Source organism: Flavobacterium cyclinae, from assembly GCF_021172145.1.
Classification (GTDB): Bacteria; Bacteroidota; Bacteroidia; order Flavobacteriales; family Flavobacteriaceae; genus Flavobacterium; species Flavobacterium cyclinae.
Genome location: NZ_CP089095.1, coordinates 2362279 through 2823651, shown reverse-complemented (window position 1 = coordinate 2823651; position 461373 = coordinate 2362279). Strand labels below are relative to the sequence as shown.

The 461373-nt window shown below is 32.3% G+C and carries 361 protein-coding genes, 6 tRNA genes, 3 rRNA genes, 1 pseudogene and 1 riboswitch (2 of these 372 cut by a window edge); of the genes and pseudogenes, 252 read left to right on the top strand and 119 right to left on the bottom strand.

Annotation, left to right across the window (positions count from 1 at the left end; genetic code table 11):
- A protein-coding gene (locus LOS86_RS12855; RefSeq protein ID WP_231842474.1) for an OmpA family protein crosses the window boundary here: on the top strand, positions 1 to 505 show its end. It extends 1361 nt beyond the left edge of the window; 505 of the gene's 1866 nt are visible here — the last part of the coding sequence; its start codon lies beyond the left edge, outside the window; its stop codon occupies positions 503 to 505.
- 52 nt (positions 506 to 557) lie between these two features.
- Here LOS86_RS12855 and LOS86_RS12850 read toward each other — a convergent pair whose 3' ends face one another.
- From LOS86_RS12850 to LOS86_RS12815, 8 genes are all read right to left on the bottom strand, one after another.
- Positions 558 to 1010 carry a 6-pyruvoyl trahydropterin synthase family protein gene (locus tag LOS86_RS12850; RefSeq protein WP_231842473.1) on the bottom strand — a complete coding sequence of 151 codons (453 nt, stop codon included), beginning with the start codon at positions 1008 to 1010 and terminating at the stop codon, positions 558 to 560.
- 2 nt (positions 1011 to 1012) lie between these two features.
- The gene (locus LOS86_RS12845) at positions 1013 to 1195 is read right to left on the bottom strand and encodes a hypothetical protein (RefSeq protein ID WP_231842472.1); all 183 of its coding nucleotides are present in this window, start codon (positions 1193 to 1195) and stop codon (positions 1013 to 1015) included.
- Entirely contained in the window at positions 1192 to 1941 is a 750-nt protein-coding gene (locus LOS86_RS12840; RefSeq protein ID WP_231842471.1) for an enoyl-CoA hydratase/isomerase family protein, read from the bottom strand. The genes LOS86_RS12845 and LOS86_RS12840 overlap by 4 nt, the downstream gene beginning before the upstream one ends.
- 6 nt (positions 1942 to 1947) lie before the next feature.
- Entirely contained in the window at positions 1948 to 5418 is a 3471-nt protein-coding gene (locus LOS86_RS12835; RefSeq protein ID WP_231842470.1) for an FIDD domain-containing protein, read from the bottom strand.
- Positions 5419 to 5478: 60 nt separating this feature from the next.
- Positions 5479 to 8883 (bottom strand): DUF8818 domain-containing protein, encoded by a 3405-nt coding sequence (locus tag LOS86_RS12830; RefSeq protein WP_231842469.1) that lies wholly within the window; start codon positions 8881 to 8883, stop codon positions 5479 to 5481.
- Positions 8884 to 9006: 123 nt separating this feature from the next.
- Positions 9007 to 9351 (bottom strand): hypothetical protein, encoded by a 345-nt coding sequence (locus LOS86_RS12825; protein ID WP_231842468.1) that lies wholly within the window; start codon positions 9349 to 9351, stop codon positions 9007 to 9009.
- 69 nt (positions 9352 to 9420) lie between these two features.
- Complete coding sequence (locus tag LOS86_RS12820; protein ID WP_231842467.1) at positions 9421 to 10674, bottom strand: aspartate kinase; 1254 nt, start codon at positions 10672 to 10674, stop codon at positions 9421 to 9423.
- A gap of 69 nt (positions 10675 to 10743) precedes the next feature.
- Positions 10744 to 11217 (bottom strand): GNAT family N-acetyltransferase, encoded by a 474-nt coding sequence (locus LOS86_RS12815; protein WP_231842466.1) that lies wholly within the window; start codon positions 11215 to 11217, stop codon positions 10744 to 10746.
- Between the two features lie 115 nt (positions 11218 to 11332).
- On the opposite strand from LOS86_RS12815, the gene fbp reads away from it, so the two are divergent.
- Positions 11333 to 12340, top strand: a complete 1008-nt coding sequence (gene fbp, locus LOS86_RS12810; RefSeq protein ID WP_231843946.1) for a class 1 fructose-bisphosphatase — start codon at positions 11333 to 11335, stop codon at positions 12338 to 12340.
- Between the two features lie 75 nt (positions 12341 to 12415).
- Here fbp and LOS86_RS12805 read toward each other — a convergent pair whose 3' ends face one another.
- Entirely contained in the window at positions 12416 to 12847 is a 432-nt protein-coding gene (locus LOS86_RS12805) for a tellurite resistance TerB family protein (protein ID WP_231842465.1), read from the bottom strand.
- Between the two features lie 136 nt (positions 12848 to 12983).
- Between LOS86_RS12805 and LOS86_RS12800 the strand changes: the two genes are divergently transcribed.
- Genes LOS86_RS12800 through LOS86_RS12785 form a run of 4 tightly spaced genes read left to right on the top strand, consistent with a single transcriptional unit; the run spans position 12984 to position 16103 of the window.
- Positions 12984 to 13574: a HupE/UreJ family protein gene (locus LOS86_RS12800; protein WP_231842464.1), complete on the top strand. Its 591-nt coding sequence runs from the start codon at positions 12984 to 12986 to the stop codon at positions 13572 to 13574.
- Between the two features lie 2 nt (positions 13575 to 13576).
- Complete coding sequence (locus LOS86_RS12795) at positions 13577 to 14005, top strand: deoxycytidylate deaminase (protein WP_231842463.1); 429 nt, start codon at positions 13577 to 13579, stop codon at positions 14003 to 14005.
- A 1-nt stretch (position 14006) separates the two neighbouring features.
- Positions 14007 to 15575 carry a S41 family peptidase gene (locus tag LOS86_RS12790; protein ID WP_231842462.1) on the top strand — a complete coding sequence of 523 codons (1569 nt, stop codon included), beginning with the start codon at positions 14007 to 14009 and terminating at the stop codon, positions 15573 to 15575.
- A 12-nt stretch (positions 15576 to 15587) separates the two neighbouring features.
- A complete protein-coding gene (locus tag LOS86_RS12785) occupies positions 15588 to 16103 on the top strand; it encodes a hypothetical protein (protein ID WP_231842461.1) in 516 nt (171 codons plus the stop codon).
- Between the two features lie 2 nt (positions 16104 to 16105).
- On the opposite strand, the gene LOS86_RS12780 is transcribed toward LOS86_RS12785, so the two are convergent.
- The 3 genes from LOS86_RS12780 to LOS86_RS12770 are packed head-to-tail and all read right to left on the bottom strand — an operon-like array spanning position 16106 to position 17504.
- The gene (locus tag LOS86_RS12780) at positions 16106 to 16714 is read right to left on the bottom strand and encodes an FAD-dependent oxidoreductase (RefSeq protein WP_231842460.1); all 609 of its coding nucleotides are present in this window, start codon (positions 16712 to 16714) and stop codon (positions 16106 to 16108) included.
- A complete protein-coding gene (locus LOS86_RS12775; RefSeq protein WP_231842459.1) occupies positions 16714 to 16911 on the bottom strand; it encodes a hypothetical protein in 198 nt (65 codons plus the stop codon). The genes LOS86_RS12780 and LOS86_RS12775 overlap by 1 nt, the downstream gene beginning before the upstream one ends.
- Before the next feature lie 11 nt (positions 16912 to 16922).
- Positions 16923 to 17504, bottom strand: coding sequence for a MarC family protein (locus LOS86_RS12770; protein WP_231842458.1), 582 nt, complete (start codon positions 17502 to 17504; stop codon positions 16923 to 16925).
- Between the two features lie 352 nt (positions 17505 to 17856).
- Here LOS86_RS12770 and LOS86_RS12765 point away from each other — a divergent pair, with 352 nt between their 5' ends.
- From LOS86_RS12765 to LOS86_RS13685, 6 genes are all read left to right on the top strand, one after another.
- Positions 17857 to 18423, top strand: a complete 567-nt coding sequence (locus LOS86_RS12765) for a DUF3109 family protein (protein ID WP_026725987.1) — start codon at positions 17857 to 17859, stop codon at positions 18421 to 18423.
- A gap of 267 nt (positions 18424 to 18690) precedes the next feature.
- Positions 18691 to 19668, top strand: coding sequence for a ribonucleotide-diphosphate reductase subunit beta (locus LOS86_RS12760; protein ID WP_231842457.1), 978 nt, complete (start codon positions 18691 to 18693; stop codon positions 19666 to 19668).
- Between the two features lie 111 nt (positions 19669 to 19779).
- On the top strand, positions 19780 to 22215 hold the full coding sequence (locus LOS86_RS12755) for a ribonucleoside-diphosphate reductase subunit alpha (RefSeq protein WP_231842456.1): 2436 nt from the start codon (positions 19780 to 19782) through the stop codon (positions 22213 to 22215).
- A 109-nt stretch (positions 22216 to 22324) separates the two neighbouring features.
- A complete protein-coding gene (locus tag LOS86_RS12750) occupies positions 22325 to 22549 on the top strand; it encodes a hypothetical protein (protein WP_231842455.1) in 225 nt (74 codons plus the stop codon).
- A gap of 43 nt (positions 22550 to 22592) precedes the next feature.
- A complete protein-coding gene (gene dgt / locus LOS86_RS12745; protein ID WP_231843945.1) occupies positions 22593 to 23933 on the top strand; it encodes a dGTP triphosphohydrolase in 1341 nt (446 codons plus the stop codon).
- 87 nt (positions 23934 to 24020) lie between these two features.
- Positions 24021 to 27287 (top strand): PA domain-containing protein, encoded by a 3267-nt coding sequence (locus LOS86_RS13685; RefSeq protein WP_309508766.1) that lies wholly within the window; start codon positions 24021 to 24023, stop codon positions 27285 to 27287.
- Between the two features lie 214 nt (positions 27288 to 27501).
- Here LOS86_RS13685 and rpmA read toward each other — a convergent pair whose 3' ends face one another.
- Complete coding sequence (gene rpmA, locus LOS86_RS12730; protein WP_073582069.1) at positions 27502 to 27762, bottom strand: 50S ribosomal protein L27; 261 nt, start codon at positions 27760 to 27762, stop codon at positions 27502 to 27504.
- Between the two features lie 19 nt (positions 27763 to 27781).
- Positions 27782 to 28201, bottom strand: coding sequence for a 50S ribosomal protein L21 (gene rplU, locus LOS86_RS12725; RefSeq protein WP_231835906.1), 420 nt, complete (start codon positions 28199 to 28201; stop codon positions 27782 to 27784).
- A gap of 187 nt (positions 28202 to 28388) precedes the next feature.
- Between rplU and LOS86_RS12720 the strand changes: the two genes are divergently transcribed.
- Both LOS86_RS12720 and LOS86_RS12715 read left to right on the top strand, forming a co-directional pair.
- Positions 28389 to 29714, top strand: coding sequence for a M16 family metallopeptidase (locus tag LOS86_RS12720; protein WP_231842454.1), 1326 nt, complete (start codon positions 28389 to 28391; stop codon positions 29712 to 29714).
- A gap of 12 nt (positions 29715 to 29726) precedes the next feature.
- Complete coding sequence (locus LOS86_RS12715; protein WP_231842453.1) at positions 29727 to 31778, top strand: M16 family metallopeptidase; 2052 nt, start codon at positions 29727 to 29729, stop codon at positions 31776 to 31778.
- A gap of 46 nt (positions 31779 to 31824) precedes the next feature.
- Here the strand turns inward: LOS86_RS12715 and LOS86_RS12710 are convergent, their stop codons facing one another.
- Positions 31825 to 32694, bottom strand: a complete 870-nt coding sequence (locus LOS86_RS12710) for a DMT family transporter (RefSeq protein ID WP_231842452.1) — start codon at positions 32692 to 32694, stop codon at positions 31825 to 31827.
- A gap of 110 nt (positions 32695 to 32804) precedes the next feature.
- Between LOS86_RS12710 and LOS86_RS12705 the strand changes: the two genes are divergently transcribed.
- A complete protein-coding gene (locus LOS86_RS12705; protein ID WP_231842451.1) occupies positions 32805 to 33173 on the top strand; it encodes a heavy-metal-associated domain-containing protein in 369 nt (122 codons plus the stop codon).
- A gap of 87 nt (positions 33174 to 33260) precedes the next feature.
- Here the strand turns inward: LOS86_RS12705 and gldD are convergent, their stop codons facing one another.
- From gldD to mutY, 4 genes are read right to left on the bottom strand one after another with little or no spacing between them, the layout of a single operon-like run.
- Entirely contained in the window at positions 33261 to 33818 is a 558-nt protein-coding gene (gene gldD / locus LOS86_RS12700; protein ID WP_231842450.1) for a gliding motility lipoprotein GldD, read from the bottom strand.
- Between the two features lie 2 nt (positions 33819 to 33820).
- A complete protein-coding gene (locus LOS86_RS12695) occupies positions 33821 to 35113 on the bottom strand; it encodes a gliding motility-associated protein GldE (RefSeq protein ID WP_231842449.1) in 1293 nt (430 codons plus the stop codon).
- A gap of 22 nt (positions 35114 to 35135) precedes the next feature.
- On the bottom strand, positions 35136 to 35531 hold the full coding sequence (locus LOS86_RS12690; protein ID WP_231842448.1) for a single-stranded DNA-binding protein: 396 nt from the start codon (positions 35529 to 35531) through the stop codon (positions 35136 to 35138).
- Positions 35532 to 35569: 38 nt separating this feature from the next.
- On the bottom strand, positions 35570 to 36619 hold the full coding sequence (mutY, locus tag LOS86_RS12685) for an A/G-specific adenine glycosylase (protein WP_231842447.1): 1050 nt from the start codon (positions 36617 to 36619) through the stop codon (positions 35570 to 35572).
- 132 nt (positions 36620 to 36751) lie between these two features.
- Here mutY and LOS86_RS12680 point away from each other — a divergent pair, with 132 nt between their 5' ends.
- Both LOS86_RS12680 and LOS86_RS12675 read left to right on the top strand, forming a co-directional pair.
- On the top strand, positions 36752 to 37045 hold the full coding sequence (locus LOS86_RS12680) for an HU family DNA-binding protein (RefSeq protein WP_231842446.1): 294 nt from the start codon (positions 36752 to 36754) through the stop codon (positions 37043 to 37045).
- 326 nt (positions 37046 to 37371) lie between these two features.
- Complete coding sequence (locus tag LOS86_RS12675; RefSeq protein ID WP_231842445.1) at positions 37372 to 38916, top strand: Rne/Rng family ribonuclease; 1545 nt, start codon at positions 37372 to 37374, stop codon at positions 38914 to 38916.
- Positions 38917 to 38958: 42 nt separating this feature from the next.
- On the opposite strand, the gene pbpC is transcribed toward LOS86_RS12675, so the two are convergent.
- The 5 genes from pbpC to LOS86_RS12650 form a co-directional block, all read right to left on the bottom strand.
- Positions 38959 to 41337, bottom strand: a complete 2379-nt coding sequence (pbpC, locus tag LOS86_RS12670) for a penicillin-binding protein 1C (RefSeq protein WP_374107574.1) — start codon at positions 41335 to 41337, stop codon at positions 38959 to 38961.
- A 1-nt stretch (position 41338) separates the two neighbouring features.
- Entirely contained in the window at positions 41339 to 42214 is an 876-nt protein-coding gene (locus tag LOS86_RS12665; protein ID WP_231842444.1) for a hypothetical protein, read from the bottom strand.
- A gap of 62 nt (positions 42215 to 42276) precedes the next feature.
- Positions 42277 to 42867 carry a transposase gene (locus LOS86_RS12660; protein WP_231842443.1) on the bottom strand — a complete coding sequence of 197 codons (591 nt, stop codon included), beginning with the start codon at positions 42865 to 42867 and terminating at the stop codon, positions 42277 to 42279.
- Between the two features lie 57 nt (positions 42868 to 42924).
- The gene (locus LOS86_RS12655; protein ID WP_231842442.1) at positions 42925 to 48411 is read right to left on the bottom strand and encodes an alpha-2-macroglobulin family protein; all 5487 of its coding nucleotides are present in this window, start codon (positions 48409 to 48411) and stop codon (positions 42925 to 42927) included.
- Between the two features lie 104 nt (positions 48412 to 48515).
- Entirely contained in the window at positions 48516 to 48956 is a 441-nt protein-coding gene (locus LOS86_RS12650; RefSeq protein WP_231842441.1) for a nucleoside deaminase, read from the bottom strand.
- 58 nt (positions 48957 to 49014) lie between these two features.
- On the opposite strand from LOS86_RS12650, the gene LOS86_RS12645 reads away from it, so the two are divergent.
- From LOS86_RS12645 to LOS86_RS12625, 5 genes are all read left to right on the top strand, one after another.
- Positions 49015 to 49869: an energy transducer TonB gene (locus tag LOS86_RS12645; RefSeq protein ID WP_231842440.1), complete on the top strand. Its 855-nt coding sequence runs from the start codon at positions 49015 to 49017 to the stop codon at positions 49867 to 49869.
- A gap of 32 nt (positions 49870 to 49901) precedes the next feature.
- Positions 49902 to 51671 carry a 1-deoxy-D-xylulose-5-phosphate synthase gene (locus tag LOS86_RS12640; protein ID WP_231842439.1) on the top strand — a complete coding sequence of 590 codons (1770 nt, stop codon included), beginning with the start codon at positions 49902 to 49904 and terminating at the stop codon, positions 51669 to 51671.
- Position 51672: 1 nt separating this feature from the next.
- A complete protein-coding gene (locus tag LOS86_RS12635; RefSeq protein ID WP_231842438.1) occupies positions 51673 to 52617 on the top strand; it encodes a DUF3078 domain-containing protein in 945 nt (314 codons plus the stop codon).
- Between the two features lie 64 nt (positions 52618 to 52681).
- Positions 52682 to 52763, top strand: a tRNA-Leu gene (locus LOS86_RS12630).
- Positions 52764 to 52857: 94 nt separating this feature from the next.
- Entirely contained in the window at positions 52858 to 53439 is a 582-nt protein-coding gene (locus tag LOS86_RS12625) for a hypothetical protein (protein WP_231842437.1), read from the top strand.
- Positions 53440 to 53706: 267 nt separating this feature from the next.
- Here LOS86_RS12625 and LOS86_RS12620 read toward each other — a convergent pair whose 3' ends face one another.
- The 4 genes from LOS86_RS12620 to LOS86_RS12605 form a co-directional block, all read right to left on the bottom strand.
- Positions 53707 to 56598: an alpha-amylase family glycosyl hydrolase gene (locus tag LOS86_RS12620; RefSeq protein ID WP_231842436.1), complete on the bottom strand. Its 2892-nt coding sequence runs from the start codon at positions 56596 to 56598 to the stop codon at positions 53707 to 53709.
- A 64-nt stretch (positions 56599 to 56662) separates the two neighbouring features.
- The gene (locus LOS86_RS12615; RefSeq protein ID WP_231842435.1) at positions 56663 to 57724 is read right to left on the bottom strand and encodes a SusE domain-containing protein; all 1062 of its coding nucleotides are present in this window, start codon (positions 57722 to 57724) and stop codon (positions 56663 to 56665) included.
- A gap of 16 nt (positions 57725 to 57740) precedes the next feature.
- On the bottom strand, positions 57741 to 59336 hold the full coding sequence (locus LOS86_RS12610; protein WP_231842434.1) for a RagB/SusD family nutrient uptake outer membrane protein: 1596 nt from the start codon (positions 59334 to 59336) through the stop codon (positions 57741 to 57743).
- An 11-nt stretch (positions 59337 to 59347) separates the two neighbouring features.
- Positions 59348 to 62278, bottom strand: a complete 2931-nt coding sequence (locus tag LOS86_RS12605) for a SusC/RagA family TonB-linked outer membrane protein (protein ID WP_231842433.1) — start codon at positions 62276 to 62278, stop codon at positions 59348 to 59350.
- Positions 62279 to 62502: 224 nt separating this feature from the next.
- Between LOS86_RS12605 and LOS86_RS12600 the strand changes: the two genes are divergently transcribed.
- The 9 genes from LOS86_RS12600 to LOS86_RS12560 all read left to right on the top strand — a co-directional run bounded on the left by LOS86_RS12600 (position 62503) and on the right by LOS86_RS12560 (position 75823).
- The gene (locus tag LOS86_RS12600) at positions 62503 to 63528 is read left to right on the top strand and encodes a LacI family DNA-binding transcriptional regulator (protein ID WP_231842432.1); all 1026 of its coding nucleotides are present in this window, start codon (positions 62503 to 62505) and stop codon (positions 63526 to 63528) included.
- Positions 63529 to 63729: 201 nt separating this feature from the next.
- Positions 63730 to 65076 carry an MFS transporter gene (locus LOS86_RS12595; RefSeq protein WP_231842431.1) on the top strand — a complete coding sequence of 449 codons (1347 nt, stop codon included), beginning with the start codon at positions 63730 to 63732 and terminating at the stop codon, positions 65074 to 65076.
- Positions 65077 to 65079: 3 nt separating this feature from the next.
- Positions 65080 to 65730 carry a beta-phosphoglucomutase gene (pgmB, locus tag LOS86_RS12590; protein WP_231842430.1) on the top strand — a complete coding sequence of 217 codons (651 nt, stop codon included), beginning with the start codon at positions 65080 to 65082 and terminating at the stop codon, positions 65728 to 65730.
- 45 nt (positions 65731 to 65775) lie between these two features.
- Positions 65776 to 68058, top strand: coding sequence for a maltose phosphorylase MdxK (gene mdxK, locus LOS86_RS12585; protein ID WP_231842429.1), 2283 nt, complete (start codon positions 65776 to 65778; stop codon positions 68056 to 68058).
- Positions 68059 to 68160: 102 nt separating this feature from the next.
- A complete protein-coding gene (locus tag LOS86_RS12580) occupies positions 68161 to 70275 on the top strand; it encodes a glycoside hydrolase family 97 protein (protein ID WP_231842428.1) in 2115 nt (704 codons plus the stop codon).
- A gap of 7 nt (positions 70276 to 70282) precedes the next feature.
- Positions 70283 to 72118, top strand: coding sequence for a glycoside hydrolase family 13 protein (locus LOS86_RS12575; RefSeq protein WP_231842427.1), 1836 nt, complete (start codon positions 70283 to 70285; stop codon positions 72116 to 72118).
- Entirely contained in the window at positions 72119 to 73057 is a 939-nt protein-coding gene (locus tag LOS86_RS12570) for an alpha/beta hydrolase (protein WP_231842426.1), read from the top strand.
- An 11-nt stretch (positions 73058 to 73068) separates the two neighbouring features.
- Positions 73069 to 74502, top strand: coding sequence for an alpha-amylase family glycosyl hydrolase (locus LOS86_RS12565; protein ID WP_231842425.1), 1434 nt, complete (start codon positions 73069 to 73071; stop codon positions 74500 to 74502).
- 97 nt (positions 74503 to 74599) lie between these two features.
- The gene (locus tag LOS86_RS12560; protein WP_231842424.1) at positions 74600 to 75823 is read left to right on the top strand and encodes a BaiN/RdsA family NAD(P)/FAD-dependent oxidoreductase; all 1224 of its coding nucleotides are present in this window, start codon (positions 74600 to 74602) and stop codon (positions 75821 to 75823) included.
- Here the strand turns inward: LOS86_RS12560 and LOS86_RS12555 are convergent.
- Together LOS86_RS12555 and LOS86_RS12550 are read right to left on the bottom strand one after the other, a co-directional pair.
- Positions 75801 to 77159 (bottom strand): LPP20 family lipoprotein, encoded by a 1359-nt coding sequence (locus LOS86_RS12555; protein ID WP_231842423.1) that lies wholly within the window; start codon positions 77157 to 77159, stop codon positions 75801 to 75803. The two genes, LOS86_RS12560 and LOS86_RS12555, sit on opposite strands and share 23 nt — an antisense overlap.
- Positions 77159 to 78793, bottom strand: a complete 1635-nt coding sequence (locus LOS86_RS12550; RefSeq protein WP_231842422.1) for a tetratricopeptide repeat protein — start codon at positions 78791 to 78793, stop codon at positions 77159 to 77161. The genes LOS86_RS12555 and LOS86_RS12550 overlap by 1 nt, the downstream gene beginning before the upstream one ends.
- A 176-nt stretch (positions 78794 to 78969) precedes the next feature.
- Between LOS86_RS12550 and LOS86_RS12545 the strand changes: the two genes are divergently transcribed.
- On the top strand, positions 78970 to 79536 hold the full coding sequence (locus LOS86_RS12545; RefSeq protein ID WP_231842421.1) for a hypothetical protein: 567 nt from the start codon (positions 78970 to 78972) through the stop codon (positions 79534 to 79536).
- A 67-nt stretch (positions 79537 to 79603) separates the two neighbouring features.
- Here the strand turns inward: LOS86_RS12545 and LOS86_RS12540 are convergent, their stop codons facing one another.
- The gene (locus tag LOS86_RS12540) at positions 79604 to 80080 is read right to left on the bottom strand and encodes a TspO/MBR family protein (protein WP_231842420.1); all 477 of its coding nucleotides are present in this window, start codon (positions 80078 to 80080) and stop codon (positions 79604 to 79606) included.
- An 82-nt stretch (positions 80081 to 80162) separates the two neighbouring features.
- Between LOS86_RS12540 and LOS86_RS12535 the strand changes: the two genes are divergently transcribed.
- From LOS86_RS12535 to LOS86_RS12505, 7 genes are all read left to right on the top strand, one after another.
- Positions 80163 to 81242, top strand: a complete 1080-nt coding sequence (locus LOS86_RS12535) for a diphosphomevalonate decarboxylase (RefSeq protein WP_231842419.1) — start codon at positions 80163 to 80165, stop codon at positions 81240 to 81242.
- A 42-nt stretch (positions 81243 to 81284) separates the two neighbouring features.
- Positions 81285 to 81494 carry a hypothetical protein gene (locus tag LOS86_RS12530; RefSeq protein WP_231842418.1) on the top strand — a complete coding sequence of 70 codons (210 nt, stop codon included), beginning with the start codon at positions 81285 to 81287 and terminating at the stop codon, positions 81492 to 81494.
- The gene (locus tag LOS86_RS12525; RefSeq protein ID WP_231842417.1) at positions 81494 to 81802 is read left to right on the top strand and encodes a type II toxin-antitoxin system RelE/ParE family toxin; all 309 of its coding nucleotides are present in this window, start codon (positions 81494 to 81496) and stop codon (positions 81800 to 81802) included. Before LOS86_RS12530 ends, LOS86_RS12525 begins: the two co-directional genes overlap by 1 nt.
- A gap of 15 nt (positions 81803 to 81817) precedes the next feature.
- Entirely contained in the window at positions 81818 to 82756 is a 939-nt protein-coding gene (locus tag LOS86_RS12520; RefSeq protein ID WP_231842416.1) for a mevalonate kinase family protein, read from the top strand.
- Between the two features lie 87 nt (positions 82757 to 82843).
- Positions 82844 to 83764, top strand: a complete 921-nt coding sequence (locus LOS86_RS12515) for a geranylgeranylglycerol-phosphate geranylgeranyltransferase (protein ID WP_231842415.1) — start codon at positions 82844 to 82846, stop codon at positions 83762 to 83764.
- A 28-nt stretch (positions 83765 to 83792) separates the two neighbouring features.
- Positions 83793 to 84689: a pseudouridine synthase gene (locus LOS86_RS12510; protein ID WP_231842414.1), complete on the top strand. Its 897-nt coding sequence runs from the start codon at positions 83793 to 83795 to the stop codon at positions 84687 to 84689.
- A 155-nt stretch (positions 84690 to 84844) separates the two neighbouring features.
- A complete protein-coding gene (locus LOS86_RS12505; RefSeq protein WP_231842413.1) occupies positions 84845 to 85204 on the top strand; it encodes a nuclear transport factor 2 family protein in 360 nt (119 codons plus the stop codon).
- A 4-nt stretch (positions 85205 to 85208) separates the two neighbouring features.
- On the opposite strand, the gene dusB is transcribed toward LOS86_RS12505, so the two are convergent.
- The gene (gene dusB, locus LOS86_RS12500; protein WP_231842412.1) at positions 85209 to 86204 is read right to left on the bottom strand and encodes a tRNA dihydrouridine synthase DusB; all 996 of its coding nucleotides are present in this window, start codon (positions 86202 to 86204) and stop codon (positions 85209 to 85211) included.
- A 338-nt stretch (positions 86205 to 86542) separates the two neighbouring features.
- Here dusB and lepA point away from each other — a divergent pair, with 338 nt between their 5' ends.
- From lepA to LOS86_RS12480, 4 genes are all read left to right on the top strand, one after another.
- A complete protein-coding gene (lepA, locus tag LOS86_RS12495; RefSeq protein ID WP_231842411.1) occupies positions 86543 to 88339 on the top strand; it encodes a translation elongation factor 4 in 1797 nt (598 codons plus the stop codon).
- A 118-nt stretch (positions 88340 to 88457) separates the two neighbouring features.
- Entirely contained in the window at positions 88458 to 92717 is a 4260-nt protein-coding gene (locus tag LOS86_RS12490; RefSeq protein WP_231842410.1) for a T9SS type B sorting domain-containing protein, read from the top strand.
- 60 nt (positions 92718 to 92777) lie between these two features.
- A complete protein-coding gene (locus LOS86_RS12485; RefSeq protein ID WP_231842409.1) occupies positions 92778 to 94043 on the top strand; it encodes a Y-family DNA polymerase in 1266 nt (421 codons plus the stop codon).
- Positions 94034 to 94471 (top strand): LexA family protein, encoded by a 438-nt coding sequence (locus LOS86_RS12480; protein WP_231842408.1) that lies wholly within the window; start codon positions 94034 to 94036, stop codon positions 94469 to 94471. The genes LOS86_RS12485 and LOS86_RS12480 overlap by 10 nt, the downstream gene beginning before the upstream one ends.
- Positions 94472 to 94521: 50 nt before the next feature.
- On the opposite strand, the gene LOS86_RS12475 is transcribed toward LOS86_RS12480, so the two are convergent.
- From LOS86_RS12475 to LOS86_RS12445, 7 genes are all read right to left on the bottom strand, one after another.
- Positions 94522 to 96579, bottom strand: a complete 2058-nt coding sequence (locus tag LOS86_RS12475; protein ID WP_231842407.1) for a peptidylprolyl isomerase — start codon at positions 96577 to 96579, stop codon at positions 94522 to 94524.
- A 99-nt stretch (positions 96580 to 96678) separates the two neighbouring features.
- Positions 96679 to 97944 carry a hemolysin family protein gene (locus tag LOS86_RS12470; protein WP_231842406.1) on the bottom strand — a complete coding sequence of 422 codons (1266 nt, stop codon included), beginning with the start codon at positions 97942 to 97944 and terminating at the stop codon, positions 96679 to 96681.
- Between the two features lie 3 nt (positions 97945 to 97947).
- On the bottom strand, positions 97948 to 98139 hold the full coding sequence (locus tag LOS86_RS12465) for a hypothetical protein (protein ID WP_231842405.1): 192 nt from the start codon (positions 98137 to 98139) through the stop codon (positions 97948 to 97950).
- Between the two features lie 50 nt (positions 98140 to 98189).
- Positions 98190 to 98747, bottom strand: coding sequence for an LPS export ABC transporter periplasmic protein LptC (gene lptC, locus LOS86_RS12460; protein WP_231842404.1), 558 nt, complete (start codon positions 98745 to 98747; stop codon positions 98190 to 98192).
- Position 98748: 1 nt separating this feature from the next.
- Positions 98749 to 100110 (bottom strand): tetratricopeptide repeat protein, encoded by a 1362-nt coding sequence (locus LOS86_RS12455; RefSeq protein ID WP_231842403.1) that lies wholly within the window; start codon positions 100108 to 100110, stop codon positions 98749 to 98751.
- A 19-nt stretch (positions 100111 to 100129) separates the two neighbouring features.
- A complete protein-coding gene (gene bamG / locus LOS86_RS12450; RefSeq protein WP_231842402.1) occupies positions 100130 to 101386 on the bottom strand; it encodes a BamG family beta-barrel-assembly machinery protein in 1257 nt (418 codons plus the stop codon).
- On the bottom strand, positions 101379 to 102113 hold the full coding sequence (locus LOS86_RS12445; protein ID WP_231842401.1) for a type III pantothenate kinase: 735 nt from the start codon (positions 102111 to 102113) through the stop codon (positions 101379 to 101381). Before LOS86_RS12445 ends, bamG begins: the two co-directional genes overlap by 8 nt.
- 122 nt (positions 102114 to 102235) lie before the next feature.
- Between LOS86_RS12445 and LOS86_RS12440 the strand changes: the two genes are divergently transcribed.
- Positions 102236 to 102308 (top strand) — tRNA-Phe (locus tag LOS86_RS12440).
- A 55-nt stretch (positions 102309 to 102363) separates the two neighbouring features.
- On the opposite strand, the gene LOS86_RS12435 is transcribed toward LOS86_RS12440, so the two are convergent.
- Together LOS86_RS12435 and LOS86_RS12430 are read right to left on the bottom strand one after the other, a co-directional pair.
- On the bottom strand, positions 102364 to 103278 hold the full coding sequence (locus tag LOS86_RS12435) for a GYDIA family GHMP kinase (protein WP_231842400.1): 915 nt from the start codon (positions 103276 to 103278) through the stop codon (positions 102364 to 102366).
- Complete coding sequence (locus tag LOS86_RS12430) at positions 103278 to 104594, bottom strand: hydroxymethylglutaryl-CoA reductase, degradative (RefSeq protein WP_231842399.1); 1317 nt, start codon at positions 104592 to 104594, stop codon at positions 103278 to 103280. The genes LOS86_RS12435 and LOS86_RS12430 overlap by 1 nt, the downstream gene beginning before the upstream one ends.
- A gap of 127 nt (positions 104595 to 104721) precedes the next feature.
- Between LOS86_RS12430 and LOS86_RS12425 the strand changes: the two genes are divergently transcribed.
- The 5 genes from LOS86_RS12425 to LOS86_RS12405 all read left to right on the top strand — a co-directional run bounded on the left by LOS86_RS12425 (position 104722) and on the right by LOS86_RS12405 (position 112399).
- The gene (locus LOS86_RS12425; RefSeq protein ID WP_231842398.1) at positions 104722 to 106893 is read left to right on the top strand and encodes a S9 family peptidase; all 2172 of its coding nucleotides are present in this window, start codon (positions 104722 to 104724) and stop codon (positions 106891 to 106893) included.
- Between the two features lie 25 nt (positions 106894 to 106918).
- Entirely contained in the window at positions 106919 to 108637 is a 1719-nt protein-coding gene (locus tag LOS86_RS12420) for a peptide MFS transporter (RefSeq protein ID WP_231842397.1), read from the top strand.
- 78 nt (positions 108638 to 108715) lie between these two features.
- On the top strand, positions 108716 to 110374 hold the full coding sequence (locus LOS86_RS12415; protein WP_231842396.1) for a peptide MFS transporter: 1659 nt from the start codon (positions 108716 to 108718) through the stop codon (positions 110372 to 110374).
- Between the two features lies 1 nt (position 110375).
- A complete protein-coding gene (locus tag LOS86_RS12410; RefSeq protein WP_231842395.1) occupies positions 110376 to 111878 on the top strand; it encodes a peptide MFS transporter in 1503 nt (500 codons plus the stop codon).
- A gap of 53 nt (positions 111879 to 111931) precedes the next feature.
- Entirely contained in the window at positions 111932 to 112399 is a 468-nt protein-coding gene (locus LOS86_RS12405) for a thioredoxin family protein (RefSeq protein ID WP_231842394.1), read from the top strand.
- Positions 112400 to 112401: 2 nt separating this feature from the next.
- Here LOS86_RS12405 and LOS86_RS12400 read toward each other — a convergent pair whose 3' ends face one another.
- The 3 genes from LOS86_RS12400 to surE are packed head-to-tail and all read right to left on the bottom strand — an operon-like array spanning position 112402 to position 116321.
- Positions 112402 to 114414 (bottom strand): ComEC/Rec2 family competence protein, encoded by a 2013-nt coding sequence (locus tag LOS86_RS12400; RefSeq protein WP_231842393.1) that lies wholly within the window; start codon positions 114412 to 114414, stop codon positions 112402 to 112404.
- 11 nt (positions 114415 to 114425) lie between these two features.
- A complete protein-coding gene (gene lpxB, locus LOS86_RS12395) occupies positions 114426 to 115541 on the bottom strand; it encodes a lipid-A-disaccharide synthase (RefSeq protein WP_231842392.1) in 1116 nt (371 codons plus the stop codon).
- Between the two features lie 12 nt (positions 115542 to 115553).
- The gene (gene surE / locus LOS86_RS12390) at positions 115554 to 116321 is read right to left on the bottom strand and encodes a 5'/3'-nucleotidase SurE (protein WP_231842391.1); all 768 of its coding nucleotides are present in this window, start codon (positions 116319 to 116321) and stop codon (positions 115554 to 115556) included.
- 141 nt (positions 116322 to 116462) lie between these two features.
- On the opposite strand from surE, the gene LOS86_RS12385 reads away from it, so the two are divergent.
- Positions 116463 to 118616, top strand: coding sequence for a carboxy terminal-processing peptidase (locus LOS86_RS12385; protein WP_231842390.1), 2154 nt, complete (start codon positions 116463 to 116465; stop codon positions 118614 to 118616).
- A 106-nt stretch (positions 118617 to 118722) separates the two neighbouring features.
- Complete coding sequence (locus LOS86_RS12380) at positions 118723 to 119439, top strand: DNA/RNA non-specific endonuclease (protein ID WP_231842389.1); 717 nt, start codon at positions 118723 to 118725, stop codon at positions 119437 to 119439.
- Here LOS86_RS12380 and rodA read toward each other — a convergent pair whose 3' ends face one another.
- From rodA to purH, 6 genes are all read right to left on the bottom strand, one after another.
- The gene (rodA, locus tag LOS86_RS12375; RefSeq protein ID WP_231842388.1) at positions 119440 to 120696 is read right to left on the bottom strand and encodes a rod shape-determining protein RodA; all 1257 of its coding nucleotides are present in this window, start codon (positions 120694 to 120696) and stop codon (positions 119440 to 119442) included. It abuts the gene before it with no gap.
- Positions 120696 to 122624, bottom strand: a complete 1929-nt coding sequence (locus LOS86_RS12370) for a peptidoglycan D,D-transpeptidase FtsI family protein (RefSeq protein WP_231842387.1) — start codon at positions 122622 to 122624, stop codon at positions 120696 to 120698. The genes rodA and LOS86_RS12370 overlap by 1 nt, the downstream gene beginning before the upstream one ends.
- On the bottom strand, positions 122621 to 123124 hold the full coding sequence (gene mreD / locus LOS86_RS12365) for a rod shape-determining protein MreD (RefSeq protein ID WP_231842386.1): 504 nt from the start codon (positions 123122 to 123124) through the stop codon (positions 122621 to 122623). The genes LOS86_RS12370 and mreD overlap by 4 nt, the downstream gene beginning before the upstream one ends.
- A gap of 3 nt (positions 123125 to 123127) precedes the next feature.
- Positions 123128 to 123955, bottom strand: a complete 828-nt coding sequence (gene mreC / locus LOS86_RS12360) for a rod shape-determining protein MreC (protein WP_231842385.1) — start codon at positions 123953 to 123955, stop codon at positions 123128 to 123130.
- A gap of 9 nt (positions 123956 to 123964) precedes the next feature.
- A complete protein-coding gene (locus tag LOS86_RS12355; RefSeq protein ID WP_231842384.1) occupies positions 123965 to 124993 on the bottom strand; it encodes a rod shape-determining protein in 1029 nt (342 codons plus the stop codon).
- A 143-nt stretch (positions 124994 to 125136) separates the two neighbouring features.
- Positions 125137 to 126669: a bifunctional phosphoribosylaminoimidazolecarboxamide formyltransferase/IMP cyclohydrolase gene (gene purH, locus LOS86_RS12350; RefSeq protein ID WP_231842383.1), complete on the bottom strand. Its 1533-nt coding sequence runs from the start codon at positions 126667 to 126669 to the stop codon at positions 125137 to 125139.
- A gap of 167 nt (positions 126670 to 126836) precedes the next feature.
- Between purH and LOS86_RS12345 the strand changes: the two genes are divergently transcribed.
- The 3 genes from LOS86_RS12345 to LOS86_RS12335 all read left to right on the top strand — a co-directional run bounded on the left by LOS86_RS12345 (position 126837) and on the right by LOS86_RS12335 (position 130944).
- Positions 126837 to 128087 (top strand): ABC transporter permease, encoded by a 1251-nt coding sequence (locus LOS86_RS12345; RefSeq protein ID WP_231842382.1) that lies wholly within the window; start codon positions 126837 to 126839, stop codon positions 128085 to 128087.
- A gap of 32 nt (positions 128088 to 128119) precedes the next feature.
- A complete protein-coding gene (locus tag LOS86_RS12340) occupies positions 128120 to 128656 on the top strand; it encodes a hypothetical protein (protein WP_231842381.1) in 537 nt (178 codons plus the stop codon).
- 77 nt (positions 128657 to 128733) lie between these two features.
- A complete protein-coding gene (locus tag LOS86_RS12335; protein ID WP_231842380.1) occupies positions 128734 to 130944 on the top strand; it encodes a TonB-dependent receptor plug domain-containing protein in 2211 nt (736 codons plus the stop codon).
- Between the two features lie 59 nt (positions 130945 to 131003).
- On the opposite strand, the gene accD is transcribed toward LOS86_RS12335, so the two are convergent.
- The 3 genes from accD to tamL form a co-directional block, all read right to left on the bottom strand.
- On the bottom strand, positions 131004 to 131858 hold the full coding sequence (accD, locus tag LOS86_RS12330) for an acetyl-CoA carboxylase, carboxyltransferase subunit beta (protein ID WP_231842379.1): 855 nt from the start codon (positions 131856 to 131858) through the stop codon (positions 131004 to 131006).
- 75 nt (positions 131859 to 131933) lie between these two features.
- Positions 131934 to 133001: a class II fructose-bisphosphate aldolase gene (gene fbaA / locus LOS86_RS12325; RefSeq protein WP_231842378.1), complete on the bottom strand. Its 1068-nt coding sequence runs from the start codon at positions 132999 to 133001 to the stop codon at positions 131934 to 131936.
- A gap of 47 nt (positions 133002 to 133048) precedes the next feature.
- Positions 133049 to 135598 carry a translocation and assembly module lipoprotein TamL gene (gene tamL, locus LOS86_RS12320; RefSeq protein WP_231842377.1) on the bottom strand — a complete coding sequence of 850 codons (2550 nt, stop codon included), beginning with the start codon at positions 135596 to 135598 and terminating at the stop codon, positions 133049 to 133051.
- Positions 135599 to 135634: 36 nt separating this feature from the next.
- Between tamL and LOS86_RS12315 the strand changes: the two genes are divergently transcribed.
- Positions 135635 to 136360 carry a TrmH family RNA methyltransferase gene (locus tag LOS86_RS12315; protein ID WP_231842376.1) on the top strand — a complete coding sequence of 242 codons (726 nt, stop codon included), beginning with the start codon at positions 135635 to 135637 and terminating at the stop codon, positions 136358 to 136360.
- A gap of 3 nt (positions 136361 to 136363) precedes the next feature.
- Here LOS86_RS12315 and porT read toward each other — a convergent pair whose 3' ends face one another.
- The 11 genes from porT to LOS86_RS12260 all read right to left on the bottom strand — a co-directional run bounded on the left by porT (position 136364) and on the right by LOS86_RS12260 (position 145268).
- Positions 136364 to 137056: a type IX secretion/gliding motility protein PorT/SprT gene (gene porT / locus LOS86_RS12310; RefSeq protein WP_231842375.1), complete on the bottom strand. Its 693-nt coding sequence runs from the start codon at positions 137054 to 137056 to the stop codon at positions 136364 to 136366.
- Between the two features lies 1 nt (position 137057).
- Positions 137058 to 137789, bottom strand: a complete 732-nt coding sequence (gene ubiE, locus LOS86_RS12305) for a bifunctional demethylmenaquinone methyltransferase/2-methoxy-6-polyprenyl-1,4-benzoquinol methylase UbiE (RefSeq protein ID WP_231842374.1) — start codon at positions 137787 to 137789, stop codon at positions 137058 to 137060.
- A gap of 173 nt (positions 137790 to 137962) precedes the next feature.
- Entirely contained in the window at positions 137963 to 138448 is a 486-nt protein-coding gene (locus LOS86_RS12300; RefSeq protein WP_231842373.1) for a dihydrofolate reductase, read from the bottom strand.
- 1 nt (position 138449) lies between these two features.
- A complete protein-coding gene (locus tag LOS86_RS12295) occupies positions 138450 to 138917 on the bottom strand; it encodes an energy transducer TonB (RefSeq protein ID WP_231842372.1) in 468 nt (155 codons plus the stop codon).
- Position 138918: 1 nt separating this feature from the next.
- Complete coding sequence (locus LOS86_RS12290) at positions 138919 to 139716, bottom strand: energy transducer TonB (protein ID WP_231842371.1); 798 nt, start codon at positions 139714 to 139716, stop codon at positions 138919 to 138921.
- A gap of 8 nt (positions 139717 to 139724) precedes the next feature.
- Positions 139725 to 140549 (bottom strand): thymidylate synthase, encoded by an 825-nt coding sequence (locus tag LOS86_RS12285; RefSeq protein WP_231842370.1) that lies wholly within the window; start codon positions 140547 to 140549, stop codon positions 139725 to 139727.
- Positions 140550 to 140586: 37 nt separating this feature from the next.
- The gene (locus LOS86_RS12280) at positions 140587 to 140943 is read right to left on the bottom strand and encodes a four helix bundle protein (RefSeq protein ID WP_231842369.1); all 357 of its coding nucleotides are present in this window, start codon (positions 140941 to 140943) and stop codon (positions 140587 to 140589) included.
- A gap of 59 nt (positions 140944 to 141002) precedes the next feature.
- On the bottom strand, positions 141003 to 142661 hold the full coding sequence (locus tag LOS86_RS12275; RefSeq protein WP_231842368.1) for a NupC/NupG family nucleoside CNT transporter: 1659 nt from the start codon (positions 142659 to 142661) through the stop codon (positions 141003 to 141005).
- 15 nt (positions 142662 to 142676) lie between these two features.
- Entirely contained in the window at positions 142677 to 143300 is a 624-nt protein-coding gene (locus LOS86_RS12270) for a bifunctional nuclease family protein (RefSeq protein WP_231842367.1), read from the bottom strand.
- Between the two features lie 171 nt (positions 143301 to 143471).
- The gene (locus tag LOS86_RS12265; RefSeq protein WP_231842366.1) at positions 143472 to 144440 is read right to left on the bottom strand and encodes an electron transfer flavoprotein subunit alpha/FixB family protein; all 969 of its coding nucleotides are present in this window, start codon (positions 144438 to 144440) and stop codon (positions 143472 to 143474) included.
- 81 nt (positions 144441 to 144521) lie between these two features.
- Positions 144522 to 145268 carry an electron transfer flavoprotein subunit beta/FixA family protein gene (locus LOS86_RS12260; RefSeq protein WP_231842365.1) on the bottom strand — a complete coding sequence of 249 codons (747 nt, stop codon included), beginning with the start codon at positions 145266 to 145268 and terminating at the stop codon, positions 144522 to 144524.
- Between the two features lie 272 nt (positions 145269 to 145540).
- Between LOS86_RS12260 and LOS86_RS12255 the strand changes: the two genes are divergently transcribed.
- The 8 genes from LOS86_RS12255 to LOS86_RS12220 all read left to right on the top strand — a co-directional run bounded on the left by LOS86_RS12255 (position 145541) and on the right by LOS86_RS12220 (position 158967).
- Entirely contained in the window at positions 145541 to 146518 is a 978-nt protein-coding gene (locus tag LOS86_RS12255; RefSeq protein WP_231835995.1) for a pyruvate dehydrogenase complex E1 component subunit beta, read from the top strand.
- A gap of 61 nt (positions 146519 to 146579) precedes the next feature.
- The gene (locus tag LOS86_RS12250) at positions 146580 to 149063 is read left to right on the top strand and encodes a DUF5686 and carboxypeptidase-like regulatory domain-containing protein (protein ID WP_231842364.1); all 2484 of its coding nucleotides are present in this window, start codon (positions 146580 to 146582) and stop codon (positions 149061 to 149063) included.
- 78 nt (positions 149064 to 149141) lie between these two features.
- Positions 149142 to 149672 (top strand): inorganic diphosphatase, encoded by a 531-nt coding sequence (locus LOS86_RS12245; RefSeq protein ID WP_231842363.1) that lies wholly within the window; start codon positions 149142 to 149144, stop codon positions 149670 to 149672.
- 112 nt (positions 149673 to 149784) lie between these two features.
- On the top strand, positions 149785 to 152370 hold the full coding sequence (locus LOS86_RS12240; protein WP_231842362.1) for a sodium-translocating pyrophosphatase: 2586 nt from the start codon (positions 149785 to 149787) through the stop codon (positions 152368 to 152370).
- A gap of 81 nt (positions 152371 to 152451) precedes the next feature.
- Positions 152452 to 154713: a glycoside hydrolase family 20 protein gene (locus LOS86_RS12235; protein ID WP_231842361.1), complete on the top strand. Its 2262-nt coding sequence runs from the start codon at positions 152452 to 152454 to the stop codon at positions 154711 to 154713.
- Entirely contained in the window at positions 154713 to 155711 is a 999-nt protein-coding gene (locus tag LOS86_RS12230) for an isoaspartyl peptidase/L-asparaginase (RefSeq protein WP_231842360.1), read from the top strand. The genes LOS86_RS12235 and LOS86_RS12230 overlap by 1 nt, the downstream gene beginning before the upstream one ends.
- A gap of 81 nt (positions 155712 to 155792) precedes the next feature.
- Entirely contained in the window at positions 155793 to 156473 is a 681-nt protein-coding gene (locus LOS86_RS12225; protein ID WP_231842359.1) for a copper homeostasis protein CutC, read from the top strand.
- A gap of 94 nt (positions 156474 to 156567) precedes the next feature.
- Entirely contained in the window at positions 156568 to 158967 is a 2400-nt protein-coding gene (locus LOS86_RS12220; protein ID WP_231842358.1) for a beta-mannosidase, read from the top strand.
- A gap of 38 nt (positions 158968 to 159005) precedes the next feature.
- On the opposite strand, the gene LOS86_RS12215 is transcribed toward LOS86_RS12220, so the two are convergent.
- The 3 genes from LOS86_RS12215 to LOS86_RS12205 are packed head-to-tail and all read right to left on the bottom strand — an operon-like array spanning position 159006 to position 161017.
- A complete protein-coding gene (locus LOS86_RS12215) occupies positions 159006 to 159596 on the bottom strand; it encodes a carboxymuconolactone decarboxylase family protein (protein WP_231842357.1) in 591 nt (196 codons plus the stop codon).
- Positions 159597 to 159605: 9 nt separating this feature from the next.
- Complete coding sequence (locus LOS86_RS12210; RefSeq protein WP_231835999.1) at positions 159606 to 160220, bottom strand: deoxynucleoside kinase; 615 nt, start codon at positions 160218 to 160220, stop codon at positions 159606 to 159608.
- Positions 160220 to 161017 carry a hypothetical protein gene (locus LOS86_RS12205; RefSeq protein WP_231842356.1) on the bottom strand — a complete coding sequence of 266 codons (798 nt, stop codon included), beginning with the start codon at positions 161015 to 161017 and terminating at the stop codon, positions 160220 to 160222. The genes LOS86_RS12210 and LOS86_RS12205 overlap by 1 nt, the downstream gene beginning before the upstream one ends.
- Before the next feature lie 121 nt (positions 161018 to 161138).
- Between LOS86_RS12205 and LOS86_RS12200 the strand changes: the two genes are divergently transcribed.
- The gene (locus tag LOS86_RS12200) at positions 161139 to 162041 is read left to right on the top strand and encodes a GLPGLI family protein (RefSeq protein ID WP_231842355.1); all 903 of its coding nucleotides are present in this window, start codon (positions 161139 to 161141) and stop codon (positions 162039 to 162041) included.
- An 11-nt stretch (positions 162042 to 162052) separates the two neighbouring features.
- Positions 162053 to 164797 carry a TonB-dependent receptor gene (locus tag LOS86_RS12195; protein WP_231842354.1) on the top strand — a complete coding sequence of 915 codons (2745 nt, stop codon included), beginning with the start codon at positions 162053 to 162055 and terminating at the stop codon, positions 164795 to 164797.
- Between the two features lie 44 nt (positions 164798 to 164841).
- Here LOS86_RS12195 and LOS86_RS12190 read toward each other — a convergent pair whose 3' ends face one another.
- Together LOS86_RS12190 and metK are read right to left on the bottom strand one after the other, a co-directional pair.
- A complete protein-coding gene (locus LOS86_RS12190) occupies positions 164842 to 165921 on the bottom strand; it encodes an RDD family protein (RefSeq protein WP_231842353.1) in 1080 nt (359 codons plus the stop codon).
- An 83-nt stretch (positions 165922 to 166004) separates the two neighbouring features.
- On the bottom strand, positions 166005 to 167255 hold the full coding sequence (gene metK / locus LOS86_RS12185) for a methionine adenosyltransferase (protein ID WP_231842352.1): 1251 nt from the start codon (positions 167253 to 167255) through the stop codon (positions 166005 to 166007).
- Between the two features lie 625 nt (positions 167256 to 167880).
- On the opposite strand from metK, the gene LOS86_RS12180 reads away from it, so the two are divergent.
- The 8 genes from LOS86_RS12180 to LOS86_RS12145 all read left to right on the top strand — a co-directional run bounded on the left by LOS86_RS12180 (position 167881) and on the right by LOS86_RS12145 (position 179494).
- Positions 167881 to 169173 carry an O-acetylhomoserine aminocarboxypropyltransferase/cysteine synthase family protein gene (locus LOS86_RS12180; protein ID WP_231842351.1) on the top strand — a complete coding sequence of 431 codons (1293 nt, stop codon included), beginning with the start codon at positions 167881 to 167883 and terminating at the stop codon, positions 169171 to 169173.
- A 64-nt stretch (positions 169174 to 169237) separates the two neighbouring features.
- On the top strand, positions 169238 to 170203 hold the full coding sequence (locus LOS86_RS12175) for an alpha/beta fold hydrolase (protein WP_231842350.1): 966 nt from the start codon (positions 169238 to 169240) through the stop codon (positions 170201 to 170203).
- 7 nt (positions 170204 to 170210) lie between these two features.
- Positions 170211 to 172625, top strand: coding sequence for a bifunctional aspartate kinase/homoserine dehydrogenase I (thrA, locus tag LOS86_RS12170; protein ID WP_231842349.1), 2415 nt, complete (start codon positions 170211 to 170213; stop codon positions 172623 to 172625).
- 82 nt (positions 172626 to 172707) lie between these two features.
- Positions 172708 to 173880 (top strand): trans-sulfuration enzyme family protein, encoded by a 1173-nt coding sequence (locus LOS86_RS12165; protein ID WP_231842348.1) that lies wholly within the window; start codon positions 172708 to 172710, stop codon positions 173878 to 173880.
- A gap of 152 nt (positions 173881 to 174032) precedes the next feature.
- Positions 174033 to 174135: riboswitch (SAM riboswitch) on the top strand.
- Positions 174136 to 174230: 95 nt separating this feature from the next.
- Complete coding sequence (locus LOS86_RS12160) at positions 174231 to 175217, top strand: homocysteine S-methyltransferase family protein (RefSeq protein WP_231842347.1); 987 nt, start codon at positions 174231 to 174233, stop codon at positions 175215 to 175217.
- A 143-nt stretch (positions 175218 to 175360) separates the two neighbouring features.
- Entirely contained in the window at positions 175361 to 178033 is a 2673-nt protein-coding gene (gene metH, locus LOS86_RS12155; protein WP_231842346.1) for a methionine synthase, read from the top strand.
- A gap of 1 nt (position 178034) precedes the next feature.
- On the top strand, positions 178035 to 178991 hold the full coding sequence (gene metF / locus LOS86_RS12150) for a methylenetetrahydrofolate reductase [NAD(P)H] (protein WP_231842345.1): 957 nt from the start codon (positions 178035 to 178037) through the stop codon (positions 178989 to 178991).
- Positions 178992 to 179104: 113 nt separating this feature from the next.
- Entirely contained in the window at positions 179105 to 179494 is a 390-nt protein-coding gene (locus LOS86_RS12145) for a tetratricopeptide repeat protein (RefSeq protein WP_231842344.1), read from the top strand.
- A gap of 59 nt (positions 179495 to 179553) precedes the next feature.
- Here the strand turns inward: LOS86_RS12145 and gldA are convergent, their stop codons facing one another.
- Positions 179554 to 180456: a gliding motility-associated ABC transporter ATP-binding subunit GldA gene (gene gldA, locus LOS86_RS12140; RefSeq protein ID WP_231842343.1), complete on the bottom strand. Its 903-nt coding sequence runs from the start codon at positions 180454 to 180456 to the stop codon at positions 179554 to 179556.
- A gap of 264 nt (positions 180457 to 180720) precedes the next feature.
- Between gldA and LOS86_RS12135 the strand changes: the two genes are divergently transcribed.
- The 8 genes from LOS86_RS12135 to aroA all read left to right on the top strand — a co-directional run bounded on the left by LOS86_RS12135 (position 180721) and on the right by aroA (position 186798).
- The gene (locus LOS86_RS12135; RefSeq protein ID WP_231842342.1) at positions 180721 to 181548 is read left to right on the top strand and encodes a prephenate dehydratase; all 828 of its coding nucleotides are present in this window, start codon (positions 180721 to 180723) and stop codon (positions 181546 to 181548) included.
- A 163-nt stretch (positions 181549 to 181711) separates the two neighbouring features.
- Positions 181712 to 182794, top strand: coding sequence for a bifunctional 3-deoxy-7-phosphoheptulonate synthase/chorismate mutase type II (locus LOS86_RS12130; RefSeq protein ID WP_231842341.1), 1083 nt, complete (start codon positions 181712 to 181714; stop codon positions 182792 to 182794).
- A 78-nt stretch (positions 182795 to 182872) separates the two neighbouring features.
- Complete coding sequence (locus tag LOS86_RS12125) at positions 182873 to 183394, top strand: hypothetical protein (RefSeq protein ID WP_231842340.1); 522 nt, start codon at positions 182873 to 182875, stop codon at positions 183392 to 183394.
- A gap of 144 nt (positions 183395 to 183538) precedes the next feature.
- Complete coding sequence (gene rsgA / locus LOS86_RS12120) at positions 183539 to 184516, top strand: ribosome small subunit-dependent GTPase A (protein ID WP_231842339.1); 978 nt, start codon at positions 183539 to 183541, stop codon at positions 184514 to 184516.
- Positions 184517 to 184540: 24 nt separating this feature from the next.
- Positions 184541 to 184993 carry a D-aminoacyl-tRNA deacylase gene (gene dtd, locus LOS86_RS12115; RefSeq protein WP_231842338.1) on the top strand — a complete coding sequence of 151 codons (453 nt, stop codon included), beginning with the start codon at positions 184541 to 184543 and terminating at the stop codon, positions 184991 to 184993.
- Positions 184993 to 185196, top strand: a complete 204-nt coding sequence (locus LOS86_RS12110; RefSeq protein WP_231842337.1) for a hypothetical protein — start codon at positions 184993 to 184995, stop codon at positions 185194 to 185196. Before dtd ends, LOS86_RS12110 begins: the two co-directional genes overlap by 1 nt.
- On the top strand, positions 185193 to 185519 hold the full coding sequence (locus tag LOS86_RS12105) for a nucleotide pyrophosphohydrolase (protein ID WP_231842336.1): 327 nt from the start codon (positions 185193 to 185195) through the stop codon (positions 185517 to 185519). Before LOS86_RS12110 ends, LOS86_RS12105 begins: the two co-directional genes overlap by 4 nt.
- Positions 185520 to 185547: 28 nt before the next feature.
- Positions 185548 to 186798, top strand: a complete 1251-nt coding sequence (gene aroA / locus LOS86_RS12100) for a 3-phosphoshikimate 1-carboxyvinyltransferase (RefSeq protein WP_231842335.1) — start codon at positions 185548 to 185550, stop codon at positions 186796 to 186798.
- 8 nt (positions 186799 to 186806) lie between these two features.
- Here the strand turns inward: aroA and LOS86_RS12095 are convergent.
- The 3 genes from LOS86_RS12095 to LOS86_RS12085 all read right to left on the bottom strand — a co-directional run bounded on the left by LOS86_RS12095 (position 186807) and on the right by LOS86_RS12085 (position 190504).
- Positions 186807 to 186880 (bottom strand) — tRNA-Pro (locus tag LOS86_RS12095).
- Positions 186881 to 186902: 22 nt separating this feature from the next.
- Entirely contained in the window at positions 186903 to 187649 is a 747-nt protein-coding gene (locus LOS86_RS12090; RefSeq protein ID WP_231842334.1) for a LytR/AlgR family response regulator transcription factor, read from the bottom strand.
- Positions 187646 to 190504, bottom strand: coding sequence for a sensor histidine kinase (locus tag LOS86_RS12085; RefSeq protein ID WP_231842333.1), 2859 nt, complete (start codon positions 190502 to 190504; stop codon positions 187646 to 187648). The genes LOS86_RS12090 and LOS86_RS12085 overlap by 4 nt, the downstream gene beginning before the upstream one ends.
- A gap of 196 nt (positions 190505 to 190700) precedes the next feature.
- On the opposite strand from LOS86_RS12085, the gene LOS86_RS12080 reads away from it, so the two are divergent.
- The 6 genes from LOS86_RS12080 (at position 190701) to LOS86_RS12055 (ending at position 197084) form a co-directional block, all read left to right on the top strand.
- Entirely contained in the window at positions 190701 to 192068 is a 1368-nt protein-coding gene (locus LOS86_RS12080; RefSeq protein WP_231842332.1) for a T9SS type A sorting domain-containing protein, read from the top strand.
- Positions 192069 to 192348: 280 nt separating this feature from the next.
- Entirely contained in the window at positions 192349 to 193398 is a 1050-nt protein-coding gene (gene queA / locus LOS86_RS12075; protein ID WP_231842331.1) for a tRNA preQ1(34) S-adenosylmethionine ribosyltransferase-isomerase QueA, read from the top strand.
- Positions 193399 to 193530: 132 nt separating this feature from the next.
- Positions 193531 to 194811 (top strand): kynureninase, encoded by a 1281-nt coding sequence (gene kynU / locus LOS86_RS12070; protein ID WP_231842330.1) that lies wholly within the window; start codon positions 193531 to 193533, stop codon positions 194809 to 194811.
- A 105-nt stretch (positions 194812 to 194916) separates the two neighbouring features.
- The gene (locus tag LOS86_RS12065) at positions 194917 to 195279 is read left to right on the top strand and encodes a four helix bundle protein (RefSeq protein WP_231842329.1); all 363 of its coding nucleotides are present in this window, start codon (positions 194917 to 194919) and stop codon (positions 195277 to 195279) included.
- Between the two features lie 79 nt (positions 195280 to 195358).
- The gene (locus LOS86_RS12060) at positions 195359 to 196435 is read left to right on the top strand and encodes an agmatinase family protein (protein WP_231842328.1); all 1077 of its coding nucleotides are present in this window, start codon (positions 195359 to 195361) and stop codon (positions 196433 to 196435) included.
- A gap of 73 nt (positions 196436 to 196508) precedes the next feature.
- On the top strand, positions 196509 to 197084 hold the full coding sequence (locus LOS86_RS12055; protein ID WP_231842327.1) for an NUMOD4 domain-containing protein: 576 nt from the start codon (positions 196509 to 196511) through the stop codon (positions 197082 to 197084).
- A 22-nt stretch (positions 197085 to 197106) separates the two neighbouring features.
- Here LOS86_RS12055 and LOS86_RS12050 read toward each other — a convergent pair whose 3' ends face one another.
- From LOS86_RS12050 to LOS86_RS12035, 4 genes are all read right to left on the bottom strand, one after another.
- Complete coding sequence (locus tag LOS86_RS12050) at positions 197107 to 198639, bottom strand: cryptochrome/photolyase family protein (RefSeq protein ID WP_231842326.1); 1533 nt, start codon at positions 198637 to 198639, stop codon at positions 197107 to 197109.
- On the bottom strand, positions 198640 to 199944 hold the full coding sequence (locus LOS86_RS12045; protein WP_231842325.1) for a DASH family cryptochrome: 1305 nt from the start codon (positions 199942 to 199944) through the stop codon (positions 198640 to 198642).
- A 107-nt stretch (positions 199945 to 200051) separates the two neighbouring features.
- Positions 200052 to 200189, bottom strand: coding sequence for a DUF2256 domain-containing protein (locus LOS86_RS12040; protein ID WP_231842324.1), 138 nt, complete (start codon positions 200187 to 200189; stop codon positions 200052 to 200054).
- A complete protein-coding gene (locus tag LOS86_RS12035; protein WP_231842323.1) occupies positions 200189 to 200824 on the bottom strand; it encodes a flavin reductase family protein in 636 nt (211 codons plus the stop codon). The genes LOS86_RS12040 and LOS86_RS12035 overlap by 1 nt, the downstream gene beginning before the upstream one ends.
- Before the next feature lie 150 nt (positions 200825 to 200974).
- On the opposite strand from LOS86_RS12035, the gene LOS86_RS12030 reads away from it, so the two are divergent.
- The 3 genes from LOS86_RS12030 to LOS86_RS12020 all read left to right on the top strand — a co-directional run bounded on the left by LOS86_RS12030 (position 200975) and on the right by LOS86_RS12020 (position 206115).
- Positions 200975 to 202315, top strand: coding sequence for an FAD-dependent oxidoreductase (locus LOS86_RS12030; RefSeq protein WP_231842322.1), 1341 nt, complete (start codon positions 200975 to 200977; stop codon positions 202313 to 202315).
- A gap of 88 nt (positions 202316 to 202403) precedes the next feature.
- Positions 202404 to 204905 (top strand): DUF2339 domain-containing protein, encoded by a 2502-nt coding sequence (locus LOS86_RS12025; protein WP_231842321.1) that lies wholly within the window; start codon positions 202404 to 202406, stop codon positions 204903 to 204905.
- Complete coding sequence (locus LOS86_RS12020) at positions 204895 to 206115, top strand: hypothetical protein (protein WP_231842320.1); 1221 nt, start codon at positions 204895 to 204897, stop codon at positions 206113 to 206115. The genes LOS86_RS12025 and LOS86_RS12020 overlap by 11 nt, the downstream gene beginning before the upstream one ends.
- Here LOS86_RS12020 and LOS86_RS12015 read toward each other — a convergent pair.
- Positions 206112 to 206477, bottom strand: coding sequence for a cupin domain-containing protein (locus tag LOS86_RS12015; protein WP_231842319.1), 366 nt, complete (start codon positions 206475 to 206477; stop codon positions 206112 to 206114). The genes LOS86_RS12020 and LOS86_RS12015 overlap by 4 nt on opposite strands.
- On the bottom strand, positions 206477 to 207994 hold the full coding sequence (locus LOS86_RS12010; protein WP_231842318.1) for a helicase HerA-like domain-containing protein: 1518 nt from the start codon (positions 207992 to 207994) through the stop codon (positions 206477 to 206479). Before LOS86_RS12010 ends, LOS86_RS12015 begins: the two co-directional genes overlap by 1 nt.
- Before the next feature lie 154 nt (positions 207995 to 208148).
- Here LOS86_RS12010 and LOS86_RS12005 point away from each other — a divergent pair, with 154 nt between their 5' ends.
- Positions 208149 to 208781: a 7-carboxy-7-deazaguanine synthase QueE gene (locus LOS86_RS12005; protein ID WP_231842317.1), complete on the top strand. Its 633-nt coding sequence runs from the start codon at positions 208149 to 208151 to the stop codon at positions 208779 to 208781.
- Positions 208782 to 208880: 99 nt separating this feature from the next.
- Here the strand turns inward: LOS86_RS12005 and LOS86_RS12000 are convergent, their stop codons facing one another.
- Positions 208881 to 209588: a class I SAM-dependent methyltransferase gene (locus tag LOS86_RS12000; protein WP_231842316.1), complete on the bottom strand. Its 708-nt coding sequence runs from the start codon at positions 209586 to 209588 to the stop codon at positions 208881 to 208883.
- Between the two features lie 128 nt (positions 209589 to 209716).
- Between LOS86_RS12000 and LOS86_RS11995 the strand changes: the two genes are divergently transcribed.
- Complete coding sequence (locus LOS86_RS11995) at positions 209717 to 210214, top strand: YkgJ family cysteine cluster protein (RefSeq protein ID WP_231842315.1); 498 nt, start codon at positions 209717 to 209719, stop codon at positions 210212 to 210214.
- Positions 210215 to 210284: 70 nt separating this feature from the next.
- Here LOS86_RS11995 and LOS86_RS11990 read toward each other — a convergent pair whose 3' ends face one another.
- A complete protein-coding gene (locus LOS86_RS11990; RefSeq protein ID WP_231842314.1) occupies positions 210285 to 210857 on the bottom strand; it encodes a hypothetical protein in 573 nt (190 codons plus the stop codon).
- Between the two features lie 17 nt (positions 210858 to 210874).
- On the bottom strand, positions 210875 to 212107 hold the full coding sequence (locus tag LOS86_RS11985) for an exo-beta-N-acetylmuramidase NamZ family protein (protein WP_231842313.1): 1233 nt from the start codon (positions 212105 to 212107) through the stop codon (positions 210875 to 210877).
- A gap of 82 nt (positions 212108 to 212189) precedes the next feature.
- Here LOS86_RS11985 and LOS86_RS11980 point away from each other — a divergent pair, with 82 nt between their 5' ends.
- The 7 genes from LOS86_RS11980 to rrf all read left to right on the top strand — a co-directional run bounded on the left by LOS86_RS11980 (position 212190) and on the right by rrf (position 219637).
- Positions 212190 to 213422: an ABC transporter permease gene (locus LOS86_RS11980; RefSeq protein WP_231842312.1), complete on the top strand. Its 1233-nt coding sequence runs from the start codon at positions 212190 to 212192 to the stop codon at positions 213420 to 213422.
- 478 nt (positions 213423 to 213900) lie between these two features.
- Positions 213901 to 214167: a hypothetical protein gene (locus tag LOS86_RS11975; protein WP_231842311.1), complete on the top strand. Its 267-nt coding sequence runs from the start codon at positions 213901 to 213903 to the stop codon at positions 214165 to 214167.
- 339 nt (positions 214168 to 214506) lie between these two features.
- Positions 214507 to 216022: ribosomal RNA gene (locus tag LOS86_RS11970) — 16S ribosomal RNA — on the top strand.
- A 91-nt stretch (positions 216023 to 216113) separates the two neighbouring features.
- Positions 216114 to 216187, top strand: a tRNA-Ile gene (locus LOS86_RS11965).
- 92 nt (positions 216188 to 216279) lie between these two features.
- Positions 216280 to 216353: transfer RNA gene (locus tag LOS86_RS11960), tRNA-Ala, on the top strand.
- A gap of 134 nt (positions 216354 to 216487) precedes the next feature.
- Positions 216488 to 219368 (top strand): 23S ribosomal RNA (locus LOS86_RS11955).
- Positions 219369 to 219527: 159 nt separating this feature from the next.
- Positions 219528 to 219637 (top strand): 5S ribosomal RNA (gene rrf / locus LOS86_RS11950).
- Together the 16S, 23S and 5S rRNA genes with 2 tRNA genes alongside form the textbook arrangement of a ribosomal RNA operon.
- 540 nt (positions 219638 to 220177) lie before the next feature.
- On the opposite strand, the gene LOS86_RS11945 is transcribed toward rrf, so the two are convergent.
- On the bottom strand, positions 220178 to 221317 hold the full coding sequence (locus tag LOS86_RS11945) for an acyl-CoA dehydrogenase (RefSeq protein ID WP_231842310.1): 1140 nt from the start codon (positions 221315 to 221317) through the stop codon (positions 220178 to 220180).
- A 96-nt stretch (positions 221318 to 221413) separates the two neighbouring features.
- On the opposite strand from LOS86_RS11945, the gene LOS86_RS11940 reads away from it, so the two are divergent.
- From LOS86_RS11940 to LOS86_RS11900, 9 genes are all read left to right on the top strand, one after another.
- The gene (locus LOS86_RS11940; RefSeq protein WP_231842309.1) at positions 221414 to 222484 is read left to right on the top strand and encodes an anhydro-N-acetylmuramic acid kinase; all 1071 of its coding nucleotides are present in this window, start codon (positions 221414 to 221416) and stop codon (positions 222482 to 222484) included.
- 81 nt (positions 222485 to 222565) lie between these two features.
- Positions 222566 to 223792 carry a Glu/Leu/Phe/Val dehydrogenase dimerization domain-containing protein gene (locus tag LOS86_RS11935; RefSeq protein ID WP_231842308.1) on the top strand — a complete coding sequence of 409 codons (1227 nt, stop codon included), beginning with the start codon at positions 222566 to 222568 and terminating at the stop codon, positions 223790 to 223792.
- An 18-nt stretch (positions 223793 to 223810) separates the two neighbouring features.
- Complete coding sequence (gene nhaD, locus LOS86_RS11930) at positions 223811 to 225169, top strand: sodium:proton antiporter NhaD (RefSeq protein ID WP_231842307.1); 1359 nt, start codon at positions 223811 to 223813, stop codon at positions 225167 to 225169.
- A 50-nt stretch (positions 225170 to 225219) separates the two neighbouring features.
- Positions 225220 to 225924, top strand: coding sequence for a MotA/TolQ/ExbB proton channel family protein (locus tag LOS86_RS11925; protein WP_231842306.1), 705 nt, complete (start codon positions 225220 to 225222; stop codon positions 225922 to 225924).
- A complete protein-coding gene (locus tag LOS86_RS11920; protein WP_231842305.1) occupies positions 225924 to 226319 on the top strand; it encodes an ExbD/TolR family protein in 396 nt (131 codons plus the stop codon). Before LOS86_RS11925 ends, LOS86_RS11920 begins: the two co-directional genes overlap by 1 nt.
- Positions 226320 to 226325: 6 nt before the next feature.
- Positions 226326 to 227132 (top strand): energy transducer TonB, encoded by an 807-nt coding sequence (locus tag LOS86_RS11915; protein WP_231842304.1) that lies wholly within the window; start codon positions 226326 to 226328, stop codon positions 227130 to 227132.
- Between the two features lie 2 nt (positions 227133 to 227134).
- Positions 227135 to 227548: an energy transducer TonB gene (locus LOS86_RS11910; RefSeq protein ID WP_231842303.1), complete on the top strand. Its 414-nt coding sequence runs from the start codon at positions 227135 to 227137 to the stop codon at positions 227546 to 227548.
- A 114-nt stretch (positions 227549 to 227662) separates the two neighbouring features.
- The gene (locus tag LOS86_RS11905; protein WP_231842302.1) at positions 227663 to 228877 is read left to right on the top strand and encodes a bifunctional folylpolyglutamate synthase/dihydrofolate synthase; all 1215 of its coding nucleotides are present in this window, start codon (positions 227663 to 227665) and stop codon (positions 228875 to 228877) included.
- Positions 228878 to 228959: 82 nt separating this feature from the next.
- Positions 228960 to 229034 (top strand) — tRNA-Val (locus LOS86_RS11900).
- A 460-nt stretch (positions 229035 to 229494) separates the two neighbouring features.
- Here LOS86_RS11900 and LOS86_RS11895 read toward each other — a convergent pair.
- Both LOS86_RS11895 and gldJ read right to left on the bottom strand, forming a co-directional pair.
- A complete protein-coding gene (locus tag LOS86_RS11895; RefSeq protein WP_231842301.1) occupies positions 229495 to 230781 on the bottom strand; it encodes a UDP-N-acetylmuramoyl-tripeptide--D-alanyl-D-alanine ligase in 1287 nt (428 codons plus the stop codon).
- A gap of 78 nt (positions 230782 to 230859) precedes the next feature.
- The gene (gene gldJ / locus LOS86_RS11890) at positions 230860 to 232563 is read right to left on the bottom strand and encodes a gliding motility lipoprotein GldJ (protein ID WP_231842300.1); all 1704 of its coding nucleotides are present in this window, start codon (positions 232561 to 232563) and stop codon (positions 230860 to 230862) included.
- Positions 232564 to 232773: 210 nt separating this feature from the next.
- On the opposite strand from gldJ, the gene porU reads away from it, so the two are divergent.
- The 11 genes from porU to LOS86_RS11835 all read left to right on the top strand — a co-directional run bounded on the left by porU (position 232774) and on the right by LOS86_RS11835 (position 246565).
- Positions 232774 to 236640, top strand: coding sequence for a type IX secretion system sortase PorU (gene porU, locus LOS86_RS11885; RefSeq protein WP_231842299.1), 3867 nt, complete (start codon positions 232774 to 232776; stop codon positions 236638 to 236640).
- Between the two features lie 39 nt (positions 236641 to 236679).
- Complete coding sequence (gene porV, locus LOS86_RS11880; RefSeq protein ID WP_231843942.1) at positions 236680 to 237879, top strand: type IX secretion system outer membrane channel protein PorV; 1200 nt, start codon at positions 236680 to 236682, stop codon at positions 237877 to 237879.
- Positions 237880 to 237944: 65 nt separating this feature from the next.
- Entirely contained in the window at positions 237945 to 238424 is a 480-nt protein-coding gene (gene cdd / locus LOS86_RS11875) for a cytidine deaminase (protein ID WP_231842298.1), read from the top strand.
- A 161-nt stretch (positions 238425 to 238585) separates the two neighbouring features.
- Positions 238586 to 239584 carry a pyruvate dehydrogenase (acetyl-transferring) E1 component subunit alpha gene (pdhA, locus tag LOS86_RS11870; RefSeq protein WP_231842297.1) on the top strand — a complete coding sequence of 333 codons (999 nt, stop codon included), beginning with the start codon at positions 238586 to 238588 and terminating at the stop codon, positions 239582 to 239584.
- A gap of 5 nt (positions 239585 to 239589) precedes the next feature.
- On the top strand, positions 239590 to 241197 hold the full coding sequence (locus LOS86_RS11865; protein WP_231842296.1) for a dihydrolipoyl dehydrogenase family protein: 1608 nt from the start codon (positions 239590 to 239592) through the stop codon (positions 241195 to 241197).
- A 72-nt stretch (positions 241198 to 241269) separates the two neighbouring features.
- A complete protein-coding gene (locus LOS86_RS11860; RefSeq protein ID WP_231842295.1) occupies positions 241270 to 242232 on the top strand; it encodes a M28 family metallopeptidase in 963 nt (320 codons plus the stop codon).
- Positions 242222 to 242905, top strand: a complete 684-nt coding sequence (locus tag LOS86_RS11855) for an SDR family NAD(P)-dependent oxidoreductase (protein WP_231842294.1) — start codon at positions 242222 to 242224, stop codon at positions 242903 to 242905. Before LOS86_RS11860 ends, LOS86_RS11855 begins: the two co-directional genes overlap by 11 nt.
- Before the next feature lie 14 nt (positions 242906 to 242919).
- The gene (locus LOS86_RS11850; RefSeq protein WP_231842293.1) at positions 242920 to 243480 is read left to right on the top strand and encodes a hypothetical protein; all 561 of its coding nucleotides are present in this window, start codon (positions 242920 to 242922) and stop codon (positions 243478 to 243480) included.
- Positions 243477 to 244079, top strand: coding sequence for a SprT-like domain-containing protein (locus LOS86_RS11845; protein WP_231842292.1), 603 nt, complete (start codon positions 243477 to 243479; stop codon positions 244077 to 244079). The genes LOS86_RS11850 and LOS86_RS11845 overlap by 4 nt, the downstream gene beginning before the upstream one ends.
- A gap of 38 nt (positions 244080 to 244117) precedes the next feature.
- Entirely contained in the window at positions 244118 to 245176 is a 1059-nt protein-coding gene (locus LOS86_RS11840; RefSeq protein ID WP_231842291.1) for a mannose-1-phosphate guanylyltransferase, read from the top strand.
- Positions 245177 to 245179: 3 nt separating this feature from the next.
- Positions 245180 to 246565, top strand: a complete 1386-nt coding sequence (locus LOS86_RS11835; RefSeq protein WP_231842290.1) for a TIGR00341 family protein — start codon at positions 245180 to 245182, stop codon at positions 246563 to 246565.
- On the opposite strand, the gene LOS86_RS11830 is transcribed toward LOS86_RS11835, so the two are convergent.
- The 7 genes from LOS86_RS11830 to gcvP all read right to left on the bottom strand — a co-directional run bounded on the left by LOS86_RS11830 (position 246558) and on the right by gcvP (position 254117).
- A complete protein-coding gene (locus tag LOS86_RS11830; protein WP_231842289.1) occupies positions 246558 to 247328 on the bottom strand; it encodes an ABC transporter ATP-binding protein in 771 nt (256 codons plus the stop codon). The genes LOS86_RS11835 and LOS86_RS11830 overlap by 8 nt on opposite strands.
- Complete coding sequence (locus LOS86_RS11825) at positions 247328 to 248074, bottom strand: MlaE family ABC transporter permease (RefSeq protein ID WP_374107573.1); 747 nt, start codon at positions 248072 to 248074, stop codon at positions 247328 to 247330. Before LOS86_RS11825 ends, LOS86_RS11830 begins: the two co-directional genes overlap by 1 nt.
- Positions 248075 to 248139: 65 nt before the next feature.
- Positions 248140 to 248988 (bottom strand): glycosyltransferase family 2 protein, encoded by an 849-nt coding sequence (locus LOS86_RS11820; RefSeq protein WP_231842288.1) that lies wholly within the window; start codon positions 248986 to 248988, stop codon positions 248140 to 248142.
- A gap of 18 nt (positions 248989 to 249006) precedes the next feature.
- Positions 249007 to 249537: a class I SAM-dependent methyltransferase gene (locus tag LOS86_RS11815; RefSeq protein WP_231842287.1), complete on the bottom strand. Its 531-nt coding sequence runs from the start codon at positions 249535 to 249537 to the stop codon at positions 249007 to 249009.
- 67 nt (positions 249538 to 249604) lie between these two features.
- Entirely contained in the window at positions 249605 to 250663 is a 1059-nt protein-coding gene (locus LOS86_RS11810) for a 3-oxoacyl-ACP synthase III family protein (RefSeq protein ID WP_231842286.1), read from the bottom strand.
- A gap of 134 nt (positions 250664 to 250797) precedes the next feature.
- Positions 250798 to 251169, bottom strand: a complete 372-nt coding sequence (locus LOS86_RS11805; protein ID WP_231842285.1) for a group III truncated hemoglobin — start codon at positions 251167 to 251169, stop codon at positions 250798 to 250800.
- Between the two features lie 104 nt (positions 251170 to 251273).
- On the bottom strand, positions 251274 to 254117 hold the full coding sequence (gene gcvP, locus LOS86_RS11800; protein WP_231842284.1) for an aminomethyl-transferring glycine dehydrogenase: 2844 nt from the start codon (positions 254115 to 254117) through the stop codon (positions 251274 to 251276).
- Positions 254118 to 254267: 150 nt separating this feature from the next.
- Here gcvP and LOS86_RS11795 point away from each other — a divergent pair, with 150 nt between their 5' ends.
- Positions 254268 to 255083 carry a UbiA prenyltransferase family protein gene (locus tag LOS86_RS11795; RefSeq protein ID WP_231842283.1) on the top strand — a complete coding sequence of 272 codons (816 nt, stop codon included), beginning with the start codon at positions 254268 to 254270 and terminating at the stop codon, positions 255081 to 255083.
- A gap of 136 nt (positions 255084 to 255219) precedes the next feature.
- Here LOS86_RS11795 and LOS86_RS11790 read toward each other — a convergent pair whose 3' ends face one another.
- From LOS86_RS11790 to LOS86_RS11770, 5 genes are all read right to left on the bottom strand, one after another.
- The gene (locus LOS86_RS11790; RefSeq protein ID WP_231842282.1) at positions 255220 to 255519 is read right to left on the bottom strand and encodes a hypothetical protein; all 300 of its coding nucleotides are present in this window, start codon (positions 255517 to 255519) and stop codon (positions 255220 to 255222) included.
- Positions 255520 to 255573: 54 nt separating this feature from the next.
- Positions 255574 to 255960, bottom strand: a complete 387-nt coding sequence (locus LOS86_RS11785) for a hypothetical protein (protein WP_231842281.1) — start codon at positions 255958 to 255960, stop codon at positions 255574 to 255576.
- 11 nt (positions 255961 to 255971) lie between these two features.
- Positions 255972 to 256316, bottom strand: a complete 345-nt coding sequence (locus LOS86_RS11780; protein WP_231842280.1) for a hypothetical protein — start codon at positions 256314 to 256316, stop codon at positions 255972 to 255974.
- Complete coding sequence (locus LOS86_RS11775; RefSeq protein ID WP_231842279.1) at positions 256313 to 256660, bottom strand: hypothetical protein; 348 nt, start codon at positions 256658 to 256660, stop codon at positions 256313 to 256315. The genes LOS86_RS11780 and LOS86_RS11775 overlap by 4 nt, the downstream gene beginning before the upstream one ends.
- A 138-nt stretch (positions 256661 to 256798) precedes the next feature.
- The gene (locus LOS86_RS11770) at positions 256799 to 257302 is read right to left on the bottom strand and encodes a GbsR/MarR family transcriptional regulator (protein WP_073583385.1); all 504 of its coding nucleotides are present in this window, start codon (positions 257300 to 257302) and stop codon (positions 256799 to 256801) included.
- A gap of 191 nt (positions 257303 to 257493) precedes the next feature.
- Here LOS86_RS11770 and LOS86_RS11765 point away from each other — a divergent pair, with 191 nt between their 5' ends.
- On the top strand, positions 257494 to 258609 hold the full coding sequence (locus LOS86_RS11765) for an ATP-binding protein (protein ID WP_231842278.1): 1116 nt from the start codon (positions 257494 to 257496) through the stop codon (positions 258607 to 258609).
- 48 nt (positions 258610 to 258657) lie between these two features.
- Here the strand turns inward: LOS86_RS11765 and LOS86_RS11760 are convergent, their stop codons facing one another.
- The 5 genes from LOS86_RS11760 to LOS86_RS11740 form a co-directional block, all read right to left on the bottom strand.
- The gene (locus LOS86_RS11760) at positions 258658 to 260682 is read right to left on the bottom strand and encodes a M3 family metallopeptidase (protein WP_231842277.1); all 2025 of its coding nucleotides are present in this window, start codon (positions 260680 to 260682) and stop codon (positions 258658 to 258660) included.
- Positions 260683 to 260839: 157 nt separating this feature from the next.
- Positions 260840 to 261322 (bottom strand): 5-(carboxyamino)imidazole ribonucleotide mutase, encoded by a 483-nt coding sequence (purE, locus tag LOS86_RS11755; RefSeq protein WP_231842276.1) that lies wholly within the window; start codon positions 261320 to 261322, stop codon positions 260840 to 260842.
- 35 nt (positions 261323 to 261357) lie between these two features.
- Complete coding sequence (locus LOS86_RS11750; protein ID WP_231842275.1) at positions 261358 to 261777, bottom strand: hypothetical protein; 420 nt, start codon at positions 261775 to 261777, stop codon at positions 261358 to 261360.
- A 43-nt stretch (positions 261778 to 261820) separates the two neighbouring features.
- On the bottom strand, positions 261821 to 262999 hold the full coding sequence (locus LOS86_RS11745) for a 5-(carboxyamino)imidazole ribonucleotide synthase (protein ID WP_231843940.1): 1179 nt from the start codon (positions 262997 to 262999) through the stop codon (positions 261821 to 261823).
- Between the two features lie 123 nt (positions 263000 to 263122).
- Positions 263123 to 263671 (bottom strand): hypothetical protein, encoded by a 549-nt coding sequence (locus LOS86_RS11740; protein WP_231842274.1) that lies wholly within the window; start codon positions 263669 to 263671, stop codon positions 263123 to 263125.
- A gap of 97 nt (positions 263672 to 263768) precedes the next feature.
- Here LOS86_RS11740 and hpt point away from each other — a divergent pair, with 97 nt between their 5' ends.
- From hpt to LOS86_RS11700, 8 genes are all read left to right on the top strand, one after another.
- Positions 263769 to 264299, top strand: a complete 531-nt coding sequence (gene hpt / locus LOS86_RS11735; protein WP_231842273.1) for a hypoxanthine phosphoribosyltransferase — start codon at positions 263769 to 263771, stop codon at positions 264297 to 264299.
- Positions 264300 to 264371: 72 nt separating this feature from the next.
- Positions 264372 to 264944, top strand: coding sequence for an adenylate kinase (locus tag LOS86_RS11730; protein WP_231842272.1), 573 nt, complete (start codon positions 264372 to 264374; stop codon positions 264942 to 264944).
- Positions 264945 to 265113: 169 nt separating this feature from the next.
- The gene (locus LOS86_RS11725) at positions 265114 to 266340 is read left to right on the top strand and encodes a hemolysin family protein (protein WP_231843939.1); all 1227 of its coding nucleotides are present in this window, start codon (positions 265114 to 265116) and stop codon (positions 266338 to 266340) included.
- 137 nt (positions 266341 to 266477) lie between these two features.
- Positions 266478 to 267488: a GTPase ObgE gene (gene obgE, locus LOS86_RS11720; RefSeq protein ID WP_231842271.1), complete on the top strand. Its 1011-nt coding sequence runs from the start codon at positions 266478 to 266480 to the stop codon at positions 267486 to 267488.
- Positions 267489 to 267667: 179 nt separating this feature from the next.
- Positions 267668 to 269815 (top strand): S46 family peptidase, encoded by a 2148-nt coding sequence (locus LOS86_RS11715; protein ID WP_231842270.1) that lies wholly within the window; start codon positions 267668 to 267670, stop codon positions 269813 to 269815.
- Positions 269816 to 269903: 88 nt separating this feature from the next.
- On the top strand, positions 269904 to 270590 hold the full coding sequence (locus tag LOS86_RS11710; protein WP_231842269.1) for a tetratricopeptide repeat protein: 687 nt from the start codon (positions 269904 to 269906) through the stop codon (positions 270588 to 270590).
- Positions 270591 to 270661: 71 nt separating this feature from the next.
- Entirely contained in the window at positions 270662 to 272017 is a 1356-nt protein-coding gene (locus LOS86_RS11705) for a UDP-N-acetylmuramate--L-alanine ligase (RefSeq protein ID WP_231842268.1), read from the top strand.
- A 2-nt stretch (positions 272018 to 272019) separates the two neighbouring features.
- The gene (locus tag LOS86_RS11700) at positions 272020 to 272805 is read left to right on the top strand and encodes a tetratricopeptide repeat protein (protein ID WP_231842267.1); all 786 of its coding nucleotides are present in this window, start codon (positions 272020 to 272022) and stop codon (positions 272803 to 272805) included.
- 20 nt (positions 272806 to 272825) lie between these two features.
- On the opposite strand, the gene LOS86_RS11695 is transcribed toward LOS86_RS11700, so the two are convergent.
- Positions 272826 to 273473: a DUF1287 domain-containing protein gene (locus tag LOS86_RS11695; RefSeq protein WP_231842266.1), complete on the bottom strand. Its 648-nt coding sequence runs from the start codon at positions 273471 to 273473 to the stop codon at positions 272826 to 272828.
- Between the two features lie 204 nt (positions 273474 to 273677).
- On the opposite strand from LOS86_RS11695, the gene radC reads away from it, so the two are divergent.
- From radC to LOS86_RS11660, 7 genes and pseudogenes are all read left to right on the top strand, one after another.
- Positions 273678 to 274361, top strand: coding sequence for a RadC family protein (gene radC / locus LOS86_RS11690; RefSeq protein ID WP_231842265.1), 684 nt, complete (start codon positions 273678 to 273680; stop codon positions 274359 to 274361).
- 344 nt (positions 274362 to 274705) lie between these two features.
- Positions 274706 to 275365: pseudogene (locus tag LOS86_RS11685) on the top strand (superoxide dismutase); the annotation flags it as partial.
- Positions 275366 to 275833: 468 nt separating this feature from the next.
- Positions 275834 to 276463: an ABC transporter ATP-binding protein gene (locus tag LOS86_RS11680; RefSeq protein WP_231842264.1), complete on the top strand. Its 630-nt coding sequence runs from the start codon at positions 275834 to 275836 to the stop codon at positions 276461 to 276463.
- Positions 276460 to 277719, top strand: a complete 1260-nt coding sequence (locus LOS86_RS11675) for an ABC transporter permease (RefSeq protein ID WP_231842263.1) — start codon at positions 276460 to 276462, stop codon at positions 277717 to 277719. The genes LOS86_RS11680 and LOS86_RS11675 overlap by 4 nt, the downstream gene beginning before the upstream one ends.
- Positions 277712 to 278203 (top strand): hypothetical protein, encoded by a 492-nt coding sequence (locus LOS86_RS11670; protein ID WP_231842262.1) that lies wholly within the window; start codon positions 277712 to 277714, stop codon positions 278201 to 278203. The genes LOS86_RS11675 and LOS86_RS11670 overlap by 8 nt, the downstream gene beginning before the upstream one ends.
- A gap of 50 nt (positions 278204 to 278253) precedes the next feature.
- Positions 278254 to 278946 carry a YjjG family noncanonical pyrimidine nucleotidase gene (locus LOS86_RS11665; RefSeq protein WP_231842261.1) on the top strand — a complete coding sequence of 231 codons (693 nt, stop codon included), beginning with the start codon at positions 278254 to 278256 and terminating at the stop codon, positions 278944 to 278946.
- 2 nt (positions 278947 to 278948) lie between these two features.
- Positions 278949 to 279674: a hypothetical protein gene (locus LOS86_RS11660; protein WP_231842260.1), complete on the top strand. Its 726-nt coding sequence runs from the start codon at positions 278949 to 278951 to the stop codon at positions 279672 to 279674.
- A 56-nt stretch (positions 279675 to 279730) separates the two neighbouring features.
- Here the strand turns inward: LOS86_RS11660 and LOS86_RS11655 are convergent, their stop codons facing one another.
- Positions 279731 to 281008, bottom strand: coding sequence for a replication-associated recombination protein A (locus LOS86_RS11655; protein ID WP_231842259.1), 1278 nt, complete (start codon positions 281006 to 281008; stop codon positions 279731 to 279733).
- A 241-nt stretch (positions 281009 to 281249) separates the two neighbouring features.
- Between LOS86_RS11655 and LOS86_RS11650 the strand changes: the two genes are divergently transcribed.
- On the top strand, positions 281250 to 282002 hold the full coding sequence (locus LOS86_RS11650; protein WP_231842258.1) for a rhomboid family intramembrane serine protease: 753 nt from the start codon (positions 281250 to 281252) through the stop codon (positions 282000 to 282002).
- A 447-nt stretch (positions 282003 to 282449) separates the two neighbouring features.
- On the opposite strand, the gene rlmB is transcribed toward LOS86_RS11650, so the two are convergent.
- Positions 282450 to 283184: a 23S rRNA (guanosine(2251)-2'-O)-methyltransferase RlmB gene (rlmB, locus tag LOS86_RS11645; protein WP_231842257.1), complete on the bottom strand. Its 735-nt coding sequence runs from the start codon at positions 283182 to 283184 to the stop codon at positions 282450 to 282452.
- A 146-nt stretch (positions 283185 to 283330) separates the two neighbouring features.
- On the bottom strand, positions 283331 to 284992 hold the full coding sequence (locus tag LOS86_RS11640) for a BamA/TamA family outer membrane protein (protein WP_231842256.1): 1662 nt from the start codon (positions 284990 to 284992) through the stop codon (positions 283331 to 283333).
- Between the two features lie 327 nt (positions 284993 to 285319).
- On the opposite strand from LOS86_RS11640, the gene rpsL reads away from it, so the two are divergent.
- The 38 genes from rpsL to ctlX all read left to right on the top strand — a co-directional run bounded on the left by rpsL (position 285320) and on the right by ctlX (position 309146).
- Positions 285320 to 285727: a 30S ribosomal protein S12 gene (gene rpsL / locus LOS86_RS11635; protein ID WP_231836113.1), complete on the top strand. Its 408-nt coding sequence runs from the start codon at positions 285320 to 285322 to the stop codon at positions 285725 to 285727.
- A gap of 24 nt (positions 285728 to 285751) precedes the next feature.
- On the top strand, positions 285752 to 286228 hold the full coding sequence (rpsG, locus tag LOS86_RS11630; protein WP_231842255.1) for a 30S ribosomal protein S7: 477 nt from the start codon (positions 285752 to 285754) through the stop codon (positions 286226 to 286228).
- Between the two features lie 11 nt (positions 286229 to 286239).
- Complete coding sequence (gene fusA, locus LOS86_RS11625; RefSeq protein WP_231842254.1) at positions 286240 to 288396, top strand: elongation factor G; 2157 nt, start codon at positions 286240 to 286242, stop codon at positions 288394 to 288396.
- Positions 288397 to 288407: 11 nt separating this feature from the next.
- Positions 288408 to 288713, top strand: a complete 306-nt coding sequence (gene rpsJ, locus LOS86_RS11620) for a 30S ribosomal protein S10 (protein WP_008254495.1) — start codon at positions 288408 to 288410, stop codon at positions 288711 to 288713.
- 237 nt (positions 288714 to 288950) lie between these two features.
- The gene (gene rplC / locus LOS86_RS11615) at positions 288951 to 289568 is read left to right on the top strand and encodes a 50S ribosomal protein L3 (protein ID WP_231842253.1); all 618 of its coding nucleotides are present in this window, start codon (positions 288951 to 288953) and stop codon (positions 289566 to 289568) included.
- A complete protein-coding gene (rplD, locus tag LOS86_RS11610; RefSeq protein ID WP_194095210.1) occupies positions 289568 to 290197 on the top strand; it encodes a 50S ribosomal protein L4 in 630 nt (209 codons plus the stop codon). The genes rplC and rplD overlap by 1 nt, the downstream gene beginning before the upstream one ends.
- 7 nt (positions 290198 to 290204) lie before the next feature.
- Positions 290205 to 290495 carry a 50S ribosomal protein L23 gene (rplW, locus tag LOS86_RS11605; protein ID WP_231842252.1) on the top strand — a complete coding sequence of 97 codons (291 nt, stop codon included), beginning with the start codon at positions 290205 to 290207 and terminating at the stop codon, positions 290493 to 290495.
- 6 nt (positions 290496 to 290501) lie between these two features.
- The gene (rplB, locus tag LOS86_RS11600) at positions 290502 to 291326 is read left to right on the top strand and encodes a 50S ribosomal protein L2 (protein ID WP_231842251.1); all 825 of its coding nucleotides are present in this window, start codon (positions 290502 to 290504) and stop codon (positions 291324 to 291326) included.
- A 10-nt stretch (positions 291327 to 291336) separates the two neighbouring features.
- On the top strand, positions 291337 to 291615 hold the full coding sequence (rpsS, locus tag LOS86_RS11595) for a 30S ribosomal protein S19 (protein WP_073583326.1): 279 nt from the start codon (positions 291337 to 291339) through the stop codon (positions 291613 to 291615).
- A 9-nt stretch (positions 291616 to 291624) separates the two neighbouring features.
- Positions 291625 to 292035 carry a 50S ribosomal protein L22 gene (gene rplV / locus LOS86_RS11590; protein ID WP_194095206.1) on the top strand — a complete coding sequence of 137 codons (411 nt, stop codon included), beginning with the start codon at positions 291625 to 291627 and terminating at the stop codon, positions 292033 to 292035.
- 8 nt (positions 292036 to 292043) lie between these two features.
- Positions 292044 to 292775, top strand: a complete 732-nt coding sequence (rpsC, locus tag LOS86_RS11585; protein WP_231842250.1) for a 30S ribosomal protein S3 — start codon at positions 292044 to 292046, stop codon at positions 292773 to 292775.
- A 19-nt stretch (positions 292776 to 292794) separates the two neighbouring features.
- A complete protein-coding gene (rplP, locus tag LOS86_RS11580; RefSeq protein ID WP_008254483.1) occupies positions 292795 to 293214 on the top strand; it encodes a 50S ribosomal protein L16 in 420 nt (139 codons plus the stop codon).
- A 12-nt stretch (positions 293215 to 293226) separates the two neighbouring features.
- Positions 293227 to 293418: a 50S ribosomal protein L29 gene (gene rpmC / locus LOS86_RS11575; protein ID WP_231842249.1), complete on the top strand. Its 192-nt coding sequence runs from the start codon at positions 293227 to 293229 to the stop codon at positions 293416 to 293418.
- A gap of 18 nt (positions 293419 to 293436) precedes the next feature.
- Positions 293437 to 293694: a 30S ribosomal protein S17 gene (gene rpsQ / locus LOS86_RS11570; protein WP_231842248.1), complete on the top strand. Its 258-nt coding sequence runs from the start codon at positions 293437 to 293439 to the stop codon at positions 293692 to 293694.
- Positions 293695 to 293696: 2 nt separating this feature from the next.
- Entirely contained in the window at positions 293697 to 294065 is a 369-nt protein-coding gene (gene rplN / locus LOS86_RS11565) for a 50S ribosomal protein L14 (protein WP_007803649.1), read from the top strand.
- Between the two features lie 11 nt (positions 294066 to 294076).
- Positions 294077 to 294391: a 50S ribosomal protein L24 gene (rplX, locus tag LOS86_RS11560; protein WP_026725635.1), complete on the top strand. Its 315-nt coding sequence runs from the start codon at positions 294077 to 294079 to the stop codon at positions 294389 to 294391.
- Between the two features lie 2 nt (positions 294392 to 294393).
- Entirely contained in the window at positions 294394 to 294945 is a 552-nt protein-coding gene (gene rplE / locus LOS86_RS11555) for a 50S ribosomal protein L5 (RefSeq protein WP_231842247.1), read from the top strand.
- Positions 294946 to 294948: 3 nt separating this feature from the next.
- Positions 294949 to 295218: a 30S ribosomal protein S14 gene (rpsN, locus tag LOS86_RS11550; RefSeq protein ID WP_014387709.1), complete on the top strand. Its 270-nt coding sequence runs from the start codon at positions 294949 to 294951 to the stop codon at positions 295216 to 295218.
- 105 nt (positions 295219 to 295323) lie between these two features.
- Entirely contained in the window at positions 295324 to 295722 is a 399-nt protein-coding gene (gene rpsH, locus LOS86_RS11545) for a 30S ribosomal protein S8 (protein WP_231842246.1), read from the top strand.
- Between the two features lie 15 nt (positions 295723 to 295737).
- Complete coding sequence (rplF, locus tag LOS86_RS11540) at positions 295738 to 296280, top strand: 50S ribosomal protein L6 (RefSeq protein ID WP_194095193.1); 543 nt, start codon at positions 295738 to 295740, stop codon at positions 296278 to 296280.
- Positions 296281 to 296291: 11 nt separating this feature from the next.
- Positions 296292 to 296642 carry a 50S ribosomal protein L18 gene (rplR, locus tag LOS86_RS11535; RefSeq protein ID WP_231842245.1) on the top strand — a complete coding sequence of 117 codons (351 nt, stop codon included), beginning with the start codon at positions 296292 to 296294 and terminating at the stop codon, positions 296640 to 296642.
- Positions 296643 to 296648: 6 nt separating this feature from the next.
- Positions 296649 to 297173: a 30S ribosomal protein S5 gene (gene rpsE / locus LOS86_RS11530; RefSeq protein WP_035693159.1), complete on the top strand. Its 525-nt coding sequence runs from the start codon at positions 296649 to 296651 to the stop codon at positions 297171 to 297173.
- A 13-nt stretch (positions 297174 to 297186) separates the two neighbouring features.
- Positions 297187 to 297369 (top strand): 50S ribosomal protein L30, encoded by a 183-nt coding sequence (rpmD, locus tag LOS86_RS11525; protein ID WP_111566953.1) that lies wholly within the window; start codon positions 297187 to 297189, stop codon positions 297367 to 297369.
- A gap of 12 nt (positions 297370 to 297381) precedes the next feature.
- The gene (rplO, locus tag LOS86_RS11520) at positions 297382 to 297834 is read left to right on the top strand and encodes a 50S ribosomal protein L15 (protein WP_073583310.1); all 453 of its coding nucleotides are present in this window, start codon (positions 297382 to 297384) and stop codon (positions 297832 to 297834) included.
- A 12-nt stretch (positions 297835 to 297846) separates the two neighbouring features.
- Positions 297847 to 299190, top strand: a complete 1344-nt coding sequence (gene secY / locus LOS86_RS11515) for a preprotein translocase subunit SecY (RefSeq protein ID WP_231842244.1) — start codon at positions 297847 to 297849, stop codon at positions 299188 to 299190.
- 5 nt (positions 299191 to 299195) lie between these two features.
- Positions 299196 to 299411 carry a translation initiation factor IF-1 gene (gene infA / locus LOS86_RS11510; protein ID WP_026725626.1) on the top strand — a complete coding sequence of 72 codons (216 nt, stop codon included), beginning with the start codon at positions 299196 to 299198 and terminating at the stop codon, positions 299409 to 299411.
- 10 nt (positions 299412 to 299421) lie between these two features.
- Positions 299422 to 299538: a type B 50S ribosomal protein L36 gene (gene ykgO, locus LOS86_RS11505; protein WP_002987490.1), complete on the top strand. Its 117-nt coding sequence runs from the start codon at positions 299422 to 299424 to the stop codon at positions 299536 to 299538.
- A gap of 2 nt (positions 299539 to 299540) precedes the next feature.
- Positions 299541 to 299915 (top strand): 30S ribosomal protein S13, encoded by a 375-nt coding sequence (gene rpsM / locus LOS86_RS11500; RefSeq protein ID WP_073583306.1) that lies wholly within the window; start codon positions 299541 to 299543, stop codon positions 299913 to 299915.
- A gap of 11 nt (positions 299916 to 299926) precedes the next feature.
- On the top strand, positions 299927 to 300310 hold the full coding sequence (gene rpsK, locus LOS86_RS11495) for a 30S ribosomal protein S11 (RefSeq protein WP_111566950.1): 384 nt from the start codon (positions 299927 to 299929) through the stop codon (positions 300308 to 300310).
- An 83-nt stretch (positions 300311 to 300393) separates the two neighbouring features.
- Positions 300394 to 300999 (top strand): 30S ribosomal protein S4, encoded by a 606-nt coding sequence (rpsD, locus tag LOS86_RS11490; RefSeq protein ID WP_231842243.1) that lies wholly within the window; start codon positions 300394 to 300396, stop codon positions 300997 to 300999.
- 20 nt (positions 301000 to 301019) lie between these two features.
- A complete protein-coding gene (locus LOS86_RS11485; protein ID WP_231842242.1) occupies positions 301020 to 302012 on the top strand; it encodes a DNA-directed RNA polymerase subunit alpha in 993 nt (330 codons plus the stop codon).
- Between the two features lie 62 nt (positions 302013 to 302074).
- The gene (rplQ, locus tag LOS86_RS11480; RefSeq protein ID WP_231842241.1) at positions 302075 to 302560 is read left to right on the top strand and encodes a 50S ribosomal protein L17; all 486 of its coding nucleotides are present in this window, start codon (positions 302075 to 302077) and stop codon (positions 302558 to 302560) included.
- A 133-nt stretch (positions 302561 to 302693) separates the two neighbouring features.
- Positions 302694 to 303803 carry a glutamine-hydrolyzing carbamoyl-phosphate synthase small subunit gene (gene carA / locus LOS86_RS11475; RefSeq protein WP_231842240.1) on the top strand — a complete coding sequence of 370 codons (1110 nt, stop codon included), beginning with the start codon at positions 302694 to 302696 and terminating at the stop codon, positions 303801 to 303803.
- A 99-nt stretch (positions 303804 to 303902) separates the two neighbouring features.
- Positions 303903 to 305198: a phosphopyruvate hydratase gene (gene eno / locus LOS86_RS11470; protein WP_231842239.1), complete on the top strand. Its 1296-nt coding sequence runs from the start codon at positions 303903 to 303905 to the stop codon at positions 305196 to 305198.
- A gap of 191 nt (positions 305199 to 305389) precedes the next feature.
- Positions 305390 to 306673, top strand: a complete 1284-nt coding sequence (locus tag LOS86_RS11465; RefSeq protein WP_231842238.1) for a citrate synthase — start codon at positions 305390 to 305392, stop codon at positions 306671 to 306673.
- A gap of 115 nt (positions 306674 to 306788) precedes the next feature.
- Entirely contained in the window at positions 306789 to 307703 is a 915-nt protein-coding gene (locus LOS86_RS11460) for a dimethylarginine dimethylaminohydrolase family protein (RefSeq protein ID WP_231842237.1), read from the top strand.
- A gap of 57 nt (positions 307704 to 307760) precedes the next feature.
- On the top strand, positions 307761 to 308129 hold the full coding sequence (locus LOS86_RS11455) for a four helix bundle protein (RefSeq protein ID WP_231842236.1): 369 nt from the start codon (positions 307761 to 307763) through the stop codon (positions 308127 to 308129).
- An 81-nt stretch (positions 308130 to 308210) separates the two neighbouring features.
- Positions 308211 to 309146 (top strand): citrulline utilization hydrolase CtlX, encoded by a 936-nt coding sequence (ctlX, locus tag LOS86_RS11450; protein WP_231842235.1) that lies wholly within the window; start codon positions 308211 to 308213, stop codon positions 309144 to 309146.
- A 98-nt stretch (positions 309147 to 309244) separates the two neighbouring features.
- Here the strand turns inward: ctlX and LOS86_RS11445 are convergent, their stop codons facing one another.
- Positions 309245 to 309868, bottom strand: coding sequence for a MarC family NAAT transporter (locus LOS86_RS11445; RefSeq protein WP_231842234.1), 624 nt, complete (start codon positions 309866 to 309868; stop codon positions 309245 to 309247).
- 93 nt (positions 309869 to 309961) lie between these two features.
- On the bottom strand, positions 309962 to 310393 hold the full coding sequence (locus tag LOS86_RS11440; RefSeq protein WP_231842233.1) for a hypothetical protein: 432 nt from the start codon (positions 310391 to 310393) through the stop codon (positions 309962 to 309964).
- Positions 310394 to 310495: 102 nt separating this feature from the next.
- Between LOS86_RS11440 and LOS86_RS11435 the strand changes: the two genes are divergently transcribed.
- A complete protein-coding gene (locus tag LOS86_RS11435) occupies positions 310496 to 310852 on the top strand; it encodes a CoA-binding protein (RefSeq protein ID WP_231842232.1) in 357 nt (118 codons plus the stop codon).
- Here LOS86_RS11435 and LOS86_RS11430 read toward each other — a convergent pair.
- Positions 310849 to 312345: a sodium:solute symporter gene (locus LOS86_RS11430; protein WP_231843938.1), complete on the bottom strand. Its 1497-nt coding sequence runs from the start codon at positions 312343 to 312345 to the stop codon at positions 310849 to 310851. The two genes, LOS86_RS11435 and LOS86_RS11430, sit on opposite strands and share 4 nt — an antisense overlap.
- 140 nt (positions 312346 to 312485) lie before the next feature.
- Between LOS86_RS11430 and recR the strand changes: the two genes are divergently transcribed.
- The 4 genes from recR to LOS86_RS11410 all read left to right on the top strand — a co-directional run bounded on the left by recR (position 312486) and on the right by LOS86_RS11410 (position 317878).
- Positions 312486 to 313103 (top strand): recombination mediator RecR, encoded by a 618-nt coding sequence (gene recR, locus LOS86_RS11425; protein ID WP_231842231.1) that lies wholly within the window; start codon positions 312486 to 312488, stop codon positions 313101 to 313103.
- A gap of 127 nt (positions 313104 to 313230) precedes the next feature.
- Positions 313231 to 314028, top strand: a complete 798-nt coding sequence (locus tag LOS86_RS11420) for a polysaccharide biosynthesis/export family protein (protein ID WP_231842230.1) — start codon at positions 313231 to 313233, stop codon at positions 314026 to 314028.
- Between the two features lie 9 nt (positions 314029 to 314037).
- Positions 314038 to 316491 carry a polysaccharide biosynthesis tyrosine autokinase gene (locus LOS86_RS11415; protein WP_231842229.1) on the top strand — a complete coding sequence of 818 codons (2454 nt, stop codon included), beginning with the start codon at positions 314038 to 314040 and terminating at the stop codon, positions 316489 to 316491.
- A gap of 1 nt (position 316492) precedes the next feature.
- On the top strand, positions 316493 to 317878 hold the full coding sequence (locus LOS86_RS11410; RefSeq protein WP_231842228.1) for a UDP-glucose 6-dehydrogenase: 1386 nt from the start codon (positions 316493 to 316495) through the stop codon (positions 317876 to 317878).
- Between the two features lie 4 nt (positions 317879 to 317882).
- Here LOS86_RS11410 and LOS86_RS11405 read toward each other — a convergent pair whose 3' ends face one another.
- From LOS86_RS11405 to LOS86_RS11380, 4 genes are all read right to left on the bottom strand, one after another.
- On the bottom strand, positions 317883 to 318878 hold the full coding sequence (locus tag LOS86_RS11405; protein WP_231842227.1) for a PorP/SprF family type IX secretion system membrane protein: 996 nt from the start codon (positions 318876 to 318878) through the stop codon (positions 317883 to 317885).
- An 8-nt stretch (positions 318879 to 318886) separates the two neighbouring features.
- Positions 318887 to 325957, bottom strand: coding sequence for a PKD domain-containing protein (locus tag LOS86_RS11390; protein WP_309508762.1), 7071 nt, complete (start codon positions 325955 to 325957; stop codon positions 318887 to 318889).
- A 116-nt stretch (positions 325958 to 326073) separates the two neighbouring features.
- Positions 326074 to 326289, bottom strand: a complete 216-nt coding sequence (locus LOS86_RS11385; RefSeq protein ID WP_231842226.1) for an Fjoh_0651 family PID-CTERM protein — start codon at positions 326287 to 326289, stop codon at positions 326074 to 326076.
- A 10-nt stretch (positions 326290 to 326299) separates the two neighbouring features.
- Positions 326300 to 329131, bottom strand: a complete 2832-nt coding sequence (locus tag LOS86_RS11380; RefSeq protein WP_231842225.1) for a DUF8693 domain-containing protein — start codon at positions 329129 to 329131, stop codon at positions 326300 to 326302.
- A 308-nt stretch (positions 329132 to 329439) separates the two neighbouring features.
- Here LOS86_RS11380 and LOS86_RS11375 point away from each other — a divergent pair, with 308 nt between their 5' ends.
- From LOS86_RS11375 to glmS, 6 genes are all read left to right on the top strand, one after another.
- Positions 329440 to 330042 (top strand): hypothetical protein, encoded by a 603-nt coding sequence (locus tag LOS86_RS11375; protein WP_231842224.1) that lies wholly within the window; start codon positions 329440 to 329442, stop codon positions 330040 to 330042.
- Positions 330043 to 330194: 152 nt separating this feature from the next.
- Positions 330195 to 331625, top strand: a complete 1431-nt coding sequence (locus LOS86_RS11370) for an OmpA family protein (RefSeq protein ID WP_231842223.1) — start codon at positions 330195 to 330197, stop codon at positions 331623 to 331625.
- Positions 331626 to 331741: 116 nt separating this feature from the next.
- Positions 331742 to 333568 (top strand): transcriptional regulator, encoded by a 1827-nt coding sequence (locus LOS86_RS11365; RefSeq protein ID WP_231842222.1) that lies wholly within the window; start codon positions 331742 to 331744, stop codon positions 333566 to 333568.
- Positions 333569 to 333788: 220 nt separating this feature from the next.
- The gene (locus tag LOS86_RS11360) at positions 333789 to 338594 is read left to right on the top strand and encodes a PKD-like domain-containing protein (protein WP_231842221.1); all 4806 of its coding nucleotides are present in this window, start codon (positions 333789 to 333791) and stop codon (positions 338592 to 338594) included.
- Positions 338595 to 338775: 181 nt separating this feature from the next.
- Complete coding sequence (locus LOS86_RS11355; RefSeq protein ID WP_231842220.1) at positions 338776 to 344022, top strand: PKD-like domain-containing protein; 5247 nt, start codon at positions 338776 to 338778, stop codon at positions 344020 to 344022.
- A 151-nt stretch (positions 344023 to 344173) separates the two neighbouring features.
- Positions 344174 to 346021 (top strand): glutamine--fructose-6-phosphate transaminase (isomerizing), encoded by a 1848-nt coding sequence (gene glmS, locus LOS86_RS11350; protein ID WP_231842219.1) that lies wholly within the window; start codon positions 344174 to 344176, stop codon positions 346019 to 346021.
- 248 nt (positions 346022 to 346269) lie between these two features.
- Here glmS and LOS86_RS11345 read toward each other — a convergent pair whose 3' ends face one another.
- A complete protein-coding gene (locus LOS86_RS11345; protein ID WP_231842218.1) occupies positions 346270 to 348159 on the bottom strand; it encodes a polysaccharide biosynthesis protein in 1890 nt (629 codons plus the stop codon).
- Between the two features lie 496 nt (positions 348160 to 348655).
- Between LOS86_RS11345 and LOS86_RS11340 the strand changes: the two genes are divergently transcribed.
- The 35 genes from LOS86_RS11340 to LOS86_RS11170 all read left to right on the top strand — a co-directional run bounded on the left by LOS86_RS11340 (position 348656) and on the right by LOS86_RS11170 (position 415717).
- Positions 348656 to 349624, top strand: a complete 969-nt coding sequence (locus tag LOS86_RS11340) for an SDR family oxidoreductase (RefSeq protein WP_231842217.1) — start codon at positions 348656 to 348658, stop codon at positions 349622 to 349624.
- Positions 349625 to 349772: 148 nt separating this feature from the next.
- Entirely contained in the window at positions 349773 to 350279 is a 507-nt protein-coding gene (locus tag LOS86_RS11335; RefSeq protein ID WP_231842216.1) for an ArsR family transcriptional regulator, read from the top strand.
- A gap of 237 nt (positions 350280 to 350516) precedes the next feature.
- A complete protein-coding gene (locus LOS86_RS11330) occupies positions 350517 to 351791 on the top strand; it encodes a nucleotide sugar dehydrogenase (protein WP_231842215.1) in 1275 nt (424 codons plus the stop codon).
- A gap of 90 nt (positions 351792 to 351881) precedes the next feature.
- A complete protein-coding gene (locus tag LOS86_RS11325; protein WP_231842214.1) occupies positions 351882 to 353090 on the top strand; it encodes an oligosaccharide flippase family protein in 1209 nt (402 codons plus the stop codon).
- 2 nt (positions 353091 to 353092) lie between these two features.
- Entirely contained in the window at positions 353093 to 353638 is a 546-nt protein-coding gene (locus tag LOS86_RS11320; protein ID WP_231842213.1) for an acyltransferase, read from the top strand.
- Complete coding sequence (locus LOS86_RS11315) at positions 353635 to 354327, top strand: cytidylyltransferase domain-containing protein (RefSeq protein WP_231842212.1); 693 nt, start codon at positions 353635 to 353637, stop codon at positions 354325 to 354327. Before LOS86_RS11320 ends, LOS86_RS11315 begins: the two co-directional genes overlap by 4 nt.
- Positions 354306 to 355340: an N-acetylneuraminate synthase family protein gene (locus tag LOS86_RS11310; protein WP_231842211.1), complete on the top strand. Its 1035-nt coding sequence runs from the start codon at positions 354306 to 354308 to the stop codon at positions 355338 to 355340. Before LOS86_RS11315 ends, LOS86_RS11310 begins: the two co-directional genes overlap by 22 nt.
- 7 nt (positions 355341 to 355347) lie before the next feature.
- A complete protein-coding gene (locus tag LOS86_RS11305) occupies positions 355348 to 356727 on the top strand; it encodes a glycosyltransferase (RefSeq protein WP_231842210.1) in 1380 nt (459 codons plus the stop codon).
- Between the two features lie 15 nt (positions 356728 to 356742).
- A complete protein-coding gene (locus LOS86_RS11300) occupies positions 356743 to 357750 on the top strand; it encodes a hypothetical protein (protein WP_231842209.1) in 1008 nt (335 codons plus the stop codon).
- Positions 357751 to 357773: 23 nt separating this feature from the next.
- A complete protein-coding gene (locus LOS86_RS11295) occupies positions 357774 to 358904 on the top strand; it encodes a CapA family protein (RefSeq protein WP_231842208.1) in 1131 nt (376 codons plus the stop codon).
- 7 nt (positions 358905 to 358911) lie between these two features.
- Positions 358912 to 360087: an O-antigen ligase family protein gene (locus LOS86_RS11290; RefSeq protein ID WP_231842207.1), complete on the top strand. Its 1176-nt coding sequence runs from the start codon at positions 358912 to 358914 to the stop codon at positions 360085 to 360087.
- 22 nt (positions 360088 to 360109) lie between these two features.
- Entirely contained in the window at positions 360110 to 361204 is a 1095-nt protein-coding gene (locus LOS86_RS11285) for an ATP-grasp domain-containing protein (RefSeq protein WP_231842206.1), read from the top strand.
- A 7-nt stretch (positions 361205 to 361211) separates the two neighbouring features.
- Complete coding sequence (locus LOS86_RS11280; protein ID WP_231842205.1) at positions 361212 to 363023, top strand: asparagine synthetase B family protein; 1812 nt, start codon at positions 361212 to 361214, stop codon at positions 363021 to 363023.
- Positions 363024 to 363122: 99 nt separating this feature from the next.
- Positions 363123 to 364247, top strand: coding sequence for a glycosyltransferase family 4 protein (locus tag LOS86_RS11275; protein ID WP_231842204.1), 1125 nt, complete (start codon positions 363123 to 363125; stop codon positions 364245 to 364247).
- Between the two features lie 5 nt (positions 364248 to 364252).
- Positions 364253 to 365107, top strand: a complete 855-nt coding sequence (locus LOS86_RS11270; protein WP_231842203.1) for a carbohydrate deacetylase — start codon at positions 364253 to 364255, stop codon at positions 365105 to 365107.
- On the top strand, positions 365104 to 365964 hold the full coding sequence (locus LOS86_RS11265; protein WP_231842202.1) for a carbohydrate deacetylase: 861 nt from the start codon (positions 365104 to 365106) through the stop codon (positions 365962 to 365964). Before LOS86_RS11270 ends, LOS86_RS11265 begins: the two co-directional genes overlap by 4 nt.
- Positions 365964 to 367097, top strand: a complete 1134-nt coding sequence (locus tag LOS86_RS11260) for a glycosyltransferase family 4 protein (protein WP_231842201.1) — start codon at positions 365964 to 365966, stop codon at positions 367095 to 367097. Before LOS86_RS11265 ends, LOS86_RS11260 begins: the two co-directional genes overlap by 1 nt.
- Positions 367098 to 368300: a glycosyltransferase family 4 protein gene (locus tag LOS86_RS11255; protein ID WP_231842200.1), complete on the top strand. Its 1203-nt coding sequence runs from the start codon at positions 367098 to 367100 to the stop codon at positions 368298 to 368300.
- A gap of 252 nt (positions 368301 to 368552) precedes the next feature.
- Positions 368553 to 369332 carry a sugar-transfer associated ATP-grasp domain-containing protein gene (locus LOS86_RS11250; protein WP_231842199.1) on the top strand — a complete coding sequence of 260 codons (780 nt, stop codon included), beginning with the start codon at positions 368553 to 368555 and terminating at the stop codon, positions 369330 to 369332.
- Positions 369333 to 369341: 9 nt separating this feature from the next.
- Positions 369342 to 370784: an MBOAT family O-acyltransferase gene (locus LOS86_RS11245; RefSeq protein WP_231842198.1), complete on the top strand. Its 1443-nt coding sequence runs from the start codon at positions 369342 to 369344 to the stop codon at positions 370782 to 370784.
- 3 nt (positions 370785 to 370787) lie between these two features.
- Positions 370788 to 371834 carry a hypothetical protein gene (locus LOS86_RS11240; protein WP_231842197.1) on the top strand — a complete coding sequence of 349 codons (1047 nt, stop codon included), beginning with the start codon at positions 370788 to 370790 and terminating at the stop codon, positions 371832 to 371834.
- Positions 371834 to 372439, top strand: coding sequence for a sugar transferase (locus LOS86_RS11235; RefSeq protein WP_231842196.1), 606 nt, complete (start codon positions 371834 to 371836; stop codon positions 372437 to 372439). The genes LOS86_RS11240 and LOS86_RS11235 overlap by 1 nt, the downstream gene beginning before the upstream one ends.
- Positions 372440 to 372443: 4 nt before the next feature.
- Complete coding sequence (locus LOS86_RS11230; protein ID WP_231842195.1) at positions 372444 to 373085, top strand: acetyltransferase; 642 nt, start codon at positions 372444 to 372446, stop codon at positions 373083 to 373085.
- A gap of 12 nt (positions 373086 to 373097) precedes the next feature.
- Complete coding sequence (locus tag LOS86_RS11225) at positions 373098 to 373787, top strand: copper homeostasis protein CutC (RefSeq protein ID WP_231842194.1); 690 nt, start codon at positions 373098 to 373100, stop codon at positions 373785 to 373787.
- A gap of 154 nt (positions 373788 to 373941) precedes the next feature.
- Positions 373942 to 374592 (top strand): YdcF family protein, encoded by a 651-nt coding sequence (locus LOS86_RS11220; RefSeq protein ID WP_231842193.1) that lies wholly within the window; start codon positions 373942 to 373944, stop codon positions 374590 to 374592.
- Between the two features lie 220 nt (positions 374593 to 374812).
- Positions 374813 to 382609 (top strand): putative Ig domain-containing protein, encoded by a 7797-nt coding sequence (locus LOS86_RS11215; RefSeq protein ID WP_231842192.1) that lies wholly within the window; start codon positions 374813 to 374815, stop codon positions 382607 to 382609.
- 457 nt (positions 382610 to 383066) lie between these two features.
- Entirely contained in the window at positions 383067 to 398087 is a 15021-nt protein-coding gene (locus LOS86_RS11210; RefSeq protein WP_231842191.1) for a DUF8696 domain-containing protein, read from the top strand.
- Between the two features lie 193 nt (positions 398088 to 398280).
- Positions 398281 to 403611, top strand: coding sequence for a MopE-related protein (locus LOS86_RS11205; protein WP_231842190.1), 5331 nt, complete (start codon positions 398281 to 398283; stop codon positions 403609 to 403611).
- Positions 403612 to 403834: 223 nt separating this feature from the next.
- On the top strand, positions 403835 to 404371 hold the full coding sequence (locus LOS86_RS11200; protein WP_231842189.1) for a hypothetical protein: 537 nt from the start codon (positions 403835 to 403837) through the stop codon (positions 404369 to 404371).
- Between the two features lie 1856 nt (positions 404372 to 406227).
- Positions 406228 to 406986 (top strand): hypothetical protein, encoded by a 759-nt coding sequence (locus tag LOS86_RS11195; RefSeq protein WP_231842188.1) that lies wholly within the window; start codon positions 406228 to 406230, stop codon positions 406984 to 406986.
- Between the two features lie 1699 nt (positions 406987 to 408685).
- Entirely contained in the window at positions 408686 to 409855 is a 1170-nt protein-coding gene (locus LOS86_RS11190; RefSeq protein ID WP_231842187.1) for an ATP-binding protein, read from the top strand.
- Positions 409856 to 410543: 688 nt separating this feature from the next.
- Positions 410544 to 411044: a sugar transferase gene (locus LOS86_RS11185; protein ID WP_231842186.1), complete on the top strand. Its 501-nt coding sequence runs from the start codon at positions 410544 to 410546 to the stop codon at positions 411042 to 411044.
- Between the two features lie 260 nt (positions 411045 to 411304).
- On the top strand, positions 411305 to 412459 hold the full coding sequence (locus LOS86_RS11180) for a DegT/DnrJ/EryC1/StrS family aminotransferase (protein WP_231842185.1): 1155 nt from the start codon (positions 411305 to 411307) through the stop codon (positions 412457 to 412459).
- A gap of 88 nt (positions 412460 to 412547) precedes the next feature.
- Positions 412548 to 413321: a polysaccharide biosynthesis/export family protein gene (locus LOS86_RS11175; protein WP_231842184.1), complete on the top strand. Its 774-nt coding sequence runs from the start codon at positions 412548 to 412550 to the stop codon at positions 413319 to 413321.
- 11 nt (positions 413322 to 413332) lie between these two features.
- Positions 413333 to 415717, top strand: coding sequence for a GumC family protein (locus tag LOS86_RS11170; protein WP_231842183.1), 2385 nt, complete (start codon positions 413333 to 413335; stop codon positions 415715 to 415717).
- Here LOS86_RS11170 and LOS86_RS11165 read toward each other — a convergent pair.
- Entirely contained in the window at positions 415704 to 416453 is a 750-nt protein-coding gene (locus LOS86_RS11165) for a tyrosine-protein phosphatase (RefSeq protein ID WP_231842182.1), read from the bottom strand. The two genes, LOS86_RS11170 and LOS86_RS11165, sit on opposite strands and share 14 nt — an antisense overlap.
- Before the next feature lie 1251 nt (positions 416454 to 417704).
- On the opposite strand from LOS86_RS11165, the gene LOS86_RS11160 reads away from it, so the two are divergent.
- The 20 genes from LOS86_RS11160 (at position 417705) to LOS86_RS11065 (ending at position 439833) form a co-directional block, all read left to right on the top strand.
- A complete protein-coding gene (locus LOS86_RS11160) occupies positions 417705 to 418574 on the top strand; it encodes an ABC transporter permease (RefSeq protein WP_231842181.1) in 870 nt (289 codons plus the stop codon).
- Positions 418575 to 418828: 254 nt separating this feature from the next.
- On the top strand, positions 418829 to 420118 hold the full coding sequence (locus tag LOS86_RS11155) for an ABC transporter ATP-binding protein (RefSeq protein ID WP_231842180.1): 1290 nt from the start codon (positions 418829 to 418831) through the stop codon (positions 420116 to 420118).
- Complete coding sequence (locus LOS86_RS11150) at positions 420100 to 420675, top strand: CatB-related O-acetyltransferase (protein ID WP_231842179.1); 576 nt, start codon at positions 420100 to 420102, stop codon at positions 420673 to 420675. Before LOS86_RS11155 ends, LOS86_RS11150 begins: the two co-directional genes overlap by 19 nt.
- On the top strand, positions 420623 to 421552 hold the full coding sequence (locus LOS86_RS11145) for a polysaccharide pyruvyl transferase family protein (protein WP_231842178.1): 930 nt from the start codon (positions 420623 to 420625) through the stop codon (positions 421550 to 421552). The genes LOS86_RS11150 and LOS86_RS11145 overlap by 53 nt, the downstream gene beginning before the upstream one ends.
- A gap of 6 nt (positions 421553 to 421558) precedes the next feature.
- Complete coding sequence (locus LOS86_RS11140; RefSeq protein ID WP_231842177.1) at positions 421559 to 422692, top strand: glycosyltransferase family 4 protein; 1134 nt, start codon at positions 421559 to 421561, stop codon at positions 422690 to 422692.
- Complete coding sequence (locus LOS86_RS11135; protein ID WP_231842176.1) at positions 422692 to 423528, top strand: glycosyltransferase family 2 protein; 837 nt, start codon at positions 422692 to 422694, stop codon at positions 423526 to 423528. The genes LOS86_RS11140 and LOS86_RS11135 overlap by 1 nt, the downstream gene beginning before the upstream one ends.
- Positions 423525 to 424448 carry a glycosyltransferase family 2 protein gene (locus LOS86_RS11130; protein ID WP_231842175.1) on the top strand — a complete coding sequence of 308 codons (924 nt, stop codon included), beginning with the start codon at positions 423525 to 423527 and terminating at the stop codon, positions 424446 to 424448. The genes LOS86_RS11135 and LOS86_RS11130 overlap by 4 nt, the downstream gene beginning before the upstream one ends.
- The gene (wecB, locus tag LOS86_RS11125) at positions 424445 to 425563 is read left to right on the top strand and encodes a non-hydrolyzing UDP-N-acetylglucosamine 2-epimerase (protein WP_231842174.1); all 1119 of its coding nucleotides are present in this window, start codon (positions 424445 to 424447) and stop codon (positions 425561 to 425563) included. Before LOS86_RS11130 ends, wecB begins: the two co-directional genes overlap by 4 nt.
- A 1-nt stretch (position 425564) precedes the next feature.
- A complete protein-coding gene (locus LOS86_RS11120) occupies positions 425565 to 426803 on the top strand; it encodes a glycosyltransferase family protein (RefSeq protein WP_231842173.1) in 1239 nt (412 codons plus the stop codon).
- 24 nt (positions 426804 to 426827) lie between these two features.
- Positions 426828 to 427841 (top strand): N-acetylneuraminate synthase family protein, encoded by a 1014-nt coding sequence (locus LOS86_RS11115; protein ID WP_231842172.1) that lies wholly within the window; start codon positions 426828 to 426830, stop codon positions 427839 to 427841.
- Positions 427842 to 428233: 392 nt separating this feature from the next.
- Positions 428234 to 428563 carry a GIY-YIG nuclease family protein gene (locus LOS86_RS11110; RefSeq protein WP_231842171.1) on the top strand — a complete coding sequence of 110 codons (330 nt, stop codon included), beginning with the start codon at positions 428234 to 428236 and terminating at the stop codon, positions 428561 to 428563.
- Between the two features lie 332 nt (positions 428564 to 428895).
- A complete protein-coding gene (neuC, locus tag LOS86_RS11105; protein WP_231842170.1) occupies positions 428896 to 430053 on the top strand; it encodes a UDP-N-acetylglucosamine 2-epimerase in 1158 nt (385 codons plus the stop codon).
- Positions 430053 to 430754 (top strand): acylneuraminate cytidylyltransferase family protein, encoded by a 702-nt coding sequence (locus tag LOS86_RS11100; RefSeq protein ID WP_231842169.1) that lies wholly within the window; start codon positions 430053 to 430055, stop codon positions 430752 to 430754. The genes neuC and LOS86_RS11100 overlap by 1 nt, the downstream gene beginning before the upstream one ends.
- Complete coding sequence (gene asnB / locus LOS86_RS11095) at positions 430754 to 432463, top strand: asparagine synthase (glutamine-hydrolyzing) (protein WP_231842168.1); 1710 nt, start codon at positions 430754 to 430756, stop codon at positions 432461 to 432463. The genes LOS86_RS11100 and asnB overlap by 1 nt, the downstream gene beginning before the upstream one ends.
- Positions 432463 to 433845 (top strand): MGDG synthase family glycosyltransferase, encoded by a 1383-nt coding sequence (locus tag LOS86_RS11090; RefSeq protein ID WP_231842167.1) that lies wholly within the window; start codon positions 432463 to 432465, stop codon positions 433843 to 433845. The genes asnB and LOS86_RS11090 overlap by 1 nt, the downstream gene beginning before the upstream one ends.
- A 3-nt stretch (positions 433846 to 433848) precedes the next feature.
- Positions 433849 to 435276, top strand: a complete 1428-nt coding sequence (locus LOS86_RS11085; RefSeq protein WP_231842166.1) for an MBOAT family O-acyltransferase — start codon at positions 433849 to 433851, stop codon at positions 435274 to 435276.
- Positions 435276 to 436157: a hypothetical protein gene (locus tag LOS86_RS11080; protein ID WP_231842165.1), complete on the top strand. Its 882-nt coding sequence runs from the start codon at positions 435276 to 435278 to the stop codon at positions 436155 to 436157. The genes LOS86_RS11085 and LOS86_RS11080 overlap by 1 nt, the downstream gene beginning before the upstream one ends.
- A gap of 1 nt (position 436158) precedes the next feature.
- On the top strand, positions 436159 to 437307 hold the full coding sequence (locus LOS86_RS11075) for a glycosyltransferase family 4 protein (RefSeq protein WP_231842164.1): 1149 nt from the start codon (positions 436159 to 436161) through the stop codon (positions 437305 to 437307).
- Positions 437304 to 438851 (top strand): glycosyltransferase family 2 protein, encoded by a 1548-nt coding sequence (locus LOS86_RS11070; RefSeq protein WP_231842163.1) that lies wholly within the window; start codon positions 437304 to 437306, stop codon positions 438849 to 438851. Before LOS86_RS11075 ends, LOS86_RS11070 begins: the two co-directional genes overlap by 4 nt.
- Positions 438841 to 439833, top strand: a complete 993-nt coding sequence (locus LOS86_RS11065) for a glycosyltransferase family 2 protein (RefSeq protein WP_231842162.1) — start codon at positions 438841 to 438843, stop codon at positions 439831 to 439833. The genes LOS86_RS11070 and LOS86_RS11065 overlap by 11 nt, the downstream gene beginning before the upstream one ends.
- A gap of 12 nt (positions 439834 to 439845) precedes the next feature.
- On the opposite strand, the gene LOS86_RS11060 is transcribed toward LOS86_RS11065, so the two are convergent.
- The 4 genes from LOS86_RS11060 to LOS86_RS11045 form a co-directional block, all read right to left on the bottom strand.
- Positions 439846 to 440238 carry a response regulator gene (locus tag LOS86_RS11060; RefSeq protein WP_231842161.1) on the bottom strand — a complete coding sequence of 131 codons (393 nt, stop codon included), beginning with the start codon at positions 440236 to 440238 and terminating at the stop codon, positions 439846 to 439848.
- 1 nt (position 440239) lies between these two features.
- Complete coding sequence (locus tag LOS86_RS11055; RefSeq protein ID WP_231842160.1) at positions 440240 to 440665, bottom strand: response regulator; 426 nt, start codon at positions 440663 to 440665, stop codon at positions 440240 to 440242.
- Between the two features lie 113 nt (positions 440666 to 440778).
- On the bottom strand, positions 440779 to 442383 hold the full coding sequence (locus LOS86_RS11050) for an ATP-binding protein (RefSeq protein ID WP_231842159.1): 1605 nt from the start codon (positions 442381 to 442383) through the stop codon (positions 440779 to 440781).
- Positions 442370 to 446365, bottom strand: a complete 3996-nt coding sequence (locus LOS86_RS11045; RefSeq protein WP_231842158.1) for a PAS domain-containing protein — start codon at positions 446363 to 446365, stop codon at positions 442370 to 442372. The genes LOS86_RS11050 and LOS86_RS11045 overlap by 14 nt, the downstream gene beginning before the upstream one ends.
- A gap of 284 nt (positions 446366 to 446649) precedes the next feature.
- On the opposite strand from LOS86_RS11045, the gene LOS86_RS11040 reads away from it, so the two are divergent.
- The 11 genes from LOS86_RS11040 to LOS86_RS10990 form a co-directional block, all read left to right on the top strand.
- The gene (locus LOS86_RS11040) at positions 446650 to 450645 is read left to right on the top strand and encodes a T9SS type B sorting domain-containing protein (RefSeq protein ID WP_231842157.1); all 3996 of its coding nucleotides are present in this window, start codon (positions 446650 to 446652) and stop codon (positions 450643 to 450645) included.
- 500 nt (positions 450646 to 451145) lie between these two features.
- Entirely contained in the window at positions 451146 to 452078 is a 933-nt protein-coding gene (locus LOS86_RS11035; RefSeq protein ID WP_445156335.1) for a PorP/SprF family type IX secretion system membrane protein, read from the top strand.
- 10 nt (positions 452079 to 452088) lie between these two features.
- Positions 452089 to 454017, top strand: a complete 1929-nt coding sequence (locus tag LOS86_RS11030; RefSeq protein WP_231842156.1) for an OmpA family protein — start codon at positions 452089 to 452091, stop codon at positions 454015 to 454017.
- A gap of 6 nt (positions 454018 to 454023) precedes the next feature.
- On the top strand, positions 454024 to 455226 hold the full coding sequence (locus LOS86_RS11025; RefSeq protein ID WP_231842155.1) for a sensor histidine kinase: 1203 nt from the start codon (positions 454024 to 454026) through the stop codon (positions 455224 to 455226).
- Between the two features lie 56 nt (positions 455227 to 455282).
- Positions 455283 to 456038 (top strand): LytR/AlgR family response regulator transcription factor, encoded by a 756-nt coding sequence (locus tag LOS86_RS11020; protein ID WP_231842154.1) that lies wholly within the window; start codon positions 455283 to 455285, stop codon positions 456036 to 456038.
- A 17-nt stretch (positions 456039 to 456055) separates the two neighbouring features.
- A complete protein-coding gene (locus tag LOS86_RS11015) occupies positions 456056 to 456457 on the top strand; it encodes a response regulator (protein ID WP_231842153.1) in 402 nt (133 codons plus the stop codon).
- 253 nt (positions 456458 to 456710) lie between these two features.
- Positions 456711 to 457070, top strand: coding sequence for a serine O-acetyltransferase (locus LOS86_RS11010; RefSeq protein ID WP_231842152.1), 360 nt, complete (start codon positions 456711 to 456713; stop codon positions 457068 to 457070).
- A 1-nt stretch (position 457071) separates the two neighbouring features.
- Positions 457072 to 458190, top strand: coding sequence for a glycosyltransferase (locus LOS86_RS11005; protein WP_231842151.1), 1119 nt, complete (start codon positions 457072 to 457074; stop codon positions 458188 to 458190).
- 58 nt (positions 458191 to 458248) lie between these two features.
- Complete coding sequence (locus LOS86_RS11000) at positions 458249 to 459337, top strand: glycosyltransferase (RefSeq protein WP_231842150.1); 1089 nt, start codon at positions 458249 to 458251, stop codon at positions 459335 to 459337.
- A 40-nt stretch (positions 459338 to 459377) separates the two neighbouring features.
- Positions 459378 to 460730: an O-antigen ligase family protein gene (locus tag LOS86_RS10995; protein ID WP_231842149.1), complete on the top strand. Its 1353-nt coding sequence runs from the start codon at positions 459378 to 459380 to the stop codon at positions 460728 to 460730.
- A protein-coding gene (locus LOS86_RS10990) for a glycosyltransferase family 4 protein (protein WP_231842148.1) crosses the window boundary here: on the top strand, positions 460696 to 461373 show its 5' portion. It continues 330 nt past the right edge of the window; 678 of the gene's 1008 nt are visible here — the first part of the coding sequence; its start codon is at positions 460696 to 460698; the stop codon falls past the right edge of the window. The genes LOS86_RS10995 and LOS86_RS10990 overlap by 35 nt, the downstream gene beginning before the upstream one ends.

Sequence of the window (461373 nt, the reverse complement as noted above, 5' to 3'; positions counted from 1 at the left end):
CGGAGAAACAATTACGGGAGTAATGTGTAACACAGCATATAGTGCTCAAGTATCAAAATCAGGATACGAGAGTGGTGTGTTTGATGTTAAGAAAGCAGAAAACGAGCAAGTTGTAGTAGAGGCGTCATTGAATCCAATTATGCCAGTAATTACGGAAACAGAAGTAATTTTACAACCCATCTATTTTGAATTCAACAAGAGCAATATTACCGCACAAGGAGCTGAAGAGCTTAATAAGTTGGTTGTAGTAATGAACGAGCATCCAGAGATGGTTATTTTCGCAAAATCGCACACAGATAATAGAGGTAGCGACAGTTACAATATGAAGTTATCTGACAGAAGAGCAAAAGCAACAGTTCAGTACTTAATAAGCAAAGGAATTTCAAAAGATAGAATCTCAGGACAAGGATTTGGAGAAAGCGAACCTAAAGTAGCTTGCAAATCATGTACTGAAGAAGAACACGCACAAAACAGAAGAAGTGAATTCTTAATTGTGAAGAAATAACGTTCTACCATCATAAAATAAAGGTCCCGATGTAATCGGGACCTTTATTTTTTTATTCATTATCTGATGCAAACCATTCTGCAAAAGAAGTGTCTGTTTCTTGTAGTCTTAAAGAATGAAGTTTAATGTTTTTGGGTAATAAGTTTTTAATTTTATTAGAAAAATCAACAACCATATTTTCACTCGTAGGTTGATAATCAACAAGAATAACATGATGTCCACGTTGTTCAAGTTCATTGGCAAGCTCAATATGTGGGGTGTTTTTATTAAAAACTGTAGCGTGATCAAAAACATCAACAATTTGTTCTTTTACAATTTTTTTTAAATCACCAAAGTCAATCACCATACCATATTTAACGTTATTTGTATCATCTATCGGTGTTCCTATAACTGTTACAGAAAGTTTGTAACTATGTCCGTGAACATTTTTACATTTACCATCGTATCCATATAAAGCGTGGCCAGTTTCAAAACTAAATTGTTTTGTAATGCGAATTTTTGCCATTGTTAATTATTTAAATTTTTTTCTTTCTTTTTTGCTCTGTAATACAAAGTATACGCTAAAGCAACTAATACAAGAAAAGGTATGAAAGACCCAATTAAAACTCCAATTTGATATTGGCTATCAGGAGCATTTTTTAGTTTTTCTTCTACATTTACTTGTTGGAGAAATAATATTAAACTTTTCATTTTTTAAATTTTTCTAATGCTTTTTTTGTGAAATCAGAGAGAACTAAACGTCCGGAAATTGCAGCTCTTTCGTATAATAAAGTCTCCCAATGCTGAGTGTCTTGCCAAAGCACTTTTTTTATTTCTGCAAGAGCTTCATAATTATAGGTAGCTAGTTCATTTAGATATTCATTTAATCTTTCATCTAAAGCTTCTATTGATTCAAATACTTCTGTATATAAGCCTTTTTCTAAAGCCCATTTTGAGGTTTTCCAAACCGTAGGTGTAAGCGTCATTTCTGACATAGCAACTTTTCCTATTTTTCTTGAAACTGCAGGTTCAATTACAAATGGACCTATACCAATAGCTATTTCTGATAGTTTTATATCGCTTTTTGTAGTCGCAAAAGTATAATCACAAGCTGCAGATAATCCTACGCCACCACCTACAGCTTTACCATGTATTCTTCCAACAATAATTTTTGGACATCTTCTCATTGCGTTAATTACATTTGCAAAACCTGAGAAAAAATCACTTCCTTCCTCATAATTACTAACTGCAAGTAATTCATTAAATGAAGCTCCAGCACAAAATGCACCATCACCGGCACTTTTTAAAACAAGAATAGACACCAAATCATTTTTGCTTAAGGAATCTATTTCATTTGTTAATTTCTGTAGCAATGAACTAGGAAATGAATTACTTGAAGGATGATAAAAAGTAATTGTAGCAATATTATTTGAAATATTTGTTTCTATTGTTCCCATTATACATTATCTCTTTAAACTAAAATGTGATTTGAATTCTTTCCTAATATTATCTTCTGTATATTCAACTTTAAACCAATAATCTGTTGAAGGCATTTGTTCTCCATTAAAAGTGCCATCCCAACCAGAACTTCCAGGGTTTAACTGTTTTAATAATTTTCCAAAGCGATTATAAATAGTGATTATCCCTTGATATTCAGAGGGTAATTCAATGTTCCATCTGTCATTATAACCATCACCATTAGGAGTAAAATAATTAGGATAAGTTATAGTTTGAATACTATTAGTAATTAATAAACCACATCCTTGAATATCTCTTACAAAAATAGAATAATTTCCATTAGGTAAATTTGTAAAGAGTGGGCTCGATTGCCATTCTAAAGCATCTAAACTATATTCATAAATCCCAAAACCACCTATAGCATTAACTTGTATTGAAGCTAAACCGCTAGAAAATGCTGGAGTTATTAATTCAGCATTTACACTTTCCGGTTCAGAAGAAAACGTAGTTGTAACACTATCTGTAAATGTACAAGAAGTATCTACGTTTGTAACTTCAACACTATACGTACCAGGTGAAGTAATGTTATAAGTAGCGATATTTCCATCTGGATTTACAGGAGTCCAATTGTAGCTATAATTTCCTGGTGTAGCAGGAGTTGCGTTTACAATTTGTGAACCAATTCCGGTAATAGGATCAATACATATAACAAAATTATCCCCTAAATCCGTATCAGGTAAAGGGTTAACAATTAATTCTAAAAACGGACCTAATCCAGCACATTCATATAAATTACTTTCAATTCTAACCCATATTTCTTGAAAGTTTGGAATGGTATTTCTAAAATTAGTAATATCAGTTATTGCATTTTGTTCTGTTTCTGCATCTAATTGATTTAGATAATAGGTAAAAGTATAGGATTGACCAACAGGAAATTGATTTGTTAAAATAGGTTCAATTTCAGTTAAATCAAAATAACCGATTCCATCTCCATCAGGATCTGTTGCACTTAAATAATCGTCGCAAACATCATCAATACGAAATCTAAAAGTTTGAGGTACTGTAGTTGCCGAAACAACTAAATTAACTTTGGAAGTTCTATAACAACCATCACTATTTGAAATCCTTGCCCAAACTACCGATCCATTTGAAGCAAAATATGAAATTTCATTAGTAACAAAATCAGTATTATTTTCAGCACCTGATAAACTATTATGGTACGAAAATGTTAAATTGGTATCAGTAGATATTAAAATATTTGCTTGTGTTAAGTTAAATGTTGTGCTCGCATCAGTATCAGTATCACATTGTTTTAAAGTTATGATTGAATTTACAACAGGTTTAGGTTTAACCACTAAGTTGAAACTAGCTGTAAGATAACATCCGTTTATTGAATTTGTTAACCGAACGTATATTGTTCTATTTGTAGCATAAATAGAAGTAATATTATTGCTTCCAGCAGTAGCCTCATTACTGTCTAAATGATAAGTAATTGTATAATCTGGAATTAAATTGGCTATTTCGGCATTTTTTTGAGTTAAATCAAATGTAACAAAACCATTAGTATCATCACCATCATTACCATTATCACATAAATTAAAATCAGATATTATTGGTGCCACAGGAATAGGATTATTTGTAACCGTTATACTTGCTGAAGCTGATCTACAAGTTACTACTGAATCAATTTTATAAGTATAAACCCCAGAAACATCTACAGCAGGATTAAAAACTCCCGTCCCTGAGTCAAGTGCTGGCGTCCATGTTCCTCCAGTTGTTATATTTGTGCCTAAAAGTGTAAATAAGTCAATAGCATTTGCATTTACACATGTAGAATAAGTGGTATTGTTACCAACAAAAGGAGCTTGTTCTATTGTAACATTAATTTTTACTGGAATTGTAACAGCTGTAGCATTACAATCTTTTGTAAATTCATAAATATATTCTCCTGCTACATTAATAGAAGGGTCAAAAATATTATTATTCAAAGGAGCACCACCAATTGGAGTTGTCCATGTTCCATTCTCTCCCGGATTACCAATGATGGCATCAAAAAGATTAATGGTCTCATTTGAACAAATCGTTATATTAGTGTCTTCTGGATTACTTCCAAATCCGGAATAGTAACCAGCAAAACCTGATGTAATGCCTTGGCCAGGGCTATTTAGATTAATTCCATACCCAAAAACTCCTACAGCCAGAGGGCCAGTGGATTCAAGAGCAATATTGTTGCTAACATTTGATACTCTGTAAGTTACCCAATCAGAATTTCCTAAAACAGTTTGAGATTGTGAGTTTGGAATAGGTGTTCCATTTAATGTTAAAACAGCAGAAGCATAAGTTAATATCATTAAATCAGTTGTATAAATTGTTCCACCAATTCTATTTACATTTGGAATATTTACTGAATTTTGGAAGAAACAACTTAAAGGGGGTATAAAATTTAATCCAGCAGTTGCTGTATTTACATCTCCTCCAACAAATTGATAAGCATAAACATTTTTTGAAGTTTTTACATATATGTTTTTATTGGAAACACCTTGATAATAACTATTGTCAACTAAAAAATATTCCCCTGCATTAATTGTGGTTACTGGAGTTGTAGAACCATTAATGTAAATCTCTGTATTGTCTTCGTTTGCAACAATTAGTGGTAATTCCATACTTGAAAGGCCATTACCTTCAATAAATATATATTCATCGCCAATTTGGGATGCTGATACTATTTGATCAAGAGCAAAGTCTGCACTACCTAGTTGAATTCCTCCTAATGCATTTCCACTATTAACAGCAATTGGCTTGTTTGAAGTGATTAATGCTCCAATTGCACCATCTAAATTTTCTGAAACATCACTATAGCCTGAGAAAATAATACTCTCACCTGCGTTTAAGGTGAAATTTTGCGAAGCAACACTTAACGATCCCGTACTAGTAGTAAAAATTACATTAGGATTATAATCAGATAAGCTTACATTAGTATTATCCTCTGTTGCCATTACACTTGCAACAAATGATTTCCTATTATCAAATAATTCATTTATGATGTGACCTAATCTAAAACTTGTACCAATTCCCGGTCTCCCTTTTGAAACCAGCATTTCGGCATGATTTTGAGATCTAACTCTAAAACTAGCGTAAAAATCTTTAGTTCCCTCAATAATTACTCCTCTGTTGTTTAAAACAATGTTTACGTTTTCTTGCCCAACAAACATTTTTGTATTTTGACCAAAGCCTAAATCAACTGTTAATGGTGTAGATGCTGAAATAGTATATGGATTTGTTCCTATCGGATTTCCCGCACCATCCGTAATTGTAATTTCAAATGGATTAACTTCTTGAGTTGAGATATATAAATAATGATCAGCAACAGAAGCCGCATCTCTACAATGTAAAGGCGGAATCCAATGTTTGTTACTTAATTGAGAATAACAAAGAGTAGAAAATAAAATTAATAGGTAGTAAATCTTTTTTAACATAACATTTTTAAACATAGCTTGTAAAATTAAGCAGAAATGTAGAATTATTCTAAATATTAACTAAAAAAACGCTCGCAATTGTACGTTTCCTGTATGTATCGTTTTGCTTGTTTCACTATTTCGGCCTTGATAGTTAATATTTATATCTAAATATTGTGTTAAGTTCTTTTGTAAAAGTAAACGCCAAGTTTGATTTTTTCCGGGTTGCAAGCCTTCTAACATTTGAAATCCTACGGCTGATAAAGCATTACCATTAAATGTATTTTGGAACATTGAAAATTCCCCATTTAAACTAAATCCTTTTTCACTATTTACAGTAAATGAAGTTCCTAATCGGGTTTGTTCTAGAGTTTCAAAAGCGCCAATTTTGTTTTCTTTTTGTTGGTATTCATAAAAAATATCCCAACTCGCATTTTTAGAGAATAAATAACCAATTTTTGGAGCTAATTGAAAGCTTTCAATTTCGAAATTTCGATTCGGATAATTCTCAGAATTCGATTTTGAAAACGTTTTACTTCCTGAAAAATTAAACAACCAACTTTTCTTTACCAAATGTTGGTATTGCAATTGATGCGCTTGATTTTTAACTGCTACACTTCCCACAGAAAGCAAATTTTGACTTTCATTGATTAAAAAGGAATAAGTAGTAGAATGATATTGCTTCCCACGATTAAAAAACAAACTATTTCTAAAATTCGTGTTCAAACCAATTAACTCATCATCATTTTTTGAAAACGGATTCAAATCGAAATTTGAACCTTCTCTCTTAATTCGTCGTTCTATTAAAAACGAAGTTTGATTATTAAAATAAGATGCAAATTTTTTCAAACCTTTTTCATTTTGCCATTGATTAAAATTTAAATTTAATGCTTGAGAAAATTTATTTTGATGGGTTCTAACAAAAACTTGATTCGGTAAAAACACGCGAACGTAAATCGCTAAATCAGGAAAAGGAGCAATTTCAAACTCTTGCAATTCTTGAATTCCGTTTCCATTGTAGTCGTTCCACATATAAACACCTTGTCCTGGTTCTACTTGTAAATAAGTAAATTCTTGTTGGGCAATCGTTCCAGAACTGGTTTCATAAGCCGTAGTAGTTTGAAGTATTTGCCCAAAATACCTATCAGAATACAAAATTCGGGAATTCAACGATGGTTCGTTTTCTATGTTACTATCTTTATATTTCAAATCACGATAATTCAAAAACACACTCAAATTGCTTTTTTCGGTTTTTATTAATTGTGATTTCAAATAATACGAATTCGAATGATTTACACGTTCAATTCGGTTGTTTTGCAAACTATCATTCTGACGTTGTAAAAATCCCAATTCCACATAAACTTTTGTTGAATCACCTCTTCCTACAAAAGCGCCATATTCTAAAAAGCGTTGGCTCAAGGCCGAAAACGCATTTGTTGCTTTTAATTTTTCTGAATTATCTTCTAAATTCACCGTTCCCCCAATCCAGTTTTTACCTAATCTATAGGACGAACGATTTTGACTTCTTGAAAAGGAAGAATTGGCAATTTCAGAATCACTTTTCATGGCACTTGATTGACTCCAAATCATCCAGTTTTTTGTGCTATATCTTCCTGAAAAAGTATGCCTATTTCCCGAAAAAGTATCGCCAAAAGCTAAATTTTCAAATTGATACAAAGCTTTTCCTTTGTTGTTGAAATTAAAATCCAATCCCGAAGTCAAAAAACTTTGATTGCCTAGTAATGGAGCAGTTATATTCCAATCCCGATTAAATTCGATGTTAAACAAGCGTTCAATAGGTTTAAAATTTTCTTGTATCAATTGAAAATTTGCATAGGCATCTATTTTGGTTTTTCCATCAAAAACACGTTGCTTTCCATTGAATTTCCCAGCAAATCCTTTGTTGTTGTCGTCATCTAAATTGGAATATAAATTTTGGTCGCTATTGCTCAAGGCTACTTCAAAATCTAAAAGTGTTTTCTCGCTTGGATTGTATTTTCCTAAAACCGTTGCCATTTGAATTTTTGTAGGCGCAATCAATCGAATAATAGGTTCGTAATTTCCTTGTGGAATTCCAGCTATTGGCGCTACATATTCATAAATTTTTCCAACGGCTTGATTGTTTGCTAAAATGTAATTTCCAAGATTATCTCCAACTAATGAAAATCGGACATTGTATAATTCGTCATTTGGATTGTTTGAATATTCAAAAACTTCAACGCCACCAATCAATACTTTTCGATATAAAATTTTATTTTCAGAATACGAATCTAAATAAGCAGATGGTCCATTCATTTGCGAAATATCATCACCAGCATTTTGCAAAATGGCAATTTGTTCCGTTGATAAATTTTGTTGCAATGGTTGATTTTTCACATCGCTTTCTGAATAGACAAAACCACCAATTTCCCAATTTTCTCGCTCATGCGAAATGCCACCATACGTAATAAATCGAGTAAAATTTCTATCGGTATATTGATATTCCACGTTGATTCGCATTTCTGAAGTAATCGGAAATAACGAAGTGAAAATGATTTCTCCGGCATTGTAATCAATGATATAATCATTGTTTTCGCCACGAGTTTTTAAAATTCCGTTGACATAAACGCGTTCCGAACCTGAAATAACCAAAACATACAATTCGTTATTATTTCCGCGCAATTTATACGGCCCTTGATTGCCTTCTTGGCCTATAAAAGTACTTCTTGCATATTGTCCGCGTACCAAAGCTCCAGAAGCAATGACTTCCGTTTTTTTATCATGTGTTCCAAAGGTGAAGCGCGTTGCTAAACCTTGTACTTTTTTGTTGAAATTTAAGAATGATGATTTTCTGTTTTCCAAAAATAAATCACCAGCGCGAATGTTCCATTTATCCGAAAATAATTCGATGAAAATTTGGTCAAATTCATCCAGTTTTTGCGAGTAACCGCCTTCTTGCAACGGAATATTACTGTCTTGAATTGATGCTCGCAAACTCACTTTGTCCGAAATTTTTCCTGTGATTTGCAAATCTAAATTCGAATTCACCACCGTGTTTTGATTGTTTCCAATGGTTACACCACGTGTTATACTTCCCGAAGTGTTCAATCCGTCGAAAGGTTTGAATTTGGTGTTTTTGTCTCTTTTGAAAACGACCAGTTTTCCCGCTTCGTTTGAAACCACTTTGTCGTCATCATAAATAGAATACGTTTTGGTTAGAAACGCTGGAAATTTTGAATAACTAACGATTAGTGAATCAGAAGTATTGATTTCTTTGATGAAAATTACCGTTCCTTTTTGAAAATTTACCTTGTAAAAACTGGTGTCAATGACTTTTCCATTTTTGTCTTTGATTTCAAAAAAGGAATTATTTAAGCTGAATTTTTCAATCGAAATCGTATCTTTTGAAAATGCAATTTTTTTAGTTGGATACGATTGTAACGTTTCCTGAGCAAAACCGCCCAAAAAACATAATACAAATCCCACTAAAAAAACAATTTTTTGCATAAATACTATAACTCCGAATCTTCAAAAGTAGTATTTATTGTTGGAAAAAAGGAATGATTTTGTTTGAACCGCAGATTCACAGATTTTTTTAAATAGCAATCTGCGAATCTGCGGTAAATTATTTTAACTATTTGTTTTGTAGATAGAAATTTTCTCATTATAAATATAATAACTAAATGCTTTGTCTTTGTTTGTAAAACGTTTTAAATTCGATTTACCATTTCTATTGTTCAAATGATAAACATTGTAAAAAAAGAAATTCTTTTCAAAAACCCAACCCTCAACTGTTCGTTTATCTTCACAAAACAACAACCAATTATTATGTGTTGAATTGTTTTTAATTAAATATTCATACACAAGTAATTCAGAAAAATCATCAAAATAATATTCTTTAACCAAATTATAAACTGATAAATTTGGATTTGAATTCAATTCTTTCGGAATATTTAATAATTTTTCTAAACTCATTACCACTCTTATTTTTGGAAACGTTATGAAATTGGCACATCGGCTAATTGTCTAATTGCCACATTAAAACTACTCCTTCGTAATCACTTGCATTGTTTCTCTTGAAATCTGGCGTAGTAATATAGTTTTATTCGTTTCTACTACTTTTGCTGCATTCTCATCAAAATGTCTGATGGTGTAAAGCGATACATTTTCGTTGTAGGAAACTTTGAATTTTTTTGCTAATACTTTTCGCAATTCTTCAAAAGTGTTGTACTTGTCTTCTATACAAACCGAAAAACTAATTGCGGTGTTTTGAATTAAGTTTACTTTGATTTTATATTTTGAAAACAATCCAAAAATCTCACTAATATGATTTTCCATGATAAAATCAAAATCAATAGATGATAACGATAATAACAATTGGTTTTTCTTAACAATAAAACAAGAAGTTTGCGGAATTAAATCGGCACCTCTTGAAACACTTGTTCCAGGCAATGTTGGATTAACAAACGATTTTACAAATAACGGAATTTCCTTTTTTTGTAAAGGTTGCAAGGTTTTTGGGTGAATTACCGAAGCTCCGTAAAAAGCTAACTCAATGGCTTCTCTGTACGAAATTTGGTTCAACAAAACCGCATTTTCAAAATATCTTGGATCGGCATTTAAAACTCCTGGAACGTCTTTCCAAATGGTAACACTTTCCGCACCTAAACAATACGCAAAAATCGCAGCCGTATAATCCGAGCCTTCACGACCTAAAGTTGTGGTAAAATTATTCTCATCAGATCCCAAAAATCCTTGTGTGATGTTTAAAACTTTCTTTTTTACGCCTTTTGAAATCAATTTTTGCGTGGTTTCCCAATCTACTTGTCCGTCACGGTAGTTGTTATCTGTTTTAATCAATGGTCGCACATCTATCCAATGGTTAAATAAGCCTTGTGAATTAAAATAATGACTCACAATTGTTGTAGAAACTAATTCTCCAATACTCACCACTTGATCATACACAAAATTGTAATTTGGTGATTTATTACTGCGAATAAAATATTCTAAATCGTCAAAATGAGCGTTTACATCAAAAAACACATCGTGTTCTTCGTCTTCAAATAAGTCTAATAAAATTTGGTTGTGATACTTTCGAACTTCCTGAAGCGAGGCGTGCAATTCCTTCGATTTTTCAAAGTAATTTTTGATTACCACTTCTAATGCATTAGTGGTTTTTCCCATTGCAGAAATAACCAACAAAACATCTTCGTGTCCAACAGTATTTAAAACATGTAATACGTTTTTTACGCCTTCAGCATCTTTAACTGATGCACCTCCAAATTTGAATATTTTCATGAGTTCAATTAGTCAATATGGCAATTAGCCAATGTATCAATTAGTATTTATTTCAAAAATCTTAAATCGTTACTCTTTAATCAAAAATCGTTCTATTCCTGTTTCATCCATATGCACCACACGCCAATCGTCTAATACTTTAGCACCCGATTTTTCATAGAAATCAATGGCTGGTGTGTTCCAATCTAAAACATTCCATTCGATTCTGCGAACATTTTCGGCTTTTCCTTGTTTGATGATTTCTTTGTAAAGTGCAAATCCGGCACCGGTTCCTCTCTTATTTTCTTTTACAATTAAATCTTCTAAATGAATTGTTTTTCCTTTCCAAGTAGAATAACGATAATAGTACAAAGCCATTCCAATAATCTCACCATCAACTTCCGCAACAAAACATTGAAAAAGTGGATTTTCTGAAAAACCATCACGAACTAAATCATCAACTGTTACCACAACAGCATCAGGTTCTTTTTCAAAAACAGCTAATTCCTGAATCAATTCTAATACCAGAGGCATATCGTTTTTTGTGGCTTTTCTTATGTTCATTGTTGTAAAACTTTTTGCAAAAGTAAAATTAACTTAAACATCTTTTCAAATTAATATATTCTTTTAACAAAAATCACGATATTTGTGCCACAAACACAACTACATCGATTTCGTAATGGAAGAAAGAAATAGAACATTAGGCGAATTTATTATCGAACACCAAAATTCGTTTCAGTACTCAACAGGAGAATTATCACGTATCATTAACTCCATTAGATTAGCTGCAAAAGTGGTTAATTACAAAGTTAACAAAGCAGGGTTAGTCGATATCGTAGGAGCAGCAGGAGAACAAAATGTTCAAGGCGAAGACCAACAAAAATTAGACGTTTACGCAAATGAAGTTTTCATTCAGACTTTAATTAATCGTGAAATTGTTTGCGGAATTGCTTCGGAAGAAAATGATGATTTTATTACAGTTGCTGGTTCTGATAATTCACACAACAATAAATATGTGGTTTTGATGGATCCTTTAGATGGATCTTCAAATATTGATGTGAATGTTTCAGTTGGAACAATTTTTTCCGTTTTTAGAAGAATTACACCTGTTGGAACTCCAGTAACTTTAGAAGATTTTTTACAACCAGGAGTTAATCAAGTAGCGGCAGGTTATGTAATTTATGGAACTTCAACCATGTTAGTTTACACTACTGGTGATGGCGTAAACGGTTTTACTTTAAATCCTGCTATCGGAACATTTTATTTATCACATCCTAACATGAAATATTCGGATGATGGTAAAATTTACTCAATTAACGAAGGAAATTATGTTCATTTTCCTCAAGGTGTAAAAGATTACATCAAATATTGCCAGTTAGAAGAAGGGGATAGACCTTATACGTCAAGATACATCGGAAGTTTAGTTTCTGATTTTCATAGAAACATGATTAAAGGAGGGATTTACTTATATCCAACCAGCTCAAAAGCACCTAACGGAAAATTACGTTTGTTATACGAATGCAATCCTATGGCGTTTATAGCCGAACAAGCAGGCGGAAAAGCTTCAGATGGTTACAAAAGAATCATGGAAATTCAACCAACCGAATTACACCAACGTGTACCATTTTTCTGTGGTAGTAAAAACATGGTAGAAAAAGCAGAAGAATTTATGGCGAAAGCGAAGTAAATTCATCAGATATTAAAAACAAAAAAGCACAAACTCATTTAGAATTTGTGCTTTTCTATTTTAAAACAGTTTGAATTATCTGTTCATGTGTTGCATTTCGTAAGTGAAAGTGTCTAAATCCACATTCATTTCTACTAATTTTAATGCTTTGTCCACAATATAACCTACGTTTCCTGCTGTAAATCCTAAAGCTAATGCAAAACGAGTAAGTAAATCTTGTTGTTTTTCACCTAATACTTCATCTGCATATACCATTCTGGCTAAATCGTATAAACGCTCTAAACGGTGCAAATGCATTAATGGAGGATTAACAGGGTATTTTAATGGGTTTTCTAAAATTTCTTCATATTCAGCTTGAGAAATTTCTAATTTGATAGCTAATTTGTCTAAGAATTGCTTTTCGTGCGGTGTAATAGTTCCGTCTGATAAAGCTACTCTTACAATGGCTGAAAAATGACCTTTGTTTCTATTTCTAAAACCACTATCGAATAAATCTGAAATTGACATGTTGTTTATTTTTTTATTAGCGCAAAATTAAACAAAAATTCCATTTTTATAACAATTTCATGTGCTTTTATGACTAATAAATGCTACACATAATAAAAATTAATCGTAAGTTTGAATTTACAAAATAGATAATGTTATGTCGGAATTTTGGATGTATTTCAATATTGGTCTAAAGCATGTTTTAGATATCCATGCCTATGATCATGTTTTGTTTTTAATGGCGTTAGTGGTGCCTTATGCTTTTAAAGATTGGAAAAAAGTATTTATACTAGTCTCTCTTTTTACATTAGGACATACTTTGGCATTGCTTTTATCGGTGTATGGAGTAGTACAAATTCGAGCTAGTTTAGTCGAATTTTTAATTCCAATTACCATTTTAATTACGGCTGTTTTTCATCTTTTTACCGCTGGGAAATCGTCAAAAAATGAAAGTATCACTTTTGTAGCAATTGTAACATTGTTTTTCGGAATCATTCACGGATTAGGTTTTTCAAATTACTTTAAAACCATATTACCTGGAACTGCTTCGGATAAATTATTGCCACTTTTAGAATTTGCATTAGGTATAGAAGCGGCACAAATAATAGTAGTTCTTGTTGTCTTAATCCTTTCGTATGTAGTGCAAACTTTTTTCCGATTTTCAAAAAGAGATTGGGCTTTAGTTATGTCAGCATTTATAATTGGTGTAGTTTTGCCAATGATTTTGGAAAGCGAAATTTGGAATTGATAATGAAAAAAGAAAAAAAAGAAAAATACGATAAAGCGTATTTGCGAATTGCCAAAGAATGGGGAAATTTATCCTATTGCCAACGAAAAAAAGTTGGTGCCATTATTGTAAAAGATAAAATGATTATTTCTGATGGGTACAATGGAACTCCATCGGGATTTGAAAATTGTTGCGAAGACGAAGACAATATGACCAAATGGTATGTGCTTCATGCCGAAGCGAATGCTATTTTAAAAGTAGCTCGTTCTACGCAATCTTGTGAAGACGCTACTTTATACATTACACTTTCACCTTGTAAAGATTGTAGTAAGTTAATTCACCAATCAGGAATCAAAAGAGTGGTGTATCATCAAGAATACAAAGACACTTCAGGGGTCGATTTTTTAAGAAAAGCTGGAGTAGAAGTGGAATTAATGGAAGATTTGAGCTAAAATGAGAATGAATAAAGTATATTTTCCAATAGTAATCGCAGTAGCTGTTGCGGTCGGATTGTTATTGGGAAGTAAACTCAATCCTTCAACCGAAAATGCTTTTTTGAGCCGAAATGCCAACAAAAACAAGCTCAATAAACTCATCGATTTCATCGAAAAAGAATATGTAGACAGTTTAAATACCGACTCGATTGTAGATTTAACAGTAAACGGAATTCTCGAAAAACTCGATCCGCATTCAGTTTATATTCCCAAAAGTCAATTAGAAGTTGTAGAACAAGAAATGCGTGGCGATTTTGTGGGAATTGGGATTAATTTCTACATGTACAACGATTCTTTAGCGGTTATAAAACCCATTGCGAAAGGACCTTCGGAAAAAGCAGGTTTAAAATCGGGCGACCGAATTCTTTTTGCTAATAAATTGCAATTGTACAATAAAAAGTTACCTACAGATTCCTTGTTTTCCATCTTAAAAGGCGAACAAGGTTCTAATGTAAAGTTAACGGTTTATAGAAAATCGGAAAATAAAAAATTTGCAGTCAATGTAACTCGTGATGTTATTCCAATTAAAAGCGTAGATGCCGTTCAAATGTTGGATAAAACTACAGGTTATATTAAAATCAATCGCTTTGCTGAAAAAACCTATGACGAATTTTTATCGGGTTTAACCCAATTGAAAAAAGAAGGTGCAAATCATATCATTATTGATTTGCGCGATAACGGTGGTGGTTATCTAGATTCGGCAATAAAAATTGCAGATGAGTTTTTGAAGAATAAAGAGTTAATCGTTAAAACAAAAAATAAAAAAGATAAAATAGAAAGTACGTTTGCCTCTGAAAATGGCATTTTTGAATCGGGTAAAGTATCTATTTTAATCAATGAAAACAGTGCTTCAGCTAGCGAAATTTTAGCAGGTGCCATTCAAGATAACGACAGAGGTTTAGTTTACGGAAGACGTTCGTTTGGAAAAGGTTTAGTCCAACGCGAAATGCCTTTAGGTGATGGTTCTGCTGTTAGGTTAACCATTGCAAGATACTATACGCCATCAGGACGTTCGATTCAAAAACCGTATGAAGATAAAGCCGATAACTACTTTAACGAATTTGATAAACGTTTTAAAAGTGGTGAATTGTATGAAAAAGAAAAAGTCAAGATTGCTGATAGTTTGAAATTTAAAACCAAGGAAGGTCGCATTGTTTATGGAGGAGGCGGTATTATGCCCGATGTTTTTGTGCCGCTTGAAGATACACATGGCTCAGAAGGTTTAACCATATTATTGCAATCAGGATTAATGAATTATTTTGTGTTTGAACAATTGGATCAAAACCGCAAAAAGTTTGAAAAAATCTCGATGGAAGCCTTGGGAAAAGAATTACGTTCTGGAAATTATTTTAATGATTTCAAGACTTACATGGCAAAAGGCGGTTTGCTCTTCAATTTGGATACTCAGAAAGAAAAAGTATTGTTCTATCTTCAAGCAGAATTTACGCGCCAACTTTTTAATGAAAATGCCTATTACCAATTGATTTTAAAGAAAGACAATATGGTGAATAAGGTGTTGGGTAAGTAAAATTATTATAAAATGAGTAGAAAAGATAAATTATTTGATTTGCCAATTTATAGAAAAGCTGAATTAATTTTAGATTTGGTAAACAGTCTTTTAAATACCATTAGTGAAGAAGATGAGTATTTGAATGCCACAAAATATATGATGCGAGATGATGCTGCGATAATTTGTGCTAAAATTGCGGGTGCCGAAGGTGGAGATATGTATAGTATTCGAATGCAAAATGCGGCTATCATCAGAGACCATGCTATGCATTTATATGTGCAAGTTGGAAGTTTGCGATTTCACGATTCTTTTAAAGATACCGATTATGTTACATTGATTCGTAAAGAAATCGACGAATTCAGAGAATTGTTTATCAATTGGGTAGCTAATTTTGACAAAAGTAATTATTATTGGGACGAATGGGAATTGTTCAATCCACCGGGAGCTATTCCGCCAGACCCAAATGAATATCAAGACCCAATTAATTGGGATGATTTTTTAGAAGGAATGAATTTTGACGATGAAGAAGACGATTCAGACGAATAAAGCTATTTCCCCAAAGCATCATGAACCTGCACAGGATTTCCATTATTCCACAACGTTAAAATATCCGTTGCTACCGAAGCACCACTTCCGGCGGCGATACTTAACTGACTTCTATGTCCGGCTAAAACTCCTGCTGCGTAAATACCTTCTGTAACTAAATGGTCGGTATTTTTTAATTGGATTCTGTTTTTTACTGCTGGAATTTTTTGATGAGGTACAATAAAATTAGCTAACCCTTCAATCGTAAAAGGAGTTCCCGCACCAATTGCAATCACTACAATTTTAGCTTGAAGCGAAGATTTGTTGGTAGTAACAGTGAAATTTCCAGCTTCACCTGAAATGGAAAGCACTTTTTCGCCATGAATTTGTTGCACGTGTGGATACAAGTTGGTCAAATGTTCCAAACTTTCAACTAATAATTCACTACCTAATTTCCCTGCTGGAATTCCGTAAGCGTTATTAAAAATGGCATTTTGTAACGAAGAGGCTTTTTGGTGCGCCACAATGGCAATCTTTTTATCCATTGCAAACGGTTTGTTTTGAGCCGAACCCAAAACCAAAGCACATGAAACGCCAGAAACACCAGCGCCAATAATTAAAACATCTAGCATTATTGTTTGGTTTTTTCTTCAATCATTTTTGAAAAACGCAATAAGACTAGTAATAGAATTGCGCAAATTCCAGCCACAACACCAATAATAGCAATGGTGCTATTTCCTTCAAACGGATTGCTGTAATCAATTTGAAAAAGATTAAAAACAATTAAAACTAAAGCGATGGCAACTGCCACGTAGGTAAAAATTTTCATTTTATTATTTTCTAATTAAATAATCCTTTAACATTGGCAGCAAATAATTTTACTGCAATTGCAAGCAAGATTACGCCAAAAACTTTACGAATTATGCCTAATCCGTTAGTTCCAAGTAAGCGTTCAATTTTGCCCGATGATTTTAAAACACCATACACAACAACAACATTTATGATAATGGCTATTATAATGTTTATTTCTTTATATGCAGCACGAAGCGATAAAATGGTAGTCATCGTTCCAGCACCAGCAATCAATGGAAACGCAATTGGAACAATGGAAGCCGTGCTTGGATTGTCTTCTTTATATAATCGAATGCCTAAAATCATTTCTAAGGCAAGGAAAAACAAGACAAACGAACCCGCAACCGCAAACGAATTCGCATCAATACCAATTAATTTTAGTATTTCTTCACCAACAAATAAAAAGGCAATCATAATCACCGCCGCCACAATAGTCGCTTTTTCGGATTGAATATGGCCCATTTTACTGCGTAAATCCACAATAATTGGAATACTTCCCACAATATCAATCACAGCAAATAAAATCATGCTGATGGTAAAAATGTCTTTCCAATTAATTCCGAATTCCATAAAACGCTGAATATTTGTGCAAATATAAGGATAATGAACAAAGAACGTTTCTAATTTAACGATACATTATCATATCAAGTTCAATGACAATTTCAATATCAAGTTCAAATTCAAAGCAATGTGAAGATTTAAACGCAAAGACGCAAAGTTTTACGCAAAGAACGCAAATAAAAAGTAAAACGTCTCGGTGTAGTTCTTTTTAACGCAATCAAATTCAAAAAAACTCCGTATAGCTCTGTGTAAAAATTATAGCTATTTCTCCAATTTCTTAAATCTGTGTTCCAAACTTCTAAACTCTTATTTCTAAATTCTGAATTCAAAATCGTATCTTTGTACTTTAAAATATACCAATATGTTTCAGTTAAATAAAACCATCGTTTCCGAAGAAATCTTAGAAAAAGAATTCGTTTGCAATTTGTCAGCTTGTCAAGGTGCTTGTTGTGTGGATGGAGATGCGGGTGCTCCTTTAGATGAGGAAGAAACCAAAATTTTAGCTGAAATTTTTCCAAAAGTGAAACCCTTTCTTCGTCCAGAAGGAATTAAAGCCATTGAAGAACAAGGAACGCATGTAGTTTCTGATTTTGGTGAATTAGAAACACCTCTTATCGATGGAAAAGACTGTGCTTACGTAATTTTTGATGGAAAAACGGCACTTTGTGGAATCGAGCAAGCCTACAATCAAGGAATTGTAGATTGGAAAAAACCAGTTTCTTGTCATTTATATCCTATCCGAATCAAAGAATATTCGGACTTTGCGGCGGTGAATTATCACAAATGGCATATTTGCGATGACGCTTGTTCGTTAGGACAAGAATTAGGAGTTCCGGTGTACCAATTTGTGAAAGAAGCACTAGTTAGAAAATTCGGACAACAATGGTTTGACGAATTAGACAAAGTGGCAAAAGAGTTGAAAAAATAATCTCATTTTTATCGATTAAAAACACTCGTGAGTCACTTATTTTTCAGTTGCTTACAAGGTTTTAACAGTTGTTTTATTGGTTTTTAACTCATTGGTTTTCAGTATTTTAAAAACCTATATTAATTTACTGACAATAATCAGCTTTGTTAAAAACTTGCTCCAATTGTGAATAAGTTTGACTTTCATTTCTCGTTTCAAATGACAAACTTTGTAATCCCCAAATAAGTCAATTTAACCAATCATTAACACTTTTAAAATCAAATAGCTATGTCTATAGTGGAACCTATTTTGCAAGAAAACAAAGATCGATTTGTAATTTTTCCTATCAAACACCAAGATATTTGGGAATGGTACAAAAAACAAGAAGCGTGTATTTGGACAGCAGAAGAAATTGATTTGCATCAAGATTTAAACGATTGGAACAATAAATTAAATGATGACGAAAAATATTTCATCAAACATATTTTAGCATTCTTCGCGGCTTCTGACGGAATTGTAAACGAAAACTTAGCGGAAAATTTCGTTAACGAAGTGCAATATCCAGAAGCTAAATTCTTCTATGGTTTCCAAATCATGATGGAGAATATTCACAGTGAAACGTATTCATTGTTAATTGATACGTATGTGAAAGACGAAGCAGAGAAAAATCAATTATTCCATGCAATTGAGGTCTTTCCTGCAATTAAAGAGAAAGCACAATGGGCATTGCGTTGGATTGAATCGGATTCGTTTGCTGAACGATTAATTGCTTTCGCAGCAGTAGAAGGAATTTTCTTCTCAGGTTCGTTCTGTTCGATTTATTGGTTAAAAAAACGTGGATTAATGCCAGGATTAACCTTCTCAAACGAATTGATTTCTCGTGACGAAGGAATGCATTGTGATTTTGCGGTTCATTTACACACGCATCATGTGGTAAATAAAGTTCCAAAAGAAAGAATCACAGAAATTATCGTAGATGCTTTAAATATTGAAAGAAAATTCATTACGGAATCGCTTCCAGTTAGTTTGATTGGAATGAATGCAACTTTAATGACGCAATATTTAGAATTCGTAACGGATAGATTATTGGTAGAATTAGGATGCGATAGAGTATACAACTCATCTAACCCATTCGATTTTATGGATATGATTTCGTTACAAGGAAAAACGAATTTCTTTGAAAAGCGAGTAGCGGAATATCAAAAAGCAGGCGTTATGAATTCAGATGCGGATTCCAATAAAATTAGTTTCGACGCTGATTTTTAATAATAAATAAAATATAGAGTGCTATAAAATGTCGGGAGACTTGCGCTTAAATCAATAAATACTAACCGAAAGCAGGGAAGGGATTGTCTGTTTTCAAAAACTAAAAAGCTTATGTATGTAGTAAAAAGAGATGGCCATAAGGAGCCAGTAATGTTTGACAAAATCACAGATAGAATTAAAAAGCTATGTTATGGATTAAATGACATGGTAGATGCTGTTAAAGTGGCAATGCGTGTAATTGAAGGTTTATATGATGGAGTTACCACATCTGAATTAGATAATTTAGCAGCAGAAACCGCAGCTTCCATGACGGTAACCCACCCTGATTATGCTCAATTAGCGGCTCGTATTGCAATTTCTAATCTACACAAAAATACAAACAAATCATTCTCGGAAACGATGAATGAAATGTACCACTATGTTAATCCAAGAACCAATCAAAAAGCACCATTAATTTCTGATGAAGTGCATCAAGTAATTCAGGAAAATGCCGAATTCTTAGATTCTCATATTATTTATACACGTGATTTTAATTACGATTACTTTGGTTTCAAAACTTTAGAACGTTCGTATTTATTAAGAATCAACGGAAAAATCGTAGAACGTCCACAGCACATGTTAATGCGTGTTTCGGTTGGAATTCACTTAAACGACTTAGAAGCGGTAATTGAAACTTACGAATTAATGTCGAAAAAGTTCTTTACACACGCTACCCCAACATTATTCAACGCTGGAACTCCAAAACCTCAAATGTCGTCTTGTTTCTTATTAACGATGCAAGATGATAGTATCGATGGAATTTACGATACATTAAAACAAACAGCAAAAATTTCGCAATCAGCAGGAGGAATCGGTTTAGCTATTCACAACGTAAGAGCAACAGGTTCGTACATTCGTGGAACAAACGGAACTTCAAACGGAATTGTTCCAATGTTGCGCGTATTCAATGATACCGCTCGTTACGTAGATCAAGGTGGAGGAAAACGTAAAGGAAGTTTCGCTATTTATTTAGAAACTTGGCATGCGGATATTTTCGAATTCTTAGATTTGAAAAAGAACACGGGTAAAGAAGAAATGCGAGCAAGAGATTTGTTTTTTGCTATGTGGACTTCAGATTTATTCATGAAACGCGTAGAAGAAGATTCAACTTGGACATTGATGTGTCCAAACGAATGTCCAGGTTTAGACAATGTTTATGGAGAAGAATTTGAAGCCTTATATACTTCTTACGAAGCACAAGGAAAAGGTAGAAAAACCATTCGTGCAAGAGAACTTTGGGAAAAAATCTTAGAATCTCAAATCGAAACAGGTACGCCTTATATGTTGTACAAAGATGCAGCGAACAGAAAATCAAACCAAAAGAATTTAGGAACAATTCGTTCATCTAATTTATGTACAGAGATTTTAGAATATACGTCTCCAGATGAAATCGCGGTTTGTAACTTAGCATCGATTTCATTACCAATGTTTGTGGAAAATGGAGCATTTAATCACGAATTATTATACAACGTAACAAAACGTGTAACTCGCAACTTAAACAAAGTAATCGACAGAAATTACTACCCAGTTAAAGAAGCAGAAAATTCAAACATGCGCCACCGTCCAGTTGGATTAGGAGTACAAGGTTTAGCGGATGCTTTTATCATGTTGAGAATGCCGTTTACGAGTGATGAAGCGAAAAAATTAAATCAAGAGATTTTTGAAACTTTATATTTTGCTGCTGTAACTGCCTCTATGGAAATGGCTAAAGAAGAAGGGCCGTATTCGTCTTACGAAGGTTCGCCAATTTCTAAAGGAGAATTCCAACACAATCTTTGGGGCTTAAAGGATGAAGATCTTTCAGGTCGTTGGGATTGGGCAAGTTTAAGAAAAGAAGTAATGGCAAACGGAGTAAGAAACTCATTGTTAGTAGCACCAATGCCAACGGCTTCAACTTCTCAAATTTTAGGAAATAACGAAGCTTTCGAACCTTATACTTCTAATATTTACACAAGAAGAGTACTTTCGGGAGAATTCATCGTGGTAAACAAACACTTATTAAACGATTTAGTGGAAAGAGGTTTGTGGAACGAATCATTGAAGCAAGAAATTATGCGTCACAATGGTTCGGTGCAACATATCGAAAGAATTCCTGCTGACTTAAAAGAATTGTACAAAACAGTTTGGGAAATGTCGATGAAAGATATTATCGATATGAGTCGTCAAAGAGGTTATTTTATTGACCAATCGCAATCGTTGAACTTGTTTATGCAAGATGCTACGTATGCGAAATTGACTTCGATGCACTTCTATGCTTGGAAATCAGGTTTAAAAACCGGAATGTACTATTTAAGAACAAAAGCTGCTGTTGATGCTATTAAGTTTACTTTAAATAACGACAAAAAAGAAGCGCCAATTGAGGTGAAAGAACAACATGTTGAAGTGAAGAAAGTGGAAGCTATAGCCGTTTTAGAAGAACCAGCAGAAATGTCAGCTGAAGAATACAGAGCCATGATCGAAAGAGCTAGAAATTCTGGTCCAGAAGAATGTGAAATGTGTGGTTCTTAATTAAATAAAAGAACATAGATAATAGAATAAAGAAAGCAGTCATCACTCGATGGCTGTTTTTGTTTTAAATAATTACAATCCAATTCGTACATTTGAAAAAAATAGAATTATGTCAAAAGATAAAAAGGGAATTTATACTGGAATCATAGAAAAAGACGCCGATGGGAATTATTTCTGTGGCGAATATTTATTGGATTACCAATACACAGAGAAGAACTTTAAATTAGGTGATGAAATCAACATCAAATCGGTTATTGTAAATCCAAGTGATAAGAGTTACAATCAATATCCAAAAAAATCAAGAAATTTCTTTTTAGCAAACGAAAAAGAATAATTCTAAAATCATAAATCTATAATCATCAATCTGAAATCACATGATGCATTGGGAACAACTTTTGTCTTTAAAAAGACAAGGCGATACAAGTAAACGTTTACGAAAAGAACAAGACGACACCCGTTTAGGCTTTGAAGTCGATTATGATCGAATTATTTTTTCTGCCGCTTTTAGAAGTCTGCAAGATAAAACACAGGTAATTCCACTTTCAAAAACCGATTTTGTACACAACCGACTAACACATAGTTTAGAGGTTTCGGTTGTAGGGCGTTCACTTGGACGTTTAGTCGGAAAGCAAATCATTGCAAAATATCCGCATTTACAAGAAGTTCATGGTTATCAAGCGAATGATTTTGGTGCTATTGTGGCGGCTGCAGCATTATCTCATGATATTGGAAATCCACCTTTTGGTCATTCAGGAGAAAAAGCGATTGGTGAGTATTTCAAAACCGGAAATGGATTACAATACAAAGACCAATTAACCGAAAAGCAGTGGCAAGATTTAATCGATTTTGAAGGAAATGCTAATGGATTTTCAGTATTAGCCTCTTCTCGGGAAGGAATTGAAGGCGGTTTGCGTATTTCGTATGCTACTTTGGGCGCTTTTATGAAATATCCAAAAGAAAGTTTGCCTAAAAAACCAACACAAAAAATATGTGATAAAAAATACGGTTTCTTTCAGCAGGACAAAGAATTCTTTGCTGAGGTTGCCAATGAATTGGGATTGATTTCGAATAAATCTGGAAATGATATTGGTTTTGAACGTCATCCATTAGCCTATTTAGTAGAAGCAGCTGATGATATTTGCTACACGATTATCGATTTTGAAGATGGTATTAATTTAGGTTTAATTCCGGAAGAATATGCGTTAGAATATTTAATTAAATTAGTTAAAAACGGAATCGATACCAAAAAATACAACGAACTCATTACTAAGGAAGATCGAATTAGTTATTTGCGTGCTTTAGCTATTGGAAGTTTAATTAACGATGCAGTAGCGGTTTTTATGGAAAACGAAAAAGCAATTTTATCTGGGGAATTTCCTTTTGCTTTGATGGATAAAAGTCAGTACAAAGCCCAAATGAATGATATCATCCAAATTAGTATTAAAAATGTCTATCAGAGTAGAGAAGTAATTCAGAAAGAAGTAATGGGTTACAAAATCATTAATAGTTTACTTGATGGTTTTTGCACGGCTTACAATAAAAAAGTAAGTGGAACAGCTTCAAATTATGATGAATTATTACTTAAATTACTACCTGAGCGTTTTCAATTTCAAAAAGAAAACTTATATGATCGTTTGTTGCATATTTGTCACTTTGTCTCATTATTAACGGATGGTAAAGCATTAGAACTTTACAAAACAATTCAGGCAAATAAATAATTTATAAAAAAACAAACAAAAAAATTTTCATAATTCATCTAAAATGCTAATTTTGTTTAAATTAAGTAAAAATTAACCCCCAAAATTATGAATAAAAGATTACTATTTCTATTTAGTGCTTTTTTTGTTTATTCTTTGACTTTTGGTCAATCAACAACCGAAAAAAATAAAGAAAAAACTAATGTGACAACTGTCAATAAAACATTAACAAAAAAGCAAGCTAAGGCAGTTAGAAAAAAACATGCTAAAAACTTAGCTAAATCTCCTTTTAAAGAGACATTGTCGTTATCAAAAACACAAAGAAAATCTCAGGCATTGCCTCCAAACAAGTATTTTGAAACAGAATGGGAGTTAACTATGGATCCTGTAACTGGTGCTCCTACTCCTGAAAAATTAATTCAAGTAAAAGAACAATTAAGAAGAGAACGTCAAGAAGCATTGGCTGCTGGAAGAGTTCCTGGAGATGCTTCTGATAATAATTGGGTGGAAAGAGGACCTAATAATGTTGGAGGACGAGTTAGAGCTATTATGTTTGACCCAAATGACCCAACATTCAAAAGAGTTTTTGCTGGTGGTGTAAGTGGTGGATTATGGGTAAATAATGATATTACAACCAATACAGCTTGGACAAGAGTAAATATTGATGAAAATTTATCGGTTTCAGCTATTACTTATGATCCAAATAACACTAATATTTTTTATTTAGGCACAGGAGAATCTTACGTAGGTGGAGATGTTAATGGTAATGGTGTTTGGAAATCTACTGATGGAGGAACATCTTGGACTAAAGTATTTGGTGGGATTACGGGTTCTACTTCATTTCAATCTGCAGCAAGTTTAACAATTAATAGTCCTGCAGGAATTGCTGGAGAGTATACTTGTTATCCTACAACAGCATTTGGGACTCTTCCAGCGGCAACAATTACTGCAAACATTGTTTTGGTTAGTGATAATGTTGCTCCTTCATCAGATGGTTGTGAAACCTTAACAAATGCAGCTGCATTAAATGGTAAAATTGCTTTAATTAGAAGAGGTTCCTGTAATTTTACAGTTAAAGTAAAATCTGCTCAGGACGCAGGTGCTGTTGGAGTTATTATGATGAATAATATTTCTGGAACACCAGTAGCTATGGGTGGCGATGATGCTACGATTACAATTCCTTCAATAATGATTTCTCAATCTGATGGTGATTTGCTTGAGGCTGCAGTTAATTCGGGAACTGTTTCAGGTTCTTTAAATCCTATTGTTCGAGGAGCTTTTACAGGAAACTTAGTTCCAGGTCAACAACATATTAATGATATTAAAGTTAGAAATAATGGAGGAGTTTCTGAAATCTATGTTGCAGTAGGAGATACTTTTTATAGTGCAGCAAACCAAGCTACATATTTAGGTGGACCTGGTTATGGATTATATAAATCTACAGATGGAGGAGTGAATTGGGATTTATTGACTTTGCCATTAACCTCAGGTAGAAATAGATTTTGTCCAAATGATATTGAAATTGGTCCAGATAATAAAATTTGGATGGCAACTACGAATAGTACATTATACGGAGATGGAGGAGGAGTAATTTTTTCATCGATTGATGGAGTTAATTTTACTCAAGAATATGATTTGTCAAATAGTAGAAGAACTCAAATAGCAATTTCTGCTACTAATCCTAATAAAATATATGTATTAGCTGAAGATGCTACAAATGGAGAGGCAAATATTTATTTAACTACCAATTCATTTTCAACAGTAACAACATTACCTGAACCGGCAGCTATTCATGGAACTACTGCAACTGATTTTTGTAGAGGTCAAGCATTTTATGATTTAACAATTAGCGTAGACCCTACCAATGATGCTATTGTTTACATTGGAGGAATTGATATTCATCGATCAACAAATAGTGGTTCTTCTTGGCAAACAATTTCAAAATGGTCATCAGGATATGCAACAGGAGTTTCAGTTGTGCATGCTGATCAACATGCAATGGTATTTAGACCAGGAAATTCTAATCAAGCCATATTTGGTCATGATGGAGGAGTAAGTTATGCATCAAGTTTGTCAACTGCTGCTTTTTCAACAACGGCAATAGCTACAAGAGTAAATGGGTTTAATATTACTCAGTTTTATAGTGTAGGTGTTGCGCCAACACAAGCAGTAAGTGGTTTGTCAGGAGAGTACTTTGCTGCAGGTGCTCAAGATAATGGGACTCAGTTTTTTAGCAATGCTAGTTCAGGGTTAAATTCAAGTGTTCAATCTCAAGGTGGTGATGGTGCTTATACAATGTTTGATCAAGATGCAGATAAATATTATATTTCTAATTATGTTTATAATGAAAGTATTAATTTAAGACCTTTGCCTGGTTCTTCTGTAACTGCTAAAGTTATAGATAATGATAATAATGCTAACAATGGTGCATTTATTGCTCCAATGGTATTAGATTCAAACCTAGATATTTTATACGCAGATTATACAACTTCTACTGGTGTTTTTCTAATTAGAAGATATAGTAATTTAAAAGGGCCTGGTGTAATTTCTAGAACCAACTTAACTAATGCACTATTAACGGCTTCGCCAACAGCATTTGCAGTTTCTCCATACACTACAAATTCAACTACTTTATTGGTCGGAACAAGATTAGGAAAATTATTACGCATAACTTCAGCTAATGCAACTCCAACTTGGACAGATATCACGGGTCCTTCATTCGTAGGAAGTATTTCTGATGTTGAGTTTGGAGCTTCTAATAATGAGATTTTTGTAACTATGCATAACTATAATGTAGTAAGTATTTGGTATACTCAAGATGGTGGTGCAACTTGGTCAAACAAAGAAGGAAACTTTCCTGATATTCCTGTAAAAGCAATTTTACCTAACCCATTGAAAAATGTTGGTGGATTTGCTACTGAAGTTATCATTGGAACAGAATTAGGTGTTTGGTATTGTAATAATTTTAATTCAGCAACTCCAAATTGGATTCAATCGTATAACGGTATGAGCAATGTTAAAGTTACTGATTTAGATATGAGAAATGATTATACTGTTTATGCTGCTACTTACGGAAGAGGTGTGTTTTCGGGAATGTTTACTAATACAACCCTTTCAGGAGTAGATTTTGTAAACTCGTCAAATATTAAAATTTATCCTAGTCCAGCAAAAGAGATAATCAATGTAGCAATTTCAAATTACTCAGGCGATTTGAACATAGAAATGTATGATATAAACGGAAGAATCGTAAAATCTGTTGCGGTAGATTTTACTGAAAGTTATGCTGTTGATTTAAACGGATTGTCTAGTGGAGTTTATGTTGTTAAGATAGCAGGAGATCAATTAAACTATACTGAGAAAATCATTATCAATTAATTGATAATAGATTGAGTAAATTGTAAAGCCGATGATTTATAGTCATCGGCTTTTTTTTATTGGTTTTTAGTAACGAATTTTAATGTTTGTCTCAGTGTTATTATGTAGAAAAAGAAAGTATCGATTTTGGTCTTAAGTGTAGAAAAAAAGTAAATATAAGGTATAAAAAAACCTCTCCATTTGGAGAGGTTTAATATCGCTAAATAATATTATATTAAGCTTCAAAAGGAATTACAGATACATAAGATTTGTTTTCTCCTTTTTTCTGGAATTTTACAACTCCATCAACTTTAGCATGTAAAGTATGATCTTTACCCATGTAAACGTTTTCACCTGGGTTGTGCTTCGAACCTCTTTGTCTAACAATGATGTTTCCAGCAATAGCAGCTTGACCACCATAAATCTTAACGCCTAAACGTTTCGATTCTGATTCTCTACCATTCTTCGAACTACCGACACCTTTCTTGTGAGCCATGACGTAATATTTTTAAATGTTATTCTTCAGTTTTTGGTTTTTTTGTTGCCTTAGCTTTTGGTTTTACTTCTTCAGTAACCTCTGCTACTTCAACGTCAGCTTTTTTAGTTGCTTTTTTCTTAGCTCCTGTAGCTGAAATTCCCTCAATTAAAATTTGAGTAAATGATTGTCTGTGACCGTTTTTCTTTTTGTAACCTTTTCTTCTTTTCTTTTTGAAAACAATTACTTTGTCACCTTTTAAGTGTTGTAACACTTTAGCTTCTACTGAAGCACCTTCTACAGCTGGGGCGCCTAAAGTTACGTTTCCGTTATCATCTAATAAAAGAACTTTGTCAAAAGAAACTTTAGTTCCTTCTTCCGAAGCTAAACGGTGAACATAAACCTTTTGGTCTTTGCTTACTTTGAATTGTTGCCCTGCTATCTCTACGATTGCGTACATAACAATGATTTTAGTTAAAAATTTTAAGGTTGCAAATATACAATAAATTCTAAACCAAACAACTATTGTTTTAAATAAAAGATTGAAAATTACAATTTTGATATTTTTTTTAATAAATATAACGATTTATTGTAACATAATTTAGAAATTGCGTCTTATTACATTATATCAAACAAATTAATAACGTATGAAAAAATCTTTAATGGCTTTGGGTACTGCACTTATGCTTGGTGGAACTGCCACTGCTCAAAAAGTAACATTTGAGGAATTTGATTTAGACAACGGGTTACACGTTGTACTTCATCAAGATAATTCTGCACCTGTTGTAATTACTTCGGTAATGTATCATGTGGGTGCTAAAGACGAACAACCAGATCGTACTGGTTTTGCCCATTTTTTTGAACACCTTTTATTTGAAGGAACAAAAAATATTGGTCGTGGTGATTGGTTTAAGTTAGTAACGGCTAATGGAGGAAACAACAATGCTAATACTACAGATGACAGAACCTATTATTATGAAGTTTTTCCTTCTAATAATTTAGAATTAGCTATTTGGATGGAATCGGAAAGATTAATGCATCCAGTAATTAATCAAATTGGTGTAGATACTCAAAATGAAGTAGTTAAAGAAGAAAAAAGATTACGTGTTGATAATCAGCCTTATGGAAATTTAATCAAAGCAGTTAAAGAAAACATGTTTAAAGTTCACCCATATAAATGGACAACCATTGGGGAAATGGAACATTTAGACGCTGCTACTTTAGAAGAGTTTTTAGCCTTCAATAAAAAATTCTATGTTCCAAATAATGCTGTTTTAGTAATTGCGGGTCAATTTGATAAATCACAAGCTAAAGAATGGGTAAATAAATATTTTAGTCCTATTCCTAAAGGAGCTCCAGTAACACGTCAAAAAGTAGAAGAAGCTCCAATTACACAAGAGTTTAAAGCTACTTGGCAAGATCCTAATATTCAAATTCCAATGTTGGTTGCTTCTTACAGAACACCTTCAATGAAATCTCGTGATGCAAGAGTATTAGATATGATTTCTGCTTATTTATCTGACGGTAAAAGTTCTAAACTTTACAAAAAAATTGTTGACGATAAAAAAATGGCACTTCAAATTGGAGCATTCAATTATAGTCAAGAAGATTATGGTATGTATTTAATTTATGGATTACCAATGGGTGATAACTCTATGGAATCTATCTTAAAAGAAATTGATGAAGAAATTGTTAAAATGCAAAACGAATTAATTTCTGAAAAAGATTATCAAAAACTTCAAAATAAATTTGAAAGCAATTATGTAAGCAATAATTCATCAGTTGAAGGAATTGCAGATAACTTAGCTACTTATTATATGTTGTATGGCGATATTAATTTAATCAATACAGAAATTGATATTTATCGTTCTATTACAAGAGAGGAAATTAGAGACGTTGCAAAAAAATATCTAAACTCAAATCAAAGAATGATTTTAGATTATGTTCCTGCTAAAGACAAAGCTCAAAACTAAGATTTGAAGAATATGAAAAAATTTATATATATAGCAGCCAGTTTATTTTTAACAATAACTATGCAAGCACAAGATAGACCACAACCAAAACCAGGACCAGCGCCTACTATTAACATTAACAAGCCACAAAGCTTTGTTCTTAAAAATGGTTTAAAGGTTTTAGTGGTTGAAAATCATAAATTACCTAGAGTTTCTTTTAATTTAACTTTAGATAATCCGCCTTATGCTGAAGGTAACAAAAAAGGAGTTTCTGACATTTTAAGCGGAATGTTAGGAAATGGTACTGAAAAAATTGGAAAAGATGCTTACAATGAAGAAATCGACTTTTTAGGTGCTAATATTAACTTTTATGCTTCTGGTGCATCTGCAAACGGACTTTCAAGATATTCTAAAAGAATCTTAGAATTAATGGCAGACGGAGCTTTAAATCCATTATTTGATCAAGCTGAATTCGAAAAGGAAAAAGAAAAAATGATCGAAGGATTAAAAGCAGATGAAAAAAGCGTTACTGCAATTGCTCGAAGAGTAGAAAATGTTTTGGTTTTTGGAAAAGAGCATTATGCAGGTGAATTCACAAGTGAAGAAACTTTAAAAAATGTTACTTTAGATGATGTTATTCTAAATTACAATACATATTTCGTTCCAGCTAATGCGTATTTAGTAATCGTGGGTGATGTTAACTTTAAAGAAGTTAAAAAAGAAGTAGAAAAATTATTTGGTTCTTGGAAAAAAGCAACTGCTCCACAGTTAACGTATTCAAATCCAAAAGACGTTCAATACAGTCAAATTAACTTTATTGATACTCCAAATGCAGTTCAATCTGAAATTTCATTGGTTAATTTGTCTAATTTAAAAATGACTGATAAAGAATATTTTTCAGTTTTATTAGCAAACCAAATCTTAGGAGGTGGTGGTGAAGGAAGATTATTCTTAAACTTACGTGAAAAACACGGATGGACTTATGGAGCTTATTCTTCTATCGGTGCTGGAAAATATATTAACAAATTCCGTTCAAGTGCTTCTGTAAGAAATACAGTTACTGATAGTGCTGTTGTTGAGTTTTTCAACGAATTAAAAAGAATGAAAACGGAATTGGTTTCTGATGAAGATTTAAAAAATGCTAAAGCAAAATATGTTGGAAACTTTGTAATGCAAATTGAAAAACCTTCAACAATTGCTCGTTATGCTTTAAACAAAGAAACTCAAGGATTGTCTGAAGATTTCTATGAAAATTACATTAAAAATATTAATGCAGTTACTGCAGAAGATATTAAAAATGCAGCCAATAAATATTTCTTAACAAATAATACTAGAGTTGTTATTGTTGGAAAAGCGGGTGATGTTTTACCAGGATTAGAAGTAATGAGTAAAAAAGAAAATTTACCAATCTTCTATTTTGATAAATATGGTAACCCAACAGAAAAGCCAGAAGTTAAAAAACCTATTCCTGCAGGAGTTACTGCTCAATCTGTTTTAAACAACTACATCAATGCTATTGGTGGTGAAAAAGCTGTTAAAAATGTAAAAACGTTAGCTGTGTTTTCTTCAGGTACAGTTCAAGGAACTAATTTAGAGTTAGTTGTAAAATCAGCTCCAAAGAAATTAGGTGTTGAAATGAAAGCTATGGGAATGACTATGATGAAACAAGTTGTTAACGAAAAAGAAGCTTATGCTGTTCAACAAGGTCAAAGAAAAGATTTCAAAGATGATGAGTTGAAAGACATGCAAGCTGAAGCTACAACTTTTAAAGAATTAGCTTTATTAACAGATAAAGATCTTACTTTAACTGGAATTGAAAATATTAATGGTGCTGATGCTTATGCTATCAAAAATGGAAAATCTACTTATTACTACGATGTAAAAACCGGATTTAAAGTGGCTGAAGCTAAAGAGTTAGAGCAAGGTGGTCAAAAAATGACTCAAACTACTTACTATCAAGATTATAAGGATGTTAAAGGGTTGAAATTCCCATACAAAACTATAATGAATGTAGGTATTGAAATCGAGTTGATTACTTCTGAAGTTAAAATTAACGAAGGAGTAACAGATGCAGATTTTAAATAATATTGCAATGTAATTGTATAAGCGCTCAAGAAATTGGGCGCTTTTTTTATTTTTTACTCGAAAAATAAACTCCAATTAATACAATTAAAGCTCCTAGTAGTTGTATTGCAGAAAGTGTTTCTTCCATAAATAAATTGCCTAATATAAAAGCAACTACAGGAATAATATAAGTAACCGAAGAAGCAAAAACAGGTGATGAAAGCTGAATCAATTTAAAGAATAAAATATTTGAAAATCCGGTTCCTACAATACCTAAAATGGCAATAAAACCTAAAGATTTTTGCACTTTTACTTCCTGAACAATATCAAAAAAGCCTGTAAAATACAAAACAATAAAAGCCGGAAAAAACATAATCAAAAAGTTTCCTGTGCTTATTGTTAATGGTTTTAAATCGGATAAATATTTTTTTATTAAATTGACATTTACTCCGTAAAAAATAGAAGCAATTACAATTAAAATCGCGTAATAATAGTTCTCAGTTGTGTTTTCTCCATCTCCAAATAAAACTAATAAGGCACAACCTATAAATCCAATAATCACTCCAAAAACCTGACTTCTTTGTGCACTCATGCCAAAAAAGAACAATCCTACAAGTAAGGTATTTAATGGAGTTAAGGAGTTTAATATGGAGCTAATTGAACCATCGATTTTTGAAAGGGCAAATGCAAATAAAAATGCTGGAATAAATGTTCCGCATAATGCTGTTACAGCAATATATTTCCATTTATAGGATGGAATTTGTGAAATTTGCTTAAACCCAACAATTATTAAAAAAATTGCAGCAAACAGAATTCGTAAACTTCCTAATTGAACCGAATTTACACCTTTTAAGCCCAATTGCATTAAGATGAAGGAACTTCCCCAAACACAGCCTAAAAAGCCTAATAAAAACCATTTTGTTGTATTGTTTTCCATGTTGTGATTTTATGTGTCAAAATTCAGGCTTTATTTTGAAAATAGCACTATGAATTTTTGTAATTTTGCAATGTCTTTATTACGAGGAAAATAATTTAACATTTATTGATATGAAAAATTTAAAAAATACTGGTTTAGCACTTTTAATGACACTTTTATTAGCAAGTTGCAAACAAGAAAACAAAGAAGTTGCGGTTGAAGAAACAAAAAAAGAAGTGGTTTCTGAAGCCGATTTAGCTAAAATGCAAACAGCAAGTTTTACTATCGACGGTATGACTTGTGCAATGGGTTGTGCTAAAACTATTGAAAATAAATTAGCTGCACAAGATGGTGTTGGGCAAGCAGTTGTGGATTTTGACACTAAAATTGCAACAGTAAAGTTTGATGCAGAAAAACAATCAATAGAATCCTTAACTAAAACTATTGAAGCAGTTGCTGGCGGTGATTCTTACAAAGTTACCGAATCGAAAAAAATGTAATTTATTTTGTCATTCTGAACTTGTTTCAGAATCTGTTTCACTTCAAAATTATAGAAGCTGAAACGAGTTCAGCTTGACAATAAATATTTATTTCCACTCTAACGTTTCCATAATCCTACGCATATCATCTTTTAGATATTGTGCTGCTGGTAATATAGAATCAAAATTAGGTTTAGCGTAAAAATAAACACTTCCTACAATAAAGTTTTTAGTGCTATCGGTGGCGTAAAATTGAGCATTTGTAGCTGCGTTACCACCAACTTCATAGAACATTCCGTAAACCTTTTTCTTATTATTAATAAAAGGTTGCTCTACAATATCATCAGCTTTTACTACGTGATTATAGGTAAGAGTTTGAGCATCTCTTAATAGATTGTAAATATCATTATTTACCGTTTTATGAGTTAAATAAATAGTGGCTTTCATCTTTGGATAATTAATCTCAAAAGCGCAAGATTTATTTTTGATTAGTGCTAAATTGTTTTTTTCAAATGTAAAGCTACAATCAGACTCTAATTTTGAGTATTTCGCTTCTGGATATTCTAAGCTCAAATGACCTTTTGGTTTTGGTAAAGTTTCATCTCCACAAGAAATCAAACTTAAAAATAATCCCAAACAACTTAATTTTACTATATTTTGTATCATAATTACAATAACGTAACTTTTATTTGTTTTATTCTTCTCTTATCTACATTTTCGATGGTAAAAATAAGATTATGAAACGTTATTTTTTGTCTTTTCTTTGGGAAATTTCCAGAAATTTCAAGTAAAAATCCAGCTAGTGTTTCAGCTTCACCTTTTTTACTTTCAAATTCATTTTCATCTACTTCAATGATTCTATAAAAATCTTTCAAGCTAATTTTACCTTCAAAAAGAAAATTTTTGTCGTCAATTTGAGAATAAATCAAATCTTCATCGTCAAATTCATCACTAATATCGCCTACAATTTCCTCCAGAACATCTTCTAACGAAATAATTCCAGAAGTCCCACCATATTCATCTACTACAACAGCTAAATGACTTTTCATTCCTTGAAAATCTTTTAATAAATCATCAAGCTTTTTGTTTTCCGGAACAAAGAAAGGTTGTCTTAATAGTTTGGTCCAATCAAAAGATTCATTATCGATATGCGGAATTAAGTCTTTAATAAATAGGATACCTTCTATTTGATCAATATTTTCTCTGTAAACTGGAATTCGTGAATAGCCTTTTTCAACGATTTTTGGCATTATTTCTTCAAAAGATTCTTCAATGTTTAATGCAAAAACATCAATTCTAGGACTCATTACTTGGCGTACTTCTGTGTTTCCAAAAGTTACAATTCCTTCAAGTATTTTTTGCTCACCATCAGTTGTATCATTTTGTGATGTCAATTCTAGTGCTTGCGAAAGTTGGTCTACCGAAAAATTTCCTTTTTGTACATTGAGTTTTTTTTCTATAAACAGAATGCCGTTTCGCATAGGAACACTAATAGGTGATAATACGTTGTTTAAAATTGAAATTGGAATGGCTACTTTTTTAGCAAAGGTCATATTGTTTCTGTTGGCGTAAATTTTTGGTAATACTTCCCCAAATAATAATAGGAAAAAGGTAACAAGTACCACTTCTACCGTAAATCTTAAAATAGAAGATTCAATACCGTCAAATAAACGACCACTAATGGAAGAAAACAATATTACAACTGCAATGTTTACAAAATTATTAGCAACTAATATTGTGGCTAACAACCTTTTGGGTTTTTCCAGTAATTGAGAAATGAGTCTTCCGCTATTAAAATCTTTATTTGATATGTCATCAATATCTTTTTGCGAAAGAGAAAAAAGGGCTACTTCTGAACCTGAAATAAAGGCAGAACAAGCAAGCAATACTAAAATTGCAATTATTCCTAAAAGGAATTCAAAATCTATAGAATGTAGTAAACTGGCCGGATCAGGATCCAAATTGTTTCAATTTAGTTAAACATTAAAAATCTTCAGGTGCACTACCTGTTGGTAATGAAGATTTACTCAAATCGGTGTCTTTTTTAGTGGTTAAGAATGTGAATTCGGTTACCTGAATTTCAGTAGTGTATTTGGTAGCACCGTCTTCTGCTTGCCATTGACGCGATTTGATTCGACCCTCAATGTATATTTTATCGCCTTTAGAAAGGTATTTTTCGCAAATTTCTGCAGCTTTGTTTCGAACAACAATGTTGTGCCATTCTGTAGAAGTTATTTTTTCTCCAGTAGTTTTGTTAATGTACACTTCGTTAGTTGCTAAAGGAAAACGACCAATGCAATTTCCGCCTTCAAAGTAATGCATTTTAACTTCGTCACCTAAATGACCGATTAAAATAACCTTGTTTAATGTTCCGTTCATGGCTTATATATTTAATAGGGTTAATCAAAAATAGTAATTTAAAGTGAATTACAATAATTTGAAGCAATAAAATTATGTATAACTATAGGAAAAGGTAGTTTTTCAATTTCTGTAAGTGGTTTTGAATCAGGTAATTTTGAAGCGAATTGGACTTCAAAAAAACGAATATTTAAGTGTTGATGGGATAGTTTATGAAGCATAACATCATTATGAAGCGAAAGTACTTCAATAGGTTCCAAATTATAAAACTTCATTTCAGAAACTTGATTTATAATTTCATCTTCTGATAATTGCGATTCGGTTTCAAAAACAGGAAATTCGTATAAGTTTTCCCAAATTCCTTTTCCTTCGCGCTTTTGAACAATAAAGTTAGAGTCTGAATCTTTTAAAATTAAATAGTTCAGGTAGCGAGGAGTTACTTTTGTTTTCTTCGATTTAATCGGAAGCTCGTTTACTTTTTTATGTTGAAGTCCAGCACAACTCGAATTTAAAATACACATTTCGCAATTTGGATTTTTTGGAACACACTGCAAAGCACCAAACTCCATAATCGCTTGATTAAATAGAGCAGGATTCTTTTTGTCTAATACTTCTTGCGCTAATTGTTGAAATTCTGTTTTTGTTTTTGGTAGAGAAATATCACTCTCTACATTATAATAACGACTCAAAACGCGGAACACATTTCCGTCTAATACCGCAACAGCTTCGTTAAATGAAAAAGAGGCAATAGCGGCAGCGGTATATTCACCAACACCTTTTAATTTTAATAATTCTTTATAATTGGAAGGGAATTCACCATTTAATTCAAATGCAATGTGTTTAGCAGTGGCATGTAAATTTCTAGCTCTAGAATAATATCCTAAACCTTGCCAAAGTTTTAAAACGTGTTCTTCATCAGCTTTGGCTAAGTCAAAAACAGTTGGAAAAGCCTCAGTAAAAGACAAAAAATAAGGTAAACCTTGCGCCACTCGAGTTTGTTGAAGCATAATTTCTGAAAGCCAAATAGGGTACGGATCAGTCGTATTTCTCCAAGGTAAGTCGCGCTTATTTTGTAAATACCAATGAATTAAAGAGTTAGAAAAATTCATGTTTTTAAATTGAGACAACAAAAATAAATCTTTAGTAATTAAAATTTAATCAATTAAGGTTGAATTATTGTTTTTTTAATTCTTATATTTGCAAACTCAAAAAAATACACATAAATATAAATACGAAAGAAAATGACGAAAGCAGACATCGTAGCGAAAATTTCAGAAAAATTAGGACTTGAAAAAGGTGATGTACAAGCAACTATTGAGTCTTTTATGGAAGAAGTAAAAAACTCGCTTGAAACAGGTGATAATGTTTATTTAAGAGGTTTTGGAAGTTTTATCATCAAAACAAGAGCTGAAAAAACAGGAAGAAACATTTCTAAAAACACTACAATTAAAATTCCTGCTCACAACATTCCAGCTTTTAAACCTGCTAAAGTGTTTGTTGAAAGCGTTAAAGAAAAAACAGAAGTTACAGTATAAAAACTATTTATTAATCTAAACACCAACATGTTATGCCAAGTGGTAAAAAAAGAAAAAGACATAAGGTAGCAACTCACAAACGTAAAAAAAGAGCGAGAGCAAACCGTCATAAAAAGAAAAAGTAGTTTAAAACTACTTTTTCTTTTTTAGAAAAAAGTTCATTGAAATGAATCAATATTAAATTGATTCCCAGGTACAACTGCCTGTAAAAAATGTTTAATCCATCTGTGAAAATGTTAGATGATGGATGTTAGATGATAGGATGAATTTAAAACACCCATCATCAGACACCCAGTATCGAGCACAAACAGATAAAAATGTACTGCATGAACAAAGAGTTAATTATTAGATCGGGTTCAAATGCTGTAGATTTTGCCTTATTAAAAGATGGAAAACTAATAGAATTACACAAAGAAGAAGAAAAGCAAAGCAATTTTGCGGTGGGTGATATTTTTATTGCTAAAATCCGTAAACCTGTGGCTGGTTTAAATGCCGCTTTTGTAAACTTAGGTCATGAAAAAGATGCTTTTTTGCATTATCACGATTTGGGTCCTAATCTACCTTCTTTGATGAAATTTATTAAACTTGTAAGCGCAGGTAAATTAAAAGATTATTCACTCAAAAATTTTCCTTTTGAAGCTGAAATTGATAAAAATGGTGCTATAACCGACATTCTAAGCGCCAATCAATCTGTTTTAGTTCAGGTAGTGAAAGAGCCTATTTCTACTAAAGGTCCCAGAATTAGTTCTGAGATTTCCTTAGCCGGAAGATATGTGGTTTTAGTTCCTTTTTCAGATCGTGTCTCTGTTTCGCAAAAAATAGAATCGAGAGAAGAAAAAGACCGATTAAAACGATTGGTTCAATCTATTAAACCAAAAGGATTCGGTGTTATTGTGAGAACAGTAGCCGAAGGCAAAAAAGTAGCCGAACTAGATAAAGATCTACAAACATTGATGGACCGCTGGTCTGCCATGTGTAGAAGATTACAAACGGCTCATCATCCATCAAAAGTACTAGGAGAACTTAATAAAGCTTCTTCTATCTTACGAGATGTATTTAATGATACCTTCACTGGTATTCATGTTGATGATGAAGATTTGTATCTTGAAACGAAGGAGTATTTGCAAGAGATAGCTCCGGATAAAGTGTCTATCGTAAAACACTATCAGTCTAAGGAACTGCCTCTTTTTGAAAAATATAATATTGAGCGACAAATAAAAACGTCTTTTGGAAAAACAGTTTCCATGAGCAAAGGTGCTTATTTGATTATTGAACACACAGAAGCTTTGCATGTTATTGATGTAAACAGCGGAAATCGTTCAGCAAAAGCAACTAGCCAAGAAGATACTGCTCTAGAAGTAAACATGATTGCTGCAGCCGAAATTGCACGTCAGTTACGACTTAGAGACATGGGCGGAATTATTGTAGTGGATTTTATTGATATGCAAAATCCCGAAAATCGCAAAGTATTGTACGATTTCTTAAGAGAAGAAATGAGTGACGATAAGGCCAAGCATAAAATCTTGCCTCCTAGCAAATTTGGATTAATTCAAATTACTAGACAAAGAGTTAGACCAGAAGTCAATATTAAAACAAGAGAAGAAGACCCTAATAAAGAAAACGGGGAAATTGAAGCTCCAATTTTAATTATAGACAAAATAGCGTCTGATCTTGAACGCATTATTAAAGACCATAAAAAGGTTGTTTTAAACGCACACCCTTTTGTGGCAGCATACCTTACTAAAGGTTTTCCATCCTTACGTTCGAAATGGTTTTTCGAATATAAGAAATGGGTGAAAATTATACCTCGTGACGCTTACACGTATCTAGAATACCATTTCTTTGACAAACAAGGAAATGAAATTAAATAAATTAAAGAACCGCCAATCTTTCGAAAGGCGGTTTTTTTGTTTTTATTCACTCTCAAATTGAACTTTTCTTCTTATCTCATTACCAAATTCATCTACCACAGTAATAACATGAAAGCCTGTTGAAGCAAAAATAGGTTTCTCGTGAAAGGTTTTTGTATTTCCTACATATTGATCATCTAAATACCAAAACAACTCTGCATTTGAATTGGAATGTGCTACTTTGATAATAGCAGGTTGTAATTTGCCTTCAAAATCTTTGGTTAATATAATTTTAGTGTTGCTTTTTGGATAGATAAAATCCATGCGCTTGTCTTGTAAGGCATCTATACAATCACTTCTGAAAGGTGGTAAATTTTGATAATTTACATTTTTACTTTTATAATACCATTCCATAACCGGTGGCAAAACAAACCAGGATCTGGTAATCATTTCATCAACACTTTCGCAATTACTATTGACTCTAAATTGCTGATTTTTATCCAAATGTATGATTTTATGATACGGACAATTGTCTGTTTTTTTAGCTGTTTTTGGAATCCATTGTTTTATTTTTGGGCAATGTTCTTGTGCTAAATAACCCGAAAGTTCACAAACTTCAACAGGATCTAAGTCGTTATAGGGCATTTCGAACCATTTCGATTTTGGTAATAATCTGAAAACGTCAAATAAAATTGGAGCTGCACTATCAACGCCGGTTAACGATGGTCTTCCTTCTCCTGTGGCGTTTCCAACCCATATTCCCACTACGTAATCTTTGGTAACACCAATTGCCCAAGCATCTCTACTTCCAAAGCTTGTTCCTGTTTTCCATGCAATTTCAATTGAAGAATCATAGAACTTCCAAGCTTCATCGCCTTCAGGTCGGTTGACTTCTTTCATTGCATTGAAGGTTTGCCAAATAGCTCCAGCTCCAAAAATGTTTTTTTGACGTGAACTACTTCCAAAATCAGGTTTAATATTGGCATCGTAATTCAAATTTAGCATTTCATTTTTACGATATTTCGAATCGTTTTGATTGAAATACGTTAGCGTAGACGACATGTAAGCATAGGCTTTGCACAAATCCCATAAATTAGATTCGGCACCACCTAAAATCAACGATAAACCATAATTAGAAGGTTGTCGGTTGACATTTCGCAACTTCAATTGCTGTAATTTTTCATAAAACTGATTCACAGAATAATCTTGCAACATCAAAACCGACGGAATATTCAACGAACGTGCTAAAGCTCTACTTGCCGGAACCGCTCCGTCATAAGTTAAATTGAAATTTTGAGGTGAATACCCTGAAATTTGCGTTGGGATATCTGGAACTAAAGTTTGTGGTAAAATGTAGCCATCATTCAACATGGCAGCATACAAATACGGTTTCAAAATACTTCCAGTACTTCTTGGTGCTTCAATAATGTCAACATCTTTTTGATGGTTTTTGTCTGTAGGGCTATTCCCCACATACGTAATTATGTTGCGCGTTTTTACATCAACAACTAAAACCGAAATGTTATAGACTTGATTTTGTTTGTAATAATTATAATATTGTTTTACGATTTCGTTGGTGCGTTCTTGTAAGTCTAATTGAATAGTGGTTTTTATTTTTTCAGACGGATGTTCTTTAGCTACTTTTTGAACCAAATGAGGAGCAATTTGGGGTACATCAAACGGTTTTTGAGGCAAACTCTCTTGTAATGATAATTCGTAAGTTGCTTTATCAATAACTTTATCCTCATATAATTTCTTTAATAATCGATTACGTTTGGCTAATAATCGTTCTTGATTTTTTCCAGGATAAATTAAACTTGGAGCATTAGGTAAAACCGCTAAAGTAGCTGCTTCCGCCCATGATAATTGATGCGGTTGTAATCCAAAATATTTCCAAGACGCCATTTCTAAACCTACTACATTGCTTCCAAAAGGTGCATGCGCACAATACAATTCTAAAATTTTATCTTTCGAATGGCGAAATTCTAATCGAGTTGCGAGAATCATTTCGATTACTTTTTCAAAATAGGAGCGCGATTTTCCTTTTCGGTGCAAACGAATCACTTGTTGGGTTAACGTACTCCCACCTCGAACCACTCGATTTGCCTTTCTATTTTGTTTAAAAGCATGATACATGGAAATTGGGTTAAACCCAAAATGCTTATAAAAATGTTGGTCTTCAAAAGCAACAATGCATTTTTGAAATTTATACGGCACACTATCGCTTTCTGGAAAGCGCCATTGCCCATCAGAAGCGATTTTAGCTCCTAAAAGTTGCCCGTCTTGACTTTCAATTACGGTAGAATACTTGTTTTCAAAAAGTTGTCTTGGGAGTGAAAAATAGTAAACTACCACAAGCAAGAACAAGACAATTGTTTTTATCTTATTGTTTTTCGCTTTTAGTTTGATGTAATTGTAAAATTTCGAGATGCGTTTTTTCACTTTAATTGTTTTCAAAAAAGTTGTCGTAAAATTGATTTAACTTTTTACCTCGAAACGATTTTTTATAAACCAATTGAACCGAATCTTTCACCAAAGTTAAATTTTCTGAATATTTGATATAGTAATCATTATGCTCCATGTCGGCAATTTTTAAAACAACTTCCACTTCTTTAAATGGAATAAGTTTTTGATCTTTCCAATAATATATGGTTTTAGTATTGGGAATATACCAGCTTCCGCCGTATTCGACATCAATTCTACTTACTTGAGGTTTAAATTCGTACATACTAGAAAAAAAGCCACCACCAGCTATAATTTTATTGTCTTCTTTTGAAAAACTGTAAAAATTGTTCCAATAATTGCCGTTCATATTAGGATAACCAATTGATTGAATTTCTCTTACGCCATCATTGTTTATATCTACAATTTCAAAGGAAAAAACCTCGCTCGAATCGAATTTGGAAACCAAAACCCATTCTTGATCTTTAAGAATATAAAACAAAACATTAGGTTGCATCTTATCATCGAAAGTATTCGGATAAACAACTGCAAATAGCTCACTATTATCTTTTAGTTTGGTAAAGGCAACTATTTGTCCATTGGCTGTGTCGTAAAACTCTTTAATTCCTATCACATAAACCAAGCTATCTTGATAATCAATTTTGATATTGATATTCGCTTTTAAAACACTATCAATATCTAAAACTATTTCTTTTTCAGTTTCTTGAATTTTCTGATAAGTTATAGCGTCAGTATTTACAACAAAAGTCGTGTCACGAATTGAATCACTTTCACTTTTAGATAAATTTGATTTATTGCTTTTACAACTTGTAACTGTGAATAGTAAAAGCATTCCGATTTTTAGAGCTAATTTCATTTGGGAAGAATATTGTTTTTAGACCTAACAGGTTTCCAAAACCTGTTAGGTCTTGTAACTAATTAATAATCAAAATCATCTATTTCATTAACAACTCCTTCATATTTTATCATACTTTCTTTGTGTTGAAATATAAAATTCTCTTTTCCTCCAAATAATTCAAGAACATATTCTCTTGATAAATTTGAAGGTTTATCACTTGTATAACTTAAAAATGAAGAATATTTATATTCTCTAAAATCATCGCAAAATTTATGTTTTACTGGATTCAAATGAACATATAAAACTAAGTTTCTCAAATAATTTTCATCTTGAATTATATTTCGTTTTAAATGTTCTTGAAATAAACTGCCTGTCCTATTATATGCTTTGTTTATGGATTTTGTGTACGCATTGAAAAAATTAGAAAATGGTAAATGAATTTTATCTGCATATTTCACAGGAATTTCATTTTTATCTTTAATTCTTATTATCAAATGAAAATGATTTTTTAAAAGACAATAGGCGTAAATTTCAGCTACTCCTAAAAGATGATCTTTAATTAATTTTAGGAAATAACTGTAGTTTTTATCTTCTATAAATATATCTTCTTTATTGTTTCCTCTGTTATAAACATGGAAAAAAGTGTCATATTCAAATTTTTCTTGCTTCATGTCTTTTGATTATAAACCTAACAGGTTTCTAAAACCTGTTAGGTTTAGTTTGATAATTTATTTCACTATTTGCACCCATTGTCCTTTGGTTCTTGCCAAATAATTGTCATCATACATAGCTTCACATTGTACGCCAGGGAAATAGTATTTTCCTAAATATGAAGCGTTTAATAGCATAGTAAACGTTTTGGTTTCTCCTGCTTTAATTCCGAAATAGAATTGCGTTCTGTCATCGCGAATGTCAATGTAATCGGCTTTGTTTTCAGCATAACTTCCAAAATCAGTATAGCGGGAATTCATAATTTCAAATCCAGATGGAACAATTTGAGAAAGTGCTACATTTTCTATCGATTCATCTGATTGATTTCTAATAGTTACCTGCGCTACGATTTCAGTTCCTTGTTTTGTAGAACTTAAGTTGAGAACATTTCCTTGTCGGTCTTTATAAACCATTGAAGTAGAGAAGTTTTTCTGAATTTCTCTTTCTTCTCCTACAGGTAAAATACCGCTATTTAATAAACGAACATAAAGTGTTCCATTGTTTTTATTTTGAATCGTTACCGAATTTGAACCTGTTTTTGGAACTAAATTTCTATCTACAACTGCTTTTTTAGAAGTCACGGTTTCCGATTTTCCAGCTATTGTATAGGTCATGTTTACGCCTTTTCCGCCATTTTTAAGTGCAAATTTTGACATCGCATACAATCCAAAAGCTGTTGTTTGCGTACTCATATAACGATTAGAGGATAAATCCTTGGCTAATTTGTTTGCTACTTCATACGCTTTCGTTTTGTTATCTACCAAAATGTAGGTTTCTAAAATCATGGCTCTATTTCGTTCTTCTGAACCATAATAATAATTAGCAAAAGCCTTGTCTTCTTGAATTGTTGTTGTTCCAATTAATGTAAGCGCAGCTTTCTTTTGTCCTACTAAAGCATAAGCAGCAGCTAATCTCAATTTTGATTCGTTAGAGATTCCAGTGGTTTCTCTTAATCTGTTCATTGAACCCATATCGGCTGAACCAGCTAATGCTAATGTGTATAAACGATAGGCTTGAGCAAAATCATTGTGATATTGCGCATTAAATCGCCATTTTTTAGCTTCAGATTGTTGAAATGAAATCCACTTATTTTTAAATCCGATTGGAAAAACATAGCCTTTTTTCTCGGCTTCAATTAAGAAATGTCCGGCATAAGAAGTTGCCCAATCATCTACATAATTATTTCCTTGCCAATAACTTAATCCACCATTTGATAATTGGAAATTACCTAATTTTTGAATTCCAGCATTGATATTTCGTTGGATTTCTGCTTTTTTGTTAACATCAATATCCATAATATCAGTTAAATACAATTGTGGAAAAACAGCCGAAGTCGTTTGTTCCACACAACCATGCGGATATTGAATTAAATAATTCAATCTTCCGTTGAAATTGATGGTTGGGAAAGACGAAACTTCTAATCTTGCTTTATTGCTTCCTGAAACTCCAAATGTTTTCCAATTGATGGTTTTAGAACTGTTTGCAGGAATTACCATATCCACGAAATCATTGGTTACTGGATTTGGATTCGTAATATCAACTTCTACCGCATAGGTCGATTTTTCTTTTCCTGAAGTAGCAATAACTTCAATTTTCCCAATTCCTGTTGCGCTTCCCACTTCTAAATTAAAGTAGACTACTTTTTCATCTGGCGAACTGAAACTCACATTTTGAGTTGCATCCCCAATAATTCTTACGCCATTATTTGTTTTTAATTGAACATTCACATTTTTTACCTGATTCTCCATTGCGAAAACGGTTACTGGCAACATGATTCTTTCGTTTGGAGAAATTTTTCTTGGTACCGAAGCCAAAACCATAACCGGTTTTCTCACAAATGAAGTTTTTTCTACACTTCCGTAAGCACTTGTTTTGGCATCACCAGCAACTACCATTGTTCGCACCGAACCAACATAATTTGGTAAAGTAATGGTATGTGATTTGGTTTGTCCTTTTTCCAATTTGAACGGACCTAAATAAATAACGACCGGTTTAAAACGATTGGCTTTTTTAGCATTTCCTCCAGCTAAATCTTGGTCACCACCAATACTGAAAATTTGATTAATTTTTCCTCCATAAGCACCAATTACATCATCATAAACATCCCAAGTTTTTACACCAAGCGCTTGTCTTGAATAGAATTTATCCCAAGCATTTGGAGTTTTAAATCGCGTTAAATCTAATAAACCATCATCTACAATAGCAATCGTATAGGTCATTTCTTTACCCGATTTCTCACTAACTTTTAAAGTGGTTTTTTGTTCCGGTTTTAATACGGATGGAATGGTTACTTCAGGCTCTAAAACGGTATTTTTATTAATGACTTCTACTGGCAAAATGCCGTACATTCTTATCGGAGTATCATTTATGGTAGAAGCATGTGGTTTTAATAACGAAATATGAAAATACACATTTGGTGCCATATCACCCGTGATAGGAACTTCTACTTGTGTTTCTCCTTTTTTTGTAGTTGCCCAAAGTGTTTTGATAACTTTCGACCCGTTTTCAATTGAAATTAATGCTCTTCCACCTTCACTTGATGGAAATGAAACAATGGCTTTTTCCCCAACATTGTATTTTTCTTTATTGGATGTAAATACCAACATGTTTGCTGTTTCACTACCTCCTTGACGTGTTTTTCCAGACCAATATGGCCAATCGATATACGAAGTTAAACTTGTTGCATGGCCATCGTTAGTGTCTTCTACACGAATTAAATATCTTCCCCAATCTGCTTCTGGAACTTTTAATTGAATACTTGCTTTTCCTGTTGCATCAGTTGAAACTACATAATTTTTATAAGCTGTTGTTACTTCGGAAGAATTATAACGTGATAAATCATCGCCATCAGAATTCCACCACCAACGCCATTCTACTTTATATACTCGAACTTCTAAATTTTTAACAGCTTTTGGTTTACCCAATTCGTCTAAAGTTACAATGTCATAACGATTTAACTTATCCGTTTCTAATAAACCATATTTGTTTGGTTCAGGTGCTTTTATCCCCACATAAGTTTTATAGGGTGAATAAACTGAAGTCGCTACATCTGTACTAAAATCGCCTCCATTTTCAAAAGCTTTTGTTTGGAAAACCAATTTTAATTTTCCAGGCGCTTGACTTGTTATTTTTGGTTGAATAACCACTTTTGCTTTTCCAAAATCATCAACTTTTCCAGAAAATACGTTTACTTCTTCTGTACGGAACTTACGAACTTCATCATCAAAATCATATTTTTCATATTTTTTAAAACTTGTTTTTTGTTCTAAAAATTTTGCTTGCATTTCAACTTTTAAGTTCTTAGCAATTGCTCCGTGAAGCCATGTAACTTCTATATTTCCACTATTTAATTTATTGTTAGATAATTGCTTGTCGGCAAAACTATTTTTGATTTTTAAACGATTTGGTTTAATGGTTTCAATCTTAATACTTTTATAAAAATGGACACCTCCAATTGAAATTTTTGCTTCCCAATTTCCTGTTGGATCGCTATCTTTTGTAGCTAATTTAAATTTGTAATGATTCAAATTATTATATTTTTGAACCATTTGGTAACGCATTTTTCCTTGTGGATCACTAAGTTTAAAAGTAATTGGGTGCGATTTTTCTAATTTGCTTTCCACATCATTTAGCATGAAAGCCAAGTGTAAAGTGTCGCCTGGACGCCAAACGCCTCTTTCGCCATAAATGAAACCTTTTAATCCTTTTTGTAATTCTTCACCACTTACATCAAAATTACTCACTGATAACGATTGGCCTTCATCGAGTTTTACGTAAGTTGTGTTGTTGTCTTTGGTAACAATAGCAAAATAAGCATATTTCTTTAATTCTGTTTTAGCTATTCCGTCGTTATCAGTTGTTATTGTTCCTAAAAGTTGTTGTTGAAAATTATACAATTCTATTTTTGCACCTGCTACAGGATCAGTAGAAACGATATTATTTACAGCAAAAATATAGGAACCATTTTCGCCACGTTTTGCTATCACACCTAAGTCAGATGCAATAACATTTGTAAATATTTTATTGTTGTAATAATAGGAATCGGTACATGGATCTTCTCTTTCATACCAGTTGTATCCATCATAATAATAATCGTCATAATAATCATCATTGCTTCTTATTTCATCATCTTGTTCTTCGTTTTCCTCTGCTTCTACATAATTTGAAGCACATTTATAAAGCGAATATTTTCGTTTATAGGACATTTCAACACGATAAATTGCGCCAGGATTTGGAGTAATTATTTTTGATAAATCAATTGCATACGCATTCCATTTGCTTGAGTTTTGTAATTTATTTTTATTTAGTGCAATGGTTTTTTTAACAATTGGCTGAGCCACTTTTCTCAAATTTTGACCTCCATTTAGATCGTTGTCTTGTAAAAATTGAAGGATATTGTTTTCGTAAATTTGGTACACTTTAACATCAACAGCGCTCAAATTCACAGCTTCAAAGTTAATTTTCAAATTGTTAGAACTAGGTAAAATAGTACCACTTTTTATAAAACGTATTGCAGGTTTTGTTTGATCAAAAGTGACTTTTTCTGCAAAATTTTGTTTCATTTTGTAGCCGTCTTCGCTTTCTATTCCTTGAAAGACTTCTACTAAAAGTTCTCCTTTTAATGGTTCGTTAAAGAAAACTTTTAATAGATTTCCAGCAGTAGCAAAACGTAAATTTAGAGCCGATTCAACTTGAACCAAGCCGGAAAAATCTTGATTGCGATTTAAAGGATCTGTAAAGTTTAATAACAAAACTTGATTGTTGTCTTTCTCAACTTCGGCAGAAACAATTTTAAAGTTATTTTTTCCCGGTATATCATAAAGCATTTCTCCTTTTTGATCGATGTCAAAAGGATTTCCATCCCATGAAATTTTGATTTTACTATCTTCAACTTGTCTTTTAATACTATCAATTACAAATTTGTATTCTTTTTTATTGCTTAACTCTTTTACAAACTTAACTTTTACCGCTTTGTCTTCTTGATTTACTGAAATCAATTTTTTTGCAGTTTCAAAATCTAAATCATCACTAGAAGTAATTACCCCATTTAAATATTGATAATCTTTACTGTAGGATTGCAAATCATTTGTACTTACCATAAAATCTTGCTTTATGGTTTTTATAGTAAAGTTGAAATCTTTTAAATTACTAGGAACATCTTTTATCTTAGATAAATGAAGTGTAACTTGATATTCTTTATTTTGCTCTAGTTTTTTTTCTGGAATAAACGCAATAGTATTGTTAGACAATGCAACCACTTTTCCATTTATACTTGGATTAATAGTAAATAGATTTTCGTCTAACTCCTCGTTTTGAGACCATTCTTTTTTATTAAATGCTAATACCACTCTAATGTCGCTATTAGCAGATACTAATCCAGAACTGAAGTTTAAAATATATTCCTTAAATAATGAAAAATCAGAATTGAAATTTTTAGCATTTTTAGAGCAAGACCATGCTACAATTAATACAAATATTAATTGTAAGATTCGAGTTTTTTTCATGTGATAAGGAATTAGGAGTTAGTTTGTTTTGTTTCTCCATAAATTAGGAACAAAAACCGTGCAAATTTGTATAGTAAAGATAAAAATATTTTTTAAACTTAAAATTATCTCCTTTTTTTAAAAAATGCCTTCATTAAATCAGCACATTCTTTTTCTAAAACTCCCTTAACTACTTGGGTTTTAGGGTGTAATTGTGTTCCCATTTTTTTAAAACCGCGGTTTTCATCAGTAGCGCCATAAACAATTTTAGAAATTTGAGACCAATATAAAGCGCCAGCACACATTTGACAAGGTTCTAAAGTAACGTATAAGGTACAATCTTTTAAATATTTTCCTCCAATGAAATTTGCTGCGCTAGTTATGGCCTGCATTTCAGCATGAGCGGTAACATCATGTAGTAATTCGGTTAAATTATGTGTTCTCGCAATTACTCTATTATCAATTACAATAACAGCACCAACAGGAATTTCACCTTTCTCAAAAGCAATTTCTGCTTCTTGAAGGGCTTTTTTCATAAAATAGTCATCGGTGTATAAAGTAATCATAAAACAAAATTACATCATTTGGAATAATATTTGTAAAGATTTAGAAAACTATTAAATCATGAAAAAAATACACATTACAATTCCGTCACCTTGTAATGAGAATTGGGATACCATGCTGCCCGAAGAAAAAGGAAGGTTTTGCCAACTATGTACAAAAACGGTAATTGATTTTACCGATTATTCTGAGGAGGAAATCAATGCCTATTTTTCTAAAAATAAGGAGTCAAAAACGTGTGGTAGATTTAAGAAAGAACAATTAAGTGAAATTCAAATAAATATTCCTAAAACTATTATTTACCAACAAACTTCTTTTAGAAATATTTTTATTTTGGCATTATTTATATCGATGGGCACCACACTTTTTAGTTGTAAAGATCATGATGATAAATTGCATCCTGTAGATAAAATTGTATTGGTTGAAGATAGTTTGTCAAATTCTAATGATAGTGTTTTGTCAACTTCGGTTAACAATAAAGAAGATCATAGCACAAAAATAATTCACAAGCCAGCCCCGGCACTTCTTGGCGTAGTTGAGGTGCAACCTAAAGAAAAAGAATTTTTAATGGGCGATGTAATTCCGGAAACAGTGGATGCCCATCCCGATAAAGTTTATAGTCTTTATGAAGTTGAAAAAAAACCGCAATTTCCGGGTGGCGAAACAAAATTTAATCACTTTATTATTGAAAATTTATCGCTTACCGGATATACTGAACCAGAATTAATTCTTTTTCAATTTGTAATTACCACAGAAGGGAAATTAGAGGATGCTAAAATAATAAAGGGGAAAAATAATGAAGTAAATGATAAAATTATTAAGATGTTGCAGAATTCTCCTTTATGGACACCTGCAGAACTTAATGGAGAAAAAGTTAAGGTAAAGATGACATATCCTATTCGTATAAAATCGCAATAATCTAAAACAAAAGCTTAAATTTGCTTTTTATTATGAACGGCAAATTACTTTCACAAATTAATAACCCAACTGATTTAAGGAAACTTCCTGAAAATCAATTACCTCAATTAGCCAAAGAATTGAGAGACTTTATCATTGATATTGTTTCCAAGAAAGAAGGGCATTTGGGAGCTAGTTTGGGTGTTGTGGAATTGACGATTGCACTTCATTATGTTTTCAATACACCAGAAGATTTACTGGTTTGGGATGTTGGTCATCAAGCTTACGGACATAAAATTCTAACCGAAAGACGTGCTATTTTCCATACCAATAGAGAATTAAATGGGATTTCGGGTTTTCCTAAGCGAAGTGAAAGTGTTTATGATACGTTTGGTGTTGGGCATTCTTCAACTTCAATTTCGGCTGCTTTGGGAATGGCATTAGCATCACAATTGAAAGGAGAAATCAACAAACAACATATTGCGGTAATTGGAGATGCTTCGATTGCAAGTGGAATGGCTTTTGAAGGTTTAAATCATGCAGGAGTTACGGATGCCAATTTATTAGTAATTTTAAATGATAATGCTATTGGAATTGACCCAAGTATTGGTGCTTTAAAAGATTATTTGACAGCAGTTAAAGAAGGAAAAAATCCAAAACAAAATAACATCATCAAATCCTTGAATTTTGATTATTCAGGTCCAATTGATGGGCATGATTTACCCAAATTAATTTCGGAATTAGAACGATTAAAATCTGTAAAAGGTCCTAAATTCCTTCATGTAATTACTACAAAAGGGAAAGGTTTGCAATTAGCAGAGGAAGATCAAGTAAAATATCATGCTCCTGGAAAATTTGATGCCGAAACAGGTAAAATTCACCCGAAAGATGAATCGCATTTACCTCCAAAATTTCAAGATGTTTTCGGACATACTTTAGTGGAATTGGCAAAACAAAATGAAAGAATCATTGGAATAACACCGGCAATGCCAACAGGAAGTTCAATGAAATATATGATGGAAGCTTTTCCAAAACGCGCAATTGACGTCGGAATTGCTGAGCAACACGCAGTAACTCTTGCTGCTGGAATGGCTACACAAGGAATGGTGGTTTTTTGCAATATTTATTCGACTTTCTTACAACGAGCTTACGATCAAGTAATTCATGATGTGGCTTTGCAAAATTTACCCGTTATTTTTTGTTTGGATAGGGCAGGCTTAGTAGGAGAGGATGGAGCAACACATCACGGTGTTTTTGATATTGCTTATTTAAATTGTATTCCTAATATGATTATTGCTGCACCAAAAGATGAAATTGAATTGCGAAATATCATGTTTACGGCATCAGAAGGATTACAACATCCAATTGCAATTCGTTATCCTAGAGGAAGAGGCGAAAATGTAAATTGGATTCAATCATTTGAAAAAATAGAAATAGGAGTAGTAAATCAACTTCAAAAAGGATCAAAAGTTGCTATTTTATCTACGGGCACCATTGGGAATAATGTTACAAAAGCATTACAGGAGGTTGAACAACCTAACTTGTTTTCACATTATCATTTTCCTTTTATCAAACCTTTAGATGTTGAAAATCTTAAGACAATTTTACAGTCGTACTCACATGTTATTACTTTAGAGGATGGTGTAATAACGGGAGGTTTTGGAGAGCAAATAAGTAAGGTTGTTGCAACTCATAAATTAAACATAGCTATTCAAAATTTAGGTATTCCAGATTCATTTATTGAACATGGAACAGTTTTTGAGTTACAAGAACTTTGCAAAATTAACGTTAAAAGCATTATACAATTATTAAATACATATTAAGATGTTTAAAAAGGGAACTTTATTTGGATTGTTATTTTTTGTTTATCAACTTGGATTTAGTCAAATAGTTAAAACCGAATTACCCGATACTATTTCGTATTGGGCTAAAGAAAACAAAGTTGGGTTAGATATTTCTCAAATTACCTTTGTGAACTGGAATGCAGGGGGAAATAATTCGATTTCAGGTCTTGTGAAAGGTCAATTTGTCAGAACCTATACAAAAGATAATATCAACTGGAAAAATGAGTTGATTATGCGTTATGGAATTAACAAACAAGAAAGTCAAGAAGTTAGAAAAACAGATGATCAGTTTTTATTTAACTCTACTTTTGGATATAAAAGAGATTCGATTTCCAATTGGTATTATGCGGGTAAATTTAGTTTCAATACTCAGTTTGCCAATGGTTATTCTTATCCAAATACGGATTTGGCTATATCTAAACCTTTTGCTCCGGCATACACCTTTTTAGGAATTGGTGCCGAATATTCTAGAAAAGATTTGAATTTAAACTTGTATTTATCTCCATTAACTCAAAAAACAACTATGGTTTTTGACCAAAGATTAGCTAATCAAGGTGCATTTGGAGTGGACAAAGCTGTGTATGATGAATTTGGAGTTTTATTAAGAGAAGGGAAGAATATTAGAAACGAAATAGGAATATTAATTACTAATCAATGGAAAAAAGAGATTTTTAAGAATATTAATTTTGAACATAGAGTTTCTTTGTATACCGATTATATCAATAATTTTGGAAATGTTGATGTGGATTGGCAATTACAACTAGATATGACTGTTAATCAATATGTGAAAGCAAATATAGGAACTCACATTCTTTATGATGACGATATTAAATCAAAAGAAGAAGAAGGTGGTGTACAGGTTGTAAAAGGACCTAAGATCCAATTAAAACAATTATTAGGAGTAGGAGTAGTTTATCAATTTTAATGAAATTATTTTCATTTTTATTTGATATATATATTCGAATATCTATATTTGCACTCCAATTATCGCGGGTATGGTGAAATTGGTAGACACGCCAGACTTAGGATCTGGTGCCGCAAGGTGTGAAGGTTCGAGTCCTTTTACCCGCACTTGAAAAGGTTTAAAGTTATTGAATTCAATACTTTAAGCCTTTTTTGTTTTATTTTTTTTCTGTTTATTTTAGATTTTTATTTTAATTAAAAAATGAAAAGTTTTTTTCTCTTTATAGTTTTATTACCACTTATTGGTTGTACACAAAATAAGCGTGATTACAGTTGCATAGACAATAATATTAATAATCTTTTTAACACTTATTACAATGATAAAAAATTCAATTATTTTGACACTATAAAAAAAATTGAAAAAAGAATGATTATTGATAAAATACTTACTTCATCAGATTATAAAGGTTATTCTACTTTAATTAAAAATCAAGAAGATTTATTAGATGAAAGAAAAATTAAGACTTTTAAAAAAATAAAATCCTACTCAAACTTTTTTAGTCACGTGAATAGTTCTTCTATGACTTTTTTAATACTGACAGAGTGTTGTGAATGTGACAAAGTAATTTACAACTCAAAAATTGATATTTACGATTCTATGAAGTTAGATGGTGGATTCCCTACAAAAGATAATTTATTAAAAGTTTTAGAAGTTACAAATTTTAAAAATGAGGAAGAACGATTAATCTTATTAAATTTTATATACCTTAACATTATGTCAATTGTTGATGGAGGTGTTTTGTCAATTGAAAAATCACCTGAAATAAATTTTGGCAATGATTAAACTTCGCTCTCGCGAGAATCCCGACCGCTCGGATATGTTCAACGGTCGATAGCGCGGAAATGCTTTCCGTGCCTACAAAGTAAATAAAAGAATTAGCAAATTAGTTCGCAAAAAATTAAACGGCATTGCTATATGATTCAGAAATGCCGTTTTTTAAAAACTTGTCATTCATTTTTTTACTTTTTATTTTATTGATTTTCATTTTAAGTAATAAAAAATAAAACCACTTCAATTGAAGTGGTTTTATCATTTTAACTAACAATAAATTTATTCCTTTAACATTTTCTGTGTTTGGCTTATACCATTTATATCGGTTATCTTAACTAAATATAGACCAGTTTCAAGATTTGAGCTATCTATTTGCTGGTTTTTAGTTACATTATTGTAAGTGTTCACTAATTGCCCTGCAATGTTGTAGATTTCTATTTTTTCAGCATCTTGAGAAATAGCAAAGCTGTTTTTTGAAGGATTTGGATAAATAGAAATGGTGTTTTGGATAGTTTCAAAATCATTTGATGATAGAGTAGAAGGTTGGTTACCAAAAACTCTAAATCTTCCAGAATTCACACTAATAACATCTGTTGGATTGTTTATCACCACTGGAGCATTATTGTTCATTAAATCATACCATGTCATTGGGTAAGTGTAAACATCTGTTGGGAAACTTGGATTAATAGTTAAGTTAGCCACAGAAAAATTAGCAATTACCACTACATTTCTTAATTGTGACGTAGGTATGCTATTGTCATAGATATAAATACGTTGTTTTACATTATTAGCATCAGGACTTATGGCATGATCTCCCATAAAAACAGGTTCCGTAGTTTTAAGCTTAATCATTTTTGACCAGTCACTCAAGATAGAAGTTCTTCTTGGGTCAGCTAACCAATTTTCTGTCCATTGTACTTGTTCTTTGGTATCTAATTTACAATCTCCTGGGAAAAATGAACTCTCATCGTTAACTGTTCCGTTTGAACAAGTATAGATGGATTGATTGTTTCCAAGTTCACCAAAGTGCCAAATCATTTTTGGTCCAGGCACTAAAATACTTGTAGCTCCAATTGCTCCCATTCGGTTTAAAGCATTAGTTAAATTTCCATTTACTGGAAAAGCTCCTGCTCCATTTCCATAGGTAATTGCTTCATACATCATTCTGTCTTTGTCATGACTTTCAGGATATCCAATAAGTCTTTTTCCTGTAAATCCACGACTTGTATGCGACATTCTAGAAATGTTTTGTGTTGCATAACCCATAGCCAATTCTTTATATTGGGTATACATTTCTCCCCACATCATGATTCCTTTACCTTCTCCAATTCTGTAATTAGCCCATTGTTGCTCTTCACCATCAGTACCTAAATGTTCAAATATTACGTAATGATCGTTATCTAAAGACCAGCAATAATCTGCATAGTCTTTTAATACATCTACACGGTCTTGTTGATATGCATTTGTACATGCATCATCACCACCACTACAGTTTTGAGTAAAACCTTTAGTTAAATCCCATCTAAAACCATCAATTTTGAATTCTTCAATCCAATATTTTACTGTTTGTTTTACATAATCACGAGTTAGAGTAGAAGAATGATTAAAATCATCCCCAACACTATAACTATGTCTTGCTGTTGTATTAAAATATGGATTATCCGATGCAGGTCCGCCCCAACCATCACCATCAGGGTCGTTCATCCACATACGCACCATTGGGTTTCTACCAAATGCATGGTTAAATGCAATATCAAGTATAACTGCAATTCCATTTTGATGGCATAAATCAACTAATTCCTTAAATTTTTCTGGAGTTCCATAAAATTTATCTAATGCCATATGGAAAGCTGTATTGTATCCCCAGCTCTCATTGCCTTCAAATTCCATGATTGGCATTAATTGGATAGCATTAATACCTAAATCTTTAAAATATTGTATTCTATCTATTACATCTTGAAAATTTCTATCAGCATCAAAATCACGGATAAGCAATTCATATACAACTAATTTGTCTTTGTTTGGTTTAGTGAAATTTGTTACTTGCCAATTATAAGGAGTTGTACCTGTTTTGAACCATGTAACTTCGCGTTCTTGCCCTGTTGGATAAGCAGGTAAGTTTGGAAAAGTTGTACTTGGAATCCATGGGTCATCATATGGCGATAGTACCAATTTAGAGCAAGGATCTGCTACTTTTACTAAAACAGGAGAATTTGCAATAGGAGTTTGATCTACAACCCAGTATTGATAGGTGTTGTCAGCTCCTGGAGTTAATCCAGTAAGTTCTAACCAAAATTTATTAGAACTTGGATCTTTTTTCATGGCAAAAGTAGCATCTGGCATATAATTGTTGAAACTACCTGCAACATAAACAAAATCTTTTCCAGGTGCTTCTAAAACTAAAGTTGCTTTTGTGTTATCAGATGGGTTATAGTTAATACCATTTACTAATCCGCTTGGGATTGCTTGAGCCGTACTACCTGGATTTACAATAACTGAAAATCTTCGAGTAATAGTAGTAGCACCAAGTGTAACTTCTAGTTCGTAATTTGTATTAGAAGTGATATTAGTATGATTAAATGAATAGCTTGAAGTAACATTTGTATTAATGCTAGTTCCATTTGCTTTTAAATTATAACTTGCATTTCCACCTGTATTTGTTGCAGAAATAGAAAGATTTCCACCTGAGTTAATAATGGTACTACTATTGATAGCTGGTGAAGTTAAATTAACTTGAAAAGTACCTACATTAAATATGAAATCTCCACAAGATGGAGGTAGTTTTAAAGTTTGACTTCCATTGGCATTTCTAAATACCATTCCTAATTTAGTGGCATTTGCCTCTTGTGTGGCATTTAAACCAAAATAGGTACTAGGCGTAAGAGTTATACTCCATGTGCCATCTCCGTTATTAGTCATTAATCCGACTGAATCATCCTGACCCCAATTTCCAACAACAGAAAAACCAAAAGCATTAGTATCGTCACCAATTCCAGCATGCATATAAACTTTTGCGGGCGAAGTTCCCATTTGGTTACATGATTGAGCTGCAGTCGAGACAGTGATAGTAATTTGATCATTAGCATTAAAGCTACTAGGTGTAATTGTTACTTGCGCTTGAACACAAAATCCAATTAATAGGGATAAAATAAAAAGTACTTGTTTTTTCATAGCGTTTCAATTTAAAAAAAGGCTGTCAGGTTAAGGACAGCCTTTTTAGTATAATATAATTTTTTTATAGAGCAATCAACTCGAAAGTGTATCTTCTAGGATTAGATAAATCTAATATTACTTTATAGTTTCCGGCAGGACCATCAAAAGTTAAATCTCCTCCATCCACTAAATATCCATCAGCATTTACAGTTCCTAAATCAAAACCATTACTCCATGCGTTATTTCCTCTAAATTTGAATGCTCCTGGAACTAATGCAATACTAGCTAATTCTAGTTTTCCAGTAGCAGGGTTGTATGTTAAATCTGTGTCAGAATCCCACCCAGTTGGAGTAGCTGCACCAATGATTCCCCAACTTACTGGATCTGCAGAGTAAGTTAATGTTTCAGGATTAGCTTTAACTCTGTAATAACCTGTAGTTGCAGTACAGTTTGTAGGTGAACCTTGAGATAATACTCCAGAAAAAGTTCCATCATCACCCCAATCAGTATTACCCCAATTGTAGTTTCCCGTAGCATCAGGAGCAACAAATTTGAAGTCACCATCTAACCAAACATATCCTTCATAATCTGTTTGACCAAAAGCAGAAGCTGCAATTCTTGGCGCTGATGGTGGACTCCATCCTTGGTGATTTCCAGGTACAGATAATTTTGGAAGATCTGTAGAGTATGGAGTTACTAAATAATTGATAGTATTAGAGTACTGTACCTCGCTACTTTGAGCACCTACAGAAGCTTTTATTCTAATGTCAATTGAACCTTGTGAAAATGGAGTTAATCCAACGGTTACAACTGCGCTATTTAATACATCAGATGTTATTGTAACATATGTATTAGTGGTACTTGTTAATACTAAAGGATTATCAAACTCATCCCCAGTTTTGTCGATTTCTACTTCATATGTAATTTCAGTAGGAGTAGTTCCATAATTTGCATCTTCCCAAGATAAAGTTAATCCAGGGTTTAATGGAGTGGTTACATCTAATGATACTTCGTCTCCAGACGTTGGTGTAAGAATTTCAAATGAACCTTCTGGAGTTAAGAATAATAAATCTTGTTCATCTTCGCAAGATATCAAACTTGCTACTAAAGCAATTGATAAAAATGATTTTACTATATTTTTCATATTTAATTTTTTTTGATTAATAACCTGTGTTTTGAGTTAAATTAGGATTTGAAGCTAAAGTTGCTGGGTGAAGTGGGAACACTTTCATGTGTTGAGGTAAGGCAATACCGTTTACTCCATTACCTTTCCAAGCCCAGTTATAACTTCCACCTGTAAATTTATTAAATCTGATCAAGTCTTGTCTTCTATGTCCTTCCCAGTGTAATTCTCTAGCTCTTTCGTCAAGAATAAAGTTTAAAGTTAAATCAGATTGAGAAATGTTAGCAGCAGTAGAACCGCTATTTGCTCTTTCGCGTAATAAATTAACGTAGTTTGTAGCTTGAGATAAACTTGCGTTTGAAGCACCTCTAACTGCACATTCTGCATACATTAAATATACATCGGCAAATCTGAAAAGCGGGAAATCTGTATCTGCAAAAGTAGAATTAGAACCATCAATACCCGTTGATGTTTTATTAGAATATTTAAATAAAATATAACCTTGGTCACGATCAGATACGTTTGTAATTTCAATATTTCTTGAACCAGAAATAATATTATTACGTTGGTCATTATTAAATTCAGAACCATTAAATTTTTCAACGAATTGTTTTCTTAATCTAATAGCACCACCCCAACCTTGAATGCCCATATCAGCACCATTTTGTTCTAAAGAGCCTACTTGTCCATTAATAATAACAGTTGTTGGTCCGTAATTTTGAGTTCTAACACCATCAGATTGGATACCAAAGATTAATTCAGGTGAAATATGATTATCCGCTGTAAAATTGTTTTTGTAGATAGGATTTAATGTATAACCAGAATTTATAAGCTCTGTACATTGAGCAGCACATTCGTTATATTTTGGAGTTCCAATGTACACTTCTGCATTTAGATAAATTTTAGCTAATAACATTCTAGCAAAACCTTGGTCTAATCTACCATATTCATTAGTTCTAGGAGCTTTTAAATTTGGTAAAATATCTAATAACTCAGTTTCAATATAATCAAATAATTGAGTTCTGTTGTATTCTGGACCAGCTACACCTATAGCATCATTTTCTGTATTGAAGGCTGCTTTTCCAAAGAAGTCCATTAAGTGATAATATGCTAAAGCACGTAATGCTCTTGCTTCTTCTCTATAGATAGCAATTTCTGCTTGTTCTGAAGCGCTAATTCCTCTAGCATTTAGTTTATCAGGTGTTGATTGTCTCAAGAATTCATTAGCTAATGCAACTTGTAACATTGCACGGCTAAACATTCCTCTGAAAAATGGATTAGATGCATCCCAAATATTTCTTTGTAATTCTCTAACTCCAATATCATTACCACCTTCGTACGACCAAATAGCTTCGTCAGTAGTTAGGTTATTAAGATACCAAACCACACGTCCATATTGACTAAATCCAGCATCAATTCCTCCTAAATTTGAAGAAAATGCTCCTGTGGTACTTGTAAGAGATAAATTTCCATAAATACCTGCAATGGCATTTGTATAGGCTCCTGGCTGTGAGTAAAATGCTTCCTCGTCAAGGCGAAGAGGATCATTAGGCTCTACTTCTAAGTCACTCGTACATGAGTTAAAACTCAAAGAGATGAATAAAAGTGTTAAGATTTGACTTATTTTTTTCATTTTCACAATTTTTAAAATTTGATGTTAGCTCCAAATAGAATTTGTCTTTGTCTTGGATATATCGTTTGATCGTTACCTCCTGAGAATTCAGGATCTAATCCAGAATATTTAGTTATAATAAATGGATTTTGAACACCTGTGAATAATCGTAAAGAAGCTTTACCTTCTAACCATTTTGGGAAGGTGTAACCAATGTTAACATAATCCATTCTTAAAAACGAACCGTTTTCTACAAATAAATCAGATAATACTTGTCCAACTCCTGGTGTTTGGAAATTATAATCAAGAACAGATGATGGAAGGTTTTGTAATTCTCCATTCAATATTTGATTGTAATACGATGAACGAGATTTTACTACATTTAATATTCTATTTCCAAAACTTGCTCTTAAGTTAAAACCTAAGTCAAAATTTTTGTAGTTAAAACTAGTTGAGAAACCTAATACTAAATCTGGATCAATATTTTTGTATATGTAACGGTCACTGTTGTTAACAATTCCATCACCATTTAAATCTGCAAATGCTCCTTCAATTGGCATTCCGCTTGAATCATATAATTGTTTAAACACATAGAATGAGTTAGGTGTAAAACCTTCTTGCATAATTTGAGATTCTGTACCCACACCAATGTTTCCTACAAAAATTGGCACACCACCAGCAATTTCATCAATTCTTCTTTCGAATTTTGACGCATTGAAATTCACATTCCAATTTAGGTTTTCTTGTTTAATTACATCATAATTAACATTTAATTCAAAACCTTTAACGCTCATGCTACCAATGTTTTGAGCACCTTCGTTTGTAAAGTTACTACCATCAGCAAAAGGAGCTACTTGGAATAAGTCATTAGAAACTTTGTAAAATACATCTAAACTACCATTTAAACGATTGTCTTTGATTCCAAAATCAATACCCGCATTGTAAGTAGTTGTCTCTTCCCATTTTAGGTTTGGATTATAACCACCTGGTTGTGCAACGTTGAAATAATTGTTTCCAAATGCATATTGAGAATTTTGGTCTCCTAAGAAATATTGTGGTAAATAAAATAATCCAGCTCCAATATCTTGTTGACCTGTGATACCCCATCCAGCTCTTAATTTTAACTCACTAATAGTTTTGTTGTCTTTAAGAAAATCTTCATTTACTTTCCACGCAACAGATGCTGCAGGGAAATTACCCCATCTATTTGCATCAGAGAATCTAGATGTACCATCTCTTCTGTAACTAACAGTTAATAAATATTTATTTTTATAGGAGAAATTTGTTCTACCAAAGAAACCAACATAAACAATATCGTCACTTACAAAATATTGAGGTACATCATCAGCATTGTTTTGGTTTCTTGTAGTATAACCATTTGCTTCGAAGATTTGGTAAGAATAACCACCTGTAATATCAAAAGTTAAATCATTAATAGTTTTGTTGTAAACTAAATATGAGTCTAATAATTTATTAGTGCTTACTCCATCAGAGTAACTATTATTACCAATTAGTACATTTTGTCTAATTGGAGATGTTCTTGCCGTTGCAGGAGTGAAATTTTTACTGTATCCTTCATCTCTATCAAAACCAAAATTAGTTACTAAACGAAGTTCTGGTAAAAAGTGGAATTTGTAATCTACTTCAAAATTTCCAAAAAGTTTTCTGTTTACACTTCTATTATTTGTTTGAAGCAATTGAGCAACAGGGTTTGCAGTAGCAATAGTTGCAAAATCATTAACTGTTGGACCATCTCTAAATTCGAAGAAGCCATCAAATGGAGATGTTGGATCGTAAACAGGTTGTGTTGGATCCATTGCAATTGCACCACCTTCAACACCTGGAGCATTTCTTCTTTGAGTGTTTGTATAGTTAACAGATAATCTAGTTTTTAAGTGATTATTAAAGAAGGAAGGATTTAAGTTTAATGAAACATTATTACGATTCATATAATCTGTTAATCTTAAACCTTCTTGGTAAGTATTTCCTATGGTTAATCTAGTAGGTAGGAAGCCTAAAAAGTTACCTCTAACACTTAAATTATTATCAATATAGTCAGTACGTCTGTAGATTTCTTCTTGCCAGTCAGTATTAGCGTCTCCCATTTTGTCTCTAATACTTTGATTAAAAGCAGAATCTGCAATACCAGGTCCAACAGGATAAAGATTATTAACAACTTGTCTAAATTGATCAGCAGATAAAACATCAATTTTATTTACTTTTTGACCTGTACCATATTGTACATTATAATCTACTTGTAATTCTTTCGAACCTTTTTTAGTAGTAATTATGATTACTCCATTAGATGCTCTTGTTCCATATATAGCAGTTGCAGAAGCATCTTTTAATATTGTGAAACTTTCTACATCGCTAGGATTTAAAGTTGCTAAAACTCTAGAATCCATTGGTAGACCGTCCAAAACAACTAATGGGTCGTTATTTGCTAACAATGAAGATCCACCTCTAATTCTGATTGTTGGTACAGATCCTGGAGAACCACCATTAGAATTAATAGTTACACCGGCAACTTTACCAGTTAATAAATTGTCAACTGTAACATTTGCTCCTTTATTAAAGTCTTTTGAGCTAATTGTGCTAACAGAACCTGTTGCATCTTTCTTTTTTACAGTTCCGTAACCAATTACAACAACATCTTTTAATTCCTGAGAATCCTCTTGAAGAGTAATAATGATATTGTCTTGGTTATTGAATGTGATTTTTTGGTCTTTAAAACCAACATAAGAGATTGTAATTACATCTCCTGATTTTACATTGGAAATTGTGAATTTTCCATCAAAATCAGTGGTAGTACCATTGCTTGTTCCTTCTACAATAACGTTTGCTCCAGGTAGCGGACTTGAATTAGTCCCATCTAGTACAGTACCTTTTAACGTACTTTGTGCTAGAATTCCAAATGGCAACATTAATAAGAAAAATAACAGCTTTTTTTGCAGTGTTTTCATACAAATTGTTTAGATTAGATTGTTTTTTAATAGCTTATAAATTCACTTCTAATGTTAAATTTATGTAAAAAATGGATAAAAAAAAACCACTGCTTGCGAAAAGCGTCCCGAAAACGTTTTCGTGTTGAAAACTTTATTATTTTGACAGCAATTTTGACTAAAAATTACAATACTTTGAAAAAAAATACTACTTTTAAAACATATTAATATTTTGTCTTATTATAATGAGAAAAAAAGTTACCTTAAAACAAATTGCAAAAGAGCTAGATGTTTCCATTTCAACAGTCTCAAAATCGTTAAGAGATAGTCATGAAATAAGTGAGGATACTCGTTTAAAGGTTCAAGCTTTTGCTAAGTTATATAATTACAAACCAAATAATATTGCACTTAGTTTAAAAAACAAAAAAACGAAAACCATTGGGATTATTATTCCCGAAATTGTTCACCATTTTTTTGCAACAGTAATTAGCGGTATTGAACAAGTAGCTAACGAAAAAGGATATAATGTAATTGTCTGTTTGTCAGATGAATCTTTTGATAAAGAGGTAATTAATATGGAACTTTTAGCTAACGGAAGTACAGATGGTTTTATTATGTCTTTGTCTAAAGAAACCCAACAAAAAAAGGATTTCCATCACATTCAAGAAATAATTAGTCAAGGAATGCCAGTGGTAATGTTTGATAGGGTTACAAATGATGTTTTTTGCGATAAGGTTATAATTGACGATCAAGAAGCTGCCTTTAATGCAGTTCAGTTTTTTATTGACAATGGATTTAAAAAAATTGGTCTTATTACCACTGTAGATTATGTAAGTGTAGGGAAATTAAGAACTGATGGGTATAAAAAAGCTCTCGTTGCAAATAATATTCCAATTGATGAAGATTTAATTGTAAAGATTGAGGATATTGAAAATTGTTCAATTAAAATTGAAAATCTGTTATCTAATATAAAATGCGATGCAATTTTTGCTGTTAACGAATTATTTGCAGTAACTGCGATTAAAATAGCAGCCAAAAATAATTTAAAAGTTCCAGAGGATCTTTCGGTAATTGGTTTTACCGATGGTATAATTTCACAGTTTTCAACACCAAGTATTTCAACTGTGAGCCAAAACGGAATAAAAATGGGAAGAAAAGCTGCTCAAATGTTGATAGATCGATTGGAATTAGAAGATGAAGAAGATGAGCAATACAAAACTGAAATTATTGAAACTAACTTAATAATTAGAGAATCTACTACAACGAAATAGTTTGTTTTAAACTGCTGATATACAAAATATTATAAAAAAAGAATCTGAATAATTGAGGTGATTTTTTTATGATATTTTTTGTTTTATTAAAAATAATATATTTAAATTTACAAAATCAAAGCTTATATCTTCACTTCTAAAACATAAGTTTTGATAAGCATAATAAACGCTTATCGATTTATTAATCAATAAATTACGATAATGGAAAAGCGTAAATTAGGTTTCTGGGAAATTTGGAACATGAGTTTCGGTTTTTTGGGAATCCAAATGGGTTTTGCCCTACAAAATGCAAACGCAAGTAGAATTCTTCAACTTTTTGGTGCCGATGTGCATGAATTATCATGGTTTTGGATAATTGCTCCTTTAATGGGTTTAATTGTGCAGCCTATAATTGGACATTATAGTGATAATACTTGGTCAAGATTTGGAAGAAGAAAACCTTATTTCTTAACAGGAGCTATTTTAGCATCAGTTGGTTTAATTTTAATGCCTCAAGCTGAAATTTTTATTGCCTTCATGCCTGCTCTTTGGGTGGGGGCTGGAATGTTAATGATTATGGATGCTTCTTTTAATATCGCTATGGAACCTTTCCGTGCTTTAGTAGGAGATAATTTAAGAGCAGACCAACATACATTAGGTTTCAGTGTTCAAACTGCTTTAATTGGAATAGGTGCCGTGGTAGGATCATGGTTGCCTTATGTTTTAACTAATTGGTTTGGAATTAGTAATCAACCTTCAGAAACTTCTGCTGTTCCACTAAACTTAATTTATTCTTTTATCATTGGAGCAATTATTTTAGTCGCTTCCATTTTAGTTACCATTTTCACAACTAAAGAATATTCTCCAGAAGAATTAGAGCAATTTAGAGACGAAAAAGAGCATAAAGAAGCTGTTGGAGAAACCAAAGAAGCTAAACTTTCAGATGTATTTTCAGATTTCGCAAAAATGCCAGATACTATGCGTCAACTAAGTTGGGTACAATTCTTTTCTTGGTTTGGATTGTTTGGAATGTGGGTTTTTACAACTCCAGCAATTGCTCAGCACATTTATGGTTTGTCGATTGATGATACGAAAAGTCAAGAATTTCAATCTGCTGGAGATTGGGTAGGAATTATTTTCGGAGTTTATAATGCAGTTTCTGCTGTAGTAGCATTTGCGTTGCCTTACATCGCAAAACAAATTGGACGAAGAAAAACACACGCACTTTCTTTAGTTTTAGGTGGAATCGGATTAATCTCGATGTATTTTATGCCAAATAAAGAAGCATTAATCTTCTCAATGGTTTTAGTCGGATTTGCTTGGGCAAGCATTTTGGCTATGCCTTATGCTATTTTGGCGGGCTCCATTCAACCTAAAAAAATGGGTGTTTACATGGGAATTTTCAACTTCTTTATTGTAATTCCACAAATTATTAATGCTTTAATTGGTGGTCCTTTAGTGAAATACGTTTATAACGATCATGCTATTTATGCTATCGTGATGAGTGGTGTAAGTTTCCTATTGGCTGCCCTTTTGGTATTAAAAGTTAAAGATCAAAAAGATATTTAGACCATGAAAAAAGCATTCATATTCGACCTTGACGGCGTAATTGTTGACACGGCTAAATATCATTTTTTAGCTTGGCAAAAGTTGGCCAACCAATTAGGAATCGAATTTACGCACGAACATAACGAAGGTTTAAAAGGCGTGAGCCGTGTTCGTTCGTTAGATATTATTTTAGAATTGGGAAATGTTCAAGCTTCCCAAGAAGATAAAAATCAATGGTTGGTTCAAAAAAATGAAGAATACCTTTCCTATTTAGTAGACATGGACGAAAGTGAAATTCTTCCAGGTGTACTAAAAGTATTGGAATATCTGAAAAGTAAAAACCAATTCATTGCTTTGGGTTCGGCAAGTAAAAACGCGCGACCTATTTTAGAAAAAACCAATATCATGCACTTTTTTGATGCTATTGTTGACGGGAATGACGTTTCAAACGCAAAACCTGATCCAGAAGTTTTTTTAAGAGCAGCTCAATTGGTTGGAGTTTCAAATGAAAACGCTATCGTTTTTGAAGATTCAGTAGCGGGAATTCAAGCGGCTAATATTGCCAACATGATAAGTGTAGGAATTGGTGATGCATCTGTCTTACACGAAGCAAAGTACAATTTTAAAGATTTCACCTTTATGGATGAAGCCTTTTTATCGCAATTAATTGGTTAAGAAATTGACTAATTGACACATTAACAAAATTGACATATTACAAAAATGAATCAAGATTATATACAACCCGACAATTGGTCGATTATTGAAGAAGGATTTGATGCAGAGCGAGTTAAATCTTCTGAAAGTTTATTTAGTATCGGAAACGGTGCTATGGGGCAACGCGCTAATTTTGAAGAACACTATTCAGGCAAAACGTTTCAAGGAAGCTACATTGCCGGAATTTATTATCCCGATAAAACAAAAGTAGGTTGGTGGAAAAACGGTTATCCTGAATATTTCGCTAAAGTATTAAATGCACCAAATTGGATTGGAATTGACATCGAAATCAATGGCGAAAATTTAGATTTAGCCAAATGTCAGTCGGTTTCAAATTTCCGTCGTGAGTTGAACATGAAAGAAGGAATTTATTATCGTTCTTTTAATGCCACTTTAGCAAACGGAACAGAAATCGCTGTTAAAGTACAACGATTCCTATCATTGGATTTAGATGAAGTTGGGGTTATCAACTACGAAATCACCGCTTTAAATTCGGATGCAAAAATTGTTTTCAAACCTTATGTTGACGCTGGAGTTCACAACGAAGATGCCAATTGGGAAGAAAAATTTTGGGAACCAATTAGTGTAAAGCATTCTGGGAACGATGCATTTGTTACAGCAAGAACCTTTAAGACACATTTTACGGCAACAACTTTTATGCAAAATAGCATTCTGTTAGAAGGTTCTAATCTGAGTGTAGCTCCTGTAAGTCTTGACGAAACAAAAGAAAGAATTCAATTTTGCTATCAAGTAGCCGTTACAAAAGGACAAACAGCTAGTATTCAAAAAATTGGAGGTTATGCTGTTTCAATGAATCATGAAAATACTATCATTGGAGCAAAAAATAGTATTGCAAAAGCATTAGAAATTGGAGTTTCACAATTAACTGAAAACCAAAAAGAAGCTTGGGCAAAAATTTGGGAAATGAGCGATATTACAATTGATGGCGATGTAAAAGCGCAGCAAGGAATTCGTTTCAATATTTTCCAATTGAATCAAACCTATTTAGGAAAAGATTCTAGATTAAATATTGGTCCAAAAGGATTTACTGGTGAAAAATACGGAGGTTCTACTTATTGGGATACCGAAGCCTATTGTATTCCTTTTTATATGGCTACCAAAGACCAACAAGTTGCTCGAAACTTATTAGCGTATCGATACAATCAATTGGATAAAGCGATTGAAAATGCCGAAAAATTAGGTTTCAAAAATGGTGCAGCTTTGTATCCTATGGTAACGATGAATGGTGAAGAATGTCACAACGAATGGGAAATTACTTTCGAGGAAATTCACAGAAATGGTGCCATCGCTTTCGCTATTTATAACTATTACCGATTTACAGGCGATTATTCCTATATTCCAGAAAAAGGCTTAGAAGTTTTAATCGGAATTGCGCGTTTTTGGCATCAAAGAGCTACTTTTTCAACGTACAGAAATCAATATGTAATTCTCGGTGTTACGGGACCAAATGAATACGAAAATAACGTAAACAACAATTGGTACACAAATTACATAGCAAAATGGTGTATTGATTACACTGTTGAGCAAATCAATAAAATTGAAAACGAATATCCATCGGATTATACCCGAATCATGAATAAAGTGAAATTATCACAAGCCGAAATTTCAGCTATGAAAAAAGTGGCAGATAATATGTATTTCCCATATTCAGAAGAACATGGCGTATATCTACAACAAGATGGTTTCCTAGATAAAGAATTAATTACTGTTGCCGATTTAGATAAATCGCAACGACCAATCAATCAAAAATGGTCTTGGGATCGAATTTTACGTTCTCCATATATTAAACAAGCCGATACTTTACAAGGATTCTATTTCTTCGAAGATCATTTTACCAAAGAACAGTTAGAAAAACATTTCGATTTTTACGAACCGTTTACCGTTCACGAAAGTTCGCTTTCACCTTGCGTGCATTCGATTCAAGCCGCTGTTTTGGGCAGAATGGAACAAGCGTATACATTTTATTTAAGAACTTCACGTTTGGACTTAGACGATTACAACAAAGAAGTGGAAGAAGGTTTACACATTACTTCAATGGCGGGAACTTGGATGAGTATCGTTGAAGGATTTGGTGGAATGCGCGTTAGAAATAACCAATTGCATTTTGAACCAAAAATTCCAGCGCAATGGAAAGGTTATTCATTCAAAGTGAATTTCAGAAATGCCATTGTAAAAGTAGAAGTAAAACAAGAAGGATCAAACGTTTCTATTGAAGGAAATTCGGATGTGGAAGTGTTTGTAAATGGTGAATCGCAATTAATTAAATAGTAAGACATGAAATCGCCATTAAAAAAAAGTTTGCATAAGCAAACACTTATGATTAAAAAAGGCGATACCATATTTTACCGCTAAAAAATAAAATTTAAACATATGAATAAATATTTTGTTTCAGTATTTGTGATGGTTTTTTCGATTTTTGGGATGAATGCTCAAGAATTAAAATCGCCAAATGGAAATTTCAAGATGATTTTCGCTTTTGAAAAAGATGGTACACCAACGTACCAACTTTTCATGAAAAACAAAGAAATTATCAAAAAAAGTAAGTTGGGTTTAGAACTTCAAAAAGATAAAAAGTCGTTATTGAATGATTTTAAATTAGTAAACGAAGTTCGTAACACTTTTGATGAAACTTGGAAAACCATTTGGGGTGAGGAAACCGAAATCCGCAACCATTACAACGAATTAGCATTAACTCTGAAACAAAACGAAACGGAACGACAAGTAATCATTCGTTTTCGATTATTCAATGATGGTTTAGGTTTTCGTTACGAATTTCCAGAACAAAAAAACCTAACGTATTTTGTAGTAAAAGAGGAACGCACCGAGTTCGCCATGACAGGTGATCACACCGCATTTTGGATTCCGGGTGATTACGATACACAAGAATACGATTTTACAGAAAGTAAATTAACCGAAATTAGAAAGTTATTCCGTGGTGCTGTTTCTGAAAATGCATCACAAAAACAATTTTCAGATACGGGAGTTCAAACGTCTTTGATGTTAAAAACTGCAGACAGAATTTACATCAACATTCACGAAGCCGCATTAATCAATTATTCTTGCATGCATTTGAATCTTGACGATAAAAACTTAGTTTTTCAATCGCATTTAACTCCAGATGCTAAAGGAAATAAAGGACATTTACAAGCACCTTGTGTTTCGCCATGGAGAACCATAATTGCAAGTGCTGATGCTCGCGATATATTGGCTTCTCGTATGACATTAAACTTAAACGACCCTTGTAAAATAGAAGATACATCTTGGATTAAACCTGTAAAATACATCGGAGTTTGGTGGGAAATGATTACCGGAAAAAGCTCTTGGGCATACACAGATGAAATTCCATCCGTTCAATTAGGAGTGACGGATTTCACCAAAGCTAAACCAAATGGTAAACACGCAGCGAATACCAAACACGTAAAAGAATATATCGATTTTGCTGCTAAACATGGTTTCGATGCGGTTTTAGTAGAAGGTTGGAACGAAGGTTGGGAAGACTGGTTCGGTCACGAAAAAGATTATGTATTCGATTTCGTAACACCTTATCCTGATTTTGATGTGAAAGGAATTCACGAATATGCGAAATCTAAAGGTGTAAAAATGATTATGCATCATGAAACTTCTGGTTCAACCAGAAATTATGAGCGTCATTTAGACAAAGCATTTCAATTTATGAATGATAATGGATATGATGCTGCTAAAACGGGTTATGTAGGTAACATTTTACCTTTAGGCGAACATCATTACAGCCAATCGATTTTAAATCATTATCAATATGTGATTGAAAAAGCAGTCGATTATAAAATTATGATTAATGCACATGAAGCGGTTCGCCCAACAGGAATTTGCAGAACGTATCCAAACATGATTGGTAACGAATCAGCTCGTGGAACAGAATTCCAAGCATTTGGTGGTTCAAAAGCAAATCACACTACTTTGTTGCCTTTTACACGTTTATTAGGTGGGCCAATGGATTACACACCTGGAATTTTCGAAATGGATATTGCCAAATTAAATCCAAACAACAATTCACATGTGAATACAACATTAGCGAATCAATTGGGATTGTATGTAGTGATGTATTCGCCACTTCAAATGGCTGCCGATTTACCAGAAAACTATAACCGTTTCTTAGATGCATTCCAATTCATAAAAGATGTTCCTGTGGAATGGACTTCTTCAAAATATTTAGAAGCTGAGCCTGGATATTATATCACGATTGCTCGAAAAGATAAAAATTCAAACAATTGGTTTGTTGGGAATTCAAACGGTTACAACGCAAGAACATCAACGATTACATTAGATTTCTTAGAAAAAGGAAAAAAATACGAAGCCATTATTTACGCTGATGCTGCCGATGCGGATTACAAAACCAATCCACAAGCATACAAAATTTCAAAACAAAAAGTAACCAATAAAACTAAATTGCAATTGAGAACGGCAGCAGGCGGTGGCTACGCTATTAGTATTGTTGAGGTTAAATAATAAAGCTATGAAAAAAATAATTTTCTCTCTAATTACCTTATTCACACTTTCGCTTTCGGCACAAATCGACCGAATGGAACCACCTTTTTGGTATGAAGGCATGAATAAAAGCGAAGTTCAAGTATTGTTTTACGGAAAGAATATTGCTCAGAATTCGGTACAAGTTTCTAATAATGTAATAATTACGAATGTAACTAAAACCGAAAATCCTAATTACCTTTTCGTGACAATTGATACTAAAAATGTAAAAGCACAAGAATTACAATTTACGTTTACCAATGGTAAAAAATCATTCAAAAGAAATTTCGAAATCAAAAAGAGAAGAACTAATTCGGCGCTTCGTAAAAGTTTTGATGCTTCTGATGTGATGTATTTATTGATGCCGGATAGATTTGCAAATGGAAATCCAAATAACGATTCGTCACCAGAACTACAAGAAAAAGCGAACAGAAGTTTGCCAGGAGGAAGACATGGCGGAGATATTCAAGGCATCATTAATAACTTAGATTACATCAAAGAATTAGGAGCAACCGCAATTTGGAGTACACCAATGTGTGAAGATAACGACAAAGGCTATTCGTATCATACTTACGGACAATCAGATGTTTACAGAATTGATCCTCGTTATGGAACCAATGAAGAATACAAAAAGCTAGCCGATGAAATGCACAAACGCGGCATGAAATTAATCAAAGATTACGTTACGAATCATTGGGGCGCTGAACATTGGATGTTTAAAGATATGCCAACTTACGATTGGTTTCATCAATTTCCAGGTTACAAACAAAGTAACTATCGAATGACCACACAATACGACACAAACGGTTCAAAAATAGATGCTAAATTATGTATGGATGGGTGGTTTGTGCCAAGCATGCCCGATTTAAATCAGTCGAATCCTTTGGTATTGAATTATTTAATTCAAAATGCGATTTGGTGGATTGAATATGCTGATTTAGATGGTTTTCGAGTAGATACTTATTCGTATAACGATAAAGAAGGAATTGCAAAATGGACCAAAGCCATTACAGATGAATACCCATATTTCAATATTGTAGGTGAAGTTTGGATGCACGATCAAGCCCAAATTTCGTATTGGCAAAAAGACAGTCCAATTGCTAAAATTCAAAGTTATAATTCCTACTTACCAAGTGTAATGGATTTTACATTGCATGATGTTTTTGGAAATGTTTTCAATGAGGATAGAGCGGATTGGAGCAACGGAATGATTAAATTTTATGAGAATTTCGTTAACGATTTCTTGTATGCCGACCCAAATAATTTGTTGATTTTCTTAGAAAATCACGATACAGGACGTTTCAATCAAATCTATCAAAACGATTTCAAAAAATACCAATTAGGAATGACCATTATGGCAACCATGAGAGGAATTCCGCAATTGTATTATGGATCTGAAATTGGAATGGCAGGTGATAAAGGAAAAGGCGATGCCGATATTCGTCAAGATTTCCCTGGTGGTTGGAAAGGCGATACAAACAATGCATTTTCAGCTAGTGGAAGAACAGCAGAGCAAGCAAAATATTTCGATTTTTCCAAGAAAGTATTGAATTGGAGAAAAATTAAAGAAGTGATTCACACTGGAAAATTAACGCATTACATTCCTGAAAATAACGTGTATGTGTATTTCCGTCACAATGACAAAGAAACAGTTATGGTGGTTATCAATAATGCTCCTGATACTCAGAAATTGAATCTTTCTCGTTTTCAAGAAAATATCAAATCGTTTACTTCTGGAAATGATATTCTTTCAGAAAAAACCATCGATTTAAAAGCCGAATTATCGGTTGAAGGAAAATCGTCAATGATACTAGAATTGAAATAAATGAAATCATTACTTTACTTTATATTGTTCTCTTGCTTTACTTTTTCTCAAGGTAAGATTACATCTTATGCTCTTGAAAATTCAGGAAAATTTGAAGGAAATATTGAAAGAATAGATACCTTTCCTTCTAGATATATTGTGCCAAGAACGGTTGATGTTTGGTTGCCTAAAAATTATTCTAAATCAAAAAAATACAATGTTCTGTACATGCACGATGGGCAAATGTTGTTTGATGCAACAACTACATGGAACAAACAAGAATGGAGAGTAGATGAAGTAGCATCCCAACTGATGCATGAGAATAAAGTAAATGATTTTATTGTCGTGGCTATTTGGAACATTCCAAATTTACGTCACATGGATTTGTATCCCAAAAAACCTTACGAATCGCTTTCAAAAGAGTTAAAAGAGAAAATTCAAATAGAAACCAAAAAATCGCAATTTCCATTTGATGATAGCAAAATAAATTCCGATAATTATTTAAAATTTATTGTAGAAGAATTGAAACCTTACATTGATAAAAACTATTCGGTTTTTACTACGGCAAATCAAACTGCTATTATGGGTTCAAGCATGGGCGGATTGATTTCCATGTATGCTTTGTGTGAATATCCAAATGTATTTGGAAAAGCAGCTTGTTTGTCAACGCATTGGATTGGATTTAGAGAATTTGAAAACAATCCTATTCCGGAATCTTTTTTCGCGTATATGGAAAAGAAATTACCAGAAGCTAAACACCACAAAATATATTTTGATTACGGAACGGAAACTTTGGATGCTTTCTACTTAAAATACGAATATCGAGTTGATGAAATTTTAAAAGCTAAAGGATATACAGAAGTAGATTCTCAAAATTTAAAGTTTGAAGGCGAAAACCATTCCGAAGCCTCTTGGCAAAAAAGGATTCATATTCCGTTAGAATTTATGTTTGGAAAATAAAACTATAAAAAATGAAAAAAACAATCGTTACTGCATTAGCTGTTTTAACTTTATTCAGTTGTAAAAACGAAACAGAAAAAACGGCAGAAAATTCAAAAACTGAAATCGCAAAATTTTCTTCTGAAGTAGAAGAAAGTGCTGTTATCTATGAAGTTAATATCCGTCAGTATTCACCAGAAGGAACTTTTAATGCCTTTACTAAAGACATTCCACAGTTAAAAGAATTGGGAGTAAAAATCATTTGGGTGATGCCAATTTTCCCTATTTCACAGACGAAAAGGAAAGCAACAGGTGGTGATGATAGTAAGTTTGCTTCAGAAATGCCAAAAGAAGAGCAACATAAATATTTGGGAAGTTACTATGCGGTTTCTGATTTCAAAAAAGTAAATCCGGAGTTTGGAACAATTGAAGATTTCAGAAATTTAGTAAAAACAGCGCATGATAATGGCATGTATGTGATTTTGGATTGGGTACCAAATCACACAGGTTGGGACCACGTTTGGATTAAAGAACATCCAGAATATTATACTAAAAATGAGAAAGGAGAAATCATCGATCCAATCAATCCAGAAACGGGTAAATCTTGGGGTTGGTCTGATGTTGCTGATTTGAATTACGACAACCATGGATTGCGAAAAGAAATGACTTCTGATATGTTGCATTGGGTGAAAAACGAAAACATCGATGGTTTCCGTTGTGATGTAGCAAGCAATGTGCCTTTAGACTTCTGGCAACAAGCTATTCCGCAATTAAGAAAAGAGAAAAATATCTTCATGTTAGCCGAAGCTTGGGAACCAGAATTATTAAAAGATGGTTTGTTTGATATGGCGTATGGCTGGGAAGCGCATCACACTATGAATAGAATTGCTCAAGGGAAAAATTCAGTAAAAGATTGGGATGCTTATATTCAAAAAGCAAATAAAGATTATGAAGCGAATGATATTTTGATGAATTTTATTGACAATCACGATGAAAATTCATGGAATGGTACTGTAAAAAGTAGACTAGGCAAAGCAGAGGAAGCCATGACCGCTTTATCTTATATGATGCCAGGAATGCCATTAATTTACAGCGGAAATGAATATGGATTAGAACATAGTTTAAAGTTTTTTGAGAAAGATTCTATCCCAAAAACAAAAGGAAAACAATGGGATTTAAGAGCAAAATTAGGAAAGTTAAAATCTGAAAATAGTGCTTTAAATGGTGGAAAAAATAAAGCTACTTATAAAAGAATTCCAACTTCAAATGATGCCCAAATATTAATTTTTGAGCGTGAAAAAAATGGCGAAAAAGTAATTTATTTGGCAAATTTATCAAATCAAGTGATGTCAGCTAATTTGCCAATTAGCGGAGAATTTACAGATTACATTACAGGTAAAAAAGTGGTTTTTGATGTTAAGTTAAGTACCCAATTACAACCTTGGCAATATTATATTTTAAATTAAAGTTGATTTATTTATTTTTAAAGAGTCCTGCTAATTAAATAGCAGGGCTTTTTGTTTGAATTAAAATTTAACTCCGATATTTGCAAAAACTAATTCATTGAATTCAAAATACGACATTATTATCATTGGCGGCGGTGCAGCCGGATTTTTTACTGCAATTAATATTGTTGAGAAAAATTCGAAATTAAAAGTAGCTATTTTAGAACGTGGAAAAAGCGTTTTAGAAAAAGTACGTATTTCTGGTGGTGGTCGTTGTAATGTTACCCATGCATGTTTTGTACCTAATGATTTAGTGAAATTTTATCCAAGAGGAGAAAAAGAACTAAGAGGGCCATTTCATCAATTTTGCTCTGGCGATACGATTGAATGGTTCGAAAAACATGGAGTAGAACTCAAGATTGAAGATGATTGTAGAATGTTTCCCGTTTCTAATTCGTCTCAAACGATAATCGATTGTTTTTTAAAAGCGACTCAAAAACTAAAAATTGACATTTTAACTGGACATAGTGTTCAGGAATTGTATCAAGGTGAAAATTATTGGAAAATTTCTACCAATCAAGAGGTTTTTAGTTGCCAAAAAGTGGTAATGACTACAGGTAGTAATCCAAAAATTTGGGAGTTGTTACAAAATTTGGGACATACTATTGTTGAGCCCGTTCCATCATTGTTTACTTTCAATATCAAAGATGTTCGAATCAAAGATTTAATGGGGCTTTCCACGGTTGCTTCTGTGAAAGTAAAAAAATCAAAATTACAAGCATCTGGACCGTTATTAATTACGCATTGGGGAATGAGTGGGCCGGGTATTTTGCGACTCTCGGCTTGGGGAGCTCGAGAATTAGCGGATAAAAAATATCAGTTTGCTATTCAAGTAAATTGGTTAAACGAAATTGATTTTGAAGAAGCCATCGATTTGTTGAAAACCATCAAAGAAGAAAACTCTAAAAAATTAGTGTCAAAATATGCTCATTTCGAGTTGCCTAAACGACTTTGGGAAAACTTAGTAAAAGCAGCAGGAATTTCAGAAGAAACCAAATGGGCAGATGTGAGTAAAAAACAATTGAATACGCTAGCTGAACAATTGACTAATGCTGAATTTCAGGTTAACGGAAAAAGCACCTTTAAAGAAGAATTTGTCACTGCTGGCGGAATCGACTTGAAAGAAGTGAATTTCAAAACCATGGAAAGTAAAATTTTACCTAATCTTTATTTTGCAGGTGAAATCCTAAATATTGATGCTATTACGGGTGGATTCAATTTTCAAAATGCTTGGACTGGTGGTTTTATAGTTGCAAATGCTATAACATCGATTGAACCATAGCGCTGTAATTAACTATCTTAATTTTATCCATTAGCGATTGTAAAGCATCTTGTTCTGCTAATTCTGCACTAGAACCAATTCCAATTATATTGTGAAGTGTTTCTTGATATACAATGTTATTATTGGTGTTTGTAATTTTAATACGACTTTCTAATTTGGTAGAAATTTTGCCGTTTACTTGTAAGTTTTCCATTTTTTTACTTTCGATAGTAATGGTAAAATCTTTCTTCGTTTTTTTTGAAGCTAAGGTAAAATAATCAGCAGAAAAGATTTGAAACAATTCATCCTCTAAAGCGTTTAAATTTTTCTTTGATTTATCCATTAAAAAAATATCAAATTCAATCGTAGGTAATTTTTTTGAAATAGATAGTTCAAACTTTTTAGATTGATAATTTTCAAATATCTTTTGAACCACTCGGTTTTGACTTAAATTTTTTACCAAAGAATAAGTATCTAAAATTGCTGTGATTTTTTCCGAATTATTTTTACTACAATTTCTTGGAATCACTAAAGAAATACTACCGTTACTATCTGAAACAAAATCCAAACTTTGTCCCGGTTGCCAAGAATAAAAAATAGAAACAGGAATGTTACTAAGTGTCTTATTTTGCGATTTAATAGTTATAGGTTGGATGTTAATGTCTTTTGGATCAAAAGCGTGCTTGATGTTCAGTTGTTTTACTGGAAACACTATTTCGATTTGATTTAAATTAGAAAAAATCGTGTTCATTAAAAGACTTACATAAGGTTTTTCTATCTGATCTTGGGTGTAGCGTAAATCTTCGTTTAAAAACTCACTAATATCTTCTAAAGCTAATATTTGTTGTTTTATAGCTTCTGAAAAATCTTTTTCAGCAGCCAGTTTTTTGGTATAATCAAATTTAAAGATAGAAGTTTCTAATGCTTTATTAATTCTAGCTTTTCTTAATTGTTGGTGTTTTTGTTTTGATAAACTCAGATAAGTGTAATAATAATATTCTGTCTCAAAAACATCAACAACATCATAACCTTCTAAATAAGCAGCGCTTGAAACCATACTATTCATTCGATAAAACTCATTAAATGTATTATCGTATTGAAAAACATTTAAGGAATTATTACTAGAAACCGTAACTGAAATACTGTTTGAGATTTCAGTAAGTGCCATTTTTTGAGCTTTTTCTCTATAATCAGATGATGTTTTTGGCGCCATTCCAATTCCAATGTAATTGAAATTACTCAACGGTGTTTTGGAAACCCATTCGGGAGCATTTTCTGGGATTGCTGTGTTGGTTTTAGAACTTCCACAAGAAAAAAGAACCAAGAAACTTGAAAATAAAACAATAGATTTCAACATTATTCTTCGGGATTAAAACGCAAAATTTCGTTCACAATTTGTTTTCTAAAATCTGACAAGACAATATCAACTAATGATTGATTGTTTATTTGATCACTTGTTTGAAAAAGGGTTTGTAAGTTTTTGTAATTAGATTCATCTCTTGTAATTAGCCCTGAAACATTACGAGTAGGGTAGATTTTTGAGTAGTTTGAATTGTTGTTTCGAGCATATCTGATTTGTTTTTCATCGCTTTTTTGGATGGTTTTTTGAATTACTATTTTACCAGTTGCAATTTCAACTAATCGATAAGTAATATTTGCCTGAATACTTGCTCTTTTTTCATATTCTTTATATACTACCGATTTTTCTACAAGCGAATCTTTGCCACTTCTCGATTTAATTTTATTAACTTCAATTCCATTAACATCGTAGGCTCTTACAGGATTTTCTTGTAGTTGATATTGGTTAATATGTATGGTTAAAACGGCTTTTGCATTTGTGTTAAAATAAGAATTCTGAATGTAACGTTTTGCTTGTAAATTATTCTTGCTGGTTTCAGAAATATTATAATAAGGCGAAGAAATATCATTACTTCCTTTTATTATTTTTACAAAAGGATTTTTACTTGCTAAAATATCTTCAATTACTGCATTTTGAATGTTGTTTTCAAAACCATTAGAATTTCTGATTTTAAATGATTCAACAATAATTGGGTATTCAGCACAAACTAAAGCTTCTGATTTTAATTCATCTGAATTTTTATAAGCATCAAATCTTTTAATAATTTCATCTAATTCTAAATAAGCCGTTCTACATTTTCCTTTTTTTAAGTCTTTAATTGCTTTACGATAAATAGGTTCGCTAGCCGCTTCTTTGTAAAGATTTTTTACGTCTAAATAATTGTTGTTTATATTTTTAACTTGTTCAAAAGCTAACTCAGCTTCTTTAAAGTTTTCTTGCATTAAATAGTAACTACCTTCTTTATAACGTTCATTTAAAGCTTGTTGTAATTTATTTTTTACGTCCTTGTAGTTAGGTTCTCTATTATATATTTCATTCCATTTTTCATGAGCTGGAATATATTTTTTTTCACCAAATAATTGTACTCCTTTTAAATAAACAGGTTCATTAACCGCAATGCTAAGTTGCTTTTGCGAGTCTTTATAGTCAGGGTTAAATCGGGAAATATCTTTAAAAACATCTTCAGCTTCTCTAAATTTTTGTTCTGAAAGATACTTGATTCCTAAATCATATTGTCCAACTAAATATTGGTCTAAGTTTTTATTGTAAATGGCTTTTGTTTGTTGATCAATATCCAAATTCTTAGTAAAAGCATTTACTTGATTTACAAAGTTATTTAAGTTGTAATATTCATTTACAACACCTTCCTTGTCTCCTTTTTCGTTTTTGTTAGCTATTGAAAAAGCAGATTCAGAAATATATAATTGTGCACTTCTTCTTAATGCATTTTCAATTTCTGGAAGATTTGGTTTTCTGTATAAAACACCTAAATACAATTCAGAAGCTTGTTTGAAGTTGCCTAATTTTTCCATTTCAGCACCTTTTTTTAAGGTAGAGTTTTTTACACTACAAGAAAAGGTAATAAGTAGAAGTAATGCAATAAAATATTTTGGAGTATTTTTCAATTTCATAAATTGGCACGTATTTTGTAAAATGTGTTAAAGTTCAATGGACAATTTTAAAACAAAAATAACAAACAAACGTTTTTTTGAGTTGTTTTTTTTGTTAATATTGACAAATCTTTCAAAATTGATACCAAAAATAGAATTAATTAAATTATTTTTAGAATATGAAAAAAATTACAAACATGAGAAATACAATTTTAGTAGGTTTATTAGTGCTTAGTGCTGCTTCTTGTAGAAGTAAAAAAGAAGAAAAACCAGTTGATGCTCCTAAAGGAGAAGTAAAAGTAGAAGTACTTTGTAGTGGACCAAAATACTTTACTGATAAAGATTTCTTTAGAGCTAATAGTGTTGGTGAAAGTCCAGATCAAGCAAACTCTAAAAGAATGGCATTAAGTAATGCCCGTTTAGAACTTGCAGGTCAAATTGAAGTAACATTAAAAGCGGTTATCGATAACTACTTTAATGATGTGAATTCAGCTGGAAAACAAGAGTATATTGCAAAATATGAAGGGTTAAGCCGTGAGGTAATCAATCAATCAATCTCTGGTACTAAAACTATTTGTGAAGAATTAACAAAAACGGCAACTGGTAAATACAAAACCTATATTGCAATTGAATTAAATAATTCAGCATTATTAAATACTTTTAACAATAGAATTTCTGCTGATGATCGTTTGAAAGTGGATTACAACTACGAAAAATTCAAAGAAACTTTCTACAAAGAAATGGAAGAAATGGGAAATAAATAATCCTCTTCGAACTATAAAAAAGGCGATTTCAATTTTGAAGTCGCCTTTTTTATTTTATAAATGTTGATTATCGATTCAACCAATAAATGCTTCCTGTTAAAATTGTAGCGAAAGCAACCCAAGCTAAATACGGAATTAATAAATATCCTGCTCTTTTGTCTATTTGTTTGAAAATGTAATACGTTTCATAAATAATTAACCAAAGCAAAATAATTTCGATTAACGCCAACAAAATATTATTCAATCCAAAGAATAAATACGACCATAAAGCATTCAAAAGAAGTTGAACGGTAAAAAACAACAATCCCTTTTTTACCAATTCTTTGTTCGATTCTAACTTATTCCAAACCATTCCTGCAGCAATTCCCATCATGATAAAAAGCATGGTCCAAACTGGTGCAAAAACCCAATTTGGTGGATTGAAACTTGGTTTTTTGATTAAAGGATACCAAGTCGAAATACTGGATTGTGTTACATTGCTCGATAAATAACCTACCGCTAAACAGATGGCAACACAGTATATGATTTTAAGATATTTGTTCATATTTTCAAATTTATAGGCAAATTAACGAAATATCAAGAGAACAAATCAATCAAAATCGGTATTTTTGTCAAAATTTTAAGCTATGCTTACCGAAAAAGATTTTATCGCAACTTCATATAATTCCATTGAATCGGCTAGTTTCGAATGGAGCGCACCAAGTAATATTGCCTTAGTGAAATATTGGGGCAAGAAAGAAAACCAAATTCCAGCTAACCCTTCTATAAGTTTTACGTTAAACAACTGTAAAACAATCACAAAATTAGAAGTAGTCAAAAAATCGGAAAACAATAATTTTTCATTTGATTTACTTTTTGAAGGAAAACCAAAAGAAGATTTTAAACCAAAAATTCAAAAATTCTTCGAAAGAATTGAAAAATATTGTCCGTTTTTAAAAGAATATCATTTTAAAATTGATACCCAAAACACCTTTCCTCATAGTTCAGGGATTGCTTCTTCAGCATCTGGAATGGCAGCTTTAGCTATGAACATCATGAGTTTAGAAAAAGCAATTAATCCAACAATTTCTGATGATTATTTCTATTCCAAAGCATCATTTTTGGCACGATTAGGAAGTGGAAGTGCGTGCAGAAGCATCAAAGGTGAAGTAGTAGTTTGGGGAACTCACTCTGAAATTAATGGAAGTTCGGATTTATTTGGTGTGGAATTTTCTGAAATTCATTCTAACTTCAAAAACTATCAAGACACGATTTTATTAGTAGATAAAGGTGAAAAACAAGTTTCGAGTACGGTTGGACACGATTTAATGCACAATCATCCGTATGCCGAAAGACGTTTTGCTCAAGCTCACGAAAATTTATCCCAAATAAAATCAATTTTGTCATCAGGAAATGTGGAAGAATTCATCAAAATTGTAGAAAGCGAAGCCTTGACTTTACATGCTATGATGATGACTTCGATGCCGTATTTTATCTTAATGAAACCCAATACATTGGAAATCATAAATAAAATTTGGAAGTTCAGAAATGAAACCCAAATTCCAGTTTGTTTTACGTTAGATGCAGGTGCAAATGTGCACGTTTTGTATCCTGAAAATGTGAAACAAAACGTATTGCAATTTATTCAAGATGAATTAGTTGGCTATTGTCAAAATGGTCAGTATATTTGCGATGAAATTGGGAATGGTGCAAATCAATTAAAATAATTCGTATATTTACCATAGATTTCAATAAAAATGGATATTCGATTGGAAAAATTAGAGCTTATGAAAATGCTGATGGAAACAGAAAATCCTTCGGTATTACAAGCTATTAGGAAAATTTTTCAAAAAGAAGATAAAGATTGGTGGGATGATTTAACGGAAGAGCAACAAAATATTCTAAACGAATCAATGGAGCAATATGAAAAGGGAGAATTTTCTTCTTTTGATGATTTTATCAAACCACATTTGAAATAATGAGAGAAATTGTAATAACGCCAAGAGCTCAAAATGAATTGAATCAGCTTTTTGAATATTTGGTGTTAAAATGGAATTTGAAAGTTAAAGATGATTTTGTGAATAAGCTTCATTTAGTATTGAAAATTGTAGCAAAAAGTCCAGAATCATTTCCTGTTTCAAGTAAAAATGTTAAATTTAGAAAGTGTGTGGTTACAAAACAGAATACACTTTTTTATCATTATAATGAAAAGCATATTGTAGTGGTTGCTGTTTTTGATACAAGACAAAACCCAAAGAAATTAAAATCTGATTACTATAAACTGTAAACTGAATACTAAAAAATGAAAGGACCACTTTTTTACTCAAAAATATTACTTTTCGGAGAATACGGAATTATCCAAGATTCGAAAGGACTTTCAATTCCTTATAATTTTTATAATGGTGCTTTGAAAAATGATGGAAATTCATCTGAAAGTGCTATTAAGTCAAACGAAAGTTTAAAGAAATTTGTTGTTTATTTAGAGCAATTGCAAACAGAGCAACCTGAGTTGGTAACTTTCGATTTAGCTTCATTGCAAAATGATGTAAATAATGGAATGTATTTCGATTCAAGTATTCCGCAAGGATATGGAGTAGGAAGTAGTGGTGCTTTAGTAGCGGCGATTTACGATAAATATGCACAAAATAAAATTACGGTTTTAGAGAATCTTACAAGAGAGAAATTATTGCAATTAAAAGCAATATTTTCTCAAATGGAATCGTTTTTCCACGGAAAAAGTTCAGGCTTAGATCCGTTGAACAGTTATTTAAGTATTCCAATTTTAATCAACTCTAAAGATAACATTGAAGCAACTGGAATTCCAACGCAAAGTACACAAGGAAAAGGTGCTGTTTTCTTAATAGATTCAGGAATTGTGGGCGAAACAGCTCCAATGGTTTCGATTTTCATGGAAAACTTAAAGGATAATGGTTTCCGTAACATGTTAAAATCACAATTCATAAAATATACCGATGCTTGTGTGGAAAATTTCTTGCATGGTGATGTTAAATCGTTATTAGAAAACACCAAACAATTATCAAAAGTAGTTTTGAATAATTTCAAACCAATGATTCCAGAGCAATTTCACCAAGTTTGGCAAAAAGGAATCGACACCAACGACTACTACTTGAAACTATGTGGTTCTGGCGGCGGCGGTTATATTTTAGGATTTACACAAGACTTAGATAAAGCAAAAGAATCTTTGAAAGACTATAAATTAGAAGTAGTTTATAATTTTTAGATAGGTAATTGGTTGTTAGTAATAGGTAATGGGTTTTATTTTCTCTTACCAATTACCAATCACCCATAACCCAAAACCTCAAGAGAAATGCTTACTCGTAAATCTAAATTATTCCTCATAAAAATCTTCAGTTTTTTCTCTGTAATTAGAGGATATAATATATGGGTAATTGCATTAGCGCAATATCTTTCTGCGATATTTATTTTGGCTCCCGAAAAACGCGCTTTAGATATTATTCTCGATTGGCGTTTGTTTTTAATCGTGGTTGCTTCTACTTTAACCATTGCTTCGGGTTATATTATTAATAATTTTTACGATGCGAAAAAGGATTTAATCAATCGCCCAAAAAAAGCCATGATTGACCGTTTGGTGAGTCAGGAAACCAAGTTGAAAGTCTATTTCGGAATTAATTTCGTTGTTGCTTTGTTGATGTTTTTCATTTCGTGGCGAGCGGTTTTGTTCTTTTCGACTTATATTTTTATAATTTGGTTTTATTCGCACAAGTTGAAAAAAATGTTTTTAGTTGGAAACATCACAGCTGCAGTTTTAGCGGTTTTGCCTTTCTTCGGAATTTTGATGTATTACAAGAATTTTTATCACGTTATTTTTGCTCATGCGACTTTCTTATTACTACTGATTTTAATTCGCGAATTGATTAAAGATTTAGAAAATATCGAAGGGGATTTGGTAGCTAATTACAAAACGTTTCCGGTTGTTTTTGGAGAAAAAATGGCTAAATCTATTATTTCGGTTTTAACGATTTCTACTTTGATACCAGTTTATTTTCTAATTGAAGTGTATGATGTAGGATACATGGATATTTATTTTTACCTGAGTTTAATGGCATTACTGTTTTTTGTTTTGCTGCTTTGGAAAGCCAATTCTAAAACCGAATATTTAAAACTTCACTTTTTATTGAAATTTATCATCGTTTCAGGCGTTTTTTGCATTGTTTTAATAGAACCTTCCGTTTTAATTCATGGCAAAAAATTGATTTCAGCATATTAGTTATATCTTTGCAAAAATTGTTTAGAATATGTCACGTCATCAAGATAGCGATAAAAGTCATCCAGGTTCAGGAAGACAAGGAGGTTACAAGAAAAATAGTAATTCAAGAGGAAATGCGCCAATTCGTAAAGCGCCTTCTAAATTTGGTTCAAAACCAGATGCTTCAAAACCAGCAGGTGCAAAAGGACCAAAATCTCCAAAGAAACCATCTAATCCAGACGAAATTCGTTTGAATCGTTACATTTCAAATTCAGGTGTTTGTAGCCGAAGAGATGCCGATATTTACATCCAAAGCGGAAACGTAAAAGTAAACGGAGAAGTGGTAACTGAAATGGGTTACAAAGTAAAATTGACAGATGTTGTGCAATTTGATGGCGTTAATATTACGCCAGAAAAGAAAGAGTATATTTTATTGAATAAACCAAAAAACTTCTCTACTTCAGGTGATGAAGAAAAGGGTTCTACAAATGTTTTAGATTTGGTTAGAAATGCAACTAAAGCCAAATTGCAACCTGTAGGAAGAATGGATAAAACCACAACAGGTTTGTTGTTGTTTACTAATGATAATGAAATTATTCAAAAATTCACGGCGCCAAACCAACGTTCGTCAAAAGTATATCAAGTTACTTTAGATAAAAATTTAAAGTTTGAAGATTTAGAACGCATCCAAAAAGGATTAACTATCGAAGAACATCGCGTTTACGTGGAAGAAATTTCTTATATCGAAGACCAACCAAAAAGTGAAATTGGTTTGAAAATGAAAACGTCAAACGTTAAAATAGTGCGTAAAATTTTTGAACATTTAAAATATGATGTTTTAAAAGTGGACCGCGTAACATTCGCAGGTTTAACTAAGAAAAACTTACCAAGAGGCGATTGGAGATTCTTAACGGAACAAGAAATCATTAATCTTAAAAATGCTTAACGTATTTTTTGAAACACTTAGGCACATTGATTTTTTCTTTGTGCCTTTTTTTTAAATTTTTCACAACGCTATGTTTTCTATGTAGAGTGAAACGACTTTTTTTAAACTATGAAACCTATATGTCTATGTGTTTCAAATAAAAAATAGTGTTATCTATGCCAAATCAATTACAACAAATCGCCATTAAATGGTTCGATGCTTTCAATACAAAAAATTTAGAAAAGTTATTAGAATTATACGACGACGAAGCCCAACATTTCAGTCCGAAATTAAAAATTCGCCAGCCAGAAACTAATGGTTTAATCATTGGAAAAGAAGCGATGCGCATTTGGTGGCGAGACGCTTTTGACAGATTACCCACATTACATTATAAAGTAACTTCGTTAACTGCTAACACCGACCGAGTTTTTATGGAATACACTCGTCAAGTTGAAGGTGAAGCCGATATGCTAGTGGCTGAGGTTTTAGAAATTAAAGATGGGAAGATTGTGTTTTCTAGAGTTTATCATGGGTAGATAACTACCCCTCAAAAACATAATCCACATACACCTGCTCAATCTCAGTGAATACATCTAACAATTGATTGATGCCGTCTGTGGTAACCAATTTTTGTTTGTATTCTTTAAAACCGTGAATGCCTTTGAAATAATTGGTATAATGACGGCGCATTTCGTTGATACCTAAACGTTCGCCTTTCCATTCGATACTCCAAATTAAGTGATTTCTTGCGGCTTCGATTCGGTCGTTCATGCTGGGTGGTGCTAATTTTTCTCCTGTGGCGAAATAATGTTTAATTTCATTAAAAATCCAAGGATAACCAATCGCAGCGCGACCAATCATCATGCCATCTAATCCGTATTTGTTTTTGTATTCCAAAGCTTTTTCTGGAGAATCGATATCGCCATTTCCAAAAATTGGCATTGTAATTCTCGGATTTTCTTTCACACGCTGAATGTGCGACCAATCCGAATGCCCTTTGTACATTTGTGCACGAGTTCTGGCATGGATTGTTAAAGCTTGCACGCCTATATCTTGTAAACGTTCGGCAACTTCATCTATGTTAATCGAATTTTCATCCCAACCCAAACGTGTTTTTACCGTAACAGGCAAATTCGTTCCTTTGATAACAGCTTTGGTTAAACGAATCATTAAATCCACATCCTTTAAAACTCCAGCGCCAGCACCTTTACAAACTACTTTTTTTACTGGACAACCAAAATTGATATCAACTAAGTCAGGTTGAACCGTATCCACAATTTTAGCACTCATTTCCATTGCCTCTTCATCACCTCCAAAAATCTGAATCCCAACTGGTCGTTCGTAATCGAAAATATCTAATTTTTGTTTGCTTTTCATGGCATCACGAATCAAGCCTTCCGATGAAATAAATTCAGAATACATCAAATCAGTACCATGTAATTTACATAAACGACGAAATGGCGGGTCGCTTACATCTTCCATTGGAGCTAATAATAAAGGAAAATCAGGTAGTATAATGTTACCAATTTTAGGCATGGTGCTTCAATTTTTTTGCAAAAATACAATAAGATTTTTTAATTATTGTTTTTTTAAATTTTACCATATAGAAACATAGTGCTTTGGATTGAAAAATAGAAGCTTCGCTTTGAGATAGTTTACATAAATTTTATTGTTTTATAACCTATGCGCAAATGGAATTACTATGAATTCCTCAGGATATTTATTGGAAATCTATGTTTCTATGTGGTTAATGCTTTTTTTGGTATTTGGTTTTACTTTTTGTTGATATACAATCAAAACTTTAGCGTATATTTGCAGATTAATTGTTCGAAAGAATTGCTATTGAAATTTGAACTTGACATTGAACTTGAAGAATGAAACACATTAGAAATTTCTGCATTATTGCACACATTGACCACGGAAAAAGTACGTTAGCCGACAGATTGTTAAGTGCTACACAAACCGTTTCGGCTCGCGAAGAAAAAGCTCAGTTGTTAGATAACATGGACTTAGAGCGCGAACGTGGTATTACCATAAAAAGTCACGCTATTCAAATGGAGTACAAATACAAAGGAGAAGATTATATCTTAAACTTAATTGACACTCCAGGTCACGTAGATTTCTCGTATGAGGTTTCTCGTTCAATTGCTGCTTGTGAAGGTGCATTGTTGATTGTAGATGCTGCGCAAAGTATCCAGGCACAAACCATTTCAAATTTATATTTGGCCTTAGAAAACGACTTGGAAATTATTCCAGTTTTAAATAAAGTGGATTTGCCAAGTGCTAATCCAGAGGAAGTTAGTGATGATATTATCGATTTATTAGGATGTAAGTTAGAAGATATTATTCACGCTTCTGGAAAAACAGGTTTTGGTGTGGAAAATATTTTAGCGGCTATTGTCGAAAAAATTCCTGCTCCTAAAGGAGATCCAAACGAGCCATTACAAGCCTTAATTTTCGACTCACATTATAATCCTTTTAGAGGAATTGAGGTAATTTTCCGTGTCATAAATGGTGAAATTACAAAAGGGCAGAAAATTAAGTTCATGGCTACTGGTAATGAATATTTTGCCGATGAGGTGGGTACTTTAAAGTTAAATCAAGTGCCAAAACAAAAAATATCTAGTGGTGATGTAGGGTATTTGGTTTCAGGAATCAAAGAAGCTAAAGAGGTAAAAGTAGGAGATACCATTACCGATGCTAAAAATCCTACTACCAATATGATTACAGGATTTGAAAACGTAAAACCAATGGTTTTTGCCGGAATTTATCCTGTAGATACTGAAGATTTTGAAGATTTACGCGCTTCAATGGAGAAATTACAATTGAACGATGCTTCATTGGTTTTTGCGCCTGAAAGTTCTGCGGCTTTAGGTTTTGGATTCCGTTGTGGTTTCTTAGGAATGCTTCATTTAGAGATTATTCAAGAGCGATTAGAGCGTGAGTTTAATATGACAGTGATTACAACTGTTCCAAACGTTTCGTATTTAGCTTACACTAAGAAAGAACCAGAAACAGCAATTATTGTAAACAATCCGTCTGATTTACCTGAACCTTCAAAATTAGATAGAGTAGAAGAACCATTTATTAAAGCAACTATCATTACAAAATCAGATTTCGTAGGGAATGTAATGAGTTTGTGTATCGAGAAACGAGGAATTATAACCAATCAAACTTATTTAACACCTGAACGTGTGGAGTTAAATTTTGATATGCCATTAGCGGAAATTGTATTTGATTTTTATGATAGATTAAAAACAGTTTCTAAAGGTTATGCTTCTTTTGATTATCATCCTATTGGAATGCGTCAATCTAAATTAGTGAAATTAGACGTATTATTAAATGGTAATCAAGTAGATGCTTTGTCTGCTTTAATTCATGAAGATAATGCGTATTACATAGGTAAAAAAATGTGTGAAAAGTTGCGCGAATTAATCCCAAGACAACAATTTGATATTCCTATTCAAGCTGCTATTGGAGCTAAAATTATTTCTCGTGAAACGATTAAAGCATTAAGAAAAGACGTAACGGCAAAATGTTACGGAGGAGATATTTCGCGTAAGCGTAAGCTTTTAGAGAAACAGAAAAAAGGTAAAAAACGTATGCGACAAGTAGGTAACGTTGAAATTCCTCAAGAAGCATTTATGGCGGTATTGAAATTAAACGACTAGTAATCTTGTAATAAATTAAAAAAAGTTTGAATATTATTTATTCAAACTTTTTTTGTTTAAACAAACTTTGTTGATTTTTTTTTCTAAATTTATAACAATAAATATAATCCAAATAGTCTTGAAAAATATCCTGCAAATATTCGCCTTTCTTTATTCTACTTGTTTATTTTCACAAGCTATTACGGTTGATAACACTACAAATTCGCCAACCGATTTAGTAAATTTATTACTTGGAAATTCTTGTGTTGAGGTTTCTAATATTTCAGTTTCTTCTACTCAGTCTGTTGCTTATTTCAATCAAAATGGTTCTGCTTTTCCAATTTCAGAAGGGATTATTATACGAAATGGTGTGGCAACTTTTACTCAAGGTCCTTATACAGGTGCTAATTTAAGTAGTTCGGTTACAGCATCTGGAGATTCTTTTTTACAAAATTTAAGCGATAATAATGGCGGAAATAGCGCAATCGTGAATGCCGAATTTTTAGAGTTTGATTTTATACCGCTATCGAATAGTTTTAGTTTTGATTTTTTGTTCGCTTCTAATGAGTATGGTTTTTATCAATGTGAGTTTAGTGATGTTTTTGCTTTCGTTTTAACTGATTTGTCCTCGGGTATTTCTACAAATTTAGCTGTAATTCCAGGTACAAATACTCCAGTTTCAGTAACTACAATTCGAGATAGTGCTTTTAATGATCCTTCAAGCCCAAATAATAATTGTGCTTCAATAAATGCCAATTTTTTTGATGTATATAATGTTGGTAATCCAGCATCAGCATTAAATATGAGAGGTCAAACAGTGGTTATGAATGCTTATTCAGCCGTTGTTCCAAATACGCCTTATAGAATTCGATTGGTAATTGGAGATTATGCAAATTCAGGTTTTGATTCAGCAGTGTTTATTGCAGCAGGAAGTTTTACTACAACATTAGATTTAGGCAATGATCAAATCATTTGCGCAGGCGATTCAGTTCCATTAGATACTAATTTAGACAATACTTTTACCTTTACTTGGTTTGAAAATGGAAATCCAATCCCTGGTGAAACCAATTCAACTTATACCGTAACTCATGCCGGAAGTTATTCTGTTGAAGCAGTTAGAGGTGCATGTACAATTACGGATACTATTATTTTTTCAGATTTAGCAGTTGCTACTCCAATAGACTTGTTAAATTGTAATACGGGTGCTGCAACTTATGATTTTAATCTTACCATAAATAATGAAACAGCTTTAGGCATTGATTCATCAATTTATGATGTTTTTTACTATGAATCTTTAGCAGATATAACGGCAAATAACCCAATTCCTAATGCTGATTTAGTAGCATATTCAAGCGCAGGAGCACAAACAATATATATTAAAATATTCAATACCATTTCAGGTAATTTTTGTGATACCATTTATCCTTTTGATTTGATTGTTAATAATGCTGCTGTTGCAACACCTCCAAATCCTATTTCAATATGTGAAGTGATAGGGACAACAAATTATGCCTTTACAAGTATTACAACTGATGAAGTTTTGAATGGACAATCTTCAGCAAATTATAGCGTTTCTTATTACAATTCAATTGGTGAGGCTACTTTAGGTACAAATCCAATAAGTTCAATTTCAATTCCTAATGGAACTTCTTCAGTTACTGTTGGAATTCGAATTCAAGATAATTCCAATCCCAATTGTTTTGATGTTACATCCGTTACAATTACAGTTAATCCTCTTCCAATTGTTGATGATATTCCAGATCCTGTTGAGTGCAGTCAGTTTACTTTACCAACAATTGTTAATGGAACTTATTATATGTTACAAGGTGGTCCCACAACTCCTGGACAAGTACAGTTGAATCCAGGTGATATTATAGATACTAGTGGTGTTTATTATATTTTTGTTGGACCAGATGCAAATGGTTGTACAAACGAAAGTTCATTTAATGCGTATTTTATTGATGAGTATATTCCTACTCTAGACCATTGTGGAGTTTTTACAGTTCCATCAGTTCCTTATAATATTGGGGACTTTTATACTGAACCAGGAGGTCCTTTAGGTACTGGAGTTATTGTGCCTACAGGAACAACTTATACGAATACCACTGCAACAAGTTTTACCGTTACCTTATATCATTATGCTGAAGTAAATGGAGTCTTTTGTAGAGATGAACAATTTGTTTTTTACGTTCATCCATTACCATTAGTTGATGATCCTGCAGATGTTGTAACTTGTGATTCTTATATGCTTCCTCCTTTAACAAATGGTTTTTATAACACAGCTTCAGATGGGTCAGGGCTGACTTTAAATGCGGGTGATGTAATTAGTGTTTTAGGACCAAATTTTCCTGGCACATATTACGTTGTAAATACATTGGCTCATATCAACAGTCAGGGACTACCAGATAGTTGTCTTTTATCAAATGATATTGTAATCGATTTAGTTGATACTTCTATATTTACAGCTGTTTCTGGTTGTGGTATTTATACGTTACCTGTTGTTCCTTTCGGAGGATATTACACGGCGCCAAATGGTGGAGGTACTCAAATAACCGATTTAGATATTGCCACTTCTCAAGTAGTTTATTATTTTACAAATACTACAACTTTACCAAATTGTACTTCCAATTTAAATTACAACATTACAGTTAATCCTCGTCCGTTAGTTGATACGATTCTTAGCGGAACGTATTGTGGTGAGTTTGTTTTACCCGTTTTATCTAATGGAACATATTATACGTTATCTGGAGGACCAACAATTCCTGGGCAAGTTCAGCTAAATGCCGGACAAAGAATTGATTTGTCGGGAGTTAATTTATCGCCAGGTACTTATTATATTTATAATGGTCCTGATGGTAACGGCTGTGAAAACGAGTCAAGTTTTACAATTGATTTAAATCCATTTCCACCAGCAGATAATGTAATTAGTAGAACAGAATGCTTACCATATTCTATTGCAACTCCAATTAATGGAACGGTTTATACTGCTCCTGGTGGTCCAACTGGTGGTGGAACTGTTGTTTCTTCATCACTAGTTTTTGATACTACGCAAACTTTTTATTTGTACAATATCGATGTTACTACAGGTTGCGAAATCAATCGTCCGTTTACGATTACTTATAATGGCATTAATTTACCCGATTATCCAAATGTAAATGTATGTGAGTTTGAAAATTTCCAATTGCCAACTTTAACTCATGTTGCGCCAACACCATTTAATTATACTATAGGTTATTTTTATGATCCAAATGGGGTTAATCCAGTGCCACCTGGAACGGTTTTTAATACACCAAATACAACTACCACAATTTATGTGTATGCAGTAAATGGTGACCGAATTGTTTGTACTCAAGAAGATAGTTTTGATATTATCGTTTCTGAAACACCTAATTTAGCCTCTTTAGGCTTGGTTTTCGATAATGAAGAATGCGGAAATTATGTGTTGCCTGCACTACCATCAACAACTTACAATATTGGTTATTATTCGCAATCAGGAGGAAATGCTGCAGATTTAATTACAAATCTGAATATTACTACTCCAGGTACGTATACGTATTATGTGTATGCATCGGCAATTGGTAATCCAAATTGTAACGACGAGATTTCATTTACATTCACTGTTCATCCTCTACTTGATATTACTATTCAAGGCGGAATTATTTGTGTGGATTCTCAAACAGGTGATGTATTACGAACCTTTACAATGAATTCGGGCTTAAGTCCAGCGTTTTTTACTGTAAATTGGTATTTGAATGGTAATTTAATGGGAACGGGTCCAAGTTATACCGCTTCGCAGGCTGGGGTTTATACTATCGAATTTATCAAACTTACGCCAGATGTTGGAGCTAATTGTAATTATAATACAACTACTGCAACAATAATACAATCTGGTCCTGCTGTAGCTGATTTTACTGTAAGTACTCCGTTTGAAAATAATACATTCATTACGGTAAATTTAACAGGCGGATTTGGAGATTATCTCTATCAATTGGTTTATCCTGATGGTAGTATTACCGAATATCAATCGAGTAATGTATTTACTAATTTACCTACTGGAACATATTATGTAAATATTTATGACATTTTAGGTGGCTGTTCACCAACGCTGTTAGGTCCAATTTATATCATCAATTATCCTAATTATTTTACTCCAAATTCTGATGGTATTAACGATACTTGGAATATTTGGGATTTAAGACATCAACCCGATGCGGTGATTTCTATTTTTGATCGATATGGTAAATTCTTGAAACAAATATCACCTGCAAGCTCGGGTTGGAATGGTAGATATAACGGTCAAGACATGCCTTCTACGGATTATTGGTTTACAGTTGAGTATATGCCGCAAAACGGAACAACTAAACAAGTTTTTAAATCCCATTTTTCGTTAAAACGATAACTTATTAACATTAACAATTGACTCATTTTCTTTTTGTAAAAGTTAAAGTAACTTTACAACATGTATGCTTTAGTTGATTGCAATAACTTTTATGTTTCGTGTGAACGTGTTTTTCAACCTCATTTAAACGGTAAACCAGTTGTGGTCTTATCTAATAATGATGGTTGTATCATTTCGCGTAGTAATGAAGCTAAAGTATTAGGAATTCCCATGGGTGCACCTGAGTTTCAAGTTCGCGATTTGATAAAACAACATGATATTCGCGTTTTTTCTTCCAACTATGCTTTGTATGGCGATTTGAGTCATAGAGTGATGAAAATACTAGAACATTATACACCAAATGTTGAAGTATATAGTATTGATGAAGCTTTTTTGAATTTTTCTGGGATGAGCATTCCTGATTTTAATTTGTATGGCTTTGAAATTCAACGCAGAATTTTGAAATGGTTGAGTATTCCTATTGGAATTGGTTTTGCACCTACTAAAGCACTATCTAAAGTAGCAAATAAAATAGCAAAAAAATTTCCTGAGCGCACAAATGGAGTATATGTAATAGATACCGAGGAAAAACGAATCAAAGCTTTAAAATGGACTAAAATTGAAGATGTTTGGGGTATTGGTTTTCGTCTTACTAAAAAAATGCTAGCTAACAATATTACCACGGCTTATGATTTCACATTACCACATAACGAAGCGTTTATTCGTAAAGAAATGGGAGTTGTAGGTATGCGCTTGAAGTACGAATTAGAAGGGAAGTCAGTTTTAGAAATGGAAGAGCCAAAAGCCAAGAAAAATATTGCTGTTACGCGAAGTTTTGAGAAAGATATTTCCGACTTTGATGAACTCAAAGAACGAGTTGTAACTTTTGCTTCTGTTTGTTCTGAGAAATTACGCAAACAAAATTCGTGTTGTAATGCCGTGATTCTGTATTTGCGAAAGGATAAATTTACTGCAAATGGAGAACGATATAGTTTTTACCGAATGCAAACTTTACCTTTTCCTTCTAACACTTCTTTTACCATAAGTCAGATGGCTATTGCCATGTTAAAAGATTTGTATCAAGAAGGAACGGTTTATAAAAAAGCAGGTATTATCGTAACGGAAATTATGCCTTCTTCCCAACGTCAGTTTAAACTTTTTGATGAAGAAAATCCAAAATATCAAAAACTTATGGAAGTTATGGATACCATACAAGTAAAAACAGGGGAACGAAAACTTAGATTGGCATCGCAAGATTTAAAACGTACTTGGAAAATGAAACAAAATCATTTATCTAACCGATATACAACTAATTTTAATGAATTATTAGAAGTGCAATGCAAGTAAATCCTAAAATAACTTTTTTCATTCCTGATTTTGATAATCCGATAAACACATCCTTTATTTCAAGTGAAATTAAGGCGGGTTTTCCTTCTCCTGCTGCAGATTTTGAAGAATCAAAAGTGAGTTTAGATCATTTATTGATTAAGAATAAAGAGGCAACCTTTTATGCTAAGGCAAGTGGGAATTCTATGATAGGAGCAGGTATTGATGACGGTGATATTCTTGTAATAGATAGAAGTTTAGAGCCGAGAAACAATGCTGTTGCTGTATGTTTTATTGATGGTGAGTTTACGGTAAAACGAATCAAAAAAACAGAAGATGCTGTTTTTCTAATGCCAGAAAACTCAAATTATGCTCCTATTCAAATAGAACCACATAATGAGTTTATAATTTGGGGAATAGTAACTTATGTTATTAAACAAATTCGATAAATAAGAAAGGCTGTCATTTGACAGCCTTTCTTATTTAGAGTTATAATTTATTAGAATTTAGCTCTATTATCTTTAATTTCTGCTTTTTCTTTTAAAGCTCTGTAAGCCATAGAAGTTGCATAAGATTGATTTTGTGTTCTATATTGTGAAATATAAGACGCATAACTTGCTGCTTCAGGAGCTTTTGTTACTGCTTTTGTTCTAATCATAAACATACCAGAATTACCTTCAATTACTTCTGAAGTTTTACCAGCAGCTAAATTAAATGCTTTACCAATAACTTTTGGCTCGTTTCCAATATTTGGAATGTTTGGCGTTTTTAAAGTAACTCCCATTGCTGGTTGAACTGAAGCACCAGAAGCTTTAGCAACTGCCTCTAATGAATTTCCATTCATTTTCTTTTTAATGATTTCAGCTTTTTTCTGGTTTTTGATAATTGGTTCAACTTGTTGTCTAGCTAAATCAATAGGTAATAAGCCACTTTCGTTTCTGTCTTTTAGTTTTGCAATTACAAAACCTTGAGGAACTTCAAAACGTCTTACATCTCCTATGTTTGTATCTTCGTTAAAAGACCATCTTACAATTTCTCTTTGAGAACCTACACCTTGAACATATTCATCAGATCCTTTTAAATTAGTAGCTGCAATCACTTCTAACTCTGCTTTTTTAGCTAATGCAGCAAAATCTGCATTTTCATTAGCATCAGCTTCAAATTTACTTGCTTTTGTATAGATTACGTCAATTGTAGCGTCAGATGGTTGAATTTTTTGAGCAACGGTTCCTAATAAAACAGCGTTGTATTTATCCATTACTTTGATAACGTGGAATCCATAATCAGTTTCTACAACTCCAATAGTTCCAACTGCATTATTGAAAACGAAATCATTAAATTGAGGAACCATTTGTCCTGGAGTAATGTTGTCGTATTCACCACCATTATTTTTTGATCCAGGGTCATCAGAATTAGCCATTGCTAACATTGCAAAGTTTCCAGGATTAGCTTTAGCTTGAGCTAATAAACTGTTTGCTAATGCTTGAGCTTCTTCTTTAGTTCTTGTGGCAGTAGATTGAGGAGCTCCTTGATAAGCTAATAAGATGTGACTAGCTTTTGCACTAGCATTACCTTTTTTAGCAACCATTCTTGAAATACATTGGTGACCATTAAATACATAAGGTCCAAAAACACCACCTATAGGCAAGTTGAATAATTCTTCTTGATAATCAATAGGTAAATCTTTTTTAGTTACGTAAGTTGAATCAAATTTAATATCAGAATTAGCATTTACAAACTCACCAACATTAGGAACAGAATCAAATTGAACTTTTACATTTCCAATAGATTCTAACATAGCTTGTTCATCTTCTTTAGAAGGCTTGTTTTCAACCAATACAAAATCGATACTTGTAGTGTTATCTGATTTGTATTTTTTAGGTGATTTTTTCATGAAATCAATGATTTCAGCATCAGTAACTTTAACTTGATCATCATTAACAGTAGAAAAAGGAACTGTTACATAATCAAAATCAACTTTATCATTTTCTAAAGTGTATTCAAATTTTCCTTCTGCTTTTGTAGTATATACACCCGATTTGATCATTGTGTTATACATTTGCTCAACAGCATATCTTTCAATGTTTTTTTCAAATTCTTTCCATTGAAGCCATTGTGTTTGATCTGGAGCGTTTTTAATCCCTTTTAAAGATTCTTTAAATTTGTTTTCGTCAAATTGTCCAGCTGCATTTAAAAATTGAGGATTTTGAGCTAAGTTTGGATTTTGTTTGATTACATTGATTAACTGCTCAGATCCAATTTTTAAGCCTAATTTATTAAATTCTTCTGTAAGAATAATTTTTCTAACTTCTTGTTCCCAAGCGCTATTCATTGCTTGAGTTGTGCTTGTTCCTTGCCCTTGTTTTTCAATTATTGCAACATTTTGCATGAATTGTTGAGCTTCTATATCTGTTCCATTAACAGAACCAATATGGTTAGCATTTGAGCCAAAAAAACCATTCTCAAGAGCTGCTTGTACTATGAAAACGACTAAAGCTGTTGCTAAAACGATTAAAAGCAAACCGGTTCTTTGTCTAATTTTACCTAAAACTGCCATTTTATTTGTGTTTAATTTTTTTCAGAGGGCGAAAATACAATTATCTATTTAATAATAAAAATAGTAAGAGCATATTTTGATTTAATTTTTTAAAGATTTTTATCTTTTTTCTTCTTTTAAAGAAAAACGCACCAATTCTATTTTTTTATTACTTGCTGAATGAATAATAATTTCAAAATTATCGATGTTAATTTTTTCTTCATTGGAAGGAATTTCTTTAGTATGATTTACAATAAAGCCGCCTAAAGTTGTGTAGGAATCTGATTCGGGGATTTGTAAATTGTATTTTTCATTTATGAATTCAACATCTAATCTTGCAGAAAACAAATAGGTGTTTTCTTCAATGATTTCATCAATTAATTCTTCGTCTAAATCGTGTTCGTCTTCAATTTCTCCAAATAATTGTTCAATGATGTCTTCAACGGTAATAATTCCAGATGTTCCGCCATATTCATCTAAAACCACGGCAATACTTTTTCTTTTTTTGGTTAATAAATCTAGAGCATCTTTTATCAAAATGGTTTCCGGGATATATTCAACTGAAATCATAATGCTTTTGATGGTTTTGGGCTTTTTAAAAAGTTCAAAAGAATGCACATAACCTAAAATATCATCAATAGAATTTTGATAAATAAGTAATTTAGAATATCCTGTTTTAATAAAAGTTTCTTTTAATTCAGATACAGAATCTAAAATATCTACACCACTAATTTCAGTTCTTGGTGTCATGATGTCTCGTGCTTTTAAGTCGGAAAATTCCAAAGCATTTTGAAAAATTTGAATCTCTGAATCTATTTCATTATCCTGCGATACATTATTCATTTGTTCTGTTATGTAGTTGCCAAGTTCTACTTTACTAAAATATTCCTGAATTTGGTCACCAGGAGTTTTGAAGAATTTTCTAAGAATTATATCCGAAATCCAAATAATAAATTTTGTTGGCCAAAAGAACAATTGGTAAAAAAAGTAACTTGGGACGGCAAAAAACTTAATAAATGAATTGGCGTATATTTGAAAAAATACTTTAGGTAAAAATTCGGCTGTAAGAAGAATTATAGCAGTAGAAATTAAGGTTTGCAATAATAATCCAACAAAGGACGAAAAAGTAAAATAATTTTCTAATAAGTCAACAATTAAGTCCCCTGAATAAATTCCGTATATAACTAATACGACATTATTCCCTACGAGCATTGCAGTAATAAACTGAGAAGGTTTTTCTGTAAGTTTATTTAAAATTGAAGCGTTGAATGTATTTTGTCTTTTCTCTATAGATAGGTATACTTTGTTTGAAGAAACATAAGCGATTTCCATTCCAGAAAAAAAAGCGGAAAGCAATAAACAAATGACAATAATGGTGATTTCCATTTATTATTTTTTGTTTTGATATTTGTTTTGAAAGTGTCTTCTGAAAAAGAACATGCCCACGGCTACAAGAGCAATAATTAAACTTAATAGAATATCGTTTAGAGGTCTTCCTTCTTCGTATTTTTTAAAAGCATCGTAAACAAAAAAACCAGCAAATAGTAAATACATATACTGGATAAATTTTAAATAAGTCATAAAATATATTTTAATCAAAAATAAGGAAAAAGTTAATGCAAAACAATTATTTATTCTGTGGTGTTTACTTCTCCGCTACTTTTTTGCATATTGAAAATCTTGAAGTCTTTACTAAAATCTACACCAGGACCTTCTAAGTAACCTCCTGATTCGTCAGAATACTTAAAATGCTTTTCGGAAAAAAACCATTCGTTTTTTTGGTCAAAATACAACTGCTCGGTTTCTAGTTTTTGTCCGTTTTGCGAACTAATAATAACGTTTCCTTGTAAATCTATAATGCTTGTTTTTTTATACGATATGGCATAATTTGAAACAATGGTTGTAGTGTTTCCTTTGTTGTCGTATAATGTTACATGAATTCCTTTTGGAAATTCAGTAAAAGGATTCGTAATGCTACTATAATCTAACATTTTTGGACTCTTTAAAATAGATTTTATTCGTCCAGAATCAGTGTATTTTAAATTTATGGTATCCGCTTCACCTGTGGGGATAAAGACGGTTTCACTAAGATGTTTTACTTTATTGATGTCGCTTTCGCATGAAAAAAACATAGTCACGATAATAATCGTGACCATGTTTAAAATAATATTTTTTATGAATAGTTTCATTTTATAAATTAGGAACTATAATACTTTCTCCAACCCAACAGTTAAATGCAATTCTTTGTCCTGCTTTTCCTGACTGGAAAATTTCTGTTTTTGATGGAGCAGCCGCTCTATATCTTGCAGCGTCGCCACTAGCTTTTCCTTTTAAAGTTGAATCTACAGCAGCAGCTTTGTCACAATATTGTGCAGCTAACCAATACATTGCTCTTTTTTCAAATTGATCAGCACCACATTCATTAATGCTGTTTCCATATAAAGAAGCAATTAATAAATACGCTTTACCATAAGAAGGTTTTACTTGAAGTGCTTTTCTTGCATAAGCTCTAGCTTGAACTTTGTTTGATTTGCTGTATAAACTAGCTATTTTGTAATACGTATTTGCTTTTTTAGTATTGTCTTTATATAAATCTGCTGCTTGGTTGAAATATTCCATAGCTTTAGTTACATTTTTTCTTTGGTATTCAACAATACCTAATTTTTCTGCAGCTTCAGCACTTGGGTTCAATTTGTATAACGCTTCAGACATTTTAGAGAATAATGGATCTGAATCACATCCTTTAACTTCTAAACGATTTGTTGCTCTTTTTAACCATTCTTCGTTAGTTTTGTTTTCTTCAAAACTTTTTTGATAGAACGGAATTAATTTTTCACAAGTAGATAACTCTAAAATAATGTTATCCATATCGTTTCTAACGTTTTCAAAAATTTCTAAATTATTTTCTAATCTAGATTTTCTTAAGTTCTCTTTATCTGTTAAAGCTTGACCTGCTTCTTCTTTACTTAAAAGTCCATCTTTTTCAGTTGATAATTCTTCTTCTTCTTCGTCTAATTTTTTTGTTAAATCATCATACTTGTCAAAAACTTGTTGTAATTCAACACCATTATTAGCCTTGTGTTTGTTTACTAAAATTTCAAAGTAAACATACATTGCTTTAGCATATTTAAAGTTGGCATAATCTGTTTTGAAAGCAACATCTAAAAGATTAAAAACTTCGTCAGTTGTGCCAATTTTATTATCAAATAATGCCAATCCTTTCTTCATTTTATTTCCAGCGCCATTACCAGGAAAATATTGATCGTGCTCATCGTATAATTTTAATAAATCACGAACAAATTTTTCTTTATCTTGAGCGGTTGTAGCTTTTTCTATTTTAAGTTTAATTACAGCTTCTCCATATGAGTAAATACTTTTGTGAAAAGAAGGGCAATCTTTTCTTAAAACAGTTAAGTAATCATAAGCTCCAGGATCTTTAGCTTTTGCAGACGTAACCATTAAGCTTAATGTTTCTGTGCAAGCCTCAGTGTTTTGCGCATTAATAAAAAAACTAGCTGTAACTAAAAATAGTAAAGTTAATTTCGTTTTCATTTTTCTAATTTAAAGTTTGTTAATCAATTTTTCTTCTTTCAAACCATCTAGCACCTAAGTTTAAACCAATACTTAAATTAAAATAGTTTTCTTCGATTAAGCCGTTGTTGGTTGTTCCTCTTTTACCAAATTCAAAACCTAAATCTACTTTAGAGAATCCTAATGGTAATCCAAGTCCAAAATTCATGCCATAATCGTTAATACTTTCATTATTTATAACTAAACCAGAATTTTCATATTTAAATCCAGCTCTATAAACTATTCTCTCAAAGTAACTTGAAAAGGAATCATACTTAGGAATGTAATAACCTCCTAATGCAAATCTTGTTGAATTTTCATAAGTTACATTTGTGTTTTCTGCAAATCTATTTACTAAGTTTTTGTTTTCAGTAAATGATAATTCAGTTCCTATTAACCATTTTTTGTTTTGACCTATACCAAATCCTAAGCTTAGTCTGCTTGGAATAATAAGTTGTTTGTTAGGTAAAACAATATCTTCATTGTCACTTGAAAGTTCAGTTCCTGTAGAAGTATATAAAACGGTAGCAATATTTCTCGTTGATTCAGAATTCAATTTTCCTTCTCCACTGTAAGTTAAACTAGTTTGAAAGTTTAATTTAGAATTTATTTTTCTATTGTAAAGTAATCCTAAATTATAAGTAAATCCATTAAGTTGAGTAATGTTTCTTTCTCTGGTAGTATATTGTGTGAAATCTGGAGCAATTACATTTTCAGTAAAATCATTTGTAAAATCTCCAAAATGATAAGCTAAATCTGCACCAACACTTAAGTTTTTTGAAATTGCATAAGAACTTCCAATAAATACTTTATTCACATACCCATTTCCTTGTGCTCTATAAAATCTTGTATCTTCTGAAGTTTCAATGCTATTTTCATTTCTATATCCAACCGCTGAGTATGGCATTAATCCAAATGCAACACCTACTTTTCCAAAAGGTAATCCAATTGCTAAATAATCAAAGCTAGTTCTTTGTGCTTTTTCACTTTCAGTACTTGTAGTTTGTTTGGTTGATGTATTTGTTCCACCAACTGCAAATGTGGTTAGTTTTAATCTTGAATAAGAAGCCGGATTCATTAAACTAAGCTGAATACTATCGCCAACTATTCCTAATCCTCCCATAGATCTAGAGTCTTGAGTGCCTTTAAATTTTGTTTCACCTAAACCATAAAAAGAGTATGGTGATGCTGTATTGTCTTGACCCCAAGAGTGAATAGTGAAAAAAATACCAGCAAAGATTATAAGTTTTTTAATCATTTTTATTAAAATATAGTGATAATAAGTTCAAACTTTCTAGTAAGAAATTTGAATTGGCAAATATGGTGTTTTTTAATCTTTTAGCCAAAAAATCTGCGTCTCCTCCTGTTAAAATTATTGTTAAATCTTGATTTTTAAGAGAATATTGGGAAATAAAACCCTCAATTTCAAAGATTACACCATTAATTACCCCACTATGAATGGCACTTTTTGTGCTATCTCCTATAATTTCAAAATCATCATTTAATGTTAATAACGGTAATTTTGATGTATAATTGTTTAAACTTTTATATCGAATAGATAGTCCTGGCGAGATAGCGCCACCTAAATATTCGTCTTTAGCATTTATATAGTCATAAGTAATACAAGTGCCAGCATCAATTACTAATCGATTTTGATTTGGGAATTGTAAAGTAGCACCAGCAGCTAAAACCATACGGTCAATTCCTAAAGTTTCGGGAGTAGCATATAAATTTTTGAATGGGAATTTCGATTGATGTGAAACAATATCAATTGAAACCTTACTTTTTATATAATTTAAAACATTTTCATCTAGTTTTCCAACCGATGAAAGTATGATTTTTTCAAGTTGGGAATATTTTTTAAAAATATTTTCAAAATTTTTTAAAGCTTCTTCTGAATCAAAAATAAAATACTCAAGTTGCTTATTGTGTTCAAATACAGCTACTTTAATTCGGGTGTTGCCAATATCAATGGTTAAAAGCATGGTTTTGTTTTTGGAAGTGCAAATATACAAATTGATTTTTTTTACTTTTTGTTTTGGAAAATATAAAAATGGTTCTATATTTGCACCCGCAATCAGCAAGCAGTAATGCTCAAAATTGTAAAGGTACCTTAGCTCAGTTGGTAGAGCAATGGACTGAAAATCCATGTGTCCCTGGTTCGATTCCTGGAGGTACCACAAAAACCACTCATTTGAGTGGTTTTTTTGTTTTATAATGGATTGTAAAATAAATTTATAAAATCATTTCTTCGTAAGAAAGCACTATTGGATATCCTTTTTCAGAAAAATAAGCAATAGGATTTTCTTTTGAAATTACCATAACAAAATCACCTCCCCAAGCCCCTAGACTTTTAATGACACCTTTAAAATCAGGAAAAAGTTTTTCTTTTACGGTTTGAATTTCCAAAACATCGCTCATTATTACTTCATGTTTTTCCATTTGTTTTGCAAATTCGTTTGCTTCTTTGCAATCAATGGTTTCGTAAGTAATAGTGTTGATTTTTGAAATTACGGCATTTACATGATGGTGTTTTGACATATAATTAGCAATTGCTAGTTTGCTACTTTGTTTCTGATTCAAATACACAAAATGGATGTTTTCTTTGAAAGAAGGATTAAAATGAATGGCTTTAAACTGTGGTTTTTCATTTTCTAAATGATATACAATAGGTGAGTCCGATTTTGCACAGGCAATATCATAACCACTTCCACCAAAACTTTTTTGTAACAATTCAAATGCATCTATGTCTAGCCAATCGCCAATATTGTTAATTAAGGTTGAAGAAGTACCTAAACCCCAAAGTCTTGGAAATGTTAAATGGGTTTCAATATTGTAACCTTCTTGTTCCAAAAAAGACGGATTTTGGATACTCGCTTGATGTAAAATTTCAATTAAAGTGTTTTTTACAGCAGAATTTTTATCGGTTGTGCTTTTAATTTTAATTTCTTCAAATGAAATTATATCTTCAAACCATATACTTGTATCCGAATCATAACTCGTCCATTTGATTTGGTTATTGTTCCCAGATTTTACTATTAGCTTTTGTCCAAATTTTGTAGGTAAAGCTAATGCTTTAGCTCCATCCAAAACCACATATTCACCTGTGATGAGTAATTTTCCGTTACTGTAAAACGTCAGGGTTTCCATTAGTTTCTGATTTTTTCCAAATAATCTACTACTAAACTATGCGAAACGGTTGTGTCTTTAAAGTAATCTAGTACTTTTTGTTTTTCTTCTTTGGTAGCATGGTGTTGGTTTAAAATATTCATCAAGTGCATTTTCATATGTCCTTGTTGAATTCCTGTTGTGGTTAACGAACGAAGCGCTGCAAAGTTTTGTGCTAATCCAGCCGCTGCTACAATTTGCATTAGTTCTTCTGCCGATGGCTTTCCTAATAATTCCATTGAGAATTTTACTAATGGATGTAAGGAAGTTAAACCGCCAACGGTTCCAAGAGCAAATGGAATTTCCATCCAAAAAGTAAAAATATCGTTTTCAATTTTCACATGTGATAAACTCGAATATTGTCCCGATTTGCTGGCGTAAGCATGAATTCCTGCTTCCACGGCTCTGAAGTCATTTCCAGTAGCTAGAACTACCGCGTCAATTCCGTTCATGATCCCTTTGTTGTGCGTTACGGCACGGTAAGGCTCTACTTCTGCAATGCGAACTGCTGTTGCAAATTTTTGAGCAAATTCAGCTGAATCGATATTTTTATCATCCGAAAGTTGGTTTATCGGACAAGAAACTTCCACTCTAACAAGGCAATTAGGAACGTAGTTACTTAAAATACTCATGATAATTTGAATATTTTTTTCATCCGAAGAAAAATCAGTATATTCTTGTGCTTGATTTTCTAATGTTTTAGCAAACTGCTCTAGGCAAGTATTAATGAAATTCGCACCCATACTATCTTTGGTATTAAACGTAGCATGTAATTGATAGTAATTTGGAATTTCATGGGTTTTATCCCTTAGTTCAATATCTAAAATTCCGCCACCACGCTTTTGCATGTTCTTGGTAATTTCTTGAGTGTCTTCAAAGAAAATAGGTTTTATTTTGTTGAAAAAAGCAGTTAATTTCTCGGTATTTCCGCTAAACACAAAATGAACTTGTCCAATTTTTTCAGTATTAATGATAGTGGTCTTAAAACCACCACGTTCGCCCCAAAATTTTGCTGCTTTTGAAGCGGCTGCCACAACCGAACTTTCTTCAATTGCCATTGGAATCGTGTAGCTTTTTCCATTAATAATGAAGTTAGGTGCTACTCCATAAGGAAGGTAAAAGTTGGTCAACGTATTTTCTATGAATTCATCGTGTAGTTTTTGTAAATTTTCATCGGAATTCCAATATTTAATAATGCTTTCTTTTGCTTCTTCAGGGTTAGTGAAGTAAGTATTGGTAATCCAATTTATTTTTTCTTCTTTAGAAAGTTTAGAGAAACCTTTTACGTTTTGTGTCATGGCAAATCTTAAAATTTAACACAAAGATACAAAAAGCAAGTTGATAGTTTTTTGTAAATTATTGGTCAAAAATTGCATTAATTGTAAAAAAATCACTAAAATTGGGGGTTTTTAAGAAAAATAAATTATGAAAAATTACAGAATAGCGTTATTGTTTTTTGTACTCAGCTCATTATCAGTAGTAGCACAACAAAAAATTACGTTAGAAGAAATTTGGGGTGGTGCTTTTAGAACCAAAGGTATGGATGCATTAAATGCTATGAAAAACACCAACCAATATACGGTCTTAAATTATGACAGAAATTCTAAAAGTTACCAAATTGATTTATATGATTTTGCTACATTAGAAAAAGTGAGTACACTTTTTGATACTAAAAATCATAACGAGGTAAAATCAATTGACAGCTACACTTTTGATAAAAATGAGAAAAAGATTTTAATTGCTACCAATTCCAATCCTATTTTTCGTCATTCGTTTACAGCTGAATACTATATTTACGATATTCCCTCAAAAACGGTAAGTAGTTTTACTGCAAATGCTATACAAGAGCCAACATTTAGCGCTGATGGAACTAAAGTGGCTTATGCTTTTGAAAACAATCTTTATGTTCATGATTTGTCATCAGGAGTAAAGGTGCAATTGACGCAAGACGGCCAAAAAAATAAAATCATTAATGGTATAACGGATTGGGTTTATGAAGAAGAGTTCGCTTTCGTAAAAGCATATGATTGGAATGTAACGGGCACTAAAATTGCTTACATAAAATTTGATGAAACTGAAGTTCCAGAATTTTCAATGGATATGTATAATGAAGGATTATATCCCACTCAAACCGTTTTTAAATATCCAAAAGCAGGTGAAAAAAACGCGATTGTTTCCTTACATATTTTCGATTTAAAATCAGGAACTACTAAGAAAATCAACTTAGGTTCTTATAAAGATTTTTATATTCCAAGAATCAAATGGACGAATGATGCTGCTGTATTAAGTGTTCAAGTTCTGAATCGTCACCAAAATAATTTGGACTTGCATTTTGTTGACGCGAATGCAGGAACAACAAAAATCGTTTTAAACGAAAAAGATGCCGCTTATGTTGATATTACGGATAATTTAACGTTTTTAAAAGACAATAGTTTTATTTGGACATCAGAAAAAGACGGATTCAATCATATTTACCACTATGATAAATCAGGTAAATTGAAAAAACAAATTACTTCTGGAAAATGGGAAGTAACAAACTATTATGGTTTTGACGAAAAATCAGGAATGATTTATTATCAATCGGTTGAAAATGGTTCAATTAATAGAGATGTTTATGCAATAAAGGTTGATGGAAAATCAAAAGTTAGATTATCATCAAAAACAGGAACCAATTCGGCAACTTTTAGTCCAAATTTCCAATACTTTATCAATTCATATTCAAGTGCTACGTCGGCACCTATGTATACGTTGAATGATTCAAAATCAGGAGCCGTAATCAAAACTATTGTTTCTAACGAAGCAGTAGAGCAAAAGTTGGCAAAATACGATGTAACTTCAAAAGAATTTTTTGTTTTAACAACTGAAAAAGGACATCAGCTAAATGCTTGGATGATTAAACCGAAAAATTTTGATGCTTCAAAAAAATATCCCGTTTTCATGTTTCAATATTCAGGGCCAGGCTCGCAACAGGTAGCCAATACTTGGAATGGGATTAATGATTATTGGTTTATGATGTTAGCGCAACAAGGTTATATTGTAGCTTGTGTTGATGGTAGAGGAACAGGTTATAAAGGTGCTGCTTTTAAGAAATGCACTTATAAAGAATTAGGAAAATACGAAGTTGAAGATCAAATCGATGCGGCTAAAGTAATTGGAAAATACAATTATGTAGATGCATCAAGAATTGGAATTTTTGGATGGAGTTATGGCGGATTCATGTCGTCTAACTGTTTGTTCCAAGGTGCTGATGTATTCAAAATGGCAATTGCTGTAGCTCCAGTAACTTCTTGGAGATATTATGATAGTATTTACACCGAGCGTTATATGCAAACGCCACAAGAAAATGCAAGTGGATACGATAACAATTCGCCAATTAATCACGTAAATAAATTAAAAGGAAACTTCTTATTAGTTCATGGTACAGCGGATGACAATGTACACGTTCAAAATACAATGAAAATGGTGGAAGCATTAGTACAAGCCAACAAACAATTTGATTGGGCTATTTATCCTGACAAAAACCACGGAATTTACGGCGGAAAAACTCGTTTACAATTGTACACTAAAATGACGAATTTCATTAAAGAAAAATTATAATAACCAATAAACTAAAACAAATTATATGAGTGAAGTAGCAGCAAAACAAAGCCATCCAAAAGGACTATGGGTTTTATTTGGAACCGAAATGTGGGAGCGTTTCAATTTCTACGGAATGCGAGCAATCTTAACATTGTTCATGGTAAATTCATTATTGATTAAAGAAGCAGACGCAGCCATTATTTATGGTGGATTTTTAGCATTGTGTTATTTAACGCCACTTTTAGGAGGATTTATTTCAGATAAATACATAGGGAATAGATATAGTATAATGTTAGGAGGAACATTAATGGCAATTGGACAATTCCTTTTGTTTATTAGTGCTTCAACTTTTGATTCTAGCATCGGAAGTGCAAAATTATTTATGTGGATTGCTTTGTTTATTATCATTTTCGGTAACGGATTTTTCAAGCCAAACATTTCATCAATGGTTGGAAGTTTGTATCCAAAACAAGAAAAAAACAAATTAGATTCTGCTTTTACTATTTTCTATATGGGAATTAATATCGGAGCGTTTTTAGGTCAATTTATTTGTCCTTGGGTTGGAGATGTTAAAGACGAAGTAACTGGAGTTAGAGATATCTTTGCGTTTAAATGGGGATTCTTAGCAGCTTCAATTGCAATGATTATTGGAACGGTTACTTTTTTTATGTTGAAAAACAAATATGTAGTAACACCAGAAGGAAGACCAATTGGAGGTTTACCAAAAAATAATGAAGCAGAGGACTTTGAAGAAGGTGAAACACAAACAGCTAAATTTACAGGAGCAGCTATTGGTACTGCAATAGGAATTTTTGCAGCTTTATTCTTTGTCTTTAGATATTTATTAGTGGGTGAATTTGGTTTTTCAGATGTTGCAATGGGCCAATTAATTAAAGGAATAATTTATCCATTTATTTATTCTGCTGGTATTGCTTTAGCTTACTTAATTATGAGTTCGGCTGAAAATAAAGTAGAAAGACAGCGTATTTGGGTAATTTATATTGTTTCGTTCTTTATTATCTTTTTCTGGGCTGCGTTTGAACAAGCAGGTTCATCGTTAACGTTTATTGCGGATAATCAAACTGATAGAGATATTTTTGGTTGGAATATGCCACCATCAATGGTGCAAATTTTTAATGGTATTTTTGTTGTAATGTTGGCGTTACCATTCAGTTTATTATGGGATAAATTAAGAGCAAATGGTAAAGAGCCTGTTTCTCCATTAAAACAAGCAATGGGATTAGCTTTAATTGCTTTGAGTTATTTTATCATCGCACACAATGTTAAAGATTTAGGAAATTCTGGATTATTAGCAATCAAATGGTTAATGTTATTGTACTTAATCCAAACAATGGGTGAACTTTGTTTGTCACCAATCGGATTATCATTGGTTGGTAAATTAGCACCTAAACGTTTTGCGTCTTTATTGTATGGAGTTTTCTTTATTTCAAATGCAGCGGGTTATGCTTTAGCGGGTTCATTAGGAGCAATTATTCCTGCAACTGGAGATAAATTCCAAAAAGCGGAAACTTTAGGAGTTAATCTTCAAGACGTTTTAGATAAAAAAGTAACCTTAAGTGCTGAACAAGTAGCTTTATTTGAAAAAGAGCAATTACCTATGGAATATACATCTTTTGGAGGTTTTGAAATCCATAATTTATATGAGTTTTTTATGGTTTTTGTTATTTTGTGTGGTATTGCTGCTGTAATTTTAGCTGTTTTATCTCCTAGATTGAAAAAAATGATGAATGGTATTACTTAATTGTAATTAAAATATTTTTTTATATCTTTCAAACCTACAAGAAACCCTTGTAGGTTTGTTTTTTTAATACAATAAATTATGTGGAAAAGTCATCCTAAAGCATTGCCTTACTTGTTTTTATCTGAAATGTGGGAGCGTTTCGGTTACTATTTAATGATTGGTATTTTTACTTTATATCTTAAAGATGTTGAAGCTGGATTCGCTATGACAGAAAAAGAAGCATCCGATTTATACGGAACATTCATTGCTTTAGTCTTTTTAACTCCTTTTATTGGGGGATTAGTTGCTGATAGATATTGGGGATATAAAAAATCCATCGTTATAGGTGGTTTAATGATGGGAGCAGGTTATTTCATGATGGGAATTCATGATATTACTATACTTTACATCGCTATGACATTAGTAATTGTAGGTAATGGTTTTTTTAAGCCAAATATTTCTACTCTTTTAGGTAATTTTTATACTGATGATAAGTTTAAAGATAAAAAAGACGAAGGCTACAACATTTTCTACATGGGAATTAATGTTGGAGCTTTTATTTGTAACTTCTTTGGAGCTGCATTACAAATTTTATTAGGTTGGCAGTACGCTTTTATGGCGGCTGGAGTTGGAATGATAGTAGGGGTTATTGTTTTCTTACTAGGAACAAAACATTACGGAGATAAAACTGAAAAGAAAGGAGTACAAGCTGGCGACATGCCATTCTGGAAAATTGTAATGTTTATATTAGTTCCATCTGCTGTTTTTGGAGTAATTGGTTGGTTAATTAAAGGAGTAACCTCGGAAGCAAATCCAAGCGGTTATATTTTTGGTTCTGATAGTACAGATGCTTTTATTTTTGCATGTATTCCAGTAATTTTCTTTTACGGAAGTTTATATTTTAAAGCCAAAACGGAAGATAAAAGACCAATTGGAGCTTTGTTAACCATTTTCGCAGTGGTAATTTTATTCTGGGGTGTTTTCAAATTGAATGGCTCTGCATTAAATACATGGGCAGACCGTTATACAGATAGAGAAATCACAGGAACCACTCAAACCGTTTTCAGTGGATTAAAATTGGCTAAAGAAGTAGAATACAAAAAAGACACTGTTGAATTATACGATGCGATTTTTCGTATTCAAAAAGTAGATGGAGAAGTTCAAAAAACAGTGGATTATCCCGTTTATTTCAGAAACGTTGCCAAAGATAAATTGCCAGAAGAAGGTTCAAAAGTATCGCTTTGGGCAACCAATTTAAGTCAATCAATCAATCCAGGTTGGGTAATTATTTTAACACCATTAGTTGTAGCGTTCTTTACATTTTTAAGAAATAGAAAGAAAGAACCTTCAACACCTACTAAAATTGCATTCGGATTATTAATTTCTGCTTTATCCGTTTTAGTGATGGTTGCTGCAGTTAACATGGGAGCAAACGGAACAGAAAAAGTGAGCGTTTGGTGGCTAGTAGCAAATTATGGGGTTATAACAATCGGAGAATTGTTCTTGAGTCCGATGGGGTTATCTGTAGTGTCAAAACTAAGCCCAACGAATATCACTTCATTAATGATGGGTGGGTGGTTCTTGTCAACTTCAATAGGAAATAAATTGAGTGGTGTATTAGCAAGTCTTTGGGATACATATGACAATAAGCAGGACTTCTTTTGGGTAAACTTCGGATTATTAATGTTTGCTACTTTATTAATGTTTGTTTTATTAAAACAACTAAATAAAGTAATGCAAGAAAAAGGAATTCATTAAGATGCAAACAATAGAGGAAATTCAGAATTTTGAAGGTAAATATCCAAAGCAACTTTGGTATTTGTTCTTTAGTGAAATGTGGGAGCGTTTCTGTTTTTACGGAATGCGCGGAATGCTTTACTTCTACATGGTGCATCATTTATTGATGGACAAAGAGACTGCAAATCTTCAATATGGAGCTACTCAAGCATGGGTATATGCTTTTACATTTATAGGAGGATTGTTTGCTGATAAAATATTTGGATTCAGAAAATCCTTATTTTGGGGAGGAATATTAATGATTATTGGAAGTTTAATCTTAGCTATTGATCCAAAATCAATGTTTTTTGTAGGAGTAAGTTTTACCATTGTAGGAACAGGTTTTTTTAAACCTAATATTTCTTCTATGGTTGGCAAGCTTTATAGAGAAGGTGATTCTAGAACTGATGCTGGATTTTCTCTCTTCTATGCTGGAGTTAACTTAGGAGCTTTAATTGGTGGTTATATTTGTATTGCTGTTGGGAAAAGAGAAATGTTAGCTTCCATTATTCCAAATGGTTTAGAATGGAATATTGCATTTGGATTAGCAGCTGTTGTCATGGTAGTTAGTTTAATGACGTTTACTCAAACTCAAAAAAGTTTAGGTAATATTGGCTTGTCTCCATTGCTACATATTGAATCGGGTAAAAGAAAAATTTATGAGTGGTCTACTTATGTAGGATCAATTTTAATTATTCCAATAATTATTGTAATGGTTTCTAATACGGTTTATACAGACTATTTTATGTATACTATTGGGCCTTTTTCAATATTGTATTTGGCTTATGAGATGCGTGGGTTTTCATTAGCTGAAAATAAAAAATTGATCGCAGCAGTAATTTTTATGCTGTTTTCAATTGTTTTTTGGGCCTTTTTTGAACAAAGTGGAGGTTCATTAAGTGATTTTGCTGCTGAAAATCTAAATAATACAGTTTTAGGAATTCCTTTAGATCCTAATGGAGTAAACAACTCAGCAAACTCCTTTTTTGTAATTGCCTTTGCAGCATTAGTGGGTATGGTTTGGCTTTGGATGGCAAAGAAAAAGATTGAACCCAATACCATTATCAAATTTGGTTTGGCCTTTCTGTTTTTAGCTGGAGGTTTTTGGGTGTTTTACTATACCAAGTTTTTTGCTGGTCCAGATGGTAAAACGTCTTTAGATTTGTTTACATTCGGATGGTTTGTAATTACATTTGGAGAATTGTGTTTATCGCCTATTGGAATGAGTGCAATGACAAAATTATCTCCCCAAAAAACGCAAGCAGTCATTATGGGAATGTGGTTTTTAGCCAGTGCATATGGTCAATATTTTGCAGGTTTATTAGGAGCAAATATTGCAAGTGCTTCTAAGAATATGACTAACTTAGAAAAATTGAATACCTATGCTGATGGTTACCAACAATTAGCGATTTATGCATTAATTGCAGGTTTGTTATTAATAATTATTTCACCTTTAGTTAGAAAATTAATGCAAGAAGTTAAGTAGCTAACTTTTTTTGGCATTTTATTTGATTAATTTTGTTTTTATAAATTTACAATATGAGAAAGATTTTATTTATAGCGTTTTTAACTTTGACGAGTATGTCAATACAAGCGCAAGAAGAATTAACTTGGCATACTGATATGTCTAAAGCAACGGATATTTCAATTAAAGAAAATAAACCATTATTCTTGTTTTTTACCGGTTCAGATTGGTGCGGATGGTGTATTCGTTTGCAAAAAGAGGTATTTAAAACCCCAGAATTTATCAAATGGGCAAAAGAAAATGTGGTTCTAGTGGAGCTAGATTTTCCTAGAAAAAATAATCAAACGGACGCTGTAAAAGCTCAAAATGCACAATTACAACAACAATTACAAGTAAGAGGTTATCCAACCGTTTGGTTTGTAAGTGCAACAAAAACTGCTGAAGCAAAAGTAAATTTAAATGCTTTAGGAAGTTCTGGTTATGTGGCTGGAGGTCCAAAAGTTTGGATTGATGGCGCTAATCAAATTATCAAAAAGAAATAAATTTATTTCAATCTATAAAATCCCTTTTCGGCTATAGCATGAAAAGGGATTTTTTCTTTTTTGCATGTTGCATTCCAAGTACTTATGTTGTTTTTGTAGTTGCTTTTATCGGCAACAATCTCTTTTGGTTGCATTTCTTTTATCAATCTTGCTAAATTTATTTTTGGATTTTGAGTTAAAACTATAATGTCAGGTTGGATCGAAGTTTTATAAATTCCCAAACTATCTACAATTAAAATTCTATTCTTTTTTAAAGAAATCACATTTTGCAATGGAAAAACACCTAAAGAGTCTGAAAATGTACCTCGTGTGTAATGATTTAAAGTCGTAATGTGATTTTCTGGAGTATCAGTAAAAGCAACTACATTGTTTTGATTCTTAATTCCAATTAAAGTCGATTTTTCATTAAAAATAATCAATTCACTTCCTTGATTTTCGTTCCATTTTACACTGATGTAGCTCAATTGGAAAAGTAAAATGCTTGCTAAAACATATTTTATGTTTTTAACTTTTGTGTGATATATCCAATAAATAATAGTAATTATTACTAAATACATCGAAAAGGTCAACCCACTCGAAAACGAAATATTGGTGATAATTCCGCTTTTAAATTGGGCAATCCAATGTATATAATCGTTCATAAGTTGAATGCTAAATTCAAGAATTTTTCCTAAAAATGTTGCTAATGTTGGCAGTATAAAATTGAAGGGTAAAATGACAATTCCTGCAATTAAAACCAAACTCGAAAGTGGAATAATGACCAAATTCGCCATTAAAAACAATAAAGGTAATTGGTTGAAATAATACAAACTTAAAGGCAATACACCAATCTGAGCTGCTAAGGAAACCAAAATAATGTCCGTAAAATAAACAGCGATTTTGTTTTCAGAAAAATAGAATTTCTTGTAAAAAGGTTGGAACAGTACAATAGATAAAACAGCTGCATAACTCAATTGAAAACCAATGTCAAAAAAGGCATTTGGTTTTACCAATAAAATTAAAAATGCAGAAATGGCTATGGCATTATAAATTGCTTTTGACTGATTAAAATAGTTTCCGATACTTATGAAGCTAAATAAAGTTACAGCTCTAGTTACCGAAGCTGGCAAACCGGTAAGTAATGCAAATAACCATAAAATAAACAATACAAGTAATAATTGAATTTCTGCTCCAAAACGAACTCTTTTCAAAGGTTTTAACAGGAAAATGATAAAGAAGTAAATAATGGAAATATGTAATCCTGAAATCGCTAAAATGTGAATTACACCTGCATTTGAATAATTACTAATTGTTTCTGGATCTAATTCTGAACGTTGTCCTAAAATTAAAGCGTCTATTATGGCTTTTGTTTTGGGTTCAAAATGATGAATTTCAAAACTTTGACTAAGATTGCTTCTTAAATTTTCAATGTAATAAGAAATGGTTTTGTGTGTTTGAATAAACTTGATTTGATTTTCTTTTGTGTAAATTTGATGGAACACATTTTGTTTTTCAAGGTATTTCGAATAATCAAATTGGTACGGATTAAATGCTTTTGGAACCGGATAAATAGCAGCATTTAGCCAAATTTCATCGCCAGTATGTAAAGTCTTACGATTTGTTTTTGGAACATATAATAATAATTTTCCAGATGCTATAGAATCATTAAAATGTGAAAGAGAAATAAAGTATTTATTATATTTTTCATTTGGTTTTAAAGTTGCGGTAACCAATCCCCGAACAGCATTTGTTTCTTCAAATGATTTTTTGGTATAATGAATGTTTGAATTAACATCTGAATGAACATAAAAAGTAATCATTCCTAAATAAAAAGCAAGGAGGTAAGTAGTAATGCCAAATGCTACATTTTGTAACAGCACTTTATTGCTTTTCCAAAACTGAAAACCAAAAACTCCTAGAATTATTAAGAATGAAAATAGTAAAGTAGTAAAACTCCATTGCAGATAATAGGCTGCAATAATGCCAATAGCAAAACTTATAGTAATGGTGATTAGGGGAAACTTAACTACTTTCAATTTAATATATTTTATTTTTCAAAACTACCCACAATCAACTCTGCAGTCTTTTTACTTGCGCCTTCGCCACCTAATTTTTCTTTTAAGTTGTCATAATCTTGTAATAAATGCGTGCGGCTTTCTGTATTCAAGATTTTGGTGAGTTCAGCTTTTAAATTTTTGGTATTCAACTCGTCTTGAATCAATTCTTTGACCACTTCTTTATCCATGATTAAATTTACTAATGAAATGTATTTTAAAGTGATGATGCGTTTGGCAATTTGGTACGAAATCCAACTTCCTTTATAGCATACTACTTCAGGAACATTAAATAAAGCGGTTTCTAAAGTTGCGGTTCCAGAAGTTACTAAAGCAGCATGCGAATGACTCAATAAATCATAGGTTTTATTTGAAATAAACTTCACATTTTCATTTGTTAAAAAAGTTTTGTAAAATTCATATTCCTGACTTGGAGCACCTGCAATCACAAATTGATAATCAGGAAAATCATTTACCACAGAAAGCATAATCGAAAGCATTTTGGAAATTTCTTGCTTACGACTTCCAGGTAATAAAGCAATAATAGGTTGGTCAGAAAGATGATGTTCTTCTCTAAAAGTTTCATCTGAAACTTCTGTTCTATTTGCAATAGCATCAATCAATGGATGACCTACAAAATGAACAGGAAAATTGTGTTTTTTCTCGTAAAAATCTTTTTCAAAAGGAAGAATTACGTACATGAAATCTACATCTCGCTTGATAGCTTTGATACGATTTTCTTTCCAAGCCCAAATTTGAGGTGAAATGTAGTAATGTGTTGGAATATTACGCTCTTTTGCCCAAGTTGCAATTCGCATATTAAATCCAGGATAATCGATAAAAATAATCGCATCAGGTTGAAATGCTTCAATGTCTTTTTTGCAGATTTTGATGTTGTTTAAAATTGTTTTTAAGTTCATTACCACTTCAATAAATCCCATGAAGGCTAAATCACGATAGTGTTTTACTAAAGTGCCACCTACATTTTGCATTAAATCGCCACCCCAAAAACGAATTTCGGCTGATGGATCTTTTTCGTATAACGCCTTCATAAGGTTTGAACCGTGTAAATCGCCTGAAGCTTCTCCTGCTATGATGTAATATTTCATTTAATCTTCACTTTATAATTCCCAAGAATTTAATTGTTGTATTGCATGATGTGCTGTTAAATCAAACTGTACGGGTACAATGGAGATATATCCGTTTTCTAACGCCCATTCATCAGTGTCAGTTCCTTTGTCTAAATTGACAAATTTTCCAGTTAACCAATAATATTCTTTTCCTTGAGGATTTGTTCTTTTATCAAATTCTTCTTGCCACATAGCTTTTGCTTGACGGCAAATTTTAACTCCTTTTATTTCTTCTTGACTTAATTTTGGAAAATTAACATTTAAAATTACGCCTTCTGGAACACCTTTTTTTAATACTTTTAATGCAATTTGTTTTATATGAGTTTTGATGGGTTCAAAATTTGCATCCCAACTGTAATCTAGCAATGAAAAACCAATTGCAGGAATACCTTCAATGCCCGCTTCAACAGCAGCACTCATGGTGCCAGAATAAATTACATTTATTGAAGAATTAGACCCATGATTAATGCCTGAAACACATAAATCTGGTTTTCTTTTCAAAATTTCATTAATGGCAATTTTTACACAATCCACAGGCGTACCACTACAACTGTATTCTAGTACCAATTCTTTGTCAATTTTAACTTTTTCGAGTTTTAGAGTATTGTTGATAGTAATGGCATGACCCATAGCACTTTGCGGACTATCGGGTGCTACTACTACCACTTCTCCAATTTCTTTCATTACATCAATTAATGCTCTAATTCCAGGAGCTAAAATTCCATCATCGTTTGTTACAAGTATCAGTGGTTTTGCCATTTTACACATTTTCCGCTAAATTAAATAAATTAAGTTAAAACCTTTTTTTTGTTTGATGATTTTTATGGTATTAACAAAAAATTATAGTAATTTGCATGCTTATGGCATGATTTTTTATGTAATTTAGTTGAAAATTTTTCAATGAAACGAATAGTCGAATTTATGAAAAGAAATTATAAGATTATATTGGTGGTAACTGCTTTATCAGCAATACTTTGGAGTTTTATTCCGCGTGAGAAGAAGGAAGATCCTGAAAAAGATAAATTAATTTTAGAATTATTAACTATGGTTTTAGAACGTGGGCATTATAGTCCGGTTGAAATCAATGATGATTTTTCTAAAAAAGTATATCATAAGTATTTGGAAAATATTGATCCAACAAAACGATTTTTTATTCAAAGTGATATTAATGAATTTAGTAAATATGAAACTTCATTAGATGAGATGATTTTGAGAAAAGATATTTCATTTTTCAATTTGACAAATTCTCGTTTATTACAAAGAATGAAAGAATCAAGAAAAATCTATGAAAATTTATTGAGTAAACCCTTTGATTATAACGTTAAAGAGTCGATAAATATAGATTATGATAATCTTCCTTTCGCAAAAAACAAATCAGATTTAGTAGAAAGATGGCGTAAACAACTAAAACTTTCAACACTTTCTTCTTTAACAGATAAACAAAAATTAGAAGAAGAAAAAAAGAAAGAAAATGCGTCTTATGAAGAAAAATCGTTTGAGGTAATTGAAAAAGAAGTTCGTGAAAGTACTTTAAAATCATTAGATGAATATTTTAATTTCCTTGAAAAAGAATTAACTAGAGATGATTGGTTTGCTATATTTTTAAACTCGATTGTTGAACGTTTTGATCCTCATACCTTTTATTTTTCACCAGAAGATAAAGAGAAATTTGATGTAAGTATGAGCGGAACTTTTCAAGGTATTGGAGCGCGCCTTCAAAAAAAGGAAGCTGGAGTTGAGATTTCAGAATTAATTTCGGGAGGACCTGCTTGGAGAGGAAAAGAATTAGAGGCAGGAGACTTGATTTTGAAAGTGGGACAAGGTAAAGAAGAACCAATTGATATTGCCGGAATGCGTTTGGATGATGTTGTTAAGAAAATCAAAGGACCAAAAGGAACTGAAGTTCGTTTAACGGTAAAAAAAGTTGATGGTACAATTAAAGTAATTTCAATTATTCGTGATGAAGTAGAAACAGAGGAAACTTTTGCTAAATCAAGTGTGGTTGAAAAAGATGGTAAAAAATACGGAATTATTTATTTACCAAAATTCTACATTAGTTTTGAAAATAAAGAAAATCGTGACGCATTTAAAGATGTAGCGGCTGAAATTGAAAAACTTAAAGCTCAAAACATCGATGGTCTTATCATGGATTTACGTGATAATGGTGGTGGTTCACTAGAAACCGTTGTAAAAATGGTAGGATTGTTCATTCCCGAAGGACCAGTTGTTCAAGTAAAGGCACCTCGCAGAAATCCTGAAATATTACCTGATCCAGATAAACGAGTGCAATATGATGGTCCATTAGTGGTAATGATTAATAATTTCTCTGCTTCAGCTTCTGAAATATTTGCAGCGGCTATACAAGATTACAAAAGAGGAATTGTTGTGGGAAGTAAACACTCTTACGGAAAAGGAACAGTTCAAAATGTTATTGATTTAAATCAGTTTATCAGAAGTAGTTCTTTTGGTGATTTAGGAGCGCTTAAAACAACGATCCAAAAGTTTTATAGAATTAATGGTGGTTCAACTCAGCGTGAAGGAGTAAAAAGTGATGTTGTTTTTCCAGACCGTTTTTCTTACTTAGATATGGGGGAACGCGATGAGGAAAGTGCATTGCCTTGGGATAAAATTGAACCCGCTAAATACGAACCTTTACAAATTAATTATGATAATATTATTTTAAATAGTAATAAAAGAATTGCCACTAATACTACATTTAAATTAATTGACGAAAATGCAAAATGGATTTTTGAGCGTAAAGATGAGAAAGTTATTAGCTTAAATTTAAATGATTTTAATAATGAATTAGCTGTTGCTGACGAAAAGTTGAAAAAATTTAAGGCAATTTCTGATTATAAAAACACTTATGAATTTAAATCTTTGCCAGATGAATTAGCTTTGTTTGAAAAAGATACTGTGTTAAAACAAAAAAGAGAACGTTGGCATGAAGAAATGCAGAAAGATATTTATATTGAAGAAACACTAAATATTATTTCAGATATAAAACTGCTGACTAAAGGCAAAAGCTTAACTCAAAAATTGAGTTTGAATTAATTGAAAGTCCCTTTAGAGGGACTTTTTTTAAATACTACCTTAAATACTGATGAATAGAATTAGTTTATTAATACTGTTTGTTACTCTTTTTTCCTCGTGTAATAAATTGGAAAATAAAGAATTTGTGGTACATGAAGAACCAACAAATAGTAGTCTATTTGATTATTTACCAACTTCCACAACAGGAGCAATTTATAGTCACTCGTCTTATAGTTTTTCTTATTCAGAAAATCATGAGCAAAGTGAATGGGTTGCTTATGTTTTAGAAAAGAACGATTTGACAAATTTAAATTTTCAACGCCCTTTTTTTGAGCAAGATCCATTAGTAGAAACAGCTTCTGCAGATTGGAGAAATTATAAAAATTCAGGTTATGATAAAGGACATTTATGTCCGGCAGCTGATAGAAAAAGTTCTTTTTCAGATTACAACGAAACATTTTTTACTTCTAATATTAGTCCTCAAAAACACGATTTTAATTCGGGAGTATGGAATCGTTTAGAAGAAAAAGTAAGGTATTGGGCTTTGAAATATGATGGTTTATATATTGTGACTGGAGGCGTATTAAATGATAATCTTAAATCTATCGGAAAAGAAAAAGTTTCGGTTCCAAAATATTTTTACAAAGTACTTTTAACTAAAGACGGAAGTAGAATGATTGGTTTCTTAGTTCCGCATCAAAAATCAAATCAGCCTTTATATGAATTTACGGCAACTGTAGATGATATTGAAAAAATGACCGGAATTGACTTTTTTCCTAAATTATCAGACACTATAGAAAATGAATTAGAAACAAAATCAGATTATAAAGAATGGAGTTTTTAATTACCATTCATTAACCTTATTGGCATCAAGTTTCACAAAAATAAAAAGCATAATTGTAAACGCCCATAAACTTGAACCTCCGTAAGAGAAAAAGGGTAGAGGTACACCAATAGTTGGGAATAATTTAATAAGCATGGCAATATTTACAAAAAAATGAGTAAATAAATAAGTGGCAACGCAATAGCCATACACCCTACTAAATTTTGTCTTTTGATTTTCTGCTAGGTAGATAATTCTTAAAAATAAGGTCATAAATAATAGGATTACAGTAATGCTGCCTACAAATCCCCATTCTTCGCCAACTGTTGTAAAAATATAATCGGTATGTTGTTCTGGAACAAAACCACCTTTAGTTTGCGTGCCTTCTAAATATCCTTTTCCTAATAAACCTCCAGAGCCAATAGCAATCATTGATTGATTTAAGTTGTATCCTTCTTTCTTCATATCAACATCATCACCAATTAACACATTAATTCGGTCTTTTTGATGCGGTTCTAAAACACTATCATATACATAGCTTACAGAAAAGGCAAATCCTGCCATTGTCAAATAAAGCAATCCATAAACAATGGGATTTCTGGATATTTTTCGATTAAACAAATAATGAATAACCATTATTGCAAAAATGATAGCTACTAAATAAAGGGGTTGAATAACTAATGATAAAAAAAACAATGCTATGGCAATAATTCCTGAAAAAAAGTACCAACTAGGTAATCCTTCTCTATTTAAAACAAAAATTAATGAAACAAATATCATAGCACTTCCAGCATCGGGTTGCATTAATATTAATAAAATAGGGATTGCAATAATGCCTAAACCTACTATTTGATGTTTGGTTAATTTTAAATTAATTTGTGAATAGCTTAAATATTTTGCTAGTAATAATGCTGTAGCCGTTTTAACAAACTCAGAAGGTTGAAATCCAAAACCACCAAATTGATACCAGTTGGTTTGTCCTTTTTTTGTAACCCCAAAAACAAATAATCCTAATAGTAAAAGGATTCCAATGCCATAAAAAACAAAAGATAGTCTTTCAAAAATTTTAGCATCAGTGAATAAAATAATAAAAATAAGAGGAATTGTAAGTCCAATGAATAGCATTTGACGGCCATATATTTGTGTAACATCAAATATGGAGGTTTCTTCTAATGGTAAAGAAGCAGAGTATATAGTCATCCAGCCCATTATTACTAAGACCATGTATAGTAAAACGGTAATATAATCTATTCTATTTCCAACACTTTGATTTTTCATTATGCTTCCTCTTCTTCTTTTTTGGCGTCGCTAATTTCTACTTTAATTTTATTTATTGAATCTTGAATTTTTGACGGGTTTGGTTGTCTCTGGAAGATGATATTTTCAATTTTTTGATACTCAGCTTCTAAACTTCCAGTTAACATTCTAGTTTCTAAGTCTTTTCGAGAAATCTTACCATTGATATATTTTTCTAGCATTAAGGTTGCAATTGGTCCAGCCCAAGTTGCTCCATAACCTGAATTTTCAATAAATACAGCCAAAGCAATTTTAGGATTTTCTCTAGGCGCAAAAGCAACAAATATTGAATGGTCTTTTAATTGATATGTTTTCCCAGCTACTCTTATTTTGTTTTCTGCAGTTCCTGTTTTTCCACATATTTTCATTCCTTCCACTCTAAATCCTGAAGCTGTTCCATAGTTATAAACATCTTCTAAACCTTGTATTATAGGCTCGTAATATTGTTTGTCTATGGTAGTGTAATGTTTAGTGGTGTATTTTTTGTCTAGTTTTTCATCTTTGATGTTTTTAACTATGTGAGGCGTGTAATAATATCCTCTATTGGCAACAGTTGCCATCATATTGGCTAATTGTATTGGAGATGTTAGTACCTCGCCTTGACCAATTGCATTTGATATAATATAAGAACTTCTAATTTTAGCCCCATTATACCATTTCTTATACATTTTTGATGTGGGCACTAATCCTTTGGATCCAATTGGCATATCGGTTCCTAAAAATTGACCAAGTCCAAAACTTTTTACATGATTAGCCCAATTATCCACACTATAATATGAATCTTTGTATTTTTCTATAGTTCTTTTGTAGGTGTTACCAAAATAACTATTACAAGATTTATAAATACCATTATTTAGTTGTAACGTATGTAAACCACAATGACATCCCATAAAGCGCCCAAAATTTGCTCCATGATTACAATAAAAGGTGCTTTGTTCATCAATTACTTCCTCTTGCAATCCAATTAGTCCGGTTATGATTTTAAACGGAGAGCCTGGTGGATATGCAGCTTGAAGTCCTCTATCGTATAAAGGTTTTGCTATAGAATCGTTATATAAAGCAGTGTAGTTTTTAGAGCGCTGTCTTCCTACTAACAATCCCGGATCGTAAGTAGGAGCGGTTACTAAAGCTAAAATTTCACCAGATTTAGGTTCTATGGCAACAATTCCGCCTCTTTTGTTAATCATTAATTCTGTACCGTATTTTTGCAGTTCATAATCAATGGTTAAAGTTAAGTCTTTTCCTTGTTGCGCTATCGTATCAAATTGCCCATTTTTATAAGGACCAATGATTTTATTATGTTTGTCTCGTAGTAAGTATTTAACTCCTTTTACTCCTCTAAGAATTTCTTCATATTGTTGTTCAACGCCTTGTTTTCCAATTAAATCACCACTATTGTAATACTTGTTTTTTTTAAGTATTCCTTCATTAACTTGTGTGATAAATCCAAAAATGTTTGCTCCAAAATCAACTTGGTAATCTCGAAGTGATCGTCTTTGGGTATAGAAACCTTCAAATTTTCTTTCTTTTTCTTGGAATGCGGCATATTCCACTTTATTTAATTGAGATAGAAATACAGAAGGTAACATGGGGCTGTATATTTTTGCCTTTTCTATTTTTTTTATAAAATCTTCTTTTGTGATTTTTAATAAGGAGCAAAATTCAGTTGTGTCGATGTTTTTAATTTCTCTTGGAACCACCATGATATCATATGATGGCTGGTTAGCAACTAACAACTTACCATTTCTATCATAAATATAACCACGCTCAGGAAAATCAAATACTTTTTTTATGGCATTGTTTTCTGATTTAAGTTTTAAAGTTTCATCAATTACTTGTAAGTAAAAAATTCGAACAATAAGAACAATTGATGAAATAATGATTACTGCTGGTAATATAAATTTTCTCATCGCTTACTTGGCTTAATAATAAATAAAGTTAGTAAACAAATAACAAATGTAAATAACGAACTAGATAGGGTTCGCATTAGTACAGTCAAAATTTGATCCAATCGAAAATATTCAAAAAAGAACAAAACAAAATGATGAATAAAAATAGCTAATAGTAACAATGTAATTCGCTCTGGTGTAATTTTATCTGCAATTTTTACGGTTTGGTATTCGTAACTCAAACCAAAAGCAAACTTAAATAACGATGGTCTTATATAAGCTAGAATTAATGATGCCATTGCGTGAATTCCGCCCGAATTACAAAACATATCTAATAAGATTCCCATAGCAAAACTAGCTAAAAGTAATACGCTTTTATTGCTATTTACAGGGTACAATAAGATAAATAACACATACGGATAGGGGTTTAAATATCCTAACAAATTAATATTATTAAATATTAACAGTTGTAGGAATAAAAAAACTACAAATCGGATGCTATTTATTAGACTGTTATTCACGTATTATTTTGGTGCAATTGTTGCTTTTTCTAGTTGTCTTTTTTCTTTTTTTCTTTTATTTTCTATTACATACACATAACCTAGTGCTGTCATGTCGTTAAACAATCTAATGTTTATAGTGTAATAATTGGTTTTTTTGTCAATATAGATTTTATCAATTTTCCCAATTGGTATGTTCTCTGGGAATATTTCAGAATTAGCACCTGTTACAATAGAATCCCCTGGTTTAAATGAGGCTAATCGAGGAACCTCGGTAAGTTGTGCAAATCCAACATTAACGCCATCCCAAATTAAAGTTCCAAAATGTTCTGAATTTTTAATTTTAGCATGGATTTTAGATTTTGTATTTAGTACACTTTGGATTGTAGAATAATTTGGCGATGTTTTTTCAATGATTCCTACCACTCCTTTGTCGTTTACCACTCCCATATCAACTTCAATTCCTGAATTTTTTCCAGAATTAATAGTGATGTAGTTTTCTCTTGTATTGAAAGAATTTTTCACCACTTTAGAAACTACTACATTGTAGTTGTTTAAGTCGTTTCTAAATAAAGTTTTAGAAGTTAAAACAGTGTCTTTTTTATTGAAAAGTAATTGTTTTAGTAAAGCATTTTCTGATGCTAAATCCTTATTTTTTTGTTTTAAACTAAAATATTCATTTACTTCATTCACTTTCTCGTAGTAAGCGCCTGTTATTGCGTTAGCCGAATTCACATATTCACTACGGTGATAGGAATGAGATTTTATAACCAAAGAAAATGAAATGCCCAAAAGCAGCAAAAACAGCAATCGATAGCTGTTTTTAATCATAAAATTAATTATTTGCTGCATGTATTATTTTTATTTTATCAGAATTCCTTTGTACTTGTTGATGTTTTTAAGTGCCATTCCTGTACCTCTTACTACGGCTCTTAATGGATCTTCGGCAATGTAAACAGGTAAGTCGGTTTTAGATGAAATTCGTTTGTCTAATCCTCTTAACATCGAACCTCCACCGGCTAAATAAATACCGGTATTATAAATATCGGCTGCTAATTCTGGTGGTGTTTGCGATAAAGTTTCCATAACGGCATCTTCAATACGTTGGATGGATTTGTCTAAAGCTTTAGCAATTTCTCGATAAGAAACATCAACTTGTTTTGGTTTACCAGTTAACAAATCACGTCCTTGTACTGACATGTCTTCTGGAGCACTATCTAAATCTTCGGTAGCAGCACCAATTTGAATTTTAATTTTCTCTGCAGTTGTTTCTCCAACAAATAAATTGTGTTGGGTTCTCATGTAATAAATTATATCATTAGTGAAAACGTCTCCAGCAATTTTTACCGATTTATCACAAACAATTCCACCAAGAGCGATAACAGCAATTTCTGTTGTACCCCCTCCGATATCTACAATCATATTTCCTTTTGGTTGCATAATATCTAAGCCAATACCAATTGCAGCTGCCATAGGTTCGTGAATCAAATATACTTCTTTACCATTAACACGCTCAGCTGATTCTTTTACTGCTCGCATTTCCACTTCAGTAATCCCAGATGGAATACAGATTACCATGCGAAGCGCTGGTGTAAATAATTTCTTTTTTAACGCTGGAATACTTTTGATGAACAATTTAATCATTTGTTCCGATGCATCAAAATCAGCAATTACTCCATCTTTTAACGGACGAATGGTTTTGATGTTTTCATGTGTTTTACCCTGCATCATGTTGGCCTCTTTACCTACAGCAATAATTTTGCCGGTAATTCGGTCTCTTGCAACGATAGACGGACTATCAATTACAACTTTGTCGTTGTGAATGATTAAAGTATTTGCGGTACCAAGGTCGATAGCGATATCCTCGGTCATGAAATCAAAAAATCCCATAAGTTTGAGAAGGGTTTAGCGTTTTTTGTAAAATAGTATTCAACTCGCAAAATTATAAAAATAATCTGGAATATATACAAATAAAAAGCGCATTAAAAAAAATATTTTAATGCGCTTCCAAAATATGTTTTGTAATTGAAATTCTAGTGTTTGAAATGACGGATTCCTGTAAATACCATTGCCATGTTGTTTTCGTTGCAATAGTTGATACTTAATTCATCTTTTATAGAACCTCCTGGCTGAATTACCGCTGTAATTCCAGCTTTGTTAGCTATTTCTACACAATCTGGGAAAGGGAAGAAGGCGTCACTAGCCATAACCGCTCCGGTTAAATCAAATTCAAAAGAAGTCGCTTTTTCAATCGCTTGTCTTAAAGCATCAACTCTTGAAGTTTGTCCGGTTCCAGAAGCACACAATTGTTTGTTTTTTGCAAATACAATTGTATTCGATTTGGTGTGTTTACAAATTTTTGAAGCAAACAATAAATCTTCAATTTCTTCTTCTGTTGGAACTGCAGTTGTAACCGTTTTTAAATGGTCTTTTGAATCGGAAACATTGTCTTTATCTTGAACTAAAACTCCGTTTAAACAAGTTCTTATAGTAGTTTGAGGTAGTTCAATATCGTTTAAAATTAAGATAATTCTGTTTTTCTTTTCTTCTAAAATATCAATTGCTTCTTGGTCATATGCTGGAGCAATTACCACTTCGCAGAACAATTGATTGATTTCGTTTGCTGTAGCTACATCAATTTTTCCATTCGCAATTAAAACACCTCCGAAAGCAGATGTTGGGTCACCTGCTAAAGCATCTAAATACGCTTCTTTCATGGTGTTTCTTGTTGCTAAACCACAAGCATTATTGTGTTTTAAAATAGCAAATGTTGGATTGTCATTTTTGAATTCGTTCATTAAATTTACTGCAGCATCAACATCTAATAAATTGTTGTATGACAATTCTTTTCCGTGAACTTTAGTAAACATTTTGTCGAAATCTCCAAAGAAAAATCCTTTTTGGTGTGGATTTTCACCATAACGTAATACATTTCCGTTTTGTTCGCTGATTTTTAAAACCGGTTCTTCAAAAACTTGATTGAAGTAATTAAAAATAGCCGAATCATAATGTGAAGAAACATTAAAAGCTCTTGAAGCTAATAATTTTCTGTTTTCTAAAGTTGTAGCACCGTTATTTTCGGTATAGAAATTTAAAAATGGTGCATATTGCTCAACAGAAGGAACAATTACCGTGTCTTTGAAATTTTTAGCAGCTGCTCTGATTAATGAAATTCCACCGATATCGATTTTCTCAATAATTTCTTGTTCGCTAGCACCAGAAGCAACGGTTTTTTCAAACGGATACAAATCCACAATCACTAAATCGATTTGAGGAATGTTGAATTCTTTCATTTGTTCCACATCACCTGCATGGTCTTGACGGTTTAAAATACCACCAAAGATTTTTGGATGTAAGGTTTTTACTCTTCCTCCTAAAATTTCAGGGAATGCCGTAATATCTTCTACAGCTACTACTGGAATACCTAAATCTTTGATAAAAGTTTCAGTTCCGCCGGTAGAATAAATAGTTACATTGTTTAGATGAAGGGCTTTAACAATAGGCTCTAAACCGTTTTTGTCAAATACAGAAATCAATGCCGAAGCAATTTTTTTTGTTGTGTTCATGGTGTTGTGTTGTTATATCTGAATAAGTATCAGATAAATATTGTTGTTTTTCGTGGTGCAAAAGTAGTTATACTTCTTAAAAAAGTCAAACTTTATTAAAAGGTATTTTTTTAAAAAATTGTAACAATTTTATTGTTTACTCTACTTATACATACAAGGTCAGTATTATGCTTTTATATTTACGATTATTTTCAGAAAGTTTCAGTTTTGCCATCAACGCATTGCGTAATAATAAATTGCGTACCCTTTTGTCGTTGTTAGGTGTAACAATTGGTATTTTTTCCATTATTGCGGTGTTGGCTGCAGTTGATTCTATGGATAAAAAAATCAAGGAAGATTTGAGTGATATGGATATGAATACCATTTACTTAATCCGTTTTTCATTTGGACCTTCTGAAGTGCCCAGATGGAAAAGACAACAGTTTCCAGATGTTACTTATGAAGAATACGAATATTTGAAAAGAAGTGTAAACGGAATAGACAAAATGTCGTTTAATTTGTTCACTCGAAATGAAAATATCAAATACGAATCAAAAACAGTCAATTCTATTCGAGTAAAGCCTTCTACTGAAGATTTTTTTGACATTGAACCTGTAAAAATTGATAAAGGTCGTTTGTTTAATGAAGCAGAGTCTAATTCGGGAAGTCCTGTTATTGTAATTGGAAGTGAAGTAGCTACTGGATTGTTTGAAAATAGTGATCCTATTGGAAAAAAAATCCGATTATATGGTCAACGTTTTACGGTAATAGGAGTTTTAAAAAAGCAAGGGCAAGGAATGTTTGGCGATAGTAATGATGTTTCTGTATTTTTTCCAGTTAATTTTTTACGTAAAATGTATGGTGACAATAGTAAAGCACTTACTCCAGCGGTTTTAATTAAACCTGAAAAGGGAATAGATATTGAGGAATTCAAAGCCGAATTACGTCAGAAATTAAGAAATTTTAGAGGGTTAAAAACAGGAGATATTGATAATTTCTTTTTAAATGTTCTTTCTGGATTTACCGATTTTATTGATAATATCATTGGACAAATGAATATGATAGGTTGGATTATCAGTGCATTTTCACTTTTAGTGGGTGGCTTTGGTATAGCTAATATCATGTTTGTCTCAGTGAAAGAAAGAACCAACTTAATTGGAATTCAAAAAGCATTAGGTGCAAAAAATAAATTCATTTTGTTTCAGTTTTTATTTGAGGCGGTAATTTTATCTTTAATTGGAGGTATTGTTGGTATGTTTTTAGTTTGGGTAATTGCTTTAATCTTATCTTCTGCATTGGATTTTGAATTTGTTCTTAGTGCAGCCAATATGCTTTTAGGTTCAGGATTAGCTGCTTTTATTGGATTGGTATCCGGAATTATCCCAGCTATTTCTGCTTCAAAATTAGATCCAGTAGAAGCCATCAGAAGCGGTATGTAATTTTTACTATATTTGGAGATTAATTTCCCAAATTGAAAAAGCAAATCATTAGTATTTTTCTGCTATTCTTATTAATAGCCCCTGCTGTTGTAACCTATTCTTGGCTACAACAACGAAAGCGTGCTGTTAAAAAAGAGGTCAAATGGAAAATGATTGCTGGAATTGATAAAAGCGAATTGGTTATTTTAAAGTTTTCAAATGCAGAAACGCAAAGTAAACTGAAATGGAAACACGCCAAAGAATTTGAATTCAATAACCAAATGTATGATATTGTTGATAAAGAAATATCAAAAGATTCTGTTCAGTATTGGTGTTGGTGGGATTATAAAGAAACGAAGCTAAATAAACAATTGAATGAACTTTTGGTAGGCGTTTTTCAACATGATTCTAAATCTAAAGAAAAGCAAGATTTATTGTTTAAGTTTTACAAGTCGGTTTATTTTCAACCTGTTTTTTCGTGGTTGCCTTTAAATTATAATTGTGTTCTAAATTCATGCGATACTTATTTTAATGACTATCAAGGTTTATTTGTGTTTTCAGAAGTTCCACCTCCCAATTTTCTTTTGTAAATTATTATAATTCATTGCTATACTATTTTATGGCGATGTAATACAAATGTTAATAGTATAAAAGAAATCTTTTAAAAATGAAGAAAATAATTTTATATGCTTTTGTGTTATTACCTTTTTTGGGGATTTCACAAACAGCACAAGATACCACAGTTACAGAATTGAGTGAAGTGGTTATATCTCATAAAGTACCCAAAAAATTTACCGAATTACCTAATCAAGTTGAGGTAATCACGGCAAAACAAATCGATTTTCAAAACTTTCAAACTACAGCTGAAATGCTTTCGAATTCAGGAGCATTGTTTGTACAAAAATCGCAACAAGGTGGTGGAAGTCCAGTAATTAGAGGTTTTGAGGCAAGTAGAGTTTTGCTAACCGTTGACGGAGTAAGAATGAACAACCTTATTTTTAGGTCGGGTCACTTACAAAATGTAATTACGGTAGATGAAAATATGTTGGAAAATGTTGGGGTTTTCTATGGGCCGTCATCTACATTATTTGGAAGTGATGCTTTAGGCGGAACCGTTGCAATGACAACGAAAAGTGCCAAGTTTTTAAAGGAAACCAGTAAAAAGTTTTCAGGAGGAATTAATACAAGATATGGAAGTGTAAACGAAGAAAAATCGGTTGCTTTTCATCTTAATTATGCAAATGCAAATTTTGCTTCGTTGACTTTTTTCTCCTTCAATGATTTTGGAGATTTGAAAATGGGAAAAAAGAAAAATCATAATGGAGATTATTTTGGAGAAAGACCTAATTATGTTTCTACAGTTAATGGTATAGACCAATTAAATGTTAATAGTGATAAATATACGCAAGTGGGTTCGGCTTACAAGCAGTATAATTTCATGCAAAAATTGGCCTATAAAACAAATTCAGGATTTGTGCACGGATTAAATCTTCAATATTCGACAACTTCTGATATCAATCGTTATGATAGATTAACAGAAAAAACAAGTTCTGGATTAAAATTTGCTGAATGGTATTATGGTCCGCAAGAACGATTATTAACAATTTATTCTTTGCAAAAAGATAAAGCGTTTTTGAATAGCGATTTAAAAATGAATGTTGCTTATCAGAATGTAAAAGAAAGTCGTCATAACAGAAGATTTAATAATTACAACTTGCAGCACAATGAAGAAAATGTAGATATGTTTTCGGTTTCATTAGATTTGGACAAAAAATTTACTAAAGGTGAATTGTTTTATGGTTTTGAATCGTATTATGAAACTTTGAAATCTACAGCGTATGCTCAAAATATTAATACAGGAGTTGTAACCAGTATTAATACACGTTATCCAAATGGAGATAACAATATGATGCGTAACGATTTTTATGTTTCTTATAACGAAAAGATGTCAACAAAGACTTTTTGGAATGTTGGAGCAAGAGCAGGGTATACCTCATTAAAAAGTACAATAATTGATAATTCAGTCTTTGCATTACCGTTTGATGAAATTTCTCAAGGTAATTTTACCTATAGTGGGACTTTAGGAATTACGCATAATACTTCAAAAAACTTTGCTTTAAAAGCGAATGTAGCTACTGGATTTAGAGCACCAAATATTGATGATTTAGCTAAAGTTTTCGAATCGGTACCAGGTTCATTAAGTTCTTTAGGGACTTTAATTGTTCCTAATGAAGATTTAAAACCTGAAAAAACAATTACAGGAGATTTAGGAATAGTAGTTCAATCGGATTCAAAAAAAGTAAAATTAGAAAGTACTTACTTCTATACCCGATTATATGATGCCATTGTAACGGATGATTTTACATACAACGGACAAAGTATTGTTTCCTATAATGGATTTGATGCTCAAATCAAGGCCAATCAAAATAAAGGAAAGGCCTTTGTTACTGGATTTTCAACTAATTTAAGTGCTTATATTGTTTCAGATTTGTTGTTTAGTGCAAATTTTAATTACACATTAGGTAGAGTAGTAGAAGATGGTTCTCATAGACCTTTAGATCATATTGCGCCTTATTTTGGGAAAGTTGGATTACAGTATACATACAACAAACTTAATTTAGAAGGTTATATGTTGTACAATGGTAAAAAGGATATTAAAGAGTATTCAACCAGTGGCGAAGATAACGCTCAATATGCGCCAGCAAATGGAATGCCAGCTTGGGAAACCTATAATTTTAAATTAGGTTATCAAGTAATCAATGGCGGAACATTTTTTGCCGGAGTTGAAAATATTTTAGATACTCAATACAGAGTATTTGCATCAGGAATTAATGCTCCTGGAAGAAATATTTATGCTGGAGTGCGTTATAATTTTTAATCTAAAGTTTAGTTCAAAAAAAATCCCGATAGTTTTACAGGCTATCGGGATTTTGATTTTTATCTAATTTCTTGATTTTGGATTAAATCCAAATACAAGTTGATTTTGTTTTTTAATTCTTTTCTGTGAGCGATGAAATCTAAGAAACCGTGCTCTAATAAGAATTCAGAAGTTTGGAAACCTTCAGGTAAATCTTTACCAGTAGTGTCTTTTACAACACGAGGTCCAGCAAAACCAATTAATGCTCCTGGTTCGCCAATGTTGATATCGCCAAGCATTGCATAAGAAGCAGTCGTTCCTCCAGTAGTTGGATCAGTACATAATGAAATATACGGAATTCTTTCTTCTGCTAACTGTGCTAATTTTGCTGAGGTTTTAGCTAATTGCATTAATGAAAATGCCGCTTCCATCATACGAGCTCCACCTGATTTAGAAATCAAAACAAATGGAATTTTGTGTTTAATAGAATAATCAATTGCTCTTGCAATTTTTTCACCTACAACAGCTCCCATTGAACCTCCAATGAAAGCAAAATCCATACAAGAAACTACTAAGTCTTTTCCTTTTGATTTTCCAACACCAGTTCGTATTGCGTCTTTAAGTTTGGTTTTATCCATAACGTCTTTTAAACGCTCGCTGTATTTTTTTGTGTCTTCAAATTTTAATGGATCTTTAGAAGTTAAATTTGCATCTAACTCTGTGAATTCATTATTATCGAATAAAATTTCAAAATATTCTTTACTTCCTATTCGAACGTGGTAATCATCTTCTGGACTTACCCAAAGATTTCTTGCTAATTCATCTTGATCAACAATTTTTCCTGTAGGCGATTTATACCATAATCCTTTAGGTACATCTTTTTTAGCTTCAGTAGGGGTTGTAATCCCTTTTTCTTTTCTTTTAAACCAAGCCATAATTTTGTTTCTTGTTTATTGTTAATGGTTTATAGTTTGTTGATAACAATAAACAACAAACTACAAACAACAAACTTATAAAGTGTTCACGTTATTTAAATCGGCAAAAGCTTGTTCTAATCTTGTGTTGAACGTAACTTCTCCTTCACGAACCCATTTTCTTGGATCGTAATGTTTTTTATTTGGACTATCTGCTCCATCTGGACTTCCAATTTGTGTTCTTAAATAATCAATTTTAGAAGTCATGTAATCTCTGATTCCTTCTGTGAAAGCAAACTGTAAATCGGTATCAATATTCATTTTGATTACTCCGTAAGAAATAGCTTCTCTAATTTCTTCTAAAGTAGAACCAGAACCTCCGTGGAATACAAAATCAACCGGATTGTTTCCAGTGTTGAATTTATTTTGAACGTATTCTTGCGAATTTTTAAGAATTTTTGGAGTTAATTTTACGTTTCCTGGTTTGTAAACACCATGAACGTTTCCGAAAGAAGCCGCAATTGTAAATCTTGGACTTACTTTCATTAATTCTTCATAAGCATAAGCAACTTCTTCTGGTTGAGTATATAATTTAGAGCTATCCACATCAGAATTATCAACACCATCTTCTTCACCACCAGTGATTCCTAACTCAATTTCTAAAGTCATGCCCATTTTACTCATTCTTTCTAAATATTTTTTAGAAATCTCTAAGTTTTCTTCGATTGGCTCTTCAGATAAATCAATCATGTGCGAACTGAATAATGGTTTTCCAGTTTCAGCAAAATGTTTTTCAGAAGCATCTAGTAAGCCATCAATCCAAGGTAATAGATTTTTTGCACAGTGATCAGTATGTAAAATTACTGTTGCGCCATAAGCTTCTGCTAAAGTATGAATGTGTTTTGCGCCAGCAACTGCTCCTAAAATAGCAGATTTCTGATTCTCATTTGACAATCCTTTTCCAGCGTTAAATTGCGCTCCACCATTAGAAAATTGAATAATAACTGGGGCATTTAATTTAGCAGCTGTTTCTAAAACACCATTTATTGTACTTGAACCTACAACATTAACTGCAGGTAATGCAAACCCTTTTTGTTTAGCGTAATTAAAAATTTCTTGTACTTGATCTCCGGTTGCAACACCCGGTTTAATATTGTGACTCATAGTTGTTTGTTTTTGGTTATAGTTTGCAAAAATAATAATTTAAAAAATTAGAACGGATAATTAATACCAAAATTTAGCACTGTTTTACTAAAGTTGACTCCTTTTAACCATCTATCGCCAATTTCTCTGGCAGGATCATAGGCTTTGTAACCCAAGTCAAAACGGAATACAAAGAAATCAAAGTCGTATCTAAAACCAATTCCAGAACCAACAGCTAAATCTTCAAAAGAGCTGAATCCGTTAAAAGTATAGTCTTTGTCAGTAATGTTGTCAAAAACGTTCCAAATATTTCCAATATCGGCAAAGAAAGCACTGTAAAAATTACCTCCTACTCGAAAGCGATATTCTAAACTGTAGGCTAATTTTAAGTTGGCTTCATTAAAATCATTAATTCCTCCACTACGACCAGGTCCTAAACTGTAAGCTTGCCAACCTCTGTTGTCATTAGAACCTCCTGAAAAATAACTTCGAGAAAACGGAATAGATTGTGCATTGCCATAAGGAACTGCTAAACCTGCAAATGCACGCATGGCTAAAGTGTTTTTCTTTCCAAAATCCCAATGTTTTATATAATCTACTTCACCTTTAATGTATTGCGAATATTCAATTCCAAATAAGGTTTTGTTTCCGTTTTCATTTAAAGGTTCGTTCTTGGTATTAGCTATTAGCGACAAAACATTCCCAGAGGATTCTATTTTTGCTTTAATAGAGTAAAAGTTGTTATCTAATAAATTCGCTTTTGTATTTCTAAAAAACGTAATTGCAGATGAAAGGATTAAGTTGTTTTCAATTAATCTTTCTCTTCTTTCCCCAATGCTTCTGATGATTTTATAATCAGGATCAGAAGGTAATAAAGATGTTCCACCGGTTTGAACATCATCAATAAAATTAACAGCACCTTCAGTTGTTAAATTACCATTCTCAAGATTAGTTGGGTCAACATTGTATATTTGAGCTAAGTTGTTTAAGGTGTTGTAGGATGAGGTATAAACATTAAAATAATTTTCTGGATTTAAATTTTTAATGAATTGGATGTTCAATAAATCAAATCGAATGGTATGTTTTTCTTTTGGAATCCAATTATAATTAAATACTCCGGTTAAATTTTCTTTGTCAAGACCAATATTACGCTGGCTTGTTAAACCAATATTAGCATTTGTTGTAGGAAGCATTTCCTTTTTTATTATGCTCTTAGTGTTAATTGGAAAAACAATTCTTGGGAAACTTAGTTTTGCTTCAACACCATATTCTGAAATATTGAAAAAAACATCGTTTGGATTTGCTAAATCTTTAGACGAACCAATGTTTCCTCTTGCTGATAATTCAAATGTTTCGGCTCTTTTAAATAAATTTCTCCAAGTAAAGGCCATTCGGGCACTTATACCAAATTCTTGAATATCTGATGTGGTTACATCAATTGAAGGTTGCCAAATAAATTTTGGTTTACTAATTAAATAAATATTTGCAATTAGTGAAGTTTTTGTTGTGTCATTTTGGTCCTCTATATATTCTATAGTAGGATAATTGAAAACTTTCAAATTACTTAATGATTTTAAAGTCAATGTTCTGTCTTTATCACTAAATAAATTTCCTTTTTCAATAAAAATAGCATTTGTAATCGCCTTTGGTTTATATTTTAACTTTCCAGAACTATAAATAGTGAAGTTTTTATAAGTGGTGCTGTCATTAACTTGATTGCTTTCTTTTTTTGAAGTATTATTCGTAAAAATGTTTACCTGACTAATTTTATAGATAGAAAAAGGTCTCTTTATTAATTCATCATCTTTTTTTACTAGTCGGTCTTCAATTTTAATATTGACATTCATTTTTTGAATGGAATCATTATAAATGGCATCGTATTTAACATTACTTTCTTGAAAATGATATACTCCATTATTTCTTAAATATTGGGTAATTCTTTTTCGTTCGATGTCAAAGTTTGTAAAATTATATTGATCGCCTTTTCTGATGAAACTCTTTTTTTCTTCAAGAGAATAAAGACTATCTATAACAGGGCTTTCAATAAATTTAAAAATTGAATCAATAAAGTAAGGTTTTCCTGTTACAACTTTATATGTAATTTTCCCTCTTCTATCACCCACAGAGTCAATAGACATGGTTACTTTGTTTCTAATGAAACCATTATTATAGTAGAAGCCGCTTAATCGTTCTTTAGATCGTTCTGCTTTTTTTTCATCAATAATTACAGGAGCTTCACCTGTTTCTTTCATGAATTTAGGTAATCCACTCACAAAAAATGAATTTCCTAAACGCTCTACTTGTTTTGCAGAAAGTAATCGATTTAATCTTTTAATTCGATTTGGTTTTTTATTGAGCCAAGCTTGATAGGAAGAATCAGGATTAGGTTTTGCCGCGTTGTAAAGTGTTAATCCAAAAGGATAATTTAAAAATTTTGTATTCGGTTGCTGAACTAGTAAATTATTAACTCGTTCTTCCTTGTTGAGTTTATCATTAATGTAAATCTCATTTTTAACTAATAATTTTTCACTTTCGGGTACACGTTTAACTAACGAACACGAATAAATTATTGTTCCGATTACAAATAATAATGTTATTTTTGATAAATTATTTCTCAAAGCACTTTTTAAAAGTTAGTCAAAAATACAATTTTTATGGTTAGTAAAAACCAAATTAAACTAATAACAAGTTTACAACAAAAAAAATATAGAAAACAAGAACAACTTTTCATCGCAGAAGGGATAAAAGTAGTTCAAGAATTGTTATTTTCTAACTTTGAATTGCTCTATTTGTTTACTACTAAGCAGGATTTTCTTGATGTTTCAAAAGACAAAGTTCATGCCATAACAGATTCAGAATTAAAAAAAATTAGTGCTTTAGCTAATCCAAATACATGTTTAGCGGTATTTAAAATGCCAAACCCTAAAGAATGGAACGAAAATGGATTAATTCTTGCGTTAGATGATGTTCGAGATCCAGGAAATTTAGGCACAATTATTCGTTTATGCGATTGGTTTGGAATTGAAACGTTGTTTTGTTCCGAAGAGTCGGTTGATATTTATAATCCAAAGGTAGTACAAGCTACAATGGGTTCCATTAGTAGGGTAAATATTGTTTATGGTGATTTAGAATTGTTTTTAAAAGAATCTTCGTTACCAGTATTTGGTACTTTTATGGATGGGAACAATATTTATCAAGAAAAATTACCTAAAGAAGGCATTATTGTTATGGGAAATGAAGCCAATGGTATTTCGCCATCAGTTGAAAAATTAGTGTCGCAACGAATTGCTATTCCACGTTTTGGAAATCTTCAGCTTACAGAAAGTCTAAATGTAGCAACGGCAACCGCAATTATTTTGAGCGAATTTAAAAGAAGCTAAGGCTTAATGGAATGAAAAATTAATGAAAAAACCACGTGTTTTCATCTCTTGAACATTTCCAGTCCAAGGGCTATTAGGATCATTATCACGAATTAATTCATCATTCATACTGAATACGCCTCTTATAGAAGGAGAAAAAATAAAATACTCTAAATACAAATCGATTCCAAATCCTACCTCGTAAAAGTTTGTCCATTTTGTCATTCTAAAACGGTTGTTTAGATTGTCATCAGGAGAATTTGCATTACTGCTTAAATTCATGGCAGTTGAAACACCGCCAAGTAAATAAGGTCTTACATTTCCGGTGCGTAAAGCAGAATATTTTAATAAAAGAGGAAAGAATATGTAAGTTGATTTTACTTCTCTTAATCGGTCTACATTATCAGTTATATTTGGATATGTTAAATTTCTTTGAGTAATGTACAAACCCGGCTCAAAACGTAAATCAAAATATTCGGCTAATCTTAAATTTCCAATTAATCCCACATTAAAACCTGTTGTAGTTCCAACTTCAATGTCTTCTGTAACTGATAAATAATCAAATTTAAAATCCAAGCTATTAAATCCTAGATAATACCCCCAATGAACGCGTTGTTTGTTCCAGTTTTCCTTATTGATAATAGGGTCTTTACTAAACATGCCTTCCTGAGCAAATAGTAGAGGTGAAAAAAGTAATAAAAATAAAAACTTCTTCATATTATTTTTTAGATGCTTGATAAATAGTGGCTACTCCAAATGTTTGAGGGAGATGCTTCACGTCTATAAACCCAATTTCTCTCAAAATATTGTTCAAAGCTTCTCCAAAAGGAAAATTTTGTGCCGAAGTGGATAAATATTGGTATGCTTTTTTATCTTTTGAAAATAATTTCCCAATAGTTGGCATAATGAAATTCGTGTATACATAATACCCTTGTTTAAAAGGGAATTGCGTAGGAACCGAAGTTTCTAAAATAATCAATTGGCCGCCTGGTTTTAATGTTCTTAAAATATCGGTTAATCCTTTCTCCAAATTTTCAAAATTACGCACGCCATAAGCAACAGTAATGGCATCAAAATAATTGTCAGGATATGGAATATTTTCGCCATCGCCTAACACCATTTGAATTCTCGAATCCAAGTTTTGAGCAGCAATTTTTTTCTTTCCAATGTCAAGCATGCCTTGCGAAATATCTAAGCCAATAATTTCTGTTGCCGATGTATTGGCAAATAAAATCGCTAAATCACCTGTTCCAGTTGCAATATCTAAAATAGATTTTGGCTGTTTTGCCGAAATCATTTTTAAGATTTTCTTTTTCCATTTGGCATCGGTTCCAAAAGAAATTACTCGGTTTAAACCATCATAATTTTCAGAAATGGTATCAAACATTTGAGCAACTTGTTCTTTTTTTCCTAATTCAGAGTCTTGATATGGCGTAATATTTTTTGACATTTTGCAATTTTTTTCGAACACAAAAGTACTGATAAAAAATCAAATACAATTGTAAAATTCAATTTCAACTTCAAAAATGAAATTAAAGAAATGTTTTTTGAAACACTGATTTAAGAAATTAAAAAAAATCTGTGAAAATCTGTCAAATCTGTGTCATCCGCGTTCTAAAAAAACTATTTTCTACTGTAGGTCAAAAAAGTAAAATCGTATTCGTGTTTTTCGTCTTTGGAATGAAATTCTTCGAAAACTAATTTCCATTTGGTTTCGTCGATTTCGGGGAAAAAAGTATCGGCATTAATGGTAGTATGCACACGAGTTAAATCGATTTTGTCTGCAATTTCGATGGATTGTTTGTAGATTTCGCCACCGCCAATAATGAAAACTTCTTCCTCTTTTGGACATAGATCAATTGCTTCTTGTAGACTACTTGCTAACAGACAACCTTCTGGTGCTTTGTAGTCCTTTTGTCTTGTAATTATTACATGAGTACGATTTGGCAACGGTTTCGGGAAACTTTCAAAGGTCTTTCTTCCCATCACAATAAAATGTCCCGAAGTTAAACTTTTAAAACGTTTAAAATCATCTGGCAAATGCCAAACCAATTGATTGTCTTTTCCTAAAGCGTTGTTTTCCGATGCAGCTGCGATTATGGTAAGCATGTTATATTCTAAATGTGATTGGTATTGCGTACTTTACTTTTACAGGTTTTCCTTTTTGTTTACCAGGAGTCATTTTCGGCAAACGATTTATTATTCTAAATGCCTCGTTTTCTAATAAAGGATGAGGACCTCTTGTTACAATTTTTTCTACTCTACCTTCCTGGTCGATTATAAATTGCACTAGTACTCTACCTTGAATGTTATTGTTTAGGGCTTCTTTTGGATACCTGAAATGTCTTACTACATGTTCTCCTAATTTTGTATTGAAACATTCACGTTGCTCAGCTATAGGAGTGTTTTCACATCCAGGATAAATAGGAGGGGCTTCTAATTCTACAAATGTTAATTCTGAATCTTCTTTTACATTTTCTTTAACAACAGGAATTTGACTAATTTCTTTAGGTTCTTCTTGTCCAAATGACAGAAGTTGGAACATAAAAAACAAGAAAAAGAGTTTCGCTTTATTCATTTTATTGTAATCTAAAAGTTAATGGGAATTGGTAATTTACAGATACTGGTTTGCCTTCTTTGATGCCTGGGTTAAATGTTGGTAGAAATTCTGCGATTTTTAAAGCCTGATTTTGAAGTACTGGATGTGAAAAATAAACTATTATAGTTCTTATTTCACCTTCTTTATTAATTACAAAATTTGTAATGGTTCTTCCTTGAATATCATTCTCCATTGCATATTCTGGATACTTAAAATTTTTCCTTACAACTTTATTAATTATATCATTAATACTTTCAATTGCTTTTTCTTTATCTGCAAATTTTTCTGGTTTTCCACCAAATGAAGGATAAAGATCTAATTCCTCCATTCTATTGGTTTTGTTTTCCTCTCTTTGTCGAATTAATATATCATTAAATTTTATTCCTTCGTAATTGTATTTTTTTAAATCAAATTTTACAGTTAAGTATTCCAAATCTTTACCTTTTTCAAAATTTTCAATTGGAAAAGGTGGAGCTTTTAAAAATAAATTATTTAATAATTTTTTTATGTCTTTATTTTCTTCATTAATTGTTACAAATTGAAATTTCTTATTGCTGTTAATTTTAATTATCCCAACAATAACTCTTTCTTCTTGAGTTAACGAATCATTTATTTGGTTGTATTCGTAATTAAACATTCTTAAGATTCTGTAAAAATTAGAACCAACATTTGTTTTAGAAATACTATCTAAGTCAGAATATAATTCGGAATACTCTTGTGATGTTGTTTTTATGGTAGAAAAACCAATAAATAAAAGGGCTAATACTATTTTTTTCATAATATCTTTTAAACGGCCACAACTCCTTTAATATGGGGATGAGGGTCATACCCTTCTAATGTAAAATCTTCAAATTTAAAATCGAAAATATTTTTAATTTCTGGATTTAATTTCATCGTTGGTAAAGGGCGACACTCGCGCGATAGTTGTAATTGTAATTGTTCGATATGGTTGTTGTAAATATGCGCATCACCAAAGGTGTGGATGAATTCGCCTACTTGTAAATCGCAAACTTGTGCAATCATCATCGTAAACAAAGCATAAGATGCAATATTAAACGGAACACCTAAGAAAATATCAGCACTGCGTTGGTACAACTGGCAACTTAATTTTCCATCCGCCACATAAAACTGAAAAAACGCATGACATGGAGGCAAAGCGGCTTTTCCATTAGCAACATTTTCTGCAAACGAAACTGAAGTATCCGGTAAAACACTAGGATTCCAAGCAGAAACCAACATTCTTCTGCTGTTTGGGTTGGTTTTTAATGTTTCGATTAATTCGGTAATTTGGTCAATTTCTTCGCTGTTCCAATTACGCCATTGGTGGCCGTAAACCGGACCTAAATCGCCATTTTCATCCGCCCATTCGTCCCAAATTTTCACACCGTTTTCTTGTAAATATTTGATATTAGTATCGCCTTTTAAAAACCACAACAATTCGTAAATAATCGATTTTAAGTGTAATTTTTTTGTGGTTACCATTGGGAAACCTTCGCTTAAATTAAAACGCATTTGGTACCCAAAAACACTTAAGGTTCCAGTTCCTGTACGGTCGCCTTTTTGGTTGCCGTTTTCTAATACGTGTTTTACTAAATCGTGATATTGTTTCATGTTATTTGGTAATGGGTAATGGGTTATAGTTGATGGGTTATTGTGTTGCTAAATAATTTATGAAAGAGGTTATTTTCTTTTCTAAAGTTTGTAGCAATATAATTTTTTCCTCGATAATTTCTTCTTTTATTAATTCAACATCTGAACAAAGAATTAACTGGGTTTCTAATTCGTAACAAGAGCCTAGGCTAATTTCTAGGAATCTAGAAAAATCTTTATTTGATTTTTTTGCACAACCTTCAGCTATGTTGGAAGGAATAGAAATTACGCTTCTTTTTATCTGAGAAGTTAAGCCAAATTTTTCTTCATCAGGAATGGTTTTCATTAGAAAATAAATTTCTTTAGCTAAACCTCTTGATAAATACCAAACTTCTAAGTCTCTAAAATTTCTCATACAAATTTATAAAATGTTATTTAACCTATTGCCTATGACCTATTGCCTATAACCTAATTTTATCCAATAATCATTCCTGCAATAGTTGCTGATAGTAATGAAGCTAAACTTCCTCCTAATACAGCTTTCAAACCGAATTCTGATAAGGTTTTTCTTTGGTTTGGTGCTAATGAACCAATTCCACCAATTTGAATTCCGATAGAAGCAAAGTTTGCAAATCCACATAACATATAGGTTGCCATAATTACCGATTTGTTAAATGTGAAATGGACTTCGTTAGCTACGTTTTTCAATTCTGCTAATTGGATATAACCCACAAATTCTGATGCGGCTAATTTGATTCCTAACAATTGTCCCATTAACATCATGTCTTCTTTAGCAATTCCAATTAACCACATTAAAGGCGAAAAGATAATTCCTAAAATAGTTTCTAATGAGAATGATTTATAAGGCGTATTCGCTGCAATAACATCATTTAAGCCTGTCCAAAGTCCGATTTTCCCAAAAGTATAGTTAATCATCGCAATGAAAGCAATGAAAACTAATAACATAGCGGCTACGTTTGCAGCTAATTTTAAACCTTCGGTTGTTCCTGTTGCAATAGCATCTAATATATTGGAACCAATTTTTTCTTTTGTAACTTCAACATCTGTATTGACAGATTCTGTTTGTGGACATAATATTTTTGAAATGATAATAGCGCCAGGAGCCGCCATTACAGATGCTGCTAATAAGTGTTTTGCAAATTCTAATCGCAATACAGGATCGTTTCCGCCTAAAAAACTTATGTAAGCCGCTAAAACTCCTCCAGCCACTGTAGCCATTCCTCCAGTCATTACTAAGAAGATTTCGCTTCGGTTCATTTTTTCTAAATAAGCTTTAATCATTAAAGGAGCTTCGGTTTGACCTAAGAAAATATTTCCAGCTGTTGATAAACCTTCTGCGCCTGAAATATTCATCAATTTCGTTAAAATTGTAGCCATACCTTTTACTACAATTTGGATAACTCCCAAATAAAACAACAAAGATGTTAAAGCAGAAAAGAAAATGATTGTTGGTAATACTTGAAATAAGAAAATAAATCCAAAATTATCTACATTCATCATGCCACCAAGTAAGAATTCGCTTCCCGCTCTAGTGAAATCTAACACCTTTACAAATAAACTTCCAACGAATTCAAATCCGGTTTTAACAAATCCTACTTTTAATACTCCTACAGCTAAAATTAATTGTACACCTAATCCAATTCCTATGGTTTTCCAATTTACTGCTTTTCTATTTGAACTAAATAGGTAAGCAATTCCTAAAAGTGCAAACATTCCTAAAATTCCACGTAATAAACTATGGGTAGAAAACCCTTCATTTGGTTGAATTTTTCCATTAATCACTTCAGCTTTTGTTGCTTTATTTGAAGCAAAAAATGAATAGGCTTTGCCTTTGTTTTTTAAAGTAAGGGTAGAATCGGTTTTGGTTTCAATTACGAAACGTTTTGTTGGAGAATCCGAACCATTTTCAAATAAGAATATAAAATTATCTTGAACTAAATAATCTCCTTTTTGAATTAAGCTGTCTGATGTAATGTTTAGTTCATAGCTACCCCCTTTTAATTCTAAATAGTCTTTATTAGAAGATGAAAGTTGCCATTTTTTCTCAATTTCTTGAGCTGAAGTTGTAAAGCTTAAAAATAAAGCTATTACATAAAAAATATATTTATACATATTATATTCTAAAATTTATGATTCTTTTTTTGAAATTTCGTCTCTGATTTTTGCGGCTCTTTCGTAGTCTTCGTTTTGAACCGCTTCGTCTAATTTTTGGTACAATTCTTTTAAAGAATAGCCTGAATAGTTGTCCGCTGGAACCACAACATCTTCTTCATAAGTCTCGGTTGGAGTTAAAATATTGTCGGTGTCCTCATTTTCATTTTGAGTTTCAGAAGGATTTATGCTAAGATAAATACCTGCTTTATCTAAAATGTTTTTGTAAGTAAAAATAGGAGCATTAAAGCGTAAAGCCAAAGCAATAGCATCTGAAGTACGAGCATCAACAATTTCTTCTATTTTATCTCTTTCACAAATAATACTTGAGTAGAAAACACCATCAACTAACTTGTGAATGATTACTTGTTTTACTACAATGTCAAATCGATCTGCAAAATTTTTAAATAAATCATGTGTAAGTGGTCTTGGGGGTTTAATTTCTTTCTCAAGAGCAATTGCAATCGACTGCGCTTCAAAAGCTCCAATAACAATTGGAAGTTTTCGCTCACCATCCACTTCATTTAGGATTAAGGCATAGGCTCCATTTTGTGTTTGACTATAGGAAATGCCTTTTATAGTTAATTTTACTAAACTCATTTTAATAGGTTAATTATCATACTTCAATTACAAACTTATTATTTGGAATAAAAATTTCACCAAATAAACCTTTTAAGTTTGAAAATCATTTGCTCCAAAAATAAAAAAAAGAGCTATCTAAACAAAGATAACTCTAATTTTAATATAATATATTTTTAAACAGCTAATTTATTACGAGTTGCTCGCTTTGAATGCTTTTAATTTTTCTATTAATTGAGGTACTACCGTGAAAGCATCACCTACCACTCCGTAATCAGCAACTTTAAAGAAAGGAGCTTCTGGATCTGTGTTGATAACTACTTTTACTTTCGAAGAGTTGATACCTGCAATATGTTGGATTGCTCCAGAAATTCCCACTGCGATATACAAGTTAGAAGCTACTGGTTTTCCAGTTTGTCCTACGTGCTCGCTGTGAGGTCTCCATCCGATATCAGAAACGGGTTTAGAACATGCTGTTGCAGCACCTAAAACGGAAGCTAATTCTTCAATCATTCCCCAGTTTTCTGGGCCTTTCATTCCGCGACCTGCAGAAACTACGATTTCAGCGTCAGCAATAGTTACTTTTCCAGTTACTTTTTCTACGTTTTCAACTTTGATTCCGAAATCAGCATCGTTTAATGATGGTGCGAAAGCTTCTTCTGTCATTGCAACTGCATCTTCCACTAAACCGAAAGAGTTTTTAGCAATTCCTAAAACTTTTACTGGAGTTGAAATTTCGGTAATATTGAAAGCTTTGTTTGAGAAAGCAGTTCTTTTCACTTGGAAAGGTGAAGTACTAACAGGTAAAGCTACCACATTTGAAGCATAACCTGCTTCTAAAGTTACCGCAACAAGTGGTGCTAAATATAAACTGTCTGTAGATGAAGAAACTAAAACGATTTGAGTTCCTTCTTTCTTTGCTGCCTGAGCAACTACATCAGCATAAGCTTTTGCACTAAAGTTGTTTAATTTATCGTTAGAAACGTTTAATACTTTGTCTACTCCGTAAGCAGCTAAAGCGCTGTTGTCAGAGTTGTTAATAGTTACTGCTGTAACTGTTGTTCCCATAGAAGTAGCTACTTTTTTTGCATATGAAGCTAATTCTAAAGCTACTTTTTTAATTTTTCCTTCTGCTGATTCAGCATATATTAATATCGACATGATTTTTATGATTTAAGATTAACGATTTTTGATTTTTGATTTATGAAGTTTTCTGTAATCATAAATCTGTGTTCAAAAATCTTAAATTACTTTTGCTTCGTTATGTAATAAGTTAATTAATTCATCCAAATTATCAGCACTTACTAATTTTACTGCTGATTTAGCAGCTGGTTTTTCAAATTTCACTGCTTTGGTTGCAGAAGCGTCTCCTGTTGGTTCTACTAAAGTTAAAGCTTTAGTTCTTGCCATCATGATACCTCTCATGTTTGGAATACGTAAATCTTTTTCTTCTACTAAACCTTTTTGACCACCAATAATTAAAGGTAAACCTGCAGAAACGATTTCTTTTCCACCGTCGATTTCTCTTGTTACTTTAGCTTCATTTCCGTTTACATCAATACCCACACAAGCGTTTACGAAATTGTAACCTAACATAGCAGCCATCATTCCAGGAACCATTCCACCATTGTAATCTAATGATTCTTTACCAGCAATGATTAAATCGTAACCTCCATTTTTAACAACTTCCGCTAATTGTTTAGCAACAAACATTCCGTCTGTAGGATTCGCGTTGATACGAATTGCTTCATCTGCTCCAATAGCTAATGCTTTTCTTAAAGTTGCCTCAGCGTCAGCTCCACCAACGTTTACAACTGTAACATTTGCTCCTTGTTGCTCTTTGAACCAAATGGCTCTTGTTAAACCAAATTCATCATTAGGATTAATCACAAATTGAACACCATTTGTGTCAAATTCACTGTCACCATTGACAAAATTAATCTTTGAAGTAGTATCAGGTACGTGACTGATGCAAACTAATATTTTCATTATTTATATATTTTGTTAGTGAATATTTCAGTCCCAAAAATACAAAATAATTTCTAAAATAAAACTATGCATGCATAATAAATATGATTTTCTTATATAATTTATGTTTTTTTTAAAAAAAGTTTAATTATAAAGAGTTTTTTTAGGGTTTGATTGAATATTTTTAACTCTAAAACGTTTTAGTAGAAAGTAATACCATTTTTTTTAATTAGGAATTAGAATAATTTAATTTTTCTTACTTTTGCCAATCATAATTCAAAGAAATTAATTTCATGAGAACGATACAATTTAGAGAAGCAGTATGTGAGGCGATGAGCGAAGAAATGCGTCGCGATGAATCAATTTATTTAATTGGGGAAGAAGTAGCAGAATACAATGGGGCTTACAAGGCTTCAAAAGGAATGCTTGATGAATTTGGACCAAAACGTGTAATTGATGCTCCTATTGCTGAGTTAGGATTTGCCGGAATTGCCGTAGGTTCGGCTATGAATGGGAATCGTCCAATTGTAGAGTTTATGACATTTAACTTCTCATTAGTTGGAATTGACCAAATAATCAATAACGCAGCAAAAATGCGTCAAATGTCTGGTGGACAGTTCCCAATGCCAATGGTGTTTAGAGGTCCTACAGCTTCTGCAGGTCAGTTAGGTGCTACACATTCTCAAGCTTTTGAAAACTGGTTTGCTAATACTCCTGGTTTAAAAGTAGTTGTACCTTCAACTCCTTACGATGCTAAAGGTTTGTTGAAAGCGGCTATTCGTGATAATGATCCTGTTATTTTTATGGAATCAGAACAAATGTACGGTGATAAAGGTGAAGTTCCAGAAGGAGAATATACAATTCCACTAGGAGTTGCTGATGTTAAAAGAGAAGGTTCTGATGTAACAATCGTTTCTTTTGGAAAAATCATCAAAGAAGCACTTGCTGCAGCTGAAGAATTGGCTAAAGAAGGGATTTCTTGTGAAATTATCGATTTAAGAACAGTTCGTCCTATGGATTATGATGCAATTATTAACTCGGTTAAGAAAACAAATAGATTAGTTGTTTTAGAAGAAGCTTGGCCTTTTGCTTCTGTTGCTTCTGAAATTACTTATATGGTTCAAGAAAGAGCGTTTGATTATTTAGATGCTCCTGTTCAAAGAATTACAACTGCTGATGCTCCAGCACCATATTCACCAACTTTATTAAAAGAATGGTTGCCAAATTCTGAAGATGTTATCAAGGCAGTAAAAAAAGTTATGTATAAATAATAAATAACTTATTATATTTGGAACTTCATCAGTAACTAACTGATGAAGTTTTTTTTTCCCTATGAAGACAAAAATTGTTTTATTTCTTTTATTTCTAAGTTCTATTGTTGTTGCTCAAACAAAAGTAGGAGGAAAGGTTGTGGATGAATTTGGAGAGCCAATCGCATTTGCTAATGTAATTTTTAAGAACTCTAAAGAAGGTGTTATCACAGATGAAAATGGTAATTTTTATTTTGAATCAAAAGAAAATTATTCCACTTTGGTAATCTCATACGTTGGATTTGAAAAAAAAGAAATCTCATTAAAACCGGGTCTGAATAGTGGTTTAAAAATCAAATTAAAATCAGGAACTGAACTAAAAGAAGTGGTAATTTATACTGGAAAAACTTCAAAAAAGAACAATCCAGCTATCGATATATTGCGAAAAATTTGGGAACGTCGTAGGAAAAACGGACTCAAAATGTTCAAACAATATGAATATGATAAGTACGAAAAGGTTGAGTTTGATTTAAATACTATTGATTCTGCCTTTATGAACAGTAAGGTTTTTAAAGGAATGGAATTTGTTTTTGATCAAATTGATACCTCAAGTATTTCAGGAAAAACGTATTTGCCTATTTTCATCAATGAAACGCTAAGTGAAGTTTATGGTGATAACGAGGAAAAAAAGTATAAAGAAATTACAAAAGCTAATAAGAATTCGGGTTTTGGATCTGGTGATGGAGTCAACACTTTTATAAAAGACTTGTATGCTGATTTTGATATTTACGATAATTATCTGAAATTTTTTGATAAAGATTTTGTAAGTCCTCTTTCTAGAACAGGAATCAATGTATACAATTATGTTTTAAATGATAGTATGTTTATTGATAATAAATGGTGTTATAACATTGTTTATTATCCAAGACGAAAAAATGAATTAACATTTAAAGGAGATTTTTGGGTAAACGACACCACTTTTGCTATCAAAAAAATCAATTTAGAAGCAAGTAAAAGCGCTAATATCAACTGGGTTAAGGAAATCTACATAGAGCAAGAATACGAAGTTATGAATGATTCGGTCTTCTTGTTGAAAAGAGATTATATGATGTCTGATTTTAGTTTTTCCAAAAAAGAAGAATCAAAAGGAGTTTATGGTAAAAGAACTACATTGGCTAGAAATCATAAATTCGATATTAAAAAAGAAGATAAATTTTATAAAAAAGAAGTCAATTTTTACGATAACGCTGTATATAATAAATCTGATGCTTTTTGGGAAGAAAATAGATTTGAAGCTTTAAATAAAAATGAAGCAGGAATTTATAAAATGCTCGATACGCTTAAAGAAGTTCCTCGTTTTAAAAGAATTTACAGCCTTGCCTCTATATTAGGAAGTGGATATGTTGAAATTCCAAAACTTAAATTAGATTACGGACCCATATTTTCAACTTTTGGGTATAATGATGTTGAAGGACAACGTATACGTGCTGGTGGAAGAACGTATTTTGGACCAAATGATAAATGGCGAATTCAAGGTTACACTGCTTACGGATTTAAAGATGATCAATTCAAATATGGAATTTCTGGTAGATGGATGGTAAATCCAAACAATCGATTAATTCTTTCCATTGGAAATCGTCGGGATGTAGAACAAATGGGGGTTAGTTTAACTACTTCTAATGATGTTTTAGGTCGTAGTTTTGCGTCTTCTGCATTATTTGCAAGTGGGGTAAATAATCAGTTGACATCGGTTAATTTAACCACATTAGGATTTGAAATTGAGCCATTTAAAAATTTCACATTTCAAACTAATCTAACTTACAGAACATTAAAATCAGCTTCGGGCGAGTTTAGTTTAGATTATTATACCGATTTAACTCAAACGGAAATTAAAAGTGAAGTAAAACAATCTGAAATCAATTTGGTAGCAGAGTTTACACCATACAGAAAAACCGTTGGTTATGGTGTAGATCGATTGGATGTAGATTTCAATTATCCAAGAGTTTTTCTAAGTTATAGTAATGGCTTAAAAGGGGTTTTAGATAGTGATTTTAATTATCAAAAATTACAATTTTATTATCGACAACCAACTTTAATTGGTGGCTTTGGGAGGTTGTTTACCACTTTTGAAACAGGTAAGATTTTCGGAGAGGTGCCGCTAGGTTTGATGGGGATAATTCCTGGAAATCAATCTTGGTTTGTAATTGAAAACACCTATAATTTATTAGATTATTATGATTTTGTGGCTGATGAATATGCATCATTGCATTTAGAACATCATTTTAATGGAAGGTTGTTTTCTAGAATTCCATATTTGCGAAAATTAAACCTACGTGAAATTATAGGAATTAAAGGAGTTTATGGAAGAGTTTCTGAGAAAAATAAAATGCTTAATGCTTCGGGACTAACGTATATAGCTCCAGAAGATATCTATTGGGAATATCATGCTGGCGTAGGGAATATATTTAAAGTATTGCGAGTTGATTTTGCATGGAGAGGGAGCTATTTAGAAATGCCTGATGCTAGAAAATTTGCAGTGAGAGCTTCTTTTGGATTTTATTTTTAAAACTATATTTTTTTTGCAAAACTCTTTTGTTTCTAATGTTTTATAATGGTACCTTTGCACCCGTTTAAAACTATAAAAATGACAGCAGATAAAATTACTACATTTGATGTATTGATTGAGATTCCTAGAGGAAGTAGAAACAAATACGAGTACGATTTTGAATTAAAAAGAATGCGTTTTGACAGAATGTTATTCTCGTCTATGATGTATCCGGCAGATTACGGATTTATTCCTGAAACTTTAGCATTAGATGGAGATCCATTAGATGTTTTAGTTTTAGTAAACGAACCAACATTCCCAGGTTGCGTGATGGAAGTAAAACCAATTGGAGTTTTCCATATGGCAGATGATAAAGGGCCAGATGAAAAAGTAATTTGTGTACCTGTATCAGATCCAATTTGGAACAAATTAAATGATTTAAGCGATGTAAATCCGCACTTAATTAAAGAAATTGAACACTTCTTCCAAGTGTATAAAGATTTAGAGCACAAAAAAGTTGATGTGGAAGGTTGGGGAGATGTTAACGAAGCAAAAGAAATTTTGAGAAAATGTACCAATCGTTTCAATGAACTTGAAAACAAACCAGAAGGATTATTCAGTATTAGATAATCTTCAGGACAAATAAATAAAAGGCAGTATTTTTTAAAAAATATTGCCTTTTTTGTTTTATTTTCTTAATATTACCATAAAATTAACAAACACCAAAACTAAATTATATTTTATGGAATCAATGATGATTTATGTTCCTATAGTCATGGCACTATTAGGATTGGCATTTATGGCTGCCAAACGCGCTTGGGTTCTTAAGCAAGACGCCGGAGATGGAAAAATGAAAGAAATTTCAGATTACATTTACGAAGGGGCTTTAGCTTTTTTAAAGGCAGAATATCGATTATTAGCAGTATTTGTACTTATAGCTAGTGTTGTATTGGCTGGTATTACATTTATACCAGGAGTTAAAACACATTTATTAATAGTTGTAGCTTTCATTTTTGGAGCTATATTTTCTGCTTTAGCAGGAAACATGGGGATGAAAATCGCCACAAAAACAAACGTTAGAACTACGCAAGCAGCTCGTACTAGCTTACCACAAGCTTTAAAAGTTTCTTTTGGTGGTGGAACTGTAATGGGATTAGGAGTTGCAGGTTTGGCTGTTTTAGGTTTAACCGGATTTTTTATCTTGTTTTTCCACATGTTCATGGATGGCGTTTGGACTGATACGGATGGAATGACTGTAGTTCTAGAAACTTTAGCTGGTTTTTCATTAGGAGCTGAATCTATTGCATTGTTTGCTCGTGTAGGTGGTGGTATTTACACTAAAGCTGCTGATGTAGGGGCTGACTTAGTAGGAAAAGTAGAAGCTGGTATTCCAGAAGATGATCCTCGTAATCCTGCAACAATTGCAGATAACGTTGGGGATAACGTTGGTGACGTTGCCGGTATGGGTGCCGATTTATTCGGTTCGTATGTAGCAACAGTTTTAGCGGCAATGGTTTTAGGAAATTACGTAATTAAAGATATGGGTGGTAAAATCGATGATGCTTTCGGCGGAATCGGACCAATTTTATTACCAATGGCAATCGCTGGTTTCGGAATTTTATTCTCTATTATTGGAACCATGTTAGTGAAAATTGCAAGTGATGATGCAAAAGAAGCACAAGTACAAAAAGCATTAAACATTGGGAACTGGGTTTCTATTGTATTAACTTTAATTTCTTGTTATTTCTTGGTTGACTTTATGTTGCCAGAAGTATTAACATTAAACTTCTATGGTGAAGGAGATAAAGAAATCGATTCAATTCGTGTTTTCTATGCAACTATTGTTGGTTTATTCGTAGGTGGAGCAATTTCATCAGTAACAGAATATTACACAGGATTAGGTACAAAACCAGTATTGGCAATCGTACAAAAATCATCAACTGGAGCTGGAACTAACGTAATCGCTGGTTTAGCAACTGGAATGATTTCTACTTTCCCAACAGTTTTATTATTTGGAGGTGCAATTTGGGCTTCTTATGCTTTAGCTGGATTCTACGGTGTTGCTTTGGCTGCATCTGCAATGATGGCTACAACTGCAATGCAATTAGCAATCGACGCATTCGGACCAATTTCTGATAACGCGGGTGGAATCGCTGAGATGAGTGAATTACCAAAAGAAGTTCGTACTCGTACAGATATTTTAGATTCAGTAGGTAACACAACTGCAGCAACTGGAAAAGGTTTTGCAATCGCATCTGCTGCTTTAACTTCGTTAGCTTTATTCGCTGCTTATGTTACTTTCACAGGAATTGACGGAATTAACATCTTCAAAGCGCCTGTATTAGCTATGTTATTTATTGGAGGTATGATTCCAGTAGTGTTCTCTGCTTTAGCAATGAATTCAGTAGGTAAAGCTGCTATGGACATGGTATATGAAGTACGTCGTCAGTTCAAAGAAATTCCAGGAATCATGGAAGGAACCGGGAAACCAGAATATGGTAAATGTGTTGAAATTTCTACAAAAGCCGCTTTACGCGAAATGATGTTACCAGGAATCTTAACGATTGGTTTCCCAATTGCAATTGTATTATTAGGTAAATTAGTTTACGGAGATAATAACCAATTAATCGCTGAAATGTTAGGTGGTTATATGGCTGGAGTTACCGTTTCAGGTGTACTTTGGGCAGTGTTCCAAAACAACGCTGGTGGAGCTTGGGATAACGCTAAAAAATCGTTTGAAGCTGGTGTTGAAATCAATGGAGAAATGACCTATAAAGGTTCTGATGCACACAAAGCAGCGGTAACTGGAGATACTGTTGGAGATCCATTTAAAGATACTTCTGGACCATCGATGAATATCTTAATCAAATTAACATGTTTAATTGGTTTAGTAATCGCTCCAATCTTAGGAGGTCACGGTGCTACAACTGAAAATGGTTCTTGTTGTTCAGGCGATAAAAAAGAAATGGTTTGTACAGATGGAAAATGCGATTTATCTAAATGTGCAACTATGACAAAAGACGAATGTGCAAAAATGTGTGAAGCAAACGGTTGTTCTGAAGAATGTAAAGAAAACTGTATGTCAATGTATGATGAAAACGGAAAATTCATTGGCAAAGAAAAACACGTTCACGGGCCAAATTGCAACCACGGAGATCACCAAGAAATCATCAATATGGACGTAAAAAAAGTTAAAGATGCTGATGGAAAAGTAAAAGCTACAGTAACTTTAACTAAAATGGTTGATGGAAAAGAAATAAAAGAAGAAAAAGTTTTTGAAGGAGACGATTTAGAAGTAGAAGCAAAAATTGCTGAACTAGGAAAATAATCTTTTTCAACACAAATAATGAAAACCGCGCAGCAATGTGCGGTTTTTTTATTTAATTTTAGCCAAACAAACACAACTCCAATGAAATTAAGAATACTGACTTTGTTGTTTTTCTTTTCTATGCACTACGGTATGGCGCAACAAAATCTAAACATAATTCCGAAACCAGAGTCAATTGAAATGCATAAAGGCAGTTTTACTTTGAATAAGGAAACTGTAATACAACCAAATTATAACTTAGTTGAAGCTCAATATCTTCAAAAATCTATAAAAGAACTTACAGGATTAGATTTAAAAATTCAATCTGCGGTAAATAAACCGAATAGAATAGTTTTGGCTCATTCTGAAATTAAAAGGAAAAGTAGTGATGGATATGAATTACTTATTTCTAATAAGAAATTTGCCGCTATTTATGCTAAAACTCCTGAAGGCTTTTTTAATGGTATTCAAACTTTTTTGCAGTTACTTCCGTTAGAAAAAAAAGATAAAATCAGTTTACCTTGTTTATCGATCCAAGACGATTCCAAATTCCAATGGCGCGGCATACACTTGGACGTTTCTCGTCATTTCTTTCCAAAAGAATTCATCAAAAAGTATATCGATTATCTTGCCATGTATAAAATGAATACGTTTCATTGGCATTTAACAGATGATCAAGGTTGGCGTATCGAAATCAAAAAATATCCAAAATTAACCCAAGTTGGTGCTTGGCGGAACGGTTCAATGATTGGACATTACACCGACCAAACTTTTGACGACATTCGCTATGGCGGATTTTACACTCAAGAAGACATCAAAGAAATTGTAGCTTATGCCAAAGAACGCCACATCACCATTGTGCCCGAAATCGAAATGCCTGGACACGCTTTAGCTGCTTTAGCTTCCTATCCTGAATTTTCATGTACGGGCGGACCCTTTGAAGTGGGAAAAACGTGGGGCGTTTTAGAAGATGTTTTTTGTCCAAAAGACGAAACTTTTATGTTTTTAGAAAATATTTTGACTGAAGTTATGGAATTATTTCCTTCCGAATACATTCATATTGGTGGTGATGAATGCCCAAAAGTGCGTTGGAAAAGTTGTCCGCATTGTCAAAAGAGAATCAAAGATGAAAACTTAAAAGACGAACACGAATTGCAAAGTTATTTCATACAACGAATCGAAAAATTTGTCAACAGTAAAGGACGAAAAATAATTGGTTGGGACGAAATTTTAGAAGGCGGATTAGCACCAAATGCAGCCGTAATGAGTTGGCGTGGTACAGAAGGCGGAATCGCAGCAGCCAAACAAAAACATTTCGTAGTGATGTCGCCAGGGTCGCATTGTTATTTCGATCATTATCAAGGCGAACCTAAAAACGAACCGATTGCTTTTGGAGGTTATACCAATGTGGAAAAAGTGTATTCTTTTAATCCAATTCCAAAGGAACTTTCAGAAGAAGAATCGAAATATATTTTAGGTGCTCAAGCCAATCTTTGGACGGAATATATCAACACACCAGAACATGCCGAATATATGCTTTTTCCAAGAATTGCAGCGCTTTCCGAAGTGGTTTGGGGAACATCCAATCCTAATAATTACAAAGAATTCGAAAAACGATTAATTTCACATTTTGAAATCTATGATAAAAAAGGAATCAATTTCAGTAAAGCCATTTTTGAAGTAACTTCAAAGGTACAACCTGCTGAAAACGGAGTAGCTTTCGAATTAAAATCAGCTAATCCAATCGGAATCAAATACACAACCGATGGTTCAGAACCAAATGTGAATTCGATTTCTTACGAAAAACCAATTTTGGTTACTAAAAACCAAACCATAAAAGCGGCTTATTTCGAAAATGGTAAAGCTAAAAGTGCTACTATCGAACAATCGTTTTTTATCACTAAATCAACGGGTAAAAAAATTGAATTGGTACATCAACCGCATGAAAATTATGGAATTGGTGGAAGTTTTACTTTGGTTGATGGTATGAAAGGAAATCCTTCAAAATTTGGTAGAGATTGGTTGGGTTTCTGGGGAAAAGATTTGAATGCGACTATCGATTTAGGGAAAATAGAAACAATCTCAAAAATCAGTATCAATACACTTTCATCAGAAGGAAGTTGGATTTATTATCCTAAAAGCATTAGTGTTTTAGTTTCAAAAGATGGTAAAAATTATATTTCAATTACAATAGTTTCCTCGAAAGAAATTCAAGAAAAGAAAGGAAAAGTTGTAGTTAATTTTGACAAACAAAATGTTCAATTTATAAAAGTCATTGCAGAAAACAACGGAATCATTACAGATGGAAAACCAGGAGCTGGTTCTAAAAGTTGGTTATTTACAGACGAAATAAGTGTAGAATAATGACAAACAGAAGAAATTTTTTAAAAACAACCGCATTAGCAACTGCTGGTGTAGCTTTTCAATCGTTTCAATCGAAATCTGAAGAAAAAGCAATTGAAAACAATTCAGGAAAAGGAACAAGACCAATTGTGCTTTCTACTTGGCGATTCGGAATTGAAGCTAATGAAGCCGCTTGGGAAATTCTCAAAAATAATGGTCGTGCTCTTGATGCAGTAGAAGCTGGTGTAAAAATTCCTGAAGGTGATCCAAATGAAAGAAGTGTAGGTTACGGTGGTCGCCCAGATAGAGATGGTCGCGTAACATTAGATTCGTGCATTATGGATGAATTTTCTAACATTGGTTCGGTAGCGTGTTTGGAACACATCAAACATCCTATTTCCGTTGCAAGAGCTGTAATGGAAAAAACACCTCATGTGATGTTGGTTGGAGAAGGTGCTTTGCAATTTGCCTTATCTCAAGGATTCAAAAAAGAGAATTTGTTAGTTGAAGCTTCCGAAAAAGAATGGAAAGAATGGCTAAAAACAAGTGAGTATTTACCAAAAGCTAATATTGAAAATCACGATACCATCGGAATGATTGCTTTGGATGCGCAAGGCAATTTATCGGGTGCGTGTACTACAAGTGGTATGGCTTTTAAAATGCACGGAAGAGTAGGCGATTCTCCAATTATTGGAGCAGGTTTGTATGTAGATAACGAAATTGGTGCCGCAACCGCAACAGGCCATGGAGAAGAAGTCATCCGAATTACAGGTTGTCATTTGGTGGTGGAATTGATGCGTCAGGGAAAATCACCACAAAAAGCATGTGAAGAAGCGGTAATGCGAATTGTAAAACTGACGCAAAATCGTGGAAAAAATTTAAAAGATATTCAAGTTGGGTTCATTGCATTGAACAAAAAAGGAGAATACGGTTCGTATTGTGTACAAGGCGGATTTAATTATGCTGTTCACGATGCAAGTGGGAATAAATTAATTGACGCGAATTACTTTTTGAAATAATTTTTTGCCACAGAATAATGGATTTTAAGGATTATTTAATCCGTGAGAATTTGTGTAATCCGTGGCTAATATTTGTGACTTATGTTCCAAAATAAAAAAATAGAAATCGCTTGTTTTAATCTTGAATCCGCTCTCATCGCACAAAAAGCTGGAGCGGATAGAGTGGAATTATGTGCAGACATGTTAGTAGGCGGAATAACTCCTGCAATCGAAATAATTCAACTAGCTCGCGAAAATTTGTCAATCGATATTAATGTAATGATTCGCCCTAGAGGTGGAAATTTTGTGTATTCCAATTCTGAATTCGAGCAAATGAAATCGGAAATTGAAATCATCAAAAAGTTAGGAGTCAACGGATTTGTTTTTGGGATTTTAAATGAAGATAAATCAATTAATGTTGATCAAAATAAAGAATTAGTTGAATTTGCAAAACCATTTCCTTGTACGTTTCATCGAGCTTTTGATGAGGTTTTAGATTACGAACAAGCTTTAGAAGATGTTATTTCTTGCGGGTTTTCAACTATTTTAACTTCAGGAACTTTTCCAAATGTGATGGAAGGAAAAGAAGTTTTGAAACAATTGGTTATTCAAGCCAATAATCGAATAGAAATTATGCCCGGTGGTGGATTGCGTTCAACTAATATTTTAGCATTAGACGAAATGGTTAATTCGAATTGGTATCATTCTTCTGCTATTACTGATGGGAGTGAAACAGCTAGTTCAGGTGAAATAATTCAATTAAAGAAAAACTTAAAAATTTAAATGAACTTTCATGCCTTATATGTTTAAAAAAATCTTCGTTTTTATATTCTGTCTAAATAGTTTTTTCATTTTTGGACAAACTTCTTATCGAAATTTGTCAACAGAAAACTGGATATTCTACAAACAAAACGAAGCAAAAAAATATAAAGCAACTATTCCCGGAACAGTTCACACCGATTTGTTTCAAAACCAACTAATTTCTGATCCGTTTTTTGGAGCTAATGAAAAGCAATTACGGTGGATTGAAAATGAAAATTGGGAATATGAAACGTATTTTATGATTTCTGAAGTCGAGCTTAAAAATCAAAATATCGATTTAGAATTTGATGGTTTAGATACTTATGCAACCGTTTTTTTGAACGGAAAAGTTGTATTAGAAGCCAATAATATGTTCCGAAAATGGACCATTTCAGCTAAATCTCATCTAAAAATTGGTGCGAATCATTTAAAAGTAGTTTTTCAGTCAGCGGTTCAAAAAGGAAAAGATGCAGCAGCAAAATTATCGTATACCTTACCAGAAAAGGAACGTGTTTTTGTTCGAAAAGCGCAATATCAATTCGGTTGGGATTGGGGACCACGTTTTGTAACGGCTGGGATTTGGAAAAAAGTACAATTGAAATTTTGGAATTCGGCTAAAATAGAACATGTAAAATATCAACAAAAAGTATTGAATGAATCGGTAGCCAATTTGGATTTTATTTTTACCATTTACGTAGAAAAATCAGGAAAATACCAAATTAAATTAGGTCAAAAACCATTTCCATTTGTGTTGAAAAAAGGACAAAATGTAGTAAAAGTTCCTGTAATGATTCAAAATCCAATTTTATGGTGGTGTAATGGTTTAGGAGTTCCACATCAATATTTGTTTCAATTTACTTTGGAAAAAAACAAAAAGCTAATTGATCAAAATGATTTGAAGATAGGTTTACGAACTATCGAATTAATTCAAGAAAAAGACCACATTGGGAAAAGTTTTTACTTTAAGTTAAACGGAAAATCGGTTTTTATGAAAGGCGCTAACGTGGTTCCGCCTGATAGTTTTTTGCCACGGGTTTCGGACTCCACTTATTTTTCTTTAGTTGAAAATGCTAAAAAAGCGAATATGAACATGCTTCGTGTTTGGGGTGGCGGCGTGTATTTTGATGATGCGTTTTATGAAGCTTGCGATGCTAACGGAATTTTAGTTTGGCAAGATTTTATGTTTGCTTGTTCCATGTATCCGGGTGATGAAAAATTTGTGCAAAATGTAAAGCAAGAAGTGATTGATAATGTAAATCGTTTGCAAAATCATCCAAGCATTGCCATTTGGTGTGGTAATAATGAAAACGACGAAGGTTGGCACAATTGGGGTTGGCAAAAGCAATTCAATTATTCAAAATCGGATTCTAGCCAAATTTGGAACGATTACAAAAAAGTATTTCACGAAATGATTCCGCAAACTTTGGATAGTTTGCTTCCGAAAGAAAAAAATATCTATTGGTCGTCTTCTCCTTCGATAGGTTGGGGAAGAAAAGAAAGTTTATTACAAGGCGATTCGCATTATTGGGGCGTTTGGTGGAGAAAAGAGCCGTTTGAAATTTATGAGAAAAAAGTAGGACGTTTTATGAGCGAATACGGTTTTCAAGGCATGCCCAATTTAGAAACTTTGAAAAAAGTCATGAAAAATGGAGATTTGAATTTTACTTCTGACGCTTTTAAAAATCATCAAAAACACCCAACAGGTTACGAAACAATAAACGAATACATGGCCCGTGATTATGTGATTCCTAAAGACTTTGAAGATTATCTTTATGTTTCCCAATTATTGCAAGCTCGAGGAATGAAAATGGCAATTGAAGCCCATAGAAGAGCAAAACCTAATTGTAAAGGAACCTTATATTGGCAACTAAATGATTGTTGGCCCGTTACTTCTTGGAGTTCGGTAGATTATTATGGAAACTGGAAAGCCTTTCATTATCAAGTAAAAAGAAGTTTTGAAAATCTGATTTTGTCAGTTGAGAAACATAATAGTGATATTTATAAGTTTTTTGTTATCAATGATGGAATGCAAAATTATGCAGGAGAATTAAAAGCGGAAGTTAGAAATTTTCAAGGTCAATTATTATGGGAGAAAAAATCGTATTGTGCTTCAGAGGCTAATTCAAATGTAACGGCAGTCTTATTACCATTTGTGCCTTTAAAGGAAATTGATACGCAAAATTCTTATTTAAAGTTAGCATACATTTCAGATGATAATCATTTTGAAAGTGTTTTCTTTTTTGAAAAACCTAAAGATTTGAAACTTCAAAAACCCAATATTAAAATCAAAAGTATTGATGAATTAACTATTGAAATTTCCTCTGATGTTTTAGCTAAAGATGTTTTTTTATCTTCTGAAATCAATACTTTTTTTGAGGATAATTATTTTGATTTGCTACCAAATGAAAAGCGAATTATCAAATTGTCAAAAGCTGTAAAAGAGATAAAAGTAAAATCGTTATTTGATACTTTATGAAAAAAAATCCTCAAATGAATTTCAGTTGAGGATTTTTTTTATTTATGTTTTCCAACTTCCCAGCCAGTTTTTCCTAAATATTTCTCAGCACTTTCAATAGCTCCATCTTCGACTACAGTTCCCATAGAATCATTCCAGCGGTTCAGATATCCGAATAATGAAATTACGCCAAGCATTTCTACTATATCGCCTTCTGTCCAATACTTGTAAAGTTCTGTTTTAATTGCTTCGTCAACAGCATTAGGAATAACAGATGCTGATAAAGCAAAATGTAAAGCGGCTCTTTCCGCATCAGAAAAAGCAGGATGTGTTTTATATTCCCAAATATTATTTAATTTCTCTTGTTCAGCGCCATATCTTTCTGCGGCTCTGATAGTATGTGCTTGACAATATCTACATCCGGTTGCATTGCTTGTAACCCAGCCAATCATTCTTTTTAAAGCAGATGTTACATTTCCTTTGTTTTCCATTACGGCCATATTCAATTGAATGAAGGCTTTAGAAATTGCAGGACGATGTTGCATGGTTAAAACCGAATTCGGGCAAAAACCAAGTGTTTCGTTGAAAAATTCTGCAAGTTTTTTAGTTTCTTCGTCGTGATCAGGCGGAAGAGGAGTTACTAGTGGCATAGATATTTATTAAAATAATCCGTTTAATTCAGCGTCAATTCGATTGATAATCATTCCTAAATCTTCTGGATTGTTTACAAAATCAATATTATCAACATCAATGATTACTAATTTTCCTTTGTTATAGGTTTGAATCCAAGCTTCGTATCTTTCGTTCAATCGACTTAAATAGTCAATCGAAATCGAATTTTCGTAATCTCTTCCTCTTTTATGAATTTGACTAACTAAATTTGGAATCGAACTTCTTAAATAAATCAACAAATCTGGTGAACCTACTAAACTTTCCATCAATTCGAAAAGTGATGTGTAATTGTTATAATCTCTATTCGACATCAATCCCATTGCATGAAGATTGGGTGCAAAAATATGTGCATCTTCATAAATGGTTCGGTCTTGAATAATGTTTTTACCACTTTCACGTATTTGCAATACTTGACGAAAACGACTGTTCAAGAAATAAATTTGCAAATTAAAACTCCAACGCTCCATTTGATGGTAGAAATCATCTAAATACGGATTATCAACCACATCTTCAAAATGCGGTTCCCATTTAAAATGTTTGGCTAATAATCGGGTTAATGTTGTTTTTCCTGCTCCAATATTTCCTGCTACTGCTATGTGCATTATGGTAAAATTATTTTATAATTAGTAATTTCATTTTGCGTAAAAATAGATAAAATTCCATCTTTAAAGAAAAATTTTGATATGATTTTTTCTTCAATTGCTATTTTACTACTTTTTTTAGTTTTTAAATTATATGAAAATAATTGATTCTCTACGACATATATAGAATGACCATTTTTTGTTAGTTGAACACTATCAAACTTAGGGTGATTTGATATTTTTTCGATGGCTCCAAATATAGAAATACGAAATAAATCTAAATTCGTATCCATCCAATATAAATGGGTGTAATCAGATTCGTAATGTAAAATTGGATTTTCAAGCATAGTAGAAATCCATTTGGTTGTATTGGTATTTACATTGTATAATCCAATTTTTGAAGAAATGCTATCGTATATCCAAATTTGGTTTTGTGAAGACAATGCAACCGCTTCAATGGTTAGTGGAGTTGTGTGTAAATTAAAATCTATTTTTTTTATTTCATTTAGTTGATTATCAAGAAGGATAACAGTATTAAAATTTTTATAAAAAACGACAATTTGGAGTGGGTTTTGAAAGTCGACATTAGTAATTTTTCCTAAACTTAGGTTGTTATATTGATAGATTGTGCTATCGCTATTTTTTGTAAGAATGTTATTTTTTAAGGTATACAGGTTGTTTTGATTGTCAAAACCTAAAAAGTGATAACAAGAAACTAAAACTTTGTTTAGTTGAGTAGCAAAAATCATTTCTTGAGCTTGTGTAGAAAAGCAAAAGAAATTTATAATTAGTATAAATACTGATTTTTTTATAACCATAATTAAACGTTTTGTTTAAATCAGGGTCTAAGATACTGTATTTGACAGAAAAAATTTCTTGTTTTATGTAACAAAATTCATTTTATTTCGTCTATACTAAAGGTCTAAAATATATAATCGAATGAAAAAATTATTATTTGCATCAATATTACTTATCTCGAGTTTTGTAAACGCCCAAGATTTTCAAGGTGTAGCTGTTTATGAGTCTAAAACGAGTACTTCAGAATTCATGAAAGGTATGAGTGGTAATCGCGAAATTACACCTGAAATGCAAAAGCAAATTGAGGAACGAATGAAAAAAATGTTTGAGAAAACATTTATTCTAAATTTCAATAAAACAGCTTCAATCTACAAAGAAGAAGAAAAATTAGATGCTCCAGGCCAACAAGGAGGTAGAATGATGATGTCTGTAATGGGTGGCGGTGGAACTCATTACAAAAATACTAAAAATCAACAGTTTATTGTAGATAAAGAGTTTTTTGGGAAAGAATTTTTAATTAAAGATTCGCTTCCTAAATACAATTGGGTTTTAGGTAGTGAGTCAAAAATGATTGGAGATTATTTTTGTTTTAAAGCAACTGCAGTAGTGAATGCAAGTGAGTCTGATTTTAGAAATTTTAGATTTAGAAATAGAAATAATGAAAAAGAAGATGATAAAAAATCTGAAACGGTAAAAGATTCTACAAGTGCAAAAAAGACCAACTTTACAGATGATTGGGAGTTGCCAAAAGAGAACACTATTACCGCTTGGTATTGTCCTGAAATTCCAATCAATCAAGGACCTGAGAATTACTGGGGTTTACCTGGTTTAATTTTAGAAGTTAATGATGGTAAGACTGTAATTTTATGTTCGAAATTAGTATTGAATTCTAAAGAAAAAGTAGAAATAAAACCAGCTTCTAAAGGAAAAGAGGTTACCCAACAAGAATATGACGAAATCGTAAAAAAGAAAATTGAAGAAATGCGTGAAATGAATTCTGGACCAGGAGGAGGAAATCGTATGCAATTTAGAATGGGTAGATAAGAAATACATTTATGAAGAAAATATTTTTATTATTAGTTATGGCACTTACAACAAGTGCCTTTTCTCAAAATATACGTTTCGAAGGAACTGTTAAAGATACAACTGGAGTGGCTTTAGAAATGGCTAATGTTATGGCTATTAATCAGCAAACTAAAGCAATGGATGCATACGCTATTACTAATGAAACGGGTAAATTTGTTTTGAGTTTAAAGTCTAGTGCAACGTATACTATTAAAGTTAGTTACATTGGGTTTCAAACATATGAAAAAACAGTTACAACCGGTACTTCAAATATGACTTTTCCTGTGGTTTTAAAAGAAGGAACACAGTTAAAAGAGGTGGAAATTGTTCACGAAATGCCAGTTAGCGTTTCGGGAGATACCATCATTTATAATTCCGATTCTTTTACAAATGGTACGGAAAGAAAATTGGAAGATGTACTTAAAAAATTGCCTGGTGTAGAAGTTAATAAAGATGGGGAAATTGAAGTAGAAGGTAAAAAAGTTCAAAAAGTAATGGTGGAAGGAAAAGACTTTTTTGATGGCGACACGAAGTTAGCTACTAAAAACATTCCAGCTGATGCTTTAGATAAAATCCAAGTTTTAAGAAATTACAACGAAGTTTCTAATTTAAAAGGACTAGAAAACAACGAAGAAAGTATTGCTTTAAATATCAAATTAAAAGAAGGTAAAAAGAATTTTTGGTTTGGTGATATGAATGCAGGTATTGGAGTTGGGATGGAAGATACTCGCTTCATTGTGAATCCAAAGTTGTTTTATTATAACCCAAAATACAGTTTAAATGTAATTGCTAATGTGAATAATATTGGCGAATTACCCTTAACGGCTCAAGATTATTTCAAGTTTACTGGAGGTTTTAAAAATATGATGCGTAAAGGCGGATCTTCTTTTAATGTGTCTTCAAATGATTTAGGAATTTTAGGACTTCGCAACAATCAAGCGGCAAATATTGAGTCAACTTTTGGAGCCGCTAATTTCAGTTTTAATCCTTCAAAAGCATGGACTTTAAGTGGATTCGGAATTTTACTTGGGAATAAAACGGAAATAGAAAACACGACCATTTCAAATCGTATTGATAATTTACCTGATGGCTCTTCTCAAACTATTTCTGAAACTAGAGAAGATTATACAAAGCAAGATAGTAAACAGATTTTACTTAAATTAAGTTCAAGTTATGTGCCTTCTGAAAAAGCACATTTTGATTACGATGCTTTAGTTAAATTTTCTGATCAAAAAGAAAGTACTAGTGTTTTTTCAAGTTTATTGTCTGATATCTACACTGGAAAAGAACAAAATCCATTTTCAGTAAATCAAAATTTAAATTACTATTACACATTAAATGATAAGCATGTGTTTGCGTTTGAAATGCAACATTTATATCAAAATGAAGATCCTTTTTATAATGCTAATTTAGAAACGTTGCCTTTTGCGCCTTTGTTAACGGGTTATATAAATGAAGGAGTTGGAGTTAGAGATGATATTTCACAAAAAAGATTTGTTCAAACTAATAAACTAGATACTAAGTTTGATTATTATTACATGTTAACTCCAAAAAGTAATATCAATTTGACTTTAGGAAATACGTATTCATATCAAAATTTTGATTCATCTATTTTTCAATTGCTGAATAATGGAACTCAAAATAATTTAACTGATCCAACAACTATTAATGATGTTAATTATGCGTTTAATGATGTGTTTTTAGGAGTTCATTATAAATTTTTGTTAGGTAAGTTTACATTTAATCCTGGATTTAGTGTGCATCAATTCAACATGAATGATGAGCAATTAGGAACTTCAAATAAACAATCTTTCAATAGAATTTTGCCAGATGTGTATGCTTTGTGGCAAATTAAAAAATCAGAAACTTTAACTTATAACTATTCGTTAACCAATAATTTTACTGATATTAATAGGTTAGCCCAAGGTTATGTGTTTTCAAACTATAACAGTTTGTTTAGCGGAAATCGTTATTTAGAAAACTCAACTTCTCAAGTTCATACATTGCGTTATTTTAAATATAACATGTTTAATTTTGAGAATATTTTTGCTAATATAACGTATACAAGACAATTAGATGCAATAAAAAATAGAGCTTTGTTATTAGGAGTAAATCAAATTTCTTCATCTGAAAATATGAATTCTAATTTTCCTGATGAAACTTTTTCTGCAAATGGAAATTATGGTCGCTCATTTGCAAGATATTACAAGGCGAATTTTAGAGCAGGTTTTAATTGGTCTAAGAACAATAACATACGTGTTTATCCAGATACAGATACTGATCCAAGTAATAACCCAACAGAAATTCAAACAATTGAATCGTACTCTCAAAGTTATAACTTGAGTTTTTCTACTAATTATAAAACGTTACCTAATTTAACTTTGGGATATAATTTTTCTATAAATGATAACTTTTCAGATGTTATTTATATAGATAGTCCAACATTAACATTAGAATATTACTTTTTAGATGCGTTTTCATTCGTTTCTGAATATTCATACTTTCACAATAGAAACAAAACGAAAACTATTGATAGCGAATATGACTTCTTAACAGCAAGTTTAATGTATCAAAAGAAAGGTAGTAAATGGGAATGGAAACTTTCAGGAACCAACTTGTTAGATACAAAATCGCTTGACACAAATAGTTTTAGTCAGTTAGGTGGAACAAGTAGTTTTTCAAGTTACAGAGTACAACCTCGATTTGTTATTTTGAGTTTGAAATATACACTATAGTTATTCAAAAAAAGACCATAACTTAGTTATGGTCTTTTTTTGAATTAAAATTTATCCCAAATTCCATTTATTATAGAAGCTATAAAAATGGCTAATAAAAATAAAATAGATAAAACTTTTGTTTTTTCATCTTGCTTGTTTTTAACTACTGTGGTGTTTGATAATTCATCATGCCAACCATTTTTGCCAAAAAAACTAAAAGCTTCAAAAGGAATCAATCTAACAAAAGTTCTTCCTACAATTGTTGTAAAACTAAGCTGTTGCTCTGAAGAAGACAAAACCTTTGTTTCGGTTAAAGCTTTTGCAGGTGAAACGTGGAATATTCCTTCACTTAATAAATAATAGATAATTCTAGCAATTGCTATAAAAAGAAGAAAAACAACATTTTCGCCAATTTCAGCACCTAATTCATTAATGGAATCTCGGTATGCTCTGCTTTTTGCCAATCCAAAAATATATGGTGAAAAAATTAAAATGACAAAAAAAGTGTCAAGTACATAGTTTAAAAAACGATCCCCTAAACTTGCTTTTTTAAAAGGTAATGGTGTTGCTTTTTTCTCAAAGGATTGATTCATTATTTCTCTAGCACTAACTCTTTCGGTTGCATTTGTTTTATATTCAGGTTCTACTAAATCTATTTCAACAGGTATTAATTCTTTTGTTGAATTTAAATATACAAGTGCTTTGTACGTTAAGAAAATCCAAAAGATGTCTATGAAAATATAATATAGCATTAAAAGAATATCTTTTTTTACTATTTCTGTAATGTTGAACAGTAGAAAAAATAGGTGAACTGATTTTGCTATAAAGAAAAAAAGCAATGACAAACGTAGTAAACGAGTTTTCTTTTCGTTACTAACAAAGTATAATAAACTTCCAACTAATAAAATAAGTGTAAAAATGATACTGTTTAGTGGGATAATTCGGTAACTTCCTTCTTCGTCTAATGGAATTTCTAATTCGTTTTCAAAAAGTAAAAAATCAAATCGTATTGAATTGAAAAAATTTAAAATGTGAATAAGGTATTCTGTATTGTTTTTGACAATAGATTCAAAATCTAAAAAGTAAATAGGAATACTTAATAGGCAATAAATAATGGTAACAATTGTAATTTTGTTTTTCATGAGAGTGAGAATTTTCTGCAAGATACAAAAAGCCCAATTAAATTAATAATCGGGCTTTTTGTATTTATAATAAGATTAGATAATTAAATCTTAAAAGCAGCTTTTACTTGATCAACAAAATCTAATTTTTCCCATGTAAATAATTCAACTGTCATGGTTTTTTCTTGACCATCAGGAGATTTGAATGTTTTGGTTACTGTTTCAGGTGTTCTTCCCATGTGTCCGTAAGCGGCAGTTTCACTGTAAATAGGATTTCTTAATTTTAAACGTTGTTCAATGAAGTACGGACGCATATCGAAAATGCCTTCTACTACTTTACTAATTTCTCCGTCTGTTAAGTTTACTTTTGCAGTTCCGTAAGTATTTACGTTGATTGATGTAGGTTGCGCTACACCAATTGCATAAGAAACTTGAACTAAAATTTCGTCAGCTACACCAGCAGCAACTAAGTTTTTAGCAATATGACGAGTAGCATAAGCAGCAGAACGGTCTACTTTAGATGGGTCTTTTCCAGAGAATGCACCACCACCGTGAGCTCCTTTACCACCGTAAGTATCTACGATAATTTTTCTTCCTGTTAAGCCAGTATCTCCATGAGGACCTCCAATTACGAATTTTCCTGTTGGGTTAATGTGGTATTTGATAGCATCATTAAATAAATGAGCATATTGAGGATTTTTAGCAATCACTCTTGGAATCAAAATCTCAATAATATCTTTTTTGATTTTTGCTAACATTGTTGGCTCATCAGCAAAATCATCATGTTGTGTTGAAACTACAATAGCATCAATTCTAACAGGTTTATTATCGTCAGAATATTCTAAAGTAACCTGAGATTTCGCATCTGGACGTAAGTAAGTAATTTCGTTGTTTTCTCTTCTTAAATCCGCTAATTCTTGAAGAATTTGGTGTGATAATTTTAATGCTAACGGCATGAATTCAGCAGTTTCATTCGTAGCATAACCAAACATCATTCCTTGATCACCAGCTCCTTGCTCTTCTTTACTAGCTCTATCCACACCTTGATTAATATCTGCAGATTGTTCGTGAATAGCAGATAAAACTCCACAAGAATTTGCTTCGAACATATATTCACTTTTCGTGTAACCAATTTTCTTGATTACATCTCTTGCGATAGTTTGTACATCTAAATAAGTATTTGATTTTACTTCTCCAGCTAAAATTACCTGACCTGTAGTAACTAATGTTTCACAAGCTACTTTTGACTCAGGGTCAAATGCTAAAAAGTTATCAATTAATGCGTCTGAAATTTGATCCGCAACTTTGTCAGGATGTCCTTCACTCACTGATTCTGACGTAAATAAATAAGCCATAATAAATTATTTTTAAATTTTAAGCGAGGAAAAATAATTGCAGGTGTTGCCTAAAGGAGTAGTAATTACTGCTTTAGCATTTTTTAATGAGGTTGCAATCAGTTCAAATTTTTCCTCTTTGTTTTCGGATGCAAATCTAAGAAATCAAATTGAATTCCAAATGAATGTTAACTTTTTTTTATTTTTTTCTTCGGAAATTGAAAATAGAGCTTTCTTTAGAAAAATTTTCGGATTAAAATTTATATTAAATGAAAAATATTCTAAAATTTAATTTTATAATAACAAAATTTAGAAAAATAATCTATTTATTTTTTTATTGTAGAAAATAAATCTAATTTTGTCCTGTCAAATTAAAATAAATAGAAAATGAACTTTACAATGTGCAATATGTGTATGATGATGTGGAACAATCCGCAGAGGAAGACTATTGCATAATTTTAAAAGTAAATTATTTCAATATAACCTCTGTCGAAAGCAGAGGTTTTTTTATTACTAAAAACACAACAATTATGAAAACAGCCATTTACAATCCAAGACGATGTTGTCGAATGTGTAGCTGAAAAGCAAACTTCGGAACCCAAAAAAATCTTAATACTTAATATAAATATCTTAACAAATAAATAGCATGAGCACAAATAAATTTGCAACAAACGCTTTACACGCAGGACACGATACAACTAAAAACGCAGGAACAAGAGCTGTTCCAATTTACCAAACCACATCATATGTTTTCAATAACTCAGATCACGCAGCCAATCTTTTTGGTTTAGCCGAAGCTGGGTTTATTTACACACGATTAAATAACCCAACAAATGATATTCTAGAACAACGCTTAGCCAAATTAGAAGGCGGAATTGGAGCTGTCGTAACCGCTTCAGGAACAGCAGCCATCTCAACTGCTTTATTGACGTTGATAAAATCTGGCGACCATATCGTGGCTTCTAACAGTTTATATGGTGGAACTTACAATTTATTAAATGTGACTTTGCCAAGATTAGGCATCACAACAACATTCGTAGATCCATCAAATCCTGAAAATTTCTTAAATGCAGCTCAAGAAAATACCCGAGTGTTCTTCGCTGAAAGTTTAGGAAATCCAAAATTAGATGTACTCGATTTAAAAGCCATTTCTAAAGCAGCACAAACCTACAAAGTGCCTTTTATTGTGGATAACACAGTGGCAACACCCTTTTTGCTAAACCCAATCGAACACGGAGCTAACATCGTAATTCATTCGTTAACCAAATACATCGGTGGAAACGGAACTTCGCTTGGAGGTGTTATCATCGATGCAGGAAATTTTGATTGGAGCAACGGAAAATTCCCTGAATTTACAGAACCTTCAGCGGGTTATCACGGATTAAAATATTATGAAGTGTTAGGTGCAGCTTCGTTCATCGCAAAAGTTAGAATCGAAGGTTTACGTGATTTAGGTGCTTCGTTAAGTCCATTCAACGCATTTCAAATTATTCAAGGTTTAGAAACATTGGCTATTCGAATCAAAAAGCACAGTGAAAATGCATTAGAATTAGCCAAATGGTTGCAAAAACGTCCAGAAGTAGCTTGGGTAAATTATCCAGGATTAATTTCTTCAAAATATTATGATTTAGCTCAAGAATATTTGCCAGAAGGACAAAGTGGTATCGTAACTTTCGGGTTAAAAGGCGGTTATGAGGCGGCTAAAAAAGTTGCGGATGAAACCCAATTTTTCTCATTGTTGGCGAATATTGGTGATACAAAATCATTAATCATTCATCCAGCAAGTACTACGCACCAACAATTGTCAGAAGAACAACAAATTACAACCGGAGTAACGAAAGATTTAATTCGTTTATCTGTTGGTTTAGAAGATATTGAAGACTTGAAAGCCGATTTACAAAGTGTTTTCGAAAAATTGCCAGTTCAAAATTTAGTTTAGGTTTTTGTTTGTTTTGAGGCTGCCGATAGACCTACCTAAAGGCAGCCTTTTTTTAAAAAGAAAGATGAGTAAAATTCAAAAAATAGTATTCCAAAATGTTACATTGCAAAATGGAGTACTTCAAGCAAAAGTGATTTTGTCCTATCAATTGTTTGGGCAACCTGTTGGTTCAGCTCCTTTGGTAGTGGTGAATCATGCTTTGACAGGAAATTCGCAAGTTATTGGAGAAAACGGTTGGTGGCAATCGTTAATTGGTGAGGATAAAATTATTGATACCAAAAAATATGCAGTTTTAGCTTTCAATATTCCTGGAAACGGTTATCAAGATGCAGAAAATTTGATTGAAAATTATCAAGATTTCACCACTTATGATATTGCTAATTTATTTTGGAAAGGAATCGATTCGTTTAAAGTGAATCAAGTTTTTGCGATAATTGGTGGAAGTCTAGGCGGAGCAATTGCTTGGGAAATGGCAACGATTCGACCAAAGGCAATTGCAAATTTAATTCCGGTAGCTACAAATTGGAAAGCTTCTGATTGGTTGATTGGAAATGTGTTAATTCAAGATTTGATTCTGAATAATTCCAAAAATCCAATTCACGATGCACGAATTCACGCCATGTTATTGTATCGAACACCTGAATCACTACAAGAAAAATTCCAGACCAAATTGCAAAACTCGGAAGGATTGTTTCAAGTGGAAAGTTGGTTGTTGCATCATGGAGAAAAATTGCAAAATCGTTTTCAACTTTCGGCTTACAAACTTATGAATCATTTATTGAAAACTACTGATATTTTTAAAAACAAAAGTAAGTCAGAAGTTATTACAAACATTAAATCTAACATACATTTAATAAGTGTGGATACCGATTACTTTTTTACGGCAAACGAAATTAAAAACGCTTTTCAGGAAATCAAAAACTACAAAAACAATGCGTTTTATCACGAAATCAAATCCATTCACGGACACGATGCTTTCTTGATAGAATTTGAACAACTAAACAACATACTAAAACCTATATTTAATTAGAAATCAAATGAAAATATTAAAATTTGGAGGAAAATCATTAGCAAACGGAGAAGGATTGCAAAAAGTAGTGCAAACGATTGCTCAAAAATATTTCAATAACGAACCCATTGCAGTTGTAGTTTCGGCAAGAGGAAACGCAACAGACGAATTGGTAATTTTACTAAAAAAGGCGCAAGCCAACATCAATTTTCAAGCGGATTTTGAGCAATTTAAAAAATACCAATTAGAAGGCTTGAAAGAAAATATCTTCGAAGAAGAATTTTCGGTTTTGCAGAAATTGTTAGAAGGCGTTTCGCTTTTAGGAGATTATAGCGAAAAAATTAAAGATCAAGTCATATCGTATGGCGAAATTCTATCGGCAAAATATGTCGCTTATGTTTTAAACGAAAACAGTATCAAAGCACAATTCACCGATTCTCGTCAATTAATAAAAACCGATACTAATTTCGGAAATGCGCAACCAATTGACGCAGTTTCAAAGCGAAATGTATTGGATTATTTCGAGAAAAATACGGATAAAGTCAATATTGTAACAGGTTTTATTGGTTCAACGTTGCACAATGAAACTACGACTTTGGGAAGAAATGGAAGTAATTACACCGCTTCATTATTGGCGAATTACTTAAATGCTGAAGAATTTCAAAATTATACACACGTTGACGGAATTTTCACTGCCAACCCAGATTTAGTAGCTGATGCAAAAAAAATTGAGCGTTTGTCTTTTAATGAAGCGAATGAGTTGGCAAACTTCGGGGCGCAAATTTTACATGCCAAAACCATTATTCCATTAGTGGAGAAAAATATTCCATTACGCATTTTAAACACGTTCAATCCTGAAAATGATGGAACTTTAATCACTTCCGAACAAACCAATGAAGGCATCAAATCGCTTTCGGTTTTGACGAATGTTTCGCTGATTAATTTAGAAGGAAGAGGTTTGTTAGGAAAAACAGGGGTTGATGCAAGAATTTTCCGTGTGATGGCTGAAAATGATATTAGTGTTAGTATCATTTCTCAAGGTTCTTCAGAAAGAGGAATTGGTTTAGTGGTGAGTTCTGACAAGGCTTCCAAAGCTTTAGTGGGTTTAGAAAAAGAATTTGAAACCGATTTTTACACGAAAGATGTCAATAAGATTTCGGTAAACGATAACATTGCGGTGATTTCGATTATAGGACAAGATTTAACGAATTTCCATAAACCCTACACGGCTTTAATTCGAAATAAAATCACCCCAATTCTGTTGAATAATACGGTTACAGGAAGAAATATCAGTTTGGTAATAAGTCAAGATGAATTCAAACGTGCTTTAAATGTAATTCACGGCGAAATTTTTGGTGTAGCGAAAAAAATTAACATCGCCATTTTCGGTCATGGAACGGTTGGCGGAACTCTGATTTCCCAAATTTTAGAATCGGCAAAAAACATCGAAAAGAGAAAAGGAATCAAGTTGAATGTATTTGCTATTGCTAATTCAAAGAAAGTGTTGTTGAATAAATTCGGAATTAGCGAAAATTGGAAAGCTACATTGGAAGATAAAGGGCAAGAATATAAATTGGAAGATATAATTGCATATGCAAAAGAACATCATTTGGAAAATTTAATCGCAATTGACAACACCGCTAGTTCGACTTTCATTGAAAATTACATTTCATTAGCGGAAAATAGTTTCGATTTGATTTCTTCCAATAAAGTTGCAAATACAGTAAGTTATGATTTCTATAAAAAACTGCGAAAAGTATTAAAAGATAACCAAAAAGAATATTTGTACGAAACCAATGTAGGTGCAGGATTGCCTTTAATTGATACAATAAAATTACTGCATTTATCAGGTGAAAATATCACCAAAATAAAAGGTGTTTTCTCTGGAACTTTGAGTTATTTGTTCAATAATTTTTCGATAGAAGACAAAAAATTCAGCGAAGTTTTAAAAGAAGCCATCGACAAAGGTTTCACAGAACCTGATCCAAGAGAAGATTTAAACGGAAACGATGTGGGTCGAAAATTATTAATCTTAGCCCGCGAATTAGATTTACAAAACGAATTCGAAGAAATCCAAATTCAAAACCTAATTCCAGAAGCTTTACGTGAAGGAAGCGCAACTGATTTTCTAGAGCGTTTATCAGAATTAGACGGAATTTACCAAAACATCAAAGGTGCCCAAGGGCCAAATGAAGTGTTGCGTTACATAGGTGAACTATCTGGTGATTTGCAACAAGACAAAGGGAAATTGGAAGTGAAATTAATCTCTGTTCCAGCCAATTCTGCTTTAGGTTCGTTAAAAGGTTCGGATTCTATTTTCGAAATATACACCGAATCTTATGGAGAACAACCTATCGTAATTCAAGGCGCTGGCGCTGGCGCTTCGGTAACTGCAAGAGGTGTTTTTGGAGATATTTTACGTTTATCCGAAAAAAAATTATAACCACCCAAACTCAAAACCTGCAAGAAGTAAAAGTCTTGTGGGTTTTACACTTTAACGATTAAACAATTCAACAAACAAAACCATGAGTAATCAAAATTTAGGATTAGAAACCCAAGCCATCAGAACGCAATTAGAACGAACACAATATTTAGAACATTCAGTTCCGTTATATTTAACTTCGAGTTTTATTTTTGATGATGCAGAAGACATGCGTGCTTCATTTGCTGAGGAAAAGGAAAGAAATATTTATAGCCGATTTTCCAATCCCAATACATCCGAATTTGTAGAGAAAATTTGTTTGATGGAAGGAGCAGAAGACGGTTACGCTTTCGCAACAGGAATGGCAGCGGTGTATTCTACTTTTGCGGCTTTATTGAATTCGTGCGATCATATCGTTTCTGCAAGTAGTGTTTTTGGTTCGACACATACTTTGTTTACCAAATATTTTCCGAAATGGAATATTACAACGAGTTATTTTGATGTTAACAAGCCAGAAACGATTGAAAATTTTATCCAACCGAATACGAAAATCCTTTATGCAGAATCACCAACCAATCCAGCAGTTGATATTCTAGATTTAGAATTGTTGGGAAAAATTGCCAAAAAGCACAACCTGATTTTAATTATTGATAACTGTTTTGCAACGCCATACATTCAAAATCCTATTCAATTTGGAGCGGATTTAGTGATTCATTCTGCCACCAAATTAATCGATGGTCAAGGTCGTGTTTTAGGCGGAGTAACCGTTGGGCGTTCTGATTTAATTCGTGAAATTTATTTATTTTCTCGCAATACCGGACCTGCTTTGTCACCTTTCAATGCTTGGGTATTGTCTAAAAGTTTAGAAACCTTGCCAGTTCGTATCGAAAAACATTGCGAAAACGCTTTAAAAGTCGCCGAATTTTTAGAAAATCATCCAAATGTAGCTTCTGTGAAATATCCATTTTTGAAATCACATCCACAATATGATGTCGCAAAAAAGCAAATGAAGTTGGGCGGAAATATTGTAGCGTTTGAAATTAAAGGCGGAATTGAATCTGGGAGAAAGTTTTTAGATAAAATCAAACTGTGTTCGTTGTCTGCGAATTTAGGTGATACGCGTTCGATTGTAACGCATCCAGCTTCCACAACTCATAGTAAATTGACGAAAGAAGAACGTTTAGCAGTAAGTATTACTGATGGTTTGGTGCGTGTTTCTGTTGGTTTGGAAACGGTTCAAGATGTAATTAACGATTTAAAACAAGCGTTAGAATAAAAGTTTTTAAATTAGTTTATAGATTTATATTCTTTTTAAAGTTGTTAATTTAGAATATAAATCTATTGAGATTATTTTTTTAATAAAATTTTAGAAAATATTTCATAATTTCAATTTTGTCACTACATTTGCAGTGTTCATAATTATAGTGTTTGTTATCACGAAAGCTGGAGGGAATAGACCCTGTGAAAGCTTAGCAACCCTACACTTGTAGAAGGTGCTACATTCTATCCGCCTAGGCGGAAAAGATAACCTTAGGAAATTCTTTCCAATTTCTTGATAACATATTAATAAATTAAAGCATTGCGAACCTTGCGAAAATCCTTTGCGAGCTTTGCGTTAAAAATAATATGTCAAAAATTCAAGAAGAAATCAAAAAACGAATTCTCGTACTCGACGGAGCTATGGGGACGATGTTGCAGCGTTATAAATTTGAAGAGGAAGATTTTAGAGGCGAACGATTCAAAGATTTTCCACATCCTTTAAAAGGAAATAACGATTTGCTTTCCATTACCCAACCAAAAGCTGTAAAATCAGTACATCGTGCTTATTTTGAAGCAGGTGCCGATATTGTAGAAACCAATACTTTTTCGGGAACTACCATCGGAATGGCGGATTATCACATGGAAGATTTGGTGTATGAATTGAATTTTCAATCCGCAAAAATAGCTCGTGAAGTTGCGGATGAATTTACAGATAAACCTCGTTTTGTTGCGGGCTCTATTGGTCCAACAAACAGAACAGCATCAATGTCGCCAGATGTAAATGACCCTGGATTTCGAGCTGTAAATTTTGACGATTTAAAAATTGCCTACAAACAACAAGTCGAAGCGTTAATCGATGGCGGTTGCGATTTACTTTTGGTAGAAACAATTTTCGATACGTTAAATGCGAAAGCTGCTTTATTCGCAATTGAAGAAGTAAAAGAAGAACGCAATGTCGATATTCCAGTAATGGTTTCAGGAACAATTACCGATGCTTCTGGAAGAACACTTTCAGGACAAACGGTGGAAGCTTTTTTAATTTCTATTTCGCATATTCCTTTATTGAGTGTTGGGTTTAATTGTGCCCTTGGAGCAGATCAATTGAAACCCTATTTGAAACGATTAGGAAATAACACCTCGTTAAATATTTCGGCACATCCTAATGCAGGTTTACCAAATGCTTTCGGTCAATACGATCAAACGCCAGAAGAAATGCAACAATTAATTCGGGAATATTTGCAAGAAAATTTAGTGAATATCATTGGTGGATGTTGCGGAACAACCCCAGAACACATCAAATTAATAGCTGAGGTAGCTAAAGAATTCAAACCAAGAGAAAGCGTTTTGGTTTAAGCAAACAATTACAATGAAAAGCAGTACAATAAAAATACAATTCGAAACATTTTTACAGTCGCAACGATGTTGGGTTTGCCAATACGTTAGCGATAGTAAATCCTTTTGGAAAGATGTTGCGAAACATTATAAAAGAATAAGTAATGAGTTATAATTCCGATAAATATTTAAAATTATCAGGTTTAGAACCTTTGATTGTAACTCCAGAAACCAATTTTGTAAACGTTGGAGAACGAACAAACGTAACCGGTTCTAGAAAATTTCTTCGTTTAATCAAAGAAGAAAAATACGATGAAGCCTTAGATATCGCGCGAGCTCAAGTGGAAGGTGGCGCGCAAATCATCGATGTTAACATGGATGAAGGAATGTTAGATGGCGTTTATGCGATGACCAAATTCCTTAATCTAATTGCTGCCGAACCTGATATTGCGAGAGTTCCTGTAATGATTGATTCTTCAAAATGGGAAATTATAGAAGCGGGTTTGAAAGTCATTCAAGGAAAAGGTGTGGTAAACTCCATTTCTTTAAAAGAAGGAGAAGCTACTTTTATTCATCATGCTAAATTAATCAAACGATACGGAGCAGCTGTAATTGTTATGGCTTTTGATGAAAAGGGTCAGGCTGACACATACGAAAGACGTATTGAAATTTGTAAAAGAAGTTACGATATTCTGGTGAACCAATTAGGTTTTCCAGCCGAAGATATCATTTTTGATCCCAATATTTTCCCAGTCGCAACTGGAATGGAAGAACACAAACTAAATGCTTTAGATTTCTTCCGAGCAACCAAATGGATTCGTGAGAATCTTCCGTATGCCCATGTTTCTGGTGGAGTTAGTAATGTGTCTTTTTCTTTCCGTGGCAACGATAAAGTGCGTGAAGCAATGCATTCCGCATTCTTGTATCATGCCATTCAAAACGGAATGACGATGGGAATTGTTAATCCAGAAATGTTAGAGATTTATGATGAAATTGATAAAAATCTGTTAGAACATGTTGAAGATGTTTTATTAAACAGAAGAGAAGATGCTACAGAGCGTTTACTAGATTTAGCTGAAAGTTTCAAATCTGATGTAAAATCAAATGAAAAAGTTATTGCGGAATGGCGAAATGGCTCAGTACAAGAAAGATTGACACATTCTTTAGTAAAAGGAATCGATGAATTTATCGAAATTGATGTTGAGGAAGCGCGTCAGTTAGTTGAAAAGCCAATTGAAGTTATCGAAAATCACCTTATGAACGGAATGAATGTGGTGGGTGATTTATTCGGAAGTGGAAAAATGTTCTTGCCTCAAGTAGTAAAATCCGCTCGTGTGATGAAAAAAGCAGTGGCGTATTTACTTCCTTATATTGAAGCTTCAAAAGATGGAAAATCGTCTTCTGCCGGAAAAGTATTAATGGCAACCGTAAAAGGCGATGTTCACGATATTGGTAAAAATATTGTTTCGGTAGTTTTAGCTTGTAATAATTTTGAAATCATCGATTTAGGTGTGATGGTTCCGCCAGAAAAAATCATTGAAACTGCGGTTAAAGAAAGCGTAGATATTATCGGTTTGAGCGGTTTGATTACACCATCGTTGGACGAAATGGTGTATTTAGCTAAAGAAATGGATAAACTAAATATCAAAATTCCAGTAATGATAGGTGGTGCAACAACTTCACGTGCGCATACTGCTGTGAAAATTGCTCCAGAATATAAAGAAACGGTTGTTCATGTGAATGACGCTTCTCGAGCAGTAACAGTTGCAACCAATTTATTACAACCCGATACTAAAGTTACCTATGCAAAATCACTTCGTGAAGAATATGATTCACTTCGCGAAGGATATTTGAATAGAAGTCGTGAGAAAAATTTCTTATCAATTGAAGAAGCGCGTAAAAATAAATTCAAAATCGACTGGCATAATTACGAACCTGCAAAACCCAATTTCATTGGAACTAAAACTATTGAAGTTGAACTTTCAGAATTAGTAGATTTTATCGATTGGACTCCGTTTTTTCAGTCATGGGAATTGTATGGAAAATTTCCAGCGATTTTAACGGATGAAATTGTAGGCGAGCAAGCGACTCATTTGTTTGAAGATGCACAAAAAATGCTTTCTCAAATTGTTAAAGAGAAATGGTTCACCGCAAAAGGAATTTTAGGGATTTTCCCGGCGAATACAATCAATAACGATGATGTAGAACTTGTCACTTCGAGCGGAGTCGAGAAGTTTTTGACTTTAAGACAACAATCACAAAAAACTGCTGGAGCTCCCAATATTGCTTTAGCGGATTTTATTGCTCCAAAGGAAATTGGTAAACAAGATTATATTGGATGTTTCTGCGTCACAACTGGATTTGGAGTAGATGAAAAAGCTTCGGAATTCGAAAAGCAATTAGATGATTACAATTCGATTTTAGTTAAAGCGTTAGGAGACAGATTAGCAGAAGCTTTCGCAGAATATTTGCATTTGAAGGTTCGAAAAGAAATCTGGGGTTACGCTTCTGATGAGGTGTTGTCAAATGACGAATTAATCAAAGAACAATACAAAGGAATTCGTCCTGCTCCAGGTTATCCTGCTTGTCCTGACCATTTAGAAAAACCAACAATTTGGAAATTATTAAACGTGGAACAAAAAATAGGAGTAAAGTTAACCGAAAGCATGGCGATGTGGCCTGCAGCATCTGTTTCGGGTTATTATTTTGCGAATCCAGAAAGTAAATATTTTGGTTTAGGAAAAATTAAAAAAGACCAATTAGAAGATTACGCCAAAAGAAGAAATATTAGCATTGAACAAGCCGAAAAATGGCTCTCACCCAATTTAGCAGATTAAAATGAAAGTAACGGAACATATACAAAACGCTAACGGAAAACCTTTGTTTTCCTTCGAAATTTTACCGCCTTTAAAAGGACAAAATATTCAATCGATTTTTGATGGTATTGATCCTTTAATGGAATTCAATCCGCCATTTATTGATGTAACCTATCATCGTGAGGAATATGAATTTAAGGAGCTAGAAAATGGCTTGCTTCAGAAAAAAGTAGTTAAAAAGCGCCCAGGAACCGTTGGGATTTGTGCTGGAATTCAGAATAAATACCAAGTAGATGCTATTCCGCATATTTTATGTGGAGGATTTACTAAAGAAGATACTGAGAATTTATTAATAGATTTAGACTTCTTAGGAATTGATAATGTAGTAGCGCTACGTGGCGATGCCGTAAAAAGCGAAATTTACTTCAAACCTGAAAAAGAAGGTCATGCATATGCTTCAGAATTAGTGACTCAAATCAGTAATTTAAATAAAGGAATTTATCTAGATGAAGATTTGCAGAATTCTACCAAAACCGATTTTTGCATTGGAGTAGCTGGCTATCCTGAGAAACACATGGAAGCGCCAAGTATGGACAGCGATATTCATTTTTTAAAACAAAAAATAAAAAATGGAGCCGATTATATCATTACCCAAATGTTTTTTGATAATCAAAAGTTTTTCGATTTTGTAGCCAAATGCAGAGCGGCTGGAATTACCGTTCCAATTATTCCAGGTTTGAAGCCAATTGCGACCAAAAAACAACTGAATTTAATTCCACACCGTTTTAAAGTAGATTTACCAGATGATTTAATCATGGAAGTTGTTAAAGCTAAAGACAACGATGCTGTAAAACAAATTGGAATAGAATGGTGCACTGAACAAAGTAAAGGATTAGTCAAAGCCGGAATTCCAGTTTTACATTATTATTCTATGGGAAAAGCAGAAAATGTAAAGGCAATTGCAAAAGAAATTTTTTAATTGCAATTATCTAGTTTTTAGCCCATTTGTTAATTTAATAGTATATTTTTCTAGTAAAAGCTTGTAGGTATAATATATTTTTCGTAACTTCATTGCAATAAAATCAAGTTATTATGAAAAATTATATATTTACTTTCGTAATAGTACTCGTGGCTCAAATTGGATTTGCGGGTGAATTGGACTCTATTTTAAATAAAGCTAGAGCATTTTCAAATAAAAAGGAATACACCGAGGCAATAGCAGTGTATGAAAATTATATTAAAGTGTCTAAAGGTGAAAACCTTAAAGAAGTGTACATAGAATTAGCAAATTGCTACTTCTATTTAGGAAAAAAACAAGAAGCTGTAAATAATATTAAAACGGCTATAGTTAAGCATGGTTTTACAGAAGAGGATTTTATTTACAATTCTGTTTTAAATGAAAAATTATCATCTTATGCACTTTCTGTATTATATGATGATTATTTCAAACTAAGAAAAAAATATTTGGCAAATTTAAATTAATTGAAATAGCCAATATTTTTTTAAATCTCCTTACAAAAATTATTTGTAAGGAGATTTTTTTATTTTTTAGCAGTTTTTTCTCTGAATATTTGCTCTAGATTTTTACTTTTCAACACAATTTGTAATGTTCGTAATTGATTTTCTTGAGCAAAATCAAAAAGAAGAGGGCGCATATCAGTGGTTGAATTAAAAGTTAATTCCCAAACTAAATCATGAGAATTTTTAGCACTTTTTAAATTGGGTAGTGTAGTAAAAATACTTTCTTCAACTTTTTTGTCAAATTCAACTTCAATAATTTGTTCTGCTTCTTCTGAAACTAGATTGTTTAGATTTTTATCTGTTACAATTTTTCCTTTGTTGATAATAATAATTCGGTCACAAATAGCTTCTACTTCTTGCATAATGTGCGTCGATAGAAAAACCGTTTTGTCTTTTCCAATGTTTTTAATCAAATCACGAATTTCTACTAATTGATTTGGATCTAAACCTGTAGTCGGTTCGTCTAAAATCATTACATCAGGATTGTGTAATAAAGCCGTTGCTAATCCTACACGTTGACGATAACCTTTAGATAATTCTCCGATTTTCTTGTGACTTTCAGGTGTTAATCCTGTTAAAGCAATAACTTCATCAATTCTTGATTTCGCCACTTTATGTAAATCGGCATTGAAAGCCAAATATTCTCTCACATATAAATCCAAATACAACGGATTGTGTTCGGGTAAATATCCAACGGATTTTTGAACTTCTTTTTGTGCAGAAGTTACATCATGTTCGTTTACAATAGCAGTTCCGCTATCAGCTGTTAAATAAGTAGTCAAAATTTTCATTAAAGTGGACTTTCCGGCACCATTTGGACCTAAAAAACCTACGATTTCTCCTTTTTTAACAGAAAAACTAACGTTATCTAACGCCTTTTGGTCTCCGTAATTTTTTGAAATATTTTGAACTTCTATCGACATACCTTGTAAATTTTAGCAAAAGTAACTTTTTTTAAAAGAACTCAAATTTATTTAAAAAAGTATTTCGTTTTCATTTTTTTATTACTTTAGCAAAATCAAAATAATCAATAGCACATGTTGACAAACAACATCTTTTTTATAACAATTCTTTTTATTTCTTCTGGAGACAGTATAGGGATTGTTGTGCTATGATTTAAATCAGAGAAATTTATTTTATAAACATACAATCCCGATGCAAATCGGGATTTTTTTTTGCTCAAAATTATGGGAATTAAAATCGCAATTCAAGGAATTCAAGGGTCGTTTCATCACCAAGTAGCATATGGCTATTTTGGTGAAGCAATTAGTTTGGATGAATGTAATTCGTTTAGCGATGTTGTAAAAAGTTTAAAAACAAATCAATCGGATAAAGCTATCATGGCGATTGAAAATTCAATTGCTGGCGCTATTTTACCTAATTATGCTCTTATTGATTCAAATGATTTACATATTATTGGCGAACATTTTTTAGACATTCATATGAATTTAATGGTGTTGCCAGGACAAACCATTGATGCTATTAAAGAAGTGCATTCGCATCCAATCGCCTTGTTGCAATGTGCGAATTTCTTTAGTCAATATCCGCATATTAAATTGGTCGAAAGTTCCGATACCGCAATTACTGCTAAACGAATTCAGGAAAATCAGTTAAAAGGGATTGGAGCTTTAGCAGGACCCGTAGCTTCTGAAATTTACAATTTAGAAATCATAGCTGATGGAATTCACACTGTAAAAAGTAATAAAACGCGTTTTGTGGTTTTAAAAGCAAGTAATAAAGAAATTGCGAAAGAACTAATTAATAAAGCATCGATAAAATTTGAATTAGATGATACACCGGGTTCCTTGGCAACGGTTTTAAATGTATTGAATAATTGTAAATTGAATCTAACTAAAATTCAATCGCTTCCGATTATTGAAACACCATTTACGTATGCTTTTTTTGTAGATGTAGTTTTTGAAAAATACAAACATTTTGAAAAAGCGAAAAAAGTTATGGAAATCATGACGACGCATTTTAAAGTATTGGGCGAATATGAAAGAAGTAAACAATAAGAAGATAGATTTTCAAAAACGTCAATTCAAGTGTTTTTTGTGGAGTTAAGCGAAACAAAAAATGTATCGAGAATCGTTTTTGAAAAATCGTATCATTAAAAACTAATTATAGTCAACAAGTTAATTTAAGAATAAATAGTAATTTTACAGTGAAATAAAGGTTATGGAAAATAAAAAAGAATTACGCACTTGGTTAGATGATTTTCAATTGAATCATCCATTGGTAATTGCAGGACCTTGTAGCGCAGAAACCGAAGAACAAGTTTTAAAAATAGCACACGAATTGAAGAATTCTGATGTTTCTATTTTCCGTGCAGGAATTTGGAAACCTCGAACACGCCCAGGCGGATTTGAAGGTGTAGGTGAAATCGGTTTGAAATGGTTACAAAAAGCCAAAGCAGAAACGGGTTTGTTAATGGCAACGGAAGTCGCTACGGCAGCTCATGTAAAATTAGCATTGGAACACGATATTGATGTGCTGTGGATAGGTGCTAGAACTACTGTAAATCCATTTGCCGTTCAAGAAATTGCAGATGCTTTGCAAGGAACCGATAAAATCGTTTTATTAAAAAATCCAGTAAATCCCGATTTGTCTTTATGGATTGGAGGTTTAGAGCGTTTATATAATGCAAACATCAAAAAGTTAGGTGTAATTCACAGAGGATTTTCTACTTACGAAAAAACCAAATATCGTAATAATCCTGAGTGGCAAATTGCTATTGATTTACAAAATCGTTTTCCAGATTTGCCTTTGATTTGCGATCCTTCACACATTACAGGAAGACGTGATATGATTCAAGAAGTTTCGCAACAAGCCTTAGATTTGAATTATGACGGATTAATTATTGAAACGCATATTGATCCAGATAACGCTTGGAGTGATGCTGCACAACAAGTAACTCCAGCTACATTAAAACAAATGTTTGTCGATTTACGTGTGAGAAAAGTCACAGATGATGAAAGCGAGTACAATCAAAAAATGGCAAAACTCCGCATGCAAATTGATGAATTTGACGGAAAGCTGTTAGAAATTTTAGGGAACCGAATGAAAGTTGCTGATAAAATTGGTTTATTAAAGAAAGAGAAAAACGTTGCGATTTTACAAAATAAGCGCTGGAATGAAATCTTAGGAAAAATGATTTTAGAAGGTGAAGAAAAAGGTTTGAGTAATGAATTTGTAATGTTATTGTTTAAAGCAATTCATCAAGAAAGTATCAATCATCAAGAAAAAGTGATTAACAAATAAAGAAAAAAACACACAAAAATATTTTTGTGTTAAATCTTTTTATATTTTCGCATCATACAAATTTAAAAAACAAAACGAATGAAAAAATTTTTAGTATTAGCTCTTTTCTTTGTTGGAATGGCTATTAACGCTCAAGCAGACAAAATTTACAAACACAATGGTGAAGTTGTAGAAGGTAAAGTAGTAAAATTAGAAGAGTATACAATTATCTTCAAATATGATGGAGAAGATGCTGAAAATACAATCAGTAAATATGCAATTGAAAAAATTGTTTATGGAAAATCAGGAAGAGTTGAAGAAGTAACAGAAAAAATCGTTATCAATGGTGAAGCTGATTGGGAAAAAGTTGTAATTTTAGAAGATAAAGCTTACATCTCAGGATTAAAGAAAGTTGATGAGTTAAGAGGTAAAACAGGTTTAATTAACTTCCATACTGGAAATACAGGAGATAAAAAAGCAGAGAAAAAATTAAAAATGGAAGCAGCTAAAATGGGTTGTCCTTTCATTTTACAAACAGCTGATAAAACAACTGTAGGAGCAAATTCTAATGCTTTAGGAGGTTCTCAAGCTATTAAAAAAGGAGTTGGATACAAATACTAATATTTCCTTTTAAAAATATTTTAAGGCTACTTTTAAGTAGCCTTTTTTATTTATAGTTTTTAACAAGAAACACTATCTTTGTTGAAAATAATTATTAGTTATCCTGAGCTACTCGAAGGACTAACTTCTAACTTCTAACTTTACATGACAGGAATTGTTTATAAATCAACCGGAAGTTGGTACACCATTAAAACTGAAAATGGTGATTTCTTAGAATGCCGTATAAAAGGTAAATTTAGAATGAAGGGTATTAAAAGTACCAATCCAATTGCTGTAGGAGATATTGTTGACTATGATATTGAAAACACCACCGATGAAACGACAGGAGTAATCACTAATATTCATGATAGAAAAAATTACATTGTAAGAAAATCTGTTAATTTATCGCATCAATTGCATATTATTGCAGCTAATATTGATGTGGTGTTTTTATTGGTTACAATAAACAATCCTCCAACTACTACGAGTTTCATTGATCGATTTTTAGTTACATCAGAAGCTTACGGAATAGAAGCCGTTATTGTTTTTAATAAAATTGACACTTTTGATGATGCTACATTAGATGAGCAATTGTATTTACAGCATGTTTATTCTTCTATAGGGTATAAATGTTTACGTGTTTCAGCAAAAGATGAAAAAGGGATTGAAGAATTAAAAATGCTAATGAAAGATAAAGTTTCTATGTTCTCGGGTCATTCAGGTGTTGGAAAATCAACTTTAGTAAATACTTTAGAGCCTTCTTTGAACTTAAAAACCAAACAAATTTCCGAATCTCATTCGCAAGGTAAACACACTACAACTTTTGCAGAAATGTTCGATTTATCTTTTGGAGCTAAAATTATTGATACACCAGGAATTCGTGGATTTGGTATTGTAGATATGGATCAGCAGGAAATTGGGGATTATTTTCCTGAATTTTTTGCTTTAAAAGATCAATGTAAATTTAATAATTGTTTACATAAAGATGAACCGCATTGTGCAATAAAAAAAGCATTAGAGAATGACGAAATATCTTGGTCGCGTTATAAAAGCTATACCCAAATTCTAGAAGGAGATGAGGAACAGTATCGTGCTGATATTTATGATGCTGAGAGAAGAGCAAGTGATGAAACGAGAAAGTAAAAAGTAAAAAGAAACAAGTAAAAAGTGAAAGCAGTTATTCAAAGAGTTTCCCAATCGTCCGTTACCATTCATCAAAAAGTTGTTGCGCAAATTTCAGAGGGTTTATTAGTTTTAATTGGTATTGAAGATGCCGACAATCAAGAAGATATAAATTGGTTAACTTCAAAAATAGCCAATTTAAGGATTTTTGGGGATGAAAATAGTATTATGAATTTATCGTTAAAAGATATAAATGGTGAAATCATAGTGGTAAGTCAGTTTACTTTGCATGCCTTAACAAAAAAAGGAAATCGTCCAAGTTATATCAAAGCGTCTAAACCTGAAATTGCAATTCCTTTATATGAGTCTTTTATAAAACAAATGGAATCAGAATTAGGAAAAAAAGTACAAACAGGTGAGTTTGGAGCAGATATGAAAGTATCATTAGTAAATGATGGTCCGGTTACTATTTTAATTGATACAAAGAATAAAGAGTAATGAAACAAAAAATTATAACTTTTATCGTTGCAATTTTTATAAATGGTGGCTTATATGCAGGTATAACCTACTTTATGGATACAAACTTAAATAAAAAACAATTATTGTTTAACTTCTTGTTTTTTGGTGTTTTAATGGCAATATTTCAAGTGTTTATATTTCCTGGAATCAAGAAGGATAAAAATAAAAATAACAAATTATGAACCTTAAAAACGCCCAACAACAAGTAGATAATTGGATTAACGAGCACGGTGTTCGTTATTTCAATGAACTAACTAATATGGCCCAACTTACCGAGGAAGTAGGTGAGGTAGCTCGAATTATAGCTCGAAGATATGGCGAACAATCCGAAAAAGAATCAGATAAAAACAAAGACCTTGGTGAAGAATTAGCCGATGTTGTTTTTGTAGTTTTATGTTTAGCCAATCAAACGGGAGTTGATTTACAAGCGGCTTTCGACAAGAAAATGGATTTAAAAACAAAACGCGATCACGATCGTCATCATAATAATGAGAAACTTAAGTAGTTCACAGTTTTCAGTAATAATTAAAAACATGAATTTACTTTTAAAATACTCGAAACTCGAAACTCGAAACTCGAAACTCCAAATCACTGGTAGCAAATCAGAGACCAATAGACTGTTGTTGTTAAAGGCTTTATATCCAAATCTAATTTTAGAAAACACATCCAATTCCGACGATTCCGAAGTGATGTTAAAAGCATTGCAAAACTCGCAACTCGCAACTCGCAACTCGCAACTTGTGGACGTTCATCATGCTGGAACTGCTATGCGTTTTCTAACTGCTTTTTTTGCGATTCAAGAAGGGAAAGAAGTATTGCTAACAGGTTCTTCACGTATGAAAGAACGTCCAATTAAAATTTTAGTGGAAGCATTACAGCAATTAGGAGCCGAGATTAGTTATGAAGAAAATGAAGGTTTTCCACCCATTCGAATTAAAGGGAAAAAGTTAATTCATAATAAAGTTTCACTACCAGCTAATGTGAGTAGCCAATATATTTCAGCTTTGTTGTTAATTGCTCCAAGATTAGAGAATGGTTTAGAATTAACATTGGAAGGAGAAATCACTTCTATTCCCTATATTAAAATGACATTAGCACTATTGAATGAAATAGGAGTGAAGACAACATTTCAAGGAAATAAAATAATAGTTAATTCACTCCCAACTTCTAACTCCCAACTTCTAACTGTAGAGTCCGATTGGTCATCTGCTTCCTATTGGTATTCCATTATAGCCTTGTCTGAAGTTGGAGCCCAAATTACACTTTCAAGTTACAAAGTAAATAGTTTGCAAGGTGATTGTGCTTTGATTGAAATTTATAAAGATTTTGGTGTAGAAACTATTTTTAATAATGATAATTCAATATCAATCTCAAAAGTCAACTTCAAAAATCAAAAATCGTTAATCTTCAATCTTCAATCTTCACCTGACATTGCGCAAACTATTGCAGTAACTTGCTTTGGTTTAGGAATTGGATGTGATTTATATGGCTTACACACTTTAAAAATTAAAGAGACAGATAGACTTGAAGCGCTCAAAGCAGAGTTGATTAAATTAGGTGCAGAAATTTTAGTAACTAACGAATCGTTGCATTTGAAACCTTCAACTTCAATCAACGAAAATATTGCTATAAAAACCTATCAAGACCATAGAATGGCAATGGCTTTTGCACCATTTGCACTTCGTGTTCCAATTACGATTGAAGAAGCTGAAGTAGTTTCTAAATCCTATCCTGATTTTTGGGAGGATTTGAAAAAAATTGGATTTAAAATGGAAGAAATTTAAAATGAAAGTCGGGATGACTGGATTCGAACCAGCGACCCCTAGCACCCCATGCTAGTACGCTACCAGGCTGCGCTACATCCCGAATAGCGCAAATGTATAAATTTTTATCGTTTTACAATTTGAATTTGGTCTAAAATGGTTTGTACTTTATCAGACGAAATAGGTAATTGTAAACCATTTTTTAAAACTAAATTGCCTCCATCTGATTTATTGTAGGCTACAACAAAATTAACGTTAACAATATACGATTTGTGAATACGAACAAAATTTGGATTACTACATAAAATATCTTCAAAATTTTTCAAATTTCTACTCACCACATGTTTTACATCATTTGTACATTTAATTTCTGAATAAGCGCCTTCACCTTTAATAAAAACAATGTTATCAGTCTCTAAAAACAAAATGCTATTTCCACTTGGAACTGCAATGCGTTCTAAAACATCTTGTTTCATAGTTTCTTTTAAAAGCGAATAATTTTGCTCGTTTGATTTTTGTTTTTCAATACGAGAAATCGCATTGGATAATTCTTCGGGATTAATAGGTTTTAGTAAATAATCTACTGCCGAAAATTTAAAAGCTTGTAACGCATATTCATGATAAGCAGTTGTGAAAATAATCTTGAATTTTACTTCATTTTCATCGAAAAAATCTAATAATTCCAAGCCACTATGACCCGGCATTTCAATATCTAACAATACCAAATCAGGTTGATGTTTGCGAATTGCCTTAACTCCTTCTGGAAGATTTTCGCATTCAGCAACCACTTCTACATTTTTACAATATTCGTCAACTAGAAGTGATAAGTTTAAGCGCGCTCTTTTTTCATCGTCAATAATTATAGCTCTCATATAATGTTTATCGGTATTATTATTTCTACTAATGTTCCAGTAGGTTGGTTTTGTTGATTTTGTTTGTCAATTATTTTTAAAGAAATGTTTTTATGATTGTATTCATTCAACAAGTCTATACGGTTTTGTAGTGCTTCTGTAGCAAATGACTGATGGTTTTTATTTTTTATCTGATTCAATTCGTTGCTTTTTTGACGACCAATGCCATTATCATCTATGCTGATTAGTAGTTCATTATTTTGTGTTTCAAACAATATGATAACTTTTTTATCGCCTTGTTTGTGAAGCAATCCATGTTTTACAGCATTTTCTACATAAGGTTGTAATAACATCGTAGGAATTTTGATGCTTTCTTGGTCAATATTTTTCCCAACTTGAATTTCGTAACTAAAATCTTCATCAAAACGGCCTTTTTCAATGTCTAAATAGAGTTGAAGCGTTTTCACTTCTTCTGAAATTGAAATAAAATCTTTTTCTGTCATTTCTAGAATCGTTCGCGTTAGGTTTGAAAATTTCGACAAGTAATCAATAGCCAAACGTTTTTCATTCGATAAAATAAACGATTGTAATGTATTTAAAGCATTGTAAAAGAAATGCGGATTCATTTGCGATTTGATGGCTTTCAATTTCGATTTGTTTACATTTTTTTCCAAGTTGATCTTGTCTAAAACCAATTGATTTCGCTTCTCGATTTTTTTAATATTGATGCGATAAAGCCAGTATATTAATACTAAGAGAATTGCAGAAAATCCAAATATAAAAGGGAATTGCAACCAAAAAGGGCGATTGATTGTAAAATGAATTTTTGTAGTGTTTTTAAAATCGGAATTTAGTACAAATTCAATAGTATAACTTCCGTGATTTAATGAATTTAATACTATTTCCGGATTTAAAATATCGGCTTTTTGCCATTGCGATTCGTTAATTCGATACAATAATTCGTGCTCTTCAAAAGGAGTTGGTGATAAAAAGCGATAATCAATATGAATGTTGTTTTCGTTATATGATAAATCATTAAGTTTTAATTTGTCAATAATTTTATCGTTTACTTTTATGTCTTTGATAACAAAAGTTGGATTGGAGCGATTGTAAACTTCTTGTTTTTTGAGGATTAAACCTCTATTGGTTGAAATGTAATAGTTGTTGTTTTTTAGAATGATATCACTTACTTCAATATTGCTATTGATATGAATAATTTGCTTAAGTTTTTTGGTGCGCAAATCGAACTCAAAAATGTATTTGTTAGTAATAATAAAAAGAAGTCTGTCTTTAATAATTGTTTTTTCTACATTTTCTTTTTGGATAATCGTAGGAAAATTAATTTCTGAAATGATGTTTTTATTAATTTGATATACATTCAAATCACCATTACATGCATAAATAATACCTTTTTCATATGAAAGTTTGGTGATATTTAATGAAGTGTTTTTATACTTTAATTCGGAAAGTAAACCATTTTGACCAATATAAAACAAACCATTGTTTGTGGCAAAATAAATTGTTTTATTAATACTGTCAAAAGCTGTTGATTTTCCTTTAGCATTTATAATAATGTTGTTGTAATTGAGGTTTTTTAATTCGATAAAAGCCTTGTAAACCAAATCCCAATCACTTTTGCTATTTTCATTCGTTTTAATTAAACCTGAAGAACTACTGGCAGCAAACGCAATATATTTATGATCGACAGCGCAAACACTTTTAACAGCAATGGGTAATTCTTTGGTTAGTTTTAGTTCCGAATTTAAAACACCAAACTTGGAAGAAGTAAAATACAATTGATTTGAAAGTTTATCATGAAAAACTTGTCCCATTTGATGGTTGTCTTTTCCAGTAAAAATGGTTTTAAACTGATTTTTTTCTAAAGCGAGAATTTTATCATTTTTGGTTCCTACAATCAATTGTTCATTTTTAAAGCACAATGAAGTTAAACTTTCTTTAGAGCTTATAAGTTGGGTGTCGAAATTTTCAATATAAAACAAACCTTCGGTTAGAGTAGAAATCCAATAGTTGTTGTTTTTGGTTTTGTAGATGTAGGAAATATTTGTTCCATCAAAAAAATTTCGTTTTGTTCCTAAAACACAATCCATTTCTATAATTCCAGTCGTAGTACAAAGCCAATTTTTATTATTACACCAACTCAAATTTTGAACAATTGTATTTTCTAGATTTAGTTCTTTTCTAATAAATTGATTGTTAGAAAATAGATAACAATAATTTGAAAATTTAGAACCAATAAGTAACCCATCTTTTGTTTTTTCAACTAGTATGGAATTAAAGTTTTCTGAAAAGTCTTTTGGTAAATCAATTTTTTGCTGAATGCGATCATTATGAATAACAATTAATTGATTTTCAAAAACATATGTAGTGTTGTCACTAAAAAAAATGTATTTATTATCCTCTGTATTAAGTTCAATCTCTTTAATAAGTGAAAGTGTTTTTAAATCATAAACATCAACGGTGTTTTTGTTAATGATATACAATTGGTTTTGAATAATTCCGTATTTAAAATAACCAATAGATTTGTTTTGATTCAATTTTTTCAATTGATTTTTCTCAACATAATACAAATAACCATCAAAGTTTTCGTACCAAATTCTTCCAAAAGCATCTTGTTTTATACAAGAACCTGCTTTTGAGGTCATGCCATCTTGACTAAAATATTGAAAAGTATAACCATTAAATTGACACAAACCTTTATCGGTTGCAAACCACATAAAATTGTCTTTATCTTCAAAAATGTCGTAAACACTATTGGTTAACAATCCTTGTGATTTGTCTATAGTATTAAAATAGGGATTTTGCCCAAAAGTAATTTGGGTCAAAAAAAGTACTACTATACTATATAAATGTTTCAATTTAGAAATTTATCCAAATGTAAAAATACAATTAAATATGATATCATTCAGTTAATGAAATTCCGCTTTCAGTTAATGAAAAAGCAATTGATGCAAGGTTTGTGTTTTCGTAAACTCAAAAAGGGGTTTGGTTAACTCGCGTAATTTACAAGGATGAAGGCAACTAATTTTACACCGTAATTCAAAAACTATAATTATGAAAACAAAATTATTTTCTTTTTTATTTGTACTTATTAATAGTATATCTTTTGCTCAAATTAATGTAACAGAAAGTTTTGAGTCTGGTTCGGTTCCTTCAGGATGGACAACAAGCAATTTTGGTATTACTAATAATGGAGCGGTATCATGTGATGGTACTTATTCTTTGAGTGTAAATTTAACACAATTAGGAAATGGTGGAGTTCAAACGGGCAATTTTGTAACACAAAATTACACTTCAAATGGTGATCCAATTAGTTTTTCTGCTGGATACAATAAAAATAATAGTTCTGCAGGATTTTCAGGAAATATAAAATTATATTATGCTGTTAATAATAGTGCAACTTTTGTTCAATTTGCTTCTTCAACAAGTTTTCCGGTAATCTGTTTTAACGATACAGGAAAAATAACTGGAAATATTGCTTCGGGAGTTATTCCTTCTGGTAGTCTAGTTAGATTTAAAGTTGAAGTAAATCATAGTACTAATTATGCTTATGTTAATGTAGATGATTTAGAAATTACTCAAAATGGATCAACTGTAAATCAGACAACAACAGAATATACTTTTGACAATACATATAATAATACGGTAGGAACAAACCCGTTTTCATCAAGTAATACAAATTTTGTTGCGGACAGACATGGGAATTCAACAGGAGCAATTCAAGTAATAGGCGCTCAATCAACAGCAACTATACCTTCTACATTATTGCCTACGGGTGCTGGTGCAAGAACAATTTCATTGTGGTATAAAACAAATTCAAATAGTGGCTATCCAGGTGTTTTTGCTTATGGGGCAGCAGCAAACTCACAAACTTTTGGCATGTATATAAATCCATCTGGTGGTCCTGTATTTCAAGGATATGCAAATGATACTGATTTTGGAGGAAGTTATGCAGTAGATACATGGCAACACGTTGTAATTTCTTATGATGGAGGTGTAGTAAAAATGTACAAGAATGGAGTATATATTTCAAGTGCAAATAAAAGTTTAAATACTGCACTTTCTACATTTAAATTAGGAAATAGCTCAGTAGGTATGACTTTCGATGATTTAAAAATATACAATTTTGTTCTTTCTGATACTGATGTAACAAGTTTATACACTAACAATACCTTATCATCTTCAGATTTCAATCAAAACAATTTAAAAGTGGCGATGTATCCAAATCCGGTTAATGATGTTTTAAATATTGAAATTGAAAACGAAATCAAATCGGTAGAAATTTACAATATTCAAGGGCAAAAAGTGTTGCAATCTTCTTATAAACAAATTGAAACGAATTCATTAAATTCAGGAATTTATATGGTTAGAGTAGAAGATGTAAATGGAGCTGTTGCAACTCAAAAATTAATCAAAAAATAATGAAAGCTATTCAAAAATATAAACTTGAAATTACACTTTTTCTATTGTATTCATTCTTGTTTTATATGGGATATTTAATTCTAAAATAGAATTTAATTGATTTTAAAATAGTAGTTTGTTAAATAAATCCATTGGGGTTGTTAGGTAAAATGAGGTTTCATAAAAATAAATCTCATTTTACTTGACAACCCCTATTTTCAGATTGTATATTTGCAAACTTGTTTTTAAAGTTTAGATTCATTTTTAAACTTTTAAACCTTAAACTTTTAAACTAAAAAAAATGAAATTATCTCATTTCAATTTCAATTTACCTGAAGAATTATTAGCGGAATTTCCAACCGAAAACAGAGATGAGTCTCGTTTAATGGTAGTTAATAGAAAAACCGGAACTATTGAGCACAAATTATTCAAAGACGTTATCGATTATTTTGATGATGGCGATGTAATGGTTTTGAATAACACCAAAGTTTTTCCAGCTCGTTTATACGGAAATAAAGAAAAAACAGGTGCGCGTATCGAAGTTTTCTTATTAAGAGAATTAAATGCAGAACAACGTTTGTGGGATGTTTTAGTAGATCCTGCTCGTAAAATTCGTATTGGGAATAAATTATATTTTGGCGATGATGATTCATTAGTGGCTGAAGTGATTGATAACACTACTTCGCGTGGAAGAACATTACGTTTCCTATATGATGGTTCATATGAAGAATTTAGAGAAAAATTAGTAGAACTTGGTGAAACGCCAATTCCTAAATACATCAATCGTGAAGTAACTCCAGAAGATGCGGAACGTTACCAAACGATTTATGCAAAAGAAGAAGGTGCAGTTGCAGCTCCAACAGCTGGATTACACTTTTCTAAACATTTATTAAAGCGTTTAGAAATTAAAGGAATTAATTTTGCAGAAGTTACACTTCATGTTGGTTTAGGGACATTTAATCCAGTTGAGGTAGAAGATTTATCAAAACACAAAATGGATTCTGAAGAAATGATTATTTCTCAAGAAGCTTGTGATATTGTTAATACTGCAAAAGCAAATAAGAAAAAAATCTGTTGTGTAGGAACTACTTCTATGCGTGCTATGGAAAGTTCAGTATCATCACAAAAAACATTAAATCCTTACACAGGTTGGACTAACAAATTTATTTATCCACCTTACGATTTTAGTATTGCAGATTGTATGATTACTAATTTTCATACACCAAAATCTACTTTGTTAATGATGATATCTGCTTTTTGTGGTCATGATTTAATGATGAAAGCATATAAAGAAGCAGTTCAGGAAAAATATCGCTTTTATTCTTACGGAGATGCGATGTTAATCATATAATTTCTCAATCCCAATCGAAAGATTGGGATTTTTTCTTTCTCGATAGCACATCTGAAATACAATTTTTGAGTTTTTTAATTGTTGGATGCCTTACAACTTTTAATTACTTTTGCTAACCAAACAACCAAGAAAATGATTTTTGAAAACACACGCGAATTTGCACAAAGTTTAGACGCTAAAGACGAATTAAGAAATTACAGAGAGGAATTTTATTTTCCTAAAGTTAACGGCAAACAAGTAATTTATTTTACAGGAAATTCATTGGGTTTACAGCCTAAAAGAACGAAAGTTTACGTTGATGAAGTAATGAACGACTGGGCAAATATGGCGGTAGAAGGCCATTTTTATGCCGATAAACCTTGGTGGGATTATCAAGAACGTTTTGCAGTTCCCTTGAGTGATATCGTTGGAGCTAAGCCTTCTGAAGTTGGAGTGATGAATACTTTAACAGTGAATCTTCATTTATTAATGGTGTCTTTTTACAACCCAACACCTAAGAAGTATAAAATTATTTGTGAAGAGAAAGCCTTTCCAAGTGATCAATACATGTTCCAAAGCCAAGTAAAATTTCACGGTTATAATCCAAAAGATGCGATTGTAGAAATAAAGCGTAGAGAAGGTGAAGCTAATATTCGATTAGAAGATATTTTAGCTAAAATTGATGAGGTTGGAAGTGAGTTAGCATTGGTTTTAATAGGTGGTGTAAATTACTATACAGGTCAAGTTTTTGATATGAAAACCATTACCGCTGCCGGGCAAAAACACGGAGCTTACGTGGGATGGGATTTAGCTCATGCTGCAGGAAATATCAAACTAGAACTTCACGATTGGAATGTAGATTTCGCTGCTTGGTGTAGTTATAAATATATGAATTCAGGACCAGGAAATGCATCGGGATTCTTTGTGCATGAAAAACATCATAACGATAAAGAATTAAAACGTTTTGCAGGTTGGTACGGCCACAACAAAGAGCGTCGTTTTAAAATGGAACCTGACTTTGATCCGGTGCACGGAGCAGATGGTTGGCAAGTAAGTAATCTTCCTATTTTATCTTTAGCGCCATACTTAGCTTCAGTAGAAATGTTTGCCGAAGTAGGAATGGATAAATTAATAGCAAAACGTAATTTAATTACTTCATATTTAGAATTTATTCTTCACGAAATTGATAAAGAATTAGAAGGAGCTGATTTTGAAATTTTAACCCCATCTAATCAAGAAGAGCGTGGTTGTCAATTATCGGTTTATCTTCACGGACAAGGAAGAGAATTGTTTGATCGATTAATGAAAAACGGAGTAATTACAGATTGGAGAGAACCTAATGTAATTCGTTTAGCGCCTGCACCATTTTATTGTTCTTTCGAAGATATGTACGAATTCGGACAAATATTGAAAAGATTGATATTGGAGAAATAGATTATAGGATTTTCGGATGTTCAGATTATAGTAAAATCCAATATCTGAGAATTCATTATTCGAAAATCTAGTAATCCGAATATCGGTACATCAAAAATAATAGCCATGCACAATTACAAAGAATTAGAAGTTTGGAAAGAAAGTATTAAGTTTTGTCCAGAAATTTATAAACTTGTTCGAAAATTACCTGAAGAAGAAAAGTTTGGATTAATTAGCCAATTGAAAAGAGCTGTTATTTCAATTCCTTCCAATATTGCTGAAGGTTCGGCAAAATCGTCTGACAAACATTTTGTAATTTTCTTAGAAAATTCTTTAGGCTCGTGCTATGAAATAGAAACACAATTGTTGGTTTGTATAGAATTAAGTTTCATAACGGAGATTGAATACAATCAAATTGTGGAAAAACTGTCTTCTATCATCAAAAAGTTGATTAAATTTATAAAATATTTAAACGATAAAAATAAGTAGTAATGATTTCAGATAATCGGATGTTCAGATTTTTAGACTGTCCGAACATCAGAATATCAGAAAATCCAATATCAAAAGAATGACTAAACAACAAATCATAGAAAATTTCGACCCATCACAACCTGGGTTAGCAGACGCAACTGTTTTTGGATTGCCTTTCTCAGCAGAACAAAGTGAAATTATTGTAGTTCCAGTGCCTTGGGAAGTAACAGTAAGTTATGGAGCCGGTGCTTCGGAAGGACCAGATGCGGTTTTAGATGCTTCTTTTCAAGTAGATTTAAATCATCAAGAATTTCCGGAATTATGGAAATTAGGTATTTATATGGATGAAGCGCCAGAACATTGGGCAAAGAATTCAGAAAAATATAAAAGTCTAGCCCAACCCATAATTGAAGCGTTAGAAAGCGGAGAAGATGTAGCTACTTTTCCAGCATTACAAGCCGATTTAGATAAAATCAATAAAGTTTGTAAAGAATTACATCAAGAAGTTAAAGACCGTGTGTTGCATTGGATGAACCAAGGGAAAAAAGTAGTGCTTTTAGGTGGCGATCACTCAACACCACTAGGATATTACCAAGCGTTAGCAACTAAATACGACAACTTCGGAATTTTGCATTTAGATGCGCACATGGATTTACGTATTGCGTATGAAGGATTCACGTATTCGCATGCTTCCATTATGTACAATGCCTTACAAATTCCTCAAATTTCAAAAATTGTACAAGTAGGGATTCGCGATTTCTGTGAGCAAGAAGTCGAAGTAGCTTTAAACGATAGAGTTTTAGTACATACTGATATGGATTTAAAACAGGAAGCTTTCGAAGGTAAAACGTGGCAACAACAATGCGACCATATCATCGCTTCATTACCAGAAAAAGTTTGCATTTCTTTTGATATTGATGGAATGTATCCTTGGTATTGTCCAAATACAGGAACACCAGTTCCGGGTGGATTTTCATTTGAGCAAGCCGCTTATTTGTTTAGTCGCTTAGCTGAAACGAATAAGGAAATCATCGGATTTGATTTGGTTGAAGTTGCTCCAGGGGATGATGATTGGGACGGGAACGTAGGTGCAAGAATGTTATTCCATATGTGTGGTGCATTTGCTAAATCACAAAAAATGAATGTTGGGAAGAAAATCAAGTTTAACAAATAATTTATATCTTGCATAGCCTCAAACGATAAGTCTAAACATAATCTACCACTTAATTTATTTAAAGTAAAAAAGTATGAGTCACTTTGTAATAGAACAGTGGAGGGAATATCCAATTAAAGTACCAGGAAAAGTTAGGTATGCCGTTTCAAACTATGGAAGACTTAAAAGTTTTACCGATACAATTGAAAATGGGAAGATTTTAAAAGGCGCTCCTACAGAAGGTTTTCTTTTTTTACGCTATGTTAGAATATCTAATGGTGTAAAGAAATTCTATTTTCATGCTATTCATAAAATGGTAGCCGAACTTTTTTTACCAAAGGAAAGTGAGGATCAAGAATACGTTTTACATTTAGATTATGACAAAATGAACAATCAATTGTATAATCTAAAATGGGCAACTTATGAAGAAATGCGAGCTCACGGTCATAAAAGTCCAGCTGTAAAAGCCGCTTTTAAAAAATTTCAAGAAGATAACATTAAACGCGATGGTAGAAAATTAACCTCTACTCAAGTGATGCGAATTAAGTTGAAAATGAAACGTCAAGGAGAAAAGTTTAGTGTTAGAAAAACCGCTAAAGAATTTAATGTTTCTGAAATGCAAATTTACCGCATTAAATGGGGTGAAAATTGGGGACATATACAAGTCTAAACCGAAGCATTGCTTCGGTTTTTTATAAGTTATTGATATCATCCAAAATCGAAATCGCTTTTTCTTTAGTAGCCGCTAATTCTTCAGGTTTCATTTTTCTAAGTAAGGCTAACATCATGCTCATTCTTTGATTATTGGCAAAATGTTGTTTTTTCTCATCTAAAAAATGCCAATACAAACTGTTAAACGGACAGGCTTTTTCACCCAATTTCTCTTTTACATTGTAATGACAACTGCCACAATAATTACTCATTTTATTAATGTAGCTTCCTGAAGAAACATATGGTTTAGTAGCTACAATGCCACCATCAGCATATTGACTCATGCCGCGAGTATTCGGCATTTCTACCCATTCAATCGCATCGATGTAGACCCCTAAATACCAAGCATCAACTTCATCAGGATGCAATTGGGCTAATAGAGAAAAATTACCAATAACCATTAAACGCTGAATATGATGCGCATAGGCTTCCGATAAACTTTGGGAAATCGAATGTTGCATGCATTTCATTTTGGTTTTTCCTGTCCAAAAGAAATCAGGTAACGGATTGTAATTTTCCAATGTGTTCATTTGGGCATAATTGGGCATTTCTTTCCAATAAATTCCTCTGACATATTCGCGCCAACCAATAATTTGTCGCACAAAACCTTCTACTTGCGCCAATTCAATCGTTTCTTGATTTTGATAATAATACGAAACCACAGCATCCACCACTTCTTTCGGACTTATCATTTTGGAATTCATCGCAAAAGACAAACGCGAGTGAAACAGAAATTTATGTCCAGAAAACAACGAATCTTGATAGGTTCCAAAATGCTCCAACAAATGCGCACAGAAATAGTCAATCAATTGCAAACTTTCATTTCTTGAAGTCGGCCAGCTGAAATTTTCTCTATCAATGCTTCCAAAAGTGATGATATTTTGACTTTCAATTTCGACAACAATTTCACTCACATTTTTATGAAATTCCAAAGGAAACGGAATCGGAACTTCATTTTTATATTGATTACGGTTGTTGTGGTCAAAATTCCATTTTCCATCAAGTGGTTGATCACCAACCATCAAAACATCGTGTTTTTTTCGCATCATACGATAGAAACTTTCCATCAATAGTTGCTTTTTTCCTTTGAAAAAATCCGCTAATTCATTTCTGGAAGTATAAAAATGTTCGGAATCCACTGCTTTTGTTGGAATAGTAAGTTTTTCACAGATGGATTTCAATTGTACGTCTAGACGATATTCATCAGGAAATTGGTATTCAAATTTCTCGATTTTATGTTCTTCAACCAAAACCAAAATCAATTGTTCTAAATTATGCGGATTATTTTCATCCGAAATTTTATAATAAACAACTTGATGACCTCGTTTTGTCAATTCTTTCGAAAAATTTCGCATGGAAAGAAAAAATGCGACTACTTTTTGAATGTGATGTTTCACATAATCCGTTTCCTGACATATTTCTGCCATTACATAAACTATATTCGGATTGATTTCGTCAAACCAAGAATGTTCCGAATTGAGTTGGTCACCCAAAAGTAATCGAAGTGTTCTCATTTAAAATAATTCTGGAATTAACCACATTTTTTGAAATTTTCCGTCGCCATCGTACATTTCCGCTTGACGTTTGATGTTGAATTTTCTATCTCTTGGATCGTTGCCAACACCAGCATTGTACATCCAATTGCCATAATTACTGTGCACATCATAATCAATTAACATACTTTCAAAATACGCTGCACCAATTCGCCAATCTTGTTCCCATTCTTTTGCCCAATAACTCGCGACATTTTGACGACCACGATTGCTCATCCAACCTGTTTTTTGCAATTCAATCATATTGGCATTCACGAAATTTTCTGGAGTTGTTCCGTTTATCCATTGATTAAAAGCTTTGGTGTTTTGGTTCCAATGGTATTCTTTTTGCAAAATGCCGTTCAATTGGAAAATTTTATTACCGTGTTTCAGCGAAATATATTTGAAATAGTCGCGCCAAATTAATTCGAAAATTAACCAATACGTATCTTCGTTTTTGACTACTTTTTTCTCAAATTGTTGCACTTCCCAGTAAATCATTCGTGCAGAAATACTTCCATTTGCCAACCAAGCCGATAGTTTTGAACTGTAATCTTTTCCAACTAAACCATTACGAGTTTTCTTGTAAACCGCTAGTTTTTTGGTGTCCCAAAAGTAGTCTTTGATTCTTTTTTTAGCTTGATTTTCGCCACCTTTAAAAGGAAAAGCGGTCTTATTTGGTTGCTTAAACTCCGAAGCCTCGGAGTCAAATCCTAAATCTTCCAAAGTTGGAATATTAGTTTTTTCTTCAATTAGATTAGCAATTGGTTTTGCTGAGATGGAAACGGTTGGTCGCACTCGAATTTTCTTTTCCAATTGCTTTCTAAACTCGGTAAAAACTTCTGGAATTTTCTCCCAATCTTCATACGGAACATCATCCGGATGAAATAAGAATTGGTCGTAATACGTTTTCCAATTCACCGCTGGAATTAGATTTCGGACTTCGGTTTCAACGTCTACTTCTTCTTGCGTCCATTCGTTTTGGATATAAATCGTATCAATTTGATATTTAGCCGCTACTTTTGGAATCAATTGTTCGGGATAACCGTAATAAACTAATAATGTGATATTTTTCTCAGCTAAATTTTGTTGTAATTCGGTTAAAGTTTCTAAAAGAAATTGGGTTCTGAATTTTTCTGTTTTCTTGAAACCATATTGGGTAGTTTCGAAATGTCTTGGATCTAGACAATATATTCCTATTACTTTTTCATTTTCTCTACACGCATTGTACAACGAATGATTATCAATCGTGCGCAAATCGTTTCTAAACCACACTAATCCGTTCATATCTTTTTGATTTATAGATTTTCAGATTTTGGATTTTCGGAGAATTTTTTATCCGAATTTCAGAATATCAGAACATCCGAATATCCGAACATCCAAATATCTTGATATCAATTCTTATTTTTTCTGCATTTATCACTACAATACACCACATCTTCCCAGTTTTTCTCCCATTTTTTGCGCCATGAAAAAGGGCGTTGACAAGTTTTGCAGATTTTTTCGGGAAGATTTACTTTTTTATGCGCCATTATAACATTGAAGTAGTTGGTTTATCAGGTCTTGCATAATGAAATCTGTCTGCTAATTTTGGAACTGCATAACCATCTAAGCCATTTATTGCAACTACATTTCCTCGATCAAGTTGCATCCAATTGTCATCATGAAACAGATTTTCATCTGCATAAATCGTTTCAATTGATGCAATAATGTGAATACAATCATTTTCTTCAATTTTGTATTCGTTAACATATTTGCAAAGTAATTGAACCGGACTTCCTTTTACAAAAGGGACTTTCAAGTCATCAAAAAATTCAGGTTCTAAATTCGTTTTGTCAAATTCCGAAATATGTTCATCATAACTAGAAGAAGTATGATGCGCATCAGCAATCATTTCTTCTGTAATATGATTTACTGAAAAATAGCCTATTTCTTTTAGATTTTTGTATGTATCCCTTGGTACTGTTGTAGGTCTTAAAATGAATCCTAATAAGGGTGGTTCGCTTCCTAAGTGGGTCACACTACTGAAAATCGCTACATTTAGAGTGCCTTCTTTTGATACAGTCCCGATTAGATTTGCTGATTTATATCCCGTTACACAATTTACCAAGTTCAATCTAGGAACTTTTGACATTTGGGATAAATCTTCTTTTGTAATCTTTCTCATAGCAATTTTTATTCAAAGATACATTTTGTTTAACTAAAAATAAAAAATATTAAACAAAAAATCTCAACGACTTGTAAAAAACTGATAAAAGTCAGAGATTAAATTTTATTATTCCGTATTTTTGTAGTCCAAATTTTTACAATAATCTTCATGCAAACGCCACAAAAAATTGCTGTTGTAGGTTCTGGATTAGTCGGAACTTTATTAGCAATCTATTTAAAAAGAGCAGGTCACATTGTTCACGTTTTTGACAGAAGTCCAGATATTAGGACCATTCAATTTTCGGGTCGTTCTATTAATTTGGTAATGTCAGATCGCGGATGGAAAGCTTTAAAAGATGTTGGCTTAGATGAAGAAATACGAAAAATTGGTATTCCTGTGGATAAGAGAGCGATTCATTTACAAGATGGAAAATTGAATTATCAATTTTACGGTAAAGAAGGAGAGGCTATTTTTTCATTTTCAAGAGGCGTTTTGAATAGAAAAATGGTCGATTTGGCTGAAGCAGAAGGCGTGGAATTCTTCTTCGAAAGGAAAATTTGGGATATCAATTTAGCAACTGCTACTTTATACGAAGGCGAAACCGAACAAGGTGCCTGGTCAGAATTAAAATACGATAAAGTATTTGGTGCGGATGGTGCTTTTTCGAGAATTAGACATAGAATGCAACGACAATCTATGTTTGATTATTCGCAAGAATTCATGGAAATCGGATACAAGGAATTACACATTCCAGCTAATGCAGATGGTTCTCACAAGATTGATAAAAATTCATTACATATTTGGCCAAGAGGCAATTTCATGTTAATGGCATTAGCTAATTTAGATGGTACTTTTACATGTACTTTATTCATGCCATTTAAAGGAGAAAACTCTTTTGAATCATTAAATGATGAAACTTCTTTAGTTGATTTTTTTGCAAAATATTTTCCAGACACTAAAGAAGTAATTCCAGATTTAGTGCGTGATTTCTTTAAAAATCCTACGAGTTATTTAGCCATTATGAAATGTTTTCCTTGGACATTTGAAGACAAAGTAGCTTTAATTGGCGATTCGGCACATGCTATTGTACCATTTTATGGACACGGTATGAATGCTGGATTTGAAGATATCACCATACTAAATGAAATGATGCAACAATATGGTGACGATTGGAATCAAATATTCAAAGCTTACGAGATTTCTAGAAAACCAAATGCTGATGCCATTGCCGAACTTTCAAGAAGAAATTTTGAAGAAATGAGCAATAAAACGGCTGATGAAAAATTTCTGTTACAAAAGAAAATTGAAAAATGGTTCTCAGATAAGCATCCAGAAAAATGGATGCCATTGTATAGCCGAGTAACTTTTAGTTTACAACCGTATTCTGAAGCTATGGCAATTGGAGATTTTCAAAATGAAATTATGCAAGAAGTTTTAAAAACGGAAAACATTGAAGAAATTTGGGATTCACCACAAATAGAAAATAAAATTTTAGAATTACTTCAATAAAAAGAAAATCCAAATCTCAAAATAATGCGATTTGGATTTTTTTCTTACAAAATAGTTTATCTTTGAGATAGACTAATGTTTTATTTACATGGATACTATTTTATTACTTGCTATATTGGTTATAGTAATTGTTTTACTAACCTCTATAAATTCAAAGTTTCAACAACTTAATGATGTCATTTATCGATTAAACGAAAAGGTAAATGAACTAAGAAATGAATTACATACTAAACCTATACAAGATAGTTCAAAAGTTACCACAGAAATACGTAAAGAGTCAGTGCAAACTCCACAACCAATTGTAAAAGAAGAAATTATTGAAAAGCCAATTGAAGTTGTTGAAAAAACGCCTGAGATTATTCCGATTATTGAGCCAATAAAAGTCGAAATCAAGGAAGAAGTTGAACATCAAATTCCAGTTGTTGAGATAGAAAATCCAAGAGAACCAGAAAAATCATGGTTTGAAACGTTTAAAGAAAATAATCCTGATTTAGAAAAATTCATAGGTGAAAATCTAATCAATAAAATTGGTATTCTTATTCTAGTTTTAGGAATTAGTTTCTTTGTAAAATACGCTATTGATAAAGAATGGATTAATGAAACCGCTCGTGTTGGAATAGGAATTTTAGCAGGTTCAATTGTAATGGGAGTGGCTCACAAATTGAGAAAAAATTACAAAGCATTTAGTTCAGTAATGGTAGCAGGTGCGATTAGTATTTTTTATTTTACAATTGCAATTGCATTCCATGATTATCACTTGTTTAGCCAGACGGTTGCTTTTGTAATTATGGTTGTAATTACCGCTTTTAGTACGTTTGTATCAGTAAATTATGACCGTCAGGAATTAGCCGTTTTGTCATTAATTGGTGGATTTGCAGTTCCATTTATGGTAAGTACTGGTGCAGGAAATTATATTGTTTTATTTACTTACATCGCTATTTTAAACATTGGAATTCTAGGAATTGCTTTCTATAAAAAATGGAATTTAGTTTCCATATTATCGTTTGTGTTTAGCTATCTATTACTTTCTTCATGGTATTATAAAGAATTATATGCCGATAAATTACCGCATCAAGGTGCTTTTGCTTTTGCTACTTTATATTATTTTATTTTCAGCATCGTAGTTGTAATGAATAATGTGAGAAGAAAAGGAGCGTTTTCAAAAATCGATTATTTTATGATCATAGCCAATACCTTTGTGTATTTTGGTTTGGGAATGGGAATTTTACACAATTGGGGAATCGAATTCAAAGGATTGTTCACGTTATCATTAGCTATTTACAATTTAATATATGCTACTTTTTTATTCAAGAAATTTGGATTGGATAAAAATGCGGTGTATTTGTTAATTGGTTTGGTCCTAACGTTTGTTACCTTAACCATTCCTATTCAATTCGATGGCAATCAAATTACGTTGTTTTGGGCTGCCGAAGCGGTTTTGTTGTTTTGGTTGTCGCAAAAATCGAAAATCAGTTTGTTTAAGTTGGGCGCTATGGTAGTGCAGTTTTTATCCATTATTAGTTTGATTATCGATTGGGACAAACAATATCGTTTTTCGAACTATGAGCTTTCTATAGTTTTGAATCCAATTTTTATTACTGGAATTGTAACACTAGCTTCTTTATTAGCAACTTATTTTTTATTGAAAAAAGAAAACGAAGCTACAACTATTTTTAAAATTGATTTTGATCCTGTTTTTTATCGTAACGGCATCACATGGGTAGCATTAATTCTTGGTTATTTTGTTGGGATTTTTGAAATCATTCATCAATCAGGGCATCATATACAAAATACGTCTTCTCAATTATCATTATCAGTGGGTTATCATTTTATTTTTAGTACCTTATTTGTTTATTTCGGAATTAAAGCAAAAGAAGAAGTAGTCCAAAAAATTGCTACACTTATCGTAATGATTAATCTTGTTTTATATGTGTTGTGGTGGTATAACATTCCATCAAAAGAAGTGGTTTGGAACATTGCTAAAAACTGGAATTCATCTATAGCATTTTATTTTCATTATGTTGTATTAGCCTGCTTGGTTTTTTATTTCATGATTTTATCCAATCAAATTTTAAATAAAGCACATATTTCGTTTTTAAAATCTAAAATGGCCGTATGGATTTTAGTGTTTTGTGGTGTTTATATTTTAAGTAACGAACTAATTGTACATAATATTTTTGCTGTTGATTCGATTACTATTTTACAACAAATTGATGAAGATTTCAAAGGTTCTGATTTGCCAAAAGAAACCTACCGAATGAATGAATATAATGTTCAATATAAATTGAATGTTATCAAAGTTCAAGTAATTAAAATAGGTTATCCGATTTTATGGGGAATTTTATCATTTGTATTATTGATTTTTGGAATTAAAAAACAATGGAAACAAATTCGAATTATTGCACTTTCATTACTAGGTTTAACTATTGTGAAATTGTTTGTGTATGATATTAATAACGTTTCAGAAACCGGAAAAATTATAGCATTTATATTATTAGGAGTGCTCATTTTGATTATCTCGTTTGTGTATCAAAAAATCAAAAAGTTAGTGGTGGATGAATCTCAAAATAGTAGTACAAATGAAAATTAAATTATTTATTTCGTTTTGTTTTATATCGATTTTTGGTTTTGGTCAAAGCCTTAAAGGTGCTATTGAAAGAGTAGAAGAAAAGGGATTTCATAGGATTTTAATTGCTCCTGAAGTGCGTTCGGCTTCAAATGAAAATTTTCATTTTTTGAGAATTTATGATGATGAAAAAAAAGAAATTCCTTATGTAGTTGATTTCAATAAAGACTATTTTTTCTCAAACCGATATCAATCATTAAGAATTTCGGATCAAAAACAATTCAAGGACTCAGTTTCATATTACATTGTCAATGTCGTTCAAAATATGAAATATTGTTCAGAATTAAGTCTGAAAATTGCCAATACAGGTCTTACTAAAGAATATAATATTAGTGGAAGTGACGATGGAATTCATTGGTTTGGATTAGTAATGAACTCAATGTTATACGATTTAAATGATTTTCAAAATACGTATGTAAGGAAAACAGTTTCATTTCCGAACAATTCCTATAAATTTTTAAAAATTGAATTTATTGATAAAAATTCAATGCCTATTAAACTTTTAGAAGTTGGTTATTTTATCGGAGATGAAAAAATAGAACCAACGACAGTATTAGAAGTTTTTAAACATAAAATAATTGAGGATAAAACAAACAAAAAAAACATTATAAAGTTTTCTGCAGATAATTTATATACAGTTGATGGAATAGCATTTAATTTCAAAAACTCAAGATTTTTTAGAAAAGCTTCCGTCTTCATTAAGGAAACTAGAAGCGTAAAAAAGAAATCGGAAATATATAGAAAATCGGTTGCTACTTTTAATTTAGATTCAAACTCAGCTAATAGTTTTAAATGGGAAAGTTTTCAAGCAAAAGATTTTGAAATTGAAATCGAAAATTTAGACAACGAACCTTTAGAAATTAAAGAAATCAAATTATTGCAGCATCAATTTTATTTAATTGCCGATTTAGATGTTAGTAAGAATTATGAAATAGTAGTAGATTCTACTTTGTCAAAACCTCAATATGATTTGGTGAAATTTCTACCAAATGATTTAACGCAATTAAATGTAATTAGAATTTCAGATTTTAAAAAGATAAGTTCAAATAAAGCATCGATAACGCAACAATTCTGGCAAACAAAATGGTTTTTGTGGACGGCAATTGTTGTAGCAGGATTGATTATTGGTTATTTTGCTTTTGGTTTATTGAAAGAGGTAGAGAAGAAGGATTAATTTTCTTCTCTATGAACTTTATTAAAATCAAAAGCTGGTGTACAAATTGCAATATATTCACAAGGTTCATCAAAAGGATTTGAATATTGAACTCTTGTGTTTTTCTCAATTTTAATAGACTGACCTGCTTCCAAAATTACTTTTTCATCTTCAATTATAAATTGCTTTTTGCCTTTTATAATGTAAGTGTATTCATCAAATTCTGGTGTTTGAAAAGGTTCGCTCCATCCAGGTGGCGCAATCATATGAGCAATTGAAATTGCTGAATTATTGGTGGTTGCCAATCCGTGATGTTCTTCGATTAATTTACCGTCTGTTGTTGGTACAACAAACGGCGATTTTTGAATAAAATATTTTTTCATTATTTCTTTAGCATTTTCATAAGTAAGCCAAAAGCGCCACGAATAAAGGTAGCACTTGTAACTACTTTAGTTACCGATTTTCCAATAACTTCTGCTGTGCTAGGCTCTTCTTTTGCTCGTCTTGTTGGTTTTTTTATTTCCTGTTCCGAAGCTACTTCTTGTGCTACAGCAATTTTTTTGTTTAACAATTCATAAGCACTTTCTCGATCAACAACTTCATTATATTTTTTTGCTAATTTTGATTTTGCAATACTCGCTTCAATTTCATTTTCAGATAATACATCCATTCTACTCATTGGAGCTCGCAACATGGTAGCAACTAAAGGTGTTGGTGTCCCTTTTTCGCTTAAAGCAGTTACAAATGCTTCTCCAATTCCTAACGAAGTTAATACTTCATCCGTTTCATAAAAATTAGTATCAGGATAATTTTCAGCGGTCATTTTAATCGCTTTTCTGTCATTTGCCGTAAAAGCTCTCAATGCATGCTGGATTTTTAAACCTAATTGCGCCAAAACTCCAGAAGGAACATCCATAGGATTTTGCGTAATGAAATACACTCCAATTCCTTTCGAACGAATTAATTTCACAATCGTTTCAATTTGATTTAATAATGTCTTGCTAGCTTCGTCAAAAATCAAATGGGCTTCATCTATGAAAATTACTAATTCTGGTCGCCCAGCATCGCCTTGCTCAGGCATGGTATTGTAAATTTCGGCTAACAAACTCAACATGAAAGTCGAGAATAATTTTGGTTTATCTTGAATATCGGTTAAACGAATGATGTTAATATAACCATTTCCATTTTCGTCAATTCGCATTAAATCTTCAATTTCAAAAGATTTTTCCCCAAAGAATAATGCAGCACCTTGTTGTTCTAGTTCAATGATTTTTCTTAATATAGAACCTGTTGTACTTGTTGAAATTCTTCCGTATTCGGCTTCAAATTCAGGTTTACCATCTTCCGTAGCATATTGCAATACTTTTTTAAAGTCTTTCAAATCCAATAATGGCAAACTATTATCATCACAATATTTAAAAATGATTGAAACTACGCCAGATTGCGTGTCATTCAAATCTAAAATTCGAGAAAATAAAACGGGTCCAAATTCAGAAACTGTAGCTCGTAGTCGAACACCATTTTGTTCTGAAATCGTCATTAATTCTACAGGAAAACCTTTCGTTTCATAAGGAATCGAAATTTTAGCATGACGTTCGGTGATAAACGATTTCTCTTCGCCAGGCATTGCAATTCCAGAAAAATCACCTTTGATATCCATCATCAAAACCGGAATGCCATTTTGCGATAATTGTTCCGATAACACTTGGATGGTTTTGGTTTTTCCAGTTCCTGTTGCACCCGCAATTAATCCGTGACGATTCAAAGTTTTTAATGGAATTTTCACATGTGTATTAGGAACCGCTTCACCATCTAAAATTCCACCACCTAAAGTGATAAATTCTCCTTTACATGTGTAACCTTCGTTTATATGTTTGCTAAAATCTTCTGTCTTGCTCATTTTGGATGTATTTTGAATTTCAAATGTAGTTAAAATCGGAGGAAATTTCAAGGACAAAGACAAGTACAATTTCAAGTTTTAAAATTAATTTCTAACTTCTTATTTCTAAAATCTAATTTTCAAGTCGTATCTTTGCCCACTATTTTTATTTGAGATGTTACAGAAAGAAGTACAATTAGCGGTTGAAAAAGGCGAAATGTTGCCTTTAATGGAGGAGTTTTACACGATTCAAGGCGAGGGATATCATACGGGAACAGCAGCTTATTTTATTAGAATTGGCGGTTGCGATGTAGGTTGCCATTGGTGCGATGTGAAAGAAAGTTGGAATGCAGAATTACATCCTCCAACAAATACAGATGTAATTGTTGCCAATGCAAAAAAATATGCAGACACCGTTGTAGTTACTGGTGGCGAACCTTTGACTTGGGACATGACGTTGTTGACCTCAAAATTAAAATATCAAAATTTAAAAGTACATATCGAAACTTCGGGAGCTTATGAAGTAACTGGAACTTGGGATTGGTTTTGTTTATCGCCAAAGAAAAACAAATTGCCGGTTCAAAGTGCTTACGATATGGCGCATGAATTAAAAGTAATCATCTACAACAAACACGATTTTATTTTTGCGGAAGAACAAGCAGCTAAAGTAAATCCAAACGCGATTTTATTTTTACAACCTGAGTGGAGCAAAAAAGAAGAAATGACTCCTTTAATTGTGGATTATGTGATGAACAATCCAAAATGGAGAGTTTCGTTGCAAACGCATAAATATTTGAATATTCCATAAGTTTTGCTCGCAAAGACGCTAAGCCGCAAAGGATAAATCTTTTCTTTGTGAAACTTTGTGCAAAAACTTCGTGATACTTTGTGTTACAAAAACTTTCAATCAGATTTTGGATAGCTTTGCTAAGTAATCAAAATGCTTGCCTTCCGAAATCAATTCACATTCTAAACCATTTGCGAATGCTGCATTTTGCAAGGTATTATAATCCAAATATAACCAATCAAAAGTATCTTCGGTTTCTTCTTTATATTGAATCGTAAAAGTTAATTCGCCATAATAACCATTCGCTGGAACTTCGTAAGCGCCTTCTTCGTCTTGGTCGTACATATAAATTAAGTCGGAACTATCAATTAAAATTTGTCCGCCTTCGTTTAAAAGCGATTTCAATTTTTGTAAGAACTTCGAAATTTGATTCATTTTTCCGAAAATTCCAGTTCCATTCATCAAAAGAAGTATAGTATCAAATTTTTCCGAAGTATCTAAATTCAAAACATCCGAAACTTTACAGTTTTTCAAACCTCTTAACTCACAAGCTTTAATCGCGTTTTCTGAAATATCTATTGCGGTTACATCAAAACCTTTTTTCTGCAAATACAAAGTGTGACTTCCGGCTCCACAACCAACATCTAAAACTTTACCTTTTGCCAATTGCAATGCTTTTTGTTCCAGTTTTGGCATGTCTTTAAAATCACGAAACAAATAGGCAACGCTCATTTCATCGGCTTCCGAAATAGAAGTTTCTGTGATTAAATCTTCTGGAGAGTTATTGGTTTGGTAATCTAAAATGGCTTTTCCGAAAAGGTCTTTCATTTTTTTTTGTTTAAAGTTTCAGGTTTATTTAGTTTCAAGTTGTTAACTTTGCCTTTAGTCGGTTTTCGTTTATAAAAAAAACATAAAGTGACTTAACTTGAAACCTGAAACTTGAAACAAATTAATTCATGCTAAAGCCAAATTTAAACGAACTCGGAAAACTTGCCAAAGATACGCATAACGAAACCAAAAAGTATTTTGACAAGCTAAAAAAGAAAACACCTAAGAATTTGGATTATGTAATGCAAGATTTACACGAAGCCGAATTCAAAAAAACGGATTGTTTGGAGTGTGCCAATTGTTGCAAAACAACTGGGCCGTTATTTACATCGGCCGATATTGAACGAATTTCGAAAAGTTTCAGACAAAAACCACAGCAATTTATTGAACAATATCTTCGCATTGATGAAGACAACGATTATGTTTTAAAAAGTGTACCGTGTACGTTTTTAGACAGCGACAACAAATGTTTTATCTACGATGTCCGCCCAAAAGCTTGCCGAGAATTCCCACATACTGACAGAAAGAAATTTCAACAAATCTCAGATTTAACCTTGAAAAATGTGGCAATTTGCCCAGCAGCGTTTAATATTGTGGAGAAAATGAAGGAGAAGTTGCCTCTTTAAGAGTGTTCAGTTTTCAGTTGAAAGTGTTCAGTTTTCGTAATCTTGTCATTCCGTTAGGAATCTCAAAAGTTTAGTTTAATCTTGTTGAGATAACTTCTATTTTTAATTCATTTCCATTACAAGTAATTTTTGAAGTTACGGAAAAATTATTCAAAAGATATTTTGTCTTTTTAGTTCCAATGTTTTCTGGATTTAAATGTTCTAAGTATTCATCTTTATTTTCGATTCTTTGTTTGTTGAATTTTAGATTTTTATTTTCTGAAAATCTTCTCAATTCAAATGAATAATTTTCTTTATCGGAAATAATAAATATGTTATAATAAAATTTGTTTTTGGTAAATGGTATATCAATTTGAACAGTGTCTTTTGGATTAAACTCACAGTTATAATTTTCGTAAACGACAAAACTTGAAAATTCTTCTTTAGATTTTAATTTGTCAATTTCTTTAGCGATATCTTTTCTAAATTCTAAAAGAAAATCAATGTTGTTCTTTAATTCTTCTTGTTTATAGATTGAAGAATCAGTTTTATTCAATTGGCTAACTATTTGATTATTCCAATCATCAAAAGAAATCGTTCTGTTTTCTTTTGAACAACCTGAAAATATTAATAGAAATAAAATTAGTAGTCTTTTCTCTTTCATCTTTTCTCTATTTTCTTCTATTCATAAATCAAATACTTTTTTCTCACTTCCTTAAACTGCTCCAAACCTTCTTGCCAGGTTTTTCTAATTTCTTTTTCGGTCATTCCGGCTTCAATTTGTTCGCGGAGTTTTTTGGTTCCGGCTAATTTGGTAAAGAAATCATTGAAGAAAACGGTTTTGTCTGATGTGTTTTCGTAAGCTTTCAATAACCATTTTAATTCTAATCGATGTACCTTTCTAATTTCGGTTAAATCTTCGCCAAAACATACTTTTCCATTATGAACTGGGTCTTTTGCTCCAAAATTCGGTTTCGGAGTAAAGCTAAAATCAAACTCACTTTCAGGTAAAAAAGGCGAACCATAAATTTGGAATTGCTTTTCAGTACCGCGACCTAAACTTACATTCGTGCCTTCAAAAAAGCACAAACTCGCATACAAATTAATCGATTGATCATTTGGTAAGTTTGGAGAAGGTTTCACAGGCAAACTATATTTCATATCGTGCGAATAGTTCAAACAAGGCGCTACTTTCAAATTGCATTGCAAACTATCTTTCAGCCATTTTTCTCCGTTAATCATTTTTGCGTATTCACCAATCGTCATGCCATGCAAAACTGGAATTTCATGCATCCCAACAAAACTCTTATGTTCCTTTTCTAAAATCGGACCATCAATAATAGTTCCATTCGGGTTTGGTCGGTCTAAAACCAAAAGTGGGATATTGTTTTCAGCGCAAGCTTCCATCACATAATGCAACGAAGATATATAAGTGTAAAATCGCGCGCCCACATCTTGTAAATCAAAAACCAAGATATCAATTCCTTCTAATTGCTCAGGTTTTGGCTTTTTGTTGTTTCCGTAAAGAGAAATAATCGGCAAATTCGTTTTGGTATCTTTTCCATCAACGATTAATTCGCCAGCATCAGCGGTTCCTCTAAAACCGTGTTCAGGTGCATAAATTTTCTGAAGATTAATGTTTTGTTCGATTAAAAAATCAACCAAATGTTTCTCTTTCGAAAGAATTCCTGTTTGATTTGTAACTATTCCAACACGTTTATCTTTCAATAACGGCAAATAACTTTCAAAGTTTTCGGCTCCGGTTTTAAAAGTGACATCTTTTGAAGAAGAAGTCAAAGTTACATTATCAGTACTCGGTTTTACCTGCGGAATCGCCTTTTTGCTAGTTCCACACGAAATGGAAAGTATTAGTAAGCCAATTAATGTTGTAATTCGGTATATATTGTATTTCATAACTATTTTTAATCTGTGTAAATTGGTGTAATCTGTGGCAAAAACTTTATGTATATTTGCCTTAATTATAATTTTTAAAACCTTGAATTTAGAATATTTCATAGCCAAAAGACTAATTGCTGCTAAAAGTTATAAAAGTAGTATTTCTTCGCCAATTATAAAAATTGCGATTACGGCAATTGCCATCGGAATTATTATGATGATTATGGCAGTGGCTACGGGTGTAGGACTTCAAGATAAAATTCGCGAGAAAGTTTCTGCTTTCAACGGACATATTATTATTTCTAATTTCGACGATAATCAATCGCAAGTCACTACCGAACCTATTTCTATCAATCAGAGTTTTTATCCTAAGTTCAAAAATGTTGATGGGATCAGTCATGTACAAGCCGTGGCAAGCAAAGCCGGAATTATACGTACAGAAAAAGCTTTCGAAGGCATCATATATAAAGGTGTTGGAAAAGATTATAATTTCACCAATCTGGAAGAATATTTAGTCAATGGTAAAATCCCAAATCTAAAGTCCGAATTAAATACCGAAGTTTTGATTTCGGAATACTTAGCAAAGCGTCTACAATTAAAGGTAGGCGATAAGTTTCTGACTTTTTTTATGAAAGACAACGGAAAACTTCCAAATAAAAGAAACTTCTTAATTACCGGTATTTTCAACTCAGGTTTTCAAGAATTCGATGCTACTTATATAATAGGTGATATTCGCCACGTGCAACTCATCAATAAATGGCAACCAACAGAAGTCGGAGCATTCGAAGTTTTCGTAGACGATTTTTCAAAAATCAAAGAAAAAGGAGAGGAAGTTTACAAAGAAATTCCGCCTACATATAATAGTATCACCATCGAAGAAAAGTATTACAGTATTTTCGAATGGCTAAAATTGTTCGATTTTAATATCTTGGTCATTCTAATTGTAATGATTGTAGTAGCTACTATCAACATGGTAGTCGCACTATTAGTTCTAATTTTAGAACGCACCCAAATGATCGGAATTCTAAAAGCCATGGGCGCTAACAATTGGAATGTCCGAAAAATATTCCTGTACAACGCTTTTTATTTAATCGCCCGAGGACTATTTTGGGGGAATCTAATTGCTATTTCTTTATTAGTAATTCAAAAATTCTTCGGCGTAATCCAACTCAATCCCGAAAATTACTACGTAAACGAAGCGCCAGTAAGTATCAATTTACTCCACATCGCATTATTAAATATCGGAACCGTAATCGTTTGTTTGTTGGTGTTATTAATTCCGTCTTACATTATCACAAAGATATCTCCAGTAAAAGCAATTCGTTTCGATTAATTTCTAGAAGCAGTCATTTAGCATTTCATAAAACTATTTGTCCCGCTGTCCGCTATATCTTTTACAAACCTGTCAGGTTTGTAAAAGGATGCCACTCCCATCGGGGCTAGAGAAGACGTATTGTATTCCAGAAGACTATTTCATTTTTAAAACCATTATGTCATTTCGAGTTCACGAGAAATCTCCTACTCAAGTAGGCTAACATTTGAGCGAAGTGAAAATAATTGTCCTTGCCATTGAACTTGTTCTTGTTCTTGCCCTTGTTCTGTCATTCTGTCGAAGTAGGAATCTCCTACGAAGTAAGCTATTGCTTAACGCAGTTAAGCTATCACAACAGAATAATTACACTATATATGTATAAGAATTCCCCCTTCGAAGGGGGTTAGGGGGATGTTGCATCTAATTTATCTACCCGCCAACCCACTTTTATGAACTTTTCCTATACTATATATAAGTAAATAAAACTTATCTGACTTATATGTTTAACAAACAAATACCCCATAGAAAGCATTCCCCCTTTGAAGGGGGCAAGGGGGATGTAAAAAAAATTCCTATATTAAATCCTTATTATCAGAACGTTAAGAAAAACATGAAAAAAAAGAACAAAAAAAGAATAAAAAAGCCTTGTGGGAACAAAAAAGATTTCTACTTTTGCACCCGCATTAGAGCAGAAGTTCACACACAAACTGGGGTATTAAACAAATCAAAAAAACTTTTAAAAAAAGTTAAAAAAAGATTTGGATAATAAAAAGTAAAGGTAGTATCTTTGCCGACCCGAAACGAAAGAATCGGGATGTACAAGTTCTTAAAAATAATGAGTGAGTGGTCAGGAAAAAATAATCAAAAAATTTTTTCAAAAAAGCTTGCCAGATTAAAAAAGAGTTGTACTTTTGCACCCGCTAACTGAAACAGTGGCGAGATTAAAAAAAGAATGACACGTTCATAGACATATTGAATTGACAGCACAAAATTACAGTGATGTAATTTTGAAAATAAGAGAGAGTAAGATTTTTCGAGTAAATTGAAAACAACCTAGCGACTTGAATCGAATAAAACAAGATAGTTAATACTATCAAAACAATATACGATGAAGAGTTTGATCCTGGCTCAGGATGAACGCTAGCGGCAGGCCTAACACATGCAAGTCGAGGGGTAGAAGGAGCTTGCTCCTTTGAGACCGGCGCACGGGTGCGTAACGCGTATGCAATCTACCTTGTACAGGGGAATAGCCCAGAGAAATTTGGATTAATGCCCCATAGTATATAACCTTCGCATGTTGGTTATATTAAAGTTCCAACGGTACAAGATGAGCATGCGTCCCATTAGTTAGTTGGTAAGGTAACGGCTTACCAAGACGATGATGGGTAGGGGTCCTGAGAGGGAGATCCCCCACACTGGTACTGAGACACGGACCAGACTCCTACGGGAGGCAGCAGTGAGGAATATTGGTCAATGGTCGCAAGACTGAACCAGCCATGCCGCGTGCAGGAAGACGGTCCTATGGATTGTAAACTGCTTTTATACAGGAAGAAACCCTCCCACGTGTGGGAGCTTGACGGTACTGTAGGAATAAGGATCGGCTAACTCCGTGCCAGCAGCCGCGGTAATACGGAGGATCCAAGCGTTATCCGGAATCATTGGGTTTAAAGGGTCCGTAGGCGGCCTTATAAGTCAGTGGTGAAAGCCCATCGCTCAACGATGGAACTGCCATTGATACTGTAAGGCTTGAATTATTGTGAAGTAACTAGAATATGTAGTGTAGCGGTGAAATGCTTAGATATTACATGGAATACCAATTGCGAAGGCAGGTTACTAACAATGGATTGACGCTGATGGACGAAAGCGTGGGGAGCGAACAGGATTAGATACCCTGGTAGTCCACGCCGTAAACGATGGATACTAGCTGTTCGGCGCAAGTTGAGTGGCTAAGCGAAAGTGATAAGTATCCCACCTGGGGAGTACGCACGCAAGTGTGAAACTCAAAGGAATTGACGGGGGCCCGCACAAGCGGTGGAGCATGTGGTTTAATTCGATGATACGCGAGGAACCTTACCAGGGCTTAAATGTAGATTGACAGGACTGGAAACAGTTTTTTCTTCGGACAATTTACAAGGTGCTGCATGGTTGTCGTCAGCTCGTGCCGTGAGGTGTCAGGTTAAGTCCTATAACGAGCGCAACCCCTGTCGTTAGTTGCCAGCGAGTCATGTCGGGAACTCTAACGAGACTGCCAGTGTAAACTGTGAGGAAGGTGGGGATGACGTCAAATCATCACGGCCCTTACGTCCTGGGCCACACACGTGCTACAATGGTAGGTACAGAGAGCAGCCACTGCGCGAGCAGGAGCGAATCTACAAAACCTATCTCAGTTCGGATCGGAGTCTGCAACTCGACTCCGTGAAGCTGGAATCGCTAGTAATCGGATATCAGCCATGATCCGGTGAATACGTTCCCGGGCCTTGTACACACCGCCCGTCAAGCCATGGAAGCTGGGGGTGCCTGAAGTCGGTGACCGCAAGGAGCTGCCTAGGGTAAAACTAGTAACTAGGGCTAAGTCGTAACAAGGTAGCCGTACCGGAAGGTGCGGCTGGAACACCTCCTTTCTAGAGAAGATTTGAGCCGCAAGGTTTTGGTTGAAAGGGAAATATTACTCTCGCTGTTAATTTAAAAAATAAGAATAAGCAAAGAAAACAGAGTCTCGTAGCTCAGCTGGTTAGAGTACTACACTGATAATGTAGGGGTCGGCAGTTCGAGTCTGCCCGGGACTACTTTTTTAAGTTTGTTTAAAGGAAATTTTAGAGGTTGAGTAGCCGTTTGAAGTACTGTTAACTGATAACTGTTAACTGAACACTAAAAAAACGGGGGATTAGCTCAGCTGGCTAGAGCGCCTGCCTTGCACGCAGGAGGTCATCGGTTCGACTCCGATATTCTCCACGATTCCGAAAGGAAAAAAGTTCATTGACATATTGAGATACAATACATTTAAAAAGTAGAAAGTACAGTAGATGCGTGATTTATCACGTATTTATAAAGAAAGTCCTATTTTTATGCAAATAGAAATAGGCGGCACATAAGCAAAATAAGGGCGTATGGGGGATGCCTAGGCTCTCAGAGGCGAAGAAGGACGTGATAAGCTGCGAAAAGCTACGGGGATTGGCACACACGAATTGATCCGTAGATATCCGAATGGGGCAACCCACTATGTTGAAGACATAGTACACCGATAGGTGAGCAAACCCGCTGAACTGAAACATCTAAGTAGGCGGAGGAGAAGAAAACAAAAGTGATTCCGTAAGTAGTGGCGAGCGAACGCGGATTAGCCCAAACCAGTGTTGTTATGGCAATGCTGGGGTTGTAGGACCACGAGATTTCTTGCGGATTGAATCGGAATAACCTGGAAAGGTTAACCAGAGAGGGTGATAGTCCCGTATGAGTAAGAGAAGATAAGAATAGTGGTATCCTGAGTAGCGCGGGGCACGTGAAACCCTGTGTGAATTTGGCGGGACCATCCGCTAAGGCTAAATACTCCTGAGAGACCGATAGTGAACCAGTACCGTGAGGGAAAGGTGAAAAGAACCGTGAATAACGGAGTGAAATAGATCCTGAAACCATACGCTTACAAGCGGTCGGAGCCCTTTCGTGGGGTGACGGCGTGCCTTTTGCATAATGAGCCTACGAGTTACCGTTGCTGGCAAGGATAAGTACTTCAGGTATGGATCCGTAGCGAAAGCGAGTCTGAATAGGGCGCTTTAGTCAGTAATGGTAGACGCGAAACCGTGTGATCTACCCATGGGCAGGATGAAGCTGTGGTAACACATAGTGGAGGTCCGAACCGGTTGACGTTGAAAAGTCTTCGGATGACCTGTGGGTAGGGGTGAAAGGCCAATCAAACTCGGAAATAGCTCGTACTCCCCGAAATGCATTTAGGTGCAGCGCTGGGTATAAGTTATATAGAGGTAGAGCTACTGATTGGATGCGGGGGCTTCACCGCCTACCAATTCCTGACAAACTCCGAATGCTATATAATGTTTACCAGCAGTGAGGGCATGGGTGCTAAGGTCCATGTCCGAGAGGGAAAGAACCCAGACCATCAGCTAAGGTCCCCAAATGTATGCTAAGTTGAAAAAACGAGGTTTGTCTGCCCAGACAGCTAGGATGTTGGCTTGGAAGCAGCCATTCATTTAAAGAGTGCGTAACAGCTCACTAGTCGAGCGGACGAGCATGGATAATAATCGGGCATAAGCATACTACCGAAGCTATGGATTTGTAGTAATACAAGTGGTAGGGGAGCATTCTAAACTGGGTCGAAGGTGTGATGTGAGTCATGCTGGACTGTTTAGAAAAGAAAATGTAGGCATAAGTAACGATAATGCGGGCGAGAAACCCGCACACCGAAAAACTAAGGTTTCCGCAGCTATGCTAATCAGCTGCGGGTTAGTCGGGTCCTAAGGCGCACCCGAAAGGGGAAGTCGATGGCCAACGGGTTAATATTCCCGTACTACTTATAATTGTGATGGAGAGACGCAGTGGTGAAAGTACCGCGAACTGACGGAATAGTTCGTTAAAGCACTTAGCTATAGGCCCGGTAGGCAAATCCGCTGGGACTGGTGAAATGCGATAGTACTCAGAGTCTTCGGACAACGAGATAGTGTACCTAAAGGCTGCCAAGAAAATCTTCTAAACTTCAGATTATAAGTACCCGTACCGTAAACCGACACAGGTAGTTGAGGAGAGAATCCTAAGGTGCTCGAGAGATTCATGGCTAAGGAATTAGGCAAAATAGACCTGTAACTTCGGGAGAAAGGTCGCCAGCAGCAATGCTGGCCGCAGTGAAGAGGTCCAGGCGACTGTTTATCAAAAACACAGGGCTCTGCAAAATCGTAAGATGAAGTATAGGGCCTGACACCTGCCCGGTGCTTGAAGGTTAAGTGGAGATGTTATCTTCGGAGAAGCATTGAAATGAAGCCCAAGTAAACGGCGGCCGTAACTATAACGGTCCTAAGGTAGCGAAATTCCTTGTCGGGTAAGTTCCGACCTGCACGAATGGTGTAACGATCTGGACACTGTCTCAGCCATGAGCTCGGTGAAATTGTAGTAGCGGTGAAGATGCCGCTTACCCGCAGTGGGACGAAAAGACCCTGTGCACCTTTACTATAGCTTAGTATTGACCTTGGACACGTGATGTGTAGGATAGGTGGGAGACTGTGAAGTGGCGTCGCTAGGCGTTGTGGAGTCATTGTTGAAATACCACCCTTTGCTTGTCTGAGGCCTAACCCCGAAACCGGGGGACATTGCTTGGTGGGTAGTTTGACTGGGGTGGTCGCCTCCAAAAGAGTAACGGAGGCTTCTAAAGGTTCCCTCAGCACGCTTGGTAACCGTGCGTAGAGTGCAATGGCATAAGGGAGCTTGACTGAGAGACATACAGGTCGATCAGGTACGAAAGTAGAGCATAGTGATCCGGTGGTTCCGCATGGAAGGGCCATCGCTCAAAGGATAAAAGGTACGCCGGGGATAACAGGCTGATCTCCCCCAAGAGCTCATATCGACGGGGGGGTTTGGCACCTCGATGTCGGCTCGTCACATCCTGGGGCTGGAGAAGGTCCCAAGGGTTGGGCTGTTCGCCCATTAAAGTGGCACGCGAGCTGGGTTCAGAACGTCGTGAGACAGTTCGGTCTCTATCTACTGTGGGCGTTAGAAATTTGAGTGGATCTGATTCTAGTACGAGAGGACCGAATTGGACTGACCGCTGGTGTATCTGTTGTTCCGCCAGGAGCACTGCAGAGTAGCTACGTCGGGAAGGGATAAGCGCTGAAAGCATATAAGCGCGAAACCCACCACAAGATGAGATTTCTTTTAAGGGTCGTGGAAGATGACCACGTTGATAGGCTATAGATGTAAAGGCAGTAATGTCATAGTCGAGTAGTACTAATAACCCGTAAGCTTATGTACAAGCCTCCCCGCTAAGGCGGGGAGCGAAACTTTCTTTAAATTATTTTTATCTCAGTATGTTAAGATATTTGCCCGCCTATGGCGTGGCAGTTAGGAGTTAAAAGTTATGAGTTTGGAGTTTTCTCCCTACTGTAAACTAGAAACTACTAACTAAAAACTTAAGGTGGTTATTGCGTCGGGGCTCACCTCTTCCCATTCCGAACAGAGAAGTTAAGCCCGACAGCGCAGATGGTACTGCAGTTATGTGGGAGAGTATGTCGCCGCCTTTCTTTTGAAAAGCCTGTCTAGATAGACAGGCTTTTTTGTTGTATGTAATTTAAAAAAAATAATTAAAGATATCGAACAGAGAAGTTAATCCCGAAACTTCGGGACGACAGCGCAGATGGTACTGTCCGCCTAGGCGTGATGGGAGAGTATGTCGCCGCCTTTAGCTTCGCTCAGTCGGACATAGTCCTCGAGTCTTTTGAAAAGCCTTCATCGAATGATGAAGGGTTTTTTGTTACCAATAGATCGTCCCGATGGGACTCTAAATATATAAAACCACCTAATTAAGGTGGTTTTTGTTGTTTATATACTTAATGAGAAGCTAGCGTTAGCAGCAGACTTGGAAAAGTATAATTTTTAAATATAAACAAGTTATGCGTTAGGAATTACTTCGTCAGTTCGCAAGCTCGGGTGGAGTAATTGTTTGTGCTCTTATTTAAAATTCTTCTAAAGTGAGGCGGATAGCTCGACTCGCTAAAGCGGAGGAATACCAATAAAAAAATCCGACTCTTTCGATGTCGGATTTCTATTTATTTATGGTTTAACTATTTTACTAAACCTCTTGAAATAACAATTCTTTGAATTTCTGAAGTTCCTTCATAAATCTGAGTGATTTTAGCATCACGCATCATTCTTTCTACGTGGTATTCGCTTACGTAACCATTTCCTCCGTGAATTTGAACAGCATCGTTTGCTACTTCTAAAGCAATTTCAGAAGCATATAATTTAGCCATAGCACCAGAATGTGCAATATCTTCACCATTGTCTTTTTCTGTAGCTGCTTTGTGAATTAACAATCTAGCACATGTAATTTTTACATGCATATCCGCTAATTTGAAAGCGATTGCTTGGTGATTGAAAATTGGTTTTCCGAAAGCCACACGCTCTTGAGAATATTTCAATGCTAATTCATAAGCTCCTTGTGCAATTCCTAATGCTTGAGATGCAATTCCAATACGTCCTCCGTTTAAAGTTGACATAGCAAAAGCAAAACCAAATCCGTCTTCACCAATTCTGTTTTCTTTTGGAACTTTTACATCATTAAATAATAAAGTATGAGTATCAGAACCACGGATTCCCATTTTTTTCTCTTTTGGACCTACTTCAAATCCAGGCATTCCTTTTTCCACGATAAGAACGTTGATTCCTTTGTGTCCTTTTGAAGCATCCGTTTGAGCAATTACCAAATATGTTGATGCAGTTCCACCGTTTGTAATCCAGTTCTTTGTACCGTTTACTAAATAATGGTCGCCCATATCAATAGCTGTCGTTCTTTGTGATGTAGCATCTGAACCTGCTTCTGGTTCTGATAAACAGAAAGCTCCGATTTTTTCTCCTTTAGCAAGAGGGGTTAAGTATTTTATTTTTTGTTCTTCAGAACCATATTTTTCTAAACCAGCACAAACTAATGAGTTGTTTACCGACATGATAACTGCTGCAGAAGCATCCACTTTTGCAATTTCTTCCATTGCTAAAACGTATGATAAACTATCTAAACCAGCTCCACCATATTTTGGATCAACCATCATTCCTAAGAACCCAAGTTCTCCCATCATTTTTACTTGTTCTGTAGGGAATTTTGAATGCTCATCTCTTTCAATAACTCCAGGTAATAATTCTGTTTGAGCAAAATCTCTAGCAGCTTGCTGAATCATTAAATGCTCTTCGGTTAATTTAAAATCCATATTATTTAGATGTAATGTTTGATTATTTTGTAATTTCAGGAACCAAATGTAAAGATTAATTACCAAATTTTCAATAACAATTTGTAATTTTAACCCATGTTTAAAGAAAACTACAACGTTATCGGAGTTATGTCGGGCACATCATTAGATGGAGTCGATTTAGCTTACATAAAATTCAATTATACAGACCATTGGTCGTTTGAAATATTTCAATCTGAGACTGTTTCTTATTCTGAAGAATGGCTTAATAAATTGAAAAATGCTATTCATTTTACCACATCAGAATTAGAGGAACTGAATTTCGGTTATACAAAACTTTTAGCTTCTATAATTTCAGATTTTATTACAAAACATAATCTAATTGAAATCGATGCCGTTTGTAGTCATGGCCATACTATTTTACATCAACCTCAAAATGGATTTACCCTTCAAATTGGTAATCTGCCATTGATTCGTGATTTAGTAAATCAAACAATTGTTTGTGATTTTAGAGTGCAAGATGTTAAATTAGGCGGTCAGGGAGCGCCGTTAGTTCCTGTAGGAGACGAATTACTTTTTTCGGAATATGATTACTGTCTGAATTTAGGCGGATTTTCTAATGTGTCATTTAATGAAAATGGAATACGAATTGCATTTGATATCTCACCAGTAAATACCGTTTTAAATTTTTATGCGAATGAATTGGGTTTTCTTTATGATGATGCTGGAAATCTTGCAAAATCTGGAAATTTAAATCAAGATTTATTGCGAAAATTAAATGATTTGGATTTTTACAAAGCACCTTATCCAAAATCACTTGGAATTGAATTCGTAAATGCGGAAATTTTCCCAATTATGCATTCCTTTTCAATCGACGTAAAAGATAAACTTTGCACTTTTGTCGAACATATTGCTCTTCAAATTGCAAACATTTGTTCTAAACAAAATTCGAATTTATTAGTAACAGGAGGTGGTGCATATAATAGATTTTTGATTGATAGGCTCTGTAATTATTTACCTACAACAAAAATTGTAATTCCAGATGATAAAACTATACAATTTAAAGAAGCATTAATTTTTGGTTTTTTAGGAGTTCTTAAACTAAGAAATGAAATTAATGTATTGTCTTCAGTAACAGGGGCTTGTAAAAATCATTCATCTGGAGTAGTGTACAATAAAATGTTATAAAAAACTAAAAAAAATACTTTTAGCTTCTATGCTTAAACAGAATATGTATATTTGTAAAACCAAAAAAATTTAACCAACACAATGAAAGATTTATTAAAAAAATTTGAGAACAAAGAACCGGAAATAGTTTTTAATTGGAAAGATCCTGAAACAGATGCAGAAGGATGGACAGTAATCAATTCGTTAAGAGGAGGTGCTGCTGGAGGTGGAACTCGTATGCGTAAAGGATTAGATATGAATGAAGTACTTTCATTAGCTAAAACTATGGAAGTTAAGTTCTCAGTTTCGGGACCAGCAATTGGTGGAGCAAAATCGGGAATTAATTTTGATCCAAATGATCCTAGAAAAAAAGGCGTTTTAGAAAGATGGTATAAAGCGGTTTCTCCATTATTAAAAAATTATTACGGAACTGGTGGTGATTTAAATGTAGATGAAATACATGAAGTTATTCCAATGACTGAAGATTGTGGTGTTTGGCATCCACAGGAAGGTGTTTTCAATGGACATTTCAAACCTACTGAAGCTGATAAAATTAATAGAATTGGACAGTTACGTCAAGGTGTTATTAAAGTAATTGAAAATCCAAATTTTTCTCCAGATGTAAATAGAAAATATACAGTAGCCGATATGATTACTGGTTATGGAGTAGCAGAAGCAGTTCGTCATTATTATGCTATTTATGGAGGTGATGTTAAAGGTAAAAAAGCCATTGTTCAAGGTTTTGGAAATGTAGGTTCAGCAGCAGCTTTTTATTTATCTCAAATGGGAGCTAAAGTTGTTGGAATCATCGATAGAGATGGTGGTGTTATAAATGAAAACGGATTTTCTTTTGAAGAAATCACTACATTATTTTTAAATAAAGACGGTAATAAATTAGTTGCTGATAATATGATTCCATTTGCTGAAATTAATGAAAAGATTTGGTCAATGGGAGCTCAAGTATTTGCCCCATGTGCTGCTTCTAGATTAGTTACAAAAGAGCAAGTAGATAATATGGTGGCTTCAGGTTTAGAAGTTATTTCTAGTGGAGCTAATGTTCCTTTTGCGGATAAAGAAATTTTCTTTGGTCCTATTATGGAAGAAACAGATAAAAAAGTAAGCTTAATCCCTGATTTTATTGCTAATTGTGGAATGGCAAGAGTTTTTGCTTATTTCATGGAGAAAAAAGTTCAAATGACAGACGAAGCTATTTTCTCGGATACTTCAAATACGATTAAAAATGCAATTCAAAAAGCACATGATTTAAATGCTGATAAAAAGAATATTAGTGCTACAGCTTTTGAAATTGCTTTAAAACAACTTGTATAATTAAATAATTTTTTTTCGATGGAAATCCTATTGGTTACAATATTTGTTCTAGGATACTTAGGTATTGCAATGGAGCATACTTTCAAAATAGATAAATTAATTCCTGCCTTAGGAATGATGGCTGTATTATGGGCTATTATTGCAGTTAATCATTTACCGGTTTATGAAATTATACCAGGTATAGGTAAAGAAGCTCATCATGTAGAAGGAGTTTTATTACATCATTTAGGTAAGACGGCAGAAATATTGTTCTTCTTGATGGGAGCTATGACTATTGTTGAAATTATTGACTATTTTGATGGATTTTCAACGATAAAATCATTTATTAAAACAAAGAGTAAAATAAAATTGTTATGGTTGTTTTCAACTTTAGCTTTTGTTTTATCAGCTATTATTGACAATTTAACAGCAACAATTGTATTGATTACAATTTTACAAAAAATTGTAAGTGATAAAGAAACTCGTCTTTGGTTTGCGGGATTAATTGTAATTGCTGCTAATGCTGGAGGGGCTTGGTCTCCAATAGGAGATGTAACTACTACGATGTTATGGATTGCAAATAAAGTTTCAGCTTCTCAATTGATTATCCATGTTTTATTGCCATCAATTGTATGTTATGCTTTGCCTACATTAATAGCTTCTAGAATGGCTATTTTTAAAGGAAACATTGATGAAATTATAACTGAAGACAATGCAAATTCTACTAATAGTGCTTTGATGTTTTATCTTGGTTTAGGTGGAATTTTGTTTGTTCCAATTTTCAAGACTTTAACGCATTTGCCTCCTTATGTTGGAATGATGCTTTCTTTAGCGGTAGTTTCAGCTGTTGCTGAATATTTAAGTAATAGGAGATTTAAAGTTGGAAAGGCTATGGGAGACCATGATATAAGTCACAATAGTCCGCTACATAAATCTTTATCTAAAATTGAAATGCCGAGTTTGTTATTCTTTTTAGGAATTTTAATGGCAGTTGCTGCATTAGAATCTCTAGGAATGTTGTTTGATTTTGCTGGTGCATTAGAAGCAAATGTTCCTTATTTAGGAACAGAACACGCTTCAACTAAAATATCAGATTTAGTAGTGCTTTTATTAGGTGCGGGTTCTGCAATTATTGATAACGTTCCATTAGTTGCGGCAAGTATTGGTATGTTCCAAATCGGAATGGATGAACCTGCGTGGCATTTTATTGCTTATGCAGCGGGTACAGGAGGAAGTATATTGATTATTGGTTCAGCAGCTGGTGTTGTGGCTATGGGAATGGAAAAAATCGATTTCTTTTGGTATTTGAAAAAAATAGGTGGATTAGCATTATTAGGATTTTTAGCAGGAAGTGGCGTGTTTGTTATTTTAAGAGATTTTTTATTGAATTCTCATTAAGACAATATTTAAAATTTTTCTGCGTTTTTTAATACAAATCAATTATTATTATGAGTTTATTTCTTCAAGCTGATAGTTTAGCTGTAGCAAGTCAAGTTGCTGCTGATGCACAACCAACAGAAAAAACACTTTCTGTTTGGAGTTTGCTTACAAGTGGAGGTATAGGAGGACAGGTTATTATGTTAGTTCTTTTTCTACTTATGTTTGCAGCGCTATTTTTGTATTTTGAAAGGTTAATGGCAATTAATAAAGCTTCTAAAATTGATGCTAATTTTATGAACAATATTAAAATGAACATCATGTCCGGTAAAATAGATGCGGCTAAGATGTTATGTGCTCAAACTAATTCTCCAGTAGCTAGATTAATTGAAAAAGGGATATCTCGTATAGGGAAGCCTTTAGAAGATATAAATACAGCAATTGAAAATGCAGGAAATTTAGAGTTGTACAAGTTAGAGAAAAATACAAGTATGTTAGCTACAATTTCTGGTGCTGGTCCTATGATTGGTTTTCTTGGGACAGTTCTTGGTATGATTCTTGCTTTTCATGAAATGGCCAGTGGTGGTGGTCAAATTGAAGTTGGAGCACTAGCAGAAGGTATATATACAGCAATGACGACTACAGTTGTTGGTTTAGTTGTGGGAATTATTGCTTATGTTGGATACAATCATTTAGTTGTTAGAACCAATAAAGTTGTAAATCAAATGGAAGCTAACGCTGTTGACTTCTTGGACTTATTAAATGAACCTGTATAATGAAATTAGGTAAAACAAGAAATAAAGTTTCTACAGAATTTAATATGTCGTCAATGACCGACATTGTTTTCTTGTTGTTAATCTTTTTTATGTTAACATCTACAATGGTAACAACTAATGCATTAGATTTAGTGTTGCCAAAAGCTAAAGGAAAAACCGATAGTAATAAAAGTACCTCTGTTAGTATAGATAAAGATTTGAATTTTTTTATTGATAAAGATAAAGTGAACGAAGCTGATTTGGAAAGTCAATTATTAGCATTGTTTGCTAATGTTGAAAATAAATCCATTGTTTTACGTGCTGAAAAATCAGTACCTCACGAAAAAGTAGTTAAAGTAATGGATATAGCTTATCGAAATCAAATTAAAATGGTAGTAGCTGTTAATCCAAAATAAACAGAGATGAAATTTTTAGAAACTCCTGAAGAAAAAAAATCATTTGCTATTACAAGTGCAATATTTGTAATACTGTTTTTGTTGTTTTTTTTCTTCATGGGTTTAAAATACATGGATCCGCCACCTGAAAATGGAATTGCGGTCAATTTTGGGACTACTGACACAGGAAGTGGTGATGTTCAACCAACAGAACCTGTTCAATCAGCACTTGATCAAGCTAAGACAGAACCAACTCCTTCAGATGAAGATAATGTTTTGACTCAAGATGATGATGCACCTGTTACCATGCCTAAAACAGAAAAGCCAAAACCACAAACGAAACCAATTGAACCAAAGCCTGTAAAACCTACCGAAACTAAGCCGACTAAACCTACTAATAATGCTTTGAATAGTATTATTAAAGGTCCAAAACAAGACGGAAAAATCCAAGCAGGTCATGGACCTGACAATGAAGGTGGAGATAAAGGAAATCCTAATGGTAGTTTATATGCCAATAGTTTTTATGGTAATGGATCTGGAGATGGGATTGGTACTGGTAAAGGAACTGGTTGGGGATTGACTGGTAGAAAATTATCAGGTAACAGTAAAAAGATTCAAGATTGTAATGAATCTGGTAAAGTAGTGGTTAAGATTTGGGTGAATCGTCAAGGCAATGTTATAAAAGCAGAGAGAACCCAAGGGACAACAAATACTAATCCTTGTCTAGTAAATCCCGCTTTAGAAACCGCAAAAACTTTTAAATGGCAACCTGACGCTGATGCTCCTGAAACTCAAATTGGTTTTGTGGTTGTTAACTTTCAAGTGGGTGAGTAAATATGAAATTAGTTTACTTTCTAGTTTTGTTTTCTATAATGACTTTTGGACAAAATTCAGATGGTAATGGTTATGGAAAAGGTGAGGCTAGTGTGCCAACTTATTCGAATAGTTTTCATCAAACTTCGACTGGTCAAAAAAATTATCATTTAAGCGGAAGAATTATTGAAAAATCAGATTTTAATTTTTCGGATTTAAAATGCGAGGAGACAGGTAAAGTTGTTATACAAGTTAAAGTAAATAAGGAAGGAAGCGTTATTACGGCTCAAGTATCACGTGGTTCAACGACTAATTCTTCTTGTTTGATTAAAGCAAGTATTGATAAAGCTAAGATGTTTAAGTGGAATAAAGACAAAAATGCTCCTGATGTTCAAATTGGTTATATTGTTTTTGTTTTTAGCCAAGAAATCCCATAATTTTACTAACTAACCCCGATAGTAATGAAAATCCAATGCGTTAGCATGGATTGTAATGTATAGCGGGAACATGGACCGCAAGAATTCCTAAACCATTCGTTTCAAATTATTAAAATGACGTACAAAGAAACTACAGATTGGATGTTTAGTCAGTTGCCTATGTATCAAATGCAGGGCGCTTCTGCTTATAAAAAGGATTTGTCGAATACTATATTGTTGATGAATCATTTACATAATCCGGAAGCTAAATTCAAATCGATTCATGTTGCGGGAACAAATGGAAAAGGATCTACATCTTCTATGATAGCTTCTATTTTGCAAGAAGCTGGATATAAAGTTGGGTTATATACTTCACCTCATTTAAAAGATTTTCGAGAGCGAATTAGAATAAATGGTGATAAGATATCTGAAGATTTTGTAATCGATTTTATTGCTGATAATAAATCATTTTTTGAAGCTAATCAATTAAGTTTTTTTGAAATGACGGTTGGTCTTGCTTTTGATTTTTTTGCTAAAAAACAAGTTGATGTTGCTATTATTGAAGTTGGAATGGGAGGTAGATTAGATTCAACCAATGTGATTACTCCTTTACTTTCTGTTATTACAAATATTGGTTTTGACCATACCGATTTTTTAGGAAATACATTGTCAAAAATAGCATTTGAGAAAGCCGGTATTATAAAGTCAAATATTCCAGTTGTTATTGGAGAATATGAGGAAGAAACCCAATCTGTATTTTTGGATAAAGCGAAGATTGAAGATGCCCCAATTTACTTTGCTCAAGATAATCCTGAAGTAACCTATGAATGTGTGTTATTAGGCGATTATCAGAGAAAGAATTTAAAGACGGTTTTGCAAGCTATTGATTTATTGAAAACTGAATTTATTATTGAAGAAAATCAGATTAAGTTAGGATTGAAAAATGTTATTCAAAATACTGGATTGCTTGGTAGATGGCAAATTTTAAATACACAACCTTTTACAGTTTGCGATACGGCTCATAATAGTCAAGGTTTAAAAATAGTATTGGATCAAATTCAAAAGCATACTTTTGAAGCTCTTCATGTGGTTTTAGGAGTTGTTAATGATAAGGATTTGGATTCTATTTTGCCTTTATTTCCAAAAAACGCAAAATATTATTTTTGTAAGCCAAATGTACCAAGGGGATTGGATGCAGATAAATTAGGTAAGAAAGCTAATGATTTTGGATTGATTGGTAAAGTATATGATTCTGTATCAGAAGCTTATATCAATGCGAAATTATTGGCTCAAAAAACAGATTTTATATACATAGGAGGGAGCACGTTTGTTGTTGCAGAAATTGTTTAATTTTTTTTCAAAAACACTTGCAGAAACAAATATTCTTTATATATTTGCACTCGCAATACGGTAATAGTAATGCATCTTATTGGGGCAATTAGCTCAGTTGGTTCAGAGCACCTCGTTTACACCGAGGGGGTCAGGGGTTCGAATCCCTTATTGCCCACATAATTTAAATCCTGCAGAAATGTGGGATTTTTTTGTTTTAAAACGATATAGAAAGGTTCAGTGCATCCCGATTTTATCGGGAGGGTCAGGGGTTCGAATCCCTTATTGCCCACAAGTCGCACCAAAACACCTAATCAAAAGGTAGGTTTTTTTTATTTATTTATTCATTTTCTAAAAAATTAAACAGAAAATCTAACATTTGGTTTGAAGTTAAATCAATATCGCCCACATAATTTAAATCCTGCAGAAATGTGGGATTTTTTTGTTTTAAAACAATTAAGAAATGTATCGTCCTGAAAAAATATACTTTCAGTAATATAAAGAGTGTATTCTTAAAGATTAGTCTTGTCAAGCTGCACTCGTTTCGGCTTGTCTAAATAAAGGAATATCTGCGAAATTAGTTTCTGAATTAATTTCAAATTGACAGAATCACAACTTAATATACAACCTATTTGTTTTTAAATGAATTCTAATGTTCTTTCTAATGCCATTCCTCTTGAGCCTTTAATGAGTAAAAGGCTATTTGTAGGGGTATTTACTTCTATGAATTTTGAAAATGAAGCAAAGTCTTCAAAAAAATGATGATGTGGATTATTAGATTTATTAGAGAAAAAATCTTTACCAATAAAATAAGTTTTAATGTTTGTTTGATTATTTAGTAATTCTACGATTTTTTTATGTTCTATTAAGCTTTCATTGCCTAGTTCAAACATGTCTCCTAAAATGGCTACTTTAGTGTCATTTTTTAATTGCGAAAAGTTAGTTATTGCAGCTGCCATACTACTTGGATTAGCATTATAGGCATCTAAAATAATTTCGTTGGTTCCTTTTTTTATTAATTGAGAGCGATTGTTTTCTGGTATGTAATTTTCAATTGCTTCTTTTATGTGTTCATCTTGTACTTTAAAGTATTTTCCTATTGTAATAGCTGCGTTAATATTATTAGCATTATAGATTCCAATTAAATGCGAATGAATCTTTATGTGATTAAATTCTATTTCAACCATAGGATTTGCGTTTATGCTTGAAATTTTTACATCTGTATTTGATGTATTAACAGCGAAGCTAAATCTATTTAAACCAGTTGTTTTTTCGTTTTGTGTGGAGTCATCTAAATTTACAAAAATTACCTTATTGTTGTTTTTTAGAAAGTCATACATTTCGCTTTTCCCTTTGATTACACCTTCAGTTCCGCCAAAACCTTCTAGATGTGCTTTTCCAAAATTTGTTATATAACCGTAATCAGGTGATGCAATTTTACAAAGGAATTCTATTTCTTTCTGATGATTAGCTCCCATTTCTACAATTCCAATCTCAGTTTCTTTGTTAAAACGTAAAAGAGTTAAAGGAACACCTATGTGATTGTTTAAGTTTCCAATAGTTGCTAAAGTGTTGTATTTTTTTGATAACACCGCATGAATTAATTCTTTTGTTGTTGTTTTGCCATTACTGCCAGTTAAAGCAATTATAGGGATTCCTAAATAGGCTCTGTGGAATTTTGCTAATTCTTGTAAAGAATCTAATGTGTTTTCTACTAAAAGAGTTCTTTCGTCAATATAAAATTCTTTATTATCAATTACTACGTATTTTGCTCCTTTCTCTAGTGCTTCTTTTGTAAATGTGTTTGCATCAAAATTATCCCCTTTTAATGCAAAAAACATACTGTTTAGTTCAATTTTTCTTGTGTCAGTGCTAACAGAAGAACATTCTAAAAATTTTGTATGTAAATGGTTAATGCTTGTCATGTTGTAATTTTTGCTCGAACGAAGATAAAAAAAAGCCCTTTCATTAGAAAGGGCTTAGTGTAGTATTTTGTATGAAAATTATTTTTTTGGATTTCCTCTTGGACTTTTCTTTTTAGATTTTGGTCCAACTTTAGACATTGCACATCTAAATCCAATGTAGTCAGTTGCCATATCTTGAGGGAAAAATCTTCTTGAAGCTGGGTCTAACCAATAAGCTCTGTCTCTCCAAGAACCACCTTTGTAAACTCTTACGTTATCATCAACAAGTGTTGTTCTTTTGTCATTGCTTTTTGTATCGTACTTTCTAACCATTTTACCTATACTGTCAGCAGTGATAGAGTGTTTAGGAGCTTCATACATTCTTTTTTCATCGCTTCCTCCTTCTCCTTCTTCAGAGTCATTGAATTTATAGAAACGTGTAGATTGTCTATCACCATCTCTATAGTTTCTGTTGTCAGAAGTTGAGAATTGAGTTCTTAAGAATGTTTCGTTTTCATCAACAGGAACTTGTGCGATTTGACCAGGGAAGTTTCTAGCGATAATTTTTCCGTTAATCAAAGTATCATAAGTAATTGTTTCAGAAGTTACTAATTCTACAGTACCATCTTCACCAATTTTATTTTTAGTATAAACGTTACCTCTGAAGTAGTTAAAGTCATTTGCTTCGTCATCAACCATTGGTCTGTAAACGTCTTGTACCCACTCAGCAACGTTACCTGCCATATCGTATAATCCGAAATCATTTGGAGCATAGCTTTTTACTTTATTCGTAATATCAGCACCATCATCAGACCATCCAGCAATTCCTCCGTAGTCTCCTTTACCTTGTTTGAAGTTCGCTAATTGGTCACCTCTGTATTGTCTTTTAGCAGAACGAGTATATTGACCACTCCAAGGGTATTTCTTTTGACCTTTGTAAATGTTATATTCTCTGTTTCCAACTAAAGCAGTTGCAGCATATTCCCATTCAGCTTCAGTAGGAAGTCTGTACTCAGGTAAAATTAAACCTGAACTTCTTTGAGCATATACGTTTTTAGCAGTATCTGCAGCTTGTCTTCTTCCTTTACCCATTTCTTTTTTCAATACAACTTCTTCATTACCTCCAAAAGCTTTTGAAGGAGTGTTGATATAAGTTTCAGTACTGAAAGAATTCTCAGCCGTTACGTCAGAACCTAATTTGATTTTGTTATCTTTTTTAAGGTAACCTTCGCGCTCTAAAATATTTTCATTAACACGATCAGTTCTCCATTTACTAAATTCAACAGCTTGAATCCAGTTAACTCCAACTACAGGATAATCTGCATAAGCAGGATGTCTTAAATAGTTGTTAGTCATAGTTTCGTTATATCCTAAACGATTTCTCCAAACTAATGTATCTGGAATTACTCCATTGTAAATGTTTTTATAGTTTTCATCTGTTGGAGGGAATACATTTTTTATCCAAAATAAAAATTCGGTATACATTTTATTAGTAACCTCAGTTTCATCCATGAAAAAAGACTGTACATGTTGTTGATTTGGGGAATTATTCCAATCATGCATTACGTCGTCTTGTACTTTACCCATAGTAAAGGTACCTCCTTCAATAGAAATCATTCCAGGTGGCGTTTCTTGTTGCTTAAACTTGTCGTTAAACTGGAATCCTCCCTTTTTATCATTGATTTTCCATCCAGTAGCAGTAGAACCACCTTTAGTGTTTCCTTTTTTGCTACAGCCAGTAAAACCTAATGCTAGTGCTAATACTACTAACACTTTTAAAGCCATAATTTTCTTAATTTTCATACTTTAGTAGGTAATAAATTTAGTGTCGCAAGATAATAATTATGTATTAAAATGCAACATGTTTTTAAAAAATTGTAAAAAAAAATTAATTATGAGTTAATTTCTCTCCTTTACAACGTTTTTGGATCACTTTTATTGTGAAAAATTAGAATAAAAAAAAATATTTTTCTCTCTTTGTAATATAAATGTATTTAATGCGTTTTATTGCTTATGAAAAAGATTTTATCTGTATTATGTTTTTTTAGTTTTTACTTTGTTTTTTCGCAAGAATCAACAAATGTTATAATTAATTGGAATTCTACTGCCGATTTCAAACAAGAGGAAGTTACATTAAAATTTCCTCAATTTAATCCAGATAATTACAATCTAGATCTTGCAGAAAAACGGATTCAGTTCAGAAAAATAATTCCCGTGACATTAAACTCTTCTTTACGGATTCTTAATGTAAATTTTGAAGCTATTTCCGATTCTGAACTTTATGACTTAAATAAATCTTTGATTTCAGATAATATTCAAGCAACATTAGAAGTGGTTAATGCACGAAGTGAAATTTTAGGATTAATTAAATTAAATCCTATTGTTAAAGATGGTAGTGCTTACAAAAAAGTTGTTTCGTTTACTTATAGTATAGAAAATCAAAATGTCAATAGACCAATTAGTGGTCAAAACACTATTTTTTCTGTATCTAATTCTGTTTTATCTACTGGTGATTGGTTTCGATTTTACGTTGAAAAATCAGGAGTTTATAAAGTTTCTAAATCATTTTTACAAAGTTTAGGTTTTAATGTTAATGTTGATCCTAGAAATATAAAAATATATGGCAATGGTGGTAGAATGTTGCCATTGAATAATTCTACTTTTTATCCGGATGATTTAGAAGAAAATGCTATTCAATTTGTGGGTGAAGATGATGGGGTTTTTGATAATAGTGATTATATTTTATTTTATGCAGAAGGTGTTGATACTTGGAATGATGAAAGTTTAACTAGTGTTAATTTGTTTGCTGATAAATCTTATTACTATGTAACTTATTCAAGTGCTTCAGGAAAGAGAATTCAAGAAGCTCAACAGCCATCAGGAACTCCTAATATATCATTTACCCAATTCGATGATACCATTATTTATGAAAAAGATTTAGTTAATGCTGGAAAAGTTGGAAGAAGGTGGTTTGGAGAACAATTTAATATTGATGAATTTCAAACTTTTGATTTTAGCATACCTAATCTTGATATTTCACAACCTATTCAATTAAAGGTAAATACAGCTTCTAAATCTTTTGGAAACTCTTCGTTTAATATAAAAGCAAATAATGTTGATTTAGGGACACTTTTCTTTCCTCAGCTTACATCGGGTAGTGGTATTGAAGGTTATGAATCTGCTTTAAATGCATCATTTAATGCAACTACTTCTAATATTTCTATTGCTTTAACATATAATAATGGAGGAGTTCCAAGTTCTAATGGATATTTAGATTTTATAAAATTAGACGTAAAAAGAAATCTAACTGGTTTTTCTAAACAGTTTTTGTTCTTTAATAAACAAGAGCAACTTAATGTTGGGGTTGGCGAATATGTAATATCAAATGCTTCAGGAATCGAACAAGTTTGGGATGTAACAGATTTGTATAATGTTACTTCTTTTGCTAATACATCGGGATCAAATTTTAGTTTTAAAATTAATTTAGGAAATCAAAAAAAATATGTAGCTGTTGACTTGTCAGATGTGTATTTGCCTTTAAGAGAATCAAATGCTGTAGTAGTCAATCAAAATATTAAAGGTAATGTTTTTAAAGATGCACAAGGTAATTTTGAAGATGTTGATTATTTAATCATCACACCTAATTTTTTGATATCACAAGCAGAACGTTTGGCTGATTTTCATAGAAATAATTCAGGCCTGTCTGTTCGGGTAGTTGCGCTTGAAAATATATATCAAGAATTTTCTTCTGGAAAACAAGATGTTGCGGCTATTCGTAATTTTATTAAATATGTCTATTGGAATGCTTCTGATGCAAATAAAAGAGTAAAATATGTCAATTTATTTGGAGATGCATCTTATGATTATAAAGAACGATTGTTCAATAATTCCAATATAGTTCCGGTTTTTCATGGTTTTAATCCATTTGCTTCTGAGACTAATAATATTTCAAACTTTTCTTTGTATTCTTCATTTATGTCGGATGATTTCTTCGGGTTAATGGATAGTGGTGAAGGACAAATGTTAGGAAGTTTTGATGGAATTGATATTGCTGTGGGGAGAATGTTGGTTTCTTCTGTAGAACAAGCAAAAGAAATGGTGGATAAAGTTATTGAGTATTACGATGAAAAATCATATGGTAGATGGCGCAATAATTATGTGGTGTATTCAGATGATGCGGATAATACAACAGATGCCACTCTTCAATTTGGACTTGATAATTTAGCTGACGTTCTTACAACTCAAAAACCGTTTGTGAATGTAAAAAAAATACATACGGATTCTTATGTACAACAAGTAGCGGCGGGAGGAGAACGATATCCAGATGCTAAACAAGATTTTTTAGACGCTTTAGAATTAGGAGCGTTGGTTTTTAATTATTTTGGGCACGGTAATGAAGAATCACTTGCAAGGGAACGTTTGTTTGAAAAATTAGATGCTCAAAATTTAAATAACAGATACAGATATCCTCTTTTTATTACCATAACTTGTGAGTTTACTCGATTTGATGATCCAAATCGATTTACTGGAGGCGAATATATGTATTGGAATAAAAAAGGAGGTGCTATTGGATTAATTGCAACAACCCGTCAAATTGGTGTAACAACCGGATTTGTTATGAACAATTTTTTAAGTGAAAATTTGTATTCTTTTGGTACATATGATTATCCTACGATTTCTGAAGCACTAAGATTAACTAAGTTGAGTACTGGTTCCGATAATAGAAGAGTGGTTTTCTATATTGGTGATCCTGCTTTAAAATTAGCAATTCCTAGACCTAAAGTTGTTCTAACAAAAGTAAATGATGTACCCGTGGGGCAAACCTTGCCTGTTTTTCAAGCATTAAGTTTAATGAAGATTTCAGGAGAAATTAGAGATGAAAATGATGTGCTTCTTTCAGGGTATAATGGTGATTTAGCAGTCCAAATTTTTGATAAAGATATTAATAGATCTACTTTAGGAAATAATGGAGTAACAAATTCAGGAGGATTAATTATAATGAATTTTACAACACTTGGTGAAACGATTTTTAGAGGTAATGCAAGCGTTGTTAATGGTCAATTTGAATTTAGTTTTGTGGTTCCTCAAGATATAAGAATTCCGGTTGGAAATGGTAAGATTAGTTTTTACGCCAAACGAAATTCCCCTAACTTAGATAATCAAACAGGATACGACAGAGGAATTCAAATTGGTGGTGTAAATACAAATGCTGTTGCCGATTCAACTCCGCCAACGGTAAGAATGTTTATGAATGATGAAGGTTTTGTTTCTGGCGGAATAACCAATTGTTCGCCTACTTTACTGGTTTTCTTGGAAGATGAAAACGGAATAAACACCGCTAGTGGTATTGGGCATGATATTGTTGCAATATTAGATGGTGATGAATTAAATCCGTATGTTTTGAATGAATACTATGAAACAGAAAATGACGATTACACAAAAGGATTTGTTCGATTCCCATTTAGAGATTTAACTCCAGGTATGCATACTATATTGTTTAAAGCTTGGGATGTTTACAATAATTTGGTAACAGCCGAAATTCAATTTAATGCAGTTTGTTCAGATGATGGATTAAGAATTGAAAGAGTATTGAATTATCCTAACCCATTTGTAAGTTATACTGAGTTTTGGTTTAATCATAACATGCCATTTGAGCCTTTAGACGTACAAGTTCAAATATTAACTATTTCAGGAAAGTTAGTTAAAACAATTAATCAGCAAGTTATGACCGAAGGTTTTTTGTGTAGAGATATTTCTTGGGACGGAAAAGACGATTTTGGAGATAAAATCGGAAAAGGAGTATACGTTTATAAATTAAAAGTGCGTTCTACTACAACCGGAAAGTCGGTTGAAAAATATGAGAAACTTGTAATACTATAATAAAACACTATATTTGTCAAATAAATTTCTATGAATACAATGAAAAAAATTGCTATTTTATTATTCTTGTTAACTGCCAATCAAATTGTTAAAGCACAGGAAAATAGAGTAATAACAACCGGAGTTCCTTTTTTATTAATTGCTGCTGATGCTCGTTCTGCTGCAATGGGAGATATGGGAGTAGCAACCTCTGCAGATGCTTTTTCACAGCAATATAATCCGGCTAAATTTGCTTTTTCACTTCAAAAACAAGGATTTTCTGTTAGTTATACACCTTACTTATCAAGTATTGCTAATGATATTTCGTTAGGTCAATTAACATATTACAATCGAATTAATGAAAGAAGTGCCTTTGCAGGTACTTTACGTTATTTTGGGTTAGGCGACATTGAATTGCGAAATAATGTGGATGATCAACCAAGAATTGTTAATCCAAACGAATTAGCACTTGATGGATCTTATTCGTTAAAGTTAAGTGAGCGTTTTTCTATGGCTGTTGCGGGTAGATTTATACGTTCTGCATTAAGAGTTGCTACAGAGAATAATGATGTTTCTGCTGCTACTTCTTTTGCGGTTGATATTGCAGGATATTATCAATCAGAAGAAATGGCGTATAATGATTTTAATGGGAGATGGAGAGCTGGTTTCAATTTTCAAAATTTAGGTCCAAAAATCAGTTATGATAATGATGATTTAAATAATAACTTTTTGCCTGCAAATATGCGTTTAGGTGGAGGTTTTGATTTTATCTTTGATGAATACAATAAAATCGGAGTAACTGCAGAAATCACTAAATTACTTGTGCCAACTCCTCCAGCATTGGTTGAACCAGTTGATTCAGATAACAGTGGTTCTATTGAGCCAGCAGAACAACAAGCGGCAGATGATGCTTACACTCAAGCTTTAGCAGATTACAGAAAAACAAGTTGGACTAGTGGTATTTTTAAATCATTCAATGATGCTCCTGATGGAATTTCAGAAGAATTAAAAGAAATTACTTGGGCTTTAGGAGCTGAGTATTGGTACCAAGATTCGTTTGCATTGCGTTTGGGTTATTTTAATGAGAATGAGTTAAAAGGAGCAAGAAAGTTTTTTACGCTTGGAGCAGGTTTTAAATATAATGTAGTTAAAATTGATGTTTCTTATTTGTTCTCTGCGTCTAAAGTTAGAAATCCTTTAGAAAATACATTGCGATTTTCTTTAACCTTTAACTTTGGTGATAATTATGAAGAACTTTAATAAATAAAAAAAATTATACTAACATCCAAATTCTTGTTTAGAATTTGGATTTTTTTTCCTTACATATGAAGCAAATTTCGATAAATACCCATATTACGGTACTTTCAAAAGAAGAGTTGTCTCAAGAAGAAACTAATTTAATGTTGCAAGCATTTGAAGCTAGAAACAAAGCGTATGCTCCTTATTCAAAATTTACGGTAGGTGCTGCCATTCTTTTAGATAACGGAATTGTAATTCAAGGTTCTAACCAAGAAAACGCAGCGTATCCATCAGGCTTATGTGCAGAACGTGTTGCAATTTTTTATGCAGGCGCAACATACCCAGATGCCAAGATTGTAAAAATGTTTATTACTGCATCACCAAAAGATAGGGATTTAGAAGAACCTATTCCGCCTTGTGGAAGTTGCAGACAATCAATAGCTGAGTATGAATTTAAACAAGATTTACCTATTGCAATTTTTTTCATGGGTGCAAAAGGAGATATTTATAAATCAGATTCTTTAAAAAATCTATTACCATTAGTTTTTGATAAGAATCACCTATAACGATTTCGTAACTTTTTTTATCGATTTTGTTACAAAAAATACAAAAATCATAGAATTTAATTTTTTCAATCAGGTTCTATGTAGTATTTTTGCTGTTCGTAAAATTGCGAATAATTACACCAAATGGATTGCAATTCAATTGTATTAAAAACAAACTAAAAATGAAACCAATTACAAGAGAAGTTTACCTAAAATGGTATGAGGATATGCTATTTTGGAGAAAGTTTGAAGATAAACTTGCTGCTGTTTATATCCAACAAAAAGTTAGAGGATTTTTGCATTTATATAATGGGCAAGAAGCTGTTTTAGCTGGAGCTTTGCATGCAATGGACTTGTCTAAAGATAAAATGATTACTGCTTATCGTAATCACGTTCAGCCTATTGGAATGGGTGTAGATCCAAGAAGAGTTATGGCGGAATTATATGGTAAGGCTACAGGTACTTCAAAAGGTATGGGTGGATCAATGCATATTTTCTCTAAAGAACATGGTTTTTATGGAGGTCATGGAATCGTTGGAGCGCAAATTCCAGTAGGTGCTGGTATTGCTTTTGCAGATAAGTATTTTGAAACAGGTGGTGTTACTTTGACTTATTTTGGTGATGGTGCTGCTCGTCAAGGTTCTTTACATGAAGCTTTCAATATGGCAATGAATTGGAAATTACCAGTTGTTTTCATTTGTGAAAATAATGGATATGCTATGGGAACTTCTGTAGAAAGAACTGCAAATCATACTGATATTTGGAAACTTGGTTTAGGTTATGAAATGCCATGCGGACCAGTTGATGGAATGAATCCTGTAAAAGTAGCTGAAGCAATGCATGAAGCTATGGAAAGAGCCCGTCGTGGTGATGGACCTACATTCTTAGAAATGAAAACATATCGTTACAGAGGGCATTCAATGTCTGATGCGCAATTATATAGAACAAAAGAGGAAGTGGAAGAATACAAAAAAATCGACCCAATTACTCAAGTTTTAGATATTATTAAAGAAAACGGTTATGCTACAGAAGCTGAAATCGAAGTAATCGATCAAAGAGTGGCAGATTTAGTTGCAGAATGTGAAAAATTTGCAGAAGAATCTCCATTCCCAGAAGCACAACAATTGTATGATGTAGTGTACGAACAAGAAAATTATCCTTTCATTCCACATAAATTATAAGAACTATGGCACAAATAATTACAATGCCCCGTTTGAGTGATACGATGACCGAAGGAGTTGTTGCAACTTGGTTAAAAAAAGTGGGTGATACAATTAAAACAGGTGATATTTTAGCCGAAATTGAAACGGATAAAGCTACTATGGAATTTGAATCATTTCACGATGGTGTTTTATTGCACATCGGAATTCAAGAAGGAGAATCAGCTCCAGTAGATTCTTTATTAGCTATCATAGGTAAAGAAGGTGAAGATGTTTCTGCCTTATTAAGTGGCGGAACAGCTGTTGAAACTAAAGAAGAAAAAGTAGCGGAAGAAGCTAAACCAACTTCAGCAGCAGTTGAGATTCCGGCTGGTGTAAAAGTAGTAACTATGCCTCGTTTGTCTGATACTATGACAACTGGAACGGTTGCAACTTGGTTAAAAAAAGTAGGAGATACTGTAAAAGAAGGTGATATTTTAGCTGAAATCGAAACTGATAAAGCTACAATGGAATTTGAATCTTTCAATGCAGGAACTTTATTATATATCGGAGTTCAGGAAGGCGATTCAGCACCAGTAGACACTATATTAGCAATATTAGGTCCAGCAGGAACTGATGTTTCAGGAATTGCTGCTAATTATAAAGTTGGTGCAGTTGTTGATACTGAAGCTCCAAAAGTTGAAGAAAAAGCGGTTGCTCAAGTAGAGGCTTCAAGTGTTCAAGCACCAGTTGCAAATGCTAGTGGTAGAGTTTTTGCTTCTCCATTGGCTAAGAAAATTGCTCAAGAAAAAGGAATTAATTTATCTCAAGTAAAAGGTTCAGGTGAAAATGGAAGAATTGTAAAATCAGATGTTGAGAATTTCACTCCATCTGCCGTTGCAACTCCATCTCAAGCTGTTGCAGAAGCTACAAATGCTGTTGCTGCAGTTAAGCCATTTGTACCTGCCGGAGAAGTGTTCCAAGAAGAAATCAAAAATTCGCAAATGCGTAAAACCATTGCGAGACGTTTGGCAGAATCTAAATTTACAGCTCCACATTACTATTTAACTATAGAGTTAGACATGGATAATGCAATTGCTTCAAGAAATATGATTAACGGATTACCTGATATGAAAGTTTCTTTCAATGATATGGTAATCAAAGCAAGTGCAATGGCATTGAAAAAACATCCACAAGTGAATTCGCAATGGAGAGAAGATGCCATGGTTTTAAATCACCATGTAAATATTGGAGTTGCTGTTGCTGTTGAAGATGGTTTAGTAGTTCCTGTATTAAAGTTTACAGACCAAATGAGTTTGTCTCAAATTGGAGCTTCTGTAAAAGATATGGCTGGAAGAGCTAAAGCGAAGAAAATTCAACCTGCAGAAATGGAAGGAAGTACATTCACCATTTCTAACTTAGGAATGTTTGGAATTCAATCGTTTACATCGATTATTAATCAACCAAATTCTGCTATTTTATCTGTTGGTGCTATTATTCAAAAACCAGTAGTTAAAAATGGACAAATTGTTGTTGGAAACACAATGACAGTTACTTTAGCTTGCGACCACAGAACAGTGGACGGAGCTACTGGAGCTCAATTCTTACAAACGTTTAAAGCGTTTATGGAAAATCCAGTAACGATGTTAGCATAATAAGTGTTAAATTTATCATACTGAATCCCGATTTGCGTCGGGATTTTTTTATTTTTACTAAAACTAAACACTATGAAAAAGATTTTATTCCTAATTTCTTTCGTTGGATTGTCATTACATGCACAAACCAATGTTGCTTCTAAAAATTTTTCAAATGCAAATTATCAAGTTGCTGAAGAAAATGTCATCAAAACTTTGTCCTATTTAACTTCAGATGAGTTAGAAGGAAGAAATACTGGAAGTCAAGGAATTGAAAAAGCAGCAGTTTATTTAGAAACCCTTTTGAAAGAAAACGGTATACAACCGTATTTTAAATCCTATCGCGATACTTTGTCAAATTTTGATAAGCCAGCATATAATGTGGTGGGTTATCTTGAAGGAACAGATAAAACATTAAAAAATGAATTTGTTATTATTGGTGCGCATTATGATCATATTGGCAGAATAAAAGCGTTTAATGGAGATGATATTGGAAATGGAGCTAATGATAATGCATCAGGTACAACTGCAGTAACCGAAGTAGCGAAATATTTTGCGAAATTTAAAAATAATAAAAGAAGTATTCTATTTGTTTTCTTTTCAGCAGAAGAAAAAGGACTTTTAGGTTCAAAACATTTGGCTGCTAAATTGAAAGAGCAAAAAATGGATTTGTATTTCATGTTCAATTTCGAAATGATAGGTGTGCCAATGAAAGATAAGGGAATGGATTTTTATTTGACTGGTTTTGGTAAAACAAACATGGCATCTACAATGAATGAGTATGCGGGTGAAAAGTTAGTGGGATATTTACCAATAGAAACAAAATATATGCTGTTCAGAGCCTCTGATAACTATCCATTTTTTACTGAATTTAATGTGCCTGCTCAAACGGTATCCACTTTTGATTTTGAAAACTTTGAATTCTATCACCAACCAGATGATGAGTTTGAATTGATGGATACAAAGCACATGACGTCAGTAATTTCGAAAACCATTCCAGTTTTGGAAAAAATGATAAATGCTCCTAAAAAAGAAATCAAATTAAATGAAAAATAAAAATATAATCATAACGGGAACTTCTCGTGGAATAGGTTATGAATTAGCCTTGCAGTTTGCTAATGCTGGACATCAAGTGTTGGCCATTTCCCGAAAAACACCAAAAGAATTAATCGAAAATCCAAATATTTCGTGTTTGTCAATTGATATTTCAAATCCAGAAGAATTGCTTCAAGTAGAAAAATTCATCAATCATACTTGGAAAAAAGTTGATGTTTTAATTCACAACGCAGGAAGTTTGTTGCATAAACAATTCACACAAATTACTTCAGAAGAATTCCAAAACATTTATAAAGTCAATGTTTTTGCTGTTGCCGAATTAACAAAAATCTGTATTCCATTCATGGAAAAAGGAAGTCATGTGGTAACAATAAGTTCAATGGGTGGAATTCAAGGCAGTATGAAATTCGCTGGTTTAGCCGCTTATTCATCAAGTAAAGGCGCGGTAATTACGTTATCAGAATTATTAGCCGAAGAATACAAAGAACAAGGAATTTCATTCAATGTTTTAGCTCTTGGAGCGGTTAATACCGAAATGTTACAAGAAGCTTTTCCAGGCTACGAAGCGCCACTTTCAGCAAAAGAAATGGCGGATTATATTTTTAATTTCGCTTTAACTGGAAACAAATATTATAACGGAAAAGTATTGCAGGTTTCATCTTCAACGCCATAGAAAATATTTAAAAATTGAATAGAAAATTTATTTACTTTATTTTATGTTTTTTTCTTTTTTTAGGAGTTAAACAATATTTTCACTTTAGTAGTTACTCAATTGGAATAACTCAAGGAATAATTGTTGTGTTTTCATTTCTTTTATTTTTTATTGTATTTTTCACTTTACTAATAAAAGATCTTTATTATTTAATAAAGTTCAATAAAAGAATAGATTATATTCCTTCAATTTTACTTGGGTTGTTTATTGTTCTTTTGGTTTATGGTGTTTCAAATGTTGATAAGCCATTTTTATGGAAAAAAGAGTTTTATAAAGGAAAAAATATATATTATGGTACCGATGATAAAATTTATCTTTACAAAGATGGTACTTGTGTTTTTGAAATAAAAGAGATTGAGAATAATAATATTATTTGTGGTAAATTTAAAGTTATAAAAGATACTTTAACTTTTTCAGAATTTGATTCAGTATTGGTAAATAAAAGTTTTGGTACTCAGTATTTTTTTGGTAAAGATAGTTCTTTAATATCGTTAGATGATAAATATATGCAAATCGTAAAAATTAATAATAATTGATCACTATTTTACAAAAATACCTTCCTGAACACGCAGTTCAACATTGTTTTGAGTTAATCAAAGCCAATCATGTGCATCTTAAAATTGTAAACGAACGCCAAACGCGTCATGGTGATTATCGAAAAGATGCGCAAGGCTTTCATTTGATTACCGTGAATGCTAGTTTGAATAAATACAGATTTTTAATTACACTAATTCATGAAATTGCACATTTAGTGGCGTTTGAAAAATATGGCCGACACATAAAGCCACATGGTGAAGAATGGAAATTGACCTTTCAACGGTTGATGGTGCCATTTATTAGGCCTGAAATTTTTCCACATCAATTGTTGCCATTACTTGCTAAACATTTTAGAAATCCAAAAGCCAGTAGTGATACCGATGCCAAGTTGGCTATCGCATTAAAACAATTTGACCAAAAGGAAACCGATAAAAATTATATCTTTGAAATTCCGATGGGGAGTTATTTTAGAATCCATAATGGAAAGATATTTAAGAAAATAGCATTACGAGTAAAACGATATGAATGTTTAGAAGTGAGTTCTGGACGATTGTATTTATTTCAACCGAATGCTGAAGTAGAATTGTTGCCAAGTTAATTTCAATTTGAAGATTAACGATTAAGATTTAAGACTAGATGAATAAAAATTATTACGCAATTATAATGGCTGGTGGAGTTGGTTCTCGTTTTTGGCCAGTTAGTACAACAGAATTTCCTAAACAATTTCACGATATGTTAGGAACAGGCGAAACGTTAATTCAAAAAACGTTTACTCGATTGTCTCAAATTATTCCAAAAGAAAATATTTTGATTTTGACAAATGAAGTTTACAACGATATTGTTTTAGAACAATTGCCTATGATTCAGCAAGAGCAAATTGTTTTAGAACCAGCAATGAGAAATACTGCGCCTTGTATTTTATATGCATCATTAAAAATTAAAAAACAAAATCCAGACGCCATAATGGTGGTGGCACCTTCAGATCATTGGATTGAAGATGAGGTACAGTTTTGTTCTAATCTTCAGTATGCTTTTGATTTTTGTGAGCGCGATGAAAACTTAATGACATTAGGGATTTTGCCTACATTCGCTAATACAGGATATGGATATATAGAATACGATAAATTAGATTCAAGACCGATAAAAAAAGTAAAACAGTTTCGAGAAAAACCAGATTACGCAACCGCAAGAAAGTTTATTCAAAGTCGAAATTTTCTTTGGAATGCAGGAATTTTTGTGTGGAGTGTAAAAACTGTATTAAATGCTTACGAAGAGTTTCAGCCTATTATGTATGATCATTTTATGAAAGGGTATGATGCTTTTAATACCACTCAAGAAGAAGTTTTTATTAAAGAGAATTATCCTTTAGCGCAAAATATTTCAGTGGATTATGCAATTTTGGAAAAAGCACAAAATGTTTATGTTTTACCCGCTACCTTCGATTGGAATGATTTGGGAACTTGGGGTTCTTTGTACGATAAATTACCAAAAGACGAGCAAGAAAATGCTGTAGTAAATGCATCGGTTTATTTAGAGAATGCTACCAATAATATAATTAGAACTGAAGGAAAAAAATTGGTTGTAATTGATGGCTTAACCGATTATATAATTGTAGATAAAGAAGATGTGTTGTTGATTTATCCAAAAAATAAAGAACAAGATATCAAAAAGATTGTATCTAAAATTACTAGTTAAAAAATGGAAAATACTACTCAAAATTCATGGCAAGAAATAGTAAGTAAAATTAAGTTATTTCTAAAAGACACGTTTGATATTTCACACGACACCAATCGTTCTGCTACAATAGAAGATATTAAGGCTGGTGTGGATATGAAAGGTCAAAATGCATGGGTTTTGATTTTTTCTATTTTAGTGGCTTCTACCGGATTAAATACGAGTTCAACAGCAGTTGTAATTGGAGCTATGTTAATTTCTCCATTAATGGGACCTATTTTAGGAATGGGACTTTCCCTTGGAATTAATGATATTGATTTATTTAAAAAAGCAATTAAGAATTTTGGGGTAATGGTAATTTTAAGTTTACTAACCTCATTTTTGTTTTTTAGTATTCCTATTTTTCAAAATGAAACACCAGAGCTTTTAGCGAGAACATTTCCAGATGTAAGAGATGTAATAATTGCGCTTACAGGAGGTTTGGCCTTAATCGTGGCTTTGAGCCGACAAAATAAATCAATAAATACCATTGCTGGTGTGGCAATTGCTACGGCTTTGATGCCGCCTCTTTGTACTGCAGGTTATGGTTTAGCAACTGCTAAGTGGGATTTTTTTAGAGGAGCTTTGTTTTTATTTTCTATTAATACAATTTTCATTGCTAGTGCCACTTTTATTGTAGTTCGTTTTTTGAAATTTCCTTATGAAGCTTATGCCAATTCTAAACGAAGAAAAAGAATTTCACAATTCATTTCAATTTTAGCATTTGCCATATTGGTTCCTAGTATTTTTATGTTTTATCAATTATATAAAAAGTCTGATTTTAATCAAAAAGCAGATGGGTTAATAAAAAATTTAAGAACAGAAAAAGGAATTTTAGTGTTAGATGTTCATAAAGATTTTGAGAACAAGCAAATTAGTTTTGCCGTTGTGGGAAAAAGCATTACAAAATTAGATATTGAACAATTCAAATCGCAAATGAAGACTTTAGGATATGATGGGTGTGATTTTAAGGTGCTTCAAGATGCGGAAAATTTGGAGACTATTTCTAAAATAAATGAAATAGAAAATTCATTTTTGTCCAATCAGCAGTTACTAGTAAAAAAGAGTCAAGAATTATTAGAAAAAGAAAAAGAAATATTTGAATTAAAAACACAATTGCAAGCCAACAATGATAAGTTATTTCCTTTTTCTGAAATAACAGAAGAAATGAAAGCTTTACAAGACGATATTGAAAGCGTTTCTTATGCTAATGTAATTTCAACTGACTTTTATAATACTGATACTATTCCAACATTTAAAGTTACATGGAAAAAGAATAGTAAGGAAAAAAGCAAAGCTTCAGAAAATATTCGACTTCAAAATTGGTTGCGAAAAAAAATGAAAAATGAAAAAGTGATTGTTACTAATTAACATCGTCTTCTAAATACATTTTTCTAACGCGTTTAAATAATTCAGATGAATAAACAAAATCGGTAACGGCTTCATTATCGGTTTTGAAGATTTCTTTATTACTTCCTTCCCATTCTAGAAGGCCGTTTTTTAAGAATACAATTTTTTTACCAATTTCCATCACCGAATTCATATCGTGCGTATTAATAACAGTAGTAATGTTGTATTCTTCAGTAATTTCCTGAATCAAATTATCGATAACAATAGCTGTTTTAGGGTCTAAACCTGAGTTAGGTTCGTCACAAAAAAGATATTTTGGATTGTTCACAATTGCTCTAGCAATCGCCACACGTTTTTGCATTCCACCTGAAATTTCAGAAGGGCGCTTGTGATGTGCGTTTACTAAATGTACTCTGTCGATTACAAAATCAACACGTTCTTTTATCTCTTTTGGTGATTTATTGGAGAACATTTTTAATGGGAATCCTATATTTTCTTCAACAGTCATTCCGTCAAACAAAGCACTGCCTTGAAATACCATCCCGATTTCTGTTCTTAAATTTCGTTTTTCATCATTTGAAAGTTCCGAATAAATTCTGCCATCAAATGATATTGTTCCGCTATCAGGTGTGTGTAATCCTAAAAGAGATTTTAAGAAAACTGTTTTTCCCGATCCACTTTGTCCAATGATAAGATTGGTCATTCCTGCCTCAAAGCGAGTGGAAACACCTTTTAAAATGGTTTGTTCACCAAACTTTTTTATAATGTCTTTTACTTCAATCATTAGCTCAATAGGAGTTGGGTTAATATAAAGTTCATTAAAATAATGACAACGGATGTCCAAACAAAAGAAACGGTACTTGCCTTTCCAACTTCTAAAGCACCCCCTTTCATGTAATATCCATGAAAAGAAGGAATTGTAGCTAATAATAAAGCAAAAACAACTGTTTTTATAAAAGCATATGTTATATGGAAAGGAATAAATTCGGTTTGTAATCCAGTAGTAAATTCAAAACTAGTCGTAAAACCACCATAAACGGCCGCCATCCAACCTCCAAAAACACCTAAAAACATACTCAATCCAATAACAAATGGATATAAAAGTAATGCAATCATCTTTGGGAAAACCAAATAATTTAAGGAGTTAACTCCCATTACTTCTAACGCATCTATTTGTTCAGTTACACGCATAGTACCAATACTAGAGGTTATGAACGAGCCCATTTTACCTGCCATAATAATCGAGATAAATGTAGGAGCAAACTCTAAAATCACCGATTGACGAGTTGCAAAACCGATCAAAAATTTTGGAATCAAAGGATTTGTTAAGTTTAATGCTGTTTGAATAGCCACAACACCACCAACGAAGAAGGATATAAAAGAAACAATTCCTAATGATCCAATAATTAAATCATCAACTTCTTTGAATATAAGTTGTTTCATTACCGACCATTTGGTTGGTTTGTTGAAAATTTCTTTCAACATAATGAAATATTTTCCTATTTGCGATAAGTAGCGAATGAGCATCATTTTATTCAGTATTCAGTAATCAGTTTCTAGTATGCAGTAAAAATACTATATTTTTATGGAAAAGATTAAAATAACTTCTCTTTCATCTTCTGCCAACGATATTTTCTAACGAATTTAGCTTGTTCAGGAGTAACTAACATGGTTTTGTTTTCTCTTTTGGCTTTCCAAAACCCTTTGATATAATCTAAAAACAATAAAGGTTTTCCTTTTCGCATAGCTAATTTTAAGGAAGCAACTGCTGTGATGAAGAATCCATATCCTAAGGTATAAAATGCTTCACCTTGTTTGAATCTAGCGGCTTGGTTGTAGCTTGCTCCAGTGGGTTTTAGATGTTTTACGTGTAAACTTTCATCAGTTACCACTTTCCAATTGTAAAATTTACAAAGTAATTCGTCAACGGTATCCCAACCCATTTGCGATTTTAGTCCACCAATTTGTTTGAAGGTTTCTTTTCGATACGCTTTTAAGGCACCACGAATGTGATCTTTATCGGTCAAGTTTTCTAAAACCCAATTGCCGTTTTTTTCGATGTAACAAAAGCCTCCAACCATTCCAATTTTATCATCGGATTGAAAGTGATTAATGATGGTTTCAAAATAGTTCTTAGGAAAAATCAAATCGGCATCTACTTTTACGATGATATCGTAATTGTCATCAATATTTTTTTCTCCTTCATGAAATGCCTGAATTACTTTACTTCCAGGTAAATGAATCGCATCCGATTTTTTATTCACTAAAGTTATAAATGGGTATTTGGAAGCAAATTCAGAAACAATTTCCGGAGTTTTATCGGTAGAATTATCATTCACAACCACAATTTTTGTTGGTAAAACGGTTTGTTCAACTAACGATTGTAAAGTTAAGCTCATAAAAGCTTCTTCGTTATAGGCCGGAATGATAATATAGTATTTCATTTGACTAATCACTATTTGCTAATTACTAGTCACTCTTTCTGCGTAAACCAAATAATATCTCGGGGTAAACCATCTCAACAATGGTCTAAAACCTAACTTCTTAACTGGATGTGTAAATTTCACTCGGTCCACTATTTTAAATCCTGCTTTTTCTAAAAGCCAATCCAATTGCCAATCTTCAAATTCATGATAATGACGGTCCCACATATCGGTTTTACTTCTATACGCAGAAGAAAACCACAAACGTAAAGGTATCGAGATTAAAATTTTATCAGCTTTTACGTTTTGTAAAACTGTATAAGGATTTAGTAAATGTTCGAAAATTTCAAAACCAGTAAACACATCATAATTTTCATTTTGAAGTGCTGATTGATCGTTGTCGATGTCTTCTCCTTTAGTGTTGATAACTGTATACCCATTTTCTACCATAATTTTTGAAAAAGGATTTGGAACTCCTAAATCAAAAATGGTTTCTGAAGTTGAAATATGTTTTTTTAGAAAATCTAAAGTGATATTGAATCGCTTACTCGGATATGTGTTTTCGTACATTGAAATAAAAATTGGTGTACAAATTTACTTTTTTCTTCCAACTTCCAACTTCCAACTTCCAACTTTTTTACATCTGATATACAATTGCATTAATGTTCATACCGGCTCCAACCGATGCAAATAAAATTACATCACCTTTGTTTAGTTCTTGATTTTCTAATTGACCTTTCATCATTAAGTCAAATAAGGTTGGAACAGTAGCTACACTTGAGTTTCCTAATTTATGAATGCTCATTGGCATGATGCCTTCTGGTGGATTTTGTTTGTATTGTTTGAAAAAACGATGAATAATCGCTTCATCCATTTTTTCATTGGCTTGATGAATTAATACTTTTTTCACTTTTTCAATAGGAACACCACTTTTCTCTAAACATGAAGCCATTGCTTTTGGAACATTACTTAAGGCAAATTCATAGATTTTTCTTCCGTACATTTTAATATACCGAACATCTGGGTCATGATCTTTGTTAAATGAATTTCCAAAAAACAAATAACCGGCCTCTTCATAAGCAAATGTTGCCGATTCATGTGCTAAAATACCACCTTCTTCATCAGAAAGTTCGATTACGGTGGCGCCTGCACCATCAGAATAAATCATAGAATCTCTATCGTGCATATCAACAACACGTGATAATGTTTCGGCTCCTATAACCAAACATTTTTTTGCCATTCCGGATTTAATAAAGGCATAAGCTTGAATAACACCTTCAACCCAACCAGGGCAACCAAATAATATATCATAACCCACGCAACTTGGGTTTTTAATGCCAAGACGTTGTTTAACACGTGAAGCTAAGCTTGGTAAAATATCAGACTGAATGGCTCCTTTTTTTACATCGCCAAAATTATGAGCTAAGATGATATAGTCTAATGTTTCTCTATCGATTTTAGCATCTTCAATTGCTTTTTCAGCAGCAATTACTGCAATATCCGAAGTACATAAATTATCAGTAACGTATCTTCTTTCTTGAATTCCTGTAATTTCAAGAAATTTTTGAGCTACTATATCATTAGGATGGGGAAATGGTGTTCCATCATCGTTTAAAAAAGTATGTTGAGCAAAATCTATATTGGATACTACTTCGGTAGGAATATAACTTCCAGAACCAGTTATTTTGATATTCATTTTTTTAATTTTTTGGTAAATCGAATTTACAAAATTATGTTGTTAATGATTTGGTAACTTATTGGTTTTTACTATTTTTATTAAAATCGTAGTAAAATTGCTTTAAAAAAATGAAATTCTAAAATTAACAGCGTTTAATTGAATTTTATCTGCATTATAGTTGCCATACTCAATGCTTGTGTTTTCATTTGTTCGGCATATTTTCCTTCGAAATGCTCATCAATTGTCAAGTTGAAATGGCTTATCCAAGTGTCAAAGTGTTCTTTAGTAAAGGCATGTTTGTCGTGAACCTCTTTATGTATGGAAAACATATTATTAAAATAACCGCCTTTTAGAAACAGTGATTGCTCCCAAAATGTAGCCAAAATTTCAAAATGGGCTTCTAAATGTTGATCAACAGAAGTTACTTTGGTAAAGAAAAAATTAATCGAATCATCCGCAAAAAGTTTGTCATAAAACTTGCGCATAATTAGTAAAATATCTTCTCTAGTTTCGATGTCGGTCATTTTTTTGGTAATGGGTTAAAGGTGATGGGTAATGGGTTAAAAAAAGGTTTCAAATTTTTCAACTTGAAACCTTTATCTTAATATTTATTTCTCGAATCTTAATATTACATATAAGCTTCAATTGGCGCGCAAGAACATACTAAATTTCTATCACCATATGCTTCATCAATACGACGAACTGTTGGCCAGAATTTATTTTCTGCAATGTAATCTAACGGATAAGCAGCTTGCTCTCTTGTATATGGGAAAACCCATTCGTTAGCGGTAAGCATAGCTAAAGTATGTGGCGCATTTCTTAAAATATTGTTTGCATCTTCTTTAGTAGAAACTTCAATTTCTTTACGAATAGAAATTAAGGCATCGCAAAAACGATCTAATTCTGCTAAATCTTCAGATTCTGTTGGTTCCACCATTAAAGTTCCAGCTACTGGGAAAGAAACGGTTGGCGCATGGAATCCATAATCCATCAAACGTTTTGCAATATCTGTTACTTTGATACCTTTTTCTTCGAAAGCTCTACAATCTAAAATCATTTCGTGAGCGGCTCTTCCCATTTCTCCAGAATATAAGATTGGATAATGTCCTTCGAAACGTGCTTTCATGTAGTTAGCATTCAAGATAGCATATTTAGTAGCGTTTGTTAATCCTTCAGCGCCCATCATAACAATATAGCCGTAAGAAATTAAACATACTAAAGCCGAACCATAAGGTGCCGATGAAATTGCAGTAATCGCTTGACTTCCTCCTGTTGGAATAATTGGATTCGTTGGTAAGAAAGGAACTAATTTTTCGTTCACACAAATTGGTCCAACGCCAGGTCCACCACCACCGTGAGGAATAGCGAAAGTTTTGTGTAAGTTTAAGTGACAAACATCAGCACCAATAGTAGCAGGATTTGTTAATCCTACTTGTGCATTCATGTTAGCACCGTCCATATATACTAAACCTCCATTTTCGTGGATGATATTTGTAATTTCGATAATAGCACTTTCAAAAACTCCGTGAGTTGATGGATAAGTAACCATTAAAGCAGATAAATTATCTTTGTGTTGGATAGCTTTAGCTCTTAAGTCTTCTACATCGATATTTCCATTTTCCATGGTTTTAGTTACGATGATTTCCATTCCCGCCATAGCAGCAGAAGCTGGGTTTGTTCCGTGAGCAGAAGCAGGAATCAAACATACATTTCTGTGATGATCGCCTCTTGATTGGTGATAAGCACGAATTGCCATCAAACCAGCATATTCTCCTTGAGCACCTGAATTAGGTTGCAATGTAGTTCCTTTGAATCCAGTAATTACATTTAATTGATGCTCTAATTTTTTCAACATGATTTGGTATCCTTCCGCTTGTTCAACTGGTGCAAAAGGGTGAATGCTGTTCCAATTAGCCATTGATAACGGTAACATTTCAGCAGCAGCATTTAATTTCATGGTACAAGAACCTAATGAAATCATTGAGTGATTCAACGATAAATCTTTACGCTCTAATTTTTTGATATAACGCATCAATTGCGATTCTGAATGGTTGTTGTTGAAAACATCATATTGTAAGAAAGTAGATTTTCTAACTAAGTTTTCAGGAACCATCGAATCATTTGCTAATTGATTTACTGAAAATGAATCTTTACCAGTTGCTTCAGCAAAAATTGCGATAATTTGATTGATATCGTTTACAGAAGTCGTTTCGTTAAATGAAATCGAAATCGTTTCAGCATCTGGATAGAAGAAGTTTACTTCATGTTTTTCAGCAATCGCTTTTACTTTATTTGCATCAGCTTTAACTAAAATCGTATCGAAGAAAGCAGAATTTGTTTGGTAAACTCCTAATTTATTTAAAGCATCGACAGTAGTAACCGCAGAAGCATGCACTTTATCAGCAATATATTGTAAACCTTTTGGTCCGTGATACACCGCATACATTCCAGCCATAACCGCTAATAAAACTTGAGCAGTACAAATGTTTGAAGTTGCTTTTTCACGTTTGATGTGTTGCTCACGAGTTCCTAAAGCCATACGTAATGCACGGTTTCCATTAGCATCAATAGAAACACCGATGATTCTTCCTGGCATTGAACGTTTGAATTCTTCTTTCGTTGCGAAATATCCAGCATGTGGTCCGCCGTAACCCATTGGAATACCAAAACGTTGCGTAGTACCTACAACAACTGCAGCACCCATTTCACCTGGAGGTGTTAATTTAGCTAGCGATAAAATATCAGCAGCAACTGCTACTTTGATTTCGTTTTCAGCTGCTTTTGCAATAAATCCAGCGTAATCATAAACTTGACCGTATTTTCCTGGATATTGTAAAATAGCACCAAAGAATTCCGTTGAGAAATCAAATGTTTCATGATTTCCAACTACTAATTCAATGTTTAATGGAGTTGAACGTGTTTGTAAAACCGATAAAGTTTGTGGTAAAATTTCTTCCGAAACGAAGAATTTATTCACATTGTTTTTCTTTTGGTCACGAGTTCTTACATCAAAAAGTAACGCCATTGCTTCTGCAGCAGCGGTTCCTTCATCAAGTAAAGAAGCATTTGCAATCTCCATTCCTGTTAATTCGATAACGGTTGTTTGGAAATTTAAAATAGCTTCTAAACGACCTTGTGCAATTTCAGCTTGATAAGGTGTGTAAGCCGTGTACCATCCCGGATTTTCAAAAATATTTCTTTGAATAACCGCAGGAATAATTGTTGGGTGATATCCTAAACCGATATACGATTTGAATACTTTGTTTTTCTTTCCTAATTCTTGAATGTGAGTTAAATACTCAAATTCTGACATTGGAGCTTCTAAATTTAAGTCGTTTTTTAAACGAATATCATCTGGAATGGTTTCATAAATTAATTGGTCTAAAGTAGCTACACCAATAGTTTTTAACATGTGATTTAAGTCACTCTCGCGAGGTCCTAAATGTCTCAAAGCGAATGCATCTGTTCTCATTTACAAAAAAAGTGTATAAGTATTTTTATGTGTTGTTTTGGACAACAAAAGTAATTATTAATCTTGTAATAAATTGTTTTTAAAATAGGATTTTTTGTGATTTTATCAACTAAATTCGAGTCTTATTAACAGATTGATTAATTTTGTTGAATGGTTATTTTTAAGAAAATTCTCGATTTTTATATTAACAGCAGTTTGCACGTGGCATTTTCGGCATTTGCATTAGTATCGATGACGCAATATTTCTTTGGAGTTCAAGGGGATTTATCAGTTGCTTGGTTTGCTTTTTTTGGGACGGTAGTAGGGTATAATTTTGTGAAGTACGATGCCATTGCAAGGTTAAACAAAACCGAAATCAAAAAAGAATTAAAAGCGATTGTTTTTTTAAGTTTTATTTCATTTTTATCTTGTTTTTATTTTTTCTTGCAATTGAGTTGGGAAACCAAGTTAAGTGCTGTTGCATTTTTTGGACTAACGCTTTTATATACATTGCCTTTTTTTCCAAACAAACAGAATGCAAGAAACTGGAAAGGAATAAAAATTTACATCGTGAGTCTTACATGGGTAGGGGTAACGGTTGTGTTGCCTTTACAAGAAGCTTCTGTTGCTTTTTCATTTGATGTTATATTAATGGCAATACAGCGATTTTTATTAGTCTTTTCACTTGTTTTAGTTTTTGAAATTGTGGATGTTAAATTTGATGATCCTCATTTACAAACGGTTCCACAACGGATAGGAGTAAGGCTGACGAAAAAATTGGGTTATATTTTACTTTTTATGCTTTTGCTGTTAGAGTTTTTTTACTACGATAATCATCATTTTTTGCCTTTATTATTTAAGTTGTTGGTTTGTATTACAATTGCGGTATTTATTTATTTTGCTAATGAAAATCGCTCCAGATATTATGCTTCATTTTGGGTAGAAAGCATTCCAATTTTGTGGTGGTTGGTTTTGGTGGTTATATAATTGTTCAGATAGGTTTTATCATCTGCAACAATAATTTCATTTATTTTTATTTGTTTCATTGTTTTCTATTTTATAAAACAACCCAAAAAATATTGATGTTACTAAATAGGCTAGAGCAATATTTTTTTCTCTATTGTTAAAAATGATATAAAATGATATAAAATGATATAATAATTCCAATTGAGCATACAATTAGTATAAATAATTTTATGTTATTAGAATTTACACCTTTTTTATTAAATGCATAATATGTTAATCCTATTATGAAATAAGTTGGTAGTGAAAAAAATAATCCAAATATTACCGTAATAGGATAGACAGTAGTTAGATTAAATAAGGTATGTGTGTCTTTAAAAAAGTAATTTATAATATCAGAAATAATTGGTGCAACTAATAAAGTTGAAAACCAATGTTTTAATAGATAAGACCAATTCATGTTGTTTGTTTCTTTAATCCTGACAGGTTTCAAAAACCTGTCAGGATTGTGAATTTATCCATTAATCACCATTTGTTGTTCCATTTGAGCTTGACTTGATTTTCGTTTTCCTCTAAAGAAGAAATATAAGTTTAAGAATAGCATCAATCCTAAATAAATTGAAAACCCTCCAATTTTGTAACTCAGTTTTTCAATTAATACTTGATAACTGTTGTCATATATGTTCATTTCTAAAATCATAAGCGCAAAACCTAAATTCAATAAATAAAATCCAGTTTCGAAAAGTTTGTTAGTTGCGTTGGCGATTTCTTCTCGACCTTTAAAAATATCCAACATGTAAATTTTACTGTTTTTAAAAAGTGTTTTTGAAACATAGTAGGTTAAAAATAAGGCAATTGGAAGATAAATTGCATAACCGATTAAAATTTTTGTAGTTTCCATAATACGTGTGTTTAAATTAATTTTTTGATGTAATTCGTTAATAAAATTATGTTGAAGTAATGCATCACGGCAATCGTTAATATAATGAAGGCCGATTTTGAGGTAATCACTTCAATGAGTTGCGTGATACTTTCAATTTGTTCCCAAGAAATTATTGTCATCGCACAATAACCAATATTTAAGAGATAATATCCTACCAAAAGCAATTGGTTAATTTTATGACAAAGATCTTCATGATTAGGAATCAATTGCGAAACGAAAATGTTTCCATTGTTATAGCAAATTCTTCCAACCTTTACAATAATAATGCCTGTGATGCTGAAATAGATGAGATAGGCGATGATGTTGAGGTTCATTTGTTTGGAGTTTTATAGATTAATATCGATAAGTAGATTGCTAATATTGGTGGAATATAAATCAATGTATAAGTAAAATAGTCTACTTTTCCTATTGATGGACTCCAAATCCAAAGAGAAAAGAATATTATGACACTTATAAAATATATTTTGTAATGAATGTTTTCTTTGAATTTAAAAAGGAGTATTATACCTAATATTAGTTGTATAAAACCAGTAAGTATTGTTGAAAACAGAGCAAATCCATAGTAGTTTCCTGATGGGTCATTGGTGAAATAACCAATTGAAGCTAGAATTATTGGTATTCCAATTGCTATTGTGTTGAGTGCTTTTATTGTTTTCATATTATCTGTTATTTTTAAACTTTCAGAAAAAATTGAAAGTTTTAATTAAATTTTTTTATTTAATTCGTTCTTTGTTATTGTTTTTTATCGGTCTCATTGAATAGTTTTTAAAATGTTATTTTTTTAATGGTAAAAAAACTATTTCATGATTTTAACAACCAATTTAGCTAACCAATTGTCTTTGTATTCTGTGATTTTATCTAAAACGTTATCGGCTTTTAAAACGAAATCGTACAATTTTGTGGTTTGATCTACGAAATGTCTTTCTGCTTCAGTTCCGTCAGATTTGATGGTTGATACTTCTTTTAAAACTTTCAAAGCCGGTTTGATTTCTCGTTTGCTACGCTCTCTTGAAATTTTTACGGCTAGTTCGTCTAAATCTTTTTCTGCTGTGAAAAATTCACGTCTTTCGCCTGCTTTGTATTCTTTATAAACAATGCCCCAATCCATCAAAGCTCTTAAATTCATGGAAGCATTACCGCGCGAAATTTGTAATTCTTCCATAATGTCTTCCATAGAAACAGGTTCGTGCGAAACCATCAACAACGCATGTATCTGTGCCATGGTTTTATTAATACCCCATTGAGAGCCTAATGCGCCCCAAGTTTGTACGAATTTATTTTTTGCTTCTTTGAATTCCATGAGACAAATTTACAATAAAGTTTTTAAAGTTTCAAAAAAAAATGAAAGTTTATTGTTTTGATTGTAAAAAGTTTAATATTGGTGAATATAATCACTGAAAAATATATAAATTTGGTGAATATAATCACTAAAAAATATATAAATTTGGTGAATATAAATAAAATATATAATTTTGTTTAAAAAATTAAGGTATGATTTTTAGAGATTTAGCAGCTAATTTGGAAGCAAAATTACACAAAGGGAAAGTTGTTGTGTTAATTGGCCCAAGACAAGTAGGAAAAACAACTTTAATTAATTCCATTTTAAAAGATAAAGAGTATTTGTTTTTGGATGGAGATGATAATACTGTTGCAGAAACTTTAGCAAATGCTAATACAGAAATTTTAAAAAGTATTATTGGTAATTATAAATATATTTTTATTGATGAGGTACAGCGTATTCCAAATATAGGTTTGAAGTTAAAAATTATAGTAGATCAAATAAAAGACGTACAAGTTATTGTTAGCGGATCTTCTTCTTTAGATATTAATAACGCTACGCAAGAGCCACTAACAGGTAGAAAATTCGAGTTTCATATGTTTCCCATTTCATGGAAGGAATTTGAAAATAGTGTGGGTTACATTAAAGCACAACAACAACTTGAAATTCGATTATTGTACGGAATGTATCCAGATGTAATTAATAATTTTGGTACTGAATATGAAATTTTGAAAAATTTGGTTTCGAGTTATTTGTACAAAGATATTTTAGCTTTGGCTGGTATAAGAAAATCAGAAGTTTTAGAGAAAATTTTACGTGCTCTCGCCATGCAAGTAGGAAGTGAAGTTAGCTACAACGAAATTGCTCAGTTGGTTGGAGTTGATAAAAACACTGTAAATAATTATATTGATTTGTTGGAAAAAAGTTTTGTTATTTTCCGTTTGACAAGTTTTTCAAAGAATATTCGAAACGAAATTAAAGCCAATAAAAAAATATACTTTTACGATAATGGTGTGCTGAATATGCTAATTGGAAATTTCAATGCTTTAGATTTCAGACAAGATAAAGGTGCTTTGTGGGAAAATTTTCTAGTTTCCGAACGAATGAAGCAATTGTCTTATACACAAAGTTTAGCAAAACCTTATTTTTGGAGAACCACAACCCAACAAGAAATAGATTATATAGAAATCAATGCAGATAAAATTAGTGCTTTTGAATTCAAATGGGCACCTACTAAAAAAGCTAAATTACCCAAATCTTTTTCCGATGCTTATAATCCAAGTTTTTTAGTGGTGAATAAGGATAATTTTAGGGAGTTTTTGAAGTAGATTTTTAATAACTCCAACAGAGTTTGGAACTCTGTCGGAGTTAATAATCTAAATCAACCCCGCTCTTTTCAACAAAGCCTCAACTTTCGGTTCCTGACCTCTGAATTTTTTATACAATTCCATTGGTAATTCGGTGCCACCTTTTGAAAGTACGTTGTCTTTGAATTTGGTTGCGACTTCTTTATTGAAAATTCCTTTTTCTTGGAAATACGCAAATGCATCGGCATCTAAAACTTCTGCCCATTTATAGCTGTAATATCCCGAAGAATAGCCACCTTGGAAAATGTGAGAAAAAGAAGTACTCATGCAATTTTCTACTACATCTGGATATAATGATGCGATTTCCATTGCTTGTTTTTCAAAGGCTTTTACATCAGCAATAGTTTGTGATTTGCCATGATACGCCATATCTAAAATTCCAAAACTTAATTGACGTAATGTTGCCATTCCTTCCAAGAAACTCGCGCTTTCTTTGATTTTTTCTACATAGTGCTGCGGAATAATTTCACCCGTTTCGTAATGTTTTGCAAATAAAGCCAATGCTTCGGGTTCGTAACACCAGTTTTCCATCACTTGACTCGGTAATTCTACAAAATCCCAATACACCGAAGTTCCCGATAAACTTGGATAAGTTGTATTCGCTAACATGCCATGCAACGCGTGTCCAAACTCATGAAACAATGTCGTTACTTCGTTAAAAGTTAGTAAAGATGGTTTTGTTTCTGTTGGTGGTGTGAAATTACAAACGATAGAAACATGTGGTCGTTCGTTGATTCCGTCCTTAATATATTGTGGTTTGAAGGATGTCATCCAAGCGCCGTTTCGTTTTCCTTTTCTCGGGAAGAAATCCGAGTAGAAAACAGCTACTAATTGTCCTTCAAAATCTAATACTTCAAAAGTTTGCACGTCTTCGTGGTATTTGTCAATATCAAAAACTTCTTTGAAGGTAATTCCAAATAACTTTTCTGCAATCGTGAAAGCACCATTCAATACATTTTCCAATTTGAAATACGGTTTCAACAACTCATCATCTAAACTGAATAATTTTTGTTTCAATTTTTCTGAATAATAGGCGCCGTCCCATTTTTCTAATTGGTCAATTCCGTCTAATTCTTTTGCGAAAGCGGTTAATTCAGCAAATTCTTTTTGAGCCGCAGGTTTTGCTTTTTCTAATAAATCATTCAAAAACGATTGTACTTTTTCTGGATTTTGCGCCATTCGTTCTTCCAAAACAAAATGCGAATGCGATTGGTAGCCTAATAAATTCGCACGTTTATGACGTAATTCCACAATTCGTTTTACGTTTTCTTTGTTATCGAATTCATTATCTTGAAATGCTTTTTTTCCAGCAGCGATTGCGATTTCTTTTCGCAATTCACGATTTTCAACATACGTTACAAAAGGTAAATAACTTGGGAAATCTAAAGTAAAAACCCAACCTTCTAAGTTTTTCGATTTGGCCAAAGTTGCTGCCATTTCTTTAGCGCCATCAGGTAACCCTTTCAAATCAGCTTCATTGGTGATCTGTAATTGGTAGTTATTGGTTTCCGCCAAAACATTTTCTCCAAAAGTTAGTTTTAGTTTGGCTAACTCGGTATCAATCTCGCGAAGTTTTAATTTGTCTTCTTCATTCAGTAAAGCTCCATTTCTAGAAAAACCTTTGAATTTTTTGTCTAATAAAGTCGCTTGTTCCGTTGTTAATATCAAAGCATCTTTTTGATCATAAACGGCTTTAACCCTTTTGAATAATTCTTCGTTTAAAGCAATGTCATTACTAAAAGCCGTAAGTAAAGGCGAAACTTCTTGTGCAATTTTTTGTATTTCATCGCAAGTTTCAGCCGAATTTAAGTTGAAAAAAATAGACGATAATCGATCTAATTGTTCTCCAGAATAATCTAACGCTTCGATTGTATTAGAAAAAGTGGGTGCCTCAGTATTATTTACTATGCTATCGATTTCTTTTTTTGCAAGTTCAATAGTTTTTTCAAAAGCTTCCTTATATTCTGAAAGATTTATCTTACTAAACGGGGCTGTATTGTATTTTGTTGTAAATTTTTTTAAAAAAAGTTCCATAAAAATTTGTTTTTATCGATAAAGTGTATAATTTTGTCGATGAAATGATGTCACAACATCCTTTTTGTCCCAAACAGAGAGAGTAGAATTTTTTTATAGTTGTCACTTAATTGTGAGTAGAAATCCCGAATTAGCAATAACTCGGGATTTTCTATTTTTATTTCAATCCTTCTGAAGCTTTTAATACCGCTTGTTTCAAACCTTCTTTGTAGGCGATAATTTTATCTAAAACACATTTATCAGAGCTTCCGATAATTTGTGCTGCTAAGATTCCGGCATTTTTAGCTCCGTTTAAAGCAACAGTTGCCACAGGAACGCCACCAGGCATTTGTAAAATTGATAAAACCGAATCCCATCCATCAATAGAATTGCTCGATTTTACAGGAACGCCAATTACAGGAAGTGGCGACATAGAAGCTACCATTCCAGGTAAATGAGCTGCGCCACCAGCACCAGCAATAATTACAGAAATGCCTCTTTCGTGTGCATTTTGACTAAAATCAAATAATTTTTCAGGTGTTCTGTGTGCCGAAACAATATCAACTTCAGTTTCGATATCAAATCCTTTTAATATGTCGATGGCTTCTTGCATTACCGGCATATCCGAAATGCTTCCCATTATGATTGCTACTTTGCTCATATTTAGCCCCCTAACCCCCAAAGGGGGGATTCCTACTAGGGGTGAGTAGGGTTTTGGTTGTTTTTTTGGTTAGTTGTTTGTTGAAATTTAATAAATTCTTTAAAACTTTTTGAAAATTGTAAATGATAAATTGCAATTGAATATACCAATATCATAACAATAAATGGAGATTTTATAATTAATGGCGTTTCAAAATTTAGTAAACCATAAATTGCCCCAATTGTTGCAAGGATAAATAATATTATTGAAAGATTTTTAGCCCAATTTTTACCAATGTAAATAAAATATAAAATACCTATGGTAAGACAAAATCTTATAATTTGTTGGATTAGTTTCTTTGTTTCGATTTCTGGTCTTACAGAATGGTAGAAATATATTGTATGAATTGAAACAAGTAAAATACTTAAAAAAACAAGTAATGTTCTATATTTTCCTTTTTTAGCTAATTCATTCATTTTTTATTAATTTAAAAAATTATTTGTAATTTTCAATTCGGTTTTAAATTCCCCCTTTGGGGGCTAGGGGGCTACTAATTACTCTAATTGAATTCTTAACTTCCTCTGCAATTTTTCTTGCTTCTGTCATATTTTCATTTACGATCGTAACGTGTCCCATTTTTCGGAAAGGTCTTGTTTCTCTTTTTCCGTAAATGTGTGGTGTTACGCCATCGATTGCCATGATCTTATCTATGTTTTCGTAAACTACTTGTCCAGAATACCCTTCTTCGCCTACCAAATTTACCATAATTCCCGCAACTTTACTGTCAGTATTTCCTAAAGGTAAGTTTAAAATCGCACGCAAATGATTTTCAAATTGCGAAGTATAACTCGCTTCAATTGAATAATGTCCAGAATTGTGTGGGCGAGGAGCAACTTCATTTACTAAGATTTCATCGTCTTCCGTTTGAAACATTTCCACTGCTAATAATCCAACATGATTGAAGGCTTCTGAAACTTTTAAAGCAACTTCTTTAGCTTTTTGGGCTACTTTTTCATCAATTCTAGCTGGACAAATTACATATTCTACTTGATTGGCTTCAGGATGAAATTCCATTTCTACTACTGGATAGGTTTTCACTTCTCCTGATACAGAACGCGCTACAATTACGGCTAATTCATTTTTGAACGGAACCATTTCTTCAGCAATACATTCTACATCGGGTAATTTTACCAAGTCTAATGCTGAGCGACAAATTTTAACGCCATTTCCATCATAGCCAAATTGTGCACATTTCCAAACGAATGGAAATTCTAATTCATCTTTAGCTAAGGTATTTCTTAAATCGTTTAAGTCAACAAATCGTTGGTGTGGCGAAGTAGGAATATCGTTTGAAACGTAATAATCTTTTTGTTTTCCTTTGTTTTGAATCAAACGTAAGGTTTTTGGCGAAGGGTAAATTGGTAATCCTTCTGCTTCCAATTTATCTAAAGCGTCTAAATTTACATTTTCAATTTCAATGGTTAACAAATCGACCATTTTACCAAATTGGTACACCGTATCAAAATCCATTAAACTGCCTTTGTAAAATCCGTTGCAACTGTATCGTGCTGGGGCTTCTTCGCTTGGTTCTAAAACTAAAGTTTGGATGTCAAATTTTCGAGTTTCGGTCAAAAGCATTTTTCCTAATTGACCTCCTCCTAAAATTCCTAATTTAAAATCAGAAGAAAAATAATTCATTTCGTCGTAGTTATTGTTTTTATTTGTCTCATGCGGTCGCTTCGCTCGAGTCATGTGTGTTGTTGTTTGTGTCGCAAAGATACTCAGACAATTGATAATTAACAATTGATAATTAACAATTTGTTACTTGTTGAGTTTTTTCAAAAGGTTTCTCGTCGTTGCTTGGTAGGCTGCGGAATGATTGGAGTAATCTTGTTCGATGATATTTTTTAATTCTTCGTGAACCCAATTGTATTTCTTTCCCAAAACAAAAAGGGCTTTCATAGCATATACTTTTGCAGCTACTTTTTCATTTTGAATCAAGCGGTCAATTAAGGCTTCAATTAAATTATGTTCCTGTTCTTGCGTGAGAGAAATGCCGTTTTTTCTGTGATTACTTTTCGCTAAAAACATACAAATTTTACTTGCTGGACGAATAGCCGAATCGTCTTTTAACTTTGGTAAAACTTCACAAAAAGAATCCAAATAAGGGACAAAAAGTTTTAATTTTTTCTCGCAAACTAATTCCAAACTCCAAAATGCTTTTACGTGATTTTCATTTTGTATGTCAAATGCAATGGTTATGAATTCATCGAGTAAATCTTCATGACGAATGATATAATTACTTAAGTAAACCCTACTTTTTCGGTGAGCGGTACTTTGGCTAATTTTGGATACTAAAACAGATTTCATTTGGTAAATATATCAATTTTGCAAAAAAGTTGAAATACTTTAGAGCTATTCATTTGACTTTCTTAAATTTGTTGTTTATTTCTAAATCTAACTAAAAGTGATACAACTACACGATAAAAAATTTGAAGTTTTTATTTCTGGAGAAGAAATTAACTTCGCTATTGAAAATATGGCCAAACAAATTGAAGACGATTTTTGCGATGATGTTCCGGTTTTTATAGGTGTTTTGAATGGCTCTTTCATGGTCGTGGCCGATTTGTTAAAAAAATACAGTCACAATTGCGAAGTTTCATTTGTAAAAATGGCTTCTTATGAAGGAACACAATCTACAAATGATGTTAAAGAATTAATTGGTTTAAATCAGAATTTAGAAGGGCGTTCTGTAATTATCGTGGAAGATATTGTAGATACCGGAAATACTATTGAAGAATTGAAAGCAATTATGAAACAACACAATGTGAAACATTTCAAGATTGCTACTTTATTTTTAAAACCTGAAGCTTACAAAAAAGACATTAAATTGGATTATGTAGGTATTCGAATTCCAAATAAATTTATCGTAGGATATGGTTTAGATTATGATGGTTTGGGACGAAATTTAAAAGACATTTATCAATTGTCTGAGTAAAGAAAATAGAACAGAGAAACTAGATTAAAGAAAATAGAATAAAGACTAAAATTTTTAAACACAACAAAAACAATGATTAATATCGTATTATTTGGTAAGCCAGGTGCTGGAAAAGGAACACAAGCTGATTTTTTAAAGCATAAATATAATTTAGTGCATTTGTCAACAGGTGATATTTTTAGATTTAATATAAAAAATGATACCGAATTAGGAAGATTAGCGAAATCGTTTATGGATAAAGGTGATTTAGTTCCAGATGAGGTTACAATAAATATGTTGCAAAGCGAAGTAGATAAAAATCCTCAAGCAGCAGGTTTTTTATTTGATGGTTTCCCAAGAACAATTGCGCAAGCTGAAGCATTAGATAAATTTTTAGCGGGTAAAAGTCAAGAAATTACGGCTACTGTTGCATTAGAAGCTGATGATGAAATTTTAGTAAAACGTTTATTAGAAAGAGGTAAAACATCAGGAAGACCAGACGATCAAGACGAGGAAAAGATCAGAAATCGTTACCAAGAATACAACGAAAAAACGGCTCCATTAATGGATTATTACAAAGCCCAAAATAAGTTCTATGCAGTAGATGGAATTGGAACAATTGAAGAAGTTACAGAAAGATTAAGTTTAGTATTAGATACTTTTTAACTAGAAAATAAAGCCCGAGAGATAAATTTCGGGCTTTCATTTTTTTTTACGATATTTGCAAACGGAAAAGAGCGATTTCTTAAAACGGAATATTGCTCTTTTTTTGTAATTTTAAGCTATGGAAATTTTAATTATTCTTTTTCTTATTGTTTTGAATGGCGTTTTTTCAATGTCAGAAATCGCTTTAATTTCAGCACGTAAAAATCGTTTGGAAACAGCTGCAAAAAAAGGAAATAAGAATGCTAAAGTGGCTTTAGATTTAGCCAATTCACCAAATGAGTTTTTGTCAACTGTTCAAATAGGAATTACTTTAATTGGAATTTTAACAGGGATTTATTCGGGTGAAAAAATCACGACTGATGTTCAAAATTTTATTGCAAGTTTCGAAATTTTAAAACCCTACTCTGAATCTATTGCAGTGGGAATTGTGGTTGTGGTTTTAACATTTTTCTCTTTGGTTTTAGGGGAATTACTACCTAAAAGAATTGGTTTGAATTTTCCAGAAGGGATTGCTAAAACTGTTGCAGTTCCTATGAAATTAGTTTCTAAAGTAACCATGCCGTTTATTTGGTTGTTAACGGTGTCAACTGAGTTTTTACTAAAAGTATTGCAGATTAAGCCTTCTGCTGATGGTAAGGTTACAGAAGAAGAAATCAAGGCTATTATTAAAGAAGGAACAGAAGTTGGAGAAGTTCAAGAAATTGAGCAAGATATAGTAGAACGTGTTTTCCATATAGGCGATAGAAAGGTAAATTCGTTAATGACACATCGAAAATCGATTGTTTATTTGTCTTATGAAGACTCAGTTGAAGCAATAAAAGCAAAAGTTTTAAATGAATTACATTCTGTTTATCCTGTTTGTGATGCTAATTTAGATGATGTAGAAGGAGTAGTTTCTTTGAAGGATTTGTTTGTGAATTTTGAGAAAGGAAATTTCGATTTAAAAAAAATAACACAAGATCCTGTTTATTTTATCGAACATACATCTGCATATAAAGCTTTAGAAAATTTTAAACAGTCAAAAGTACATTATGCATTTGTGACAGATGAACATGGTGTTTTTCAGGGAATAATAACGTTGAATGATATTTTAGAAGCGTTAGTGGGTGATGCAGCAGATTTTTATGAAGATGAGTTTAAATTAGTAGCAAGAGAAGATGGTTCGTGGTTAGTTGACGGACATTATTCATTGCACGATTTTTTAACTTATTTCGATATGGATGAATTAATAGGAGATTATGATGTAACTACAGTGAGTGGTTTAATCATAACAGAATTAGGAATAATTCCAAAACAAGGACAAAAGTTAATTTGGAACAAACTGGAGTTCGAAGTTATTGATATGGACGGTGTTAAAATTGATAAAGTTTTAATTACCAATTTAAAAGAAAAATAATTAAGTATTCAGTGTTCAGTATTTAGTAATCAGTTCTAAATAGTGAACATTGAGAATAACAAATTGTCATTTGAAGAGTTTTTTTAGATTTTAAGAATCACTGAACACTCAAAACTGGCAACTGAACACTCAAAACAATGACAGAGGGAAATTTTGTAGACTACGTAAAAATATATGTTTCTTCCGGAAAAGGAGGAAAAGGGTCGTCGCATTTGCACAGAGAAAAATTTATTGAAAAAGGTGGACCTGATGGTGGAGATGGAGGTCGAGGTGGACATGTATATATCAAAGGAAATAAAAATCTTTGGACTTTATTTCATTTGAAATTCTTGAAACACGTTCGTGCAGGTCACGGAGGTGATGGAGGAAGTTCAAGAAGTACAGGGCATGATGGGGAAGATAAATTTATTGAAGTACCATTAGGAACGGTTGTAAAAGATCAAGAAACGGGTGATGTTTTGTTTGAAATTACAGAACACGATGAGGTGAAAATCTTAGCAGAAGGTGGAAAAGGAGGTTTAGGAAACTGGCATTTTAGAAGTGCTACAAATCAAACGCCTCGTTATGCACAACCAGGTATGCCAGTAAAAGAAGTTGACGTTACTTTAGAATTAAAAGTGTTAGCTGATGTAGGTTTAGTAGGGTTCCCAAATGCAGGAAAATCAACCTTACTTTCTGTATTAACTTCGGCCAAGCCAAAAATTGCAGATTATCCGTTTACGACTTTAAAGCCTAATTTAGGAATTGTTGCTTATAGAGATTTTCAATCGTTTGTAATGGCAGATATTCCAGGTATTATTGAAGGTGCTGCTGAAGGGAAAGGATTGGGACATTACTTCTTGCGTCATATTGAGCGAAATTCAACGTTGTTGTTTTTAGTTCCTGCTGATGCGGATGATATTAAGAAAGAATACGAAATTCTGTTAGATGAATTACGTCGTTATAATCCAGAAATGTTAGACAAAGATCGTTTGGTTGTTATTTCAAAATGTGATATGTTAGACGATGAATTGAAAGCAGAATTGAAAAATCAATTGGATAAGGAATTAAAAGGAATACCTTATATGTTCATTTCATCAGTTGCGCAGCAAGGTTTACAAGAATTGAAAGACAAATTGTGGCAAATGCTGAATGTAGAAGCAAAATAAGTTGTAAAAAAAGTAAGAAAAAGCATCTTCATTTAGGAGATGCTTTTTTGTTTTTAATACAGTTTATTTAATAAAAAGTTAAAATTACTTCAATCTAATCTTATTTTGAAATGATAATTTTATCGAAATCGTATTTTTAAGTATATTCGCAACACAAATCAAAAGAACACAGATTTATTATGAAAAAATTATTATTATTTGTCGTTTCTGCCATTATGCTTGTACCAACTTCGGTAAAAGCAGACGAAGGAATGTGGTTTTTAATGTTCATCGAGCGTTTAAATCACCGCGACATGCAAAAAATGGGCTTGCAATTAACAGCCGAAGAAATTTACAGTATCAACAACCACAGTTTAAAAGATGCTATTGTGCAATTTAATGGCGGGTGTACTGCAGAATTAATTTCTAAAGACGGATTAGTATTAACCAATCACCACTGTGGATATGATGCCATTGCAGAATTGTCTTCAGCAGAAAAAAACTACTTAAAAAACGGGTATTGGGCAAAAAACAGATCAGAAGAACTTAAACCTTCAAGTTTATATGTTCGTTTCTTTGTACGTATGGACGATTGTACTAAAAGAATCTTATCTGTTGTTAATCCAAGTATGAGCGAAGCGGATAGAGAAAAAGCTATCAATGCTGAAATCGCTAAAATTGAAAAAGAAAACAACGATGGTGGGAAATATACGGTTTCTGTTCGTCCGTTTTTCCAAGGAAATGAATACTACTATTTCGTTTATCAAGACTACAAAGACGTTCGTTTAGTAGGAACTCCACCAGAAAGTTTAGGAAAATTTGGTGGTGATACTGACAACTGGGAGTGGCCACGTCATACAGCAGATTTCTCTATGTTTAGAGTGTATGCTGATGCAAACGGTAATCCAGCTGACTATTCTCCAAACAATGTTCCATTACAACCAAAACACTATTTACCTTTAAACATTGGAGGAGTTAAAGAAAATGACTTCGCTATGATTTTAGGTTATCCAGGTAGAACTAACCGTTGGATGCCAGCAGGTGGGATTGAGCAAAACGTAAAATTTGCTTATCCAGCTTGGGTTGAAGGTTCAAAAACAGGTATGGACAATATGAAAAAATATATGGTTCAATCTGATGCTTTAAACTTGGTTTATGCTTCAAAATTTGCTGGAGTTGCTAACTACTGGAAAAACCGTCAAGGGATGATTGATGCATTGACTAAATTTGGAACAGCAAAAACAAAAGCGGCTCAAGAAGCAAAATTCCACAAATGGGCTAATAAACCAGCTAACAAAGCAAAATATGGAAATGTAGTTCCTACAATTAATAAATATTATGCAATGACGAATGAAAAATCACGTCATGATAATTATTTAATGCAATTATTTAGAACTTCTGCTTTTGGAACTGTTAGTAGAGGTTTAGGAAGACAATTAGAAAATTATGCTAAAGCAGATGCAGCTAAAAGAGCACAAATGGCACCTGCAATCTTAGAAATGGTGGATGAAATGTATAAAGAAATGCATATTCCAGCAGAGAAAGATATTTTAGCGGCACAATTAAATTTATATTCTAGTAAAGCAGGTTATACTTTGGCTCCAATGGTTGAAAAACTAGCTAAAGAAAACAATGGCGATTTTACTAAATATGTAAATGCAGCATTTGATTTAAGTATCTTTACATCTAAAGATAGAATTAAAGCATTTTTAGATTTACCATCTGAAGAATTACTTAAAAACGATCCATTATTTGCATTGACTACAGATTTATTCGCTCATTATTTTTATAAAAGCGATGAGTTAAATCAAGCTCAAAATGATTTTAGTGCAGCATTTCGTTTATTAGTAGAAGGATTAAGAGAATCTAAAATTGGAGAAATCAAATATCCTGATGCTAACTCAACTTTACGTTTAACTTATGGAAAAGTACGTTCTTTACCAGCAGACAAACGTAATGATGCTAAAATTAATAACTACACTACATTAGCAGGTCAAGTTAAAAAATACAAAAAAGGTGATTTAGAGTTTGATTTGCCAGAAAGAGTATTACAAATGAACGCAGCTAAAGATTTCGGTCGTTACGCAGATAAAGATGGTTCATTACATGTAAACTTCTTAACTGATAATGATATTACAGGAGGAAATTCAGGTTCACCAGTATTAAATGGAAAAGGTGAATTAATCGGTTTAGCATTCGACGGTAACATCGAAGCTATGGCAGGTGACGTAATCTTTGACAAAAAATTACAAAGAACAATCAACGTAGATATTCGTTACGTATTGTGGGTAATTGAGAATTTCTCAGGTGCTAAACACATTGTAGACGAAATGACTATTGTGAAGTAATTTTCAAATAAAATAATTAAAAACGACTTGAGTAATCAAGTCGTTTTTTTATGCGGAATATCCAAAATCATTTCACTATTTTTGAAAAATGAAATTTATCCAAATCTTTTTGCTATTGCTTTCATTGTCAGTCTTTTCTCAATCAACGTTTGAATTGGCTGAGAAATTGTATGGACAAAAAAAATTTAATGAAGCCGAAAAATTATTTTCTGAATATTTAAAATCACAACCTAATCACGCTAAAACGATTGAATATCTTGGTGATATTGCCGGACACCAAAAAGATTGGGATGAGGCGATTGCCAATTATAAAAAACTAAAAGTTAGTTATCCTAAAAATGCTAATTATTGGTATAAATATGGTGGAGCATTAGGAATGAAAGCTAAAGAATCTAATAAATTCAAAGCTTTAGGAATGATTGATGAAGTAGAAGAATCGTTTTTAACTGCAGCAAAATTAGATTCAAAACATATCGAAACACGTTGGGCTTTAGTAATGTTGTACATTGAATTACCAGCAATTATTGGCGGAAGCGAAAAAAAAGCACAAAAATACGCGAATGAATTAATGGTGCTTTCAAAAGTGGATGGTTATTTAGCAAAAGGATATATTGATGTATATTTCAGTCGTTATTCAAAAGCCGAAATTAACTACAAAAAAGCACACGAAATTGGTAATTCAAAAATCACTTTCGAAAAATTATATGACTTATATTTGAATAAGTTAAAAGACAAAACAAAAGCTAATAAGTTAAAAGAACAATTTGAAAAATAAAAGTTTGAGGTTTATTGTTTGTAGTTCATAGTTGACCATAAACAATAAACCATAAACCACAATTATAAACAATGAGAACACATTTCATAGCCATCGGTGGAGCAGCCATGCACAATTTAGCATTAGCCTTACACAATAAAGGATATCACGTAACAGGTAGTGATGACGCTATTTTCGAACCTTCAAAATCGCGTTTGGAGAAAAAAGGATTGTTGCCAGCTCAAGAAGGTTGGTTTCCTGAAAAAATCACAACTGATATCGAAGCGATTATTTTGGGAATGCACGCTAAAGCGGATAATCCAGAATTATTGAAAGCACAAGAATTAGGTTTAAAAATTTATTCGTATCCCGAATTTTTATACGAACAATCAAAAAATAAAACCCGAGTGGTGATTGGTGGTTCACACGGAAAAACGACAATTACTTCGATGATTTTACACGTAATGCATTATCACAATATCGAGGTGGATTATATGGTGGGAGCTCAATTAGAAGGTTTTGATACGATGGTGCATTTAACCGAAGACAACGATTTTATCGTATTAGAAGGCGATGAATATTTGACTTCTCCAATTGATTTGCGACCAAAATTCCATTTGTACCAACCCAATATTGCATTGTTATCTGGAATTGCTTGGGATCATATCAACGTGTTTCCAACGTTTGATAATTATGTAGAACAATTTAGAATTTTTGCTAACCAAATCACGCGTGGCGGAATTTTAGTTTATAACGAAGAAGACGAAGCAGTAAAAGCAGTAGCCGAAGGAACCGAAAATCCAATCCGAAAAATTGCGTATCAAACACCAAGTTACACCGTTGAAAACGGAACAACTTTGTTAGATACACCAGAAGGACCAATGCCAATCGAAGTTTTCGGCGCACACAATTTAAGTAATTTAGCCGGCGCCAAATGGATTTGCCAATGTATGGGCGTGGATGAAGCCGAATTTTACGAAGCCATCGCTAGTTTCAAAGGCGCTTCCAAACGATTAGAAAAAATCGCCGAAAGCAAGAATAAAGTTGCTTATAAAGATTTTGCGCATTCACCAAGTAAAGTTTCAGCTACTACAAAAGCGGTAAAAGCACAATATCCTGATAGAAAATTAGTTGCTTGTTTAGAATTGCATACTTATAGTAGTTTAAATGCCGAGTTCCTAAAAGAATACCAAGGCGCTTTAGATGCAGCTGATGTTGCGGTTGTTTTCTACTCACCCGATGCAGTAAAAATCAAACGTTTGGAGGAAGTTACTTATGACCAAATCGCACAATCGTTCCAAAGAGAAGATTTGATTATTTATACCAATCCATCCGAATTCAAAGACTTTTTATTCAACCAAAATTTAGAAAATTCCGCTTTATTATTAATGAGTTCTGGAAATTACGGAGGATTGAATTTTGATGAGGTTAAAGAACTAATAAAATAATAATGAAATACTTCCTTCTATTTTTTCTTTTTATTCAATTGAGTTTTGCTCAATCAGATTATTTTAATGGTAACTATACTATTTGCCCAATTCCTGATGATAAAGAATCTCAGGATAATTATAAATTAGGTTTAGATTGTATCAAAGTCAATCGTTATATTGGAGGTGCAAATCAATTGTTTTTAGATTTAATAAAAAAGGATAGTACTTTTTGCGATGCATATTTTTTTGCAGGTTATACTTATCGTATTTCAAACATGGATAAAGCTGCATTAACTTATTATTATATAGCTGATAGTTTGAGTAATAATAAGTCAATAATTTATAAACAAAATTTAGCTTTTATAGCTTCTAAAATGGGGGCGTTTAAACTTGCTAGAAAAAAATACAATGAAATGAAAGAGTTCTTTCCTGAAAATCCTGAAGGATTTTATGGGATAGCTTCAACCTCCATATTTATTGGCGATACAGAAGTAGGTTTGGAAAATTTAGATAAAGCAATAACTAAGTATTTACAAAGAGGAATTCCAATTGGTGATGAAATTTATTTAGTACAAGGAATACTTTTAACAAGAAATGAAAAGTATATAGAAAGTATAGAAGCCTTTGAAAAATTAAGCGGAAAAATCACGAAAAATGATGATTATAGGGCGAATTATGCTTTGAGCTTAATGAAAAAAGGGAAAGCAAATAATGATGAAAAATTAATTAAAAAAGCAATAAAAATATTTGAAAAAATTGAAGATAAATCTAATCTTTCTGAAATATTTTTGTCTGAATTTAGATAAATAATTTAAAACAAAGAACTTTATTTCTCATATCTAAAATGTCCCACAATTTTCCAACTCAACAAACAATCTTCTAAAACTTGTCCACTTCCTACGTTGTGTACAATCATAGGATTACCATTTTCTGATTTTATATGTGTTACAATGCCAATATGTGGTAATTTATCCCCAATCATCCAAGTAACTAAATCACCTGCTTTGTAATCGTTTGGATTTTGAGTAATCGGTAAAGTTGTTCCTTTTCGAGCAAAGAAAACTTCTAAATTCGGAACTCTTCTGTGATCGATGTTTTTATCGGTAGTTTTCAACCCCCATTTCTTTAAATTCGGATACAAAGAAAAGTTTGCCTTCATGTCTTCATGTACTTCCTTTTGCAAATCAATTCCTAATTTTCTATAGGCACGAATCACCACATCTGTACAAACACCCGTTTTTGCAGGAACATCACCATTTGGATATTTTATCCCAACATAATCCGGTGTGTAAACCACTTCTGGGTCAATTATCGAAATCGCTGCATTGGATAGTTTTTGATAGAAATCAGTTGGGTTTTCTATAATTTGGGTTGTCGGTTTTGATTCAATCTGTTGCGCTATTTCCGTTTTAAAGGTTTCTTTTTTACAATTCAGAAATAAAAAAGACAATAAAATAATTCCAATAAATTTCATGTGCTAATTTTTTATAAAAACGTATTTTCAACTGAATTTAGTATCAATCCTTCTAAAATTGAAAAATATCCTCCGACTTCCAACTTCCAACTTCCTTCACCCATCATCTATCATCCATCATCCATCTTCCATCACCCATCAATAATTTTGCCATTTCGTTTTTTTCAATTATTTTTGTTCTTATAAACGCCAAAATAAAATTTTATGTACACGCCAATCAATCAATGGGCCGAAGACGATCGCCCACGTGAAAAATTTCTTCTTAAAGGTAAATCTACCTTATCTGATTCCGAATTACTTGCTATATTAATTGGTTCTGGTTCTCGAAATGAGAGTGCGGTACAATTGTGCCAACGTATTTTAGCTTCCTCCGAAAATAATCTGATTACTTTAGGGAAGATGTCGGTTTCTCAACTTATGCAATTCAAAGGAATTGGTGAAGCCAAAGCTATTTCCATAGCTGCTGCACTAGAATTAGGAAGAAGACGAAGAGCTGAAGAGGCTGTCGAACTCAAAAAAATTACTTCTAGCAAAGCGGTTTTCGATATCATGCAGCCCATTATTGGTGAGTTGCCTCACGAAGAATTTTGGGTATTATATCTCAATAACTCCAATAAAGTCATCTACAAAACCCAACTCTCGAAAGGCGGCATCACCGGAACAGTTGTAGATATTCGTTTAATTTTCAAAATGGCATTCGAACAAAATGCAACGGGTTTAATCCTTTCCCACAATCACCCTTCAGGAAAATTAATCGCCAGTGAAGCCGATTTAAAAATAACCAAACGAATCAAAGAAGCAGGACAAACCTTAGAAATTCAGGTTTTAGATCATCTTATTATTACTGAAAACGGCTATTTGAGTTTTCAAGATGAAGGAATTTTTTGATTTTTTTAAACAAATAATTGCATATGTCTTGATTTTTAACGCAAAGAGCGCGAAGGTTTTTCGCAAAGAATGCAAAAGTATATGCTTGAAAATTATAAGAATCTTAAAAAAAAGATTAAGTAAAAAGTTTAAAGAAGGATTGTCCCCTTGAGGTTCCTATAGTTATCGGAATTAGGAGTGTTGTATGATTTTTATTTTAAACACATTTATTACTATTTTCCGTTGCGAACTTTGCGAAAAAACTTTGCGCTCTTTGCGTTTAAACCAACAATTATAGAAATTTTAAGAATTCTTAATTTTTTATCTAATCGATAAGCCGTATTTTTATCAAAAATTAAAATATTATGAAAAACATAAAACTTTTAGTTGCTACACTTTTAGTGACTTTGACAGCATCGGCTCAATTTACACAAAAAGCGTTGCCTTATGCCTATAATGCATTGGAGCCATTTGTAGATGCACAAACTATGGAAATTCATTACAGCAAGCATCATGCGGCTTATGTTAAAAATTTAAATACTGCTTTAGCAGGAACAGCTGATGAAAAATTAAGCTTAAACGAAATTTTTGCAAAGATTTCTACAATGCCTGCAGCGGTTCGTAATAACGGTGGCGGACATTATAATCATGAGCTATTTTGGTCGGTTTTAACACCTGAGAAAAACACTAAAATGTCGGCTGATTTAGAAAAAGCTATTAATGAAACTTTCGGAAGTTTGGATGTTTTGAAAGAGAAATTAAATACGGCTGGAGCAAGTCGTTTTGGCTCTGGTTGGGCTTGGTTAGTAGTTACTAAAGAAGGAAAATTAGTTGTAATTTCAACTCCAAATCAAGACAATCCATTAATGGATATTGCAGAAGTAAAAGGAACTCCAATCTTTGGAATTGACGTTTGGGAACATGCATATTACTTAAAATATCAAAACAAAAGAGGTGATTATTTATCTGCTTTATGGAATATAGTAAACTGGACAGAAGTTAGCAAAAGATACAAAGCAGCAATGCCAAAACCAGATACTTTTGCTTCTTGGCCAGAGATCAAAGCTTTTCATAAAGTAATGTCGCAAACTTTCCATCCAAGTGAAGAAGGAAACTTACAACCAATCAAAGAAAGAAGTGCTGAAATGGCTGAAAAAGCAAATGCTTTAAAAATGGCTAAAATTCCAGCGCAATTCAATAAAAAAGAAATTGTGGCTGCAGTAAATAAATTGGCTAAAGACAGTAAAGCATTAGATAAATTAGTAAAAGCTAAAGCTTCTGATGAAAAAATTACTAAAGCTTTAAACGGTTTACACGATACTTTTCATACGATTGTAGGATTGTGTACTCATGATGAAGAATAATATTTGAGATTAAAATATAAATACCTTGTGATAAATCATAATCACAAGGTTTTTTTATTAGAAATTATTTAAGAAATTTTTCTATCCAATTTCTTATCTTGCAACACTAAAATTAATGTTCGATGAACTATGATTAGCACCAAAAACATCACTTTTTCCTACTCAAAAGACCAACTCTTCCACATGCCTGATTTGTATTGTGAAGCAGGAAGTACTTTGTTGATTACAGGTGATTCTGGAAAAGGGAAAACTACGTATTTGCATATTTTAGCAGGATTGTTAAAACCAAAAACAGGCGAAATCGAAATCGATAAAACCGATATTGTATCACTTTCAGAAAAAGCAACCGATAAATTTCGTGGGAAGCACATCGGTGTGGTTTTTCAAAAATCGCATTTTATTGGCGCTTTGACAGTTTTGGAAAATTTGGAAATGGCAAGTTGGTTGGCAACAGGTAAAAAGCATAGCAAACGAGCGAAAAAACTTTTAGAACAATTAGGTATTGAAAACCAAGCGTCTAAATTGCCATCGCAATTAAGTATTGGTCAACAACAACGTGTTTCGATAGCACGTGCGTTAATGAACGAACCAAAAGTGTTATTGGCAGACGAACCCACATCAAGTTTAGATGATAAAAATGCGGAGAAAGTAATCGAATTGTTGACTTCTTTGTCAAAAGAATACAAAGCTGCTTTGCTAATCGTTACGCACGATAACCGAATTAAAGAAAGATTTATCAATAAAATTACCTTGATATGATAGCAAAATTAGCATGGAAAAATATATGGTTCAAACCATTAAATACCATCTTGAGTGTTGTTTTGCTAACCTCAAGTGTCGCGATTATTACGACTTTAGTTTTGGTCGAAAAACAATTTGAAGAAAAATTTTCAAGTAACATTGATGGAGTTGATTTAGTAATGGGAGCACAAGGAAGTCCATTACAATTGATATTATCTTCGGTTTACCAAGTGGATGCTCCAACGGGAAATATTAGTTACGATTCGGCAAAAGTTTGGATGCAACATCCATTTGTTCAAAAAGCAATTCCATTAGCATTTGGCGACAATTACCGTGGATATAAAATCTTAGGAACAACACCCGATTATTTAGAAAAATATGGAGCCGAAATTTCGGAAGGTCAACTATTTGAAAAGAATTTTGAAGTCGTAATTGGAAATGATATCGCACAAAAATTGAGTTTAAAAATTGGAGATGAGTTCTTCGGTTCACACGGTGATGCGGCAGAAGGAGAAGTTCATGACCATTATGCCTATAAAATTGTCGGAATTGCAAAACCAACCGGGAAAGTGGTCGATAATTTGATTTTATGTACGATTCCAAGTGTATGGCAAATGCACGGAAGCCATGGTGAAGAAGAAAATCCAGCGCATGGAGAAGAAGGTCACGTTCATGTAGAAGGTGAAGTACATCACGAGGAAGCAGACATGACTTTAGATGAACCTGGAATGGAAATCACAGCGGTTTTATTAAAATTTCGTAACAAAATGGGAATTGTAACTTGGCCAAGAATCATCGCACAAAACACCAAAATGCAAGTTGCTTCACCTGCAATCGAGGTAAATCGTTTGTTTTCTTTATTCGGAATTGGAATTTCAGCTTTACAATATTTGGCATACGGAATCATGTTGATTTCAGGAATTTCGATTTTCATCGCACTTTACAATACTTTAAAAGAACGCGAAAATGAGTTTGCTTTAATGCGTGTCAACGGAGCCAAAAGATTACAGCTTTTAAAAGTCGTGATGATTGAAAGTTTACTTTTATGTATGGTTGGATTTATTTTTGGTACGATTTTAGGTAGAGTAGGACTAAGTATGTTGTCCAACTCAGCCGAAGAAGATTTCAAAATGAGTTTTAATCCATACGAATTTATTTGGGAGAAAGAAGGAACTTTATTTTTACTAACTATATTTGTGGGCTTTATTGCAGCGTTAATTCCAGCTATAAAAGCATACAATTTAAATATTTCAAAAACATTAGCCAATGCGTAATTATATTAAATTAAGTTTAGCTTTAATCGTTTTTATTTCGATGATGAGCTTTTCCGATAGTACAACTTCGGGTGTAAAAGTTGCTAATAAAACATCAGTAGCTGCTGATACATTAACTTGGAAATTGTTAGGCGACATCAAATACATTCGTAAAAAACATGCTACTTATGGTGAAGTAGAATTCCCACAAGTAAACATGAAATTGAAGATGATGCAAAAGAAACCGGTTATTATGAGCGGGTTTATTGTACCAATTGACAACAAAAATTATGCGTTGAGTAAAAATGTATTCGCTGCTTGTTTCTTTTGTGGAAAATCAGGTCCAGAAACAATTGCAGGTATCAAATTCAAAGGTGGTGCTTTTCCAAAGTTAAAAACCGATACGTACGTAACCTTAAAAGGAACTTTTAGATATAATGAAACCGATGTGGAAGATTGGATTTACCATATCGAAGACGCCGTAATTATCTCTCAAAGTAAATAATTTTGAAGCCCATTCGTTTGGGCTTTTTTTAATCATTCAAACATATAACATTGCATTCATTCCAACATAAAAAACATCTCTTTTTCGATTTAGATCATACACTTTGGGATTTTGATAAAAATTCTGCTTTTGCTTTTGATGCTATATTCAAACAACAAGGATTTGAAATTGAATTATCAGATTTTCTAAATATTTATATTCCAAGAAACCAACATTATTGGAAATTGTATCAAGTGAATCAAATCTCACACGAGGACTTACGTTATTATCGTTTAAAAGATGTTTTTGATGCGTTACATTTTGAAGTTTCAGACGAAATGATTCATCATTTATCCGAAGAATACATCAAATATTTACCTGAGTTTAATCATTTGTTTGATGGTGCAATTGAGTTATTAGATTATCTAAAGCCTAAATATCAATTGCATATAATAACGAATGGCTTTGCGTCGGTTCAAACCAAGAAAATGAAAAATTCCAAAATTGATCATTATTTTGAAACCATTACCAATTCAGAAATGGCAGGATTTAAAAAACCGCATCGCAACATATTTGATTTTGCCTTATCTTTGGCTAAAGCTTCACAAGAAGAAAGTTTGATGATTGGAGATAGTTTCGAAGCGGATATCATTGGAGCACAAGAAGCAGGAATAGATGCAGTTTTTTTTAATGAACAAAATATAAAAGTTGAAAGACCTGTTTTTCAAGTAACACATTTATTAGAATTAAAAAATATATTATAAAGATGAAAAAAATAGTTTTGTTATTGGTTTTATTTATGAGTTTGTTTTCATTAGGTCAAGAAAGTTATAAATATGTAATTGTACCTAAAAAATTTCATTTTTTTAAGGAAGAAAACAAATACAATTTGAATGCTATTACAAAATCGTTTTTTGAAAGTGAAGGTTTCACTGTAGTTTATGATACTGAAGAATTTCCTTCTGATTTAGCTGCTAACAGATGTTCTGGACTATTTTTAAATGTTATAGAAAAGAGCAATATGTTGTATACAAAAATTCTATTTGAATTAAAAGATTGTCAAAACAAAACTATAGTAACCAGTAAACAAGGAGAATCTAGAGATAAAGAATACGAAAAGGCTTATAAAGAATCTTTTAGAGCTGCATTAATAAGTATGAGAGGCCTTTTGGATTTTAAACCAAAAGAAATCGAAGTGATTGAATCTGTGGAAGTGCCTGTTGTAGTAGTTATTTCGGAAGATAAACCTAAAGCTAATCCAACAGCAGTTACTGAAAGTCAACTTTTTGCTATTCCAATAGCAAATGGATTTAAATTGGTAGATGCTGAACCAAAAACTATAATGATTGTAAAAGCTTCTTCTTTAGAAAACGTCTTTATTGCTCAAAAAGGAACTTTATCTGGAGTTTTATTAAAGAAAAATAACAGTTGGTTTTTCGAATACTATGAAAGTGAAAAATTAGTTTCGGAGCAAGTAGAGGTTAAGTTTTAGTAAAAAGTAAAAAGTAATTTTGCACTAATCACTAATCACTAATCACTAATCACTAATCAATAGCCATACTTGTCTTTCCATCGATTCTTTAAAAACTGACGTAATTCTTTTTCGCGTGCATTTTCTCCTGGTTCAAAGAATTTTGTTTCTGAAATTTCAGTTGGTAAAAATTCTTGTTCCGCAAAGTTATTTGGGAAATCATGTGAGTATTTATACTCTTCGCCATAACCTAATTCTTTCATTAATTTGGTAGGTGCATTACGTAAATGAATAGGAACTGGTAAATCGCCTGTTTGTTTTACAATTTGTTGTGCTTTTCCAATTGCCATATAACTTGCATTACTTTTGGCAGAGGTTGCTAAATAAATCGCACATTGACTCAAAATAATTCTACTTTCAGGATAGCCAATTGTAGTTACCGCTTGAAACGTATTATTCGCCATAATCAAAGCTGTTGGATTGGCATTTCCAATATCTTCACTAGCTAAAATCAGCATTCTTCTCGCAATGAATTTTACATCTTCGCCACCTTCAATCATTCGAGCTAACCAATACACCGCACCATTTGGGTCGCTTCCTCGAATTGATTTGATGAAAGCAGAAACTATATCGTAATGTTGCTCGCCAGTTTTGTCATACAACACCGTATTTTTTTGCACCAATTGCATTACTTTATCATTGGTAATTTCAATTGTATCACCGTCAGTTGCATTAACTACCAATTCGAAAATATTCAATAACTTTCTTCCATCGCCACCTGAAAGACGCATTAATGCTTCAGTTTCTTTTAAATGGATTTCTTTTTTTAGAAGTTCCACATCGGTTTTCATAGCGCGATGTAGTAAGCCTTCCAAATCGTCTTTGGTAAACGCATTTAAAACATAAACCTGACATCTTGACAATAAAGCGGGGATAACCTCAAAACTTGGATTTTCTGTAGTAGCACCAATCAAAGTAACCCAACCTTTTTCCACCGCTGACAATAAAGAATCTTGTTGGGATTTTGAAAAACGATGAATCTCATCAATAAACAAAATCGGATTTTTGGCTGTAAATAAACCACTACTTTGTTTCGCTTTTTCAATTACTTCACGAATGTCTTTCACACCAGAATGTATCGCACTCAGTTGGTAAAACGGACGTTTGCTTTCTTGTGCCATGATTTGCGCCAAGGTGGTTTTTCCGGTTCCTGGTGGTCCCCATAAAATCAAACTCGGTATTAATCCCTTGGCAATTTGTTGTGTTAACGACCCTTCAGGTCCAACTAAATGCAATTGGCTGATGTAATCCGATAATTGTTGTGGGCGAATGCGTTCGGCTAATGGTTGATTCATGACGTAAAATTACAAAAATATGCGATTCTTTTTTAGATTTTTACCACATAGAAACATAGGTTTAGAAATTATTGATTAAAGGCATTTCATTAATTTAAGATTATATAGATTTTGCTTTTTGAACTATGTCAAGTGTAACGCCTTTTTAAGCCAAAGTCAAACTTATGTGTCTATGTGTTTTAATAAGTCTGCCATAATTTCATAATTATCTTTTTGGCTTTATCTTTGAGTTCGATTCAATATGGAAAAACAACACGATAATCCTTTTCAGTTCACAAAAGCAGTCATTTTATTGCCGTTATTTTTGGTGTTGACTTTATGGTTGGTTTTTTGGTACGAATTGCAATTTCAGCATAATTTGTCGCATTTTGGAATTTATCCAAGAGAAGTGTATGGATTAAAAGGCATTCTATTTAGTCCATTTTTACATGGCGATATTGAGCATTTGGCAAATAATTCCGTTGCTTTATTAGTGTTGTTGCCAATATTGAGATATTTCTACAAAGAGCAATCGTTCGTGGTTTTGTTTTTAGGAATTCTCTTTTCAGGATTAGGAACTTGGTTATTGGGAAGACCAAGTTATCATATTGGCGCTAGTGGATTAATATATGCTTTGGTGAGTTTTATTTTTTTCAAAGGTATTTTTACCAAATATTACCGATTGGTAGCTTTATCTTTCACCATCGTAATTTTATACGGTGGAAGCGTTTGGTATATGTTTCCCAATGTAAAAGAAGGTATTTCTTGGGAAGGTCATTTGGCAGGATTTATTGTAGGATTGGCTTTAGCTTTAGTTCTAAAAACACCTCAATTTTCTAAACCTATTTTCTACGAATGGGAAAAACCCGATTTCAATCCCGAACTCGATCCTTTTATGAAAAACTTCGACGAAAAAGGAAATTTTAATCCGCCTCCAAAACCTGAAGAAGTGGTAAAAGAGTATTTTACTTCTTCAATGAAAGTGGTTTATGAGTTTTTGGGAAAGAAAAATTAATTTTTTAAAAACTATTTTTTGGTTTAATTCTGAAAATTAAATAGCTTATTGTTATTAAAATAATAACAATTAAAAGAGAAAAAACATCGTCGAAATATTTGTTTTTCATAGGTGGTTGGCTTACGTTTTCTAAGTTATCTACAATAATTTTAAGCGAAGTCCAAATTGTATAAAATAATGAAAAACTAAATGTAAGAAACCAAGTGAATTTTTTAATATAAAAGATTGGTATAAATAAAATTAGTGTTGGGAATATTATAAAGTATTGAATATCTATTTTTAGAAAAGGACAGTCATTTTTGTATTGAACAAAATTTAATCCAAAGAAAATCCACAATAAAAATATTGAAAAGTAGATTAACCTTTGATTGAATGGTTGCTCAATTAATTTTTTCATTTTAATTCTTTCATTGAATATTTATTTCTGAATTCCAAACTAAATACCGACTACATTCTCTGTCTCAGCGCCTCATACAAAAAAGCACCACAAGCCACTGAAACATTCAACGATTCTATAGTCCCAAACATTGGTAATTTTGCTTTTTCATCTACAATTTTTAATACTGAAGGATTCACACCTCTGTCTTCGCTACCCATAATAATGGCAACGCCTTCATTGAAGTTGATGTCGTAAATGTGTTGTTCTGTTTTTTCAGTTGCCGCAACGGTTTTAATTCCGCTTCCTTGCAAATAAAAAATAGCATCTTTAATATGGTCTACTTTGCAAATTGGCACATTAAAAACCGCACCAGCAGAAGTTTTAACCGTATCACCATTCACAGGAGCTGAACCTTGTTTTTGGATAATGATTCCATCAACACCTGTACATTCTGCAGTTCTGATGATAGCGCCAAAGTTACGCGCATCGGATAGTTGATCTAAAATTAAGAATAAAGGCTTCTTACCACTTTCGATAACACTTTCCACCATAGTTTCTAATGCAACAAAAGAAATAGGAGCAATGGTTGCTACGGCACCTTGGTGGTTATTTGGAGTTAATCGGTTTAGTTTTTCAACAGGAACGTAGGAGAAATTGATGTTGTTTCTTTTCATCGTTTTCATCAAATCCTGCATCAAGTCGCCTTGTGCTTCTTTTTGAATGAAAACTTTATCAATTTCTTTTTTAGCGTTAATTGCTTCAATTATCGCCCTAATCCCGAATATTTGGTTGTCTTTTTCCATGGGGCAAAGATAGGATTTTAGTTTGATTTATTACGGATTTTGATTTTCAATAGTTTGGTTTTCTCACGGATTAAAATGTTAGTTGGATTTTTAAAATATTGCAATGGTAAGTAATCTGTGAAAATCATTAAATCCGTGGCTTAATCTTAAAAATTCGTCTTAAAACTAACATGTACAATTGAATTTGAGAGTTTTATGGTTTGTTCACTTGTGCTTCCGTTGGCATAAACCAAATTAAATAATCCATTTTTGGTAAATAATCCAAACCCAAATCCTAATCCTAATAATCGGTCTTGTGAATCAGATGTTTTGTCTTGGAAATAACCAAAGTCTGTAATTGAATGCAAATACAAATTAGAAGCTAGTAAATAACGATATTCTGCAATTATTCCAGTGTAAGCATTCGCTTGTAAGCTGTTTTCGTTAAAACCTCTAATCGAATTGATGCCGCCAAATCGGAATAATTCATTAATTACATAATCATCACTTTGTAAATAAAAAGTTTGATTTCGAACAAAAATGCTGTTTTTAGGATTTAGATAAAAATAATAGTTGACATCTAACTGAGTAAAAAATTGATTCTTTTTTTGAGAGGAAATGGTTCTATTTCCGGTTCCAAATTTCACAAAAACTTTTGCTTTTTCAGGAAAGATAAAACTGTTTGGATTTATTTCAAGATGTTCAAAACTTGAGGTTAAAAACGTATTAGTAAAATCATTCATGCTTAATGAATTTGTGTTTTGAATATCAACAGAAGTGGTTTTTTGGTAACCAATAAAAGCTTTTGTGTTATACGCAAAATAGTAACCTAAATTCAAATCGGTAACAGTGTTTTGAAAAGTGGAATCTTGTTTAAAAATTCTAAGGTTTGCTTTTATTCCAAAAGGACTTTTAAAAATATACGGCAGTTCAGTTCCTATATTAAATGAAGTTTGTCTATTGCCATCGTTTTTCCAATACAAATTAAATTTTTCTCCGGTATTAAATATATTTTGCAATTGTAAATCTAAATAGCCATTAAAAGTTAATTTGCTTTTATCGTCATTTGAAAACCCAATGAAACCATCAAATTTATTAGGTTTCGATTTTTCTACATAAACGAAAATCTTCGTAGAATCGGTAGTGAATAAAATTTCAGGATATTTGAGTTGATTCACAAATTGAAGTTTGTCAAAAGTTTCATTAATCTGTTTTAAATTTTCCTGATTAAAAGGTGCTTTTTTTGCTTTTCTTGTTATAGCTTTTTTTATTCCAATTGGAAATTTATCGTAACCCATTACTACTAAACTCGTAATGTTTCGTTTCGAGTTTAATTCCAATAGTAAATCGCAAATTAACTTATTTTCGAACTTACGATGATTAGTTAGTCTGATATTAGCTAATGAGTAACCTTTTTTTTCCAGCAATGCTATTTTGCTTTGCATGAAATTTTCTACTTCATTTGTAGCTACAATAAGAGTGTCTTTTTCAAGTTGTAAAAGTGAATTTTCTTCTACTGAAAGTTTACCTATATATATATAGGTATGTTTTATCCTATTTCCTAAGTGGTATTTAAATAGAAAACTGCTATCATTTACTTTTTTTTGTTCCAAAAGAAACCAATCAAAAAAACCTTGATGGGTTAGTTTTTCTTCAAACTTCTTTTGTTCTTCTAATATTGAAGCAACACTTGTGTGTTTTGATTGGTATTGTAAACTATCAATTGTTTTATGTTCTTTTTCTGATGTCCCAGCTATTTTTAAATAGAAATTTTGTCCCAATGTCAATTGGAAACAAAAAAAAGTTATAAAAATATAAATGAATTTCATTGTTGTAAAGAAACGAAAAAAAGCAAAATAAATTTTATTAAAAGTTTAATTCCTTTAGTTGTTGTTGTAAAATGATGCAGGAGCAAGAGGCTTGGGAATTTTTGTTAACCGTATTCCCGCTGTCCTCACTACATGGTAGTTTGCTCCCATCGGGGCTAGTAAGTGATTGTCTTTCTTTTTTGTTTCTGAATATGAAATAAAACCTTGTAAAATCAAACTGTATTGAAAATTAATAAATTATGATTTGGAATGTAAAAAATAATTCCTACATTTGCAACCCCGTAAAAAGCGGGAATTTTAAACATTAAAAATTTTTAGTATTTAATTATGCCAACAATTCAACAATTAGTAAGAACAGGGAGAACCCAAATAACTAAGAAGAGTAAATCGGCTGCTTTAGATTCTTGTCCTCAAAGAAGAGGTGTGTGTACTCGTGTTTACACAACAACTCCTAAAAAACCAAACTCAGCAATGAGAAAGGTGGCTAGGGTTCGTTTAACAAACGGAAACGAGGTAAATGCATACATTCCTGGAGAAGGTCACAATTTACAAGAGCACTCGATAGTATTAGTTAGAGGTGGAAGAGTAAAAGATTTACCAGGAGTACGTTACCACATCGTGCGTGGAGCATTAGATACTGCGGGTGTTGCAGGTAGAACACAACGTAGATCTAAGTATGGAGCAAAACGTCCAAAACCAGGACAAGCACCTGCTGCAGCTGGAAAGAAAAAGTAATTTAAATTCTTTTAAACAAAAGACATGAGAAAAAGACAGGCCAAAAAAAGACCTCTTTTACCAGATCCAAAATTTAATGATCAGTTAGTTACGCGTTTTGTAAATAACTTAATGTGGGATGGTAAAAAATCAACTGCTTTTAAAGTGTTCTATGATGCAATTGAAATCGTGGAAACTAAAAAGCAAGATGCAGAAAAATCTGCATTAGAAATTTGGAAAGATGCATTAACAAATGTAATGCCACACGTAGAGGTTCGTTCTCGTCGTGTAGGTGGAGCTACATTTCAAATTCCAATGCCAATTCGTCCAGATAGAAAAATTTCTTACGCTATCAAATGGATGATATTGTATGCAAGAAAAAGAAATGAAAAATCGATGGCTGCTAAGTTAGCATCTGAAATTTTAGCTGCTGCTAAAGAAGAAGGTGCTGCTGTTAAGAAAAGAATGGATACTCACAAAATGGCAGAAGCTAATAAAGCTTTCTCTCACTTTAGATTTTAATTCATAAAGAAATGGCTAGAGATTTAAAATATACAAGAAACATAGGAATTGCGGCTCACATTGATGCTGGTAAAACAACAACAACTGAGCGTATCTTATTTTACACAGGAAAATCACATAAAATTGGTGAAGTACACGATGGTGCTGCAACAATGGACTGGATGGCACAAGAGCAAGAAAGAGGTATTACTATTACTTCTGCTGCTACAACTTGTGAATGGAATTTCCCAACAAACCAAGGTAAAATTTTACCTGAATCTAAACCGTATCACTTTAACATTATCGATACTCCTGGTCACGTTGACTTTACAGTAGAGGTAAATCGTTCGTTACGTGTATTAGATGGTTTAGTATTCTTATTTAGTGCGGTTGATGGTGTTGAGCCTCAGTCAGAAACTAACTGGAGATTAGCAGATCAATATAGAGTTCCTCGTATGGGATTCGTAAATAAAATGGACCGTCAAGGTTCTAACTTCTTGGCAGTTTGTCAACAAGTTAAAGATATGTTGAAATCAAATGCAGTTGCTATTACTTTACCAATTGGTGAAGAAGCTGATTTCAAAGGTGTAGTAGATTTAGTAAAAAATCAAGCTATTGTATGGCATGATGAAACTCAAGGAGCTACATTTGATATCGTTGATATTCCAGCTGATATGGTGGCAGAAGTAAAAGAGTATCGTTCAATTTTAATTGAAGAGATTGCTACCTACGACGAAAACTTATTAGAGAAGTATATGGAAGATGAAAACTCAATTACTGAGGAAGAAATCAACAATGCTTTACGTGCTGCAACAATTGATATGGCAATCATCCCAATGATTTGTGGTTCTTCTTTCAAAAACAAAGGAGTTCAATTCATGTTAGATGCAGTTTGTAAATATTTACCATCTCCATTAGACAAAGAAGGAATCGAAGGTATTCACCCTGATGAAAAAGATAAGTTAGAGGAAGATCAAGTTAAAATCATGCGTCGTCCTGATACAAAAGAGCCTTTTGCTGCTTTAGCATTTAAAATCGCTACTGACCCTTATGTTGGTCGTTTAGCTTTCTTCCGTGCTTATTCAGGTCGTTTAGATGCAGGTTCTTATATCTTAAATACTCGTTCTGGAAACAAAGAGCGTATTTCTCGTATTTACCAAATGCACGCTAACAAACAAAATCCAATCGAATATATTGAAGCTGGAGATATTGGAGCTGCTGTAGGATTTAAAGATATCAAGACTGGAGATACAATGTGTGATGAAAAACACCCAATTATTCTTGAGTCTATGAAATTCCCTGATCCGGTAATTGGTATCGCGATCGAGCCTAAAACAAAAGCTGACGTTGATAAAATGGGTATGGCTTTGGCAAAATTAGCTGAAGAAGATCCAACATTTACGGTTAGAACTGATGAGGCTTCTGGTCAAACTATCATTTCTGGTATGGGTGAGCTTCACTTAGATATCTTAATTGATCGTATGAAACGTGAGTTCAAAGTGGAAGTTAACCAAGGTGAACCTCAAGTAGAATACAAAGAAGCTTTCACAAAAGCTGCTCAACATAGAGAAGTTTATAAAAAACAATCTGGAGGTCGTGGTAAATTCGGGGATATCGTATTCCGTCTTGAGCCTGCTGACGAAGTTGATGGTAAACCATTTGTTGGATTACAATTTATCAATGAAGTTAAAGGTGGTAACGTACCAAAAGAATATATTCCTGCTGTAGAAAAAGGATTCAGAGAAGCTATGAAGCAAGGTCCTTTAGCTGGTTACGCAGTAGACAGTTTAAAAGTTACTTTATTAGATGGTTCATTCCACCCTGTGGATTCTGATGCTTTATCATTCGAATTAGCAGCTAAAATGGGTTATAAAGAAGTAGCTAAAGCCGCAGGAGCTGTAGTTCTTGAGCCAATCATGAAAATCGAAGTTATTACTCCAGAAGAAAACATGGGGGATATCGTAGGTGACTTAAACCGTCGTAGAGGTCAAGTTAATGATATGGGTGATAGAAATGGTGCTAAGACTATCAAAGCTAATGTTCCTTTATCAGAAATGTTTGGTTATGTAACTACATTAAGAACATTGTCTTCTGGTAGAGCTACATCTACAATGGAGTTCTCTCACTATGAAGAAACACCTTCTAACATTTCAGAAGCTGTAATCAAAAAAGCAAAAGGTAACGCTTAATTTTTAAAGAGATGAGTCAAAAAATCAGAATAAAATTAAAATCATACGATCATATGTTGGTTGATAAATCAGCAGAAAAAATCGTAAAGACTGTAAAAAGTACAGGTGCTGTGGTAACGGGTCCTATTCCATTACCTACTCACAAAAAGATTTTTACTGTATTACGTTCTCCACACGTTAACAAAAAATCAAGAGAGCAATTCGAGTTAAGTTCTTATAAGAGATTGTTAGATATCTACAGTTCTTCTTCTAAAACTATCGATGCTTTAATGAAATTAGAGTTACCTTCAGGAGTTGAAGTAGAAATCAAAGTGTGATAAACACCATTGCAAAAAGCAATGATATTTTATAAAAAAACCGTTAATGTGAATGCATTACGGTTTTTTTTCTTATCAGTTTTAGTAAGTAAAATACTTGTTTTAAAAGGAAATTTTACTTAACTATTTATTTTTGCGATAATTAAAAAATAATTTATATATTTGCACCCTCAAAATGAGTAGTGTGTAAATACTATTTGTATTATAAATAAGAGTTTAATTAATAATTAGTTTAATATGTCTGGGTTAATCGGAAGAAAAATTGGCATGACTAGTATCTTTGATGAGAACGGGAAAAATATTCCTTGTACTGTAATCGAGTGTGGTCCATGTGTTGTTACCCAAGTCAGAACCAAAGAAGTAGATGGCTATGAAGCTATCCAATTAGGTTTCGATGACAAAACTGAAAAGCATTCAATTAAAGCTGAGTTAGGTCACTTTAAGAAAGCTGGAACAGTTGCGAAAAAGAAAGTAGTTGAATTCAAAGGTTTTGAAACGGAGTACAAATTAGGCGATGTAATCGCTGTTGACTTATTCGCTGAAGGTGAATTTGTTGATGTTGTTGGAGTTTCTAAAGGAAAAGGATTCCAAGGAGTTGTTAAACGTCATGGTTTTGGTGGAGTTGGTCAGTCAACTCACGGTCAACACAACCGTTTAAGAGCGCCGGGTTCTGTTGGAGCTTCATCTTATCCGTCAAGAGTATTCAAAGGAATGCGTATGGCAGGTAGAATGGGAGGAGAAAATGTTACAGTACAAAACCTTAGAGTTTTAAAAGTAGTTGCTGAAAAGAACTTGCTTTTAGTTAAAGGAGCGATTCCTGGACACAAAAACTCTTATGTAATCGTTCAGAAGTAATGGAAGTAAAAGTTTTAGATATCAACGGAAAAGAAACTGGTAGAAAAGTTCAACTTTCTGATTCAGTTTTCGCAATTGAGCCAAACAAACATGCAGTTTACTTAGATGTAAAACAATATTTGGCTAATCAAAGACAAGGTACTCACAAAGCTAAAGAAAGAGCTGAGGTTGCAGGAAGTACTCGTAAAATCAAAAAACAAAAAGGAACTGGTACTGCACGTGCAGGATCTGCTAAGAGTCCGGTTTTTAAAGGAGGAGGTACTATTTTTGGACCAAGACCTAGAAGTTACTCTTTCAAATTGAACAAAAACTTAAAAAGATTAGCTCGTAAATCAGCTTTATCTTTAAAAGTAAATGAGTCTAATTTGGTAGTAGTAGAAGATTTTACATTTGATACACCAAGCACTAAAAATTTCATTAATGTATTGAAAGCTTTAGGGTTAGAAAATAAAAAATCATTATTTGTGTTGGGCGATACAAATAAAAATGTATATTTGTCGTCACGCAATTTAAAAGCGTCTAGCGTTGTAACTACTTCAGAATTAAGCACTTATGCAATTTTAAATGCAAAAAGTTTAGTTCTTTTAGAAGGTGCAGTAGACGGAATTGAAGCTAATTTAAGTAAATAATAAGATTATGAGTATCATAATTAAGCCTATTATAACTGAAAAAATAACTAAAGATGGTGAAATTTTTAACCGTTTTGGTTTTGTAGTTGCAAAAAATGCAAATAAAATTCAAATCAAAAATGCTATTGAAGCAGCTTATGGTGTGAATGTTGTTGCTGTTAATACAATGAATTACAGAGCTGATAGAAGTGTTAAATATACCAAAAGTGGTTTAATCAGTGGAAAAACAAATGCTTATAAAAAAGCAGTTGTTCAAGTACAAGAGGGAGAAACAATAGATTTTTATACTAATATCTAATAGAAAATGTCAGTTAGAAAATTAAAACCTATTACCCCGGGTCAGCGTTTTAGAGTTGTAAATAGCTTTGACACTATTACAACTGATAAGCCGGAGCGTTCATTAATCGCACCGAAAAAAAACTCAGGAGGTAGAAATAGTCAAGGAAAGATGACCATGCGTTACATGGGCGGTGGTCACAAACAAAAGTATCGTATTATCGATTTTAAAAGAACTAAAGCTGGAATTCCAGCTACAGTAAAAACTATCGAGTATGATCCAAATCGTTCAGCTTTTATTTCATTATTAGTGTATGCTGATGGAGCTAAAACTTATGTTATTGCTCAAAATGGAATGCAAGTTGGGCAAACTGTAGTTTCAGGTGTTGATGCATCTCCAGAAATTGGAAATGCTATGCCTTTAAGTAAAATTCCTCTAGGAACTGTTATTTCGTGTATCGAATTAAGACCAGGTCAAGGAGCTGTTATTGCTCGTTCAGCAGGAACTTTCGCTCAGTTAATGGCAAGAGATGGAAAATATGCTACAATTAAAATGCCTTCTGGAGAAACAAGATTAATCTTGTTAACTTGTATGGCAACAATCGGAGCAGTTTCTAACTCAGACCACCAATTAATCGTATCAGGTAAAGCTGGTAGATCAAGATGGTTAGGTAGAAGACCAAGAACAAGACCAGTAGCAATGAACCCAGTTGATCACCCAATGGGAGGTGGTGAAGGACGTTCTTCAGGAGGTCACCCACGTTCAAGAAAAGGTTTACCTGCTAAAGGTTATAGAACTCGTTCTAAAGTTAACCCGAGTAATAAGTATATTGTAGAACGTAGAAAGAAATAATTAGATAGACATGGCACGTTCATTAAAAAAAGGACCATTCGTTCACTATAAATTAGAGAAGAAAGTTCAAGAAAATATTGCAGGTGGTAACAAAGGTGTTGTAAAGACTTGGTCTAGAGCATCTATGATTACTCCAGATTTTGTTGGGCAAACTATCGCAGTTCACAATGGTCGTCAATTTGTTCCAGTTTATGTAACTGAGAACATGGTAGGACACAAATTAGGAGAGTTTTCACCAACAAGATCTTTTAGAGGTCATGCTGGGGCTAAAAATAAAGGTAAAAAATAATAGGAAGCTATGGGAGTTCGTAAAAGAGAAAGAGCAGAGCAGACTAAAGAGGCTAAAGCACAAGTGGCTTTCGCTAAATTAAATAACTGCCCTACTTCACCTAGAAAAATGCGATTAGTTGCAGATTTAGTTAGAGGTCAGAAAGTAGAAATGGCTCTTAATATATTAAGATTTAGTCAAAAAGAAGCTTCAAGAAAATTAGAGAAATTGTTGTTATCAGCAATTAATAACTATCAGCAAAAAAATGCTGATGCTAATTTAGAAGAAGCTGGCTTATTTGTAAAAACGATTACTGTAGATGGTGGTATGATGTTAAAAAGACTTCGTCCAGCTCCACAAGGTCGTGCACACAGAATTAGAAAGCGTTCTAACCACGTAACAATCGTGTTAGGATCAAATAATAACACACAAAGCAATTAATAAACAGTATGGGACAAAAGACAAATCCAATCGGAAATAGACTTGGTATCATCAGAGGATGGGACTCAAACTGGTATGGAGGAAATGATTACGGTGATAAAATCGCTGAAGATGCTAAAATCCGTAAATACATCCATGCACGTTTATCTAAAGCTAGTGTATCTAAAATAATTATCGAGAGAACTTTAAAACTTGTAACCGTTACTATCACTACTGCTAGACCTGGTATCATTATCGGAAAAGGTGGTCAAGAGGTAGACAAGTTAAAAGAAGAACTTAAGAAAATTACTGACAAAGAAGTTCAAATCAACATCTTTGAAATCAAAAGACCTGAGTTAGATGCTTATTTAGTAGCAACTTCTATCGCTCGTCAAATCGAAAGCAGAATCTCTTACAGAAGAGCTATTAAAATGGCTATTGCGGCTGCAATGAGAATGAATGCTGAAGGTATCAAAGTTATGATTTCTGGTCGTTTAAACGGTGCTGAAATGGCACGTTCTGAACACTTCAAAGAAGGTAGAATTCCTTTGTCAACTTTCAGAGCTGATATTGATTATTCATTAGCTGAAGCACATACTACTTATGGTAGAATGGGTATCAAAGTATGGATAATGAAAGGTGAGGTTTATGGAAAAAGAGATCTTTCTCCGTTAGTTGGTATGGACAAAAAACAGTCTAAATCATCAGGATCATCTGCTCCAAAAAGAGACGGTAAACCAAACGCACGCAAAAGAAAGTAATTATTTAAACTAAAGAAAAATGTTACAGCCTAAAAGAACAAAATACCGTAAGGTACAGAAAGGTAGAATGAAAGGCGTTTCTCAAAGAGGACACGAGCTTTCTAACGGAATGTTTGGTATCAAATCTTTAGATTCTTCATTTATTACTTCTCGTCAAATTGAAGCAGCTCGTATCGCAGCAACTCGTTTCATGAAAAGAGAGGGTCAATTATGGATCAAAATATTTCCAGATAAGCCTATTACAAAGAAACCATTAGAAGTACGTATGGGTAAAGGTAAAGGTGCAGTTGAATATTGGGCTGCAGTTGTTAAACCTGGTAAAATTATGTTTGAAGTTGGAGGAGTTCCTCTATCTGTTGCAAAAGAAGCGTTACGCTTAGCAGCTCAAAAACTTCCTGTTAAAACTAAGTTTATCGTTGCTAGAGATTTCGAAGCATAATCTAAATTTATTATGAAACAATCAGAAATTAAAAATCTATCTGCAGCTGAGTTACAAGAACAACTTAGTCAGTTAAAGAGAACGTATACCGACCTAAAAAATGCTCATGCAATATCTCCAATTCAAAATCCTCTTCAGTTAAGAACTTTAAGAAGATCAGTTGCGAGATTACACACAGAGTTAACTAAAAGAGAGTTACAATAATTGTACACTAGCTGAAAGATGGAAAAAAGAAATTTAAGAAAAGAGAGAATTGGTGTGGTGACTTCAAACAAAATGGAGAAATCTATTGTTGTGTCACAAACTACAAAAGTGAAACACCCATTATACGGTAAGTTCGTGTTGAAAACTAAAAAATATATTGCACACGACGAAACAAACGATTGTAACATTGGAGATACTGTAAGAATTATGGAGACACGTCCATTAAGTAAATCTAAATGTTGGAGATTAGTTGAAATCATTGAAAGAGCGAAGTAATTATGGTACAACAAGAGTCAAGATTAAAAGTAGCAGATAACACAGGAGCGAAAGAAGTTCTTACGATCCGTGTTTTAGGAGGAACGAAACGTCGTTATGCCTCTGTTGGTGACAAAATTGTAGTTTCAATTAAAGATGCAACTCCAAACGGAAACGTTAAAAAAGGAGCAGTATCAACTGCAGTAGTTGTACGTACCAAAAAAGAAGTGAGAAGAGCTGATGGATCTTACATCCGTTTTGACGATAACGCATGTGTATTGTTAAACGCTGCAGGAGAAATGAGAGGAACTCGTGTTTTTGGTCCGGTTGCCAGAGAACTTCGTGAAAAACAATTCATGAAAATTGTATCATTAGCACCTGAAGTGCTTTAATTCTTATACAAATGATAAAGCTAAAAATTAAATCAGGAGATATCGTAAGAGTTATTGCTGGAGACCACAAAGGTTCTGAAGGTAAAGTTCTTAGAGTTCTTCGTGAGAAAAACAAAGCGGTTGTTGAAGGAGTTAACATGGTTTCAAAACATACAAAACCAAGTGCTAAAAACCCTCAAGGAGGAATCGTTAAGAAAGAAGCTCCTATTCATGTGTCTAACTTATCTTTGATTGATCCTAAGTCAAAAGAAGTGACTAAAGTTGGTTTCAAACAAGAAGGAGACAAGAAAGTGAGATTTTCAAAAAAATCTAATCAAGTACTATAGTTATGGCATATATTCCTAGACTAAAAGAAGAATATAAGAGTAGAGTTATTGCTGCTCTTAAAGAAGAGTTCGGTTACAAAAATGTAATGCAAGTTCCTAAACTTGAAAAAATTGTTGTAAGCCGTGGAGTTGGTGCAGCTGTATCTGATAAAAAATTAGTAGATTACGCTGTTGAAGAATTAACAAAAATTACTGGGCAAAAAGCAGTTGCTACTATTTCTAAGAAAGACGTTGCGTCTTTCAAATTAAGAAAAGGTATGCCAATTGGTGCTAAAGTAACGTTACGTGGAGAAAGAATGTATGAATTCTTAGATAGATTGATTACTTCATCTTTACCACGTGTTAGAGACTTCAACGGAATCAAATCAACTGGATTTGATGGTAGAGGAAACTACAATTTAGGAGTGTTAGAACAAATCATTTTCCCTGAAATTGATATTGATAAAGTAAATAAAATTGCTGGTTTTGATATTACTTTTGTAACATCTGCTCAAACAGATAAAGAAGCAAAAGCATTATTAGCGGAATTAGGATTACCTTTTAAAAAGAATTAAGACATGGCTAAAGAATCAATGAAAGCCCGTGAGGTTAAAAGAATTGCATTAGTAGAAAAGTATGCTGAGAAAAGAAAAGCTTTAAAAGAAGCTGGTGATTTCGAAGGTTTACAAAAATTACCAAAAAATTCTTGCCCAGTTAGAGTGCACAATCGTTGTAAATTAACGGGTAGACCAAGAGGGTATATGCGTCAGTTTGGTATTTCTCGTGTAACATTCCGTGAAATGGCAAATCAAGGATTAATTCCAGGTGTTAAAAAAGCATCTTGGTAATTTAAAAAAAAGTTATTACTTTTGCAATCCAAAAAATAAGTTTAATTGGTTAAAGGTTCAATCCGCTGAGGGCGGATTGAAAACCATAACCGCAAATCTATACATATGTATACAGATCCAATTGCCGATTATCTAACACGTGTTAGAAATGCAGTAAGAGCCAACCACAAAGTGGTTGAAATTCCTGCTTCTAATATGAAGAAAGAAATCACAAAGATTTTATTCGATCAAGGATATATCTTAAGTTACAAATTTGATGATTCTACTGTTCAAGGTACAATCAAAATTGCACTTAAATATGATAAAGACACGAAAGAGTCTGTAATCAAAGATATCCAAAGAATTAGTAAACCAGGTTTACGTAAATATGCTAGTTCATCAGACTTACCAAGAATCTTAAATGGTTTAGGTATTGCTATTGTTTCTACATCAAAAGGATTGATGACAGGAAAACAAGCTAAGCAATTAAATGTTGGTGGAGAGGTAATTTGTTACGTATATTAATAAAAAGACGAGACAATGTCAAGAATAGGTAAAAATCCAATTGCAATTCCAGCTGGAGTAACTGTAGAAGTTAAAGATGCTGTAATTACAGTAAAAGGAAAATTAGGCGAGCTTACTCAAGAATTTTCTGATGTAACCGTTAAAATCGAAGATAACCAAGTTATCGTAGAACGTTCATCTGATTATAAAACTGAGAGAGCGAAACACGGACTTTATCGTGCATTAATCAACAATATGATTGTTGGTGTTTCTGAAGGTTTTACAAAAGAATTAGAATTAGTTGGAGTTGGATATAGAGCTTCTAATCAAGGTCAAAAACTTGATTTAGCTTTAGGTTTCTCTCACAACATCGTTTTAGAAGTTGTAAAAGAAGTTACTGTTGAAACAGTATCAGAAAAAGGTAAAAATCCGATAGTGAAATTATCTTCATTCGACAAACAATTATTAGGTCAAGTAGCTGCGAAGATCAGAGGTTTCCGCAAACCTGAGCCATATAAAGGAAAAGGAGTTAAGTTTGTAGGAGAAGAACTAAGAAGAAAAGCAGGTAAATCAGCTTAAAAATTAAGACTATGTCATTAACAAAATCTGAAAGAAGACAAAGAATTAAGTTCAGAATCAGAAAGATTGTAAGCGGAACTGCTGCTCAACCAAGACTTTCTGTATTCAGAAGTAATAAAGAAATCTATGCTCAAATCATAGATGATGTAAACGGTACTACTTTAGTAGCAGCTTCATCAAGAGATAAAGATGTTGCACAAGGAACTGCTGTTGAAACTGCAAAAGCAGTTGGTAAATTAGTTGCTGAAAAAGCTCTTAATGCAGGTATCACTACAATCTCTTTTGATAGAGGTGGGTATTTATACCACGGACGTGTGAAATCATTAGCTGAAGGAGCTAGAGAAGCTGGACTTAAATTCTAAGAAATTATGTATCATAATTATAAAAACGTAGAGATTGTAAAACCAGGAGGTCTTGAATTAAAAGATCGTTTGGTGAGTGTAAATCGTGTTACTAAAGTTACTAAAGGAGGTAGAGCATTTGGTTTCTCTGCTATCGTAGTAGTTGGTGATGAAAACGGAGTAGTAGGTCATGGATTAGGAAAATCAAAAGATGTTTCTGAAGCAATCGCTAAAGCGGTGGAAGATGCTAAGAAAAATTTAGTGAGAATTCCTCTTCAAGGTCAGTCTGTTCCTCATGAGCAAAAAGGTAAATTTGGTGGTGCTAGAGTATTCTTAATGCCTGCTTCTCACGGTACTGGAGTTATTGCTGGTGGTGCTGTTCGTGCGGTATTGGAGTCTGTAGGTGTTCACGATGTATTATCTAAATCGCAAGGTTCATCTAACCCTCACAATGTGGTAAAAGCAACTTTTGATGCTTTATTACAAATGAGAAGTGCTGCTACTGTGGCTAAACAAAGAGGAGTATCTTTAGAAAAAGTATTCAAAGGTTAATTAACAGGAAATCATGGCAAAATTAAAAGTAAAACAAGTAAGAAGTAAAATCAATTGTCCTCTTGATCAAAAGAGAACTTTGGAAGCTTTAGGTCTTCGTAAAATGGGACAAGTTGTTGAGCATGATGCAAATCCTGCTATCCTTGGAATGGTAAATAAAGTTAAACACTTAGTTTCTGTTGAAGAAACTAAATAACACTATACAGTTATGAATTTAAGTAACTTACAACCAGCTGAAGGTTCAGTTCACAACCAAAATAAAAGAGTAGGTAGAGGAGAAGGTTCTGGTAAAGGTGGTACTGCTGCACGTGGTCACAAAGGAGCTAAGTCTCGTTCTGGATACTCTAAGAAAATTGGTTTTGAAGGAGGTCAAATGCCACTTCAAAGACGTGTTCCTAAGTTTGGTTTCAAGAACATCAATAGAGTAGAATATCAAGGTATTAATCTTGATTCGTTACAATTATTAGTAGATAACGGTGTAGTAACTGATACAGTTGATTTTTCTGTATTTGTAGATACTCGTTTAGCTACAAAAAATAGCTTAGTAAAGATTTTAGGAAGAGGTGAGCTAAAAACAAAACTTAAAGTAAGTGCTCACAAATTTACTGCATCTGCAAAAGCGGCTATCGAGGCTGCTGGTGGAGAAGCTGTAACTTTATAATCCTTTAGTAAAATGAAGAAATTTATAGATTCATTCATCAACGTTTGGAAAATCGAAGAGTTAAAAAATCGTATTTTATTAACTCTTGGATTATTATTGGTGTACCGTTTTGGTGCGCAAGTAACCCTTCCGGGGATTGATGCTACTAAATTATCAAATCTTACAAACCAAACTGATGAAGGTATCGGATGGTTAATCAATGTATTTACAGGAGGTGCGTTTTCGCAAGCTTCTGTATTTGCATTAGGTATCATGCCTTACATATCAGCTTCTATCGTAGTTCAATTAATGGGAATTGCGGTACCATATTTACAAAAATTACAAAAAGACGGTGAAAGCGGTAGAAAGAAAATTAACCAAATTACAAGATGGTTAACTATCTTAATTACTTTAGTTCAAGGTCCAGGTTATATCTATAACTTGTACAGAACGTTGCCAGGTGAAGCATTCATGTTAACTGGTCCAACTTTCATTTATTCTTCAGTTCTTATCTTAGTAACTGGAACTATTTTTGCAATGTGGTTAGGAGAAAAAATTACTGATAAAGGTATTGGTAATGGTATCTCTTTATTGATAATGGTAGGTATTATTGCAAGAATGCCACAAGCTTTTATTCAAGAGTTTTCATCTAGAACTTCTCAAGCAAATGGAGGAGTTATGATGATTGTAATTGAATTAATACTTTGGTTCTTAGTAATAATTGCATGTATTTTATTAGTAATGGCTGTAAGAAAAATTCCAGTACAGTATGCAAGACGTACCGTTTCTGGGGATTTTGAAGAAGACATGATGGGTGGTAACAGACAGTTTATCCCATTAAAGTTAAATGCATCAGGTGTTATGCCGATCATTTTTGCTCAAGCTATTATGTTTATTCCTGCTGCTGTTTCTGGTTTGGCTAAGGAATCAGATACTGCACTTTCTATTGCAGGAATGTTCAATGATCCATTTGGTTTAGTATATAATATTGTTTTTGCTTTGTTAATCGTTATTTTTACGTACTTTTACACCGCAATTACAGTGCCTACTAATAAGATGGCAGATGATTTAAAAAGAAGTGGAGGTTTCATTCCAGGTGTTAAACCAGGTGTTGAAACTGGAGATTACCTAGATAAAATTATGTCTTTAATTACTTTTCCAGGTTCGTTATTTCTTGCTTTAGTAGCTGTGTTCCCAGCTGTTGCGGTAAGTTTACTTGGAGTTCAAGGTGCTTGGGGTTATTTTTATGGTGGTACTTCTTTACTAATCATGGTTGGAGTTGCAATAGATACTATTCAGCAAATAAATTCTTATTTATTGAATAAACACTATGATGGTTTGATGAAAAGTGGTAAAAATCGTAAAGCAGTAGCTTAATTTTTATGGCAAAACAATCAGCAATAGAACAAGACGGAACAATTATTGAAGCATTATCTAATGCTATGTTTCGTGTAGAATTAGAAAACGGACATGTTGTAATTGCTCATATTTCTGGTAAAATGCGTATGCATTACATTAAGTTGTTACCAGGAGACAAGGTAAAACTTGAAATGAGTCCTTACGATTTGTCTAAAGCAAGAATTACTTATAGATACTAAAGCTATTAAAATGAAAGTAAGAGCATCAGTTAAAAAGAGAAGTGCCGAGTGCATTATTGTACGTAGAAAAGGAAGATTATACGTTATTAACAAAAAGAATCCTAGATTTAAACAAAGACAAGGATAATTATGGCAAGAATTGCAGGGGTAGATATACCTAAACAAAAAAGAGGAATCATTGCTTTAACATACATATTTGGTATTGGTAAAAGCAGAGCTAAAGATATTTTAGCTAAAGCTCAAGTGAGCGAAGACAAGAAAGTTCAAGATTGGAATGATGACGAAATCGGAGCTATCCGTGACGCGGTATCATACTACAAGATTGAAGGTGAATTGCGTTCTGAAGTTCAATTAAACATTAAACGTTTAATGGATATCGGTTGTCAAAGAGGTATTCGTCATAGAGCTGGACTTCCATTAAGAGGTCAAAGAACTAAAAACAACTCTAGAACTAGAAAAGGTAAGAGAAAAACTGTTGCTAACAAGAAAAAAGCAACTAAATAATAAGTAATAATATGGCTAAAACAACTGCAAAAAAACGTAAAGTTATTGTTGAATCTTCGGGAGAAGCACATATTAATGCTACTTTTAACAACATCATCATTTCTTTAACAAATAAGAAAGGTGAAGTAATTTCTTGGTCTTCAGCTGGTAAAATGGGCTTTAGAGGTTCTAAAAAGAATACTCCTTATGCAGCTCAAATGGCAGCAGAAGATTGTAGTAAAGTAGCTCTTGAAGCTGGACTTAAAAAAGTTAAAGTTTATGTGAAAGGTCCAGGGAATGGTAGAGAATCTGCTATTAGATCAATCCATAACTCAGGAGTTGAAGTTACAGAAATCATTGATGTAACTCCAATGCCTCACAACGGATGTCGTCCTCCGAAAAGAAGAAGAGTATAATTTAAGTATAACACGGGTAGGTTTAAAATTATCGAAGGATATAGACCTGAATTCATAATTCCTACCTTTTTCAATTTTTTAAAATGGCAAGATATACTGGTCCAAAAACTAAAATTGCTCGTAAATTTGGCGAAGCAATCTTCGGAGATGATAAAGCCTTCGAAAAAAGAAATTACCCTCCAGGGCAACATGGTTTAGCTAAAAAGAGAGGTAAAAAATCTGAATATGCTGTTCAGTTAATGGAAAAGCAAAAAGCTAAATATACATATGGTATTTTAGAAAAACAATTCAGAAACTTATTTAAAAAAGCATCTGCTGCTTCTGGAGTAACAGGTGAAATTTTATTACAATTATGTGAAGCTCGTTTAGATAACGTAGTTTACAGAATGGGTATCGCTCCATCTCGTAGAGCAGCTCGTCAAATTGTATCTCATAGACACATCACTGTTAACGGTGAAGTTGTTAATGTACCTTCTTATCACTTAAAAGCTGGTGATAAAGTTGCTGTACGTGAAAAATCAAAATCTCTTGAAGCTATTGACCGTTCTTTAGCTGCATCTTCTCATGTTTATGAGTGGATTACTTGGAATAATGATACTAAAGAAGGTACTTTTGTTTCTGTACCTCAAAGACTTCAAATTCCAGAAAACATTAAAGAACAACTAATCGTTGAGTTGTATAACAAATAATAATTGACATTAGTCGAAATATGGCAATATTTAATTTTCAAAAGCCCGATAAAGTTATCATGATCGATTCTACGGATTTCGAAGGTAAATTTGAATTTAGACCTTTGGAACCTGGTTACGGATTGACTGTTGGTAATGCACTTAGAAGAGTTTTGCTTTCTTCACTTGAAGGTTATGCTATTACTTCAGTACGTATTGAAGGTGTAGAACATGAGTTCTCTACAATCGCTGGTGTAGTGGAAGATGTAACAGAAATTATCTTAAACCTTAAACAAGTACGTTTTAAACGTCAAATTGAGGATATTGATAATGAATCTGTTTCTATCTCTCTTTCAGGTAAAGATAAAATTACTGCAGGTGATTTTCAAAAATTCATCTCTGGTTTTCAAGTTTTAAATCCAGATTTAGTTATCTGTAATTTAGACAGCAAAACAGCTATCAACATGGAACTTTCTATCGAAAAAGGTAGAGGTTATGTTCCTGCTGAAGAGAACAAAAAATCAAATGCTCCAATAGGAACTATTTTTACAGATTCTATTTATACTCCAGTAAAGAATGTAAAATATGCTATTGAGAATTTCCGTGTGGAACAAAAGACGGATTATGAAAAATTAGTTTTTGAAATCATTACTGATGGTTCTATCCATCCTAAAGATGCATTAACTGAAGCTGCTAAGACGTTAATTCACCACTTTATGTTGTTCTCTGATGAAAGAATTACTCTTGAGGCAGATGAAATTGCTCAAACTGAGTCTTACGATGAAGAATCTCTTCACATGAGACAGTTATTGAAAACTAAATTAGTTGATATGGACTTATCTGTTAGAGCATTAAATTGTTTAAAAGCGGCTGAAGTTGATACATTAGGTGATTTAGTATCTTTCAACAAGAACGACTTAATGAAGTTCCGTAATTTTGGTAAAAAATCATTAACTGAATTAGATGAGTTAGTGGCTAATAAAAACCTAACTTTCGGAATGGATTTAACTAAATACAAGTTAGATAAAGAATAATTGCTTCATATTTTGCGCTCCTTTAAAGGATTGATGCAAGATGAAGATAAATAATAGACGTCATGAGACACGGAAAAAAGAATAATCATTTAAGTAGACAAACAGGACATAGAAAAGCTATGTTAGCTAATATGGCTTGTTCGTTAATTGAGCATAAGCGTATTAACACTACTGTTGCTAAAGCAAAAGCTTTAAAACAATTTATTGAACCATTAGTTACTAAATCTAAAGAAGACACAACTCACAACCGTCGTATTTGTTTTTCTTACTTAAGAAACAAATATGCTGTTACTGAATTATTCAGAGAAGTTGCTGCTAAAGTTGGTGACCGTCCAGGAGGATACACTCGTATCATCAAATTAGGTAACCGTTTAGGTGATAACGCTGATATGGCAATGATCGAATTAGTAGATTTCAATTCATTGTACAACGGTGGTAAAAAAGAAGTTAAGAAAACGACTCGTCGTGGTAGAGCTAAGAAAGCAGAAACTACTGCTCCTGAAGCTCCAGCTGTTGAAACTTCTGAAAATACTGAAGCTACAGAATAATCATGATAGTATTCATGTAAAAATAATAAGGATAGACTTTTTTAAGTTTATCCTTTTTTTTTGGTTTTACGAATCAAAGATTTTCTTATAACAACTTTTATAACTAAATTTGCACCCACAACAACACAACACAATGAAATATAACAATCGCTCTAAGGCCGTTTTACTTCTTAAAGACGGAACAATTTTTCACGGAAAATCTATCGGTATAAAAGGTGTAACTTTTGGTGAAGTCGCTTTCAATACTGGAACTACTGGTTATCAAGAAATTTTCACAGACCCTTCTTATTTTGGGCAAATTATGGTTACTACCAATGCTCATATTGGAAATTATGGTGTAAATGAAAAAGAAGTTGAGTCGGATTCGGTTAAAATATCTGGATTGGTTTGTAAGAACTTCAGTTTTAATTATTCTCGTGAAGATGCTTCTGAAAGTTTATTTGATTATTTTAAAAAACAAAATCTAATTGTTATCTCAGATGTAGATACAAGAGCATTGGTGAGTTATATCAGAGATAATGGTGCAATGAATGCGGTTATTTGTACTGATGGAACTCCAATTGAAGAATTAAAAGCTAAATTAGCACAAGTTCCTGATATGAATGGTTTGGAATTAGCTTCAAAAGTATCAACTAAAGAGCCTTATTTCTTTGGTGAAGAAACTGCAAAATATAAAATTTCAGCACTGGATTTAGGGATTAAAACCAATATTCTTAGAAATCTTGCTAAAAGAGATTGTTATATTAAAGTTTTTCCATACAATGCTTCTTTTGAAGATTTGAAAGCGTTTAATCCAGATGGTTATTTCTTATCAAACGGTCCTGGCGATCCAGAACCATTAGAAACTGCTCAAGAAGTAGCAAGACAAATTCTTAATGAAAACAAACCTTTATTCGGAATTTGTTTAGGTCACCAAATTATTGGTTTGGCTAACGGAATCTCTACTTATAAAATGTTTAATGGTCACAGAGGAATTAATCATCCAGTAAAAAATATTATTACAGGAAAAGGTGAAATTACTTCTCAAAATCATGGTTTTGCTATAGTAAGAGAAGAATTAGACAAACATCCTGACTTTGAATTAACGCATGAACATTTGAATGATGGTACTGTGGCTGGAATGCGTATGAAATCAAAAAACTGTTTTTCAGTACAATATCATCCAGAAGCAAGTCCTGGTCCACACGATTCAAGTTATTTATTCGACCAATTTATAGATAACATTAAATCTTCAATCAACTAAAACGTTATCGTTTATAAGTTTTTACAGATTTTAAAAATCATTATGGTTTAAATTATAAATTTGTTATTATTCACCATATAACAACTAAAAAAATATAAAATGAGTATTATAATTAAAGTTCACGCTAGACAAATTTTAGATTCACGTGGAAATCCAACAATCGAAGTTGATGTAGTAACAGATAATGGAATTTTAGGTAGAGCAGCTGTTCCAAGTGGAGCTTCAACCGGAGAACATGAAGCAGTTGAGCTTCGCGACGGCGGTAAGGCTTACATGGGTAAAGGGGTGTTAAAAGCTGTTGAAAACGTTAATTCTAAAATTGCTGAAGCAGTTGTAGGAATGTCGGTTTTTGAACAAAATTTAATCGACAAAGTAATGATTGATTTAGACGGGAGTGCTAATAAATCAAACTTAGGAGCTAATGCTATTTTAGGTGTTTCTTTAGCGGTGGCAAAAGCTGCGGCTAACGAATTAGGAATGCCTTTATATCGTTACGTGGGTGGTGTTTCTGCAAATACGTTACCAGTTCCTATGATGAATATCATTAATGGGGGTTCGCATTCTGATGCTCCAATTGCATTTCAAGAATTTATGATTATGCCAGTAAAAGCAAAAGATTTTACTCATGCAATGCAGATGGGAACTGAAATTTTCCACAATCTTAAAAAAGTACTACACGATAGAAATTTATCAACTGCAGTAGGAGATGAAGGTGGATTTGCTCCAAATTTAGCTGGAGGAACTGAAGATGCTTTAGATTCTATCAAGTTAGCTGTTACAAATGCAGGTTATACTTTTGGTGATGATGTTATGGTTGCTTTAGATTGTGCTGCTTCTGAGTTTTATGTAAACGGAAAATACGATTATACTAAATTTGAAGGAGAAACTGGTAAAGTAAGAACTTCAGAAGAGCAAGCTTCTTATTTGGCAGAATTAACAGAAAAATATCCAATTATTTCTATCGAAGACGGAATGTATGAAGACGATTGGGAAGGTTGGAAATTATTAACTGAGAAAATCGGAGATAAAGTACAATTAGTTGGAGATGATTTATTTGTAACGAATGTTGAAAGATTATCTCGCGGAATTAGCCAATCAATTGCAAATTCAATTTTGATTAAAGTAAACCAAATCGGTACTTTAACTGAAACGATTGCAGCAGTGAATATGGCTCATAATGCAGGATATACCTCAGTAATGTCTCACCGTTCAGGAGAAACAGAAGATAATACAATTGCAGATTTAGCCGTTGCTTTAAACTGTGGGCAAATCAAAACAGGTTCGGCTTCACGTTCAGATCGTATGGCAAAATACAATCAATTATTAAGAATTGAAGAAGAATTGGCAGATGTTGCTTACTTTCCAGGTGTAAATGCTTTTAAAGTGAAAAAGTAATAATGCTATTGTAATGCTGAACTCGTTTCAGCATCTAACCTATATAAACCCTTTCAAAATATTAATTTTGAAAGGGTTTTTTATGTATATTATTTAACCATAAATTATGATAATTTTCTTTAACGTTTGCGTAATATTTATTAAATTCGCAGAATACTTAAATTTTTATCAAAAAAATACAATATAATTATATGTCAAATACTGCAATATTAGAGATTGATGGCAAAAAGTACGAGTTTCCTGTAATAATGGGAACTGAAAATGAAATTGCTATCGACATTGATAAGTTAAGAAGTGCTTCTGGCGCTATTACAATTGATCCAGGGTATAAAAACTCAGGTTCATGTAAGAGTGAAATTACTTTTTTAGATGGAGAAGAAGGAATTTTACGTTACAGAGGTTATTCTATCGAGGATTTAGCGGATAAAGCTGATTTTTTAGAAGTTTCTTATTTGTTGATTTTTGGAGAGTTGCCAACAGCGGCTCAATTAACAAAATTTGAAAATGATATCCGTAAATACACTTTAGTTAACGAGGAAATGAAAAACATCATTGATGGTTTCCCAAAAACAGCTCACCCAATGGGCGTTTTAGCTTCTTTAACGAGTGCCTTAACTGCATTTAATCCAAAATCTGTAAATCCTCATAACGAAAAAGAAATGTATGAGGCGGTTTGTAAAACTATGGCTAAATTCTTAGTGATTGCAACTTGGACTTACAGAAAATCAATGGGCTACCCATTAAATTATTACGATAATACAAAAGGATATGTTGAAAATTTCATGCGTTTGATGTTTGAATTGCCAACTGGTCCTTATAAGGCTGATCCAAAAGTAATAGAAGCTTTAGATAAATTATTCATTCTTCACGCTGATCACGAACAAAATTGTTCTACATCTACTGTAAGAATCGTAGGGTCTTCTCATGCAGGATTATTTGCTTCAATCTCTGCGGGAGTTTCTGCACTTTGGGGACCACTTCATGGTGGAGCTAATCAAGCAGTATTAGAAATGTTACAAGAAATCCATGATAATGGTGGTGATGTAGCTAAATTTGTTTTAAAAGCTAAAGACAAAGATGATCCATTCCGTTTAATGGGATTCGGACACCGTGTGTATAAAAACTTTGACCCAAGAGCAACTATCATTAAAAAAGCTGCTGATGATGTGTTAACAGCTTTAGGAGTTGATGATCCTTTATTAGATATTGCAAAACAATTAGAAAAAGTAGCATTAGAAGACGAATATTTCAAATCTAGAAACTTATATCCAAACGTAGATTTCTATTCAGGAATTATCTACCGCGCTATGGGTATTCCAGTTGAAATGTTTACCGTTTTATTTGCTATTGGTCGATTACCAGGTTGGATTGCTCAATGGAAAGAAATGAGAATTAATAAGGAACCAATTGGTCGTCCTAGACAAGTTTATACAGGTTATACTCATCGTCCATTTAAGGAAGTGAAAGATAGATAAATTATTAAGCCCAATTTTTTGGGCTTTTTTTATATTTATAATCTAATGAAATATTTATCTTCATTTCTGTATATTTGCCAAAACCTTAAACTCCAATTTTACTAAAAACAATACCATGCTAAATTTAAATATTAAAAACGAAACTTCTCGTTTGAGGGCCGTGGTGTTAGGAACCGCAATAAGTAACGGTCCAACACCTACTATTGAAGAAGCTTATGATCCAAAATCATTAGAGCATATTAAAGCCGGAACCTATCCTGTGGAAGCAGATATGGTAAACGAGATGGAAGCATTTAATAAAGTGTTTCAGAAATACGACGTAAAAGTCTACAGACCTCAAATTATTGAAAATTACAACCAAATTTTCTCAAGAGACATCGGATTTGTTATCGATGATATTTTTATAAAAGCCAATATTTTACCAGACAGAGAACGTGAATTGGATGCCATTCAATACGTTATTGATCAAATTGATCCTAATAAAGTAGTTCGCCCACCAGAAGAAGTGCATGTAGAAGGGGGAGATGTAATGCCTTGGAATGATTATATTTTTGTAGGAACTTATAAAGGTTCAGATTACAAAGATTATATTACAGCCAGAACCAATATGCATGGTGTAAATTTCTTGAAAGAATTATTCCCAAATAAAATTGTAAAAGAGTTCGATTTAGTAAAATCGAAAATTGAACCTCGTGATAATGCATTGCATTTAGATTGTTGTTTTCAACCTGTTGGAACCAATAAAGGAATTATTTACAAAAGTGGTTTCCGTGAAGAAGCCGATTATATGTTCTTAGTGAATTTATTCGGAAAAGAGAATTTGTTCCACATTGAAAGAGAAGAAATGTATCACATGAATTCGAATGTGTTTTCGATTGCTCCTGATGTAGTAGTTTCCGAAAAAAACTTCACCAGATTAAACAATTGGTTACGCGAACAAGGATTTACAGTTGAAGAAATTCCGTATGCCGAAATTGCCAAACAAGAAGGTTTGTTGCGATGTTCAACTTTACCATTAATTAGAGATTAAATAAAAAGTTGTCTGTTTTCTGTTTTCAGTTTTTTATAGTTGTGTAAAAAGTTACTTATGAAAAGTTATGAAGATTTGGATATATACAAGATGAGTTTGTCTTTGTTTTATGAAGTTCATCCAGCATCACTTTTGTTACCAAAATATGAATTATATGAATTAGGCAGTCAATTAAGAAGGTCGTCAGATTCGGTTAATTCTAATATAGTAGAAGGTTATGGAAGAAAACGATATAAAGCAGATTTTATTAAGTTTTTAGTTTATTCACATTCTAGTTGTTTAGAAACGAAAGGACATTTGTTAAAAATAAAGAATTTATATGCTGGTTTGATTCCAGAAATTGAAAGATTTATTAATGATTATGATGTTTTAGGAGCTAAGATTTTTAACTTTATAAAATATGTTGAAAATAATTGGCAAACCTAACAACTAAATTATAAACAACAATTAACGTACAGAGCTTAAAACCGATAACAAATAACAGATAACCGATAACATAAAAATAAAATGAACCAAACAACTAATTCTATATTAATGATTCGTCCGGTAGCATTCCGTATGAACGAACAAACTGCGGTGAACAATTATTACCAAAAGGTATTGGATAATTTAACACCAGCATCGGTTAATGCAAAAGCTCAGGAGGAGTTTGATACTTTTGTGCAAAAGCTTAAAATGATAGGTTTAAATGTAGTGGTAGTTGAAGATACATTAAGCCCAGATACACCAGATAGTATTTTTCCTAACAACTGGATTTCATTTCACGAAAATGGAGATGTAGTTTTGTATCCCATGTTTGCTGAAAACCGACGTTTAGAAAGAAGAGAAGATATTTTAGATACTCTAGAAGATCAAGGTTTTGTAATCAATGAGATTATGGATTACACATCGGCAGAAGATGATAATATTTTTCTTGAAGGAACTGGAAGTATCGTTTTAGATAGAGCTAACGGAAAAGCTTATTGTGCTTTATCGCCAAGAGCCGATGAGGAATTATTCATTGAGTTTTGTGAAGATTTCGAATTTACACCTGTAATTTTTGAAGCTTTCCAAACCGTAAATGGAGAAAGAAAACATATTTATCACACGAATGTAATTATGTGTGTGGGAGAAACTTTTGCAGTTATTTGCGCAGATTGTATCGATGATAAGAAAGAACGCAAAATGGTCTTAGATAGCTTAAAAGGCGATGACAAAGAAGTAATTCTTATTACGGAAGACCAAGTGAATAACTTCGCTGGAAATATGTTAGAAGTAAAAGGAAATGATGACAGAAGATATTTAATCATGAGTGCTTCAGCTCATCAAAGTTTGACGAAAAAGCAAATTGCCCAATTAGAAGAACATGTAACTATTGTAAGTTCAAGTTTAGATACAATTGAAGCTTGTGGTGGTGGAAGTGCACGTTGTATGATGGCAGAAATTTTCTTGCCAAAAGAATAGTGTTTTTCTAAGTGTCTTTTAAAAAAATCCCAAATTCAGAATTAATTCTAAATTTGGGATTTTCTTCTTACATCTCCTATGTTCCGACTTCTATCTTTTTATATTCCTCTAACGATACTTAAAATAGCACTAATAATATATTGAATACCAATGGCAATCGTCAAGAAACCAATAATTCTTGAAATTGCTACAATTCCAGATGAACCTAACATTTTTGCTAAATAATGGGCACTTCTTAAGACTAAGTAAATGGTTGTGGCAACCACAGCAATCGAAATTGTTGAAATGATTATTTCAGATGTAGTATTATGTTCTTGATAAAATGCAATCAATAAAGAAATGGAACCCGGTCCGGCTAACATAGGCATTGCTAAAGGAGTAAGTGCAATGTGAGTTCTGTTTTGAACTTCTTTCTGAACTTTTTTGTTGATTCCCTTGTTTTTACTGAAATTCCCATTTAACAATCCAAATCCTGAACTTGTGATGATAATTCCTCCGGCAATTCGTAATGCTGTAATCGTAATTCCAAAGAAACTCAATACGTATTGTCCAATAAAAAACGAAATAAGTAAAATAACTAAAACGTTCAGACTGGTAATTAAAGACACTTTAGCTCGTTCAGCACTTGTATAACCTTCAGTTAACGCTACGAAAATTGGAACGGTTCCAATTGGGTTTAAAACCGAGAAAAGTGCAGCAAATAGGTAAATAAATAATTCCATTGTTTTCTTACAAATTTAGTACAAGGTAATTATTTTATTTACGAAACAAAAAAAAATCTTCTTTACTTTTAGGTTTCCTTTATGTAAGCAAGACTAATAAGTATCCAATGGAGAGTAAAAGGTGTTTTTTTCTTTTTCTAATTCAAGTTTGGTGATAAATTTTTGAATGCCGTTACTGTTTTTGGAATAATCTACCGAAATGTAATGGTGATCAATGTGAAATGTGATTGCGTTTCCGGGTTTGAATACTACTAATTTGTAATACGGAATAACTAATGCATAAATGTCTAAACGAGATTGAAAACCAATGATAATTCCTTTTGGGCGTAATTCGATATTGCAGAATTTAACGGAGTTGTTTACGTGTAGTAAATCATAGATATCCGAACTACATCGGGTAATGAATAATTTTGGTGAACCAATACCGCCTTTTTTTATATTTTCAAATATTGAAAAAGGTTTACCAACTAATTCGTTGATTTCTCTTTCAATTTTTTGGTCTTTGTATGAGATGTTGTAAAGCATTTTTATTTAAAATTACATCAAAAAATGTTTTAAAATCAGACTTTAGCAAATTTTTATTATTTGTTTATTTATCGTAACTTTAGGTTTCTAAATAAAAATAAAATGAAAACATTAGTTATTGGTGCTTCTACAAATAAAGAGCGATATTCATATAAAGCGATTCATAATTTAGTCGATAAAAGTCATCAAGTAGTTGCTATAGGAGCCAAAAAAGGAATGGCTTTTGATATACCAATCGAAACCGAAAAATTAGATTTTCATGCGGTAGACACCATTACTTTGTATGTTAATCCAAAAGCGCAAGAAGATTATTACGATTATATTCTATCGTTACAACCTAGACGCGTTATTTTCAATCCAGGAACAGAAAATCCTGATTTTTATAAAATATTAGAGGCAAATAATATTCAGTACGAAGTAGCTTGTACGTTAGTTTTATTGGCAACCAATCAATATTAAAATTTGGTTTGACTTGTAGCGGGTTTGCTAATTAACAACAAGCCAACAAAAGTAATCATTCCGTTTACGATAATTAATTCGTTGTCAATTACGTAATTTCCAAAAAGTGCTGCCGAATTTTTAGCTAACAAAAAGCAAATCAATGGAGAAATTACACAGATAATGGGAACAAATTTATCGTGAACGGTTTTTGATTTCATAAACAATCCAAATGCATACAATCCTAAAAGTGGTCCATACGTATAACTTGCTACTTTGAAAATCATAGTTACCACGGATTTATCATTTAATGAATTAAAAATAATAATCACTAAAAACATCAAGAAAGAAAATCCAATATGTACCAAATGACGTGTTCTAACCGTATTAGATTTGTTTTGGTTTTCCGCTTTGTCCATTCCTAAGAAATCCACGCAAAATGATGTTGTTAAAGCCGTTAAGGCAGAATCTGTAGTTGCAAATGTGGCTGCTGTTAATCCTAATAAAAAAATAATTGCTGGAAAAATACTCAAATGATTAAAAGCAATTTCAGGGAAAAGTAAATCGGTGCGTTTTATACCATCCACCATTGGAACCGATATGCCATTTTTTTCTGCGTACAAATAAAGCAAAGCTCCCACACTTAAAAAGAAAATATTGATGATGACAAAAATTCCGGTAAAAGAAAACATGTTTTTTTGTGCCTCTTTGATATTGGCACAACTTAAATTTTTCTGCATTAAATCTTGGTCTAATCCAACCATTGCAATGGTTACGAAGATTCCGCCTAGAATTTGTTTTATTATATAATTGCCTTTTAAGGAGTCTTCATAAAAGAAAACTTTAGAATAATTACTGTTTTTTACGGTTTCAAAAGCATCAACAAATCCTAAATCTAAACTATTACAAATAAAAATAATCGTCAAAAATACAGAAGAAACTAGGAAAAACGTTTGTAAGGTATCGGTAATAATAATCGTTTTCAATCCGCCACGATAAGTATAAGCAAAAATTAAGGCAAGCGAAATTAAAACGGTAACAGCAAACGGAATTTCGAAGTCATCAAAAACAAATCGTTGCAACACAATTACTACTAAATATAAACGAAAAGCCGATCCAATCGTTCTACTAATCAAGAAAATAGTCGCAGCAGTTTTATAACTCACAACACCCAATCGTTGTTCAATATAACCATAAATCGAAGTTAAATTCATTCGGTAGTATAAGGGTAGTAATACTGTTGCGATAATGATAAAACCAATCGCATTTCCTAATACAAACTGGAAATATTTAAATTGCAAATCAGGATTGCCTACTTCACCAGGGACGGAAATAAAAGTTACGCCAGATAGCGCTGTTCCAATCATTCCAAAAGCAACTAAATACCATTTAGCATTTTTATTTGCCTTGAAAAAAGCATCATTACTACTATCTTTTTTACTAACAAAATTGGAAATCAAAATCAAAATTCCGAAGTAAATGATAATTATGGCTAAAATAGTTCCTGAAGTCATATGTTGGGTTTTAGATGTGCTAAAATAGAAATAAATGAGCATATGGAGCCTAGAAAAAAGAAAAAAGACAATATGAAAAAAAATGATCTTCTATTATCTGTAGTCTATTTTCTTTTTTCAAAATTGACTACTTTTGCTAAATGGAATTACCTTCAAAATTATTAGAAAACGCGGTTAATGAAATGTCTCAACTACCGGGTATTGGTAAAAGGACAGCATTGCGTTTAGTACTACATTTATTAAAGCAACCTGTGGAGCAAACAGAGGTTTTGTCATCTGCATTAACTGCGATGCGAAATGACATTCAATACTGTAAAGAATGTCACACGATTTCAGATAATGAGTTGTGTGGTATTTGTTCTAATGCTTCTCGAGATAAATCAATAATTTGTGTAGTGGAAGATGTTCGCGATGTGATGGCATTAGAAAACACAGGGATGTTTAAAGGAGTTTATCATGTTTTAGGTGGAAAAATTTCTCCGATAGAAGGGGTTGGTCCAAGTCAATTGAAGATTTCTTCCTTAGTTGACAAAGTAAAACAAGGAAATGTTTCCGAAATTATATTTGCATTAAGTTCTACAATGGAAGGCGATACCACTAATTTTTATATATACAAACAAATAAAAGATTACAAAATACAAACGTCTTCCATTGCAAGAGGAATTGCTGTAGGTGATGAATTAGAATATGCAGATGAAGTAACCTTAGGTAGAAGTTTGTTAAATAGAATTCCTTACGAAGCTTCGATGAAGTATTAAATTTGTGTTTTTTTGTCGATTTTTTGTAATAAATTCAATATGTTAAATGTAAAAAACTATATTTGTTTTCTAAATTAGAATTGTTGTTTTCTATCGAGAAAATTTACAATGCCAGTATTAATTATTCATGAGAAAAATTCTTTTTTTTACTTTATTTGCTGTAATGTTAACTTCTTGTATTTCTACAAGAGATATTACTTATTTACAGCCTAATTCTGTATCAAAGTCAGATTCAATAAAAATTGTAAATGAGAATTCTAAACCTTACAGAATTCAAGCAAATGACATATTAAGCATTAATATTAAAGCGTTAGATCAAAGATTGGTTGAAATGTTTTCAACTAGTACACAAGCAAATGCAGGTCAAATGCAAGTTTCACCCCAAAGTTTATATTTTAATGGTTATACAGTTGATGATCATGGAAATATTAGAGTTCCAATCTTAGGAGAGGTTAATGTTTTAGGATATACAACAGATGAAGTTCGTATTAAAATTGAGAAACAATTATTAGAAGACTATTTTAAAAAAGAGGCTAATATTTTTGTAACCGTAAAATTAGCTGGATTACGATACGTTATTAATGGTGAAATTGGAAGACCGGGTATGGGTGTTTTGTTTCAAGACCGCGCTACTATCATGGAAGCAATTGCAAACTCGGGTGATATCAATATTACAGGAAATAGAAGAGAGGTCCAAATCATTAGAAAATTCCCATACGGATTTGAAACTTATAATATTGACCTTACAGATGCAAATGCTGTTCATTCCCCTTATTTTTATATTCAGCCAAATGATTATATCATAATCAAGCCTCTTAAGCAAAAAACTTGGGGTACTGGTGTAACAGGTGTTCAATCAATTGCTACCATCATGACGGCTATCTCACTAATTACAACATTGCTTGTATTGTCTAAAACATTATAAAAACCATATATGTTAGATACTAAAGATTTTAATTTTTTTGAAAAGCACAATTCTTTCGATTTTAAAGGCTTTCTTTTTAGAATTGTAGCTTATTGGAAATGGTTTGTTTTATCTCTTATCATAACATTTGTTTATGCTTATAATGTAAATATTAGAAAAGAAACCCTTTATGGTATGGAGTCTTTGATTGTAATTGAAGACCAAAATAATCCCTTTTTTACTTCAAATACCAGTTTGGTTTTTAACTGGGGAGGAACATCCGATAAAGTACAAACTATAATTACAAGTTTAAAATCGCGTTCGCATAATGAAATAGTTGTTGATAAACTTCAGTATTACATCAAGTATTTAAAGAAAGGAGAGTATTTTTATAAGGATGCTTATGGTGAGGTTCCTTTTTATGTTGAAATTGATAAAAATCAAGGCCAATTATTTTCTAAACTAATAAAGATTAAGTTTTTATCTGCAACTCAATATCAATTGTCAGTTGATTTTGGTGAAGATACATCTGCTTCTTTAATTCAGTATTCAGATGTTAGTATTCATCCTGTAAATGTATCAGGTGGTGAATTCAACAAGGTATACAAAATTAATGAGTTTGTAGATTTACCATTTTTAAAGATTAAATTACTCATTAAGCCCGAAGCTTTTGATTTTTCAAACCAAGAATATTACATTCGATTTGATGATTTTAATCAAACAGTTTCAGCTTATCGTGCTTTAGAAGTAAATGCTGATGCTAAAGCCACATCTGTTGTTCGTTTACAACTTGAAGGTCCAAATAAATATAGATTAGTAGAGTATTTAAATACAACAGTTGAAGTATTAAGAAAAATTCAATTGGACAGTAAAAACCTTTTTGCTAATAATACCATTAATTTTATTGATAGCACTCTAAAAGAAATGGAAGGTCAAATCAAAGATGCTGAAAATGAATTAAAAGAATTCAGAAGAGGTAAAAATATATTTGAATTAGAAGGAGAAGCTGGTGGTGGTCTTTTAAGCGCTAAACTATCTTCGTTTGATGCTGAAAAAGATGCTATTAATAGAAAAATAGCGTATTATAATTTACTAAAAAATTATTTAGAAAAAACTACAGATTATTCAAAACTTCCTGCGCCTACAGTTGCAGGAATTGATGATCCGAATATTATTGGAAATGTTTCAAAATTAATATCACTTTCAGCAGAACGAGCTAAATTGGCTTATTCTGTAAAAAATAAAAAAATGTTTTCTGAATTTGATGTTGAAATGGAATCCATTAAAAAAGTTCTTTTAGAAAATATAGCCAGTTCAAAAAGCGCCTTATCTCTTAATTTATTTTTAATAAATAAGAACATTGCAAAAGCAGAAAGTGAAGCTAGTTTATTACCAGAAAACAAGCAAGAACATATAAAAATTACGCGTAAATACAATTTAAAAGATAAAATTTACAGCACATTTCTTGAGAAAAGAAGTGAAGCAGAAATAGTAAAAGCAGCTAATATTTCAGATATTAAATTTTTAGATCCAGCTAAAGATATAGGTGGAGGATTAAGAGGTCCAAAAACGAGTATAAATTATATTTTAGCAGCATTTATTGGATTTTTAGTGCCCTTATTAATAGTCTTTGTAATTGTATTATTAGATAACAATATTAATACATTAGAAGATATTCAAAAAATGACAAATATTCCAATAATAGGAGTTATTGGTAAAAAGAACACTAAAAATAATTTGTCGGTATTTGAAAAACCTAAAGCTCCTTTGGCTGAATCGTTTAGAGCAATTCGTTCTTCTTTGCAGTTTTTATATAAAAAACAAAAGCAAAAAGATGGCGCTAAAATAGTAATGTTAACATCCTCGGTTAGTGGAGAAGGTAAAACTTATTGTTCTATAAACTTAGCTACTGTTTTTGCATTGAGTGATAAAAAAACAGTAATTGTAGGTTTGGATTTAAGAAAGCCAAGAATTTTTGGAGATTTCAATATCAATAATATTACGGGTGTAGTAAATTATTTGATTGGTCAAAAGACAATTGATGAAGTCATACAAAACACACACATTCCGTATTTAGATGTCATTCCATCAGGTCCTATTCCTCCAAATCCTTCTGAGTTATTAATGGGGGAATCTATGTATGAAATGATAGAAGAATTAAAAACTAAATACGATTATATTGTATTGGATACGCCTCCTGTTGGATTGGTTTCAGATGCGCTAGAATTGGCTCAGTTTTGTGATGCTACTATTTATGTAACCCGACAAGGTTATACTAAAAAGGGAATGTTAAGTGTTGTTAATGAAAAGCACAAACGAGGTGAATTGCATAATATTAGTATAATTTTTAATGGTTTTACTAAAAAAGCTCATAATGGTTATGGGTACGGCTATGGAGCTTATGGTGAAGGTTATCATGATGAACCAATTGAGCCTAAAGGGATAAAAAAGATTATAAAAGACATAAAAAATAAATTTAAATAAAATGATTACAAATATTTGTTGTATTGGAGCGGGTTATGTTGGTGGACCTACAATGGCAATAATAGCTCAAAAATGTCCTCATATTAAAGTTACAGTAGTAGATTTAAATGAGAAAAGAATTGCAGCATGGAATGACGAAAATGTATTGAATATCCCTATTTATGAGCCTGGACTTAGCGATGTTATAGCAGAGGCGAGAGGAAGAAACTTATTTTTTTCTACCGATGTTGATGCTGCAATTGATGCTGCTGATATGATATTTATATCTGTTAATACGCCTACAAAAACATATGGAGTAGGAAAGGGTATGGCAGCCGATTTAAAATATATTGAATTATGTGCTCGTCAAATTGCTCGTGTAGCTAAAAATGATAAAATTGTAGTAGAAAAATCTACCTTACCAGTTCGTACAGCTAGTGCCATAAAAAACATATTAGATCATACCGGTAACGGAGTTAATTTCCAAATTTTATCAAATCCTGAGTTTTTGGCTGAGGGTACAGCTGTAGAAGATTTATTAGCTCCTGATCGCGTTTTAATTGGTGGAGACACTACTCCTGAAGGACAAAAAGCTATAGATCTTTTGGTAGAAGTTTATGCAAATTGGGTTCCAAAAGAGAATATATTAACTACAAATGTATGGTCTTCTGAGTTATCAAAATTAACGGCAAATGCTTTTCTAGCTCAACGTGTTTCCTCTATTAATGCATTAAGTGAATTGTGTGAAAAAACAGGTGCAGATGTTAATGAAGTAGCAAGAGCCATAGGAATGGATAGTAGAATTGGACCAAAATTTTTAAAATCATCTGTTGGTTTTGGAGGTTCGTGTTTTCAAAAAGATATTTTAAATTTAGTTTATATTGCTAAATCTTACGGATTAAATGAAGTGGCTGATTATTGGGAGCAAGTTATCATAATGAACGACCATCAAAAAAGACGTTTTGCCAAAAATATCGTTAAGACTTTATACAACACCGTTTCTGGAAAAAAAATAGCATTTTTAGGTTGGGCATTTAAAAAAGATACAAACGATACAAGAGAATCTGCAGCTATCTATGTGGCAGATGATTTGTTAAATGAGCAAGCCTCTATTCATGTGTATGATCCAAAAGTAGGGGCAGTTCAAATTCAATCGGATTTGAATTATTTAGAAACTCGTTCAGAAGCTTCTAATTCAGAAGGAGTACATGTGTATGACAATCCATATGAAGCGTGCAAAGATGCACATGCTATTGCTGTATTAACAGAATGGGATGAATTTAAGGCGTATGATTGGCAAAAAATATACGATGCTATGTTAAAACCAGCTTTTGTTTTTGATGGAAGAAACATCTTAGATGCAGAAAAAATGAATGCAATAGGTTTTCAATATTATAAAATTGGATAATATATTAATATCCTGGGCAACCAAAACATTTTCTAGCATCAACATCAAATTGATATACTAATCCTAGTTCGAAAACACCTCCAGTATTACCTATCTTGGAGGTGTTTGCGTCATAGGAAAATCCGAATTTAAAATTCTCATATTTTAATCCACTAAAAAGATTTACCGAAGTTAAGGTGTGACTATTGTCTGCTTTTTTCATTGGATTTAATGCCGTAGTAACTCCTATGGTAAAATGATTAAAGATGAAGGAACCACCTACATCTAATCGATTGTATTGTCCTTGTTTCATGAAGTTGACAGTAACCATCATTCTGGTTTCAAGTGGTAAAAATGTTGAAATCATTTGTCCTAATTCAAATTCATAACCTCCAGAAATATTATAGAACATTTCTAAAGGAATATTTCCTTCTTCTGCCATTGCAATATTGGGTTTGTTCAGGTGTTTTACCGCTGTTCCAAACCACATATTATCTTTATAGAATAACAATCCTGTAGAAAAATCAATGAAATGAATCCTATTGTTTAATTGTAGTGGATCTATACTTACTGGATTTATGGTTTCTGAACTAATGTTAATTTGATCTCTCAATAATAGATTTTGAAAACCAAAACTTTTACTTCCATACCCAACTTCAATTCCTGGTCTAAAATACCATTCGTAATTTAGTTCAATTCGATAGGCATAATTTATGTTGGCTTGTAAAAAATTATACCCTGTAAAGTTTTCTCTGTGATTAAGAAAAGTTACCCCTATGCCACTATTGCTATTTTCTAGCCAAGTGCTAGCATATGCGTAGTTTGTATCCATTTTGTATTGTAAGCTGGTCCATTGTGTGCGGTGCATAACACCAGCACTCGTTGTTTCTAAAAATCCTGTAAATCCGGGATTAATTGTTTCTGGCACCAAAAAATATTGGGTAAAAATAGGATCTTGAGCTTTTACAGCTGTGCTTAATAATCCTATGAATATACTGTATATTACTGCTTTTAATTTCATAGTTTTGATTATTTAAGTAAGACAAAAGCTCCATTTTGTTCAATTTTTTTACCAAAAAATGTACTTGCGCTTAATTTATAATAATAATTTCCGTTTTCTGCAGGGATATTGTTTATGGTTCCGTTCCATCCCGCTAAATTGTCTCCTTCTTCAAAGAAAATTAAATTTCCCCAACTGTCATAAATACTCAATTGTAACGATTTTAAACCTTCAAATGCTGGTCCAAAAGTATCATTAATAGTATCATTATTCGCTGTAAACCCATTTGGAACAATTAATTTATAGCCTTTTGTAATATTTATTGTTACGGTGTAAGTGTTACTACATCCTAATTCATATGTAGCTGTCAATGTTACATTATACGTTCCTTCTACTAAATAGGTATGTGTTGGATTTTCTTCATTTGAAAATATTCCATCTCCAAAATCCCAAATGTATCCAATTGGTGTACCTGTTGATAAATTGGTAAATTGGATTGGGTCTTCTATAGCATAATCGCCCAATGTCGTATATCCAATTGAAGTTTGGCTAAATAATGCGTTACCAATATCTGGATTTGAAATGGTGTAACTGGCCGTATTTGAGCATGAATTTGCATCTGTAACTATTACTGAAATTAATCCATTTTGAGTTGTTGTCATGAATTGGTTAAACTGTCCAGATGGAGTTCCGTTGCTCCAATTGATTTGATAAGGAGGTACACCTCCACTTACAAATGCTTCAAATTCATTACTAACTTCTCCGTTTTCACAATCTACTCTTTGCGATTGGGTTAAATTTACAACAAGGGGTTGAGGTCTAAAAACACTATATTGTCCCACCACACTACAACCTCTTGAATCTGTAACTACAACGGAATAATTACCACTTGTAATATTGATAAGATCTTCTGTTGTTGCTCCATTAGACCAATTATAGCTGTAAGGCGGACTTCCTCCTGACGGAATTAAATTGATACTACCTGAATTGCTTGATGTACATTCTATGTCATTTTGAACAATACCGTTAATTATCAAGACTTGCGGTGCTGTTATGGCAAATGTTCTTTGAATGGTACAACCCATTCCATCGGTAACAACTGCAGTGTATATACCTTCCGACAAGTTGTTTCTAACTAAGCCCGCTGTACTTCCGTCATCCCATGTTACTGTAACAGGTGCTAATCCTCCAATTAGTCCTAAATCAATACTTCCATCTGTTTCACCAAAACAAGTGATTTGATTTACAACAGGTTGCAACATAAAAACAGGTAAGTCGGAAATTGTAGTTTGTACTAGTTTAACACAACCTTTGGCATCGGTTACCGTTGCTGTATAAGTTCCTGCTCCTAAGTTATTTAATTGAGTACCTGCTGCAAAGTTACTCCAATTGATATTATAAGGAGGTGTTCCCCCGATAATTGATAGTGTTATACTGGCATCATTTGAACCAAAACAACTTATCTGAGTAGCAGTTGTAGTTGCTATTAATTCAGTAGGTTCAGAAATGACTAAATTAGAAATTGTTTTAGTATTTCCATTAGCATCAATGATTTGAATATCATAAATACCTGCACTTAACCCATTAAAAGTAGGAGTTGAACTGTATGAATTTGCAATGGTTTGAATTACGTTTCCATTGTTATTGACTATAAATGTATAAGGAGGTACAGATTCTTGAGTAATTGAAATTCCTAATGTTCCTGTAGCAGTTCCAAAGCAATCAACATTTATTAGTGCACTATTGTTATTAATTGCTAGTAATTCATCTGGTTGGTTTAAACTAAAGTTTAAAATTATGGGCGGACATATGCCATCATTAATTGTAACCATATAGTCTCCTGCAATTAAATTATTTGCATCTTCAGTAACTGCTACATAGCCATTTGGTCCCGTCCAATTGTAACTATAACTACCGGAACCACCAAATATATCTAATTCAATAAATCCATTGTTGCCACCAAACCCACTAATATTATATCCATTATAATTTGAAATAGTACTAGAAGCCGAGTAGGATGGATTTACTGTTATCTCATAAGTACTTATAGGACCTGTACAAGAAGATCCTAAATTATCAAATATAGCATATGATTCATACGTTATGGTTAATGGTAAATTTGTATTATTTTGTAAAGTTTGACTTGGGATATTTCCAGTACCATTACTTATTGCCCCTGAAATGCCAGCTGGAATTGTTGTATTCCAAATATAAGTATAATTACCTGGAATTGTTGAATACAATTCTATAGGCGATGAAGTACTGCCATTACATAACGTTTGATTAGGGATGTTAAATAATACATCTGGTTTTGGTAATACCGTGATATTAAGTGTGAAATCATTTCCTATACAGCCATTAGTCTCTGGTGTTACTATATACGTTATGGTTTGAGGTGTTGCAGTTGTGTTTGTCAATGTTTGATTTATTTCACTACCCGAACCATTACTTGCGCCTAAAATATTTGAATTTGGTGTAATTATCCAGTTATAATTTGTATTGGATGGTACAATAATAGTAGCATTAGGAACACCATTAGTGGGTGAAAAAATATATGTTTGTTCACTACATAGTAAAATATCTTCGTTGATTAAATTTGGTTTTGGATTAACTGTTACAGAGTAGAAATAAGCTAATCCTTGACACGCATTTAAATCATTAGTGCTTGCATAAGCTTCATAAGTAACAGTAATAGGAACGTTTGTTAAATTTATTAAATTCTGTATTGGGATACTATCTGTACCTGATGTTATTACCCCTTCAATACCTGCAGGTTGTGTTGCAGTCCAAGAAAAATTTATATTTGATGATGAACTAGATAAAAGCACTTCTGATGTATTTTCTTGTGAGCAAATGGTTTGATTTGGTAATGAAAACAGGATTTCAGGACTTGGATTAACCGTAATGTTAAATGGAATGCTATTTCCTATGCAACTTATGCCGTTATAAGTGAAAGTTGGTGTGACTGTTATAGTTGCTGTAATTGGGTTTTGAATTGGATTTAAGGCTGTAAAAGCATCTATATCTCCAGTTCCATTTGTCGATAGGCCAATAGATGGTGTATTGTTCGTCCATTCATAAGTAGTAATTCCTAGCGTATTTAATGTTGAAAATTCAATGATATTAGTGTTTGTTCCATTACAAACTATCTGGTTTATTGGTTGATTTACTTGTGCTAATGGATTAACAGTAATAGTAAAAGTTTCACTATTTCCATTGCAACTGATTCCACTATTAGTAAAAAATGGTGTTACTGTAATCGTTGCTAATATAGGTTCAGATGTGGTATTAGTAGCAATAAAACTTGGTATGTCACCACTTCCATTTGAAGGTAAACCAATATTTGGATTGTCATTAGTCCATTGATACGTTGTAATTCCTGTTAAATTATTTGTTGTAAATTGAATTGGAGTAGTTGACGAATTTTGGCAAATTGTACTATCTGCAATTGGGTTAACTTGAGCGGTTGGATTTATCGTGATTCTAATTTCTTCTGTGTTTCCATTACAACTTATTCCGTTATAGGTATAGGTTGGTGTAACGCTAATAGTTGCAGTTATAGGACTATTCGTGTTATTAATTGCAACAAAACTTGGAATATCGCCACTGCCATTAGCACTTAAACCTATGTTTGGATTGTCATTAGTCCAGTTAAATACGGTGTTTCCAATAGTTGTATTTGTTGAAAATTGTATCGTATTTGTGTTATCACCATTACAAAGTGATTGATCGCTTATTGGGTTAATTTGGATGGTAGGGTTAACCGTAATAGTAAAAGTTTCACTACTACCATTACATGAAATTCCATTGTTTGTAAAAATAGGTGTAACTGTAATGTTTGCTATAAGTGGGACTATAGTATTGTTTGTAGTTGTAAAATTGATAGCTCCATTTCCTGTTGCTGCAAGTCCAATTGCGGTATTGTCATTTGTCCATTCAAATGTATTGGTGCCACCTAGGTTTGTTGTTGTAAAAATTATTGGGGTAATTGCTACATTATTACAATAAGTTACATCTGAAATTACTTCAACTTGTGCTGTTGGATTCACAGTTATTGTAAAGTTTATACTGTCTCCAATACAGCTTATTCCATTATTGGTATATGTTGGTGTTACAGTAATAGTTGCTACTGATGGGCTATTTGTAGTATTGATTACTGTAAATGGTGCTATATTTCCAGTTCCACTTGAAGCCAATCCAATAGTAGAATTGTTATTTGTCCATTCATAAGTTGTAGTACCATCTACATTTACAGTTGAAAACTCAATTAAAGCTGAGGTGTCTCCATTACAAAACGTTTGATTGTTAATGCTATTTACTTGTGCTTTTGGGTTTACCGTAATAGAAAACGTGATAGGATTTCCATCACAAAATGAAGTACTTACATTGTTAACAGGGGTTACTGTTATACTGCTTGTAATTGCACTATTTGATGTGTTGTTTGGTGTAAAAATAATATCTCCGGAGCCAGTAGCAGGTAAACCAATGTTAGTATCAGAATTTGTCCAAGTAAAAACATTTGCATTGTTTCCTGTAAAGGTAATAGGCGGTATTGCTGTATTATCACAACTAAAAATATCTACTATAGGATTAACAGTTGGTGTTGGTAATATTGTTATTGTTGTTGTGTCAATTACAGCATCACAAGGTCCTGGCGGATCATTTGTTGTTAAAGTTAATAGTATGTCTCCAATATATCCAGTAGGTGGAGTGTAAGTACTATTTATGTTATTGATATCTGAAAATAAACCTCCAACTGAATCGCTCCATGTGGCAGAAGCTGCAGCTCCTCCAAAATCGCCATTTAATAGTATACTTGAATTTTCACATAATGGTTCATAGCTGCCTGCATTTGCTGTTGCTTCTGTATTAAATACGGTGCTAAAAGATGCTGTAATAATGGTACATGGTGCTGTAGGAGCATCAGAAGTTAAAGTAAATGTAATGGTTCCGATGAAGTCTGTTGGTGGAACATACATAGGGTTTAAATCGTTTACATTTGGGATAAATGTTCCTCCTGATTCAGATGCGGTCCATACTCCAGTTGTTGCACCACCTGTAATGGTTCCGTTTAATTGTAAAGTTGTATTTACGCAGGTTGCAGCTGTTCCAACAGCTGTTACATTTACTTTCGGATTTACTGTAATACTACTGCTGTATGAATTACTACCACATTCATTTGAAATGGTTAAAGTGTAATTATATATACCAGGTGTATCGAATGTGACAATTGGTGCTGGGTCGTTGTTACTTGATATACTGGTTGGTGGATTTGCTCCAAAGTCCCATACATAACTCACCGGATTTGTTGCATAACAATTAAAAACGGTGGGGTTTAAAGTGATTGTTTCACCTTCGCATATGGTTTCTGGACTCAAAGAAGTTACAGGTTTCCCAGCAATGGTTATTGTTTCTGTTTTTGTGTTTGTTGTGCACAAGGCTCCAGCAGTTGGTATAGCTAAAGATGCGGCTAATGAAATTTCGTAAATTCCTGGTGAATTTAAAGTGATTTCTGGTGTTGGATCTGTAGCGGTTCCATTTGAAAATAGCCAGCCATTGGAATCAAAGCTTGGGCAATTATCTGGATTACTTGGTGTAATGGTCCAATTGTAATTTATTGCATTACCACATCCTGGGACACTTGAATTGTTAGTTGTATTAAGTGTAGCAGGTGCACAATTTGAGTTTGTAGCAAAACTGAAATCTGAAGTAACTCTTGGTGTTACACAAATTGTTTGAGAAGTTGTACTTATTCCGCATAAATTAGAGCCTGTGTAAAAGTCAATAGTGTAATTTCCTGGTAATAAAAAAGTAACGTTAATAATATTTGATGCTATGGGTAACCATGCACCTGGATTATTTGGTTGATTATTATTGTAACCAAAATTATTTGGACAAGAAATGTAAGGATTAGCAATTAAAATCCCTCCACTACTTGTTGCTATTAACCCATCAGGTCCAGTTATGGTCCAATATTTTCTGTAGGTTTGAGTACAGGTGTAGGTTGGTGGGCCACCAATATTATAACCGCCTTGAGTACTATCGCTTATAGCAACAGTAGTTCCTTCACAAACTATATTTTCACTTGGGGTTCTGGTAAAGTTGGCAATAGGAGCTGATTGAATATTAATTGGTCCTACAGCATTCGTGCTATTTCCGCAAGGATTATTTACGGTTATTGATGCTTGATAGGAATTTGGATATACCGTACTATTGATATTGGATGTAGTGCCGCATGAGCTATCTAAAAACTGATGTGTTATAGTTGCTGGTGGCGGGTGATTAAACGTTACTGGAGGTGTTCCATCATTTACTTGAAAGGTATAAGTAGTGCCTGGTGTATTTTGTGCACCAATTAATAAATCATAGGTTACACTTCCCGGGTTGCATAAAGTGGGGATGCCTACTGCGCTAATAGTAGCGGTGGGTATGGCTCCTACATATAGATTGTAAGTTCTTGTACTACTACAAGCATTGTCTAGTAGTACCGTATAGGTTAAAGTATAATTTCCAGCAGCAGCATAAAAATGGAAAGTGTCCGATAAATTAGTACCTGTAAAAGTATCAGAAGTACCATCACCCCAATCAAACACATGTTGCGTATTGTTGTTGGTCTGGGTTGATTGTGTAGTAAATGAAAACAATCCTCCCGAAATATTAGCATCGTTACTACAGTATGTAAAGTAACTTTGACTGTTGAAAGTTGTTACGGTCCAGAAATTACCATCTATAAGTTCTAGTACTGGCGAACTTGGGGTGCTATTCAATACAACTACATTAACACTAAAAGAAGTTGTATTGTCAATTGTTAATGTTGCAGTAAAATTACCTGCAGTGGTATAGGTTATTGTATGAGGACCACTTGTGTTAGCTATTGTTGTGTTTCCACCGGGAAATGACCAATTGTAAATGGTTGCCCCATTTGTGTTAGTAGAATTATCTGTAAATGTTATGCTCTGCGTGCTGCAAATGGTTACAGTTCCATTAATAGCTGCAGGATTTGTAGTAAATGAAGCATTATAGGTGGTACTATATCCTACCATTGAAAACAGTAAGAAGATTAAAATACTAACGTATTTACAGCTATTTTCTTGGGGCATACTCATAGTTATTTTTTTAAAATTACTAAAAGTAATGATTAGGGAGACAAAACTTTTCTTAAAATTATAAAAAAAAACGCTACAAAACAAGTTGTAGCGCATTTTTAAATAGAATTTTAATGGAGTTGTTTTTCTTTCTTTTTTATAAAGTATATTGAGGTTAGTATTCCTGTTATTAATAAGGGAATAATAATATGGTCAATTGGAGTTTGAACTGGTTCTGTTGCAGGATCTCCATCACCGCTACCAAAACCTGGATCATCTTCAAATTGGGAATAAGTCAATGAAGATATTAGTAAAATAATTAACAGTGCTAAAGTTTTAAATTTCATGATTTGTGTTTTATTCAATTATCAAAGATTTAGTAGTTTTTGTTTGGGTAAGTGTATTTAGTATTTCTACAAAATATGCACCACTTTTAAAATTACTTATTAACGGTATAGTAATACTTCCATTTACTACATCGAGATGGTTATTTTGTATAAGTTGACCTAAAGCATTATAAATTTTACAATCAAAACTTCCTACCTCATTAGCTTTTGAATGAAACTTAATAGTAAATGATTCATTTGCATTTACTGGATTAGGGTAAAGCATAAAATCAGAAGCTGTAAATTCAGAATTACTTAATGCAGTATTTTGAAATAAAATTTTAAAACGACTTCCTGTGCTTGCTGTATTTTCTGTAATTTGGTATTCGTATTCAAATACACTACCGTCTAAAGGTATTTCAGTTGTTGAGCCTAAAAATAAATCTTGTAAATAAGCGTATCCGTCAAATTCAAAATTTTCGGTATATAATTTTAATTTATAATTAGTGCCTACAGTTGCGTTACTAATACGTAACGTTAAAAAATCATTGGTTTCAATGGAATTTCTGTGCTCTATAGATAGTAAACTTGTTGAATTAACTAAGGCAATATTTTCACCCGGGTTGCTTAATTTATTACCATCAGCACTATCTACTTCATTGTTTCCTCCCGTATAAAATGCTACAACACATCCGTCTGCATTTACAAAATTGTTCTCGATTTGTTTTTCTAACAAGATGCGAAACAACTCATAATTCGTGGTATTAGATTGATTGGTATTTCTGTTTAAAGTAGTATTAGTAACGCCATCGGTTTTATGAGCTTCTTTAATAGTTAAAGTAGAAGTTGTGGTTGTCGCTCTTACAAAAAACGCTTCTCCTGATTGAAAAACCAGACTACTATTGCCATTAAAAGAGCTATTAACATTGCTAAAACCAACACCTTCTTGCCAAGTTACATAGCTACCTAGAGTGCCTATTGTTGGATCTATGAACCAAACCTTATCAATTCCACTATTTTCTGGTTCAGCCAGAACTTCTTCAAAATCAATTGGACTGGCATAGGGATTGCCTATAAGATAAAATTTATTATTTAAAATATTAGAATAATTTACATTTCCAGTTATTAATTGTCCTGAAGCAATTAAAGTAGTAGATAATGGGTCAGAATAGAATCCGCCAGAAAAATCAGTGCCTGAAAGAAAAGGATGTGTTACAAAAAATAAAAATCCTTTGTTTAAAGTTTCTTCAAACAGATTTTCGTTAATTGTGTTAGTAACATTTGACCATGTCCCAGAATTATTATTAAATTTTCTTAAATTGTAACTCGAGTTATTTATCAATACAAGTCCATTTCCATCAAAACCAAAATCCCAATTTCCATCTGGACCCCAAATTTCAGCACCAGTAAAACCATCATCAATTCCATTGTTTTGCCAATTGTAGTAAACAGAATTATTAGAATTTCCTTTTAAAGGAGCAGTTAATAGTCTCCATTGTCTTTTGTTGTTTGGTAAATATCTTTCAACTTTGATATTTCCAAAAATTTCTGAAGTTGTTGATAATTGATTAATTCTCGCAGTGTTTTCAGATGTTGAGGAAAGAGTTAAGATATTATCTGTCATTGATAATTGGGTATTGTCTTGTATGTTTAATGTATTAGAAATTTTTATGTTTCCTGAACCAGATATACCTGTTGTTATATTTGCGTTTAAATTTTCTGTTTGAATCAAATTGTTTACAATGATTCCATTTGAATTGTTTATATTTAAATTTCTTAAAGCAGAGCTTACAGGTATGTTATTGAATACTGGTATCAATTCCTTCCCTGTTGTAATTGCAGTACTTTTTTCATTATATGTAACATCTATTTTATTATTGATGTTTGTTAGTCTTGGTCTATGTTGGTCAGCGTTTGTAATTACACCTGAAGATATAATTATTTCAGTATTATTATCAAAACCTAGTGCGGCTCCAGCACTTTGGGCAAATAATGTTCCTTTTGTTAAGTATAATTTACCATTTTCATTAATTTTCATAATTGCATTAGTGGTTCTAAAAGTCCTGTTTGAATTTAATATTAAATTTTTGTATACCAATACGGGTAGAATATAGGTTCCTGTCGCAGTAGTATTAAATTCAATTGTCCCGCCACTAAAAGTTGGAGCAGTTTGGCCGGTTCCTGAAATGTTAGGTACTCCATTTCTTATAATAATATAACTGTCTCCTTGACTAGAATTGTCAGTTCTGTAACCTAATCCACTTGGACCAGGGTTTCCAACCTGAATATCAAAAATACCATATAAATCTATAGTGCCTGAGCGATGTCTTATTCTCGACTCATTGTAAGCAACAGGATTTGTATTAACAGGGGTTGTTGATATTAAATTCCCATTAATTTTTAAATAGCTAATATTGCTGATATTTAATGTTGTTAATCTTGTAGTATTAGGGAATGTATTGTCTATAAAAGATAAACCAACTTGGAGGTTGTTAGTTTCAATTTCACCGATACCATCAATAAAAACATTTACATCATAATTATCGTTTGGTTCAACAATAATATCATTATAAACCATTAACTTGATTCCGTTTTTTACATTAATTATCGAACTTCCAGATAGCGCTCCAATACATCTTATACTGTTACAAAAGGCATTTACATTAATTGCAATATTGTGGTTTCCAATTATCACATCGTCATCATCGTCAGGAATTCCATCAGAATCTGCTCCGCTTGATAATGTCCAAGTACTTGGTGAATCCCAATTTCCAGAAGCCTGAGTTGTAAATACTCCTTGTGCGTGAGAATGGCAACTAAAAAGAATAGTGCAACAAACTAATATTTTTAATAATGAATTCATTTTGTTATCTAATATGTTTTATGCAAATATAATCTAAATTATCGAATTACAAAACTTATTTTATTGTTGAATTTGGTTTGTTGTTTATGGTTTATGGTTTGTGGTTTGTTGTTTGTTGTTTATGGTTTGTTGTTTGTGGTTGAGATGTGGGTGTCTAGTTTTTGTAATAACTGATTGTTTTTTTTTAATAAATGTTTTAGCCTAAGTGTTTATTGAGGTTTTAGTTGTTTTTTTTTAAAAATGTTATAATTTATATGTGTTTTGTAACTAAAATTAAATTAACTTTGTTATACTAACACGATTTGAATATGAATTTTGATAAATTTACATTAGTTGCTTTTATACTTTTGAGTAATTTAATTACATCTCAAGAAACTATTGCAGATACAACCGCATTACCTTACTTACAAAAAGCCGAGTTTTCTTTGTTAAGCTTGGGGGTTAATTATGAATTTCCGATATCTAAAGTGTTGTCTTTGGATTCGGGGCTCGGCTTTTCTTCTGGTGCACATTTGCCTAAGGATGAAGTTAGATTTCAAAAAAATTTGTTAAATCCCACTTTCTATTTAAAATCGGAGTTTAAGTACTATTACAACCGTTATGTTCGTGTGGCTAAAAAATTACCCACACTTAATGGAGAGGGTAGTTATTTTGCACTTCAAAATAAATTTCTCACACAACGTTTGTTTGACCAAAAAACTCCTCTAAGTAATATGATGTTATATGAAGTGCATTGGGGGATCCAACGTAATTTATACTCTAACCTTTTATTTAATGCTCATGTAGGATTAGGGCATGCATCTGATTTTACAACGAAAGGGACTTCTTTTTATTCAGCTATTGGTCTTAAAGTATCCTATGTTTTTTCAAGTAAGAAAATTACGAGAGATTCTTTTGAGAGGTTTTGGTGATGGATGATGGGTGATGGGTTATGGGTTATGGGTGATAGGTGATAGGTGATGGGTTAAGAAAAAGTTCTTTTTTGTTTAATTTTTAATAAGTTGTTAACCATATAAAAAAAAAATATTAATTTTGCTAACTATAAAAAAATAATATCATTCTTATGAATTTGTTAAAAAAGTATTTTGTTTTTTCATCTATTCTTGTTTTTTCGCTTGGTATAGCACAGGAACAAAAGGATTCAGAAACTAGACCTGAAAAAAAAGAGGCTGTTGAAACAACTGATTCTGAAAAAAGAGATTCTGTTTACATTCCAAATAAGGTAATCAACAAGACAGTTTCTGATACGGTGCATCCTAAAGATCGTGAAAAAAACTATAACCGTTGGTCGGTTAATTTGAATGTGGGTACTAATATAGGTATTCGTCCTTTTACGGATGGCTATTACGCTACTACTCCTAATTATTTTACCAAACCGGAGTTCAATCATTTTGATTTGAATGTTCGTAGAATGTTCAATACCAAGTTTGGGGTAATGTGGGATTTTGGATATGATAATTTTACTGCCGATTCGGGAAGTCCTGATTTTAGTAACAATATGTACCGTACCAGTTTTCAAGGGGTGATGAATATTCATCGTGCCTTTAATTGGGAAGAATTTACGGAAACTTTTGGTTTGCAATTACATTTAGGTCCCGGTTTTTCATTTTTAGAAGCGCCAGAAACTTCAACTTTTAATCATTATGATAACTTATTTAGTATTATTGGTGGTGCAACTGCATTGATAAAAATATCGGATAAGTTAGCTTTTAATTTGGATTTTACCATGATAAGTAATTTAACTCATCATGTTACATTAGATGGACAGACTAGATTAGATCCTAGTTTGAGTAGAACTGGAACAGTTTACACTACATCATTTGGAGCTACTTTTTATTTTGGAAAAAAAGAACGTCATGCCGATTGGTACTGGGAAAACTTAAATGTGAAAGACGAATATCAAGATTTGTTAGCGCGAGTTGAAGAACTCGAAACAATGATGAATGATACCGATAGAGATGGTGTTCCTGATTATTTAGACGTTGAAAATAATACTATTGGTGGTGTGGCTGTAGATACTAAAGGTCGTGCTATTGATTTAAATAATAATGGGGTGCCAGACGAGTTAGAGCGTTACATCAATAATAAGTATGGCGATATGCAAACGGTTATTAATAATATGGCTTCAGGGGAGTATTCAAGTGCTCAAATGAAGCAAATGATTAACGGTCAGTATGTAAATGTGTTCTTTGATTTTGATGATACTCGTATTACTACAGGTACTATTTCTGCTATTAACTTCTTAATTAAATATTTGAATGCGAATCCAACCGCTAATGCGGAGGTTATTGGATATGCTGATGAAATGGGGGATGCAAATTATAATATAGCTCTCTCTAGAAAAAGAGCACAGCGTGTTATGGAGATGTTGGTTCGTTCTGGAATTGATCCTAATCGTTTGAAATTAGTGGTTAAAGGGGCTGATAATTCTGTTCCAAAAGATTCTAAATTAGCTCGTCAGTTAGTAAGAAGAGTGGTGTTTAAAGTGGATTAATTTATAAAATAAAGTGTTATAAGGCCTGTAAGTTGATTACAGGTCTTTTTTTTGTGCTATTTTTTGTATTAATTGAAATATTTTTCTAATTTTAATGTGTTACTTTCTTCAATACTATGAAAAAAAATATTATTTTACTTTTTTTATTATTTGCAACTTTATCTTGGAGTCAATCTAGAAAAGCTTATGAACGCTTATTTCGTTCCTTTTCAAAAGTTCAGTTTTCAAACCCCGAACTTTCAAAACAATATTTAGATTCCATATTGGTATTGCCAAAATTACCAGATAGTCTCGTAAGCAAAACACAAAATGATATAGGAATTTATCATGCTTTGGTAGGGGATTATGATAACGCGCTTTTGCATTTTGTTAAAGCGTATAATTCTGAATCATCTCATAATAAGCAATCAAAAGCCAATATCTTGTGTAATATAGCCAATACACAGAAGTTGTTTGGAAAATTTGATTTGGCTCTTCAAAATTTAGATTTAGCTAAAAAATTATATACTGCTTTAGATGATGAAAAAAACATTTTAAAAGTAGAAAGTGAAATATCGGCTGTTTATTATGCCAAATCCAATTATAATAAAGCACTAGAACTATCAACCGAATTGTTGCCTCAATTAGAAAAATTGGGTGACAAGCGTTTGTATAATATTCAATTGTTACGTCAAGCTAATATTCAATTCAATATTGGGGATTATGAAGGGGCAATAACAAATTATAAATTGGTATTGCCTTTTTTTAGTGTTAATGAAGCTAACAATTTGCAAAACAAGTATGTGGCATTAATGAATATTGGAGAAAGTTACGCTGAATTAAATCGTAAGGAGGCTCTAGATTATTTCAATCTATCTTTGAAAGGGTTTCGTGAAATTACAGACAAAAGAAATGAACATTTTTGTTTGAGTCGTATTGGAAAATATTATTATAGAAATGGAAATTTTAGAAATGCCTTATCCTATTTAAAAACATCATTTGATTATTTATATACAAATCTACCTCATTTATCTTTAGAAGTCTATACGTATTATATTGGTTGTCAATTACAATTAAGTAATTACACTGCTTTAAACGAGATTTTAAAATATAACACTTCCGAGATGATAGTGGAAGCTAATCCACAAGAAAAAATATTTTATTTTGAAACCTTAGCTTTGTATTATGCTAAAGTTGGAGATGCCAAGAATCATTTTGATGTACTCAAAAAACTCCAAAAATTCTATCACGACCGAGATAAAAACAATTCATTTGAGGCTTTACAAAAAAAATTAAACCTGTATGAATTAAATACCACCATCGATAAAAATAAAAATTTAGAATTACAAGTTTCCAATTTAAAGCTACAAAATGCAGTGGTGTTGGTTTCGATATTACTATTAGTTTTGTTGATTGTGTTTTTAATAGATAAACAAAGAAAGAAAAACAAAATACAGCAACTAATTTTAGCACAATTAGAACAAGAAAAGATGTTGCATGAAAAACGGGCTAAATTAAAAGAAGTTGAATTGCAATACAAAACCGAAATAACGCAAACCAAAGAACGAGAATTAACCGCGTTGCAATTAAAAATTTATCAAGTAAAAGAAAAAATTTTGGACTATTTATCTGTTAATGAATTTCAATTGGATAAAAAGATTTTGTCTAAAATTACCAAACAAATAGTTCGTCATTTTGATAACGATGATTATTGGAAAGAATTTCAGTTAAAGTTTGCTAATATGCATCCTGATTTTATTGCTACTATAAAATCAAAGTATCCTAATTTAACCAAAAAAGATATTGATTTTTTAATTTTAATCAAATTAAATTTAAGTAATAAAGAAATGGCTACCTTAATTAATATCTCTTATGAAAGTGTTATTAGTAAGCGATATTTAATTCGTAAGAAAATGAGCTTTTCTTCTGATAATGAATTAGTTGAATTTTTGCATATCATGTAAAATCTATATTTTTTCTATATGTTTATTGTGAAAAATTAGCTTAGTTTTGTACACTGATTCAATTATATTATTTAAAAAATTAATTTGATTAGTTTACATAAATAGTTATTCATTAATTTTCATTAATATAATTATTTAGTATCTAGGTTAATCAAAAAAATATTTATAAGTTTTATCTTAAAGTTAAATCAACAACAACTCTTAAAAAATCTCTACGACTATGAAAATCAAATTACTAAAAAAATTAAAAAAGCAGGAATTACTAGCTTTTTTGTTGCTGTTTTGCACTACTTTTTTGGTTGCACAAACAACAAGAAATGTTTCTAGTTATTCTGAACTAACTTCAGCAATTTCTGCTGCTTCAAATGGTGATATTATCAATTTTACAACTAATATTGTAATTGATAACCAAATTGCTATTTCTGGTAAAACACTTACATTTCAAGGGAATGGATATGAAATATCTGTTCCAAGACCAGGATTAGATGATATGGGTCGCTACAATTCCAGTCCTTCTGGTTTTAGAGTGTTTCAATTGTCATCAGGTGCAAATATTACATTAAATGATGTAACTATTAAAGGAGGTGCGGTATCATTTGGAGGAGCAATTAATGCTGCAAATGGTACAACATTACGAGTTAATAATTCTATTATTTCTAACAGTTTGTCTTCTGGGTTTACCGGTGGTGGTGGACTTGCAATTTATGGAACCGCTTATTTTAAAAACTCTTTCATAAGAAGAAATGCTGCAGGTTACGGTGGAGGAATCCTTGTTAGTGGAACCGCTAGAGTATATTTTGAAGAGAGTACTATGGTAGAAAACAGATCTACCGTGTCTAACGGAGGTGGTGGTGCTGCAGAGTGCCAATCAGGTTCTGTATTATATTTTAACAATTCCACATTATCTAATAATCAAAGTACTGAAATTGGGGGGGCAATTAATAATTATCGTGGAACTGTTTATTTTATCAATAGTTCAGCCACTGGTAATGTTGCTTTTGGTAACTATAGTGGTGGAGCAATAGGAAATAATGGAGGTAATGTTTATATTGTAAATTCATTATTTGCTCATAATTATAGAAGAACTACAGGATCGGTTACCAATCCTACTGGATATGTTTTGGATGATTTTCAACCATTTTCTTCTCCAGGAGGAATTCAAATTTATTATTCTATTTATCATGCTGCTTTACCAGCAAGTTTAGGAGTTAACACCGGAAATGTTCAATATACTGGAGCTAGTAATGGATCAAATAACTCGATATTTTCTGGAGGATTACTTTCTAGAATTACGGATACGAACGGTACTGAAATCGGAGATCAGATTTATAGGCCATTTTTATATGACAATCAAGGGTCTGTAGCTCCTACATTACAAGTTGGATCTTTTGTTTCTCAAAGTGCCAATAGAGGTGTTCCTACTCGTTTTTCAAACAATAACAATGTTTCTCCTGCAATTGCCTATTTTGCAGGTGGTTCTTGGATAAATTTACTTGGTACTAGTGCTGTAGGTCATGAAGTATTACAAGATCAAGTTTCTGCTAGCAGAAGCGCTTCTACACCTTCTAGAGGTGCCATAGAATCTGAATTGAATCAAGTGCTTTATATAGTAAAAGTGAATGGTGCTTCTGGAGGTACGGTTAATGGTGGAACTATTTATGGAGATGTCTACCAAGCTGGTTCATCTGTGACGCTAACTGCTATTCCAAATAGTGGTCAACAATTTGTTCGATGGGATTATGTTTCTGGTGGTACTGGTGCAGCATCAACCTCAAATCCGTACACTTTTACAGTTTCTCAAAATGTGACCTTAGTGCCTGTTTTTAGTTCTTTATCAGCGGGTAGTTATACCATTACATATGTAGGAAACGGAAATACATCGGGAACCGTTCCAGCAGTTGGTACTTATTCTGGATCTACAACAATTGCAAGTGCAGGTTCTTTAGCTAAGGATGGTTTTGGTTTTGGAGGTTGGAATACAAATTCTAATGGTTCGGGAACTTCTTATGCAGCTGGAGCTTCTTATATAGCAGGAACTAATCTTACTTTGTATGCAATTTGGCTAAATACTATAAGTCCACCCACTACCTCAAGCTCACAAGTTTTTTGTAATGGAGCAACAGTTGCTGATTTAGTAGCAACAGGTACCGATTTAAAATGGTATGATGTTGTGGAGGGTGGTAGTCCGCTTAGCTCAAATGCATCTTTGTCTACTGGTACTTATTATGTTACTCAAAGTATTTCAAGTCTTGAAAGTAATCGAGTTGCTGTTGAAGTAGTTACTTTTCCAAGATTAACTTGGCTAAGTTCGATTACAGGCGATCGTAATTTAACATCAGAAGCTACCGAGGCAACGTATTCGGTATTGCCAGTTAGTGGTGCTACGGGTTATGTATGGGATTTACCACCCGGTATGACAATAATTTCTTCTACTGGACCTAGTATTTTGGTTAGTGTTAGTTCAACATTTATTGGAGGTAATATTACTGTTAAAGCAATTAATGGTTGTTCGGAGACATTACCTGTTGTTTTACCTATAACAAAACAAGTTTTACCTTTGACAATATCTGGTTCAACAGTTGTTTGTGTTTCTACTGGTTCAGTTACTGAGTCTTACAGCGTTTTACCTGTTGAAGGAGCTACTAGTTATGTTTGGACAGTTCCAGGAGGTTCATTAGTAACTTCAGGAATAAATACTAATTCAATAGAAATTACCTATAATACATCATTTAGTAGAGGTACTATTCGAGTATCTGCTATTGGTTCAGATGGTGTTATTTCTACAGGTTCATTATCAGTAGCAGGTATTGAGTTGCCTGGTGTTATAACGGGTTCAACTCAAATTTGTACTGCTGGTAGTTATGAATATAGTATAGTTGCAGTTGAAGGAGCTACAAGTTATGAATGGACATTGCCCATGGGTATGACTTTACAAGGCGATGGTTCGGGCACTACTATTTCTGTAACAACAAATGGTAGTGTAAGTGGAACGTTATCAGTTAGAGCTCTTTCTCCATGTGGTTCTAGTCAGTTACAAACATTATCTATATCAGGAGTTTCAAGACCAGGATATATATATGGAGAGCGTATTATTTGTGGAGCTACTTCAAATTCAGTTGATACGAATGGAAACATCAACACGACATCTCAAAATGGTGTTTATACATATTCTATTATACCTGTAACAGGGGCAGATAGTTATACTTGGTCGCTACCAACAGGAGTAACTTTAGTATCAGGACAAGGTACACGTGTTATTCTAGTTACCTTTGATAGTTCATTTGAATCTGGAAGTATTACAGTAGTTGCTAATTCCGCAAGTTGTGGTACTAGTCCTTCAAGAAGTGTTTTTGTTTCTTCGGCAAATGCATCTATAGGCGGGCCATCAAATATTTGTGGTTTAACAACAGCAACTTATAGTGTAGCAGCAGGAGTTGGAAGTAATTATGTTTGGACATTACCTGAGGGTATGAGCATATCGAGTGGAGCAGGAACAAATAGTATTACTGTTTCTATAAATCATCCGATTAATTTTTCAAATAATAACAATACGGTATCTTTATCTTTTACAACGCCATGTGGTGGTTCAAAAGAAGTTAGCTTAACGGTGGATTGTCCAGATTATTCTAATTTGACGAATTGTGGAAGTACAGTAGCCTTTAATGAGCGTGTTTTTACACGTTCAGTGTCAGGCGCAACCATGTATGCATTTGATATTTACGATAGTACCAGTAGTACTTTATTAACTACTTATGAGACACGAGGAAACTTTTTCCAATTTGTTCAAGTATTGTCATCTTTTGAGTTTGGGACAACTTACAATGTAAAAGTTAGAGTAAAGCGAAATGGAGTTTATGGTCTTGCGGGTTCAGCGTGTTCAATAACATTGGCTACTCCAGTTACAGCAATCCAAGCTTCACAATGTAATCAAATTGTAAATGTTCAAGACCGAGTTTACGCTTCTTCTGTATGGGATGGAGTTACCTATGCATTTGATATCTATGATAGTGAAGGTAATCTTATAACTACATTAGAGAAGGTATCTAATTTCTTTAGAATGAGTGAATTTACTTCAGTCTATGGTATGACGTATCAAGTAGGGGTACGAGTAAAACGTGGTAATGGTTTCTATGGTGATCAAGGTTCGAGATGTAATGTAACTATTGCAATTCCAACTACTTCATTAGTAGTAAATCAGTGTGGGTCAACAATTGATATTGCGGATCGTATTTATGCGAGATCTGTTGCCAATGCAACGATGTATGCATTTAGCATTTATGATGCAAATGGTACTTTTATTACCGAGTTAGAGCGTCCGTATAATTTCTTTAGAATAACGGATATTTCATATATATTAGGAGCTAGTTATCAAGTAGGGGTAAAAGTGAAACAAGGAGAAGGTTCTTATGGATTAGAAGGTGCTTTGTGTACCATTACATTAAGTGGTCCACCAACAACAGCAATCGAAAGTGCACAATGTGGAACTAGTATATTATATACTGATGCTATATATGCGGTTTCTGTATCTGATGCTACGGGATATAAATTCAATGTTTATAACCAAGCTGGAACAACGTTAGTTACATCGTTTGAAAGTGCTACGAATTCGTTTAGTTTTTCACAATTAACGGGTTATACATTTGACACAACATATCAAGTTAGAGTACAAGTTATAAGAGGAACAGAATATGGAGTAGAAGGAACAGCTTGTTCAATTACGGTACTTAAAGACGCACCTGCACGTGCTTTATCAAATCAAGACGAAATCAAGACAAGTATGATTTCGGAATTCAAGGCGTATCCAAATCCATTTACTACCACATTTAGTATTACACCAATGGAAGGAGAAACGGCAACGTTATTCTACCAAGTGTATGATGTAACTGGAAAAATGATTGAAAGCCGTTCGGTAGAGTCGAGTGAAATCACAAACCATAACATTGGAGATGAATATCCAGCAGGAATGTATTTAGTGATAGTACGTCAAGGCGCTAACACACAAACGTTTAAAATGGTTAAGCAATAATTATATTTCATAGTTTTACTCTGAAAACCGTCTCAAACTATTTGAGACGGTTTTTAATGTAATATTTTAAATATTTGATTATCAATATTTTAAATATTTGAAAAGGTTTTAAAATCTATATTTTTTCTATATCCTATTTATTGTTTTTTTTCTAATTTTATTAATTATTAATAATAAATCTATGAAACAAAAATTATTTTACCTTTTATTAATTTTTACATTAGCATTTAATGTAAATTATTCACAAGTTATTTTGGCTGGTTGGTCTGGATTGGAAAGTACTAGTACAGCATCTTATCCAAGGTCGTCGAACTATGTAATTTCTGGTCATGGTGTAACTGCAACAGAGAGTTATTCAGGGTTAGTTTTAAGAGATGATTCAAGATATTTTTTCGGAAGTATGAATTCATCAACCACACTTAATATTAGTACTGCACCATATGTAGAATATCAAATTAATCTTAATTCGACTAAAAAAATTGATTTTGATCGATTCGTATTATATGCTTTCGATCATCGAGATGGAAAGGCACAATTGAGATGGAGTGTTGATAATTATGCTACTAGTCTTGGAGAATTTAGTACATATGCTGGATATAGTTTAACTTCAATAAATTTAAATGCACTACCTGATTTTATTGGAACTAGTGTAACATTTAGAGTGTATTTTTATAATGCAACGGGTACATTATTGGTTAGTGGACAGCCATATGGAAGAACCGTTGCTATAACTAGTACAAGCATAAATCCATATACATCTTATGATAGTACCCCTTCTACGTATCACTCTAGTTGGAAAAATGTTGGTATTTACATTAATTCTATTGAAACACCAGTTCAAAATATTACTATAGTAGCATCTGGTGGAGCTGCAGAGGGTTCGGGGTGGAGTTATTCCAATGGGGTAATTTCGCCTAACACAAATTATGATGTAAACATTAATTCTTCTGATGTAATATCAAAATTATCACAAGGTAATTTAATAGTAGAATCAACGGCCTCACTTACAATAAACTCATCAATAACTTCAATTAATACAAATTCATTAACACTTAAAGCTGCTGGTAACATATTTCAAAATTCAGGAGCAAAGGTACAAACGGGAGGTGGGAATATTACCTATTGGTCTGATAGTGATGATAACGGACAAGGAGCAATTGTAATTGGAACTTCTGATGCAAATGGAGGTGAAGAAATTAAATCTAATGGTGGTAATATTCTATTAGCAGGAGGTACTGATGTAAATTCAGGTTTTGCTAAGGGTGCTGTTGGATTTTTACCATGGAGTACTAAACCTTATGGAGGTGTTTCTTTATTCCATGCCTCTATTAATGCTAAGAATTCTTCTAGTAGCTCTGGAGGTAATATTGTTATTCGTGGTTCACTTTCGAATGTATTAGGTAGTGTTTCGGGAAGAGCAGTATTAGTAACCAATTCAAATGTTTTGACTCAAGGAGCTGGAACTATCAGTGTTGAAGGAGATTGTACAAATTTTGCGGGTTCTAATCCTTGGGGTGTAATTATTGAAGGATATACTCTGATAGAAGCTAGTGATGGTTTAATTTCTATTACCGGAACAGGAAGTACAGCAGCAGCTAATGCACGAGGTATTGCTTTTTCTGGTGGCACATTAACTTCACAACGTCCCTTTGTAAATTCTAAAAATGGAGGTGAAATTGTTTTTACAGATAAAACAAACAGCTCTAGTGCTAATTTTACAGGAACTTATTTTAACATGGGTTATATTGGTCAAACTCAAAATGTAGCAGATAGTTACTATGGCTCTGGTATTGTAAGAATCATTTCTGATAAAATGCAATTTGATGGAGGAACTGTTAGAGATAATTTTACTCAATTGAATACAAATGGAGAAATTTATTTATTACCATATACTAACTCATTTAAGGCTAGTGCTACTGATACAACTATTCCTCAAATTTTTGAAAAATTAGCTTTTGGTAATCCGAGTTTTGTTCAGATAGGTAAAATTTCGAATACTAGTAAAGTTAGAATTGGTAATAATGCTACAGGAATATCTTTCAATAGTGGTTATCAAATGGATATTTATTCAGGAGGTATTGAGTTTTATAAATATATTAATCCAGATAAATTGCGTTTGTTTAGTAGTTCTGGTGTAACACAAACCCAACCTATAGCTACTAATCACCTAGAAATTTATGGTAGTGGAGCTACAAGTTTAACCAATACTTCTAATTATATTAAAAAAATAACAGCTGGAACTACTTCAGTTCCTGTTGGAAATTTAACACTTTATACTAATGAAGATTTGTTAATTAGTAATTCTGATAGTTCTGGATTAATTGGGATTAACTCTACAGGTTTTATTACTTTGAGAACCTACAGTGGGAAAAATATTAATATTGATAGAAATATTAAAACCACATATGCGGGTTCTATAGCTTTAAGTTTATATGCCGATTTTGGTTTAGCAGCTAATAACGCATGTGATGCTACTGCAACTGGAGGGTCTATTAATTTTGTTAGAAGTATTGCAAACATTGAAATACCTGCTTCAGCAAGAGCTCGTTTGTTTAGTAGTGCTCCTTCTAATAGTGCGCTTTTATCTAATAAGGCAGTTGATGGGGTTTATTATCGTGCTAATACAAATGCTGCAACTATAACTACACCTAATACAGGAATTCAAGCATTGTACCGTGCTGATAATGTTGTTGCAATAGGTTGGCTAAGTTCGATTACAGGCGATCGTAATTTAACATCAGAAGCTACCGAGGCAACGTATTCGGTATTGCCAGTTAGTGGTGCTACGGGTTATGTATGGGATTTACCACCCGGTATGACAATAATTTCTTCTACTGGACCTAGTATTTTGGTTAGTGTTAGTTCAACATTTATTGGAGGTAATATTACTGTTAAAGCAATTAATGGTTGTTCGGAGACATTACCTGTTGTTTTACCTATAACAAAACAAGTTTTACCTTTGACAATATCTGGTTCAACAGTTGTTTGTGTTTCTACTGGTTCAGTTACTGAGTCTTACAGCGTTTTACCTGTTGAAGGAGCTACTAGTTATGTTTGGACAGTTCCAGGAGGTTCATTAGTAACTTCAGGAATAAATACTAATTCAATAGAAATTACCTATAATACATCATTTAGTAGAGGTACTATTCGAGTATCTGCTATTGGTTCAGATGGTGTTATTTCTACAGGTTCATTATCAGTAGCAGGTATTGAGTTGCCTGGTGTTATAACGGGTTCAACTCAAATTTGTACTGCTGGTAGTTATGAATATAGTATAGTTGCAGTTGAAGGAGCTACAAGTTATGAATGGACATTGCCCATGGGTATGACTTTACAAGGCGATGGTTCGGGCACTACTATTTCTGTAACAACAAATGGTAGTGTAAGTGGAACGTTATCAGTTAGAGCTCTTTCTCCATGTGGTTCTAGTCAGTTACAAACATTATCTATATCAGGAGTTTCAAGACCAGGATATATATATGGAGAGCGTATTATTTGTGGAGCTACTTCAAATTCAGTTGATACGAATGGAAACATCAACACGACATCTCAAAATGGTGTTTATACATATTCTATTATACCTGTAACAGGGGCAGATAGTTATACTTGGTCGCTACCAACAGGAGTAACTTTAGTATCAGGACAAGGTACACGTGTTATTCTAGTTACCTTTGATAGTTCATTTGAATCTGGAAGTATTACAGTAGTTGCTAATTCCGCAAGTTGTGGTACTAGTCCTTCAAGAAGTGTTTTTGTTTCTTCGGCAAATGCATCTATAGGCGGGCCATCAAATATTTGTGGTTTAACAACAGCAACTTATAGTGTAGCAGCAGGAGTTGGAAGTAATTATGTTTGGACATTACCTGAGGGTATGAGCATATCGAGTGGAGCAGGAACAAATAGTATTACTGTTTCTATAAATCATCCGATTAATTTTTCAAATAATAACAATACGGTATCTTTATCTTTTACAACGCCATGTGGTGGTTCAAAAGAAGTTAGCTTAACGGTGGATTGTCCAGATTATTCTAATTTGACGAATTGTGGAAGTACAGTAGCCTTTAATGAGCGTGTTTTTACACGTTCAGTGTCAGGCGCAACCATGTATGCATTTGATATTTACGATAGTACCAGTAGTACTTTATTAACTACTTATGAGACACGAGGAAACTTTTTCCAATTTGTTCAAGTATTGTCATCTTTTGAGTTTGGGACAACTTACAATGTAAAAGTTAGAGTAAAGCGAAATGGAGTTTATGGTCTTGCGGGTTCAGCGTGTTCAATAACATTGGCTACTCCAGTTACAGCAATCCAAGCTTCACAATGTAATCAAATTGTAAATGTTCAAGACCGAGTTTACGCTTCTTCTGTATGGGATGGAGTTACCTATGCATTTGATATCTATGATAGTGAAGGTAATCTTATAACTACATTAGAGAAGGTATCTAATTTCTTTAGAATGAGTGAATTTACTTCAGTCTATGGTATGACGTATCAAGTAGGGGTACGAGTAAAACGTGGTAATGGTTTCTATGGTGATCAAGGTTCGAGATGTAATGTAACTATTGCAATTCCAACTACTTCATTAGTAGTAAATCAGTGTGGGTCAACAATTGATATTGCGGATCGTATTTATGCGAGATCTGTTGCCAATGCAACGATGTATGCATTTAGCATTTATGATGCAAATGGTACTTTTATTACCGAGTTAGAGCGTCCGTATAATTTCTTTAGAATAACGGATATTTCATATATATTAGGAGCTAGTTATCAAGTAGGGGTAAAAGTGAAACAAGGAGAAGGTTCTTATGGATTAGAAGGTGCTTTGTGTACCATTACATTAAGTGGTCCACCAACAACAGCAATCGAAAGTGCACAATGTGGAACTAGTATATTATATACTGATGCTATATATGCGGTTTCTGTATCTGATGCTACGGGATATAAATTCAATGTTTATAACCAAGCTGGAACAACGTTAGTTACATCGTTTGAAAGTGCTACGAATTCGTTTAGTTTTTCACAATTAACGGGTTATACATTTGACACAACATATCAAGTTAGAGTACAAGTTATAAGAGGAACAGAATATGGAGTAGAAGGAACAGCTTGTTCAATTACGGTACTTAAAGACGCACCTGCACGTGCTTTATCAAATCAAGACGAAATCAAGACAAGTATGATTTCGGAATTCAAGGCGTATCCAAATCCATTTACTACCACATTTAGTATTACACCAATGGAAGGAGAAACGGCAACGTTATTCTACCAAGTGTATGATGTAACTGGAAAAATGATTGAGAGTCATTCAGTAGAAGCGAGTGAAATCACAAACCATACCATTGGAGATGAATATCCAGCAGGAATGTATTTAGTGATAGTACGTCAAGGCGCTAACACACAAACGTTTAAAATGGTTAAGCAATAATTATATTTCATAGTTTTACTCTGAAAATCGTCTCAATGCAAGCCGTCTCAAACTATTTGAGGCGGTTTTATTGTTAAAATAATTATAAAATTTGTAGATTTGTCACCTAATAAGTAGTTACATAGAATTAATAAAATTATACTATATAGTTATGTGTGGAATTGTAGGATATATAGGCAAAAGAGATGCTTATTCTGTAATTATTAAAGGATTACACCGTTTAGAGTATAGAGGTTATGATAGTGCAGGTATCGTCTTATATGATGGTAACGAATTAAAATTATCTAAAACTAAAGGTAAGGTATCTGATTTAGAAGCAAAAGCGCAAGAAGAAAATACAACAATTGGTAAAATAGGTATGGGGCATACGCGTTGGGCTACTCATGGTGTGCCTAATGATGTTAATTCGCATCCTCATTTTTCAAACTCTGGAAAATTAGTAATTATTCATAATGGAATTATTGAAAATTACGAACCTTTAAAACAAGAATTAATCAAAAGAGGTTATACTTTTAAATCGGATACAGATACTGAAGTATTGGTTAACTTGATTGAAGAAGTTAAGAAAAAAGAAAATTGTAAGTTAGGTCATGCGGTACAAATTGCATTAAACCAAGTTATTGGTGCTTATGCAATTGCAGTAATTGATGTTGAAAAACCTGATGAAATTATAGTAGCACGTTTAGGAAGTCCACTAGCAATTGGAATTGGAGAAGAAGAATTTTTTATTGCTTCTGATGCAACACCTTTTATCGAGTATACGTCAAATGCTATATATTTAGAAGATGAAGAAATGGCAATTGTGCGTTTACACAAACCATTAAAAGTTAGAAAAATTAAAGACGATTCTTTGGTTGACCCTTATATTCAAGAGCTTCAATTAAATTTAGAGCAAATTGAAAAAGGGGGTTACGATCATTTTATGATGAAAGAAATCTATGAGCAACCAAGTGTAATCAAAGATACTTATAGAGGAAGACTTTTGGCTAATAAAGGTATTGTACAAATGTCGGGTGTGGAAGATAATTTGGAAAAATTCTTAAATGCTAAACGAATCTTGGTTGTGGCATGTGGAACTTCATGGCATGCTGGATTGGTAGCCGAATATATTATCGAAGAATTTTCAAGAATTCCTGTTGAAGTAGAATACGCATCTGAATTCCGATATAGAAATCCTATTATTAATAAAGATGATGTGGTAATTGCAATTTCTCAATCTGGTGAAACTGCTGATACTCTTGCCGCTATTAAGTTGGCTAAAGAAAATGGAGCATTTGTATTTGGAGTTTGTAATGTGGTAGGTTCTTCCATTTCTCGTGAAACTCATGCAGGAGCTTATACACACGCTGGACCAGAAATTGGAGTAGCATCTACTAAAGCATTTACTACGCAAATTACAATTCTTACTTTGTTAGCACTTCGTTTGGCTAAAGCTAAAGGTACTTTAAGTAATTCTGATTACCAACGTTATTTGCTTGAATTAGAGTTGATACCTGAAAAAGTTGAAGAAGCTTTATTAACAAATGATATTGCTAAAAAAATTGCCGAAATTTACAAAGACGCATCGAATTGCTTATATTTAGGTAGAGGATATAATTTCCCAGTAGCTTTAGAAGGAGCTTTGAAATTAAAAGAGATCTCTTATATTCATGCAGAAGGTTATCCAGCAGCTGAAATGAAGCACGGACCTATTGCTTTAATTGATGAGCACATGCCGGTTATTGTTATTGCACCAAATAAAGGACACTATGATAAAGTGGTAAGTAACATTCAAGAAATTAAATCAAGAAGTGGAAAAATTATTGCAGTAGTAACTAAAGGAGATACGCAAGTAAAAGCTTTAGCAGATCACGTTATTGAAATTCCAGAAACTAACGAACCATTTACACCATTATTAACTACAATTCCGTTACAGTTATTGTCTTATCATATTGCAGTTTTAAGAGGTTGTAATGTTGATCAACCAAGAAATTTAGCAAAATCTGTAACCGTAGAATAACTTTTTATAGTTAGTCAAAAGAGTCAGCAGAATCTAAAAAATCGATAAAATATAAAAAGAGTTAGTTTTTTTATATATGATGTTAATTAATTACTAGAACATTGTTTATCTAATTATAGTAAGATTTAATGAATCATTCAATATAGATATTTATAAATTAAAATAAATTATACTATAGTAATAATGTAACTAAAAATTGCATCTTATTTTTTATAGGTTGAAAAGTTAATTTAAATTAAAACTTTTTTCTATTCAATCGAATGTTCAGGTTGGTATTCAGGGACAAGATTTTTAATAATAGTAATGGTTTCTTTTCTTGTTATTTTTTGGAAATTTTCCAAGGCATTTATAATCTCATGATTAGAAAACTTTCTCTCTTCTGTCTCTTTTGCAATTACGATTTTAGGATGATATGTTGGAAGGGTTTCTGAACATTCTGTTAGTACTTCTTCGTATAATTTTTCCCCTGGTCTAAGTCCTGTAAATTTTATTTCAATGTCTTTTCCAGGAATTTTTCCTGCAAGTCGTATCATTTTTTCTGCTAAATCAACTATTTTTATGGATTTTCCCATGTCAAACACATAGATGTTTCCACCACTACCCATAGCTCCTGCTTCAATCACTAATTTACATGCTTCGGGAATTGTCATAAAAAATCGATTTACTTCAGGATGGGTAACTGTAATTGGGCCACCTTTTGCAATTTGTTCTTTGAACAGATGTACCACAGACCCATTTGAACCTAAAACATTTCCAAAACGTGTAATCATTATTTCCATCTTTTTTTCATTTTGAGTAAAAAATAAATTTTGAGCTAACATTTCTGCAATCCGTTTACTTGAACCCATAATGTTTGTTGGATTAACTGCTTTGTCAGTTGAAACGAAGATAAATTTTTTTATGCCATGTATTTGTGCCAATTCTAAACAGTTTAGCGTTCCAAATACATTTACTTTAATGGCTTGTTTGTAGTTTTTTTCAAGAACGGGGACATGTTTGTATGCTGCGGCATGGAAAACAATATCGGGTTTGTGAGTTTCAAACACATGGCCGATTTCCTTTTTGTTGGTTACATCAACCAATTCAAAACAACAATCACAGTTGGATATGTACTTATCAAAATGCAATTGTATGTTGTGTAAAGGCGTTTCCCCTTGATCTAGTACTATTATTTTTTTTGGATTAAATACTGCTAATTGTTTAGCCAATTCAGAACCTATTGACCCCGCTCCTCCAGTTACCATGATTGTTTTATTGTTGAATTGTTCAATTACTTTTGGATTGTCAATATCTATTTTTTTTCTGAATAATAATTCCTCTAGGTTGTATTCTTTAAGATTTGTTGTTTGTGATGGATTGGTTTTTTGTAACAACTCCGGTTTGTATACTTTAATGTTATTTTGAATACAATCCTCTAACAATTTTTTTTCTTCGTTCTCCTCTAGGTATCCTATAGGTAAAACGAGATTTTTTATTTTTTTAAATCTCAAAACAGTCACAATATTGGGTGTTATTGTTTGTACGGGTATTCCTGAAACTTTTTTACCTTGTAAAGTGTTGTTTTGATCAAAAAAACATATTAAATTGTATTTGCTTGATATAGAATTTAAGGGTTCAATCAAAGCAATATTTTCACTTTTCACCCCAACTATTGCGATATTTTCTTTTTCAGATTCAGGGAATTCGTTTTTGTGTAGGTAATTAAAAAAAGTTTTCACTATAAGTCTGAAGCCAATTAAAGCAAAAAAACCAAAAAAAGTTCCGTTGATTAAAATGGAATAAATAAAAATATTTTTCTCATAAAAATTTCTGCTAATTTCATTTATAGTAACCAAAATTAAAGTTGATAAAAATACAGCTTTAAATATCTTAATAATATCTCTTAAAGAAGAGTATCTCAAAATTCCTTTGTACGTTTTAAAAATAAAAAAAGAAAGAAGATAAACAGCTAGTAAAATAGTATACCTTTCAAATGGAGGTATATCTGTTTGCAAGTTAACACCTAAATTTTTGTAAACGATATAACTTAAAGTTGCTATGATACTAATAATAATGAAGTCAAAAAGTAAAATTAACCATGCTGGTAAAATATTGATAGACTTAAAAAAATGTAAAGAGAATAGTATTTTTTTCTTCATCGATTATTTATAATTTGGTATTTACAAATATAATTAGATAGTTATTAAAATCAAATGGAATAATTGTAATATTTTTATTGTATAAAAATTTATTTTTTAAATCATACCTAAAAAATATATGTATTTTAATGAATTGATTTTTTTTTTAAATAGCTTAATTTTTTTTAATACAATTTGTAAATATACATTAATTTCTTATTATATTGCGACAACTTAATACTAAAATTTAATTTAAAAAAATTGGTTTAAAATAAAATTTCCTTGAAATTAAATATTGATGAAAATATTACAAAAGTTTCAGTTTTTTTTTAATCGCACAATAAAAAGAAAATTTTATAAATATCTATATTTGATATATTTTTTCTATAAAAAATACTGACTTTGGATTTAAATAAATATACCAATGGCATAAATTATAGTTTTTTTGTAAATTTTCATATGGATATTAGAGTTAAGTGTTTACTAGTTATTAATCTAAAGTATATATATAAACAAAATGAGTAAAATATTAATTACAGGTGGAGCTGGTTTTATTGGTTCCAATTTATGTGAGTATTTTTTAAAAAAAGAGCATCAAGTACTGTGTTTGGATAATTTTGCAACTGGACATAGGTATAATATAGCCCCTTTTTTAGAACATCCCGATTTTCAATTGATAGAAGGAGATATAAGGGATTTAGAGGTTTGTCAGAAAGCGGTAGAGGGGGTTGATTATGTTTTACATCAAGCAGCCTTAGGTTCTGTACCTCGTTCCATTAAAGACCCAATTACCTCTAATGAGGTTAATGTTTCTGGTTTTTTAAATATGTTAGTAGCGTCAAGAGATGCAGGGGTTAAAAGGTTTATTTATGCTGCAAGTTCTTCTACTTATGGCGATTCTGAAAGTTTACCCAAAGTTGAAGACAAAATTGGTAAGCCCCTTTCTCCATATGCAATAACTAAATATGTAAATGAACTTTATGCGGAAATTTTTAGTAAAACATACGGTTTGGAAACTATAGGACTAAGGTATTTTAATGTATTTGGAAGAAGACAAGACCCTAATGGAGCATACGCGGCAGTTATACCCTTATTTGTAAAGCAATTGATGAAAAAAGAGTCTCCCGTTATAAATGGTACGGGTGATTATTCAAGAGATTTTACTTATGTTGACAATGTGGTTCAAATGAATGAAAGAGCTATGCTGACTACAAATCCTGTGGCTATTAATACTGTTTACAATACCGCTGTTGGAGATCGAACTACTTTAAATGATTTAGTTAAGTATTTAAAAGAGTATTTAAGTACATACGATGCTGAAATTTCAGGGGTTGAAGTGGTTTATGGACCTAATCGTTTAGGGGATATCCCACACTCTTTGGCATCAGTAGAAAAAGCTAAAGCGTTATTGGGTTATGTCCCTACACATACTATAGATCAAGGGTTGAAAGAGTCTGTGGCTTGGTATTGGGAAAATTTGAAATAAAATATTGATAAATCTTTTACTAAAAAAGGAGAGCGGTAACATGTTGTTTATCAGTCTCCTTTTTTGGTTAAAGTCAACGATGTAAAAAGAAGCGTAAAAATTTGCTCATTAAAAACAAATGAGTACTTTTGTTGTTCATTAAATAAATATGTTGGATAGTATTATTACATCAAAAACGCGTTTACGGTTGTTAGTTAAGTTTTTTATAAACGCTGCTAATACAGGTTATTTGAGAGGTTTGGCGCAAGAAATGAATGAAAATACCAATGCCATTCGTAAAGAACTAAATAATTTAAGTGAGGCAGGTTATATTTTGAGGAAAGAGACAGATAATAAAGTAATGTACTATGCAAACACTGCTCATCCATTATTTGCTACATTACAACAATTAATTCAAAAATATATTGGTATTGATTATATAATAACACAAATACTGGAGAGAATGGGAGAGATTTCAAGAATCTTTCTTGTTGGTGATTATGCAAAAGGAATAGATTCTGGTATTATTGAGGTTGTGATTGAAGGGGAGATGATAAATGAAGAATATATAGCACAATTACTACCTAAGATTAAAAAGGAAATAAAAAAAGAAGTATTTGTGAAAAGTACAACTGAATTTATAGGTGAAGGGCTTTTAATCTTTGAAAATAAGTAAAAGGTTGAATAGAAATTACTGCTTTAGTTATTAAAGATTAAAAACAATTTAAGAAAATAAAAATGTAATTTAATTTTAGTTTAACATTAAATTAAAACACAGATAATACTATTTAAAAGTCGACATATAAATTAAAATTAATAACTTAGCTTTCTATTTAAATAGATTAGAATAAGTTTGATTTTCAATAAAAATAGAATAATCAATAAAAATGTAACTAAAAAATATAAAAAAAAGATGAACAAAATTGCCATTATCGGATTGGGCTATGTCGGGCTTCCATTAGCAAGGTTATTTGCAACTAAATATCCTGTAGTAGGTTTCGATATCAATCCTAATAGAATTGAAGAATTGAATAATGGGAAAGACTCCACTTTAGAAGTTTCAGATGAATTACTAAAGTCAGTTTTAAAAAGTCAAAATAATCTAGAAAATGGATTGTTTAATACAAGAGATATACTTGATATTCAGGATGCTAATTTTTTTGTAATAACTGTGCCTACGCCTGTGGATAAAAACAACCGACCTGATTTGACGCCACTTTACAAAGCAAGTGAAACGGTTGGGAAAGTGTTAAAAAAAGGTGATATCGTGATTTATGAATCAACTGTTTATCCTGGTGCTACTGAGGAGGAATGTATTCCGGTATTGGAAAGAGTGTCGGGATTACGCTTTAATGTAGATTTCTTTGCAGGTTATTCACCAGAGCGAATTAATCCAGGAGATAAAGAGCATACAGTAGAAAAAATATTAAAAGTTACATCGGGTTCTACGCCAGAAATTGGACAAAAAGTAGATGTGCTTTATAAAAGTGTTATTACAGCAGGAACGCACTTAGCTCCTACCATCAAAGTGGCGGAAGCAGCTAAAGTAATAGAGAATTCTCAAAGAGACATCAACATTGCCTTTGTAAATGAATTAGCAAAAATTTTTAATTTATTAAATATAGATACCCATGCAGTATTAGAGGCAGCTGGAACAAAATGGAACTTTTTACCATTCAAGCCAGGATTAGTTGGTGGGCATTGTATCGGTGTAGATCCTTATTATTTGGCCCAAAAAGCACAAGAAGCAGGATATCATCCTGAAATTATTTTAGCGGGACGTCGTTTGAATGATAGTATGGGGGAGTATGTAGCGTCTCAGGTAGTTAAGCTAATGATTAAAAAAGGAATCACTGTAAACGGAGCAAATCTTTTGCTTTTGGGTATTACCTTCAAAGAAAATTGCCCTGATGTGCGTAATACTAAAATTGTTGATGTTATTCGTGCATTAGAGGAATATGGCATAATTGTTTCTATCTATGATCCATGGGCAAATCCTGAAGAAGTAAAACATGAATATCAATTAAACATGAATAAAGTGTTGCCAAGTGAAAAATATGAAGCAATTGTTTTAGGAGTGGCTCATAATGAATTTTTGAAAATGAATTTTGAAAGTTTAAAAAAAGTTAATGCTGTGGTTTATGATGTAAAAGGGATTTTGAATAATTGTTCAGATGGTAGATTATAAATAGGTATTAATTGCATTAGATAATAAATTTTGAAAAAATACTTAACAAAAATTTCCAAGAGTGCTGGAGTTATGTATGTTTCATCTGGATTGTTTAAAACATTTTCAGTTACACTATCGGGAATAATTATTTTACGATGGTTAGATCCCATTGATTTAGGTCAATGGCAATCTTTTTTGGTTTTTGTTGGCTATTTACAAATTTTCACATTAGGAACTACTAGTGGTTTAAATCGTGAAATTGCTTATTTGATAGGTCAAGATAAGAAAGAAGAAGCTCTTGAAAAATTAAAAACAGTAGGTTATTATACAACTGCTCTCAGTTGGGGTTTAATGGTGTTAATTTTTTTAGTGGGCATTTTTCTTACTTTTTTTAAAATTTTTACTTTAGAATATGCTTTAATGTTTGTATTAGCATTTTCGACAAGTTCTTTGGGTATTCAAACTAACTTTTTAGGAGCGACTTATAGATCATCTAGTGCATTTGTTTATTTGGGTAAGGTTCAATTTTTCACAAGTTTTTTATACTTTATATTATTACCTTTGGTTTATTATTATGACTTGTGGGGTTACATAATTTATCAAGTAATTGTTGCATTTATGTTATACATGGGTTATTACATTTTTAGACCTTATAAAGTTAAATATGAATTCAAATTAATAGATTTCAAAGAAATGGTTGGTATAGGTATGCCTATGTATATTTGGAATTATTTGGCATCTGTGAGTAGAAGTATTCCTAGATTAATTTTGGTTGCCTTTAGTGGGCCATTAATGGTTGGGCTTTATTCTCCTGCTGGAAGTATTAATAATGCTTTTTTGGCGCTTCCACTTTATATAAATCGGTATCTATTTCCTCAAATGTCACACATTTATGGTAAAACTGGCGATAAATCAAAAGTTTATGATTTTACAATGTCTGCTATTTGGAAATTATTTATATTGATGTCAATTATGGCTACTCTAATTTCACTAACAATTCCATATATTGTTGAACAATATTTTGAAAAGTATACAATGGGAATAATAGCAGTACAAATAACTGTTTTTTCAGGTGTTTTTTTCTGTTTAAACACCATGATGCATAGTGCTTTAAACAGCTTAAAAAGTTTTAAAGTATTTCGAGTTGTAGTAGCTATGCGATTTTTATTTATTGTTGTTTTTTCTTGGATTGGTTATTTTTTGTTTGATTCTTTGTTAAACGCAGTATCTTTCGGGGCATTAATATCAGAGATGTTTAATTTTTTAAATTATTGGAGATTTTTGTATACTATATCAAAAAAAATAAAAGATATCTAAATATGAAATCACAATTACGCAAACACCTCAATTTTAGTATTTTTAATTATTTTAGAATGATTAAAAACAGATTTTTTTTAGGAAAATTGGGTAAAATGGTTTTTATTGATAAACATGTAGAGTTTATGAGATTCCCTAAGAACATTTACATTGATGATGAAGTAATTATAAAAGAAGGAGTTCGAATTTGTTCATGCAATGCGGAAGCTTCTGTTGTTGTGGGAAAAAGAACTACTATAGGTTATCACACTTTTATTTTTGCTTCCAAAAAAATTGAGATTGGTGATGATTGTCTTATTGCTCCTTTTGTTTATATTGTTGATAGCAATCATCAAATTAAAAAAGGTATAAATATCAATACTCAACCAAATATTACAGATGAAATTAAAATTGGTAATGATGTTTGGATAGCCAGTAATGTTACAATTTTAAAAGGGGTTTCAATCTCTAATGGTGCTGTAATTGCGGCTAATTCTGTAGTTAATTGTAATGTTCCAGAAAATGAAATTTGGGGAGGTTCTCCAGCAAAAAAAATTGGTGAAAGATGAAAATTGGGGTTATAGTTTTGTCTAGATTTTCATCTAATCGTTTACCTGGTAAAGCCTTGATGGTGATAAGTGGAAAACCTATACTTCAATATATTATTGAAAGAATTTCTCAAGTTGTTGATACAGAAAAAATAGTTATAGCAACTTCTTTCGAAAATAGTGATGATAAAATCGAGCAATTTGCTCAAAACATAGGAATAGATTGTTTTCGGGGATCTTTAGATAATGTCGCAGAGCGTTTTTTTCAAGCAGGAAAGAATAAAAATTGGGATTACATTGTTAGAATTAATGGTGACAATATCTTTTTAGACATAAATATATTAAAGGATATGATAACAATAGCCAAAACTGGAAAATATGATTTTATTACTAATGTAAAAGATAGGACTTTTCCTAAAGGTATGAGTATTGAAATTCTTAAGCTATCCTACTTTGAATCTTTATTACAACAAATAAATAAGGAAGATAGATATAGAGAACATGTAACTTTATATGCCTATGATTATCCATCAGAAAATAATTTCTACTATTCAAATTCATTACTACCTGAAGCGTCAGGTATACAGATGGCTTTAGATACTGCAGAAGATTTTGAGAGAACAGAAAAAATAATCCAACATTTTAATGGAGACCATTTTAATTATAATTTATATGAGATATACAATATATGGAAAGAGATACAAAAATAAATAGTCCCTTTCATGGGAAATTTGGCCCACTTTTAATTGCAGAAATAGGTGGTAATCATGAAGGTGATTTTGAATATGCAAAGAAACTTACTCAACTTGCTATTGATACTAACGTTGATTATGTAAAGTTTCAAATATACACTGGAGATACACTAGTATCTCAATTGGAAAGTCCAGATAGGAATAAGCATTTTAAAAAATTCGAGCTTACAAAGGATAATCATATATATTTAGCCGAAATGGTGAAAGAAGCTGGTATATTATACACTTCTTCGGTTTGGGATATTGATGCAATGACTTGGCTAGATAAATATATTAGTTTGTATAAAATTGGCAGTGGAGATTTAACTGCTTATTCTGTATTAAAAAAAACTGCCGAGAAAGGGAAACCAATTATAGTTTCAACTGGTCTTTCTTCAGAAGATGAAGTTTTAAAAACAATAGAGTATATTCAATCAATAAATTCAGATTATAAGTCATCAGAAATGTTGGCAGTTTTGCAATGTACTAGTATGTATCCAATACCAAGCGCAGATGCAAATTTAAATGTAATGAAAAGATTAAAAGAATTAACTAATTTAACAATTGGTTATTCTGATCATACAGAAGGAAGTAAAGCGTTAAATTATGCAGTTGCTATTGGGGCAGAAATTCTTGAATTTCATTTCACAGATTCTAGAGAAGGAAAGCAATTTAGAGATCATAAAGTTTCATTAACCCCTAGTGAAATAAATGAATTAATTCAAGAAATTCAACTTATTAACGAACTAAAAGGAAATAGTGTTAAGAAACCTGTAACAATAGAAATAGAAAATGGTCATGTTGAATCATTTAGAAGAGCAGTTTATCCTTCAAAAGACATTAAAGCAGGAGAAGTCTTGACAGAAAATAATCTAACAGTTTTGCGCCCAAATCATGGAATTGACGCAAGAGATTTTGATAAATTGATAGGAAAAACAATAATAAAAGATGTCATTAAACATCAAAAATTAAATTGGAATTTAATAGAATAATTTGCAAATGAATCGTAATCCTTTATTAACCGTTTATATTACAAACTATAATTATGGGAAGTATATAAAACAATCTATAGAAAGTGTTTTGGTGCAAACATTTCAAGACTTTGAACTTTTTATAATCGATGATGGCTCAGTAGATGATAGTAAAGAAATTATTGAACAATATAGGGATAATCCTAAGATAAATATAATTTATCAACAAAACAAAGGATTAAACGTGACCAATAATATTGCTATGAGGGCTTCTGTTGCTAAATATATTATGCGATTAGATGCAGATGATTTTTTAACACCAGATGCATTAGAGATTATGGTTTCTACATTGGAAAATGATACAGATTTAGGATTAGTTTTTCCTGACTATTACTACACCAATGATGATGGTATTATAACAGGAGAAGAGATAAGACATGATTTTGATAAGGATGTTTCTCTTTTTGATCAACCTGCTCACGGAGCATGTACAATGATACGTCTAGAAAATTTGAGAATGTTAGGAGGTTATAATGAGAGCTTTACTTGTCAAGATGGATATGATTTATGGATCAAATTTATTATGCATTATAAAGTCAGTAATATTAATAAACCTCTTTTTTTTTATAGAAGACACGGAAATAATCTTACAGGTAATGAAGAAAGAATTTTATCCACAAGAAAAAAAATTAAAGAGACTTATGTTGAATCTTTTAAGTTAATCACTCCTAAAACAGTGGCAATAATTCCGGTGAGAAATACATTTATTAATAAGATTAATTGGCCATTGTACAAAAATTCTAACCATAATACTATTTTGGAATTGGCTTTAGAAAAATTAGAAAATTCCAAAAAAATCGATTGGATTGTAGTTACATCTTCTGATACAGAAATATTAGATTTTATTGAAAGTAAGAAAACAAATTTTTCAAAATTGTTTATTATTAAAAGACCTTTTCAGTTATCAAAATCAGGTGAAACTTTAAATAACACTTTTAATTTTATTTTAGATACACTTTTTCAAAAACAAATTTATCCAGAGGCCTTACTATCTTTTTCTTTAGATTATCCATTTGTTACAACAGATATAGTAGATGATGCTATCAATACGTTAACCATTTTTAAGGCAGATTCTTTAATTAGTGTAAGATTAGATAATAAAATGTATTTTCAGCATACAGGTCATGGTTTAATACCTATTTTAGAGCAAGATAAATTTACAAGGCTTGAAAGAGAAGCATTATATAAGGGCCAAGGAGGAATTATGCTATCAAAAGTTGATAATTTTAAGAAAAATGGTAAAATTTTAACTGGTAAAATAGGACATATTATAGTGGATGAAAAAGTTTCTTTTGGTGTATTTACCGAATGGGATTTTTATGTTTTTAAAGCCATAATTAAAAATTGATTTAAAATTATTTTAATGAAAAAAAAGAATAAGAATTATTTTTTTGTAGTTACAGGATTACAAGTTATTAATTGTGTTGAGTATATTTATGATTCTAATTCTACTGAAGATATTAATGTTTTAATTGTTTGTAATAAAGAGAATACAGCTCGATTAGAGGTTAAGTCTACTCTGCATTTATATGATTGGAATGAAGTGATATATCTTCCGCCTACATTTTTATTAAATTTAAAAATTTCTAGTTTTAAATTAATTTTAAATTTATTGTATTCTTGGACTAGATTGAATTTTATTAGTTTTAAAGAAACTAGAATAATTGGTAATGATTTAACAATATTTTTTAGATATGTTACAAAAAATAAAAAATTAAAAGATATTATATTTATTGATGATGGTAACGGAACCGTTAATTACAATTCTAAAAACCCATACGAAGATTTTAAAGGGAGGAGTAATAAATTTATTTATAAATTTTTAGGCATTCATAATCATGTTTTCTTTCCTAGTATTTTTTTTACCGCATACCCTAATTATGTTAAACCATTATCTAATCAAAAAATCATAATTAATAATTTTAATTATTTAAAAAATATTAAAAAACAAACAAAAACAATTAATAAAATTTACTTTATTGGAGATCCCCATGTAGAAAGAGGTTACATGACAAAAAACCAATTTATTGATGCCTTAATTTTTGTAAATAATTTTTTTGATAATAATGTGATATATGTTCCAAGGATATACGAAGCAGATGATAAACTAGATGAAATTAGATCTTATATGCCAGTATTAAAAAATAGTACCCCTTTTGAAAATTTTATTGTAAATTCTGAGTTATTACCAGTTGCTTTAGTAGCTTTTCATTCAACAGTATTGTTTAATTTAAATAAAATGTGTGGGGATTCTATGAAATATTATTTTATTAAATTACCCAATTACACTAATGAATTTCATATGGAAAATTTGAAAACCATTTGGTGTAGTTTGAAAAAATTTGCAACAGAATTAAGACCTTTTAATTGATTTAAAATAATATTATTTTTTTTATGACAGAAGTTAAAATAAATATTTGTGGGGATTTGGTAATAACAGAGGGAAATTTTCCTGATTTAGAAAACGATATTATTGATTATTTTTCAAAAGGGGATTTGAATATAGTGAATTTAGAATGTCCAATTACTAAGTCAAATAATAAAATCGAAAAGACAGGACTTCATTTGAAAGGGGATGAATACGGGATTTTTAATTTGTTAAAAAAATTAAACATTAACTTAGTTACTTTAGCAAATAATCATATATTTGATTATGGTGTTGATGGATTGAACGATACCATTTCTTTTTGTAAAAAAAACGATTTAAACTATGTTGGAGCTGGATTATTTCATAATGAGATTAGTAAATCAGTCTATTATAACTTAGATGGAAAAAAAATAACTTTTTTGAATTTTGCTGAAAATGAATGGGCAAATTCAGTTAATGGGTCTCCTGGAGCAAATTCTTTAGATGTAATTAATAATGTCTATCAAATAAAAAAAGAAAAGAACAAAGCAGATATTGTAATAGTAATTATACATGGTGGGAATGAATACTATAATCTACCCAGCCCTAAAATGCAAAAAACATATAGATTTTATGCTGACAATGGAGCAGATCTGATAGTAGGACATCATCCACATTGTATTAGCGGTTATGAATTATATAATAATATCCCAATTTTTTATAGTTTGGGAAATTTTTTATTTACTAAAAAGTCTAACCATGATTCATGGTATAGAGGAATGATACTTTCAATTATTATAAACCAAGACAATAACATTAGTTTTGATATAAAATATACAAAACAGTCTAAAGATAATTATAGTCTTTCATTTGTTGATAATTTTGAAAACGAAGTAATTAGGAAAGAAATAGAAAATTTAAATTCTATTATTTTAGATGAAACTTTAATGTTGGAAAATTGGAAAGATTATTTAAAAAAAATAGAATTACAATATTTAAGAGCCTTTAGTCCTTTGAATGGAATAAAAAATAGGATTATTAAAAAACTAATTATAAAGGTTGGATTAGATAAGATTTTTATTAATAAATCTCATTATTTTAGTTTATTAAATTATATTAGATGTGAAGCTCATTTAGAGGTTTCACAAGGTGTATTAAAGGAATTTACAAAAAAATAACATAGAAATGCAAAATGATAAATTAAAATTTAATGATTACGCATTATATCTATTAGTATTTTCTGTAACTTTTGAAAATTGGAACCCTTTTGGTTTACAAGGGGTCTTTTCAATTACGAAAATGACAACTATATTATATTTAATTTCATCCATAGGTGTTATTTCCAAAAGAGTTTCTTTAAAATATATGTCTTATTATGTTTATCCATTAATGTTCTATATAGTAATAGAGAGTATGTCATCTCTAATAAATGTAAAATATATTCAATCGTACAATGATATTACAAGTTTTAAAGTACTTCAATTGATTTTATTTATGATAATTATTAGCAATCATTTGATTGAAAAGCCTCATTTAAATTTAAAAGTATTAAAAATTTATGTATATAGTATAGCATTATTGAGTTTTTTGTTTTTGATGGGAATTGGAATAGATTCAGAATATACTGATTTGACATCTAGGTTGAGTCTCTTTGGAGAAAACCCCAATGCTATAGGTGTTAAAGGTGCAATCGCCCTTATGATTATTTTTTCATTAATTTTAGAAGGGAAAATTAATCTTTTGTCAAAAATTATTTTTAGTTTTTTTTCAATTTCAATAATTGCTATGATTTCTGGAACGGCATCAAGAGGAGCTTTTATTTTGGTTTTTTTAGGTGGTTTAATTACAGTTTTACTGCAAAAATCAACATTCAAAGTCAAGTTTTTCTCAATAATTGCTTCAATTTTTATTGGTATGCTTTTATGGCAGTATTTTTTATCAAATGAAGTGTTGTTAAAACGATTATTAGAAACAACAGAAGAGGGAAATACAGGTAGAAATGAATTATGGGAAGCTGGTATGAATATTTTTTATGATAATCCAATTGTAGGAGTTGGTAGATCTGGTTTTTTAAATGAAATGAAAATTTATTATGGACTTCCTATGGATACTCACAACATTTTTATTGCCTTATTAGCTACAACTGGTATTATGGGTTTTTTGTTTTTTATAATTTTTTTTTTAAGAATATGGAAATTTGCATATTACAATTATAAGTATAGTAAGAGTATTTTATTTTTAATTGTACTGGTTATAATAACATTTCATATGTTTAAAGCAGGGGGTATTTTAACCCAAATTTTCCCTTGGTTTATTTTTTCCCTTGTCATAGGTGCAACTAGACTTTCAAAACAGCTATAATATAATTAATAAAAAAATAAACATGACAACTAAAGAGCTCAAAAAAAACATTTTTAAACTACTAACTCATTTAGCTCCTCTATATGCTTATAACAAATTTTGGAATAGAAAAGGGACGTTTGAATACCCAAAAAGAATAATCCACCAAGAACAATCCCGTTTTCCATTGTTAGGAATTATTGAAGAGCAAAGAAATTTTCATTACTTTTACATCGCAGCTTGTGAGGAAATGAATGTTCCCTATATTCTTATTGACCTAACAAAATCAAATTGGATTGATATTGTAAAACAATCAGGTTGTAAAGGTATATTAGTATGGCCTTCAGCATCTTCAACTGTAATTAAAAATATGTTTGATGAAAGAATTAAAGTAATTAATGAAGATTTAGGTTTTACTATTTTTCCATCATACAATGAAATGTGGGTATGGGAAAGCAAAAGGAGAATGCATTATTGGTTTGAAGCAAATAATATTAAGCATCCTCAAGGATGGATCTTTTATGATTATAATGAAGCTAGAGCTTTTTTAGAACATTCATCATTCCCACTAGTCTTTAAAACAAATCATGGTGATTCCTCTCAAGGAGTTAAAATTTTGAGAAAAAAAGCGCATGCGCTTAAAATTTTGAATAATTGTTTTGGAGCTGGGGTCAATATGGGGGCTGGTTTTGCTAAGGATTTAGAATGGGGAAGTATATTTTTTCAAGAGTTTATTGAAAATCCCATAGAATGGAGAATAATTCGTATCGGGGATTCTTATTTTGGTTACCAAAAGGTAAGACGAGGTGATTTTGCCAGTGGTTCAGGAGATGCTGTCTTCACAGATATTCCTTTTCATATTTTGAGTTATGTTAGGGATATTACAGATAAGCATAATCTTAAAAGTATCAGTTTTGATGTACTAATAGATAATGATAATAATTTTTATATGATAGAAATTCAAAGTCTTTTTGGAGATACAAAAACTAAACGGAAATTGCTCATAGATGGTGAGCCAGGAAGATATAAATATGATTACGAAAAGGAAAATTGGTTTTTTGAAAAAGGAATTTTTGATCAAAATAATTGTGGTAATCTTAGAGTAGCATATCTTTTAGAACAAATAAATAAAAAATAAACACAAAATGCCTGGAATTAATTTGATTTTTAAAAAAGAAGATGTTGGATTTCTTAGTTCGACACTTAAAGAAAAATTACTTACTAGTAACTGGGATAGTCGTTATTTTTCTGAATCTTATTTTGAAACAAAAAGTTTATTTATTTCAGGAAATAGATATGAAAAGTATCCTATTTATATTTTTGAAAATGATGACTTCTTAGCCGTAATAGAAGGTTTTTTGTACAACGAAGACGCTAAGAGTATAGAGGATGAATTAGTTAAACTTCATAAAATAGTTATTGATAATACAAAAAGACAAGAAGCAATATCTAAGTGGCTCACTAGTACTGATGGCGATTTTATTATAGTTATTAGAGATAAAAAAACAGCAGTAACCTATTTGTTAAACGATGTTTTTGCAAGATTACCATTATATTATTATTTAAAAAATAATTGTCTTATAGTATCACGCGAGCAGAATAGATTAACAGAACTTGCAGATATAAAAAATATTGACATGATAGGTGCTGCACAGTTTATGATGTTGGGATATACAGTTGGTAATAGAACACTTGTTGAGGAATGTAATTATTTTTTACCTGGAAGTCTATTATTGGTAGATGAAAATAAAGGTGAGGTAAAATTAGAAAGAAATTATGTTTTTAATTTTGAATCTATGGTAGATTATACTACCTCATATAAAAAACATGTAGAACAATCAGTAGCACTTTTTAAAAAGGCAACAAGTAAAAGACAATACATAAAAAACATAATCGGTTTAAGTGGTGGACTTGATTCAAGAGCTGTAGCTGCAGCATTTGATTTTACAAGAAATTGTCAAGCTATTTCAAGATTGAGTGTTAATAAGAAAGAACTAAAAGACGTAAAATTAGCAAAAAAAATAGCTACCAAAATCAGTTTACCTTTTAAAGTACTTAATACAGAGGCTTTTACTGGGGAAATGATTTATAAGTTAGCTTTGCAAAAAATGGGTCTTAATTCGCTTGAAAATGCATTTAATTTTCAATATGAGGAAAAACTTTTACAACAAGAAAATGATTTTGTCTATTTTACAGGTGATGGGGGAGATAGAATAAAACCACACATCACATTTTCTAAAAAATTAAAGAACTATGAACAGCTTATGGACTCTATTATAGAGAAAAATAGTGTGCTACCTTACAAATATATTGAAGATATTACAGGAGTAACTATGGATAGTGTAAGAAAAGATATTATAAGCTTTCTACAATCATTTCCAGAACAATCTCTAGAAATTAAGTATATTCATTTTATGATATATGAAAGCGCTTTTAAATCTGTATTTGAAGGAGAGGATAGAAAAAGATTTTATTTTTGGACCGTAACTCCCTTTTATGCTACAGATTTCTTTATTAAATCAATGTCTATTCCTGAGAATTATAAAAAAAATTATAAATTTTACAAAGATTTTTTAATAAAAATGGATAAGCGGGTGGCGGATATTGAAAACGCTGCATGGGGATTTCCTATAAGTTCATTTAAGCTTAATTTGTTTCTTTATTCAAAAAATGTAGCAAAAATGCTACCATTTCAAATCAAAAAATACATACAAGCTGATGTTGAGAAGCTAAAGAAAACACATCACACCAATCTTTTATTATTTTTGTCTGAACTTATTAATTCAGAAGATTTTCCAAATGATTTTAATAATAAAGGACTTAGTTATTTTAAAGATAATATATCGGAAATGAACACCACAGTAATTTATAAAATAATTACACCTATAATAGTTTCACAACTGCTGCAAAAAAAATCAAATCTAAATACTAGGTATGCTAACATAGAATTTATATAAAACTAATGGTATAAAATGCTACTCTTCAAAAGTTAATTTAAATGAAAACTTAAATGTAAAAGTTGATACTGTTTGTTAGTGTAAAATAAAATAAGAAATATGAAAATATTAATAATATCAGATAATTACCCATCGGAACAACATCCTACTAATGGAGTTTTTGTATACAATTTAGTGCAACAATTTGCAAAACTAGGGCATGAAGTAATTGTTATTGCGCCTTTTCAATTAGTGCCAAGAAAAATAAAATTTAAAAAAGTAGTATATGGTAATGAATTAGCAAAGGTTTACCGTCCATTATTTACTTCTTTATCCACTAAACAAATAGGAAGTTTTAATACCTATACAATTGCTCGTAAAATACAAGTAAATGCAATACAACATATTATAAAGAAAAATAAAATTGAGTTTGATGTAGTGTATTGTCATTTTATAAAAAATGCATTATTAGGAGTAGAGGCATTAGAAAAATATAATAAGCCATTTATTGCAGCTGTAGGTGAAAATAGAAATATCCAATTAGTACAAAAATGGTATAATAAGAATACATATACGAAATTTTTCAATAAAATAGATGGTTTTATAGCTGTTTCTGAAATGATAAAAGAGAAATTGATAGATATGAAAGTTTCTCAAGATAAAATTATTGTAGAGCCTAATGGGGTGGATTTTGAAGTGTATTATAAAAGGGAAAATATAAAAGAGCTTAGAGAAAAATATAATTTGCCTCAGAATAAAACATTAGTTATGTTTTTAGGACATTTTATAGAAAACAAAGGGCCTCTAAGATTGGTTAAAGCAGCTGAAGGAATTGAAAATATTGGTCTAGTTATGGTAGGGGAAGGAAAACAAAATCCAGAAAGCACAGATATTGTTTTCAAACAGAAAGTACCTAGAAGTTGTGTTCCTGAACTTTTATCAGCTTCGGATATCTTTGTTTTACCAACGCAGCACGAAGGCTCCAGTAACGCTATAATTGAAGCAATGGCTTGTGGATTACCTATAATTTCGTCTGATATTCCTGAAATAAGAGTGCAATGTACTTCAGATTTTTCAATTTTAGTTGATCCAAATAATATTTCTCAAATTAGGTCAGCATTAAATAAACTGACAGGGGATGAAGAATTAAGAAATAAAATGTCACTTAATGCAATGAATCATGCTAGAAAATTTGGTGTGGTAGAAAGAGCTAAACGAATAGTTAATTTTATTTCCAACATATAAATAAAATGAAAATAATTATCAATGCTGATGATTTTGGTTTTACAAAGTCGGTAAATGAAGCAGTATTCACATTAGCTAAAAGGGGAACATTAACCTCTACAACCGTCATGGTAAATATGCCTTATTGGGAAGAGGTAGATAGATTATTAGAACATCCTAATTTTGGCATTGGTCTGCATTTTAATATAACTCAAGGAAAGCCTATTTTAGATGCATCGGAAATTTCAACAATTGTGAATAGTGAAACGGGAGAGTTTTATGAATTTAAAGAATTAAGAAAAAGGAGTAAACAAGGAAAAATAAATGCTAATGACGTTTATAAAGAATTAAAGGCTCAAATTTTATTATTAAAACAGCGTGTAGGAGATCGTTTAACTCATATGGATTCGCATCAAGGAGTACATAAATATAAGCCCATTTCAAATGCTTTTTTATCTTTAGGGAAAGAAAACATGGTATTAGGTTTACGTTCACCTCATCATTTGTTTATTACTAATGCTAAAGTTCCTGAAGTTGTTGGAATTAAAAATATTTTTAAATTTGGGATTAAAAGATTTATAACAGAATTGTATTATAGAAAATATAATGCTACTTTTCGCAAATATTATGTAATGCCTGAAGGGGAACTTTTAAATATAAATTTAAAAAAAGTAGATACTTTTGAAGCTTTAGAAAAATTAATTGCTTTAGAAAAGTTATATATTGAAATTCCTTGCCATCCAGCTACATCATTTACAGATTTGCCAAAGACAAAATTAACTGATAAAAGACTACAAGAGTTCGAAATATTGAAGTCTGAAAGTTTTAAAAATAGCCTCAATAAGTTTCAATTAATTAGCTTTAAAGATTTAAAAAAATGAAAATAATCATCAACGCAGACGATTTTGGAATGACAAAGTCAATAAATAATGCAATAACAGAATTAATGCATTTAGGAACTATTACTTCTACAACAGTAATGGTAAATATGCCTTATGCAAATGAGGCAATAGAGTTACTTAAAATCCCAAATATTAGTATTGGACTTCATTTTAATTTAACGGAAGGAAAACCAACGTCTTCTATTGATGAAGTATCATCTTTAGTTGATAAAAAGGGTAATTTTCATTCTAAAAAAGAATTAGAGAGTAGAGCAAAGAAAAATTTAATTAAAAAAGAAGAAGTATTATTAGAGTTAAAAAACCAATATGCAAAGCTTTATGATATTTTAGGAGACAATATAACACACTTTGATTCCCACCAAGGACTTAATAGAATTCCAGTAGTTTTTAAAGCATTATTGGATTTTGGAAAAGAAACTCAAAAGCCAAAAGGAATACGTTTTTATGTTAAGCACTATATACAAAATTCAGGAAAAGTAATTGTTCCTGGTTTATTTGATATCCAAAAATTTGGAATTAAACGTTTGCTAGTTGAGCAATACCTTAAAAATAATAAAAATCAAATTAATAAATATTTTAAGAGCCCTGAAGGGATGTTGGTTTCAAGTTCTCATAATGCTATTGATGTTTTTAAAGCTTTGGTAAAAAATCCTTTGGCAAAATTTGAGAATGCAATTTTAGAGATACCTTGTCATCCATCTATTGATATAACTGAATTAGAAAACACAAAGTTAACAGATGAAAGAGTTATAGAATACCAATTTTTGAAATCAACAGCATTTCTTGAAGCAAAGAAAAGTTTAGATTTAGTTAGTTTCAATTCTGTAGTAGTATAATGGAAAATAAGATAAATTTAGTACATATTAATTCCTATTTTCTTACTAATAAGTTACATGAAGAGTTAGTTATGTCCTTAAGGGATATGAATGCTTCAATTCATCAAACTGTATATATTCCAATAAACAAAAAGGATAAAATAAATAGCGATTATTGTGAATCTAAAAATATTTTATATACAATTTCCAAAGCTTTTTCAAATCTTGAAAGATATTTCTGGCCATTAAAAATGTTATCCATTTATAATGATTTTAATAAAAAAGTAAAAAATGATAAAATAACAATTACCCATGCACATTCGTTAATATCTAATGGCATTATTTCCTTTTTATTATTTAAAAAGAAAGCTATTCCTTATGTTGTTACAGTTAGAAATACAGATATAAATATATTCATGAAAAGATCTATTTTTTTTAGAAAAATAGGTTTCAAAATATTAAATAGTGCTAAATCAATAATGGTTTTATCACCAGCTTATAAGAACATACAATTAAGAGAATGCTTAACAACATTTCAATTTGAGCAACTGAAAGATAAGATTAAAGTTATTCCTAACGGAGTGAATGATTTTTGGATTAAAAATAGATATTTGGATGAGTCTAAGAATAGTAATTGCATAGAAATTCTTTTCGTTGGTAAGCTTCGTGAAAATAAAAATTGTAGTGCATTAATTAAAGCTTGTAAAATATTAAAAGAAAAAGGTATTGACTTCCAACTTACAATTGTAGGTGAAGGTTATCTTAAAGATAAATTGCAAGTAGAAGCAAAAGGTTTAAAAGTTAGATTTTTAGGTTTCATTTCAGATAATGAACAATTATTAAAAATATATAGGAATTCGAATCTTCTAGTAGTGCCTTCATTTAAAGAATCTTTTGGATTAGTATATGTAGAAGCAATGACTCAAGGTTTACCAGTAGTTTATACAAAAGGCCAAGGATTTGATGGGAATTATGAAGAAGGAGTAGTTGGTTTTTCAGTAATGCCAAAAGAACATGAGAAAATTGCAGAAGCTATTCAAAAAATAAAAGAAAATTACAATGAAATCTCGAAAAATGCTTATAATCATGCTCTAGACTTTTCGTGGACATACAATTCTAAAATGCTTAATGATATTTATACTAATATAGAATAAATGAAAATTCTTTATATACACCAATACTTTAAAACTCCGAGAGAACCCGGAGCTACTCGTATTTATTTTATTGTTCAGCAACTTTTAAAGGAGGGACATGAAGTTACAGTAATTACTCAAAATAAAAAAATAACAGCATCCGATAGAGAAGAAGTCTATTTAGACGGTATTAATATAGTTTATTTGAAAAATGCTTATTCAAATGAAATGAGTATTCCTATGCGGATTAAATCATTTTTTAATTTTATGTACAAATCTTCTTTTGAAGTTTTTAAACATAAAAATATTGATTTAGTTATTGCTACATCTACACCCTTATCAGTTGGACTTCCCGCCCTATTATTAAAAAAAATCAAAGGTATTCCTTTTGTTTTTGAAGTTAGAGATTTGTGGCCAGAAGTGCCTATACAAATGGGGGGGCTTAAAAATCCATTAGTAAAAAAAATAGCTATTTGGTTTGAAAAAACAATCTATAAAAATGCAAGCCATATAGTTGCTTTATCTCCAGGTATGTATGATGGTGTTATTAAATATGTTTCATCTGATAAAGTATCAATGATTCCCAATATGGCTAAGAAAGAACATTTTTGGCCAAGAGAAAAAAGCAAAGATTGTATTAAAAAGTTACAACTTAGAGAAAGTTCTTTTAAGGTAATTCATTTTGGTACAATGGGTATTGCAAATGGCCTTCAATATTTTATTGAAGCTGCAAAAATTGCTCATGATAAAGGAATAATGGATGTTGATTTTATTCTTTTAGGAGAAGGAAAAGCAGAAAAAACTTTAAAATTATTCGCTGAAAGTAATAAATTAACAAATGTATTTTTTTACGAAAGATTAGCAATGAAAGAGACAAGTGAAGTAGTAAATGTTTGTGATATTTCGGTTGTCCCCTTTCTAAATATTCCAATTTTAAGTACTAATTCACCAAATAAATTATTTGATTCTTTAGCTGCTGGTAAACCAATAATAGTAAATTCAAATGGTTGGACAAAAAAAATGGTAGAAGAAAATAGATGTGGAGCTTTTGTAGACCCAGAAAATCCAAATGAATTATTTGAACTTATTATGGATTGGAAAAATGAGCCTCATTTACTGAAGATAATGGGTGATAATAGTAGAAAATTAGCAGAAACTACTTATGATGAATCCATACTTACCAAAAGGTTTGCAAGTATTATAAATACTTTTAATAACAAGTAAAAAGCAATGAAAAATATTCTATATTTAGGTTTTTTTATTTTGAAGACAGATTATAAAGATTTATTAAAATCAATCAATTGTACTTCAAAAAAAGGGTATAACAAACTATTTTTGTATATAAGAATGGTAATAAACTCATTATTGTATGGTTCTTCATTTGTGGACTATTATAATTTCCAATTCTACAGAAAAAATAAAGAGCAGAAGAAAGAATATGCAACAATGGGTATTATGTATAAGTTTCATAATAAAATGAATCATAAAGATTTTATTGATGAGGTTGATAATAAAAAGACATTTTTCAAAACGTTTAATAAATTCTGTAATCCAGCTTTTTTATATACCCAAAAAGATATGGATATCATCACAAACGTTATTTTGGAACGACTTAATCAAAAAATTGTGATTAAAAATCCAGAAAGTTCGGGAGGAAAGGGTGTGCGAATTTTCCAAGTTCAAAAAAAAGAAAATAGTATAATGATTGGAGATGTAGAACTTATTACTTTTTTAAACAATCATTTTAAGGAAAATGAATACTTTTATTTTGAGGATTTTATAATACAGCATGAAAGTATCGCAAATATTTCTCCATCGGCGGTTAATACAATAAGAATGATAACCTTGCTTAATGATGAAAATAGAGTAGATATTATTGGTTCGGTATTTCGTATTAGTGTAGATTGTCCTATAGACAATTATTCAGCAGGTAATTTAGCAGCAGAGATTGAAAGTGAAACTGGGATTGTAATTTCAGGAGGTATAAGAAAAAAATCTTCTTGTGATAGTTATCATGAAATACACCCTATTACAAAACAACAAATTTTAGGTTTTAAGGTTCCATTTTGGAATGAAATAAAACAATTGGTAACTGATGCCGCACTTGTAGTGCCACAAGTTAGAACTGTGGGTTGGGATATTGCAATTACGCCAGATGGCCCCATAATCATAGAGGGAAACAGTAAGTGGAATAAAGATACATGGCAAATTCCTGCAGGAAAAGGAAAACTTAATCAAATAAAAAAATATTTATAAAGAAAGATTATGTTGTTTAATTCGTTAAGTTTTGCCGTTTTTTTGCCCATTGTTTTTTTAGCCTATTGGTTTTTAAGATCAAATAAAAGCTATCAAAATTTACTTTTGATGGTTGCTAGTTATTATTTCTATGCTTGTTGGGATTATAGATTTTTATTTTTACTAATATTTTCTACATTATTGGATTATGCGTCTGGACTACAGATGCATTATACAAAGAATAGTAGAATGAAATTTTTTTGGTTTTGGTTAAGTATACTTATAAACTTGGGGTTTTTAGGTATTTTTAAATATTATAATTTTTTTGCTGAATCTTTTTCTAAAGCACTATCCGTTTTTGGAATAGAAACTAGTTTTATTTTTCTTGATGTTATATTGCCAGTAGGTATATCTTTTTATACTTTCCATGGTCTATCATATGTTATAGATATATATAAAAATAGAATAGAACCCGAGAAAAATTTTATTGATTATTCACTTTTTGTTAGTTTCTTTCCATTATTAGTTGCAGGTCCAATTGAGCGAGCTACTCATTTATTGCCTCAAATAAAAAGAGAAAGAAATTTTGATTATGCAAAAGCCTCAGAGGGTATGAGACAAATTCTATGGGGGCTTTTTAAGAAGATTGTTATTGCAGATAATTGTGCCTATTTCGCAAATATTATTTTCAATAATTCTTATGATTATTCGGGCAGTACCTTATTTTTAGGAGCCCTTTTTTTTACATTTCAAATATATGGTGATTTTTCTGGTTATTCAGATATCGCTTTAGGAACGGCTAAATTATTTGGTTTCGATTTACTTAAGAATTTTTCCTTTCCCTATTTCTCAAGAGATATAGCAGAATTTTGGCGAAGATGGCATATCTCACTCTCGTCATGGTTTAGGGACTATTTATATATACCATTAGGAGGAAGTAAGGGAGGGATAATGATGAAAATAAGAAATACCTTTATAATATTTATTGTTAGCGGCTTTTGGCACGGTGCAAATTGGACTTTTATTGTATGGGGTGCACTAAATGCTCTTTATTTTTTACCACTTATGCTATTAAATACAAATAGAAGTAATTTAGAGATTGCTGCTCAGGGTAAAATTTCACCAACTTTTAGAGAAGCTATTAATATTTTGATAACTTTTTTATTAACAGTTTTTGCATGGATATTCTTTAGAGCAGATAATGTTTTACATGCAACTTCCTATATAAAACAAATTTTTTCAGGAACATTTTTTACATTACCTCAAATTGAATTAAAAGCTTATTTTATTCTATCCGTTGTCTTTCTATTTTTCATCACAGAGTGGCTTAGTCGCGAATATGATTATGGATTAGGATTAATTAAAAATCTAAAATCTCCTTTTAAAAGATATTTAATTTATTTTATCATTGTATTAGCTATATTTTTGATAGGAAATTTTGAGGAAAATGAATTTATATATTTTCAATTTTAAATTATGAAATATTTCTTAAAAAAAACTCTATTTTTTTCATTACCAGTATTTTTTTTACTGATTATTGTAAATTATTCTATTGATCCAGCTAATTTATTTTCATCTAATTATGAGAATAATATAGCTAATGCTTTACTTTCCCAAAAAAACATTACAAATATTGATAACTATGATGATAGAAAACTTCAAAGAAATATTATAAATAAAATTAATTATTGTCCCAATACTATTGTTTTAGGTTCTAGCAGAACTATGCTTTTGAACTCTATTAATTGCAATAATACTAGTTTTTTAAACAATAGTGTCAGTGGTGCTACTATTGAAGATATTCTTGGTATATATCAACTTTATGTTAAAAATAACTATTTTCCAAAAAAAATAATTTTAGGAATTGACCCATGGCTTCTAAATGAAAATAATGGTCAAGAAAGATGGAAAAGTATATCATCTGAATACAATGATTTTTTAAAAAGTATTAATAAAAATCCAGTTGACATAAATAATTCTTCTTATCTACAATTAGTTTCACCTTCTTATTTTCAATCTTCTGTTAATATGTTATTTAACAAAAAGGAAAATCCAATAGTTACAAATAAACGATTCAATAGATCAATTACAAAAATTTTTGATGGTTCCATAACTTATGATCAGAAGTTTAGGCAAGCCGATTTAAATATTATTATGGGTAAAGTTGATAAATTTATAGAAGGTAAGATATACAGTATCGAAAATTATCAAAATTTATCATATAAAAATAGAATTCTATTTGAGCATTTTATTAAAATTCTAAATGATAATAATGTAGAAATTGAGTTTTTTTTGTCACCCTATCACCCCAAAGTTTATAATTTTATTAAGAATCAAAAAAAATATAAAAATGTAAATGAAAGTGAAAAATATTTTTTAAGTATTGCAAAAAAATTAAATATTGAGGTTTTAGGAAGTTATGATCCATTTAAACTTAATTTAAATGAATCACATTTTTACGATGGTATGCATTGTAACGAAAAAGGTGTTGATTTAATTTTATCAAAAAAATATAAATTGTAATGTATAAGAATTTTTTCAAGCGATTAATAGATTTTTCTTTGTCGTTAACAGGAATATTAGTTTTAATGCCAATATTTATAATTGCATTTATAACACTTTATTTTTCCAATAATGGTAAGCCTTTTTTTTACCAAGAACGTCCTGGAAGATTTGGTACTATTTTTAAAATAATTAAATTTAAAACTATGACAGATCAAACCGATAGTAATGGGAATCTACTTCCAGATAATCTAAGATTAACTAGAGTTGGAAAATTGATACGAAAAACTTCAATTGATGAAATACCCCAATTGTTAAATGTTTTAAGAGGAGATATGTCCTTAGTAGGACCACGCCCCTTACGAGTGCATTATTTACCTCTTTATTCTTATGAACAGAATAGAAGACATGAAGTAAGACCTGGAATTACAGGTTGGGCTCAAGTAAATGGGAGAAATACGTTAAGTTGGACTGAAAAATTTAAGCTTGATGTTTGGTATGTTGACAATATTAGTTTTTTATTAGATGTTAAGATTATAATTAATACTGTATTTAAAATTTTTAAAACAAATGAAGTAAATGCAACAGAGGACATTACTATGATTCCATTTGATGGTAAAAATTAATAATATGAAGAAAAGAGCGGTTATTTTTGGTGCGGGTACCTATGGCCAAGTATATTCAAAATACTTAGAAGAATATTACGAAATTCTGGGTTTTATTGATGATAATGATTTGTTGAAAGGGACTAATATTGGAGGATATTCTGTTCTAGGTAATATTAATTTTTTATTTAATGGAATAACTAAAGATGTAGCGGTTTTTGTTCCAATTGGTAATAACTCTGTTCGAGTTAATTTGCTTTTAAAGATTGAGTCAGAAGGATTTCAGATACCATCTTTTATTCATAAATCCGTATTGCTGGATGCAACAGTTGAGTTAGGAAAAGCAATATATATATTACCTAGTTCAAATGTGATGCCATTTACAAAAATACAAGATTATTCAATGATAAGTATGGGAGTTAATATTGCTCATCATGTTACCATTGAAAAAGGGTGTTTTTTTTCACAAGGAGTAAATATAGGTGCTTCAATTCATATTAAAGAATTTTCTTATTTTGGTATAGGTTCTACAGTGATGACAGGTGTTTCTTGCATTGGTGTAAACACATTAATTGGAGCAGGAACTTTAATTATTAAAAATGTTCCAGATGATGTTGTGATGATAGGTAACCCAGGAAAAATTTTAAGAATAAATACAAAGAAATAATATTTTAAGAGTATGAATTTTGAAGTAGTTTTAGAGTCGATTGAAGAGTTACAGCAAGTTAATTTGAACTCAATAAAAAGTATTGAATTGTGCTCTGCTCTTCAATTAGGTGGGCTTACTCCAAGTTATGCAACAACATCTTTTTTTTGTGAACATGCAGTTCCTGAAGTACATGTTATGATTCGACCTAGAGCTGGTGGATTTATTTACAATGATTTTGAACTACAATTAATGGAAGAAGAAATTAAATGTTTTGCAAATCTAGGAGTTACGGGTGTGGTATTTGGAATTTTAGATCGAGATTTCAGAATCGAAAGAGAGAAAACTATACAATTATTATCCATTTCAAAACAATTAGAACTACAAAACACTTTTCATAGAGCATTTGATTTCTCTACTGATCACGAATCCGATTTACATTTTTTAATTGAAGTTGGTTTTGATCGTCTTTTGACTGCAGGAAGTCAAAAAGGAGTTGATTTTGGATTGGAGAAATTAAAAAGATGGAAACATTTGTATGGTGATGAAATTCAAATCATAGCAGGTGGTGGTGTTACTTATGATAATGCAATACAATTAAAAAAAAATGGATTAGAATCCATACATTTTAATATAAAAGATCCAATTTTGAAGTCTGATTCTGTTATGGGTTATGAATATAAGTTAAATATAGAGAAGTTGCATAATTTAATTAGTATCTAGTAAGAAATTCAAAATTTTATAAGATAATAATGTAATATCAAAATATCATAAAATGCATTTTTTACAAAATAATATAACATTGTATAATTTTTTTACATTTTTAATATTGCTATTGTTGCTATTAAATTTTAAATTTAATATAATAAAGTTACATTTGATTTGGATAGTTATTTTTTCTTTTTTTTTAGTTTGTGCTACTTCCTTTTTTCCTAAATATCTAATAAAAAAGCATGAAAACAAGTATGTTGAAATTGATGTTAGTTCTCTAGACAAATCCAAAACTTATTATTTACATGTTTTAGGTGCGGGTTATAGTCTTGATACAAGATTATCAGCTACAAAGCAATTATCTGATGTTACACTATCTCGTTTAATTGAGGCAATTCGTATATCAAAGAAGCTACCAAATTACAAAATTGTAGGTTCGGGATATTCTAGCTTAGGAATAGAATCGCAAGCATCAGTTGTTAAAAGAGCTGCGGTTGAATTAGGTGTTCCCGACGATAAAATTGAGATGTTAACTACACCTTCTAACACTGCAGAAGAAGTAGTAGCTTTTGTAAATCAATTTGGAATTGATAAAAAAGTAATAGTTGTTTCCGATGCGATGCATCTTCCTAGAGCCATAATGTTATATATGCAAAATGGGATTGTTGCAATTCCAGCCCCTACCAACTTTAGAGTAAAACATGGTATTAATGATTATAACGGCATAACTTTTCCTTCTATTTCTTCTTTAGATTTAATGAACGAATACTTAAGAGAACAACTCAAATATTGGAAAGATAGTTGGAGCAATAAATAAAAATAAGAATTAAATTTTCTTGATATGGTTGTATAATCCTTATTGCCTCTTGTTTTGCTTGTTTTCATTTTTGCTCTTTATTTTTAACCTAGTGAATCAATTTGTATACTACTACTTGTTAAAATAATTTTTATAAATCATTAATTAACAATATGTTAATATCTTTTTTATAATGTTGAATTTTTTATTTTATATTTTTGTTTCAAATATTCAACTATAAATGAAAACAAATTTTAATTTTACTGATTGGTGTTTGTCTCTTTTCAAGACGTTTGCCAATGATTTTTTCTTTCTTAATTATTTGGGATTTAAAAGTCGGGATGATTACTTTAAATTCAAAGGTATAGTGTCTTTTTTGATGGTATTTTTTTTGTTGTTAAGTAGTCCAATTTTATTAGCTCAAGGAAGTGAGGATTTTTCTAATATTCCAACAAGCTCATCAAGTTCCTATTCTTTGCGAGAATGGCAAGGATTTGATAATGTAACTTGGACAGCAAATGGTGCTAGAACCGATCAAAGTATGACTGGTAAAGCTATTTGTTTTGGAAATTCTGGAACTCGAAATGTCATTTCTCCTACGTATACTGGAGGAATCGGAACTTTAACTTTTGATTATGTTCGGGCATTTACAGGAACTAATGCAAGAAGCATAGAAGTGTATGTAAATGGTACTCAAATTGGTACTACTATTACTGTAGATCGTAATTCTAATACTGTAATTACTTATTCTTCTGAAATTAATGTTGCAGGTGATGTAGTTCTTGAAATTCGTTCCACGGGAGCGGCACAAGTAAAAGTAGATAATATTGCATGGACAGGCTATTCAGCTCCTAGTGTTGCGCCCGTAATTTCAAGTAGTTTGTTTGCTAATGCTACTTATAATGAACCTTTGACTTATTCTATTGTTGCTGCTAATTCCCCATCTAGTTATAATGCTGTTGGGTTACCTTTAGGTTTATCTATTGATACATCAACTGGAGTCATATCGGGTAATCCATTACAAGTTGGAGTTTTTTCTGTTACTATTTCTGCAACAAATGCTACAGGTACTGGGGATGCAACATTGGAAATGCTAGTTTCTAAAGGAAATCAATCTATTATATTCGATACTATTCCCTCAAAAGTATATGGTGATTCTGATTTTACATTAAATGCTTCGGCATCTTCCGCTTTAGCAGTGACTTATGTAACTTCAAATCCTGATGTTGCTATTGTAACTAATAATAATATTGTTTCGATTGTAGGAGTAGGGATTGCTACTATAACTGCTTCGCAAAGTGGGGATGATTATTACAATGCAGCTGATCCTGTTGGTCAAGAATTAATTGTTGCTAAAGCAGATCAAGTAATTTCATTTGAACCATTAGTCGAAAAGTTGGATTCTGATGCTGATTTTCAGTTGAACGCTACTTCATCATCTGGTTTGGCAATTACTTACACAAGTTCAGATAATACAGTTGTATCAATTTCAGGTAATATAGCAAGTATAGAAGGTCCAGGTATTGTTCAAATAACAGCATCACAAGAAGGAAATGAAAACTATAACTCAGCACTTGCTGTTACACAAAATCAAGTTGTTATTAATACGGCTCTTGAAAGTCAAGAAATTACTTTTGGTGCTTTGCCAGAAGTTACTTACGGAGATGAAGCTTTTGAATTAGGGGCTGTCGTAGATTCAGGCATGCCTATTACATATACTAGTAGTGATGTGAACATTGCTTCAATTACTGAGGGTATTGTAACAATTCATCAACCGGGAGTTGTGTGGATAACAGCTTCACAAGAAGGAGGTAATGGTTATAATCCAGCGGCTAGTGTTTCACAAGAATTAGTCATCAACAAAAAAAGCATTACTGTTTCCAACCTTATTATTGAGGATAAAATTTATGATGGTTCATTTGGAGCTACAATATTATCCTATAGTCTAAATGGGATAATTGGAAGTGATATTATTGATATTGATGCATCAAATGCTGTTTTTGTTGATCAAAATGCAGGAGTTAATCAATCTGTAATTCCTAATTTTATTTTGATTGGAGCTGATGTTTTTAAATACGAATTGGAACAACCCTCTAATTTAACGGGAACTATTTTAAAATCAAATCAAACGATTAGTTTTACTAGTTTATCAAATTATACAACAGCGATCCCTTCATTTGAATTGAATGCTACTGCTACTTCCGGATTATCCGTTTCGTATTCTAGTTCTAATACTGAAGTAGCTACAATAAATGGAAATACGGTTACTATTGTAGGTGCAGGAACAACTATAATAACAGCTTATCAAGATGGTGATACCAACTTTAATGCAGCTACGGCTGTACCCCAGACTTTGGTAATTACTCGTGCTCCAGATGTTTTTGCTGCATGGCAATTTGGGGTACCTGCTTCATCTGGAAATGAAGTTAATTATACATCTACTACAAATGATGCAAGACTAACTTCAGCTACACTTTCAAGAGGTGCTGGAGTATCTCCAACAAGTCTAGGAAGAGCTTTTGCATCTAATGGATGGAATTCGAGTAGTAAATCTGAGGCATTAGATTCAAATGAATATTATGAATTTAGTTTTACTCCTACTTCAGGTTATGCGATGTCTTTGAATACATTAGATGTTACTTTGAGAAGATCTAGTAATACTGCACCTAATTCTTATATTTGGATGTACAGTATTGATGGAATAGATTTTAATGAAATAGGTACTGAAATAAATTACACCAGTACTGCAGATGGAGCTGTACAACCTCAAATTGATTTATCTGTCGTTGAAGCGTTGCAAAATTTGCCTGCTGGTACACTTCTTACTTTTAGATTATATGCATGGGGGGCAACCTCTTCCACAGCTACATTTTCAATTGGAAGGTATGGGTCAAATGACGCTACTAATAGCTTAGTAGTTACAGGTTTTGTAAATCAATTACCTGCTCCTACTATTACAAGTTCTTTGAGTGCTTCAGGAACCGTAGGTCAATCTTTCAACTACTCAACAATGGCATCTAATGTGCCGTCTAGTTATAATGCATCAGGTTTGCCGTTAGGGTTATCCATTAATACATCAACAGGTATTATTTCTGGTGTGCCAACAGTTGCAGGAGTATTTAATGTTAGTTTGTCAGCTACTAACTTGTCAGGTACTGATACACAAGAGTTGATTTTAACGGTATTAAAATCAGATCAAGAACTTACGTTTGATGTTTTACCTTCGTTTGTTTATGGCGATTTACCATTTGAATTAGACGGAACAGCTTCTTCAGGTCTAACGGTGTCTTATACTAGTTCTAATCCTTCTGTTGCTACACTGGAGGGGAATGTACTAACCATTGTTGGTGCAGGTACTACATTAATAACAGCTTCTCAAGCTGGAAATGATAACTATAATTCAGCATTAGAAATTACTAGAGAACTAGTGGTGAATAAAGCGGATCAAACCATAACATTTGAATTGTTAGAAAATCGTTTAGATACAGATGCAAGTTTTACATTAACTGCTTCGACTACTTCAGGGTTACCTGTGAGTTTTATAAGTGATAACGAATCGGTTTTATCTATAAATGGAAATGTTGCTACTATACTAGCTTCTGGAACAGTTGTTATTACTGCTCTTCAAGAAGGAAATGATAATTATAACGCAGCTGTTACTGTTAGCCAAGAGCAAGTAATTATTAATACTTCATTAGCAAATCAAGAAATAACATTTGAACCAATCGCAGAACAAGTTTATGGTAATGCTCCAATTGTCTTAAATGCAACAGCTAGTTCAGGATTGATTGTAACCTATGTTAGTTCAGATGAAACAATCGCAACTATAGACGGAAATAGTGTAAACCTATTACAACCTGGAACTGTAACCATCACAGCGAACCAGGTGGGGAATGCTAGTTACAATCCAGCACCAGCATCTTCTCAGTCTTTAGTGATTGTTAAAAAACAATTAACCGTAAGTGAGGTAGTTGTTGCTGATAAATCATATGATGGCACAACTAGCGCACAAGTTTCTAGTTATCAATTAAATGGTATTGTAGGAGTTGATGAAGTTGAATTAACTAATACGGCAGAATTTGAACAGGCTAATGTAGGTCAAAATATAGCAGTAATACCTAATTTTGAATTAGTAGGTTTACATTCAGATCGTTATACTTTAGTTCAGCCAACAAATGTAATTGGAAATATAGTGAAAGCAGATCAAGTACTTGTTTTTGAGGCATTACCTTCAAAAGTATATGGAGATGCTGCTTTTGAAATTTCAGCTTTGGGTGGCGCTTCTGGAGAACCAATAGTGTTTACTAGTTCAGATGAGACTATTGCTACTGTTTTAGGAAATCAGATAACAATTTTAGCTGGAGGAACGGTTCAAATCACGGCAAGTCAATTAGGGAATGAGAATTACAATGATGCAATTTCGGTATCTCAAGAATTAGTAATTGCTCCAAGAGTTCAATATATTAATGGTTTTTCGTCTTTAGGTACCAAGTATATTTCTGCATTACCTTTTGCATTAAATGCTACAGCAACTTCTGCTTTAGATGTTAGTTATACAAGTTCCAATACTGATGTAGCGACAGTTGATGGTAATGTGATAACAATTGTTGGTATAGGTCAAACTGAAATTACTGCAATTCAAGAAGGTAGTGCTAATTATGAACCTGTTACCCAAGTACGTTCGCTTAAGGTTATTCCTGATCCAATTGCGGCATGGAATGTTTATGGATTGAATCAAGTTCCAACAGCCACTGCAACTACATTTACTAATTTAGTTGCAACTAATGGTGCAAATCTTTTAACAAGAGGGGCTGGTGCAACTGCTAGCGTAGGCACTAACTCATTTAGAACAACAGGTTTTAAAAATGATGGTATTGATTTAGGTAATAATGATTATTTTGAGTTTAAGTTACAACCGGAAAGTGGTTATCAAATGAATTTAACTTCTATTGATGCTAATTTTGTAGGTACTTCAACTTTTTATGCTTCACCAGGAGTAACACATCAGTTTGCTTACAGTATCGATGGATCAAATTTTAATTTTATAGGTTTACCTATCACAAGTACTGATTTAATTATTCCTACAATCGATTTAACACAGATTTCAGAGTTACAAAACATTCCAAACGGAACTACTGTTACCTTTAGATATTTTGCTAGCGGTCAAACTTCAACTGGAGGTTGGGGTTTAAGTTCTCCAGCTGCTGATTCCGATGCGCTTGCTATTGGGGGTAATTTAGTAACTTTACCTGTCACTCCTCAAATTACAGTAACTCAAAATTGTGATGGAACTGTAACCCTTTCTACAGATGCTACTGGTACTTTATTATGGAGTACCAATGATACCTCTTCAAGTATTACTATTTCTACTGCTGGAACTTATACGGTTTCACAGACCATTGATGGTCTTACTAGTAACTTAGGAACTGTAGATGTTGTTCCGGTAGTTATCAGTTCTCCAATTGTTGATAATCAAACTTTTTGTAGTGTTGATACTCCTAGAATTTCTGATATTGTTGTATTGGGTCAAAATATTAAAGTCTATAGTGACAGTGAGAAAACTATGTTATTAAGTAGTGAAACTCCATTAGAAAGTGCTACTTATTATGTTACTCAAACCATTGATACGTGCGAAAGTGAAGTTGTAGCTGTTCAAATAACAGTCAACCAGTCTTATACTTATTACGTGGACACTGATGGTGATGGTTATGGTTCTACAACAACAGTCATGTTGTGTGATTCTACGCTTCAAGAGGGTTATTCAGTAAACAATACGGACTGTGATGATACCAATGCAGCTGTATGGCGTACAGGAGATTTCTATGTAGATGCGGATGCAGATACATATGGAACAGGAGAAGCGGTTTCTTTATGTTATGGAACAAACACGCCAGCAGGCTATGCGACACGCGCAGGAGACTGTAACGATTCAAGTGCATCGGTTAATCCGGGAGCTACCGAGATATGTGGTAACGGAATAGATGACAATTGTAATGGAAGTATTGATGAGGGTTGTGTTGTTTATTCGCAAGTTCAGTCTTCACAATGTGGAGTTACTATAGGAAGTTTATCTACTGCGATTTATGCAAACATGATAAGTGGAGCTACGTCCTACACATTTGAAGTAACGGAAGGTTCAACTGTACGAGAGTTTACCCCATCTTCTGGATTACGTTACTTTAATTTAAATCAGTTAACCGGAGGGTCGTTATATGCTACTACGTATAGTATTCGAGTTAACTATTTAAAATCAGGAGTTTGGAGTGGATATGGTCCTTCATGTGAAGTGACTACGCCTGCAGTTCCAACGAGTAAAGTACAAACCTCACAATGTGGAGTTACTTTAGCGTCATTAGGGACACAGATTAGTGCAAATTCAGTAAGTAATGTAACGACATATCGATTTGAAGTTACAGATGGATTAACTGTTTCTACATACGATTCAGCTACACGTCAGTTCCAATTAACACAAGTTTCAGGTTTATCATTGCGTTATGCAACTACCTACCAGATACGCGTTAAATTATTGATTAATAATGGGCAGTGGAGTGAATATGGAGAGTCATGTGATGTTACCACTCCGTCATTACCATTAACTAAGGTTCAAACTTCACAGTGTGGAGTAACAGTTGCAGCACGAGAAACGTTGATTTATGCAGATGCAGTAACAGGAGTTTCAGGATATAGATTTGAGGTAACACGACCAAACAATACAGTTGCGGTAGTAACTACGGCATCGGGTAATGATAGATCGTTTAGTTTAAGTCAAGTTGCGGCTGATTTTGGTGAGGCCTATTCTGTTCGAGTAGCGGTATTGAACAATGGAGTTTGGGGAGAATATGGTACAGTGTGTACAGTATCAGCACCAGATCCATTGACTCAAGTTCAAGCATCACAATGTGGAATAACATTAGGTTCGTTAACTACTCCAATTTATGCAGATGCTGTTTCAGGAGCGACAAGATATCGTTTCCAAGTAACACGAGGATCAGAGGTTAGGGAGTACACCACAAGTTCGGGTTCTATACGTTACTTTAATTTAACCCAGTTAGATGGTGGGTCAAATTTTGGAGCGGCTTATTTTGTAAAAGTTGCGGTAGAGTATAGAGGTTCATGGAGAGCTTATGGAACAGGATGTTATGTAACTACACCAACACCAACCACTAAAGTTCAAACTTCACAATGTGGAATTACTTTAGCATCATTAAATACGATAATTTCAGCCAATTCAGTATCGAATGTATCGGCTTATCGATTTGAGGTAACAAAAGAAGGTGGAGAGGTAAGGACATTTGATTCTAGTACACGTCAGTTCTATTTAGCACAATTGAATCGAGGAAGTGAATTTGCTACTTATGCTACAACTTATAGTATTCGAGTTGCACTTAAGAGTGGTGGAAGTTGGATGGAATATGGCGAGTCATGTAATGTGACAACTCCATCATTACCAACAACCAAACTTCAAGGGGCATATTGTGGTAGAACTAATGTTACACCAGGAAGAAGATTGTATTCAAGTAGAGTTTTAGGAGCGTCTGCTTATCGTTTTAGAATAACCAATGGGTTAGATCAAGCGGAATATACAACTGCTTCAGCAAGTGTGTATTGGTTTACGATGAATGATGTTGATATACCATATATTACAGGTACTACTTATAATGTAGAGGTAGCGGTACTTAATAATGGTGTTTGGGGTCCTTATGGTGATGTATGTACAATAACAACACGAGGCACAGCACCAACAAGTAGAGAAGAGGTGGTTAAAGAAGATGATTCCCCAAGTAAAGTTATCTTTGCAGTTAAGGGTTATCCAAATCCATACACATCTTACTTTACAGTATCATTAGAAACGCCAAGCGCATCTATGGTTTATGTTAGGGTGTTTGACATGACAGGAAAACTAATTGAAGATCGAGAAGTGGCACCGTCACAATTAGAAGAGCTACAATTAGGTTCACAATGGGCATCAGGTGTTTACAATGTTATTGTAGCACAAGACGACCAATTGAAAACCATACGCATGGTTAAACAAGAGTAGTGATGTAGGAAAAGTGCTCAAAGCACAACACACACTTCATTATAAACAAGAGGAGGCTGTCGTAAGACAGCCTCCTTTATTATAATCATTAATGCAGTTTGATTGAAATCTCAAGGAATTATTAAAAAAAATATTAAAAATGAATTTTTTGGGATGAATTAGTTTATTTCATTATTTTTTTAAGTTAATAAAATGTTAATTCAAAATTTAAATTATAAGTACATTTTTTTAAATTAAAAGTATTTACCTGCTCCTTCAAAAGGATAATATTACTTTTAATTTGAATAATTGACTAAACTATTTTCAAAAAAGAGTTTGTTAATTATTTAAAGTCCCAAGAAAAACCATAAAGAATGTTACATAAAACCTACTACTGTATTAAAAATTATGATTAAAATTGGTGTTCGGCAGCCGTAAATGTCGGAAATAATATATTATTTAACTAACAATTAACTTTATGGAAAACAATTATTTTTCGCGAACGAGAAGCTTTTTTGAAGCTTTGTTTGCAAAAAATGTCCTCCTTTTAGCGCTGACCTTGTTAGCGGCTTTAGGGATGGAAGCGCAGACTACTGTAACCATTGGTTCTGGAACAAATGTTGGGAATAGACTTCCTATTGCTCCTTACTATGGTTACACTTACTCGCAACAAGTTGTTCTACAATCGGAAATTAATACCAGTGGTATTATCACAAAGCTCCGGTTTTACAGTAATGGTAATGCCTTAACAAATAGTAACAATTGGACTATTTATTTAGGGCATACCACTAAAACTGCTTTTACATCAGACGCAGATTGGATTCAATCGGGTGCGATGACTCAAGTATTTACTGGTACAGTCTCGGCAACAACTACAGCTGGTTGGTATGAGATTGACATCGAAGATGTCTTTCTTTACAACAACACCGACAATTTAGTAGTAGCAGTTGATGAAAATGCAGCAGGTTACAAAACTGGAAGCAGTACTAATTATTTTAGAATTTGGACAACTCCAGTAACTAATCGTGGTATTTATTACATTAATGATAATACTAATCCAAATCCAGCATCAATATCTTTGACTGGGACTCGTACTTCATACATTGCACAAATGCAATTTGATATTGCTGCTGCAGCAGGATGTACAACACCAACAGCGCAGCCAACGGCTTTAGCATTTTCAAGTGTAACAGCTACTTCATTGAGTGGATCGTTTACAATGCCTTCACCAGCCCCAACAGGCTATATGGTGGTACGAAGCACGAGTGCAACCGCACCAACCGCACCAACAGATGGAACCGCACTTGCAGTGGGCTCTACTGCTTTAGGTGCAGGTACTTATGTGGTAGCAAACACAGCAACAGGGTCTTTTACAGATTCTGGTTTGTCAGCTAATACACAATACTATTATTACATTTATTCTTATAATTCAGGATGTTCGGGTGCGCCGGCTTATTTAGCAACATCTCCTTTAACAGGAAATGTTACTACATGTATGCCAACACCAACTTCATCAGCTGCAACCTCAGTCTCATCTTCAGGCTTTACCGCAAACTGGACTGGTGCTGCAAGTGATGCAGGATATGAATTAGAAGTGTCAACAAGTAGTACATTTTCATCTTTGCTTTCAGGTTATCCTGTAGCGATTGCTAATAATGGTACAGGAATTGGTTCATATGAAGTTAGCGGATTATCTTCTGCTACTACATATTATTACAGAGTGAGAGCAACTGGTGTAACTTGTAGTAGTCCATATAGTGCTACTCAAACTGTTTTAACGAGTTGTGGTATTGATACTGTACCAACAGTAACGCAAACTTTTACCACTTACACTCCTACATGTTGGTATGAAGCAACTGGACCAATAGATGGCAATATAGTATCAGGAAGTAGTGGTTGGACGTCTAGAAATTTTGCATATTCAGGATCAAGTACCTCGGCTTCTATAAATTTATATGCTTCTCAAACTGCTAATAGTTGGCTAATTTCACCTTCAATTGATTTGGGTGCTATTGGAAATAAAGCAATTAAATTTGATTTTGCAGTTACTAACTATAGTTCTGCAGTTTCTGAATCTATGGGGTCTGATAAACTTAAAGTAGTTGTTTCTACTGATAATGGTCTGACTTGGACATCTGCAAACGTTATTAAGACTTATACAGGTCAAACTTACAGTAATATTGGTTCGTCAGAATCTATAAGTTTATATGGGTATTCAGGTGTTGTTAGAGTTGGTTTTTTAGGAGAAAGTTCGTCAAGTTCTACAGATCTTAATGTATATATCGATAATTTCCAAGTTGTAGCTGCTCCACCAGTTGTAACAAGTTTCTTGCCTTTGGCAACTTGTGAAAACAGTGAAGCATCAGTTACTATTACAGGGTCTAACCTAGCAAATGCTACGGGAGTTACTTTAAACGGAACAGCTGCAACAATTACAAATAATACAAGTACTTCATTAACTTTTATTGTTCCAAATGGAGCTACTACCGGTGTAGTAGCTGTAACAACTGCTGAAGGTACAGGTGCAAGTACAACTGACTTTACTGTTAATGCTTATCCAGTTTTGGAAGATATTGTAGGTGGTGAAGTTTCTTTGTGTAAAGACGAAACAGTTCAGTTGTCAAACTCTACTTCAGGCGGTGTTTGGACCAGTTCAGATGTATCCATTGCAACAGTTGATGCTGCAGGATTGGTTACAGCGGTTTCAGAGGGAATAGCAACTATTACCTATACAGTTGCTGTAGGAGATTGTGCTACAGCAAAAACAACTGCAATTACTGTGAACAATCCTCCTGTGATTACTGAACAAGCCATTAATCAAATTGTGTTGGATGGAGCCGATGCTACTTTTGCTATCACAGCAATAGGTTCTGGTATTTCTTATCAATGGCAAGTAAGTTATGATAATGGGGTGTCATGGAACAATATTGAAGGGGCTACTAATGCTTCTTATACACTATTGGGAGCTTCTTTTGCAGACAATGGAAAACAATTCCAATGTGTGGTTTCAGGTACAGCACCTTGTACTGCTGCAACTTCTAGCGTAGTCACTTTAACGGTTGGCTCGGTTAGTATAACTTCACATCCTGCTAATCAAACGGTTTGTTCTGATGCTGGTGCTACTTTTACGCTAAGTACTTCAGGTGATATAACCTCCTATCAGTGGCAGATTCTTGTAGCTGATGTTTGGACAGATATTGAGGGTGCTAACACGGCTTCTTTAGTATTATCAGGATTAACATCAATTAATACTGGTGCACAATACCGTTGTGTTTTAAATGGTGGAGATGTGAATTCGGAAGCTGCTACTTTAACTGTTTATGATGCAGTTGTATTAGCAACTCAACCAGAAAGTCAAGAAGTTTGTTCTAATGTTGCATCCGTAACATTTACAAGTGCTGCCACTGGTTCAGGATTAGCTTACCAATGGCAAATGAGTACTGATGGATCGGATTGGTCAGATATTTCTGGTGCCACTTCTGCCACTTATACTATTAACACACCAAGTGTTGCTTTAAATAATATGCAATATCGTGTTGTTGTATCAGGTACAGCTCCTTGTAGTGCTGTTACTTCCGATGTGGCAACATTAAATGTTAATCAGGTTGTAGCTATTACTTCACAGCCAACTTCAGTAAGTCAATGTGCTTCTGAAGAAACAGCTACTTTTACAGTTGCTGCTACTGGAGATGCGTTAAGCTATCAATGGGAATATTCTACTGATGGTTCGAATTGGACTGTTTACGAAGATGGTACTACAAACGAATTATTTATCGATTCGGCTTCTTCATTTAATGGTAATTCTTTCCGTTGTGTTGTAAGTGGAGCAGCTTCTTGTACTTCAATTACTTCTAATGTAGTGACTTTAACTGTGAATCCAGTTCTAGGTGGTGTATTTACTGTAGGTGCTGGTGGAGATTTTGAAACATTAAGTGCTGCTGTAGCTGCCTATAATGCATCAGCTTGTTTTAATGGTGATGTAGTATTTGAATTAACAGATGCTAATTATTCAACAGCGGAAACTTTCCCTATTGTAGTAAATGCAAATGCAAATGCAGGTTCTTATATCTTAACTATCAAACCAGCTGCTGGTGTTTCACCAACTATCACAGGTTCATCAACTGCAGCAATTATCAAATTAAATGGTGCAGATAATGTTATCATAGATGGTAGCAATAATGGTTCTACTTCTCGTGATTTAAGTATTATAAATACAAGTACTTCAGGATCTTCAGTGGTTTGGATTGCTAGTACGGGTGGTGCTACAAGTGGTGCTACAAATATTACAGTAAAAAACACAAAAGTTAAAGGAGGATCAGGAACTTCATCAGGTATATACGGAATTGTATCTTCTATAACTTCTTCGTTTACAACTGGTGCAGAAAACAATGATAATTTAGTAATTCAAAATAATGAAGTTACTAAAGTTTACAATGGTATTACAGCATTTAATAATTCTACGAGTACTCAAGATGGATTACTTATTACAGGAAATACAATAGGTTCAACTGTTACTGCTGATCGCGTAATCAATAGAGGTATACAAGTATCTTATGTAAATAATCCAACGATTTCTAACAATTCTATTTTTGATTTAGTAACCAATAGTTCTATTAACGTTGCGGCAATCGATTTAGGTGCAGGAGTAGTGAATGGTTCTGTACTGTCAAATAATGTTAGTAACATTAAAAGTACTTCTTCAGGAGGTTATGGTGCTTATGGTATTAACTTCTCATCTTCTACGGGTACTTCAGGAACTTTAGTTGCAAATAACATGATTAGTGATATTGCTACAAGAAATTATAGTTCATCAAGTACTCTTTATAATGCATTTGGTATACGTATTGGTGCAGCAATTCCAAATTTGAAGTTTTATAACAATACAATAAATATGTTTGGTAATGTTATTGATGGTTCTTCTGTAGGAATGTCTGCTAACTTTGTAACTACTGCAGCTGCTACTAATATTGATATGAGAAACAATATTTTTAGAAATGCTCAGGTATTTGCTACAAGTGGTTCAAAAGCATATAATGTTAGATTGTATACAGGAACTACTTTTGCAGATATTAATTACAATAACTATTATGGTTCATCAACTACTTCAACAACTTATGTTTTAGGTTATTCTGGTTCTGCAGATGTAGCTAATTTATCGACATGGCAAACCTATACAACTAAAGATTTGAATTCGGTTGCTATTGCGCCAAACTTTGTATCGGATACTGATTTACATTTAGCTTCAGGAACTAATGTTTCTTTAGATAATTTAGGAACTGTACTAGCAGAAGTAACTACTGACTTTGATGGCGATACGCGTTCTGAAACTCCAGATATGGGGGCAGATGAGTTTTCTACCTTATATTGTGGTGAGCCAGCTATTGCTGGTATAGTAACTGCTACACCAGCTTCATTATGTACTTCAGGTTCTGCAACTATTGCAGCTTCAGATTACATGATTGGCGTTGGTACAACTTACGAATGGGAATCTTCAACAGATGCTGAATTTACTAACCCTGTAAGTATGGGGGCAGCTTCATCTATTTATGCAGATGTTTCAACAGGAAATATTTCAACTACAACCTATTATCGTTTAAAGGTTACTTGTTTAACTGGAACTCCGGTTTACAGTGACCCAATTGCTGTTGTAGTTAATACGCCTGCAGTAACAACAGTTTCTCCATCCGTTACTGTTTGTACAGGTGATAGTGCTGAGTTAACAGCAGGTGGTGCTGTTTCTTATGATTGGTCGCCAGCTACAGGATTGTCTGCTACAACAGGTGATACTGTTACTGCTACACCAACGCAAACAACTACTTATACTGTAACAGGAACAGACGCTAACGGATGTACAACTACTGCTACAGTAACTGTAACAGTTAATTTATATCCGAGTGCAGTAACTATTGCACAAGGAACACCTTCAATTTGTACAGATGGTGTTATGGCTTTAACTGCTAATGGCGGAACGGTTTCTTTACCATCAACAGTTTCTTCATATGCTATTAATGGTAATACAGGAACATATACTGAAATTTCAGGTACAACATTATCAACTGCAATTGGAGATGATGTAGGTGTTGGAAACTTACCAATTGGGTTTGATTTCCCATATAATGGTTCAACACAAACCGTTTTTGGAGTATCTTCAAATGGAATTATTATTCTAGGAAATACTAGTAGTACAATTTCTGGTTATTCTTTAAATTCATTATCATCAAGTAATAATATTATTGCGCCATTATGGGATGATAATAATACTACAGGAGGTTCCATTATCTATGCAACAACTGGAACTGCTCCTAATAGAGTATTAACAGTACAATGGACAAATATGCACGTATCTGGATTTGGTAGTTCAACAAATCCAACCATTTCTATGCAAGTTCAATTATTTGAAAATGGAAATATTAGCTTTATTTATGGAGGAACAAGTGCTACTTTATCATCTCCTACTGCTTCTATTGGAATTTCGGGTGCTATAGGAAATTACTTAAGTGTAACACCTCTTTCACCTATTGAAACTTCTACAGCTTCTTCTACTTCAGAAAATACAGCTGTAGCCACTTCTAATATTCCTTCAGGAACAATGATTAATTTTGTTATGCCTACACAGCAAACAACTTTATCATGGTCTCCATTTACAGATTTATATACTGATGCTGCTGCTACATCTCCATATACAGGTCAAGATGTAAATGTAGTATATGTAAAACCATCAACAGAAATTACCTATACGGTTACTTCTTCTAATGGAGACTGTACAAGTGAAGGGTCAACAACAGTTACACCATTACCATTACCAGTAATTATTGCTTCTGAGGATGCTGTAATTTGTAATGGTGATACAACAACTTTAACTGTTTCAGGTGCTGATACTTATTCTTGGTCACCAGCAACAGGATTGTCTTCTACAACAGGTAATACTGTTGACGCTAATCCAACAGTAACAACTACTTATACTGTTACAGGTACAAGCGCTGATGGATGTCAATCTACAGATACGGTTACTGTAACTGTAAACAATCCTATTGTTATTACTTATCAAACTCCTGAGCAATCTGTTTTACCAGGTGTTTCTTCTAGTATTTCGGTTACTGCAACTGGTTCTATATCTGCTTATCAATGGATGATAAGTACTGATGATGGTGAAACTTTTGAAGTAATAGAACCAAGTGCAACTTTTGAAGGTGTGACTACCAATACATTAACAATACATAATATTGACTTGAATTATGACGGATTAAAATTCCAATGTATGATTTCAGGTACATCACCATGTAGCGATGTTTTGTCGGTACCATATCTGTTAAAAGTAAGTAATGTTGCCATCGATACTAATCCAGAAAATGTAACTATTTGTGATTCTGATACTGCATCTTTTGTAGCTATTGCAACTTCAACAGATGAGACAGTTGCTATTTCTTATCAATGGCAAATGAACACTGGTAGTGGTTTTGTCAATATTGAAGATGGGACTGATGCTTCAGGTTTAACATTTGAGGGAACAAGATCGAGTGAATTGAATATTTCTGGAATACGAATAGCTAGTACTGGTTATCAATTCCGTGTTAGAGTTAATGATTTTATTAATTCTACTACTGGAATACTTACAGTAAATGAACCTGTTTCATTAGCAACTCAACCTAGTAACCAAGTAGTATGTGTTAATGGTGGTACAGCTACTTTCGAGGTTACAGCAAATGGAGATGATTTAACTTATCAATGGCAAGTAAGTGCTGATAACGGAGTTACATGGAATACTATAGCTGATGCTACTTCCTCAACTTTACTTGTAACTAATCCAACATTAAGCATGGATGGTTATCAATATCAAGTTGTGATAAGTGGAGCAACTAATTGTTCAAGTGTTACTTCTGACTCAGCAACTTTAAATATTAATAATCCTGTTATTACTTCTCAACCGGTAGCTGCTACTGTGTTAAGAGGAAATACAGCTACATTCTCGGTTGAAGCAACTGATGCTATTTCTTATCAATGGCAGTTTTCAACTGATGGAACAACAGGTTGGGCCAATATAGATACATTACCAGCAGGTGTAACTTACAGTGGAGCTGATACAGCTACATTATCTGTGATTACTTCTGCTTCTACAGCAACAGGTGGAGCAAAATACTACCGTTGTGTAATTGATAATAATGGATGTGCAGTAAATTCTTCTGCTGCCTTATTAACGGTTAATTGGTATTGTACACCAGCTCCAACTTCAGTAGATGGTTCAGGTATCGTTAATGTTACTATGGGAGATATTAATAATTCAACTGGTTCAGAAACTGGTAGATATGGTGATTATACGGCTCAAAGTACTTCAACAACCCAATTGTCAACTGTAAACTTTAGCATTACTTATGCTACTGGTTATACGTATGGTACTAAAATTTGGATTGACTTTAATGATAATGGTGTATTTACAGATGCTGGAGAGCAAGTGTATTTCGGATTATCAACAAGTACTAATCCAACAACATTATCTGGAAGTTTTAATATTCCATTAACAGCTCCATTAGGTGCTCACAGAATGCGAATTGGAGGAACTGATAATGATGCAGGGCCATCAACACCTTGTTATACTGGGTCTTATGGTTCATTTGAAGATTATACAATAGTTATTACGCCAGTTCCAACTTGTGATAGTACACCAGTTGCGGGAACTGCAGCAGCAGCTAATGAATATGTTTGTGCTGGTGCTACAACCAACGTGGTTTTAACAGGACAAACAAGTGGTGTGTTAGGTATTTCTTTACAATGGTATGCTTCAACAAATAACGTTGACTTTACGCCAGTAGCAGATGCAACAGCAGCTACTTTAGCAACAGCAGCATTAACAGAAGGAACGTATTTCTATTGTACAGTAACTTGTGCAACTAGTGAGTTAAGTGCAAATTCTAATACTGTTTTTGTTGATGTTTATAATCCTATGATTACATCAACTACAGATGGAGAGCGTTGTGGAACAGGTACAGTAACTTTAGGAGCAGAAGCAAATGCTTCAGCGACTATCAATTGGTATGCTGCTGAAACCGGTGGTGCATCATTAGGTACAGGTATTACTTTTACTACACCAAGTATTGCAACTACAACTACTTTCTATGCAGAAGCATTTAGAGGTGGTGCAGTTGAAAATGTTGGGAATCAAGATACCGCTGAATCTGCTTTTTCAACATCTTCTACAGATGCAGGTATTGTATTTACTACAACGAAACCTAACATAACTATTAAAAAGGCTAATGTTTATGTTTCAGGTACTGGTACCTTAACCTTTACTATGAAAGATGCAGCAGGTGTTACCATTGCATCTCATACTGAAAATATTACTGATGCTTCACCAAGTGGTGCTGTTGAAGTGGTTTTACCTTCAACTTTTAATGCGCCTACCGCAGCAGCTGGTTATAAATTAACTATGACTAAAACGGGAGTTACTTGGTATTATTTCACAGGTAGTTATCCATACACTTCTAGTGCTGTTAACATCACTAGCGGATGGGGATGGGGAACTACTGCTACAGAGGTAAGAGGTATACATAATATTGATTTTGAAGCAGGTTGTACTTCCGCTAGAACAGCAGTTGTTGCAACTGTAGGTCAACAACCTACCGCTTCATTAAGTTATGCTACTCCTTTCTGTAGTTCAGCTACTAATGGTGAAGTAACATTAACAGGAACTAACGAATACCAAAATGGTACTTTCTCAGGTTCTGAAGGTTTAAGTATTGACCCAGTAACGGGAGCTATTGATGTAATGGCAACTTTACCAGGTACGTATACCGTTACCTACACGATGTTACCAACTACTTATTGTGAGGCACAAACGGCTTCTACAACTGTAGTTATCAACCAAGAATTAACATCCAACTTTAGTTATGATGCTGTTGCTTATTGTACTTCATCTACTACTATTACTCCAACAGTAACAGGTACTGCAGGTACATTTACAGCTACTCCATCAGGATTGTCAATTGATCCTTCGACAGGTGTTATTAATTTAGCAACATCTGAAGCTGGCGAATATACTGTCACTAATACTGTTACAGTAGCAGGATGTGGAGATAGTGTATCAACAGCAGTTGTTAACGTTAACACAGCGGTGGCAATTACATCACAGCCAGGTAATAGTTCTGTATTACCAGGAACGGATGTTGATTTCGCTGTTACTGCAACTGGAACTGGTTTAACTTATCAATGGCAAGTAAGCACAGATAATGGTTCTACATGGACTAATATTGAAGGTGCTACTTCTGCTACTTTAAGTTTAGTAACTGTGTCAGAAAGTGCTCAATATCAAGTGATAGTTTCAGGAGCTACGGCTTGTGATGCTGTTACTAGTAATGTAGCTACATTAACTGTAAATTCTGCCGCTATTTCACAAAACCCTGTGGACTTTACTGCTTGTAGTCAAGGAGCCAATACGGCTACTTTCTCTGTTACAACTACGGGAGAAGTTTCAGGATACCAATGGCAAGTAAATGAAGGTTCAGGTTGGTCAAATATCGCAGATGGTGGTATTTATGCTGATGCTACTTCTGCTACTTTATCATTGTCTGGTTTAGCTTTAGTTAATAATGGATGGCAATTCCGTTGTGTAATTAATGAAGCTGTAGTTTCAGAATTTGCAACTCTTAACATTAATACAGCGGTTTCTATTGAAAAAGATCCGGAAAATGTTACAGTGTGTTCTAATGGAACAGCTAGTTTTAATGTAGCTGCTAATGGAACTGCTTTATCGTACCAATGGCAAATGAGTGCTAATGGTATTGATTGGTCTGATGTTACTGGAGCTACGAGTGCTACTTTAACTCTCACAGAAGTTACTGCTGCAATGAATGGTTATCAATACCAAGTTATTGTTTCAGGTACAGCACCATGTAGTCCATTAACTTCAAATGCTGCTACATTGAATGTTAATTCAGCAGTATCAATAGCTTCTCAACCAGTAGGCGCAACCGTATGTATAGATGGGTCAGCAACTTTTACTGTTGATGCTTCTGGAGATGGTTTGGCTTATCAATGGGAAACTAGTACAGATGGTTTAACTTGGTCGTCTATCACTGACGCTATAGAAGCTTCATTAACTGTTTCAGACGCACAATTAGCCATGAATGGTACTCAATATCGTGTAGTTATTTCTGGTGCTACTGCTTGTAGCTCGGTTACGTCAAATGTGGCTACATTGGTAGTTGATGAACCAGCTGCTCCAGTATTCACACCAGCTGCACCAATTATTTGTGAGGGTAATGTTCAAACAATAGCGGTAACATCTAGCTCTAACAGTTTGTATTCTTATAATTTCGATAGTTTATCTGGATTTACAGGATCTGCGGCTTCGGTTACTTCTACATTGTTTAATGAAGGAAGTGGTTCCGTTTTATTGACTACTTCATCAACTTATGCAAATGTTAGCCTAACTATGGATACTAGTGTTGATTTGTCAGGTGTTTCTGATGCGCAATTACGTTTCTCACAAATCGTAGGAACTGAGGCAGGTTATGATTACGCAATACCAGAATATTCTTCAGATGGTGGTTCTACTTGGAATACTTTCCCAGTGGCTAACTATACTGGAAGTGCAAGTACATCTGTTTTCAATTCTGGTGTAAGATTTACATCAGCAAGTTATTCTGCTTGGGGTTCTGCTGCAACAAGTAGTCCAACGAATTCAATGTGGAAAACAGAGGTGTTATCAATACCTACTGCAGCACTAACTAACCAATTTAAATTACGTTTCCGTTACACTACAGATTCTTCAACAAATTACTATGGTTGGTTGATTGATAATGTTAGTATAGATGTTGAAAATCAATTAATATGGAGTCCGGTAGATGATTTGTATACCAATGCAGCTGCTACTATTCCTTATACTGGAGGTCATGCTACAACATTGTATGCAAAACCAAATACATCTACTGATTATACAGTTACTATTACTAATAATAATGGTTGTTCTAACTCTTCAACCGTTACCGTTACAGTAAACCCTAAACCAACACTAGCTTCAGTTGCACAAGTAGCTGCAGTTTGTGAAGGCACAACGGCTACTATTAACTTAACTGGATTAGTTGAAAATAGTACGTTCTCTTTTGGTTATAAAATTGGTACAGGTGCAACAGTGAATGTACCAAGTTTAACTGCTGACGAAAATGGTAACGCAAGTTTTGATATCAATTTAGTTGCAGCTGATCATAATCAGGTGTTAACTATTACTGCAATGCAAAGTGTAGGATGTTCGGTTTTATTAACCGAAAACAATACAACTACTTTAGCAGTGTTACAAAATGTAACGTATTATGCAGACGCTGATAGTGATGGTTTTGGAGATGCTACAGTATCAGTAGTATCTTGTGAAGGTGCTCCTATTGGTTATGTATCTAACAATACCGACTGTAATGATGCTAATGCATTAGTAAACTCTACCTCAATTTATTATGTAGACGCTGACGGAGATGGTTACGGATTTGGAGAAGCGGTTTCATTGTGTGAATTAATTGCGCCAATGGGATACGCAACAAACAATACGGATTGTGATGATACTGATGTGTCCGTTTGGCAGTCAGGATTGTTATATGTTGACGCTGATGCTGATGGATACGATGCGGGACAAACTTCAGTATGTTACGGGTCAGAAATTCCAGTAGGTTATGCTATAGCAACAAATGGTTCAGATTGTAATGATGCTGATACTTCTATTCATGAAGCAGTTCAGTATTACGTAGACACTGATGGTGATGGTTATGGTTCTACAACAACAGTCATGTTGTGTGAGTCTTCTGCTCCGGCGGGTTATTCAGTAAACAATACGGACTGTGATGATACCAATGCGGATGTATGGCAAAGTGGAGATTTTTATGTAGATGCTGATGCAGATACTTATGGAACAGGAGAAGCGGTTTCTTTATGTTATGGAGCAGCTACACCAGTAGGCTATGCTATCAACAATACCGATTGTGATGACAGCAATATTATGTTATGGCAGTCAGGCTTATTGTATGTGGATTCCGATGGAGATGGATATGATAATGGATCGGCAACGGTTTGTTATGGTGCTTCTATTCCAGAAGGATATGTAACCTCTACTCTAGGTTCAGATTGTAATGATGCGGATACGGCTATTCATGAAGCAGTTCTATATTACGTAGACGCTGATGGTGATGGTTATGGTTCTACAACAACAGTCATGTTGTGTGATTCTACGCTTCAAGAGGGTTATTCAGTAAACAATACGGACTGTGATGATACCAATGCAGCTGTATGGCGTACAGGAGATTTCTATGTAGATGCGGATGCAGATACATATGGAACAGGAGAAGCGGTTTCTTTATGTTATGGAACAAACACGCCAGCAGGCTATGCGACACGCGCAGGAGACTGTAACGATTCAAGTGCATCGGTTAATCCGGGAGCTACCGAGATATGTGGTAACGGAATAGATGACAATTGTAATGGAAGTATTGATGAGGGTTGTGTTGTTTATTCGCAAGTTCAGTCTTCACAATGTGGAGTTACTATAGGAAGTTTATCTACTGCGATTTATGCAAACATGATAAGTGGAGCTACGTCCTACACATTTGAAGTAACGGAAGGTTCAACTGTACGAGAGTTTACCCCATCTTCTGGATTACGTTACTTTAATTTAAATCAGTTAACCGGAGGGTCGTTATATGCTACTACGTATAGTATTCGAGTTAACTATTTAAAATCAGGAGTTTGGAGTGGATATGGTCCTTCATGTGAAGTGACTACGCCTGCAGTTCCAACGAGTAAAGTACAAACCTCACAATGTGGAGTTACTTTAGCGTCATTAGGGACACAGATTAGTGCAAATTCAGTAAGTAATGTAACGACATATCGATTTGAAGTTACAGATGGATTAACTGTTTCTACATACGATTCAGCTACACGTCAGTTCCAATTAACACAAGTTTCAGGTTTATCATTGCGTTATGCAACTACCTACCAGATACGCGTTAAATTATTGATTAATAATGGGCAGTGGAGTGAATATGGAGAGTCATGTGATGTTACCACTCCGTCATTACCATTAACTAAGGTTCAAACTTCACAGTGTGGAGTAACAGTTGCAGCACGAGAAACGTTGATTTATGCAGATGCAGTAACAGGAGTTTCAGGATATAGATTTGAGGTAACACGACCAAACAATACAGTTGCGGTAGTAACTACGGCATCGGGTAATGATAGATCGTTTAGTTTAAGTCAAGTTGCGGCTGATTTTGGTGAGGCCTATTCTGTTCGAGTAGCGGTATTGAACAATGGAGTTTGGGGAGAATATGGTACAGTGTGTACAGTATCAGCACCAGATCCATTGACTCAAGTTCAAGCATCACAATGTGGAATAACATTAGGTTCGTTAACTACTCCAATTTATGCAGATGCTGTTTCAGGAGCGACAAGATATCGTTTCCAAGTAACACGAGGATCAGAGGTTAGGGAGTACACCACAAGTTCGGGTTCTATACGTTACTTTAATTTAACCCAGTTAGATGGTGGGTCAAATTTTGGAGCGGCTTATTTTGTAAAAGTTGCGGTAGAGTATAGAGGTTCATGGAGAGCTTATGGAACAGGATGTTATGTAACTACACCAACACCAACCACTAAAGTTCAAACTTCACAATGTGGAATTACTTTAGCATCATTAAATACGATAATTTCAGCCAATTCAGTATCGAATGTATCGGCTTATCGATTTGAGGTAACAAAAGAAGGTGGAGAGGTAAGGACATTTGATTCTAGTACACGTCAGTTCTATTTAGCACAATTGAATCGAGGAAGTGAATTTGCTACTTATGCTACAACTTATAGTATTCGAGTTGCACTTAAGAGTGGTGGAAGTTGGATGGAATATGGCGAGTCATGTAATGTGACAACTCCATCATTACCAACAACCAAACTTCAAGGGGCATATTGTGGTAGAACTAATGTTACACCAGGAAGAAGATTGTATTCAAGTAGAGTTTTAGGAGCGTCTGCTTATCGTTTTAGAATAACCAATGGGTTAGATCAAGCGGAATATACAACTGCTTCAGCAAGTGTGTATTGGTTTACGATGAATGATGTTGATATACCATATATTACAGGTACTACTTATAATGTAGAGGTAGCGGTACTTAATAATGGTGTTTGGGGTCCTTATGGTGATGTATGTACAATAACAACACGAGGCACAGCACCAACAAGTAGAGAAGAGGTGGTTAAAGAAGATGATTCCCCAAGTAAAGTTATCTTTGCAGTTAAGGGTTATCCAAATCCATACACATCTTACTTTACAGTATCATTAGAAACGCCAAGCGCATCTATGGTTTATGTTAGAGTGTTTGACATGACAGGAAAACTAATTGAAGATCGAGAAGTGGCACCGTCACAATTGGAAGAGCTACAATTAGGTTCACAATGGGCATCAGGTGTTTACAATGTTATTGTAGCACAAGATAACCAAGTGAAAACCATACGCATGGTTAAACAAGAGTAGTGATGTAGGAAAAGTGCTCAAAGCACAACACACACTTTATTATAAACAAGAGGAGGCTGTCGAAAGACAGCCTCTTTTTTATGTTTTAATTGTTCATGTCTTTTTTGTTTTTAAATAATTTATCAACACGAAAACGTTTTCGTATTTTTTATTTGAATTAATTTTATAATTTTATGATATAAAATACCTAATTATGAAAAATTTTAAAATTATTTTATTTTTTATTTTATTTTTTGGCAATTTGTATGTTGATAATATTTATGCTCAAAATATTTACAATTTAGAACCTATTCAAGTAGTAGGTTCAATGAATGGTTACAATACTTCATCAATTTTCAATACTCAATATAGAAAATTATCCACCAATTCTTCCAATCCTACTGATGGTAGAGGCCAGTGGAAAAAAACTTTTTCGGTTTTTCAAAATGATGGAGATTTTTTAAATTTGAATATGAATGGCGGTTCTGGAAATGGTTTTCTTTTTATATCAGGACCATCTAACAATAGATGGCAGAATAAATGGGTTTTTTCCAATATAGGTCAAGCGACTATAAATCAAGTTAATAATGTATCAGCATACAATTATGGTAATGATATGGGGCTTAATTTAAGTCAACAAGGTTATTATACTTTTGTTTTTAATGATTGTGGTTATACAAGTTTAAATTCAAAATATTTTATAAGTTTCACATCAGAATATCCTATATCTGTTTCAAATATTGGTCATGCAGTTAATGATAACTATTGCGTCGTAAATATAGAATCAAATAAATCCCCATCATTTGAGGAAAAAGTTTATGTAAGATATTGCACTGGAGTTAATGATTTTACTTCTCAAACTCATGTTGTTCAAGCGACTGGAAATGACACCAATTTGATTGCTAATATACCTATTCAAGATTGTAACCTGCCCATTTATTATTATATTTTCACAAGTACAAGAACGTTAGTTGAGTTAATAAATGATACCGAAATTAATAAAACATTATCTGTAATTAATTATGATGATAATTTTGGAGACAATTATCAATATTTGCCTCAACCTAATTATTTTTATTCAGATTTAGATGGAGATGGTTATGGTTCTGGAGAATTAGTTTCATTTTGTGAGTCTTCTGCTCCGGCGGGTTATTCAGTAAACAATACGGACTGTGATGATACCAATGCTGATGTATGGCGTACAGGAGATTTCTATGTGGATGCGGATGCAGATACATATGGAACAGGAGAAGCGGTTTCTTTATGTTATGGATCAGCTACGCCAGCAGGCTATGCTATGAACAATACCGATTGTGATGATAATAATATTATGTTATGGCAGTCAGGCTTATTGTATGTGGATTCCGATGGAGATGGATATGATAATGGATCTGCAACGGTTTGTTATGGTGCTTCTATTCCAGAAGGGTATATAACTTCTACTCTAGGTTCAGATTGTAATGATGCGGATACGGCTATTCATGAAGCGGTTCAGTATTACGTAGACGCTGATGGTGATGGTTATGGTTCTACAACAACAGCTATGTTGTGTGAGTCTTCTGCTCCGGCGGGTTATTCAGTAAACAATACGGACTGTGATGATACTAATGCAGATGTATGGCAAAGTGGAGATTTCTATGTGGATGCGGATGCAGATACATATGGAACAGGAGAAGCGGTTTCTTTATGTTATGGATCAGCTACGCCAGCAGGCTATGCTATGAACAATACGGATTGTGATGATACTGATGTGTCGGTTTGGCAGTCAGGATTGTTATATGTTGATGCTGATGCTGATGGATACGATGCGGGACAAACTTCAGTATGTTACGGGTCAGAAATTCCAGTAGGTTATGCTATTTCAACAAACGGTTCGGATTGTAATGATGCGGATTCGGCTATTCATGAATCGGTTCAGTATTATGTAGACGTTGACGGTGATGGTTATGGTTCTGTAGCAACAGCCATGTTGTGTGAGTCTTCTGCTCCGGCGGGTTATTCAGTAAACAATACGGACTGTGATGATACTAATGCAGATGCATGGCAAAGTGGAGATTTCTATGTGGATGCGGATGCAGATACATATGGAACAGGAGAAGCGGTTTCTTTATGTTATGGAGCAGCTACACCAGCAGGCTATGCTATGAACAATACCGATTGTGATGATAATAATATTATGTTATGGCAGTCAGGCTTATTGTATGTGGATTCCGATGGAGATGGATATGATAATGGATCGGCAACGGTTTGTTATGGTGCTTCTATTCCAGAAGGGTATATAACTTCTACTCTAGGTTCAGATTGTAATGATGCAGATACGGCTATTCATGAATCGGTTCAGTATTACGTAGACGTTGACGGTGATGGTTATGGTTCTGTAGCAACAGCTATGTTGTGTGAGTCTTCTGCTCCGGCGGGTTATTCAGTAAACAATACGGACTGTGATGATACCAATGCGGATGTATGGCGTACAGGAGATTTCTATGTGGATGCGGATGCAGATACATATGGAACAGGAGAAGCGGTTTCTTTATGTTATGGATCAGCTACGCCAGCAGGCTATGCTATGAACAATACGGATTGTGATGATACTGATGTGTCCGTTTGGCAGTCAGGATTGTTATATGTTGACGCTGATGCTGATGGATACGATGCGGGACAAACTTCAGTATGTTACGGGTCAGAAATTCCAGTAGGTTATGCTATAGCAACAAATGGTTCAGATTGTAATGATGCTGATACTTCTATTCATGAAGCAGTTCAGTATTACGTAGACACTGATGGTGATGGTTATGGTTCTACAACAACAGTCATGTTGTGTGAGTCTTCTGCTCCGGCGGGTTATTCAGTAAACAATACGGACTGTGATGATACCAATGCGGATGTATGGCAAAGTGGAGATTTTTATGTAGATGCTGATGCAGATACTTATGGAACAGGAGAAGCGGTTTCTTTATGTTATGGAGCAGCTACACCAGTAGGCTATGCTATCAACAATACCGATTGTGATGACAGCAATATTATGTTATGGCAGTCAGGCTTATTGTATGTGGATTCCGATGGAGATGGATATGATAATGGATCGGCAACGGTTTGTTATGGTGCTTCTATTCCAGAAGGATATGTAACCTCTACTCTAGGTTCAGATTGTAATGATGCGGATACGGCTATTCATGAAGCAGTTCTATATTACGTAGACGCTGATGGTGATGGTTATGGTTCTACAACAACAGTCATGTTGTGTGATTCTACGCTTCAAGAGGGTTATTCAGTAAACAATACGGACTGTGATGATACCAATGCAGCTGTATGGCGTACAGGAGATTTCTATGTAGATGCGGATGCAGATACATATGGAACAGGAGAAGCGGTTTCTTTATGTTATGGAACAAACACGCCAGCAGGCTATGCGACACGCGCAGGAGACTGTAACGATTCAAGTGCATCGGTTAATCCGGGAGCTACCGAGATATGTGGTAACGGAATAGATGACAATTGTAATGGAAGTATTGATGAGGGTTGTGTTGTTTATTCGCAAGTTCAGTCTTCACAATGTGGAGTTACTATAGGAAGTTTATCTACTGCGATTTATGCAAACATGATAAGTGGAGCTACGTCCTACACATTTGAAGTAACGGAAGGTTCAACTGTACGAGAGTTTACCCCATCTTCTGGATTACGTTACTTTAATTTAAATCAGTTAACCGGAGGGTCGTTATATGCTACTACGTATAGTATTCGAGTTAACTATTTAAAATCAGGAGTTTGGAGTGGATATGGTCCTTCATGTGAAGTGACTACGCCTGCAGTTCCAACGAGTAAAGTACAAACCTCACAATGTGGAGTTACTTTAGCGTCATTAGGGACACAGATTAGTGCAAATTCAGTAAGTAATGTAACGACATATCGATTTGAAGTTACAGATGGATTAACTGTTTCTACATACGATTCAGCTACACGTCAGTTCCAATTAACACAAGTTTCAGGTTTATCATTGCGTTATGCAACTACCTACCAGATACGCGTTAAATTATTGATTAATAATGGGCAGTGGAGTGAATATGGAGAGTCATGTGATGTTACCACTCCGTCATTACCATTAACTAAGGTTCAAACTTCACAGTGTGGAGTAACAGTTGCAGCACGAGAAACGTTGATTTATGCAGATGCAGTAACAGGAGTTTCAGGATATAGATTTGAGGTAACACGACCAAACAATACAGTTGCGGTAGTAACTACGGCATCGGGTAATGATAGATCGTTTAGTTTAAGTCAAGTTGCGGCTGATTTTGGTGAGGCCTATTCTGTTCGAGTAGCGGTATTGAACAATGGAGTTTGGGGAGAATATGGTACAGTGTGTACAGTATCAGCACCAGATCCATTGACTCAAGTTCAAGCATCACAATGTGGAATAACATTAGGTTCGTTAACTACTCCAATTTATGCAGATGCTGTTTCAGGAGCGACAAGATATCGTTTCCAAGTAACACGAGGATCAGAGGTTAGGGAGTACACCACAAGTTCGGGTTCTATACGTTACTTTAATTTAACCCAGTTAGATGGTGGGTCAAATTTTGGAGCGGCTTATTTTGTAAAAGTTGCGGTAGAGTATAGAGGTTCATGGAGAGCTTATGGAACAGGATGTTATGTAACTACACCAACACCAACCACTAAAGTTCAAACTTCACAATGTGGAATTACTTTAGCATCATTAAATACGATAATTTCAGCCAATTCAGTATCGAATGTATCGGCTTATCGATTTGAGGTAACAAAAGAAGGTGGAGAGGTAAGGACATTTGATTCTAGTACACGTCAGTTCTATTTAGCACAATTGAATCGAGGAAGTGAATTTGCTACTTATGCTACAACTTATAGTATTCGAGTTGCACTTAAGAGTGGTGGAAGTTGGATGGAATATGGCGAGTCATGTAATGTGACAACTCCATCATTACCAACAACCAAACTTCAAGGGGCATATTGTGGTAGAACTAATGTTACACCAGGAAGAAGATTGTATTCAAGTAGAGTTTTAGGAGCGTCTGCTTATCGTTTTAGAATAACCAATGGGTTAGATCAAGCGGAATATACAACTGCTTCAGCAAGTGTGTATTGGTTTACGATGAATGATGTTGATATACCATATATTACAGGTACTACTTATAATGTAGAGGTAGCGGTACTTAATAATGGTGTTTGGGGTCCTTATGGCGATGTATGTACAATAACAACACGAGGCACAGCACCAACAAGTAGAGAAGAGGTGGTTAAAGAGGATGATTCCCCAAGTAAAGTTATCTTTGCAGTTAAGGGTTATCCAAATCCATACACGTCTTACTTTACAGTATCGTTAGAAACGCCAAGTACATCTATGGTTTATGTTAGGGTGTTTGACATGACAGGAAAACTAATTGAAGATCGAGAAGTGGCACCGTCACAATTAGAAGAGCTACAATTAGGTTCACAATGGGCATCAGGTGTTTACAATGTTATTGTAGCACAAGACGACCAATTGAAAACCATACGCATGGTTAAACAAGAGTAGTGATGTAGGAAAAGTGCTCAAAGCACAACACACACTTCATTATAAACAAGAGGAGGCTGTCGTAAGACAGCCTCCTTTATTATAATCATTAATGCAGTTTGATTGAAATCTCAAGGAATTATTAAAAAAAGTAAAAAATTTTAACTTTTATATTCTGGATACCACATAAATATTATTATTTTTGAAAGGATTAGGCCTATTATTACTTTAAAAATTATTTTTTATGAGACTATTATCTCTGATTTTTATTATTTTATTATTTAATGGTTCCATATTGGCGCAACAAAATTCTTTTTCTTTTACACAAAATGGTTTGTCTGCATTTGTGAAGGAAGATTTTCAACATATTAATAAAAAATTATTATTTCAACTAACTTTGGAATGGCTACGTTTACCTTCTCAAAAAAATAAAATTCATATAGTATCAACTAAAGAAAATCAATTGATTTGTTTAGAAGATATAAAGTTCAAAATTTTGTGTGATAAATATTTAGAGGATTTGAATTGTTATGATGTTAAATCTACTATTGAAATTTCTTTTTTTGAAACCAGTTATACCATTACAGTTGTAAAAATGGAAATATACATACCCAGTGAAAATAAATGGGTTAATTTTTCATTAAAACCTGATCAAAAAAATAAGTATTTCAAGAAAAATGGAACTATACATACCCGTTATATCATGTATCCAAGTACTATTTCAAGCATTTTTAATTCTTTTAATGAGAATTTAAAAAAATATATAGTTAATTCAATGTAAATTGTACAGAGACATTGCGCATGAATTGGAACGCAGATGATACAGGTTTGCTTGTAGAAAGTGTTTTAAGAGGCGAATATTTTAGTTACACAAAGTAGTATTAAGTTTTGCACAGAGTTACATGGAGTTTTTTTAATTGGATTGTGTTGAGCGAGTACCACAGAGACGTTTCACTTATTGTAGTTTTCCAACACTAGTTTGTTATGTTGGCAAGCAACTCTTGAATAAGTGATTGACGATTGAATAGTAATTCTTTATGATTTTGATTTTAGGAATACAGATTGAATAAATTGAAATCATCTTTAAAATTTTTATTACTTGTTAAAACACATAGGGATATAGTTTTTACACTGAACTATACGGAGAGTTTTTTGATTTGAATAAGTTGAGAAAGTTACGCTGTCAAAATCTTTTGACGTTTACATATTTGGAATATGGATGAACAGATTTTCTTGTGTAAAGTGCTGAAAGAGGCGAATATTTTAGTTACACAAAGTAGTATTAAGTTTTGCACAGAGTTACATGGAGTTTTTTTGTCCCGAAGCTTCGGGATGGATTGTGTTGAGCGAGTACCACAGAAACGTTTCACTTATTGTAGTTTTCCAACACTAGTTTGTTATGTTGGCAAGTAACTTTTGAATAAGTGATTGACGATTGAATAGTAATTCTTTATGATTTGGATTTTAGGAATACAGATTAATAAATTGAAATCATCTTTAAAATTTTAATTACTTGTTAAAAACACATAGGGACATAGTTTTTACACTGAACTATACGGAGAGTTTTTTGATTTGAATAAGTTGAGAAAGTTACGCTGTCAAAATCTTTTGACTTTTACATATTTGGAATGTGGATGAACAGATTTTCTTGTGTAAAGTGCTGATAGAAGTGAATATTTTAGTTATACAAAGTAGTATTAAGTTTTGCACAGAGTTACATGGAGTTTTTTTAATTGGATTGTGTTGAGCGAGTACCACAGAGACGTTTCACTTATTGTAGTTTTCCAACACTAGTTTGTTATGTTGGTAAGCAAATCTTGAATAAGTGATTGACGATTGAATAGTAACTATTTATGATTTGGATTTTCGGAACACAGATTGAAGAAATTGAAATCATCTTTAAAATTACTTTGCATGCTTTGCGAGAAACTTGGTTCCCGAAGTTTCGGGATTTGCGTTGAAATTTACAACGAGCTGAACAGAGTTTATTTTAAGTGGATTGTGTTGAGAAAGGTACATAGAGGGCGCTGCGCTAGTTGTTTAAGGTTTCAGGCTTTTTGGAATACAGATGAAAAAATTGAAGTAATCTTTAAAATTTAAATGCTTAGATATCAATAGAAATTCATTGATTCGATTGTTATCCTGATTTTGTCGAAGGCTAATGAAATGTTTTACACCGAGCTCACGGAGTTTATTTGAAGTGGATTGCGTTGAAAGAGATACACAGAGCGTTTCACTTTTGTACTTGCCTTTTAACTTGTTCTTGTTATGGAACACAGATGGAAAATATGGAATAAATTTTTAAAATTTATTTAAGTCTTTTTTTAAATTCATAGACACATTATTTATGTTTAGTGATACTTCTAAATATTGATTTAAAGAAAATGTACTTAAAATACCATTATAATTAATTGTCTTTTTTGGCGTAACCAATATTTTTTAATCTAATCTAAAGTTTTTTTTAGTTTATTTTATTATAAGAGAGATTTTTTTTAAAATTTTAAAGATAAAATATTTTAGCGTGCGCTTTTTTGATGACATGTTTGTCATAACCTCACTAAATTGTACTAAATTGATTCAAAACACTACTTGTTTTGTTTTTTTACTTTTTTTAACTTTAGAAAAAACATTTTTATTATGGCTAAAGTTATTTCAAAATTAAAATTAAGTGGTACTATAGATGGTATTACGTTCTACAAATGTTCTGATCAAGTATTGGCACGTGAAAAAGGATCTCCTGGTATTACTAAAAAGCAATTTGCAGAAAACCCTATTTATGACTTTATCAAAAAACAAAGTTCTGAATTTGGGTATTGTGTTAATAAGTCACGCGTTTTTCGTCAACTAGCCAAGCCTTTATTTGATCGTGCCAAAGAAGTTTCTTTTGCAGGTCGAGTTAATCAATTGTTGTTTGAAATTTTAGAAGAAGACACCCTTAATCCAAAAGGAAAAAGAACTTTGGAGCAGGGGCTTGATCAGCCTGTGATAGATGATTTGTTGTTGCATTTTGAAGGAAATAAATTACGACCTTTAAAACGTGTTTTAAAACTTCCTGTAATTTTTGATTGGAAGCAAAATACCATTTCTTTAACATCGCTTCATGTAGATCGAGATATAGTATGGCCCACTCCTGAAGCTAATCAAGTTCATATTCAAGTTGGTATTGCTGATTGGGATTATAAAAACGATACTTTCGAACATCATTTCAGTAATGAGATTGTTCTTAAGCGGGATGAAGATATTGCTTTTCCTTTATCGTTTATTCTGGAGCCTTTATCTGCTCGTAATTTATGGGTTGCTTTTTTATTTATTGGTTTTTCAAATAAAGAACGTAGAAAGACTAAGTTTCTTCACAAGAAATGGAATACGGTTACTATTATTGGAGTACAGAAGTAATTTTTTAGGCATTGATTAAAAAATCAAAAAATACAAACATCTATATTCAATTTTTTTATTCACAAAGAGTCATACGTTTTTTTTAAAAGTTTTTTATTGTGATTTTTTTGCTTCAAATTATTGATTTTTGGAACATATATGGTGAAAATTGAAGGAATCTATAAAAAAACTTTGTTTGTTTTTGAAAAACTTGGTTCCCGAAGTTTCGGGATTTGCGTTAAAATTGACATCAAGTTACACGGAGTTTATTTGAAGTGGATTGTGTTGAAAGAGCTACACAGAGCGTTTCACTTGTTTTGTTTACATATTTCTTATTGCAACAACTGAAGGATGATTGAATAGTAACGATTTTTGATTTATGAAGTAAAAACTTTAATTCGTAAAGTAGTAGCCTACTGCGAAGGAATTTTCTATTTGGCGGAATGAACTATTTGAAGTATTAGCTGTTATGTCTTCTTACTGTCTTGTGGTTAAGTTTTACACCGAGTTACATGGAGTTTATTTGAAATGGATTGCGTTGAAAGAGCTACACAGAGCGTTTCACTTGTTTTGTTTACATATTTCTTATTGCAACAACTGAATGATGATTGAAGAGTAACGATTTTTGATTTATGAAGTAAAAACTTTACTTCGTAAAGTAGTAGCCTACTGCGAAGGAATTTTCTATTTGGCGGAATGAACTATTTGAAGTATTAGCTGTTATGTCTTCTTACTGTCTTGTGGTTAAGTTTTACACCGAGTTACATGGAGTTTATTTGAAGCGGATTGTGTTGAGAGAGCTACACAGAGCGTTTCACTTTTGTACTTGCCCTTGAATATGCTCTTGTTTTGGAACACAGATGGAAAAAATTAAAGTAATCTTTAAAATTTAAATGCTTAGATATCTATAGAAATTTATTGACTCAATTGTCATCTTTATCTTGTCGAAGGCTAATGAAGTGTTTTACACCGAGCTGCACGGAGTTTATTTGAAGTGGATTGTGTTGAGAGAGCTACACAGAGCGTTTCACTTGTTTTGTTTACATATTTCTTATTGCAACAACTGAATGATGATTGAAGAGTGACAATTTTTGATTTATGAATTAAAAACTTTAATTCGTAAAGTAGTAGCCTACTGCGAAGGAATTTTCTATTTAGCGGAATGAACTATTTGAAGTATTAGCTGTTTTTGTCTTCTTACTGTCTTGTGGTTAAGCTTTACACCGAGCTCACGGAGCTTATTTTAAGTGGATTGCGTTGAAAGAGATACACAGAGCGTTTCACTTATTTGAGTTTTCTAACCACCAGTTTGTCGTGCTGCTAAGCATCTCTTATAAAAGTGATTATAGATTGGAGGCTAACGTTTATGGAAATACAGATTTAAGAAATTGGAATAATTTAATCAAAGCTAAATTTCTTAGAAGGAATTGTCCCCTCAAGAGCCTATTCCGTCACACGGAAGTTCCGACACTTCGGAATTAAGGGGTGTAAAAAATAGCAACTAAAAAGCAAACAACTTATAAATCTAAAGACTTTATCAGTTCTAATAAAAATGTAAAAACAAATCGTCTAAACGGTGTTTGAGGCTCTCGAAGCCACCGTTAAAACTGAAACTAATTACGGAAAACTGACCAAAAAAGCACTAATGCAGTGCAAAATTAACAAAAAAACGCACTATAGTAGTGCGTTTTTTTGTTAATTTTGCATAAAAATAAGAAGAATGGATGCATTATTTGAATATTCAAATCGTTTAATTGCTGGAGTAAGTACCTCGTTTACAAGGTATTTATATGATCAAATTAACTGGAAAAACAGACTAATTGGGATTGTAGGACCACGCGGTGTTGGAAAAACCACCTTAGTTTTGCAATACATCAAAAATCACTTAGATCCTCGTCATACTTTATATGTTACAGCGGATGATTTTTATTTTGCTAAGCATCGTCTCTCTGAGGTAGCTTCCAATTTTGTCAAATTTGGAGGAACACATTTCATTATTGATGAGATACACAAGTATCCTGATTGGTCAAACGAATTGAAGCTAATTTATGATTATCATACTAATTTGCAGTTGATATTTACAGGCTCTTCCGTATTAGATATTAAAAAAGGAAGTGCTGATTTAAGTAGGAGAGCCGTACTTTACCCAATGCAAGGTTTGTCTTTTCGAGAATATTTATTGCTATTTCATAAAATAGAAGTGCCAAAGCTTACGCTAGAAGAAATTGTAACACGTCCGTCAAGCGTGATTTCAGTATCGCATCCCTTGCTTTTATTTGCAGATTATCTTAAAACTGGATATTATCCTTTTGCTTTAGAGCCTGATTTTGATATAAAGTTATTTCAGGTGATCAACCAAACATTGGAGAGTGATATTCCTGTATATGCCGATATGAATGTATCGACAGGGAGAAAGTTGAAACAGCTTATGGCTATTGTTGCCGAAAGTGTTCCTTTTAAGCCTAATATGAGTAAAATAGCGGAGATATTGTCAATTAGCCGAAACAATATATCGGATTATCTTTTGTATATGGAAGAAGCGGGCATGCTTTTGCAATTGCGAGATGAAACTCATGGGATTAGAGGATTAGGGAAAGTAAATAAAGTATATTTAGATAATACCAATTTGGTCTATAATTTAGCTTATGAAAACCCAAATAAAGGAAACATTAGAGAGACATTTTTCTTGAATCAATTACGAGTTCATCATCAGGTTGTTGCTTCGAAAAATGCTGATTTTAAAATTGGAACTATGGATTTTGAAATAGGTGGTAAAAACAAAAGCTTAAAACAAATAAAGACAGTTGGAAATGGCTATGTTGTTAAGGATGATATTGAAAGTGGCTTTTTAAATACAATCCCTTTATGGTATTTTGGTTTGATGTATTGATTTTTTGCCTTTGAGTACCTCAGGTAACGGTTTCAGTAGTTCTAATGGAAATAATAGGATAATGAATTGTCTAAACGGTGGCTGAGGCTCTCGAAGCCACCGTTAAAACGGAACTAATTACGGAACACTAACTAACGAAGCCACCGTTGTTTGAGTTTTATTTTGTTTGGAACACGGATTAAAATAATTGAAGAAATCTTAAAAATAGTAGCGTAACATCCCCCTGCCCCCTTCAAAGGGGGAATTTTATTCTAAGAGGTTTTGTGTTATATAAATGCATATTTTACTAATTGTAGCATATTTTCTTATTGAAAAAAGTAAAAGTAAAAAGTCAATAGAAGGATTATCCCCTCGAGAGCCTGTTCCGTCAAACGGAAGTTCCGAACCTTCGGAATATAGGGGTGTAACATAATGCAACTGAAATACATAAAAATAAACACATAAATTAGCGCCCTTAGTGTCTTTCTTGTGCCCCTAGTGGTTAAACACCAAATTCAACTGAAAATTCTAAAATCAAATTACTACAGCAGTATTGACCCTATGATATCTTTTCCAACCCTTAGTTGAAATTGACCATCGACCACTAATTAATAACAACTATAAAGTACGACCTAAAATTGTTATAAATACTCAAAATAAACAAGCTCTTTACCTTACTTTTTTGTATTTTTGATTTCAAATCAATGTTATGTTGTTTAAGCAAGTGCGTATTGGTAAGAATGGGGTTCCCTTTGTTCTTTATAAATTCAGAAGTATTCCAAAAGATGGGGTTAAACCAACTTCTTTTGGGCGTTTTCTTAGACGTACTAAACTTGATGAACTGCCACAGCTCTATAATTTGATTAAAGGAGATATGGTGTTAATTGGGCCAAGACCTGATGTGCCGGGATATGCTGATCAATTGAAAGGTGCTGATCGTTTTCTTTTGCAAGTAAAACCTGGGATTACGGGTTTGGCTTCTCTAAAATATAAAAACGAAGAACAGTTACTTGCTAAACAAGAGGACGCTCTAAGTTATAATGATACGGTTATTTGGCCTGATAAAGTTCGAATAAATATATGGTATCTTTACAACCGTTCTCTAAAATTGAATCTGATTATCCTAGCTACTACCTTTTTAAATCTTCCTCTAGATGTTGATGCCCTTATCCAAAAAATAGAAGATAGAAAGAAAAAGTGTACGCATTAATAGATGGAGAATTTGTACCAATTCGTGCTATTCGTTAATTTATTTCATTTTTCATAAAAAAAAACAAATTCTAGTAAAAAATCCAACCTTTATTATTATAGATATTCTTGCCAATTCGAGTAATTCGTGTTTGAAATTCATTTTACGAGCATCGAACTTTTAATTTTAAAATTGTAGCAATATTTGGGTTGTTTTACTAACTTCAAACATTCATAAATTCAATTAGAAAATACTATATTTGCTAAAATTAATAATTAGATATGAATTCTACTAAAATATGGTTGTCATCCCCGCATATGGGTGGAGGGGAACAAAAATACGTGCAAGAAGCTTTTGATACCAATTGGATTGCTCCATTAGGACCTAATGTTTCTGGATTTGAACAGGATTTGGAACGTTATTTAGGAGGTCAATGTCATGTTGCTGCTTTAAGTTCGGGTACGGCAGCACTTCACTTAGCTTTACTGGTTTTAGGGGTGCAAGCTGGAGATGAAGTTATTTGTCAGAGTATGACTTTTTCTGCTTCTGCGAATCCTATAGTTTATTTAGGCGCTACCCCTGTTTTTATAGATAGTGAGACTACCACCTGGAATTTGTGTCCAATTGCTTTAGAAAACGCTATACAAGATCGTATTCGTTTGGGTAAAAAACCAAAAGCAATTGTTGCTGTGCATCTGTATGGTGTTCCTTTTCAAGTGGAAGCCATTCAAGCCATTTCTAAAAAATATGAAATTCCAATTATAGAAGATAGTGCAGAAGCTTTAGGGAGTTCTTATCAGCAACAAAAATGTGGAACTATAGGCGATATAGGAATTTTATCCTTCAATGGTAATAAAATAATTACAACCTCTGGTGGAGGTGCTCTTGTGGCGAAGGATTCTAAGATAAAAGAAAAAGTAGTTTTTTGGGCAACTCAAGCTAGAGATCAAGCACCACATTACCAACATTCTGAGATTGGATACAATTATAGAATGAGTAATGTTTGTGCCGGAATTGGAAGAGGACAAATGGAAGTTTTGGAGAATCATGTGCAAGCTCGTCGTGCTATGCATGCTTTTTATCTGGATATTTTTAAAAATATAGAAGGAGTTACTGTTTTTCAAGCTACTTCTGAATCGTATGCCAATTATTGGTTGTCTGCTATTATTGTAGAGGAAAGTAAAACGAATGGCATTACCCGAGAACAGCTTCGTTTGCTTTTTGAAAAGGAGAATATTGAATCAAGACCTTTGTGGAAGCCAATGCATTTGCAACCCGTTTTTGCTAACTGTCCTTATTATGGAACTCAAATTGCAGCATCTCTTTTTGAAAAAGGATTGTGTTTGCCTTCAGGATCCAATTTAACGGACATGGAACGAGATAGGATTCAAAAAGTAGTAGCAGACTTGTTTTTAAATAATTCTAATGAATTATAGGAATAGGTCCAGTATTATATTTTTTATGATGTCTTCATTTTGAAATCCAAAATAGATTTGATAGTTTTGTCAACTTAATTCAGTTATAATGAAAAAAAAGATAGTACTAGTACTAGTGGCATGTGTTGTAATGTTAACTTCTTGTGTTTCAAAAAAAGAAATACTCTATTTAAATGATTTAAAAGCTAGTGATAGTGCTAATTTTCAATGGTCAGATGTCATTGTGCAACCGAATGATATTTTAAGTGTCAAAATTACGGCTGAAGATATGGAATTGGCATTGCCGTACAATTTATCTCCTGTAATTGGGGCGCAACAAAATATAAATGGTGCTCAGTTGTTATTGCAAGGATATTTGGTGTCTAATGAAGGCGAAATCAATATTCCGGTGTTAGGAACTATTCTGGTTAAAGGACTGACTTATACTCAAATTGAAGAGAAAATTCAAAAGGAGTTAACAGAGAAACAATTACTTAAAAATCCCGTAGTGGTTTGTCGTATTGTAAATGCTAAAGTCACCATCTTAGGAGAAGTACGAAGTCCTGGAACCTATACTTTTTATGAAAATAATTTAACAATTTTGCAAGCATTAGGATTAGCTGGCGACTTAAATATCACAGGGGTGCGTAAAAATATCAAAGTCGTTCGTATGGAAAATAATCAGCAATTGGTGGGTGAAATTGATTTGACCCAAAAAGATTGGATGAATTCTCCTTTTTACTTTATCAAACCCAATGATGTAATTGTAGTAGATCCGAATACTGCAAAAGTAAAATCTGCCGGTATCATTGGTAATGCAGGTACTTTACTAGGTACTATTTCCGTTATTTTATCTTCCTTTTTAATTATTAGAAGCCTTTAATTTATTCGCTTATGGATGCATCTACTTCGCATGAAAACCAACAAGTATCGTTTGATTTAAAACAAGAAATTTTTAAGTATTTACCTTTTTGGTACTGGTTTGTAATTGGGATTGTTATTGCCTTTATGGGGGTTAGTTTGTATTTGAGGTATCAAAGTAATGTGTATCAGTCCAAAACGATTATCAAATTATTGGATGATTCTAACTCCGATTTTAAGATGCCGACAAGTGGAGTCAATTTTTTCATGCGAAGTAAAATTAATATTGAAAATGAAAAAGAAATTATCAAATCCAATCGCTTAATAGGTCAGGTGGTTCATGAATTGCAATTGTACAATCAATTTTTCTCGGAAGGTAAAATTCGTATAGCGGAAGAATATGGGAACACAATACCTAGCATTGAATGGATAGGTGACCAACAAAAGGTAGATGAGTTTTCAGGTTTCTGGAACATAAACTATGATTCGAAAGGATATGTTTGGAATGAAGATGGGAAAAAACGTTCCTATGGCGTAGTATATGATGTGGATAATATAGCAATGAAAGTGAATGCACCTATTGTGCTTCACAAAAACAAAAGAACATTACAAGTAAAGAAATCTTCGTTTGAAGATGCAGTAGTTCGTTTAAAAGCTAATATAGATGTGAATTTAGTAGGGGAAGAAAGCGAACTTTTAGCAATTTCTACAAAAGGACCACTTATTGAAAAAAATAATGCTATTCTCAATACGTTAAATGAAGTATTTGATCGGGATGGTAGAGAGGATCGTCAACGTGTTTTCAAAAAAACGATTGATTTTGTGAATTCACGTTTCGAGTATTTATTCAAAGAATTGGATACGATTGAATTAAATAAGGCCAATTACAAACGCGACCAAAAACTTTCTTTTTTAGAAGGGGATGCCGGAACTTTGTTGGCGACTAAGACTGAATCTTTCTCTCAATATGAAAAAGCAAAAACACAGTCTATGTTAAGTGAAATCATTATTGCAGCTTTGAGAGAAGTTAAAGATAATGAACTTTTACCTGCCAATATTGGTTTAGAAGAGATGAAGGTGAATAGTCTAATTGAAGAATACAACAAAGTCGTTTTAGAAGCTCAGAAAACCATTACTAATGGAGGGGAAAAGCATCCTAGTGTGGGGAAACTATTAGCGATTCAACAAAATTTAAAGAGTTCAATAAAATATTCGTTATTGGCTTATCAAAAAGTATTAGCAACCAATATACAATCCATAGAGCAAATAAAAGCACAACAAGAAAATCAATACGCTGCCATTCCGTATCAAGAAAAAACGATTCGTGCGATTGAGCGTCAACAAAAAATCAAGGAAACCCTTTATTTATTGCTGTTGCAAAAAAGAGAAGAGGCAAGTATCAATTTAGCCATTGTTAATCCTTCTATAAAAATAGTCGATGAAGCTATAGCTGATAAAAACCCGCTTTCTCCCAAACGAGGTGTGGCCTTTTTATTAGCATTCTCATTAGGTTTGTTAATTCCTTTTGGAATTCTTTTTGTTTATTATTTATTTGATACCAAGATTCATACTAAAGAAATGATTCAGCGAGGACTCCCTACAGTGCCTATTCTGGCGGAAATTCCCTTTATTGAGTCAAATAGTAAAATCGTACATAAAAATGAGCACACTGTTTTATCTGAATCGTTCCGAATATTAGTAGCAAATCTAGATTTTGTTTTTCCTGTACAACTTACAAAATCTCCAATTATATATACCGCTTCTACCATCAAAGGAGAAGGGAAAACCTTTGTAGCTACCAATTTAGCTTTGTCATTAGCTGCTTTAGGGAAAAAAGTGATTTTAGTGGGTACCGATTTACGTAATCCTCAATTGCATAAAGCACTGAATTCTAAAAAAGCTAAGCTAGGTTTAGTTGACTTATTAGTAAATTCTGAAATCGCTACCCATTCTTGTATAGTTCAGGAAGCGATAAATGATATTTCTTTAGATGTAATTTATTCAGGTGTTATACCGCCTAATCCTACTGAAATTCTTTCAAATGGAAAATTAGGGCAGTTGTTAGAAGAATTAAGAACAAAATACGATTATGTTTTAGTTGATACCGCTCCTACATTGTTGGTGGCAGATACTACTATTATATCGAAATATGCTGATATTGTATTGTATTTAATAAAAGCCAATTATACGGATAAACAATTGATGTCATACATCACTGATTTGAAGGACCAATCCAAAATTGCTAATCCTTTTATTGTATTTAATAATGTAGGTCAAAACGAAGGATATGGTAAGGGCTATGCATATTCGTATCAGTATAATTATGGATATGGCTATGGCTATGGGGTCAATCCTAAGTATTTGTCGCGATTTGAAAAAATAAAGTCTTTTGTAAAGCAAATTGTTAAAAAGAGGTAATATCAAATATTTGATTCCCTTCTATTATCAATTCAAGTTCCTTTAAGTGACTTTTTTGGAGTGGTAACGGATTGTTTTTCATAAAATTGATGTTTTCAATTCTATGAGTATCTGTACCTACAAAATCATACATATTAGCTTCTAATAATTGGATACTCAATTTTTTTACATCGGATCCATAATATCCTAAAAGCGAAAGGCTGTTGATTTGAAAATATAAATCAAAGGTTTTTAATTGTTCAAAATTTTGTAGATTATCTTTCCAATATAAATAACGTTCTGGATGCGCTAATATTAATTTGTAACCTTTGAGTTTTAGTTGAAAAAGCGACTCCATTATGCGGTCAGAAGGTGGGAAAAGCATTGAAAACTCTATTAAAATATGGTTTCCAGGAAGTGTTAAAATACTATTTTGCTGGATTTCTTGTTCTAAATAACTTTCTGCTAAATATTCACTAGCAACTCCAATAATAAAATCAGTTGTTTTGCAATTTTTATAAACGTTGTATGCTTCGTTTATATCTAAAGCCGAATTATTCCAAAGTCCCGGATATGTATGAGGTGTAGCAATTGCTTTTGTAATTCCTAATTCTTGTAGTCCATTGCATAACGCTATTGTTTCTTCTAAAGATTTTGACCCGTCATCAATACCCCAAAGTAAATGGTTATGTATATCAATACATCCATCTTTCCATAAATCTTTCCAAAAAACTTTTTTCTTAGGAATCCAAAACATTTTCTTTGGGTTATATATTTTCGTTTCAAAAGTACAAAAATCATTTCAAATGAAATAAAATCATTTCTTATGTTTTTAGGAACACAGATTTAAGAAATTGAAGTAATCTTTAAATATAATCTTTTGTTCTTCGCGAAAAACTTGATTCCCGAAGTTTCGGGATTTGCGTTAAAATTTACACCGAGCTCACGGAGTTAATTTTAAGTGGATTGCGTTGAAAGAGATACACAGAGCGTTTCACTTTTGTACTTGTCCTTGAACTTGCTCTTGTTTTAAACACAGATTTAAGAAGTTGAAATAATTTTTAAAGTTTAATTACTACTTTATTTCTAAGAAGGAATTGTCCCATTGAGGGGAATATAGGGGTGTTACAAGTGTTGTTTTACACCGAGTTACACGGAGTTTATTTGAAGTGGATTGCGTTCAATGAGATACACAGAGCGTTTCACTTTTGTACTTGCCCTTGAACTTGCTCTTGTTTTGGAACACAGATTTAAGAAGTTGAAGTAATCTTTAAATATAATCTTTTCGTACTTTGCGAAAAATTTGAATCCCGAAGTTTCGGGATTTACGTTAAAATTTACACTGAGCTCACGGAGTTAATTTTAAGTGGATTGCGTTGAAAGAGATACACAGAGCGTTTCACTTTTGTACTTGTCCTTGAATTTGCTCTTGTTTTGAACACAAATTTAAGAAGTTGAAATAATTTTTAAAGTTTAATTACTACTTTATTTCTAAGAAGGAATTGTCCCCTTGAGGGGAATATAGGGGTGTTACAAGTGTCATTTTACACCGAGTTGCACGGAGTTTATTTGAATTGGATTGCGTTCAAAGAGATACACAGAGCGTTTCACTTTTGTACTTGCCCTTGAACTTGCTCTTGTTTTGAACACAAATTTAAGAAGTTGAAATAATTTTTAAAGTTTAATTACTACTTTATTTCTAAGAAGGAATTGTCCCCTTGAGGGGAATATAGGGGTGTTACAAGTGTCATTTTACACCGAGCTCACGGAGTTAATTTTAAGTGGATTGCGTTGAAAGAGATACACAGAGCGTTTCACTTAATGTTACAAATATGTTTAAGCTCCGTCGAGTATATCATGCTTACAAGATTCTCTTTAAGAATTGATTCATGCTAAGTTTGAACTTGCTCTTGAACTTGATTTTGTTTTTTAATACTTAACTTAATAAAGTTTGCTCCTTGTTTAAAAATGGTTAATTTTGAAACTTGAACAATGAAGAAACCTAATCATGCATCAATCAAGTAATTCTAAGGAAGAATGGTTATATGAAATTACACCAAAAAATAAACTCTTTTCACTTAATTTAAAAGAAGTTTGGCGTTATCGTGATTTGTTGTTCTTGTTTGTAAAACGTGATATTGTTACAGTATACAAGCAAACTGTTTTAGGACCATTATGGTATCTTATCCAACCTTTATTTACGTCTATTATTTTTACAGTTATTTTTAATAATGTTGCAGGAATTTCTACAGGTAATGTTCCTCCATTTTTGTTCAATTTAGCAGGAATTATGGTTTGGAGTTATTTTACTTCTTGTTTGAATGATACTTCCGATACTTTTAAAAAGAATGCTTCAATATTTGGTAAAGTGTATTTTCCAAGACTCATTGTTCCATTGTCGATTGTGATATCTAATTTAGTAAAATTTGGTATTCAATTTTTAATTTTTGTTATATTTTATATTTTTTATGTATCTCAAGGAATGGAAATCAAATTAACAATGTCTATCTTGTTTTTCCCAATTTTAGTTGTCGTAATGGGGATGTTAGGTTTAGGATTGGGAATGATAATTTCATCTTTGGTTACTAAGTATCGTGATTTAAGTTTCTTAGTTGGATTTGGGGTGCAATTGTTAATGTATGTTTCAGCAGTCATGTATCCTATGGCATTATTAAAAGATAAATTACCTGCTTTTGGTTGGTTAATTGAATATAATCCATTGGCTTATGTAATAGAAACTGCTCGTTATATGTTATTACATGAAGGAAGTATTTCTGCATCAGGATTACTTTATATAGTTGTAGTAACTATCATTGTATTTTTTGTAGGATTATTGATTTTTAATAAAACAGAAAAGAGTTTTATTGATACGGTGTAATGGTGATGGATGTTCGATGATGGATGCTGGAAGATGGGGGATGTAAGATGAGTGAATGGTTTTCAAGTTAATTTTGAATTTGTCCCGAAGCTTCGGGATTTAAGTTGTAATGGGTTTTACACCAAGTTGCATAAAGTTTGAAGTTTCGGACGTTTACTTTTAAAAGAGTAAGAAAACACATAAAAGATTTTTTAAATTTATAAGATTTCTTCAATCTGTGTTCCTAATAATGCGATTGGGTTTTAAAAATAAAAATGAGTAAAAAAGATATCATATTAAAAGCAGAAAATGTTTCCAAACAATATCGATTAGGAGTTGTAGGGACGGGCACATTGAGTCACGATTTAAATCGATGGTGGCATAAAGTTCGTGGAAAAGAAGATCCGTATCTGAAAGTTGGAGAAACCAATGACCGAACTAAGAAAGGAGATAGTGACTATGTTTGGGCACTACAAGATATCAATTTTGAAGTTGAGCGTGGAGAGGTATTAGGAATAATTGGAAAGAATGGTGCAGGAAAATCTACTTTGTTAAAAATCCTATCTAAAGTTACTGCACCTACTACTGGAAGTATAAAAACTAAAGGGCGTATCGCTTCTTTATTGGAAGTAGGAACTGGTTTTAATCCGGAGTTAACAGGTAGAGAAAACATATATTTGAATGGTGCTATTTTAGGAATGACTAAAAAAGAAATCACGTCAAAACTAGATGAAATCATTACTTTTAGTGGTTGCGAACGCTATATTGACACGCCAACAAAGCGTTACAGTAGCGGAATGACTGTTCGTTTGGCATTTGCAGTAGCTGCATTTTTAGAACCTGAAATTTTAGTTGTTGACGAAGTATTAGCAGTAGGAGATGTAGAGTTTCAAAAGAAAGCTATTGGTAAAATGCAAGATATTTCTAGAGAAGGAGGAAGAACGGTACTATTCGTTAGTCATAATATGGCGGCGGTTAAAAGTTTGTGTACCAAAGGAATTGTAATGCAGAATGGAAAAGTTAGTTATTTTGGAGAAATAGATGAAGCAATAACAATCTATTTAAAGAATAATGTTTTCAATAGTAACATTAAAAATTATATAGAGTTTGAAAAAGTTGAATATTCAATACAGATTTCAAAGGTAGAAATATTTTCACAAGATGCTAATGGTAATCGTCAAGATGTTAATAGTATAATTATGGGTGATACTATAATTTTTTTAATTTTTATTAATATTGAAAAAATGTATAGTAATCTGAAGGCAAGTATTGTGATTTCTTCAATAAATGGTTTCGTAATTACTGCAATTAGATCCTATGAAATAGTTGATAAAGTTTATAGTTCAGATAGTAATTTTTGTTTTAAAGTTGTAGTTTCAGATTTAAAATTAATGCCTGGAGAGTATTTGGTCACTGTTGCTTTAGCGGAAAATAATTCAACTATTGAGATAAAAGAAGATTGTTTAGGTTTTAGTATTATTCCAACTGATATTTATGGTACAGGGAAAATACCCAAAGGGAATTTTTATATTTATTCAAAGGCAACATGGGAATTAATAAAATAATAAAACGATGGCTTTCAAATAAAATTTTGAAACTATTGAATGAAACAAATAAAAAACCACCTTTTTTAATTACAAAAACAGATAAGATAAAGGTGGGAAAAGAAAGTTATCATAATGGGAATTTTAATGTTAAGGGAAATGGTTCATTGATATTAGGTAGTTATTGTGCCTTTGGTCAGGATATAAAAGTAATTTTGTCCAATCATAACTACAATTATCCTTCTATACAGTATACTTTTTACAGAAAAAATTTTGGAAGATTACCATATGAAAATATACAAGGTAATACTGAGATTGGAAATGATGTTTGGATAGGAGATAGTGTTATTATTTTGCCCAATATTAAAATTGGAAATGGAGTTATTATTGGAGCGGGTTCAATAGTAACTAAAGATGTGCCTGATTATGCAATTATTGCTGGAAATCCTGCAAGAGTAATAAAATACAGGTTTACGCAAGAAAAAATTGATGAATTGAATACAAAAAAATGGTGGAATTGGACAAATGAAGAAATTTATAAAAATAGTGACTTTTTTTTTAAAAAATCAAACGATTAGAAAAGAAGATTTTTGGGTAAAACTTTTAAAATATAAATTTACTAATAAACCTTTAGTTTATTGGTATTCAAGAGTTCATTTTGAAAATGAACAATTTGAGAATTTTGGAGATATTATTACGCCTTATTTGGTTAAAAAAATGACGAATATTGCTCCAATACTATTTAGACCTTCTTATGAATTGTCTATCTTTTGTAAATATTTTATAATGACTGGTAGTATTATAGTTGATGCTAGAAAGAATTCGATTGTTTGGGGCAGTGGATTAATTAAGACAAGTCAAAAAATACGTGGAGGTCGTTTTCTCGCAGTAAGAGGTCCAAGAACAGCTAAAAGATTAAAAGAATTAGGCTTTTCAGAACCCAGTGTTTATGGTGATCCTGCACTTTTGTTACCTCTTTTATATAGGCCAAAGTCAACTTTAAAAACTTATAAAATTGGAATTATTCCTCATTATGTTGATTATGAAGAAATAAAAAAAATGGTTGATTCGTTCTTGTATAATGACATTAAAGTAATTAATTTGCTTAATAATAATGTTGAAGATGTGGTTAATGAAATAGTTAACTGTGAAAGAATAATTTCTACTTCTTTACATGGAGTCATTGTTGCTAATGCATATGATATTCCTACCATGTGGTGGAAATTTTCTGACAAGTTAATAGGTGATGATGTTAAGTTTTATGACTATTTTGAATCCTTAGAGATGTTTAATGTTAAGCCTATTTATACTGAAAAAGTTGAAGATTTAGTTGCTCTTGATGATTATTTTCTGCCAAATGATAAAGTTTTAGAAAAAGTTCAACAAAATTTATTCTATACTTTTCCAATAAAAAACAAATTTCATAATAATCTTAAAACAAATATATTTAGTTAATAAATTTTGAAAAAAAGAATTCTCATATTATCACCTTTTTTAAAAAATATTGGCGGAACAGAACTCGAGGCTGTGATTTCGGCTATGCATTTTTATGATTCAAGATTATATGAGCAAGTATCAATTTTTTCACCAATTAAACACGATTCTTTTTTCGAGGAAATTATTAATGAAAGAAAAATAGGATTTTTAAATTACCCTACTTTTTTTAATTCTAAAATAGTCCTTTTTGTAAATAAGTTACTTAAGAAATTAGGTTTGAATGTTTCTCTTTTTGAAGTTATTTATTGGTTTTTTATTTCAAAACGCTTTACCCATTTTTTTGTTTTAACTTATCCAGGTTGTATATATTTTTTTTCTTTGTTCCAATATTATAATAAAAGAAAAAAATATGTAGCTAAAGTTACGATGTGGCATTATAATCTGTTAAGTGATCCTCAAAAAAATATTTATAAAAAGTTTAATATTATAATTGTTTTCAATGAAGTACAAAAAAAATTTTGGCATACTAATCAGATTTTATCCAATGCAGTTGCTTTAGATATTATGATTTTGAATGAAACAAATCTTCTTGGTTTGTCGTCAAAAACTTTTCATAAAGATATTATTGTTTTTGGTTTTTTAGGGAGATTGTCTAGGGAAAAGAATATTGAAGACATGATTTTGTTGATGGAATTTTTAAATCATAAAAATCAAAAAAAATGTCAATTATTTATACAAGGAGGGGGAGATGCTGCTTATGTTCAAGAATTGGAGAAGCTTGTTGTAAAACTTAAATTACAAGAGTTTGTAACTTTTAACAAGGTGTTTATTAGTCCAAACCAAACACATCATTTTTATGACCAAATACAAGTCTTATTAGTTACTTCAACAAACGAAGGAGGTCCAATGACTTCCCTAGAAGCTGCTGCTGCAGGGTGTTATGTTATGGGATATAAGATTGGCGCGATGGAAGATCGTTTTAGTTCATTTCCTTATATAGTAAACGTAGATTTTAATTCTTTATGTAATTCGGCTTTAACTTTTTTAAACTTAACTACTTTTGAGAAACAAATGGTTTTGTGTTCTTTTAGGCAACATTATATTTTCAATCTAAGTAATAGATCAAAAGGGGTACAATTAAATCAATATTTTCAATAATGGATTCCAAATTATTAGTTTCAATAATCATTCCTTGTTATAATGATGCAGCTTATATAGAACAAGCAGTAAAATCGGCTAATGATCAAACGTATCCTTATAAAGAAATTATAGTTGTTGACGATGGTTCCAATGCAGAAACGAAAGCTGTTTTAAAGAAACTACAACCCAACATAACGAAGTTAATTACCCATGAAAATCAAGGGCAAAGTACAGCCAGAAACGTCGGAATTAAAGCTGCAAATGGTGATTTTGTATTAGTCTTAGATAGTGATGATTATTTTGAAGCCTCTTTTTGTGAAGAAGCTATTGCCATATTACAAAATTCCGATGAGGTTAAAATTGTGACATCGCATTTACGAAGATTTACAGATAGCAAAACAATAGATATATTTGTTCCTTCAGGGGGTGATATTGCTACTTTTGTAATTAAAAATGGAGCCACAGGAAGTGCAATGTTTCGAAAATCTGATGCGTTATCAGTAAATGGTTATGACGAAACAATGAGAAAAGGATTTGAAGATTGGGAGTTTTACATTCGATTGCTAGCTCATGGTGGAATTACAGAAGTTATTCCAAAACCGTACTTAAACTATAGAGTTAGAGCTAATTCTACAACTTCAAGAGCTAATAAGGTAAAAGAGGAATTACTAAAATATATTTATACCAAAAACAGAGTAGTTTTTTTGCAACATATTGATGCTTTTGTGTCTAATTTGTTAGATGAAATAGAAAAAGAAGAAAAACAAAAAAATAAAATTTTCAAGAGTATCGATTACAAATTAGGAGCATTAATTTTAAAACCTTTTCGTTTTATAAAATCACTTTTTAGATGAAACCCCAAGTTACCATTATCATGGCCACCTACAATAGAGCGCATTTTATTGTAGAAACCTTGCATTCTATCCAACAACAAACATTTCAAGATTGGGAATGTTTTATCATTGATGATGGAGGTACCGATAATACACAGGAAGTGATAGCTCCAATTTTAGAACAAGATAGTAGATTTCAATTTTTAAAGCGACCTGATTCTTATCAAAAAGGATTGCCGGGATGTAGAAATTTTGGACTAGATAAGGCTCAAGGAGATTTTATTATCTTTTTTGATGATGATGATATCATTCATCCCGATAATTTGAAAACAAGTTTGTCCGTTTTGCTAGAGGAACAAGTTGCTTTTTGTCACTATCAAAAAAAATCATTTGAGCAAGATAAACCTGAATTTAAGTTTGAAAAATGTAAAATACTACAAAAAATAAATGTTGATAATTTGTATGATGTTGTTACACAACAAATAGGATTAGCATCTTGTACTGTTTTATGGGATAAGAAATGTTTTAAAACCATTCGATTTAAGGAAGAATTGCTTTATGCAGAAGAATGGGAATGTTATATTCGAATTATTTCCTCTGGTTTTGAAGGTGTAATTATTTCTAATACCTTATATTTTAACAGAAAACATCCTAATTCAAATACAGCCGAATTTTATTCTAACAATCCAATCCGTAAAAAATCTAAAAGTGATACTATTTTGTTAGTTATCTCTAACTTAAAGGATAAAAAAATAATAACGAATCAATTTTTGAGACATTTTATTCAAATGGCTTATGATTATAAAGAGTTTAATTTATTTGCGTCAATCATTACAACTCTTGAGATTTCAGGTTTTATAAAATTAAAATGGCAAGTATTTTATGTGTTTTTCCCTGTAAGATTATATCTTTACAGCCTTAAGAAAAAAATGTTTTCATGAGAATATTACTCTGTTTTGGCACTCGCCCAGAAGCTATAAAAATGGCTCCTTTGTATCACGAATTTCAAAAATCTGCTTTTGAAGTAAAAGTTTGTGTTACTGCGCAGCACAGAGAAATGTTAGACCAAGTTCTGGATTTTTTTGAAATTGTTCCTGAATATGATTTGGATTTAATGCAAAAAGGTCAAAGTTTAAATCAATTGAGTGCGCGAATATTATCGGCTATTGAACCGGTTTTAGATACATTTCAACCTCACTTGGTTTTAGTTCATGGCGATACAACTACTTCTTCAATGGTTGCTTTAGCGGCTTTTCATAAAGGAATAAAAGTAGGTCATGTTGAAGCTGGTTTAAGAACTTACAATAAATTATCTCCATTTCCAGAAGAAATAAACAGACAAATAACAGGAAGAATTGCGGATTATCATTTTGCTCCCACACAATGGGCTTTGGATAATCTATTATCTGAAAATGTCATTCCAGAAGCTATTACTGTTACAGGTAATACAGTTATTGATGCTTTGTATTTTGGTGTTTCAAAATTAGAAAATGGATATAGTTGTTCTGATCTTGAATTGGTAAAAAATATTGTGAATCAAAATCAAAAAATCATATTAATTACAGGACATAGAAGAGAAAATTTTGGATTAGGATTTGAAAATTTATGTAATGCAATTGCCGAAATTGTAACGGCACATAATGACGTTCAAATTATTTATCCTGTTCATTTAAATCCTAATGTTCAAGAACCGGTTAATAGAATTTTAGGTAATGTTCCTAATGTTCATTTGATATCCCCTGTAGATTATCCTGCTTTTTTATATTTAATGCAAAATGCATATCTTATTTTAACAGATTCAGGTGGTGTTCAAGAAGAAGCTCCCTCATTAGGAAAACCCGTTTTGGTCATGCGAAATACTACAGAACGACCTGAAGCTATTAAAGCAGGTACGGTTGAATTAGTTGGAACTGATACCAATACTATTGTTTCGGCTTGTTTAACATTGTTAAATGATGAAAATAAATATTTGGGAAGAAGTAAAGCGCATAATCCTTATGGAGATGGGAAAGCTTCAGAACGAATTTGTAATTTTATATCTCAAATAAATTTTTAAAATGAAAATTTTAGTTGTAGTTGAGTCAATAGATGTAAATGATAGCAGTGGATCTAAAGCTAATGTTGCTTTAATTCAAAATTTAGCTTTGTGCGGATTTGACTTACAGGTGTATCATTACACAAGAAAAGAAATTCAAATAGATTCGATACCTTGTTTTTCCATTCCCGAAAAAAAAATCAACTTACGTTATGTTTTAAGTAGATCAGAACGATTATTTACTCGATGGACGAAAATAAATTTAAATCCCTACTTGGAGAGTTGGTTTGGTTTTTCTTTTACGTTTTTTAATGATACTTATAGTATTGCATCGTGTGTAAGAAAACAAAAAGATTTTAATCCCGATTTGGTTGTAACCTTGAGTAAAGGGGCGAGTTTTCGACCTCATTATGCTTTATTGAAATTACCAGAACTACATGACAAATGGATGGCATATGTTCATGACCCATTTCCTTTTCATTATTATCCAAGGCCTTTCAATTGGATTCAGCCAGGTTATGCTCAAAAGGAAAAATTTTTTAGAGCCGTTTCGCAAAAAGCAAAATATAGTGCATTCCCAAGTCAATTGCTAAAAGAATGGATGGGAAGTTATTTTAAAAACTTTTTAAAAACCGGTGTTGTAATTCCTCACCAAATAAGCGATGTAAATACCGCTAATGTAACATTGCCTTCATTTTTTGATGCTTCAAAATTTAGTTTATTGCATGCTGGTAATTTATTGGAACAGCGAAATCCTTTTCCATTAATTAATGCTTATCGTAAGTTTTTAGAGTTTAATCCAGAAGCTAAAAACGATTCTCAATTATTGTTTGTAGGACCAGCCCAATTTCATGAACATGAATTAAAGTTATTACAAAATGAAATTCCTACTCTAGTTGCGGCTTGTCGTAATTTTCCTTTTATTGAAATTTTAGCTTTACAAGAGCAAGTTTCGGTAAATATAATATTAGAATCTAAATCTGAAATTAGTCCATTTTTACCCGGAAAATTTCCGCATTGTATCAGTGCTAATCGCCCTATATTATTGTTAAGTCCGTATTATAGTGAAACAAAACGATTGTTAGGTTTAGATTATCCTTATTGGACTGAAGCCGATGATGAATCGAAATTGTTTTCTCACATTGAATCCCTTTATAAGAAATGGAAGAAAAAGGAATTAAATGATTTAGATCGAGAGGATTTAAAAGTTTATTTAGGTAATGATTATTTGAAAAATAGTTTCATTAGCCTTAAAGATTAATTTTCATTATAAAACTGAACAAAAGTGAAATTAGATAAAAAACCCTATTATATAGCCGAAATTGGTCAAGCTCATGAAGGGAGTTTAGGTATTTTACATTCTTACATTGACGCTTTAGCTACAACTGGAGTTCATGCCGTGAAATTTCAAATGCATATTGCGACAGCTGAAAGTAGCGAACACGAACCTTTTCGAGTAAAATTTTCCTATGAAGATGTTACCCGATTTGATTATTGGAAACGAATGGAATTTACTTTAGAGCAATGGAAAGAAATAAAGCAACATTGTGATGCTGTAGGTCTGGATTTTATTTGTTCGCCTTTTAGTAACTTGGCAGTAGATTGGTTAGAAACAATTGGAGTTGAATATTATAAAATTGGTTCTGGTGAAGTAACAAACTTATTGCTTTTAGAGAAAATTGCTCAAACAGGAAAACCTCTAATATTGTCTTCTGGAATGAGTAGTTATGAAGAGTTAGATACTTCAATATCTTTTTTAAGAGAGAAAAATGTGCCATTTTCAATTTTGCAATGCACTACTTCTTATCCTACCCAACCAAAACAATATGGTTTTAACGTAATTCAAGAATTAAAAAATCGATATAATGTTGTAGTTGGATTTTCAGATCATTCGGCAAAAGTTGCTACCAATGTTGCGGCGGTAGCTTTAGGTGCAGAAATTTTAGAATTCCACGTTGTTTTTGATCGAAAAATGTTTGGCCCAGATGCTAAATCATCTTTGACACTTGATGAAGTGACACAATTGGTGTATGATTGTAACGCTATTTATGAAGCAATAGAGCATCCTATACATAAAAATGATACTAGTTCTTTTACCGAATTGAAATCAATATTCGAAAAATCGTTATCCGTGAATAAGGCATTATCAAAAGGTCATATGCTGCAATTTAATGATTTAGAAGCAAAAAAACCAAAAGGATACGGAATTGATGCTGTTCGATTTCAGGAAATTATTGGTAAAAAATTAAATAAAAATCTAAATCAGTGGGATTTTTTGAATGAAAGTGATTTGGAGTAAGTTTTTATGTTTTTTAATTCCACCATTTTCACTTCGAGCGTAGTCGAGACTTTTTGAGCGTAGCCGAGAACTATTTAAACCATCTCGATTCCGAAAAGACGGATCAAGCATTCGCTAGATTTTACAAAGCGGTAATTCTTAAGAAAATGTAATCCTAATAATTTCAATAAAAGAACATTTTTGTCAGGTCGAGCGCAGTCGAGACTTTTTGAGCGGAGTTGAGAAATATTTAAACCATCTCGACTTCGCTCGATTTGACAGAGCAGTAGTTTTTAAGAAAATGTAATTCTATTAATTTCAATCAAAGCACATTTTTGTCAGGTCGAGCGCAGTCGAGACTTTTTTATTGTATTAACATTTTTTTTATTTTTACAATTATAAATATATACGCCATGAAATTTTATTTTGTTTACATCCTTAAATGTTTCGACAATTCTTATTATGTTGGAATTACTTCAAATTTAGAACGTAGAGTTACGGAGCACAATGCTGGTAAATATTCGGATGCATATACTTATTCTAGAAGACCTGTAGAGTTAGTTTGGTATCAAGAATTTTTGGAACCTAATCAAGCAATATCATTTGAAAAGAAAATTAAGAAATGGAGTCGCGCTAAAAAGGAAGCGATAATTAATGGAGAATGGGATTTATTGCCGATTTTAGCCGAGTGTAAGAATGAAACGCATTTTAAAAATAAAGAATCTCGACTTCGCTCGATTTGACACTCTCGACTTCGCTTGATTTGACAGTTTGGACTTCACTCGAATTGATAGTCTCGACTTTGCTCGATTTGATAGTTTGGATTCTTTGATTAAGTTTGAGTACGGTACGATAGATTTGTAGTTCCTTCATAAATTTAATTTTAGTATTGTCACTTCGAGCGAAGTCGAGAACTATTTAAAACTATCTCTACTTCGCTCGATTTGACAGAATCTCTACTTCGCTTGAAATGATAGATTCAACTTATATCAAAATTTCAATTTTATAAAAATTCACAAACCGCCCCAATTTCCATAAATTTTACTTATTTTTAGCCCTTTGAAGTGAAAGGGAAATGAATAAAAGAAAAATAGCAGTTGTAATTACTGCACGGCCTTCATACAGTAGGGTAAAAACAGTACTTTCAGCCATAAAACAACATCCAAATTTAGAACTACAATTGATTGTTGCGGCTTCAGCATTGCTGGATCGATATGGTTCGGCAATTAATTACATTGTAAATGATGGCTTTGAAATTTCTGCCAAAGTATTCAATGTTTTAGAAGGTGAAAATTTAACTGCAGCGGCTAAAACTACTGGTATTGGAATTTTGGAACTTTCTACAGTCTTTGATAATTTAATGCCTGATGTAGTAGTTACAGTAGCAGATCGTTTTGAAACTATGGCTACTGCTATTGCAGCTTCATATATGAATATTCCGCTTGCCCATATTCAAGGTGGCGAAGTAACAGGGAATATTGATGAAAAAGTAAGACATTCGATTACTAAATTGGCCGATTATCATTTTGTAGCATCTGATGGTGCAAAAGAGAGAGTTGTTAAATTAGGTGAAGATCCAGCTTATGTATTTAATACCGGTTGTCCTTCAATTGATTTGGCTAAGGGAGTTAAAGAATCAAGTATAACTTTGCCTTTTAATCCTTATGAAAAATATGGAGGTGTTGGATTTAGTCCCGATTTATCAAAAGGATATTTAGTAGTCATGCAACATCCCGTTACAAACGAATACCAAGATTCAAGAAAACATATTGAAGCTACTTTAGAGGCGATAACTCAGTTAAATCGTCCAACCTTGTGGTTTTGGCCTAATGTAGATGCAGGTGCTGATGGTACTTCTAATGGAATTCGTGCTTACCGTGAAACGCACCAATTAACCAATGTTCATTTTTTTAAAAATATGGAAGGACAAGATTTTTTACATTTATTAAATCATGCCGATTGTTTGATTGGGAATTCAAGTGTTGGAATAAGAGAATGTGCTTATCTTGGTGTGCCTGTTGTTAACATTGGTTCTAGACAAAATAAAAGAGATAGGGGAAATAATGTGGTAGATGTTCCTTATCAGGTTCAAGCAATTAAAGAAGCTATTGAAGTGCAATCTCAAGCAGTCAGAGTTCCTTCTGATGTATATGGAGGAGGTGATGCAGGTCAGCAAATAGCAGATTTGTTAGCAAAATTACCTTTACAATTTCATAAAACAATCATGTATTAATGCGTATTTTAGGTATCATTCCAGCCAGAGGAGGTTCAAAAGGTGTTCCAGGGAAAAATATAAAATTACTTGGTGAATTCCCTTTGTTGGCTTACACGGCAAAATCAGCTTTGGCCTCTAAATATCTTAGCAAAGTAATCCTTTCAACAGATTGTTATGATATTGCGAATGTAGCAAAAGAATTTGGTATAGAAGTTCCTTTTATGCGTCCAGAACATTTGGCAACAGACACGGCTTCTAGTATTGAAGTAGTGCAACATGCCATTTCTTTTTTTGAAAAGCAAGGTGAATTTTTTGATGCTGTTTGTTTGTTACAACCTACAGCTCCTTTTCGTATGAATGGCTTTATTGATCAGGCAATTCAAAAATTTATAAATGATAAATCCGATGCTTTAGTTAGTGTTTTGCCTGTACCGCATGAGTTTAATCCTCATTGGGTATTTGAACCTAACGAAGAAGGTTTGCTAAAAATTGCAACGGGTGAAGCAGAAATTATAAAAAGAAGACAAGAGTTGCCCAAGGCGTTTTTTAGAGATGGATCTGTTTATATAACTAAAACAGAAGTTATTAAAGAAGGAAGTTTTTATGGAAATCAATTGAGTTACCTAGAAAATAATCCTGATTTTTATGTCAATATTGATACTTTAAATGATTGGGAAATTGCTTTGTCAAAATTACCCTTAATTAAATCCCTATTATAATGTGTGGAATTGCAGGTGTTTTTTCTTCAGACTTTTCTTTAGATAACAGAAAAGTTAAGTTAGAAAAGATGTTGGAAGCACAACAACATCGCGGCCCTGATGCAACAGAACAATGGCATGATACTTTATGCAGCTTAGGTCATAACCGATTGAGTATTATAGATTTATCTGCAAATGCTAATCAGCCAATGAAGAGTAGATGTGGTAGATACGTAGTTGTGTTTAATGGAGAAATCTATAATTATTTAGAAATAAAAAACGAACTAGCTCCATATTTTCAATTTCGTACACAATCCGATACTGAGGTTTTATTAAATGCTTACATTCATTGGGGAGTTGACTTTTTGCATCGCCTTAACGGAATGTTCTCAATCGCTATCTGGGACATACAACTACAAAATTTGTTTATTGCTAGAGATAGATTTGGTGTAAAACCTTTTTATTTCTATGCTGATGCTCACCAATTTACTTTTGCTAGTGAAATAAAAAGCTTGTGGGCTTCTGGTGTTAGCAAATTTCCTAATAAAAAAGTTTGGGTGAATTATTTGTCTTTTGGAACTTATGGTTTGCCAAATGAAACTTTTTGGGAAGGCATACATCAATTACCAGCCGGTCATTTTGCTATTATTTCTGAAGAAAATCTTAGTACATTTCAACCGAAGTGTTGGTACGACTTTGTTCAAAGAATAAAAAACACTCCAGTTTTAGAACCATCAGAATTAAAGAAACAATATGAAGTTCTTTTAAACGATGCCATTCAATTGCGTTTTAGAGCTGATGTTCACTTAGGGATGAATGTAAGTGGAGGTTTGGATTCTTCTACTTTAATTGCGTTAATTCATAAAAATTTACCCGTTTCTAAAAATATTGAAGCTTTTACCTTTTATTGCAATGATTCAAATTATGATGAATTGCCTTGGGTAGAATTGTTGCTACAAGATAAAACGTATCTTTTAAATAAAGTGTTACTAGAAGTTCAAGCTGTACCTGATTTAATTAAAGAGTTGAGTCAAAATCAAGATGAACCTTTTGGTGGATTCCCTACATTAGCCTATAGTTTGTTGTTTAAAGAAGCACGTAAAAAAGGAATTAAGGTGTTATTAGACGGTCAAGGTATGGATGAAGCTTGGGCGGGTTACGATTATTATTTTAATCAATCAGGAAGTGTTATTCAAGGAGTTTCAACTTCTCCTGTTAGACCAGAGGTTTTGGTAGATTCATTTCGAGTTCATGCTGAAAAAGACTGTTATCCTAAACCCTTTGCTTCTGAATTGCAAAACATGCAATATCGCGACTTGTTTTATACAAAAATTCCTCGTGCTCTTCGATTTAATGATCGTATCAGTATGTTGCATGGAACAGAATTAAGAGAACCCTTTTTAGATTATCGTATTGTTGAATTAGCATTTGCTCAAAAAGATGAGGTAAAGTTTAATCAAGGCAATACCAAATGGATGTTGCGTCAAATAAGTCAAGAATTATTAGCTAATCAAGTCGCTTTGGCACCAAAAAGACCACTTCAAACACCGCAACGTGAGTGGATTGCAAATGAATTGAATGCTTACATGTCGGATAAAATAAATGCATTTAGTCAATTGGATTTTGTAGAACAAGAAAAGGTTCATCAAATTTGGAGCGCATATAATAACGGAAATCAAGATAATAGTTTTTATATTTGGCAATGGATTAACTTGGTTGAATTATTATAATGAAAAAAAAGAAGGTTTTTGTATTATTACCCGATGGTGTTGGACTGCGAAATTTTGTTTATTCTAATTTCTACGAAATTGGAAAACAAGAATATGATATTGTATTTTGGAATAATACACCTTTTGATTTAACCGAATTAAATTTTCCAGAAATTAAGTTTGAAAAACCAGTTTTACATCCTTTTACAGATATTATAAAAAACGGAATTATTCAGGCGTCTTTATCAAAAAATAGTAAGCTTGAAAATGATAAGGTTTATGACACGTATCGCTTTAAATCGAGCTCAAAAGGATTAAAAAATAAAATTAAAAATCGAATTGTTTCTTATTTAAATTCCAACTATTCAAATCAAAAAGGAATATTGGGTTTGCGAAATACAATTAATGCACTAGAAAGTAATACAGCTTATTATAAAAAATGTAAAGAGCTGTTACTAAAAGAGCAACCCGATTTTATTTTTTGTACAAATCAGCGCCCAGTAGTTGCAATTGCTCCTTTGTTAGCTGCTAAAGATTTACAAATTCCTACTGCTACTTTTATATTTTCTTGGGATAATTTGCCAAAAGCAACCATGGTGGTTCAAACCGATTATTATTATGTGTGGAGTGATTACATGAAAAAAGAATTACTTCATTACCATCCAGAAATTAAGGAAAACCAAATTGTAGTTACTGGAACTCCTCAGTTTGAAGCGCATTTTGATGAATCTATTTTTTTAGATAGAGACATTTTTTTTGAAAAATATGGTTTAGATAGTAGTAAAAAATACATATGTTATTCTGGAGATGATATCACTACTTGTCCAGATGATCAGCAATATCTTAATGATACCGCAAAAGCTGTTCGACAACTTAATCAAAAAGGGCATAACATAGGAATTATTTTTAGGAGATGTCCTGTCGATTTTACATCACGATATGATGCAACTTTAGAAGAATATAAAGACATAATTGTTGCTATCAATCCACAATGGAAAAAGATAGGTGAAGGATGGAATACAGTTTTGCCTTTGCCAGAAGATAATTCCCTTTTAGTAAATACAATTAGACATTCAGAATTGGTCATCAATTTAGGTTCGTCAATGGTATTTGATTTTGCAATTTTTAATAAACCTTGTTTGTATATCAATTATGATGTTACAAATAAAAAAGAAAAAGATTGGTCAGTAAATAAAATATATCAATTTGTTCATTTTCGTTCTATGCCTTCAAAAGAAGCGGTTTCTTGGATTTCTGATTCACAATCAATTGCTAATTTGATTGAAATGAATCTTTCCAAAAGTCATAATAGTGAGGCTGTTAAATGGTTGGAAAAAATTACTTGTCAACCTACTCAAATGGCATCAGAAAGGATTTGGGAATCAATTAAAACGATTATCTAAATTATGCTTTTCAATTCCCTAGAATTTTTATTGTTTCTTCCTATAGTTTTTATCTTGTATTGGTTTGTATTTAAAAATCATTTACGAGCTCAAAATTTATTAGTTTTAGTAGCTAGTTATGTGTTTTATGGTTGGTGGGATTGGCGTTTTTTGTCGTTAATTATTGCTAGTACAATTTTAGATTATTTTGTTGCCTTATTCATTCAAAAAACCACCAATTCATCTAAAAGGAAATTGCTGTTAGGGTTAAGTCTTTTAGGAAATCTAGGGATGTTAGGGTTTTTTAAGTATTTTAATTTTTTTATTACCAGTTGGATAGCAGCTTGGGCAAGTGTAGGGATTACTATTGAAGCTTCTACACTGAGTATTATACTTCCAGTTGGAATTTCATTTTACACTTTTCAAACTTTGAGTTATACTATTGATGTGTATCGCAATGAAATGAAACCCACAAATAATTTTATAGATTTTGCTGCTTTTGTTACCTTTTTTCCTCAATTAGTAGCTGGTCCTATTGAAAGAGCTTCTCATTTATTGCCTCAATTTTACAAGAAGAGAGTTTTTGATTATCAAAATGCTGCAGATGGTATCAAACTTATCATTTGGGGAATGTTTAAAAAAGTTGTTGTAGCAGATAATTGTGCCTTTTTTGTAACTAAAATTTTTGAAAGTCCTGAAGCTTTTTCTAGCGGTGAGTTATTCGTTGGAATGGTATTTTTTGCGTTCCAAATTTATGGTGATTTTTCTGGGTATTCTGATATTGCAATTGGACTGTCAAAATTATTCGGATTTGATTTAATGGTGAATTTTAAGTTTCCTTATTTTTCAAGAGATATTGCCGAATTTTGGCGTCGTTGGCACATTTCTTTGTCAACTTGGTTTCGCGATTATATTTATATTCCTCTAGGAGGTTCTAAAGGCAGTATAGCTTTGCAAATTAGAAATGTGTTTGTGATATTTTTAGTGAGTGGCTTTTGGCATGGTGCTAATTGGACTTATTTGTTTTGGGGCTTTTTTCATGCCTTATTGTTTTTACCTTTGTTGCTTTTTAATGTAAACAGAAGTCATTTGCTCACCAAATCTTATGGATGGCGTGATTTTGCGAAAATTGCTTTCACCTTTTTTCTTGTATGTGTGGGATGGGTTTTTTTCAGAGCCAATTCAATTTCTGACGCCTTTCAATATTTAGTTTATTTATTTGAATTAAAAGGTTTTGGCATTTCATTATTTTATAGTACAAATGCTAATTTGATGATTTTTGCCTTGAGCGTTGTGGCTGTTGGGTTATTGATTATACAAGAATTTATTTGGGTAATCCAAAAAAGAGAGACTCCTAAAATATCGGCTTTGAAAGCATTGTTTTTGGTGTTGATAATTTTCTTTATGGGAAGTTTTAAAAATCAAATGGACTTTATTTATTTTCAATTCTAATGAAAAAGTTTCTTTATAAAATAGCGATTTATACTTTTTTCATTTTGTTAATTGGAAATGGAATCGCTTTCTTGTCGTTGTATGTTTTAGGGAAATCCCAATTGTATAAAAATCAATTTGTTAAAAATGGAGTTACAACAACTCATTTTGATTATGTTGTTTTAGGTTCTAGTACAGGATTAACTACATTAGATACCAAATTAATTGATAAAAAATTACAAACTTCAGGATTAAATATTAGTATGGATGATACTTCATTGAGTTCACATTATCTTATGCTGCAATATTTTTTATCACTAGGTAAATCCACAAAGCAGTTAATTTTATGTGTAACCCCTGGTGATATTCATAATTCTACAGTTGAATTGAATAATAATGATTATCGATTTTTAACTGAAGTTCAGGATACATTGATTTATAATTATTACAACCGATTAGAAGTAAAAGGATTAAAAGTTTTAACTTATTCTAAGTATTTTCCAATATTAGGTGTTAGTTATTATAATAACGAATTGTTTTATCCTTCAATTTATGCTTTTTTGAAGCCTAATAAAAGAAATCGATTTGACGAAAAAGGCAATTATACGTATCCTCAAATTGAAAACAATTTGTATGATACCAAATTAGCAACCTCTAGACCTCAATTTAACAATCCTTCTTTTTTAAAAATTAAAAAGTTGTGCGAAGAAAACAAAATTGAGTTAATTGTATATCAGTCGCCCATATATAGAACTGTTGTTGAATTTCCTTCAATCAACGAATTTAAAATAATAAATCATTCAACGATATTACCTGAAGATTTGTTTTATGATAACATTCACGTAAATAGTAAAGGCAGAGATTTTTGTACTTTAGCATTTTGTGAAGAATTAAAAAAATAAAATGAAAATAGCATTCTTGACTCCAGAATATCCTCATAGTCGAACTGGTAATTCGGGTGGGATAGGAACCAGTATAAAAAACTTAGCTGAAAGCTTAACAGATTTAGGACATACTGTTAGAATTTTAGTTTATTGTCAAAAAGAAGATGCTGTTTTTGATGCTTCGGGAATCACCATTCAATTGATAAAAAATATTAAGATTAAAGGATTGTCTTGGTTTTTTACCAGAAAAAAAATTCAAAGCATAATAGATGATTTATACTATTCGGAAGCTATAGATATTGTTGAAGCTCCCGATTGGACCGGAATATCCTCTTTTATTCAACCTAAAAAATGTCCTTTAGTTATTCGGTTGAATGGAAGTGATACTTATTTCTGTCATTTAGACAATCGTCCGGTAAAATGGATCAATAAGTTTCATGAAAAAAGAGCTTTAAAAAAGGCGGATGGTCATATTTCAGTAAGCCAATTTACTGCAGATAAAACCAATGAGTTATTTGGATTACAAATTCCATTTGCAGTTATTCCAAACGGAATTAATCCAGAAAATTTTAAACCCGACAATACAATTCAAAAGGAAAGTAATACCATTTTATATTTCGGAACATTAATTCGTAAAAAAGGCTTATTAGAATTACCGTTAATTTTTAATCGAGTTTTTTTGAAAAATCCAAAAGCCCAACTCCTTTTAGTTGGCCGCGATTCTGCAGATATATTAACAGGAAGCAGCTCGACTTGGGAATTGATGCAACCCTTATTTACTCCGGAAGCTTTACGTAATGTAAGTTATTTAGGTGGTGTTCCTTATGAGGAAGTTCGTGCTCATATTGCAAAAGCTAGTGTTTGTGTTTTTCCTACATTTGCCGAAGCTTTACCTGTTTCTTGGTTAGAAGCAATGGCAATGCAAAAAGCAATTGTTGCTTCTAATATTGGTTGGGGGCCTGAAGTCATAACAACACAAAAAGAAGGAACTTTAGTTCATCCAAAGGATCATGAAGAGTATGCTAATGCTATTTTAGATGTATTGGATAATGAAATTCAAAATACTACCTTTGGTATAAATGCGGCTCAAAAAATACAAAATGTTTTTGCTAATAGATTAATTGCTGAGCAAAGTATAACTTTTTACAAAAAATACGTAAAGAAATGATTGTAATAGTTCATGATCAAAATAATGTTACTCAGTTATTAATTGATGAAATTGAAGTTGCTTCCTATAACGGTAAAAAAGTTACAAGTGTACTTCCTGCTTTAGTTGAGCAATATCCAAATCATTTATTAGTTTGGTGTCATAAACTTGCTTATACTAATGTAGCATGGTCCTCTTTTCCTCAGCTATTTGACTTGGAAAGAAAAATGATGTCGTATTTGCCTAACGGGAATTATTTCCCAAATTCTATTGGTTATGTTGAAGATTCTATTTTTATAAAAATCAATAAAAATGGTACATATCCTACTTGGCAAATGTCTAGTTATGTAGGAGGAGTTCATACTTCTTTTTTATCGCAAATAGATTCTCAAATATGGAATTCAGATAATTTTGATTATACTTTAAATCGTATTGCAAAAACCTATCAAGCTGAAGGTTTGTTCTGTTATTCTGAACCTAAATTGGTGTTAAATCCTAATGAAACAGTTCCACTAGAAATATTTCAAGCCAGTTTAAGTACTATGTTTGTTTTTATTAAAGAGCATTATAAAACGGTTTGGATATTTCTTCTTTTTTTGAATTTATACCTTAACGAAAGAAAAATTGCTTTTCTTTCTTTATTTCAAACTTTTTTTGTTTCAAAAAAGTCATTTTCAAAACAACTTGTTTTTAATGAAGGCAACTCTCCAATTTTTGATTGTAGCAAGCTTTCAGTAGATGTTGTAATTCCCACAATTGGAAGAAAAAAATATTTATACGATGTACTTCAAGATTTAAGTAATCAAACTCATTTGCCAAAAAAAGTTATCATTATTGAACAAAATCCTTTAGAAGATAGTAAGTCTGAATTGGATTTTATTACAAATGAAAAATGGCCTTTTGAAATTAAGCATGAGTTTATACATCAATCAGGAGCTTGTAATGCAAGAAATTTAGCATTAACACACATATCAAGTGATTGGGTATTTATGGCTGATGACGATATTAGGATTGAAAAAGATTTTATTTATTCTTCGCTTCAAATGGCAGCAAAATTAAAAACTAAAGTAATTAATTTAAGTTGCTTACAAGCTAATGAAAAAAAGACCATGAATTCCATAATCCAATGGTCGAGTTTTGGTTCTGGTTGCTCTTTGGTGTATTCAGAAGTACTTGATGGTTTGTCTTTTGGAATGGCTTACGAATTTGGTTTTGGAGAAGATACAGATTTTGGTATGCAAATTAGAAATAAAGGATATGACGTTATTTATTTGCCAGAACCTAATATTTTGCACTTAAAAGCTCCTATTGGAGGGTTTAGAACAAAGCCAGTATTAGATTGGCACAACGAACCTCTAGCGCCAAAACCATCACCTACAATTATGTTGTTTTCTCTTTTACATAAAACAAAACAACAAATTATGGGGTATAGAACTACTTTATTTTTTAAATTTTATCGTGTTCAAGCTGTTAAAAATCCATTTACTTACCTCACTCTTTTTAAAAAGAAATGGGCTGTAAGTTTAAAATGGGCTAATGAATTAAAAAAAAGAAATGAACTTTAGTCTCATTATTTGTACCTATAAGCGCCCTCATGCATTGTTAACTTTACTTGAATCGGTAAGGTTACAAACGATGTATCCTAATGAAATTTTAATTGTGGATGGTTCGCCAGATGATGCTACTTTTCACATGCTAGAGCAAAACTCATTTGAAAATTTGGTTTATTTTAAAGTTTCTCCAGCTGATAGGGGATTAACCAAACAGCGTAATTATGGAATTGCAAGAGTTTCTAAAACAAGTGATGTTATTTGTTTTTTAGATGATGATACCGTCTTAGCAAACAATTATTTTGAAGAAATCATTAGCGCTTATGTAATTCATCCCGATGCTTTAGGAGTGGGTGGCTATATAACAAATGAAGTATCTTGGCAATATGTAGGGGAGAACTATCAACCAAAAATTGATGAGTTTTATTTTGATGGATATACCAGAAAAGATGGAGCTCGATTTATTTCGAGAAAAAAATTAGGTTTAGATAGCGATGTTCCGCCTGGATACGCTCCAGAATTTTCTCACGGAAGAAGTGTTGGGTTTTTACCACCATCAGGAAAAGTGTATCCTGTAGAGCAATTAATGGGAGGTGTTGCTTCCTTTAGAAAATCGGTTTTTGAACAATTTCAGTTTTCTACCTATTTTGAAGGTTATGGTTTGTATGAAGATGCTGATTTTACACTTCGGGTATCTAAAGTTGGTAAACTTTATTTAAATACAGCGGCAAATTTAGAACACCATCATGATGCAGCTGGACGTCCAAATCAATATCAATATGGTAAAATGGTGGTACGAAATGGATGGTATGTTTGGCGTGTAAAACATCCAAAACCTTCTTTAAAATCTAAGTTCAAATGGCATTCAATTACTTTGTTATTGGCTGTAATTAGAGGAACAAATGTTATTACAACTTCAAAAAGAAAAGAAGCATTTACAGAATTTACAGGTAGAATGATGGGATGGTTTTCCCTATTTTATTCCAAACCTAATTAATTTATTTTTGAATTAGCACAAAATACCATTCTCTTTGTCGAAAATTTTATTTTGTAATTCAATACTATTTAAGTCGTCTTTTAATAAGTATTCTGTAACGCCAAGTTCCAGTGCTTTTTTTGAAAAAGATTGATCTGAAAAGCCTGTTAATGCTATCACAGGAATTGTTTTGGCTATATTAAGGACTTCTTGTATTAATTCTTCACCACTTTTATCAGGAAGTGACATGTCTAAAAAAATATAATCGAATGTATCAATTGAATTTTGTTCTTCTAAATCTTTAAAATGTTCCATTTGAACAACATTTACATATGGTAAGCATTCTTCAAGATATTCTTTTAGAAGATAGAAATCACCAAAATTATCTTCTAATACTAAAATATTATATATTTTCTCAGGAATCATATTATTTTGCCTCTGGAAGTTTACAAGTATCGAACCAAAATTTTCCTAACGTACAAATTGTTTCAAAAAAATCGTCAACTTCAGATGGTTTAGAAATAAAACTATTTGCATGATTAGCATATGTTAAGTTAACATCTGTTGATGCTGAAGAAGTAGTTAGCATGACAACAGGAATGTGCTTTGTTTTTTCGTTTTCTTTAATTTTTTTTAATACTTCATGACCATTTAATAAAGGTAAATTAATATCTAAAAGAATTAAGTCTGGAAGATTAAGTGAAGCACAATCTTCAAACAAATACGTAATTGCTTCTTTACCATTTCTAGCAACATGAATACTAGTTTTGAAGTCGCATTCTTCAAAAGCCTCTTGAGTTAGAATGATATCTCCTTCATTATCCTCTACAAGTAAAATATGTAAGTTTTTCATAAGCAATTAATCTGTTTTGTGATTTATAAATTTATAAAAATTTTATAAATAGATGTTATTTTTTTTGATTTTATATTAAAATATGTATAAAAATTCAATCAGAGTATTAATTATCATTTAATTGGAAGTGTAAAATAAAAGGTGCTTCCAACATTTTTTACAGATTTAACCCATATTGTGCCGCCTAAACGTTCTACAATTTTTTTAACAATTGCTAAACCAATTCCAGTTCCTTTAATGTGAATATCATTCTCTAATCTTTGAAAAATAACAAATATTTTGTCTAAATATTCTTGCTCTATTCCAATTCCGTTATCAGTTATGGCAATTGTTACATTATCATTTGTAATTTCAATGACTTTTACTCTTATGAATGGTATTTCATTTGGCTTTGAATATTTAAATGCATTTCCAATTAAATTTTGAAAAACTTGAAATACGGGTGATTTATAAGATTTAATTACCGGTAATTTTTCATATGTTAATAAACCATTTGGATAACTATTAGTATAAAAACCTTTAATTTCCTCTACAACTTCATTCAAATCAATTAATTCTTTTTCTTCTGTGTATTTTCCTGCTTTAGAAAATTCTAAAATATCAAGAATAATTTTTTTCATTCTCTTTGCTCCATCTACTGCAAAAAAGATGTATTGTTTTCCTTTATCATCAAGGACATCATTGTATTTCTTTTCTATTTTGGTTAAAAAACCTGTTATCATTCGTAAAGGTTCTTGTAAATCATGTGAAATAACATAAGCAAAATGTTCTAACTCTTTATTTACTTCACTTAGTTCTTTTGCTCTTAATTCTAATTGGTGATTTAGATTTTCAAGATCTTGTGTTTTTTTCTTAATTAATTCTTCAAGTTTTATTGGGTCTTGAGATAACTTTCTTAGATAAATAGCAATTATTAAACTTAGAAAGATACTACTAATAAAAAACTCCAATGCTTTATTGATATATTGAGGATTTTTTAGTTTCACATACAAATACCAATCACCTGATGGTAAATAGGTTTTGTTGACAATTCCTTCGTTAAAATTGGTGCTGTTTTTAAAGAACTTAGCACCTCTTAAATCAGTATGTTTTTGAACAATTTGATATTCAAATAATTCACCACTTCCAGAATTATTGAGTTTTATTTTTTTTAGAAAATTATCTGTTTTTATAATAACAGCAGAAAAACCCCAAAATTTATTGCCTTTAAAAATGGGTTGTCTTCCAATTACACCTTCACCTCCTTGTACAAGTTTTATTGGTCCTTCAAAAAATATTTTTTCTTTTTTTATGTCTTCAAAAAGACTGTTCTTTTTTAAACTATCAGCATTGATATTATATCCTATGGTTTTTTCATTTCCTTCTAAAGGATATGTTTTGTAAATGGTGTAATTTTTTACTAATTGAGTAGCGTTTATATAATCATTTTTTTCAAGTAAACTTTTTGAAATTTTTTCAAATTCTGTTTCGTCAAAATTGTTTTCAGTTATGAAAGTTATGATTTTAACTACATTTAAACTGTTGTTGATCATGCTCTCCAACTGATTTCTTACGTCTGAAGTTTTCTCCTTTACTTGTAATACTTCTTTGCTGTATTCAATTTTATAAATTCTATAAGTTAAAAAAGAGCTTATAGTTAGTAATACAGCAAATGCTATCAGTGCCAATTTATTTGGCCAATAATTTTTGTTTTTAGTAGGTATATTAATATTTTTCATTTTTTGGAAGCGTAAAATAAAATGTTGTTCCTTTATCAATTTCAGATTCTACCCAGATTTTTCCGTTTAAGTTTTCAATTAATTTTTTTACAATTGCTAAACCTATTCCGTTTCCGCCGTATTCTCTTTTGTTATGAAGTCGTTGGAAGATTACAAATATTTTTTCTAAATATTCATTTTCAATTCCTATTCCATTATCGGATACTTTAAAAGTCCAATTTTTTTCATTTTCGATTGCTAAAATACTAATAATCGGTTTGTTATGCAATTTTTGATATTTAATGGCATTGCTAATTAGATTGTGAAATATTTGCGTAAGTGGAAATTTTGAAGAAATAATAGTAGGTAAATTTTCATATCGAATTTCAGCTTTCGTTTCTTGAATTTTATCTAAATTTGTTTTACAGGCACTGTTTATTATTTCATTTATATCTACTTCTTCATATGTTTCTTCTACTTGACTTATTTTTGAATACTCTAATACATCTGAAATAATATTGCGCATTCTCTTTGCGCCATCTACAGCAAAATTTATATATTCTTTACCTTTTTCATCTAATTGCTCCTTGTATTTTTTTTCTAATTGTGTTAAAAAACTAGTTACCATTCGTAACGGTTCTTGTAAATCATGAGAAGCTACATAGGCAAAATGTTCTAATTCTTGATTCGTTTTAATTAAGGATTTTGTTTGCAACTCAAGTTTTTTATTCAAATCTAGAAGTACTTTTTCTTGTTTTTTTCGATACGTTATGTCTTGAATTGCACCTACTATTCGGATTGCTTTATTGTTCTTATCTCTAATTACAATTGCATTATTGGTAACATAAGCATATTCGCCATTTTGTTTCAAATACCAATAATCTTTTTTCCAATTCATTATGTTTGGATCTGCTATAGCTTTTTCAATCGATTTTATAATTTTATCCGCTTTTTTAGGTTTTATTTTTGCTTTGAAGAGGCTTAAGATATCATTGTGATAAATAAATTTTGGAACATCATATCCAAATTGTTTTAGGAATCCTTCACCACGATACAACGTATTGTTTTTTAAATCCCAATCCCAAATAGCATCATTAGTAGCAGCAGTAGACTTTTCAAAACGATCATTAGATTGTTTTAATTCATTTTCATATTTTTTTGTTCGAGTGATGTCTTTAAAATAAACTGATAGTCCATGTATTGAGGGATATGCTGTTACATCAAGCCAAATGTCCAATTCTTTAAAATTATTTTGAAAATTGATAGATTTCTTTGAAATAATGGCTCTGTTTAATTTTTTTTCAAAAGGAGTGCCAACAAGATGAGGAAATAAATCCCAGAAATTTTTTCCGATGATTTTTTCTCTTCTCAATTCTGATAATTGTTCTGCTTTTTTATTCCAATAATTAACCGTCCAATCTTTTTCGATTGAAATAAAAGCATCATCAATACTTTCAAGAATATTGTTCTTTTCAACTAATGATTTTTCAAGTTCTAAATTGTAGATCTTTCTTTGTAAACTAGCAGTTAAATTATAGGTAATATTAGATAAAAAAGATATTTCTGTATCTGTCCAAATTCTTTCATTGGTACAATCGTCAAATCCAATAAAACCTAGTAGATTGTTATTAAAAATTACCGGATAAATCAAAAATGATTTGATATCCTGACTTGCCATTATTTCTTTTAAATTCCCTTCTTTTAACTGGGATGTTATGCTATAAAAGAGTTTGCCATTGTTTAATTGCTCATAAAAATCACCAATTTCAAGAACGGGTATATTTTGTAAATCTGGGTTGTCAATTTGAGGTTTTATATTATTTTTTGTCCATTCAAGTTTTTGACTACATGTTTTTTCTTCACTTTCTATGTCGTCAATTTCAAAATAGTAAATTCTGTCAACATCAATAGTGTTTCCTGTAATTGCAAATGCATTGAATAATGATTCATACCAATTGTTAGAATGCATTAACTCTGTTGTTACAGCGGTTATGGAAGATAAAATAATGTTTCTTTGTTCTAGTTTTAACTCTGTATTTTTTTGTTTGGTAATGTTTTGAAAACTTCCTAAAACTTTTTTAGAACCATTTGAGTAATCTTCTTGTTCTTTTCCAATACTTCTAACCCATTTATGATTGTTGTTAGGAGTAATGATTTGAAATTCAATGTCAAAATTTACGCCATAAAGAATCAGTTGTTGAAATGCAATTTTTGTATTGTTTCTATCATCGGGATGGGTTAGATTGAGTAAAAATTTTAAATCAATTTTAGTGTCATTGTTTAATTCCAAAATATCTAGTAAAACTTTTGATAAAAAAATAGGATTGTTTTCATCTGAAATGTCATATTCCCAACTCCCTATTTCTGCTAAACTAGAAGTTTTTTCAAATAAAATTTCCAATTCTTTCATTTCGGTGATGTTTTTGCCGTGAGCAAAAAAGTTGTTTTCATCACCAAAAGGTTCAGAAGTATTCCAAGAAATCCATTTGTAATCTCCCTTTTTTGTACGATAACGATTTATGAATTCTTTGGCGCTTTTTTCTTGTGAAACAATAGAATTGTATTCGTTTTTTGTTTCAATAATATCATCTGGATGAATAAAATTGATAAAAGGAACGGCAGTTAATTCTTGTTCGGTATACCCCAATAGCTTACAAAGTGCTGGATTTACTTTAATGAAATATCCGTTTGAATTAGCAATAGTTATGATTTCTGAAGCACTATTAAACATTAGTTGATTAATTTCTTCAGAAATTTTTCTAGTAATTTCAATACCTAAAACACGATCTAATGAAATATAAGCATTTGTTTTATAGGGATGAACTTCAAAGTTTTCTTTTGAAAATAGTAAAAGTGTGCCAACAAATTGGTTTCCTTTTTGTAATGGTATGCCTAAAACAGAATTGCTTTCTGAAGCATCCATTTTTGAAATACTACAATGTTCATCTATTGCTTTTTTATCTGCCCATATTTGATGTTTTTTGTTTTTCCATAGGATTCCAGGTAGTCCATTTCCCTTGTCAAAAGAGGCGTTTATGTCAATATTACCATTTTTATGTAAAGAACATTTTAAAGCAATTTTTTGTTCGCTTGATTTTGTTATCCACAATTCAGCTCCAACAAAATCAGTATTCTGTAACATTAATGCTAAAACAGATTCAAAAATAAGGTCTGTTTTTTCCTCTTTTTGAAACAGCTTAGAAATTTCACTTTGAAGTTTCTTCTGAATTTCAATGGTTTTTCTTTCGGATATGTCTTTAATAATGCCAATCATTTTCATTGGCTTATTTTCGTGATCTCGAATTAAAATTGCGGTTTCTTCAACATAACAATAAGAGTCTTGTTTTCTTTTAAATCGGAAGTCTTTACTCCATTCTGTTGCTTTTGGATTGTTAATAAATTGAATCCAATTTTCGTCTTCGTTTGTGAAATCTACAGGATGAATAAATTTTTTCCATTCATCCAAACTTATCTTATCGTTTGGAATTTCATAATCAATAAAGTTTTTAAATCCTTCACTCCATGTAAATTCATCCTTTTGAATGTCCCACTCATAAATAACATCATTCGAAAGTTTATTAACGAATTTGTTCTTTTCTTCAATTTCTATATACTCAGAAATATCTAAATATAATCCTATAAATTTAATAGGTTTGTTATGTTGGTCAAAAATGACCTTTCCAAAAGAAAAAATATGCTTAACAGTGTGGGAGTCTGTAATGATTCTTTTTTTGATTCGGTATTCAATTCCTTTTTCTAAGGCTTCTTTCTTTTTCTTCAATACGAAATCTAAATCATCAGGATGTATGATTTCTAATTCAGAAACGCTACTTAATTCTTTAGAATTTGGCTCTCTATCTATTATTTCATAAACACCCTCTGACCAAAACAATTCATTAGTAATAAGATTTAATTCCCAACTTCCTGATTTAGAAGTTAATTCTGATTGATCCGCAATGAAATGTTTTACTTTTTCATCATTACTAATATTGTGATTTGGCATACTGCTAAAATGTTAAGTTTTACAAGATTAATAATTAGCAATCTATAGGGGGATTCAACTATTGTAAATGTACAAATAAAACTTTTATGTGTATATTTTTTTAATAAGAATTTTGTCTATTTTATAATAGAAATTGATTTTTTATTAAGTTTTTTCGTGCAATTTATCAAAAAATACACTTGTTAATAATAAAGATACGCTTGTTACATAGCCTTCGGATTTCAGTTATAGTTGTCGGAACTTAGAAGTAAGATTTTAATAAATGTTTCCCAAAATATTTAGTCATGAAAAAGCTATTACACTTCCGATCAAATTTACAATTAGTAAATTTACTATTTTTCTTCCTTATATTAAGTTTTGGAAATAGTTTTTCTCAATGTACAAATGGTTCAGTTAGACCAGCGGATGATTTTACTTACTCGTTGAGTTCTCCTAGATGTTTTAATGGAACTGATGGAGAAATTAGACTTTCTAATATACACAGTACTCTTGGAGTAAATGACTTTACAAATCAGTCTTATCAAGCAAGAATAATTAGTGGTCCTGGTGGAGCAAGAAGTTTTACTATCGCTCCAGATTCTCCAAATATTACGTTATCAGGATTAGCATCAGGAACTTATTTAATTGATATTATGGATGCTTGTGGTAGTAATAGTTCTGATATTACTATTGTAATTCCTAATGGATTTGATAATATGACTTCTGTAGTTACTACAATTTCACATACAGATAGAAGAACTGAAGTAAATTCTCCTGAATGTGGAAGTATTTATAAATTTAAAATCAAAACGGTTTGTAGTAATTCTAGTGGAAATGTAAATTATACTTTTACCAATGTATTAGGTCAAACTTTAAATGTTCAGAATATTATTCCTCAAGCTGAAATAGGTGTTTTAACTAATAGAAGTGTCTTTTTTGAAGTACCTGCTTCTTTTTTTGCAGGTAGCGATTTAACTTACACAGGTTCTAACAATTGTGGACAAATTCCTGGTGGTGTTTTAAGTCTTCCAGTTGAACAAGATATTATTTTTGATACTCCAAGAATTTATATACTTGAAGATCCTAATAACAGTTGTGGTTACGGTTATGATGTGAAATTTTTCAGAATTAATGTAACAAATCCAGTTCAAGTAAGTGTAGAAGAAACTAGTAGACCAGGTGAAGTTGCTTATAATATTTACAACCAACCTATTCAAACAAGAAGTTTTAATTTGTCTCATTTAAACAGTGTTTCTATGGGTAATGCAGCGTCAGTAGATTTAGGATTAAGATACAATGTTGCTTATACAATAACGTTAACAGATGCTTGTGGTTTCACAACACAATTAGAAATGCGTCAAGATACTGTTCCTTTTGCTCCTATAGTTGAGTCTTCATTTAATGCAGGTTATAACGATGCATTGGCTTATTATGATGATATTTCAATTTTGAGAATGAAAGAGTTGCCTGTTTCAAGTTTCGCTGTTGGCCCGGTTACTTTTACTATTAATTCAGGTCCTTCAACTTACACCACTCAAGTAGGCAATGGAGCTACTTTGGTTTCTGCTCCAATTTCATATCCAATTTCAATGGTTTTTAATAATCCATTTGCAATAAATGTGGTGGCCAATGAAAATTCAAGATCATTTCCTCCAGGCACTTATAATATAACAGTTACTGATGCCTGTGGAAAAACAGCAACTTTTAATCACACTACTACTCATACAAGAAATTATTCTGTTACTCATCAAATTTTAGGTTGTGGTTCTATTACAGATGTGGTTCCAGTAGCATTAAAATTACCAATTGGTGTAGTAAATACTTATGCTGCCATTTACAAAGCAGATGGAACCATTTTATATTCAGGTGTGATTACTTCTGCAGCACCGTTTAATTATAATTCATCAACAAGAGAAATTACTGTTGCGATACCAAATAATGAGCAATTATTTTTCAGATATGGTGGTGTAAGAGATGGAAATCCTGTAACACCATCACAATTAGGCGGAACTAATGGTTTACCTCGTTTACAAGGTGGATTTTTATATGAATATGCATTTTCTGCAACACTTACTCCTTTTGTTTTTGAATCTATTGTTGGTTGTGAAACTACAGTAAACATGGTAGCAACAGGTGGTGTTCCTCCTTACATGTATGCATTATACGATGAAACTGGAACTCAACTTATTTATAATTATCAAAGTGATTCTGTATTTAGTAATTTAACACAAGGGAATAGCTATTTAGCAAAAACTATTGATGCTTGTGGTAGAGAGTTTACTCAAAAATTTTATGTATACGATGCACCAACTCCAGAATTTTCTTTACAATCAGAAGCAAGATGTAATGGTGAATTTGGAATAATTAGTGTTACTGATTTACCTGAAAGTTGGACTATTCTTGAAACAGAAACTGGAAATGTATATAACGGAACTACCTCTGAATATACAATCGATAATTTACCAGCGGGTTCTTATAATTTTGTTTGCACAGATTTAAGTACAAACTGTAGCAATCAAATTATTATTCCTTTAGAAGTAACATCAGAAATATGCCCAATTGCAAGTGATGACGTAGTGCTTTATCATACTAATACATCAACTTTTTTTAAAGCATTTGAAAACGATACATTAGGAGCGCCAGTTGATCCAACAAGTACTCGTTTAGTTGCGCCAATAAATGCAATTGATATAGCATATTGTGCTGAAGATAATGTAATTGATTTTAAAATACCTGATGAAGGTAGATGGTTAGTAGATTTAACTGATGGTATAGTTAAATTTATTCCTGAGGAAAGTTTTTCTGGAACTCCAACACCAATTCGTTATTTTATTAAAGACTTCAATCAAAATGTGAGTAATGAGGCAAATATTGTGTTGGACTTATTACCAATCGCAACAGATGACACCTCTGATTATACTGCAGGACTTAATGCTACTTTAAACTTAGTAGAAAATGATATTACAGGTGATGTTGTAGATGTGCAAACAGTTGAATTAGAAATCCCATCAGAATTAAATGCTACTGTAAGCTATGATACAAACTTAGTAATTGTTACAGTTCCTAATGAAGGAAATTGGAAATTAAACACGAGTACAGGAAATATTACTTTCATTCCTGTGTCAATGACAGTAGAAAATCCTTCTAAATTGTATTATAGAGTTAAAGATTTTCAAGGTAATTGGTCTAATACTGCAACAATTGAGTTACAATTAACATGTGTAGTTGATGTGGTTTGTCCTAATTTTGAAGACATTACTTTAGAATGCTATGATGAATTGCCAAATGCAACTTCATTAACAGTAGCGCAATTTGAGCAATTAGGTGACCAAACCGGTAGAATTATTGGAAATGAATGTAATTTGGTAACTATTACGGCTTCTAATTCTCAAGATACAGGATGCAATGGAACAGTAACAAGAACTTACACAATTGTATTTTACGAATCTGAAACAAATAGAGCATTAAATACTTTTACATGTAGTCAAGTATTTCATATAGTAGATACTGTAGCTCCTCAATTTTTAACAAATATTCCTAGTGAAGTAACAATTGAAAATATAGATCAACTTCCTAATTATTCTATTCAAGCTAGTGATAATTGTTCAAACCAAGTGAGTGTTACTTACGAACAAGAAGTTATTCCTGGAAATTGCGCTACAAATTATGAAGTAATTCGTACATGGTTAGCAACAGATGCTTGTGGAAATGAAGCTAAACTAACTCAAAATGTAATGGTAGTAGATAATAGAATTCCAATTTTCATAACAAGCGTTGCGCCAGTAATTTTTACAGATTGTGAAAATATTCCTCAAATTCCTAATGTAGTAGCAGAAAGTGCTTCAGGAGAAGTAACTGTTGTTTATGAAGAAGAAACTGTAGAAGGTGATTGTGCAAGTACTTCAACCATTTTTAGAAAATGGACAGCTACTGATGCATGTGGAAATGTAGCTTATTTAAATCAAGAGATTCATTTGTCTTGTGGAGTAAAAGTTTACAATGCTGTAACTCCTAATGGAGATGGTAAAAATGATATTTTTTACTTAGAAGGTATTGAGTGTTATCAAAATAATAAAGTAGAAATTTATAACCGATTTGGTTCTAAAGTATACGAAACTGTGAATTATGATAATAAAGAAAATGCATTCAGTGGGGTTTCAGATAGTTCTTTAAACACTATGGGAGGAACATTACCAGAAGGAACTTACTATTACATTATTTCTTATGATTATTTCGATTCAAATAGTAACAATTTGAAAAATATACAAAAAACAGGTTACTTGTATATTGCTTCAAATTAAAAGAGATCATTCATTGATATTTTGGGGAAGCTTATTACTGTGAAAGGAGTATTTTAAACTCCTTTCAGGTAGTAAGTATTAAGACCCGAATTTAAAAACGATAAAATTTAGATTATCTGAAAAACGATAATTTAATTAAAGAGATCATTCATTGATATTTTGGGGAAGCTTATTATTTGAAAGGGGTTTTACGCTCCTTTCAGGTAGTAAGTTTAAATCCTGAATAAAAAAATATGATTTTTAGATTATCAGAATAGTGATAATTTAATAAAAAGAAATCATTCATTGATATTTTGGGAAAGCTTGTTTTTTGAAAGGAGTTTTATTTACTCCTTTCAAAAAATGAGTAAATAAAGTTTCCAAAAACGACAAATAATTCCTATAAATTTCGTAACTTTATAATATGGAAAGGTATAAAAATTCATAATAATATTATTTCCTGAATAGCTATTTTTAGCAAAATTAATTTAGTGTTTTCATCATTTAACCCCAAGATAACAATGAGAAAATCAGTCATATCCTTAGTTGCATTATTTCTTATAATGCTAGTGGGTGCTGAGGAATTATATTCTCAGCAAGATCCACAATACACAAATTACATGTACAATACAATTGTGATTAATCCTGCTTATGCTGGAACAAGAGATGTTCTTAGTGGTTTGGCTTTATATCGAGCTCAATGGGTGGGTTTAGATGGTGCTCCCGTAACAGCAGTTGTGTCACTTCATTCTCCTGTTGCAGATTCAAATATTGGATGGGGAGTTTCTATTATTAATGATGAAATTGGACCGGCTACAGAGCAAAACATTTCGGCAGATTTTGCTTATCGTATTCCATTTTCAAATTCTTCAATCTTGTCATTTGGCGTTAAAGCTACTGCTAATTTGTTAAATGTTGATTATACGAAACTTAGTATTTATGATCCTTCAGACCCTTTATTGCAAAACAATGTTGATAATCGTTTTACACCTAATGTTGGTGCTGGATTTTATTGGTATTCAGACCAATATTACATAGGTCTTTCTGTTCCTAATTTCTTGGAAACGAAATATTATGATGATAATACAAGATCTTCTTCTGCTAATTCAAAAATGGATTACTATCTTATGGGAGGTTATGTATTTAATTTGAACGAATCATTACAGTTTAAACCTGCTTTCTTAGGTAAATTTGTTACGGGTGCTCCTATGCAAATAGATGTTACTGCCAATTTTTTATTTTTTGAAAAGTTAACTTTAGGTACTGCTTACCGAATTAATGGTGCCATTAGTGTTTTAGCTGGTTTTCAATTGTCAAAATCTGTATTTTTAGGGTATTCTTATGATACTGAAGCTTCTAATTTGGCAAATTATAACTCAGGTTCTCATGAAATTTTTATGCGATTTGAATTATTTAAATCAACAGCAAAAATTTATTCTCCTAGATTCTTTTAAGATAGTTCTCATGAAAAAAATAATCCCAATAGTAGCATTTTTTCTATTTTTCTTTAGTTTTTCTCAAGAGCGAAAAATTAAAGAGGCCAATTCAGCCTACGAAAAATTAGGATATATGAATGCGGTTTCTATTTTTATTGAAGTTGATAAAAATGGTTACGGTTCTCCAGATATTTATAAAAAAATTGCCGATTCGTACTATTTTAATGGTAATTATATTGAAGCAAATAAATGGTATGAAAAATTAATAAAAGGAACAGATAAAGTTGATTATGAATACTATTACAGATATGCTCAAACTCTAAAAACAGTTCCCGATATTGAATTGTCTAATTATTATTTAGGTTTGTTTTCAAAATTAAAAGAAGCAGATTCACGATCTAAACAGTTCGAAGACAATACGGAATATTTAATTCAAATAGGCAAGGATAATGGTCGTTATGAAGTAACTCATCTTGATCTTAATTCAAAATATAGTGATTTTGGTGTTTTTGAATATCAAGACAAAATTATTTTTACTAGTTCAAGACCAAATGAGTACGCCAAAATAGATAGTTGGACAAATCAACCATTTTCTAGTTTGTATGTTGCTCCTAACAATTCTGCCAAAAAAACACCAAAAGCAGAACTCTTTTTTAATTCGAAATTATCTTCTAATAACGAATCTACTGCTGTTATTACAAAAGATGGTAAAACACTATTTTTTACACGAAATAATTTTGAAAATAAAAAAAATAAAAAAAATAGTAAAGACGAAGTTTCATTAAAAATTTACAGTGCAAAATTAATTAATGGCGAATGGTCAAATATTATTCAGTTGCCTTTTAATAGTGATGATTTTAATTGTGCTCATCCAGCATTAAGTGTTGATGAAAAGTTTTTATACTTTTCGTCTAATATGCCGGGTTCTTTTGGACAATCCGATTTGTATAAAGTTGAATTAATGGAAGATGGACAATATGGACTCCCTCAAAATTTAGGTAATCAAATTAATACCGAAGGAAGAGAAACGTTTCCTTTTTTATCTGCTAATAATGAACTTTATTTTGCATCAGATGGTCATCTTGGTTTAGGCGGATTGGATATATTTGTTTCAAAAATTAATAGCGATGATTCTTTTTCAAAACCATTTAACATTGGTAATCCTGTAAATTCTCCTTTTGATGATTTTTCATATGTGATTAATCCCGATAGTAAAATAGGATATTTTTCTTCTAACCGACCAAAAGGAAAAGGAAGTGATGATATATATAAATTCTATGAGAAAAAAACATTGGCCGAAGAAACCGAAAAATTATTTGTTGGAAAAGTAGTAGATGCTTTGTTTGGAACGCCAATAGAAAATGTAGTTGTTACATTATTTGATGATGCAAAAACAATCATAGATAAAACAACAACAAATCAAGATGGTGAATTTTTCTTTAGAAATAATTATACAAACAATGGTTGGTATGTAATGTATAACCACGATATTTATGAAGCTAAAGAGGATTATTACAGAAATAAATTGCAATCTAACACTAATGTTCAAACCTTATTGCTTCCTAAAGAAGTTGAATTAAGAGACGGTTTAGATTTGGCAAAATTCTTTTCTATTCAAAATATTTATTTTGACTTGGATAAATATGAAATTACTGAAAATGCCGAAAAACAAATTGCCATTTTATTGTATGTAATGCAACAAAATCCTAACATGAAAATTGAAATTAAGTCGCATACTGATAGTAGAGCTTCTAAAAGTTATAATATGAAACTTTCAAAAAATAGAGCCTTGGCAACATATAATTGGTTGGTTAATAAAGGAATTGATCCTTCTAGAATAACCGCCAAAGGATATGGAGAATCAATGCTTGTGAATAATTGTTCAGACGGTGTGCCTTGTTCAGAAGAAGAACATCAAATGAACAGACGAAGTGAGTTTATTGTAATTGGAAATTAATTAAATATGAATATTTTAAATACAGATGCTGATTTACGAATGGCAACACTTAAATCTTGTGGAATGCTAACTGATTTACCAGATCCAATGTTAGATAATCTGTTGCAAATTATTGCTTCAGTAAGTGGTGCATCTACTATTTTTATTAGCTTTTTTGAAAAGGATAAGCAATATTTTAAATCTAAATTAGGTATTTCAGTTGCCTCTATTCCATTAGAAAACTCAATATGTTATCAATTAATTTCTTCAGCTAAGACAAATGAAATTTTAGAAGTTGTAGATCTAAATAAACAAGAACAATTTTCGTCTAATGTAAAATTATACGCTCTTTCAAACCCGATTACTTTTTGTACAGTTCCAATTGTTAATCTGCAAGGAATTGTTGTAGGTTCAATAGGAATGTTTAACCCGTTTGAAGCTAAATTGGGCACACAAGAACAAAAAGAGGTGCTTAAAAATGTTTCTCAACAAGTTAGTTATCTGTTGAAATTAAAAAAATCTAAAGATTTAGTAAAAGTTCAGGATAAAGAAAAAAAGCTAGAATTAGAAGGATTTACAAACATTGCTGTACATGACCTAAAAGCGCCAATTCGTTCTATTAAATCATTTTTACAACTTATTGAAGCTAAAAACAAAAGCAATAAAGATGAAAAAGAAGCTAAATATTTCAAATTTATTTTTGATAATGTAAAAATTCTAGAAGATTTAATAGCTGATTTAGCACAATATGTTAAGATTGATTGTATTACAACTGAAGAAGAAGATTTAGATCTAAATGAATTGGTAACTACAATTTATAATGATTTCAATTTGTCGGATTCAAAAACTATTGATTTTCAATGTGATAAATTGCCTTTGGTGAAAGGATTTCGATTTGAATGGCATGCTGTTTTTTATAATTTAATAGAGAATGCACTGAAATACAATACTTGTGAGGAAATACTACAGTTGAAAATTTCATACAAGGAAAATCCTGACCACCATATTTTTGAAGTGGCAGATAATGGCATTGGAATATCTGAGGAATTTTTTGAGATGATATTCAAGCCCTTTAAAAGATTACATACCAAGACTGAATATCCAGGAAGCGGGTTAGGTTTGGCTATAGTTGAAAAAATAATTCAAATTAATAATGGAACACTTCAAGTTGAATCTCAATTAAATAAAGGATCAAAATTCATATTTACAATTCCAAAAAAAAGAATGTAGTTTAAAGAAAAATAATTATCTTTATTCGATTATAATAAAAATATGAATTCTAAAATATGAAATTAATAAAAGCCATAATCATTGAGTCGAATAGTGAAGTTATTAAAAAACTTTCCAATTTTGCGGAGGAGAATTTAGTTATTATTGAAATTAATGAACATTGTGACAATTTTATTGATGGAATCGAAATCATAAAAAAACAAAAACCTGATTTAGTTTTTTTAGATCCTACTGATGAGAACTTGGCTTCATTTGATTTGCTTAAAGAATTGGATTTTAATATCCCTAAATTTATTTTTATTTCTGAAGACAGAAATAAAGCTTATGAAGCATATCAATACAATGCAGTAGATTTTTTATTAAAACCCTTAAATTTTAATGGATTAATCGTTTCCTTGTATAAAGTAATCAAGTTGATTGAAATGGAAATAAGTTTTCAAAATCAGAAATTAAATCAAATAAGTTCAATTGGAATTTTAAGTACTAATAATGGATTTATTGCTATTTCATCATCTGATAAAATTGATTTGATAAAAATTGAAGAGATATTATATTGTAAAGCAGATGGAAAATATACCGATTTTGTCTTAGAAAACAAACATGAAATATTATCAAGTAAGAACTTAGGAGAATATAGTTCTGTTTTGTTGAATAATCATTTTTTTAGAATTCATCATTCTTATATTATAAATGTTAAAAAGATAATTAAAATTACAAAAAAAGACGGGTTATATTGTGAATTGCCCAACGGGATTTCGCTTCCAATTGCTAAAAGAAGACAAGAAGAATTTTTAAAATTTATAAAATTATAATTTAATACCCCTATTTAATGAATAAAACAATAAAAAAAATAATGATCGTTGACGACAATGAGTTCGATTGTTATATTACATCTAAAATTATTAATAATATAGATGAATCTATAGATATAATGGAGTTTAATTCCTCTACAACTGCCATTCAATTTTTAGAGGAATTTCAAAATACAACGGATAAATTACCCGATTTTATTTTTTTAGATATCTATATGCCAGTAATTGATGGCTTTGGGTTTTTAGATAGATTTAATGATTTATCTGATGTTATCAAATCGCATACTAAAATATGTATTTTATCAACTACGGTAGATGATTTATACATACAAAAAGCAAAAATTAATAGTTCAGTAATGTTTGCAAGTAAACCCGTAACAAACGAGTTTTTAGAAGATCTATTTAATAAAACCAATTAATTTGTTTTCTTGTATTGTTAAATCAGAGTTGTATCTTTACATTTTTAATTTAAAAAAGTAAATGAGTTGCCTTAATTTAATCTATCTTGATTACAAAAAATATAAAAAATACGGAGGTAATTTTTTTACTATAGTTTTTTTTACACAAAGTTTTTGGGCTATCCTTCAATATAGGATAGCTCATTCTGTTTATAATTTGCCTGTTCCTATTTTAAAACATTTTTTACAGATTTTTTGTTTGATTTGGCAAAAAATGATTGAAATCTTGACCGGAATTTCGATACCTTCTTCAGTTAAAATAGGTCATTCCTTTTACATAGGTCATTTTGGTGGGATTATCTTAAATGCTAAAACAGTTATAGGGAATAATTGTAATATTTCTCAAGGAGTAACTATTGGTGTTTCTGGAATTGGCGAAAAAAGAGGAGTTCCGTCAATAGGAAATGATGTCTATATTGCGGCAAATGCAGTTATTGCTGGAAATATTATTGTAGGAAATAATGTCTTAATTGGCGCTTGTTCATTAGTAAATTCTAATGTTTCAAACAATAGCGTTATGCTGGGCGTTCCTGCAATCAAGGTTTCTGAAAAAAGTTCGGAGGGCTATATTTAAGATGAAGTTAGTTGTTATTTCTTCAGCACCAATAATAAATCAAGATAAAAAATTAGCACTGTATGCTCCTTATGAAAAAGAAATGCAGTTATGGGCAAAATATACTAATTCAATTGATTTTTGCTGTCCCATATGGAATGAGGAAAAAAAATTATTAATTGCTCCAATTTCTTTTCCAGTAGATACAATTTTTAAATTAAAAGAATTTGATGTTACCTCTTTTTTCAATTTGTTAAAAGCAATACCGGCCATATTTTTCTCTTTTTTTATAATTTTCAAGGCAATGCTTAAGGCTGATCACATTCATTTGCGTTGTCCTGGGAACATGGGCTTAATTGCGTCAATAGTTCAAATATTTTTTCCCTTTAAGAAAAAAACCGCTAAATATGCAGGTAATTGGGATCCTAAAGCAAAGCAACCATTTACGTACAAATTGCAACGTTGGATATTAAGTAATACAATTTTAACCCATAATATGCAAGTTTTGGTTTATGGTAATTGGCCAAAGCAAACTAAAAATATTAAGCCATTTTTTACAGCCACTTATTTTGAATCTGATAAAGTTGCCACTCAACCTAGAACTTTTGATGGTACAATTGAATTTCTGTTTGTGGGTACTTTGTCTAAAGGTAAGCAACCTTTATATGCGGTTCAATTAGTAAATGAACTTATTAAAAATGGTAAAAATGTACAACTAAATTTATTTGGCGAAGGAGAATTGAGAGACACGATAACGGCATACATTAAAGAGCATTCATTACAAAACTTTATTTTCTTGAATGGAAATCAATCTAAAGAAACGGTTTTAGAAGCCTATAAAAAAAGTCATTTTTTATTGTTGCCTTCCAAAAGTGAAGGTTGGCCAAAAGTTGTGGCAGAAGCAATGTTTTGGGGTTGTGTTCCTGTAGTAAATCCTGTTTCATGTGTGCCTTTTATGTTAGATTATGGAAAACGAGGCATTGTATTGAGTGAAAATTTGTTAAATGATGTATTGAAAATTAATTCTGTTATCGATTATAATAAGTCTTATCAAGCTATGAGTTTAGAAAGCCAACTTTGGTCTCAAAAATATACATTAGACTTTTTTGAAGAGGAAATAAAAAAGTTAATTAATCAATAAGTTGATTAAATTTCACGCTATTTAGGATTAAATTGTAAATGATAATAATAAAGTTTCTTTGAAAATAGATAATAATATTCGCGTAATTCAGTTAATCGACAGCCTAGAGCCAGGTGGTGCCGAGCGTATGACTGTAACTATTGCAAACGGACTTGTTGATAAAGTAGCTTTATCAGGATTAGTGGTAACCCGATTAGAAGGTGGTTTGAAAAGTACGATTTATGAAAAGGTAAGTTATGCCTTTTTAGATAAAAAGAAATCGGTTGATATTAGTGCGTTACTTCGATTGAGAAAGTTTGTTAAGAACAATAAAGTAAATACAATTCATGCACACGGAACGTCATATTTTTTTGCCATTTTATTAAAATTTACAATGCCTTCTATTCGTGTTTATTGGCATGATCATTTTGGTAATCGAGTTCAATCTAGAGATAATTACTTTTTACTTCGTTTGTTTTCAATTTTGTTTAGCGGTGTTTTTACAGTTAATGAGGTACTTAGGGATTGGGCTAAAAAGAAATTAATGGTTAAAAATGTTGAATTTTTATCTAATTTCACTTCTGATTCTTCACAAGAACTACCGGTTACTTTTCTTAATGGAAGTCCGGAAAAAAGGATAGTTTTTTTAGCTAATTTACATCATCCTAAAAACCATATTTTGGCTTTACGTTCATTTTATACAAGTAAAATAGCAAATTTAGGTTGGACTTTGCATTTAATTGGTAAAGACAAAAAGGATAGTTATTCTGATGAGTTAAAAGATTTTATCCAACAAAATAATTTGCAAGAAAGTATTTTTATTTATGGTACTTGTACAGATGTGAATAATATTTTAAAACAAGCTTCAGTAGGGATATTAGTATCAAGTTATGAAGGATTTCCAGTTACTTTGTTAGAGTATGGTATGGCAGGTTTAACCGTAATTTGTACTAATGTTGGTTATTGTAATTCAATTGTTCAAAATGATGTAACGGGTTATTTAATTTCTTCAAATAATGAAGAAGAATTGCGAGATGTCTTTATGAAAATTGAAAACGAATCAGATAAAAATGCTTCTCTGGCTAAAAATTTAAATACCTTTGTTAAGGATAATTATGCTCCAGAAAAAGTAATTCAGAAAATAATATCAGCCTATCAAAATAATTGATCAAACTAGAAATTTTCTAGAATAAATTTCAAATGGATTTATGAAAAGTAATCAACGTACATATTTATTGATTTTAGGATTGCATGTTTTGCTAGCCTTTTTAATTTATGCAGTGCCTTTTCTTTCCAAAATTTATGGTGTCCTTATACCTTTATTAGGTACAATTTTGCTAGTTAATTCTAAAAATAAGAATAATGAAGTACTTTTGATTACTTCGTATGTAGTTGGTGTCGAAGTGTTTTTAAGGATGACGGGAGGAAATGCAGTTCATGAACTAGCAAAATATGAAGTGATTATTTTCTTTATTTTAGGGATGCTGTATTCAGGAATTTCTAAAAACGCAATTATTTATTTATTTTTTATTTTGCTTCTGTTGCCCGGAGTTTATATAGGTGCTAATGTCCTTGGATATGAAGTAGATGTAAGAAAAGCAATATTGTTTAACATACTTGGTGAAGTTGCTTTGTTTGTTAGCGCATTGTATTGTTTTAACAGAAAAGTTACATTAACTCAAATAGAATATATAATTAAGGCAATTGCATTACCGTTAGTGTCCATGGTAGTGTATTTGTTTTTATATACACCTTCAATTAGAGATGTAGTTACAGGAACGCAATCAAATTTTGCTACTTCTGGAGGTTTTGGTCCCAATCAAGTTTCTACAATCCTAGGTTTAGGTATGTTTTGTTTTTTTGCTTTATTGATATTATTTTCCAAATCAAAATTGGTTTTTTTAGTTCATTTAGCCTTGTTGTTAATGACATCTTTTAGAGGGATTGTAACTTTTTCTAGAGGAGGAGTATTAACTGCTATTGCAATGATTGTAGTATTAATCTTTGTTTTATATTGGTTTGCAAACACTAAAGCAAAAAGTATTATTGTGATTCTAACTATAAGTTCTCTGATAATTGGAGGTTTTGTATGGACTTATAGTGTGTTGCAAACGGGCGGCATGATAGAAAATAGATATGCAAATAAAGATGCTAGAGGAAGGGAAAAAGTTGATAAATTAGGAGGAAGGGGAGAAATTGCGAATACCGAATTAATCATGTTTTTAGAGAATCCAGTATGGGGAATAGGTGTTGGTAAAAACAAAGAATATAGAGAACAAATGACTGGTATAGAAGCGGCATCTCATAATGAAATTACTAGATTGTTAGCTGAACATGGTGTTTTTGGTATTTTAGCATTCATGATTTTGTTGTTTACACCACTAATTTTTTATTTGAATAACAGAGAACATATTTTTTTAATTTCCTTTTTTGTTTTTTGGTTATTAACAATCAATCACGCGGCAATGCGTATTGCAGCACCAGCATTTATTTATGCTTTAACACTTTTAAAAGTAAGCTTTGTAGATGAAAATACTATACATAGGAAACCAACTGTCTAAACATGGTTTAAATAAAACCACTATTGAAACTTTAGGTCCTAATTTAGAGAAAGAAGGTTTTGAGATTTATTATGCCTCAAGTAAAAAAAGGTTTCTTTTTCGATTACTTGATATGTTATTAACTTTATTTAAATACCGTAATAAAGTTTCTTATGTTCTAATTGATACGTATAGTACGAAAGCTTTTTGGTATGCTTTTTTTTGTGGCTATTTGTCTGATATTTTTAAAATAAAATATATACCCATTCTTCATGGTGGAGATTTACCTAAGCGATTGAAATTAAATCCAAGAATTTGCAAAAAGTTGTTTTCGAATGCTTATCAAAATGTAGCGCCTTCAGGATTTTTAAAAAAAGTTTTTGAAGAACACGGATATCATAATATTATCTACATTCCTAATGCTCTTGAAATAAAACACTACAATTTTAAATCAAGAGATAATTATGCTCCAAAAATTATTTGGGTTAGAGCTTTTGCCACAATTTATAATCCAAAAATGGCAATTAAAGTACTTTCTAGAATCCAAAAAAAATACCCTAATGCTCAACTAACAATGGTGGGGCCTGATAAAGATGGAAGTCTTAATACAACCAAGAAATTTGCACAAGAACTAGGTGTTGAAGTAAACTTTACAGGTAAATTA

Bases quoted from the DNA above. Each gene is read 5' to 3' on its own strand.
- LOS86_RS12850 (WP_231842473.1), bottom strand. From the start codon at position 1,010: ATGGCAAAAATTCGCATTACAAAACAATTTAGTTTTGAAACTGGCCAC.
- LOS86_RS12845 (WP_231842472.1), bottom strand. From the start codon at position 1,195: ATGAAAAGTTTAATATTATTTCTCCAACAAGTAAATGTAGAAGAAAAA.
- LOS86_RS12840 (WP_231842471.1), bottom strand. From the start codon at position 1,941: ATGGGAACAATAGAAACAAATATTTCAAATAATATTGCTACAATTACT.
- LOS86_RS12835 (WP_231842470.1), bottom strand. From the start codon at position 5,418: ATGTTAAAAAAGATTTACTACCTATTAATTTTATTTTCTACTCTTTGT.
- LOS86_RS12830 (WP_231842469.1), bottom strand. From the start codon at position 8,883: ATGCAAAAAATTGTTTTTTTAGTGGGATTTGTATTATGTTTTTTGGGC.
- LOS86_RS12825 (WP_231842468.1), bottom strand. From the start codon at position 9,351: ATGAGTTTAGAAAAATTATTAAATATTCCGAAAGAATTGAATTCAAAT.
- LOS86_RS12820 (WP_231842467.1), bottom strand. From the start codon at position 10,674: ATGAAAATATTCAAATTTGGAGGTGCATCAGTTAAAGATGCTGAAGGC.
- LOS86_RS12815 (WP_231842466.1), bottom strand. From the start codon at position 11,217: ATGAACATAAGAAAAGCCACAAAAAACGATATGCCTCTGGTATTAGAA.
- fbp (WP_231843946.1), top strand. From the start codon at position 11,333: ATGGAAGAAAGAAATAGAACATTAGGCGAATTTATTATCGAACACCAA.
- LOS86_RS12805 (WP_231842465.1), bottom strand. From the start codon at position 12,847: ATGTCAATTTCAGATTTATTCGATAGTGGTTTTAGAAATAGAAACAAA.
- LOS86_RS12800 (WP_231842464.1), top strand. From the start codon at position 12,984: ATGTCGGAATTTTGGATGTATTTCAATATTGGTCTAAAGCATGTTTTA.
- LOS86_RS12795 (WP_231842463.1), top strand. From the start codon at position 13,577: ATGAAAAAAGAAAAAAAAGAAAAATACGATAAAGCGTATTTGCGAATT.
- LOS86_RS12790 (WP_231842462.1), top strand. From the start codon at position 14,007: ATGAGAATGAATAAAGTATATTTTCCAATAGTAATCGCAGTAGCTGTT.
- LOS86_RS12785 (WP_231842461.1), top strand. From the start codon at position 15,588: ATGAGTAGAAAAGATAAATTATTTGATTTGCCAATTTATAGAAAAGCT.
- LOS86_RS12780 (WP_231842460.1), bottom strand. From the start codon at position 16,714: ATGCTAGATGTTTTAATTATTGGCGCTGGTGTTTCTGGCGTTTCATGT.
- LOS86_RS12775 (WP_231842459.1), bottom strand. From the start codon at position 16,911: ATGAAAATTTTTACCTACGTGGCAGTTGCCATCGCTTTAGTTTTAATT.
- LOS86_RS12770 (WP_231842458.1), bottom strand. From the start codon at position 17,504: ATGGAATTCGGAATTAATTGGAAAGACATTTTTACCATCAGCATGATT.
- LOS86_RS12765 (WP_026725987.1), top strand. From the start codon at position 17,857: ATGTTTCAGTTAAATAAAACCATCGTTTCCGAAGAAATCTTAGAAAAA.
- LOS86_RS12760 (WP_231842457.1), top strand. From the start codon at position 18,691: ATGTCTATAGTGGAACCTATTTTGCAAGAAAACAAAGATCGATTTGTA.
- LOS86_RS12755 (WP_231842456.1), top strand. From the start codon at position 19,780: ATGTATGTAGTAAAAAGAGATGGCCATAAGGAGCCAGTAATGTTTGAC.
- LOS86_RS12750 (WP_231842455.1), top strand. From the start codon at position 22,325: ATGTCAAAAGATAAAAAGGGAATTTATACTGGAATCATAGAAAAAGAC.
- dgt (WP_231843945.1), top strand. From the start codon at position 22,593: ATGCATTGGGAACAACTTTTGTCTTTAAAAAGACAAGGCGATACAAGT.
- LOS86_RS13685 (WP_309508766.1), top strand. From the start codon at position 24,021: ATGAATAAAAGATTACTATTTCTATTTAGTGCTTTTTTTGTTTATTCT.
- rpmA (WP_073582069.1), bottom strand. From the start codon at position 27,762: ATGGCTCACAAGAAAGGTGTCGGTAGTTCGAAGAATGGTAGAGAATCA.
- rplU (WP_231835906.1), bottom strand. From the start codon at position 28,201: ATGTACGCAATCGTAGAGATAGCAGGGCAACAATTCAAAGTAAGCAAA.
- LOS86_RS12720 (WP_231842454.1), top strand. From the start codon at position 28,389: ATGAAAAAATCTTTAATGGCTTTGGGTACTGCACTTATGCTTGGTGGA.
- LOS86_RS12715 (WP_231842453.1), top strand. From the start codon at position 29,727: ATGAAAAAATTTATATATATAGCAGCCAGTTTATTTTTAACAATAACT.
- LOS86_RS12710 (WP_231842452.1), bottom strand. From the start codon at position 32,694: ATGGAAAACAATACAACAAAATGGTTTTTATTAGGCTTTTTAGGCTGT.
- LOS86_RS12705 (WP_231842451.1), top strand. From the start codon at position 32,805: ATGAAAAATTTAAAAAATACTGGTTTAGCACTTTTAATGACACTTTTA.
- gldD (WP_231842450.1), bottom strand. From the start codon at position 33,818: ATGATACAAAATATAGTAAAATTAAGTTGTTTGGGATTATTTTTAAGT.
- LOS86_RS12690 (WP_231842448.1), bottom strand. From the start codon at position 35,531: ATGAACGGAACATTAAACAAGGTTATTTTAATCGGTCATTTAGGTGAC.
- mutY (WP_231842447.1), bottom strand. From the start codon at position 36,619: ATGAATTTTTCTAACTCTTTAATTCATTGGTATTTACAAAATAAGCGC.
- LOS86_RS12680 (WP_231842446.1), top strand. From the start codon at position 36,752: ATGACGAAAGCAGACATCGTAGCGAAAATTTCAGAAAAATTAGGACTT.
- LOS86_RS12675 (WP_231842445.1), top strand. From the start codon at position 37,372: ATGAACAAAGAGTTAATTATTAGATCGGGTTCAAATGCTGTAGATTTT.
- LOS86_RS12665 (WP_231842444.1), bottom strand. From the start codon at position 42,214: ATGAAATTAGCTCTAAAAATCGGAATGCTTTTACTATTCACAGTTACA.
- LOS86_RS12660 (WP_231842443.1), bottom strand. From the start codon at position 42,867: ATGAAGCAAGAAAAATTTGAATATGACACTTTTTTCCATGTTTATAAC.
- LOS86_RS12655 (WP_231842442.1), bottom strand. From the start codon at position 48,411: ATGAAAAAAACTCGAATCTTACAATTAATATTTGTATTAATTGTAGCA.
- LOS86_RS12650 (WP_231842441.1), bottom strand. From the start codon at position 48,956: ATGATTACTTTATACACCGATGACTATTTTATGAAAAAAGCCCTTCAA.
- LOS86_RS12645 (WP_231842440.1), top strand. From the start codon at position 49,015: ATGAAAAAAATACACATTACAATTCCGTCACCTTGTAATGAGAATTGG.
- LOS86_RS12640 (WP_231842439.1), top strand. From the start codon at position 49,902: ATGAACGGCAAATTACTTTCACAAATTAATAACCCAACTGATTTAAGG.
- LOS86_RS12635 (WP_231842438.1), top strand. From the start codon at position 51,673: ATGTTTAAAAAGGGAACTTTATTTGGATTGTTATTTTTTGTTTATCAA.
- LOS86_RS12625 (WP_231842437.1), top strand. From the start codon at position 52,858: ATGAAAAGTTTTTTTCTCTTTATAGTTTTATTACCACTTATTGGTTGT.
- LOS86_RS12620 (WP_231842436.1), bottom strand. From the start codon at position 56,598: ATGAAAAAACAAGTACTTTTTATTTTATCCCTATTAATTGGATTTTGT.
- LOS86_RS12615 (WP_231842435.1), bottom strand. From the start codon at position 57,724: ATGAAAAATATAGTAAAATCATTTTTATCAATTGCTTTAGTAGCAAGT.
- LOS86_RS12610 (WP_231842434.1), bottom strand. From the start codon at position 59,336: ATGAAAAAAATAAGTCAAATCTTAACACTTTTATTCATCTCTTTGAGT.
- LOS86_RS12605 (WP_231842433.1), bottom strand. From the start codon at position 62,278: ATGAAAACACTGCAAAAAAAGCTGTTATTTTTCTTATTAATGTTGCCA.
- LOS86_RS12600 (WP_231842432.1), top strand. From the start codon at position 62,503: ATGAGAAAAAAAGTTACCTTAAAACAAATTGCAAAAGAGCTAGATGTT.
- LOS86_RS12595 (WP_231842431.1), top strand. From the start codon at position 63,730: ATGGAAAAGCGTAAATTAGGTTTCTGGGAAATTTGGAACATGAGTTTC.
- pgmB (WP_231842430.1), top strand. From the start codon at position 65,080: ATGAAAAAAGCATTCATATTCGACCTTGACGGCGTAATTGTTGACACG.
- mdxK (WP_231842429.1), top strand. From the start codon at position 65,776: ATGAATCAAGATTATATACAACCCGACAATTGGTCGATTATTGAAGAA.
- LOS86_RS12580 (WP_231842428.1), top strand. From the start codon at position 68,161: ATGAATAAATATTTTGTTTCAGTATTTGTGATGGTTTTTTCGATTTTT.
- LOS86_RS12575 (WP_231842427.1), top strand. From the start codon at position 70,283: ATGAAAAAAATAATTTTCTCTCTAATTACCTTATTCACACTTTCGCTT.
- LOS86_RS12570 (WP_231842426.1), top strand. From the start codon at position 72,119: ATGAAATCATTACTTTACTTTATATTGTTCTCTTGCTTTACTTTTTCT.
- LOS86_RS12565 (WP_231842425.1), top strand. From the start codon at position 73,069: ATGAAAAAAACAATCGTTACTGCATTAGCTGTTTTAACTTTATTCAGT.
- LOS86_RS12555 (WP_231842423.1), bottom strand. From the start codon at position 77,159: ATGTTGAAATCTATTGTTTTATTTTCAAGTTTCTTGGTTCTTTTTTCT.
- LOS86_RS12550 (WP_231842422.1), bottom strand. From the start codon at position 78,793: ATGAAATTGAAAAATACTCCAAAATATTTTATTGCATTACTTCTACTT.
- LOS86_RS12545 (WP_231842421.1), top strand. From the start codon at position 78,970: ATGAGAAATACAATTTTAGTAGGTTTATTAGTGCTTAGTGCTGCTTCT.
- LOS86_RS12540 (WP_231842420.1), bottom strand. From the start codon at position 80,080: ATGAACAAATATCTTAAAATCATATACTGTGTTGCCATCTGTTTAGCG.
- LOS86_RS12535 (WP_231842419.1), top strand. From the start codon at position 80,163: ATGCTTACCGAAAAAGATTTTATCGCAACTTCATATAATTCCATTGAA.
- LOS86_RS12525 (WP_231842417.1), top strand. From the start codon at position 81,494: ATGAGAGAAATTGTAATAACGCCAAGAGCTCAAAATGAATTGAATCAG.
- LOS86_RS12520 (WP_231842416.1), top strand. From the start codon at position 81,818: ATGAAAGGACCACTTTTTTACTCAAAAATATTACTTTTCGGAGAATAC.
- LOS86_RS12515 (WP_231842415.1), top strand. From the start codon at position 82,844: ATGCTTACTCGTAAATCTAAATTATTCCTCATAAAAATCTTCAGTTTT.
- LOS86_RS12510 (WP_231842414.1), top strand. From the start codon at position 83,793: ATGTCACGTCATCAAGATAGCGATAAAAGTCATCCAGGTTCAGGAAGA.
- LOS86_RS12505 (WP_231842413.1), top strand. From the start codon at position 84,845: ATGCCAAATCAATTACAACAAATCGCCATTAAATGGTTCGATGCTTTC.
- dusB (WP_231842412.1), bottom strand. From the start codon at position 86,204: ATGCCTAAAATTGGTAACATTATACTACCTGATTTTCCTTTATTATTA.
- lepA (WP_231842411.1), top strand. From the start codon at position 86,543: ATGAAACACATTAGAAATTTCTGCATTATTGCACACATTGACCACGGA.
- LOS86_RS12485 (WP_231842409.1), top strand. From the start codon at position 92,778: ATGTATGCTTTAGTTGATTGCAATAACTTTTATGTTTCGTGTGAACGT.
- LOS86_RS12480 (WP_231842408.1), top strand. From the start codon at position 94,034: ATGCAAGTAAATCCTAAAATAACTTTTTTCATTCCTGATTTTGATAAT.
- LOS86_RS12475 (WP_231842407.1), bottom strand. From the start codon at position 96,579: ATGGCAGTTTTAGGTAAAATTAGACAAAGAACCGGTTTGCTTTTAATC.
- LOS86_RS12470 (WP_231842406.1), bottom strand. From the start codon at position 97,944: ATGGAAATCACCATTATTGTCATTTGTTTATTGCTTTCCGCTTTTTTT.
- LOS86_RS12465 (WP_231842405.1), bottom strand. From the start codon at position 98,139: ATGACTTATTTAAAATTTATCCAGTATATGTATTTACTATTTGCTGGT.
- lptC (WP_231842404.1), bottom strand. From the start codon at position 98,747: ATGAAACTATTCATAAAAAATATTATTTTAAACATGGTCACGATTATT.
- LOS86_RS12455 (WP_231842403.1), bottom strand. From the start codon at position 100,110: ATGAAAACGAAATTAACTTTACTATTTTTAGTTACAGCTAGTTTTTTT.
- bamG (WP_231842402.1), bottom strand. From the start codon at position 101,386: ATGATTAAAAAACTTATAATCTTTGCTGGTATTTTTTTCACTATTCAC.
- LOS86_RS12445 (WP_231842401.1), bottom strand. From the start codon at position 102,113: ATGCTTTTAACCATTGATATTGGCAACACCCGAATTAAAGTAGCTGTA.
- LOS86_RS12435 (WP_231842400.1), bottom strand. From the start codon at position 103,278: ATGGAAACCCTGACGTTTTACAGTAACGGAAAATTACTCATCACAGGT.
- LOS86_RS12430 (WP_231842399.1), bottom strand. From the start codon at position 104,594: ATGACACAAAACGTAAAAGGTTTCTCTAAACTTTCTAAAGAAGAAAAA.
- LOS86_RS12425 (WP_231842398.1), top strand. From the start codon at position 104,722: ATGAAAAATTACAGAATAGCGTTATTGTTTTTTGTACTCAGCTCATTA.
- LOS86_RS12420 (WP_231842397.1), top strand. From the start codon at position 106,919: ATGAGTGAAGTAGCAGCAAAACAAAGCCATCCAAAAGGACTATGGGTT.
- LOS86_RS12415 (WP_231842396.1), top strand. From the start codon at position 108,716: ATGTGGAAAAGTCATCCTAAAGCATTGCCTTACTTGTTTTTATCTGAA.
- LOS86_RS12410 (WP_231842395.1), top strand. From the start codon at position 110,376: ATGCAAACAATAGAGGAAATTCAGAATTTTGAAGGTAAATATCCAAAG.
- LOS86_RS12405 (WP_231842394.1), top strand. From the start codon at position 111,932: ATGAGAAAGATTTTATTTATAGCGTTTTTAACTTTGACGAGTATGTCA.
- lpxB (WP_231842392.1), bottom strand. From the start codon at position 115,541: ATGAAATATTACATCATAGCAGGAGAAGCTTCAGGCGATTTACACGGT.
- surE (WP_231842391.1), bottom strand. From the start codon at position 116,321: ATGGCAAAACCACTGATACTTGTAACAAACGATGATGGAATTTTAGCT.
- LOS86_RS12385 (WP_231842390.1), top strand. From the start codon at position 116,463: ATGAAACGAATAGTCGAATTTATGAAAAGAAATTATAAGATTATATTG.
- rodA (WP_231842388.1), bottom strand. From the start codon at position 120,696: ATGAAAAATCAAAGTGTTGGAAATAGAATAGATTATATTACCGTTTTA.
- LOS86_RS12370 (WP_231842387.1), bottom strand. From the start codon at position 122,624: ATGAGAAAATTTATATTACCAGCAGTAATCATTATTTCATCAATTGTT.
- mreC (WP_231842385.1), bottom strand. From the start codon at position 123,955: ATGCAGCAAATAATTAATTTTATGATTAAAAACAGCTATCGATTGCTG.
- LOS86_RS12355 (WP_231842384.1), bottom strand. From the start codon at position 124,993: ATGGGATTTTTTGATTTCATGACCGAGGATATCGCTATCGACCTTGGT.
- purH (WP_231842383.1), bottom strand. From the start codon at position 126,669: ATGAACACAACAAAAAAAATTGCTTCGGCATTGATTTCTGTATTTGAC.
- LOS86_RS12345 (WP_231842382.1), top strand. From the start codon at position 126,837: ATGCTTTTATATTTACGATTATTTTCAGAAAGTTTCAGTTTTGCCATC.
- LOS86_RS12335 (WP_231842380.1), top strand. From the start codon at position 128,734: ATGAAGAAAATAATTTTATATGCTTTTGTGTTATTACCTTTTTTGGGG.
- accD (WP_231842379.1), bottom strand. From the start codon at position 131,858: ATGGCTTGGTTTAAAAGAAAAGAAAAAGGGATTACAACCCCTACTGAA.
- fbaA (WP_231842378.1), bottom strand. From the start codon at position 133,001: ATGAGTCACAATATTAAACCGGGTGTTGCAACCGGAGATCAAGTACAA.
- LOS86_RS12315 (WP_231842376.1), top strand. From the start codon at position 135,635: ATGGTTAGTAAAAACCAAATTAAACTAATAACAAGTTTACAACAAAAA.
- porT (WP_231842375.1), bottom strand. From the start codon at position 137,056: ATGAAGAAGTTTTTATTTTTATTACTTTTTTCACCTCTACTATTTGCT.
- ubiE (WP_231842374.1), bottom strand. From the start codon at position 137,789: ATGTCAAAAAATATTACGCCATATCAAGACTCTGAATTAGGAAAAAAA.
- LOS86_RS12300 (WP_231842373.1), bottom strand. From the start codon at position 138,448: ATGCTTACCATAATCGCAGCTGCATCGGAAAACAACGCTTTAGGAAAA.
- LOS86_RS12295 (WP_231842372.1), bottom strand. From the start codon at position 138,917: ATGAATAAAGCGAAACTCTTTTTCTTGTTTTTTATGTTCCAACTTCTG.
- LOS86_RS12290 (WP_231842371.1), bottom strand. From the start codon at position 139,716: ATGAAAAAAATAGTATTAGCCCTTTTATTTATTGGTTTTTCTACCATA.
- LOS86_RS12285 (WP_231842370.1), bottom strand. From the start codon at position 140,549: ATGAAACAATATCACGATTTAGTAAAACACGTATTAGAAAACGGCAAC.
- LOS86_RS12280 (WP_231842369.1), bottom strand. From the start codon at position 140,943: ATGAGAAATTTTAGAGACTTAGAAGTTTGGTATTTATCAAGAGGTTTA.
- LOS86_RS12275 (WP_231842368.1), bottom strand. From the start codon at position 142,661: ATGTATAAATATATTTTTTATGTAATAGCTTTATTTTTAAGCTTTACA.
- LOS86_RS12270 (WP_231842367.1), bottom strand. From the start codon at position 143,300: ATGAGTTTAGTAAAATTAACTATAAAAGGCATTTCCTATAGTCAAACA.
- LOS86_RS12265 (WP_231842366.1), bottom strand. From the start codon at position 144,440: ATGTCGATATTAATATATGCTGAATCAGCAGAAGGAAAAATTAAAAAA.
- LOS86_RS12260 (WP_231842365.1), bottom strand. From the start codon at position 145,268: ATGAAAATATTAGTTTGCATCAGTCACGTACCTGATACTACTTCAAAG.
- LOS86_RS12255 (WP_231835995.1), top strand. From the start codon at position 145,541: ATGAGAACGATACAATTTAGAGAAGCAGTATGTGAGGCGATGAGCGAA.
- LOS86_RS12250 (WP_231842364.1), top strand. From the start codon at position 146,580: ATGAAGACAAAAATTGTTTTATTTCTTTTATTTCTAAGTTCTATTGTT.
- LOS86_RS12245 (WP_231842363.1), top strand. From the start codon at position 149,142: ATGACAGCAGATAAAATTACTACATTTGATGTATTGATTGAGATTCCT.
- LOS86_RS12240 (WP_231842362.1), top strand. From the start codon at position 149,785: ATGGAATCAATGATGATTTATGTTCCTATAGTCATGGCACTATTAGGA.
- LOS86_RS12235 (WP_231842361.1), top strand. From the start codon at position 152,452: ATGAAATTAAGAATACTGACTTTGTTGTTTTTCTTTTCTATGCACTAC.
- LOS86_RS12230 (WP_231842360.1), top strand. From the start codon at position 154,713: ATGACAAACAGAAGAAATTTTTTAAAAACAACCGCATTAGCAACTGCT.
- LOS86_RS12225 (WP_231842359.1), top strand. From the start codon at position 155,793: ATGTTCCAAAATAAAAAAATAGAAATCGCTTGTTTTAATCTTGAATCC.
- LOS86_RS12215 (WP_231842357.1), bottom strand. From the start codon at position 159,596: ATGCCACTAGTAACTCCTCTTCCGCCTGATCACGACGAAGAAACTAAA.
- LOS86_RS12210 (WP_231835999.1), bottom strand. From the start codon at position 160,220: ATGCACATAGCAGTAGCAGGAAATATTGGAGCAGGAAAAACAACATTA.
- LOS86_RS12205 (WP_231842356.1), bottom strand. From the start codon at position 161,017: ATGGTTATAAAAAAATCAGTATTTATACTAATTATAAATTTCTTTTGC.
- LOS86_RS12200 (WP_231842355.1), top strand. From the start codon at position 161,139: ATGAAAAAATTATTATTTGCATCAATATTACTTATCTCGAGTTTTGTA.
- LOS86_RS12195 (WP_231842354.1), top strand. From the start codon at position 162,053: ATGAAGAAAATATTTTTATTATTAGTTATGGCACTTACAACAAGTGCC.
- LOS86_RS12190 (WP_231842353.1), bottom strand. From the start codon at position 165,921: ATGAAAAACAAAATTACAATTGTTACCATTATTTATTGCCTATTAAGT.
- metK (WP_231842352.1), bottom strand. From the start codon at position 167,255: ATGGCTTATTTATTTACGTCAGAATCAGTGAGTGAAGGACATCCTGAC.
- LOS86_RS12180 (WP_231842351.1), top strand. From the start codon at position 167,881: ATGAGCACAAATAAATTTGCAACAAACGCTTTACACGCAGGACACGAT.
- LOS86_RS12175 (WP_231842350.1), top strand. From the start codon at position 169,238: ATGAGTAAAATTCAAAAAATAGTATTCCAAAATGTTACATTGCAAAAT.
- thrA (WP_231842349.1), top strand. From the start codon at position 170,211: ATGAAAATATTAAAATTTGGAGGAAAATCATTAGCAAACGGAGAAGGA.
- LOS86_RS12165 (WP_231842348.1), top strand. From the start codon at position 172,708: ATGAGTAATCAAAATTTAGGATTAGAAACCCAAGCCATCAGAACGCAA.
- LOS86_RS12160 (WP_231842347.1), top strand. From the start codon at position 174,231: ATGTCAAAAATTCAAGAAGAAATCAAAAAACGAATTCTCGTACTCGAC.
- metH (WP_231842346.1), top strand. From the start codon at position 175,361: ATGAGTTATAATTCCGATAAATATTTAAAATTATCAGGTTTAGAACCT.
- metF (WP_231842345.1), top strand. From the start codon at position 178,035: ATGAAAGTAACGGAACATATACAAAACGCTAACGGAAAACCTTTGTTT.
- LOS86_RS12145 (WP_231842344.1), top strand. From the start codon at position 179,105: ATGAAAAATTATATATTTACTTTCGTAATAGTACTCGTGGCTCAAATT.
- gldA (WP_231842343.1), bottom strand. From the start codon at position 180,456: ATGTCGATAGAAGTTCAAAATATTTCAAAAAATTACGGAGACCAAAAG.
- LOS86_RS12135 (WP_231842342.1), top strand. From the start codon at position 180,721: ATGGGAATTAAAATCGCAATTCAAGGAATTCAAGGGTCGTTTCATCAC.
- LOS86_RS12130 (WP_231842341.1), top strand. From the start codon at position 181,712: ATGGAAAATAAAAAAGAATTACGCACTTGGTTAGATGATTTTCAATTG.
- LOS86_RS12125 (WP_231842340.1), top strand. From the start codon at position 182,873: ATGAAAAAATTTTTAGTATTAGCTCTTTTCTTTGTTGGAATGGCTATT.
- rsgA (WP_231842339.1), top strand. From the start codon at position 183,539: ATGACAGGAATTGTTTATAAATCAACCGGAAGTTGGTACACCATTAAA.
- LOS86_RS12110 (WP_231842337.1), top strand. From the start codon at position 184,993: ATGAAACAAAAAATTATAACTTTTATCGTTGCAATTTTTATAAATGGT.
- LOS86_RS12105 (WP_231842336.1), top strand. From the start codon at position 185,193: ATGAACCTTAAAAACGCCCAACAACAAGTAGATAATTGGATTAACGAG.
- aroA (WP_231842335.1), top strand. From the start codon at position 185,548: ATGAATTTACTTTTAAAATACTCGAAACTCGAAACTCGAAACTCGAAA.
- LOS86_RS12090 (WP_231842334.1), bottom strand. From the start codon at position 187,649: ATGAGAGCTATAATTATTGACGATGAAAAAAGAGCGCGCTTAAACTTA.
- LOS86_RS12080 (WP_231842332.1), top strand. From the start codon at position 190,701: ATGAAAACAAAATTATTTTCTTTTTTATTTGTACTTATTAATAGTATA.
- queA (WP_231842331.1), top strand. From the start codon at position 192,349: ATGAAATTATCTCATTTCAATTTCAATTTACCTGAAGAATTATTAGCG.
- kynU (WP_231842330.1), top strand. From the start codon at position 193,531: ATGATTTTTGAAAACACACGCGAATTTGCACAAAGTTTAGACGCTAAA.
- LOS86_RS12065 (WP_231842329.1), top strand. From the start codon at position 194,917: ATGCACAATTACAAAGAATTAGAAGTTTGGAAAGAAAGTATTAAGTTT.
- LOS86_RS12060 (WP_231842328.1), top strand. From the start codon at position 195,359: ATGACTAAACAACAAATCATAGAAAATTTCGACCCATCACAACCTGGG.
- LOS86_RS12055 (WP_231842327.1), top strand. From the start codon at position 196,509: ATGAGTCACTTTGTAATAGAACAGTGGAGGGAATATCCAATTAAAGTA.
- LOS86_RS12050 (WP_231842326.1), bottom strand. From the start codon at position 198,639: ATGAGAACACTTCGATTACTTTTGGGTGACCAACTCAATTCGGAACAT.
- LOS86_RS12045 (WP_231842325.1), bottom strand. From the start codon at position 199,944: ATGAACGGATTAGTGTGGTTTAGAAACGATTTGCGCACGATTGATAAT.
- LOS86_RS12040 (WP_231842324.1), bottom strand. From the start codon at position 200,189: ATGGCGCATAAAAAAGTAAATCTTCCCGAAAAAATCTGCAAAACTTGT.
- LOS86_RS12035 (WP_231842323.1), bottom strand. From the start codon at position 200,824: ATGAGAAAGATTACAAAAGAAGATTTATCCCAAATGTCAAAAGTTCCT.
- LOS86_RS12030 (WP_231842322.1), top strand. From the start codon at position 200,975: ATGCAAACGCCACAAAAAATTGCTGTTGTAGGTTCTGGATTAGTCGGA.
- LOS86_RS12025 (WP_231842321.1), top strand. From the start codon at position 202,404: ATGGATACTATTTTATTACTTGCTATATTGGTTATAGTAATTGTTTTA.
- LOS86_RS12020 (WP_231842320.1), top strand. From the start codon at position 204,895: ATGAAAATTAAATTATTTATTTCGTTTTGTTTTATATCGATTTTTGGT.
- LOS86_RS12015 (WP_231842319.1), bottom strand. From the start codon at position 206,477: ATGAAAAAATATTTTATTCAAAAATCGCCGTTTGTTGTACCAACAACA.
- LOS86_RS12010 (WP_231842318.1), bottom strand. From the start codon at position 207,994: ATGAGCAAGACAGAAGATTTTAGCAAACATATAAACGAAGGTTACACA.
- LOS86_RS12005 (WP_231842317.1), top strand. From the start codon at position 208,149: ATGTTACAGAAAGAAGTACAATTAGCGGTTGAAAAAGGCGAAATGTTG.
- LOS86_RS12000 (WP_231842316.1), bottom strand. From the start codon at position 209,588: ATGAAAGACCTTTTCGGAAAAGCCATTTTAGATTACCAAACCAATAAC.
- LOS86_RS11995 (WP_231842315.1), top strand. From the start codon at position 209,717: ATGCTAAAGCCAAATTTAAACGAACTCGGAAAACTTGCCAAAGATACG.
- LOS86_RS11990 (WP_231842314.1), bottom strand. From the start codon at position 210,857: ATGAAAGAGAAAAGACTACTAATTTTATTTCTATTAATATTTTCAGGT.
- LOS86_RS11985 (WP_231842313.1), bottom strand. From the start codon at position 212,107: ATGAAATACAATATATACCGAATTACAACATTAATTGGCTTACTAATA.
- LOS86_RS11975 (WP_231842311.1), top strand. From the start codon at position 213,901: ATGTTTAACAAACAAATACCCCATAGAAAGCATTCCCCCTTTGAAGGG.
- LOS86_RS11945 (WP_231842310.1), bottom strand. From the start codon at position 221,317: ATGGATTTTAAATTAACCGAAGAGCATTTAATGATTCAGCAAGCTGCT.
- LOS86_RS11940 (WP_231842309.1), top strand. From the start codon at position 221,414: ATGTTTAAAGAAAACTACAACGTTATCGGAGTTATGTCGGGCACATCA.
- LOS86_RS11935 (WP_231842308.1), top strand. From the start codon at position 222,566: ATGAAAGATTTATTAAAAAAATTTGAGAACAAAGAACCGGAAATAGTT.
- nhaD (WP_231842307.1), top strand. From the start codon at position 223,811: ATGGAAATCCTATTGGTTACAATATTTGTTCTAGGATACTTAGGTATT.
- LOS86_RS11925 (WP_231842306.1), top strand. From the start codon at position 225,220: ATGAGTTTATTTCTTCAAGCTGATAGTTTAGCTGTAGCAAGTCAAGTT.
- LOS86_RS11920 (WP_231842305.1), top strand. From the start codon at position 225,924: ATGAAATTAGGTAAAACAAGAAATAAAGTTTCTACAGAATTTAATATG.
- LOS86_RS11915 (WP_231842304.1), top strand. From the start codon at position 226,326: ATGAAATTTTTAGAAACTCCTGAAGAAAAAAAATCATTTGCTATTACA.
- LOS86_RS11910 (WP_231842303.1), top strand. From the start codon at position 227,135: ATGAAATTAGTTTACTTTCTAGTTTTGTTTTCTATAATGACTTTTGGA.
- LOS86_RS11905 (WP_231842302.1), top strand. From the start codon at position 227,663: ATGACGTACAAAGAAACTACAGATTGGATGTTTAGTCAGTTGCCTATG.
- LOS86_RS11895 (WP_231842301.1), bottom strand. From the start codon at position 230,781: ATGACAAGCATTAACCATTTACATACAAAATTTTTAGAATGTTCTTCT.
- gldJ (WP_231842300.1), bottom strand. From the start codon at position 232,563: ATGAAAATTAAGAAAATTATGGCTTTAAAAGTGTTAGTAGTATTAGCA.
- porU (WP_231842299.1), top strand. From the start codon at position 232,774: ATGAAAAAGATTTTATCTGTATTATGTTTTTTTAGTTTTTACTTTGTT.
- porV (WP_231843942.1), top strand. From the start codon at position 236,680: ATGAAAAAAATTGCTATTTTATTATTCTTGTTAACTGCCAATCAAATT.
- cdd (WP_231842298.1), top strand. From the start codon at position 237,945: ATGAAGCAAATTTCGATAAATACCCATATTACGGTACTTTCAAAAGAA.
- pdhA (WP_231842297.1), top strand. From the start codon at position 238,586: ATGAAACCAATTACAAGAGAAGTTTACCTAAAATGGTATGAGGATATG.
- LOS86_RS11865 (WP_231842296.1), top strand. From the start codon at position 239,590: ATGGCACAAATAATTACAATGCCCCGTTTGAGTGATACGATGACCGAA.
- LOS86_RS11860 (WP_231842295.1), top strand. From the start codon at position 241,270: ATGAAAAAGATTTTATTCCTAATTTCTTTCGTTGGATTGTCATTACAT.
- LOS86_RS11855 (WP_231842294.1), top strand. From the start codon at position 242,222: ATGAAAAATAAAAATATAATCATAACGGGAACTTCTCGTGGAATAGGT.
- LOS86_RS11840 (WP_231842291.1), top strand. From the start codon at position 244,118: ATGAATAAAAATTATTACGCAATTATAATGGCTGGTGGAGTTGGTTCT.
- LOS86_RS11835 (WP_231842290.1), top strand. From the start codon at position 245,180: ATGGAAAATACTACTCAAAATTCATGGCAAGAAATAGTAAGTAAAATT.
- LOS86_RS11830 (WP_231842289.1), bottom strand. From the start codon at position 247,328: ATGATTGAAGTAAAAGACATTATAAAAAAGTTTGGTGAACAAACCATT.
- LOS86_RS11825 (WP_374107573.1), bottom strand. From the start codon at position 248,074: ATGATGCTCATTCGCTACTTATCGCAAATAGGAAAATATTTCATTATG.
- LOS86_RS11820 (WP_231842288.1), bottom strand. From the start codon at position 248,988: ATGAAATACTATATTATCATTCCGGCCTATAACGAAGAAGCTTTTATG.
- LOS86_RS11815 (WP_231842287.1), bottom strand. From the start codon at position 249,537: ATGTACGAAAACACATATCCGAGTAAGCGATTCAATATCACTTTAGAT.
- LOS86_RS11810 (WP_231842286.1), bottom strand. From the start codon at position 250,663: ATGAATATCAAAATAACTGGTTCTGGAAGTTATATTCCTACCGAAGTA.
- LOS86_RS11805 (WP_231842285.1), bottom strand. From the start codon at position 251,169: ATGACCGACATCGAAACTAGAGAAGATATTTTACTAATTATGCGCAAG.
- gcvP (WP_231842284.1), bottom strand. From the start codon at position 254,117: ATGAGAACAGATGCATTCGCTTTGAGACATTTAGGACCTCGCGAGAGT.
- LOS86_RS11795 (WP_231842283.1), top strand. From the start codon at position 254,268: ATGGTTATTTTTAAGAAAATTCTCGATTTTTATATTAACAGCAGTTTG.
- LOS86_RS11790 (WP_231842282.1), bottom strand. From the start codon at position 255,519: ATGAATTGGTCTTATCTATTAAAACATTGGTTTTCAACTTTATTAGTT.
- LOS86_RS11785 (WP_231842281.1), bottom strand. From the start codon at position 255,960: ATGGAAACTACAAAAATTTTAATCGGTTATGCAATTTATCTTCCAATT.
- LOS86_RS11780 (WP_231842280.1), bottom strand. From the start codon at position 256,316: ATGAACCTCAACATCATCGCCTATCTCATCTATTTCAGCATCACAGGC.
- LOS86_RS11775 (WP_231842279.1), bottom strand. From the start codon at position 256,660: ATGAAAACAATAAAAGCACTCAACACAATAGCAATTGGAATACCAATA.
- LOS86_RS11770 (WP_073583385.1), bottom strand. From the start codon at position 257,302: ATGGAATTCAAAGAAGCAAAAAATAAATTCGTACAAACTTGGGGCGCA.
- LOS86_RS11765 (WP_231842278.1), top strand. From the start codon at position 257,494: ATGATTTTTAGAGATTTAGCAGCTAATTTGGAAGCAAAATTACACAAA.
- LOS86_RS11760 (WP_231842277.1), bottom strand. From the start codon at position 260,682: ATGGAACTTTTTTTAAAAAAATTTACAACAAAATACAATACAGCCCCG.
- purE (WP_231842276.1), bottom strand. From the start codon at position 261,322: ATGAGCAAAGTAGCAATCATAATGGGAAGCATTTCGGATATGCCGGTA.
- LOS86_RS11750 (WP_231842275.1), bottom strand. From the start codon at position 261,777: ATGAATGAATTAGCTAAAAAAGGAAAATATAGAACATTACTTGTTTTT.
- LOS86_RS11745 (WP_231843940.1), bottom strand. From the start codon at position 262,999: ATGAATTATTTTTCTTCTGATTTTAAATTAGGAATTTTAGGAGGAGGT.
- LOS86_RS11740 (WP_231842274.1), bottom strand. From the start codon at position 263,671: ATGAAATCTGTTTTAGTATCCAAAATTAGCCAAAGTACCGCTCACCGA.
- LOS86_RS11730 (WP_231842272.1), top strand. From the start codon at position 264,372: ATGATTAATATCGTATTATTTGGTAAGCCAGGTGCTGGAAAAGGAACA.
- LOS86_RS11725 (WP_231843939.1), top strand. From the start codon at position 265,114: ATGTCAGAAATCGCTTTAATTTCAGCACGTAAAAATCGTTTGGAAACA.
- obgE (WP_231842271.1), top strand. From the start codon at position 266,478: ATGACAGAGGGAAATTTTGTAGACTACGTAAAAATATATGTTTCTTCC.
- LOS86_RS11715 (WP_231842270.1), top strand. From the start codon at position 267,668: ATGAAAAAATTATTATTATTTGTCGTTTCTGCCATTATGCTTGTACCA.
- LOS86_RS11710 (WP_231842269.1), top strand. From the start codon at position 269,904: ATGAAATTTATCCAAATCTTTTTGCTATTGCTTTCATTGTCAGTCTTT.
- LOS86_RS11705 (WP_231842268.1), top strand. From the start codon at position 270,662: ATGAGAACACATTTCATAGCCATCGGTGGAGCAGCCATGCACAATTTA.
- LOS86_RS11700 (WP_231842267.1), top strand. From the start codon at position 272,020: ATGAAATACTTCCTTCTATTTTTTCTTTTTATTCAATTGAGTTTTGCT.
- LOS86_RS11695 (WP_231842266.1), bottom strand. From the start codon at position 273,473: ATGAAATTTATTGGAATTATTTTATTGTCTTTTTTATTTCTGAATTGT.
- radC (WP_231842265.1), top strand. From the start codon at position 273,678: ATGTACACGCCAATCAATCAATGGGCCGAAGACGATCGCCCACGTGAA.
- LOS86_RS11680 (WP_231842264.1), top strand. From the start codon at position 275,834: ATGATTAGCACCAAAAACATCACTTTTTCCTACTCAAAAGACCAACTC.
- LOS86_RS11675 (WP_231842263.1), top strand. From the start codon at position 276,460: ATGATAGCAAAATTAGCATGGAAAAATATATGGTTCAAACCATTAAAT.
- LOS86_RS11670 (WP_231842262.1), top strand. From the start codon at position 277,712: ATGCGTAATTATATTAAATTAAGTTTAGCTTTAATCGTTTTTATTTCG.
- LOS86_RS11660 (WP_231842260.1), top strand. From the start codon at position 278,949: ATGAAAAAAATAGTTTTGTTATTGGTTTTATTTATGAGTTTGTTTTCA.
- LOS86_RS11655 (WP_231842259.1), bottom strand. From the start codon at position 281,008: ATGAATCAACCATTAGCCGAACGCATTCGCCCACAACAATTATCGGAT.
- LOS86_RS11650 (WP_231842258.1), top strand. From the start codon at position 281,250: ATGGAAAAACAACACGATAATCCTTTTCAGTTCACAAAAGCAGTCATT.
- rlmB (WP_231842257.1), bottom strand. From the start codon at position 283,184: ATGGAAAAAGACAACCAAATATTCGGGATTAGGGCGATAATTGAAGCA.
- LOS86_RS11640 (WP_231842256.1), bottom strand. From the start codon at position 284,992: ATGAAATTCATTTATATTTTTATAACTTTTTTTTGTTTCCAATTGACA.
- rpsL (WP_231836113.1), top strand. From the start codon at position 285,320: ATGCCAACAATTCAACAATTAGTAAGAACAGGGAGAACCCAAATAACT.
- rpsG (WP_231842255.1), top strand. From the start codon at position 285,752: ATGAGAAAAAGACAGGCCAAAAAAAGACCTCTTTTACCAGATCCAAAA.
- fusA (WP_231842254.1), top strand. From the start codon at position 286,240: ATGGCTAGAGATTTAAAATATACAAGAAACATAGGAATTGCGGCTCAC.
- rpsJ (WP_008254495.1), top strand. From the start codon at position 288,408: ATGAGTCAAAAAATCAGAATAAAATTAAAATCATACGATCATATGTTG.
- rplC (WP_231842253.1), top strand. From the start codon at position 288,951: ATGTCTGGGTTAATCGGAAGAAAAATTGGCATGACTAGTATCTTTGAT.
- rplD (WP_194095210.1), top strand. From the start codon at position 289,568: ATGGAAGTAAAAGTTTTAGATATCAACGGAAAAGAAACTGGTAGAAAA.
- rplW (WP_231842252.1), top strand. From the start codon at position 290,205: ATGAGTATCATAATTAAGCCTATTATAACTGAAAAAATAACTAAAGAT.
- rplB (WP_231842251.1), top strand. From the start codon at position 290,502: ATGTCAGTTAGAAAATTAAAACCTATTACCCCGGGTCAGCGTTTTAGA.
- rpsS (WP_073583326.1), top strand. From the start codon at position 291,337: ATGGCACGTTCATTAAAAAAAGGACCATTCGTTCACTATAAATTAGAG.
- rplV (WP_194095206.1), top strand. From the start codon at position 291,625: ATGGGAGTTCGTAAAAGAGAAAGAGCAGAGCAGACTAAAGAGGCTAAA.
- rpsC (WP_231842250.1), top strand. From the start codon at position 292,044: ATGGGACAAAAGACAAATCCAATCGGAAATAGACTTGGTATCATCAGA.
- rplP (WP_008254483.1), top strand. From the start codon at position 292,795: ATGTTACAGCCTAAAAGAACAAAATACCGTAAGGTACAGAAAGGTAGA.
- rpmC (WP_231842249.1), top strand. From the start codon at position 293,227: ATGAAACAATCAGAAATTAAAAATCTATCTGCAGCTGAGTTACAAGAA.
- rpsQ (WP_231842248.1), top strand. From the start codon at position 293,437: ATGGAAAAAAGAAATTTAAGAAAAGAGAGAATTGGTGTGGTGACTTCA.
- rplN (WP_007803649.1), top strand. From the start codon at position 293,697: ATGGTACAACAAGAGTCAAGATTAAAAGTAGCAGATAACACAGGAGCG.
- rplX (WP_026725635.1), top strand. From the start codon at position 294,077: ATGATAAAGCTAAAAATTAAATCAGGAGATATCGTAAGAGTTATTGCT.
- rplE (WP_231842247.1), top strand. From the start codon at position 294,394: ATGGCATATATTCCTAGACTAAAAGAAGAATATAAGAGTAGAGTTATT.
- rpsN (WP_014387709.1), top strand. From the start codon at position 294,949: ATGGCTAAAGAATCAATGAAAGCCCGTGAGGTTAAAAGAATTGCATTA.
- rpsH (WP_231842246.1), top strand. From the start codon at position 295,324: ATGTATACAGATCCAATTGCCGATTATCTAACACGTGTTAGAAATGCA.
- rplF (WP_194095193.1), top strand. From the start codon at position 295,738: ATGTCAAGAATAGGTAAAAATCCAATTGCAATTCCAGCTGGAGTAACT.
- rplR (WP_231842245.1), top strand. From the start codon at position 296,292: ATGTCATTAACAAAATCTGAAAGAAGACAAAGAATTAAGTTCAGAATC.
- rpsE (WP_035693159.1), top strand. From the start codon at position 296,649: ATGTATCATAATTATAAAAACGTAGAGATTGTAAAACCAGGAGGTCTT.
- rpmD (WP_111566953.1), top strand. From the start codon at position 297,187: ATGGCAAAATTAAAAGTAAAACAAGTAAGAAGTAAAATCAATTGTCCT.
- rplO (WP_073583310.1), top strand. From the start codon at position 297,382: ATGAATTTAAGTAACTTACAACCAGCTGAAGGTTCAGTTCACAACCAA.
- secY (WP_231842244.1), top strand. From the start codon at position 297,847: ATGAAGAAATTTATAGATTCATTCATCAACGTTTGGAAAATCGAAGAG.
- infA (WP_026725626.1), top strand. From the start codon at position 299,196: ATGGCAAAACAATCAGCAATAGAACAAGACGGAACAATTATTGAAGCA.
- ykgO (WP_002987490.1), top strand. From the start codon at position 299,422: ATGAAAGTAAGAGCATCAGTTAAAAAGAGAAGTGCCGAGTGCATTATT.
- rpsM (WP_073583306.1), top strand. From the start codon at position 299,541: ATGGCAAGAATTGCAGGGGTAGATATACCTAAACAAAAAAGAGGAATC.
- rpsK (WP_111566950.1), top strand. From the start codon at position 299,927: ATGGCTAAAACAACTGCAAAAAAACGTAAAGTTATTGTTGAATCTTCG.
- rpsD (WP_231842243.1), top strand. From the start codon at position 300,394: ATGGCAAGATATACTGGTCCAAAAACTAAAATTGCTCGTAAATTTGGC.
- LOS86_RS11485 (WP_231842242.1), top strand. From the start codon at position 301,020: ATGGCAATATTTAATTTTCAAAAGCCCGATAAAGTTATCATGATCGAT.
- rplQ (WP_231842241.1), top strand. From the start codon at position 302,075: ATGAGACACGGAAAAAAGAATAATCATTTAAGTAGACAAACAGGACAT.
- carA (WP_231842240.1), top strand. From the start codon at position 302,694: ATGAAATATAACAATCGCTCTAAGGCCGTTTTACTTCTTAAAGACGGA.
- eno (WP_231842239.1), top strand. From the start codon at position 303,903: ATGAGTATTATAATTAAAGTTCACGCTAGACAAATTTTAGATTCACGT.
- LOS86_RS11465 (WP_231842238.1), top strand. From the start codon at position 305,390: ATGTCAAATACTGCAATATTAGAGATTGATGGCAAAAAGTACGAGTTT.
- LOS86_RS11460 (WP_231842237.1), top strand. From the start codon at position 306,789: ATGCTAAATTTAAATATTAAAAACGAAACTTCTCGTTTGAGGGCCGTG.
- LOS86_RS11455 (WP_231842236.1), top strand. From the start codon at position 307,761: ATGAAAAGTTATGAAGATTTGGATATATACAAGATGAGTTTGTCTTTG.
- ctlX (WP_231842235.1), top strand. From the start codon at position 308,211: ATGAACCAAACAACTAATTCTATATTAATGATTCGTCCGGTAGCATTC.
- LOS86_RS11445 (WP_231842234.1), bottom strand. From the start codon at position 309,868: ATGGAATTATTTATTTACCTATTTGCTGCACTTTTCTCGGTTTTAAAC.
- LOS86_RS11440 (WP_231842233.1), bottom strand. From the start codon at position 310,393: ATGCTTTACAACATCTCATACAAAGACCAAAAAATTGAAAGAGAAATC.
- LOS86_RS11435 (WP_231842232.1), top strand. From the start codon at position 310,496: ATGAAAACATTAGTTATTGGTGCTTCTACAAATAAAGAGCGATATTCA.
- LOS86_RS11430 (WP_231843938.1), bottom strand. From the start codon at position 312,345: ATGACTTCAGGAACTATTTTAGCCATAATTATCATTTACTTCGGAATT.
- recR (WP_231842231.1), top strand. From the start codon at position 312,486: ATGGAATTACCTTCAAAATTATTAGAAAACGCGGTTAATGAAATGTCT.
- LOS86_RS11420 (WP_231842230.1), top strand. From the start codon at position 313,231: ATGAGAAAAATTCTTTTTTTTACTTTATTTGCTGTAATGTTAACTTCT.
- LOS86_RS11415 (WP_231842229.1), top strand. From the start codon at position 314,038: ATGTTAGATACTAAAGATTTTAATTTTTTTGAAAAGCACAATTCTTTC.
- LOS86_RS11410 (WP_231842228.1), top strand. From the start codon at position 316,493: ATGATTACAAATATTTGTTGTATTGGAGCGGGTTATGTTGGTGGACCT.
- LOS86_RS11405 (WP_231842227.1), bottom strand. From the start codon at position 318,878: ATGAAATTAAAAGCAGTAATATACAGTATATTCATAGGATTATTAAGC.
- LOS86_RS11390 (WP_309508762.1), bottom strand. From the start codon at position 325,957: ATGCCCCAAGAAAATAGCTGTAAATACGTTAGTATTTTAATCTTCTTA.
- LOS86_RS11385 (WP_231842226.1), bottom strand. From the start codon at position 326,289: ATGAAATTTAAAACTTTAGCACTGTTAATTATTTTACTAATATCTTCA.
- LOS86_RS11380 (WP_231842225.1), bottom strand. From the start codon at position 329,131: ATGAATTCATTATTAAAAATATTAGTTTGTTGCACTATTCTTTTTAGT.
- LOS86_RS11375 (WP_231842224.1), top strand. From the start codon at position 329,440: ATGAATTTTGATAAATTTACATTAGTTGCTTTTATACTTTTGAGTAAT.
- LOS86_RS11370 (WP_231842223.1), top strand. From the start codon at position 330,195: ATGAATTTGTTAAAAAAGTATTTTGTTTTTTCATCTATTCTTGTTTTT.
- LOS86_RS11365 (WP_231842222.1), top strand. From the start codon at position 331,742: ATGAAAAAAAATATTATTTTACTTTTTTTATTATTTGCAACTTTATCT.
- LOS86_RS11360 (WP_231842221.1), top strand. From the start codon at position 333,789: ATGAAAATCAAATTACTAAAAAAATTAAAAAAGCAGGAATTACTAGCT.
- LOS86_RS11355 (WP_231842220.1), top strand. From the start codon at position 338,776: ATGAAACAAAAATTATTTTACCTTTTATTAATTTTTACATTAGCATTT.
- glmS (WP_231842219.1), top strand. From the start codon at position 344,174: ATGTGTGGAATTGTAGGATATATAGGCAAAAGAGATGCTTATTCTGTA.
- LOS86_RS11345 (WP_231842218.1), bottom strand. From the start codon at position 348,159: ATGAAGAAAAAAATACTATTCTCTTTACATTTTTTTAAGTCTATCAAT.
- LOS86_RS11340 (WP_231842217.1), top strand. From the start codon at position 348,656: ATGAGTAAAATATTAATTACAGGTGGAGCTGGTTTTATTGGTTCCAAT.
- LOS86_RS11335 (WP_231842216.1), top strand. From the start codon at position 349,773: ATGTTGGATAGTATTATTACATCAAAAACGCGTTTACGGTTGTTAGTT.
- LOS86_RS11330 (WP_231842215.1), top strand. From the start codon at position 350,517: ATGAACAAAATTGCCATTATCGGATTGGGCTATGTCGGGCTTCCATTA.
- LOS86_RS11320 (WP_231842213.1), top strand. From the start codon at position 353,093: ATGAAATCACAATTACGCAAACACCTCAATTTTAGTATTTTTAATTAT.
- LOS86_RS11315 (WP_231842212.1), top strand. From the start codon at position 353,635: ATGAAAATTGGGGTTATAGTTTTGTCTAGATTTTCATCTAATCGTTTA.
- LOS86_RS11310 (WP_231842211.1), top strand. From the start codon at position 354,306: ATGGAAAGAGATACAAAAATAAATAGTCCCTTTCATGGGAAATTTGGC.
- LOS86_RS11305 (WP_231842210.1), top strand. From the start codon at position 355,348: ATGAATCGTAATCCTTTATTAACCGTTTATATTACAAACTATAATTAT.
- LOS86_RS11300 (WP_231842209.1), top strand. From the start codon at position 356,743: ATGAAAAAAAAGAATAAGAATTATTTTTTTGTAGTTACAGGATTACAA.
- LOS86_RS11295 (WP_231842208.1), top strand. From the start codon at position 357,774: ATGACAGAAGTTAAAATAAATATTTGTGGGGATTTGGTAATAACAGAG.
- LOS86_RS11290 (WP_231842207.1), top strand. From the start codon at position 358,912: ATGCAAAATGATAAATTAAAATTTAATGATTACGCATTATATCTATTA.
- LOS86_RS11285 (WP_231842206.1), top strand. From the start codon at position 360,110: ATGACAACTAAAGAGCTCAAAAAAAACATTTTTAAACTACTAACTCAT.
- LOS86_RS11280 (WP_231842205.1), top strand. From the start codon at position 361,212: ATGCCTGGAATTAATTTGATTTTTAAAAAAGAAGATGTTGGATTTCTT.
- LOS86_RS11275 (WP_231842204.1), top strand. From the start codon at position 363,123: ATGAAAATATTAATAATATCAGATAATTACCCATCGGAACAACATCCT.
- LOS86_RS11270 (WP_231842203.1), top strand. From the start codon at position 364,253: ATGAAAATAATTATCAATGCTGATGATTTTGGTTTTACAAAGTCGGTA.
- LOS86_RS11265 (WP_231842202.1), top strand. From the start codon at position 365,104: ATGAAAATAATCATCAACGCAGACGATTTTGGAATGACAAAGTCAATA.
- LOS86_RS11260 (WP_231842201.1), top strand. From the start codon at position 365,964: ATGGAAAATAAGATAAATTTAGTACATATTAATTCCTATTTTCTTACT.
- LOS86_RS11255 (WP_231842200.1), top strand. From the start codon at position 367,098: ATGAAAATTCTTTATATACACCAATACTTTAAAACTCCGAGAGAACCC.
- LOS86_RS11250 (WP_231842199.1), top strand. From the start codon at position 368,553: ATGAATCATAAAGATTTTATTGATGAGGTTGATAATAAAAAGACATTT.
- LOS86_RS11245 (WP_231842198.1), top strand. From the start codon at position 369,342: ATGTTGTTTAATTCGTTAAGTTTTGCCGTTTTTTTGCCCATTGTTTTT.
- LOS86_RS11240 (WP_231842197.1), top strand. From the start codon at position 370,788: ATGAAATATTTCTTAAAAAAAACTCTATTTTTTTCATTACCAGTATTT.
- LOS86_RS11235 (WP_231842196.1), top strand. From the start codon at position 371,834: ATGTATAAGAATTTTTTCAAGCGATTAATAGATTTTTCTTTGTCGTTA.
- LOS86_RS11230 (WP_231842195.1), top strand. From the start codon at position 372,444: ATGAAGAAAAGAGCGGTTATTTTTGGTGCGGGTACCTATGGCCAAGTA.
- LOS86_RS11225 (WP_231842194.1), top strand. From the start codon at position 373,098: ATGAATTTTGAAGTAGTTTTAGAGTCGATTGAAGAGTTACAGCAAGTT.
- LOS86_RS11215 (WP_231842192.1), top strand. From the start codon at position 374,813: ATGAAAACAAATTTTAATTTTACTGATTGGTGTTTGTCTCTTTTCAAG.
- LOS86_RS11210 (WP_231842191.1), top strand. From the start codon at position 383,067: ATGGAAAACAATTATTTTTCGCGAACGAGAAGCTTTTTTGAAGCTTTG.
- LOS86_RS11205 (WP_231842190.1), top strand. From the start codon at position 398,281: ATGAAAAATTTTAAAATTATTTTATTTTTTATTTTATTTTTTGGCAAT.
- LOS86_RS11200 (WP_231842189.1), top strand. From the start codon at position 403,835: ATGAGACTATTATCTCTGATTTTTATTATTTTATTATTTAATGGTTCC.
- LOS86_RS11195 (WP_231842188.1), top strand. From the start codon at position 406,228: ATGGCTAAAGTTATTTCAAAATTAAAATTAAGTGGTACTATAGATGGT.
- LOS86_RS11190 (WP_231842187.1), top strand. From the start codon at position 408,686: ATGGATGCATTATTTGAATATTCAAATCGTTTAATTGCTGGAGTAAGT.
- LOS86_RS11185 (WP_231842186.1), top strand. From the start codon at position 410,544: ATGTTGTTTAAGCAAGTGCGTATTGGTAAGAATGGGGTTCCCTTTGTT.
- LOS86_RS11180 (WP_231842185.1), top strand. From the start codon at position 411,305: ATGAATTCTACTAAAATATGGTTGTCATCCCCGCATATGGGTGGAGGG.
- LOS86_RS11175 (WP_231842184.1), top strand. From the start codon at position 412,548: ATGAAAAAAAAGATAGTACTAGTACTAGTGGCATGTGTTGTAATGTTA.
- LOS86_RS11170 (WP_231842183.1), top strand. From the start codon at position 413,333: ATGGATGCATCTACTTCGCATGAAAACCAACAAGTATCGTTTGATTTA.
- LOS86_RS11165 (WP_231842182.1), bottom strand. From the start codon at position 416,453: ATGTTTTGGATTCCTAAGAAAAAAGTTTTTTGGAAAGATTTATGGAAA.
- LOS86_RS11160 (WP_231842181.1), top strand. From the start codon at position 417,705: ATGCATCAATCAAGTAATTCTAAGGAAGAATGGTTATATGAAATTACA.
- LOS86_RS11155 (WP_231842180.1), top strand. From the start codon at position 418,829: ATGAGTAAAAAAGATATCATATTAAAAGCAGAAAATGTTTCCAAACAA.
- LOS86_RS11150 (WP_231842179.1), top strand. From the start codon at position 420,100: ATGGGAATTAATAAAATAATAAAACGATGGCTTTCAAATAAAATTTTG.
- LOS86_RS11145 (WP_231842178.1), top strand. From the start codon at position 420,623: ATGAAGAAATTTATAAAAATAGTGACTTTTTTTTTAAAAAATCAAACG.
- LOS86_RS11135 (WP_231842176.1), top strand. From the start codon at position 422,692: ATGGATTCCAAATTATTAGTTTCAATAATCATTCCTTGTTATAATGAT.
- LOS86_RS11130 (WP_231842175.1), top strand. From the start codon at position 423,525: ATGAAACCCCAAGTTACCATTATCATGGCCACCTACAATAGAGCGCAT.
- wecB (WP_231842174.1), top strand. From the start codon at position 424,445: ATGAGAATATTACTCTGTTTTGGCACTCGCCCAGAAGCTATAAAAATG.
- LOS86_RS11120 (WP_231842173.1), top strand. From the start codon at position 425,565: ATGAAAATTTTAGTTGTAGTTGAGTCAATAGATGTAAATGATAGCAGT.
- LOS86_RS11110 (WP_231842171.1), top strand. From the start codon at position 428,234: ATGAAATTTTATTTTGTTTACATCCTTAAATGTTTCGACAATTCTTAT.
- neuC (WP_231842170.1), top strand. From the start codon at position 428,896: ATGAATAAAAGAAAAATAGCAGTTGTAATTACTGCACGGCCTTCATAC.
- LOS86_RS11100 (WP_231842169.1), top strand. From the start codon at position 430,053: ATGCGTATTTTAGGTATCATTCCAGCCAGAGGAGGTTCAAAAGGTGTT.
- asnB (WP_231842168.1), top strand. From the start codon at position 430,754: ATGTGTGGAATTGCAGGTGTTTTTTCTTCAGACTTTTCTTTAGATAAC.
- LOS86_RS11090 (WP_231842167.1), top strand. From the start codon at position 432,463: ATGAAAAAAAAGAAGGTTTTTGTATTATTACCCGATGGTGTTGGACTG.
- LOS86_RS11085 (WP_231842166.1), top strand. From the start codon at position 433,849: ATGCTTTTCAATTCCCTAGAATTTTTATTGTTTCTTCCTATAGTTTTT.
- LOS86_RS11080 (WP_231842165.1), top strand. From the start codon at position 435,276: ATGAAAAAGTTTCTTTATAAAATAGCGATTTATACTTTTTTCATTTTG.
- LOS86_RS11075 (WP_231842164.1), top strand. From the start codon at position 436,159: ATGAAAATAGCATTCTTGACTCCAGAATATCCTCATAGTCGAACTGGT.
- LOS86_RS11070 (WP_231842163.1), top strand. From the start codon at position 437,304: ATGATTGTAATAGTTCATGATCAAAATAATGTTACTCAGTTATTAATT.
- LOS86_RS11065 (WP_231842162.1), top strand. From the start codon at position 438,841: ATGAACTTTAGTCTCATTATTTGTACCTATAAGCGCCCTCATGCATTG.
- LOS86_RS11060 (WP_231842161.1), bottom strand. From the start codon at position 440,238: ATGATTCCTGAGAAAATATATAATATTTTAGTATTAGAAGATAATTTT.
- LOS86_RS11055 (WP_231842160.1), bottom strand. From the start codon at position 440,665: ATGAAAAACTTACATATTTTACTTGTAGAGGATAATGAAGGAGATATC.
- LOS86_RS11050 (WP_231842159.1), bottom strand. From the start codon at position 442,383: ATGAAAAATATTAATATACCTACTAAAAACAAAAATTATTGGCCAAAT.
- LOS86_RS11045 (WP_231842158.1), bottom strand. From the start codon at position 446,365: ATGCCAAATCACAATATTAGTAATGATGAAAAAGTAAAACATTTCATT.
- LOS86_RS11040 (WP_231842157.1), top strand. From the start codon at position 446,650: ATGAAAAAGCTATTACACTTCCGATCAAATTTACAATTAGTAAATTTA.
- LOS86_RS11035 (WP_445156335.1), top strand. From the start codon at position 451,146: ATGAGAAAATCAGTCATATCCTTAGTTGCATTATTTCTTATAATGCTA.
- LOS86_RS11030 (WP_231842156.1), top strand. From the start codon at position 452,089: ATGAAAAAAATAATCCCAATAGTAGCATTTTTTCTATTTTTCTTTAGT.
- LOS86_RS11025 (WP_231842155.1), top strand. From the start codon at position 454,024: ATGAATATTTTAAATACAGATGCTGATTTACGAATGGCAACACTTAAA.
- LOS86_RS11020 (WP_231842154.1), top strand. From the start codon at position 455,283: ATGAAATTAATAAAAGCCATAATCATTGAGTCGAATAGTGAAGTTATT.
- LOS86_RS11015 (WP_231842153.1), top strand. From the start codon at position 456,056: ATGAATAAAACAATAAAAAAAATAATGATCGTTGACGACAATGAGTTC.
- LOS86_RS11010 (WP_231842152.1), top strand. From the start codon at position 456,711: ATGATTGAAATCTTGACCGGAATTTCGATACCTTCTTCAGTTAAAATA.
- LOS86_RS11005 (WP_231842151.1), top strand. From the start codon at position 457,072: ATGAAGTTAGTTGTTATTTCTTCAGCACCAATAATAAATCAAGATAAA.
- LOS86_RS10995 (WP_231842149.1), top strand. From the start codon at position 459,378: ATGAAAAGTAATCAACGTACATATTTATTGATTTTAGGATTGCATGTT.